General features: G+C 63.1%; 418 protein-coding genes, 3 tRNA genes, 9 pseudogenes and 1 riboswitch (2 of these 431 cut by a window edge). Of the genes and pseudogenes, 247 read left to right on the top strand and 183 right to left on the bottom strand.

Annotated features, from left to right (window positions below):
• The 4 genes in view from J2R78_RS11405 to uca are tightly spaced (at most 3 nt apart) and all read left to right on the top strand, a layout consistent with a single transcriptional unit that may run on beyond the window.
• A protein-coding gene (locus tag J2R78_RS11405) for an ABC transporter ATP-binding protein (RefSeq protein WP_168858506.1) crosses the window boundary here: on the top strand, positions 1-328 show its 3' end. The gene continues 506 nt to the left of window position 1, outside the view; only the last 328 of its 834 coding nucleotides appear in the window; its start codon lies beyond the left edge, outside the window; it ends in the stop codon at positions 326-328.
• Positions 325-1,170: an urea amidolyase associated protein UAAP1 gene (locus J2R78_RS11400; protein ID WP_253604430.1), complete on the top strand. Its 846-nt coding sequence runs from the start codon at positions 325-327 to the stop codon at positions 1,168-1,170. Before J2R78_RS11405 ends, J2R78_RS11400 begins: the two co-directional genes overlap by 4 nt.
• Positions 1,167-1,820 carry an urea amidolyase associated protein UAAP2 gene (locus J2R78_RS11395; RefSeq protein WP_253604427.1) on the top strand — a complete coding sequence of 218 codons (654 nt, stop codon included), beginning with the start codon at positions 1,167-1,169 and terminating at the stop codon, positions 1,818-1,820. The genes J2R78_RS11400 and J2R78_RS11395 overlap by 4 nt, the downstream gene beginning before the upstream one ends.
• Positions 1,821-1,823: 3 nt before the next feature.
• Positions 1,824-5,366: an urea carboxylase gene (gene uca / locus J2R78_RS11390; protein WP_253604425.1), complete on the top strand. Its 3,543-nt coding sequence runs from the start codon at positions 1,824-1,826 to the stop codon at positions 5,364-5,366.
• A gap of 17 nt (positions 5,367-5,383) precedes the next feature.
• On the opposite strand, the gene J2R78_RS11385 is transcribed toward uca, so the two are convergent.
• Positions 5,384-5,674 (bottom strand): hypothetical protein, encoded by a 291-nt coding sequence (locus tag J2R78_RS11385; RefSeq protein WP_057017917.1) that lies wholly within the window; start codon positions 5,672-5,674, stop codon positions 5,384-5,386.
• Between the two features lie 316 nt (positions 5,675-5,990).
• Between J2R78_RS11385 and J2R78_RS11380 the strand changes: the two genes are divergently transcribed.
• A complete protein-coding gene (locus J2R78_RS11380) occupies positions 5,991-7,037 on the top strand; it encodes an AraC family transcriptional regulator (RefSeq protein WP_253604423.1) in 1,047 nt (348 codons plus the stop codon).
• A 291-nt stretch (positions 7,038-7,328) separates the two neighbouring features.
• On the opposite strand, the gene J2R78_RS11375 is transcribed toward J2R78_RS11380, so the two are convergent.
• From J2R78_RS11375 to J2R78_RS11350, 6 genes are all read right to left on the bottom strand, one after another.
• Positions 7,329-8,024, bottom strand: a complete 696-nt coding sequence (locus J2R78_RS11375; protein ID WP_050385202.1) for an ABC transporter ATP-binding protein — start codon at positions 8,022-8,024, stop codon at positions 7,329-7,331.
• Positions 8,024-8,773 carry an ABC transporter ATP-binding protein gene (locus J2R78_RS11370; protein ID WP_028332917.1) on the bottom strand — a complete coding sequence of 250 codons (750 nt, stop codon included), beginning with the start codon at positions 8,771-8,773 and terminating at the stop codon, positions 8,024-8,026. Before J2R78_RS11370 ends, J2R78_RS11375 begins: the two co-directional genes overlap by 1 nt.
• Complete coding sequence (locus J2R78_RS11365) at positions 8,770-10,062, bottom strand: branched-chain amino acid ABC transporter permease (RefSeq protein WP_225162903.1); 1,293 nt, start codon at positions 10,060-10,062, stop codon at positions 8,770-8,772. The genes J2R78_RS11370 and J2R78_RS11365 overlap by 4 nt, the downstream gene beginning before the upstream one ends.
• Positions 10,059-11,006, bottom strand: a complete 948-nt coding sequence (locus J2R78_RS11360) for a branched-chain amino acid ABC transporter permease (RefSeq protein WP_016847025.1) — start codon at positions 11,004-11,006, stop codon at positions 10,059-10,061. Before J2R78_RS11360 ends, J2R78_RS11365 begins: the two co-directional genes overlap by 4 nt.
• A 122-nt stretch (positions 11,007-11,128) precedes the next feature.
• Positions 11,129-12,367 (bottom strand): branched-chain amino acid ABC transporter substrate-binding protein, encoded by a 1,239-nt coding sequence (locus J2R78_RS11355; RefSeq protein WP_253604421.1) that lies wholly within the window; start codon positions 12,365-12,367, stop codon positions 11,129-11,131.
• 388 nt (positions 12,368-12,755) lie between these two features.
• Positions 12,756-13,982, bottom strand: coding sequence for a TetR/AcrR family transcriptional regulator (locus J2R78_RS11350; RefSeq protein ID WP_253604419.1), 1,227 nt, complete (start codon positions 13,980-13,982; stop codon positions 12,756-12,758).
• A gap of 245 nt (positions 13,983-14,227) precedes the next feature.
• On the opposite strand from J2R78_RS11350, the gene J2R78_RS11345 reads away from it, so the two are divergent.
• Both J2R78_RS11345 and J2R78_RS11340 read left to right on the top strand, forming a co-directional pair.
• Positions 14,228-15,292 carry a ketopantoate reductase family protein gene (locus tag J2R78_RS11345; RefSeq protein WP_253604417.1) on the top strand — a complete coding sequence of 355 codons (1,065 nt, stop codon included), beginning with the start codon at positions 14,228-14,230 and terminating at the stop codon, positions 15,290-15,292.
• A gap of 141 nt (positions 15,293-15,433) precedes the next feature.
• Positions 15,434-15,628 (top strand): hypothetical protein, encoded by a 195-nt coding sequence (locus J2R78_RS11340; RefSeq protein ID WP_057017911.1) that lies wholly within the window; start codon positions 15,434-15,436, stop codon positions 15,626-15,628.
• 5 nt (positions 15,629-15,633) lie between these two features.
• Here J2R78_RS11340 and rnk read toward each other — a convergent pair whose 3' ends face one another.
• From rnk to J2R78_RS11325, 3 genes are all read right to left on the bottom strand, one after another.
• Positions 15,634-16,053, bottom strand: coding sequence for a nucleoside diphosphate kinase regulator (gene rnk, locus J2R78_RS11335; protein ID WP_057017910.1), 420 nt, complete (start codon positions 16,051-16,053; stop codon positions 15,634-15,636).
• Positions 16,054-16,352: 299 nt separating this feature from the next.
• Positions 16,353-16,883: a chromate transporter gene (locus J2R78_RS11330; protein WP_057017908.1), complete on the bottom strand. Its 531-nt coding sequence runs from the start codon at positions 16,881-16,883 to the stop codon at positions 16,353-16,355.
• A complete protein-coding gene (locus tag J2R78_RS11325; RefSeq protein ID WP_076827649.1) occupies positions 16,880-17,446 on the bottom strand; it encodes a chromate transporter in 567 nt (188 codons plus the stop codon). The genes J2R78_RS11330 and J2R78_RS11325 overlap by 4 nt, the downstream gene beginning before the upstream one ends.
• Positions 17,447-17,560: 114 nt before the next feature.
• Between J2R78_RS11325 and J2R78_RS11320 the strand changes: the two genes are divergently transcribed.
• Positions 17,561-18,478 (top strand): LysR family transcriptional regulator, encoded by a 918-nt coding sequence (locus J2R78_RS11320; RefSeq protein WP_253604415.1) that lies wholly within the window; start codon positions 17,561-17,563, stop codon positions 18,476-18,478.
• 293 nt (positions 18,479-18,771) lie between these two features.
• On the top strand, positions 18,772-19,320 hold the full coding sequence (locus tag J2R78_RS11315) for a carboxymuconolactone decarboxylase family protein (RefSeq protein WP_253604413.1): 549 nt from the start codon (positions 18,772-18,774) through the stop codon (positions 19,318-19,320).
• A gap of 56 nt (positions 19,321-19,376) precedes the next feature.
• On the opposite strand, the gene J2R78_RS11310 is transcribed toward J2R78_RS11315, so the two are convergent.
• On the bottom strand, positions 19,377-20,372 hold the full coding sequence (locus J2R78_RS11310) for a GlxA family transcriptional regulator (RefSeq protein WP_253604411.1): 996 nt from the start codon (positions 20,370-20,372) through the stop codon (positions 19,377-19,379).
• Positions 20,373-20,436: 64 nt separating this feature from the next.
• On the opposite strand from J2R78_RS11310, the gene J2R78_RS11305 reads away from it, so the two are divergent.
• The gene (locus tag J2R78_RS11305) at positions 20,437-21,150 is read left to right on the top strand and encodes a DJ-1/PfpI family protein (RefSeq protein WP_253604409.1); all 714 of its coding nucleotides are present in this window, start codon (positions 20,437-20,439) and stop codon (positions 21,148-21,150) included.
• 6 nt (positions 21,151-21,156) lie between these two features.
• Here J2R78_RS11305 and J2R78_RS11300 read toward each other — a convergent pair whose 3' ends face one another.
• A complete protein-coding gene (locus J2R78_RS11300; protein ID WP_253604407.1) occupies positions 21,157-21,636 on the bottom strand; it encodes a hypothetical protein in 480 nt (159 codons plus the stop codon).
• 237 nt (positions 21,637-21,873) lie between these two features.
• Between J2R78_RS11300 and J2R78_RS11295 the strand changes: the two genes are divergently transcribed.
• The 5 genes from J2R78_RS11295 (at position 21,874) to J2R78_RS11275 (ending at position 27,496) form a co-directional block, all read left to right on the top strand.
• The gene (locus tag J2R78_RS11295) at positions 21,874-22,938 is read left to right on the top strand and encodes an amidohydrolase family protein (RefSeq protein ID WP_253609802.1); all 1,065 of its coding nucleotides are present in this window, start codon (positions 21,874-21,876) and stop codon (positions 22,936-22,938) included.
• A gap of 73 nt (positions 22,939-23,011) precedes the next feature.
• Complete coding sequence (locus tag J2R78_RS11290; RefSeq protein ID WP_092089441.1) at positions 23,012-24,124, top strand: amidohydrolase family protein; 1,113 nt, start codon at positions 23,012-23,014, stop codon at positions 24,122-24,124.
• 7 nt (positions 24,125-24,131) lie between these two features.
• Positions 24,132-24,545 carry a Rieske (2Fe-2S) protein gene (locus J2R78_RS11285; protein ID WP_141339593.1) on the top strand — a complete coding sequence of 138 codons (414 nt, stop codon included), beginning with the start codon at positions 24,132-24,134 and terminating at the stop codon, positions 24,543-24,545.
• Between the two features lie 199 nt (positions 24,546-24,744).
• Positions 24,745-25,359: a glutathione S-transferase family protein gene (locus J2R78_RS11280; RefSeq protein ID WP_229192412.1), complete on the top strand. Its 615-nt coding sequence runs from the start codon at positions 24,745-24,747 to the stop codon at positions 25,357-25,359.
• Positions 25,360-25,420: 61 nt separating this feature from the next.
• A complete protein-coding gene (locus tag J2R78_RS11275; RefSeq protein ID WP_253604405.1) occupies positions 25,421-27,496 on the top strand; it encodes a pyridoxamine 5'-phosphate oxidase family protein in 2,076 nt (691 codons plus the stop codon).
• Between the two features lie 49 nt (positions 27,497-27,545).
• Here J2R78_RS11275 and J2R78_RS11270 read toward each other — a convergent pair.
• Together J2R78_RS11270 and J2R78_RS11265 are read right to left on the bottom strand one after the other, a co-directional pair.
• Positions 27,546-27,903 (bottom strand): annotated as a pseudogene (locus J2R78_RS11270) (hypothetical protein).
• Positions 27,904-28,047: 144 nt separating this feature from the next.
• Positions 28,048-28,629: a TetR/AcrR family transcriptional regulator gene (locus J2R78_RS11265; RefSeq protein WP_253604403.1), complete on the bottom strand. Its 582-nt coding sequence runs from the start codon at positions 28,627-28,629 to the stop codon at positions 28,048-28,050.
• 119 nt (positions 28,630-28,748) lie between these two features.
• Between J2R78_RS11265 and J2R78_RS11260 the strand changes: the two genes are divergently transcribed.
• Positions 28,749-29,726, top strand: a complete 978-nt coding sequence (locus J2R78_RS11260) for a zinc-dependent alcohol dehydrogenase family protein (RefSeq protein WP_253604401.1) — start codon at positions 28,749-28,751, stop codon at positions 29,724-29,726.
• Between the two features lie 68 nt (positions 29,727-29,794).
• On the opposite strand, the gene J2R78_RS11255 is transcribed toward J2R78_RS11260, so the two are convergent.
• Positions 29,795-31,795 carry a hypothetical protein gene (locus J2R78_RS11255; protein WP_253604399.1) on the bottom strand — a complete coding sequence of 667 codons (2,001 nt, stop codon included), beginning with the start codon at positions 31,793-31,795 and terminating at the stop codon, positions 29,795-29,797.
• 446 nt (positions 31,796-32,241) lie between these two features.
• Here J2R78_RS11255 and J2R78_RS11250 point away from each other — a divergent pair, with 446 nt between their 5' ends.
• Together J2R78_RS11250 and J2R78_RS11245 are read left to right on the top strand one after the other, a co-directional pair.
• The gene (locus tag J2R78_RS11250) at positions 32,242-33,054 is read left to right on the top strand and encodes a uridine kinase (RefSeq protein WP_253604397.1); all 813 of its coding nucleotides are present in this window, start codon (positions 32,242-32,244) and stop codon (positions 33,052-33,054) included.
• Positions 33,055-33,068: 14 nt separating this feature from the next.
• Positions 33,069-33,893, top strand: a complete 825-nt coding sequence (locus J2R78_RS11245; RefSeq protein WP_225647334.1) for a molybdenum storage protein subunit alpha — start codon at positions 33,069-33,071, stop codon at positions 33,891-33,893.
• A gap of 274 nt (positions 33,894-34,167) precedes the next feature.
• Here the strand turns inward: J2R78_RS11245 and J2R78_RS11240 are convergent, their stop codons facing one another.
• Entirely contained in the window at positions 34,168-34,452 is a 285-nt protein-coding gene (locus J2R78_RS11240; protein WP_253604395.1) for a hypothetical protein, read from the bottom strand.
• A 300-nt stretch (positions 34,453-34,752) separates the two neighbouring features.
• Between J2R78_RS11240 and J2R78_RS11235 the strand changes: the two genes are divergently transcribed.
• Positions 34,753-35,124: a cupin domain-containing protein gene (locus J2R78_RS11235; RefSeq protein ID WP_253604394.1), complete on the top strand. Its 372-nt coding sequence runs from the start codon at positions 34,753-34,755 to the stop codon at positions 35,122-35,124.
• Between the two features lie 26 nt (positions 35,125-35,150).
• On the opposite strand, the gene J2R78_RS11230 is transcribed toward J2R78_RS11235, so the two are convergent.
• The 3 genes from J2R78_RS11230 to J2R78_RS11220 all read right to left on the bottom strand — a co-directional run bounded on the left by J2R78_RS11230 (position 35,151) and on the right by J2R78_RS11220 (position 37,634).
• A complete protein-coding gene (locus J2R78_RS11230) occupies positions 35,151-36,284 on the bottom strand; it encodes an acyl-CoA desaturase (RefSeq protein WP_253609801.1) in 1,134 nt (377 codons plus the stop codon).
• A 232-nt stretch (positions 36,285-36,516) separates the two neighbouring features.
• On the bottom strand, positions 36,517-36,726 hold the full coding sequence (locus tag J2R78_RS11225) for a cold-shock protein (protein ID WP_028341292.1): 210 nt from the start codon (positions 36,724-36,726) through the stop codon (positions 36,517-36,519).
• 299 nt (positions 36,727-37,025) lie between these two features.
• A complete protein-coding gene (locus J2R78_RS11220) occupies positions 37,026-37,634 on the bottom strand; it encodes a TetR/AcrR family transcriptional regulator (RefSeq protein WP_050385268.1) in 609 nt (202 codons plus the stop codon).
• A 112-nt stretch (positions 37,635-37,746) separates the two neighbouring features.
• Between J2R78_RS11220 and J2R78_RS11215 the strand changes: the two genes are divergently transcribed.
• The 8 genes from J2R78_RS11215 to J2R78_RS11180 all read left to right on the top strand — a co-directional run bounded on the left by J2R78_RS11215 (position 37,747) and on the right by J2R78_RS11180 (position 44,639).
• Entirely contained in the window at positions 37,747-38,442 is a 696-nt protein-coding gene (locus J2R78_RS11215; RefSeq protein WP_253604392.1) for a PspA/IM30 family protein, read from the top strand.
• A gap of 83 nt (positions 38,443-38,525) precedes the next feature.
• The gene (locus tag J2R78_RS11210) at positions 38,526-38,801 is read left to right on the top strand and encodes a YiaA/YiaB family inner membrane protein (RefSeq protein WP_038384293.1); all 276 of its coding nucleotides are present in this window, start codon (positions 38,526-38,528) and stop codon (positions 38,799-38,801) included.
• A 303-nt stretch (positions 38,802-39,104) separates the two neighbouring features.
• A complete protein-coding gene (locus J2R78_RS11205; protein WP_253604390.1) occupies positions 39,105-40,172 on the top strand; it encodes a hypothetical protein in 1,068 nt (355 codons plus the stop codon).
• On the top strand, positions 40,169-41,044 hold the full coding sequence (locus tag J2R78_RS11200) for a ThiF family adenylyltransferase (protein ID WP_229161879.1): 876 nt from the start codon (positions 40,169-40,171) through the stop codon (positions 41,042-41,044). The genes J2R78_RS11205 and J2R78_RS11200 overlap by 4 nt, the downstream gene beginning before the upstream one ends.
• Positions 41,041-42,240: a hypothetical protein gene (locus tag J2R78_RS11195; protein ID WP_253604389.1), complete on the top strand. Its 1,200-nt coding sequence runs from the start codon at positions 41,041-41,043 to the stop codon at positions 42,238-42,240. Before J2R78_RS11200 ends, J2R78_RS11195 begins: the two co-directional genes overlap by 4 nt.
• Entirely contained in the window at positions 42,237-43,358 is a 1,122-nt protein-coding gene (locus J2R78_RS11190; RefSeq protein ID WP_253604387.1) for a GNAT family N-acetyltransferase, read from the top strand. The genes J2R78_RS11195 and J2R78_RS11190 overlap by 4 nt, the downstream gene beginning before the upstream one ends.
• The gene (locus J2R78_RS11185; protein WP_253604385.1) at positions 43,355-44,350 is read left to right on the top strand and encodes a hypothetical protein; all 996 of its coding nucleotides are present in this window, start codon (positions 43,355-43,357) and stop codon (positions 44,348-44,350) included. The genes J2R78_RS11190 and J2R78_RS11185 overlap by 4 nt, the downstream gene beginning before the upstream one ends.
• A gap of 82 nt (positions 44,351-44,432) precedes the next feature.
• Positions 44,433-44,639 carry a hypothetical protein gene (locus J2R78_RS11180; RefSeq protein ID WP_024581255.1) on the top strand — a complete coding sequence of 69 codons (207 nt, stop codon included), beginning with the start codon at positions 44,433-44,435 and terminating at the stop codon, positions 44,637-44,639.
• Between the two features lie 241 nt (positions 44,640-44,880).
• Here J2R78_RS11180 and J2R78_RS11175 read toward each other — a convergent pair whose 3' ends face one another.
• Complete coding sequence (locus J2R78_RS11175; protein ID WP_253604383.1) at positions 44,881-45,456, bottom strand: DUF2478 domain-containing protein; 576 nt, start codon at positions 45,454-45,456, stop codon at positions 44,881-44,883.
• Positions 45,457-45,527: 71 nt separating this feature from the next.
• Positions 45,528-46,937 carry an aldehyde dehydrogenase family protein gene (locus J2R78_RS11170; protein ID WP_253604381.1) on the bottom strand — a complete coding sequence of 470 codons (1,410 nt, stop codon included), beginning with the start codon at positions 46,935-46,937 and terminating at the stop codon, positions 45,528-45,530.
• A 343-nt stretch (positions 46,938-47,280) separates the two neighbouring features.
• On the opposite strand from J2R78_RS11170, the gene J2R78_RS11165 reads away from it, so the two are divergent.
• Entirely contained in the window at positions 47,281-47,661 is a 381-nt protein-coding gene (locus J2R78_RS11165) for a hypothetical protein (protein WP_253604378.1), read from the top strand.
• Positions 47,662-47,903: 242 nt separating this feature from the next.
• Here the strand turns inward: J2R78_RS11165 and J2R78_RS11160 are convergent, their stop codons facing one another.
• Positions 47,904-48,755 carry an SDR family oxidoreductase gene (locus J2R78_RS11160; protein WP_253604376.1) on the bottom strand — a complete coding sequence of 284 codons (852 nt, stop codon included), beginning with the start codon at positions 48,753-48,755 and terminating at the stop codon, positions 47,904-47,906.
• A 192-nt stretch (positions 48,756-48,947) separates the two neighbouring features.
• Between J2R78_RS11160 and J2R78_RS11155 the strand changes: the two genes are divergently transcribed.
• The gene (locus J2R78_RS11155) at positions 48,948-50,444 is read left to right on the top strand and encodes an aldehyde dehydrogenase family protein (RefSeq protein ID WP_253604374.1); all 1,497 of its coding nucleotides are present in this window, start codon (positions 48,948-48,950) and stop codon (positions 50,442-50,444) included.
• Positions 50,445-50,729: 285 nt separating this feature from the next.
• On the opposite strand, the gene J2R78_RS11150 is transcribed toward J2R78_RS11155, so the two are convergent.
• On the bottom strand, positions 50,730-51,113 hold the full coding sequence (locus J2R78_RS11150) for a winged helix-turn-helix domain-containing protein (protein ID WP_016846469.1): 384 nt from the start codon (positions 51,111-51,113) through the stop codon (positions 50,730-50,732).
• A 161-nt stretch (positions 51,114-51,274) separates the two neighbouring features.
• Here J2R78_RS11150 and J2R78_RS11145 point away from each other — a divergent pair, with 161 nt between their 5' ends.
• From J2R78_RS11145 to J2R78_RS11135, 3 genes are all read left to right on the top strand, one after another.
• Positions 51,275-52,402 (top strand): alkene reductase, encoded by a 1,128-nt coding sequence (locus tag J2R78_RS11145; protein WP_253604372.1) that lies wholly within the window; start codon positions 51,275-51,277, stop codon positions 52,400-52,402.
• Positions 52,403-52,464: 62 nt separating this feature from the next.
• Entirely contained in the window at positions 52,465-52,980 is a 516-nt protein-coding gene (locus J2R78_RS11140; RefSeq protein WP_253604371.1) for a GFA family protein, read from the top strand.
• 130 nt (positions 52,981-53,110) lie between these two features.
• The gene (locus J2R78_RS11135; RefSeq protein WP_253604370.1) at positions 53,111-54,775 is read left to right on the top strand and encodes a thiamine pyrophosphate-binding protein; all 1,665 of its coding nucleotides are present in this window, start codon (positions 53,111-53,113) and stop codon (positions 54,773-54,775) included.
• A 276-nt stretch (positions 54,776-55,051) separates the two neighbouring features.
• Here the strand turns inward: J2R78_RS11135 and J2R78_RS11130 are convergent, their stop codons facing one another.
• Positions 55,052-56,431: an LLM class flavin-dependent oxidoreductase gene (locus J2R78_RS11130; protein ID WP_253604369.1), complete on the bottom strand. Its 1,380-nt coding sequence runs from the start codon at positions 56,429-56,431 to the stop codon at positions 55,052-55,054.
• Positions 56,432-56,668: 237 nt separating this feature from the next.
• On the opposite strand from J2R78_RS11130, the gene J2R78_RS11125 reads away from it, so the two are divergent.
• The 3 genes from J2R78_RS11125 (at position 56,669) to J2R78_RS11115 (ending at position 60,700) form a co-directional block, all read left to right on the top strand.
• A complete protein-coding gene (locus tag J2R78_RS11125) occupies positions 56,669-58,048 on the top strand; it encodes a M20 family metallopeptidase (protein WP_253604367.1) in 1,380 nt (459 codons plus the stop codon).
• Between the two features lie 269 nt (positions 58,049-58,317).
• Entirely contained in the window at positions 58,318-59,607 is a 1,290-nt protein-coding gene (locus J2R78_RS11120) for an MFS transporter (protein WP_253604365.1), read from the top strand.
• Positions 59,608-59,854: 247 nt separating this feature from the next.
• Positions 59,855-60,700: an IclR family transcriptional regulator gene (locus J2R78_RS11115; RefSeq protein ID WP_057015479.1), complete on the top strand. Its 846-nt coding sequence runs from the start codon at positions 59,855-59,857 to the stop codon at positions 60,698-60,700.
• 157 nt (positions 60,701-60,857) lie between these two features.
• Here J2R78_RS11115 and J2R78_RS11110 read toward each other — a convergent pair whose 3' ends face one another.
• The 3 genes from J2R78_RS11110 to J2R78_RS11100 form a co-directional block, all read right to left on the bottom strand.
• On the bottom strand, positions 60,858-62,366 hold the full coding sequence (locus tag J2R78_RS11110; protein ID WP_028341157.1) for a tripartite tricarboxylate transporter permease: 1,509 nt from the start codon (positions 62,364-62,366) through the stop codon (positions 60,858-60,860).
• Between the two features lie 6 nt (positions 62,367-62,372).
• On the bottom strand, positions 62,373-62,858 hold the full coding sequence (locus tag J2R78_RS11105) for a tripartite tricarboxylate transporter TctB family protein (RefSeq protein WP_028332964.1): 486 nt from the start codon (positions 62,856-62,858) through the stop codon (positions 62,373-62,375).
• 158 nt (positions 62,859-63,016) lie between these two features.
• The gene (locus J2R78_RS11100) at positions 63,017-63,982 is read right to left on the bottom strand and encodes a tripartite tricarboxylate transporter substrate binding protein (RefSeq protein WP_253604363.1); all 966 of its coding nucleotides are present in this window, start codon (positions 63,980-63,982) and stop codon (positions 63,017-63,019) included.
• A gap of 387 nt (positions 63,983-64,369) precedes the next feature.
• On the opposite strand from J2R78_RS11100, the gene J2R78_RS11095 reads away from it, so the two are divergent.
• From J2R78_RS11095 to J2R78_RS11065, 7 genes are all read left to right on the top strand, one after another.
• On the top strand, positions 64,370-64,786 hold the full coding sequence (locus tag J2R78_RS11095; protein ID WP_253604361.1) for a hypothetical protein: 417 nt from the start codon (positions 64,370-64,372) through the stop codon (positions 64,784-64,786).
• Positions 64,783-65,646: an alpha/beta fold hydrolase gene (locus J2R78_RS11090; protein WP_253604359.1), complete on the top strand. Its 864-nt coding sequence runs from the start codon at positions 64,783-64,785 to the stop codon at positions 65,644-65,646. Before J2R78_RS11095 ends, J2R78_RS11090 begins: the two co-directional genes overlap by 4 nt.
• Before the next feature lie 30 nt (positions 65,647-65,676).
• Positions 65,677-66,594: an amino acid ABC transporter substrate-binding protein gene (locus J2R78_RS11085; RefSeq protein ID WP_057015477.1), complete on the top strand. Its 918-nt coding sequence runs from the start codon at positions 65,677-65,679 to the stop codon at positions 66,592-66,594.
• Between the two features lie 151 nt (positions 66,595-66,745).
• Positions 66,746-67,477, top strand: coding sequence for an amino acid ABC transporter permease (locus tag J2R78_RS11080; protein WP_253604357.1), 732 nt, complete (start codon positions 66,746-66,748; stop codon positions 67,475-67,477).
• A gap of 2 nt (positions 67,478-67,479) precedes the next feature.
• The gene (locus tag J2R78_RS11075; RefSeq protein ID WP_225162205.1) at positions 67,480-68,172 is read left to right on the top strand and encodes an amino acid ABC transporter permease; all 693 of its coding nucleotides are present in this window, start codon (positions 67,480-67,482) and stop codon (positions 68,170-68,172) included.
• A gap of 69 nt (positions 68,173-68,241) precedes the next feature.
• Positions 68,242-68,973: an amino acid ABC transporter ATP-binding protein gene (locus tag J2R78_RS11070; protein WP_057015476.1), complete on the top strand. Its 732-nt coding sequence runs from the start codon at positions 68,242-68,244 to the stop codon at positions 68,971-68,973.
• Between the two features lie 334 nt (positions 68,974-69,307).
• Entirely contained in the window at positions 69,308-70,168 is an 861-nt protein-coding gene (locus J2R78_RS11065; RefSeq protein WP_028332971.1) for a D-amino-acid transaminase, read from the top strand.
• Between the two features lie 242 nt (positions 70,169-70,410).
• Here the strand turns inward: J2R78_RS11065 and J2R78_RS11060 are convergent, their stop codons facing one another.
• From J2R78_RS11060 to J2R78_RS11050, 3 genes are all read right to left on the bottom strand, one after another.
• Complete coding sequence (locus J2R78_RS11060) at positions 70,411-70,869, bottom strand: carboxymuconolactone decarboxylase family protein (protein WP_028332972.1); 459 nt, start codon at positions 70,867-70,869, stop codon at positions 70,411-70,413.
• Between the two features lie 29 nt (positions 70,870-70,898).
• A complete protein-coding gene (locus J2R78_RS11055; protein WP_253604355.1) occupies positions 70,899-72,515 on the bottom strand; it encodes an MDR family MFS transporter in 1,617 nt (538 codons plus the stop codon).
• Between the two features lie 331 nt (positions 72,516-72,846).
• Positions 72,847-73,995 carry an HlyD family secretion protein gene (locus J2R78_RS11050; RefSeq protein WP_253604354.1) on the bottom strand — a complete coding sequence of 383 codons (1,149 nt, stop codon included), beginning with the start codon at positions 73,993-73,995 and terminating at the stop codon, positions 72,847-72,849.
• 143 nt (positions 73,996-74,138) lie between these two features.
• On the opposite strand from J2R78_RS11050, the gene J2R78_RS11045 reads away from it, so the two are divergent.
• The 4 genes from J2R78_RS11045 (at position 74,139) to mctP (ending at position 78,242) form a co-directional block, all read left to right on the top strand.
• Positions 74,139-75,050, top strand: coding sequence for a LysR family transcriptional regulator (locus J2R78_RS11045; protein WP_057015472.1), 912 nt, complete (start codon positions 74,139-74,141; stop codon positions 75,048-75,050).
• Between the two features lie 388 nt (positions 75,051-75,438).
• Positions 75,439-76,410, top strand: a complete 972-nt coding sequence (locus J2R78_RS11040) for a tripartite tricarboxylate transporter substrate binding protein (RefSeq protein ID WP_253604353.1) — start codon at positions 75,439-75,441, stop codon at positions 76,408-76,410.
• Between the two features lie 145 nt (positions 76,411-76,555).
• The gene (locus J2R78_RS11035; protein WP_057015470.1) at positions 76,556-76,741 is read left to right on the top strand and encodes a DUF3311 domain-containing protein; all 186 of its coding nucleotides are present in this window, start codon (positions 76,556-76,558) and stop codon (positions 76,739-76,741) included.
• 10 nt (positions 76,742-76,751) lie between these two features.
• A complete protein-coding gene (mctP, locus tag J2R78_RS11030; RefSeq protein ID WP_253604352.1) occupies positions 76,752-78,242 on the top strand; it encodes a monocarboxylate uptake permease MctP in 1,491 nt (496 codons plus the stop codon).
• On the opposite strand, the gene J2R78_RS11025 is transcribed toward mctP, so the two are convergent.
• The gene (locus J2R78_RS11025) at positions 78,213-81,689 is read right to left on the bottom strand and encodes an indolepyruvate ferredoxin oxidoreductase family protein (protein ID WP_253604351.1); all 3,477 of its coding nucleotides are present in this window, start codon (positions 81,687-81,689) and stop codon (positions 78,213-78,215) included. The two genes, mctP and J2R78_RS11025, sit on opposite strands and share 30 nt — an antisense overlap.
• A gap of 157 nt (positions 81,690-81,846) precedes the next feature.
• Here J2R78_RS11025 and J2R78_RS11020 point away from each other — a divergent pair, with 157 nt between their 5' ends.
• The gene (locus J2R78_RS11020; RefSeq protein ID WP_057015467.1) at positions 81,847-82,302 is read left to right on the top strand and encodes an Lrp/AsnC family transcriptional regulator; all 456 of its coding nucleotides are present in this window, start codon (positions 81,847-81,849) and stop codon (positions 82,300-82,302) included.
• 308 nt (positions 82,303-82,610) lie between these two features.
• Here the strand turns inward: J2R78_RS11020 and J2R78_RS11015 are convergent, their stop codons facing one another.
• Together J2R78_RS11015 and J2R78_RS11010 are read right to left on the bottom strand one after the other, a co-directional pair.
• Positions 82,611-83,111: a hypothetical protein gene (locus J2R78_RS11015; protein WP_253604350.1), complete on the bottom strand. Its 501-nt coding sequence runs from the start codon at positions 83,109-83,111 to the stop codon at positions 82,611-82,613.
• A 57-nt stretch (positions 83,112-83,168) separates the two neighbouring features.
• Positions 83,169-83,603 (bottom strand): hypothetical protein, encoded by a 435-nt coding sequence (locus J2R78_RS11010; RefSeq protein WP_253604349.1) that lies wholly within the window; start codon positions 83,601-83,603, stop codon positions 83,169-83,171.
• Positions 83,604-83,713: 110 nt separating this feature from the next.
• Here J2R78_RS11010 and J2R78_RS11005 point away from each other — a divergent pair, with 110 nt between their 5' ends.
• Positions 83,714-84,634: a LysR family transcriptional regulator gene (locus tag J2R78_RS11005; RefSeq protein ID WP_253604348.1), complete on the top strand. Its 921-nt coding sequence runs from the start codon at positions 83,714-83,716 to the stop codon at positions 84,632-84,634.
• Positions 84,635-84,688: 54 nt separating this feature from the next.
• Here the strand turns inward: J2R78_RS11005 and J2R78_RS11000 are convergent, their stop codons facing one another.
• The 4 genes from J2R78_RS11000 to J2R78_RS10985 form a co-directional block, all read right to left on the bottom strand.
• Positions 84,689-85,744 (bottom strand): serine hydrolase, encoded by a 1,056-nt coding sequence (locus tag J2R78_RS11000; protein ID WP_253604347.1) that lies wholly within the window; start codon positions 85,742-85,744, stop codon positions 84,689-84,691.
• A gap of 483 nt (positions 85,745-86,227) precedes the next feature.
• Entirely contained in the window at positions 86,228-87,013 is a 786-nt protein-coding gene (locus J2R78_RS10995) for a fumarylacetoacetate hydrolase family protein (protein ID WP_253604345.1), read from the bottom strand.
• A 12-nt stretch (positions 87,014-87,025) separates the two neighbouring features.
• The gene (locus tag J2R78_RS10990) at positions 87,026-88,390 is read right to left on the bottom strand and encodes an LLM class flavin-dependent oxidoreductase (RefSeq protein WP_253604343.1); all 1,365 of its coding nucleotides are present in this window, start codon (positions 88,388-88,390) and stop codon (positions 87,026-87,028) included.
• 24 nt (positions 88,391-88,414) lie between these two features.
• On the bottom strand, positions 88,415-89,467 hold the full coding sequence (locus J2R78_RS10985; protein WP_253604341.1) for an Ldh family oxidoreductase: 1,053 nt from the start codon (positions 89,465-89,467) through the stop codon (positions 88,415-88,417).
• Between the two features lie 403 nt (positions 89,468-89,870).
• Between J2R78_RS10985 and J2R78_RS10980 the strand changes: the two genes are divergently transcribed.
• The gene (locus tag J2R78_RS10980; RefSeq protein ID WP_253604339.1) at positions 89,871-93,986 is read left to right on the top strand and encodes a GAF domain-containing protein; all 4,116 of its coding nucleotides are present in this window, start codon (positions 89,871-89,873) and stop codon (positions 93,984-93,986) included.
• Here J2R78_RS10980 and J2R78_RS10975 read toward each other — a convergent pair.
• The 3 genes from J2R78_RS10975 to J2R78_RS10965 all read right to left on the bottom strand — a co-directional run bounded on the left by J2R78_RS10975 (position 93,960) and on the right by J2R78_RS10965 (position 95,140).
• Positions 93,960-94,301, bottom strand: coding sequence for a hypothetical protein (locus tag J2R78_RS10975; RefSeq protein WP_253604337.1), 342 nt, complete (start codon positions 94,299-94,301; stop codon positions 93,960-93,962). The two genes, J2R78_RS10980 and J2R78_RS10975, sit on opposite strands and share 27 nt — an antisense overlap.
• Positions 94,302-94,357: 56 nt before the next feature.
• Positions 94,358-94,597, bottom strand: coding sequence for a DUF2171 domain-containing protein (locus tag J2R78_RS10970; protein WP_057015458.1), 240 nt, complete (start codon positions 94,595-94,597; stop codon positions 94,358-94,360).
• Positions 94,598-94,669: 72 nt separating this feature from the next.
• Positions 94,670-95,140, bottom strand: a complete 471-nt coding sequence (locus tag J2R78_RS10965) for a cupin domain-containing protein (protein ID WP_253604335.1) — start codon at positions 95,138-95,140, stop codon at positions 94,670-94,672.
• Between the two features lie 219 nt (positions 95,141-95,359).
• On the opposite strand from J2R78_RS10965, the gene J2R78_RS10960 reads away from it, so the two are divergent.
• On the top strand, positions 95,360-95,959 hold the full coding sequence (locus J2R78_RS10960) for a DUF1080 domain-containing protein (RefSeq protein WP_057015457.1): 600 nt from the start codon (positions 95,360-95,362) through the stop codon (positions 95,957-95,959).
• Between the two features lie 48 nt (positions 95,960-96,007).
• Here J2R78_RS10960 and J2R78_RS10955 read toward each other — a convergent pair whose 3' ends face one another.
• Positions 96,008-97,495 carry a hypothetical protein gene (locus J2R78_RS10955; protein ID WP_253604333.1) on the bottom strand — a complete coding sequence of 496 codons (1,488 nt, stop codon included), beginning with the start codon at positions 97,493-97,495 and terminating at the stop codon, positions 96,008-96,010.
• Positions 97,496-97,618: 123 nt separating this feature from the next.
• A complete protein-coding gene (locus J2R78_RS10950) occupies positions 97,619-98,725 on the bottom strand; it encodes a glycoside hydrolase family 5 protein (RefSeq protein ID WP_253604331.1) in 1,107 nt (368 codons plus the stop codon).
• 164 nt (positions 98,726-98,889) lie between these two features.
• On the opposite strand from J2R78_RS10950, the gene J2R78_RS10945 reads away from it, so the two are divergent.
• Positions 98,890-99,036, top strand: a complete 147-nt coding sequence (locus J2R78_RS10945) for a hypothetical protein (RefSeq protein WP_253604328.1) — start codon at positions 98,890-98,892, stop codon at positions 99,034-99,036.
• Between the two features lie 20 nt (positions 99,037-99,056).
• Here the strand turns inward: J2R78_RS10945 and J2R78_RS10940 are convergent, their stop codons facing one another.
• From J2R78_RS10940 to J2R78_RS10920, 5 genes are all read right to left on the bottom strand, one after another.
• On the bottom strand, positions 99,057-100,004 hold the full coding sequence (locus J2R78_RS10940; RefSeq protein WP_253604326.1) for a DUF5996 family protein: 948 nt from the start codon (positions 100,002-100,004) through the stop codon (positions 99,057-99,059).
• A 132-nt stretch (positions 100,005-100,136) separates the two neighbouring features.
• On the bottom strand, positions 100,137-101,753 hold the full coding sequence (locus tag J2R78_RS10935; RefSeq protein WP_253604324.1) for a B12-binding domain-containing radical SAM protein: 1,617 nt from the start codon (positions 101,751-101,753) through the stop codon (positions 100,137-100,139).
• 238 nt (positions 101,754-101,991) lie between these two features.
• The gene (wrbA, locus tag J2R78_RS10930; RefSeq protein ID WP_253604322.1) at positions 101,992-102,591 is read right to left on the bottom strand and encodes an NAD(P)H:quinone oxidoreductase; all 600 of its coding nucleotides are present in this window, start codon (positions 102,589-102,591) and stop codon (positions 101,992-101,994) included.
• A 149-nt stretch (positions 102,592-102,740) separates the two neighbouring features.
• Complete coding sequence (locus J2R78_RS10925) at positions 102,741-103,439, bottom strand: pirin family protein (protein ID WP_092086905.1); 699 nt, start codon at positions 103,437-103,439, stop codon at positions 102,741-102,743.
• Positions 103,440-103,514: 75 nt separating this feature from the next.
• Complete coding sequence (locus J2R78_RS10920; protein ID WP_069278265.1) at positions 103,515-104,267, bottom strand: SDR family NAD(P)-dependent oxidoreductase; 753 nt, start codon at positions 104,265-104,267, stop codon at positions 103,515-103,517.
• 116 nt (positions 104,268-104,383) lie between these two features.
• Between J2R78_RS10920 and J2R78_RS10915 the strand changes: the two genes are divergently transcribed.
• The 4 genes from J2R78_RS10915 to J2R78_RS10900 all read left to right on the top strand — a co-directional run bounded on the left by J2R78_RS10915 (position 104,384) and on the right by J2R78_RS10900 (position 109,816).
• The gene (locus J2R78_RS10915) at positions 104,384-105,298 is read left to right on the top strand and encodes a LysR family transcriptional regulator (protein WP_253604319.1); all 915 of its coding nucleotides are present in this window, start codon (positions 104,384-104,386) and stop codon (positions 105,296-105,298) included.
• Between the two features lie 172 nt (positions 105,299-105,470).
• Positions 105,471-107,906, top strand: a complete 2,436-nt coding sequence (locus J2R78_RS10910; RefSeq protein WP_253604318.1) for a hypothetical protein — start codon at positions 105,471-105,473, stop codon at positions 107,904-107,906.
• Between the two features lie 398 nt (positions 107,907-108,304).
• Positions 108,305-109,294 carry a tripartite tricarboxylate transporter substrate binding protein gene (locus J2R78_RS10905; protein ID WP_253604317.1) on the top strand — a complete coding sequence of 330 codons (990 nt, stop codon included), beginning with the start codon at positions 108,305-108,307 and terminating at the stop codon, positions 109,292-109,294.
• Between the two features lie 141 nt (positions 109,295-109,435).
• A complete protein-coding gene (locus tag J2R78_RS10900; protein ID WP_168856521.1) occupies positions 109,436-109,816 on the top strand; it encodes a hypothetical protein in 381 nt (126 codons plus the stop codon).
• Here J2R78_RS10900 and J2R78_RS10895 read toward each other — a convergent pair.
• The 4 genes from J2R78_RS10895 to J2R78_RS10880 form a co-directional block, all read right to left on the bottom strand.
• A complete protein-coding gene (locus tag J2R78_RS10895) occupies positions 109,813-110,286 on the bottom strand; it encodes a YbaK/EbsC family protein (protein WP_253604316.1) in 474 nt (157 codons plus the stop codon). The genes J2R78_RS10900 and J2R78_RS10895 overlap by 4 nt on opposite strands.
• A 20-nt stretch (positions 110,287-110,306) precedes the next feature.
• Positions 110,307-111,050, bottom strand: coding sequence for a haloacid dehalogenase type II (locus J2R78_RS10890; protein WP_253604315.1), 744 nt, complete (start codon positions 111,048-111,050; stop codon positions 110,307-110,309).
• Positions 111,047-111,886 (bottom strand): dienelactone hydrolase family protein, encoded by an 840-nt coding sequence (locus tag J2R78_RS10885; protein WP_253604314.1) that lies wholly within the window; start codon positions 111,884-111,886, stop codon positions 111,047-111,049. Before J2R78_RS10885 ends, J2R78_RS10890 begins: the two co-directional genes overlap by 4 nt.
• A gap of 163 nt (positions 111,887-112,049) precedes the next feature.
• Positions 112,050-112,934 (bottom strand): 4-hydroxyphenyl-beta-ketoacyl-CoA hydrolase, encoded by an 885-nt coding sequence (locus J2R78_RS10880; RefSeq protein WP_018269758.1) that lies wholly within the window; start codon positions 112,932-112,934, stop codon positions 112,050-112,052.
• Positions 112,935-113,404: 470 nt separating this feature from the next.
• Here J2R78_RS10880 and ykgO point away from each other — a divergent pair, with 470 nt between their 5' ends.
• Complete coding sequence (ykgO, locus tag J2R78_RS10875) at positions 113,405-113,530, top strand: type B 50S ribosomal protein L36 (protein WP_002718645.1); 126 nt, start codon at positions 113,405-113,407, stop codon at positions 113,528-113,530.
• A gap of 123 nt (positions 113,531-113,653) precedes the next feature.
• Positions 113,654-114,322: a tetratricopeptide repeat protein gene (locus J2R78_RS10870; RefSeq protein ID WP_253604313.1), complete on the top strand. Its 669-nt coding sequence runs from the start codon at positions 113,654-113,656 to the stop codon at positions 114,320-114,322.
• Between the two features lie 97 nt (positions 114,323-114,419).
• Here J2R78_RS10870 and J2R78_RS10865 read toward each other — a convergent pair whose 3' ends face one another.
• The gene (locus J2R78_RS10865) at positions 114,420-114,596 is read right to left on the bottom strand and encodes a hypothetical protein (RefSeq protein WP_018269760.1); all 177 of its coding nucleotides are present in this window, start codon (positions 114,594-114,596) and stop codon (positions 114,420-114,422) included.
• 357 nt (positions 114,597-114,953) lie between these two features.
• On the opposite strand from J2R78_RS10865, the gene J2R78_RS10860 reads away from it, so the two are divergent.
• Together J2R78_RS10860 and poxB are read left to right on the top strand one after the other, a co-directional pair.
• Positions 114,954-115,916 carry an alpha/beta fold hydrolase gene (locus J2R78_RS10860; RefSeq protein ID WP_253604312.1) on the top strand — a complete coding sequence of 321 codons (963 nt, stop codon included), beginning with the start codon at positions 114,954-114,956 and terminating at the stop codon, positions 115,914-115,916.
• A 111-nt stretch (positions 115,917-116,027) separates the two neighbouring features.
• On the top strand, positions 116,028-117,764 hold the full coding sequence (gene poxB / locus J2R78_RS10855; protein WP_253604311.1) for a ubiquinone-dependent pyruvate dehydrogenase: 1,737 nt from the start codon (positions 116,028-116,030) through the stop codon (positions 117,762-117,764).
• Positions 117,765-117,823: 59 nt separating this feature from the next.
• Here poxB and cycA read toward each other — a convergent pair whose 3' ends face one another.
• Positions 117,824-118,219 (bottom strand): cytochrome c-550 CycA, encoded by a 396-nt coding sequence (gene cycA / locus J2R78_RS10850; RefSeq protein ID WP_028333007.1) that lies wholly within the window; start codon positions 118,217-118,219, stop codon positions 117,824-117,826.
• Positions 118,220-118,454: 235 nt separating this feature from the next.
• On the opposite strand from cycA, the gene J2R78_RS10845 reads away from it, so the two are divergent.
• Positions 118,455-119,948, top strand: coding sequence for an FAD-linked oxidase C-terminal domain-containing protein (locus J2R78_RS10845; protein WP_253604310.1), 1,494 nt, complete (start codon positions 118,455-118,457; stop codon positions 119,946-119,948).
• Positions 119,949-120,072: 124 nt separating this feature from the next.
• Here J2R78_RS10845 and J2R78_RS10840 read toward each other — a convergent pair whose 3' ends face one another.
• Entirely contained in the window at positions 120,073-120,486 is a 414-nt protein-coding gene (locus tag J2R78_RS10840; RefSeq protein ID WP_253604309.1) for a hypothetical protein, read from the bottom strand.
• Between the two features lie 322 nt (positions 120,487-120,808).
• On the opposite strand from J2R78_RS10840, the gene J2R78_RS10835 reads away from it, so the two are divergent.
• The gene (locus J2R78_RS10835) at positions 120,809-121,954 is read left to right on the top strand and encodes an acyltransferase (RefSeq protein ID WP_253604308.1); all 1,146 of its coding nucleotides are present in this window, start codon (positions 120,809-120,811) and stop codon (positions 121,952-121,954) included.
• Between the two features lie 142 nt (positions 121,955-122,096).
• On the opposite strand, the gene J2R78_RS10830 is transcribed toward J2R78_RS10835, so the two are convergent.
• Positions 122,097-122,579: a putative quinol monooxygenase gene (locus tag J2R78_RS10830; RefSeq protein WP_225162242.1), complete on the bottom strand. Its 483-nt coding sequence runs from the start codon at positions 122,577-122,579 to the stop codon at positions 122,097-122,099.
• A gap of 397 nt (positions 122,580-122,976) precedes the next feature.
• Between J2R78_RS10830 and J2R78_RS10825 the strand changes: the two genes are divergently transcribed.
• The 4 genes from J2R78_RS10825 to J2R78_RS10810 all read left to right on the top strand — a co-directional run bounded on the left by J2R78_RS10825 (position 122,977) and on the right by J2R78_RS10810 (position 126,944).
• On the top strand, positions 122,977-123,597 hold the full coding sequence (locus J2R78_RS10825; protein WP_253636008.1) for a hypothetical protein: 621 nt from the start codon (positions 122,977-122,979) through the stop codon (positions 123,595-123,597).
• 152 nt (positions 123,598-123,749) lie between these two features.
• Positions 123,750-124,988 (top strand): FAD-binding protein, encoded by a 1,239-nt coding sequence (locus J2R78_RS10820; RefSeq protein WP_253604303.1) that lies wholly within the window; start codon positions 123,750-123,752, stop codon positions 124,986-124,988.
• On the top strand, positions 124,985-126,301 hold the full coding sequence (gene glcF / locus J2R78_RS10815) for a glycolate oxidase subunit GlcF (protein ID WP_253604301.1): 1,317 nt from the start codon (positions 124,985-124,987) through the stop codon (positions 126,299-126,301). Before J2R78_RS10820 ends, glcF begins: the two co-directional genes overlap by 4 nt.
• A 214-nt stretch (positions 126,302-126,515) precedes the next feature.
• Complete coding sequence (locus tag J2R78_RS10810) at positions 126,516-126,944, top strand: histone (protein WP_253604299.1); 429 nt, start codon at positions 126,516-126,518, stop codon at positions 126,942-126,944.
• Positions 126,945-127,074: 130 nt separating this feature from the next.
• On the opposite strand, the gene J2R78_RS10805 is transcribed toward J2R78_RS10810, so the two are convergent.
• Entirely contained in the window at positions 127,075-128,157 is a 1,083-nt protein-coding gene (locus J2R78_RS10805; RefSeq protein ID WP_253604297.1) for an IS630 family transposase, read from the bottom strand.
• 476 nt (positions 128,158-128,633) lie between these two features.
• On the opposite strand from J2R78_RS10805, the gene J2R78_RS10800 reads away from it, so the two are divergent.
• The gene (locus J2R78_RS10800) at positions 128,634-129,629 is read left to right on the top strand and encodes a TorF family putative porin (protein WP_057018099.1); all 996 of its coding nucleotides are present in this window, start codon (positions 128,634-128,636) and stop codon (positions 129,627-129,629) included.
• Positions 129,630-129,796: 167 nt separating this feature from the next.
• Here J2R78_RS10800 and J2R78_RS10795 read toward each other — a convergent pair whose 3' ends face one another.
• A complete protein-coding gene (locus tag J2R78_RS10795; protein ID WP_253604296.1) occupies positions 129,797-131,542 on the bottom strand; it encodes an ABC transporter ATP-binding protein/permease in 1,746 nt (581 codons plus the stop codon).
• Between the two features lie 310 nt (positions 131,543-131,852).
• On the opposite strand from J2R78_RS10795, the gene J2R78_RS10790 reads away from it, so the two are divergent.
• Together J2R78_RS10790 and J2R78_RS10785 are read left to right on the top strand one after the other, a co-directional pair.
• A complete protein-coding gene (locus J2R78_RS10790; protein ID WP_038380167.1) occupies positions 131,853-133,523 on the top strand; it encodes an L-lactate permease in 1,671 nt (556 codons plus the stop codon).
• 155 nt (positions 133,524-133,678) lie between these two features.
• The gene (locus tag J2R78_RS10785; RefSeq protein WP_253604295.1) at positions 133,679-134,095 is read left to right on the top strand and encodes an META domain-containing protein; all 417 of its coding nucleotides are present in this window, start codon (positions 133,679-133,681) and stop codon (positions 134,093-134,095) included.
• Between the two features lie 58 nt (positions 134,096-134,153).
• Here the strand turns inward: J2R78_RS10785 and J2R78_RS10780 are convergent, their stop codons facing one another.
• Positions 134,154-134,831: a hypothetical protein gene (locus tag J2R78_RS10780; protein WP_253604294.1), complete on the bottom strand. Its 678-nt coding sequence runs from the start codon at positions 134,829-134,831 to the stop codon at positions 134,154-134,156.
• Between the two features lie 367 nt (positions 134,832-135,198).
• Here J2R78_RS10780 and J2R78_RS10775 point away from each other — a divergent pair, with 367 nt between their 5' ends.
• From J2R78_RS10775 to J2R78_RS10765, 3 genes are read left to right on the top strand one after another with little or no spacing between them, the layout of a single operon-like run.
• On the top strand, positions 135,199-136,488 hold the full coding sequence (locus J2R78_RS10775; RefSeq protein WP_225642830.1) for an IS4 family transposase: 1,290 nt from the start codon (positions 135,199-135,201) through the stop codon (positions 136,486-136,488).
• Positions 136,489-136,534: 46 nt separating this feature from the next.
• On the top strand, positions 136,535-137,110 hold the full coding sequence (locus tag J2R78_RS10770) for a bifunctional transcriptional activator/DNA repair enzyme AdaA (RefSeq protein WP_253609800.1): 576 nt from the start codon (positions 136,535-136,537) through the stop codon (positions 137,108-137,110).
• 19 nt (positions 137,111-137,129) lie between these two features.
• Positions 137,130-137,597 (top strand): PaaI family thioesterase, encoded by a 468-nt coding sequence (locus J2R78_RS10765; RefSeq protein ID WP_253604293.1) that lies wholly within the window; start codon positions 137,130-137,132, stop codon positions 137,595-137,597.
• 202 nt (positions 137,598-137,799) lie between these two features.
• Here J2R78_RS10765 and J2R78_RS10760 read toward each other — a convergent pair whose 3' ends face one another.
• Positions 137,800-138,327, bottom strand: a complete 528-nt coding sequence (locus J2R78_RS10760; RefSeq protein WP_309144997.1) for an ester cyclase — start codon at positions 138,325-138,327, stop codon at positions 137,800-137,802.
• Between the two features lie 249 nt (positions 138,328-138,576).
• On the opposite strand from J2R78_RS10760, the gene J2R78_RS10755 reads away from it, so the two are divergent.
• On the top strand, positions 138,577-138,774 hold the full coding sequence (locus tag J2R78_RS10755) for a hypothetical protein (protein ID WP_168856536.1): 198 nt from the start codon (positions 138,577-138,579) through the stop codon (positions 138,772-138,774).
• An 18-nt stretch (positions 138,775-138,792) separates the two neighbouring features.
• On the opposite strand, the gene J2R78_RS10750 is transcribed toward J2R78_RS10755, so the two are convergent.
• Together J2R78_RS10750 and J2R78_RS10745 are read right to left on the bottom strand one after the other, a co-directional pair.
• On the bottom strand, positions 138,793-139,992 hold the full coding sequence (locus J2R78_RS10750) for a hypothetical protein (protein ID WP_253604292.1): 1,200 nt from the start codon (positions 139,990-139,992) through the stop codon (positions 138,793-138,795).
• A 108-nt stretch (positions 139,993-140,100) separates the two neighbouring features.
• A complete protein-coding gene (locus tag J2R78_RS10745; RefSeq protein ID WP_253604291.1) occupies positions 140,101-140,577 on the bottom strand; it encodes a MarR family winged helix-turn-helix transcriptional regulator in 477 nt (158 codons plus the stop codon).
• A gap of 98 nt (positions 140,578-140,675) precedes the next feature.
• Between J2R78_RS10745 and J2R78_RS10740 the strand changes: the two genes are divergently transcribed.
• Positions 140,676-141,044: an antibiotic biosynthesis monooxygenase gene (locus J2R78_RS10740; protein WP_253604289.1), complete on the top strand. Its 369-nt coding sequence runs from the start codon at positions 140,676-140,678 to the stop codon at positions 141,042-141,044.
• A 31-nt stretch (positions 141,045-141,075) separates the two neighbouring features.
• Here J2R78_RS10740 and J2R78_RS10735 read toward each other — a convergent pair whose 3' ends face one another.
• The 3 genes from J2R78_RS10735 to J2R78_RS10725 all read right to left on the bottom strand — a co-directional run bounded on the left by J2R78_RS10735 (position 141,076) and on the right by J2R78_RS10725 (position 143,576).
• Positions 141,076-141,366 carry a hypothetical protein gene (locus J2R78_RS10735; RefSeq protein ID WP_253604287.1) on the bottom strand — a complete coding sequence of 97 codons (291 nt, stop codon included), beginning with the start codon at positions 141,364-141,366 and terminating at the stop codon, positions 141,076-141,078.
• Positions 141,367-141,457: 91 nt separating this feature from the next.
• Positions 141,458-143,104, bottom strand: coding sequence for a chaperonin GroEL (groL, locus tag J2R78_RS10730; RefSeq protein WP_157344563.1), 1,647 nt, complete (start codon positions 143,102-143,104; stop codon positions 141,458-141,460).
• Between the two features lie 175 nt (positions 143,105-143,279).
• Positions 143,280-143,576 (bottom strand): co-chaperone GroES, encoded by a 297-nt coding sequence (locus J2R78_RS10725; protein WP_018269780.1) that lies wholly within the window; start codon positions 143,574-143,576, stop codon positions 143,280-143,282.
• A gap of 318 nt (positions 143,577-143,894) precedes the next feature.
• Between J2R78_RS10725 and J2R78_RS10720 the strand changes: the two genes are divergently transcribed.
• Positions 143,895-144,413 carry a hypothetical protein gene (locus J2R78_RS10720; protein WP_253604285.1) on the top strand — a complete coding sequence of 173 codons (519 nt, stop codon included), beginning with the start codon at positions 143,895-143,897 and terminating at the stop codon, positions 144,411-144,413.
• A 217-nt stretch (positions 144,414-144,630) separates the two neighbouring features.
• Here J2R78_RS10720 and J2R78_RS10715 read toward each other — a convergent pair whose 3' ends face one another.
• Entirely contained in the window at positions 144,631-144,909 is a 279-nt protein-coding gene (locus J2R78_RS10715; protein ID WP_141339615.1) for a hypothetical protein, read from the bottom strand.
• 189 nt (positions 144,910-145,098) lie between these two features.
• Complete coding sequence (locus J2R78_RS10710) at positions 145,099-145,578, bottom strand: hypothetical protein (RefSeq protein ID WP_244558799.1); 480 nt, start codon at positions 145,576-145,578, stop codon at positions 145,099-145,101.
• Between the two features lie 644 nt (positions 145,579-146,222).
• Here J2R78_RS10710 and J2R78_RS10705 point away from each other — a divergent pair.
• A complete protein-coding gene (locus J2R78_RS10705; protein ID WP_083715002.1) occupies positions 146,223-146,666 on the top strand; it encodes a hypothetical protein in 444 nt (147 codons plus the stop codon).
• 901 nt (positions 146,667-147,567) lie between these two features.
• Here the strand turns inward: J2R78_RS10705 and J2R78_RS10700 are convergent.
• Positions 147,568-147,774 (bottom strand): potassium channel family protein, encoded by a 207-nt coding sequence (locus J2R78_RS10700; RefSeq protein ID WP_375167012.1) that lies wholly within the window; start codon positions 147,772-147,774, stop codon positions 147,568-147,570.
• A gap of 366 nt (positions 147,775-148,140) precedes the next feature.
• Positions 148,141-148,917: a protein phosphatase CheZ gene (locus J2R78_RS10695; protein WP_253604281.1), complete on the bottom strand. Its 777-nt coding sequence runs from the start codon at positions 148,915-148,917 to the stop codon at positions 148,141-148,143.
• Between the two features lie 309 nt (positions 148,918-149,226).
• Here J2R78_RS10695 and J2R78_RS10690 point away from each other — a divergent pair, with 309 nt between their 5' ends.
• Positions 149,227-150,030: a L,D-transpeptidase gene (locus tag J2R78_RS10690; protein WP_076827521.1), complete on the top strand. Its 804-nt coding sequence runs from the start codon at positions 149,227-149,229 to the stop codon at positions 150,028-150,030.
• Positions 150,031-150,297: 267 nt separating this feature from the next.
• Here J2R78_RS10690 and J2R78_RS10685 read toward each other — a convergent pair whose 3' ends face one another.
• The 6 genes from J2R78_RS10685 to J2R78_RS10660 form a co-directional block, all read right to left on the bottom strand.
• Complete coding sequence (locus J2R78_RS10685; RefSeq protein ID WP_253604279.1) at positions 150,298-151,182, bottom strand: DUF2076 domain-containing protein; 885 nt, start codon at positions 151,180-151,182, stop codon at positions 150,298-150,300.
• A gap of 129 nt (positions 151,183-151,311) precedes the next feature.
• Positions 151,312-152,154 carry a ChbG/HpnK family deacetylase gene (locus J2R78_RS10680; RefSeq protein ID WP_253604278.1) on the bottom strand — a complete coding sequence of 281 codons (843 nt, stop codon included), beginning with the start codon at positions 152,152-152,154 and terminating at the stop codon, positions 151,312-151,314.
• Positions 152,151-153,197: a glycosyltransferase family 2 protein gene (locus J2R78_RS10675; RefSeq protein WP_253604276.1), complete on the bottom strand. Its 1,047-nt coding sequence runs from the start codon at positions 153,195-153,197 to the stop codon at positions 152,151-152,153. Before J2R78_RS10675 ends, J2R78_RS10680 begins: the two co-directional genes overlap by 4 nt.
• A gap of 141 nt (positions 153,198-153,338) precedes the next feature.
• On the bottom strand, positions 153,339-154,316 hold the full coding sequence (gene hisG / locus J2R78_RS10670) for an ATP phosphoribosyltransferase (protein WP_253604274.1): 978 nt from the start codon (positions 154,314-154,316) through the stop codon (positions 153,339-153,341).
• Positions 154,313-155,479 carry an ATP phosphoribosyltransferase regulatory subunit gene (locus J2R78_RS10665; protein WP_253604273.1) on the bottom strand — a complete coding sequence of 389 codons (1,167 nt, stop codon included), beginning with the start codon at positions 155,477-155,479 and terminating at the stop codon, positions 154,313-154,315. Before J2R78_RS10665 ends, hisG begins: the two co-directional genes overlap by 4 nt.
• A gap of 299 nt (positions 155,480-155,778) precedes the next feature.
• Positions 155,779-156,555: a 16S rRNA (uracil(1498)-N(3))-methyltransferase gene (locus J2R78_RS10660; protein WP_253604271.1), complete on the bottom strand. Its 777-nt coding sequence runs from the start codon at positions 156,553-156,555 to the stop codon at positions 155,779-155,781.
• A gap of 449 nt (positions 156,556-157,004) precedes the next feature.
• On the opposite strand from J2R78_RS10660, the gene J2R78_RS10655 reads away from it, so the two are divergent.
• Together J2R78_RS10655 and ubiA are read left to right on the top strand one after the other, a co-directional pair.
• Positions 157,005-157,739 carry a hypothetical protein gene (locus tag J2R78_RS10655; protein ID WP_092086865.1) on the top strand — a complete coding sequence of 245 codons (735 nt, stop codon included), beginning with the start codon at positions 157,005-157,007 and terminating at the stop codon, positions 157,737-157,739.
• A 10-nt stretch (positions 157,740-157,749) separates the two neighbouring features.
• Complete coding sequence (gene ubiA, locus J2R78_RS10650) at positions 157,750-158,682, top strand: 4-hydroxybenzoate octaprenyltransferase (RefSeq protein ID WP_253604269.1); 933 nt, start codon at positions 157,750-157,752, stop codon at positions 158,680-158,682.
• 298 nt (positions 158,683-158,980) lie between these two features.
• Here the strand turns inward: ubiA and J2R78_RS10645 are convergent, their stop codons facing one another.
• Positions 158,981-159,505 (bottom strand): DUF6101 family protein, encoded by a 525-nt coding sequence (locus tag J2R78_RS10645; RefSeq protein ID WP_253604267.1) that lies wholly within the window; start codon positions 159,503-159,505, stop codon positions 158,981-158,983.
• Positions 159,506-159,779: 274 nt separating this feature from the next.
• Here J2R78_RS10645 and J2R78_RS10640 point away from each other — a divergent pair, with 274 nt between their 5' ends.
• The 6 genes from J2R78_RS10640 to lpxK all read left to right on the top strand — a co-directional run bounded on the left by J2R78_RS10640 (position 159,780) and on the right by lpxK (position 165,395).
• Positions 159,780-161,168: a TldD/PmbA family protein gene (locus J2R78_RS10640; RefSeq protein ID WP_225645636.1), complete on the top strand. Its 1,389-nt coding sequence runs from the start codon at positions 159,780-159,782 to the stop codon at positions 161,166-161,168.
• Positions 161,155-161,964: a 3'(2'),5'-bisphosphate nucleotidase CysQ gene (locus J2R78_RS10635; RefSeq protein WP_225163891.1), complete on the top strand. Its 810-nt coding sequence runs from the start codon at positions 161,155-161,157 to the stop codon at positions 161,962-161,964. Before J2R78_RS10640 ends, J2R78_RS10635 begins: the two co-directional genes overlap by 14 nt.
• A 160-nt stretch (positions 161,965-162,124) precedes the next feature.
• Entirely contained in the window at positions 162,125-162,373 is a 249-nt protein-coding gene (locus J2R78_RS10630; protein ID WP_016848023.1) for a DUF4170 domain-containing protein, read from the top strand.
• The gene (locus J2R78_RS10625; protein WP_050384219.1) at positions 162,370-163,083 is read left to right on the top strand and encodes a lysophospholipid acyltransferase family protein; all 714 of its coding nucleotides are present in this window, start codon (positions 162,370-162,372) and stop codon (positions 163,081-163,083) included. The genes J2R78_RS10630 and J2R78_RS10625 overlap by 4 nt, the downstream gene beginning before the upstream one ends.
• A complete protein-coding gene (locus tag J2R78_RS10620; RefSeq protein WP_253604265.1) occupies positions 163,046-164,380 on the top strand; it encodes a 3-deoxy-D-manno-octulosonic acid transferase in 1,335 nt (444 codons plus the stop codon). Before J2R78_RS10625 ends, J2R78_RS10620 begins: the two co-directional genes overlap by 38 nt.
• Positions 164,373-165,395 carry a tetraacyldisaccharide 4'-kinase gene (gene lpxK, locus J2R78_RS10615; RefSeq protein ID WP_253604263.1) on the top strand — a complete coding sequence of 341 codons (1,023 nt, stop codon included), beginning with the start codon at positions 164,373-164,375 and terminating at the stop codon, positions 165,393-165,395. Before J2R78_RS10620 ends, lpxK begins: the two co-directional genes overlap by 8 nt.
• A 14-nt stretch (positions 165,396-165,409) precedes the next feature.
• Here the strand turns inward: lpxK and J2R78_RS10610 are convergent, their stop codons facing one another.
• Complete coding sequence (locus tag J2R78_RS10610; RefSeq protein ID WP_016848019.1) at positions 165,410-165,637, bottom strand: DUF2093 domain-containing protein; 228 nt, start codon at positions 165,635-165,637, stop codon at positions 165,410-165,412.
• Between the two features lie 186 nt (positions 165,638-165,823).
• Here J2R78_RS10610 and J2R78_RS10605 point away from each other — a divergent pair, with 186 nt between their 5' ends.
• On the top strand, positions 165,824-166,654 hold the full coding sequence (locus tag J2R78_RS10605; protein WP_253604261.1) for a dienelactone hydrolase family protein: 831 nt from the start codon (positions 165,824-165,826) through the stop codon (positions 166,652-166,654).
• Positions 166,655-166,711: 57 nt separating this feature from the next.
• Here J2R78_RS10605 and xseA read toward each other — a convergent pair whose 3' ends face one another.
• Complete coding sequence (gene xseA / locus J2R78_RS10600) at positions 166,712-168,334, bottom strand: exodeoxyribonuclease VII large subunit (protein WP_253604260.1); 1,623 nt, start codon at positions 168,332-168,334, stop codon at positions 166,712-166,714.
• Positions 168,335-168,499: 165 nt separating this feature from the next.
• Between xseA and purD the strand changes: the two genes are divergently transcribed.
• The gene (purD, locus tag J2R78_RS10595) at positions 168,500-169,777 is read left to right on the top strand and encodes a phosphoribosylamine--glycine ligase (RefSeq protein WP_253604258.1); all 1,278 of its coding nucleotides are present in this window, start codon (positions 168,500-168,502) and stop codon (positions 169,775-169,777) included.
• Positions 169,778-169,823: 46 nt separating this feature from the next.
• Positions 169,824-171,149: an adenylate/guanylate cyclase domain-containing protein gene (locus J2R78_RS10590; protein WP_253604256.1), complete on the top strand. Its 1,326-nt coding sequence runs from the start codon at positions 169,824-169,826 to the stop codon at positions 171,147-171,149.
• Between the two features lie 135 nt (positions 171,150-171,284).
• On the opposite strand, the gene J2R78_RS10585 is transcribed toward J2R78_RS10590, so the two are convergent.
• On the bottom strand, positions 171,285-172,517 hold the full coding sequence (locus tag J2R78_RS10585) for an acyl-CoA dehydrogenase family protein (RefSeq protein ID WP_253604254.1): 1,233 nt from the start codon (positions 172,515-172,517) through the stop codon (positions 171,285-171,287).
• Between the two features lie 122 nt (positions 172,518-172,639).
• Here J2R78_RS10585 and J2R78_RS10580 point away from each other — a divergent pair, with 122 nt between their 5' ends.
• A complete protein-coding gene (locus J2R78_RS10580; RefSeq protein ID WP_253604252.1) occupies positions 172,640-173,545 on the top strand; it encodes an alpha/beta fold hydrolase in 906 nt (301 codons plus the stop codon).
• A 185-nt stretch (positions 173,546-173,730) separates the two neighbouring features.
• On the opposite strand, the gene J2R78_RS10575 is transcribed toward J2R78_RS10580, so the two are convergent.
• Positions 173,731-174,177 (bottom strand): nucleoside deaminase, encoded by a 447-nt coding sequence (locus J2R78_RS10575; protein ID WP_245452685.1) that lies wholly within the window; start codon positions 174,175-174,177, stop codon positions 173,731-173,733.
• A gap of 140 nt (positions 174,178-174,317) precedes the next feature.
• On the opposite strand from J2R78_RS10575, the gene J2R78_RS10570 reads away from it, so the two are divergent.
• From J2R78_RS10570 to J2R78_RS10560, 3 genes are all read left to right on the top strand, one after another.
• A complete protein-coding gene (locus J2R78_RS10570) occupies positions 174,318-176,375 on the top strand; it encodes a pseudouridine synthase (protein WP_253604249.1) in 2,058 nt (685 codons plus the stop codon).
• Positions 176,376-176,381: 6 nt separating this feature from the next.
• Positions 176,382-176,945, top strand: coding sequence for a 16S rRNA (guanine(966)-N(2))-methyltransferase RsmD (gene rsmD / locus J2R78_RS10565; protein WP_253604247.1), 564 nt, complete (start codon positions 176,382-176,384; stop codon positions 176,943-176,945).
• A 127-nt stretch (positions 176,946-177,072) separates the two neighbouring features.
• Complete coding sequence (locus tag J2R78_RS10560) at positions 177,073-177,699, top strand: hypothetical protein (protein WP_253604246.1); 627 nt, start codon at positions 177,073-177,075, stop codon at positions 177,697-177,699.
• Between the two features lie 127 nt (positions 177,700-177,826).
• On the opposite strand, the gene mutL is transcribed toward J2R78_RS10560, so the two are convergent.
• Positions 177,827-179,644 (bottom strand): DNA mismatch repair endonuclease MutL, encoded by a 1,818-nt coding sequence (gene mutL, locus J2R78_RS10555; RefSeq protein WP_253604244.1) that lies wholly within the window; start codon positions 179,642-179,644, stop codon positions 177,827-177,829.
• A 233-nt stretch (positions 179,645-179,877) separates the two neighbouring features.
• Here mutL and J2R78_RS10550 point away from each other — a divergent pair, with 233 nt between their 5' ends.
• Entirely contained in the window at positions 179,878-180,198 is a 321-nt protein-coding gene (locus tag J2R78_RS10550; RefSeq protein WP_016848007.1) for a ribbon-helix-helix domain-containing protein, read from the top strand.
• Positions 180,199-180,503: 305 nt separating this feature from the next.
• Here the strand turns inward: J2R78_RS10550 and J2R78_RS10545 are convergent, their stop codons facing one another.
• From J2R78_RS10545 to J2R78_RS10530, 4 genes are read right to left on the bottom strand one after another with little or no spacing between them, the layout of a single operon-like run.
• Positions 180,504-182,072, bottom strand: coding sequence for a GMC family oxidoreductase (locus tag J2R78_RS10545; RefSeq protein WP_253604242.1), 1,569 nt, complete (start codon positions 182,070-182,072; stop codon positions 180,504-180,506).
• A 17-nt stretch (positions 182,073-182,089) separates the two neighbouring features.
• Positions 182,090-182,638 carry a Twin-arginine translocation pathway signal gene (locus J2R78_RS10540; protein WP_069278855.1) on the bottom strand — a complete coding sequence of 183 codons (549 nt, stop codon included), beginning with the start codon at positions 182,636-182,638 and terminating at the stop codon, positions 182,090-182,092.
• A gap of 54 nt (positions 182,639-182,692) precedes the next feature.
• Entirely contained in the window at positions 182,693-183,088 is a 396-nt protein-coding gene (locus tag J2R78_RS10535; protein ID WP_057016635.1) for a VOC family protein, read from the bottom strand.
• Entirely contained in the window at positions 183,089-183,409 is a 321-nt protein-coding gene (locus J2R78_RS10530; protein WP_309145043.1) for a c-type cytochrome, read from the bottom strand.
• 390 nt (positions 183,410-183,799) lie between these two features.
• Here J2R78_RS10530 and J2R78_RS10525 point away from each other — a divergent pair, with 390 nt between their 5' ends.
• The gene (locus tag J2R78_RS10525; RefSeq protein WP_057016634.1) at positions 183,800-184,099 is read left to right on the top strand and encodes a hypothetical protein; all 300 of its coding nucleotides are present in this window, start codon (positions 183,800-183,802) and stop codon (positions 184,097-184,099) included.
• Positions 184,100-184,363: 264 nt separating this feature from the next.
• Here the strand turns inward: J2R78_RS10525 and arfB are convergent, their stop codons facing one another.
• The 8 genes from arfB to J2R78_RS10485 form a co-directional block, all read right to left on the bottom strand.
• Positions 184,364-184,783, bottom strand: a complete 420-nt coding sequence (arfB, locus tag J2R78_RS10520) for an alternative ribosome rescue aminoacyl-tRNA hydrolase ArfB (RefSeq protein WP_253604240.1) — start codon at positions 184,781-184,783, stop codon at positions 184,364-184,366.
• 510 nt (positions 184,784-185,293) lie between these two features.
• On the bottom strand, positions 185,294-186,658 hold the full coding sequence (locus J2R78_RS10515; protein ID WP_375167011.1) for a M16 family metallopeptidase: 1,365 nt from the start codon (positions 186,656-186,658) through the stop codon (positions 185,294-185,296).
• Positions 186,655-188,046, bottom strand: coding sequence for a pitrilysin family protein (locus J2R78_RS10510; protein WP_253604238.1), 1,392 nt, complete (start codon positions 188,044-188,046; stop codon positions 186,655-186,657). The genes J2R78_RS10515 and J2R78_RS10510 overlap by 4 nt, the downstream gene beginning before the upstream one ends.
• Positions 188,047-188,198: 152 nt before the next feature.
• On the bottom strand, positions 188,199-188,930 hold the full coding sequence (locus tag J2R78_RS10505) for a hypothetical protein (RefSeq protein ID WP_253604237.1): 732 nt from the start codon (positions 188,928-188,930) through the stop codon (positions 188,199-188,201).
• Positions 188,931-189,030: 100 nt separating this feature from the next.
• Positions 189,031-189,528 (bottom strand): signal peptidase II, encoded by a 498-nt coding sequence (gene lspA, locus J2R78_RS10500; protein WP_168856564.1) that lies wholly within the window; start codon positions 189,526-189,528, stop codon positions 189,031-189,033.
• A gap of 147 nt (positions 189,529-189,675) precedes the next feature.
• Positions 189,676-192,693: an isoleucine--tRNA ligase gene (ileS, locus tag J2R78_RS10495; protein WP_253604235.1), complete on the bottom strand. Its 3,018-nt coding sequence runs from the start codon at positions 192,691-192,693 to the stop codon at positions 189,676-189,678.
• A gap of 210 nt (positions 192,694-192,903) precedes the next feature.
• The gene (locus J2R78_RS10490; protein ID WP_038377298.1) at positions 192,904-193,431 is read right to left on the bottom strand and encodes a sugar O-acetyltransferase; all 528 of its coding nucleotides are present in this window, start codon (positions 193,429-193,431) and stop codon (positions 192,904-192,906) included.
• Positions 193,432-193,448: 17 nt separating this feature from the next.
• Entirely contained in the window at positions 193,449-194,420 is a 972-nt protein-coding gene (locus tag J2R78_RS10485) for a bifunctional riboflavin kinase/FAD synthetase (RefSeq protein WP_253604233.1), read from the bottom strand.
• Positions 194,421-194,633: 213 nt separating this feature from the next.
• On the opposite strand from J2R78_RS10485, the gene J2R78_RS10480 reads away from it, so the two are divergent.
• Positions 194,634-195,029 carry a response regulator gene (locus J2R78_RS10480; protein ID WP_016844467.1) on the top strand — a complete coding sequence of 132 codons (396 nt, stop codon included), beginning with the start codon at positions 194,634-194,636 and terminating at the stop codon, positions 195,027-195,029.
• A gap of 422 nt (positions 195,030-195,451) precedes the next feature.
• On the opposite strand, the gene J2R78_RS10475 is transcribed toward J2R78_RS10480, so the two are convergent.
• The 7 genes from J2R78_RS10475 to uvrC form a co-directional block, all read right to left on the bottom strand.
• Positions 195,452-196,306 carry a TIGR01459 family HAD-type hydrolase gene (locus J2R78_RS10475; protein WP_076825548.1) on the bottom strand — a complete coding sequence of 285 codons (855 nt, stop codon included), beginning with the start codon at positions 196,304-196,306 and terminating at the stop codon, positions 195,452-195,454.
• Between the two features lie 15 nt (positions 196,307-196,321).
• A complete protein-coding gene (locus tag J2R78_RS10470; RefSeq protein WP_253604231.1) occupies positions 196,322-197,734 on the bottom strand; it encodes an EAL domain-containing protein in 1,413 nt (470 codons plus the stop codon).
• A 164-nt stretch (positions 197,735-197,898) separates the two neighbouring features.
• Positions 197,899-198,858 carry a 50S ribosomal protein L3 N(5)-glutamine methyltransferase gene (gene prmB, locus J2R78_RS10465; RefSeq protein ID WP_253604228.1) on the bottom strand — a complete coding sequence of 320 codons (960 nt, stop codon included), beginning with the start codon at positions 198,856-198,858 and terminating at the stop codon, positions 197,899-197,901.
• Complete coding sequence (locus J2R78_RS10460) at positions 198,858-199,325, bottom strand: molybdenum cofactor biosynthesis protein MoaE (RefSeq protein WP_253604226.1); 468 nt, start codon at positions 199,323-199,325, stop codon at positions 198,858-198,860. The genes prmB and J2R78_RS10460 overlap by 1 nt, the downstream gene beginning before the upstream one ends.
• Positions 199,326-199,332: 7 nt before the next feature.
• Entirely contained in the window at positions 199,333-199,584 is a 252-nt protein-coding gene (moaD, locus tag J2R78_RS10455; protein WP_253604223.1) for a molybdopterin converting factor subunit 1, read from the bottom strand.
• Positions 199,581-200,195: a CDP-diacylglycerol--glycerol-3-phosphate 3-phosphatidyltransferase gene (gene pgsA, locus J2R78_RS10450; protein WP_028333075.1), complete on the bottom strand. Its 615-nt coding sequence runs from the start codon at positions 200,193-200,195 to the stop codon at positions 199,581-199,583. Before pgsA ends, moaD begins: the two co-directional genes overlap by 4 nt.
• Before the next feature lie 193 nt (positions 200,196-200,388).
• Complete coding sequence (gene uvrC / locus J2R78_RS10445) at positions 200,389-202,488, bottom strand: excinuclease ABC subunit UvrC (protein WP_253604220.1); 2,100 nt, start codon at positions 202,486-202,488, stop codon at positions 200,389-200,391.
• Positions 202,489-202,754: 266 nt separating this feature from the next.
• On the opposite strand from uvrC, the gene J2R78_RS10440 reads away from it, so the two are divergent.
• Positions 202,755-203,378: an outer membrane protein gene (locus J2R78_RS10440; protein WP_253604218.1), complete on the top strand. Its 624-nt coding sequence runs from the start codon at positions 202,755-202,757 to the stop codon at positions 203,376-203,378.
• Between the two features lie 272 nt (positions 203,379-203,650).
• Here J2R78_RS10440 and J2R78_RS10435 read toward each other — a convergent pair whose 3' ends face one another.
• From J2R78_RS10435 to J2R78_RS10420, 4 genes are all read right to left on the bottom strand, one after another.
• Complete coding sequence (locus J2R78_RS10435) at positions 203,651-203,863, bottom strand: cold-shock protein (protein ID WP_016844477.1); 213 nt, start codon at positions 203,861-203,863, stop codon at positions 203,651-203,653.
• A gap of 261 nt (positions 203,864-204,124) precedes the next feature.
• Complete coding sequence (locus J2R78_RS10430; protein ID WP_057016622.1) at positions 204,125-204,985, bottom strand: 23S rRNA (adenine(2030)-N(6))-methyltransferase RlmJ; 861 nt, start codon at positions 204,983-204,985, stop codon at positions 204,125-204,127.
• A 233-nt stretch (positions 204,986-205,218) separates the two neighbouring features.
• Positions 205,219-205,905, bottom strand: a complete 687-nt coding sequence (locus tag J2R78_RS10425; protein ID WP_057016621.1) for a ribonuclease T2 — start codon at positions 205,903-205,905, stop codon at positions 205,219-205,221.
• A gap of 113 nt (positions 205,906-206,018) precedes the next feature.
• A complete protein-coding gene (locus J2R78_RS10420) occupies positions 206,019-206,495 on the bottom strand; it encodes a hypothetical protein (RefSeq protein ID WP_057016620.1) in 477 nt (158 codons plus the stop codon).
• A gap of 166 nt (positions 206,496-206,661) precedes the next feature.
• On the opposite strand from J2R78_RS10420, the gene J2R78_RS10415 reads away from it, so the two are divergent.
• The 3 genes from J2R78_RS10415 (at position 206,662) to J2R78_RS10405 (ending at position 210,561) form a co-directional block, all read left to right on the top strand.
• Positions 206,662-206,961: a hypothetical protein gene (locus J2R78_RS10415; protein WP_028341043.1), complete on the top strand. Its 300-nt coding sequence runs from the start codon at positions 206,662-206,664 to the stop codon at positions 206,959-206,961.
• A 43-nt stretch (positions 206,962-207,004) separates the two neighbouring features.
• Positions 207,005-207,535 carry a DUF3617 domain-containing protein gene (locus J2R78_RS10410; RefSeq protein WP_253604216.1) on the top strand — a complete coding sequence of 177 codons (531 nt, stop codon included), beginning with the start codon at positions 207,005-207,007 and terminating at the stop codon, positions 207,533-207,535.
• An 890-nt stretch (positions 207,536-208,425) separates the two neighbouring features.
• Positions 208,426-210,561, top strand: a complete 2,136-nt coding sequence (locus J2R78_RS10405; RefSeq protein WP_253604214.1) for a TonB-dependent siderophore receptor — start codon at positions 208,426-208,428, stop codon at positions 210,559-210,561.
• A 1-nt stretch (position 210,562) separates the two neighbouring features.
• Here the strand turns inward: J2R78_RS10405 and J2R78_RS10400 are convergent, their stop codons facing one another.
• The 3 genes from J2R78_RS10400 to J2R78_RS10390 all read right to left on the bottom strand — a co-directional run bounded on the left by J2R78_RS10400 (position 210,563) and on the right by J2R78_RS10390 (position 213,334).
• Positions 210,563-211,948 (bottom strand): ATP-binding protein, encoded by a 1,386-nt coding sequence (locus J2R78_RS10400; protein ID WP_028333083.1) that lies wholly within the window; start codon positions 211,946-211,948, stop codon positions 210,563-210,565.
• 113 nt (positions 211,949-212,061) lie between these two features.
• Positions 212,062-212,766: a response regulator gene (locus tag J2R78_RS10395; protein WP_375166656.1), complete on the bottom strand. Its 705-nt coding sequence runs from the start codon at positions 212,764-212,766 to the stop codon at positions 212,062-212,064.
• A gap of 19 nt (positions 212,767-212,785) precedes the next feature.
• Positions 212,786-213,334: a MarR family winged helix-turn-helix transcriptional regulator gene (locus tag J2R78_RS10390; protein WP_375166630.1), complete on the bottom strand. Its 549-nt coding sequence runs from the start codon at positions 213,332-213,334 to the stop codon at positions 212,786-212,788.
• Positions 213,335-213,664: 330 nt separating this feature from the next.
• Here J2R78_RS10390 and J2R78_RS10385 point away from each other — a divergent pair, with 330 nt between their 5' ends.
• The 4 genes from J2R78_RS10385 (at position 213,665) to J2R78_RS10370 (ending at position 217,272) form a co-directional block, all read left to right on the top strand.
• The gene (locus tag J2R78_RS10385; RefSeq protein ID WP_253604212.1) at positions 213,665-214,744 is read left to right on the top strand and encodes a branched-chain amino acid aminotransferase; all 1,080 of its coding nucleotides are present in this window, start codon (positions 213,665-213,667) and stop codon (positions 214,742-214,744) included.
• Positions 214,745-214,887: 143 nt separating this feature from the next.
• On the top strand, positions 214,888-216,402 hold the full coding sequence (gene hisS / locus J2R78_RS10380; protein ID WP_253604209.1) for a histidine--tRNA ligase: 1,515 nt from the start codon (positions 214,888-214,890) through the stop codon (positions 216,400-216,402).
• Positions 216,383-216,724: a tautomerase family protein gene (locus J2R78_RS10375; RefSeq protein ID WP_309144996.1), complete on the top strand. Its 342-nt coding sequence runs from the start codon at positions 216,383-216,385 to the stop codon at positions 216,722-216,724. The genes hisS and J2R78_RS10375 overlap by 20 nt, the downstream gene beginning before the upstream one ends.
• A 137-nt stretch (positions 216,725-216,861) precedes the next feature.
• Positions 216,862-217,272: a thioesterase family protein gene (locus J2R78_RS10370; RefSeq protein ID WP_253604206.1), complete on the top strand. Its 411-nt coding sequence runs from the start codon at positions 216,862-216,864 to the stop codon at positions 217,270-217,272.
• A gap of 123 nt (positions 217,273-217,395) precedes the next feature.
• Here the strand turns inward: J2R78_RS10370 and proC are convergent, their stop codons facing one another.
• Together proC and J2R78_RS10360 are read right to left on the bottom strand one after the other, a co-directional pair.
• A complete protein-coding gene (proC, locus tag J2R78_RS10365) occupies positions 217,396-218,271 on the bottom strand; it encodes a pyrroline-5-carboxylate reductase (RefSeq protein ID WP_253609796.1) in 876 nt (291 codons plus the stop codon).
• Between the two features lie 150 nt (positions 218,272-218,421).
• The gene (locus tag J2R78_RS10360; protein ID WP_016844492.1) at positions 218,422-218,922 is read right to left on the bottom strand and encodes a YbjN domain-containing protein; all 501 of its coding nucleotides are present in this window, start codon (positions 218,920-218,922) and stop codon (positions 218,422-218,424) included.
• A 440-nt stretch (positions 218,923-219,362) separates the two neighbouring features.
• Positions 219,363-219,516, top strand: a riboswitch (FMN riboswitch).
• A gap of 78 nt (positions 219,517-219,594) precedes the next feature.
• Between J2R78_RS10360 and J2R78_RS10355 the strand changes: the two genes are divergently transcribed.
• Positions 219,595-220,176 carry a 6,7-dimethyl-8-ribityllumazine synthase gene (locus J2R78_RS10355; protein ID WP_253604203.1) on the top strand — a complete coding sequence of 194 codons (582 nt, stop codon included), beginning with the start codon at positions 219,595-219,597 and terminating at the stop codon, positions 220,174-220,176.
• A gap of 104 nt (positions 220,177-220,280) precedes the next feature.
• Entirely contained in the window at positions 220,281-221,087 is an 807-nt protein-coding gene (locus J2R78_RS10350; RefSeq protein ID WP_076825526.1) for an SDR family NAD(P)-dependent oxidoreductase, read from the top strand.
• Positions 221,088-221,245: 158 nt separating this feature from the next.
• Here J2R78_RS10350 and J2R78_RS10345 read toward each other — a convergent pair whose 3' ends face one another.
• The 7 genes from J2R78_RS10345 to J2R78_RS10315 all read right to left on the bottom strand — a co-directional run bounded on the left by J2R78_RS10345 (position 221,246) and on the right by J2R78_RS10315 (position 227,623).
• Positions 221,246-222,199, bottom strand: a complete 954-nt coding sequence (locus J2R78_RS10345; RefSeq protein WP_028344316.1) for a ribose-phosphate pyrophosphokinase — start codon at positions 222,197-222,199, stop codon at positions 221,246-221,248.
• A gap of 179 nt (positions 222,200-222,378) precedes the next feature.
• Positions 222,379-222,999 (bottom strand): hypothetical protein, encoded by a 621-nt coding sequence (locus J2R78_RS10340; RefSeq protein ID WP_253604201.1) that lies wholly within the window; start codon positions 222,997-222,999, stop codon positions 222,379-222,381.
• A 102-nt stretch (positions 223,000-223,101) separates the two neighbouring features.
• A complete protein-coding gene (locus J2R78_RS10335; RefSeq protein WP_253604198.1) occupies positions 223,102-224,034 on the bottom strand; it encodes a MerR family transcriptional regulator in 933 nt (310 codons plus the stop codon).
• A 74-nt stretch (positions 224,035-224,108) separates the two neighbouring features.
• Positions 224,109-224,876 carry a peptidoglycan editing factor PgeF gene (gene pgeF, locus J2R78_RS10330; RefSeq protein WP_253604196.1) on the bottom strand — a complete coding sequence of 256 codons (768 nt, stop codon included), beginning with the start codon at positions 224,874-224,876 and terminating at the stop codon, positions 224,109-224,111.
• Positions 224,873-225,931, bottom strand: coding sequence for a class I SAM-dependent methyltransferase (locus J2R78_RS10325; protein WP_253609795.1), 1,059 nt, complete (start codon positions 225,929-225,931; stop codon positions 224,873-224,875). The genes pgeF and J2R78_RS10325 overlap by 4 nt, the downstream gene beginning before the upstream one ends.
• A gap of 99 nt (positions 225,932-226,030) precedes the next feature.
• Positions 226,031-226,873, bottom strand: coding sequence for a prolipoprotein diacylglyceryl transferase (gene lgt, locus J2R78_RS10320; protein WP_057016609.1), 843 nt, complete (start codon positions 226,871-226,873; stop codon positions 226,031-226,033).
• Positions 226,874-226,888: 15 nt separating this feature from the next.
• Positions 226,889-227,623, bottom strand: coding sequence for a dienelactone hydrolase family protein (locus J2R78_RS10315; protein WP_253604194.1), 735 nt, complete (start codon positions 227,621-227,623; stop codon positions 226,889-226,891).
• A gap of 177 nt (positions 227,624-227,800) precedes the next feature.
• Here J2R78_RS10315 and J2R78_RS10310 point away from each other — a divergent pair, with 177 nt between their 5' ends.
• The 4 genes from J2R78_RS10310 (at position 227,801) to ychF (ending at position 230,889) form a co-directional block, all read left to right on the top strand.
• A complete protein-coding gene (locus J2R78_RS10310; protein WP_050384261.1) occupies positions 227,801-228,061 on the top strand; it encodes an accessory factor UbiK family protein in 261 nt (86 codons plus the stop codon).
• Positions 228,062-228,337: 276 nt separating this feature from the next.
• The gene (locus J2R78_RS10305; protein ID WP_253604192.1) at positions 228,338-229,060 is read left to right on the top strand and encodes a 50S ribosomal protein L25/general stress protein Ctc; all 723 of its coding nucleotides are present in this window, start codon (positions 228,338-228,340) and stop codon (positions 229,058-229,060) included.
• A 55-nt stretch (positions 229,061-229,115) separates the two neighbouring features.
• Positions 229,116-229,730 (top strand): aminoacyl-tRNA hydrolase, encoded by a 615-nt coding sequence (pth, locus tag J2R78_RS10300; protein WP_253604190.1) that lies wholly within the window; start codon positions 229,116-229,118, stop codon positions 229,728-229,730.
• A gap of 61 nt (positions 229,731-229,791) precedes the next feature.
• A complete protein-coding gene (gene ychF / locus J2R78_RS10295) occupies positions 229,792-230,889 on the top strand; it encodes a redox-regulated ATPase YchF (RefSeq protein WP_253604185.1) in 1,098 nt (365 codons plus the stop codon).
• Here the strand turns inward: ychF and J2R78_RS10290 are convergent.
• The gene (locus J2R78_RS10290) at positions 230,879-232,033 is read right to left on the bottom strand and encodes an IS481 family transposase (RefSeq protein ID WP_256558836.1); all 1,155 of its coding nucleotides are present in this window, start codon (positions 232,031-232,033) and stop codon (positions 230,879-230,881) included. The two genes, ychF and J2R78_RS10290, sit on opposite strands and share 11 nt — an antisense overlap.
• A 118-nt stretch (positions 232,034-232,151) precedes the next feature.
• Entirely contained in the window at positions 232,152-232,427 is a 276-nt protein-coding gene (locus tag J2R78_RS10285) for a metal-sensitive transcriptional regulator (protein ID WP_018269815.1), read from the bottom strand.
• Between the two features lie 65 nt (positions 232,428-232,492).
• On the opposite strand from J2R78_RS10285, the gene J2R78_RS10280 reads away from it, so the two are divergent.
• Entirely contained in the window at positions 232,493-234,886 is a 2,394-nt protein-coding gene (locus J2R78_RS10280) for a heavy metal translocating P-type ATPase (RefSeq protein ID WP_309144995.1), read from the top strand.
• Between the two features lie 163 nt (positions 234,887-235,049).
• Here J2R78_RS10280 and J2R78_RS10275 read toward each other — a convergent pair whose 3' ends face one another.
• From J2R78_RS10275 to trxB, 3 genes and pseudogenes are all read right to left on the bottom strand, one after another.
• On the bottom strand, positions 235,050-235,964 hold the full coding sequence (locus J2R78_RS10275; protein WP_253604181.1) for a 4-hydroxy-tetrahydrodipicolinate synthase: 915 nt from the start codon (positions 235,962-235,964) through the stop codon (positions 235,050-235,052).
• Between the two features lie 530 nt (positions 235,965-236,494).
• Entirely contained in the window at positions 236,495-237,415 is a 921-nt protein-coding gene (locus J2R78_RS10270; RefSeq protein WP_026192264.1) for a LysR family transcriptional regulator, read from the bottom strand.
• Positions 237,416-237,417: 2 nt separating this feature from the next.
• Positions 237,418-238,384 (bottom strand): annotated as a pseudogene (gene trxB / locus J2R78_RS10265) (thioredoxin-disulfide reductase).
• A gap of 282 nt (positions 238,385-238,666) precedes the next feature.
• On the opposite strand from trxB, the gene J2R78_RS10260 reads away from it, so the two are divergent.
• A complete protein-coding gene (locus J2R78_RS10260; RefSeq protein WP_016845095.1) occupies positions 238,667-239,146 on the top strand; it encodes an Lrp/AsnC family transcriptional regulator in 480 nt (159 codons plus the stop codon).
• 85 nt (positions 239,147-239,231) lie between these two features.
• On the opposite strand, the gene J2R78_RS10255 is transcribed toward J2R78_RS10260, so the two are convergent.
• From J2R78_RS10255 to J2R78_RS10235, 5 genes are all read right to left on the bottom strand, one after another.
• Complete coding sequence (locus J2R78_RS10255; RefSeq protein ID WP_253604179.1) at positions 239,232-239,627, bottom strand: DoxX family protein; 396 nt, start codon at positions 239,625-239,627, stop codon at positions 239,232-239,234.
• 353 nt (positions 239,628-239,980) lie between these two features.
• A complete protein-coding gene (greA, locus tag J2R78_RS10250) occupies positions 239,981-240,454 on the bottom strand; it encodes a transcription elongation factor GreA (RefSeq protein ID WP_018269816.1) in 474 nt (157 codons plus the stop codon).
• A gap of 197 nt (positions 240,455-240,651) precedes the next feature.
• On the bottom strand, positions 240,652-244,116 hold the full coding sequence (carB, locus tag J2R78_RS10245) for a carbamoyl-phosphate synthase large subunit (protein ID WP_253604178.1): 3,465 nt from the start codon (positions 244,114-244,116) through the stop codon (positions 240,652-240,654).
• A 322-nt stretch (positions 244,117-244,438) separates the two neighbouring features.
• Positions 244,439-244,514, bottom strand: a tRNA-OTHER gene (locus tag J2R78_RS10240).
• 77 nt (positions 244,515-244,591) lie between these two features.
• Complete coding sequence (locus tag J2R78_RS10235; RefSeq protein ID WP_253604177.1) at positions 244,592-245,281, bottom strand: class I SAM-dependent methyltransferase; 690 nt, start codon at positions 245,279-245,281, stop codon at positions 244,592-244,594.
• Positions 245,282-245,404: 123 nt separating this feature from the next.
• Here J2R78_RS10235 and J2R78_RS10230 point away from each other — a divergent pair, with 123 nt between their 5' ends.
• On the top strand, positions 245,405-245,932 hold the full coding sequence (locus tag J2R78_RS10230; protein WP_253604176.1) for a Dps family protein: 528 nt from the start codon (positions 245,405-245,407) through the stop codon (positions 245,930-245,932).
• A gap of 107 nt (positions 245,933-246,039) precedes the next feature.
• Here J2R78_RS10230 and J2R78_RS10225 read toward each other — a convergent pair whose 3' ends face one another.
• From J2R78_RS10225 to carA, 5 genes are all read right to left on the bottom strand, one after another.
• Complete coding sequence (locus J2R78_RS10225; protein WP_253604175.1) at positions 246,040-247,503, bottom strand: DUF1254 domain-containing protein; 1,464 nt, start codon at positions 247,501-247,503, stop codon at positions 246,040-246,042.
• Between the two features lie 503 nt (positions 247,504-248,006).
• Positions 248,007-248,528 carry a cupin domain-containing protein gene (locus J2R78_RS10220; protein ID WP_253604174.1) on the bottom strand — a complete coding sequence of 174 codons (522 nt, stop codon included), beginning with the start codon at positions 248,526-248,528 and terminating at the stop codon, positions 248,007-248,009.
• A gap of 71 nt (positions 248,529-248,599) precedes the next feature.
• Complete coding sequence (locus tag J2R78_RS10215; RefSeq protein ID WP_080666992.1) at positions 248,600-249,700, bottom strand: mandelate racemase/muconate lactonizing enzyme family protein; 1,101 nt, start codon at positions 249,698-249,700, stop codon at positions 248,600-248,602.
• 137 nt (positions 249,701-249,837) lie between these two features.
• The gene (locus J2R78_RS10210) at positions 249,838-250,335 is read right to left on the bottom strand and encodes a PaaI family thioesterase (RefSeq protein ID WP_253604173.1); all 498 of its coding nucleotides are present in this window, start codon (positions 250,333-250,335) and stop codon (positions 249,838-249,840) included.
• A 149-nt stretch (positions 250,336-250,484) separates the two neighbouring features.
• On the bottom strand, positions 250,485-251,678 hold the full coding sequence (gene carA / locus J2R78_RS10205; protein WP_057017029.1) for a glutamine-hydrolyzing carbamoyl-phosphate synthase small subunit: 1,194 nt from the start codon (positions 251,676-251,678) through the stop codon (positions 250,485-250,487).
• A gap of 160 nt (positions 251,679-251,838) precedes the next feature.
• Between carA and J2R78_RS10200 the strand changes: the two genes are divergently transcribed.
• The 8 genes from J2R78_RS10200 to J2R78_RS10165 all read left to right on the top strand — a co-directional run bounded on the left by J2R78_RS10200 (position 251,839) and on the right by J2R78_RS10165 (position 258,611).
• Entirely contained in the window at positions 251,839-252,540 is a 702-nt protein-coding gene (locus J2R78_RS10200) for an alpha/beta fold hydrolase (RefSeq protein WP_253604172.1), read from the top strand.
• Between the two features lie 58 nt (positions 252,541-252,598).
• A complete protein-coding gene (locus J2R78_RS10195) occupies positions 252,599-253,054 on the top strand; it encodes a GatB/YqeY domain-containing protein (protein ID WP_028333117.1) in 456 nt (151 codons plus the stop codon).
• Positions 253,055-253,173: 119 nt separating this feature from the next.
• On the top strand, positions 253,174-253,791 hold the full coding sequence (gene folE / locus J2R78_RS10190; RefSeq protein WP_028333118.1) for a GTP cyclohydrolase I FolE: 618 nt from the start codon (positions 253,174-253,176) through the stop codon (positions 253,789-253,791).
• 27 nt (positions 253,792-253,818) lie between these two features.
• Complete coding sequence (locus J2R78_RS10185) at positions 253,819-255,339, top strand: FAD-dependent oxidoreductase (RefSeq protein WP_253604171.1); 1,521 nt, start codon at positions 253,819-253,821, stop codon at positions 255,337-255,339.
• A 269-nt stretch (positions 255,340-255,608) separates the two neighbouring features.
• Positions 255,609-257,219 (top strand): acyl-CoA synthetase, encoded by a 1,611-nt coding sequence (locus tag J2R78_RS10180; protein ID WP_253604170.1) that lies wholly within the window; start codon positions 255,609-255,611, stop codon positions 257,217-257,219.
• 32 nt (positions 257,220-257,251) lie between these two features.
• Positions 257,252-257,722 carry a MarR family winged helix-turn-helix transcriptional regulator gene (locus tag J2R78_RS10175; RefSeq protein ID WP_092087412.1) on the top strand — a complete coding sequence of 157 codons (471 nt, stop codon included), beginning with the start codon at positions 257,252-257,254 and terminating at the stop codon, positions 257,720-257,722.
• 79 nt (positions 257,723-257,801) lie between these two features.
• Complete coding sequence (locus J2R78_RS10170; protein ID WP_253604169.1) at positions 257,802-258,170, top strand: nuclear transport factor 2 family protein; 369 nt, start codon at positions 257,802-257,804, stop codon at positions 258,168-258,170.
• A gap of 3 nt (positions 258,171-258,173) precedes the next feature.
• Positions 258,174-258,611 (top strand): hypothetical protein, encoded by a 438-nt coding sequence (locus J2R78_RS10165; protein WP_253604168.1) that lies wholly within the window; start codon positions 258,174-258,176, stop codon positions 258,609-258,611.
• 193 nt (positions 258,612-258,804) lie between these two features.
• Here J2R78_RS10165 and J2R78_RS10160 read toward each other — a convergent pair whose 3' ends face one another.
• Genes J2R78_RS10160 through J2R78_RS10145 form a run of 4 tightly spaced genes read right to left on the bottom strand, consistent with a single transcriptional unit; the run spans position 258,805 to position 260,584 of the window.
• Entirely contained in the window at positions 258,805-259,320 is a 516-nt protein-coding gene (locus J2R78_RS10160) for an SRPBCC family protein (protein ID WP_253604167.1), read from the bottom strand.
• 32 nt (positions 259,321-259,352) lie between these two features.
• The gene (locus tag J2R78_RS10155; protein WP_057018077.1) at positions 259,353-259,820 is read right to left on the bottom strand and encodes an SRPBCC family protein; all 468 of its coding nucleotides are present in this window, start codon (positions 259,818-259,820) and stop codon (positions 259,353-259,355) included.
• Positions 259,813-260,277 carry an SRPBCC family protein gene (locus J2R78_RS10150; RefSeq protein WP_253604166.1) on the bottom strand — a complete coding sequence of 155 codons (465 nt, stop codon included), beginning with the start codon at positions 260,275-260,277 and terminating at the stop codon, positions 259,813-259,815. The genes J2R78_RS10155 and J2R78_RS10150 overlap by 8 nt, the downstream gene beginning before the upstream one ends.
• Complete coding sequence (locus J2R78_RS10145) at positions 260,270-260,584, bottom strand: helix-turn-helix transcriptional regulator (RefSeq protein ID WP_028343393.1); 315 nt, start codon at positions 260,582-260,584, stop codon at positions 260,270-260,272. The genes J2R78_RS10150 and J2R78_RS10145 overlap by 8 nt, the downstream gene beginning before the upstream one ends.
• Before the next feature lie 120 nt (positions 260,585-260,704).
• Here J2R78_RS10145 and J2R78_RS10140 point away from each other — a divergent pair, with 120 nt between their 5' ends.
• Positions 260,705-262,144, top strand: coding sequence for an LVIVD repeat-containing protein (locus J2R78_RS10140; RefSeq protein ID WP_253604165.1), 1,440 nt, complete (start codon positions 260,705-260,707; stop codon positions 262,142-262,144).
• Positions 262,145-262,151: 7 nt separating this feature from the next.
• Positions 262,152-262,523: a hypothetical protein gene (locus tag J2R78_RS10135; protein WP_253604164.1), complete on the top strand. Its 372-nt coding sequence runs from the start codon at positions 262,152-262,154 to the stop codon at positions 262,521-262,523.
• A gap of 43 nt (positions 262,524-262,566) precedes the next feature.
• Here the strand turns inward: J2R78_RS10135 and J2R78_RS10130 are convergent, their stop codons facing one another.
• Positions 262,567-263,574: an IS5 family transposase gene (locus tag J2R78_RS10130; RefSeq protein ID WP_253604163.1), complete on the bottom strand. Its 1,008-nt coding sequence runs from the start codon at positions 263,572-263,574 to the stop codon at positions 262,567-262,569.
• A 95-nt stretch (positions 263,575-263,669) separates the two neighbouring features.
• Here J2R78_RS10130 and J2R78_RS10125 point away from each other — a divergent pair, with 95 nt between their 5' ends.
• The 3 genes from J2R78_RS10125 (at position 263,670) to J2R78_RS10115 (ending at position 266,649) form a co-directional block, all read left to right on the top strand.
• Positions 263,670-263,876, top strand: a complete 207-nt coding sequence (locus J2R78_RS10125) for a hypothetical protein (protein ID WP_253604161.1) — start codon at positions 263,670-263,672, stop codon at positions 263,874-263,876.
• Positions 263,877-264,094: 218 nt separating this feature from the next.
• The gene (locus J2R78_RS10120; RefSeq protein WP_028333127.1) at positions 264,095-264,712 is read left to right on the top strand and encodes a LysE family translocator; all 618 of its coding nucleotides are present in this window, start codon (positions 264,095-264,097) and stop codon (positions 264,710-264,712) included.
• Between the two features lie 143 nt (positions 264,713-264,855).
• Positions 264,856-266,649 carry an adenylate/guanylate cyclase domain-containing protein gene (locus tag J2R78_RS10115; RefSeq protein WP_375167010.1) on the top strand — a complete coding sequence of 598 codons (1,794 nt, stop codon included), beginning with the start codon at positions 264,856-264,858 and terminating at the stop codon, positions 266,647-266,649.
• Between the two features lie 64 nt (positions 266,650-266,713).
• Here the strand turns inward: J2R78_RS10115 and J2R78_RS10110 are convergent, their stop codons facing one another.
• The 3 genes from J2R78_RS10110 to J2R78_RS10100 are packed head-to-tail and all read right to left on the bottom strand — an operon-like array spanning position 266,714 to position 270,974.
• Complete coding sequence (locus tag J2R78_RS10110; protein ID WP_253604156.1) at positions 266,714-267,637, bottom strand: xanthine dehydrogenase family protein subunit M; 924 nt, start codon at positions 267,635-267,637, stop codon at positions 266,714-266,716.
• Positions 267,634-270,315 (bottom strand): molybdopterin-dependent oxidoreductase, encoded by a 2,682-nt coding sequence (locus J2R78_RS10105; RefSeq protein ID WP_253604154.1) that lies wholly within the window; start codon positions 270,313-270,315, stop codon positions 267,634-267,636. Before J2R78_RS10105 ends, J2R78_RS10110 begins: the two co-directional genes overlap by 4 nt.
• Positions 270,312-270,974, bottom strand: a complete 663-nt coding sequence (locus tag J2R78_RS10100) for a TetR/AcrR family transcriptional regulator (protein ID WP_253604153.1) — start codon at positions 270,972-270,974, stop codon at positions 270,312-270,314. Before J2R78_RS10100 ends, J2R78_RS10105 begins: the two co-directional genes overlap by 4 nt.
• Before the next feature lie 193 nt (positions 270,975-271,167).
• Here J2R78_RS10100 and J2R78_RS10095 point away from each other — a divergent pair, with 193 nt between their 5' ends.
• Together J2R78_RS10095 and J2R78_RS10090 are read left to right on the top strand one after the other, a co-directional pair.
• Positions 271,168-271,401, top strand: a complete 234-nt coding sequence (locus J2R78_RS10095; protein ID WP_253604146.1) for a DUF6894 family protein — start codon at positions 271,168-271,170, stop codon at positions 271,399-271,401.
• A gap of 9 nt (positions 271,402-271,410) precedes the next feature.
• Positions 271,411-271,590, top strand: a complete 180-nt coding sequence (locus tag J2R78_RS10090; RefSeq protein WP_253604144.1) for a hypothetical protein — start codon at positions 271,411-271,413, stop codon at positions 271,588-271,590.
• 12 nt (positions 271,591-271,602) lie between these two features.
• Here J2R78_RS10090 and J2R78_RS10085 read toward each other — a convergent pair whose 3' ends face one another.
• Positions 271,603-272,535: a helix-turn-helix domain-containing protein gene (locus J2R78_RS10085; RefSeq protein ID WP_253604142.1), complete on the bottom strand. Its 933-nt coding sequence runs from the start codon at positions 272,533-272,535 to the stop codon at positions 271,603-271,605.
• 369 nt (positions 272,536-272,904) lie between these two features.
• On the opposite strand from J2R78_RS10085, the gene J2R78_RS10080 reads away from it, so the two are divergent.
• The 6 genes from J2R78_RS10080 to J2R78_RS10055 all read left to right on the top strand — a co-directional run bounded on the left by J2R78_RS10080 (position 272,905) and on the right by J2R78_RS10055 (position 279,599).
• Positions 272,905-273,855 carry a helix-turn-helix transcriptional regulator gene (locus J2R78_RS10080; protein ID WP_253604140.1) on the top strand — a complete coding sequence of 317 codons (951 nt, stop codon included), beginning with the start codon at positions 272,905-272,907 and terminating at the stop codon, positions 273,853-273,855.
• Between the two features lie 131 nt (positions 273,856-273,986).
• Positions 273,987-274,319 (top strand): hypothetical protein, encoded by a 333-nt coding sequence (locus J2R78_RS10075; protein ID WP_253604139.1) that lies wholly within the window; start codon positions 273,987-273,989, stop codon positions 274,317-274,319.
• A 113-nt stretch (positions 274,320-274,432) separates the two neighbouring features.
• Positions 274,433-275,638: an NAD(P)/FAD-dependent oxidoreductase gene (locus J2R78_RS10070; RefSeq protein WP_253604137.1), complete on the top strand. Its 1,206-nt coding sequence runs from the start codon at positions 274,433-274,435 to the stop codon at positions 275,636-275,638.
• 303 nt (positions 275,639-275,941) lie between these two features.
• Entirely contained in the window at positions 275,942-278,236 is a 2,295-nt protein-coding gene (locus J2R78_RS10065) for a TonB-dependent siderophore receptor (RefSeq protein ID WP_253604135.1), read from the top strand.
• Positions 278,237-278,266: 30 nt separating this feature from the next.
• Positions 278,267-279,409 carry a PepSY domain-containing protein gene (locus tag J2R78_RS10060; RefSeq protein WP_256558834.1) on the top strand — a complete coding sequence of 381 codons (1,143 nt, stop codon included), beginning with the start codon at positions 278,267-278,269 and terminating at the stop codon, positions 279,407-279,409.
• Between the two features lie 7 nt (positions 279,410-279,416).
• Positions 279,417-279,599 (top strand): hypothetical protein, encoded by a 183-nt coding sequence (locus J2R78_RS10055; protein ID WP_016839685.1) that lies wholly within the window; start codon positions 279,417-279,419, stop codon positions 279,597-279,599.
• Positions 279,600-279,768: 169 nt separating this feature from the next.
• Here J2R78_RS10055 and J2R78_RS10050 read toward each other — a convergent pair whose 3' ends face one another.
• Both J2R78_RS10050 and J2R78_RS10045 read right to left on the bottom strand, forming a co-directional pair.
• Entirely contained in the window at positions 279,769-281,508 is a 1,740-nt protein-coding gene (locus tag J2R78_RS10050) for an adenylate/guanylate cyclase domain-containing protein (RefSeq protein WP_253604131.1), read from the bottom strand.
• A gap of 128 nt (positions 281,509-281,636) precedes the next feature.
• Positions 281,637-282,434, bottom strand: a complete 798-nt coding sequence (locus tag J2R78_RS10045) for an N-formylglutamate amidohydrolase (RefSeq protein ID WP_253604126.1) — start codon at positions 282,432-282,434, stop codon at positions 281,637-281,639.
• Between the two features lie 104 nt (positions 282,435-282,538).
• Between J2R78_RS10045 and J2R78_RS10040 the strand changes: the two genes are divergently transcribed.
• The 3 genes from J2R78_RS10040 to J2R78_RS10030 all read left to right on the top strand — a co-directional run bounded on the left by J2R78_RS10040 (position 282,539) and on the right by J2R78_RS10030 (position 284,761).
• Positions 282,539-283,438, top strand: a complete 900-nt coding sequence (locus J2R78_RS10040) for a transglutaminase family protein (RefSeq protein WP_168855223.1) — start codon at positions 282,539-282,541, stop codon at positions 283,436-283,438.
• Positions 283,439-283,440: 2 nt separating this feature from the next.
• Positions 283,441-284,253, top strand: a complete 813-nt coding sequence (locus J2R78_RS10035) for a transglutaminase family protein (protein ID WP_253604124.1) — start codon at positions 283,441-283,443, stop codon at positions 284,251-284,253.
• A 109-nt stretch (positions 284,254-284,362) separates the two neighbouring features.
• Positions 284,363-284,761 carry a gamma-glutamylcyclotransferase gene (locus J2R78_RS10030; RefSeq protein WP_253609793.1) on the top strand — a complete coding sequence of 133 codons (399 nt, stop codon included), beginning with the start codon at positions 284,363-284,365 and terminating at the stop codon, positions 284,759-284,761.
• A 155-nt stretch (positions 284,762-284,916) separates the two neighbouring features.
• Here J2R78_RS10030 and J2R78_RS10025 read toward each other — a convergent pair whose 3' ends face one another.
• Complete coding sequence (locus J2R78_RS10025; RefSeq protein ID WP_253604122.1) at positions 284,917-285,471, bottom strand: chlorite dismutase family protein; 555 nt, start codon at positions 285,469-285,471, stop codon at positions 284,917-284,919.
• Between the two features lie 210 nt (positions 285,472-285,681).
• On the opposite strand from J2R78_RS10025, the gene dnaG reads away from it, so the two are divergent.
• Complete coding sequence (dnaG, locus tag J2R78_RS10020; protein WP_253604121.1) at positions 285,682-287,691, top strand: DNA primase; 2,010 nt, start codon at positions 285,682-285,684, stop codon at positions 287,689-287,691.
• A 366-nt stretch (positions 287,692-288,057) separates the two neighbouring features.
• Positions 288,058-290,187, top strand: a complete 2,130-nt coding sequence (gene rpoD / locus J2R78_RS10015; RefSeq protein ID WP_253604119.1) for an RNA polymerase sigma factor RpoD — start codon at positions 288,058-288,060, stop codon at positions 290,185-290,187.
• Positions 290,188-290,346: 159 nt separating this feature from the next.
• On the opposite strand, the gene J2R78_RS10010 is transcribed toward rpoD, so the two are convergent.
• The gene (locus tag J2R78_RS10010) at positions 290,347-290,583 is read right to left on the bottom strand and encodes a hypothetical protein (protein ID WP_026192271.1); all 237 of its coding nucleotides are present in this window, start codon (positions 290,581-290,583) and stop codon (positions 290,347-290,349) included.
• Between the two features lie 170 nt (positions 290,584-290,753).
• Positions 290,754-293,570: a CHAT domain-containing protein gene (locus J2R78_RS10005; RefSeq protein ID WP_253604118.1), complete on the bottom strand. Its 2,817-nt coding sequence runs from the start codon at positions 293,568-293,570 to the stop codon at positions 290,754-290,756.
• A gap of 454 nt (positions 293,571-294,024) precedes the next feature.
• On the opposite strand from J2R78_RS10005, the gene J2R78_RS10000 reads away from it, so the two are divergent.
• The 3 genes from J2R78_RS10000 to J2R78_RS09990 all read left to right on the top strand — a co-directional run bounded on the left by J2R78_RS10000 (position 294,025) and on the right by J2R78_RS09990 (position 296,491).
• Positions 294,025-294,435 carry an ester cyclase gene (locus J2R78_RS10000; protein ID WP_253604116.1) on the top strand — a complete coding sequence of 137 codons (411 nt, stop codon included), beginning with the start codon at positions 294,025-294,027 and terminating at the stop codon, positions 294,433-294,435.
• Positions 294,436-294,603: 168 nt separating this feature from the next.
• Positions 294,604-295,410: a lytic transglycosylase domain-containing protein gene (locus tag J2R78_RS09995; RefSeq protein ID WP_076827939.1), complete on the top strand. Its 807-nt coding sequence runs from the start codon at positions 294,604-294,606 to the stop codon at positions 295,408-295,410.
• A gap of 232 nt (positions 295,411-295,642) precedes the next feature.
• Positions 295,643-296,491, top strand: a complete 849-nt coding sequence (locus tag J2R78_RS09990) for an FRG domain-containing protein (RefSeq protein ID WP_253604114.1) — start codon at positions 295,643-295,645, stop codon at positions 296,489-296,491.
• A 227-nt stretch (positions 296,492-296,718) separates the two neighbouring features.
• Here J2R78_RS09990 and J2R78_RS09985 read toward each other — a convergent pair whose 3' ends face one another.
• Positions 296,719-297,588, bottom strand: a complete 870-nt coding sequence (locus tag J2R78_RS09985) for an SDR family oxidoreductase (protein WP_253604108.1) — start codon at positions 297,586-297,588, stop codon at positions 296,719-296,721.
• 160 nt (positions 297,589-297,748) lie between these two features.
• Between J2R78_RS09985 and J2R78_RS09980 the strand changes: the two genes are divergently transcribed.
• The 6 genes from J2R78_RS09980 (at position 297,749) to J2R78_RS09955 (ending at position 303,834) form a co-directional block, all read left to right on the top strand.
• Positions 297,749-298,153, top strand: a complete 405-nt coding sequence (locus J2R78_RS09980; protein WP_057018055.1) for a response regulator — start codon at positions 297,749-297,751, stop codon at positions 298,151-298,153.
• 114 nt (positions 298,154-298,267) lie between these two features.
• A complete protein-coding gene (locus J2R78_RS09975; protein WP_038386831.1) occupies positions 298,268-298,879 on the top strand; it encodes a LysE family translocator in 612 nt (203 codons plus the stop codon).
• Positions 298,880-299,570: 691 nt separating this feature from the next.
• Positions 299,571-300,776 (top strand): GGDEF domain-containing protein, encoded by a 1,206-nt coding sequence (locus J2R78_RS09970; RefSeq protein ID WP_253604106.1) that lies wholly within the window; start codon positions 299,571-299,573, stop codon positions 300,774-300,776.
• Between the two features lie 35 nt (positions 300,777-300,811).
• Positions 300,812-301,432, top strand: coding sequence for a peptidoglycan recognition family protein (locus J2R78_RS09965; protein ID WP_253604104.1), 621 nt, complete (start codon positions 300,812-300,814; stop codon positions 301,430-301,432).
• 192 nt (positions 301,433-301,624) lie between these two features.
• A complete protein-coding gene (locus tag J2R78_RS09960) occupies positions 301,625-302,002 on the top strand; it encodes a VOC family protein (RefSeq protein ID WP_253604102.1) in 378 nt (125 codons plus the stop codon).
• A gap of 956 nt (positions 302,003-302,958) precedes the next feature.
• Positions 302,959-303,834, top strand: a complete 876-nt coding sequence (locus J2R78_RS09955) for a L,D-transpeptidase (RefSeq protein ID WP_253604101.1) — start codon at positions 302,959-302,961, stop codon at positions 303,832-303,834.
• Between the two features lie 1,145 nt (positions 303,835-304,979).
• Here J2R78_RS09955 and J2R78_RS09950 read toward each other — a convergent pair.
• The 6 genes from J2R78_RS09950 to J2R78_RS09925 all read right to left on the bottom strand — a co-directional run bounded on the left by J2R78_RS09950 (position 304,980) and on the right by J2R78_RS09925 (position 311,378).
• The gene (locus J2R78_RS09950; RefSeq protein ID WP_253604099.1) at positions 304,980-305,792 is read right to left on the bottom strand and encodes an aminoglycoside phosphotransferase family protein; all 813 of its coding nucleotides are present in this window, start codon (positions 305,790-305,792) and stop codon (positions 304,980-304,982) included.
• A gap of 177 nt (positions 305,793-305,969) precedes the next feature.
• On the bottom strand, positions 305,970-306,779 hold the full coding sequence (locus J2R78_RS09945) for a phosphotransferase (protein WP_253604097.1): 810 nt from the start codon (positions 306,777-306,779) through the stop codon (positions 305,970-305,972).
• A gap of 178 nt (positions 306,780-306,957) precedes the next feature.
• Positions 306,958-307,977, bottom strand: coding sequence for an OmpA family protein (locus J2R78_RS09940; protein WP_141340036.1), 1,020 nt, complete (start codon positions 307,975-307,977; stop codon positions 306,958-306,960).
• A gap of 413 nt (positions 307,978-308,390) precedes the next feature.
• Positions 308,391-308,798, bottom strand: a complete 408-nt coding sequence (locus tag J2R78_RS09935) for a hypothetical protein (RefSeq protein WP_253604095.1) — start codon at positions 308,796-308,798, stop codon at positions 308,391-308,393.
• A gap of 447 nt (positions 308,799-309,245) precedes the next feature.
• Positions 309,246-310,142 (bottom strand): RNA polymerase sigma factor RpoH, encoded by an 897-nt coding sequence (rpoH, locus tag J2R78_RS09930; RefSeq protein ID WP_024581019.1) that lies wholly within the window; start codon positions 310,140-310,142, stop codon positions 309,246-309,248.
• 216 nt (positions 310,143-310,358) lie between these two features.
• Positions 310,359-311,378: an RluA family pseudouridine synthase gene (locus J2R78_RS09925; RefSeq protein WP_244435987.1), complete on the bottom strand. Its 1,020-nt coding sequence runs from the start codon at positions 311,376-311,378 to the stop codon at positions 310,359-310,361.
• Between the two features lie 21 nt (positions 311,379-311,399).
• Between J2R78_RS09925 and J2R78_RS09920 the strand changes: the two genes are divergently transcribed.
• From J2R78_RS09920 to J2R78_RS09910, 3 genes are all read left to right on the top strand, one after another.
• Positions 311,400-311,735, top strand: coding sequence for a hypothetical protein (locus J2R78_RS09920; RefSeq protein WP_028333161.1), 336 nt, complete (start codon positions 311,400-311,402; stop codon positions 311,733-311,735).
• Positions 311,736-311,861: 126 nt separating this feature from the next.
• Positions 311,862-312,509 carry a ubiquinol-cytochrome c reductase iron-sulfur subunit gene (locus J2R78_RS09915; RefSeq protein WP_253604091.1) on the top strand — a complete coding sequence of 216 codons (648 nt, stop codon included), beginning with the start codon at positions 311,862-311,864 and terminating at the stop codon, positions 312,507-312,509.
• Between the two features lie 67 nt (positions 312,510-312,576).
• Positions 312,577-314,307, top strand: coding sequence for a methanol/ethanol family PQQ-dependent dehydrogenase (locus J2R78_RS09910; RefSeq protein WP_225159733.1), 1,731 nt, complete (start codon positions 312,577-312,579; stop codon positions 314,305-314,307).
• A gap of 177 nt (positions 314,308-314,484) precedes the next feature.
• Here the strand turns inward: J2R78_RS09910 and J2R78_RS09905 are convergent, their stop codons facing one another.
• Genes J2R78_RS09905 through J2R78_RS09895 form a run of 3 tightly spaced genes read right to left on the bottom strand, consistent with a single transcriptional unit; the run spans position 314,485 to position 317,581 of the window.
• A complete protein-coding gene (locus J2R78_RS09905; protein ID WP_057018047.1) occupies positions 314,485-314,757 on the bottom strand; it encodes a hypothetical protein in 273 nt (90 codons plus the stop codon).
• A gap of 54 nt (positions 314,758-314,811) precedes the next feature.
• Entirely contained in the window at positions 314,812-317,127 is a 2,316-nt protein-coding gene (locus J2R78_RS09900) for a molybdopterin cofactor-binding domain-containing protein (protein WP_253604087.1), read from the bottom strand.
• A 1-nt stretch (position 317,128) separates the two neighbouring features.
• Entirely contained in the window at positions 317,129-317,581 is a 453-nt protein-coding gene (locus tag J2R78_RS09895) for a (2Fe-2S)-binding protein (protein WP_028333166.1), read from the bottom strand.
• 585 nt (positions 317,582-318,166) lie between these two features.
• On the opposite strand from J2R78_RS09895, the gene J2R78_RS09890 reads away from it, so the two are divergent.
• Positions 318,167-318,241 (top strand) — tRNA-Glu (locus tag J2R78_RS09890).
• Positions 318,242-318,430: 189 nt separating this feature from the next.
• Here J2R78_RS09890 and J2R78_RS09885 read toward each other — a convergent pair.
• A pseudogene (locus J2R78_RS09885) lies at positions 318,431-319,126 on the bottom strand (tyrosine-type recombinase/integrase); the annotation flags it as partial.
• A gap of 1,067 nt (positions 319,127-320,193) precedes the next feature.
• On the opposite strand from J2R78_RS09885, the pseudogene J2R78_RS09880 reads away from it, so the two are divergent.
• From J2R78_RS09880 to J2R78_RS09875, 3 genes and pseudogenes are all read left to right on the top strand, one after another.
• Positions 320,194-320,574, top strand: a pseudogene (locus J2R78_RS09880) (transposase); the annotation flags it as partial.
• Between the two features lie 338 nt (positions 320,575-320,912).
• Positions 320,913-321,080, top strand: coding sequence for a tyrosine-type recombinase/integrase (locus J2R78_RS45335; protein WP_375167009.1), 168 nt, complete (start codon positions 320,913-320,915; stop codon positions 321,078-321,080).
• A gap of 56 nt (positions 321,081-321,136) precedes the next feature.
• Complete coding sequence (locus J2R78_RS09875) at positions 321,137-321,373, top strand: helix-turn-helix domain-containing protein (RefSeq protein WP_253604085.1); 237 nt, start codon at positions 321,137-321,139, stop codon at positions 321,371-321,373.
• A gap of 168 nt (positions 321,374-321,541) precedes the next feature.
• Here the strand turns inward: J2R78_RS09875 and J2R78_RS09870 are convergent, their stop codons facing one another.
• A complete protein-coding gene (locus J2R78_RS09870; protein WP_253604083.1) occupies positions 321,542-321,805 on the bottom strand; it encodes a hypothetical protein in 264 nt (87 codons plus the stop codon).
• A gap of 502 nt (positions 321,806-322,307) precedes the next feature.
• On the opposite strand from J2R78_RS09870, the gene J2R78_RS09865 reads away from it, so the two are divergent.
• The 7 genes from J2R78_RS09865 to J2R78_RS09835 all read left to right on the top strand — a co-directional run bounded on the left by J2R78_RS09865 (position 322,308) and on the right by J2R78_RS09835 (position 336,717).
• Complete coding sequence (locus tag J2R78_RS09865; RefSeq protein WP_253604081.1) at positions 322,308-323,549, top strand: Druantia anti-phage system protein DruA; 1,242 nt, start codon at positions 322,308-322,310, stop codon at positions 323,547-323,549.
• Positions 323,550-323,567: 18 nt separating this feature from the next.
• On the top strand, positions 323,568-325,235 hold the full coding sequence (locus J2R78_RS09860) for a competence protein CoiA family protein (protein ID WP_253604080.1): 1,668 nt from the start codon (positions 323,568-323,570) through the stop codon (positions 325,233-325,235).
• Positions 325,232-327,340 carry a hypothetical protein gene (locus J2R78_RS09855; protein WP_253604078.1) on the top strand — a complete coding sequence of 703 codons (2,109 nt, stop codon included), beginning with the start codon at positions 325,232-325,234 and terminating at the stop codon, positions 327,338-327,340. Before J2R78_RS09860 ends, J2R78_RS09855 begins: the two co-directional genes overlap by 4 nt.
• Positions 327,337-328,455, top strand: coding sequence for a hypothetical protein (locus J2R78_RS09850; protein WP_253604076.1), 1,119 nt, complete (start codon positions 327,337-327,339; stop codon positions 328,453-328,455). The genes J2R78_RS09855 and J2R78_RS09850 overlap by 4 nt, the downstream gene beginning before the upstream one ends.
• Positions 328,452-333,974 (top strand): DEAD/DEAH box helicase, encoded by a 5,523-nt coding sequence (locus J2R78_RS09845; protein WP_253604074.1) that lies wholly within the window; start codon positions 328,452-328,454, stop codon positions 333,972-333,974. Before J2R78_RS09850 ends, J2R78_RS09845 begins: the two co-directional genes overlap by 4 nt.
• A gap of 26 nt (positions 333,975-334,000) precedes the next feature.
• On the top strand, positions 334,001-334,456 hold the full coding sequence (locus J2R78_RS09840) for a hypothetical protein (RefSeq protein ID WP_253604072.1): 456 nt from the start codon (positions 334,001-334,003) through the stop codon (positions 334,454-334,456).
• A gap of 218 nt (positions 334,457-334,674) precedes the next feature.
• Positions 334,675-336,717, top strand: coding sequence for an ATP-binding protein (locus J2R78_RS09835; protein WP_253604070.1), 2,043 nt, complete (start codon positions 334,675-334,677; stop codon positions 336,715-336,717).
• A gap of 28 nt (positions 336,718-336,745) precedes the next feature.
• Here the strand turns inward: J2R78_RS09835 and J2R78_RS09830 are convergent, their stop codons facing one another.
• Entirely contained in the window at positions 336,746-337,774 is a 1,029-nt protein-coding gene (locus J2R78_RS09830) for a protein NO VEIN domain-containing protein (RefSeq protein WP_253604068.1), read from the bottom strand.
• A 489-nt stretch (positions 337,775-338,263) separates the two neighbouring features.
• On the opposite strand from J2R78_RS09830, the gene J2R78_RS09825 reads away from it, so the two are divergent.
• Genes J2R78_RS09825 through J2R78_RS09815 form a run of 3 tightly spaced genes read left to right on the top strand, consistent with a single transcriptional unit; the run spans position 338,264 to position 339,677 of the window.
• Positions 338,264-338,623, top strand: a complete 360-nt coding sequence (locus J2R78_RS09825; RefSeq protein WP_253604066.1) for a DUF2958 domain-containing protein — start codon at positions 338,264-338,266, stop codon at positions 338,621-338,623.
• Between the two features lie 11 nt (positions 338,624-338,634).
• Complete coding sequence (locus J2R78_RS09820; RefSeq protein ID WP_253604064.1) at positions 338,635-339,249, top strand: hypothetical protein; 615 nt, start codon at positions 338,635-338,637, stop codon at positions 339,247-339,249.
• Between the two features lie 59 nt (positions 339,250-339,308).
• Positions 339,309-339,677, top strand: coding sequence for a hypothetical protein (locus J2R78_RS09815; protein ID WP_253604060.1), 369 nt, complete (start codon positions 339,309-339,311; stop codon positions 339,675-339,677).
• 205 nt (positions 339,678-339,882) lie between these two features.
• On the opposite strand, the gene J2R78_RS09810 is transcribed toward J2R78_RS09815, so the two are convergent.
• Positions 339,883-340,308, bottom strand: coding sequence for a hypothetical protein (locus J2R78_RS09810; RefSeq protein WP_253604058.1), 426 nt, complete (start codon positions 340,306-340,308; stop codon positions 339,883-339,885).
• Positions 340,309-340,386: 78 nt separating this feature from the next.
• Positions 340,387-340,629, bottom strand: a complete 243-nt coding sequence (locus tag J2R78_RS09805) for a hypothetical protein (protein ID WP_253604056.1) — start codon at positions 340,627-340,629, stop codon at positions 340,387-340,389.
• Positions 340,630-340,824: 195 nt separating this feature from the next.
• On the opposite strand from J2R78_RS09805, the gene J2R78_RS09800 reads away from it, so the two are divergent.
• The 4 genes from J2R78_RS09800 (at position 340,825) to J2R78_RS09785 (ending at position 342,962) form a co-directional block, all read left to right on the top strand.
• On the top strand, positions 340,825-341,307 hold the full coding sequence (locus J2R78_RS09800; RefSeq protein WP_253604054.1) for a hypothetical protein: 483 nt from the start codon (positions 340,825-340,827) through the stop codon (positions 341,305-341,307).
• A 13-nt stretch (positions 341,308-341,320) separates the two neighbouring features.
• Positions 341,321-341,632, top strand: a complete 312-nt coding sequence (locus tag J2R78_RS09795; RefSeq protein ID WP_253604052.1) for a hypothetical protein — start codon at positions 341,321-341,323, stop codon at positions 341,630-341,632.
• An 86-nt stretch (positions 341,633-341,718) separates the two neighbouring features.
• The gene (locus tag J2R78_RS09790) at positions 341,719-342,048 is read left to right on the top strand and encodes a recombinase family protein (protein ID WP_253604050.1); all 330 of its coding nucleotides are present in this window, start codon (positions 341,719-341,721) and stop codon (positions 342,046-342,048) included.
• Between the two features lie 83 nt (positions 342,049-342,131).
• Entirely contained in the window at positions 342,132-342,962 is an 831-nt protein-coding gene (locus J2R78_RS09785) for a recombinase family protein (protein WP_253604049.1), read from the top strand.
• A gap of 292 nt (positions 342,963-343,254) precedes the next feature.
• Here J2R78_RS09785 and J2R78_RS09780 read toward each other — a convergent pair.
• Positions 343,255-343,330, bottom strand: a tRNA-Ile gene (locus J2R78_RS09780).
• Between the two features lie 829 nt (positions 343,331-344,159).
• Here J2R78_RS09780 and J2R78_RS09775 point away from each other — a divergent pair.
• Positions 344,160-347,252 carry an efflux RND transporter permease subunit gene (locus J2R78_RS09775; protein ID WP_253604046.1) on the top strand — a complete coding sequence of 1,031 codons (3,093 nt, stop codon included), beginning with the start codon at positions 344,160-344,162 and terminating at the stop codon, positions 347,250-347,252.
• A 222-nt stretch (positions 347,253-347,474) separates the two neighbouring features.
• On the opposite strand, the gene J2R78_RS09770 is transcribed toward J2R78_RS09775, so the two are convergent.
• Entirely contained in the window at positions 347,475-347,675 is a 201-nt protein-coding gene (locus J2R78_RS09770) for a hypothetical protein (protein ID WP_253604044.1), read from the bottom strand.
• Positions 347,676-347,950: 275 nt separating this feature from the next.
• On the opposite strand from J2R78_RS09770, the gene J2R78_RS09765 reads away from it, so the two are divergent.
• Positions 347,951-348,841, top strand: coding sequence for a sulfite exporter TauE/SafE family protein (locus J2R78_RS09765; RefSeq protein WP_057018041.1), 891 nt, complete (start codon positions 347,951-347,953; stop codon positions 348,839-348,841).
• Positions 348,842-349,845: 1,004 nt separating this feature from the next.
• On the top strand, positions 349,846-350,985 hold the full coding sequence (locus tag J2R78_RS09760; protein WP_057018079.1) for an MFS transporter: 1,140 nt from the start codon (positions 349,846-349,848) through the stop codon (positions 350,983-350,985).
• 278 nt (positions 350,986-351,263) lie between these two features.
• On the opposite strand, the gene J2R78_RS09755 is transcribed toward J2R78_RS09760, so the two are convergent.
• Positions 351,264-352,220, bottom strand: coding sequence for a GDP-L-fucose synthase family protein (locus J2R78_RS09755; RefSeq protein ID WP_375167008.1), 957 nt, complete (start codon positions 352,218-352,220; stop codon positions 351,264-351,266).
• On the bottom strand, positions 352,201-353,286 hold the full coding sequence (gene gmd, locus J2R78_RS09750; protein WP_253604042.1) for a GDP-mannose 4,6-dehydratase: 1,086 nt from the start codon (positions 353,284-353,286) through the stop codon (positions 352,201-352,203). The genes J2R78_RS09755 and gmd overlap by 20 nt, the downstream gene beginning before the upstream one ends.
• Positions 353,287-354,654: 1,368 nt before the next feature.
• Here gmd and glmS point away from each other — a divergent pair.
• Complete coding sequence (glmS, locus tag J2R78_RS09745; RefSeq protein ID WP_253604040.1) at positions 354,655-356,481, top strand: glutamine--fructose-6-phosphate transaminase (isomerizing); 1,827 nt, start codon at positions 354,655-354,657, stop codon at positions 356,479-356,481.
• A 482-nt stretch (positions 356,482-356,963) separates the two neighbouring features.
• On the opposite strand, the gene J2R78_RS09740 is transcribed toward glmS, so the two are convergent.
• The 5 genes from J2R78_RS09740 to dctA all read right to left on the bottom strand — a co-directional run bounded on the left by J2R78_RS09740 (position 356,964) and on the right by dctA (position 364,343).
• Positions 356,964-357,848 (bottom strand): Effector protein NopP, encoded by an 885-nt coding sequence (locus J2R78_RS09740; RefSeq protein WP_253604038.1) that lies wholly within the window; start codon positions 357,846-357,848, stop codon positions 356,964-356,966.
• A gap of 407 nt (positions 357,849-358,255) precedes the next feature.
• Positions 358,256-358,642, bottom strand: coding sequence for a response regulator transcription factor (locus J2R78_RS09735; RefSeq protein ID WP_069279831.1), 387 nt, complete (start codon positions 358,640-358,642; stop codon positions 358,256-358,258).
• A 94-nt stretch (positions 358,643-358,736) separates the two neighbouring features.
• Entirely contained in the window at positions 358,737-359,414 is a 678-nt protein-coding gene (locus J2R78_RS09730; RefSeq protein ID WP_057018013.1) for a response regulator transcription factor, read from the bottom strand.
• Positions 359,411-362,083, bottom strand: coding sequence for a PAS domain S-box protein (locus tag J2R78_RS09725; protein ID WP_253604036.1), 2,673 nt, complete (start codon positions 362,081-362,083; stop codon positions 359,411-359,413). Before J2R78_RS09725 ends, J2R78_RS09730 begins: the two co-directional genes overlap by 4 nt.
• A gap of 937 nt (positions 362,084-363,020) precedes the next feature.
• A complete protein-coding gene (dctA, locus tag J2R78_RS09720; RefSeq protein ID WP_156436293.1) occupies positions 363,021-364,343 on the bottom strand; it encodes a C4-dicarboxylate transporter DctA in 1,323 nt (440 codons plus the stop codon).
• Between the two features lie 995 nt (positions 364,344-365,338).
• Between dctA and J2R78_RS09715 the strand changes: the two genes are divergently transcribed.
• From J2R78_RS09715 to J2R78_RS09655, 13 genes are all read left to right on the top strand, one after another.
• Complete coding sequence (locus tag J2R78_RS09715) at positions 365,339-365,623, top strand: AlpA family transcriptional regulator (RefSeq protein ID WP_253604034.1); 285 nt, start codon at positions 365,339-365,341, stop codon at positions 365,621-365,623.
• A gap of 241 nt (positions 365,624-365,864) precedes the next feature.
• Complete coding sequence (locus tag J2R78_RS09710) at positions 365,865-366,914, top strand: aromatic ring-hydroxylating dioxygenase subunit alpha (protein ID WP_253604032.1); 1,050 nt, start codon at positions 365,865-365,867, stop codon at positions 366,912-366,914.
• A 3-nt stretch (positions 366,915-366,917) separates the two neighbouring features.
• Complete coding sequence (locus J2R78_RS09705) at positions 366,918-367,670, top strand: GntR family transcriptional regulator (protein ID WP_253604030.1); 753 nt, start codon at positions 366,918-366,920, stop codon at positions 367,668-367,670.
• A gap of 11 nt (positions 367,671-367,681) precedes the next feature.
• Positions 367,682-368,662 carry a PDR/VanB family oxidoreductase gene (locus J2R78_RS09700; protein WP_253604028.1) on the top strand — a complete coding sequence of 327 codons (981 nt, stop codon included), beginning with the start codon at positions 367,682-367,684 and terminating at the stop codon, positions 368,660-368,662.
• 577 nt (positions 368,663-369,239) lie between these two features.
• Positions 369,240-369,791 carry a hypothetical protein gene (locus J2R78_RS09695; protein ID WP_253604026.1) on the top strand — a complete coding sequence of 184 codons (552 nt, stop codon included), beginning with the start codon at positions 369,240-369,242 and terminating at the stop codon, positions 369,789-369,791.
• Positions 369,792-369,796: 5 nt separating this feature from the next.
• Entirely contained in the window at positions 369,797-371,353 is a 1,557-nt protein-coding gene (locus tag J2R78_RS09690; RefSeq protein WP_253604024.1) for a serine hydrolase, read from the top strand.
• Positions 371,354-371,834: 481 nt separating this feature from the next.
• A complete protein-coding gene (locus tag J2R78_RS09685) occupies positions 371,835-372,935 on the top strand; it encodes a hydrogenase small subunit (protein WP_253604022.1) in 1,101 nt (366 codons plus the stop codon).
• Between the two features lie 13 nt (positions 372,936-372,948).
• The gene (locus tag J2R78_RS09680; RefSeq protein ID WP_253604020.1) at positions 372,949-374,739 is read left to right on the top strand and encodes a nickel-dependent hydrogenase large subunit; all 1,791 of its coding nucleotides are present in this window, start codon (positions 372,949-372,951) and stop codon (positions 374,737-374,739) included.
• Complete coding sequence (cybH, locus tag J2R78_RS09675) at positions 374,729-375,451, top strand: Ni/Fe-hydrogenase, b-type cytochrome subunit (RefSeq protein ID WP_256558552.1); 723 nt, start codon at positions 374,729-374,731, stop codon at positions 375,449-375,451. Before J2R78_RS09680 ends, cybH begins: the two co-directional genes overlap by 11 nt.
• 11 nt (positions 375,452-375,462) lie before the next feature.
• Complete coding sequence (locus tag J2R78_RS09670) at positions 375,463-376,044, top strand: HyaD/HybD family hydrogenase maturation endopeptidase (RefSeq protein WP_253588084.1); 582 nt, start codon at positions 375,463-375,465, stop codon at positions 376,042-376,044.
• 15 nt (positions 376,045-376,059) lie between these two features.
• Positions 376,060-376,350: a HypC/HybG/HupF family hydrogenase formation chaperone gene (locus J2R78_RS09665; protein ID WP_253588082.1), complete on the top strand. Its 291-nt coding sequence runs from the start codon at positions 376,060-376,062 to the stop codon at positions 376,348-376,350.
• A gap of 201 nt (positions 376,351-376,551) precedes the next feature.
• Positions 376,552-376,998, top strand: a complete 447-nt coding sequence (locus J2R78_RS09660) for a hypothetical protein (RefSeq protein WP_253604017.1) — start codon at positions 376,552-376,554, stop codon at positions 376,996-376,998.
• Positions 376,995-377,858 (top strand): hydrogenase expression/formation protein, encoded by an 864-nt coding sequence (locus J2R78_RS09655; protein WP_253604015.1) that lies wholly within the window; start codon positions 376,995-376,997, stop codon positions 377,856-377,858. Before J2R78_RS09660 ends, J2R78_RS09655 begins: the two co-directional genes overlap by 4 nt.
• A gap of 34 nt (positions 377,859-377,892) precedes the next feature.
• Here J2R78_RS09655 and J2R78_RS09650 read toward each other — a convergent pair whose 3' ends face one another.
• On the bottom strand, positions 377,893-378,432 hold the full coding sequence (locus J2R78_RS09650; protein ID WP_253604013.1) for a hypothetical protein: 540 nt from the start codon (positions 378,430-378,432) through the stop codon (positions 377,893-377,895).
• A 141-nt stretch (positions 378,433-378,573) separates the two neighbouring features.
• Between J2R78_RS09650 and J2R78_RS09645 the strand changes: the two genes are divergently transcribed.
• From J2R78_RS09645 to J2R78_RS09530, 24 genes and pseudogenes are all read left to right on the top strand, one after another.
• Positions 378,574-379,656 carry a hypothetical protein gene (locus J2R78_RS09645; protein ID WP_253604011.1) on the top strand — a complete coding sequence of 361 codons (1,083 nt, stop codon included), beginning with the start codon at positions 378,574-378,576 and terminating at the stop codon, positions 379,654-379,656.
• A gap of 2 nt (positions 379,657-379,658) precedes the next feature.
• Positions 379,659-380,000, top strand: coding sequence for a hydrogenase maturation nickel metallochaperone HypA (gene hypA / locus J2R78_RS09640; protein ID WP_092090203.1), 342 nt, complete (start codon positions 379,659-379,661; stop codon positions 379,998-380,000).
• Positions 380,000-380,959, top strand: coding sequence for a hydrogenase nickel incorporation protein HypB (gene hypB, locus J2R78_RS09635; RefSeq protein ID WP_253604009.1), 960 nt, complete (start codon positions 380,000-380,002; stop codon positions 380,957-380,959). The genes hypA and hypB overlap by 1 nt, the downstream gene beginning before the upstream one ends.
• Positions 380,956-383,211 (top strand): carbamoyltransferase HypF, encoded by a 2,256-nt coding sequence (gene hypF / locus J2R78_RS09630; RefSeq protein ID WP_253604007.1) that lies wholly within the window; start codon positions 380,956-380,958, stop codon positions 383,209-383,211. Before hypB ends, hypF begins: the two co-directional genes overlap by 4 nt.
• Position 383,212: 1 nt before the next feature.
• Positions 383,213-383,449, top strand: coding sequence for a HypC/HybG/HupF family hydrogenase formation chaperone (locus J2R78_RS09625; RefSeq protein WP_082653847.1), 237 nt, complete (start codon positions 383,213-383,215; stop codon positions 383,447-383,449).
• Positions 383,446-384,588, top strand: a complete 1,143-nt coding sequence (hypD, locus tag J2R78_RS09620; protein WP_253604005.1) for a hydrogenase formation protein HypD — start codon at positions 383,446-383,448, stop codon at positions 384,586-384,588. Before J2R78_RS09625 ends, hypD begins: the two co-directional genes overlap by 4 nt.
• Positions 384,585-385,631 (top strand): hydrogenase expression/formation protein HypE, encoded by a 1,047-nt coding sequence (gene hypE / locus J2R78_RS09615; protein WP_253604003.1) that lies wholly within the window; start codon positions 384,585-384,587, stop codon positions 385,629-385,631. The genes hypD and hypE overlap by 4 nt, the downstream gene beginning before the upstream one ends.
• A 204-nt stretch (positions 385,632-385,835) precedes the next feature.
• The gene (ald, locus tag J2R78_RS09610) at positions 385,836-386,948 is read left to right on the top strand and encodes an alanine dehydrogenase (protein WP_253604001.1); all 1,113 of its coding nucleotides are present in this window, start codon (positions 385,836-385,838) and stop codon (positions 386,946-386,948) included.
• A gap of 702 nt (positions 386,949-387,650) precedes the next feature.
• A complete protein-coding gene (locus J2R78_RS09605; protein WP_253603999.1) occupies positions 387,651-387,845 on the top strand; it encodes a 4Fe-4S binding protein in 195 nt (64 codons plus the stop codon).
• A 190-nt stretch (positions 387,846-388,035) separates the two neighbouring features.
• On the top strand, positions 388,036-389,532 hold the full coding sequence (gene sufB / locus J2R78_RS09600) for a Fe-S cluster assembly protein SufB (protein ID WP_253603997.1): 1,497 nt from the start codon (positions 388,036-388,038) through the stop codon (positions 389,530-389,532).
• 69 nt (positions 389,533-389,601) lie between these two features.
• Entirely contained in the window at positions 389,602-390,354 is a 753-nt protein-coding gene (sufC, locus tag J2R78_RS09595; RefSeq protein WP_253603995.1) for a Fe-S cluster assembly ATPase SufC, read from the top strand.
• A 19-nt stretch (positions 390,355-390,373) separates the two neighbouring features.
• Positions 390,374-391,693, top strand: a complete 1,320-nt coding sequence (sufD, locus tag J2R78_RS09590; RefSeq protein WP_253603994.1) for a Fe-S cluster assembly protein SufD — start codon at positions 390,374-390,376, stop codon at positions 391,691-391,693.
• Positions 391,693-392,940: a cysteine desulfurase gene (locus tag J2R78_RS09585; RefSeq protein ID WP_253603992.1), complete on the top strand. Its 1,248-nt coding sequence runs from the start codon at positions 391,693-391,695 to the stop codon at positions 392,938-392,940. The genes sufD and J2R78_RS09585 overlap by 1 nt, the downstream gene beginning before the upstream one ends.
• Before the next feature lie 62 nt (positions 392,941-393,002).
• Positions 393,003-393,140 (top strand): hypothetical protein, encoded by a 138-nt coding sequence (locus tag J2R78_RS09580; protein WP_253603990.1) that lies wholly within the window; start codon positions 393,003-393,005, stop codon positions 393,138-393,140.
• A 273-nt stretch (positions 393,141-393,413) separates the two neighbouring features.
• Entirely contained in the window at positions 393,414-394,916 is a 1,503-nt protein-coding gene (nifD, locus tag J2R78_RS09575) for a nitrogenase molybdenum-iron protein alpha chain (RefSeq protein ID WP_253603988.1), read from the top strand.
• Between the two features lie 89 nt (positions 394,917-395,005).
• Positions 395,006-396,562 carry a nitrogenase molybdenum-iron protein subunit beta gene (gene nifK, locus J2R78_RS09570; RefSeq protein WP_253603986.1) on the top strand — a complete coding sequence of 519 codons (1,557 nt, stop codon included), beginning with the start codon at positions 395,006-395,008 and terminating at the stop codon, positions 396,560-396,562.
• A 111-nt stretch (positions 396,563-396,673) separates the two neighbouring features.
• Positions 396,674-398,320, top strand: coding sequence for a nitrogenase iron-molybdenum cofactor biosynthesis protein NifE (nifE, locus tag J2R78_RS09565; protein WP_069277637.1), 1,647 nt, complete (start codon positions 396,674-396,676; stop codon positions 398,318-398,320).
• 9 nt (positions 398,321-398,329) lie between these two features.
• A complete protein-coding gene (nifN, locus tag J2R78_RS09560) occupies positions 398,330-399,739 on the top strand; it encodes a nitrogenase iron-molybdenum cofactor biosynthesis protein NifN (protein ID WP_069277618.1) in 1,410 nt (469 codons plus the stop codon).
• Positions 399,736-400,131, top strand: coding sequence for a nitrogen fixation protein NifX (nifX, locus tag J2R78_RS09555; RefSeq protein WP_092084238.1), 396 nt, complete (start codon positions 399,736-399,738; stop codon positions 400,129-400,131). Before nifN ends, nifX begins: the two co-directional genes overlap by 4 nt.
• Before the next feature lie 6 nt (positions 400,132-400,137).
• Positions 400,138-400,608, top strand: coding sequence for a NifX-associated nitrogen fixation protein (locus J2R78_RS09550; protein WP_253603984.1), 471 nt, complete (start codon positions 400,138-400,140; stop codon positions 400,606-400,608).
• Positions 400,609-400,616: 8 nt separating this feature from the next.
• Positions 400,617-400,817: a CCE_0567 family metalloprotein gene (locus J2R78_RS09545; protein WP_092084234.1), complete on the top strand. Its 201-nt coding sequence runs from the start codon at positions 400,617-400,619 to the stop codon at positions 400,815-400,817.
• A 13-nt stretch (positions 400,818-400,830) separates the two neighbouring features.
• A complete protein-coding gene (gene fdxB / locus J2R78_RS09540; RefSeq protein ID WP_092084232.1) occupies positions 400,831-401,130 on the top strand; it encodes a ferredoxin III, nif-specific in 300 nt (99 codons plus the stop codon).
• 629 nt (positions 401,131-401,759) lie between these two features.
• The gene (locus J2R78_RS09535; protein ID WP_253588063.1) at positions 401,760-402,599 is read left to right on the top strand and encodes a host specificity protein; all 840 of its coding nucleotides are present in this window, start codon (positions 401,760-401,762) and stop codon (positions 402,597-402,599) included.
• Positions 402,600-403,263: 664 nt separating this feature from the next.
• Positions 403,264-403,658, top strand: a pseudogene (locus J2R78_RS09530) (Rieske (2Fe-2S) protein).
• A gap of 7 nt (positions 403,659-403,665) precedes the next feature.
• On the opposite strand, the gene J2R78_RS09525 reads toward J2R78_RS09530, so the two are convergent.
• Positions 403,666-404,256: a hypothetical protein gene (locus tag J2R78_RS09525; protein WP_253588062.1), complete on the bottom strand. Its 591-nt coding sequence runs from the start codon at positions 404,254-404,256 to the stop codon at positions 403,666-403,668.
• Positions 404,257-404,529: 273 nt separating this feature from the next.
• On the opposite strand from J2R78_RS09525, the gene J2R78_RS09520 reads away from it, so the two are divergent.
• From J2R78_RS09520 to J2R78_RS09445, 16 genes are all read left to right on the top strand, one after another.
• Positions 404,530-404,850, top strand: coding sequence for an iron-sulfur cluster assembly accessory protein (locus tag J2R78_RS09520; protein ID WP_069277623.1), 321 nt, complete (start codon positions 404,530-404,532; stop codon positions 404,848-404,850).
• A gap of 319 nt (positions 404,851-405,169) precedes the next feature.
• Positions 405,170-406,363 carry a cysteine desulfurase NifS gene (nifS, locus tag J2R78_RS09515; protein ID WP_069277624.1) on the top strand — a complete coding sequence of 398 codons (1,194 nt, stop codon included), beginning with the start codon at positions 405,170-405,172 and terminating at the stop codon, positions 406,361-406,363.
• Entirely contained in the window at positions 406,360-406,584 is a 225-nt protein-coding gene (gene nifT / locus J2R78_RS09510) for a putative nitrogen fixation protein NifT (protein WP_069277625.1), read from the top strand. Before nifS ends, nifT begins: the two co-directional genes overlap by 4 nt.
• Positions 406,581-407,444, top strand: coding sequence for an SIR2 family protein (locus tag J2R78_RS09505; protein ID WP_069277626.1), 864 nt, complete (start codon positions 406,581-406,583; stop codon positions 407,442-407,444). The genes nifT and J2R78_RS09505 overlap by 4 nt, the downstream gene beginning before the upstream one ends.
• Positions 407,445-407,789: 345 nt before the next feature.
• Positions 407,790-409,349 (top strand): nitrogenase cofactor biosynthesis protein NifB, encoded by a 1,560-nt coding sequence (nifB, locus tag J2R78_RS09500; RefSeq protein ID WP_253603982.1) that lies wholly within the window; start codon positions 407,790-407,792, stop codon positions 409,347-409,349.
• A gap of 9 nt (positions 409,350-409,358) precedes the next feature.
• Positions 409,359-409,583: a 4Fe-4S binding protein gene (locus tag J2R78_RS09495; protein ID WP_081334786.1), complete on the top strand. Its 225-nt coding sequence runs from the start codon at positions 409,359-409,361 to the stop codon at positions 409,581-409,583.
• A gap of 158 nt (positions 409,584-409,741) precedes the next feature.
• Positions 409,742-410,125 carry a hypothetical protein gene (locus J2R78_RS09490; RefSeq protein WP_253588059.1) on the top strand — a complete coding sequence of 128 codons (384 nt, stop codon included), beginning with the start codon at positions 409,742-409,744 and terminating at the stop codon, positions 410,123-410,125.
• On the top strand, positions 410,118-410,441 hold the full coding sequence (locus J2R78_RS09485) for a nitrogen fixation protein NifZ (RefSeq protein WP_057018208.1): 324 nt from the start codon (positions 410,118-410,120) through the stop codon (positions 410,439-410,441). Before J2R78_RS09490 ends, J2R78_RS09485 begins: the two co-directional genes overlap by 8 nt.
• A complete protein-coding gene (locus J2R78_RS09480; RefSeq protein ID WP_057018209.1) occupies positions 410,434-410,673 on the top strand; it encodes a nitrogen fixation protein NifZ in 240 nt (79 codons plus the stop codon). Before J2R78_RS09485 ends, J2R78_RS09480 begins: the two co-directional genes overlap by 8 nt.
• Positions 410,674-410,686: 13 nt before the next feature.
• The gene (locus tag J2R78_RS09475) at positions 410,687-411,046 is read left to right on the top strand and encodes a DUF3024 domain-containing protein (protein WP_253603980.1); all 360 of its coding nucleotides are present in this window, start codon (positions 410,687-410,689) and stop codon (positions 411,044-411,046) included.
• Positions 411,047-411,080: 34 nt separating this feature from the next.
• Complete coding sequence (locus J2R78_RS09470; RefSeq protein ID WP_057018211.1) at positions 411,081-411,350, top strand: hypothetical protein; 270 nt, start codon at positions 411,081-411,083, stop codon at positions 411,348-411,350.
• A 5-nt stretch (positions 411,351-411,355) separates the two neighbouring features.
• A complete protein-coding gene (locus tag J2R78_RS09465; RefSeq protein ID WP_253609789.1) occupies positions 411,356-412,549 on the top strand; it encodes a DegT/DnrJ/EryC1/StrS aminotransferase family protein in 1,194 nt (397 codons plus the stop codon).
• Between the two features lie 35 nt (positions 412,550-412,584).
• Positions 412,585-412,785 (top strand): hypothetical protein, encoded by a 201-nt coding sequence (locus J2R78_RS09460; RefSeq protein WP_253603978.1) that lies wholly within the window; start codon positions 412,585-412,587, stop codon positions 412,783-412,785.
• 23 nt (positions 412,786-412,808) lie between these two features.
• Positions 412,809-413,030 carry a hypothetical protein gene (locus tag J2R78_RS09455; RefSeq protein WP_057018212.1) on the top strand — a complete coding sequence of 74 codons (222 nt, stop codon included), beginning with the start codon at positions 412,809-412,811 and terminating at the stop codon, positions 413,028-413,030.
• Positions 413,027-413,500: a Rieske 2Fe-2S domain-containing protein gene (locus J2R78_RS09450; RefSeq protein ID WP_253588058.1), complete on the top strand. Its 474-nt coding sequence runs from the start codon at positions 413,027-413,029 to the stop codon at positions 413,498-413,500. Before J2R78_RS09455 ends, J2R78_RS09450 begins: the two co-directional genes overlap by 4 nt.
• Before the next feature lie 955 nt (positions 413,501-414,455).
• The gene (locus tag J2R78_RS09445) at positions 414,456-414,803 is read left to right on the top strand and encodes a ferredoxin (RefSeq protein ID WP_253588057.1); all 348 of its coding nucleotides are present in this window, start codon (positions 414,456-414,458) and stop codon (positions 414,801-414,803) included.
• Between the two features lie 567 nt (positions 414,804-415,370).
• On the opposite strand, the gene J2R78_RS09440 is transcribed toward J2R78_RS09445, so the two are convergent.
• Together J2R78_RS09440 and J2R78_RS09435 are read right to left on the bottom strand one after the other, a co-directional pair.
• Positions 415,371-416,114: an OmpW family protein gene (locus J2R78_RS09440; RefSeq protein WP_375167007.1), complete on the bottom strand. Its 744-nt coding sequence runs from the start codon at positions 416,112-416,114 to the stop codon at positions 415,371-415,373.
• Positions 416,115-416,576: 462 nt separating this feature from the next.
• Positions 416,577-416,990 (bottom strand): ArsC/Spx/MgsR family protein, encoded by a 414-nt coding sequence (locus J2R78_RS09435; protein WP_253603976.1) that lies wholly within the window; start codon positions 416,988-416,990, stop codon positions 416,577-416,579.
• Between the two features lie 842 nt (positions 416,991-417,832).
• On the opposite strand from J2R78_RS09435, the gene nifH reads away from it, so the two are divergent.
• The 7 genes from nifH to J2R78_RS09400 all read left to right on the top strand — a co-directional run bounded on the left by nifH (position 417,833) and on the right by J2R78_RS09400 (position 425,384).
• Entirely contained in the window at positions 417,833-418,717 is an 885-nt protein-coding gene (gene nifH, locus J2R78_RS09430; protein ID WP_057018216.1) for a nitrogenase iron protein, read from the top strand.
• A 141-nt stretch (positions 418,718-418,858) separates the two neighbouring features.
• Positions 418,859-419,575, top strand: coding sequence for a nitrogen fixation protein NifQ (locus J2R78_RS09425; RefSeq protein ID WP_253588055.1), 717 nt, complete (start codon positions 418,859-418,861; stop codon positions 419,573-419,575).
• A gap of 376 nt (positions 419,576-419,951) precedes the next feature.
• Positions 419,952-421,139 (top strand): homocitrate synthase, encoded by a 1,188-nt coding sequence (nifV, locus tag J2R78_RS09420; protein ID WP_253588054.1) that lies wholly within the window; start codon positions 419,952-419,954, stop codon positions 421,137-421,139.
• Positions 421,140-421,318: 179 nt separating this feature from the next.
• Entirely contained in the window at positions 421,319-421,660 is a 342-nt protein-coding gene (gene nifW / locus J2R78_RS09415) for a nitrogenase stabilizing/protective protein NifW (RefSeq protein ID WP_253588053.1), read from the top strand.
• Positions 421,661-422,617: 957 nt separating this feature from the next.
• Entirely contained in the window at positions 422,618-423,727 is a 1,110-nt protein-coding gene (locus J2R78_RS09410) for an electron transfer flavoprotein subunit alpha/FixB family protein (RefSeq protein WP_253588052.1), read from the top strand.
• 13 nt (positions 423,728-423,740) lie between these two features.
• The gene (locus tag J2R78_RS09405) at positions 423,741-425,048 is read left to right on the top strand and encodes an FAD-dependent oxidoreductase (RefSeq protein WP_253588051.1); all 1,308 of its coding nucleotides are present in this window, start codon (positions 423,741-423,743) and stop codon (positions 425,046-425,048) included.
• A 39-nt stretch (positions 425,049-425,087) separates the two neighbouring features.
• Positions 425,088-425,384, top strand: coding sequence for a ferredoxin family protein (locus J2R78_RS09400; RefSeq protein WP_069277631.1), 297 nt, complete (start codon positions 425,088-425,090; stop codon positions 425,382-425,384).
• Between the two features lie 225 nt (positions 425,385-425,609).
• On the opposite strand, the gene J2R78_RS09395 is transcribed toward J2R78_RS09400, so the two are convergent.
• The 6 genes from J2R78_RS09395 to J2R78_RS09370 form a co-directional block, all read right to left on the bottom strand.
• Positions 425,610-426,158, bottom strand: coding sequence for a carboxymuconolactone decarboxylase family protein (locus tag J2R78_RS09395; protein ID WP_069277632.1), 549 nt, complete (start codon positions 426,156-426,158; stop codon positions 425,610-425,612).
• A 6-nt stretch (positions 426,159-426,164) separates the two neighbouring features.
• Positions 426,165-426,719, bottom strand: coding sequence for a peroxiredoxin (locus J2R78_RS09390; RefSeq protein ID WP_069277633.1), 555 nt, complete (start codon positions 426,717-426,719; stop codon positions 426,165-426,167).
• 343 nt (positions 426,720-427,062) lie between these two features.
• On the bottom strand, positions 427,063-427,740 hold the full coding sequence (locus tag J2R78_RS09385) for a DUF2478 domain-containing protein (RefSeq protein WP_069277634.1): 678 nt from the start codon (positions 427,738-427,740) through the stop codon (positions 427,063-427,065).
• A 10-nt stretch (positions 427,741-427,750) separates the two neighbouring features.
• Entirely contained in the window at positions 427,751-428,920 is a 1,170-nt protein-coding gene (modC, locus tag J2R78_RS09380) for a molybdenum ABC transporter ATP-binding protein (protein ID WP_245313880.1), read from the bottom strand.
• Between the two features lie 28 nt (positions 428,921-428,948).
• Entirely contained in the window at positions 428,949-429,446 is a 498-nt protein-coding gene (locus J2R78_RS09375) for a hypothetical protein (protein ID WP_069277635.1), read from the bottom strand.
• Between the two features lie 335 nt (positions 429,447-429,781).
• Positions 429,782-430,903, bottom strand: coding sequence for an IS630 family transposase (locus J2R78_RS09370; RefSeq protein WP_253588045.1), 1,122 nt, complete (start codon positions 430,901-430,903; stop codon positions 429,782-429,784).
• On the opposite strand from J2R78_RS09370, the gene J2R78_RS09365 reads away from it, so the two are divergent.
• Entirely contained in the window at positions 430,902-431,204 is a 303-nt protein-coding gene (locus J2R78_RS09365; protein WP_309144994.1) for a MarR family winged helix-turn-helix transcriptional regulator, read from the top strand. The two genes, J2R78_RS09370 and J2R78_RS09365, sit on opposite strands and share 2 nt — an antisense overlap.
• Positions 431,205-431,260: 56 nt before the next feature.
• Here J2R78_RS09365 and J2R78_RS09360 read toward each other — a convergent pair.
• A protein-coding gene (locus tag J2R78_RS09360; RefSeq protein ID WP_141713710.1) for an IS5 family transposase occupies positions 431,261-432,024 on the bottom strand; the annotation gives its coding sequence in 2 pieces (ribosomal slippage) (positions 431,261-431,686 and positions 431,689-432,024; 762 coding nt in all).
• Positions 432,025-433,268: 1,244 nt separating this feature from the next.
• Between J2R78_RS09360 and J2R78_RS09355 the strand changes: the two genes are divergently transcribed.
• From J2R78_RS09355 to J2R78_RS09345, 3 genes are all read left to right on the top strand, one after another.
• Entirely contained in the window at positions 433,269-433,835 is a 567-nt protein-coding gene (locus J2R78_RS09355; RefSeq protein ID WP_141713704.1) for a hypothetical protein, read from the top strand.
• On the top strand, positions 433,814-440,413 hold the full coding sequence (locus tag J2R78_RS09350) for a shikimate kinase (protein ID WP_253603974.1): 6,600 nt from the start codon (positions 433,814-433,816) through the stop codon (positions 440,411-440,413). The genes J2R78_RS09355 and J2R78_RS09350 overlap by 22 nt, the downstream gene beginning before the upstream one ends.
• Before the next feature lie 190 nt (positions 440,414-440,603).
• On the top strand, positions 440,604-440,990 hold the full coding sequence (locus J2R78_RS09345) for a transposase (protein ID WP_253588048.1): 387 nt from the start codon (positions 440,604-440,606) through the stop codon (positions 440,988-440,990).
• 89 nt (positions 440,991-441,079) lie between these two features.
• On the opposite strand, the pseudogene J2R78_RS09340 reads toward J2R78_RS09345, so the two are convergent.
• Positions 441,080-442,413 (bottom strand): annotated as a pseudogene (locus tag J2R78_RS09340) (IS5 family transposase).
• Between the two features lie 168 nt (positions 442,414-442,581).
• Between J2R78_RS09340 and J2R78_RS09335 the strand changes: the two are divergent.
• The 4 genes and pseudogenes from J2R78_RS09335 to tnpB all read left to right on the top strand — a co-directional run.
• A pseudogene (locus J2R78_RS09335) lies at positions 442,582-442,713 on the top strand (IS630 family transposase); the annotation flags it as partial.
• 221 nt (positions 442,714-442,934) lie between these two features.
• Positions 442,935-443,960: pseudogene (locus J2R78_RS09330) on the top strand (IS110 family transposase).
• A 335-nt stretch (positions 443,961-444,295) separates the two neighbouring features.
• Positions 444,296-444,589, top strand: a complete 294-nt coding sequence (locus J2R78_RS09325) for a hypothetical protein (RefSeq protein WP_253588047.1) — start codon at positions 444,296-444,298, stop codon at positions 444,587-444,589.
• Positions 444,558-444,788, top strand: coding sequence for an IS66 family insertion sequence element accessory protein TnpB (tnpB, locus tag J2R78_RS45330; protein ID WP_069280696.1), 231 nt, complete (start codon positions 444,558-444,560; stop codon positions 444,786-444,788). The genes J2R78_RS09325 and tnpB overlap by 32 nt, the downstream gene beginning before the upstream one ends.
• On the opposite strand, the gene J2R78_RS09320 is transcribed toward tnpB, so the two are convergent.
• Both J2R78_RS09320 and J2R78_RS09315 read right to left on the bottom strand, forming a co-directional pair.
• Entirely contained in the window at positions 444,761-446,848 is a 2,088-nt protein-coding gene (locus J2R78_RS09320) for a recombinase family protein (protein ID WP_253588046.1), read from the bottom strand. The two genes, tnpB and J2R78_RS09320, sit on opposite strands and share 28 nt — an antisense overlap.
• A gap of 176 nt (positions 446,849-447,024) precedes the next feature.
• Positions 447,025-447,282 (bottom strand): LexA family transcriptional regulator, encoded by a 258-nt coding sequence (locus J2R78_RS09315; protein ID WP_253587780.1) that lies wholly within the window; start codon positions 447,280-447,282, stop codon positions 447,025-447,027.
• Between the two features lie 43 nt (positions 447,283-447,325).
• Between J2R78_RS09315 and J2R78_RS09310 the strand changes: the two genes are divergently transcribed.
• From J2R78_RS09310 to J2R78_RS09285, 6 genes are all read left to right on the top strand, one after another.
• A protein-coding gene (locus J2R78_RS09310; protein ID WP_069280104.1) for an IS630 family transposase occupies positions 447,326-448,448 on the top strand; the annotation gives its coding sequence in 2 pieces (ribosomal slippage) (positions 447,326-447,715 and positions 447,717-448,448; 1,122 coding nt in all).
• Between the two features lie 387 nt (positions 448,449-448,835).
• Entirely contained in the window at positions 448,836-450,395 is a 1,560-nt protein-coding gene (locus tag J2R78_RS09305; RefSeq protein WP_253609788.1) for an IS66 family transposase, read from the top strand.
• 29 nt (positions 450,396-450,424) lie between these two features.
• Positions 450,425-451,015 carry a UPF0149 family protein gene (locus J2R78_RS09300; protein WP_253588043.1) on the top strand — a complete coding sequence of 197 codons (591 nt, stop codon included), beginning with the start codon at positions 450,425-450,427 and terminating at the stop codon, positions 451,013-451,015.
• A gap of 40 nt (positions 451,016-451,055) precedes the next feature.
• Positions 451,056-451,316 (top strand): hypothetical protein, encoded by a 261-nt coding sequence (locus J2R78_RS09295; protein ID WP_253636007.1) that lies wholly within the window; start codon positions 451,056-451,058, stop codon positions 451,314-451,316.
• Between the two features lie 120 nt (positions 451,317-451,436).
• Entirely contained in the window at positions 451,437-451,928 is a 492-nt protein-coding gene (locus tag J2R78_RS09290; RefSeq protein ID WP_253588042.1) for a hypothetical protein, read from the top strand.
• Positions 451,929-452,723: 795 nt separating this feature from the next.
• A complete protein-coding gene (locus tag J2R78_RS09285; protein WP_253603970.1) occupies positions 452,724-454,070 on the top strand; it encodes an IS5 family transposase in 1,347 nt (448 codons plus the stop codon).
• A gap of 143 nt (positions 454,071-454,213) precedes the next feature.
• Here the strand turns inward: J2R78_RS09285 and J2R78_RS09280 are convergent.
• A pseudogene (locus J2R78_RS09280) lies at positions 454,214-455,487 on the bottom strand (IS256 family transposase).
• 356 nt (positions 455,488-455,843) lie between these two features.
• Here J2R78_RS09280 and J2R78_RS09275 point away from each other — a divergent pair.
• Both J2R78_RS09275 and J2R78_RS09270 read left to right on the top strand, forming a co-directional pair.
• A complete protein-coding gene (locus J2R78_RS09275) occupies positions 455,844-456,260 on the top strand; it encodes a hypothetical protein (protein ID WP_253588039.1) in 417 nt (138 codons plus the stop codon).
• A gap of 442 nt (positions 456,261-456,702) precedes the next feature.
• On the top strand, positions 456,703-458,081 hold the 5' end (the start) of the coding sequence (locus J2R78_RS09270) for a shikimate kinase (protein WP_253588038.1). Its footprint extends 5,356 nt past the window's final position; only the first 1,379 of its 6,735 coding nucleotides appear in the window; it begins with the start codon at positions 456,703-456,705; its stop codon lies beyond the right edge, outside the window.

The raw sequence follows: 458,081 nt of genomic DNA, 5'->3' as shown, positions 1-458,081 counted from the left end.
TGCGCTCGATCCCGGAATCCGCGCCGACATTCACCTTCTGATGAAGCGGCTCTGGAACGAGACTCATCTGACGGTCGTGATGGTGACGCATGACCTCAGTGAAGCCTTCGGACTCGCGACGCGCGTGATCGCGCTGGAGCGGCAGCGCAACCGCCCCGAGGAGCGCGAGCGCTACGGCGCCACGGTGTCGCGCGACCTCGAGATCTTTCCGCGCCGCAGTGCGGAGCTGCGGTCGTCAGTTCAACCAGCTCCGACCGGGACGACCCGGTCAGGCAAGGAGCATCAGCCGGGACGGCCCGGCGCTCTCGTCTTGAAGGAGCAACCATGATCCTCACAGAGGAACAAAGGGCCGAGATCGCGGCGCATACCCGGCGGTATAACGAGCTGAAGGCGGCGGGGCAGGAGCACGCGCCGCGGGCGCTGCCGGCGCCGACCGCGCGCGACGCCGCGCCGATCGATGCCGACACGGTCATTCACCGCGAGACGATCCCATCCGGCTGGTACTGGACCACGCGGCTGAACCGCGGCGACACCCTGCGCGTCGTCAACACATCGGGGACGTCGACCGTCAGCCTGCTCGCCTGGAACAGTGCCGACACCACCGAGCGGCTCAACCACGCCGACACCATCAAGGTGCAGTGGGCGGCGCGGTTGCAGAAGGGGCGGGTGCTGCTGTCCGACATGGGGCGCGCGCTGCTCGGCGTCACTGAGGACAGCAGCGCCGCACATGATGCCGTGGTCGGCGGCTCGACCGCGGCGACCAACCTAGCCAGATACGGCGAGGGCAATTTCCGCAACACGCGCGACAATTTCATTCTCGCCGCAGCCAAGCTTGGCCTTGATCGCCGCGACGTGCATCCCTGCGTCAGCTTCTTCGCACCGGTCGCGATCGACGCCGACGGCAAGTTTGTCTGGTCGGAGCAGCGGCGGCAGCAGGGCGATTTCGTCGATCTGCGCGCGGAGATGGAGCTTCTGATCGCGCTGTCGAACTGCCCGCATCCGCTCGATCCCGCCAAAATCTATCCGCAGGCGAGCGTGGAGATCGTGCGCTACCGCGCGGCCGCGCCGGCGGCCGACGATCTGTGCCGGACTGCGACCGCGGAAGCGGCCCGCGCCTACGAGAACAATGCGCTGTATCTCGGCGAAGCCCTGGAAGGAGCCGTGCGATGACCATGCAACCTGTTCGCACCGCCGGCCGCATCGTTCTCGATGTCGAAATTCCCGCGCGCAAGCCGTGGTCGGCGATCATCCGCAAGGGGCAGACGCTGCGGATCACCGATAGCCATGGCCAGCAGGCGGTCGACACGCTGTTCTATTGCGCCAGTGATTTCGGCGAGCGCTACAGCGGCCAGGATACGCTGCGCGCGCAGGGCTCGGCCTATGTCGGGCTGGGCACCAGGATCATGTCCAACGAAGGCCGCGTGATGCTGCGCGTGACGGCAGACAGTTGCGGCCTGCACGACACATCGGCGGGCGCCTGCTCCTGTGAGAGCAACACCGTGCGGTTCGGGCACCAGACCCGCTATCAGCACGCCTGCCGCGAGAATTTCGTGATCGAAGCCGCGAAATACGGCATGTCGAAGCGCGACATCGTGCCGAATCTGAACTTCTTCATGAACGTGCCGATCGATCCCGCCGGCAATTTCACCGTGGTCGACGGCGTCTCCAGGCCCGGCGACGCCATCGAGCTGGTCGCCGAGATGGACGTGCTGTGCCTGATCTCGAACTGTCCGCAGATCAACAATCCCTGCAACGGATTCTTCCCGACGCCGGTCCAGGTCACGATCTTCGACGTCGGGATCGTCGAGCCGGAGGCGTGAGGCATGTTCAGCAAGGTCCTGATTGCCAACCGCGGCGAGATCGCCGGGCGGATCGGCAGAACATTGCGCCGCATGGGCATCTCTTCGGTCGCGGTCTATTCCGACGCCGACCGTTTCACCCGGCCGGCGCTCGACGCCGACGAGGCGGTGCGGATCGGTCCTGCGCCCGCCGCGGAGAGCTACCTCAATGTCGATGCGATCATGGCGGCGTGCCTTGACACCGGTGCGCAGGCGGTGCATCCCGGCTACGGCTTCCTGTCGGAGAACCGCCGCTTTGCCGAGCGGCTCGCCGGGCACGGCATCAAATTCATCGGGCCGCGGCCTGAGCATCTCGACGCCTTCGGTCTCAAGCACAAGGCGCGGGAGATCGCCGAGCGCAGCGGCGTGCCGCTGCTGCCGGGCTCGGGCCTGCTGGAGACCATCGACGAGGCGGTGCAGCAGGCCGAAACGATCGGCTTCCCGGTGATGCTGAAGAGCACGGCGGGCGGCGGCGGCATCGGGATGCAGCTGTGCCACGACATGGCGACACTGCGCGAGCGCTTCGAATCGGTGCAGCGCACGGCGCGGGCAAGCTTCGGCGATGCCCGGGTCTATCTCGAGCGGTTCGTCGCCAGTGCCCGCCATATCGAGGTGCAGATCTTCGGCAACGGCAAGGGCGGCGTGGTGGCCCTCGGCGAACGCGATTGCTCGCTGCAGCGGCGCAACCAGAAGGTCTTTGAGGAGACGCCCGCGCCGGGGCTGTCCGCCGACATCCGCCGGCGGCTGCATGCGGCCGCGGTGTCGCTCGGCAAGGCCGTGTCTTATGAATCTGCCGGCACGGTGGAGTTCATCTACGACGTCGAGCGCGAGGATTTCTACTTCCTCGAGGTGAACACCCGTCTCCAAGTCGAGCATCCCGTCACCGAGCAGGTCACCGGCGTCGACCTCGTCGAATGGATGATCCGGCAGGCGGCCGGCGAGGACGTGCTCGGCCAGGCGGGCGCGCTCACGCCAAAGGGAGCTGCGATCGAGGTGCGGCTCTATGCCGAGAATCCGGGCGCGGGCTTTCGCCCGAGCGCGGGCCGCCTGACGCAGGTCAGCTTTTCGCCGGATGCGCGGATCGACGGCTGGATCGAGACCGGCACCGAGGTGTCGCCGTTCTACGATCCGATGCTGGCCAAGATCATCGTTTCAGCCGAGACGCGCGAGGCCGCGATCGCGCGGCTTTCGAAAGCGCTGGACGATACGGTCGTCGCCGGCATCGAGACCAATCTGGATTATCTCCGTGCCATCGCAGCCTCCGACGTGTTCCGCAGCGGCCAGGTGGCGACCAGTGTGCTTGGCGAATTCGCCTATCGCCCGCGCACCCTCGACGTGGTCGCGCCGGGGGCGCAAAGCGGGGTGCAGGAACTGCCCGGCCGGCTGCATCTCTGGCATGTCGGCGTGCCGCCGAGCGGCCCGATGGACGAACGGTCGCTTCGCCTCGCCAATCGCGTGGTCGGCAATCCGGAAGTAACGACCGCGCTGGAGCTGACGGTCAACGGGCCGACCTTGCGCTTCAACACCGACGCGATCGTCGCGCTCTCGGGCGCGCTGATGAAGGCATCGCTCGACGGCGCCGATGTCGCGTATGACGAGCCGCTCGCGGTACGCGCCGGCCAGACGCTCGCGATCGGCAGCATCAAGGGCCCTGGGCAGCGCACCTACCTCGCCGTGCGCGGCGGCATCGACGTGCCCGAAATTCTCGGATCGCGTGCTGTGTTTGCGCTCGGCGCGTTCGGCGGCCATGCGACGGGATCGCTGAAGGCCGGCGACGTCTTGCATATCGGTGCCGAGCCATCGGGCCTTGCGGCGCCGCGGCGAGCCACGGAACACGAGCGGCCGCAACTCACATCGGCGTGGCAGATCGGCGTCGTCTACGGCCCGCACGGCGCGCCGGATTTCTTCCTCGACGAGGATATCGAGACGCTGTTCGCGGCGAGCTACGAGGTGCATTTCAACAGCGCCCGCACCGGCGTGCGGCTGATCGGGCCGAAGCCGCGCTGGGCGCGCGCCGACGGCGGCGAGGCCGGGCTGCATCCGTCGAACATCCATGACAACGCCTATGCGGTCGGCTCGATCGACTTCACCGGCGACATGCCGATCATTCTCGGGCCCGACGGACCGAGCCTCGGCGGCTTCGTCTGTCCGGCCGTGGTCGCCCGCGACGAGCTATGGAAGGTCGGCCAGCTCAGGCCGGGCGACACCGTCCGCTTCGTGCCGGTCAAACGCGACGATCCGGTGGCCGGCCCCACGGTGCTGCGCGCGCCTGAGCTCGGATCGGCGATCGTCGGTCGGAATGACGACGGCCCGATTCCGGTGGTCTATCGCCGCGCCGGCGACGACAATCTGCTGGTCGAGTATGGTCCGATGGAGCTCGACATCGCGCTGCGGCTGCGCGTGCATTTGCTGGCGCAGGCGCTGGAAGAGGCGAAGCTCAGTGGCCTGATCGATCTGACGCCCGGCATCCGCTCGCTGCAGATCCATTATGACGGCACCGCGTTGTCGCGAACGAAGCTGCTCGACGTGCTCAGGCGGATCGAGCGCGAATTGCCGCCGGTCGACGCGATGCGGGTGCCGAGCCGCACCGTGCATCTGCCGCTGTCGTGGCGCGATCCGGAGGCCGAGCTTGCGATGCGCAAATATCAGGAGTTGGTGCGCGCCGATGCGCCATGGTGTCCGTCGAATGTCGAGTTCATCCGGCGCATCAACGGACTTGCGAGCGAGGACGATGTCCGCCGCATCGTGTTCGACGCGGATTATTTCGTGCTCGGCCTCGGCGACGTCTATCTCGGCGCGCCGGTGGCGACGCCGCTCGACCCGCGGCATCGGCTGGTGACCACGAAGTACAACCCGGCGCGGACCTGGACGCCGGAAAACGCGGTCGGCATCGGCGGCGCCTATATGTGCATCTACGGCATGGAAGGGCCGGGCGGCTACCAGCTGTTCGGCCGTACCATCCAGGTCTGGAACACCTGGCGCACCACGCGGGTGTTCGAGCCGGGCCATCCCTGGCTGCTGCGGTTCTTCGACAAGATCCGCTTCTTCCCGGTCGACGCCGATGAACTCCTCGACGCCCGCGCCGCGTTCCCGCACGGGCAGTATGACATCAGGATCGAAGAGGGCGAGTTCTCCTACGCCGACTATGCCAGGACACTGGCCGACGCCAAGCCGTCAATCGCCACGTTCAAGGCAACGCAGCAGGCCGCGTTCGACGCCGAGCGCCAGCGCTGGCGCGAGATGAAGCTCGACGAGGCGCCGGCTGAAACGATCGATGCGGCAGCCGCGGCGACGGGGATTCCCGACGGTCAGATTGGCGCGTTCTCTGAAGTGCCCGGCAACATCTGGAAGGTGCTGGTCGAGGAAGGCGCCAAGGTCGCGGCCGGCGACGTGCTGGCCATCATCGAGTCGATGAAGATGGAGATCTCCGTGCACGCACCCGCGGCGGGCCGCATCGCCTCGGTGCCGGTGAAGCCCGGCCAGACGCTGCGCGCGGGCGACGTGGTGGCGTTGCTCCGGCCGGGCTAGCGCGGCTACAGCCGCGCTTAGTCCTTGGGATCGGCCGGTGGGACGAGCGGAGTGGGCGTCTCGACTTCTTTCTCCACCCGCTGCCGGCCTTGATGATCAATTGACGCGTTTTGCCTTAACATCCGATCGATCTTCATCCTCACGCGGCGTGCCGCCAGCAATCCCAGGACCGCCTGAACCGTTCCCGAGAAGTTGCGATCGCCGATGGAGAACGAGTAACGCCAGGTGCCGGCGGTCTCGCCTTCAATGATCGTGTAATGAATTGAACGATGAATGCCGCTATGCTGGGCAGGTGTTTGTCCAACCACGACCTAGCTCATACAGCTGTTCGCTTCGGCGCCAATCGCCTGCCCCAGCGAATTTGCATGCTTGACCAAGCCCATGACGAGTTCGCCCCTGCGCAGGCCCATTGGAAGCCGACTGCCGTCGTTTCAAGGCAGAAATGGATTGGCCGCGGAGCAATCGGCTAGACGATTTGCGTCCGTTGCGTCTTGTGATCCTGGGTCGTTAAATTGCGAGATGGTGTCAGACCGGATGCCTCGAACCCATGAGCTCGTTTGACATAGGTCAAAATACGATCCCGGAAGCTCCCGACGTTGAGCCACGAACACAGTTCGGTGCCGAATGAAAGCCGCCACACGCGTTGCTAGCGCCTTGCCGTCGATACCGAGCTCTGCCGGGGGAATCGCGCGTCTCGCATGTGCCCGGCTGCGCGATGCGCAGGTTGATCCGGTCCCGATCGTGTCAGCTGCAGGCCTGGCAATCGACGACGTCGAGGACCGCAAGCGCCGCATCGATGCACGAGCGCAGGTCAGGCTGCTCGAACTCGCCGCAAGGGAATTGCAGGACGACTGCTTCGGACTCCATCTGGCTCAAGGCTTCGAGCTGGGCGAGATCGGGCTTCTGTACTACGTCATGGCTTCATCGGAGCATCTCGTTGACGCCTTGCAAATCGGCGGACGCTACTGCGCGATCAACAACGAGGGTGTGCGGTTGCGAAGCTCGCTGGATCGCGGCTTCGCCATCGGGTTCGAATATGTCAACATCGATCGGTCGTCGGATCGTCACCATGCGGAATTCTGGCTGGTTGCGCTGATCCGTATTTGCCGCGCACTGACTGACGGCAGGCTGGTCCCAAAGCAAATCAAGTTGAAGCACTCCAGACGAGAAACGCCGTCGGATGTGCGATCTCTTCTTGGATGCGAGATCGAATTTGCAGCGGACAGCGACGAGCTTTTGTTTCCGTCCCGGATCGGCGCATTGCCTGTCGTGGGGGCCGATTTGCATCTCAACAGGATGTTGCTTCAATATGCCGACGAAGCGCTTCGTAGCCGGGCACCGAGACGAAGCAGCGTGCAGTCACGCGTCGAAGGACACATCGCCCAGTTACTGCCGCACGGCAAAGCCAATGCCGAGGCGGTCGCGCGTCGTCTTGGCATGAGCCGGAGAACTCTCGCTCGCGCATTGTCGTCGGAGGGGGTGGACTTCTCAGACGTTCTCAAGGCGTTTCGAATTGCCCTTGCCCGCCATTACCTCGAAGATGAGGAGCTGCCGATTTCCAAGATCGCATGGCTATTGGGCTACAGCGAGGTCTCTTCCTTCACACATGCGTTCGTCCGCTGGACCGGCCTCACGCCGAGGGCCTATCGCAGCTCGAATGGCGATCGGTGATGGGCTGACACCAGCTCTCAACTAGCTGGCACAGACTAGCAAGACCTGGCGGAGTGTACTCCGCTAGGTCAGTCCGATGCAGTCGAACCTCTTGTCCCAGCTCGCGTGTCGCTGTCGCCGCGCTTCGGCCGTGGTTTTCGGCCCCATGACCGGGGACGACTGGCTATTCCTGGCTTCGATAATTTGTTTCCACAGTCTCTTGGTCGCGCTGGTCTGGGTCGTGTTCGCGAACTGACTGATGGCGCTGCTAAGCGGACTTTCGATTGCGTCGTCTATTCGCCGACCGCCGCCTCACACCTCGAGCCATTCCTCGCGAACGGCGGCATTGCTCTTGAGCTGGTCGGGGGTGCCTTCGAACACCACGCGGCCGTGGCCCATGATGTAGACCCGGTTGGAGATCTTCATCGCGATCGACAGCTTCTGCTCGACAAGGAGAATCGCAACGCCGGCTTTCGCGATCCGCGCGATCAGCTCGCCGACCTGCTGCACGATCAGCGGCGCCAGGCCTTCGGTCGGCTCGTCGATCATCATCAATTCGGGGTCGCCGAGCAGCGTGCGGCAGGTGGTCAGCATCTGCTTCTCGCCGCCTGACAGCACGCCCGCCGGCGTGTCGGCGCGCGCGGCGAGGTTCGGGAACATGTCGAGCATCTCCTGCAGCCGCCACTTGCCGGGGCGGCGCGGGTCCTTGATGCCGAGGATCAGGTTCTGGCGAACCGTCAGGCTCGGGAAGATATCGCGATGCTCCGGCACATAGCCGAGGCCGAGGCGTGCGATCTTGTGGCTCGGAAGACCTGCGATATCCTGGCCCTTGAAGCGGATGGTGCCCTGCGGCGGCACCTCGCCCATGATCGCCTTGACGGTGGTGGAGCGGCCGACGCCGTTGCGCCCGAGCAGGCTGACGACCTCGCCGGCCGCGATGTCGAGATCGACGCCCTGCAGGATGTGGCTCTTGCCGTAATAGGCGTGAAGATTCCTGACCTCGAGCATCAGTCGACCTCCTCGCCGAGATAGGCTTCCTTGACCTTCGGATTGCCGCGGATCTCCTCCGGCGTGCCGGAAGCGATGATGTGGCCGTAGACCAAGACCGAGATGCGGTCGGCGAGGCCGAACACGACGCTCATGTCGTGCTCGACGATCACGAGCGTGCGCCCCTCGGTGAGGCGGCGGATCAGCGCGACGGCGCGCTCGGTCTCGGCGTGGCTCATGCCCGCGGTCGGTTCGTCCAGCATGATGACGCTGGCGCCGCCCGCGATCGTGATGCCGATCTCGAGCTCGCGCTGCTCGGCATAGGTCAAGAGGCCCGCCGGCACGTCGCGGCGGTGGCTGAGATGGATGTCGTCGAGGATCTGCGCGGTGCGCTGCTTCACCTCGGGCAGATTGTCGACGTTCTTCCAGAACGCGTAGCGGTGGCCGGTCGCCCACAGCACGGCGCAGCGGACGTTCTCCCACACCGTCATGCGGGCGAACACGTTGGTGACCTGGAACGAGCGCGACAGCCCGCGCCGGTTGATCTCGAAGGGCCGCAAGCCCGAGGTCACCTCGCCGTTGAGGCGGATCTCGCCGGAGGTCGGCTTGATATGGCCGCTGATCAGGTTGAACGTCGTCGACTTGCCGGCGCCGTTCGGGCCGATGATGGCGTGACGCTCGCCCTTGGCGACGCTCAGGTTGAGATCGCGGATGATGGCGACATTGCCGAAGCTCTTCTCGACGGCGTTGACTTGGATGGCAGCGGTCATGCGAGATACCCCCGGTCACGGGCCACCGTCGCGGCGCGGTCCCAGGCTTCCGCAACACGCCGCCAGGTGATGCGCGCGACCAGGAAGCCGCCGACGAGCAGGACCGCCGCGGCCGCCCAGGTCGTCGGCGCCGTGGCGACGAAGGGAACGCCGAGCAGGTTGATCACATCGCCGCCCGAGAAGCGCGCAACGGTTTCGATGGTCAGGATGATGCCGAGCGCCAGCGCCAGCGTCGGGATCGTCGCGACCAGATAGGACGGGATCACGGTGCCGAGGGTCCCGGCGCGGATCAGCGGACGATGCTTCATCAGGATGCCGGCGATGCCGCCGGGCGCGAACATCACGATGCCGATGAAGATGATGCCGAAATAAAGCTGCCAGACCGAGGTGACGCTGGTCAGCCCGAGCTGCAGATAGGTCACCAGGATGGCGCCGAGGATCGGACCGAAGAAATAGGCGGTGCCGCCGATGAACGCGGAGAACAGCACGAGGCCCGATTGCGTCGCGCCGAGATAGGCCGAGTTGGCGATCTCGAAATTGATCGCCGCCAGCCCGCCGGCAATGCCGGCGAAGAAGCCGGCGAACATGTAGGCGAGATAGCGCACCACATGCGGATCGTAGCCGATGAACTCGACGCGCTCCGGATTGTCGCGCACCGCGTTGCAGATCCGCCCGAGCGGCGTGCGGGTCAGCGCATACATCGCGATCGCCGACACCATCACCCAGAACGCGATCAGGTAATAGACCTGGATCTGCGGCCCGAAGGTCCAGCCGAACATCGGCATCAGCGAGGTGCGGTCGGTGGTGATGCCGGATTCGCCGCCGAACACGCTGCGCAGGATCAGCGACGACGAAGCGACCAGTTCGCCGATACCGAGCGAGATCATCGCGAACACGGTGCCGGCGCGCTTGGTCATCACCCAGCCGACGAGGAGGGCGAACGCCATGCCGCCGATGCCGCCGACCAGCGGGATCACCGGCAGCGGGATCGGCCAGTTGTGGCTCGCGACCGCGTTCATGACATGCACGGCGAGGAAACCGCCGAGGCCGTACTGCACGGCGTGTCCGAACGACAGCAGCCCGGTCTGGCCGAGCAGGATGTTGTAGGACAGCGCGAAGATGATCGCGATGCCGATCAGGCTGAAGGAGGTCAGCGAGCCGCCGGTGCCGAACACCAGCGGCAGCACGACCAGCGCGACCGCGGCGAGCAGCCAGACGCCATAGAAGCTCAAGGCGCTGCCGGGCTCCTGCTTGGCCGCAGCGATGGAGGGCGTGGAAGCGTTGCTCATGACTCGCGCGTCCCCAATAGGCCCATGGGGCGGAAGATCAGGACCAGCACCAGCAGCACATAAGGCAGGATCGGCGCGATCTGCGCGATCGTGACGTTCCAGATGTCCGTGAGCGGCGAGGGGCCGAGGCTCGGATCGAGCGGGCCGAACACGCTGGCGAGCGAGCCGTTCAAAGCAACTGCAAAGGTCTGGATCAAGCCGATCAGGAGCGAAGCGATGAAGGCGCCGGGCAGCGAGCCGAGGCCGCCGAACACGATGACGACGAACAGGATCGGGCCGAGCAGCGCGGCCATGTCGGACTGCGTCACCAGCGAGGGACCGGCGATGACGCCGGCGAGACCCGCAAGGGCGCTGCCGACGCCGAACACCAGCATGAACACGCGTCCGACATTGTGGCCGAGATGGCCGACCATGCTCGGATGGGTCAGCGCGGCCTGCACGATCAGGCCGACCCGCGTCTTCTTCAAGGTGACCAGCAGCGCGATGAAGATCACAACCGAGATCACCAGCATGAAGATCTTGTAGGCGGGGTAATTGGTGGAGAACACGGTGAAGGCGGGGAAGTCGAGCGCCGCCGGGACGCGGTAGTCGACCGGGCTCTTGCCCCAGATCATCGAGACGATCTCTTCGATCGCGAACGCAAGCCCGAAGGTCAGCAGCAGTTCGGCGACGTGGCCGTGCTTGTGGGTGTTGCGCAGACCGTAGCGCTCGACCGCCATGCCGACCGCGCCGACCAGCAGCGGCGCCAGCACCAGGGCCGGCCAGAATCCGATCCAGCGGGTGAGCTGAAAGCCGAAGAACGCGCCGAGCATGTAGAAGCTGGCATGCGCGAAGTTCAGCACGCCCATCATGCTGAAGATGACGGTGAGCCCGCTGGACAACAGGAACAGCAGCATGCCGAACAGGACGCCGTTGAGCGTCGAGATGACGATCAGCTCAGCCACGGCGCACTCGCTTGAGACTGGAACGGTTCACGTGATCAGACCTGTCGAAGGAAAGGAGCTTACCTGTCATTCCGGGGCGGTCCGCAGGACCGAACCCGGAATGACAGGAGAGAGGCGGCCGATCAGGGCCGCTTCATGTTGCAGGTGGTCGGAAGCATCGTCTGCGCGGTGTCGATCTTGGACACGATGCGCCAGCCCCAGCCGGTGTTTTCCTCGTCGAACGGCTCCTTGGTCTTGTCGGCCAGCGCGCCGAACGAGGAGATGTAGATCGGCTGGAAGAACTGGTGGTCGTCCTTGCGGATGAAGCCCTCGCCGCCGTCGAACACTTCGAACTTCATGCCTTCGAGTGCGGCCGCGACCTTCACCGGATCGATCGAATTGGCCTTCTCGGCGGCCGCCTTGAACATCCGCATCTCGTTGACCGCGCGCGGATACCAGACGGAAATGCCGGTCTTGGCGCGGAAGTCCTTCTCGAAATCCATCGCCGCCTTGTTGCCGGAGTTCGGGACGCCTTCGCTGATCTGGAACACCTGGCCCTCGAGGCCGGCCTGCTTGACTGCGGTCGGTCCGCCGGCGCCGCCGGCATAATAGGTGTACCAGTTGACCTTGAGGCCGGCGTCGGCCGCCGCCTTCAGCAGCAGCGCGAAGTCCTGGCCCCAGTTGCCGGTCACGACAGTGTCGGCGCCGGACGCCTTGATCTTGGCGATGTAGGGCGAGAAGTCGGTGACCTTGAGCATCGGGTGCAGTTCGTCGCCGACGACCTGGATATCCGGCCGCTTTTCGCCCAGCATCTTGCGCGCCGTGGTGCGCACCGACTGGCCGAACGAATAGTCCATGTTGATCAGGTAGACCTTCTTGATGGACGGCTGGCCCTTCATGTAGTTGGTCAGCGCTTCCATCTTGATGTCCGAGTTCGCATCCCAGCGGAAATGCCAGTAGCTGCACTTCTCGTTGGTCATCGCCGGATCGACCGCGGCGTAGTTGAAGTAGAGCACTTCCTTGCCGGGGTTGCGCGTATTGTGCTTGGTGACGAAGTCTTCCAGCGCCGCACCGACCGACGAGCCGTTGCCCTGGGTGATGTAGTGGACGCCGGCGTCGACCGCCTTCTGCGCCTGCACCAGGCTTTCCTGCGGATTGGTCTTGTTGTCGAGCGGGACGATCTCGACCTTGTGGCCGAGGATGCCGCCCTTGGCGTTCAACTCGTCGGCGAGATACTGAAACGTCTTCAGGCCGCCTTCGCCAACGCTGGCGCCGCCGCCGGAGAGCGGATCGATATAGCCGATCTTGATGGATTCCTGCGCGGACGCCGCGCCTCCCAACACCGTCAGCGCTGCCGCGGCGGCAACGATCAGCCTATGCATCCTGCGTTCTCCCTTGCTCGTGTTTCTTGATCTTTAGCGATCGAGGCCGTCTCATAACCCCAATCGCCGAGCCTTCGCAACTTTCGCTTTGAATACTGCGTCAAGTTTTAGCAGAAGGTATTATGATGTTATAGGCCATATGTCGGCGGAATCGGGCGCTGTTTTGAATTACAGGTAAACTTTTGGATGGGGCTCACGCTTATTCGCGGTTCCGAACCGGCGTCGTCCGTCTCCAAACCTCCCCTTGAAAAGGGGAGGTCGCTTCGCTCGTTAGAGCAAAGCGGGTGGGGATCGGCTGTCGCCACTTGGAGCGTCGCCTGCGGCTGACCCCCATCCCGATCTTCGCCGTTCAGGGGGAAGGGGAAACCACGATCGCTACCGTGGCGCCTTAGCCCGGATGTCGGCGCGGCTTGAGGCCCGCGAGGAACAGCCGCGCGAAATGATCGGCGATCTCGGCTGGAGACCAGTCACGCCTGGTCTTGAACCAGATCGGATACCAGTGGCCCATTCCGGTGAGAATGCGCTCCGCGAAATAGGTATCGATGCGGCGGAAACGGCCCTCGTCGACCCAGCGCTGATAGCTGTTCTGGTCTTGTCGGATCGTCGCCAGCACGTCTCCGACATAGGCTTTTCGGTCTGCGTCGTTGAGATAGTTGATGTTGTGGTAGGTCGCCTTTGGGCCGCAGGGCGTGTCGTGCAGCATCAACAGCAGGCGAATTCGCTGAACGATGTGATCGAATGCTCCAAGGCTGTGCTCTTGCAGATGCTCGCGAATGCTGACCTCGCCGGCGAGCCCGCGTCGCAGGCAGGCCAGCAGCAGGCTCTCCTTTTCACTGAAGTGATAGTAGATGCCGGCGCGCGTCATGCCCGCATCCACGGCGATGCTCTCGAGCGACGTGCCCGAGGCGCCCCTTCGGTTGAAACTGTCGGAAGCAATCGACAGCATCCTGTCGAACTTGGCGGCCCGCTTGTTCAACGCTGTGCGAGCCTCGAGAAAAGGGGCGAGGCTGAGCGGCTCGGGCATTTTGGGAAGCGCGATCTCGCGCCGGTAGACGCCATGCGTGATGATGTCGTCGATGGCATCGATCGCCTGTTGCCGCGTGTAGTAGTCGCGTTCGGACAGCCAGAACGGAACCCAGTCCAGGATGGAGATCAGCGCCACCGCCGTGAGCAGCGGCTCGTCGCAGGCGATCGAGCCGTCCGCCACGCCCCGATCGAGGATGTCCGCCAGCAGCGCGGCATTCTGCCAGCGCTTGGCATGGACCTCGCTGCTGTAGGGCGCGGCCAGCGCATCGATATCGCTGAACAGGATCATGCGCTGGCCTTCGGGCCTCAGCCTGCCGCGCACGAAGCGCCTGATTATCTCGAGCCCGTCGATGCCGGGCTCGGCGGCCGCCTCGATTTCGTGGCGATAGATCGCAAGGCCGCGCAGATAGCAGTGGAAGATGAGATCTTCCTTGTCGCGGAAATAGTGGTACAGCGCGCCCGGCACGGCCTGCACCGATGCTGCGACCTGCTCCATCGTCACGTTGGCATAGGAGTGGCGGGCAAACAGCCGGGAAGCTGAGACGAGGATTTCTTCAGCCCGATCCGTCGGGTCGGCGGCGACTTGCAAGCTCGAATGCCCTTCCTGATCGCGGAACGAAAATCCGCACGCGAGATAATCCCCTTGGCAGCCGCTTGTCGATCTGCGATAGACGGTGGCATACCATACACCAGCTGATCTTGATTGTCTGGTGATGTGGCGATCGTCGGCCCGTGGATGCGGGACGGCCAAGATCGACCGGGCATCGGTTCGGCAGCAGCTTCGGACAGGATTTGGAGAGCAAGCCTTTCGTGAGGAGGGCTATTGGAGAGAGCATGGCGCGCAACATTCTGATTTTGGGAGCCTCCTACGGCTCCCTGCTGGGGACCAAGCTGCTGATGGCGGGTCACAACGTGTCCCTGGTGTGCCGGAAGAACACCGCCGACCTGATCAACCGCGAAGGCACCGAGGTGCGGATCAAGCTGCGCGACGAGAAGGAGCACCGCTCGATCTTCTCGCGCGATCTGCCGGGCAAGCTCGACGCCGTCACGCCTGCCGATGTCGACGTCTCGCGCTACGACATGGTCGGCCTTGCGATGCAGGAGCCGCAATACACCAACCACACGGTTCGCGTGCTGATGATCAAGATCGCGGCGGCGAAGCTGCCCTGCCTGTCGATCATGAACATGCCGCCGTTGCCGTATCTGAAGCGGATCCCCGCACTCGCCGGCATGGACCTCGAGGAGGCCTACACCAACGCGCAGGTGTGGGAGCGCTTCGAGCCGGGCCTCGTCACGCTGTGCTCGCCCGATCCGCAGGCCTTCCGTCCGCCGGAGGAGAAGGCCAATGTGCTGCATGTCGGCCTGCCGACCAACTTCAAGGCCTCCGCCTTCGCCGACGACAAGCACAACAAGGTGCTGCGCGAGCTGGAAGCCGACATCGACGCGGTGACGCTCGACGGCCAGGACGTTCCGGTGAAGCTGAAGGTGTTCGATTCGCTGTTCGTGCCGCTGGCGAAGTGGTCGATGCTGCTGACCGGCAACTATCGCTGCATCACGCCGACTGAGCCGCAATCGATCCGCGATGCCGTGCACAGCGACCTGACGCGCTCGCAGGCGATCTATGATCATGTCGACGCCATCGCGCGCAAGCTCGGCGCCGATCCCGCGGATCAGGTGCCGTTCGCGAAATACGCCAAGGCCGCGGAAAGCCTGCTCAAGCCGTCATCGGCGGCCCGCGCGGTCGCCGCCGGCGCGCCCTTCATAGAACGCGTCGACCTGCTGGTGAAGCTGATCTCGCATCAGCTCGGCACGCCGAGCGCCGAGATCGACCGCACGGTCGAGACCGTCGATCAGAAGCTGAACGAGAAGATCGTGCAGGGCGGCTCCGGCGCGGAGTAACCGAATGCGTTGACGGCGGGGGCAGGAACGCCCTCGCCATGCATCGGCGATCTGCAATGCACGCAATCGCGGTTGCCGGACGCATGGCTCGACCTGTCCAGATGAGGTAGGCTCGCCCAGCTGCGGTTGGGAGCAACGGACATGCCGAGCAAATCGCTTCCTCTCCTTGCAATCTACGGCGACCTCGATCGCGCACGCGACATCATGCGCGCCTGGCAGCCGCTCGACCATCTCTCCGCCGAAGATGCCGAGATCGTCGTGAAGGCAATCGCCGAAGGCATCGCGCGTGGGCGCCGGCACGGGATCGAGATGGGACAGTGTCATCAGGCGGCGTAAAGCCGCTAGCCCTCATGCGTCACGGCCAAAACCGTCACCGAACGCGTCTGCTGGCTGGGCGTCTGAAAATCGATCGTCTGGCCGACCGACAATCCGATCAGCGCCGCACCGACCGGCGTCAGCACCGAGATGCGCCGCAGCGCGATGTCGGCTTCGTGCGGATAGACGAGCACGACCTCCCTGACGTCGCCGGTCTCGTCGTCGCGGTAGCGCACAAGCGAGCCCATGCGGACCACGTCATGCAGATCGGCATCGTCGGCGACCAGCTGGGCGCGGTCCGTCTCGCGTGCGAGGAACTGGGCGACGCGGGGAAACACCGCCATGCTGGAATCGGCCAGCGCGCTGAGGCGATGCGCCTCGCTCGCGGTGATCACGATCGGCGGCAATGCCGGGGCGGTAAAGCTGTTCTGAATGGTTCGGGTCATGTGGGTTGATCTTTGCGGTTGATCGGAGGCGCACGAGCGCCGGCGCGCGGACATCTCGCGACGCGACGGACCGAAATGATTTGGTGACGTAGAGGAATCCGGACGGCGCGCGATCGCCGGCCGGCTAATTGCCTGCGTGCAGACGTCCGGCGCGCAATTCGCGGCGCGCAATACGGGTGTCGATGCGGAGCGTGTCGATCATGGCATGATCAACATAGCCGCTGGCGACGTCGCATCCATTGCGGCGAAAGCGCGCACATCGCCGCGTGGAACGAGACGCCATCGCTGCAAGCAGAGCGTCAGGGCTGTCCGATGCCAGACAGGCCGAGCACCGCGCCGGCGGCGAGCGCGACAAGCGGATGGATGCGCGTCGTGGTGGTGGCGATCGCGACGCCGGCCGCGATCAGGATGGTGCCCCAGCTCGAGGCCGATGCGTGGGTGATGACGATGGCGCTGGCCGTGACGAGCCCGGCGGTGACCGGAACCAGCCCCGCCTGCACGGTGCGGCGCCAGGGCCGATCCTTGAAGCGTTCCCAGAGCCGCAGCGCGAAGCCTGTCACCAGCGACGACGGCCCGAACTTGGCGAGCGACGTCACCAGCACGCCGGAGAAGCCCGCGACATGCCAGCCGACCAGCGGCACCACCATCATGTTCGGCCCGGGTGCCGCCTGCGCCAGCGCGAACAGCGCGCCGAATTCCTGCGCCGTCATCCAGTGATGGACGTCGACCACCTGACGCTGCATCTCCGGCAGGATGGTGTTGCCGCCGCCGAAGGCGAGCAGCGAGAGTTCGGCGAAGATCAGCGCGAGCGTGACGAGGGTTGCGCTCATGATGCCTGCCTCGACCTGAGGACAATGCTGAGCGGCGCCAGCGTCAACAGGGTCGGCAGCAGCGGCAATCTGAACACGGCAATAGCGAGCACGCACAGCGCGCCGATGAAGAGGCCGAGCACATCGCGCCGCAGCGGCCAGGCGATCTTGATCGCCGTGGAAATCAGGAGCCCGGCCGCCGCGGCGGCGAGACCGCCGAACAGATGACGGACGACCGGGTCGTCGGCGAAGCGGCCATAGATCACACCAAGGCCGATCACGACCGCGGTCGGCACCGCGATCAGGCCGAGGATCGCCGCGAACGCGCCGGGAATGCCGCGAAACTTCAGCCCGACCGCGACCGACATGTTGATGATGTTGCCGCCGGGCAGGAACTGGCACAGCCCGAGCAGGTCGGTGAACTCCGCGCCGGTGAGCCAGCCGCGCTTCTCCACCATCATGTGGCGCGCCAGCGGCAGCACGCCGCCGAAGCCGGTCAGTCCGAGGATGAAGAAGCCCGTGAACAACTCGCCGACGTCAGGTGCGTGATGCTTAGTGGTTTGCGCGGCGGGGATGGCGTCCATCGGCGGGGCGGCTCCGGTTTGATTTGTTGTTGAGCCGACTCTAGTTGGCCGCGTGCCAAATATCCAATATATGGATATGCGAATTTGCATATCTATTGCATATGGATTGTCCTGATGATCGAACTGCGCCATCTCCGCTATGCCGTCGCGGTCGCCGAGGAAGGCCATATCACTCGCGCCGCCGCGCGGCTCGGCATTCAGCAGCCGCCGCTGAGCCAGCAGATCCGCGCCCTGGAAGCCGCGATCGGCGCGCCGCTGTTTCGCCGGCAGCCGCGCGGGGTCGAGCTGACCGCGGCCGGCCGTGCCTTCGTCGGCAAGGCGCGCGCGATCCTGCGCGACGCCGACCTTGCGGTGGAGGCCGCGCGCCGCGCGAGCCGCGGCCAGGAGGGGCAGCTTGCAATCGGCTTCACCTCTTCGGCCGCCTTCCATCCTTTCGTCACCGGCGTGATGCGCGAAATGCGCGAGCGCGCGCCGGCGATCACGCTGTCGCTCGAGGAGGCCTCGACCGGCGAGCTGATCGCAGCCGTCGAGGCCGATCGGCTCGATGCCGCATTCGTGCGTGCGCCAGGCGAGCGGCTGGAGAACCTCACGATCACGCATCTGCTCGACGAGGAGATGGTGGTCGCATTGCCGGACCATCACCCGCGCGCCCGCAAGGACACCCGCCGGCGGACTTCGCTGGCCTCGCTCGCCGACGAGCCGCTGATCCTCTACCGCCGTCCGACCGGGCCCGGCCTCTACGACAGTATCATCGCCGCCTGCCGCGCCGCGGGTTTCAGCCCGAAGGTGGCGCAGGAGGCGACGCGGATGGTGTCGACGCTCAGCCTCGTCGCGGCGGGGCTCGGCATTTCGATCGTGCCGGAATCGATGGCGCGGCTCGAGACCGCCGGCGTCTCCTATCTCCGCCTCGAGCGCGCCACCGGCCTCGTCGCGCCGCTGGCGCTGGCGCGCAAGAAGGGCCCCGCCGCCGGCACGCTCGGCCGCCTGCTCGGGATCGTGACGCGGCGGGTGAAGGACCGCGCCGGGGTCTAAGCGGGACTTGCAACCGTCATTGCGAGGAGCGACAGCGACGAAGCAATCCATCTATCCGTTGCGCGGAAACATGGATTGCTTCGCTTCGCTCGCAATGACAGTGGACGGAGCTGAAGCTCAGCGAGCCCCGCACCGCCGCCTGGATGGCGCGGAACGTGGGGAGTTTGGCGAACGCACGCGTCAGGGCGGGTCTAGATAGCTTCCATCGAATCCGGTTGCCCGCGCGCGGATCGCAACAGCTCAGCCGCGCCTGGAGGCTTCGGGTTCAATCAACACCGCGAAAGGCATTTCCGATGGCGCGTTTTCCTGTCCATACGCTCGAGTCTGCCCCTGAAGCCTCGAGGCCTACTTTGCGCGAGGTCGAGGCGCGGTTCGGCATGATCCCGAACCTTGCGGCGACGATGGCGACGTCACCCGTGCTGATCCAGAGCTTCCTCGGCATCTTCGACAAGGTTCACGGCGGCAGCTTCACCGAGCAGCAGATCCAGACCGTGCTGCTCACCGACGCGGTGACCAATGGCTGCGCCTGGGCAGTCGCGCTGCATTCCGCGCTCGGCTTGCAGGCTGGCCTCGATCCGGCCGATGTCGACGCGATGCGTGCCGGCCGCTCGCCTGCCGACAAGACACTCGGCGCGCTCTCGACGCTGGCGCGGTCGCTGATCGAAAAGCGTGGGCGGCTCGACGAAGAGGAGATCGAACGATTCCTGGCAGCCGGGTTCTACAAGGACCTCGTGCTTGAGGTGATCACCATCGTGGCGGCCTCGACCATCACCAACTACACCGGCAGCGTCACCAATCCGCCGCTGGAGGCGGCGTTGCAGGAATATGCCTGGAACGGCTGAGGCGATCGCGCCTGGCGTCAATCATTGCACGTCGACCGCGCGGCCGGCCGTGCACTTCAGAGCGCAAACCTGGCGCGGTAATCCTGCGGCGTGGTCGACAGCAGGCGCAGGAAGCTGCGGCGCATCGTCTCCTCGGTCCCGAAGCCGCAACGCTGCGAGATGCGCTTGATCGGCAGGCGCGTTTCCGAGAGCAGATGCCGCGCGCCCTCGACCCGGAGTCGCTCGATCGCGCGCGCCGGCGTCAAGCCGGTCGCTTCGGCGTAATGGCGGCTGAAGCTGCGCTCGCTCATGCCGGCCTGTTTAGCCAGCGTCGACAGCGAGAGGTCGCCGGCCAGGTGGTTGCTGATCCAGTCGTGCAGCGCGCTGAACCTGTCGTCGGTTGCTTGCAGCGACAGGATTTCGCTGAATTGCGCCTGTCCGCCCGGCCGTTTGAAAAACACGACGAGATAGCGGGCGACGGCAAGCGCCGCCGTGCGGCCGAGATCCTCCTCCACCAGCGCCAGCGCCAGATCGATGCCGGAGGTGACGCCGGCCGACGTCCAGAACGAACCGTCGCGCACGAAGATCGGATCGGGCTCGACGCGGACATCGGGAAAACGCTCGGCGAGCTCTGCGCAAAATCCCCAATGGGTCGCGGCACGCCGGCCATTGAGCACGCCCGATGCGGCGAGCAGGAATGCGCCGGTGCAGACCGATGCGGTGCGGCGCGCCTGCCCGGCGCGCTCGCGTACCCAGTCCACCAGGACGGCATCGGCCGTCGCGGCGTTGACGCCGTCGCCGCCCGGAATCACCAGCGTGTCGACCGCGGTGTCGATTGCGGGCAGCGGATGCACCGCGAGCCCGACACCGGCGGATGACTCGACGTGTGAACCATCCTTTGCAACGACGCGGACTTCATATGGCTCGGCGTTGCCTGCCTTGGCCGCCAGCGCGTTGGCGGACGCGAACACCTGCAATGGCCCGGTGACGTCGAGCAACTGCACGGCCGGATAGGCCAGCACTTCGATCGAGCGGCGGCGGTTTGGCGAAAAACGTGGGCTGGTTGGCGTCATCGCCGAAACCTGCCGCGCTAGATTCGCTTTGTCCATAGCGCAAGGAAAGTTCGAGGGAAGTTCGATGATTGCTCACGATGTTCATCTCCGGATCGGTTCGCTGCTGTTCGAAGGCGTCGATCAAATCGATTTGACCGGGCCGTTCGAGGTGCTGTCGCGGATTCCGAATTCGACCTACCGCATCTACGGCAAGACCGCCGAGCCGGTCCGCGACATCAAGGGATTGCGGCTGACACCGGATGCGACGCTCGCCGATGCGCCGCCGCTCGACGTGCTGCATGTGCCGGGCGGCTTCGGTCAGCAAGCCCTGATGGAGGACACGGAGGTGCTCGGCTGGATCAACCGGCAGGCGGCGGGGGCGTGCCGCATCTTCTCGGTCTGCACGGGCGCGCTGATCTGCGGAGCGGCCGGCCTGCTGAAGGGGCGCAGGGCGACGACGCATTGGGCGTCGTTTCATCTGCTGCCGTTTTTCGGCGCTACGCCCGTGAACCAACGCGTGGTGGTGGACGGAAGCTTCGTCTTTGCCGCCGGAGTCACGGCAGGCATCGATGGCGCATTGCGGCTCGCGGCTGAACTGCGCGGCGACGATGCTGCGCGCGCGATCCAGCTCTACATGGTGTATGCGCCGGAGCCGCCGTTCGACAGCGGCACGCCGGAGACCGCGCCACCCGAGATCCTGCAGCAGTCGCGCCAGGCTGTGCGCGCGATCACGGAGCAGCGGGAGGAAACCGCGCGCCGTGTCGCGGCGAGGCTGGGCGTCGCCCTGCAGGGAGATTGAGTGGGGCTAATTCCCTGGCTCGAAGCTGCAGTCGGCGCCGCCGCCGGCCTTGTCCTTGATCACCTTCGGATCCAGCGTGCAGGACAGTTTCGACAGCGCCTCGTAGATCGTGCCCGCGGCGCCGTCGGGCGGCACGCCGGCCAGCGCCACGGTCGCGAACATTGCATTGGCTTCGCTGCCCCTCACGGTGTGGGTCTTGCTGCCGAAGCTCAGTTCGCATGAACGCGAGGTGATGTCGACATTGCTGGCGCGGCAGACCACCTTGTCGGCGGTGACGGTGATCTTCCTGGTGATGGGGACGTTGCTGTCGCCGCCAAGGAACGCGGCGACCGCCTTCTTCTCCTTGGCCGGCAACGGCGAATAGGGCGCCACCACGCCGGCGAGCGCCAGCGCGACCGAGCCCGAGGTGGTCGCGGGTGCGGCCCATGTGGCCGACGAGGCCAGTAACAATGAACATGCGAGGATCGTCAGTTGGCCCAGTCTCATTCCCGTCTCCCGGTGCCCGCGCTTTCCGCGGCGCGGAATCGCTAGCACATCTCGCGGCCTGAACAGGTGACGCCATTCATAGGCGATCCCGCAACTTCGCGTGAGGTGCGGTGCGCGCACAGGGCAGGGCGGCCCCGCGTGGACCCGCTTGCACGATCGCGCCATCGGCGTCACAGTCCGATCCGTGGCAGCGATGCCGCCAACAACGACGACAAGAAGATCAATCCGGGGAACGCCATGGCGGCCACGCGCATCGACTGCGACATCCATCCCGCGGTGGGGGGAACGCGCACCACGCTGCTGCCCTATCTGAGCGATCACTGGAAGGAACAGGTCGTCAGCCGCGCCATCGACGGGCTCGACCTCAATTCCTATCCGCCGTCGATGCCGCTGTCCGGCCGCGCCGACTGGCGGCCGGCGGACGGCAGCAAGCCCGGCAGCGATCTTGCCATGGTGCAGCGCGGCGCATTCGACCAGCTCGGCGCCAGCCACGCCATCTGCAACGTCGTCTATGGCGCGCAGGCGGTGTTCGATTCCTACATGGCCGCTGACTTCTGCAGGGCGATCAACGACTGGATCGCGGCCGAGTGGCTTGCCAGGGACACGCGGCTGCGCGCCTCGATCGTGGTGCCGATCCAGGCGCCCGACCTTGCGGTCGAGGAGATCGAGCGCAGGGCCGGCGACAATCGCTTCGTCTCGGTGCTGGTGCCCTCGCAGGGCGAGACGCTGCTCGGCCGGCGGCATTACTGGCCGATCTATCAGGCCGCGGAGAAATACAAGCTTCCGATCGCGATCCACGCCGGCAGTGCCTACCGGGGCGCGCCGAGCTCGATCGGCTGGCCGTCCTACCGCTACGAATATTATCTCGCCGAGGCGCAGGCGTTTCAGGCGCAGACGTTGAGCCTGATCTATGAGGGCGTGTTCGGGAAGTATCCCGGATTGACCGTCGTACTGATGGAGTCGGGCGTCAGCTGGCTGCCGGCGTTCATGTGGCGCGCCAACAAGACCTGGCGCGGCGTGCGCGTCGAGGTGCCGTGGGTGGAGCGCGAGCCCGCCGCGATCATCCGCGACCATTTCCGCGTCACCATGCAGCCGTTCGACGCGCCGCTGGACGCAACAGGTGTCGCCGACATCATCGATCAGATCGGCTCCGACAAGATGTTCCTGTTCGCATCCGACTATCCGCACTGGCAGTTCGACGGCGACGATCCGATCCCGCCGCATCTGCCCGACAGCATCATCAAGCGGATGTGCGAAGACAACCCGATTGAAACGTTCCCGCGTTTGAAGCTGAATTCGTAATTCGCGCGCATGATCTGGAAAAGTGGGAGCCGGTTTTCCGACAAGATCATGCGCAAACAAGAAGGAGGATCGCATGAGTGACGTCATCGACCGCCCGATGCTCGACCAGGAGAAGACCGCGGCGACGCGGCTGAAGATCATCGACTGCGACATCCATCCGAGCCTTCACGCGCACAGCGACCTCAACGAGTTCTTGCCGAAGCGCTGGCAGCAGCATCTGAAGGAATATGGCAGCCACCTGCGCACGCCCTATATCGGCACCACGCCGTATCCGCGCTCCTCGCCGCTGATCGCGCGGCGCGATGCCTGGCCGCCGACCGGCGGCGTGCCCGGCTCCGACCTCGATTTCATGCGCAAGCAGCATCTCGATCCCTTCGACGTCGAGTTCGGGATCCTGCAGGTGCTCGATCTCTTCATCTTCTCGCAGCAGAATCTGGAATTCGGCGCCGCGATCCAGCGCGCCATCAACGACTGGCAACTGGCGTTCTGGGCGCATCGCGATCCGCGCCTGAAGGCCTCGATCCTGGTCGGGCAGGATGGCTCCGACCTCGGCCTCGCCGAGATCGAGCGCTGCGCCAAATCAGGCGAATACATCCAGATCAACGTCTCGCCGCGTGCCAACGAGCCGCTCGGCCGCCGCCGCTACTGGCCGATCTATGAACGCGCGCAAGAGCTCGACCTGCCGCTCGGCATCCATGTCGGCGGCTATGGCGGCCATGCACCGACCGGCGGCGGCTGGCCGTCCTATTATTGCGAAGAGCATCAGTCGAACGCGCACACGGTGGCCTCGAACCTCACCAGCCTGGTGCTGGAAGGTGTTCCCGAGCGCTTCCCGAAACTGAAGATCGTGTTCATCGAAGGTGGCTTCGGCTGGATTCCCGCGACGATGTGGCGGATGGATCAGCACTTCGAACGCTTCCGCAGCGAGGTGCCGCATCTGAAGCGCCGGCCGAGCGAATATGTGAAGGAGCATTTCTGGTTCACGACCCAGCCGATCGACGAACCGGATGAAGCCAGGCACCTGCGGCAGCTGATCGAATGGGTCGGCATCGACCGGCTGTTGTTCTCGTCGGACTATCCGCATTGGGACTATGACGACGCGCGCTACGCCTTCAAGACGCCGCTGACGGACGCCGAGCGTCGCAAGATCTTCAATGCCAACGCCCGCGCGGTTTACAAATTCTAGGACACAGATGACCCGTCACATCGTCGCGCGCACCAGTGAGATTCCGGCCGGCGGCAACAAGGTGTTCGGCATCGAGGGCCGCGACATCGTCGTGTTCCATGTCAATGGCGAGTTCTTCGCGCTGCTCAATCGCTGCCCGCATGAGGGCGCGCCGCTGGAGAAGGCGGCCTGCGTCGCGCGCCTGACCTCGCCGGAGCCCGGCATCTATCAGCGCGACCGCGTCGGCGAGATGCTGCGCTGTCCGTGGCACGGCTGGGAATTCGACATGCGCAACGGGCAGTCCTGGTTCGATCCCAAGCGGTTCAGGATCCGCTCCTATCCGGTCGCGGTCGAGAGCGGCGCCGAGTTGCAGAAGGGGCCGTATGTTGCCGAGACGTTCCCGGTGCACATCGAGGACAACTACGTGATCGTCGAGATTTAGGTTGGCGCAGTTCGCGCGACCGTGTGCGCCGCCGAGGGCCTCGTCGTGGCAGGAACAGTCCCGGCCATGACGCAAGTAGGTGTTATTGCGATTTATGCAATAATGAAGTGCCGTCGACGGCAATTATAATAACCGCTGCAATGGGCCACCTTGAGCTGGCGATCGGGAATGAACCCGTCCACCACATCAGGAACGGCACATGAAGCTGTATCACTTCGCTCTCTCCGGCCACGCGCACCGCGCGCGGCTGTTTTTGTCCCTGCTGGAAATTCCGCACGAACTGGTCGACGTCGACCTCAAGTCCGCCGCGCAGAAGCGGCCGGAATATCTCGCGCTCAACCCGTTCGGCCAGGTGCCGGTGCTCGACGATGACGGCGTAATCATCCCGGACTCCAACGCGATCCTGGTCTATCTCGCGACCAAGCTCGGCCGCACCGATTGGCTGCCGCAGGATGCAAGGGGCGCTGCCGCGGTCCAGCGCTGGCTGTCGGTTGCTGCCGGCGATCTTGCGTTTGGGCCCGCTGCGGCGCGGCTCATCACCGTGTTCGGCGCGAAGCACAATCCGGACGACGTGATCGCGCGGGCGCATGTTCTGCTGAAGCGGCTCGAAGCCCATCTCGCCGGGCGCGACTGGCTGGTCGGCGCGGCGCCGACGATCGCTGATGTCGCGCTCTACAGCTATCTGTCCAGCGCACCCGAAGGCAATGTCGATCTCTCCGCCTATGCGCGCGTCAACGCGTGGCTGCGCCGGATCGAGGCGCTGCCGGGCTTCGTCGCCTTCGCCAAGACCCCCGTCGGTCTGGCGGCTGCGTGACCTACTGACCGGGCGTGCCGTCGGGCGCGCCCGTCCAACCCCCGAAGGGGAGGGCGATACGATGAGCGACAGACGAACCAAGAGCAAGCTCGCGACCTGGCATGCCGGCGAAAAGGCGATCCAACGGCAGGTCGGCGTCGCCGAGAAGATGGAGGCCGTCGGCCAGCGCGCGGTGCGCGACTTCATGCCCGACCAGCATCGCGATTTCTTCGCGCAGATTCCCTTCATCGTCGTCGGCAGCGTGGACCGAAGCGGCGACGCCTGGGCTTCGTTGCTGGCCGGTAGGCCCGGCTTCATTTCCTCGCCGACACCGCGCAGCCTCGAGATCGATGCGCGGCCCGACCGCAGCGATCCCGTCAGCGAGGGGATGCGCGAGGGCGATGCGATCGGACTGCTCGGAATCGAATTGCACACGCGGCGCCGCAACCGTGCCAACGGGCTGCTGCGTGCATCGTCAGGTAAGGCACTCAGCTTCGAGCTCGATCAGAGCTTTGGCAATTGCCCGCAGTACATCCAGCTTCGGGATTTCGCCTTCGTGCGCGCGCCGGATGAACCGTTCGCGGGAGAGATCGAGGCGAGCACGACGCTCGATCAGGCCGCGCGCGACATGATCAAGGCGGCCGACACGTTCTTCGTGGCGTCCTATGCCGAGCGTGAGGACCGTCGCCAGGTCGACGTCTCGCATCGCGGCGGCCGGGCGGGCTTCGTCCGCGTCGCCGACGACGGCACGCTGACGATCCCCGATTTCGCCGGCAATCTGTTCTTCAACACGCTCGGCAACATCCTCGTCAACGGCAAGGCCGGGCTGGTGTTCGTCGATTTCGAGACCGGCGACCTGCTGCAGCTGAGCGGCGATGCCGAGGTGATGCTGGACTCGCCGGAGATCGCGGCGTTTCAGGGCGCCGAGCGGCTCTGGAGTTTCCGCGCCCGCCGCGTGGTGCGCCGGCGCAGCGCGCTGCCGCTGCGCTGGGCGTTTCGGGCCGAAGGCTGGTCGCCGAATTCGCTGATGACCGGTGACTGGACGCAGACCGCCGAGCGGATCCGTGCCGCCGAGCGCGCGACGCAGTGGCGGCCGTTCAAGGTCGCCACGATCGTCGACGAGAGCCGATCGATCCGGTCGTTTCATTTGCAGCCGGACGACGGCGCGGGGCTGCTTCCGCACCGGGCGGGACAGCATTTGCCGATCCGTCTCTCGTTGCCCGGTATCGACAAGCCGGTCATCCGCACCTACACGCTCTCGGTCGCGCCGTCGGACGGCATGTACCGGATCAGCGTGAAGCGCGACGGTGTCGTATCGCAATATCTCCACGACACCATCCATGTCGGCGACATCATCGAAGCGCGCGCTCCGGCTGGCGGCTTCACGATCGATGCGCGCGAGAAGCGGCCCGCGGTGCTGCTCGCCGGCGGTGTCGGCATCACGCCGCTGCTCGCGATGCTGCGCCACGTGGTCTATGAAGGGTTGCGCACCCGCGGCATCCGGCCGACATTCCTGTTTCAGGCCGCGCATGCGAAACAGGACCGCGCGTTCGGCGACGAATTGCAGCAGCTGCTGGATGCCGCCGGCGGCGCGGTGCGGATCGTCCGCGTCCTCGGCGATGTCGATGGCGCCGAGCAGGGCACAGACTACGACGCGGCGGGACGGATCGACATGGCGCTGTTGTCGCGCGTCCTGCCGTTCAACGACTATGACTTCTATCTGTGCGGACCGCCGCGGTTCACCCAATCGCTCTATGACGCCCTGCGCGGCTACAACATTGCCGACGGCAGGATTCACGCCGAAGCCTTCGGTCCTTCATCGCTGGTCCGGAAGCCCGACCTCGTCACCGCAGCGCCGCCGCGCCGACCGCCGGCGACAACGCCGGTCCCGGTCGCCTTCACCACATCGATGACGGAGGCACGCTGGACGCCGGAGGCGGGGACGCTGCTCGAACTGGCGGAAGCGCGCGGCCTCAGCCCCGCCTTCAGCTGCCGGGAGGGCAATTGCGGAACCTGCCGAACGCGATTGTTGGCAGGCGCCGTGACCTATGTGAAGCAGCCCGCCGCCGAGGTAGCCGATGACGAGGTGCTGATCTGCTGCGCCGTGCCGGCGCAGCCGGAGGCGAACGGCGAGGACCGGATCCAGCTCGCGCTGTGACCGAACCGCGCCTGCCGATGGTTCGGGCGCATAGCGCTTTCGCGGGCACTCAGCCCATGCTGCCCGGCATGAAGCAGCGTGGCCTCGGGTGCCCGTCCAGATAATACGGCCAGACCATGGTGCGGCCGGCACGGTTCGGTCCGGCGACGACCGCCTCATCGGGAACGTCGACCCACTCGCCTTCGAGCCGGACGCGATAGTGGCCGTCCTTGGTGTCCCAATCGGCGTCATCGACACGCTTCGCGTCGCTGCCGTCGCAGCAGGGGCCCTTGACGCTGCGCAGGCTCTCATACCAGGCGTTTCAATTCGGGATGCCCGTGATCATGGGCCTGCACCGGCCCGATCGCCGGCTTCGCCAGCAGGGCGGTGACTACAACGATTGCCGCACGCCAAAACCGATTGTTCATCTGATCCCCAAAATCCGGAAAGCCCATGACAGCCAACCCGGACATGGTCATCGAGATCGGGACATCAATTAGATGATAATCGTAATATAATCACATTCGTGAGAGCAGCGGAGCTGCTGCCGGGAGGGCCGGGTGCCGACAAACTCAGGCGAGCAGGCTCATCACCTGGTCGATCACGGCCTTCACCTGCTTCGAATCCGGCCTCTGATGCGCGAGAGCCAGCAGTCCGGCATGCACCACCATGATGGTGTGGGCGGTGACGTCGGGGTCAAAGCCCTTCCTGAACTGGGCGCGATCGGTGCGCAGCCGCGTGCGCAGCAGCTCTTCAAGCCGCCGGTTGTAGCGCTCGATGCTCTTGCGGAGCTCGACCTGGTCGAGCGAGCCGTCGGTCGCGGAATTGATCGACAGGCAGCCGCGCTGTCCCTTCTCGCCCGAGCAATAGGGAATGAAGCCGGTAAGCCACTGCCTGATGACGTCCCGCGCGGGCCCCGGCTGCGCCAGCACGCGCTCGGCCCAGCCGAGGATGCCGTCGTGATAGCGGTCCAGCACCTTCAGGAACAACGCGTTCTTGTCGCCGAACGCCGCATAGAGGCTGGGTTTCGCGACGCCGCTCGCCGCCGTGATGTCGTCGAGCGAAGTCGCCTGAAAGCCCTTCTGCCAGAACATCTGGCGGGCGATTTCCAGGACATCGTCCGGATCGAAGCTGCGCGGCCTTGCCATATCCATCTTTTATGTACTCCCGCGTCGGATGTGAAGCCTTCACCTTGCCGTGAAGGCAGGTCCGGCTATTGACGCAATCCATATTCTGTACTTAGAAGTACACAACGAAATCGAGAGATCACGCCATGAAAGCGGTTCAGGTCGTTGCGTTCGGACGTGCGGCGGACGTGGTCAAGCTCAACGAGGTGCCGGACGTCGGCAGCCCCGGCCCCGACGAGATCGTGGTCGCGGTTGAGGCTGCGCCGATCAACAATTCGGATTTCATGATCATCGCCGGGCGCTACGGCTATCTGCCGTCACCGCCGGCCACGCTCGGGATCGAGGGCGTCGGGCGGGTTGTTGCCGCCGGATCGCAGGTGAGGAATCTGAAGGAGGGCGACCGCACGCTGATTCCCTTCACGGTCCCGACCTGGACCGAGCGGGTCAAATTCACCGCATCATGGCAGCGTGCGCTGCCTGACAATGCCGATGTCCAGCAACTGTCCATGATCGGGGTCAATCCGGCCACCGCCTATCTCTTGCTGACCGATTTCGTGAAAGTGCCGCCCGGCGGCTGGGTGATCCAGAACGGCGCCAATTCGGCGACGGCGCGCGCGGTGATCGCCATCGCCAAGTCGCTCGGGCTCAAGACCGTCAACATCGTCCGCCGCGAGGAGGTCATGGAGGAGGTCAAGTCGGTCGGCGGCGATATCGTGCTGCTCGACGGGCCGGATCTCGCGAAGCGCGTCGCCAGGGAAACGGGTGGGGCGCCGATCCAGCTGGCGCTCGACATGGTCGGCGGCTCATCCGCCTTGAACCTGATGAACTGCCTCGCGCCAAAAGGAGTGCTCGTCATCTACAGCGCGATGAGCGGACAGCCGTTCTCCGGCTCGGCCTTGAGCGTGATCTTCAACGAGGTGTCGGTGCGCGGCTTCTGGCTCGGTCATTGGGGCAAGACTGCGACGGACGAAGCGTTGGCCGGAATGTATGACCATCTGGTGCCGATGGTCGCATCGGGTGCGATCAGCGCGCCGGTGGTCGGCACCTATCGCCTGGAGGATTTTTCACAGGCGATCGCGCAGGCGGCGGCATTCAAGGGCAAGGTGATCTTCACGCCAAGTTAGGTCGTACCCCCCGATATTCGCCGGCGCGACACGCCGGCGCATGTCCGCACGACGTCACGCCGGGGCAGCTAGACGATGGTCGAGAGCGTGAACGCGTGCCACGCACTCCAGTCAATACCATCATAGGCGCGCACATACATCGTCTCACTGCCGGTGGTGGCGCCGCCACGCATCCAGATATCATCGAGGTCGGCGGCATTGACGTCGATCACGGTGCTGGCTGCCCAATGGGAATTCGCAGAGGTCCAGAAATAGCCGCTGTTGGCGTTGCCGCCGCCATCCCAAAACTGATAGGCGGCCGCGGGATTCGCGTCAGCGTCAGCATAGGACACCAGGTTGCCGATCTGGCTCCACTCGTTGACATGCAAGGTCTGATTGCTGATCGAGGCATCGGGTGCGTGGTTTGCCAGGCTGGTCACGGTGAAGCTGTCCCAGGCACTCCAGCTCGTTCCGTCGAAAGCGCGCACAAACATGGAATCGGTACCGGCCGCGGTGCCACCTCGCACCCATACATTGGCGAGGTCGGACGCCGAGACGTCGATGACCGTGCTGGACGCCCAGTGTGAATTGTCGGGCGTCCAGAAATAGGCGCTGGTCGCAGCCCCGCCACCGTCCCAGAACTGGTATTGGGTGATTGCATCGCCGTCAGTGTCGGATGCCGTCGTCCAGTTGACGAGCTGCGCCCACTGCGCGGCGTTCAGCGTTTGATCGTTGATCGTCGCGGTCGGAGCCGTATTGGTCGACGTCAGATTAAAGCTGTCCCAATTGCTCCAGGCGGTACCGTCGAATGCCCTTACCCACATCGTCTCGGAACCGGTCGTCGAGCCGCCCTTGATCCACACATTGGCCAGATCGGATGCTGAAACGTCGATCGTCGTGTTGGCAGCCCAGTGGGAATTGTCGGGTGTCCAGAAATAGGCGCTGGTTGCGCCCGCGCCGGCGTCCCAGAACTGGTATTTGGTGATCGTGTCACCTTCGGCATCGGTGGCAGTGAGCCAGCCTTGCGGTTTGACCCATTGATTGACGTGTAGCGACTGGTCGTTGATGGTCGCGACGGGGATCGTGTTTGGCGTCGACGTCACGGTGAATGTGTCCCAGGAGCTCCACTCCGTTCCGTCGAATCCCCTTACCCACATCGTCTCGGAACCGGTTGTCGAGCCGCCATGGATCCAGACATTGGCGAGGTCCGCAGCCGAAACGTCTATCGTCGTGTTGGCGGCCCAGTGGGAATTGTCGGGTGTCCAGAAATATGCGCTGGTGGCGGCGGTGCCGCTATCCCAGAACTGGTACTTCGTGATCGCATCGCCATTGGCATCGGTCTTGGTCAACCAGTTGTCGACGGTGACCCATTGATCGATATGTATGGAATGATCACCGGCTGTCACGACGGGCGGAGTATTGGCCGACGTCAGCGTGAAGCTGTCCCAGTTGCTCCAGTCTGTTCCGTCGAACGCTCTGACCCAGAACGTCTCGGCACCGGTTGTCGAGCCACCCTTGATCCAGACATCGGCCAGGTCGGCGGCCGCCACTTCGATCGTCGTGTTGGCAGCCCAATGGTCATTGGTGGAAGTCCAGAAATAGGCGCTTGTTGCGGAGGTGCCGCTGTCCCAGAATTGATATTTGGTGGCTGCATCCCCGTTGGCATCGGAGTAGGTCAGCCAATTCTTGGCTTGCGTCCATGTATTGGTGTGCAGCTGCACGTCGGGGACCGTGACGACCGGCGCAGTGTTTGGAATCGTCGTGAGCGTGAAAGACGTCCAGTTACCCCAATCGGTCCCGTCGAAGGCGCGTACCCACAGTGTCTCGGTGCCGCCGACCGCGCCGGCACGCACCCACACGTCGGACAGGTCAGATGCCGAAACTTCGATCGTCGTGTTGGCGGCCCAATGGTCGTTGGTGGAAGTCCAGAAATAGGCGCTGTTCGCAGCTGTGCCGCCGTCCCAGAACTGAAATTTCTGCGCGGGATTGCCGTCGGAGTCGGCATAAGTGAGCCATGGCTGTATTTTTTGCCACTGATTGTACAACAGGCTGTGGTTACCAATCGTGACGACCGGTGCGGAATTGGCCATGGTTTGCTTCCTCGTGGGTGCGCCGGTCGAGACCGGCTAATTTCCAAGGTGCAAGGCAATCAATTTTGGCCCGTGAGGCGGGCCAGGCTGAGATTAGTGTCGTCCGGCTGAGATCAGCGCATTCCAAAGAAATCGTTAATATCAAATTCAGGATCGCAGAATTTCAATGCAGCATCTATGATGGGTGTCACACCCATCAGTCGGGTCGCGTGCGGCAAAACGTCATAGGTATCCCGTTCCGAACGGCCTCGCAGCGGGTGTCGGGAAACGCACTCGCCGGCGCCATTCGCGATGGTCTATCCCTGCCGTTGCGGCTTGAGACGCGCCAGGCTTGCCGTTAGCAGTGCAATTCGAACACGGGTCTTTGCGAGCCACCGATGGAGACATCGAACATCGCGGGCCGACGGAAGCAATGCCCGGCGTATTGGACATAAGGAACGTTTCTCATGGCGAACACGACGGCGGAGCTTGAAGCGCTGCTGATGCAGCGATCGTTGACCGATCCGCAGCTTCTGGCGACGGCGGAGGCGGCATCGCACTTCCGGATCCTGCCGGATGCCACCGTGATCAAGATCGGCGGGCAGAGCGTGATCGACCGCGGCCGCGCCGCCGTCTACCCGCTGGTCGACGAGATCGTCGCGGCCCGCAAGGCGCACAAGTTGCTGATCGGGACCGGCGCGGGCACCCGCGCCCGGCACCTCTATTCGATCGCGGCCGGGCTGCGGCTGCCGGCCGGCGTGCTGTCGCAGCTCGGCGCCTCGGTCGCCGACCAGAACGCGGTGATGCTGGGCCAGCTGCTCGCCAGGCACGGCATCTCCGCGGTCAGCGGCGCCGGGCTTTCGGCCGTGCCGCTTTATCTCGCCGAGGTGAACGCCGTGATCTTCAGCGGCATGCCGCCCTACGGCCTCTGGATGCGGCCGGCAGCCGAGGGCATGATCCCGCCCTATCGCACCGACGCCGGATGCTTCCTGGTCGCCGAACAGTTCGGCTGCAAGGCGATGATCTATGTGAAGGACGAAAACGGTCTCTACACCGCGAACCCCAAGACCTCGAAGGGCGCGACGTTCATCCCGAAGATCTCGGTCGCCGAGATGAAGGCCAAGGGGTTGCAGGATTCGATCCTCGAATTCCCGGTGCTCGATCTGCTCGCCACCGCGCGCCATGTCCGCCAGGTGCAGGTCGTCAATGGCCTCGTCCCCGGCAACCTCACCCGTGCGCTTGCGGGCGAGCATGTCGGCACCATCATCACCGCGAACTGAGCAGGGACACGACCATGGACGACACCATCAAGCACGTCGCCTCGCCGCTCGCGCGCCAGACCCTGCTCGACAGCGATCTCACCCGTCCCGTCGCCGGCGGTCGCCCGATCCCGCTGCTGCCCTGGGTGCAGGTGGTGAAGATCGGCGGCCGCTCCATCATGGATCGCGGCCACGAGGCGATCCTGCCGATCGTCGCCGAGTTGCGTTCGCTGCTGCCCGAGCACCGCCTGCTGATCCTGACCGGCGCCGGCATCCGCGCCCGCCATCTCTACAGCGTCGGCCTCGATCTCGGCCTGCCGGTCGGCTCGCTCGCGCCGCTCGCTGCAAGCGAAGCCGGCCAGAACGGCCATATCCTGGCCTGCCTGCTCGCGCCGGAGGGCGTGTCCTATATCGAGCATCCGACCATCGCGAGCCAGCTTGCGATCCATCTCTCCGCGGCCCGTGCGGTGGTGGGCAGCGCGTTTCCGCCCTATCACCATCATGAATTCCCGGTCTCGCGCATCCCGTTGCATCGCGCCGACACCGGTGCGTTCCTGATCGCCGATGCGCTCGGCGCCGCCGGGCTGACGATCGTCGAGGATGTCGACGGCGTCTACACCGACGATCCGAATGGTCCCGAGGGGAAGAAGGCGCAGCTGCTGCGCGAGGCCAGCCTCGCCGACCTTGCCAAGCTGAAGGGCACGCTGCCGTTCGATCCCGCGCTGCTCGAGGTGATGGCCAATGCGCGGCATATCGAACGCGTGCAGGTCGTGAACGGCCTCGTTCCCGGCCGGCTCACGGCGGCGCTGCGCGGCCAGCATGTCGGGTCGATCATCCGCACCGGCGCGCGGCCGGCTTAAATCGAGCCGCGGACTCCACTTCACCTCGCCCCCGCGTGCGGGGGAGAGGCATAGTCCGCCTTTGGCGGCCGTTCTCAAGAACGCCGAAGCATGGCTTCGGCTATGATGCATCGATAGATGCATTCCGGGTGAGAGGGATTCTCCGCGAACGCAGCTATTACCGTACGCGCGGAGGCAGCCCCTCACCCCGACCCTCTCCTCTTAAGCACGGGAAGAGGGAGCACAATTCCATCGCAAACTAATGTCGTCGGCGCTTCAGCGCGCGACCGAGGGACTACTTGATCGTCGCGCGCACCGTGATGACCGAGGTGCCGGACGCCTTCGGCCCCTGACCCGTGGCCTTGATGGCAAACGTGTCGTTGCCCTTGTATTTGGCCTTCGCTCTGTACTCGAAGGTCGATGCGTTGATCTTCTTCAGCTTGCCATAGGCCGGCTTTTGCAAGATCGCTGAGTCCGTCACCGTGCCGCGGATCCCGATCGGGATCTGGCAGCTTTCGCCCGAGGCGACGTCGATATCGCCGCTCGAATTCTCGCCCCAATCCGCCAATGTCATCGACATCGAACATTCCGGCACGGGCTGCGCCGAAGATGCCGGCGTGACATTTAATGCAAAGATGAGCGCCAGGGCGGCGATCCCCGACGCCCGCGTCGTGACGATACTCGTTTTCATGCAAGGCCCACTGCTGAAGGTTCTCGCAGGAATCCTGCAACGTGGGAGCAGGGGTGGCAAGGGCTTCGCCTCGCCCGCGCGACATGTGTTGAAATGCTTGGGCGCTTGTTGCGTCGTTGAAGCGCCCCCATAGTCACCGCAGCCTTGATCTGAACGGGGCAAAGGCGCGCGTGACAGGGAGGGGTTCCAATGGCTGAAAGCAGCGACGGTCAGGCAAAAGCTCAACAAGCCGGATTCGCCGGCGTCACCCGCAGGACCCTTGAGCGTCTCGCTTTGCCCGGCGATGATCGCGAGCTTGTCGTTGCCGAGGTGACCTATCCGCCCGGCGGGGTCGCTCCGCTGCACCGGCACCCCGTTGGCGGCGTGGTCTTCATCGTCGAAGGCGTTGCCGAGTCGGCGTATGGCGACGAGGCGCCGCGCCAGTATCGGGCGGGCGAGACTTTGCAAGATCGACCCGACGTTCCGCACACGCTGTTTCGCAATTGCGATCCGGACCGGCCGCTGCGCTTCCTGACCATCTACGCGCTCGAACCCGGGCGCGCCTACACGATGGAGCCGTGAGGTTGGGAAAAGGCCAAGGCAAAATGTTACGGTTGGCTCACCTGAGGTTTCGGGTTTGCGCCGGCCATCCGAGGTGGAACGGCGAGCAGGAGGCAAACCGACTCCACCAGGAGTTCATGCGCACGGTCGACAATGTCGTCCAACGAACTTGTCTTCGCGAACATGGCCTGGGCTTCAGCCAACAACCGGTCGCGCGTTGGTATGCTGGGCAGATGCAAGTCGGCGCGATGCTGTAACAGAACAAGCGCTTCCCGCACCGACAATCCGGTTTCGTGGACCGACGATTTGATAGCCTGCGCGATGTATTCGGGATTGAAGCGACCAGCGAGTTGTTCAGCCGTTCGCTTTATCACACGCGATCCCAAGCGCTGCTCGTTGCGGAGAACCTGCGTGGGCGGCGCCTTCAGATCCCAGACAATACCGAGCAAGGACAAGGTCACCAAAACATAATAGGTCACATCAATCTCCCACCACCGGAAGCCTTGCCGCGCACTGCTTTGGTAGGCGTGATGATTGTTGTGCCAACCCTCACCCATCGTAAACAGAGCCAGCAGCCAATTGTTGCGGGAGTCATCGCCCGTAACGTACCGCTTGCGCCCGTGAACATGCGCGAGGGAGTTGATGCAAAACGTGGCGTGATACAGCAGCACGGTGCTCCAGAAGAAACCGACCACGAGCCCGGGCCATCCGGCGATGAGGAAGCACAGACCTGCGACCACGATCGCCGGCAAGACCTCCAATCTGTGAAGCCACATCAACTCCGGATACGAGGCAAAATCCGCAACTTTCGTCAGATCAGTTGCATCGTGCTGTCGATAAAAAATCCACCCGAGATGACTGTATACGAAGCCCTTATGCCCCGGCGAATGCACATCTTGCTCGGTATCCGAATGAAGATGGTGATGTCGATGTTTCGCGGCCCACCAAAGGACGCTTTTCTGAGCGCTGCTTTGGGCGAGGAATGCTAGGATGAATTGAAACGTCCTGCTTGTTGAATAAGCCCGATGCGAGAAGTACCGATGATAGCCGGCGGTGATCGCAAACATGCGCAGCCAGTACAGGGCGACGCAAATTGCAATCGCTTGCCATGAGACGCCCGTCCAGATCGCCGCCAGACACCCCACGTGGACCAGCAGGAACGGGAGGACTTGCGGGTACATGATGTCGTCGTGCTGCCGAGCTGGATCGATATTGGTGGACACGCTCGCGACCTCAGCTGCTTCAATGCGCAGGCCGTTTCGCCGGCGGACGGTTCAAGTCCTGGTCCTGGCGGGCATTGCGCGCGGTGTTGACAAAGAGAACCCCGCGGCCGGGTGACCGGTCGCGGGGTCGCGTAACCAGAGGCTTTGCCAGTTCATCCGGGGTCAAAGCATCATGGCCGATTGTCGCAGCTTACACCGCGCGCAGATTGTCCGCAGCAGATTTGCCGGTCCGGCGGTCTGCAACGATCTCAAAAGAGACCTTCTGTCCCTCGTTGAGGGTGCTCATGCCGGCGCGTTCGACTGCGCTGATATGAACGAAAACGTCCTGGCCTCCCTGGTCCGGCTGAATGAAGCCGAAACCCTTCTGGCTGTTGAACCACTTCACAGTTCCCATGCTCATGGAAAATCGTCCTATAGATGCGTGTTTGGAGCCGCACTCACGAGCGCAGCAGGCGAATTCGAAGTTCAGGGGGTGAGGGTCGTCAGTCAGGCACGCTATCAGCGGCGAGGCCAAGTCGTTCGGCCGAAACTCGATCCGTGGTAAATGGCTACGGTTCGGTCATTCCGCAAGTGGCTTTCCCCCTTTTCTGACCTCGGCCGCTGCGTCCCCCTGGGGCAACAGCTGCAATTCACGGTGCTCTGCGGCAACTTTGCCTGACCGCATGGCGGGGGACATCGTGCGGTTTTGGGGCACGCGGCCTATTCCTTCTTCGCCGTCAGCCCGTCGACCATCGCGCGCGTCAAGGTGGCGATCTCGCTGCGCAATGCGCCGATCGGCACCGCGATCAGCTTGTGCTCCAGCCCGAGCGCGACCATGCCATGCACGGCGGAGAACAGGCTGCGCGCGGTGACGCCGAGCTGCGCCGGCGAACGCTGCGGAAACAGCGCGGCGAGCGGCTTATAGATGTGGCGGAACAATTCCATCTGCTCGGTGATCGCCCATTCCGGCACCGGCTTGCCGGGCTGCATGCGATGCTCGAACAGCGCGCGCCACAGTTCGAGATTGTCGGCGGCGAAGTCGCAATAGGCGACCGCGATCCGCACCAGCATCTCGCGCGGCGCGGCAGCCCCGCCGATCTCGGCCAGCGACAGCGACGCATCGAGCCGCGCCAGCGTGCGCGAGCCGACGCGCAGGATCAGCTCGTCGACATCCTCGACCAGATTGTAGACGCCGCCATTGGCGACCCCGATTTCCTGGGCCAGTTCGCGGGTTTTCAGGCCACCGAGACCCTTTGCCGCAATCGCCCGTTCCGCCGCCTCGATCAGCGCTTCCCGCAGTTTTGCACGTCGTTCCAATGCCTTGGACATCTTTGATCCTTCGTTAACCATTGTCTTGAGCGTCGCTCAAATAATTCTTGAGCAATGCTCATTATGTGGTACAAGAGATTCATGAGCGATGCTCATAACAGGGAGCGATGAAATGTTCAAAACTGTTTTCACTCTTTTCCGCGGCACCGTTGCGGTGGCCGAAGAGGAACTTCAAGACCGCACCGCGCTGGTCATCCTCGACCAGCAGATGCGCGATGCCGCCGCCGCCGTCGACCGCTCGAAGCGGACCCTGGCGCTGGCGATCGCCGGCGACCAGCAGGAGGGCCGGCGGCTCGACGCCACCAACGCCCGGATCGCCGATCTCGAGGTGCGCGCGTCGGCGGCACTCGATGGCGGCCGGGAAGACCTCGCCCGCGAAGCCGCGCAGGCGATCGCCAATCTCGAAGCCGAGCGCGACGCCGCGATGACCGCACGCGCGCTGTTCGCCTCCGAGATCACACGGCTGAAGCGCCATGTCGGCAACGCCGAGGCGCGCATCGCCGAGCTCGACCGCGGCCGCCGGCTGGCCCGCGCATCGGAAGCGGTGCGTTCGCTGCGCCGGAGTGGCATCGAGGCGGCGCGCCCCTACGAGTCGACGCTGCCGGAAGCGGAGGCGACGCTGAAGCGGCTGCGCGAGCGACAGATGGAGATCCAGGCCGCCGACGAGGCGTTGGTCGAGATCGACGCCGCCTCGGGACCATCAGCCACCGCCGAGAAGCTCGCCGAGCAGGGTTTTGGCCCGCGCATGAAATCGACCGCCGACGACGTGCTGGCGCGGCTGAAAGCCAGGCGCCCGCCAGCAGCCTGAAATCCCAAGCCTGAAACCTCAAGCCTGAACTTCAAGTCTGAAACCAAGCCAATTTCAAACCATCTATCATCAAGGAGACGACCATGAACCAGACCATCCAACCCCACAGCGGCAGCTGGGTTACCTTCACTTACGCGTCCTTTGCAGCCTCCGCCTTCCTCGTCGCCGTCGGCGTGTTCTTCCTGCCGATCGACCTCTGGATGAAGGGCTATCTCACGATGGGCATCGTGATGCTGATCCAGACCTGCGTCACGCTCACCAAGACGGTGCGCGACAATTACGAGAGCAGCAAGTTCGTCAACCGCATCGAGGACGCCAAGGCGGAGCGCCTGCTGATGGAGGTCTCCAAGGCAGGGTGAGCCGAAGTCAAGTCGAAGCGGCGGGTGGTTTCTCACCCGCCGCTTTCGTCGTTCCGGGGACTTGGCCGACCCCGCCGTCATTGCGAGCGCGCGAAGCAATCCATTCTTCCGCGTATGCCGAGCGATGGATTGCTTCGTCGCTATCGCTCCTCGCAATGACGGTGTGGATAGGCCGCCGACCGCTTGCGGCCAACTTGTTCCGTTTCCGGAAGGCCTTGTTTACCGTGCGGCAAACAGCGTCAGGTTGCGCTCATGGCTCTTTAACAGGCGCGAGTGCAGAGATCGCGCCCGAGGGACAGAGAAATGGCGTCCACGGACAATCCCACGCCGGCTTCGCGCGGCAGCAAGAACCTTGGCAAGAGTCTTGGCAAGGCGCGCGCCGCCTTTGACGGTCTGCGCAGCCATGGCGGCTTCTGGCTGAAGGCGCTGTCGCAGCCGACCATCGATCTCAGCTTGCGCACCCAGGCCGGCCAGCGCACCCGCATCGTCGAATCGCCCGGACTGTCGCTGCCGAGGGACGAGCTCGACGCGCTGGTCGAGCAACTGCGCATCGTCGCCGCCAAGACGCTGCCCGAGGAGAGCCTGACCTATGGCATCTTCTCCGGCGAACCCGAGCGGCTGTCGCGCGCCGTCGTCACGCTGATCTCGGAGGAAGACACCGGGCGGCCGATCGCGTTCAACGCGCTGTCGGTGATGGACGTGCCGCTCGACGGCGAGCCGGCCGAGGTCACCCATCTCGGCCTCGTCATGGTCGATCCCGATGTGCGCGGGCAGGGGCTGTCCTGGGTGCTCTACGGCCTGACCGCGCTGGTGCTGTTCGCCCGCGACGGGCTGCGGCCGAAATGGATTTCCAACGTCACCCAGGTCCCGGCGGTGGTCGGCATGGTCAGCGATACGTTCTCGGACGTCTACCCGTCGCCGCTGCCGGGCGCGCGACAGAGCTTTGCGCATCTCCAATTGGCGCGCGGCATCATGGCAAGGCATCGCGCGGTGTTCGGCGTCGGCGAGGAGGCCGGCTTCGACGAGGCGCGCTCGGTCATCACCAACGCCTATACCGGCGGCTCGGACGCGCTGAAGAAGACCTTCGAGATCGCACCGAAACATCGCAACGCAATCTACAACGAGTTCTGCGAGCGCGAGCTGGATTACGGCCGCGGCGACGACGTGCTGCAGATCGGCCGCGTCGATCTTGCTGGCGCGCGCCGCTATCTCATGAGCGAGGTGCCCTCGGGCTCGCTGCCGTCGCTGCTCGCGGCGTCCGCGATGCTGGCGCTGCAGCGGCTGGTGCTGCCGGTGGTCTACTGGATGGACGACAGCCGCGCCTTCGGCACGCTGCGTCCGCGCAAGCAGGATAGCGGGGCCGCGCGATGAATTTCGACTACTACTCCTTCACTGGCCGCAATATCGGCTTCATCGACGAGCACGAGCAGCAGCTGCTGCGTCAGGCGCGGGTGTTCGTCTGCGGCGTCGGCGGCATGGGCGGCGCGGCCTTCATGGCGCTGGCGCGCGCCGGCGTCGGCAAATTCGTGATCGCCGACATCGATCGCTTCGAGGTCTCCAACCTCAACCGCCAGGTGTTCGCCTTCGCCGACGAGGTCGGGCGCGAGAAGGCGGCGGTTGCCGCCGAAGCCGCAAAACGGATCAATCCGACCATCGAGATCGAGGTGCTTGGCGAGAACTGGACCAGCGAGCTGGCCGGGATCGCCGCGCAGTGCCCGGTCATCGTCAACGGCATGGACGATATCGCCGCCGGCGTGCATCTGTACCGGACCGCGAAGCGCGCCGATGCAACGGTGATCGACGCCTATATGTCGCCGCTGCCGTCGGTGATCGTGGTGCGCCCGCACGATCCGCGGCCCGAGCAGCGCCTCGGCTTTCCGACCCTTGGCAAGGACTGGACCGATATCACCGAGGACGACCGCCGCGCCGCGATGCGCGCCGAGATCGAGCACGTGATGCTGCACTCCTCGTCGCGCAACTATGTCGACCTCGCCATCGCCGGCGAAGTCGCCGCCGGCCGCCGCAGCCGGATGTCGTTTGCGCCGATGGTGATCTCGACCGGCATGCTGATGGCCTATGAGGCGGTCGCGCTGATCCTCGGCCGCACCTCGGGCACCGATTGCCGCGGCTGGTTTCTCAACCCGCATCGGCCCGCGATCGAGAAGCCGCGCAATGCGCTCGTCGCCGCCCTGATGCGCCCGCTGGTGCGGCGGGCCATCGATGACCTGACGGGCGGCAAATGACCTCCGGGGTGATCGCCGATTCCATCGTCAATCTGTGCGGCGCCATCGGGCTCGCCGTGGCGATGATGACGTTCTACCGGCGCGATCCAAGGAGCCCGTTGACGCGCCGCCTGCTGCTCGCGCTCGGCGTGATCGCGATCCTGTTCCTCGACCGCGGTCTTGCCTGGTGGACCGGAAGCCGCCTGCTCGACCGCCTCTCGGTGATCCCGGCCTCGCTGGTCCCGCTCGGCGCCCTGATCGTCACCGAAGGCATCCTGCGGCGCCACGCGCCGCGCCCGGTCAAGATCGCGGCGCTCGCGGGCGCCATCCTGCTCGGTCTCGGTGGCCTGTTCGGACTGCAACGGCTGGCGATGCCTTACGCGATCGCGCTGGCGCTGTTCCAGCTCTTGGGCTTCGCCACTTGCGCGTTGCTGCTGGCGACGCGGGATCGCGCCGCGCTGATGGCCGCGGAGAACCGCAGCATCGGCCGCATGGCGGTCGGCGCGCTGGTCGTGATCCCGTTCATCCTGACCGATTTCCGCACGCTGTTTCCTGATATCCCTGTGCGGCTCGGCGCGCTGGGCGCGCTGCTCACGGTGACGGTGATGCTGATCGCCGGCGGCGGTGCCGAGACACGCCGGCACGGCCTTGCGATGATGGCGCTGCGGCTGATCTCTTCGGGCCTCTTGGGCCTCGCCGCTGCCTTCATGGCGCCCGACGTCGACGCCGCGCAGATGGTTCGGTTCGTCGCGGTTGCGATCGCCGGCGTCTTGACCATCGGGTTGATGACGGACGCGCTGCGGGCGCTGTTCGAATCGCAGGAGCCGGGCGTGCTCAATTCGGTCGCCGCATCGCCGGCACAGACCCGCGAGCAGTTGATCGCCGAGCTGGCGCGGCATCCGATCTTCGAAAGCGCGCGGCGCTTCCGCGAGCACGAGCTCGCGCTCTACGATCCGCCGCTGCTGCACGACTTCCTGTCGACACGGCGTGTGCTGCGGCGGTCCGACGCGCCGTGGGGACTGGCGCCGACCGATCCCGCGGCCGAGCGCATCGTGTCGCTGATCGCAGCCAACAACGCCTCCCATGTCATCGTGCTCGCGCATGATCCGCTCGACCTGATCGTGCTCGCGGTGCCCGTCACCACGGCCGATCCCGCCACTGAAACCGCGCTGGCGCTAGTGCGCCGGCTGCTGGCGTTGACCCCGGAGGCCAAATGACATCAGAGATCCGCGAGGGCGACCGCAGGGCGGCATTCGACGCCGCGCTCAACGCCTATGGGCCCGACAGCCTCTACGTGCCGCCGCTGTGGAGCGATTTCGACCGGATGTTCGATCCGGCGAAGAACCCGTTCGTCATCGAAGGCCACGGCCGCTATGCGCTGTTCTCCGCGCATCGCGATGGGCGGCCGGTCGGCCGCATCGCCGCCTCGATCCACGACGCGTCCAACCGCAAGCACGGCACCCGCCACGGTGCATTCGGCTTCTTCGATTGCATCGACGATGACGAAGTGGCCGATGCGTTGCTGCGCGCCGCCGAGCAATGGCTGTCGGCGCGCGGCATGAGCCGCGTCACCGGCAACTTCAACCTCACGGCGATGCAGCAGATCGGCGTGATGACCGACGGGTTCGACCATGCGCCGTTCACCGACATGATGTGGTCGCCGCCGCACATTGCACAGCATCTCGAACGCGCCGGCTACGCCGCGACCTTCCCGATGACGACGTTCGAGATCGCGCTCGACGGCGGCAAGCCGGAGCAATTGCTCGGCGACAAGCAGCGCGCGGTGCTCACTGACCCGGATTTCGTCTGGCAGCCGATCAAGCGTTCCGCCTTCAAGGTGCGGCTGGAGGACGCGCGGCTGATCCTCAATGACGGCTTTGCCGACAATCCGATGTTCGTGCCGCCGACCGCCGCCGAATATCTGTTCCAGGCCGGCGACATGATGTGGATCATCGACAACCGGATTTCGACCGTGGTCTATCACCGCGGCCGGCCCGCCGGCGCGATCATCGCGATCCCCGACCTCAATCCGCTGATCAAGGCGATCGGCGGCCGGGTCGGGCTGTCAGCGCCGTTCAAATTCGTGCAGCACCGCGTGATGAACAGGCGCGCGGTGCTGATCTATCAGTCGGTCTGCCGCGACCTGCACAATCGCGGCCTCAACGGCGCGATGCTCTACCGCACCGCGCTGGCGTTGCAGGAGGCGGGCTACCGCACGCTGGGCGGCACCTGGATCGCCGATATCAACGGTCCGTCGCTGCGCCAGGTCGAGAAGGTCGGCGCAAGGCCGCTGCACCGGCTGCATCTGTTCACCAAGCGGCTGGCCGCAGCATGAGCGCGCTGACGCCGGATCTGCTGCGCGAGGTGGTCGCGGAGGCGCGGCTGGCGCCGAGCGTCCACAACATCCAGCCGACCCGCTGGCGCCTGCTCGGCGACGGGCGGCTGGCGCTGGTCGATGCGACCGGCGTGCGCGCGCCGGTCGCCGACCCCGCGGGGCATGACGTTCTGGTGTCGCACGGCGCGGCGCTGGAGGGCATGAGCCTCGCGCTCAATCGCCATGGCTTCGCAATCACGGGCATCACCACGCTCGAGCAGCCGCTGTCGCCGCAGTTTGCCGTGCTCTGCTCTTTTGCGATCAAGCAAGGAGCCGAGCCCGATCCGCTGGCGGACCTCGTGGCACGCCGCATGTCGTGGCGCGGCAAGTTTGCGGCATCGCCGGACGATGCGGCGGCGCTGGCGCAGCTCGTTGCCGCGCGCGACGATGTGATCTGCATTGGCGATCGCCGGGCGATTGCTGATATCGCCGGCTGGGCCGATCGGGCCGAATTCTCCTTTGTCCGCGGTGACGACTACCGGGCTGAGCTGCTCGCATGGATGCGGCTGTCGCCCGGCCATCCGCACTATCTGCTCGATGGCCTCAACCGTGATGCGCTGGCCATGAATGTGGTCGAGGCCACCGCCGCGCGTTACGTGCTCGGCAACCTGTTCAAGCCGCTCGATCGTCTCGGCTTCGCCGCGTCGTTGCTTGCCGACGGCGCCAAGACTGCGTCGGCATCGGCGATCGTGCTGTTTTGCCGTCCGCTCGGTGAGGATCCACTCACGACCGGACGGCATTTCTACCGCGCCTGGCTGGAGATCGATCGCGCCGGTTTCGCGGCGTGCCCGATTTCGGCGCTGGCCGATCACCCTGACTTCAACGACCGGCTGCGAAATCTCGGCAAAATTGGCGCCGATCTGCGCCTCGTCAACGTGTTCCGCATCGGCCGGCCGTCAAAACCGATCAAACCGCGGCATTTCCGGTTGCCGGTTGACCGGCTCATTGTCTGAAAATTAAGCTGCAATCCCCGCTGTCAAAACTTCACGCGGTCGTGCTATGACGCCGCCCGCTAACCAACGACCGGTGGAGATGATGTCGAAGCAATCGCTGCGCGAGGAGGCCGAACGCCTCATCCGCGAGACCATGGAAAAGCGGAACTTGGTCATCAAGCAGGGCACGACCCGGATCGAGGCCGTTTGCGGCAAATGCGGTGCGCCGAACCGGGTGCAGGCGGAAAAGGGCCAGTCCCGCGTCAAGTTCACCTGCAAGAACTGCGACCACAAGCAGGAGACGCTGTAGGCGAGCCCCTAACGCGTCCGGTTCTGTTATCCCGTCATCCTGAGGAGCCGCGAAGCGGCGTCTCGAAGGATCGACGGCCACCGGCCTGGCCGTGCATCCTTCGAGACGCGCGCAAGAGCGCGCTCCTCAGGATGACGGTGATAGCTTTGTAGGGTGGGTTGGCGAAGCGTAACCCGCCATTTGTGCGGCGTTGGGAGAAGAGGTGGGTTACGCCTTCGGCTAACCCACTCTACGAAGCGGCCTACTTGAACGCCTCGCAGACCGTGACGTGATCCGGCGCGATCCGGGCCGCGGCGCGCAGCGAGACGCTGTGCCACCAGGCGTCGAGCGCGTGGCGGTCGCAGGCGAGCTTCACGCTCATCCCGCCGGCGAACTTGATCCAGTCCGCAAAGCTCGTGCGAGACACCGCGATCACGACGGGGATGTCGGCGCCGAGCGCGCGCTCGATCACAAAGCCGAGCCCCTTGCCGTCGCGTTCCCGCTTGCCGAATCGATTGACGATGACGAGATCGGCGCCTCCGGCGAGCGCGTCGGCGACGCGGATGCCCGCGGCCTGCAGCCGCGACAGATCGAGCTTGCAGCCGGTCGCGCCAGGACTCGCAGGAGTTTGGCTCGGCGGTTGCGCCAGCAGCAGCGTCTCGCCGCTATGCACCAGCACCGCCGACAGGGTGGAGTCCGCACACTGGCCTGATTGCACCATGCCGACCACGCGCGCGCCGTGTGCTCTCAGATCGGCAGCGAAGTCGCGCAGGACGGCATCGGGATCGTCATTGGCGTCATAGACCAGGGCGGCAAGGTCGCATTGGGCATCGAACATGATGGGCTCTGTTCGTTGTGGAGGGGAGGGGCGGCCGCGGCGCCTGGGCGTCGCGGCCGCATGTTGATGGATCAGGCGGCCGGCGGGCCGTTGATGATCTGCAGCTGGGTGAATTCGGCGAGGCCTTCCTCGGCGAATTCGGTGCCGATGCCCGACTGCTTGGCGCCGCCGAACGGAATGTTCGGGGCCATGTCGAGGTGCTTGTTGATCCACACCGTGCCGGCCTCGATCCGGGTCGCGATCTCGTGCGCCCGCTTGATGTCGGACGACCAGACCGACGCGCCGAGGCCGTAGGTGGTGGCATTGGCGCGGCGGATCACATCGTCCTTGTCGGAGTACTTGATGACAGGCAGCACCGGGCCGAACTGCTCCTCGTCGACCAGCTTGGAGCCTTCCTTGATGTCGCGCACGATGGTCGGCTCGATGAAGTAGCCGGGCCGGTCCATCGCGGCGCCGCCGGCGATCACATTGCCGTTCTTGCGGGCGTCGTCGAGGAACGCCTTGACCTTTTCGTACTGCATCTTGTTCTGCAGCGGGCCGAGCTTGGTGCCCTGCTTGGAGCCGTCGTCGACCACGGTGTTCTTCGCGATCGCGACCAGCTCGTTGCAGATCTCGTCATAGACGGATTCATGCACATAGAGCCGCTTGATGGCGAGGCAGACCTGGCCCGAGTTCTGGAACGCGCCCTCGAAGATCCCGGGCGCGACCTTCTTCGGATCGACGTCGTCGAGCACGATGCCGGCATCGTTGCCGCCGAGCTCGAGCGTGATCCGCTTCAAGGTCTGCGATGCGCTCGCCATCACCTTCTGGCCGGTGGCCGAGGAGCCGGTGAAGGAGATCTTGCGGATGTCGGGGTGCTTGGTCATGTGGTCGCCGAGATCATTGGCGTCGGCGATGAAGTTGAGCACGCCCTTCGGCAGGATGTCCTTGACCAGCTCGGCAAAGCGCAGCGAGGCCAGCGGCGTGGTCGGCGCAGGCTTCACCACCAGCGTGTTGCCGGCGAGCAGTGCCGACGGCAGCTTGAACGCCAGGATCAGCAGCGGATAGTTCCAGGGAATGATCGCACCGACCACGCCGAGCGGACGTCGATAGGCCTCGACCTTGCGGTCGCCGGAATTCTCGATCACGCGCATCGGCAGTTCGAGCGAGCCGAGATAGCGGAAGAAGCCGGCCATGCCCATCACCTCGCCGGTGGCATCGGCGAGCGGCTTGCCCTGTTCGCTGGTCAGGATATGCGCGAGCTCGTTGGCGTTGGTCTCGATCACCTCGGCCATCTTGATGATGAGCTTGCGACGCTCCTCGATCGGCGTGGCGGCCCAGGCCGGGTAGGCGGCCTTGGCGGCAGCGACGGCCTTGTCGAGCTGGTCCCTGGAGGCGCGCGGGCATCGCGCCACCACCTCTTCGGTCGCCGGATTGAGCACCGGCATGGTCTGGTCGCCGGATACCATCTTGCCGTCGATGAGAAGCTTGTAATCACTCATTGGCCTTGCTCTCCCTGGTCAAACGGGTCCTTCGCGGACCTCGCTATATTCACGTGTATATCACGGCTGCGGCGCGGATGCCACGGCCATTCAGGGCACGCGCGCGGCACTGCCGAACCGAATGAATTCTCTGGAAAATCGCGAAGAAAAATCAGCCTGGGCTTTGTGCCCGATTTATTCGCGGTTGCCCGCCCGGCGTCAATCGGGGCACCGCAGGCTTCAATAGATTCTAATGCCGCGCGCGGCTCTGCCGATGGCTGCCGCGGCTATAGTTTTAAGGGCTGGACGCTGGTCGTCTTGGCGATATATTGAATGGAATATAACGATGATCCGGAGTGCCGGCATGCAGATCGAAACCCAGGAGCTCACCACCTGCGAAGTCGCGTCCGATGGCTGCGCCATTTCGCTTGGCTTCGTGGACGGCAGGGGCGAGCCCGCAACCATCCGCCTGTCGATCAACCAGGTCGGTGCGCTGGTCATGACTTTGCCCGGGCTGATCAGCAAGGCGCTGCAGACCCGCTTCGGCGACCAGACCTTGCGCTACGCCTATCCGCTGGATTCCTGGGTGATCGAACAGTCGACCGATCCGGCGCAGGGCATGATGACGCTCAAGACGTCGGACGGCTTCAGCGTCTGCTTCTCGATTCCGCGCGCCCAGCAGAGCGAACTCGGCGAGGCGCTGATGGCGCAGCCGGTGACAAGGATGCAGGTGCGGGCGAATTGAGAGCTTTGTAGGATGGGTGGAGCGAAGCGATACCCATCAAATAGCGGGCCGCAGGAGAGATGATGGGTTTCGCTTCGCTCTACCCATCCTACGATAGTGCGCTCGACGACGCTTTCACGTCATTGCGAGCGAGGCGAAGCAATCCATGCCTCGGCGTATGCGGTGCCATGGATTGCTTCGTCGCTTCAGCGCAAAATTGCTTTGCAATTTTGTCGCGAGCTCCTCGCAATGACGGACGGCGTCTACTTCCCCTTCACGAACGCGGCGAACGCATCGCCGTAATCCGGATGCCAGCGCGACAGCGGCGGGCGGTTTTCGACGATGTCGCCGGCGGCCCACAGGATGCGGCGTTCGTCGAGCGCGCGCGGCACGTCGTTATCGGGGCAGAGGATGTAGAAATCGCCGGCATCGAGGCGTTCGATCATGAAGTCGACGGTCTGCTCCGCTGTCCAGGCGCCGGCCGGCTTCTCGGTGCGGCCGCGCGCGGTCAGCCCGGTGAAGACAAAACCCGGGATCAAGAGATGCGCCGTGATCTTGCAGCCGTCGGTGTTGCGCAGCTCGTGCTGCAGCGCCTCGGTGAATGCCTTCACGCCGGCCTTGGAAACGTTGTAGGCGGGATCGCCCGGCGGCGTGGTGATGCCCTGCTTGGAGCCGGTGTTGATGATCAGCCCCGGCCGGCCGCGCTTGATCATGTTGGGCGCGAACGCCTGCGTGCCGTTGATCACGCCCCACAGATTGACGCCGAGGATGCGCTGCCAATTGTCCGCTGGCCCGAACATCGCGCTGCCGGGCTGGATGCCGGCATTGTTCATCAGGATATCGGTGCCGCCGAACTTTTGCGCGACCGTGTCTTCGAGCTTTGCCACCTCGTCGGCTCGGCTGACGTCGACCGCTGATGTCATGATATCGGCCGCGCCACCCGACGCCGCAGATGACAGTTTTGTCGCAGCCGCCTTCAGCCGGTCATCGCCGAGATCTGCGATGCAGACCTTCATGCCGGCCTGCGCGAACCGCAATGCGGCGGCGAGCCCGATCCCGGAGGCGCCGCCGGTGATCACGGCAACATGATTGGCTGATATCACGGGGTGGGGCATCGGTGGTCTCCGGACACATGTGTGGCTGAGGTTCAGTCGCTATCGTACCATGCACGCGCGCGCATGGGAGGTTTTCGTGCGCGCCGCCCTGATCAACGCCGGCTCGGCTTTACGGTTTCGCGTTCGCGCTGTAGAATTCGGGATATAACGCTTCCAAAAGACCTCAGCCGACATTTTACAGGGAGTGCAAACATGGCTGTTTCGCAGGCTATTCCGCTCACGCGCCATCCTTATGCCGATGGCTCCTACAAGAAGATGCTGATCGACGGCAAATGGGTCGACGCCGCCTCCGGCAAGAAATTCGAGACGCATAATCCCGCGACCGGCGAGTTGCTCGCGTCGGTCGCCGAGGGCGATGCCGAGGACATCAACCGTGCGGTCGCGGCGGCGCGCCGCGCGTTCGAAGGGGCCTGGAGCAAGGTGAAGCCGTTCGAGCGGCAGAACATGCTGCTCAAGCTCGCCGAGCTCGTCGAAGCCAATTTCGAGGAACTGTCCCAGCTCGACACGCTCGATATGGGCGCACCGATCAGCCGGACCCGCGGCAACCGCCTGCGCGCGCTCGGCATGCTGCGCTACTATGCCGGCCAGGCCACCGCGATCCACGGCGAGACCATCGAGAACTCGCTGCCCGGCGAGATCTTCTCCTACACGCTGAAGGAGCCGATCGGCGTGGTCGGCGCCATCATTCCCTGGAACGGGCCGCTGACCGCCTCGATCTGGAAGATCGGCCCCGCGATCGCGACCGGCTGCACCGTGGTGCTGAAGCCGGCCGAGGAATCGCCGCTGACCTCGCTGCGCATCGGCGAGCTCTGCATGGAGGCCGGCATTCCGCCCGGCGTCGTCAACGTCGTGCCGGGCTATGGCGAGACCGCGGGCGCCGCGCTCGCCTCGCATCCGGATGTCGACAAGGTCGCCTTCACCGGATCGCACATCACGGGCCAGGCGATCATCCGCGCCTCGGCCGGCAACCTCAAGCGCGTCTCGCTCGAGCTCGGCGGCAAGTCGCCGGACATCGTGTTCGCCGACGCCGATCTCGACGCCGCGGTGCCCGGTGCGGCGATGGCGGTGTTCGCCAATTCCGGCCAGATCTGCAGCGCCGGCACGCGGCTGTTCGTCGAGCAGAAGGTCTATGACGAATTCGTCGGCCGCGTCGCCGAGTTCGGCAGGAAGCTGCAGGTCGGCAACGGCCTCGACCCCAACACCCAGATTGGTCCCCTGGTGTCGCAGCAGCAGATGGACCGCGTCTCGGGCTACCTCGACATCGGCCAGAAGGAGGGCGCCAAGGCGCTTGCCGGCGGCGGCCGCCTCACCGAGGGCGCGCTGTCGAAGGGCTATTTCGTGCAGCCGACCGTGTTCGCCAATGTGCAGGACAACATGCGTATCGCGCAGGAGGAGATCTTCGGCCCGGTGATCTCGGCGATCTCGTTCAAGGATCCGGACGAGCTGATCAAGCGCGCCAACGCCACCACCTTCGGCCTCGGCTCGGGCGTCTGGACCACCAATGTCAGCAAGGCGCACCAGGTCGCCAAGGCGCTGCGTGCCGGCTCGGTCTGGGTCAATTGCTACCAGGCGATGGACCCCGCGGTGCCGTTCGGCGGCTACAAGATGAGCGGCTACGGCCGCGAGTCCGGCAAGCAGCACGTCGAGGAATATCTCAACGTCAAGGCGGTCTGGATCAAGACCGCTTAGGGCTGGTCCCGCTGTTTCTCTTCACCTCTCCCCGCCTGCGGGGAGAGGTCGGATTGCATCGCCAGATGCAATCCGGGTGAGGGGGTACGGGTCTCGATGCTCGGCGTGCTCGCGGAGCGAAGCCCTCACCCCAACGCCCGCATGATTTCGGAATATTAGAAGAATACCCCTGATTTGCCCGGCGCGTCAAGTTGCCTTGTCGAACGCCGGCCGTCGCCGGCTCCTTTGCATGGGGTTGTTTTCGATATTTTCGTAAGCGCCCCTTGCTGTGGCCGGTTCTTGCATTTACCGCCCGGCAGCCTTCTTCGGCTTGCCGATGTCGCTGCGCAGCGCCTCGAGGTCCTTGCGCACGGCGCTTGCCGCGTCGCGCTCGATCTTGCGGTAGCGTGCCACCAAGGAGAGGCCGAACGGGGTCAGCACCGCGCCGCCGCCATTCTTGCCGCCGGTCTGCCGTTCCACCGCCGCCTGCCGGCAGATGCGGTTGATCTCGTCGACCAGGTCCCAGGCGCGCTTGTAGCTCATGTCCATGGCGCGGCCGGCGGCGGAGATCGAGCCGCATTCCTTGATCCGCTCAAGCAGCAGGATCTTGCCCGGCCCGATCCGGTCCTCGGCATCGAGGTCGATGCGGACGCTGAGGGAGGGGAGCGATGAGGCGCTCGATTTCGACATGGGAGACCTGTTCTCGTGGCAACAGATTGCCACTACCCGCTTTCATGAACAAGATGAACCCGTTAGATAACGGGCATGATCCGGAAAAGTGGGTACCGGTTTTCCGGGCGGATCATGCCCAGACTACAACGGGAAATGACACAAGATTAATTGGGGCAGGCATGAATCCTCCGTCGCTGTTCTCTCCGCTCAAGATCGGTCCCTACCAGCTCGAACATCGCGTCGTGATGGCGCCGCTGACGCGGATGCGGGCGGCGCGGCCGAGCCTCGCGCCGCGGCCGATGAACGCCGAATATTACGCGCAGCGCGCCACGCCGGGCGGCCTGCTGATCGCGGAGGCCTCGCCGGTGGTTGCGACCGGCTTCGGCAATCCCGGTGTTCCCGGCATCTATAGCGAGGCCCAGATCGCGGGCTGGCGCGAGGTGGTGGACGCCGTGCACGCCAAGGGCGGCTTGATCTTCCTGCAGCTCTGGCACGTCGGCCGCGTCTCGCATTCCTCGTTCCAACCCGATGGCGCGCTGCCGGTGGCGCCGTCGGCGGCCGCGATCCCCTCCGAATTCAAGTGCATGACGGCGGACGGCAAGGTGGTCGATTACGAGACGCCGCGCGCGCTCGAGACCGACGAGGTCGCCCTGATGGTCGAGGCCTATCGGCAAGGCGCGAAGAACGCGCTCGCCGCCGGCTTCGACGGCGTCGAGGTTCACGGCGCCAATGGCTATCTGATCGAGCAGTTCCTGCAGTCGCGCAGCAACCTGCGCACCGACCGGTACGGCGGCTCGATCGAGAACCGCGTCCGCTTCCTGATGGAGGTGACGCAGGCGGTGACCGAGGTCTGGGGCGCGAGCCGCGTCGGCGTCCGGCTCTCGCCCTACGGCATCGCCAACGGCAGCGGCGAGGCCGACCCGATGCCGCTCTACAGCCACGCCATCACGGCGCTGGACAAGCTCGGGCTTGCTTATCTGCATTTCATAGAGCCGCGCGCCTCGGGCACCGGGCGTGCTGAGGTCGATTGGCAGAACGTGCCGTCGGCGATGGTGCTGTATCGCCCGATGTGGAGCGGCACGCTGATCACGGCCGGCAATTTTACCAGTGAGAGCGCGCAGAGCGCGGTCGCCGAAGGTCATGCCGACGCGATCGCGTTCGGCCGCTACTTCATCTCCAACCCGGATCTGCCGCGCCGGCTGCAGCGCGGCTATCCCTTGACCAAGTACAACCGCGCCACCTTCTATGCCGGCGAGGAGAAGGGCTACACGGATTATCCGGTGCACGACGAACTGGCGCAGGCGTAACTCTTCGTAGCCCGGATATCGCTTCGCTCGTCCGGGCAACAACGCCTTGATGGGAGACCGCGATGTTTCCGGACGACGAGTTCGAGCCGACCAAGAAGCCAAAGCCAGTGGCGCTGGCGAAGCCCGCGGCCGGCCAATGCCTGTGCGGCAAGGTGCGGTTCGAGATCGATGTGCCGGCACGTTGGGCCTGGCATGATCACAGCGCCACCAGCCGTCGTGCGCACGGCGCGGTTTATGCGACCTATGTCGGCAGCTGGAAGAAGCGCTTCCGCATCACGCAAGGCGAAAGCGAGCTGTCGCGCTACGAGGACGCGAAAAGCAAGACCGCGCGCAGCTTCTGCGCCAATTGCGGCACGCCCATCATCTACGAACGCGCGCGGTCGCCGCACATGGTCAACATCCCGCGCGCGCTGTTCTCCGGGCGCACCGGCCGGCAGCCGCTCTATCACATCGCGATCGAGGAACTGCAGGAATGGGCCTACACCGGCGAGCCGCTGGTGCCGCTGAAGGGCTATCCCGGCGTGGTCTGGCAGCGCTCGAAAAAGAAGAAGCGCAGCGAGCGTGAGGGGATGTTCTAGCGAGTGCTTCACCTCAGGCGCGCGCCTGCGGAATGCGGCCATGACCGCCCGCTCGATTGCTCCAGCTGCGCAAGTTTGGTCATCTCCCTCGATCCCCGTCGGTCAACGCGCCGACAGGCCTGGAGGGAACATGAAGAATCGCATTACCGGCCGCTCGGCATTTTTGGCGCTGCTGAAGGATGAGGGCGTCACCCATCTGTTCGGCAATCCCGGCACCACCGAATTGCCGATCATGCACGCGCTGAAGGACCATCCCGATCTCACCTATGTGATGGCGATGCAGGAGAGCCTGGTGGTCGCGATGGCCGACGGCTTCAGCCGCGCCTCTGGCAAGCTGGTCGCCTGCAACGTCCATGTCGCGCCGGGCCTCGGCAACGCGATGGGCTCGCTCTACAATGCGAGCTTCACCGGCACGCCGTTGATCTTGACCGCCGGTCAGCAGGAACAGGGCCATGGTCTGACCGAACCGGTGCTCTACGGTCCGCTGGTGCAGATGGCGACGCCGCTGGTGAAATGGGCGGTCGAGGTGACGCGCCTCGAAGACCTGCCGCGGATCGTGCGCCGCGCCGCCAAGATCGCGACCACGCCGCCGACCGGGCCGGTGTTCATCTCGCTGCCCGGCGACATCCTCAATTCCGAAGCCGGCATTGAGCTCGGCCGCTCCACCCGGATCGACACGCGGGTGAGGCCGTCGGAGGATTCGCTGAAGGCGCTGGCCGCGCGCATCCTGAAAGCGGAGCGACCGGTGATCGTCGTCGGCGACGAGATCGTGAAAAGCGATGCGCTGCGCGAGGCGGCCGATCTCGCCGAGACGCTGGGCTGCCCGGCCTGGCAATCGCCGACGCCCTATGGTTCGCATTTCCTGTCCGAAAGCCCGAGCTTCATGGGCGCGATCGCGCGGCTGCAGAAGGTCGCGCGCGACGTGCTGGCGCCGCATGATCTGTTGATCGCGCTCGGCGGCGATCCGCTGCGGATGTCTGTTTACAGCGAGGTCGATCCGCTGCCGGACGGGCTCTCGGTCGTGCAGGTCGGCCTGGTCGACAGCGACCTTGCCAGGAACTACGGCGCCGAGATCGCGGTGAAGGCGGACGTCAAGGAAACGCTGCGCGCGCTAGTGCCGGCGTTGAAGGAGGCCGCCGACGGCGCGCTGGAGACGCGCGCCAGGCGGGGACTCGCGGCCTTGTCGACGAAGAACTGGGCGGCGAAGCGCAAGGCGCTGGTCGAGCAGATCTCGAAGGCGAGCCAGACCTCGCCGATCGATCCGGACTGGCTGGCGTTGCAGGTCGTGGAGGCGATGCCCGACAACGCGATCCTGGTCGACGAGGGCCTGACCTCGTCGCGCCAGATCATTGGCTTGAGGCCGCATCGCGACCGCTACGGCTATCACGCGCTGGCATCCGGCGGCATCGGCTGGGGCCTGCCGGCCGCGGTCGGCGTCAGCCTCGCCAATCCAGAGCGTCCGGTGGTGTGCTATTCCGGCGACGGCTCGTCGATGTATTCGATCCAGTCGCTGTGGACCGCCGCCAATCACAAGCTGCCGCTGACCTTCGTCATCGTCAACAATGGCGGCTACCGCATCATCAAGCAGCGCCTGCTCGCCTTCCACGGCGACGACAACTATGTCGGCATGGATTTCATCGACCCGCCGGTCGATTTCACCGGCGTCGCACGCTCGCTTGGGCTCGAGGCGATCAGGATCACCGACCCGCAAGAGCTGAAGAGCGTGATGAAGTCGGCGTTCAGCCGCCCGGGTGCGAAGCTGATCGAGGTGGTGGTGAGCAATTCGGTGAATTGAGATTTCGCTGCGTGCTCAATCCATCCCCGTCACGCTGAGGAGCGCGAAGCGCGTCTCGAAGGGTGACGGCCCGGCCGGTGGCCGTCGATCCTTCGAGACGCGCTTCGCGCTCCTCAGGATGACGGGATCGTGAGCTGTGCTTAACCTGGTCATTGCGACGAGCGGAGCGACGAAGCAATCCATCGTTCCACACACGCGGAAGGATGGATTGCTTCGCTGAGCCTGTCATCCAGCGGCGCTTCGCGCCGACCGGGTGGCTCGCAATGACGGGGCTGGCTACGTCGTCGTCTTCTTCACCCGATACCGACTCGCCGGATGTGTCGCGTCGAGCCTCGCACGCCCTGCGCCGAACAGCTTCTCCCGCAAGGTGCCCTTCGCATACTCGCGCTTGTAGCGGCCGCGCTTGACGAGCTCCGGCACCAGCATGTCGGCGATGTCCTCGAAATCGCCGGGCGAGATCGCAAAGGCGACGTTGAGGCCGTCGACGTCGGTGTCCTCGAACCATTGCTCGATCTTGTCGGCGACCTGCTCGGGCGTTCCGACCACCACCGGGCCGGCGCCGCCGATGCCGGCATGCTCGGCGACCTCGCGCACGGTCCAGACCCGGTCGGGATCGGCGCGGGTGACGTTGTCCATCGCGGAGCGGCCGGCGTCGTTCTGCACGTGCCGCACCTCCTGGTCGAGCGAATAGGTCGAGAAGTCGACGCCGGTCCAGCCCGACATCAGCGCCAGTGCGCCCTCATGGCTGATATAGCGGCGATACTCGGCGTACTTCGCCTTCGCCTCCGCCTCGGTCGGCGCCACCACGACGCACATCATCGAGAACATCAGGATCTCGGCCGGGTTGCGGCCCTTCGCGGCGGCGAGCTCGCGGATCGCCGAAACGCGCGGACCGATCACCTTCGCCGACGGTCCCGACATGAACACGCATTCGGCGTGCTCGGCGGCGAACTGCCGGCCGCGCGGCGAAGTGCCGGCCTGGTAGAGCACCGGCGTGCGCTGCGGCGACGGCTCCGACAGGTGGATCGCGTTGAGCCGGTAGTTGTTGCCGTCATGGCGTACCGGATGCACCTTGCTCGGATCGGTGAAGATGCCGCGCGCGACGTCGCGGATCGCGGCGTCGTCCTCCCAGCTGCCTTCCCAGAGCTTGTAGACCAGCTCCATATATTCGTCGGCGAGTTCGTAGCGGTCGTCATGCGCGGTCTGCTTGTCCTTGCCGGCGCCGCGCGCGGCGGAATCGAGATAGCCGGTCACCACGTTCCAGCCGACCCGGCCGCCGGTGAGGTGATCGAGCGTCGACATCCGCCGCGCGAACGGGTAGGGCGGCTCGAAGGAGAGATTGCTGGTGACGCCGAAGCCGAGATTTTCGGTCACCGCCGCCATCGCCGGGATCAGCATCAATGGCTCGTTGGCCGGGGTCTGCGCCGCGTTGCGCAGCGCCGCATCCGGATTGCCGGCATAGACGTCGTAGACGCCGAGCACGTCGGCGAGGAACAGCCCGTCGAACCGGCCGCGCTCCAGCGTCTTCGCCAGATCGATCCAGTAGGAAAGCTTGTTGTAGTCCTTGGTGCGGTCGCGCGGATGGGTCCACAGCCCCGGCGACTGATGCGCCACGCAGTTCATGGCAAAGGCGTTGAGCCGGATTTGTTTTGTCATTGTCGAAACCTTGGTCGAAACCTTGCGCGCCGCTTCGATTGCTGCCCGGTCGATGCCGGGCGTCCCGCATCAACTTGTTGCGACTTCCCACGTTTTGGCAAGGCCCATTCGCATTTCGCGCCCTTCCGGTCGTGAGCCGATCCCGATAGGTTGCGCCCCTCCAGAAGCATGATCGGGACGCAAAGCATGGCGTTCCGGTGCGATCATGCCAAGACGCGACCGGACGAAGGAACAATCATGGCGACACGGGCCGACGCAATCGCAAAGGTGCGAGAGCATTTTCAATCGGGAGAGTTCTTGAAGGAACTGGACCGCAGGGTCGGCTACCAGACCGAGAGCCTGAATGCCGACAAGGCCGATGCGCTGCGCGCCTATCTGGTGGAGAATCTGCAACCGGCCTTCGCCGAGCTCGATTTCAAGACCCACCTGATCGAGTCGCCGACCGGCCGCGGGCCCTATCTGATTGCCGACTATCAGGAAGACGCTTCGCGGCCGACCGTGCTGACCTACGGCCATGGCGACGTCGTCGACGGCATGGTCGGCGAATGGCGCGACGGGCTCAATCCGTGGCAGACCACGGTCAAGGGCGAGCGCGTCTATGGCCGCGGCACCGCCGACAACAAGGGCCAGCATTCGATCAACATGGCGGCGCTGCGCGCGGTGAAGCAGGCGCGCGGCGGCAAGCTCGGCTTCAACGCCAAATTCATCATCGAGACCGGCGAGGAGATCGGCTCGCCCGATCTGCGCGAGGTCTGCGAGGCGCATCGCGAGGAGCTGAAGGCCGACCTGTTCATTGCCTCGGACGGGCCGCGGCTGTCGGCGGAGCGGCCGACCATCTTCCTCGGCTGCCGCGGCGGCAACCGCATCCATCTCGACGTCAATCTGCGCGAGGGCGGCAACCATTCCGGCAATTGGGGCGGCGTGCTCGCCAATCCCGCCACGATCCTGGCGAGCGCGATCGCGAGCCTAGTCGACGGCAAGGGTCGCATGAAGCTCGAGATCCTGAAACCCCCGCCGATCTCGAACCGCGTCCGCGTCGCGCTCGCCGACGTCGAGGTCAAGCCGTCGGCAGACGAACCGGCGCTGGCGGAAGATTGGGGCGAGGAGGGCCTGACCGCGGCGGAGCGGCTCTATGCCTGGAACACGCTGGAGGTGCTGGCGATGTCGTCGGGCAATATCGAAAAGCCGGCCAACGCGATTCCCGGCAAGGCCAACGCCGTGCTGCAGCTCCGCTTCGTCGTCGGCACCCGGCATCTCGAGGTGATCGACGCGGTGCGGGACTATCTGCACAACAACGGTTTCCCGATGGTCGAGGTCTCGGGCACGCAGCGCTTTGCCGCCTCGCGCACCGACATGGACAGCCCGTGGATCGACTGGGCGGCGAACTCGATCCGCGCCACCACCGGCAAGGCGCCGGCGGTGCTGCCGAACTTCGGCGGCTCGCTGCCGAACGACGTGTTCTCCGAAGGCCTCGGCCTGCCGACGATCTGGGTGCCGCATTCCTATCCGGGCTGCTCGCAGCACGCCCCCGACGAGCACATCCTGCTGCCGGTGACCGAGGAGGCGCTGACCATCATGGCCGGCCTGTTCTGGGACCTCGGCGAGGCCGCGCGTTAAGGTCGAAGGACGGGCGCGCTTTTTCCCCGTCATCCCCGCGCAAAGGCTTCGCCTTTGTCGCTGGAGGTGCGAGCGGAGCGAGCCTCGAAGGATGCACGGCCCCGCCGGTGGCCGTCGATCCTTCGAGACGCGGCTGACGCCGCTCCTCAGGATGACGGGGAGGATGTGAATGGCCGGGCTTAGGCGAGCGGACGCAACGCCGTTCTTCGAACGATAAGCCCGGGTACAACGCGTTGAGAGAAGAGTGCCGACACGGCCAAGGAAATTTGATGACACTATCGACATCGACGCCGATTAACTCCGAAGCCGACGTTACGACCAAGAAAAACATCACCCGCCTGATCGTTGCGACTTCGGTCGGCAATGCGCTCGAATGGTACGACGTCTCGGTCTACGCCTACTTCGCGGTGTATCTCTCCAAGGCGTTCTTCCCGGCCAATGATCCGACCACCTCGCTGCTGTTGACCTTCGGCAGCTTCGGCCTGTCGTTTCTGATCCGCCCGATCGGCGGCGTCGTGCTCGGCGCCTATGCCGACCGGCACGGCCGCAAGGCCTCACTGATGCTGTCGATCGTGCTGATGACGCTGGGCACGCTGGTGCTGGCGCTGATGCCGACCTATCAGACCATCGGCATCCTGGCGCCGATCGCGGTGCTGCTGGCGCGGCTGGTGCAGGGCTTTTCCGCCGGCGGCGAGTTCGGCTCCTCGACCGCGTTCCTGGTCGAGCACATGCCGGAGCGGCGCGGTTTCGTGGCGAGCTGGCAGTTCGCGAGCCAGGGCGTCAGCGGGCTGCTGGGCGCGGGCTTCGGTGCACTGCTGACCTCGCTGATGAGCCCGGAGGATTTGCAGTCCTGGGGCTGGCGGCTGCCGTTCCTGTTCGGCGTCCTGATCGGCCCGGTCGGCATCTACATCCGCAACCACGTCGACGATGCGACCCCGCCGCCGGCGGCGAAGAAGGAATCGCCGGTCAGGGAAGTGTTCGCGCGGCAGAAGCTCGCCACGATGCTCGCGATCGGCGCGCTCGCGGTGTCGACCGCGGTCAACTATTTGATCGTCTACATGCCGACCTATGTGGTGAAGACGCTCAACCTCGCGCCATCGGTTGGCTTCATCGCCTCGTTCGCCGCGCAGACCGCGGTTGCGCTGCTGGCGCCGATCGCAGGCATGGTCTCCGACAAGATCGGACGCACCACCCACATGATCCTGTTCGCGCTGCTGTTGCTGGTGTCGATCTTCCCGGCCTTCCTCCTGCTCACCGGCAAGCCGACGCCGATGATCATCCTGATCGGCGTGCTCTGGCTCGGCGTCCTGAAGTCGCTGTATTACGGGCCGCTCGCCGCGCTGATGTCGGAACTGTTTCCGGCGGCGACGCGTGCGACCGGGCTCGGTCTCAGCTACAATATCGGCGTCACCTTGTTCGGCGGCATGGGGCCGGCGATCATGACCTGGATGGGCGGCTTCGCGACGATCGGCGAGCTCGCGCCGGGCTACTATCTCACCGCGGTCTGCATCCTCAGCCTCTGCGCGCTGTTCACGATCCGCAGGCTGCGGCTGGCGTAGCGCATGATCCGAAAAAGTGCGAAGCGGTTTTTCGAAAGGATCATGCTAACCGCATCAGATTTCGTGATGCGAAATTCAAATATCCTTATTGTTGCACAGCAGCGTAGATAGTCGAAATCAAAGTTTCATCTGATGAAAGTATACGGTGTCCGGCGCACGTCATCCGTCCTAGGATGATGTCCGCCGGGCGCGTCTAAACGTCGTGCGCGGTTCAGGATTTGGAATTGACGGCAAGGAAGGCCAGGGCATGAACGCCTCCACGACTGCGACCGCACGGACCAGCCGCAAGAGGCCACTGCCGGAGCCGGGCCAACCCGACAAGTTCAACGCGATCCAGAAGGTCTGCGCGATCCTGCGCGTGCTGGCGCAGCGCTCGCCGTTGCGGCTCACCGACATCGCCGACTCCACCTCGCTGAACAAGGCGACGGCGCTGCGCATTCTCAACTCGCTGATTGAGGAAGGCTTCGTCAGCCGCGTCGCCGGCGCCAAGACCTATGAGCTCGGCCAGGAGGCGCGGGTGATGGCGGTCGGCGCGCGCCGTTCGGTCGACATCGCCGAGCTGGCGCAGCCGAGCCTGCTCCGGCTGTCGGAGCGCTCAGCCGATACCGCGCTGCTGTCGGTGCGATCCGGCGTCGAGGCGCTTTATCTGGCGCGCTCGGTCGGCAACCATCCGCTGCAACCGAACTATTTGCAGATCGGCAGCCGCCGTCCGCTCGGCGTCGGCGCCGGCGCGCTGGCGCTGCTGGTCTGGCTGCCGGATGCCGAGATCGAGGCTGTGATCGAGGTGATCGTGCCGCGGCTGGCGAAATCGCCGCGCATCACGCCAAAGTTCCTGCGCGAGCGGATCGCCATGGCGCGCAAGGCCGGCCACACCGTGCTGATCGACGCCGCGTTCCCCGGCATGGGCGGCGTCGGCGTGCCGGTGCGCGACGATGCCGGCGAGGTGGTCGCCGCGCTCTCGATCGGCGCCGCGTCCGACCGCATCCGTCGCCGCGAAGGCGAGCTCGCCGACATGCTGAAGAAGGAAGCCCAGGTGCTGGCCCGCGCGCTGGCCCAGGCGCCGAAGAACGGGCGTGCGGCGAAGGTCGGTTGAGCTGCCACTTTGCCTCTCCCCGCGTGCGGGTGAGGGGGGCCTCCGCGGATACTGCTATCACCGTGCTTGCGGAGGCAGCCCCTCACCCCAACCCTCTCCCCGTAAGAACGGGGCGAGGGGGCGCGCTGCCGGCGCGGCTGAAGTCGGGCTCGCTCTCCTACGCCCCCTCATCCAGCGCCACCAGCTCGCGCTTCTTGCGCAGCGAGGGCAGCAGCGGGCCGACCAGCAGCACCAGCGCGAAGGCGAGGCAGATCGCCGAGATCGGCCGCTCCACGAAGGTCATGAGGTCGCCCTGCGAGAGGATCAGCGATTTGCGCAGATTGTTCTCCAGCATCGGCCCGAGCACGAAGGCGAGCACCAGCGGCGCCGGCTCGTAGCCGAGCTTGCGCATGAAATAGCCGATCACGCCGAACGCGATCATGACGTGGACGTCGAACACGTTGTTGCTGGAGCAATAGACGCCGATGATCGTGAACAGGATGATCAGCGGGAACAGCACGTTGTAGGGCAGCCGCAGCAGCTGCACCCACATGCCGATCATCGGCAGGTTGAGCACCAAGAGCATCAGGTTGCCGATATACATGCTGGCGACGATGCCCCAGAACAGCGTCGGGTTCTGCGAGATCATCAACGGTCCGGGCTGCAGGCCGTGGATCACGAAGGCGCCGAGCAGCAGCGCCATCACCACGTTCGGTGGGATGCCGAGCGTCATCAGCGGAATGAAGGCGCCGCCGGCCGCGGAATTGTTGGCCGATTCCGGCCCCGCGACGCCCTCGATCGCGCCGTGGCCGAAGCGCTCCGGATGCTTCGAGAGCCGCTTCTCCAGCGCGTAGGAGGCGAACGATGCCACCACGGCGCCGCCGCCGGGCAGGATGCCGAGGAAGAAGCCGAGCACCGTGCCGCGCGCCACCGGTCCGGCGCTGGCCTTCCAGTCCTCCTTGCTCGGCAGCAATTGGTTGATCCTGGTCTTGATGATGTCGCGCTTGATCGCTTGCTCGGTGTTGAGCAGCACCTCGGCGACGCCGAACAGGCCCATCACGACCGGCACCAGGCCGATGCCGTCGATCAGCTCGAGGCGGCCGAAGGTCAGCCGCGGCTGCGCCGTGATGCTGTCGAGCCCGACCAGGCCGAGCACGACGCCGATGCAGGCCATCAGCAGCGCCTTGGCCATCGAGCCCTGGGTGAGGAAGGTCAGCACCACCAGGCCGAGCACCATCAGGCTGAAATATTCGGCCGGCCCGAACGCGATCGCGACGCTGGCGAGCGAGGGCGCCACCAGCATCAGGGCGATCAGCGCAAAGGTGCCGGCGATGAACGAGCCGAAGGCGGAGATGCCGAGCGCGGGGCCGGCGCGGCCCTGCTTGGCCATCTGGTGGCCGTCGATGCAGGTGACGACGGAAGCCGCTTCGCCGGGGATATTGACCAGGATCGAGGTGGTCGATCCGCCATACATCGAGCCGTAATAGATGCCGGCCATCATGATGATGCCGGATTCCGGCGTGCCGGACAGCGTCACCGGCAGCAGCAGCGACATCGCCGAGATCGGGCCGATGCCGGGCAGCACGCCGACCAGCGTGCCGATGAACACGCCGATGAAGCAGTAGAGCAGGTTGATCGGCAGCAGCGCGACGCCGAGGCCGTGGGCGACGTTGACGAGAGTATCCATGGGCGCTCAACCGATCTCGAACATGCCGCTCGGCAGCTGGATCGCGAGCAGGTGCTTCAGCACCCACCACATCCCGAGCGGGGCAAGGATGGACAGCGGGATCGCCAGCGACCAGCGCACCGGATCGATCACGCGGAGTAGCAACAGCATCAGCGGGATCGCCGACAACAGGAAGCCGAGCGGCTCCAGCGCAAAGGCGAACGCGGTGAGGCAGACGATGACCAGCACTGGCTTGCCCCAGCGCGCATTCTCCCAGCGCGAGGCGAAGGTCGGGCCGCCCTCGGTGACCGCCGCGATCATGATCGAGGCCGCGAACACGCACATCAGGATGCCGGTGTAGAACAGCACGTAGCCGGAGCCGGGATCGTTGATGGTGCCGAGCTTCAGCTTGAGGCCCGACCAGATCACGAAGGCGCCGAGCCCGAGCCCGATCAGCCCGCCCCAGAGCTCGGAGTTGTTGAGGCGGAATTTGACGTTGGTTTGGTCTGTCATGGGAAGCGGCCTTTAGATCACCGTCGTCCTGAGGTGGCGGAGCGCAGCGTAGCCCTCGAAGGGCGGCGGTGCCCGTGTCCATCCTTCGAGGCGAGCCGCAAGTGCGGCTCGCACCTCAGGATGACGCCTGTGCTCGTGGTGAGCCTAACTCGATTTCTCTACTTCTTCGCCAGCCCCAGCGTGTCGATCACCTTGCGCTCGGACTCGGTGACCTCCCCCACGAACTTCTTGTAGTCCTCGGTGTTCTTGTAGTTCGGCACCATGTCGTATTTGGCGAGGGTCGCGATCACTGCCGGGTCCTCGATCGCCTTCTTGAAGGCATCGTGCAGCTTGGCGACGATCTTGGGGTCCATGCCCTTGGGGCCGGCGATGCCGAACGGCGAGTCATAGACCATGGGGTAGCCGAGCTCCTTCAGCGTCGGTACGTCCGGATAGTTCGGCGAGCGCGCGCCGGTCCACACCATCAACAGGCGGAGCTTGCCGGCATCGACCAGCGGCCGCCAGCCGGTGGAATCCGCCTGCAGCATGGTGTGCTGGCCGAGCACGGCCGCATTGGTCTCGGCGCCGCCCTTGAACGGCACCTGGGTCAGCTTGATCCCGGCCATCAGGGCGATCTGCTCCATGCCGACATGCAGCGAGGTGCCGGTGCCGGGCGTCGCATAGGTCACCTTGCCCGGGTTCTTCTTGGCGAAATCGACTACGTCCTGCCAGGTCTTGAACTGCGACTCCGCGTTGGTGGTGACGCCGAAGGTGTAGCCGGTGAGGTGAATGATGTAGGAGAAATCCTTCGCCGAATCCCACGACACTTCCTGCATCAGGGGCAGGCGGAACACGGTGATCGGGATCTGGGCGATGGTGTAGCCGTCGGGCTTGGCGCCGGCGGCCATCGTGGCGGGGCCCACGGTGCCGCCGCCGCCCGCCTTGTTGTCGACCGCAATCGGCTGGCCCAGCACCTTCGAGGCGCTCTCGGCGATCGCGCGCATCGAGATATCGGTCGAGCCGCCCGCCGGCCATGGCACGATCAGCGTGATCGGCTTGGTCGGATAGTCCTGCGCGAGCGCCGCTGTTGACACCAGCATGCCGGCGGCGGCGAGCAGGACCATCAAGCGATTGCGGTGCGACATCTCGATCTCTCCCTTATGACCGCGTTCGATCGCGGCCGCGTCTTGTTCGGTGTTGGCAATGATCGTCCCTGTCATGCTGGGACCGAGCGCATTGGACAGAACGGGGCGGGCAACGGAAGCGCGAATTGCGCTCGAAGCGCCGGCTGCGACAATTGGTCTGCCGCGATTTGGCGCGACCTGCCGAGCCGCGGAATTCAATCGGCCTTTGGTCGGACGGATTGGCCGTTCCTGGCAATGTGCCGGGAGGGCGCGGGGTGTGCGCGCCTGACCGGCAAGCCGGGTTTGGTCAAGCGAATAATCAAGGGAACCCAAAGGCCTCGGCGCCTTGCGGGATTGCGCGCTTGCCGTCATCATGGCGCCGCCCGCTGCAGGAACGCCGCCCGACAGATGACGCCATCGCCTGACGCCACCGACGACGCTGTGACGAGGGCGTTTGCCGGCCTTCCCGCGTTGCTCGACGAGGCCCCTCGGCTGGTTGCGCGCGGGCGGCTGCTCGATTGCGACTGCCTGATCGGCCCGATGGCGCGGCCGTTTCACGCCGCGATCCGCGCCGGGCGCATCGTCGAGCTTAAGCCTTCGCCGGTCCTGATGCGCTCCTGGCGGTTTTCCTATCGCGCGACGCCGCAGGCCTGGGCCGCCTATTGGCAGGCCGAGCCGAAGCCCGGCTGGCACGATCTGTTGGCGCTGACCAAGCGCGGCGAGGCGGTGCTGGAAGGCGACCTGCATCCCTTCATGGCGCATCTGCAATACTTCAAGGACCTGCTGGCGCTGCCGCGGCAGCATTTCGCGGCGGCCGTATCATGAGCGGCAAGATCATGGACGGTCACATCGAGCCGATGGTCGGCCGCTACGTTCACGTCGAGATCGGCGGCGAACTGCACCGCATCTATTTCGAGGAGAACGGCACGGGCATTCCGCTGGTCTGCCTGCACACCGCGGGATCGGATGCGCGGCAGTGGCGCTATCTGCTCGCGGACGCGCAATTTGCCGAAAATTTCCGCATCATTGCCTTCGATATGCCCTGGCACGGCAAGTCGAATCCGCCGATGAGCTGGACCGGCGATGAATACCAACTCACCACAGCGCGCTACACCGAGACCATCCGCGCTTTCTGCCGTGCGCTGCGGCTGGAGAAGCCTGTCGTGATGGGCTGCTCGATCGGCGGCCGCATCGTGCTTAACCTTGCGATCGAATATGCCGCCGAGTTCCGCGCGCTGATCGGGCTCGAGGCTGCCGATTTCCAGGCGCCGTGGTATGACACCAACTGGCTGAACCGGCCGGACGTTCACGGCGGCGAAGTCTGCGCCGCGCTGGTGTCCGGGCTGATCGCCCCGCAAAGCCCGGAGCCTGCGCGGATGGAAACGCTGTGGGCCTACAAGCAGGGCGGCCCCGGCGTGTTCAAGGGCGACCTGTATTTCTACCGTGTCGACGGCGACCTGCGCGGCCGGGTCGCGTCAATCGAGACTAAAGTATGCAACCTCTATCTGCTTACGGGCGAGTATGATTTCTCTTGCACGCCTGAGGACACGAGGCGGACGGCAGCGGCAATAGGGGGCGCCAGCGTCACGATCATGGAGCAGCTCGGTCATTTTCCGATGAGCGAGAATCCGGAACAGTTTCGCCGCTATATCGCACCCGTCCTCGCTGATATTCTCACGCACTAGAACGACCGTTTCCACGCAAGGAGTAGACGTATGACACGCAACTATCTGATCGGCTTCGCGCTCGCCGCCGCGCTGGGCGCGAGCCAGGCGCAAGCCCAGGAGCCGACCGGCACGCTGAAGAACATCAAGGACACCGGCGCGATCACGCTCGGCTACCGCGACTCCTCGATCCCGTTCTCCTATCTCGACGACAACCAGAAGCCGGTCGGCTACGCCATGGACATCTGCTACAAGATCGTCGATGCCGTGAAGAAGGAGCTGAAGCTCGACAAGCTCGAGGTCAAGCTCAACCCGGTGACCTCGGCGACGCGTATTCCGCTGATGGCCAACGGCACCGTCGACCTCGAATGCGGCTCGACCACCAACAATGCCGAGCGCCAGAAGCAGGTCTCCTTCACCAACAGCCACTTCCTGACCGCCAGCCGCTACGTCACCAAGAAGGCGAGCAAGATCAATTCGATCGACGATCTGAAGGGCAAGACGGTGGTCTCGACCGCCGGCACCACCAACATCAAGCAGCTCACCGAGGCGAACCTCGCGCGCGGGCTGAGCGTCAATATCATCCCGGCCAAGGATCATGCCGAGGCCTTCCTGATGGTCGAGACCGATCGCGCGGTCGCCTTCGTGATGGACGACATCCTGCTCGCGAGCCTCGTCGCCGGCTCGAAGTCGCCGGATGACTACGTGATCTCCAAGGACGCGTTCTCCAAGCCCGAGCCCTACGGCATCATGCTGCGCAAGGACGACGCGCCGTTCAAGAAGGTCGTCGACGCCGCAACCGCCGCGCTCTACACCAGCGGCGAGGGCCAGAAGATCTATGACAAGTGGTTCACCCAAAAGATCCCGCCGAAGGGCCTCAATCTCAACTCGCCGGCTGGACCGGAGATGAAGAAGCAGTTTGCGAAGCCGTCGGACTCTCCGGATCCGGATGCCTATCTGGTCAACTGACCGCTGTGTATGACCCGTCGTCCCTTTTGGGAGCGGGTCCTGAAAGTTAGCATGTCCGGCCATTTTTGGAGGAGAATGGCCGGACATTTGCATAGACGCCGCGCGCGATGCCGGCGTAATGCCGTGACCGGCACGGCCGCGTGGGGGACCTGTGAACTACAATTGGAACTGGCACATCTTCCTTGAGCCGAACCCGATGGGGACCGGCACCTATCTCGACCTGTTGCTGTCGGGGCTGGTGGTCACCGTCAAGGTGTCGGTGCTGGCCTGGATCATCGCGCTGGTGTCCGGCTCGGTGATCGGCGTGCTGCGCACGCTGCCGTCGCGGACCGCGTCGTGGATCGGCTTCTGCTGGGTCGAGTTCTTCCGCAACATGCCGCTCTTGGTGCAGCTGTTCCTGTGGTTCTTCGTGCTGCCCGAATTGTTGCCGCGGTCGGCCGGGCTGTGGCTGAAGCAACTGCCGAATGCGCCGTTCTGGACCGCCGCGATCGGCGTCGGCTTCTTCATGTCGGCGCGCGTCGCCGTGCAATTGCAGGCCGGCATCACCTCGCTGCCGCGCGGGCAGAAGCAGGCCGCGACCGCGCTCGGCCTCACCACGGTGCAGACCTATCGCTACGTGCTGCTGCCGATGGCATTCCGCATCATCCTGCCGCCGCTGACCTCCGAATTCCTCAACACCATCAAGAACAGTGCGGTCGCCATCACCATCGGCCTGATCGAACTGACCGGCCAGGCCCGCTCGATGCAGGAATTCTCGTTCCAGGTGTTCGAGGCGTTCACGGCGGCAACCGTGCTCTACCTGCTCCTCAATTTCGTCGTGGTAACCGCGATGCGCTTCCTCGAGCGCTATGTCGCGATCCCCGGCTACATCACGGGCAAATGACGATGATCGGCAGTTTCGATTTCGACGTCATCCGCCGCTCGCTGCCCTACCTGTTCCTGGAGGGCATGCGCTTCACGCTGACCTTGACCGCGCTCGCAGCGTTCGGCGGCCTGGTGTTCGGCACCCTGATCGCCCTGATGCGGCTGTCGAGCTACAAGGTGCTCGGGCGCATCGCGGGCTTCTATGTCGACTTCATCCGCTCGCTGCCGCTGGTGCTGGTGATCTTCTGGTTCTACTTCCTGGTGCCGTATATCGGGCAGTGGCTGACCGGCGCGTCGCGGCCGATCACGGTCGGCGCCTTCGCCTCCTCGCTGATCACCTTCATCGCGTTCGAGGCGGCGTATTTCTCCGAGATCATGCGCGCCGGCATCCAGTCGATCTCGAAGGGCCAGCCGGCCGCGGCCAGCGCGCTCGGCCTGACCTATGCGCAGTCGATGCGCTACGTCGTGCTGCCGCAGGCGTTCCGCAACATGCTGCCGGTGCTGCTGACGCAGACCATCGTGCTGTTCCAGGACACCTCGCTGGTCTACGTGCTGTCGATCCCGGATTTCCTCGGCGCCGCCAGCAAGGTCGCGCAGCGCGACGGCCGCCTGGTCGAAATGTATCTATTCGCCGCGCTGGTCTACTTCGTCATTTCCTGTATCGCGTCCTACGGCGTTCGCCGCCTGCAGGCGCGCATTGCCATCGTTCGCTGAGGCATGACCCGGAAAAGTGGGAACCGGTTTTCCGACAAGGTCATGCCTAAACAAAAAAGCTGAGCCATCATGATCGAGATCAACCACGTCAACAAATGGTACGGGCCGAGCTTCCAGGTGCTGAAGGACTGCACCACCAGCGTCGCCAAGGGCGAGGTGGTGGTGGTCTGCGGCCCGTCCGGCTCGGGCAAGTCGACCCTGATCAAATGCGTCAACGCGCTGGAGCCGATCCAGGGTGGCGACATCACGCTCGACGGCGTCAAGGTCAACGATCCCAAGACCGACCTGCCGAAGCTGCGCTCGCGCGTCGGCATGGTGTTTCAGCACTTCGAGCTGTTTCCGCATCTGCGCATCATCGACAATCTCCGCCTCGCACAGGAGAAGGTGCTCGGCCGCAAGTCTGAGGACGCCACCGCCAAGGGCATGAAGCTTCTGGAGCGCGTCGGGCTGAAGGATCATGCCAAGAAGTTTCCCGCCGAGCTGTCCGGCGGCCAGCAGCAGCGCGTCGCGATCGCCCGCGCGCTGGCGATGGACCCGATCGCCATGCTGTTCGACGAGCCGACCTCGGCGCTCGATCCGGAGATGATCAGCGAGGTGCTCGACGTCATGGTGGACCTCGCCCGCGAGGGCATGACCATGATGGTCGTGACCCATGAAATGGGCTTTGCCAACAAGGTCGCCGACCGCGTCATCTTCATGGACCGTGGCGAGATCGTCGAGGACGCCAAGAAGGCCGACTTCTTCGGCACGCCGCGCAGCGACCGCGCGCAGAAGTTCCTGTCGAAGATCCTGCAGCACTGAGGCCGGGGAGCGCCGGACGCCCCTCCGTCATTGCGAGGAGCTCGCGACAAATTGCAAGGCAATTTGCGCTGAAGCGACGAAGCAATCCATCCATCCGCGTAGGCGGCGCTATGGATTGCTTCGCTTCGCTCGCAATGACGTGGAGGGCCTGGCTGTCATTCCGGGATGGTCCGAGGGACCAGACCGCAGGTGCGCAATTGCGTACGGGGAATCTCGAGATTCCGGGTTCGGTGCTGCGCATCGCCCCGGAATGACGGCGGCTACAGGGTTTTCCCCCGTTAACAATTTGCGTATACGAAGGCCTGAAACCCCCTTCGTCCGCAGGAGAACTCGCGTGGAAAAGATCGCTTACGTCAACGGCTCGTTCGTGCCGCATTCGGAGGCCAAGGTCTCGGTCTTCGACCGCGGATTCCTGTTCGCCGACGGCATCTACGAGGTGGCGGCGGTGCTCGAGGGCAAGCTGATCGACAACGCCTCGCATCTGGCGCGGCTCAAGCGTTCGGTCGGCGAGATCCAGCTCGCGCTGCCGGAGACGCTGGAGCGGATCGAGGAGATCCAGAAGGAGCTGGTTGCGCGCAACGACCTCGTCAACGGCATGGTCTATCTCGAGGTTACCCGCGGCGCCGACAAGGGCCGCGACTTCGCCTTCCCGAAGGCCGACGTCAAGCCGACGCTCGTGATGTTCACCTCGGAAAAGGACATCATCAACGCGCCCTCGGCCAAGACCGGCATCAACGTCATCACGGTACCCGACATCCGTTGGGAGCGGCGCGACATCAAGAGCGTGGCGCTGCTGGCGCAGGTGCTGGCCAAGCAGGCGGCCGCCGCGGCCGGCGCCGGCGAAGCCTGGATGATCGAGGACGGCAAGGTCACCGAGGGCGGCTCGTCCTCGTCCTTCATCGTCACCCAGGACGATGTCATCGTGACCCGGCAGAACGGCAACGAGATCCTGCCCGGCTGCACCCGCAAGGCGGTGGTCAAGCTCGCCGAGGAACGCCAGCTGCGCATCGAGGAGCGCGCCTTCACGATCGAGGAAGCGCTCGCTGCCAAGGAAGCCTTCATCACCAGCGCCTCTGTGTTCGTGCAGGGCGTGGTCGCGATCGACGGCAAGAAGGTCGGAGGCGGCAAGGTCGGCCCGATCACCGACCGCCTGCGCGAGATCTACGTCGAGTTCGCCCGCGCGACGGCGGTTTGACACTGCCTAGGGTGGGTTAGCGCAGCGTAACCCACCGACTTTGCTCACCGCGGAGAGAATGGTGGGTTACGTCTTCGGCTAACCCACCCTACGGTCTGCGCATCGCCTTGGCACCGTCACCCTGAGGTGGCCGCTTCTTCAGCGGCCCTCGAAGGGTCGACGGCCCGTCTGTGGCCGTGCATCCTTCGAGACGCCTGCTGCGCAGGCTCCTCAGGATGATGGGGATGGATCGTCCGCGCTGCTCACGCCGCCGCCTTCGCCTTCACCGGATGCACCGCGCGGAAGCCGATGGCGATCCGATTCCAGGCGTTGATCGCGCCGATCAGCGTGGTCAGGTTGACCAGCTCGCTGTCCGAGAATTGGGCGCGCACGGCTTCATAGTCGGCGTCGGGCGCATGCGTCTCCGCAACCAGCGTCAGCGCTTCGGTCCAGGCCAGTGCCGCGCGCTCGCGCTCGCTGTAGAGCGGGGATTCGCGCCAGGCGTTGAGCAAATAGAGCCGCTGCTCGGTCTCGCCATGCTTGCGGGCGTCTTCGGTGTGCATGTTGATGCAATAGGCACAGCCGTTGATCTGCGAGGCGCGGGTCTTGACCAGCTCGATCAGCGATTGCTCGAGACCGCTCGCGGCGATCTGGTTTTCGACCGCGACCAGCGCTTTGATGGTCTCGGGTGCGGCCTGGTAGAAGTTCATACGGGGCTTCATGGGGTCGTTCTCCGTGGTTGTGGTTTGGGTTAGTGCGCACCGCCGCCAGCGAGCTGGCCCGGCTTCTTCAGGAAGAGTGTCGCCGCGAGTGCGATGATCAGCGCGACGCCGAGCAGATAGAAGGTATCACTGAAGGCGAGGATGTAGGCCTGCTTCTGCACGACCTTGCCGATCGCCGCGATTGCGCGGTGGGCGGCCGCGGCCTGGTCGGCGACGCCGTGGTTCATGAAATACTGCGTCAGTTGCTCGATCCGGTTGCGCGTGGCCTGTTCCAGCAGCGAGACCGACTGCATCAGCACGTTGGAGTGATATTGCTCGCGCTTGGTCAGCAGCGTCTGCAGCACGGCGATGCCGACCGCGCCGCCGAGGTTGCGCATCATGTTGAACAGCGCGGAGGCCGAGCCCGCGTTCTCCAGCTCGATGCCCGCGGTCGCAACCGCCGACAGCGGCGCCATCACCAGCGCCTGACCGATGGCGCGGACGATGTTGGGCCAGAACAGCTGGTCGGTGGCGTAGTCGTTGGTCATGAAGATGTTCATGAAGTTGGAGCCGGCGAACAGCGCGAAGCCGACGCCGATGATGATGCGGGGGTCGAAGCGCTGCATCAGCCGCGGCACCAGCGGGATCAGCACGAGCTGCGGCAGCCCGGTCCAGGCCAGCACCATGCCGATCTGCTCGGCATTGTAGCCCTGGATGCGCGACAGGTACTGCGGCAGGATGAACACCGAGCCGTACAGCGCGATGCCAAGCAGGAAGTTGGCCAGCATGCCGAAGCCGAAATTGCGGCGGGCGAGCAGGCGCAAATTGAGCAGCGGCTTCTCCACGGTGAACTCGACGATCAGGAAGGCGACCAGCGCGACCGCCGCGATCACCGACAGGCGGACGATGAAGGGCGAGCCGAACCAGTCGTCCTTGTTGCCTTCCTCCAGCACGGTCTGCAGCGCGGCGAGGCCGATCGCCATGGTGATGATGCCGAGCCAATCGCCCTGGCGGATCAACGACAGCTTCATCGGGCTCGGGTCAAGCGAGACGTAGAGCATCGCGATCATCACGGCGCCCGGCACCAGGTTGACATAGAAGATGTACTGCCAGCCCCAGTTCTCGGTGAGGTAGCCGCCGATGGTCGGGCCGATCGCCGGCGCGAACGTCGCCGATAGCGCGAACAGCGCGAGCCCGATCGGCTGCTTGGCCTTCGGCAGCAACGTGATGATCAGCGTGAACGCCATCGGGATCAGCACGCCGCCGGTGAAGCCTTGCACGGCGCGCAGCGCGATCATCTGCGGCAGGTCCTGTGCCAGCGCGCACGCCGCCGAGAACACCAGGAACAAGGCGGCGTTGGTGAGCAGATAGATGCGCACCGAGAACACCTGCGCGAGCCAGCCGGAGAGCGGGATCACCACGATCTCGGCGATCAGATAGGAGGTCGAGATCCAGCCGCCGTCGTCGATCCCGGCGCCGATCGCGCCCTGCACATCGGCGAGCGAGGCGTTGACGATCTGGATATTGAGCACCGCCATGAACGCGCCGAGCGTCGCCCCGATCACCGCGATCCAGGTTTTCGTGGGGATCGCCGGCGCCGCCGGCGCTGCGGGGGTGGGGAGCGCGGCGGCGTTCGCTGCGTCGGCTGTGGGCTGAAGTGCGGTCATCGGCGTGTTCTCTGGCTCACACACGCAAGATGTATTAGGCGGGCACTTTCGATAATCCGGGAAAGACTGGAAGGATTGTTCTGTCGCGGTTGATAATCGGGCGCTGTTACGACGCGCGACGCAGATCCTTCATCTGCCAGCCGTCAGTTCGTGAGGTGGGCACGCCTGTCAGGCTCCCTCTCCCGCTTGCGGGGGAGGGCGGGGTGGGGGCTCTCTCCGCGAGTCGTGTCGTGGAGAGAGCCCCCACCCGCCGTGCGCTACGCGCACGTCGGCCTCCCCCGCAGGCGGGAGAGGCGAAGAAAGTTCGCACTCTTATCGTTGACCGTAGTCTCTATCCGCCGTTCGCCCGCGTCACTGATGCCAGCCGCCGCTTCTCCTCGCGCTCGGCCAGCACCGTCGCCTTGGTGTTGACGGTCGGGATCGCCGACATGCCCGGGCGCAAGAGGCCGGTGAGGCTCCGATCGTCGAGCACGATCTTGACCGGCACGCGCTGCACGATCTTGGTGAAATTGCCGGTGGCGTTGTCGGGCGGCAGCAGCGCGAATTCGAGGCCGCTGGCCGGCGACAGGCTGTCGACATGACCCTTCAGCGTGGTGCCGCGAAAACTGTCGACCGTGAGCTCGACCGGCTGGCCGTTGCGCACATGGGTCAGCTGCGTCTCCTTGAAATTGGCGATCACATAGACCGCGTCCAGCGGCACCACCGCCATCAGCTGGGTGCCGGCCTGCACATATTGCCCGACGCGCAGCGTGCGGGCGCCGACCGTGCCGTCGACCGGCGCGGTGATCCGGGCGTAGGACAGGTTGAGCTCGGCCTGCTGCTCGACCGCGCGAGCGCGGTCCACCTGCGCTGCGGCCTGGGCGCGCTGCGTGGTCAGCACGTCGACCTTGCGCTGGGCCGCCGACAGCGCCGACTTCGCGTGCTGCAATTGCGCGGTGTTGGCGCGCAGCGCCGCGTCGGTCTGTTGCGCACGCTGAATGGTGCCGGAGCCGGACTTCATCAGCCCGTCGTAGCGGGTCTGCTCTTCCTGCGCGAATTTCAGGTTGGCCTCGGCGGCGGTGACGTCGGCCGTGCTCTGGTCGATGATCGGCTGCTGCAACTCGAGCTGGGCATCGAGGTTGCGCACCGAGGCGCTGGCGGCGTCGACATCGGCCTTGGCCTGGCCGAGCGCGGTGCGGTAATCGCGGTCGTCGATCTCGGCCAGCAGCTGGCCGGCCTTCACCGGCTGGTTGTCGGTGACCAGCACCTTGGCGATGTAACCCGAGACTTTCGGGGCGATGATCGTGGAGTCGGCCTTCACATAGGCGTCGTCGGTGGTTTCGAGGTAGCGGCCGGTGGTGACGTAGTCGTAACCAAAGTCGGCTGCCACGGCGGCGCCGATGATCGCGGCGAGCCCGAGCGCCACCCGCTTGACCGTTTTCCGCGACGGGCGGAGGCCGATTTTTGTTGCTTGTTCAGGGACATAAGTAGTGGTCGACATGGCATCCTCCGGGTCGAACATTCGCGTCCTTCCAGAAAGGGCGCCCAGTACGCCCCCTTAGATGCAATGTCCTCCCCGCTGTGATAATCCCGATAAAACTGGAAGCATTATCAAGCCAGCGCTGATAATCCGGACCTTGCCGCATGGATCGCCTGACCAGCCTGACCGCCTTCGTCCGGGTTGTGGACACCGGCGGCTTTTCCGCGGCCGGCCGCAAGCTCAACATGTCCACCACCATGGTGAGCAACCACGTGCAGTCGCTGGAGGACCGGCTCGGCGCCCGGCTGCTCAACCGCACCACGCGCAAGGTCAGCCTCACCGAGGTCGGCCAGGCGTATTATGACCGCTGCGTCCAGATCCTCGCCGACATCGAGCAGGCCGACGACATCGCGGGCGCCCAGCAATCGGTGCCGCGCGGCACGCTGCGCATCTTCACCAACACCCATCTCGTCCAGTTCCTGTCGCCGGCGGTGGCCGAGTTCCTCGCCACCTATCCCGAGGTCAAGGTCGATCTCACGATCGGCGAGCGCAATGCCGATCTGATCGACGAGAACTACGATCTCGCGGTGCGCATGGTACCGCCGCCGGACTCCAGCCTAATCGTACGCACCATCGCGACCTGGCGCCATGTGCTGTGCTGCTCGCACGGCTATATCGAGCAGCACGGCAAGCCAACGCTGCTGGCCGACCTCTCCGCGCGCAACTGCATGCGTCACGCCAATTACCCCTATGGCGACGAGTGGCGCTTCGCCGACCGCAAGGGCACGCCGGCCGCGGTGCGGGTCTCCGGAAATCTGATCTCCAACAGCGGCGAAACCCTGAAGCTCGCGGCGCTGGCCGGCGTCGGCGTCTTCCTCGCGGCCGGCTTCCTGGTTCGCGACGAGCTGGAGTCGGGACAACTGGTCCGCCTGCTGCCCGAATACCGGCCGGTCGAGCTCACCATGAATGCTGTCTATCCGCATCGCCATCATCTCTCGGCGAAGGTCCGCACCTTCATCGACCTGCTGGTCCATCACGCCACCGAGCAGCAGAAGCTGATCAATCCGTATTCGTGATGGGCGGTGTGCAGGGTGGGCACGCTTGCACTGAGCGGCCTCCGCGCTCCGGTGATGGAGCTGGCCGCATTTCTCTCTGTTCGTCTCTCTCTGTTCGTCGTCCCGGCGAAGGCCGGGACCCATACGCCGCGGCTTGTGTCGTGAACGGGATCCGTCGTTCCACCGTCGCGCAACCATGACCAGCTGTGGTTATGGATCCCGGCCTGCGCCGGGACGACAGTGTGTGTGTTGCACGACCGGTGAGTCAGACATCCGAAAGCTCGCGGCCCGTCGCGCCACCCCAGATGACGGGACTAGCAGAGCTTTTTCGGCGCGTCATGACGGCCCGGCATCCCTTGCATGGCGTTCGCGTGTATGAAGACGGCAGCGTCTGCCGCCGGAGCTTGCCATGCCGCTTCGTCTTCTCGCATCACTCCTGTTCGCGCTCGCAGCAAACCTGCTGCTGCAACTGCCGGCGCGCGCCGCCTATCCCGATCACATCGTCAAGATCGTGGTGCCGTTCGCGCCGGGCGGCGGCACCGATGTCGTCGCGCGGACGCTGGCGCAGGAGATGCAGAAGGATCTCGGCGTCACCGTCATCATCGAGAACAAGCCGGGGGCCGGCACCATCATCGGCACGCAGAGCGTCGCGACGAGCCGAGCCGACGGCTACACGCTGCTGATGGCGACCTTCGCCAACGCGGTCAATCCGAGCCTTTACAGCAAGCTGCCTTATGATGCGCACAAGGATTTTGCGCCCGTGGCGCTGGTGGCGCGCTCCTTCAACGTCGTTGTGGTCAATCCCGCTTCGCCGATCAAGTCGATTGCCGATCTGATCGCGGCCGCGAAGGCCGATCCGCAAAAGCTGTCCTACGGCACCTATGGCACCGGCACCTCGGCGCATCTCGCCGGCGAACTGTTCAAGCACATGGCCGGGGTCAATCTCACCACCGTTCCCTACAAGGGCGCGGCGCCTGCCATCACCGACCTCTTGGGTGGCCAGATCCAGGTAATGTTCACCACGGTGGCAAGCTGCGCCTCGCTGGTCGAGGCCGGGCAGCTGCGCGCGATCGGAGTGACGTCCGCTGAGCGCTCGGCCGCGTTCCCGCAATTGCCGACGGTGTCGGAAGCCGGCGCCTCCGGCTATGTCGCCGAATCCTGGTACGGCCTCTACGCGCCGGCGAATACGCCGCCCGACATCATCGATCGCCTCAACAGATCGGCGGCAAAGGCCGTGCAGGCGGAGGCCTTCAAGAAGCTCAGCGTCAATGAGGGCCTCGTGATGGTGGCCTCACCGCCGGCCGAGCTCGACCGCTACTTTGCCGGCGAGGAAGCGCGCTGGCGCAAGGTGACAAAGGACGCCGGCATCAAGGCCGAATAGGCGGCATGCGCCAGGTGACGATCACATCTTTTTGCGTCGCATTGCCGTAACCGTGATTCTAGACGCAACGGACCGGTTCCTGGATCGTTGCCATGATCAGCGGAACCTCCCGCCTTGAGCTGTGTCTTGCGTCAAAGAGTAGGCCATGTGGATTCTGTTGCTGCTGCCGTTCATCGGCTTGCTGTGGGTGCCGTTCTATAATTTCGTCGAGCCGTCGCTGTTCGGCTTTCCCTTCTTCTACTGGTACCAGCTCGCCTGGGTGCCGATCTCCTCGCTCTTGATCTGGCTGGTCTATCGCAGCCGCCGGCCCGATACCGACGAGCCGCGGTGAGGGGACAGCCATGACCGATCACATCGCCTGGGTGGCGCTCTCCGTCTTCATCTTCTTCTTCGCGCTCGTCACCGTGATGGGCTTCTTCGCGGCGCGCTGGAAATCCGGCCCGGTCAGCGAGCATCTCGACGAATGGGGCCTCGGCGGTCGCCAGTTCGGCACCTGGATCACCTGGTTCCTGGTCGGCGGCGATTTCTACACCGCCTACACCGTGATCGCGGTGCCAGCGCTGGTCTACGCGGTCGGCGCCTACGGCTTCTTCGCGCTGCCCTACACCATCATCGTCTATCCCTTCGTATTCGCTGTCATGCCGGTGCTGTGGAAGAAGGCGCATGCGAACGGCTACGTCACCGCCGCCGATGTCGTCCACGGCGCCTATGGCTCGCGCGCGCTCGAGCTCGCGGTGGCGCTGACCGGCCTGGTCGCGACCATGCCCTACATCGCGTTGCAGCTGATCGGCATGGAGGTCGTGATCAAGGCGATGGGGCTATCCGGCGAACTGCCGATCATCGCCGCCTTCGTGATCCTCGCGCTCTATACCTATAGCTCCGGCCTGCGCGCGCCGGCGCTGATCGCCTTCGTCAAGGACATCATGATCTACATCGTGGTGCTGGCCGCCGTGGTCGTGGTGCCCGCGAAGCTCGGCGGCTACGGCGCGGTGTTCTCGGCCGCCAACGACGCCTTCACGGCGAAGGGCGGCGCCACCGGCCTGACGTTGAAGCCCGGACAGTATCTGCCCTATGCGACGCTGGCGCTGGGCTCGGCGCTCGCCGCCTTCATGTATCCGCACACGCTGACCGGCATCTTCGCCTCGAAGTCGGCGGATACCATCCGCAAGAATGCGATCCTGCTGCCGGCCTATACGCTCTTGCTCGGCCTGATCGCGCTGCTCGGCTACATGGCCTATGCCGCCGGCATCAAGGTGACTTCGCCGAACGACGTGGTGCCGATGCTGTTCAAGACGCTGTTCCCGGAATGGTTCGCGGGCTTTGCGTTCTCGGCGATCGCGATCGGCGCGCTGGTGCCGGCGGCGGTGATGAGCATCGGCGCCGCCAATCTGTTCACCCGCAACGTCTGGAAGGCCTACGTCAATGCGGACATCTCGCACGCCGGTGAGGCGTCGGTGGCGAAGATCACATCGCTGGTGGTCAAGGTCGGTGCGCTCGCCTTCATCCTGTTCCTGCCGACGCAATATGCGCTCGACCTGCAACTGCTCGGCGGCCTCTGGATCGTGCAGACCCTGCCGGCGCTGGTGTTCGGGCTGTTCACCGTCTGGTTCCGCGCCGAAGGGCTGCTGCTCGGCTGGGCGGTCGGCATCGGCTGGGGCACGTATACGGCGTGGAGCAACGGGCTGAAGCCGCTCGCCAGCATCTCGCTCGGCGATGCCAGCTACAGCTTCTATGTCGGCCTCGGCGCGTTGCTGCTCAACATCGTCGTGGCGGTGCTCGCGACCGTCGTTGTCGGCCTGATATCACCCGCCAAGCGCCGCGCGGCGGCCTGAGCCGTCGCCTTGGTCTGACGGGGCGGAGGCAAGTCGCGCGGTGAGCCGCGCGACCTCCGCTCTGGTCTTTTCGATCGCGGCATCCTTCACCGGCCCATAACCGCGGATCTCCATCGGCGCCTTTGCCAGCGCGACGAGATCGGGCAGCCGTGCCTTGTCGAGCTTGCCGAGCATGGTCTCGATCAGCGCCTCATACCAGGTGATCAGCTCGCGCTCGGTGCGGCGCTCCGCGGTGTAGCCGAACACGTCGAACGCCGTGCCGCGCAGCCCTTTCAGGCCCGCGAGCAACCGCAGCGGCGTCTGGATCCATTGTCCGAACGCGCGCTTCCTCGGCCGTCCCCGTGCATCGCGCTGCGCCGGGAGGAACGGTGGCGCAAGGTGATATTGCACCGTGAAGTCGCCGTCGAATTCTTGGCTGAGCTCGTCGAGGAAGCCGCTCTGCATATGCAGCCGCGCCACCTCATATTCGTCCTTGTAGGCCATCAGCTTGAACAGCGACCGGGCCACGGCGTCGGTCAAGGTCTCGCTGCCGAGCGCCACTTCGGCGCGACGCACGCGGTCGATTGTCGCCCGATAGCGCGCAGCATAGGCCTCGTCCTGATACGCCCTGAGGAAATCGGCGCGCCGCGCGATCATCTGCTCCAGCGTTTCGGGCACATCGGTTGCAGCACCGTCGGCCTTCGGCAAGAACCCCGGATCGGCGAAGGCGATCCGGCCCCACGCCAGCGCCTGCCTGTTGCGCTCGATGGCGACGCCGTTCAATTCGATCGCGCGGATCAGCGCATCCAGCGAGACCGGCACCAGGCCCTGCTGCCAGGCAAAGCCGAGCATGATGATGTTGGCAAAGACGCTGTCGCCGAGCAGCCGCTCGCCCAGCGCGTTGGCGTCGATCATGGTGAGGTTGCCCGACCCGATCACCCGCTCGATGGCGCGTAAGCGAACCGGCGAGGCGAGGTCGGCATCGCGGAAGCGCACCACGTCGCCGGTCGGCATCTCGGCGGTATTGACCGCAGCGCACATCCCCTTGCGATAGGTGCCGGATGCTTTTGCCGACGAGCTCACCACGAGGTCGCAACCGATCAGCGCGTCGGCCGCGCCCTGGTCGATCCGCACCTGATGCAGCGCGTCGGGTGTGGCCGCCAGCCGCAGGTAGCTCAGCACCGGGCCGAACTTCTGCGCAAAACCAGTGAAGTCGAGCACCGAGACGCCGCGGCCCTCGAGATGCGCGGCCATCGCGATCAATGCGCCGACTGTAATGACGCCGGTGCCGCCGACGCCCGTGACCAAGAGATCATAGGGCCGCTCGAGCGCCGCGAGCTCCGGCATCGGCAGCGCCGCTGCACGCGTCAGCGGATCGATCGCGCTCGCGCTCTTCGCCCGCCGCTTGCCGCCCTCGATGGTGACGAAGCTCGGGCAGAAGCCGTTGAGGCAGGAGAAATCCTTGTTGCAGGTCGAGAGGTTGATCCGGCGCTTGCGGCCGAACGGCGTCTCCCTCGGCTCGACGCTGAGGCAGTTGGATTCCACCGAGCAGTCGCCGCAACCCTCGCAGACGAGGTCGTTGATGAAGGCAAAGCGCGCGGGATCCTTGATCTGTCCGCGCTTGCGCCGCCGCCGCTTCTCGGTGGCGCAGGTCTGCTGATAGATCAGCACGGTGACGCCGGGAACAGCGCGCAGCTCGCGCTGCACGGCGTCCATCGCCTCGCGCGGATGGATGGTGACGCCCACGGGCAGGTCGGCCGGCGAGAAATGCGCGGGATCGTCGGAGACCAGCGCGATCCGCGCGACGCCCTCGGCGCGGACAGAGTGCGCGATCGCCTGCACGCTGACCGGGCCGTCGACCGGCTGGCCGCCGGTCATCGCCACCGCGTCATTGAACAGGATCTTGTAGGTGATGTTGGCTTTCGCAGAGATCGCCTGCCGGATCGCCATCGAGCCGGAGTGATAGTAGGTGCCTTCGCCGAGATTCTGGAAGACGTGGCTGTTGCCGGTGAATTTCGACGATGCCGCCCAGTTGACGCCTTCGCCGCCCATCTGGATCAGCGACGAGGTCTCGCGGTCCATCCAGCTTGCCATGAAGTGGCAGCCGATGCCGGCCAGCGCCTTGGAGCCCTCGGGCACTTTCGTCGAGGTGTTATGCGGGCAGCCCGAGCAGAAATACGGCGTACGGGTCGCGCCCGGCACCGCGATCATGCGGTCCTGTTCCGGCACCAGCGCGGCGACGCGGCGAGCGAGTTGCAATTCCGGAAACGTCGGGTCGAGCCGGCGCGCCAGCACGTCGGCGAGCATGCGCGGCGACAATTCGCCGGTCCAGGAGATCAGCCGCGCGCCGCTCTCGTCATGCTTGCCGACCATCCGGTCCGGCTTGGCGCCGGGATAGTCGTAGAAATACTCCTTGAACTGGCTCTCGATGATGCCGCGCTTCTCCTCGACCACGAGGATCTCGCGCTTGCCCTTCACGAACTCCATCGCATCGTGCAGCGCCAGCGGCCACACCATGCCGACCTTGTAGATGTCGATGCCGAAGCGGCGGCACGCCGCCTCGTCGAGGCCGACCAGCCGCAGCGCTTCCATCAGATCGAGATGCGCCTTGCCCGTGGTGACGATGCCGTAGCTCGCATCCTTGATGTCGTAGATGTGGCGATCGATCGGATTGGCTTTCGCGAACGCGTAGACCGCGTGCTTCTTCGCCTCCAGCCGTTCCTCGATCTGCGGGCCCGGCAGATCCGGCCAGCGATAATGCAGGCCGCCGGGCGGCGGCACGAAATCCGGTTGCACGAAACGGCGCGGCGGCGAAAGCTCGACCGAGGCGCCGGATTCCACGATCTCCGAGATCGCCTTGAAGCCGACCCACATGCCGGAGAACCGGCTCAGCGCGTAGCCATACTCGCCGAATGCGAGATATTCGCCGACATCGGCCGGATGCAGCGTCGGCATGAACCAGCTCATGAAGGCGACGTCGGACTGATGCGGCATCGAGGACGACACGCAGCCATGGTCGTCGCCGGCGACGACGAGCACGCCGCCACGCGGCGAGGAGCCATAGGCATTGCCGTGCTTCAGCGCATCGCCGGAACGGTCGACGCCGGGGCCCTTGCCGTACCAAAGGGCGAACACGCCATCGACCTCGCGATCTCTTTGCGTCTCGACCTGCTGCGAGCCGAGTACGGCGGTCGCCGCGAGGTCCTCATTCACCGCGGGCAGGAATTCGATGCGGCTGTCCTTGAGCTGCTCGCCGATCTTCCACAGTTCGAGATCGACGCCGCCGAGCGGCGAGCCGCGATAGCCGGAGATGAAGCCCGCGGTGTTGAGGCCGGCAGCGCGGTCGCGCCGCGCCTGGTCGAGCACGATGCGGACGATCGCTTGCGTGCCGGTGAGGAAGACGCGGCCGCGGTCGCGGCTGTAGCGCTCGGACAGCTGATAGGCGTCGAGCAACGGCATCTGGCCCATGACTGACCTCTCCGAGATTCGCGATGTCTGATCCGACAAGGCTATGCCTGTGGGCGTGGTAGGTCTTACCTATCCATTCATTTGTCGCGGAAAAATCGGCAGGATATTGCTGAGAACGATGTAGTTCGGTAGGATCTACCAAATCGAGGGCCTCGCAATGGTCGAAGAGCAGGACGAGAAAATCCTCGCCGAACTGCAGAAGGACGGCCGCGCCACCAACCAGCAGCTTGCGGAAACCGTTGGGATGTCGACCTCGGCGTGCTGGCGCCGGGTCCGTGCGCTGGAAGAGTCCGGGGTCATCTCGGGCTATTCGGCGCTGGTGGCGCGCGAGCGCGCCGGCTTTGCGACCTCGGCGATCCTGCACGTCTCGCTCGAGCGGCACGACGTGAAGTTCGTCGACGAGTTCGTCGCGCGGGTGATGAAGCGCCGCGAAGTGCTGGAATGCTTCGCGACCACCGGCGACGCCGATTATCATCTGCGCGTCGTGGTGCGCGACATGGACGCCTACAACAAATTCCTCGACGAGTTCATGTTCCGCATCCCCGGCATCCGCCACGTCCGCACCAACGTGATCCTGAAGGAGATCAAGACCGGCGTGGCGTTGCCGTTTTGAAGTGATGTGGTCTGACGACGATGATGGGGCCGCGCGCTCAATTTTGTCCCGTCACCCTGAGGAGGCCGCGTAGCGGCCGTCTCGAAGGGCGAACGGCCACCAGCCGGGCCGTGCATCCTTCGAGGCTCGCCCAGCGGCGCAAGTGCGCCGCGAGGCTCGCGCCTCCAGCGACAAAGGCGAAGCCTTTGCGCGGGGATGACGGTCGAACCAGTCGGTAGGATGGGTAGAGCGAAGCGAAACCCATCATGGTGCCGCGGGTTCGACTTGATGGGTTTCGCTACGCTCTACCCATCCTACGAAGATACGGGTCATGCTGCCTGTTCTGTCGACTTGGTCTTCAACAGAATCATGAACACCATGACATGGCTGACCAGCAGCAGCGGCACATAGAGCGCCGGAATATAGATGCCGGCGCCGAACAGGCCGGGATCGCCGATCTTCACGCCGTTGTAATAGGCGTTGAGAAGGTCCAGCGTGCCCCAGATGTTGAAGACCCAGACGATCGGAATCGCGATCGCCCACCGCCAGGACAGCGCCGCCATCGCAAGCAGCGCGAGAACGGCGGCGACGAGATCGCCCCATCCGACCTCGCTTGCGAAATCCGCGCTCAACTGCGGCGACACGAACCCGGCCACCATGAAGTTCATACCCAGGAACCTGAACGCATGGAACGCTGCGAGCAGCCGGAGCGCGTTGTCACGTGGCATCGCGCGGAGCGCCGGCCAGACGTAGGTGACGGCCACGACGGCGCTTGTCAGAAACCCGCCGGCGACGCTGAGGACGAATGGAAGATTGAAGCCCGGGGGCATCGGCGGATTCCCTTGTTGTCGATCGGTTCGGTTGGCTTGCGTTCAGGACCTTGACGCTCAGGGCTTGGCGACGAGCAGGCGGAGCGGCAGCAGCGGGCCGACCCCGATGTACTCGTGATCCATCAGATCGAGCTTGGACAACGGCAGGCCTTCCATGATCGCGTGCGCCTCGGATGCATCCTTGGCGTCGAGCAGCAAGACCACGCCGCGCCCGTCGGAGCGCGAATACCATTCGCGAATCTTGCCGTTGAGATAGAGCTGCACGGTCTGCCGGATTTCGTCCGGCATCACGGCCATCACCTGATCGCGGGTGACGCCGGCTTTCGCGGTGAGGATGACCATCACGCCGGTGGTGACGGTGGAGGTGGCTTGGGCTTGTGCTTGAGCTTGGGCAAAGGAGGGGGCGGTCATGGAAGTGGTGCCTGTCAAAGTGAGGGTGAGAGCCAGGATTGTGTGACGGATTGCTTGCATCGGTCGCATGTCTCCGTTCACGACGGATGTCGTGATGTCGCGTGAGCAGCGCAGGTCGCGTTGCCGCTGCTTGTGGCTCCGATGTAGGGCGGCTTTCCGCGAGCGACTATTCGCGATAATGTTCACAGGCCATGAAGCAGAACTTCACAGTCCGGCAGGGCGCGCTCGACGGTGTCGAGGCATTCCTGGCCGTCGCCCAGCACCGCAGTTTTCGCCGCGCGGCGGCCGAGCTCGGCGTCACGCCATCGGCGATCAGCCAAGCGGTGCGCGCCCTTGAGGCGCGCCTCGGCGCCGTGTTGTTCATCCGCACCACCCGCAGCGTCGGGCTGACCGATGCCGGCGAACGGTTTCTGGCGCGCGCAAGACCGGCATTCGAGGAGCTGGTCGCGGCGAGTGGGGCGGCGCGCGAGCTCGGGCAGAAGCCCGCCGGGCTATTGCGTCTCACCGTACCGCGCTCGGTGGTGCCGATCCTGCTGGAGCCGCTGATCGCGTCGTTCTGCAAGGCCTATCCCGAGATCGAGGTCGAGCTCGCCGCCAGCGAGGAATTGGTCGACCTCGCCGCCGGCGGCTTCGATGCCGGCATCCGGATGGGCCAGTTCATCAACCCGGACATGGTCGCGGTGCGCCTGACCAAGCCGTTCCCGTTCGCCATCGTCGGTAGCCCGGACTATCTCGCGCGCCGCGGCCGCCCCAAGCGCCCGGACGATTTGCGCGAACACGCGTGCCTGCGGCTGCGGCGATCGAACGGCGGGCTCGCGCCATGGTCGCTGAACGACAATGGCCGTTCGATCGAGCTTACCGTGTCGGGATCCTTCATCGGCCATGACTTCCCGACGCTGGTCGGCGCCGCCATCGAAGGCGTGGGCCTCGCGCAGGTCCCCGCACCGCTGATATCAGGCGCCGTGAAGGAGAAGAAGCTCGTCCGCGTGCTGGAGCCATTCGCACCGACCACGCCGGGCGTGTTCCTCTACTATCCCGGCCACCGCCAGATCATGCCGAAGCTGCGCGCCTTCATCGATCACGTGAAGAGCAGGCCGCGGGCTGGACGGTGAGGAGAGCCCGGATTTGCATTGCTCGTTCAGGTCATCTCGGAATGACGGGAGGGTCTAGGCGCGCTTCTGAGGATGCCAGTCAGGCACCGTCTTGACCATGTGCCAGATCAGCAGGTCGAGGGCGCGGGTCATGCCTTCCCGCGATCTGGTGTTGGTGAACGCCGACCAGCAGAACTCGCCGCTGGTTCGCACCGAGATCGTCGTCGTTCCGTCCAGCAGGCCGCTGTGCCACCAATTATTGTTCGCGGTGACGAACAGGCCCTTGGCGTAGCGGGGGTTGATGGCGCTGGGGGTGCTCATGACGCGGAGACTGTCGTCGGTCAGCAGCTGCTCAGTGTCCTTGAAGCCGTCGATATGGACGAACAGCGTCGTCAAATCGCCCGGCGTCGCAATCCAGCCGCCGTGCGAATCCATCCGGGCGACGTTCATCCGGTACGGATCGCCGGTCTGGCTGTAGTATTTCACTTCGTTGCTTGCGCGCTCGCTCAGCGTATTGCCGGCAATCTGCATGTCGGTGATGCCGCATCGCTTCAGGACGGCGTCCTTGATGTATTGCTCGTAGCTCTGGCCGCTCAGCTTTTCGATCACGCGGCCGAGGATGCAATAGCCGAAGTTCGAATAGGCATAGGCTTCGCCTGGCGGACTGGTGAGCGGCATATGCTCCAGCGTCCAGCTGATCAGTTCGCGATGCTTCAGGTTCTGGTTCATGAACATCGGATCGCGAAACTGGTTTCCCCAGGTTCCGGTGGTGTGGGTCAAGAGATGCTCGATCGTGATCTGCTCGACATGGGAGCGAGACGAGCCGACTGGCATCAAGCTTGGCAGCGTGGGTGTCGTCGGATAGTCCTTGCCGAGAATGGAGCTTGCGCCGAACACATAGTCGCCGAGCCGCAATTTGCCGGCCTCGATCAGGGTGAAGATCCCGGTCGAGGTCACAGGCTTCGATATGCTCGCGATCCGGAAGCGGTGTTGCGGGGTCAATGCTTCGCCGGTCTCCCGATCCGCAACGCCGAACGCCTCGACATAAGCGGGCTTTCCCTTGATTGCGATCGCGATCGAAAGACCCGGTACATCGTAGTCCTTCATGAAGTCGGCGGCCAGGTCAGCCATCTGCTTGCGTTGCTCCGACGTCGGACGCTCCGCGGGCTGCTCGGCAAGGGCGGTCGACGGCCCGCAAACGATCCCTGCGGCCGATAGCAGGGAGCCCTGAAGCAACGTTCGGCGTGAAAGTGGCATGGCTGACTTGTCTGATGAGTGCGCGCGGACCTTATTGCGCTTCGCCCTGTGTTGTCACGATGCGAACGGCTGTGTGATCACGTCACGATGGCCCGTCGGGCAAATGATGTCGCGAGAATGCGGATGTATGATCCACAAGCGGCGCCACAAACTCGCCGTCGTCCCGGCGAAAGCCGGGACGACAAATGGAGAGAGAAGCGACCCGGTCCATCACCGTCATGCTGAGGTGCGAGCGCAGCGAGCCTCGAAGCACGACGGCCCGGCTCTCGACGCAAGGATGGAGCGGCGGCCGTGCATCCTTCGAGGCTCGCTTCGCGAGCACCTCAGGATGACGGCTCTAAAGTGGTGCAAGCCGCCTCACACCTTCTCCCTCACGAACCTGTTCCGCAGCGTGCCGATGCCGGTGATGTCGATCTCGACCACGTCGCCGTCCTTCAGGTCCGGCGAGGCGCCGTCGGTGCCCATCCAGATCACGTCGCCGGGCGACAGCGTGAAATATTTGGTCAGTTCGACGAGGAACGGGACGATGCCGAAGATCATCTCGTTGGTGTGGAAGCGGCCGGTTTCCTTGCCGTTGACGCGGATCGCGGTCTCCATGCGGTCGAGGTCGACATCGGTCTCGATCCACGGACCCATCGGCTTGAAGGTATCGGCGTTCTTGGCACGCCACAGTCCGCGATCGGCCTTCTGCCAGCTGCGTTCGGAGACGTCGTTGCCGATGGTGTAGCCGAACACGCAGTCCATCGCGTTGGCCTCGGTCAGGTGCTTGGCGGTCTTGCCGATCACGACGACGAGCTCGCCCTCGTAATGGATCTTCTCGGTCGCGCTCGCGGGGATCACGACGTTCTCGTCATGGGCGATCAGCGCGTTCTGCGCGCGGTAGCCGATCTCGGGATGATCGGGAACGTTCGGCACCGTGCCGGCCTTGTCGGCGGCTTCTTTGAGGTGTTTCAAATAATTCAGCCCGACGCAGTAGAAGGTGCGCGGGATCAGCGGCAGCTCGATCTTGACGTCCTTCAACGCATGCGTCTTCGACGTCTTGCTCCATTCACCGAAGGGATCGCCATTGACGGTGGTGACGGCGTCGCCCTCGACGAGGCCCCAAGACGTAGTGCCTGCGGCAGTAAATTTCAGCCAGCGCATGATGATGTCCCTCTATTCCGCGGCCTGCGCGCGGGTCTTCCAGGCGCCCGCGGCCGGGCGCTTCAGCCCGAGATTCTCGCGCAGCGTCGTGCCGGCGTAATCCTTGTGGAACAGCCCGCGCTTCTGCAGTTCGGGCACCACGTGGTTGACGAAGTCGGCATAGGAGCCCGGCACGTAGCTCGCCGCGACGACGAAGCCGTCGCAGCCGCGATTGACAAACATCTCCTCCAGCCGGTCGGCGATCTCCTTCGGGCCGCCGACCATCGCGTCCTGCACCTGGCCGCGGCCGGAGAAGGTGATGAAATCGCGGGTCGAGGGATTGCTCTTGCCGGAGGTGCGCAGCACGCCGTCGCGAATGCCGAGCATGCCTTGCATGCCCTGCAACTCCTCGGTGGTCAGCGGCTCGTCGATCGGTTTGGCGCCGAAATCGAAGTTGAGGCCTTCGGCGAGCAGCGACAACGCGTCGATCTCGAGCGGCAGCTTCTGGATCACCGCCATCCGGTCCTCGGCCTCGGCCTTGGTCGCGCCGGTGACCGGGGTGATCAGATTGCAGAGGAACATCTGGTCGGGATCGCGCCCGGCCTTGGCGGCTTCGCCCCGGATCGCGTCATAGCCCTGCCTGGCATTGGCGAGGTTGCGCGCCGCGGTGAAGATCACCTCACCCCAACGCCCGGCAAAGCGCTGGCCGCGGCCGGAGGCGCCGGCCTGGATCACGACGGGATGGCCCTGCGGCGAGCGCGGCACCGTGAACGGGCCGCGCGAGGTGAAGAACGCGCCCTTGTGGTCGAGCCGCTTCACCTTGGTCGGATCGGCGAAGCGGCCGCTCTTCTTGTCGATCAGCAGCGAACCGTCTTCCCAGGCGTCCCAGTGGCCGAGCACCACCTCCATGAACTCGTCGGCGCGGTCATAGCGATGGTCGTGCTCGAGATGCTGCTCGCGGCCCATGTTGAGCGCTTCGCCGTCATTGACCGACGTCACCACGTTCCAGGCGGCGCGGCCACCCGTCATCAGGTCGAGCGTGGCGAAACGGCGGGCGACGTCGAACGGCTCGAAATAGGTGGTGGAGGCGGTCGAGGCGAGGCCGAGCTTGGTGGTGACCATGCCCATCGTGGTCAGCACCACGATCGGGTCCATCTTCACGCAGCGGATGCCGTATTCGACGGTGTGGGCGTGATCGTTGCCGTAGCGATCGGGCATCGCGAGGCGATCGTCGAAGAACGCCATGTGGAACTTGCCGCGCTCCAGGATGCGCGCGATCTCCTGATAGTAGTCCGCCGACATCGAATCGTCGCGCGATTCCGGGTGGCGCCAGGAGCTCGGCAGGTTGGTGCAGTTCTGCGCCTGCAAAAAGCCAACCAGCGCCATTTGCCGTGTCATGTCGTTCTCCTGTGTCCGCAACTGTCAGCGAAGGTCGAGCTCATCGGTGAGCTTGTAATCGGCGGCGAGCGCCTTGAGCTTGTCCCAGGTCGCATCCTCGATCTCGATGCCGTCCTTGCGCCGCTGCTGCTCGCGCAGATATTCGATCTCGCCGGGATAGAACACGCCGCGGCTCCCTTCCGAGGGCGGCGTCGATTTCAAATAGCGGGCGAAGTCGGCGACCTCCTTCCTGAAGTCCATGAGCGGACGGAATGCGGCGACGTTGAACACCGCCATGAAGCAGCCGTCGTTGTGTCGGCCGGTCGGCTCGACGCCGAAGCCGAGCCCGGTCAGGAGGCCGCACAGCACCTCGACCATCGCGGCAAGGCCCGAGCCCTTGTAGCCCTCGCTGCCGCCGAGCGGCAGCAGCGCGCCGCCCTTGCGGTAGTCCTTCGGGTCAGTGGTGTCGCGCCCCTCGGCATCGATAATCCAGCCCTTCGGGATGCTCTCGCCACGCGCCACCGCGAGCTGGATCTTGCCGGCGGCGACCGCCGAGGTCGCCATATCGAGGTAAAACGGCGCCTCGAGATCGGAGGGCACCGCGATCGAGAGCGGGTTGGTGCCGAGCCGGGCCTCGCGGCCGCCGAACGGCGCCACGTGCTTCGGCGAGCGGCCGGAATCGGCGGCCGCAATCCCGATCATGCCCTCGCGCATCGCCATCATCGGGTAGTGCGCCAGCCGTCCGACGTGGCTTTGGCGGAACACCGTGCAGGCCGCGACATTGGCGGTCTTCGCCTTGTTGATGGTCATCTCCATCGCCTTGGCGTTGACGTGGAAGCCGAAGCCCCAATGACCGTCGATCACGGTCGTGGTCGGTGTCTCCTGCACGATGGTCCATTTCGCGCCGGGCACGATGTGGCCGGCCTTGATGCGGTCGATATAGGTCGGGATTGCGATCACGCCGTGGGAGTCGTGGCCGGCGAGGTTGGCGTTGACGCAGCCGGAGGCGACTGCGCTGGCTTCCTCCTCCGATGCGCCGGCACCCTTGAGGAGTGCCGCGCCGATGCGCGTGAGACGGTCGGCCTGGACGATTGGCATGGGATTTTCCTCGCGGTCTGCCCGCGTGATGCGCGGGTCGTGCTTGCTGTTGTCGACGTCATGCTCTCAAAGCGCCGAGGGGCGAGCAAGGGCAGAAAAATCCGGGCGGCCATACCGCCAGCAGGGTGCTCGCCGCCGCGATTTCACGGAGTGGAACGGGCGCGGTCGCGATGCGGAATTTGGCTGCTCGGGCGGCGCGAGCAGGACGTCCATCCGCGCCTCGCCACCCTCCGCCTCAGGCTGGCACACCGGTGTCCGTAATATCCCGGAAAACCGCCGCCGGCGTTCGTCAGCCGTTTACTTTGTCGTGCAACTTGCCGGATACGCTAACCACCACTTAGGCCTCTCGCGGGCAATGTTCCCCGCCAGATTGGAGGGGTTGGCCCCGGGGCCTTCAGGAATCGTGCAGTCGAGCATCGGGCGTACCTTCGCGGCGTTGAGTGCCACCAACGAAGCGATCCTGTACGCGAAATCACCAGAAGAATTGTACGGCAAGGTCTGCGAAGCCGCGTTCTCGAGCGGGAGCTTCCTGGCCGCGACCGTGTTTTTGCTGGAGCCGGATACCGGTCTCTTGAGGTTCGCGGCTGGCTACGGCGACGATGTCGCGCGACTACGCAGCATCACCATTTCCGCGATCGCCAACACCCCGGAGGGCGAAGGCGTGGCCGGCCGCGCGTTCCGCGACCAGAAGGCCTGCGTCCGCAACGACTATGTCAACGACGCTGTTTCGGCGGCTTGGCGCAGCGGCGCGGCAGCGGCAGGCGTCGGGGCGGCCGCCGCGGTGCCGCTGGTTTGCAACCGGCGCAGCGTCGGCGTCTTCATGGTGACGCGGCGCGAGATCAATTCGCTCAGCGACGAGGCCGTTTCGCTGCTGGAGCGCATGGCCGCGAACGTGTCTTTTGCGCTCGATAATTTCGACCACGAGGCCTCGCGCAAGAGCGGCGAGCGGGCGATGCGCCGGCTCAACCGCATGTTCGGTGCGATCAGCGCAACCAACGAGGCGATCCTTCGCGCCAAGACCGAGCACGATCTCTATCAGCGGGTCTGCGATGCCGCGGTGTTCAGCGGAAAGTCCTTCGCGACGGTGGTGCTGCTGGCCGAACCCGACACGCACTGGTTCGAGCCTGTCGCCGGCACCGGCGAGGCGCTCGACCTGATCACCCAGACGCGCTTCTCGACCGATCCGGACAGCGTCTACGGCAAGGGGATTTGCGGCGAGGCGTTCCGGACCCAGCGGCCCTGCGTCGAGCACGATATCCCGATATCGATGAGCCCGTCGCATATGCCGATCGGCGGCAGCGGCCTGATGGCCTGCGTCGCGCTGCCGCTCATCCGGTTCGGCAAGAGCGTCGGCGTCCTGATCTTCTTCACTAGCAATTCCTGGGCGCGTGACGAGGAGATCATCGCGCTGCTCGCGGGGATCGCCGAGAATGTCTCGGTCGCGCTCGACAATTTCGGCCGTGCCACCGAAAAGGCCAGGGCCGACGCCGAGCGCGAGCGGCTGTCGCGGATGTTCGCGGCGCTGAGCGCGACCAACGAGGCGATCATGCGCGCGAGGTCGCGGCTCGAGATGTTCGAGCTGGTCTGCGCGGCGGCGGCGCATGGCGGCGGATTCAACTCCACCAGCATCCTGATCGCGAAGCCCGGCGACGATTTCCTGGAGATGATGGCGGTCGCAGGGCCTACCGCGGCAAATGCGCGCCGCCTCAACGTCTCCCGCAGCGAGGCACGCCCCGAAGGGCGCGGCGTCTGCGGCCGGGCGTTCCGCTCGCGGCGCGCCTGCATCAACAACGATTTTCTGGGCGACGTCGCCAGCAATCCGTTCCGCGACGTCATCGACCGCGAGGATGCGCGATCGGGCGCGGCATTCCCGCTGATTGTCGACGACGAGCCGGTCGGAGTGATGCTGTTCATCTCTGCCAAGCGCAACACATTCTCGGCTGAATTCGCCGAGCTGCTGCAGCGGCTCGCCGACAACGTCTCCTATGCGCTGGGCAGCTTCGACCGTGCCGACGAGAAGGCGCGGACCGAGGAGCAGAAGGAGCGGCTGCGGCGGATGTTCGCGGCGCTGAGCGCGACCAACGAGGCGATCATGCGGGCGAAATCCCGCAGCGAACTGTTCGATCTGGTCTGCGATGCCGCGGCGGTCGGCGGCCAGTTCGTCTCGGCCACGATCAGGCTGGTGCGGCCGGGCGAGGTCTTCCTGGACAATGTGGCCGCCTCGGGCCCGGACCGGGTGCGGGCCCGAGAGGTTCAGCTGTCGGCCGACGCGACGCGTCCGGAGGGACAGACGCTGACCGGCGTTGCGATCCGCACGCGCAGGCCCTGCATCAGCAACGACTATCTCAGCGATTTCGGCCCCGAATCGCACGTCTATCCGGCCGTACGCGACAGCGGCAGCAAATCGGGCGCAGCCCTGCCGCTGCTCAAGAACGGCGAGGCGATCGGCGCGCTGGTGTTTCTCTCCAGCGAGTTCGGCACCTTCAGCCCGGAGATGATGGCGCTGTTGCAGCGGCTTGCCGAGAACGTGTCGTTTGCGCTGGCCAATTTCGATCGCGCCGACGAGAAGGCGCGGGACGACGAGCAGAAGGAGCGGCTGTCGCGGATGTTCGCGGCGCTGAGCGCGACCAATGAGGCGATCATGCGGGCGAAGTCCCGCGCAGAATTGTATCGACTGGTCTGCGCGGCGGCGGCGACCGGCGGCAAGTTCACCTCGACCACGATCGCGCTGGCGCAGACCGGAAGCGACTATCTGCGGATCGTCGCGATTGCGGGGCCGGCGGCGGAGGGCGCGCGCCAGGTGACGCTCTCGACCAGCGAGGCGCACCCCGAGGGGCGCGGCGCCTGCGGTCGGGCGTTCCGCTCCGGCAAGGCGTGCATCATCAACGACTATTTTGCCGATCCCGAGACCGCCGCTTTCCATGAGCGCGCGCGGCTCGATGGAACGCAGTCCAGCGCCTCGTTTCCGCTTGTTGTCAGCGGGCAGGTGGTCGGGGTCATGATCTTCGTCGCGATCGACAAGGACACGTTCACGCCGGAGTTCGCCGAGTTGCTGCAGCGCCTCGCCGACAATCTGGCGTTCGCGCTCGAGAGCTTCGATCGCGCCGATGAGAAACACAAGGCCGACGAGCGCATCGAATATCTTGCCTCGCACGACAGCCTGACCAATCTGCCGAACCGCGAGACGTTCAACGAGATGCTGCATCACGCGATCTCGGCGGCGGATCGCCATCGCCGGCAGCTCGCGGTGCTGTTCATCGATCTCGACCGCTTCAAGGTGATCAACGATTCGCTCGGCCACGACGCCGGCGACATGCTGCTGGTGGCGATCGCCGAGCGGCTGCGTGGATCGTTGTGCGCGAGCGACGTGGTGGCGCGGCTCGGCGGCGACGAGTTCGTGGTCATCCTCGAGGAAACCGCCGAACGGGACGACGTCGAGCGCATCGCCGGCGATCTTCTGGTTTCGCTCGGCCAGCCGCTGCAGCTCAGCGGGCATGAGTGCCACACCACGGCCTCGATCGGCATCGCGATGTATCCGGCCGACGGCTCCGACGTGCAGACGCTGACCAAGAATGCCGATATGGCGATGTATCTCGCCAAGGAAGACGGCAAGAACGGCTTCCGCTTCTTCTCCAACGAGATCAGGGCGCAGTCGATCGAGCGCCTGACGATGGAGAGCGCATTGCGCCGCGCGCTCGAGCGCAAGCAATTCTCGCTCGACTATCAGCCCAAGGTGGATATGGCGAGCGGGCAGATCAGCGGCGTCGAGGCGCTGCTGCGCTGGACCCATCCGGAACTCGGCAAGGTATCACCGGGGCAGTTCATTCCGCTCGCCGAGGAGACCGGCCTGATCGTGCCGATCGGCCGCTGGGTGCTGAAGGAAGCCTGCGGGCAGAACATGGCGTGGCAGCGCCGCGGCCTCAGGGCCGTGACGATGGCGGTCAACCTTTCACCGCGGCAGTTCGGCGATCCGAACTTGCTCGACGACATCGACGCGGCGCTGGAGGAGAGCGGCATGTCGCCGGCGTTGCTCCAGCTCGAGGTCACCGAGAGCATGGTGATGCGCAACGTGACGCGTGCGGTGCGCGTGCTCGACGCGATCCAGAATCGCGGCATTCGGCTGGCGATCGACGATTTCGGCACCGGCTATTCATCGATGTCGCTGATGAAGCAGTTCCCGATCGACACCATCAAGATCGACCGCTCTTTCGTGCGCGACCTGCCCAATGATTCCGAGGACGTCGCGATCGCGCAGGCGATCATCTCGATGGGCAAGGCGCTTGGCATGACCATCGTCGCCGAGGGCGTCGAGACCTCCGAGCAGCAGGAATTCCTGCGCGCCCATGCCTGCGACGAGATGCAGGGCTTCCTGTTCAGCCGGCCGCTGCCGCCGCGCGATCTCGCCGAATTGTTGAAGCCGTCGCAGGCAGAGGCGTCGCCGCCGTTGCAGCCGTCGCTGGATGGCGAGGCGACCAGCGAGGCCGGGCCGGATCTAGGGCGGAAACGCGCTGTCGTCTGACGGCTGCACGGGCAGGTCGCGAACGTCGGAATCGGTTGATGCGACCTTGCGCGAGAAATCATAGGGCCACGGCAGGATGTCCTGGCCGGCCAACGTCTGGCGCAACACAACGGCAGCCTCCGCAAAGCTCGCGCCGTCGGCAAGGCGGAGCTGGCGGCTCCAGGCGGATGGCAGCGGTTCGGCGGCATCGCGCATCTCGAATGCCGGCCCCCACCACCAGGCCGGCGCGGGCGGCCGTTCCGGTTCCGCAATGGCGCGCCAGCGCGCGAACTCGTCGACGATGCGGGCAAATTGCAGCTTGGCGGCGGGATGCATCGAAGGCCCTTCCTTGGGCCGGGATGATAGCATCGCTCCCACCTCGCGCAACGCGGCTATTGGCGGCCGTGCTGCCAATGCGCCGTCACGTCGGAGCCCGATTTGTTGAGGTGGACGTGCTGGTCGACATGGTCGACCCAGGACAGCGGAATGAAGTGATGGTGCTGACCGTCAGGCGAGCTTTGCTTGGTCAGCTTGATCTGGTCGGTGCCTTCCATGTGGTCGACCTTGCCGACCGTTTTCTTGTCCGACGAGATCACATCCATATGTTCCCGAATATCAGCGGCGTTTGCCATGCGTCATTTCCTCGTCATGATGATGAGGGGATGAAACGCCGCCTGGATGCAAAGGTTGCTAGCCGGTTCCGGCTACTTCTGCTCGACCTCGGTCGCGGTGGCCGGGCCTTCGCCCATGATCAGCAGCACGGCGTCCTCGTCCTTGGCGCCGTCCCAGTGCACCTGCTTGCCGAAATGGGTGACGAAGCTGCCGGCCGGCATCGCCACGGTGTCGTGATCGGGATCGAATTTCGGACCCGAGCCCACCCACCAGGTACCCTTGAGCACCACGATGTAGCGGTCGTTGGGATGGAAGTGCGGACGGCTGAAGTGACTGCCCTTGGTCCATTTGGTGTAGACCATGTAGAAGCCGGGCTTCGAGGGATCGCCGACCACGACCGCATTCTGCGCGCCGCGCGCGTCGACCGGGCTCCAGGGAATCTGATCCGGCAGCTTGTAGGTGACGGCGGCCGGATTGAGCTCGGCCGCGGAGCTGACGCTCAGCGTCGCGGCGAGGGCCAACGGCATCATCAGATATCGCCAGGACCGGTTCGATGCCGTCATCGGTATGCTCCCAGATCGGATTTCTCGAGCGACTGCCGCGCTCGTATACCGCGCGATGCTAGTCGTCCTCGCTTCCGCCCGGCAAGACGCGGCCGTGCATGTCTGACCTCAGGATTGCGACAACGATCCGTGACACAACGCAGTTGCAATATGAAAAAGCATTTACGCCGCCGCAGACGATGATAGGTTGCGCGCCAACCAAAAGACGGGAGGATAACCTTGAAGAAGCATCTGTCGATACTGGCGGCGGGACTTGTGATCGGTGCGGCCGCGCTGCAATTTTCCACCGCCGCCTCGGGGGACGACGGCTGGGTCACGCTGCTCGACAGTTCCAAGAAGGGTGACTGGGACGAGGTCGGCAAGGCCAATTGGGCGATGAAGGACGGCGCGCTGGTCGCCGACAAGCTCGACGGCAAGGATCTCTCCTATCTCGTCAGCAAGACCCAATACAAGGATTTCCAGATCAGGGCGGAGTTCTGGACCGACGAGGATGCCAACAGCGGCATCTTCATCCGCTGCGAAGGCAACAAGGTGATCGACTCCAAGGTCTGCTACGAGGTCAACATCTTCGACAAGCGGCCGGACCCGACCTACGGCACCGGCGCGATTGTCGACGTCGGCAAGGTCGATCCGATGCCGAAGGCGGCCGGCAAATGGAACGTCTACGAGATCACGGCGCAGGGGCCGCATTTCGTCGTGACGCTGAACGGCCAGAAGACCGTCGACGCCCAGGATTCCAAGCACGCCAACGGCTATATCGCGCTCCAGTATGGTTCGGGCGTGGTCAAGTTCCGCAAGGTGCAGATCAAGCCGCTCTGACGGCGCAGGTTGAGCGGGGCCTCGGTCGCACTGCGACGAGGCCCCTCCTCATTGAGGAGCACTGTCGGTCGCAGAGACCTTCCGATCGTCACTCTGCGTGCGCAGATGGTGGCCGATCACGAGTCCGGTCAGGCACAGCAACAGCCCAAGTGCCGGCGGCGCAAACAGCGCCTCTTCCTGGAAGATGCCGTTCACCAGAACGACCATCGTGCCGAAAGCGGCGAGCCCCTGGATGAGGATTCCCGACGAGGCGTAGAGCCGCCAGGCCTTCAGCGCCATCGCCAGGAAGTAGCCAAGCGGCACCAGTGAGCCGATCCCCATCTGGTACAGCAGCACGCCGACGGCGCTCTCCACCGCGCCGTCCATCGTGCCGGCCGCCTGCGCTGCGTTCCAGTCGATCGAGAAATAACCTTCGGAGAGATTGCCGCCGACGCCAAGTCCGCGGCCGATCGGATTCTGCCGAAAGCCGTCCCACCCGCCCATGAAGCCGATCACGTGGAAGTCGCCGATCTGGAGTCCAATATAGATCGCCGCGATGGCGTACAGCACGAGCCCGACCAGCGCGACGGCAAGGGTGATGGTGGCGCCGAGCAGCCAGGTTGCCGTCCAGGCCAGGGCCACGAAGATGACCAGGATGAGCGCGCCTTTTACGCTACAGCAAATCAGCAGCGGGATCGCAGCCAGCGCCAGCCAGCGATATCCGACCGCGAACAGGAACAGGATGGAGAAGGCGATTCCGTAACCGAAGCTGATCGGGCTCATATTCGGTCCGAAGATGCGCAGCAACGACGAGAGGCCGAGGTCCTCGAACAACGGGCTGTTGAGAAAGCTGAAACGGAAGCGATCGATCAGATCCACCGGCACCCTGCCGGTTGCCCGCATCTCGGCCTCCCAGGATCCGGAGCGGCTCGCCTTGAGTTCGTCGAAGTGCCAGAACGTGTAGCCGTTGGTGATGGAGAGCCAGAAATCGCGGAACAGCAGTTCGACATATCCGCAGACGATCAGCAGCGCGGCAACCGTCACCAGGAACGGCGTGATGCGGATCTCGAAGGTTGCGGCCGTCAGCAGCGATAGCTGAAACAGAAACAGCGGCAGCGCAATGTTGCGCAGATAGACGAGGGCCGCGTGCGAGTCCTGCGTGGCGCCGAGCAGGAAATACGCCGTTACGGTTGCGAGGGTGATCGACCCCCATTTCATGATCCGGTCGATCTCGGCGGAATGTTTCCGCTCGTGCAGCGCGTAGAGCGCCAGCGTGACCAGCCACATCACCGCGATGACCAGGAAATTGTAGCCCTTGACGAAATCCATCTCCTGCTCGGTCGTCATATAGGACGACAGGATCGAGACGAAGAGGTTCTGGAAGAAGATGATGAAGATGGCGATCGACGGCGCGTAGGCCGGCACCGCGAGCACGATGGCGCAGCCGATCAGGCTTTCGACGACGATCGCGAGCCCGGCGTTGGCCGCCTGCATGATCGGCGCGAATGCGATCGATGCCACGGCGATGCCGAGTGCCGGAATCAGATCGCCGGCCAACAGCGGCCGCGGGGCTATCTCTGCTCGCACAGGCTCTGACCTAATGTGACCGGACGTGTGGGCGTGCCACACCGCATCGTCGATCTAGCCGCGCATTGTGTAAGAACCGGTTAACCAGATGGGTCAGCGGGTCCCGAGCAGGGCCCTCAGCGCCTCGCGGTCGACCTTGCCGGTGACCGGGTCGGCGAGGCCGAAGCCTTGCGACAGCTCCCAATGGGTCCAGCCCCAGCATTGTTGCCGGGCGTAGGCCGTCACGCCAGCGAGCCAGCGCAGCCGGCTGTCGCGCGGCGCTCCGGCCTTGAGCACCCCGAATTCATTGATGATGATCGGCCGCGAATATTGCCGTTGCCAAGCGGCCGCCGGTTCGAGCCATTTGTCGATGCCGCGGTCGGGAATGGCGCGGTCCACCATCGCGAGCGCCTTGCGCTTGTCCAGCGCGGTGAGCTGATCCCGCAGCTGCTGAACCCCGGGATCGTCGGCGCGGACCGGATAGGGCAATCCGGTGACGTCGTGCAGCGGTTCACCCGGATCCCAATGGGCCTGATGGGTGAACACCATCGGATCGTAGAAGTGGATGGCATAGACGACATTCGGATCGTCGAGCGGCGTGAAGCCCGGCAGCGAATCCGCGCGCTGCCAGTTGACCGGCCCGGTGACCAGCGTGGTCTGCGGCAGCAGGCCGCGAATGAAACCGGCCAGCTCCCGGACTTCGCCCTGCCATTGCGCGGCCTCGACATCCGGCTCGTTCAACAGTTCCGCAAACACACGGTCGGACGGATAGCGCTGCATGACCCGTGCGAGCTCGGTCCAGGCGCGCTTCATTTCGATCATCGCACTGGTGGGATCGTCCTTGTGCAGCGCGTTGAAGCGCTCGCTGGAATGCAGGTCGATCGACACCGCATAGCCGAGCGCGAGCAGGGTCTTGAGCGCGGCATTGACGGTGCGCAGGCGGCTGTCGATCTCGGCTTTCGCGGCGAAGCGCGGCATGACGAAGTCGGCGGGCACCGGCAGCCGGATGTGGGTCATGCCGGCCTTGCGCAGCTCGAGCAGCAGGCTGCGGGGCGGCGCCGACCGCGGATCGGCCATCCAGCCGTCGGCATTGACGCCGCGTGACAGCGCCTCGAGCCGGTCGGCCGGGACGCCTTCGATCAAGGCGGGGCAAGCCCGCGCGGCGACCGACAGCAGAATGGACGCGCTGACCGCGAGGGCAAGGATCGATGGCCGCGTCATGACCGATCAGCGTGCGGTGGTTGTCGCGGGATCGTGACGGGTTGCGGGGCGCTCACGAATATACTGCCTGTTGTGTTCGAGCCGGCCGGGGTCGCGGGGCGTCGTCCGAAAGATAGCTCGGCGATGCAACGATGCGGTAAAGGCGTAACACGAAAATTTAACTTATGCGCCTTCGCCGACTATCCACGAGAATCGCAAACGAAGCGTTTGGTCGCGACCGCGGCGTGCTGGCGCTGCGTCACTATCCGAAATTCTCCGCGCGGCTGAAGCAGGCGCTCGGCAAGGCGACCCCGTCGCGCGAAGAGGATTGAGCCGCCGGCACAGCGCGCCGCTAGACCCCTCGGACCACGCCCGGCTGGCCCGGTGCGCATTCCAGCGCAGCACGGTCCCAGTTCGCGTTGATGGCCGCGGCCTCATAGCTCGATTGCAGGAATTCGAGCAGCGCCTTGTCGGGGTCCGCAGCCGTCCGCACGGCGTCGTAGGGCAGGATGAATTCGCCAAGCGCCTCGCTGAAGAAGGCGGCGTCGGGCCGTACCGGCGCGCTGCGATAGCCCGCGGGTTCCGGATAGGCGTAGGAATAGAACGCGGGATAATCGATCGCGCCGCCGCCCGGCCAGAAGCCGGCGCTGCTGACCTCGTGCGAATAGGCCTCGTGCGCCACTTCATCGGGCAAATGGGGCACGCCGCCGGGATGCCGCGGCGCGGTTCTGCCGGAAAACCGCGTCACCGCGAGATCGAAGCTGCCCCAGAAGAAATGCACCGGGCTCGCCTTGCCGAGGAAGCCGGTCCGGAATTGCTTGAACACGCGATCGCAGTTCACGAGGATCTGGTGAAACCGGCGCACGGCATCCGCGTCGTACGACGCATGCTGCGTATCCTGCGAAAAGCGGATCGGATCGGCGACTTCGTTCGGTATCTCGTCAATGGCGACGTCGATGCCGAGGTCCTTCAGATTGCTCATGACCGCCGCGTAGAAGCTTGCGACCGATTGACCGGCCAGCGCGAATTGCCGTTCGGTGCCGTCGCTGGTCGAGATGCGGAGCACGTGATCGATGAAATCGAAGTCGATCTGGAACGTGCCATCGCCGTCGGGGATCGGCGAGGTCGTCAGCCCGCGCGCCGTGACATAGAGCGTGACGTGCCAGGAGTGATTGAGCCAGGGCGACTTCGCCAGCCGGATCTTGCCGGCGATCTGGGTGAAGAGCTGGAGCGTGGCACAGCTGTCGCGCCACGCCGCGGTCGGCAGTTCCGGCCAGCGGGTCTTCTGTGTGTTGGTCATGACAAACCTCTGGGCTGCGCGACGTACAGTGTTTCGGCTATTACGAATTGGTCGCGATGACCTCGGGGGAACCGATCCTCTGGTTCCGCGCGACGTGCTCTGGTCGGCGAAGCGCACGAACGCGCTTTGCCGTCAAACCGCACGTAGGTTAGTTCGCGGCCCAAGCTCCGTGGCCCTCACCGGCGGCATATCGTCGAGGGCGGCAATCCGGCGGTCAATCTCACGGATCACGTGTTTCGAGAATGGCCCGAAATGCAAATACAGCGCCATCAACATCACGATGTAGCGAAGCGCGCCCGGATTGGACTTGGCGACCTCGACGAAGGTCTTCCAGAACGGTTCGCGGACCTCCGGCAGGGCACGCATGATCGTGTGCACGCCCTCGATGCCGCCAAGCCTCTTGCGTATGTCGCCATCCGGCAGGTCGCGACGCCGGTCGGACCGGTCGAGCATGGCGGCGAGCCGCGACAGCCGTCCTGCATAGGCCGTCGGGTCGAACACGTGCCCGATCACGGCCTTGTAGTCCTCAAGGATGTCACGCAGCGGACGTACGGTGTCGAAATTGCAGCCGAGCGTGCATTGGTCGCCCGCCTGCTCGACTTTCATGAGATCGTGGCCTTCGTGCAGGCGGCCTTCCTTCGCCAGCCGCCGCGTCAGCTGTGTGCCCGGCAGTGCATAGAGCAGTCCAACCATGCAGACTGGAATGCTCGCCTCCTCGATGAAGTCGATCATCGCGTGCCCCATCGAGGCTTTCTCGGTATCGAACCCGACGATGAAACCCGCGGTGACGAACATGCCGTAGCCATAGATCTTGTGAATGCATTCGGCGATGTCGCGCCGGGTGTTCTGCTTCTTCTTCATCTGCACGAGGGTCTCCGGATCCGGGCTCTCAATGCCGACGAAAATCCCGAAGAAGTTCGCGTCCTTCATCGCCTGCAACAGCTCGCTGTCGTCAGCGATATTGATCGAGGCTTCCGTCGAAAACTCGAACGGATAGTCTCGCTCCTCCAGCCAGGCTTTGAGCTGCGGCAGCAGGATGCGGAGGTTTTTCTTGTTCCCGATGAAGTTGTCGTCGACGAAATCGACATGTCCGCGATAACCGTGATCGTAGAGCGCTTGCAACTCAGCGAGAATTTGATCGGGGGTCTTGGTGCGCGGCACACGACCATACAGCTCGATAATATCGCAGAACTCGCAGGTGAACGGGCAGCCACGCGAATATTGCACGCCAATGAAGAGATAGTGCTCGAACTTGATCAGGTCATAGCGGGGCATCGGGCTTAACGTGACGTCGATCTTGAATTTCTCGGCGACGAACACGCCCTTGCGCTCTCCACTTTCCCAGGCGGCGACGAATTGCTGAATGATTTGCTCTGCCTCACCGATCACCTGGAAGTCCGCGTCGGCGTAAAGATGCGGGCTGGAGGAGACGTCAGGTCCGCCGACACATACCGGCTTGCCGTGCCGGTGTGCGAGATCGATCAGGTGGAGAAAATCAGGCTGCTGGTTGAGCATGCCGCCGATCATGACAAGATCGGCCGAGTCGAGATCGGCGTCCGTCAAGGGCTCGGTGTTACGGTTGATGAGGCGAATATCCCAATGCTTCGGCAGCATGGCGGCGACGGTGATCAGTCCGAGCGGCGCCGCCGGATACTTCGCATCGACGAGTTCACAAGCTTCCGTATAGTTCCAGAAGGAGTCCTGAACGAACTTCGGATAGATCATTAGGACGCGACAGGGAACCGTCATGTTGCTCCGGCCTGGATATTGACGGGCACGATGACACGCGGCTTGTCGCCGCTCAAGGGCTCAATTCGCGGCCAATTGTCAGGCAATCCTGGGCATGGACGCCTATTGCGTCGATTATCGGCCTTTCTTGGCTTCTGTTGGCGTTCCAGCAGCGATCGCTCTTGCGCCGTTGTCCGGGAACGACGTCGCGACTTAGGCAGGGGCGGCAATCGCGAACGAGAATGCCGCCCCCATCGCATCAGCCGTGAAGTTTTCTCGCGGTTTCCGCGATCGCGCGGCCCTGATAGCGGGCGCCGGCGAGTTCGTTCTCGCTCGGCTGGCGGCTGCCGTCGCCGCCGGTGATCGTGGTTGCGCCGTAGGGCGCGCCGCCGGTGACCTCGTCGAGCTTCATCTGTCCGGCAAAGCCATAGTTCAGGCCGACCACCGTCATGCCGAAATGCAGGAGGTTGGTGATGATCGAGAACAGCGTGGTCTCCTGGCCGCCATGCTGGGTCGCGCTCGAGGTGAAGGCGCCGCCGACCTTGCCGTGCAGCGCGCCCTTGGCCCAGAGGCCGCCGGCCTGGTCGAGGAAGTTGGCCATCTGCGAGGCCATGCGGCCGAACCGGGTGCCGGTGCCGACGATGATCGCATCGTAGTTGGCGAGATCGTCGATCTTGGCGATCGGCGCGGCCTGGTCGAGCTTGTAGTACGAGGCCTTGGCGACTTCGGCCGGCACCAGCTCGGGGACGCGCTTGATGTCGACGGTGACGCCGGCCTCGCGCGCGCCTTCCGCGACGGCATTCGCCATCGCTTCGATGTGACCGTAGGCAGAGTAATAGAGAACGAGAACCTTGGCCATGATGGCCTCCTTGTGGTTTGGCAGTAGGGTGAGGTTAAGGAACCCCGTCATTGCCGGGCTTGACCCGGCAATCCATCAAACGGAGAACTCTTGCGAAGCCCGATGGATGCCCGGGTCAAGCCCGGGCATGACGAGTGTGGATGTGGTGATCAGGCCGCGTCGACGAGCACGAGCTCGGCATCCTCGAGCGCGGTGATCTTCAGCTTGGCCTCGTCGCGGATCGCGGCGCCGTCGCGGGCATTGACGCGCACGCCGTTGACCTCGATGCTGCCGGCCGCCGGCACCAGATAGAGGTGACGGGCCTTGTCGGCCGCGTATTCCGCGCTCTCGCCGGCCTTCAGCGTGGTGGCGAGCACCCGCGCATCGGCACGGATCGGCAGCGCGTCGTCGTCGCCGTCGATACCCGAGGCGATAGTGACGAGCTTGCCGGAGCGGTCCGCCTTCGGGAATGGCTTCGAGCCCCAGGTCGGGTGGCCGCCCTTCGTCGTCGGCTCGATCCAGATCTGGAAGATCTTGGTCTTCGCCGGCTCCAGATTGTACTCGGAGTGACGGATGCCGCTGCCGGCGCTCATCACCTGGACGTCGCCGGCTTCGGTGCGTCCCTTGTTGCCGAGCGAGTCCTGGTGCGTGATTGCGCCTTCGCGAACATAGGTGATGATCTCCATGTTGGCGTGCGGATGCGCCGGGAAGCCGGAGTTGGGCGCGATCTCGTCGTCGTTCCAGACGCGCAGCGCGCCGTGGCTGACATTATCGGGATCGTAGTAGCTCGCGAACGAGAAGTGGTGCTTGGCCTTCAGCCAGCCGTGGTCGGCGCCGCCAAGCTTTGCGAATGGTCTGAGTTCGATCATGGTCATTCCCCTTGATGTCGATGTTGAGGAGCGGGCCGGGCGCAGCGCGCCCGGCGTCTCCAGAAAAATTTGCGATCAGGCGCCGAAGCCGCCGTCGACGTTGAGCACGGTGCCGGTCACGAACGAGGCTTCCGGGCTTGCCAGGAACACGACGCCGGCTGCGACTTCCTCCGGGCGGCCGAAGCGTTGCAGCGCATGCTGCAAGCGTTGCGTCTCGGCAAACTCGCCGCCGTCCTTCGGGTTCATGTCGGTGTCGATCGAGCCGGGCTGGACCACGTTCACCGTGATGCCGCGCGGTCCGAGGTCGCGCGCCGCGCCCTTGGTGTAGCCGACGACGGCCGCCTTGGTAGCGACGTAGTCGGCAAGGCCCGGGAACGAGGCGCGGTCCGCCAGCATGGAGCCGACGGTGACGATGCGGCCGCCTTCGCCCATCAGCTTGGAGGCGGCGCGGATCGCGGTGATCACGCCGTCGATGTTGATCGCCTCCTGGCGGGCGAGCGTCGCGGTGTCGGCCTTGGGGTCGTCGACCGCGCCGCCCGATGCGACACCGGCGTTGTTGACCAGGATGTCGAGCCGGCCAAAATCCTTGGCGACGGTCTTCACCAGCTGATCGACATCGGATGACGAGGCCTGGTCAGCCTTGTAGGCGCGGGCGTTGACGCCCTTGCCCTTCAATTCGGCGACCACGGCCTCGGCCTTCTCGGGAGAGGCGACGTAGCTGATCGCGACGCTCGCACCTTCCGCGGCGAGTGCACGAGCGCTGGCCGCGCCGATGCCGCGCGAACCGCCGGTGACGAGGGCAACCTTGCCTGAGAGCTTCTTGGTCATTGGATTTCTCCATCGGTTGAATTTGATGGCACTTGGATATGCCTCCGGCTGTGGTATAGAAATAGAAACTATTGAAACTCATTGTTTCCAGTATTGAGCAATCAGGAAAGCGGTCCATGTCGAAACTGCCGGACTTCGAGGCGCTCGCGATCTTCGCAAAAGTCGTGGAATTACGGTCGTTTGCGGCGGCCGCGACCGAGCTCTCGCTGTCCAAGGCGACGGTGTCCAAGGCGGTCAGCCGGCTGGAGGAGCGGCTCGGCGCCCGGCTGTTCAACCGCACCTCGCGGCGGCTGGCGCTGACCGATGCCGGCCAGAAATTGTCGGAGCGCGCCGCGCGGCTGCTCGCCGATGGCGAGGCCGCCGAGAACGAGGCGCTGGCGCAATCGACCACGCCGCGCGGCCTGGTGCGGCTCGCAGTGCCGATGAGCTTCGGCATCAAGACGGTGGCGCCGCTGCTGCCGGAATTCATGGAGGCCTATCCGGAGGTGTCGATCGACCTGCACTTGAGCGACGCCACGGTCGACCTGATCGGCGAGGGTTTTGATGCCGGGCTGCGCATCGCGCGGCTGCCGGACTCCTCACTGATCGCGCGGCGGCTGTGCGGCATGCCGCGCTACACGGTGGCCGCGCCGTCCTATCTGAAGCGCCACGGCCGGCCGACCCATCCGATGCATCTCGCCGAGCACAAATGCTTCGGCTACGCCTATCTCTCGACTCAGGGCGTCTGGCACTACACCAACGCGTCGGGCGAGCAGGCGAGCGTGCGTCCCGCCGGCCAGCTCCGGGCCAATAATGGCGAGGCGGTGATGCCCGCGTTGCTCGCCGGTCTTGGCATCGCCGATCTGCCCGACTTCATCGTCGGCGACGCGATCGCGCGCGGCGAGGTCGAGGTGATCCTGAAAGGCTGGAAGCAGCCCGAGGGCGCCGTGCATCTCGTCACCCCGCCCGGCGGCCCGCGGCCCGCGCGCGTCGAGGTGCTGGCGGATTTCCTGGCGAAGCGTTTCGCCAAAGGGCGCGCGCAGCGGAAATAGAAATCCGCACGCGGAGCGGTGGAGGGACATCCGGCCCGCCCCGTCACATTCGTGTCATCCCTTTTAAATTGTATTGCTTATGTGAACTAACCCACGATCGAGGGCTGCCGCGATCGTCTATTTCTGCGTCCTGCACCGGTGTTGCCGCAAAGCGCATTTTCGGAGGAACCAGATGATTGATCTGACCAAGCATGACTTCACGTCATTGTCGGTGAAGGATCTGCTCGATGCCCGCGAGGCCTATCACGTGCATCTGGCACATCTGCAATCGGTCTACGCCACGGCGATCGGCCGCTATCTGATCCGGGACAACGACCGCAACGCGACGGAAAGAAAGGCGCACTCCAAGCCGCAGGCACTCGGACCGCGCACGCTGTTCAATTCGTCGGTCAAGGACTGGTCGTGGCCCTGCATCCTCGTCTTCGTCCGCGACTGGATGAAGCGCTCCGAGCTGAAGAACCATCCCGAGAAGCAGGACCAGCTGGTGCCTCCGTTCCTCTATCTGCCGGATGGTCGCGTCGTGCCCACCTGCGTCGTCAAGGTCGATCCGAACGAGGGCAGTCCCGGCACCGTCGATCCGCCGGTGTTCAAGAGCGATCTGGTCGGCGGCGGCTTTCCGGTGCAGACCATGATCCAGGGCAAGATCCACCGCGGCTCGATCGGCTGTCTCGTCACCAATGGCGAGACGGTGTTTGCGCTCTCCAACCGTCACGTGGTCGGCGCCGCCGGCCGCGAGATCTTCGCCGGCTTCAAGAACACCGACCGCCGCCTCGGCATCAGCGATGCACTGCAACTCGGCAAGCGCGCCTTCAGCGAGGTCTATCCCGGCTGGCCCGGCTCGCGCGTGGTGGCCAATCTCGATGCCGGCCTGATCCGCGTCGATGACGTCAAGGGCTGGACCGCACAGGTTTACGGCGTCGGCCAGGTCGGCGACGTCGTCGACCTCAATGTCGGCACCTTCCGTCTCGACATCATCAACCAGCCGCTGATCGCGTTCGGTGCGACCAGCGGATTGATGAAGGGCAAGATCCTCGGCCTGTTCTATCGCTACAAGACCGTCGGCGGCGTGGAATATGTCAGCGATTTCGTGATCGGCCCGCGCGACGGCGACACGCCGCTCAACAATTATCCGGGCGACTCCGGCACGGTCTGGTTTGTCGACGATCCGGACGCCAAGAAGAACGCCAGCGGCGCGCGGATCCTCAGTCCCCTGGCGCTCGAATGGGGCGGCCAGGAATTGTTCGGATCGAGCGGCAAGGTCCCGATGCAGGTCGCGCTCGGCATCTGCATGTCGACGCTGTGCCGTGAGCTCGATGTCGAACTGATCGGCGACTGGAACGCGGGCCATACCGAGTATTGGGGCGAATGGGGTCACGTCAAGATCGGCGCCTACGCGACCGGTCTGATTGCCGCGAAGCTTCCCAAGCTTGCCGCCATGATGGACGCCAATGCCGACAATATCGGCCTCGACGACAAGCTGCTCGTCGACCTCAAGCCGCATCAGCGAGGCACGTTCTCGCCGCTGGCCGATGTCGCCGACCTGGTCTGGCGCTTCACCCGGCACACCGACGAAAGCAACCATTTCGCCGACATGGACAAGCCCGGCAGGGACGGCAAGACGCTGCTCGATCTTTGCGCGGAGTCGACGCGCAACGTCGATCCGAAGGTCTGGAACGACTATTACGAAGGGATCGGCGAGGACCGGCGCGGTGCATTGCCGTTCCGGGTCTGGCAGATTTTCGACGAGATGGTCGAGTATGCCGCCGCCAACAAGAAGTTGGAATTCGTCTGCGCCGCGGGCATCGTCGCACATTACATCGGCGATGCCTGCCAGCCGCTGCATATCTCGCAATTCCACCATGGCCTCGATCCGAACGACAAGGCGCATGCCAAGGTGCACAGCGTGTACGAGACCACGATGATCGGCCGCCACGGCAAGGATCTCATCAAGATGATCCCTGACGCCAGGACCAGCGACGTCGCGGAGATCGTCCCGGGCGGCACCCCGACCGGCCGCGACGCCGCGGTTGCCGTGGTCGCGCTGATGCAGCGGACCGTGAAGCGGCTGCCGCCGATGACCATCGTCAACCTGTTCAACTCCCACATGGGCAGCGGCCAGGTCGAGGCGCTGTGGTCGAAGCTGAAGGATGCCACCGCGGCCTGCATGCAGGATGGTGCCAAGGCCCTGGCCCGGGTCTGGGAAGCGGCCTGGCGCGCCGGCGCGGGCGAGGACCGCGGGCAGGGCGGCAAGTTCGATCAGGACAGTTTGAGCAAGCTCTACAACGACCCGAGCTTCCTGCCGGCGTTTCCGCTCCAGCAACTCACACTGGATGCCGACGACCACCTCGTTCCGATCGGAGGCAGCAGCACGCGGCGCCGCGGCGCGACAACCGCGCGCCGCGCGCGTCCGCAAGCAGCGAAGAAGGCCGCCAAGAAAGCTGCGAGGGAAACGGCCAGGAAGGCGCCGAAGAAGGCGGTGGCGCGCAAGCGGCCGGCCGCGGCTGCTCCGGTCCGGCGCGCGGCCGCCAGCAAGAAGACCGCGACCAAGCGCGGCGCGGCCAGCAAGCGGTCGGTCGGAAAGACCCGCAGGGCGGCGCGCAAGCGTTAGAGCAAGATGACTTACATCACATCGCGCAGCGGATTCAGCTTTACCTCGCCCCGCGTGCGGGGAGAGGTCGGAACGCATCGTTAGATGCGTTCCGGGTGAGGGGGAGCCTCCACAAGTCCAACTGTCGCCGTTTACGCGGAGACAGCCCCTCACCCCAACCCTCTCCCCGCAAGAACGGGGAGAGGGAGCACAGCGCCGTCGTTATTCGATCGAATCTCAGCATGCACTCGGCCCGACCAGGCTCGATCTTCCCCATCGGTCAGTCGGCGTCGGATGCGACGCGCGGGACGCTTGAGATCAGCGCTCCGCTCCTGCACGATGCGACCAAGCCGCGGCTCTGACTGCGGCATCGCGATCGGTTGCGATCGCCAAAAAAGATGATTGGGGAGAAGCTCTCGATGAATCGCCGCGAACTGCTGCGCGCCGCCGCCGCATTGCCGCTTGTGCAGACTGCGCTCGCCAACTCCGCGTTTGCGCAAGGCGCCTATCCCAACCGCAACATCACGATGATCGTGCCGTTTCCGGCCGGCGGCCAGGCCGACCTAGCGGCGCGCCCGGTGGCGCTCGCGCTGGAGCGCATCCTCGGCAAGCCCGTGATCGTCGACAATCGCGCCGGCGGAGCAGGCGGATCGATCGGCAATGCGCAGGCCGCGCGCGCCGAGCCCGATGGTTATACGCTGCTGATGACGCTGTCCTCGCTCGCGGTGCTGCCGGAGGCCGACCGGTTGTTCGATCGCCCGGTGGCCTATGAGGTGTCGCAGTTCGCGCCGATCGCGCGCGTGCTCGCCGACCCGACGCTGCTGGCGGTGCCGGCCTCGGCACCGTGGCAGACACTGCAGGAGTTCGTCGACGACGCGAAGAAACGCCCGGGACAGATCCCCTACGGCTCGTCCGGTCCGTACGGCACGCTGCATGTCGCGATGGAGATGTTCGCGGCAAGCGCAGGAATAAAGCTGCTGCATGTGCCGTTCCGCGGCGCAGGCCCGGCGCTCACCGCGCTGCTTTCCGGCACCGTGCAGGCATTGGCGTCGGCGCCGGGCACGCTCAAGCAGCAGGTCGAGGACGGCAAGATGCGCGTGCTCGCCAATTGGGGCGCCGAGCGGATCGCGAGCTTCCCCGATCTGCCGACCTTCAAGGAACTCGGCTACAAGGACGTCGAGTTCTACATCTGGGCGGGACTGTTCGCGCAGTCAGCGCTGCCGGCGCCGATCATGGAGCGGCTGCGCGCGGCGATGGCTGATGCCGTGAAGGCGCCGGAGGTGATCAAGACTTTCGAGACTGCGGGCAGTCCGGTCGCCTATATGGACGCGCCGGCGTTCTCAAAATTTGTTGCAGACGACAGCGCGCGGTTGATCGCGGCGGTGAAGAAGATCGGCAAGGTCGAATAGGGAACTCCCGGGACAAACTCTCTTCACTTTTAGTTGTCCGCGCGAACGATCCTTGGCCGCATTCATTGGGCAGCTTTGGAGCAAATCGCGGCGCGGGAACATGCGCGCGCGGGCCAGTATCTGGAACAACGGGAGCCCGACATGCGATCGCAGCGGATCGTCCTGAGCCTTGCCATAGCGATCGGCGGAGCTGTCACGGCAACGGCCGCCGTCGCCGAGGAGTATCGGGGAACCTGGGAACAGCAGATGGCGTGCACACCGGACGTGTGGCGGCTCTGCAGCGACCAAGTGCCCGACGTGCAGCGTATCGTGGCTTGCCTGCGGCAGAACACGCCGCAACTTTCCAACAGTTGTCGTGCCGTGTTCGAATCAAACGCGCAACAGTCGCAGACGCAGGGCCGGGCCCAGCAGCCGCAAGCGCAGGGCCGCGCGCCGCAGCAGCCGCAGATGCAGCAGCGGCCGCGCGCACCACAGCCGATGCAGCCGGCGCCATCGCGGCCGCCGTTCGACGATGAGGACTAATCCCCAGGTCTGACTTCGCAGACGTCGACCCATTCGGCCGCGGTCAGCTCCGCCATCCTGTCGGGCGTGATGCGGACCGCGCTGTGGGTCGAGCCTGCCGCCGGCACCACGACATCGAACGCCTTCAGCGATAAGTCGCAATAGACCGGCAGCGGCGTCTTCAGCCCGAACGGGCAGACGCCGCCGACCTCGTGGCCTGTGATGTCGGCGACCTCGTCGAGGCCAAGCATCTTCGGCTTGCCGCCGAACGCCGCCTTGACCTTCTTGTTGTCCATCCGCGACGTCCCGGCGGCGACGATCAGCACCACGCGGTCGCCGACCCGCAGGCTCAGCGTCTTGGCGATCCGCGCCGGCTCGACGCCATAGGCCTCCGCCGCCAGCACGACGGTCGCGGAGCTCGTGGTAGATTCGATCACGGAGATTTCGGGCGCCTTCTCGGCGAAGAAGGCGCGGACGGACTCGAGGCTCATGTTGTTCAGGACCTTGCTAGTCAGGATCTGGCAGACACCAGGGCAGGAAGTTCGGAGAGACCGTGGATCCGGTGATCGGGCACGACGCCGAGCTCGTCCATCTGGGTACGTAGCGCCTTGAACATCGTCAATGGGGCGACCGTCTCGCTTTCGACGCAGGCCAGCGCCATCGCTTGCGGCGTCACCCGCTCGATCCAGGCGACGTTGAGGCCGAACGACTTGGCACCGCAGGCGTCCCACGGATTGGACGAGATGAACAGCACCTCCGCCGGCGGTACTTTCAGCACCTCCTCGATCAGCGTGTAGGCCTCCGGCGCCGGCTTGAACACCTTGTGGGCATCGACGCTGATGGTCGCATCGAGCACGCGGTCGAGGCCTGAATTGCGCACCAGTGCATTCAGCATGTCGGGGCTGCCGTTGGACAGGATCGCGAGCTTCTTGTCGTTCATCGCCTCGAGCGCGCCGACCGCATCCGGATACAGCGCCAGATGCTGATATTTGTCGATGATGCGGGCGAAGGTCGCCGCGTCATATTGCAGGCCGAGGCAGCGCAGCGTGTAGGCGAGGGAGTCGCGGGTTACGACGGCGAAATCCTGGTAGCGCCGCATCAGCGAACGCAGCCAGGAGTATTCGAGCTGTTTGATGCGCCAGACCTGCGTGATGATGTCGCCATAGCCGGGAAACGCATCCTCGGTGACGTCGGCCACCGACTGGACGTCGTAGAGTGTGCCGTAGGCGTCGAAGACGATTGCCTTGATGGTCATTGTGATCTCTCTTGCCCGCCGATTGTCGCATACAGGAATTTCCTGAGTGCGTCGATGGATTGATCCCTGGCCACCTCGTTGAATTCGAGGTGATGACCCAGCATCTGCACCGGCGTGCTGTAATGTGGCACGTCGAAACCGTGATAGGCGCCGGGATAGACGATCAGCTCGATCGGGTGTCCCGCACTATTCTGCCGGGAGATGCCGTAGTCGTCGCGGCCCTCGGCCAGGGTCCGGCACTCCTTGGCAGGCGTCCAGTCGTCGAGCTCGCCGACCATGATCAGCGTCGGCACCGTCATGTCGCCCTTGATGCTGAGGCAGGGCGGGTAGAACGCGACGGCCGCGCGGAATTTCTCTGCCGCGTTATGTTCGATCGCGCCACGCTCGACCGAGAGCAGGGCGAGCCAGGCGCCTTGCGAGAACCCGACCACCGCGACGCGATCGGGATCGACCGCCGATTGCCGCGCGAGATAGCTCAGCGCACGATAGGCGTCATGGACGGTTGCGGCCGGCGCACCGCCCGTGCAGGCGCTGGTGATGCCGCGCGGCCCGAACCGGTCGACCGTGAGCGTGACATAGCCCCAGGCCGCCAGCCGCTTGCCCCAGCGTTCGTCGAGTTGCTTGAAGAAGCCGCCGCAGCCGTGCAGCAGCACCACGGCGGGCGAGGGGCCCGGTCCATCGGGTGTTCGCAGATAGCCTTGCAGCGGCTGCGCACTTGCAAGCGGGCTCTCGAATTCGACGAACGCGGGCGGCTGCCCGCCGCGTGCCGCGCAGCAGAGCCCTGCGCTTCCGATCAGGAGTGCGGAGAGGGTGGCAAGTCCGGTGAAGTTCGTCATGAACCACCTCCGAAGCTTGCGCCGACAATACTCCCTTAGATCATGATGCGCTTCCACGGAATCGCATCATGATCTCATCTCCTTGTTTGACCATGATCTCCGCGCAAACGCGTTCCGCGTTTGTCGCGAGGGAAAACCGCTTCGCACTTTTCCCGATCATGCTCTAGATCCCCAAAATCTTCCGCGCGTTGGCCTTCATGACTTTCGGCCGGATCTCCTCGCGGATGTCGAGCTTGGCGAAGTCGGCGAGCCAGCGGTCCGGCGTGATCACCGGCCAGTCGGAGCCGAACAGCATCTTGTCCTGCAGGATCGAGTTGATGTAGCGGACCAGGATCGGCGGGAAGTATTTCGGCGACCAGCCGGACAGGTCGATATAGACGTTCGGCTTGTGGGTCGCGACCGACAGCGCCTCTTCCTGCCAGGGGAAGGAGGGATGCGCGAGGATGATCTTGAGGTCGGGGAAATCGGCCGCGACGTCGTCCATGTACATCGGGTTGGAATATTTCAGCCGCATCCCCATGCCGCCCGGCATGCCGGAGCCGACGCCGGTCTGGCCGGTGTGGAACAGCGCGATCGCGCCGCCGTCATTGATGGCTTCATAGAGCGGATAGGCCATGCGGTCGTTGGCGTAGAAGCCCTGCATGGTCGGGTGGAATTTGAAGCCGCGGACGCCGTATTCCTCGATCAGCTTGCGGGCCTCGCGGACGCCGAGCTTGCCCTTGTGCGGGTCGATCGAGACGAACGGGATCAGCACGTCGAGATGGTCGGAGGCGACCTCGAGCATTTCGTAATTGTTGTAGCGGCGGAAGCCGGTCTCGCGCTCGGCGTCGACCGGGAAGATCACCGCGGCGATGTTCTTGGCGCGGTAGTAGGCCGCGGTCTCCGGCACGGTCGGCGGATGTTTGTGCGGCGACTTGAAGTAGTCGGCCATCTGCGCCTGGAAGTCGTCATAGCCGTCGTCGCCATGCATGCCGCACGGCTCCTCGGCATGGGTGTGGATGTCGATCGCGGTGACCTTTTCGATGTCGGGCAGTTTGAGCTTGGGCATTCGGTTTCCCCGGCGGCGTGTTCATTGGTGATGGAAAATAATTATATGATATAACGATTTTCGCAAGCGCCGTGGCGTTGAAGGCTTATGGCCCCGCGCCGAGCTCAATCCGGCGCATAGTCCGGTTCGGTCACGGTCGGGGGCGGGCGCGAGGAGGACGAAAACTCGATTCGGCGGCCGTGGCGCCATCGTCAAAAGGCGATGGCGGGTCCGTCGTTGGTCCGGATAATTGTGGCCGTTGCCGTTTCCAAAGCAATCTCAATGGCGTGGCGCGGTGCCTGGCGCGGGTTCCAAGCCGGGTCAGGCCCGAAAACCGGCCCGTCTCGGTTGACATTTAACGGTCCGATGGCTTAGAACCCGGCCGTCCCGGGCGGCAGGCCGCTTATCGGGATAAATCCCATTTTGCCAAATATTGGCATTGATCAGGTACGGCCTCCAACACGGGCCTTTCGAAGTAACAGGATTGTCCCATGAAGGTCCGTAACTCGCTCAAGTCGCTGCGCGGCCGCCATCGCAACAACCGTCTGGTTCGCCGCAAGGGCCGCGTCTACGTGATCAACAAGGTCCAGCGCCGCTTCAAGGCGCGCCAGGGTTGATCCGACAAATCTGATCGACAAGGCCGATCCCGCCCGGATCGCCGGCCGATTCCGATCCTTCCTTCACAGGTCTTTGACGCCGCGCTGCTTTGCAGTGCGGCGTTGTGCGTCTAGACTTCGGCCATGGGATTAAAGCTCGGATTCAAGTTCCTGGGGCCCACCAACCGCCGGCTGGCGCTTCTGATCGCCGCGCTTCTGGCCATGCCTGTTGCGGCCGTCGCGCAGGACGATCCGCGGGTGGTCCCGCCGCCCAGGGCCCAGAAAAAACTGCCTGAGGCTCCGACCAAGCTGCCGAAGGTGCCGGCCGACCGGACCCGCGGGCTGGATTTCCTGTTCGGCGCGCTGAAGGCCGCGCCCGACGAGGACAGTGCCCGCCATGTCGAGGCGCGGATCTGGGCGCTGTGGCTGCAAACCCCGAGCGATACCGCGGCGCTGTTGATGGTGCGCGCCAAGGCAGCGATCGACGCCCAGAATGTCGATGTCGCGCTGAAGCTGCTGGACGCGGTGATCAAGCTCCGGCCCGACTATGTCGAGGCCTGGAACCGGCGCGCGACGATCTACTATTTGAAGAACGATTACGTTCGTTCGCTGGGAGACCTGCAGCAGGTGCTGACCCGCGAACCCCGCCATTTCGGCGCGCTGGCGGGCGTCGGCATGATCATGCAGGACATGGGCGACGACAAGCGTGCGCTCGACGCCTTCCGCAAGGCGCTGGCTGTCGATCCCTACCTCGAGAAGGTGCCGCAGATCGTCAAGCAGCTGACCGAAAAGGTCGAAGGCCGCGATATCTGATTGCGTGCGATTGATCGCGATCGTGGGGCGATGGCCGCGAATGGGCACGTTGCGCGCGAGCTTGATGCTTGCTCGCGGTCCGGTCCGGCGCAGGAGGCTAGTGCAAGAACTTGCCGCGGGACGCGGTGTCCTGGGCTACGGCAGCATAGAATTGCTGAAGCTCCGCCTCCAGGTGCTCATTCACCAGCAACAGTGCCTTCAGGGCGCCGCGCAGGTCGCCATTGCAGCTCGCCACGATCTGATCGATGGCCGCATCGCTAGGGTCGGAAATCATGGTACTCCTCCGATTACTTCCCGTTGAACTCGTCATGCGGACGCCGGTTCCTGTGGATCTGTGTACAAACCAGGAAGCGTTCCAGTGGCGTCCCGGTTTCGATGAAGCCTCGCGTCTGATGGCGAAATTGCCACCGCCAATCTATGAAATGACTAATGACGCAGGTATGAACCCGCTATCCACAGGCTGGGCGCATTGTGGACAACTCCGCGCCGGGCGCGAGCCGGATAATCGACAATTGGCTTTGCGAACAAGAGCATGCCCTGGCAGGGGGCACATCCGCGCGAAACCTGATTTCGGCTTCGTCGTAATTGTCAGGTGCCCAATCAGGTGCCTAAGACCTTTCGGATCCCCTCGATGTTGACCGCAATCATTGCGCTGGCGGCCGCAGGGCTGGCCCTGGCGCTGGTGACACAGCTCGGCGCCCTGCTGATCCAGCGGGCCTTCCCGCCGCAGGGGCGAATGATCGATGTGGCCGGGGCGCGGCTGCATGTGGTCGAACTCGGCCCGCGCGACGCGGTCGGGCCGCCGGTCGTGATGCTGCATGGTGCAAGCTCCAATCTCCGCGCGATGCAGCCGCTCGGCGATCGCGTTGCCAAAGCGCGCCGGGTGATCCTGATCGATCGGCCGGGTCACGGCTGGAGCACCCGCGCGCGCGTCGCGGATTCGACGCCCGCGATCCAGGCCCGGATGATCGTGGAGGCGCTGACCAGGCTCGGCGTCGAACGGGCGATCGTGGTGGCGCATTCCTGGGCCGGCGCGCTCGCCCTGCGCATTGCGCTGGATCATCCGGACCGCGTCGCCGGCCTCGTGCTGCTCGCGCCCGTCGCCTATCCGTGGCGCGGCGGCGCCGGACGCTACAATGATGCGATCTCGACGCCTTTGATCGGGCCATTGCTCGCGCACACGATCACGCTGCCGCTCGGTTTCCTCGTCGCCAATTCGGCCGCGCGCGGCGTGTTCGCGCCGCAGCCGGTGCCGGCCGATTTCGTCCGCGACAGCGAGTCATTGCTCCTGCTGCGTCCGCGCGAGTTCATCGGCAATGCGCGCGACCTCGTCACGCTGAAGGCGGCCGTTGTCGAACAGGCCCCGCGCTATGCCGAGATCAGGGCGCCGCTGTCAATCATTTCGGGCGACGTCGACAAGACGGTCTCGACTGGCATCCACTCGCGGCCGCTCGCCGCATCGGCGCCGAACGCGAAGCTGATCGTGCTGCCGGGCACAGGCCACATGGTGCAATACGTCGCGCCCGATGTTGTGGCGTCCGAGATCGAAACGATGGCCGGCCTGATGGTGCCGGACGTGGCGACGGCGCAATAGCTGCCGCGCGTTTGCGCCGCGCGAATGTGATCCGGCAAGGCTTGCGCCGCCGCGTGGCGCCGAACATCATGCGGCCCACGCGGTTTCGGATTGCAGCAAAGGACACCTCTCATGCGGATCGACAACATTGCCGACCTCATCGCTGAAACCCTTGCCCAGGCCGGCGTCAAACGCATCTATGGTGTCGTCGGCGACAGCCTCAACGGCCTGACCGAGGCGTTGCGCAAGCGCGGCACGATCGATTGGCTGCATGTGCGTCACGAGGAGGTGGCCGCGTTCGCCGCCGCCGCCGAATCCCAGATCACGGGCGCGCTAGCGGTGTGCGCGGGCTCCTGCGGTCCGGGCAATCTGCATCTTATTAACGGCCTGTTCGACGCGCATCGCAGCCGCACGCCGGTGCTGGCGATCGCGGCCCAGATCCCCTCCGCTGAAATCGGCGGCGGATATTTCCAGGAGACCCATCCGCAGGACCTGTTTCGCGAATGCAGCCATTATTGCGAACTGGTGTCGGATCCGGCGCAACTGCCCTACATGCTGGAGAACGCGATCCGCGCCGCGGTCGGCAAGCGCGGTGTCGCCGTATTGGTGCTGCCGGGCGACGTCGCGATGCGGACGGCGCCGAAACGCGACATCGCACCGAATGCCGGCCTGCTGCCGCCGGCGCCGGTGGTGCGTCCGGCCGAATCTGAGTTGAATGCGTTGGCGACGCTGCTCAATGGCGCACGGCGCGTCACGCTGTTCTGCGGCCGCGGCTGCGCCGGCGCGCATGACGGCTTGATCAAGCTCGCCGAGACGCTGAAGAGCCCGATCGTGCACGCGCTCGGCGGCAAGGAATATGTCGAATACGACAACCCCTATGACGTCGGCATGACCGGCTTCATCGGCTTTTCGTCCGGCTATGCCGCCATGCATGGCTGCGACGTGCTGCTGATGCTGGGCACCGATTTTCCCTACAAGCAGTTCTTCCCGACCGGCATCAACATCGCGCAGGTTGATATCCGCCCCGAAAATCTCGGCCGCCGCTGCAAGCTCGATCTCGGCATCGTCGGCGACGTCGGGGAGACCATCGCCGCGCTGCTGCCGAAGCTCCATGTGAAGACCGACCGCAAGCATCTCGATGCGAGCCTCGCGCATTACAAGGATGCCCGCGCCGGCCTCGACGATCTCGCCCGCGGCAAGCCGGGCTCGAGCCCGATCCATCCGCAATATCTGGCGCGCCTGCTCAGCGAGCAGGCGAGCGAGGATGCGGTGTTCACCGCCGATGTCGGCACGCCGACGATCTGGGCCGCGCGTTATCTGAAAATGAACGGCCGCCGCCGTCTGGTCGGCTCCTGGGTCCATGGCTCGATGGCCAATGCGATGGCGCATGCGATCGGGGCGCAGGCGGCGCAGCCCGGCCGGCAGGTGGTGTCGATGTCCGGCGACGGCGGCTTCGCCATGCTGATGGGGGATCTGATCACGCTGACCCAGGCCAAGCTGCCGGTGAAGGTCGTGATCTTCAACAACAGCGTGCTCGGCTTCGTCGCGCTGGAGATGAAGGCCGCCGGCTTCATCGAGACCGGGGTCGATCTGAAGAATCCGGATTTCGCGGCGATGGCCCGCGCCATGGGCATTCACGGCGTCAGGGTGGAGGATCCCGGCGAGCTCGAGGGTGCGATCCGCGACGTGCTCGCGCATGACGGCCCGGCCGTGCTCGACGTCGTGACCGCGACGCAGGAGCTGTCGATGCCGCCGACCATTACGCTGGAGCAGGTGAAGGGATTCAGCCTGTGGGTGCTGCGCGCGGTGATGAGCGGCCGCGGCGACGAGGTGGTCGATCTCGCCAAGACCAATCTCCTGCCGCGCTGATCGCGGTAACACGTCCGCCCTGGCTTGCGCGCAGGGCGGACGACGTCCGATACCGCCGATTACTGCTTCTGCTTGCCGTCCTTGTCGAACGACGAGACGTAGGCCCAGAGATTGTTGGCTTCGTTCTCGTTCTTGATCCCGGCGAAGGCCATCTTGGTCCCGGGGATCTTGGCCTTCGGATCCTTGATGTATTCGAGGAAGGTGGCCTTGTTCCAGGTGATGCCGGAATTCTTGTTGGCATCGGAATAATTGTAGTCCGGCGCGGAGCCGGAATGGCGGCCGTCGAGGCCGTTGAGCTCGGGGCCGACCTTGTTCTTGGCGCCTTCGCCGATGGCGTGGCAGGCGAGGCATTTGTTGAACGAGGTCTTGCCGGCGGCGGCATCCTGCGCCAGCGCGGAGGATGCGGAAGCCAGCGATGTGACGACCGCCAGCGCGCTCAAGGTCTTTAGGTTCATGGGGTTCTCTTCGTTTCGTCCCGGGAGGTAGTGATCGTTTGTGGCATGTCCGGCTTGGACAGGACAAGCCACGAAACTTTGACAGGTTTCGCGGCCGCCCGCTTGTCCGAGAGAGAACTCGCCATTGCGGGGTGGGGCAATCCGACCTTCGGCCGGTGCACTGAAACAGGTGCAGACGTGATTGATTTGTCGTAACAAATCGGCGAAGGGCAAAAGCCCAGCCGAGGGAACAACGATGTCCATCATGATGCCGGCGGCCGACCAGGCCGTCCTCGCTCGCCGCGCCGAAATCGTGGCCGCCTTGCGCGCAATCGTCCCGGGCGAGGGCGTGATCGACAGCGCCGCCGAGATGCTGGCCTATGAATCCGACGGCCTGACCGCCTATCGGCAGCCGCCGATGGTCGTGGTGCTGCCCGATACCACCGAGCAGGTGTCAAAGGTGCTCAAATATTGCCAGGGCCAAGGCATCAAGGTGGTGCCGCGCGGCTCCGGCACCTCGTTGTCCGGCGGCGCGCTGCCGCTTGCCGACGGCGTGCTGCTCGGGCTCGGCAAGTTCAAGCGGATTCGCGAGATCGACTTCGAGAACCGCGTCGTGGTCACCGAGCCCGGCGTCACCAACCTCGCGATCAGCCAGGCGGTCGCCCATGCCGGCTTCTACTACGCGCCCGATCCGTCGTCGCAGATCGCCTGCTCGATCGGCGGCAATGTCGCGGAAAATTCCGGCGGCGTGCACTGCCTGAAATACGGCATGACCACCAACAACGTGCTCGGCTGCGAGATCGTGCTGATGAGTGGCGAGATCCTGCGCATCGGCGGCAAGTCGGCCGAGAATGCCGGCTATGATTTGATGGGAATTATCACCGGCTCGGAAGGGCTGCTCGGCGTCATCACGGAGATCACGGTGCGCATCCTGCAGAAGCCGGAGACGGCGCGCGCGCTGATGGTCGGCTTCGCCGAGGTCGAGGCGGCCGGCGAATGCGTCGCCCGGATCATCGGTGCCGGCATCATCCCGGGCGGCATGGAGATGATGGACAAGCCCGCGATCCACGCCGCGGAGGCGTTCGTTCACGCCGGTTATCCGCTGGACGTCGAGGCGCTCTTGATCATCGAGCTCGACGGCCCCCAGGTCGAGGTCGACGAGCTGATCAAGCGGGTCGAGGCGATCGCGCAAGGCTGCGGCTCGACCTCCTGCCAGATCTCGACCTCGGAGGCCGAGCGCAACCTGTTCTGGGCCGGCCGCAAGGCGGCGTTCCCCGCGGTTGGGCGCATCTCGCCGGACTACCTCTGCATGGACGGCACCATCCCGCGCGGCGCCTTGCCGAGAGCCTTGGCGCGGATCCGCGACCTCTCCGAGAAATACGGCCTCGGCGTCGCCAACGTGTTCCACGCCGGCGACGGCAATCTGCACCCCTTGATCCTCTACGATGCCAACAAGCCGGGCGAGATCGAGAAGGCGGAGGCGTTCGGCGCCGACATCCTGCGCTGCTGCGTCGAGCTCGGCGGCGTGCTCACCGGCGAGCACGGCGTCGGCATCGAGAAGCGCGACCTGATGCCGGACATGTTCACCGAGATCGACCTCAACCAGCAGCAGCGGCTGAAATGCGCCTTCGATGCCGAGGGCCTGCTCAACCCCGGCAAGGTGTTTCCGACCCTGCACCGCTGCGCCGAACTCGGCCGCGTCCATGTCCACGCCGGCAAGCTGGCCTTCCCGGATATTCCGCGGTTCTAAAGCATGATCCGGAAAAGTGCGAAGCGGTTTTCCCTCGCGACAAACGCGGAACGCGTTTGCGCGGAGATCATGGTCAAACAAAGAGCTAAAGCGCGATGACGATTCAACCCGATCTCATCGCGCTTTAGTACCGTCTGAGTAGCCCCGACGCCGCGCCGCTATCGCCATAGGCGGCACAGGCCCCTTCCGGGTCTCTGATCAACGCCGCCCGGACTCGCTTGAAGGTCTTGCCGGCCGCTTCGGACACCTCGGGGCGGAATTTGCGCGGATCGTAGTCATTGCCGTCGTGAGCCTTGATGGCCGCGTCGAAGGCATTGATCATGGCCATCGCGGCGTCGGGGCTGCCGAGAAGTCTGGCGCCCGTCTGAACGCCGCCGGCACCATTGGCCTCATAGCCGGTGCATCGTTGTTCGAGCACCGCGGCTGCGGTCGCGAGCTGGTCGAGGAACGTCGCCTCGGCGTCGGTGAGCATGGCGGCACCCGCCTGTCCCGGCGCGATGATCGCGAGCAGCGCGATGGCTGTCAGTTTGATGTGCATCGTGGTGGTTTCTCCCGGCGGAGCCGCGATCAAATCAACGATTGCCGAATGACGATAACAAGCCCTGCTTCCACGGCATCAGGAGCCACGTCAGCTATTGGCCCCGAAGCTAACATGCGTGAGCGTGCGCCCAGGGCCACCAACGCGCGAGCGCCGGTCGATACAATTCGACGGATCGCCCTAGCCATTCGATAACCTTAACCGATGCTTGCCGCGGTGGCCGGCGCCCGCGCGTCGCTGCAATTACAGCGCGGACCCATTTACACGGCCTTAGACTGTTGCTCGGTATTTTCCGCAGATGCAAGTCTTCGGGAGCACATCGATGCCCAGCCTGGCCGATCAGCTGGCGCTTTCGCGCAATCGGCCCGCGGGTTTCGACTACATGCGGATCGCGCTGGCGGCGTCGATCATTGGCCTGCACAGCACGAACGTGACGCTCGGGCTCGGCCGCGCGCTGGAAATCCAGAGCACGCTGCGCATCGGCGTCGCGATGATCCTTGCGCTGTTCTTTGCCCTGAGCGGCTTCCTGGTGACCGCAAGCCTGCTCCGGTGCAAGAGCCTGATTTCCTTCCTCGGCCTGCGCGTGTTGCGGATCGGGCCGGCGCTCGCGGTCGAAACCACGCTGTCGGCAATCATCATCGGCTCGGTCTTCACCGAGCTGCCGTTGGCGCAATATGTCGCCGATCCGAAATTCCACGCCTATTTTCTCAATATCGTCGGCGACATTCATTACGAGCTGCCGGGCGTATTCCTGCACAATCCGCTGCCGGATCTGGTGAACGCCCAGCTCTGGACCGTGCAGTATGAGCTGTGGTGCTACGTCATCCTGGCGCTGCTCGCCGTGCTCACGATCTGCTTCAACCGGCTGGCGTTCCTGGGGTTCATGGTGATCGTCCAGATCGGGCTCATCGCCTACGACATCTACCGCTGGGACGAGGTGCCGATCCAGCTTCGCCCGCACCTTCTGGTGTTCTGCTTCCTTGCCGGCGTCGGCTTCTACCTCTGGCGCGACAAGGTGCCGTTCAACCGCACGCTGTGCCTGCTGGCGCTGGTGCTGTGCGCCGCCGGCATGGCGACCGGGCGCGGCGACGCGCTGGCTCCCGTGCCGGCCGCCTATGTCGCCTGCTATCTCGGCCTGATGAATCCGCGGCGGAGCTGGATCGTCTCGTCAGGCGATTACTCCTACGGGCTTTATCTCTACGGCTTCGTCATCCAGCAATGCGTCGCCACCTTCGGCCCGCCGGTCCAGCACTGGTATCTGAACCTCCTGATCAGCCTGCCGCTCGCCTTCGGCGTCGCCGTCGTGTCCTGGCATCTCGTCGAGAAACGCGCGCTTCGGCTCCGAACCCAGGTCGAGAGCCTCGAGGCGGCGGTGCTGTCGCGGATCTCGATCGTCGGCTTCTGGCGCAGGCCGCCCGAGCGGGCCGGCTTGCGCGCAACGCTCGGCAACAGCGGCGCGTCGATCTGACCCGCGCCGGCGGGAAGGACGAGCTTCGGTTCTGATTGAATCAGAACCGAAGCTCTCGCTTCTTGTCTTGACGCGTTTTCTTCACGCGAACCGGGTCCACTTCGCTCGAAAACGCTCTAGCATCCTCCCCGCCCCGCTTTCTTCACAGCAGCGCGTATTGCGACCGCTCGCGCTTGGCGAGCAGCGGCAGCGCCTGCTCCGCGATGTAGGTCTTGAAAGCCGCGCTGTCCTGGTGTGCCTTGAACGCGGCTTCGTCCTGGAACAATTCGTAGAACAGGAATTGCGCCGGATTATCCTTGCCGCGGCCGATCAGGAACAGCTTGGTGCCGGGGTCCTTCTGCGCCTCGGGCAGGAAGCCGTCGAGGATTTCCGCCACCTTGTCGGCCTGTCCCTCCTTGGCTTCCCATTGCGCCACAACCAGAAGGCCTGACGTGTTGATCGCGTCGCTGATGGTTCTCGTGCTCATCGCATAGTGCTTCATTGGCATTCCTCCATTGCTGTGCTCCGATCGAGCTTGCGATCCGGCCCAGGGCGAGACGCCGGCGATCGCCATGATCGCGAACGAGCCGATGGCCGATCGTCGGGTGAGGATCATCGTCGTGGTCGAAACTTCCGAACGTTTCATGTTCGCCTCCAGATGATTCGCGCCAACCGTCCTGCCGGCCGAACCGCAACGCGAGAGGTAGTGGATCGTTCGGCGAACCGAGTTCGGCGATGATCGAAATGTCGATGTTGTGAAAACAGTTCGGCAATGATCGAAGTGTTGCAGCAGAGACCGCACGACGCGATTTTCCCGATATCGGCGCTTGCCACGCTGCGACGCATGGAAGCATCGCGCTAACGGCGGCTTAAGTCGCCTGTCGTACAGTTCCGGCATGGTCAAGGTCACAGACATCGGAGGCCTCGAAGGGCGTATGTGCGGTCATCTGGCGGCCAGCCTCTGCGCATTCTTTGCCGGACCCGGCTGCGATGGTGCCGGCCAGAAAGGCGGCTTCATCGCGCGCACCTGCCCGAGCGACTGGGTGGCCGCCGAGCAGGCGCTGCTCGACGTCGGCGTGATGCATGTCGAGCCGGTCGGAGCCGACGACGCCGTGACAAGGGCCGTGTTTTCGATGAATGCGGCAGAGATGCCGGATTTCCTCGCTGCTTCGATTGGCGACGGCGACCCGCGTATCGTGCAAATCGTGCAGTCCTTTGTCGCCATCGCCTGCGGCGGCTACAGCCGGGACGTCCTGTCGGACCAGCGCGACTGGTTCGAACCTCCTCCCGGATACGCGACGGCGATGAAGTGGCTCGCACGCCACGGATACGCCGAACGGGAGCAGCACGCGTTCCGCTGGACCGACAGGATCGGGCCGGCGATGCGCGCCAGCCAGATATGGAACGATCAAGACCGATCCGTCGAGGCAAGCGAACGCATCGAGCGCGATGCCGAGTGTGAGCTGATCTGGTCGACCATGCCGGACACGCTCAAGCGGGGGGTCAAATCAGGCCGGGTCAGCTTCTTCGATTTGGTCAAGGCGCTGGCGCTCGGATGGAGGGACGGCCGGTGGCGCGCCCACAGAGGTGACGAGCCCTTCGAACTCTCGGGCCAAACTCTCCTGGCGCGGCGAATTTTTGAGCTGGCGGGACGTTCCGAGTAGGGCAGCCTGACCGCGGTTTCCATGCCTGCCGGATGGCGCCAAGCCCCGGCCGCCGGGCCCTTCCGTCGGGATTACGAGGTCGGCTTGCCGCATTCAGACGTTCGTTCGGTGCGCATTTGATTTCGGCGCGAAATTTCGTTACCGCCTAGCGTGTGGATACGCTCAAGGTCAGAGACGCAAAAGACGTCGAGGAAGTGGTGCGCGCGGCGGTTGCCAGCGAGCAGCCGCTTGAGGTCATTGGACATGGATCGAAGCGCGCCATCGGCCATCCGATGGCGACCAATGCGCTGCTCGACGTCTCGGCGCTGAATGCGGTCACCTCCTATGAGCCGAACGAACTGATCATCACCGTGCAGGCCGGCGCGCCGCTCGCCGACGTGCAATCCCTGATCGACGCCAAGAACCAGCAATTCGCCTTCGAGCCGATGGACACGTCTGTGCTGCTCGGCACCGCGGGCGCCGGCACGGTCGGCGGCATGATCGGCGCCGGACTGGCCGGTCCCCGCCGCATCAAGGCCGGTGGTATCAGGGATCATCTGCTCGGGGCGCACGCGGTGTCCGGGTTTGGCGACAGCTTCAAGACCGGCGGGCGGGTGGTGAAGAACGTCACCGGCTACGATCTCTGCAAGCTGCTGACCGGTTCCTGGGGCACGCTCGCGGTCATGACCGAGGTCACGCTTAAGGTCATGCCGAAGCCGGAAGCCGAGCGGACGCTGCTGCTGCGCGGGCTCGACGACGTCACCGCCAACAAGGCGATGACGGCGGCGCTGGGTTCGCCCTTCGACGTCTCCGGCGCCGCGCATCTTCCGGGTTCGGCGTTGCGGACCGGGGGCGGTGCGCTCGCCGGCCTCGCAGCCTCAGGCCATCCGGTCACGCTGGTGCGGCTGGAGGGGATTTCGGCGTCGGCGGCACATCGGGCGGCCTCGCTGAGCCAGACGCTCTCGTCCTATGGAACGGTCGACAGCCTCGCCGACGATGCGTCGGCCGCAATCTGGAGCGCGCTGCGCGACGTGGTGCCGTTCGCGGCGAACGGCGCGCTCGCAGCCTGGCCGGTGTGGCGTATCGTTTGCCCGCCGGCCTCTGGCGGCGCGCTGGGCCAGGCGTTGTCGCGCGCCACCGGCGGCGACGTGATCTACGACTGGGGCGGGGGGCTGATCTGGGCCGCGCTGCCGTCGGGCGCCGACGCCCAGGCCGCGCTGGTCCGCGGCCAGGTCGAGGCCATCGGCGGACACGCCACCCTGATCCGCGCCGCCGAGGATGTACGCCGGGCGGTCGATGTGTTCCAGCCGCAGGCGGCCGGGCTTGCCGCGCTCGGTGAACGGGTCCGGGCGAGCTTCGATCCTAGGTCCGTCCTCAACCGCGGCCGGATGATGCGAGGCGGGGCTGCATGAAGACCGAGTTTTCCCTGGCGCAGCTCGCCGATCCCGACATCAAGGAAGCCGACAAGATCCTGCGCGCCTGCGTGCATTGCGGCTTCTGCACCGCGACCTGCCCGACCTATGTGCTGCTCGGCGACGAGCTCGATAGCCCGCGCGGCCGTATCTACCTGATCAAGGAGATGCTGGAGAAGGACAAGCCGCCGACGGCCGACGTGGTCAAGCATATCGACCGCTGCCTGTCGTGCCTCGCCTGCATGACGACCTGTCCGTCGGGCGTGAACTATATGCACCTCGTCGACCAGGCCCGGGTCCGGATCGAGCGGGATTACCAGAGACCGCTGACCGAGCGGCTGCTGCGGTGGGTACTCGCCCTCGTGCTGCCGCGGCCGGGCCTATTCCGGATCAGCATGATCCTGGCCGGGCTCGCCCGTCCGTTCGCCGCATTGCTGCCGACGCCATCGGTCGGTGCGTCGAGCCCGGGTCTGCTGCGGCGGATCAAGGCGATGCTGGCGCTTGCGCCGCGCGGCCTGCCGCAACCGGGGCCGGCTGCGGGAACCGTGTTTGCGCCGATCGGCCGGCGGCGCGGCCGGGTCGCGCTGCTGCAGGGCTGCGCCCAGCAGGTGCTGGCGCCACGCATCAATCAGGCCGCGATCAATGTCCTGACCAGGCACGGCGTCGAGGTGGTGCTGGTCAAGGACGAGCAATGCTGCGGCGCGTTGACCCATCACATGGGACAGGACGGCGACGCGCTGGCGCGCGCGCGGGCCAACATCACAGTGTGGCAAAGGGAAGCGGACCAGAACGGGCTCGACGCCATCCTGGTGACGACCTCGGGCTGTGGGACAGTTGTCAAAGACTACGGCTACCTGCTGCGCGAGGACAAAACATTCGCGGAGCCGGCCAAGCGAATCTCGGCGCGGGCAAAGGATATCACCGAGTATCTCGCTGGCCTCGAGCTCGCGCCTTCAACACAGAAAGGCGACGTCACCGTCGCCTATCACTCCGCTTGTTCGTTGCAGCATGGACAGAAAATCACTCAACTTCCGAAAGAATTGCTTTCCAAGAATGGATTCGTGGTGAAAGATGTGCCCGAGAGCCATTTGTGTTGCGGTTCGGCGGGGACCTACAACATTCTCCAGCCCGACATTGCGAGCAGATTGCGCGATCGCAAGGTCGCCAATATTGCGCTTGTCAAACCGGACATGATCGCTGCGGGCAATATTGGCTGCATGGTTCAGATTGCCGGCGGTACGTCAGTTCCTGTGGTGCACACGATTGAGCTTCTCGATTGGGCGACAGGAGGTCCCCGGCCAGGATTGAATTGATCGACTGCCACTCGAGCATGATCCGGACCTCAGCCTTGCCCTGACGCAACGTGAAGGACCGGCGCTTCCTTGCCACAGACGCGAAGCGATCGCGCGGCCATCATGCCCGACAAGCGAAGTGGAGGGTGCCTCTCTTCGAGGTGCAGCCAACGTCCGGCAAGCGATCACTTCAATGCGCCCGGTGGACTCAGATAGCGGCAACAGGAGGACCACGATGGCGAAGTCGAAGAAGGCGAAGAAAAGCAAGAAGGCCAAAAAGGCCAAGAAGGTGGTAGCGGCGAAGAAGAGGTCCGCGAAGAAGTCGGCCAAGAAGGCTGCGAAGAAATCCGCCAAGAAGGCTGCAAAGAAATCGGCGAAGAAGTCGGCCAAGAAAGCTGCAAAGAAAACGGCAAAGAAAGCCGCCAAGAAGGCTGCGCCGAAGAAGGCCGCCAAGAGGGCTGCCAAGAAAGCCGCCGCCAAGAAGAGCGCGCCGAAGAAGGCCGCTGCTCCGAAGAAGGCTGCCGCGCCGAAGCCGGCGGCTCCGGTCGCGGCACCTCCGGCGCCCGAGCCCGCGCCGCAGCCGGCGCCGAGCTGGGCCACACCGAGCCACGAACCGGCGCCGGGCTGGATTGCCGGATCGGCCGACGGGGGCGAGCACCACTAGAGCGTTTTCGAGCGAAGTGGGCACCGGTTCGCGTGAAGAAAACGCGTCAAAACAAGAATCTAGAGCTTCGGTTCTGATTCAATCAGAACCGAAAATGCTCTAGTGTCCTGAACCAAAAGTTCATGGCATTTTATGCCTTGGCGGGCAGATTGTAAGCGCAGAAGCGTTCGATTGAGCCGAGAATGTCGTCAGCTGATTTGGTCCATCGGAACGGCATTGGGTCAGCGTTGTGATGGTCGATGAAGGAGGCAATCTCGGCCCGTAGCGCCGCCACACTGCGATAGATGCCGCGCCTAATCTTACGCTCGGTGATGAGTGCAAAGAAGCGTTCGACCTGATTGAGCCAGGATGAACTGGTTGGCGTCAGGTGGACGTGCCAGCGCGGCCTCTTTGCCAGCCAGTTGCGGATCAACGGCGTCTTGTGGGTTGCGTAATTGTCCATGACGAGGTGGACGTCCAGATCGTCTGGAACCGCAGCTTCGATCTCATCGAGAAACTTGCGGAACTCTTTGGCACGATGGCGTCCATAGCATTTGCCAATGACCCGGCCGGTTGCGACGTCGAGGGCGGCAAACAGCGAGGTGACGCCATGGCGTTTGTAGTCGTGACTACGGCGCGCCGGCTGGCCAGGTCGCATGGGCAGCATGGGCTGGCTGCGATCCAGCGCCTGGATTTGCGACTTCTCATCGACACACAGTACGATGGCGCGCTCGGGCGGAGCTACGTAAAGGCCGACGATGTCGCGAACCTTGGCGACAAAGTCGGGGTCGGTTGAGAGCTTGAAGGTCTCCAACCGATGCGGCTGCAAGCCGAAAGCGCGCCATATACGCTGTACTGTTGAGACTGACAGCCCGCTGGCCCGCGCCATGCTGCGCGAACTCCAGTGGGTGGCCCCGGGAGGCTGGGTCTCAAGGGTGCGAACGATCACCGCCTCGATCCGGGCATCCTCAATCGTGCGTGGCGTCCCCGATCGCGGCTCGTCCCAAAGACCTTCAAGCCGATGCTCGGAGAACCGCCGCCGCCATTTGCCGACCGTGTCGGGATCGACAGCCAAACGGGCCGCCACGACCTTGCTCTGCTCGCCCTCAGCACAGGCCAGGACGATCCGAGCCCGCAGCGCCAACGCCTGAGCAGTGCTTCGACGCGACGCCAACGATGTCAACTCAGCACGTTCCACCTCATCAAGCTCCAGCGGAGCAAAGCGCCGACCCATCGCCAATCCTCCCCAAATCAGGAGAGTCCGCTATCATCGAGTCGATTTGGAGTCCGCCGAACTTTTGATTCAGGACACTAGGCCGCTGCCACATTGCCGAGGTTCAACTGATCGAAGCCGCAGCGCGCAACGCTGCGGCTTCTTCCGTAGGTGCGACGACAATCCGTGCTTTTACGGGCACGGCGATTCGCACCGAACGCTCTCGCGCCGAGCCGACTGTTGCCGTTTCCCTGTCCGAATGACCCGTTCAACCGGTGCGGGAGCAGCAGTCTTGTGGTGCAAATGCAACACCCGCAAGTCAACATGCGGCAAGATGGCTAGAACGCCTAAAAAGGCGGCACATGCATGTCTTTTTGGCTTCACGGTACCGTGCACGGGCCTCAGATTGATCCACGCGATTTAGTTGCAGTCCGTTAGCGCGCGCCCTGGGGGGCCACCGGAGCTGGGCTGTCTGGAAAAGTTAGATGGGGATCGTCATGAAGAAACTGGCTTTGTTAGCAACGGCGCTAGCAATGATTTCGAGCTCGGCAATGGCAGCTGACATGGCGGTGAAGGCCGTCAAGGCGCCGCCGCCGGCTCCGTTCGACCCGTGGGACATCGCCTTTGGCGCCGGCATCATGAGCGACTACATCTTCCGCGGCGTCACCCAGTCCAACCACAATCCGTCGGTCACCGCCTATTTCGAGCCGCGCTACAACGTCAGCAAGGACCTGCAGCTGTACGTCGGTACGTCGACCGAAAGCATCTCCTTCGCCAACCGCGCCGCGGCTGAAGTCGACGTCTACGGCGGTATCCGCCCGACCTTCGGCGCCTTCGCCTTCGACATCGGTGTCTGGGGTTACCTGTATCCGGGTGGAACCTGCTATTACGGCGGCGGTGCCGTGGCCGACTTCGCCGGCAATCCGCTGAGCGCCGATTGCCAGGCCAACACCCTCACCAACCTCGCGGTCATGAAGAAGGACGTCTCGTTCTTCGAAGTCTATGGCAAGGCGACCTGGACCATCAACGACAACTGGGCGTTCACCATCAACGAATACTACTCGCCGAACTTCCTCAACACCGGCGCCTGGGGCAACTACTCCTCGATCATCGGCAAGTACACTGCGCCGAGCACCGTGTTCGGCAGCAGTGGCGTCGGCATGTATGTGTCGGGCGAGTTCGGCCGGCAGTGGCTCGGCACCTCGGACAGCTTCTACGGCGTCCCGGCGTTCCCGAACGGCATCAAGTATGCCGACTACAACACCTGGAACATCGGCATCGGCTTCACCTACAAGGTGTTCACGCTCGATCTGCGCTACTCCGACACCGACATGTCGAAGGGTGATTGCAGCGCCTTCACCAGCGACTTCACCGCGGGCGGAACCACTGCCGTCACCCCGATCAATCCGGGTGGCACGAGCTCCAACTGGTGCGGCGCGGCCGGCATCGCCAAGCTCTCGGTTGACCTGACCGCGATGTCCAACCTGAAGTAATCACTCCTTCGGGAGATCGAGGGGCGGCAGAGCAATCTGCCGCCCCTTTTTGTTTTGGCCGGCCAGGTCTGATCGGCACAGGGGACAATAACGAAGGCGCTCGCAAGACCTGTGGGCTGCCGCTGGAGTAAGCCGCAATCCGTGGCCGCGGCTGACCCATGATGCCGCTACGACGCGGCAACCTTGACCGCGTCGCGCAGGGTGAAGCGGTCGCCGTCACGGACCAGCGTGACATTGCGCTGATGGAAGGTGTCGAGCGTCGAGCGGTGGCCGATCGAAACCACCGTGGTACCGGGCAGCTTCTCGGCAACCAGCCTGTACAGCGCGGCTTCCGACGGCTCGTCGAGCGAGGCCGTCGCCTCGTCCAGGAACAGGAACTGCGGCGCATGCAGCAGCGCCCGCGCGATGCCGAGCCGCTGCTGCTCGCCGAGCGACAGCATCCGGTTCCAGTGCGCCTGTTCCTCGAGCCGCGACGCTAGCTGCGGCAGCCCGACGGCGGTGAGGACCTCGCGGACCCGTCCCGCATCGAATTGCGTGGCCTCGCCCGGATAGACGACGGCGTCATGCAGCGAGCCGATCGGCAGATAGGGACGTTGCGGCAGCATCATCAGGCTGGCATTGGCCGGGATCTCGACCGCGCCATCGCCGAACGGCCAGATCCCGGCGATCGCGCGGAACAGTGTCGACTTGCCGGCGCCGGAGGGGCCGGTCATGAGCGTGCGCTCGCCCTTGCGGAAGCCGAACCGGTCCGCGTTCAGCAGCGGCGTGCCGTCCGGCAGCCGCAGCACCAGATCCTGCAGGCTGACGGCGCCGCCGCCTGGCGTCGCCGTGACATGAATTCGATCATCGCGCTTGGCAAGGTTCGATGCCGTCGCGATCCCTGCCTCGAATCCATCAAGGCGGTTCACCACGGCCTGCCATTCGGCCAGTTGACGATAGATGGTGACGAAGTACGAAAACGCGCCCTGAACGTTCGAAAACGCCGATGCGGTCTGCATCATGCCGCCGAGCTGGATCTTTTGCGCAAAGTAGGCCGGCGCCACCAGCACATAGGGGAAGATCACCGAGGCCTGATTATAGCTCGCCGTGAACGCGGTGATTTTCTTGGTCCGGTTCATGAGGGCGATCCAGTTCTCCACCACGCGTCCGAAGCGAACGCGCAGGCGCTCGCGCTCGGCCGGTTCGCCCTGAAGCAGCGCGATCTGCTCGGAATTCTCCCGTACGCGCACCAGGTTGAAGCGGAAATCGGCTTCATATTGCTGCTGCTTGAAATCGATGCCGACCAGCGGCCAGCCGATCAGATGGGTCAGCAAGGTGCCGAGCACCGAATAGATCAGCGCGCACCAGACAAGGTAGCCGGGAACTGAATATTCCGTACCGAACAAATGCAGCGGTGCCTCATTGGAAAGGCCCCACAGCAGGGTGAGAAAAGACGCCAGCGTGACGACCGAGCTCAACAGGCCGAGGCCGAGCGTGAGCGTGCGATCGACGAACAATTTGACGTCGTCGGTCATGCGCTGGTCGGGGTTGTCGGCCGCGTCGCCCTGCAGCTGCATCCTGTAGTGATTGGCCTGATGCAGCCAGTCCCCGAGATAGTGTGTGGTCATCCATTGCCGCCAGCGGATCTGCAGCCATTGATTGAGGTAGAGCTGGTAGACCGCCAGCAGGATGAAGAACGCGACGACGACGCAGAAATAGATGATCTCGCTGACGAAGGAATCCCAATTGCGTTCCTGCAGCGCGTTGTAGAAGCGGTTGTTCCACTGCGTGATCAGAACGTTGATGCCCACGATCGCCAGTTCGATCGCGATGACCGCCGCAAGCAGCCCCCGGCCGGCCCATTTGTCCTCGGAGTTGAAATAAGGCGAGGCGATGCGCCACACCGTCGCGAGCGTCGAGCGAATGTTGTTCACAGATTATCGTCTCCGGGGAAGGGGCCGCAAAGGCCTGAAGAATCGGGACAATCGGGGTAGTCCTCGACTAAAGTCGTAGTTCTGGCATGCAAGCGTTGGCTTGTCCCGGCAATCGAGTCAATCCTAGCATGAGGACAACGGCGAGGGGCGGGGGACCTTCGATTTTTCGCGAGGATGTGAGCGATCCTTACCGATCGTTCATTCGCGAGCCGGGGCTGCAGATTTTCCGACGGACTCCCGCAATCGCACCAGTCGCGCCTGCCCGCATGCAGGCCGGCGCGCTGCATAATAATGTGGGAAGGATCCCGAGATGAACACCTGGAATCAAATCTACAACCCGCTGGGCAATGCGGCGCTGTCGACGGTCGCGGCCGCCATTCCCGTGGTCACGCTGCTGGTGCTGATCGCCAGCGGCAAGGTGAAGGCGCACATTGCGGCCATCATCGCCGTGATCGTGACCAACCTGATCACGATCTTCGTCTTCACCATGCCGGCCAACATGTCGATCCGCGCCACCCTGCTCGGCGTGATCACCGGGTTCTTCCCGATCGGCTGGATCGTGCTCAACGTCATCTTCCTCTACCAGGTCACGGTGAGGTGCGGGAAGTTCGAGCTGCTCAAGCGCGCGGTCGGCGGCGTCACCGAGGACCGGCGGTTGCAGCTGCTGTTGATCGCGTTCTCGTTCGGCGCCTTCTTCGAGGGCGCCTCCGGGTTCGGCACGCCGGTCGCGATCACCGGCGCGGTGCTGATCGGGCTCGGCTTCTCGCCGCTCGCCGCGTCCGGCCTGTCGCTGATCGCCAACACGGCACCCGTTGCCTACGGTGCGCTCGGCACGCCGATCCAGGGCCTCGCCTCGGTCACCGGGCTCGACCCCTACATCCTCGGCGCGATGGTCGGCCGGCAGCTGCCGCTGTTCTCGCTGATCGTACCGTTCTGGGTGGTGTGGGCGTTTGCCGGCTGGCGCGGCATGAAGGAGGTGTGGCCGGCGATCCTGGTCACCGGCGTGTCGTTTGCGGTCCCGCAATTCGTGATCTCGAACTACATCAATCCCTGGATCGTCGACATCGGCGCCTCGCTGATCTCGATGGGCGCCCTGATCCTGTTCCTGAAGGTCTGGCAGCCGCGGCAGCTCTGGCTGTCGCCGGCGCTGCGCGGCCGCGATGAATCGGCGGCGACGATGGCCGCCGCACCTCCGCTCGACAAGACGCCGCTGACCCAGGGCGAAATGTGGAGCGCGCTGCTGCCGTGGATCATCGTCTGCATCCTGATGCTGATCTGGGGCAACGGTGCCTTCAAGGCCTGGGCGAACGCCAACTTCGTCTGGAACTATCCGGTCCCCGAGCTCGACAAGCTGATCTTCAAGGTGCCGCCGGTGGCCGCCAAGCCGACGCCGGAAGGCGCCGTGTTCGGCTTCACCTATCTGTCGTTCACCGGCACCGGCATGCTGATCGCCGCGATTATCTCGGGTCTGTTGATGGGCTTCTCGCCGCTCAAGCTGATCGCCGAGTATGGCCGCACCATCCGCATCTGCGCGATCTCGCTGATCACGATCTCGGCGATGCTGGCGATCGGCACGCTGACCCGGCTGTCCGGCGTCGACGCCACGCTCGGCCTCGCCTTCGCGGCGACCGGCGTGCTCTATCCCTTCTTCGGCACCTTGCTCGGCTGGCTGGGCGTGGCGCTGACCGGATCGGATACCGCGTCGAACGTGCTGTTCGGCAATCTGCAGAAGATCACCTCCGAGCAGCTCGGCCTGTCGCCGATCCTGATGGCGGCGGCGAACTCCTCGGGCGGCGTGATGGGCAAGATGATCGACGCGCAATCGATCGTGGTCGCCTCGACCGCGACCAACTGGTACGGCCACGAGGGCTCGATCCTGCGCTACGTGTTCCTGCATTCGATCGTGCTGGCGTGTCTGGTCGGTTTGTTCGTGACCCTGCAGGCCTATGTCTATCCGTTCACGATGCTGGTGCTGAAATAGCGCCACGACGCATTTGGCGAACCAGGAATCCCCGCGAGCGGACAGCTCGCGGGGATTTGCTTTTCCAGCACATTTTCCGGCAATGCCAATCTGGCCAATCGCGCTCTGCTCCCATAGAAGGGGCCGCAGTTGCGCGTCGCATTTCGAGGATTGGCATGATTTCGATGAGGCGAGGTTTGAACGGCGGCATCGCCGCGTTGGCGCTGGTTGCCGCGGCTCTCGGCGCGGGGCCGGCGCGGGCCGAGGAGGAGTTCCCGTTCGGCTTCGTCATGACGCTCGACGCCGCGCGCATGCCGGGCTCCAAGCGGATTCCCTCGATCGAGGTCGGCGACAATGGCGAGGTGATCCTCGAGCTGTGGTGCGACGGCGGCAAGGGCCAGTTTTCGGTGGCCGGCAACACCATCGTCTTCGTTCCCGGCGCGATGGAGAACCGCAGCTGCACGCCGGAGCGGGCGCAGGCGGACAAGGATCTGCTGGCGGCGCTCGGCGACATGACGGGCTGGCGGCGGCACGGTGACGAGGTGACCTTCACCGGCAGCAAGTCGCTGCGTTTCGTGATCAACAGCAACTAAAAGCGTTAAGCGAAGCGAACGGCGGTTCGCGTCAAGGAAACGCGTCAAGACAAAACGCTCAGGGCGTTGCGATCAGTCCGCTTGCGGTGGCGACGATCCAGCGGTTGCCCCAGCGCACGATGGAATCGACCCGTCCCAGGCCGGGCACGACGTCGCCGCGCGCGGCCATCTTGACGCCTTCGGGCCCCTCGAGCACGGCGGTGCCGTCGCGGACTTCGACCACCGACCAGCCCGGGATGGTGCTCGGCCGCGTCTCCGGCGCCGCCGCCGGCGCCTGCTTCGGCCCCAATGCGGCGGCCTGTGCATTCAAGGTCGTCGGCGCGGCGCCCAAGGCGAGCGGACGCGGGCTTGCCGGCGCGGTCCTCGGAATGCTGCCGGTGACGACGGGGTCGGCGTTGGACGCAGCCCGGCGTGGGCCCTCGTTCTTTCGGCTCGGCGCCACCTCCGCAATGTGCGGGACCGGCGCTTCCTTCTGGGCTACCGGCACCGGGGCGGGAGCTGCAAGGTCGTGCCAGTTGGCTCCGCCGGTCCATCCCAGCACGAAGCTTGCGGCGAGTGCGGTCGCTGCCAAGAGCGCGGTGCCGATGCGGTCGGCAAACGGCTCCCGCAGCAGCAGGGCGGCGTCGTGGTTCTCGCCGGTGACATCCCAGAGGTCCGCCGTCTGTGCCGGCGAATGACCCTCCGTCACATCCGTCGGCCAGATGCTCGCAGCGTTGATCGGCTCGCGGTCTTGCATGGCGTGACCTGTGTTCGATGGCGCGAAGCATGATCCTCGAAACTAAATCGAGCCTTAATTTTCGGTGACCGAACTGCGGCGGCACGAAGTCTTTTGGTCGCAGGCCCCCGTAGATGCCCGGGTATCTTCCGCACCAGCGGTCGTTTCCGGACGTCGTCCCCGCAAAGCGGCTAGGGGATGCACACATCTGGTGCGACGGATTGACTCGGGTCAGAGATTGGGGATTCCAGAATCGGGGGTCTCGGTGACTTCTATTACGGCACTTCGGCTTGGGCGGAGGTGCCAGCATGTTGTCGCGGATTGACTGGACGTTGGGCCGGTTCGAGGATGGTCGTCTCGATAAAGGGGGGCGGCGCTCATCGGACGCATGGTCGCGGGCAAGGATGTATGCCTTCGGCGGCTTTCCAAGGGAGACCGCGCGCTGGAGGTGCGGTTCAACCGCTTTCTCGGTAACTCCAAGGTGACGAAGGAGCGCATCATCGAAAGCTGGAGCGAAAGCACGGCTGCGGCGGTTACAGGCCGCCATGTTTTGGCGATCCAGGACACCAGCGAGATCCACTTCAACACCACGCCGCAACGCCGGCGCGGGCTCGGGGAGATCGGCAAGGGCAATCACCACGGCGTGCTGCTGCACCCGATGCTGGCGGTGGATGCGGACAATGGCACCTGCCTGGGACTTTTGAGCGGCGAGGTGTGGACGCGTGAAGGCCCTCGGAGCGTCTCGCATGACAGCCGCGACCTGTCGGACAAGGAATCGCAGCGCTGGATTGCCACCGCCCTTGCGGCCAAGCCGCTGCTTACCGGTGCTGCAATGGTGACCCTGCTTGGTGACCGCGAGAGCGACATCTTTGCTCTTTATGCCAGCGCAGCCGAGCAAGACTACCGCGTGATCGCCCGCAGCATGCATGATCGCAAGCTGGCCGACACGACGGGTTTGTATGCGGCGATCGACGCCATGACGGCGGTAGAGCGTCGCATCATCGAGTTGCCTGCGCGTGCGGGGCGGCCTGCACGTCCGATGGACCTCGAACTTCGCTTCGGCGCAATCGAGCTGGCCCGGCCGCAAAGCAAGTTCCTGCGCCATTTGCCGAAAAGCCTGCATCTGGCCATCGTTGACGTCCGCGAGATCAATGCCGATCCCAACGTCGAGCCGTTGCACTGGCGTCTTCTCACCTCTCACGAGGTCACCAGTTCAGACGATGCCTGGCGCATTGTCGCCTGGTACAAGCAGCGCTGGATCATCGAGCAGTTCTTCCGCGTCCTCAAGACGCAGGGCTTCAAGCTCGAGGATAGCCAGATCGGCACCGCCGGCCGGCTTCTCAAATTGGTTGCCATCGCTGCCAAGGCCGCGATCATCACCATCCAGCTCCTGCAAGCGCGCAACGGGAGCCAGCAGTCGCTTCACGTTGCCTTCAATCCCAGCGAGATCGATGCGTTGACCGCCCTCAATCAGCAGCTTGAAGCCAGGAACAGACGACTGAAGAACCCGCATCCGTCCGATCGTCTTGCCTGGGCGGCCTGGATTATCGGCCGCATTGGAGGATGGGACGGCTATCCGTCCTCCAAGCCACCAGGCCCCATCACCTTCAAAAACGGTCTCGATTACTTCCGCGCCGTCGCTCTCGGATGGAGCCTCAGAAATGTGTGCATGCCCTAGCGCAAAGCGGGTCGTCGCGGCGCGCGGGCGGGGCTATAGCGGTCGCATGCTCGATTTCGCCGCACAATATGCAGCCTTTCAGCGCCGCGACCCGGCCTGGGACGGCGTCGTGTTCGTCGCGGTCAAGACCACGGGCGTGTATTGCCGCCCTGTCTGCCGGGCGCGCACGCCGCTCGCGCGCAACGTGCGGTTCTATGGCAGCGCGGCGTCGGCCGAGCGTGCTGGCTTCAGGCCCTGCCTGCGCTGCCGTCCCGAGGCGGCGCCGTTCTGCCCGGCCTGGAAAGGCACCAGGACCACGGTCGAGCGCGCCCTGGCGCTGATCGAGGAGGGCGCGCTCGACCGCGGCAATGTCGAGGCGTTGGCGGGGCGGCTCGGCGTCGGCGCGCGGCACCTGTCGCGTCTGTTCGCCGAGCATCTCGATGCCTCGCCGCTCCAGGTCGCGCTGTCGCTGCGCGTGCAGCGCGCAAAGCGCCTGATCGACGGCAGCGACCTGCCGCTTGCGTTGGTGGCGCAGCATGCCGGCTTTTCCAGCGCGCGGCGCATGAATGCCGCATTCGCAAAACTCTACGGCCGCTCCGCCGCGTCGCTGCGGGGCAAGCGGCCAGCCGTCACGATGCAATAAACCCCGATGGAGATCGGCAATGACCAAGAGCTACGGCACCGTCAGTGCGGAACAGAAGCTTAAGATGAGCGGCCTCGCATTCGTGCAGGGTCTCGCCAGCGGCGCATTGCCGCTCAACACCATCGCACGGACACTCGGTTATGACGTCACCGAGGCCGAGCGCGGCCGCGTCGTCGTCACGCTGGTGCCGACCGACGCGCATCTCAATCCGGCGGGCACCGTGCATGGCGGCCTCACCGCGACGCTGCTCGACAGCTGCATGGGGCTTGCGGTGCAGTCGACGCTCGATGCCGGCACCAGCCAGACCACGCTCGAGTTCAAGATCTCGCTAGTGCGTCCGATCACGCCCGACACCGGTCCGATCAGGGCGGAAGGCAATGTGCTCAATTGCGGCCGTCGCATCGGCACCGCCGAAGGCAGGGTCACCGACGAGCAGGGCCGGCTGCTCGCCCACGGCACGACGACGTGCCTGATCTTCCCGTCTTGACGCAAATTGCGGCGGCAAGACCGCGCCGGCACTGCATCGGGAGATGCGATGCCGGCGCAGCAATATTGGAATGCCTCCGGCAAGCCTGCGGCTTAGAGACCTTCAAGTTCACCGCGCCGATCGATTGCGTTACCCGAACGCGCATCAAGCGCGTTCGGGTAGTCATGATGCGATCGTCGATGGAGCCATGCTCCGGCCGTGCTCAGCGCGGCCCCTCCGGATATCCCGGCATGTTGTTCCAGCCGGCGGGCAGCTCGCCGCCCGGCCGCGACGCGGCTCCGTCGCTTTCGGGCAAACGAATGAGGCCGAGCTGCAGCATGGCGGTGATCGCATCTTCCTGTCCGAGCTCTTCGGCGATCCGTCCGTCCTGCACGCGCAGCACGGTGGTGCCGGCGAACGTCATCTTGCGGCCGGAGGCCGCGGGAAGTGAGCCGAGGCGGAAGTCGCTGAACGCAGGTCCCGTGTGCGTACCGCCGCCTTCCCAGCGGCCGACGACGAGATCACCTTCCGCGACGAGATCGCCGACGCCCCAGAAATTGAGATCCGGAAAGGCTTCGCGAAATTCGGTCATGAACTGCGTGACCGCGGCGCGGCCCTTCTTCGGTTCGTGCATCGGGTAGTGCACGACAATGTCTGCTGTGGCGAGCTCGTTGATGATGCGCGGATTCCAGGGGTTGCCCCAGAACTCCTTGAACCACCGGCCTACGACGTTCTTGTTTTCCTCTGACATCTCTTCGTCTCCATTTGCGCGTTGCCGGTATCGCGACCGGCGCTCTCTCGATGCGCGCAGTGAACATTTGGAGGCGTGTCTCGCACCACCCGATTTCAGATCGGGCGAGCGATCGAGTTTCAGACGAGATTCCGCTGTGTCGATATGGCGCTTAGCACCGCTTCTCGAGCGTCGTCGCGGAATCGGGAAGCGGGTGGCTCGCGGAAGACGAATGCGAGAATCTGATTGCGATGAACGCAGGAGAACATCATGCGCAACTTCGATGCGATCGCCGCGCTGCGTGGCGACGGACTTCGTCCCGAGCTGCGGGCGCTGCTCGATCGTGCCGCGATCGAGCCTCGTTCCGAATTGTTCGTCAGAAGCGACGGGATGCTTCAGTCCGGTCCGGACGCCACCCCGAAGGCGGTGCGCGACAACGTCGTGCCGCTGAAGACGCAGGCGGCTTAACTCAGGACAGCGGCGGCCTTACCGCCACACCGACTTGTCGGCGTCCCAGCGCTGGCCCTTGAACTCCTTGAGCAGCGCGTCGATCGCGCCGTTGTCGTCCCTGGTCTCGCTGCCTTCCTCGTCGCTGCTGGAATCGTCGGAAAGATTGAGCTTGGCGCCGGCGCTGTCGTCCGATGTCGAGACGGTGGGGCTCGAGACCCACAGCATCAGCCGGTCAGAGCTTCCGGGCTTGTCGGGTGAGACCAGGGCAGTGATCTCGTAATTCTGGGTGAGGCCGAGTGCCGGGTAAACCGTGCTGGGCCGCTTCAGCACCAGCTTGAGCTTGCCGGTGTTCGCGTTCCACGTCGCCGAGGCGGGCTTTGCGGCAAGCGTCTTCGCCAGCACGCCCGCGATCGCGCTTGCCAGCTTGTCCTTGTTGATCTTGTCGCCCTCGCGCCAATCGGCGGCAGCAAAGCGGATGGTGCGGTCCATTTCGACCACGCCGCTGGTCCAGCCGGCAGCGGTCACGCCGGGCGCGGATTTCGCCTTGGCGAGCAGCGCGCCGGCGTGCTCGGGATCGACGGTGAGGTTGATGGTCTGCTCGCCGGAGCGCATCGCATCGCAGGTCACCGCGAGGCTGGAGGTGCCGATCTCGACGGCCTCGCCTTTCAGGCTCTTGAGGAAATCCGCCGCCGCATCGAGCTTCACCCGCACACCGATCGATTCCGGCGAAACGTCGGTGAAATCCTTCGGCTGCGGCGTGATGCCGTCCTCGGTGGCCTGGTTGTCCTGGAATTCCTTCTCGCTGAGATCGGAATTGTCCGTCGAGGCGACCTCGGTCACGGTCTGGCCGATCGTGATCTGGCCGCGGAACTCAAAACCGTCGCCGGTTTGCTTGCGGTTCAGCTTGATGGTGACCGGCTGCTTGTCGGCGACGCTCTGGGCGGTGCCGGAAAGCGTCTGGCCGCTGACGGTCAGGTTGGCGACGAAGCGGTCCTTGCGGTCGGAGCTCTTGTCGGCGGGATAACAGACGTCGAGCACGGCCGCGGTCACGGTCTTGCCCTGGCGGGTTTCCTTCAGCACGACGTCGGCATTGCCGTCCATCAGGCCGTCGATCGAGGTGAAATAGCGCGTCTCGGGGCCATTGGCGGGAGCCGACTTCGATTGCAGCTTCATCTGGGCGAGGGCAGGCGCCGAGGTGACGGCAAGACCGAGCAGCAGGAGCGGGAGCGCGCGCATACGATAAGTCCTCGAAGGGCAGAATCGGTTCCGTCGTAACTAGCAAACCTCCATGTCATTGGCCAAAAAAGAAGGCCGCCTAACGGCGGCCTCGCGCCGCGATCGCGGTCATGTGCGTTCGTCAGGTTCCTCGCCGCCCTCCAGTCGGCCGCGCAGCACCGTCACGACCCGGCTCACGGTTTCGAGGTCCTTCATCGACAGCCCGTCGGCGAGGCCGTTCACCCAGGGCAGCTGCAGGCGCATGGCCGCGTCGAAGCTTTGCCGCCCCTTGGCGGTCAGCACGACGAGCTGGGCGCGGCGGTGATGCGGGTTGGTTTCGAAGGCGACGAACCCGTCCCGTTCGAGGTCGTTGACGATCCGCTGCACGTTCTGTCGGGCAGCGCCGAGGTCGCGCGCCAGCCATGCGACCGGTTGCGGGCGCTCTGTGGCGACGATGGCACCGAGGATCTGCCAGCGCGCGCTGGTCAGCCCGAGCCCGGCCACCAGCCGGTCGCCTGATGTGAACAGCAGGCTGTTGAGCCTGAACAGGTCGGGAATCAGGGTGCTCAGGGCTTCGCCCGCCGGCGTTCGTTTTGCATTCGGCATTTGTCACCATATAAACGTATTGACATCATAATGTCAATTTCTGTATGTATCCATCAGTACGGAATGACATCGTAACACCATATCGAACGGAGCCAACCATGCCGCAGATGCGCCCCCTGGACCCCGCTTTCCCGATCGACCGCCAGCTCGCGGTCGATGCCAGCAACGTCGTGCTCGTCAACCTCTTCACGCTCGATGCGGCCGACGAGGACACGTTTCTCAAGGCCTGGCAGGACGACGCCGCCATCATGAAGCGGCAGCCGGGCTTCATCTCGACCCAGCTGCACCGCGCGCTCGGCGAGAGCCCGGCCTATCTGAACTACGCGGTCTGGGAATCGACCGCCGCCTTCCGCGCCGCCTTCATGAACCCCGAGTTCAGGGCCAAGCTCTCGGCCTATCCGGCCTCGGCGGTAGCCTCGCCGCACCTGTTCCAGAAGGTGGCGGTGTCCGACATCTGCGTCGCGTAACGGACTGTCAGGCCGTCGCGTCAAGGATCGCTCAACTGTGCACGAGCATGCCAACACCGAGCGTGGCGGCAGCGGCCAGAAACGATATGTCCAGAAACCGCAGCGGCGCTTTCGGACGATGACCGGCAGAACCGGAAATGACGTAATAGACGCCATAACCCGCGCCGAGGACGACGAACGTCAGCGTTTGCCTGAGCCAGAACATCAAGACGACCGCAAGATCATCGATGCTGTCCAGGGCATAGGCGCCGACCGCGAGCACGGCGCCGATCGCGTAGAACAGCACGAGCGTCAACGTCAGTGATTTGGCGTCGCGGGACATGCGATGATCCTTGCATCCCGATCGTAATCAAACTGCAAAAAAAGAAGGCCGCCCGGAGGCGGCCTTCGATCTCGATGGGGATGTGGGAGGCTTAGAAGCCGCCCATGCCGCCCATTCCACCCATGCCGCCGCCGCCCGGCATTGCCGGCGCTGCATCCTTCGGCAGTTCGGCGACCATGGCCTCGGTGGTCACGAGCAGACCGGCCACCGAGGAGGCGTCCTGCAAGGCGGTGCGCACCACCTTGGCGGGGTCGATGATGCCCTTGTCGACCATGTCGACATAGTCCTCGGTCTGCGCGTCGAAGCCGAAGGTCTCCGACTTGTTCTCGAGGATCTTGCCGACCACGATCGAGCCCTCGACACCGGCGTTCTCCGAGATCTGGCGGACCGGAGCTTCGAGCGCCTTGAGCACGATGTTGATGCCGGCCTGGACGTCGGCATTCGGGTTGGTGAGCCGGCCGACCGCCTTCTTGGCGCGCAGCAGCGCCACGCCGCCGCCCGGCACGATGCCTTCCTGCACCGCGGCGCGGGTCGCGTTCAGCGCGTCCTCGACACGGTCCTTCTTCTCCTTGACCTCGACCTCGGTCGCGCCGCCGACCTTGATCACCGCAACGCCGCCGGCGAGCTTGGCGAGGCGCTCCTGCAGCTTCTCGCGGTCGTAGTCCGAGGTGGTCTCCTCGATCTGCGCCTTGATCTGGCCAACGCGGGCGTCGATGTCCTTCTTCTTGCCGGCGCCCTTGACGATCGTGGTGTTCTCCTTGTCGATCACGATCTTGCCGGCGCGGCCGAGCATGTTCACCGTGACGTTCTCGAGCTTCATGCCGAGGTCGTCGGAGATCAGCTGACCGCCGGTCAGGATCGCGATGTCCTCCAGCATCGCCTTGCGGCGATCGCCGAAGCCCGGCGCCTTGACGGCGGCGACCTTGAGCCCGCCGCGCAGGCGGTTGACGACCAGGGTCGCCAGCGCCTCACCCTCGACGTCCTCGGCGAGGATCAAGAGCGGACGGCCCGACTGCACCACGGCCTCCAGCACCGGCAGCATGGACTGCAGACCGGACAGCTTCTTCTCGTGCAGCAGGATGTAGGCATCCTCGAGCTCGGCGGTCATCTTCTCGGCGTTGGTGATGAAGTAGGGGCTGAGGTAGCCGCGGTCGAACTTCATGCCCTCGACGATGTCGACCTCGGTCTCGAGCGACTTGTTCTCCTCGACGGTGATCACGCCCTCGTTGCCGACCTTCTGCATTGCCTGCGCGATCATCTTGCCGATCGCGGCATCGCCATTGGCCGAGATGGTGCCGACCTGGGCGACTTCGGACGAGGAGGCGACCGGCTTGGCGCGCTTCTCGATGTCCTTGATCACGGCCGATACTGCCGTGTCGATGCCGCGCTTGAGGTCCATCGGGTTCATGCCGGCGGCGACCGACTTGGCGCCCTCGCGGACGATGGCCTGCGCCAGCACGGTCGCGGTGGTGGTGCCGTCACCGGCGGTGTCGTTGGTCTTGGAAGCGACCTCGCGCAGCATCTGCGCGCCCATGTTCTCGAACTTGTCGTCGAGCTCGATCTCCTTGGCGACGGTGACGCCGTCCTTGGTGATGCGGGGAGCGCCGAAGCTCTTCTCGATGACGACGTTGCGGCCCTTGGGGCCGAGCGTCACCTTCACGGCGTTGGCGAGCACGTCGACACCGCGCAGCATGCGGTCGCGGGCATCTCCGGCGAATTTTACGTCCTTGGCAGCCATTGATTTGAACTCCTGTCAGTTTTGAGAGACGCGCTTGCCGTTTCCGCGCTCGTCATCGCCGGGCTTGACCCGGCGATCCATCGCCTTGGTAAGAACTCTTCGGAAGTGTGATGGATGCCCGGATCAAGTCCGGGTATGACGATGCGAGTGGTGCGGCCGCGCAGTTGAATGGCGCTTACGCCAGCACGCCCATGATGTCGGACTCCTTCATGATCAGGAGCTCCTGGTTGTCGAGCTTGACCTCGGTGCCCGACCATTTGCCGAACAGCACGCGGTCGCCGACCTTGAGGTCGATCGGGATCAGCTTGCCGGCCTCGTCGCGGCCACCCGGGCCGACGGCGACGATCTCGCCCTGGGACGGCTTCTCCTTGGCCGAGTCCGGAATGATGATGCCGCCCTTGGATTTCTCCTCGGCATCGATACGCTTGACCACGACGCGGTCGTGCAGGGGGCGGAAGGTGGATTTAGCCATGACGTTCCCTCTTGGAGGCTCGGTTTCAGGTCCGGTTCATCGGGACCGGCGTTGGATGCCGGCCCGGTCGGCGCTGGGCAGGACGCCCGACGCTCTTAGCAATCGTGGTGCGAGAGTGCTAATTGTGGGCCGGGAAATATGGCTTGGCGCAGTTTCTGTCAAGCAAACGGGTTAAGGCCTTGGTGAGGCCAATATAGGATGGTGGACCAGAAACCAAATCGTAGCGATGACGTAATTTTGTCAGACGTCATTGCTCCGTCTTAAGTTTTACGCTTGGCTGCAGGACGGGTGCGGCCGGGACATAGTCGGGGGATGCATATGATCAGGTCATTCAACGCGCGATTGGTCGCACGGTTCGCGGCTGTTTCGGCGCTGACGACACTCTTGGGGGCGTGCGGCAGCATGAGCCTGCCGTCGTTGTCGTCGAACCCTGAGCCGGCGCCAGCCGAGCCGGGGGTCGCCCCCGAAATGCCTGCAAGCATCCGTGCCGACGAGATCGTCGGCCGCTGGGGTCTCGCCTCGTTCCAGAATCCCGCCGATCGCGCCCGCACCGAGGCCGCCGCGCGCGGCCAGTGCAAGCAGCCTTACGTGATCGGCGCCGGCCAGAACGGCGGCGTCATCATGCATCTGGCCGACCAGGCCACCCCGCAGGAACTGCGGCTGAAGGGTTCCCCGAGTGGCAAGAACTATATCGGCCCGCCTGGACCTGTGCCCGGCGAGCAGGACCGCGAGATCGTCTCGTTCGACGGCCGCGTCATGATCACCCGCTTCGTCGACAAGGATGCCGGGGTCCGCTACGGCAACATGGTCTACGTCCGCTGCGCTCCGAGGGCGTAAAGGCCGGCGATCAGTTTTCCACCGATCTTTGCCGGTTCGCCTCTCCCCTTGTGGGAGAGGCCGGATTGCATCGCCAGATGAAATCCGGGCGAGGGGTCTCTCACCGCGAGTGACCCCCTCTTCTGGCTAGCGGATAGAACCCCATATCCGGCGCGGATTGCATCCGCGCCACCTTCTCCCACAAGGGGAGAAGGGAAGGAGACCCGCAAACACGGCCTTATCGCCGCACGCCAACCCGATTGACGCCGCCATTCAAATTGCCGCCCGCATTGTGGCGGACCGCAGCGCGCGCCACCGGACGAGGCCTGAGCACAACGCCTGCCCGCGCCACGCAGCCTGCCGGATAACCGACATACGTGCAGTAAATCACGGCGTTGGCCGGTGCTGGACTGAGAGCGGCGCCTGCAAACCCCAACATCAGGCTCGCCGCTATTCCCGCAACCGTCACTGACTTGGTTGGAAAAATGTTCGTCCGACGCATGGTGATCCTCCTCATCGCACGTGAACTGAAGGTGATGGAGCCCGCTTCAGATGCGGCCCAAGGTATCGTCAGTGGCAAAAGGGGGAGGCGATGTTGACGTAGATCAACGCCGCGCGCGACCCGTCGCCGCGTGGGATTGATCTGCTTCATCGTGAAAGAGGGCGGCTCAGGGAGCCGCCCTCTTGCGCTGCCGTTGCGCCGGCTTCACTGACAGACGTACATGCGGCCGTCAGCCATCTTGGTCATCGTGCCGGGCTCGCAGCCGATACCATTGGCTGCCTTGTACTCCGTCCATCCGGCATATCCGTAATACGGACTGATCCTCTGGTAGGCTCGTGCCGGATAGTAGGGCTGGCCGAAGTAGGGATCCGTCTGGGCGGCATACGAATTGGTCCAATCGTTTGTGCCCCAGCCGGAATAGGCCGGCGCGGTAGCGGCGGCCGCAGCGACCGCTGCCGTAGCGGCGACACCCGCGCCCACCCCGTACCCGTACGCGGCGCGCCGGGTCTGACGACGCGCGACGCCGGCGACGCTCACGGGCGTCAGCGGCCGGCCCACACGCGCCTGGGCACTTTCGACCGACGCCGAAAGACCGCCCCGCTCGGACCAGGTGATGGAGAACAGTGTCGCACAAGCGATAGTCGAAAGCGCAATTGCAGTATTTCGGACAATTCTTTGCGTCATGTTCAATCTCCAGTGTTGAGTACTCCAGTGGCTCCGCCCCAATCAGTGATCCGGTAGCAAGGCGCAGCCCATCAGCGCGATTGAAAGAAGCCCGGCGCTCATCGTCGCACCTTCAAAGACGACCTCGCGCTGTGCTTACCGGCGGTTGGCTGTCCTCACCACAAGCTCAAACGCTCGCTTCCACCACGCGCCGCTTGTTGCACTTGCGGCGATTGCTATTGCGATACGAACTGCTTGCCAATTTTTAATAGGAGGCTCTGCACGTTGGTCACACGCAGATTCCGGAAGTCCCATGCAACCGGCACCCAATGTTGGCTCCCGGCATACGCATGACAATTTCCCTCACGCAGTAATATGCACCCGCGACAACAAACCTGCCAGCGGATTTGCAACCGTCGACGCTGGCACAAGATGCATGTTGTCGAGACGGAGGATCGGACTGATTCATCCTTGTCGCGATACTGTTGATCTATGTCAAAGGTCCTGAAGTTCTTGAATGGGACGCTGGTGTCGACCACGCGCACGTCAATGCGGTCTCGTCGGCCGGTAGCCGCCTGACGCGGTGCTGAGCCATGCTTCAGCGCAGATGCGTGCCCTTGGGCAAAGAAGCCTGGCGATGTGCACAATGGCGGATGGAGCGATCCATGCCAGTGGCGCGGTATTTCCTGTATATCGGCGGAGTGCTGCTCGCGCTGCTATTCCTTCTGGATGCCACCATCCCCAATTCTCCACTGGCAAAGCAGCCCGACTCGAGTCGTCCGACCATTCGCATCCGTTCGATGGAAAAGCTGCCCGACCTTGTCGTTTACGACACCAGTCTCCCGACTATCGTTCCTGAACAGGTCGCGGAAATTCCTGCTCCAGCCGCGGCCGAAACTGTCGGGCCTTCCCCGATCGTTCGCGAGCGGGAAGCGTTTGCCCAGATGCAGAAATCCGAAATCGAGCGGCCAAAATCGTCGGGCCGCAAGGCGAGGGAAGCCAAGCCGCCTCGGAAGTATGCCCATGCCAGGAGATACGCGCCGTCACCTTATGCGCATTTTGCGGAGCGACGTCCGCGATATGGGTGGTTCGGCAACTTCATCTGGTGATCAAGTAGCATATGCCTGCGGTGAGGGGACGCATGCCTGCGAGCCTTGACGCAAGTCAAGGCCGGGCCTTTCCATCGCTATGGAGTGGAGCTGTGGTGCCTCAAAGGATTAAATGGAGGAACACAATGATCCGCTTGTTTGCTGTCTTTATCTTCGCTTTGTGTGTTGGAGCACCTGCGCAAGCCATGACACCCGCGCCGCTCCCCCAGACGGAAACAATGGCAATACCGGTGGCCGTCGGCTGCGGTCCGGGCCGGACGCGTATCAATGGTGTATGCGTAGCAAGGACGACCGTCCGTCAAACTCGCCGAGCCGTTCGCAGATGCGTGCGCTGGCAGGGAGGGGTCTGCGCCTTGTATGAATGAACGACTCTACTGGCGTTCAGGTCGCGACTGGGCGCCAGTACTGTAGTGCATCCGGTCGAATGCCGCTTCTAAATCATCCATGACAATCAGCGGCGACAATCCGTCGGGCCTGCCGTGCCTTACTGAGCTTCGAGCAACAGGACGGTCAACAGCAGGATCGGCCAGAGCGCGCTCGCGGCCAGAGTGATGCGGAGCACCACGTCACCGCTCGACGGTTCGACCCATCGACGCCTGAGCTGACGAGGCAATTTGCTCGATTGAAATGCGCGTTGTGGTTGGCGAGCCGATCCGACTTTTGCAGCGCCGATGGGAGGTGCCGCGGCTCGATGTCGCAGCAAGCTCTTCTCGTCATAGAGGACGTGATCTGACGGGTTCGGTTTTAAGCACCCGGGTGCCATGAACGATCCCTTCCATCGGGCACCTAATCTACGTCGGAAAACTTGAAGGCGATAGGGCGGTTTGTGCCAAGGGAGCGAGGCTCGGTCGCCCGAAGCCCGAAGTAGCGCGAGCCGGGTTCGCAGCGTGAAATACAAGCCTTATGAGCCCTGGTCTCTCAGTTCGAGCGTAACGAGCCTCGCCAGCAGCGTGGCCGGGTAAAGCTGGCCGATCACGCTCTCGACATTGCACAGGCTGCGCGCTAGCGGGTGCACAGGGATGATGTCCCCGTAGCCGGTAGAAGTGAGCGTGACGAAGCTGAGATAATAGACCGAGCTCGCAGGGGCTGAGTCATCCTCGAGATTCATTCCCTTGAATGCATCCGGAAACCACAACCCGAGGAAGACGAATAGCGTCCCGAAGCCGAGCCCGATCAGCAGATACGGCAGCCCGCGCCGATGATCCGATGATAGGTGACGCGACCGCGCCGGAATACGGCGTGCGCAACTCCGAGCGTGAGCGAGATGGCGAGCCAGCCGGCAGCCAGTAGGCGATGTTGTATGGCGACGGAGGATAAAGGATGCCGCGATTGGTAAGTCGCCTTGACCGATCCGACGCGTTGCGACGATCGGCTTGCGCGGAGGGCGAGGCGGCGATCCTCGCGGGAGTGCACCATCGCTCAAACAAAAACGCCGGCCCGAGGGCCGGCGTTTTTCGTGTTGATCTGACGAACCTCAGTTGAACATCGCGTCGATGTCGTCCTGCGAGGCGTGGCCGGCGTCGCCGTCGAGCTTCGGGCCGTTGAGCAGGCGGGCATCGCCCTCGCGGGTGTCGACGATCGCCGGGGAGTGCGACTTGATGGCGTCGACGCCGCCCCAGATGTTCATCATCTCGTTGATGTGCTGCTCGATGAACTTCATCGTCTGCATCACCTTGCTGATGCGTTGGCCGGTGAGGTCCTGGAAGTTGCAGGCCTCGAAGATCGAGACCACGCGCTCCTGAATATCTTCGCTGAGCCGCTTCTGCTGGTCGGGCGTGACGTTGTTGGCCAGCGCGGTCGCGGCCTGGTCGATCGCCTCCACCGCCTCGAGGATCTGCTGGGTGGCCTGTTCGGTGCCGCCGACCACGGCGCCAAGCTCGCCATTGACCTTGGCCATCTCCTCGCCGTTGAAGCTCTTGCCGTGCAGCACGGCGATCTCGCGCTTGGTGCGGCTGATCGCGTCGTGGATCAGGTCGAGCTCGACCTTGAGCTTCTCGCACTGTTCGACCTGCGCGCGGTAGGTCTCGAGCAGCGCGTGGGTCTCGGCGACTTCGCGGGCGACCGCGGCATCGACGCTGTCGCCGGTGCGCTGTGCCGGGGCTGCGGCCATCTGGGCGCGGATCGAGCGAAGCTCGGCCATGATCTCGCGATGCATCGGACCGAGATCGGCGCCGCCCGAAACATCCGGCTCCGGCATCACAACCTCGCCCATCGCCTGCTCGACACGAAAACGCTTGCGCTTCACTGACATGATTTCATTCCCGCCCCTTCACTGAAGTCCGTTCTAGACAGAGCGGATTTAACGTCAGGTTCACGCCGGAACCGTTTGCGCGGATAGCGCGCAAGCGCGGCGATACCGGCGATTAACCATGTCGCCACGCCGTTCACGCAAAATAAACGCTGTCAGGGAAAACCGCGCTCCATTGCCGATGTGGTGAATCGAAACGGCCGATCCGTTTACCAAACCGATGCGGTTTTCATTGCTTATTGACCACGTGCAACGGCGCTAAGTCGGCGCCGCGCGCATCACGTCACGACGAAACCAGTACAGAGTACGTCGATGTTCAGGAAAACCACGCTTGCGCTGCTCGCCGGCGCGTCTTCTCTTATTGCCGTTCCCCATCACGCCATGGCGATCGACGCGGCAGCGCCCGCCGGGCCCGCCGTCATCTATGCCAATCAGGGCGCTCCGCAGCCGCCGATGCGCACCGCCTATGTGCAGCCGCAGCGCTCCAACATGGGCGGCGGCTTCATCGAATTCCTGTTCGGCGATGCGCCGTCGTCGCAGGGTTATTCGCCCCAGCCGTATCAGCAGCAGCCCGGCTATTACGGCAACCGTCAGCTGCCGCCGATGGATCCGCAGCAGCAGATGCTCCGGCAGCAGGAAGAGGCCGCGGGCGATCCGGCGCAGCGTCCGTTCGATCCGAGATACGAGAAGCAACTGGTCGACTATAGCGGCAAGGAAAGCGCCGGCACCATCGTCGTCGATACGCCGAACAAGTTTCTCTATCTGGTGCAGGGCGACGGCCGCGCGCTGCGCTACGGCATCGGCGTCGGCCGGCCCGGCTTCACCTGGGCCGGCGTCAAGACGATCTCGGCGAAGAAGGAGTGGCCGGCCTGGACGCCGCCGCCGGAAATGCTGGCGCGCCGTCCCGATCTGCCGCGGCACATGGAAGGCGGCCCGGAAAATCCGCTCGGCGCCCGCGCGATGTATCTCGGCTCCTCGCTCTACCGCATCCACGGCTCCAACGAGCCCTGGACGATCGGCACCAACGTCTCGTCCGGCTGCATCCGGATGCGCAATGAGGACGTCATCGACCTCTACGGCCGCGTCAATGTCGGCGCCAGGGTCGTCGTGATGTGAAGTTGTAGTCCGGATGGAGCGAAGCGAAATCCGGGACAGCGAGCCGCACGATGCGTCAACCTCCCCTTGAAAAGGGGAGGTCGCTTTGCTCAACAGAGCAAAGCGGGTGGGGATCATCTCTCTCCACGAGCAGCGGCGTTTGTGGCTGACCCCCATCCCGACCTTCCCCCTTTCAGGGGGAAGGAGAACAGCTTCTGCCCAGGCTACGACTGATCAAATGAAAACGGCCGCTCTATGGAGCGGCCGTTTGTGTTTCAGGTGACACGCTTACGCGTAATTGCTGTCGTCACCGTCTCCGCCGCCGTCGAAGCCGCCGTCATCGTCATCATTATCGAAGTCGTCGGAATCGTGGTCGTTGTCGTAATTGTCGTCGTTGTTGTTGTTCTCATTGTTGTTGTTGTTCGACGCCTGGTCGAACGCGCCGGCGCGCGAGCCGCTGTCGCGGTTGGAGCCGATGTCGTTGACCCCGGCGTCGCGCGCGAGGTCGCTCGACGACTGGTCGCCGCCCCAGGGACGCGACCCGCCACCGAGGCTGCCGGAATCGGCCAGCGACTGGTGGCTGCCGCCACCCATCATGCCGCGGATGCTGGAGAGCAACAGTCCGCCGCCGACCACGCCGGCCGCGGCCGCCGCCGCTGTGCCGAGGAACGAGCCGCCACCGCCACCCGGCGCGCCGCCGAGTGCCGGCGGCTGCGGGCCGCCATAGCCCTGGCCGTAGGGTTGCGCGGGCTGGCCGTAAGGCTGGCCATAGCCGCCGCCGGCCTGCTGCATCGCCTGGCCCGAGTTCCAGACCGGGCGGCTGCCCGGATCGCGGCCGCCCATGTCGGGCGCCCGCACCGGCGGCACCGAACCATGTTGCTGGCCCTGTCCGCCGAAGATCGCATCGCGCATCGAATCGAGGAAACCGCCGCCCTGCTGCTGGGCTCCCTGCTGCTGGCCGACCGCGGCCTCGAGTTCCTGGATCCGGTCATGGGCGCGCTTCAGCGCCTCGTCCTGAACCAGCGCGGTCTGCACCAGCGCGTAGACCGCATTCGGCGCGCTGCGCAGGCCTTGCATGATCGCGGACATGGCCTCGCCGTCGCGCGGGGCATTCTCCAGCTTGGCGAGCCGGTCGAAGAGATCGTCGATCAGTTGGCGTTCTTGCGGTGTCATGGCGTTCTCCATCGCGCCGATCGAATCGGCGCGTCCGAGATGTAGGACGGGGTTTGTGGCGCAAGGAGTGGGGGCCAGAATTAAATTTATGTATGCGACAATACGACCGGCCGCTTTTCGTGAACCCTATCAGGCCAGTGTAACTTTATTCAGGCCCAGCAGCGCGGGGAAATCGTCGCCTGCGAGATAGGCATGCTCGGTCTCGCGCTGCGTCGTCAGCGGGTCGAGGCTCTTCAGCGTTTCGTCGACGAAACCGGGATGGCACATCACGAGCCCGTCCTCGGGCATGCCGTCGAGGAAGCCCTGCATCAGCGCCGCGAAATCATTGCCGCGCGTAAAATCATAGGCGCCGGCGAAGGCCGGATTGAACCGCAGGCCGGCTCGCTGCGCCTTGATCCGGAATTGCGTGCTGAGCACGTTCAGCACCAGCGCCTTCGGCGCCGCCAGCTGGCGCGCCAGCGGGCCTTCGCGGCCGCACTGCCGCACCCAGGCATCGGGCGCGCGCTCCTTCACCGCGCGCAGGAAGCCGTCGCGCACCTGCGGGAACAGCTGCGCGTGCTGATGACCGTCGACGAAGTCGGGTGCGCGGCCGAACAGATCATGGAAGGCGTCGAGCTGCGCCAGCACCTCGGCATGGACCAGTTCGGCGTCGAGCCGGTGCATCAGCCCGGCGCGCAGCAGCCGCGGGAAGGGCAGGAACATGTCGCTGTCGAGCGGGCGGAAATGCATCGTCAGCGGCCGGAACGGCGCGGTCAGCGTCACATGCAGCCCGATCGCGCAGCGCGGGCTGCTCGCCACCGATGCCGTGAGCGCGGCCGCCGCCTCGCGGCCGATCGCCGGCGTCACCGTCATCACCGACGTCGCATTGAGGCGGCCGCGCTCGATCAGGTCGCGGATCGCGCGGTTGACGCCGTCGCTCAAGCCATAATCGTCAGCACACAGCCAGATCCGGCGCGGCGTATCGGTGTTCATTCCGCGGCGGTCCGCTCGGAGGCATTTTGCGCCGCGCCGCCGTCGGCGTGCTTCTCGGTGTGCTCGGCGACGAAGTAGATCGGCCGCGCCTTCAGCTCGGAGAGGATCTTGCCGATATATTCGCCGACGATGCCGATCATGATCAGCTGCACGCCGCCGATCGTCATCATGCCGATCATCAGCGACGGATAGCCGGGGACCTGCTTGCCGGTGGTCAGCACTTCCCACAGGATCGAGAGGCCGAACAGGAACGCCACGCCGGCGAGCAGCGCGCCGAGCAGGCTGGCGAAGCGCAGCGGCGCCACCGAGAACGAGGTCAGGCCCTCGATCGACAGACCGATCAGCCGGCCGGCATTGAAGGTGGTGACGCCATGCGCGCGCGGCGCCGGCTCGTAGTCGACGCGGATCTGCCGGAAGCCGATCCAGCTGGCGAGGCCCTTGAAGAAGCGGTTGCGCTCCGGCAATTGCCGCAGCGCCGCGGCCGCGCGCGGCGACAGCAGGCGGAAGTCGCCGGCATCCTCCGGGATCTGCTGCCGGGCGCCCCAGTTGATCAGCGCGTAGAAGCCGCGCACGGCCAGCCGCCGCGCGGCCGATTCATTGTCGCGATGCGCCTTCGCCGTGTAGACCACGTCGTAGCCGTCATCGATCCAGTGCGCGACCAGTTGCTCCACCAGCGTCGGCGGATGCTGGCCGTCGCCATCCATGAACAGCACCGCGCCGCGGCGGGCGTGGTCGAGGCCGGCCATCAGCGCCGCCTCCTTGCCGAAATTGCGCGACAGCGACACCACCTGCAGGTCGAGCCCGTCGGCGGGCAGGCCGCGCGCGATCGTCAGCGTGTTGTCCGCGCTGCCGTCATCGACATAGATCACCTCGCAGGCGAGGCCATAGCGGGCGTGCAGCGTCTTGGCGAGGTTGATCAGCCGCTCATGCAACGCAGCAAGCCCGGCCGCCTCGTTGTAGACGGGCACGACGATCGACAGACCCTGCCCGGCGGCGGTCTTGGCGGTCGTGGTCAGGCTGGAAACGTCAGAGCCCAGCATCATCGATCAGGTTCCAGAACTAGAGCGTTTTCGAGCGAAATGGCCTTCTGCCTCGCACGAAGAAGCCGCGTCAAAACGAGAGTTCCCTCGAACACAATATGGTACCGCAGGGTAGCTGTCGCCAACATGAACGGCGTGGCCGCCTCATTGTCGCAGGAACGCCTCGAGCCTGGCGAACAGCGGGTTCTCGCGGTCGAACACATAGTCCAGCGACACCACCGACACGGTTTCGGCGCCGTGCTCGCGCAGGAAGCTGCCGAGCGCGTAGAGCTTGCCCGGTGGGCAGTGCAGCGTAAGCATGCCCGACGAGGTCGGGCCGCCGAACGGGGCGACCACGCCGAAGCGGTTATGCGCCTCCGACAGCAGCGCATCGTTGCAGCCGGCGAAGCGGGTGCGGACCTCGCGATACTTGCTGGCGCGGGCGCGTGCCGCGATGTGGTCGAGGATGACGCGCGCGGTCTCGCGGGCTCCGGTCGACCAGTGGGCATCCCGCGACGCCACCAGATTGGCCTGGCTGCGCAGCATGACGCCGTCGTCGAGCACCTTGAGCCCGTTGGCGGCAAGCGTCGCCCCGGTGGTCGTGATGTCGACGATCAGTTCGGCGGTTCCGGCGGCGGGCGCGCCCTCGGTGGCGCCGGCGCTTTCGACGATGCGATAGTCGCCGACGCCGTGTTTGGCAAAGAAGCCGCGCGTCAGATTGATGTATTTGGTCGCCACCCGCATGCGGTGATTGTGCTGCTCGCGGAAGCCCGATGCGACGTCGTCGAGATCGGCCATGGTGCGGACGTCGATCCACGCCTGCGGCACCGCGACCACGACATTGGCATAGCCGAAGCCGAGGCCTTCGATCATCAGCACGCGCTTGTCGGCATCGGGAATGCTCTCGCGCACCAGGTCCTCGCCGGTGACGCCGAGATGCACCGAGCCGCGGGCCAGATTGGCCGCGATCTCGCTCGCCGAGAGATAGGCGATCTCGACATTGTCGACGCCGGCGATGGTGCCGCGATAGTCGCGGGCGCCGCCGGCCTTCGACAAGGTCAGCCCGGCGCGGGCGAAGAAGCTTTCGGCGTTTTCCTGCAGCCGCCCCTTGGAGGGCACGGCGACGACGAAGGGCGTGCTCATTGGGCGCCTCCGAAGGAGGTGGCCTCGCCATGCCGGGTCATCGCCTCGATCCAGACCGAGAAGCCGACCGCGGGGATCGGGCTCGCCGAGCCGAGCTGCGTCATCAGCCCGTCATAGCGGCCGCCGGCGACCAGCGGCTCGGCGCCGTTGCCCTTGGCGTGCAGCTCGAACTCGAAGCCGGTGTAGTAGTCGAGGCCGCGGCCGAACGCGGTGGAGAACCGGGTCTTTCGGATGTCGATGCCGCGCGCGGCCATGAAGCCGATCCGGCTCTCGAGCTGGTCGATCGCGGCGGCAAGGTTCAGCTTGGCCTCGCCAGCCAGCGCGCGCAATTGCGCGACCGCGTCGTCGGGATCGCCCGCGATCGCCAGGAAGCGCTTGATGGTCGCGACCGCATCGCGCGGCAGCGCGCCGCCCTTCAGCGTCGATTGCTCGAGGAAGCGGTCGGCGATCTCGGCCACCGTGCGGCCGCCCACATTAGTGGTGCCGGCGATCGACATCAGATCGGTGACCAGCGCCAGCGCCGCCTTGCGGTCGGAGCCGGCCAGCGCAGCGAGCACGCCCTCATATTCGTTGCGGCCCGGCGCGGTCTTGAGCGTCAGCTGCTCGATGTCGTCGGTCAGCGAGACCTTGCGGTTGAAGTCCTTGATCAGCCGGCGCCGCCACACCGGATAGAGGTCGAGCGCATCGATCAGCGCGTTGAACAGCGCGACGTCGCCGGTGCGGATCTCGACGTCCTTCAACCCGAACGCCGTGGTCGCCTCCAGCGCCAGCGCCAGCATCTCGGCATCGGCCGCGGCGCGGTCCTGCCGTCCGAACGATTCGATGCCGGCCTGCAGGAACTGGCTCGGCGCACCGCCGCGGTAACGGAACACCGGGCCGAGATAGCTGAAGCCGGCGGGCTGGCCGGCGCGGGCAGAGGCGAGGTAGTCGCGCGCCACCGGGATCGTGAGGTCCGGGCGCAAGCAGAGCTCCTCGCCGCTCAGGTCGGTCGTCAGGTACAGGCTCTTGCGGATGTCCTCGCCGGAGAGATCGAGGAACGGCTCGGCCGGCTGCAGGATCGCGGGCTCGGACCTCTGATAGCCGGCCTGCCCGAACGAGGCCAGCAGCGCATCCGCCCAAACGGCGGATCCGGCGGCGGATCGTGGTGTGGCAGCTTCGGTCATCTCGACGTCCAATTCGCTCCGAAATCGCGTTCCAGAGCGGGTTCCATGGGTGGTGTTTGCGGAGCCCTTAGCACGGTCGGCCCATGCTTTCGACAGGGATCGGCCAAGTGGCTTAATGATTGGGTTCGTTAACGATTTTGCGACGACTTGGCTAGGGGCAGATGTTTGTCCTCGGCTTTCATCTGGCAAACGAGCTGCAGGTTCCGTCATTCTGAGGCGCGAGCGCAGTGAGCCTCGAAGGATCGACGGCCACCAGCCGGGCCGTACATCCTTCGAGGCTCGCCGAAGAGGCTCGCACCTCAGGTTGACGGGGAGGGAGTGTGTGGCCCATTTCCTCGCCAGTCCCCCAGTGCCGCCTGCACCAGCGCCAGCGCGGCGACGGCGGCGGTGTCGGCGCGCAGGATGCGCGGGCCGAGGGCGAGGCGGAGGATGGCGGGCTGGCGCAGCAGCAGCGCGCGCTCCTCCTCGGCAAAGCCGCCTTCCGGACCGATCAGGACATCGATCCCGGCGTTCGCAGCCGATGCCGCCGCCAGCGCCTGCACCGGGCTTTCGACCTCGGCCGCCTCGTCGCAAAACACCAGCAGCCGCGCCGGGTCGCGGCCCGCCAGGAAACGTTCGAGGGGCAGGGGGGCGGCGACTTCGGCGAGCGAGATGATCCCGCATTGCTCGGCCGCCTCGACCACATTGGCGCGCATCCGCTCGCCGTTGACCCGCGACACCTGGGTGAAGCGTGTCAGCACCGGCACGAGCCGCGCGGCGCCCATCTCGACCGCCTTCTGCACCATGTAGTCGAGCCGCGCATGCTTCAGCGGCGCGAACACATAGGTGACGTCGGGCAGGCTGTCCTGCGCGCGGGTCTGTGCCGCGACCGTCAGCATGTCGGCCCGCTTGCGGCCGGAAATCTCGGCGCGCCATTCGCCGTCACGCCCGTTGAACACCAGCACGCTGTCGCCGGCGCCGAGCCGCAGCACGTTGCCGAGATAGTTGCTCTGATCGCGTTCGAGCGGAACGGTTGCGCCGGCGCCGAGCGGGGCGTCGACAAACAGGCGGGGGCTGCGGAAATCGAGTTCAGGCATATCCGAGGCGGCTTCAGTGCGGTGTGGCCAGTTTACCAAACCGCGCGACACCGTAATCCCGCGGACTCCCCAGGAACTCGCCAGCCAGGTAATATTGAGCGTCGATATATTGCTTCTGTCACCAAGTCATTTCTTTAGTCCAAGGGGCCGCTTGCACGCGGTCCCTTTTGTTGTTCGGTCGCCCGCGGCGTCGGCCCATGAATCCAAACCGGGGCCTTACCGAAAATCCTGTTCAGGCAAATTTGATGGTCCATTTTACCGCCGTTCGTAGCCTAAAGGCTTAGAATCGGGGAACAATTTAATATGGCCGGTGTGGCCCTACGCCGCGCTGTCGCCCAAATCCACGGGTTGTTAAGGCCTCACAGGAATCGTAAAACGCCCCCAAAATTCGTTGCTTCGTTTTTGTTGCGCTGGGGTTGCCTGGACCTTTTGCCGGAGAAACACCCTCGATGATCCGCCGTCTGATCGTGCTGACCGTTGCTGCGACCGCCCTGTCCGTGGGGCAAGCCGCCGCGCAGAGCGCCTTTCCGGCCCCGTTGCCCAATCAGGCCGGTAAGGCCGGCACCGCGTCCGACCCCGCGTTTCCGCCGGTCAATGGCATGCGTCCAAGCCAGGCCGGAACCGCCTCGGATTCCGCATTCCCGCCGGTCAACGGCGCGCCGGCGGCCAGGGTCGGTGCCACGCCGTCGGCATTTCCGAGCAGTGGCGCGGCCCCCATCGCCGGCGGCGGGCTGTCGTCGCCGCCCCCGCCGGGTGCGGGTGGTGGTGGTGCCGCCGACGCCTGCATGAAGAATTTCACGCCGCTGCGCGAGGATGCGGAGAAGCGCGGCAAGGCGATCAAGGCGGCGAGCGATCGCCACGCCAGCCCCCAGGAGGCCTGCAAGCTGATCGGCAATTACAGCCAGGCCGAGATCAAGATGATCAAATATGTCGACACCAACGCACAGAAGTGCGGAATTCCGCCGCAGATCGCCGACCAGCTCAAGGCCGGACACAAGAATACCGAAGCGCTGCTGAAGAAGGTCTGCAATGTCGCGGAGCAGGCGGCGGCGCAGCCGCGTGGGCCAGCGGGGCCGAGCTTGAGCGACGTGCTCGGTTCGTCCGCCTCGCTGCCGGAAGCGACGCCGACCAAGAAGGGCGGCAGCACCTTCGATACGCTGAACGGCAACGTCCTCACCCGTTGATGGATCACCCATGAGCGATGTCTCCACCCGCGTTGCCGATTCCACAGGCAACTGGGTGGATACCCATGCGCCGGTCTGGACGCGGCCCTATCTGCGGCTTGCGCGCTACGACCGGCCGATCGGCTCCTGGCTGCTGTTGATGCCGTGCTGGTGGTCGGCGGCGCTCGCCGCCGGCGTCGCGCATGATGTGCGCTCGCTGCCGCTCGCGGTCCTGCTGTTCTTCATCGGCGCCTTTGTGATGCGCGGCGCCGGCTGCACCTGGAACGACATCACCGATCGCGATCTCGACGCCAAGGTCGAACGCACGCGGTCGCGGCCGATCCCCGCCGGGCAGGTCACGGTGACGCAGGCGGTGGTCTTCATGGTCCTGCAGGCGCTGATCGGGCTTCTCGTGCTGCTGCAGTTCAACCGCTTCGCGGTGATGACCGGCATCGCCTCGCTTCTGATCGTCGCGATCTACCCGTTCATGAAGCGGATTACCTGGTGGCCGCAGGTCGTGCTCGGCCTTGCCTTCTCCTACGGCGCGCTGATGGGATTTGCGGTGACGCTCGAGCGCATCGATGCGACCGCGATTGCGCTCTACGCCGGATCGATCGCCTGGGTGATCGCCTACGACACCATCTACGCCCATCAGGACGCCGAGGATGATGCGCTGATCGGCGTCAAATCCACCGCGCGCCTGTTCGGTGCACGCACCCATCGTGCGCTCGTGATCTTCTATGGTCTCGCCGTGCTCTTGATCGGCGTGGCGTTCGCACTCGCAGGGGCGCGCTGGCCGGCCTGGATTGGGCTGGCGGCGTTCGCGCTGCATCTCGCCTGGCAGATCCGGCGGCTCGACATCAGCGATGGCGCGCTCTGCCTGCGCATCTTCAAGTCCAACCGCGACGCCGGCTTGATCCTGTTCGCGAGCCTCGTCGTCGACGCGGTGCTGCGCGCGGCGTGATGACTTCGCAGGATGGGTCGAGCGAAGCGATACCCGTCATTCTCGCCGCAGAACAAGAGTTGATGGGTTTCGCTTCGCTCTACCCATCCTACGCAGCTCGAAATGACGGCGAGAGGTACGACAAATCACGCATGCGCGGGTGATGACACCGCGTGGTGTGAGACGATGAATCGAAACCCATCCTCATCGTCGTCCCATCCTCATCGTCGTCCTGGCGAAAGCCAGGACCCATTACCCCAAATCACAATTGTTGCGCGACGCTGGGGCCGCGATCCCGTTCATGCTGAGTGCGCCGAACTCAATCCCGCGCGATGATCTCGCGTTCGCCGCGATGTACGCTGGTGCCGTTGAGGCTGACACCGCCGCGGCGGCGGACCAGGAATTTCGGCCTCCGCGCGCGGATCGCGTTGCGGCGACGGCGGCGCGGGGAGGGCGTCCGCGGCACCGGCTCGGTCAGTTGCGGGAGACGGAAGATGTCGCTCCACATCTGCCAGGCGGAGCTGATCTCCTCGGCGTCAGAACTGGAGCCGAGCGGAACGCTGAGCGCGGGATCGCGGTGAACCAGCACCAGCATCTGCGCGTCGTCGATGCCGCGCACCGCGACGCCGAGAAAGTCGCTGACGCGAACATTGACCGCCATCCGCATGCCGAGAACGGCACGGCGCAGCACGACATGTTCGCGATGAAGCTCGACCTGCCGCATGCCGCCATCCGCGCGCGCGTCCTGCGCGTGGAAGCTGAGCGGAAGGGAAAGAGGGTCGAGCCGCAATGCGCAGCTCGACCCGGCGGAATTGATTCCGCTTGTTGGTGTTTGACGCCTCAAAGCTCTGTCTCCCCGCCGGGATTATGTTCCCGGTCGTTGTGTGAGAGCCTAGCCGAGCGATGTCCGTTCCCCCTTAAAAAGCCTGGTTAATCCCTCCTCACCTCGTGCCATGATTGACAAGAGGTTGGCCCGCATGATTGACGAAGCCTTGCCCCGATCACTCAAATCTTTGTTGCCTGCCGGTGCAAAGTGCTTGAAATCCCTGTGAAACCGGCACATCTGGTGGGTCTGTCGACCTCGTTCCGGGCCCCCCTCAATCCGCAGGAATTCGTTCGTGAACTCTTCACCATCTGCATCGCGACACGGCGATACCTCCGATCTGTTTGACCAATCGGGCCTGAGCGACCTTGCGCAGCGCCTGGTCGATGCCGCCAAGCGCGCGGGCGCCGATGCGGCCGATGCCATCGCGGTGCGCGGCGTCTCGCAGGGCGTCGAGGTGCGCGACGGCCGCGTCGAGGAAACCGAGCGCTCCGAAGGCGATGACGTCGGCCTGCGGGTGTTCGTCGGCCAGCGCCAGGCGGTGGTGTCGACCAATGACGTCAGCGGCGACGGGGTCGCCAAACTTGCCGAGCGTGCGGTCGCGATGGCGCGCGTAGCGCCGGACGACAAATATGTCGGTCTCGCCGATCCGGCGCTCCACGCACACGATTTCCCCGATCTCGATCTGCTCGATCGCAAGGTTCCGAGCACGGCCGAACTCGAGCAGCGCGCGATCGAAGCGGAGGCTGCGGCGCTCGCGGTCAAGGGTGTCACCAAGTCCGGCGGCGCGTCGGCCTCGACCGGGATCGGCGGCATGGTGCTGGTGACGTCGACCGGCTTCCACGGTTCTTATCTGCGCTCCAGCCACGGCATCTCGACGACGGCGATTTCCGGTGAGGGCACCGGCATGGAGCGCGACTACGATTTCACCAGCGCGCCGCATGCCTCCGATCTCGATTCACCTGCTTCCGTTGGCCGCAAGGCCGGCGAGCGCGCGGTGGCGCGGGGCAATCCGCGCAAGGTCGAGACCTGCAAGGTGCCGGTGGTGTTCGATCCGCGGGTCGCCGGCTCGATCGTCGGCCATCTCGTCGGCGCCATCAACGGCGCTTCGATCGCGCGCAAGACCAGCTTCCTGAAGGACAAGCTCGGCGAGCAGCTGTTCTCCAGGGACATCCGCATCATCGACGATCCGTTGCGCGTGCGCGGCCTGCGCTCGCAGACCTTCGATGCCGAGGGCGTCAGGGTGAAGAAGACGGCGCTGATCGATGCGGGCGTGCTCACCACCTGGGTACTGGATTCGGCGACCGCGCGCGAGCTCGGGCTTGTTACGACCGGTCATGCGCATCGCGGCGTGTCGTCCTCGCCGTCTCCCGGAACGTATAATCTGCATCTCGAGCCGGGTGCGGTGACGCCGAAGGAGCTGATCTCCGACATCAAGCAGGGCTTCTATGTCACCGACCTGATCGGCTCCGGCGTCAACGGCGTGACCGGCGATTACAGCCGCGGCGCGTCCGGCTTCTGGATCGAGAACGGCGAGATCACCTATCCGGTCAGCGAAGTGACCATCGCCGGCCATCTGCTGCCGATGTTCAAGTCGCTGGTCGCCGCCAACGATCTGGAATTCCGCTACGGCGTCAATTCGCCGACGCTGCGCATCGAGGGCCTGACGCTTGGCGGACGCTGATACGGACGACTGGACCAAGGCGCGCGATGCCGCCTTGCTGACCAGATCGGTGCAGGAAGCGGGCCGGCTCGCATCGTCGCTGTTCCGCACCGAATTGAAGAACTGGATCAAGGGCGCGTCCTCGCCGGTCTCCGAGGCCGACATCGCGGTCAACGACCTGCTGGAGCAGCAGCTGCGTTCGGCAACGCCCGGCTACGGCTGGCTGTCGGAAGAGAGCGCCGACAACGACACCCGCCTCGGCAGGCGCTTCACCTGGATCGTCGATCCGATCGACGGCACCCGCGCCTATCTCGCCGGCCGCGAGGACTGGTGCGTCAGTGTGGCGCTGGTTGAAAATGCATCGCCGGTGCTCGCGGCGGTGTATGCGCCGGTCAGCGAGGAATTCTTCTTCGCCGCCCGCGGACAGGGCGCCACCCTGAACGACGGCGCGGTGCATGCAACCGCAGGCACCGATTTCAACTTTCCGCGGATGGCGGGACCGAAGCCGCTGGTGCAGCGGCTCAGCCCGACGCCGGACGAGATCACGCTCTATCCGCGCATCGGATCGCTGGCGCTGCGGTTGTGCCGTGTAGCACAAGGTCGACTTGACGCGGCCTTTGCGGGCGGGCAAAGCCGCGACTGGGATCTTGCCGCCGCGAATTTGATCGTGCAGGAAGCGGGTGGTAAGATGACCGCGCTCTCGGGGGACGCGATTGAGTACAATCGCCGGGAGGTGACGCATGGGGTGCTGGTGGCAGCGGGACGCGAACGTCATGCACGCATTGTCGAGCATTTTCGCAGCCGTCCTTTGCCGTGAGGCCTCGCCGATCCGCGCCGCGTTTCCGATTGTGACGACCAGACCTGTTGCGACCGCCTTGTGACGACCAGACGTGTTACGACCAGACGTGTTACGACCAGACCTGTGACGACTACGACTTCATTTGTTTGCCGGGCATCTCGTTAGGAAAAGCACCATCATGTCAGACAATGCCCAGCCCCAGCTGCTTCACCTCGTGATCGGCGGCGAGTTGACCGATCTCGAGCACAACACCTTCAAGAACCTGGACGAAGTCGAGATCGTCGGCGTCTACCCGAACTATGCGACCGCCTATGCGGCCTGGAAGGCGAAGGCGCAGCAGACCGTGGACAACGCCCAGATGCGCTACTTCGTCGTTCACCTCCACCGGTTGCTCGATCCTGAGCAGGACACAAAGCATTCCCATTGAAACGACTTTTTCGCGATCTGCTGCGCAGCGGCTTCGTGCAGCGCGCGCTGGGTGTGCTTGCGGCCGAGTATCTGCGGCTGGTGTGGTACACCAACCGCTTCAGCTACCAGCCGCATGACGTGTACGGGATCGTCGAGCCCCTGATGCCGGCGATCTTCGTGTTCTGGCACGGCCAGCACTTCATGACGCCGTTCATCAAGACCAAGGAGAGTTACCGCGCCAAGGTCCTGATCTCCCGCCACCGCGACGGCGAGTTCAACGCCCTCGCGGTGGAGCGGCTCGGCATCGGCACCATCAGAGGTTCCGGCGATCATTCCGGCGCGTTCCATCGCAAGGGCGGCGTCGGCGCCTTCCTGGAGATGGTTCGGGCGCTGGAAGACGGCTGCAACATGGCCACCACCGCCGACGTGCCGAAGCGGGCGCGGGTGGCGGGCCTCGGGGCCATCATGCTGGCGCGGGAGACCGGCCGGCCGATCATCCCCTTTGCGATGGTCACCAGCCGATTCATCCGGTTGAAAAACTGGGATTCGACCACCATCAATTTGCCATTCGGGCGCGGCGCAGTGGTAGGTATTGAGCCGGTCTATGTGCCGCCCGACGCCGACGCCGCGACGATGGAAAAGCTTCGGCAGCACGTGGAGGAACTTCTCAACGAAGCGACCCGACGTGCCTATGCAGCGGTCGGGCGGCCGGAGGCAGCGCTTGGCTAGCTCGCTACCGATGACGTTGCGTGTGTACCGCAAGCTGTCGTCCGCGATGGTGCCGCTCGCGCCTGCCCTGATCAAGCGGCGGCTCAAGCTCGGCAAGGAAGATCCCGAACGTGTCGGCGAGCGGCGCGGCGTGAGCGCCGATACCAGGCCGCAGGGCCCGCTGGTATGGATTCACGGCGCCAGCGTCGGCGAGGTGCTGGCGGCGGCCGGGCTGATCGAGCGGCTGCGCGCGCTCAATTTGCGCATCCTGCTCACCTCGGGCACGGTGACCTCGGCCGCGATCGTCGCCAAGCGCTTCCCGCCCGACGTCATCCATCAATACGTGCCGTACGACTCGCCGCGTTATGTGACGCGCTTCCTCGATCACTGGCATCCGTCGCTGGCGCTGTTCATCGAATCCGATTTGTGGCCGAACCTGATCCTGTCGAGCGCCGCGCGGCGGCTGCCGATGGTGCTGATCAACGGGCGGATGTCGCAGCGCTCGTTCCCGCGCTGGCGCCGGGTCTCCAACACCATCGGCGCGTTGCTCGGCCGGTTCGACATCTGCCTCGCGCAGTCGAACACCGATGCCGAACGCTTTGCCGCGCTCGGCAGCCACAACGTCGTCGTCACCGGCAACCTCAAGCTCGACGTCGCGGCGCCGCCGGCGGATCCAGCCAAGTTGGAGCGGCTGATGTCGGTGACGCGCGGCCGCGCCATCGTGGTCGCGGCGTCGACCCATCCCGGCGAGGAAGAGATCCTGATCGAGGCGCACAAGTCGCTCGCCGGATTCTTCCCCGGCCTGCTCACGGTGATCGTGCCGCGGCATGCCGCGCGCGGCGAGGCGGTGGCGCGGCTGGTGACGGAGGCCGGCCTGCGCGCTGGTCTGCGCTCGCACGAGGATCTGCCGGTCGCGACAACAGATATCTATGTCGCCGATACGATGGGCGAACTCGGCCTGTTCTATCGCCTCGCGCCGATCGTGTTCATGGGCGGCTCGCTGGTTGCGCATGGTGGCCAGAATCCGATTGAGGCGATCAAGCTCGGCGCGGCGATCGTGCACGGCCCGCACGTGTTCAACTTCACCGATGTCTATGAGGCGCTCGATCGCGCCGGCGGCGCGCGCCGCGCCGATGATCGGGAAGCGTTGGTCAAGCAGCTCGGCCAGTTCCTTGCGGATTCCGCAGCCCGCGACAATTCGCTGGCGGCCTCCGAGCGCGTCGTCGAACAGCTCGGTGGCGCGCTGGAGCGCACGGTGACCGCTCTCGAGCCCTATCTGTTGCAGTTGCGGCTCGAGATGGGAGCCGCCAATGCGTGAGCCGGCCTTCTGGCACCGGCCGTCGTCTTGGACATCGCAACTGCTCCAACCGCTCGCCGCGCTTTACGGCGCGGTCGCCGCACGGCGGATGCGGCAATCCGGCGTCGATGCCGGCATTCCCGTGGTCTGCGTCGGCAATTACCATGTCGGCGGCGCCGGCAAGACGCCGACGGTGCTGGCGCTGGCAAAATTGCTGTGCGAAATTGACGAGCGGCCGGTGGTGCTCAGCCGCGGCTATGGCGGCAGGCTCGCTGGCCCGGTCAAGGTCGATCGCGGCAGCCACACGGCGGCCGATGTCGGCGACGAGCCGCTGATGATGGCGGCGAGCTTGCCGGTCGTGGTGTCGCGCGATCGCGCCGCAGGCCTGGCGCTGGCGCGCGCGCAGGACGCCAGCGTGATCCTGATGGACGACGGCTTCCAGAATCCCTCGGTGGCGAAGGATGCCTGCCTGATCGTGATCGACGGCACGCGCGGCGTCGGCAATGGCCGCGTGATTCCTGCGGGACCGTTGCGCGCGCCGCTGGTGCCGCAGCTGGAACGGACCGACGCGCTGATCGTGGTCGGCGAGGGGAGCGCGGCGCAAAGGATTGCGGCCGATCTCGCGTCCCGCGGCAAGCCGGTGCTGTCGGCGCATCTGAAGCCGGACCAGGCTTCGCTGGCGGCGCTGAACGGAACACGCGCGCTCGCCTTTGCCGGCATCGGCGATCCCGCGCGCTTCTTCAGCACGTTGCGCTCAAGCGGCGTCAACGTGGTGCGCAGCAAGGCTTTCGCCGATCATCACGCCTTCACGAAGGAGGAGATCGAAGCGCTCGTTGCCGACGCGCGTGGCGACGGACTGACGCTGGTGACGACGGAAAAGGATCTCGCGCGGTTGCGTGGTCCGGACGGGATGCCGGCCTGGGCACAGGCGATCGTGCCGTTTGCGGTGACGCTGCAATTCGATGATGGCGACGCGCTGCGGCGCCTGGTGGCCGATCAGCTGTTCAGGGCGCGGGACAGGAGACGCTCCAAATGAACCCGGCCTTGAGCCTAGGCCTGCGGCTTGAGGACGCCGGGATGGTGGCGCTGCAGCACGGCGGTCGGGGTGGCGTAGGCTTCCTGCAGGTCGACGCTCCAGTACTTCAGCTCGTCGAGCGGAATCCGGACGTCGGTGATGGCACAACGCACAAAGGTGCCGGGCGAGATCACGCGGAAATCGCCGTCGAGATATTGCACCTGCGCTTCGCCATGGCCCGAGGGACCGAACTTGTTCAGCACGATTGAGCTCTCCGCCTTGCCTCCAATGAGGCCATCTGGATGTCGATGAAACCGTCTATCACAGATAGGGTGTCATGTCCGCCCGTTAAACCACCGACTTGTGATGATTTGGCGGCGGAGGCGCATGGTATCCTTGCGGCCGTGGTCCGCTGTGTTTGCAGCGCCATAACGAGCCGGCCGGATCGGATGCGCCTCAAGTCAGTTTTTATGTGCCTCGCCATGCTTGCCGTGCCGGCCGCGGCCGCGGCGCCACTCCCGGCCCCGCATCAGGTCGAGATCCCCGAAGGCAACGTCACGCTGCACGCGCAGCTCTACCGGCCCGATGGCGACGGCCCGTTCCCGACCGTGATCGCGCTGCATGGCTGCGGCGGTCTCGTCGGCCGGTCCGAGCCGGTGCTGCCGCGCTATCGCGACTGGGCCGAGCAATTGCTGACGACCGGCCATGCGGTGCTGCTGCCGGACAGCTACGGCTCGCGCGAGCTCGGTCCGCAGTGCCGCATCAGGGAGCATCAGGTCCAGACCCGCCGTGCGCGGGTCGCCGACATCAACGCGGCGCGGCAGTGGCTGGTGCAGCAGAAATGGGTGGCGAAGCGCCGCATCAGCCTGATCGGCTGGGGCAACGGCGCCGCCGCTTTGCTGTGGGCGGTGCGGCCGCAGATGTGGTCGCGCAACGTCGAGCCGGACTTTCGCTCGGCGGTCGCGTTCTATCCGGATTGCCGCGCCTCGTTCGGCCTCGGCTGGAGCGCGCGGGTGCCGACGCTGGTGCTGATCGGCGCGCGCGACGACGTCACATCGTCATCGGCTTGCCACCAGATGGTCGACGGCGCCCGCGGCCGCAGCGCACTGGCGCGGATCGTGGTCTATCCCGAGGCCTATCACGACTTCGACCGGCCCAACCTGCCGCTGCACGCGGTCGCGGCCTCCGATGCCGAGATCGCCGAGCGCGGTCACGTCGGCACCGATACCGGCGCGCGCCAGGATGCGCAGAAGCAAGTCGCCGAGTGGCTGTCGCGCTAGAGCATGATCCGGAAAACTGCGCAGCGGTTTTCCGGAGAGATCATGCTCCAATGAAAATCAGAACAAGCTGCCCTGGTCGACCGGCTTGGTGACGCGCTTCGGCGCCGCCGGTTTCGCCTCACGCCGCTGAGGCTTCGGCTGGCCTTCGGGCGCTACCGTTGCCGGAGGCTGATTGGCGTCAGCGGTGGCGGCAACGCGGCCATCGGCGAATTCGATCGAAAGACCGGCGTTCGGGCCGACCGCCGCGGCGGAGTGCAGGGCGTGGCCCTGCGCGTCGCGCACCAGCGCAAAGCCGCGCGCCAGCACGCCGCGATAGGACAGCGCCGACAGCAGTTGTCCGCTATGGGCGACGCGCGCCTCGAGCCGCTGCATCGTCGTTACCAGCGCGCGGCGGGCGCGCTCGGCGAGGCGGTGGGTGCGCTCGAGGTCGCGGGCGATGGCGTTGCGCTGGGCCTTGGCGTTGGCGAGCTTCGAGGCCTTGAGCCGGATCTCGAGCCCGCTGAAGCGCTCGCGGCGGCGATGCAGCAGCGCGCGCGCCGATAGCGTGATGCGCTCGCCGGATGCGGTGAGCCGCTGCCGCGCATGCGCGATCTGGCCGCGCAGCACGCCGATGGTGAGGCGCGAACTGCTGGCGGCAAAGCGGCGGAAATGCGCGTGCGTATTGGCCTTCAGCCCGCGCGGCAAACCTGCTGCGAGATGATCGAGCCGCTGCCGCGGGATCGCGAGCAGCTCGTGCGCCGCCGGCAGCGCCCGCGCCGCGGCGCGCAGCTCGTTGCGGCGGGTCTCCTGGGCGCGCTGCCAGCACACCATGGTGCGGCGGGCGAGTGCGGCAACCTCGACGAACAGCTCGCTGCGCACCGGCACCGCCATTTCGGCGGCGGCGGTCGGCGTCGGCGCGCGCTTGTCGGCGACGAAGTCGATCAGCGTGATGTCGGTCTCATGGCCCACCGCCGAGATCAGCGGGATATGGCTCTCGGCCGCGGCGCGGACCACGATCTCCTCGTTGAACGACCAGAGGTCCTCCAGCGAGCCGCCGCCGCGCGCGACGATCAAGAGATCAGGCCGTGGAATCCTGCCGCCCTCCGGCAGCGCGTTGAAGCCGCGGATCGCGGCCGCCACCTGCTCGGCCGAGCCGTCGCCCTGCACCTTGACGGGCCAGACCAGCACGCGGCGGGGGAAGCGGTCCTCCAGCCGGTGCAGGATGTCGCGGATCACGGCGCCGGTCGGTGAGGTGACGACGCCGATCACCTCGGGCAGCCAGGGCAAAAGCTGCTTGCGGGCCTCGTCGAACAGGCCCTCGGCGGCGAGCTTCTTCTTGCGCTCCTCCATCAGCGCCATCAGCGCGCCGACGCCGGCGGGCTCCAGCGAATCGATGACGATCTGGTACTTCGAGGAGTTCGGATAGGTGGTCAGCTTGCCGGTGGCGATGACCTCGAGGCCCTCCTGCGGCTTGAAGCGCATCCGGGCGTGGGCGAACTTCCAGATCACGGCCTCGATCTTGGCGCTCTCGTCCTTCAGGGCGAAATAGCAGTGGCCGGAGGAATGCGGGCCGCGAAAGCCCGAAATCTCGCCGCGGACACGGACGTGGCCGAAGCGGTCCTCCACCGTCCGCTTCAGGGCGGAAGAGAGTTCCGAGACGGTGAATTCGGGCGCGTTGACGAGATTCGGAGCAGCGGTCATCTGATCTATAGAATCGGGGTTTTCGACCCCGTGTGCAAGGTCCGGACGCCGCGTTTCGGGCGTCGAATCACATATCCACATCTGATCGAACCGCGTGTTGCTGCGGTTCGGGAGCGTGCTAAACCGGACGAAATGGCGTTACAACCCCTCTGATCGGCGACACAGATGAACATCCTCCTGCTCGGTTCCGGCGGCCGCGAACATGCGCTGGCGTGGAAGATCGTCGCATCCCCGCTGGTGACGAAACTGTGGTGCGCGCCGGGCAATGCCGGGATCGCGCGCGAGGCCGAATGCGTTGCGCTCGATATCGCCGACCATGCCGCGGTGATCGAATTCTGCCGGGGCAATGCGGTCGATCTGGTGGTGGTCGGTCCGGAGACGCCGCTCGCCGCCGGGATCGTCGACGACCTCGCCGCTGAAGGCATCAAGGCGTTCGGACCGAGCCGGCAGGCCGCCCAGCTCGAGGGCTCGAAGGGTTTCACCAAGGACCTCTGCAGCGAGTTCAACATTCCGACCGGTGCCTATCGCCGCTTCGACAATGCAAAGGACGCGGTGGCCTATGTCCGCGCCCAGGGCGCGCCGATCGTGGTCAAGGCCGACGGGCTTGCGGCCGGCAAGGGCGTCGTGGTGGCACAGACGCTGCCAGAGGCCGAGGCCGCGATTGCGATGATGTTCGAGGGCGCGTTCGGCTCGGCCGGCGCCGAGGTCGTGATCGAGGAGTTTTTGTCGGGCCGCGAGATCAGCTTCTTCGCGCTGTGCGACGGCGAGACCGCGATTCCGCTGGCCTCGGCGCAGGACCACAAGCGGGTGTTCGATCACGACAAGGGGCCGAACACCGGCGGCATGGGCGCCTATTCGCCGACGCCGTTCGTGACGCCTGAAGTGCACGACCAGATCATGGCGCGGATCATCCTGCCGACGGTGGCCGGGATGAAGAGCCGCGGCACGCCGTTCAAGGGCGTGCTCTATGCCGGCGTGATGCTGACCGCGCAGGGCCCCAAGCTGTTCGAATACAATGTCCGCTTCGGCGATCCCGAGTGCCAGGTGCTGATGCTGCGGATGATGTCGGACATCGTGCCGGCGCTGCTCGCCTCGATCGACGGGCAATTGAAGAACTTCGATCTGCGCTGGTATCCGGACCCGGCGCTGACGGTGGTGATGGCGGCGAAGGGCTATCCCGGCGATTACATCAAGGGCACGCGGATCGATGGCCTCGACGCCGCCGCCAAGGTCGAGGGCGTCGAGATCTTCCACGCCGGCACGGTGGCGAAGGATGGCGCAATCATCGCCAATGGCGGCCGGGTGCTGAACGTCTGCGCGATGGGCAAGACGGTCACCGAGGCGCGCGACCGCGCCTATCAGGCGATCGATCGCATCAAATGGCCGGACGGCTTCTGCCGCCGCGACATCGCCTGGCAGGCGGTGGAGGCGGAGAAGGGTTGATCGATCCGGCCTCAGCGGCGACAATGGCGCGCCCCGGGGCCTTCGAATGACCGATTTCAGACTGCCCGAGACGCACTACGCGCAAAGCGCCGACGCGAGCATCGCCTATCAGGTGATGGGCGATGGTCCTGTCGACATCATCCTTGTCCCCGGCTTGTTCTCGCACATCGAGTTCATGCACGAGATGCCCGGCTACACCGCCGTGCTGCGCCGCCTGTCGCGCTTCGCCCGGGTCGTGACCTTCGACAAACGCGGACAGGGATTGTCGGATCGGATGACCGGCGCGCCCTCCCTCGAGCAGCGCATGGACGACGTCCGGGCCATCATGGATGCTATCGGCTCCGCGAAGGCGGTGTTGTTCGGCTTCTCCGAGGGCTGTCCGATGAGCGTGCTGTTTGCAGCGACCTATCCGGACCGCGTTTCGCATCTCGTTCTGCTCGGCAGCTTTGCCCGCTCGAAGGATCGCCTGGCGGACGATGTGTGGCAGCTGCGCTGTGACGAGATCGTGCAGAACTGGGGTTCCGGCGACACGGTCAAGACCGTCGCGCCGAGCCAGGCAACGAATGCGGAAGTGATCGCGCAGATCGCGAAATTCGAGCGGCTGTCGAGCAGTCCGGGAGCGTTGCGGACGCTGCTCGTTCTCAATCGCGCGATCGACGTCACGGCGATCCTGCCGATGCTCCAGACTCCGACGCTTGTCCTGCATCGGACCGGCGATGGCCGCGTTCCCGTGGCGCTCGGCCGTGCCGTCGCGCGCTCGATCCCCGGCGCGAAATACGTGGAATATCCGGGCGGCGATCACTACTATTGGGTCGGCGAGACCGAGGCGATGCTTGGCGATGTCGAGGAATTCGTCACCGGCCATCGCGATGGTGGTGATGGCGAGCTCGATCGTGTGCTTGCGACCGTGCTGTTCACCGATATCGTCGATTCGACCCGCAGCGCCGCGACGATGGGAGATCATCGTTGGCGACGTCTGCTCGACGATCACGATCAACTCGCGCAGCAGATGGTCGGCCGCCATCGCGGCCATCTGGTGAAGAGCACTGGCGACGGCATTCTGGCGACCTTCGACGGTCCCGGCCGCGCCGTACGCTGTGCGCTGGCGTTCGGCTCGGCCGCGCGGCAGATCGGCCTGCCGGTGCGAGCGGGCCTGCACACCGGCGAGATCGAGGTGAGGGGGACGGATATTGGCGGCATAGCGGTCCACGCCGCGGCGCGCGTGATGTCGCAGTGCGGCTCGAACGAGGTGCTGGTGTCACGCGTGGTGACCGATCTGGTCGCGGGCGCCGGGTTGAAATTCGCCGAGCGCGGCGCGTTCGAGCTGAAGGGACTGCCCGGGACATGGGAACTGTTTGCGGCGAGCGGCTAGGTTCGACCCCACGCCGTCATTCCGGACGACGCGCATCGCGCGTCGATCCGGAATCTCGATGTTGTGGACACCTTCTCACCTCATCTCGGGATTCCGGGTTCGGCGCGTTGCGCCGCCCCGGAATGACGAAGTGGGTCAGAGCAGATCCCCGCCTGCCGCTGACGCTGTGGTGCCGTGCTCGCGGAACGCCTTGATGACGTTCTTGCCGATCTTCCACTTGTGCACCTCGTCGGGGCCGTCGACCAGCCGCTGCGAGCGCACCTGGGTGTACCATTTCGCCAGCGGGGTATCCTGGCTGAAGCCGAGCGCGCCGTGCAGCTGGATCGCGGTGTCGATCACCTTGTGCACCATGTGGGCGTGGAAGATCTTGGCGATCGAGTTCTCCTGGCGGATGTCGAGGCCCTTCTCGGCCTTGTAGGCGATGTGCAGCAGCATCAGCCGGCCGATATACAGCTCGCTCGCGCAGTCGGCGAGCATGAACTGCACCGCCTGGCGGTCGGCCAGCAACTGGCCGAAGGTCGAGCGCTTGGTGACATGAGCGGCCGCCATGTCGAGCGCGCGCTGCGCCTTGGCGACGTTGTGCATGCCGTGGCGCAGCCGGCCGTAGGCGAGGCGGTGCTGGCCCATGTTGAAGCCGTTGCCCTCGCCGCCGAGCAGGTTGTCGGCCGGCACCTTCAGATCCTTGATCTCGATCTCGGAGTGGCCGCCATGGATCACGTCGTCATGCGGACCCTCGATCGCCATGTTGGCGACGTTGCGCTTGATGCGGTAGCCGGGGTTGGGCAACTCGACGATGAAGGTCGAGTATTGCTTGTGGCGCGGCGCGTTCGGATCGGTCTTCGCCATGACCAGCGCGAGGTCGGCGACGCTCGCCGACGAGGAGAACCATTTCTCGCCGTTGAGGATGTAGTTCTCGTTGCCGTCCTTCACCGCCGTGGTCTGCATGCCGGTGGCATCGGCGCCGGCGGCCTTTTCGGTCATCGAGAAGCAGATGCGCTTTTCGCCGTTCAGCAGGGGCTTGAGGAATTTTTCCTTCTGGTGCTCGGTGCCGTGCGCCAGGATCGTCATCATCGAAGCGTCGTCCGGTCCCTGCGTGTTCATCGAGAGCGCGCCGAGCATGCTCTCGCCGAGCTCCATCTGCACCAGGGCGTTGGCGAGCGGGCCGAGGCCCATACCGCCATACTCCTTGGGCACGAACGGGCACCACAGGCCCTGCGCGCGGGCCTTCTTCCGCAGCGGTCCCAGCACCTCGGCAAGCGGCTTGGTGTCGAGTTCCTTTTCCGCCGGAATGCATTCGTCGTGGACGAATTTGCGAACCTTCTCGCGGATCGCCTTGGCTTCGGCGGGAATTTCGAAGTCGATCGACATGGCACTTCCTCGTTTCATGTTGTTGTTGGCAGGACTTGAGGATGGCATAAACCTCGTCAAAGTCAGCGGCAACGCCGAACAAAGTTTGAAGCAGCGCGGCCGCCCCAGGGAAGGAGCTACCGATGCCTGATCTCGCTGATCTTTTTCCCGGCTATGGGTCCGAATGGATCAACACCTCGCAGGGCCGCATCTTCGCCCGCGTCGGCGGCAAGGGCCCGCCCTTGCTGCTGCTGCACGGCTTCTCCTCGACGCATGTGATGTGGCACACGGTTGCGCCGAAACTCGACGACAGGTTCACGCTGATCATCGCCGACCTGCCGGGCTATGGCTGGTCCGATATGCCCGACAGCGACAAGGATCATACGCCCTACACCAAGCGCGCGTGGGCGAAGACCATGATCGAGGTGATGGAGCAACTCGGGCATGTGCAATTCGCGCTCGCCGGCCACGATCGCGGCGGCCGCGTGTCGTACCGGCTCGCGCTCGATCATCCCGGTCGCCTGTCGAAGCTTGCGGTGCTCGATATCGCGCCGACCTATGATTACTGGCAGAAGCTCAATCGCCTCTCGGCGCTGAAGATCTACCACTGGGCGTTCCTGGCGCAGCCCTATCCGTTGCCGGAGACGCTGATCTCCAACAATGGCGAATTCTTCCTCAAGGAAAAGATGGCGAGCCAGACCAGGAGCAAGACGCTGGAGGCGATCGATCCGCGCGCGCTCGAGCACTACCTCGCGCCATTCCGCGATCCCGCGCGCATCCATGCGATGTGCGAGGACTATCGCGCCGGCGCCTATGCCGACTACGAGATAGACAAGGCCGATGTCGACGCCGGCAAGAAGATCACGGTCCCGATGCTGGCGCTGTGGGGCGATGCCGGGGTTGCCAGCGCGGCAACGACACCGCTCGACACCTGGAAGACCTGGGCCACCAATGTCAGCGGCGCGCCGGTGGCGTCGGGGCACTTCCTGCCCGAGGAGAATCCGGAGGCGACGGCGAAGCTGCTGCGGGAGTTTTTCCTGGCGGGGTGACTCGACTTCCGCACCGTCATCCCCGCGCAAAGGCGAAGCCTTTGAGCGGGGATGACGGGATCAACAGCTGAGAGCTTCGTAGCCCGGATGGAGCGGAGCGAAATCCGGGACCGTCTCCGCGGAGATATCTCCCCGGATTGCGCTGCGCTTCATCCGGGCTACAGGTCATCCGCGCTACGAATTCGTCAGCGTCGCTCCCTGAAGAACTCGCGCAGCAGGCGCGCGGACTCGGTCTCGCCGACCGCGCCATAGATCTCCGGCACATGGTGGCAGGTCGGCTGCGCGAAGAACCGCACGCCTGACTCGACCGCGCCGCCCTTGGGGTCGGCGGCGCCGTAATAGAGCCGGCGGATGCGGGCAAAGGAGATAGCCCCGGCGCACATCGTGCAGGGCTCCAGCGTCACGTAGAGGTCGCAATCGACCAGCCGCTCGGTGCCGATGGCCTCGGCGGCCTGCCGGATCGCCAGGATCTCCGCATGGGCCGTCGGATCGCGATCGGTCAGGGTGCGGTTGCCGGCGGTCGCGATCACCTCGTAGCCCCGCACGATGACGCATCCGATCGGAACCTCGCCAGCTTTTCCGGCATTTTCGGCGGTTTTTAGCGCCAAATCCATGAAAGAAGGGGCAGACATGCCTCGTATCATCGGAAGAAACCTGCTAGTAGCGTCGCCTTCAGCAGAAGTGGATGCCGGTTTTGCGCCAGTCGCGCCCAGATGGCGCGCGTATCGCCGGTTGCCCTGCGCCCCAATTGAACCTCCAGGCGAGAACATTCATGCCCCGCGACAGCGACAAAAACAACGATTCCCGCGGCCGGCGGGACCGGGGGGCGCCCGGGAAGGGGCGGCCCAGTGGCTCCCGCGGATCGGACAAGCCGTTCGGCAAGCGCAGCTTCGGCGGTAAAGGTGGTGATCGCGACAAGCGCTCGTTCGGCGACAAGGGCGAGGGCCGCTCGTTCCGCCGCCGCGAGGACGGCGATGCGCCGCGCCGCGATTACGGCGACCGGCCGCGCTTCAAGCGCGACGACCGCGGCGGCGAGGGTGGCGGAAAGCGCCCGTTCAAACCGCGCGGCGAGCGCCGGGACTTTGATGCGGGCGATCGTCCGCAGCGCGGCGGCGCGCGTTCGGAGGGCCGGTCGTCCGACCGCAAGTTCGGCGAGAAGCGGTCCTATGGCGATCGCGAGAAGCGTCCCTACACGCCGCGCGGCGAGCGTGACGGCGAGAAGCGGACCTTTGCACCGCGCGGCGAGCGTGCCGAGCGCAAATTCGACGACAGGAAGTTTTCGCGCGGCGATCGCGACAAGGGTTCATTCCGCGACAAGGGCGAGGGCCGCCCGTTCCGCCGCCGCGAGGACGGCGACGCACCGCGCCGCGATTTCGGCGATCGGCCGCGCTTCAAGCGCGACCGCGACTTCGAAGGCCGCGACCGCGGCGACGAGAAGCCCTGGCAAAAGCGGGATCGCACGCCGCGCGACGGCTACAAGCCGCGCGACGACCGCGGCGGCGACGAGCGCCCGCGCTTTTCGCGGTCGCGCGAGGATCGCGGTGGCGGCGAACGTCCGCGGTTCTCGAGGTCCCGCGACGACCGTGAGCAAGGTGATCGTCCGAAGTTCGGCCGGCCGCGCTGGGATCGTCATGATGAAGATGGTGGCCGCGACGATCGTCGGCGTGAGCGCCCCGAAGGCCGTACCGACTGGCAGGAGCATCCGCGCAGCGAGGGCCGCTTCTCCGACCGGCCGCGCCGCGACAATGAGGACGACAGCAAGGTCTTTGCGAAGCGCCCGGCCTTCGGCGGCCGCGGCGCCTATCGCGAGCGCGCCTATGACGACCGGCGCGAGCGTCCCGAGCCGAAGCCGAAGAAGACAGGTGAACGCATCGCCAAGGTATTGGCGCGCGCCGGTCTTGCCTCGCGCCGCGATGCCGAGGAGATCGTCACGCAAGGGCGCGTCACCGTCAACGGACGCGTGATCAACTCGCCGGCGCTCGATATCACCGAGAACGATGTCGTGGCGGTCGACGGCAAGCCGTTGCCGCCGCGCGAGCGGACGCGGCTGTTCATGTATCACAAGCCGCGCGGGCTGATGACGACGCATGCCGATCCCGAGGGGCGGCCGACCGTGTTCGACAATCTGCCCGAGGGCCTGCCGCGGCTGATCTCGATCGGCCGGCTGGATTTCAACACCGAGGGCCTGTTGCTGCTGACCAATGACGGCGGCCTGGCGCGGACACTGGAGCATCCCGACACCGGATGGCTGCGCCGTTACCGCGTGCGCGCGCATGGCGAGGTGACGCAGGGCCAGCTCGACCAGCTCAAGGGTGGCGTCGAGGTCGACGGCGTCAAATACGGGCCGATCGACGCCACATTGGAACGCGACCAGAGCGCCAATGTGTGGGTGGTGTTCGCGATCCGCGAAGGCAAGAACCGCGAGGTGCGCAACGTGATGGCGCATCTCGGGCTCGAGGTGAACCGCCTGATCCGGATCTCCTACGGCCCGTTCCAGCTCGGCGAGCTCGAGGAGGGCAAGGTCGAGGAGGTCAAGACGCGGGTGCTGCGCGAGCAGCTCGGCGAGAAGATCGCCAAGATCGCAGGCGCCGACTTCACGCGGCCGGAGCAGCGTGACGCAGCCGACGGCGACGATGCACCGGCCAGGAAGCCGAAGCCCAGCAAGCGCGAAACCATCAACGATCGCAAGGGCCGCCGCGTGCTGGTGCAGCGCACCGGCAGCGAGGAAGCGCGTGCCCGCAATGAAGACGAGGCCAACGGCTACGGCCCGCCGCGTCGTGCCAAGCGCGGCTATCACGGCAAGCGCGATCTCAAGCCGCGGGACGAGTAACGGTCAATGCGCGTCGTCGGGGGCAGGCTGAAGGGCCGCAATCTCGTTTCGCCAGCGGGCCGCGAGATTCGTCCGACCGCGGACCGCCTGCGCGAGTCCGTGTTCAACATTCTGATCCACGCCTACGACAATCCGATTGAGGACGCGCGCGTGCTCGATCTGTTTGCCGGCACCGGCGCGCTCGGCATCGAGGCGGCCTCGCGCGGCGCCAGGTTCACGCTGTTCGTCGACAATGGCGCCGAGGCGCGGGCGCTGCTGCGCAACAATGTCGAGTCGCTCGGCCTCGGCGGCACGACCAAGGTCTATCGCCGCGATGCCACCGATCTTGGACCGGCACATCCGGTCGAGCCGTTCTCACTGGTGTTTCTCGATCCGCCCTATGGCAAGGGGCTAGCCGACAAGGCGCTCGCCTCGCTGCGCGACGGCGGCTGGCTGACGCCGGGCGCGCTGCTCGTGGTGGAGGAGGCAAAGGCCGCGGCGTTCGCGGCACCCGAGGGCTTCGAGGAGCTCGAGCGGCGCGCGTATGACGACACGGAGTTCGTGTTTTTGCGTGCTGTCACGGCAATCTAGAATTCGTAGGATGGGTAGAGCGAAGCGAAACCCATCAACTTCCGGGCCGCGGGAAAGATGATGGGTTTCGCTGCGCTCTACCCATCCTACGCGATACTGATTCATCACCGCTAGGGGAGCGCGAACCATGGCCGACACTCTTGCCGGGCTGGCCGGTCAGCTGGAGACGCAGGTCAAGGCGTTGCGCGGCGCTGGCGATGATGCGGCGCTGCTTGCGGCAGCGCGCGATGCCGCCGATCAGATCGAGCGCGGTTGCGGCGCGCGGGATGGGGACGCGCGTGACGCGCTCATGATGGTCCAGCGCTGGACGTTCAATGCGGCGGCCGATTGCTGGCCGGGCTGGAGCGTGTCCGACAAGCCGATCAATCAGGACAATCTGCTGGCCGCACGCGAGCTTGCAGAACGCTCGCTCCGGCTGGTGCGGACTCTGGAGCTCGGACCGCTGCGCGAGGCGACGGGCGTCTGGATGGTGGGGGCGTTTGACCTGGCGCTTGGCCGCTATGAGGAGGCGATCAGCATGTTTCGCGAAGCACGCGAGCATTATGTTGTCGCGAGCGCGCCCGGCCTCGTGCTGCTGACGGAGGGCTATGTCGCGATTGCGAGGCAGGTCGGCAAGGATCAAGCATCACCTGGGGGCGAAGATCTCGATCAGATCTGCACGCGGATCGCGGCAGGCGGGTTCGAGGACGGTCACGAATGGATCGCGCAACTTCGCACGGTGCTGGACGTGTTTGCCCGGCGGAACAATTCGTAGAATGGATAGAGCCAGCGAAACCCATCGACTTCCGGGCCGCGGGAGAGATGATGGGTTTCGCTGAGTTTATCATAGGGCCGCGCTTTGCGCCGACCCGTTGGTTTGCCCGGGACGACGGGGATGGAGACTACCGCCGCCCGAACAGCTTCTCGATATCGCTCAGCTTCAATTCGACATAGGTCGGGCGGCCGTGGTTGCACTGGCCGGAGTTCGGCGTGTCTTCCATCTCGCGGAGCAGCGCGTTCATCTCTTCCGGCTTGAGGCGGCGGCCGGCGCGGACCGAGCCGTGGCAGGCCATGGTGGCGGCGACGTGCATCAGTCGGCGCTCCAGCGGCAGCGCCTCGTCCCACTCCGCCATGTGCTCGGCGAGGTCGCGTAACAGCCCAGCCGCATTGGCCTTGCCGAGCAGCGAGGGCGTTTCGCGCACGGCGACCGCGCCGGGGCCGAAGGATTCGATCGCGAGCCCGAACGATGCCAGTTCCTCGGCGCGATCGAGCAGCTTCTCGACAGTCGACTCATCGAGCTCGACGATCTCGGGGATCAAGAGGATCTGCCGCTGCACGCCGTTCTTCGCCAGCGAGGCCTTCAGCTTCTCATAGACGATGCGCTCATGCGCCGCGTGCTGGTCGACCACGATGAGACCGTCGCGGGTCTGCGAGACGATGTAGGTCTCGTGGATCTGGGTGCGCGCGGCGCCGAGCGGCCGGTCGAGCAGGTCGGGCGCGGGCGCGGCCTCGAAGCGGACATCGGCGGTCGGCGTGCCGACGTCGAAGGCGGCCTGTCCGGGCTCGGCGAAGGCGGGCGCCGCCGCACCGTCGAATGCGCGCATCGGACCAACCGGATAGGACGGCGAGCCGCGCCAGTCCCAATTGCCCGGACGTGGCGGCGTGAAGGCCGGGCGGAAGGCCGAGAGCGCGGCGCCGTCGGCGGTATTGGCCGCGGTGCGCCTGCCTTCGCGCGCAAGGCCCTCCTTCAAGGCGTGCACGATGAGCGCGCGAACCAGGCCGGCGTTGCGGAAGCGCACCTCGGTCTTGGCCGGATGCACATTGGCATCGACGCCCTCGGGGTCGCAGGTCACGAACAGCGCCACGACGGGATGGCGGTCGCGTGGCAGATAGTCGGAATAGGCCGCGCGCACGGCGCCGAGGATCAGCTTGTCGCGCACCGGGCGGCCGTTGACGAACAGATATTGCCCGAGCGCATTGGCGCGGGTCAGCGACGGCGCGGCGGCAAAGCCTTCGACCACGACGCCCTCGCGCTCGGCGCGCACCTCGATCGCGGAGCTGCGAAAATCCGCACCCAGGATGTCGCCGAGCCGGGTCAGCCGGCCGGCCGCGCCGGGCAGCGCTGCGGCCCAGGTGACCGGCGCGCGCTCTTCGCCGGCCAGCGTGAAGGCGATGTCCGGGCGCGCCATGCCGAGGCGGCGCACCACCTCGCGGATCGCCTCCGCCTCGGTGCGGTCGGTCTTGAGGAATTTCAGCCGCGCCGGCGTGGCGTAGAACAGTTCGTTGACCTCGACGCGGGTGCCCTGGCCGAGCGCGGCCGGCATGACCTCCGACTTCTCGCCGCCTTCGACCGACAGCGACCAGGCATGCGGCTCGCTGGCATGACGCGTCGTGATGCCGAGCTTTGCGACCGCCCCGATCGAGGGCAGCGCCTCGCCGCGGAAGCCGAGCGTGCGGATGCGCAACAGGTCTTCGTCGTCGAGCTTGGAGGTGGCGTGACGGTCGACCGCAAGCGCGAGGTCGGAGCGGGTCATGCCGCCGCCATCGTCGGTGATACCGATCCGGCGCCGCCCGCCGCCATCGGTGAAAACGTCGATCCGGCTGGCGCCGGCGTCGATCGCGTTCTCGACCAGTTCTTTGACCACGCTCGAGGGGCGTTCGACCACTTCGCCGGCGGCGATGCGGTTGACGAGCTGTTCGGGAAGCTGGCGGACGGGCATGGATTGGACGTTCGGAGGAGCGATTCGAGGCTGGCCGTTACTATAAGTCGCCGCGCCGGCAAATGCATGGGACCGATATGGCGGCCGCAAGCAGGTTGGGGATGAGTCCGGCCTATCGCCTTGAAGACGCTTGGCTTCGGCGGCCGGCGCGTTACGCCCTACGTCCCGATTGTGGGGCCGCGCGCACAGGTATATCGTTTAGAAAAACTATAAGTTCTCGCCGGAGGAACGCCATGTGCCATCTTTTCGCGCATCAGCCGCAACGCGACTATGAATCGCAGACCCGATCGTTGCGGATCGACGGCCATTGCACCTCGATCCGGCTGGAAATGTCGTTCTGGGATACGCTGGAGGAGATCGCGGCCAAGGAAGGCATGACGCTGGCCAAGTTCCTCACCACCCTGCACAACGAGGTGCTCGATCATCACGGCGAGGTGAACAATTTCGCGTCGCTGCTGCGCTGCTCCTGCCTGATCTACCGCGCCAAGGCGAACGCGCCGGCGGTCGTACCGGATTATCGCGGGGCGGCGGCGATCATGGATGCCGCGGAATAGATTTCGCACCGGTCCATCACGCAAAGAAGAAAGCGGCCTTGTCCAGTTGGGCAAGGCCGCTTCAGTGAGAGGGGAATTGTATTTTCTTGCTAAAGCGCAGTGGCGACCACGACGGCGCTGCGCTCCCTCGCCCCGTTCTTACGGGAGAGGGTTGGGGTGAGGGGCCGTCTCCGCGTATCCGGTGACAGCTGCGTTTGCGGAGACTCCCCCTCACCCGGAACGCATCTAACGATGCGCTCCGATCTCTCCCCGCACGCGGGGCGAGGTGAGGCGGAATCCGGACTCGGTTCGAATGGTCGTCTGGTCTAGATCTCCTTGCGCTGCATCGCGCCGGCGATGTGGTCGGCCTGGCGGATCGCCAGCGACACGATCGTCAGCGTCGGGTTGCAGGCCGCTCCGCTCGTGAACTGGCTGCCGTCGGAGACGAACAGGTTCTTGATGTCGTGGGTCTGGCCGAACTTGTTGACCACGCCGTCGCGCGGCTTCTCGCTCATCCGGTTGGTGCCCATGTTGTGGGTCGAGGGATAGGGCGGCGTCGGGTAGGTGACGGTGGCGCCGACCGCCTCATAGACCGCGGAGCCCTGCTTGTAGGCGTGATCGCGCATCGCGACGTCGTTCGGATGATCGTCGAAATGCACGCTCGCGACCGGCATGCCGAACTTGTCCTTGATCTTCGGATCCAGCGTGATGCGGTTGGTCTCCTGCGGCATGTCCTCGCCGACCAGCCACATGCCGGCCATCCGCGGATAGCCCTCGATCGCGCTGGTGAAGCTGCGTCCCCAGGCGCCGGGATTGAGGAACGCGGCCATGAAGGGCAGGCCGAGCGACAGCGTCTCCATCTCGTAGCCGCCGACGAAGCCGCGCTTCGGATCGTTCTTGGCCTCGTCGCGGATGATGCCGGCCATCGTGGTGCCGCGATACATGTGCACCGATTTCTCGAAGCTCGCATACACGCTGCCGGTCATGTGCCGCATGTAGTTGCGGCCGACCTGGCCGGATGAGTTGGCGAGCCCGTCCGGGAACATGCTGGAGGCGCTGTTGAGCAAGAGCCGCGGGCTCTCGATCGAGTTGCCGGCGACCGCGACCACGCGGGCCTTCTGGCGCTGCATGGCGCCGGTTGCATCGGCATAGACCACGCCGGTGACCTTGCCGGACTGGTCGTGCTCGATCTTGATCACCATGCTGCCGGGACGCACTTCGAGATTGCCGGTGGCTTCGCCCTTCGGGATCTCGGTGTAGAGCGTCGACCATTTGGCGCCCGACTTGCAGCCCTGGAAGCAGAAGCCGATCTGCTGGCAGGAACCGCGGCCGTCCCGCGGCTCGCTGTTGATCGCCATCCGCCCGGTGTGCACCTCCTTGTAGCCGAGCTTCTTCGCGCCGGCTTCCATCACCTTGAAGTTATTGTTGCCGGGCAGCCCTGGGATGCCGTTGGTGCGGGTGACGCCCATCTTGTCCTCGGCCTTGGCGTACCACGGCTCCATCTCGGCGAGCGTGATCGGCCAGTCGATCAGGTTGGCGCCGGGAATGGTGCCATAGGCCGACTTGATCTTGAACTCGTGCTCGTCGAAGCGCAGCGAGGCGCCCGCCCAGTGCGTGGTCGAGCCGCCGACCGCCTTCACGATCCAGGCCGGCAGGCCCGGAAAGTCCTGGTGGACGCGCCAGCTGCCCGAGGTCGAACGCGCGTCGGACCAGGCGAGCTGGGTGAAGCTGTCCCATTCATCGTTGATGAAGTCCTGGTTCTCGATGCGCGGGCCGGCCTCCAGGATGACGACCTTGACGCCCTTCTGCGCCAGTTCATTGCCGAGCGTTCCGCCGCCGGCACCGGAGCCGACGATCACCACAACGCCGCTGTCATTCAGATCGAATTTTGCCATTGTTTCCTCCCGACCCGTTAGACCTTCGGCAGCCAGTCGATATCGGCGAAGCCGCGCTTGATGTAGCCGCCATGCTCGGCCGAGGAGCCCTCGTAGCCGAACCGCGGCCACACCTCCTTGTTGTTGTAGATGGAGACGATGAGGTCGCCGCGGATCTTCTGGAAGAACGCGCTCTGTTCGATCTGCTGCAGCAGCGCGACGCGGTCGTTTTCCCAGGCGACCTGGACATATGGCATCTTGTGGCGGTCGTTGGCCGCCTGATCGAGCCTCGTGACGCCGTCATTGATCAGCGACTTGACCGCCGGATCCTTCGCGGCCTTCTCATCCCACGGCTTGACCGCTGCTATGTAGTAGCTGTCGCCGAGGAAATCGTGCGGATAGATGTCGCGCGCCATCTTGAGCAGCGTCTTCATCGTGGCCGGCGTCAGCGTCGTGGCGCCTTCGGCCCACGCATCGGTGATGCCGAGCCCCGTCGAGGTGGCAATCGCGACTGCGGGTGCGGTCACGGCCGCGCCTTTGAGAAAGACACGCCGGTCATATTTGCTGCGTCGATCGATTTCTCTCATGGGTTCCTCCGTCAATTTTTATTTGTGCAATTGCCTTGTTATTTCGAGCATGCTCTAGCCGAAGCGCCCGCCGCGCTGGATCACCTCGATCTTGTAGCCGTCGGGATCGGAGACGAAGAAGAAGCGCGCCAGCGTCTTGCCGTCATGCTTGAAGTCGCGCAGCGGCCCCGGCGACAGTTTCTCCTTTTCGAAGCGCGCGTGCTCGGCATCGACGTCATCGACGATGACGGCGAGATGGCCGTAGCCGTCGCCGAGCGTGTAGGGCTCCTTGCGATCGAAGTTGACCGTGAGCTCGACCTCGAAGGGCGAGGAGGGATGGCGCAGATAGATCAGCGCGAAATCGGGAAATCTCAGATTGTCCGCGATCTCCAGGCCAAACGCGCGCTGGTAGAAGTCGAGCGCTTTTCCTTCGTCAAACACGCGGATCATCGAATGCACGGGTTTCGCCATTCAGTTCAGCTCCTTCAGATAGGCGATGATCATGGCGCGGGTTTCCGGCTTGGCCTGCCGGTAGGCCATCACGGCACCCGGGATCACCTCCTGCGGATTGGTCAGCCAGGCATCGAGCCTGGCGTCGTCCCAGACGAAATCGGCCTTGCTGAATCCCGCGGAATATTTGAAGCCGTCGGCCTTGCCGGCGTGGCGGCCGACGACCTTATAGAGCGACGGGCCTTGCCGGACGGCATCCGATATGTTGGTGGTGTGACAGGTCGCGCATTGCTGCCTGAACAGCGTCGCCCCATCGGGCGGCTTGGCGGCCAGCAGGGGCATCTGCGCGCCGGCCATTTGCACTGCAAGCATTGCGCTGCAAAATCCCAGCCCCAACGTCCACCTTGCGCGCAGCTTTGTCATCTACATCACCGCCTCTGTGCGGTGACTGTAGGAGGCTGAAATCCGCCGTTGGTAGTAGCGGGCTGTTTCACAGCAGAACAAAGCTGGGCGGTGATCTGGCGCGGAACCGGTGGTTGCCGCATATGCGGACGACAATTTCGCAAAATGACCGCGAAATCCCTGCACGATCACCACACGACGCAGCTTGCATCTCGCGTGCGCCGTTTGCGGAAAATGCAGTCTTGCGCGATGGGGTTCAGGGTCGGCGCTGCAAACGGCGCACCACCTGCGCCGCTCCTCCATCGTCAATTAAAGTCCCAGGAGAAATGGATGACGTTTGCAAAAACCAGCGTGCTCGCCCTTGCCATCTCGGCCGCGATGGCCGGCCCCGTCCTGGCACAGGGAACGACTGCACCGGATACCCGCGGCGGTGCACAGGGCAGAGGTACCATGCAGCAGGGCGGCGGCATGTCCGGCAGCGGCGATGAGGAAATGACGGCGCAACCTGGCGCGACGACGCAGAAGAGCGGCGCCGCCGCCAAGTCGGGCAGCAAGGGAACGGTCGGCAGCGGACGCACGGCACCGAAGTCGGGTGGTTCCGAGATGGCGCCCGCAACCAAGAAGTACTGAAGCACGAGGGCCTTCGCGGTTCTGATCAATCGGAACCAAGGCTCAGGCTTCTTGTTCTGACGCGTTCCTTCGCGCGAACCGACATCCGCTTCGCGCGAAAACGCTTCTGGTTACGCTGACCGGATCCCGGATGCAGTGCCGCGCGCGCTGCGTCCGGCGTTCCCTGGAGCATGATCCGGAGAAGTGGAAACCGGTTTTCCGAAAAGATCATGGTCAAACAAGGAGATGAGATCATGATGCGATTCCGTGGAAACGCATTATGATCTAATCGTCGAAACGGCGGGCGCCGCGCCCCGCCTTGATGTCGCTGCGGCGCTTCTTGCCCTCGAGCCGGCGCTGCTTGGAGCCGAGCGTCGGCTTGGTCGGCCGCCGCGGTGTCGGCCGCACCATCGCCTCCCTCAACATCTCGAGCAGCCGCTCGATCGCATCAGCGCGATTGCGTTCCTGGGTGCGAAAGCGGAAGGCGTGGATCACGATCACGCCTTCCTTGGTCATGCGGCTGCCGGCGAGCCGCGCCAGCCGCTGCGCGGCGTCTGCCGGCAATGCAATCTTGTTGGTGTCGAAGCGAAGCTGCGCCGCGGTCGAGACCTTGTTGACATTCTGTCCGCCCGGGCCGGAGGCGCGGACAAAGACGATCTCAATGTCGTTCTCGTCGATCGCAAGGTCGCGGGACACCCGCAGCATGACATCACCCGTGGAGGGAAGAATCGGCAGGCCGCAGGATAGCGGGTTTGTGCTGTGCGTGCTTCAGCTGCGTAGATGCAGCGTTAGGTACGTCTGAGAGCGCCGCGTGTGGCTTACCCCTCTCCCCACCCTCCCCCGCAAAAGCAGGGCAATCGCATATGGAATGAGCCGATTCTTCCGCGCCGTCATGGCCGGGCTTGTCCCGGCCATCCACGTCTTTTCTTCGCGTGGAAACGAAGACGTGGATGCCCGGGACAAGCCCGGGCATGACGAGTTTGTGGGAACTCCGATCGCCTCAAACGGCCATATGCGATTGCCCTACCCGCAGGGGGAGGGAGCCCTACCGCCTATACGTCCCTGACGGCCCGAGAACGGGCTGTAGTGTTTGCGGTGACTCGGTGTGAGGTGTGCACGCTGTTCCAGCTCCCTCCCCCCCTTGCGGGGGAGGGTGGGGAGAGGGGTGGCCACGGCGGTGGTGCGGACGAAGAAGTGAGAGCGCGCCGAAGCGCGTCAGTTCGCCTTCGGCGGCGCCGACACCGGCTGCGCCGCGGCCTGCGGGGCGCGGCCGACGATTGCGGTGAGCAGGCCGTTGCCCCAGAGCTTTTTGGCGACCCGCTTGGCATCGTCGAGCGTCACCGCGTCGACGATGGCGTTGCGCTTCTCGATGTAATCGATCGGCAGCTTGTCGAGCTGGTATTGCAGCATCGCCTGCGCGAGCTTGGAGGAGGTGTCGAGCGCCAGCATCTGCGACCCCTTCAGGTAGGACTTCGCCTCGTCGAGCTCCTTCTGCGTCGGACCTTCCTCGGCGATGCGGCGGACTTCCGCTTCGATCGCATCGACGGTCTCGCCGGCGCGATCGGCGCGGGTGCCGGTGTTGCCGATGAACAGCGCGGAGTGATCCATCCAGACCAGCGCTTCATAGATCGAGTAGGCCAGCCCACGCTTCTCGCGCACTTCCTTGTAGAGCCGCGACGACAGTCCGCCGCCGCCGAGAATGTGGTTCACCACATAGGCCGCCATGAAGTCCGGATCGTGCCTGGCGATGCCGGGGCCGCCGAAGGTGACGACGGTCTGCGGCACGTCGAGCGGGACGAAGGCGCGCTGCGGCGGCCGGGTCGCCACGACGTCAGGAATGGGCGTCAATTCGGCTTTCGCCGGCAGGCCGCCAAAGGTCTTGTCCAGCAGCTTGCCGAGCGTATCGGCATCGACGTCGCCGACCACGGCAACGCGCAGCGTATCCTTGGCGATGATGCGGCGGGTGTAGTCCTTGAGATCCGGGATCTGGATGGTCGGCACGCTGTCGAGCGTGCCGGTGGCCGTCCTGGCATAGGGATGATCGCCGAAGGCGAGTTCGAGGAACTTGCGGCCGGCGAGCGAGGACGGATTGGTCGATTCGCGGCGCAGATTGGCGATCACCTGGGCGCGGATCCGTTCGACGTCCTTCGGCTCGAAGTGCGGCGAGGTCAGCGCCATCCGCAACAGGTCGTAGGCTTCGTCCTTGTTGTCCTTGAGCATGCGCAGCGAACCGCGGAATTGATCGCGGTTCGACTGGAAGCTGAGCTCGATGGCGCGGCGCTCGAGCCGCTCATGGTAGGTTTTGGAATCGAGATCGCCGGAGCCCTCGTCGAGCAGGTCGGCGACCAGATTGCCGACGCCGGGCTTGCCGGGCGGATCCTGGCTGGCGCCGCCGCTGAAGGCATATTCCATCGCGATCAGCGGCACGGTCGCGTCCTGCACGAACCACGCCTCGATGCCGCCGGGCGATACCAGCCGCTGGATCTTGGCCGCGGCCTGCGAGGGCGCCGACGTCAGCGTCAGCAGCGCGGCGCAGGCGCCGCCGATCAGCGCCGCACGGCGGGTGAGGGAATAGATCACGAGCGCTTCTCCTCGCGTTTCGGCGCAGTATCCTTGATCAGATAGCCGGTCACCGACCGCTTCTTGTCGAGCCAGCTGGCGGCGGCAGTGCGCACCTGCTCGGCGGTGACGGCGCGAATGCGGTCCGGCCAGCTGCGGATATCCTCGATGCTGAGCCCGGTGGTCAGCGCGCCGCCATACCAGCGTGCCAGCGTCGCCTGGTTGTCCTGGGCGTAGATCGCCTCCGCGATGAGCTGGGTCTTGACCCGTTCGAGATCCTCGGCGCGCGCCGGGTTCTGCGCGAGGTCGGCGATCACCTTGTCGATCGCGTCCTCGATCTGCGCGAACTCGACGCCGGGTTTCGGCGTCACCGAGATCGAGAATTGTGACGGATCGAGCGAGGTGCCCTGGTAGCCGGCGCCGGCCGAGATCGCGAGGCCCTTGTCGATCACCAGCGAGCGATAGAGATAGGAGTTGGCGCCACCACCCATCAACTGCGCGAGCACATCGAGCGCCTGGCTCTCGCCTGAAGCGGCGGTTGTCGCCGAGGGCACCAGGTAATAGCGGCGCAGGCTCGGCTGTTCGACGCGCGGATCCGACAGCGTCACGGTGCGCGGCGCGGCCGGTGTCGGCTCCTGCGGCCTGACCCGCTTCTCGGGGATCGCATGCTGCGCCGGGATCGGGCCGAAGTTCTTCTCGACCAGCGGGCGGATATCCTTGACGTCGACGTCGCCGGCGATGACCAGGATCGCGTTGTTCGGCGCGTAGAAGCGGCGGTAGAAGGCGAGCGCATCCTCGCGGTCGAGCTTCTCGATCTCCTGGTGCCAGCCGATCACCGGCCGGCCATAGGGATGGTTGAGATAAAGCGCGGCCATGATCTGCTCGGTCAGTCTTGCATCCGGGTTGTTGGCAACCCGCATGTTGAACTCCTCGAGGACGACATCGCGCTCGGGCAGCACGTTCTCGTCCTTGAGGATCAGGCCGGTCATGCGGTCGGCCTCGAACTCCATCATGGTCGGCAGCTGCTCGCGCGGCACGCGCTGGAAGTAGCCGGTGTAGTCGACCGAGGTGAAGGCGTTCTCATTGCCGCCGACGCGCAGCACGGTCTGCGAGAACTCGCCGGCCGGATGCTTGGCGGTGCCCTTGAACATCAGATGCTCGAGGAAGTGCGCCAGGCCGGACTTGCCGGGCGTCTCGTCGGCCGAGCCGACCTTGTACCAGATCATCTGCGTGACCACCGGCGTGCGGTGGTCGGGGATCACCACGACCTGCAGGCCGTTGTCGAGCGTGAAACTGGCGGGGCGTTCCGAGGTGACGGTGGTCTGGGCGCGGAGGCTGCCACCCGGCAGCGGGATGGTGGAAACGAATGCGGCAGCGAACAGGGCGATCGATCGGCGAGAGCGCATCATGGTCCTTATGAAAGCCCGGACCCACGGCCGGGGCGCGAAAGCATGCCATCGTACACGGTCGTTCCCGTGCCGATGGTCACGAAGCGGAGAGACACCCGCCGCCCCGCATTAAGCTTTGCTCATGTCAGCCTTCGCCCGCGGAGGCCAAGCGATCACTGTACCGGTTTTCCGCTCATGACGTCGTATTGGCCTTCTTGCGACTTCGGCATCATCGGTCCGGTGCCGTAGGCAAAGCCCGAGGACGGGGTCTGGTAGCCCGGCGGCGGCTCGGTCAGCGAGTCGCGCGTCGGCTCACCCTTGAACGGTTTGGACTCGCTGCTGTTCCCCTTGAACATGCCGAGTAGGCCGCCGGTGTAACCGAGCTGGCTCGGCATCAGCGACGGATTGGTGCTCACGCCGGGCTCCAGCGGCTCCTTGCGGCCATCGGTGGCCGTCTGCTGCTTGCGGCCCGCCTCGATCTCGGCCGGCGTCAACGCCACCGCGGACTGCCACGGCTCTTTCTTGACATCCTTCTTGCGCGCCGCGATCGCAGCCTTGCGCGCCGCGATATCAGGGTCCTTCGGCCAGTTCGGCGCGTTGACCTGGGCGGTCGATGCCGGCGGGGGCAAATCCAGCTTCGGCGGCACCACCAGCGGCGAGCGCTCTCGGTAGTCGATGCCCTTGCTGGCCGCGCTCTTGGCGCCGAGCCCGGTCATCAGATTGTCGACGATCCGCTCTTCGAAGGTCAGTCCATCGTCGCCGTCATCCTCATCGTCGCCGGCGCGCACCGGGCCGGCCGTCATGACAAGGCCGATCCCGGCTGCGACGAACGCCAGGCGCAGGCCGCGCATCAGCGGCATCCGGGACGTTTCGATCAGGTAACCGCGGGCTTTGGTGTTGCGCATCGCGCCATTCCCATCTCAAAATTCGCCAAAGCGATCACTGGCTTAGGCACAGTTCCGCTTGAGCAGGTGTCGACCGCTGACCGGCTCGTATCGGCCGGGATCAGGGCGCTTTTACGGCGGGGGTCCCCACCACGGAATCATACAATAGGGCTGCCACGCCAGCAACGATGGCTACGTCGGCGAGGTTGAAGATGTACCAATTGAAGGTTTTTCCCCCGATCTCGGCATGAAGCAGGGCAAAATCGACCACCGCGCCATAGGCGAAACGGTCGATGCCGTTCCCGATGGCACCGCCGATGATCAGGCCGAGCGACACCGTCGCGAGCCAGGTCCGCGACCGCGCCATCCAGATCGCCAGCGCGATCACGGCCGCGGCCTTGATCACCATCAGCAGGATCTGGGCCGCCGGGGTCTCGCTCTGGAACCAGCCGAAACTGATCCCTGGATTCCAGGCCAGCACCAGGTCGAAGAACGGCGTCACCCGCACCGGGGCGTGATGCACGATGTCGAGGACATGGAGCAGCCAGAGCTTGGAGGCCTGGTCGGCGATCAGGGTGATCACCGCCGCAAGCACACCGGCGCGCACGGGTGGGCTCATTGCCAGCCCACCAAAGGTGTCGTCCCGGCGAAGGCCGGGACCCATACGCCGTGTCGGGTATTGTTTGAATGACTCGGGGTCATCAACCTTCGTCCATTCGAGACAGCAGTGGTTATGGGTCCCGGCCTTCGCCGGGACGACGGACAGTTAGGAGATGCTGACCTCCAGCGCCTTCCATTCGCGCAGCGCTTGCGCGTCGCGCGGCGAGACGTCGGGATATTCGCCGTCCTCGCCCACCGTCGGCAGGATCTTCCACGAACGGGCGCATTTGGTGCCGACCGCCTTCTCGACCACGACGGCAACGCCAGGCACGGCGTCGAGGCGGAAGGCTGTGGCCGGCGCCTCGCCCTTGCGCACCTCATAGTTCGAAGTGATGCAGACTTCGGCGAGATCGATGTCGAACAGCGTGGCCAGCATCTCCCTGTCGGCGACGTAGATCACCGGCGATGCCTCGAGCGAGGAGCCGATCCGCTTGGCGGCGCGTTCGAGCTCGAGCGCGCCGGTGACGACGCGGCGGACGTTGCGGACCGTTTCCCACTTCGCGGCAAGCGCGTCGTCGCGGAACTGCTCGAGACCTTCAGGGAACAACGTGAGATGCACCGAAGGCTCGGCGTTCGGCCGATACATCCGCCAGGCTTCGTCGGTGGTGAAGCTGAGGATCGGCGCCAGCCATTTCAGTATCGCGTCGCAGAGCAGATCGATCGTGGTCAGCGCCGCCTTGCGCGCCACCGAGGACGGCGGATCGCAATACAGCGTGTCCTTGCGGATGTCGAAGTAGAACGCCGACAGCTCGGAGTTCATGAAGGCCGCGAGGCTTGCGACCACGGTCTTGTAGTCGAAGTCGGCATAGGCCTTGCGGATGGTCTCGGTGTGGCCGGCGAGCTCGTGCAGCATCAGCCGCTCGAGCTCGGGCATCTCGGCAAAGGCGACCTTCTCGCTCGGCTTGAAATGATGCAGCGTGCCGAGCATCCAGCGGATCGAGTTGCGCAGCTTGCGGTAGGTCTCGATGGTGTTCTTGAGGATCTCCGGGCCGATGCGCTGGTCGTCGGCATAGTCGGTGGCGCAGACCCACAGGCGCAGGATGTCCGCGCCGGAATCCTTGATCACCTTCTGCGGCTCGACGGTGTTGCCGAGCGACTTCGACATCTTGCGGCCGTTCTCGTCGAGCGTGAAGCCGTGGGTCAGCACGATGTCATAAGGCGCGCGGCCGCGCGTGCCGGCGCTTTCCAGCAGCGACGAGTGGAACCAGCCGCGATGCTGGTCGCTGCCTTCGAGATACATCACGGTGTCGTTGCCGCCATCGACCTTGCGGACGATGTTGCCGAGCTGCGGGAAGTTCTGGCGGTCTTCCAGCACGAAGGCGTGCGTGGAGCCGGAATCGAACCAGACGTCGCAGATGTCGTCGACCTTCTTCCAGTTCTCGGACGCGCGGCTGCCAAGGAAGCGCTCGCGGGCGCCGTCCATGTACCAGGCGTCGGCGCCTTCCTCCATGAACGCCTCGGTGATGCGCTGGTTGACGACCTCGTCCTGCAGGATCTCGGCCGAGCCGTCGCTGTTCTCCCGCACGAACACGGCGATCGGCACGCCCCAGGCGCGCTGCCGCGAGATCACCCAGTCGGGACGGTTGGCGATCATGCCGTTGATGCGGTTCTCGCCGGCCGGCGGCACCCATTGCGTGACCGAGATCGCGTGCAGCGCGCGGGCGCGCAGCGTGTCGCCCTTCCTGGCATGGCCGTTCTCGGCGATGGGCTTGTCCATCGCGATGAACCATTGCGGCGTGTTGCGGAAGATCACCGGCTTCTTGGAGCGCCAGGAGTGCGGATACTGGTGCTTGAGGCGGCCGCGCGCGAGCAGCCTGCCGGCCTCGATCAGCGCCTTGATCACGGCCTCGTTGGCATCGCCCTTCTCGCCCTTGTCGTTGAGCACGCGTTTGCCGGTGAAGCCCGGCGCCTGTGCGGTGTAGGCGCCGTTCTCGTCGACCGTATACGGGATCGCCGTCGGGATGCCGCGCGCATCGAGCTCGCGGGTGTTGGCCGTCCAGACGTCGAAGTCCTCGCGGCCGTGGCTCGGCGCGGTGTGCACGAAGCCGGTGCCGGTGTCGTCGGTGACATGCTCGCCGGCGAGCAGCGGCACGATGAATTCGTAGCCGCCACCGAAGCCGCGCAGCGGATGGGCGCATTCCACCGCGTCCAGCGTGTCACCGGGAATATCGCGGACCTTCTCATAGGACGTGACGCGCGCCTGCTTGAACACCTCGGCGGCAAGCGCGTCGGCCAGGATCAGGAGATCGCCGGTCTTCGCCCAATTGTCCGCCGGCACATCCGTCACCTTGTAGAGGCCATAGGCGATCTTCGGCGAGAACGAGATGGCGCGGTTGCCGGGCAGCGTCCACGGCGTGGTGGTCCAGATCACGACCGAGGCATTGGCCAGCGCGCCATGCGCCGGCGAGGTGACCGGGAATTTCACCCACACCATGTCGGAGGTGTAGTCCTCGTATTCGACCTCGGCTTCGGCCAGCGCGGTCTTCTCGACCACGCTCCACATCACCGGCTTCGAGCCGCGATAGAGCGTGCCGTTGGCGGCGAACTTCATCAGCTCGCGGGCGATCTGCGCCTCGGCCGGATAGCTCATCGTCTGGTAGGGATGATCCCAGTCGCCGATGATGCCGAGCCGCTTGAACTCCTCGCGCTGCACGTTGATCCAGTGCGTCGCATAGGCACGGCACTCCTTGCGGAACGCGACCATCGCCGCCGAGTCCCGGAAGTCGGGCTTCTGCTTGCCCTTGGAGCGGTAGTTCTCCTCCTCGATCTTCCATTCGATCGGCAGGCCGTGGCAGTCCCAACCCGGCACGTAGTTGGAGTCGAAGCCGAGCATCTGCTGGCTCTTGGTCACGACGTCCTTGAGGATCTTGTTCAGCGCGTGCCCGATATGGATGTTGCCGTTGGCGTAGGGCGGGCCGTCATGCAGCACGAATTTGGCACGGCCTTCGGCTTCCCGGCGGAGCTTGTCGTAGAGGCCGATCTCGTTCCAGTATTTCAGGATTTCCGGCTCGCGCTGGGGCAGGCCGGCGCGCATCGGGAATCCCGTCTGCGGCAGGTAAAGGGTCTTGGAATAGTCCCTAACGTCAGTCTTTTGGGCGTCGGTCTTTTGCGGCTTGTCGGACATGAAAGCTCTGATTTGGCAGGTGCGGGCGCGGATACGCGATCAATCGCGGGTGAAACGACGAAGTCCCGGTCTTGCGCCGAGCCTTCAGGCTCAGGCGGAAGCCGGGCTGCTAATCCGTATGATGCGCCGCGAAAACATGGGGTTTCCATAGCAGCCGGACGGGGAAATCGCAAAGCCCCCGGTGGCCCGCAGGGCCGCGCATGGCGCGGCTCAGGCCGGCCGTGCCCGGGCCGGATTTCCCGCCACGATCGCGCCGGGGGCGACGTTCCGTGTGACCACGCTGCCGGCCCCGACCAGGGCGCCGTCGCCGATCGTGATGCCGGGCAGGATGATGGCACCCCCGCCGATCCAGACGTCGCTTCCGATCCGGATCGGGCGGCCGAATTCCAGCCCGGCGCGCCGGGTTTCGGCATCGCGCGGGTGGTCGGCGGTATAGATCTGCACCGCGGGGCCGATCTGGGTCCGATCGCCGATCACGACCTCGACGACGTCGAGGATCACGCAATTGAAGTTGAGGAACACGCCGTCGCCGAGGCTGATATTGCTGCCGTAATCGCAGAAGAACGGCGGGCGGATCACGGCATCCCTGCCGACCTTGCGGAAGCGCTCGCCGAGCAGCGCGTGCAACTCGGCCGCGGACGATGCGCCTGACGCGTTGTAGCGCGCCATCCATTGTTCCGCCGCGGTATGGTCGGCGGCGAGCTCGGCATCCGGGCGATACAGCTCGCCCGCCAGCATCTTCTCTTTCTCTGTCTTCAACCAATCACTCCGAGCTGCGGGAACGCGTCGGGCGCCGCGGCAAGTAGCGCGCGCGCCTTGGCGCTGTCGTCATCCATCTGGCGTATCAACGCCTCGATGGTGTCGAATTTCAGCTCTTCGCGAATGAAACCGATGAATGCGACATCAAGGACCGCGTCGTACAGGTCACCCTTGAAGTCGAACAGGAACACCTCGAGCAGCGGCGCGCCGTTGTCGAAGGTCGGCCGGCGCCCGAAGCTTGCGACGCCGTCGAACCGTTGCGAGCCCTTGCCGACCCGCACCGCGTAGATGCCGTGCTTCAAGCCGCAATGCTTGTCGAGGCGGATATTGGCGGTGGGGTAACCGAGATCTCGGCCGCGCTTCTCGCCGTGGACCACCTTGCCGGTGACGAACCACGGTCCGCCCAGCATCGTGGTCGCATCCGCGATCTCGCCTTCGGCGAGCGCCATGCGGATGGCACTGGAGGAAACCGGACGCTCCTCGATGTCGACATGGGCCTGCACATCGACCTCGATGCCGAGCCGCGGTGCTTCGCTGACCAGGAGGCTCGGGGAGCCCACCCGGCCCTTGCCGAAATGGAAGTCGTAACCGACTGCGATCCCGCTGATGCCGAGCCGGCCGATCAGGTCATGGTGAATGAAATCCTGTGCCGAGGTCCCGGCGCGCGCCTTGTCGAACGTCATCACGACGGCACCGGCGAGCCCGGTGGCCGCGAGCAGCCGCAGCTTGTTGGTCTCGTCCGTGAGACGGAATTGCGGGGTGTTCGGGCTGAAGAAGCTGCGCGGATGCGGCTCGAAGGTCACGGCAAGCGCGGGCACGCCGCGTGCTCTGCCCATCGCAAGCGCCGCGCCGATCACGGCGCGGTGACCGAGATGGACGCCATCGAAATTCCCCATCGCGACCACGGCGCCTTTCGGAATGGCGCTTGCGGGGGTGTTGTCGCGGATAACGGTAAAGCCGGTGCTCATGAGCGGTATTCTTCAAGGATTCTTAAGCATGATTGGTGCGGGCCGGACCGTGACGCGGCGGCGGCGTGGAAGTCAAGGCTAACGAAAATCGCGTCAAATCCGTAACAATCCGGATTCAGCCGGTTAACGCGCTGTTTAACGGCTGCTGTTAGTCGTTGGCGGAAAGCTGCGTTTGTGCAGAAGCCAAGTTGCGTTTGTGTTTTGGGGGGAAAGATGGCGGTTGATTTGTCCATGCCGGTTCTGGTGGTTGATGATTACAGCACCATGATCCGCATCATCCGGAATCTTCTCAAGCAGCTTGGATTTGAAAATATCGACGATGCCTCCGACGGCTCCGCAGCGCTGAACAAGATGCGCGGCAAGAAGTATGGCCTGGTGATTTCCGACTGGAACATGGAGCCGATGACCGGCTACGACCTGCTCAAGGAAGTCCGCGCCGATCCCAACCTCGCGACCACGCCCTTCATCATGATCACGGCGGAATCCAAGACCGAGAACGTGATCGCGGCCAAGAAGGCCGGCGTGAACAACTACATCGTCAAGCCGTTCAATGCGGCCACGCTGAAGACCAAGATCGAGGCGGTGTTCCCGGACATGGCGACGGCATAACCGCCCGACATCGATCGCATCGGCTGAAATTCACGCATGCCCGGGTTTGTCCCGGGCATTTGCATTTGATCACGCTTCCCTTTACCCGCCCCGCTTGCGGGACGAAGGGGGCGGATGCACGATTTCGGAATATTAGAAGAATATCGCTGAGTTGCCCGACGTGTCAAGTTGGCTGTCGAACCCCGCGCGCCACGCGCTACTTTGCATGGGGTTGTTTTCGATATTTTGGCGGCGCGCCCCTTCACCTCGCCCCGCTTGCGGGGAGAGGTCGGATTGCATCGAGAGATGCAATCCGGGTGAGGGGGCACAGGTCTCTCGGCATCCGGCGCCTGGGGAAGCAGCCGCTCACCCAACCCTCCAAGAGCTAGCTTCGCTCGTCTCGACCCGGTGAAGAACGGGGCGAGGGACAGCGTCGCTTGCCGCTACCACTTCAGCTCGCGCATCAGCGCGCGCGGCGGATGGCCGAACAATTCCTTGATCGATGCCGCATCGAGCTGCTCGATGCCCTCGAACTGTTCGGAATGGATGCCGCGGGTGACGAACAGGAGATCGATGCCGAAGCCAAGGGCGCCGGTGAGATCGGTGCGCACGGAATCGCCGATCGCGAGCACCCGGCTGAGCTCGGTCGGACGCCCGCGACGCTCGGTGGCCAGTGCCATGGCGCGCTCATAGATCGGCCGGTGCGGCTTGCCGTAGAAGATCACCTCGCCGCCGAGCTCGCGATAGAGTTCGGCGACCGCCCCGGCGCAATAGATCAGCCGGTCGCCGCGCTCGACCACGATATCGGGATTGGCGCAGACCAGCGTGAGCTTGCGCTCGAGCGCCTTCAGCAGCGTGTCGCGATAATCTTCGGCCGACTCGGTCTCGTCGTCGAACAGGCCGGTGCAGATGATGTAGTCGGCCTGCTCCAGCGGCACCAAGGTGGCGTCGAGGCCGCGGTGGATCGAGCTGTCGCGCTCGGGGCCGATCCAGAAGATCTTCTGGCCCGGATGATCGGCCACGAAGTGGCGCGTCAGGTCACCCGAGGAGACGATCGCATCATAGGTCTCGTCGGCGACGCCGAGCTTGCGCAGTTGTCGCTGCACGGAATCGGCCGGCCGCGGCGCGTTGGTGATCAGGATGACCGTGCCGCCCTGCTGGCGGAATGTGTGCAGTGCCTCGCAGGCCTCGGGGAAGGACTCGAGCCCGTTGTGCACGACGCCCCAGATGTCCGACAGCACCACATCGACGCCGCCGACGAGGTCGCGCAGCTGTTCCACGAAACGCAGTGAGGTCATGATGCGAATTGCCGGCTAGTTTGGACCGAGGGCGCGGCGCGCCAGCGCGGCGCTGCCGGTTGCGCGCGGCGGAGCTGCGGGGCTGGAGACAGGGGCTGAAGTGCTGGCGCCATTAAGATCCTGGGGGTTGGTCTGCGGAGCCTCGGCGGTAGCAGATGCCCCCTCCGGCCGCAACGGCCGCGGCGGCGCGAACAGGAACCCCTGGCCGAACCGGACATCGTAGTCGAGCAGATCGACCACCGAGCGTTCGCCCTCGATCCGTTCGGCGATCAGGTCGATGCCGTAGCGGCCGAGCAGGTCGGACAGATCGGAAGGATGGATATCGGTGCTCGCGATCTGCTTGGCGTCAAGCAGCAGCGCCGCCGGCACCTTGATGAAGCGGACGCCGCGATCGGCGAGCTCGCGCGGCTCGAGGCGAAGGTCGCTGACATGGTCGATCGAGAACCGGTAACCGCGCTGCGCCAGCGCCGCGAGGTTCTCGCTCTCGGTCGGGCCGAGATTGCGGAAGGTCGCCTGCTTGAACTCGAGCACGAAGGACGGCGCCAGCGCGCGGTTGGCCTCGAGGAAGTCGAGACACTGGGTGAAATGCGCCGGGTTGGACAGCGTCGCCGCCGAGACGTTGCAGAACACGCCGACATCCTTGCTGCGGATCATCAGGCGGCGCAGCACCTGGACGCAGCGAAGCATCACCATGTGATCGATGCGGCCGATCAGGCCGCCGGCCTCGGCCGCCTCGATGAAATCCTCGGCGGCCAGCACCTGGTCGCGCTCGTCGCGCAGCCGCGTCACCGCCTCGTAGTAGCGCACCTTGCGCTGCGGCAGCGTCACCATCGGCTGCAGGTAGATATCGAGGCGGTTCTCGTCGATGGCCTGCTTGATCGCGCCGATCAGCTGGGTCTGGCTGCGCGAGACCTCCGGCGGAGCCGCGGGTGGCGGCGCCGGCGCAACCACGACGGTCGGCGCCGCCGCAAGCGGTTGCAGCACATCGTCGCGCGGGGACGCGACCGGCTGCAGCGCCGGAGCCGCTGCCAGCAGGTCCTCGTGATGCGCGACAGATGCCGCAAGCTGCCGCACCAGCCCGCCGAGCTCGCTGATCTCGCCGGCCATGCCCTGCATCCGGTCGGCGCCGGTGGAGTTGGCCGAGGCGACGCGGCCTTCGACTGCGGCCAGCCGGCGGCCGAACTCGGCGACCTGGCGGGCAAGGTCGGCGGTGCCGCGCGACAGATCCGCGATCTGGCCGCCGACGTCGCTGCGGTCACGCAGCCGCATCGAGACCGCATTGTAGAGGATCAGGCAGGTGAGGGCGGCGAGCGCCACGATCGCCGATTCCGATCCGCTGATGCCTGCCACCGAATACAGCACGAAGCCGAGCGAGGCTGCGACCAGCACCATGCAGATGGCGATGAAGATCGTCGAAATGCGAATCATGTCGCGCGCCCGCGCCCTCTGTCCGAACGTCCCCGGACCGCGACCTTAGCACCATTGTTGGTTCGACGGGCCAGCGATCTTCGGAACCGGCTGGAACTGCACACGATTTTCGCTTCGCCCGGATCGGGCTCCGCAAATCGCCGGAGCCGGCGGCGGCACGCCGGTCAGAGGTCCGCGGCAGCGATCCAGAACACCTCGCCCTCGGAGTCCTCGGTGTCGAGCCAGAGCAGCGGCAGGTTCGGGTAGGCGGCCTCGAGATTGTCGCGGCCGCGGCCGATCTCGCAGAGCAGGCCGCCCTGCGGGGTCAGATGTTGCCTCGCCTCATCGAGCAGGCGACGTACGATGTCGAGCCCGTCAGCGCCGCCGTCGAACGCGATCTTCGGCTCGGCACGGCACTCACGCGGCAGCGCCGCCATGCCTTCGGCGTCGACATAGGGCGGGTTCGAGATGATGAGATCGTATCTGTTGTCGCCGAGCGGCTTGAACAGGTCGCCGCGATGCAGCGTCAGGCGATGGTCGAGGCCGTGATCGGCGACGTTGCGCGCGGCGACCTCGAGCGCGTCCTTTGAAATATCGACGGCATCGACCGCGGCGTTGGGGAAATGCCGGGCCGCCAGGATCGCAAGGCAACCAGAGCCGGTGCAGAGGTCGAGCACGCGTTCGACCTCTTCGGGATCGCCGATCAGCGAGGTGCCGTCCTCGTCGCCGCCGAAATGCGAATCCAGCAATTCGCCGACGAAGGAGCGCGGCACGATGGTGCGCTCGTCGACATAGAACGGCAGGCCGCGCATATAGACCTTGTTGACGAGATAGGCGGCCGGCTTCCGCGTCGCGATCCGGCGCTCGATCAGGTCGAGGATCTGCTTGCCCTCGGCAATCGTGACGCGCGCGGTGGCAAAGTTCTCGAACTGGTCGGGATGCAGGTGCAGCGTTTCGCAGATCAGGAACGCGGCCTCGGCCACCGGATCGGTGGTGCCGTGCGCGAACACGAGCTTGGCCGCGTTGAAGCGGCTCACGGCATAGCGCAGGAAATCGAACAGGGTGTGCAGCTCGCCGGCGCCGACTTTCGGCGCTTTCGGCACGGCGAGGCTGCGTTTGGCCGGCACTTTGCTGCGCTTGGCCATCAGGATTTGGTCCAGCGCGCGGCGGCCGCGTCGTCATGGCCCTGCGCCTCGATCCAGCTCGCGCCGCGCGTGCTTTCCTCGCGCTTCCAGAACGGTGCGCTGGTCTTCAGATAGTCCATCAGGAACTCGGCGGCCTCGAACGCGGCCTGCCGGTGCGCCGAGGCGGTCACGACCAGCACGATGTTCTCGCCCGGCGAGATACGGCCGAAACGATGGATGATGGTGAGGCCCTGCAACGGCCAGCGCGACAGCGCCTCGTCGGCGTGGCGTCCAATCTCGGCTTCCGCCATTTCAGGATAATGTTCGAGCGTCAGCGCCGCGATCGGTTCGCCCTGTTCGCTGCCGCGGCAGATGCCGCTGAAGCTGACGACCGCGCCGACATCGATGTGGTCTCGGCTCAAGGCCGCGATCTCCTGCGCGACGTCGAAGTCGGCCTGCTGGATACGGATGGTCGCTGCGACGGTCATTTGGGATTTAGCCGCCGGTCATCGGCGGAAAGAACGCGATCTCGCGGGCGCCCGCGATCGCCGCGTCCGATTTGACATGGGCGTGGTCGATCGCGGCGCGGATCACCGTCGGCTTCTCGAAGGCATAGGCATAGGCGTCATCGCGCGCGGCAAGCCATCCGATCAGCTCGCCGACGGTGCGCACCTCGGCCGGCGGCTCGACGATCTCTTCAGCCTTGCCGACGCGTTCACGCACCCATGCGAAATATTTCAGCTTCATCCCTCATCCTCCTTGATGAGGTGATGGATGCCGGCACGGAAGTAATCCCAGCCGGTGTAGATCGTGAAGATCGCCGACATCCAGAGCAACACGATGCCGATCAAGGTGGTGGCAGGGAAGACCTGCTCGCCCGCTTCGCCGGCAATCAGAAAGCCGATCGCCACCAGCTGGATCGTCGTCTTCCATTTCGCCAGCTTGGTCACGGGAACGCTGACCCTGAGCCCTGCGAGATATTCGCGCAGGCCCGAGACCAGGATCTCACGGCACAGGATCACGATCGCCGCCCACAGCGTCCAGCCATGGATCGAATTGTCGGCGGCCAGCATCAAGAGGCTGGAGGCGACCAGGAGTTTGTCGGCGATCGGATCGAGCATCCGGCCGAAGGCGGACTGCTGGTCCCAGATCCGGGCATAATAGCCGTCGAGATAGTCGGTGACCCCCGCCGCGATGAACACGGCCAGCGCCACCCAGCGCAGCCACAACGGGCCGTCCAGGATCGATTGCCAGTAGACGCAGCCGATCACCACCGGGATCGCGGCGATCCGGGCGTAGGTCAGGATATTCGGGAGGGACATGGTCTTGGTCTGTCCCCGGGTCGTGGCGATGTTCATCCGTTCTACCAATACCGCTGAAGCGAGAAGGTCAACCGTGCGGACGCGTCAAGCGCGACCAGATTGCGCTGCATCGTCATAGCGCCTTAGCCCGTTGTTCAAGCATGATCTTTTCGGATAACTGCCTCACACTTTTCCGCATCATGCCCTAGATGCCCTGTCGCAGGCGACGCCCTGATGACTCGCCTTTGGTTTAACCCGGCTGGGCGTGGAAAAACTCGAAAATCTTGCGGGCACTCTCGGCGCTGACGCCGGGAACCTTGCCGAGGTCGGCGATCGAGGCCCGCTCGATCTCCTTGAGCGTTCCGAAGTGGTGCAGCAAGGCACGCTTGCGGGACGGGCCGATGCCCGGGATCTCCTGCAGGCCGGCTTCGCGGATGTCCTTCTTGCGCAGCTTGCGGTGCGAGCCGATCACGAAGCGGTGGGCCTCGTCGCGCAGCCGCTGGATGAAATAGAGCACCGGGTCCCGCGGCTCCAGCTTGATGGCCTCGCGGTCGGGCATGAACAGGGTTTCGCGCCCGGCATCGCGCTCCGGACCCTTGGCGACCGCCATCAGCGAGACCTCGGTCAGCCCGAGATTCTGGAAGATCTCCCGGACCGCGTTGAGCTGGCCGCGGCCGCCGTCGATGATGACGAGGTCGGGCCATTGCGGGAACGAATCGTCATCCGCTTTCGTCTTGGCTGCGGCCTCGCCCTCCGGCGGCTTCAGCAACCGCTTGAAGCGGCGTTCCAGCACCTCGCGCATCATTCCGTAATCGTCGCCCGGCGTCAGCCCTTCGGACTTGATGTTGAACTTGCGGTACTGGTTCTTCATGAACCCGTCGGGTCCCGCCACGATCATCGCGCCGACCGCGTTGGTGCCCTGGATGTGGCTGTTGTCGTAGACCTCGATCCGCTTGGGTGTGTGCGGCAGGCCGAGCGTCGAGACCATGTCCTCCAGCAGCCGGCTTTGCGTCGCGGTATCGGCGAGCTTGCGGCCGAGCGCCTCGCGCGCGTTGGTGAGGGCGTGGCCGATCAGCTCCTTCTTCTCGCCGCGCTTCGGCACGGTGACCTCGACCTTGGATCCGGCCTTGACCGACAGCGCGTCGGCGAGCAACGCGCTTTCCTCGATCTCGTGCGAGAGCAGGATCAGCTTCGGCGGCGGCTTGTCGTCGTAGAATTGCGCGAGGAACGAGGACAGCACCTCCTCGGGCGTGAAGCTCTTCTCGGCCTTCGGGAAATAGGCGCGGTTGCCCCAGTTCTGGCCGGTGCGGAAGAAGAACACCTCGACGCAGGAGTAGCCGCCCTCCTGGTGGATTGCGAACACATCGGCCTCTTCGACCGTGCGCGGATTGATGCCCTGCTGCGACTGGATCGCCGACAGCGCCGCGAGACGGTCGCGGTACAGCGCCGCGGTTTCGAACTCGAGCTCGCCGGAGGCCTTCTCCATCTCGGCCGCGAGCAGCTCCTTGACGGCGTGGCTGCGGCCGGAGAGGAATTCGGTCGCCTCGCGCACCAGTTCGCTATAGCCGGGGAAGTCGATCTCGCGCGTGCAGGGGCCGGCGCAGCGCTTGATCTGATAGAGCAGGCAGGGCCGGCTGCGGCTTTCGAAGAAGCCGTCGGTGCAGGAGCGGATCAGGAACGCGCGCTGCAGCGCCGTGATGGTGCGGTTGACCGCGCCGGCGTTGGCGAACGGCCCGAAATAGCGCCCGGGCCGCGACTGCGCGCCGCGATGCTTGAGGATCTGCGGCGCCCAGTGGTCGCCGGTGATCAGAATATAGGGAAACGACTTGTCGTCGCGCAGCTGCACATTGAAGCGCGGACGGAGCTGCTTGATCAGATTGGCTTCGAGCAGCAGCGCCTCGGTCTCGGTCATGGTCGAGACGATCTCGACCTGCGTGGTCGCCGCGATCATACGCAGGATGCGCGCCGGCAGCGGCGCGTTGGCCCGCGCATAGGACGACAGCCGCTTTTTGACGTTCTTCGCCTTGCCGACATAGAGCACGTCGTTGGCGGCGTTGAGCATGCGATAGACGCCGGGCGAGGTCGGGGCGAGGCGGACCGCGTTCTCGATCGCGGCATGTCCGACCGAGAGCGTGCCCTCGGCGACCGCCTCGGCGGCGTCCTCCGAAGCCTCGGGCAGGCGTGCCTCGTCGTCCTCCTCGGCGGCGGAGGTTTCGGGATCGACGTCGCTTGTATCGAGCGCCAGATCGTCCTGTGGCAGGTCGGACTTTGAACCGCGCCGTGGCTTGGGGTCAGCCTTGGAGTCAACCTTGGGGGCCGGCGTCGGGCGCTCGGGAGAATCGTGAACCATGGGCGGTAAACTAAGTGCTTGGGCGACCGGTCGCCAGCGCTGACGGCACCAACAAAAAGCACCTCGATTGCAGGAGGTTACCGGGGCCCCGCGCGCATGCGGGAGGGGTGTGTAACACCTTGTTAAGACTGATGAGCGGGCCGGTAACCGGGCTTAACAGCCCTTTAACTTAAAACTCTCGATAAACCTTAGCGAAAAAAGTGGAATTCCGTAACCACGCCGGCCCTGGCCGGCGGGCTGCGGCAGTTGCGTTCTGGAGAGTACCAATGCCCCGGTTTGTTGCGCGTGCGCTGGCACTGATCGTTGCAGGCTGGACGACCTCGGCGGCGTCGGCCGATCTCAACTACGGATCGCCTTATACCGTCTATCAGCCGCTCAATGCCTATAGCTGGGCCGGCCCCTATCTCGGCGGCAATGTCGGCTATGGCTGGGGCTCGGTCGAGAACAACCCGACCAAGCCGTCCGGTTTCGTCGGCGGTGTACAGGCCGGCTACAACTTCCAGAACGGCTCCCCCTGGGTGTTCGGTATCGAGGCCGATATCCAGGGCACCACAGCCGACGACCGGTTCGCGCCGTGGAAGTTCTCCAACCCGTGGTTCGGCACGGTGCGCGGCCGCGCCGGCTATGCGGTCAACAACGTGCTGTTCTACGCGACCGGCGGTCTCGCCTTCGGCGAACTGCGCGGCGAGACGTTCGGCATCACGGAGAGCCACACCAATGCGGGCTTCACCGTCGGTGCCGGCGCCGAAATGGGCTTTGCCCCGCACTGGAGCGCCAAGATCGAGTATCTCTACGTCGACCTTGCCAACAGCAATTTCACGATCACCGGTGGCGTGTCGAACGGCTACAGCTTCAGCCTGGTTCGCGCCGGCATCAACTATCACTTCTGAGAACAAGAAAACGTCGACCATCAACTCCCGGCCGCGCCTTGCGCGGCCGGGTTTTTCTTTGTGTTGATGATCTCAACGTCGTGCACGGCGGCATGCATGCCGCGGCGTCCGCGAATCCAATCGGTGGGCCGCACGTGTGGGATATGCGGCACCGCCAGTCGCGTCCGCATCATGCAGGTGGTCATCCAGCGAGCGCTAGCCGCGCTCGGCAGTCAACTCACACGCAACGCCTCATTCGGTGTTCATCCCGAGCCGCGCATCGCGAGCGCTCGTCATGAGACCACCAGGTTGACCGCCTTCGGGCCCTTGCCCTTCTTGTCGGGCTCAACCTCGAACGTAATGCGTTGTCCTTCAGTCAGGTCCTTCAATCCTGCACGCTCGACGGCTGTGATGTGAACGAACACATCGCGGCCGCCATCATCAGGCTTGATGAAGCCGTAGCCACGCTCTCCGTTGAAGAACTTGACTGTCCCAGTCATGGCCATCGGGAAACTCCTCCCCCGTATTGCTCCACCGCTACGCGCACGCCGCGTAGCGGTTGACCGACATTCGCTTGTCGGAAGCTTGGCCACCTGAACAGGCCGGCGTCACGCCGCCGGTCCGCCTGGATTTTATTTCGGCCTTGTCACTCCGCCGCAACCATTCGCGGAAGCGGAACGTAAAGCCAGTCGTAACAGGATGAGCATAATACGGTTCCGCGCAAATTGCCTATGCTCAAAATTGAACTTTTCAGTAGGAGGTGTCGATCATGGTTTAGGCGTCTCGAGTCTGAAGCGTCCCGCGCCGCCTTGACCGAGCGGCTTCTCGAGTTCGGGCAGGATGATCTTCAACTCATTCGCCAGCGTCCACGGCGGATTCACCAGCAAAAGCCCTGTGGAAACGAGGCCTGCGCCTGCTTCTTGCGGTGCCACACTGAATTCCAATCGCAGGCATTTGCCGGCGGGCCGGCTGCTTGCTGCTGCAGCGGCCACACTGCGCGTTAGCTCGTCGGTGGCTCTCCGGGTTTTTACGGGGTACCACAAAAGATACGAGCCGGTCGGCCACTTCGCGTACGCTTCCGTGAAAGCACTGGCCAGCCGCTCGAACTCGTCCTTCGCTTCGAACGGCGGATCGATCAGCACCAGGCCGCGCCGTTCGTTCGGCGGCACGAATGCGGGCAGCGCCATCCAGCCGTCGAGATCGACGACGCGCGCTTGCGCGTCGCGTCGCAAGGCGTCGATCAGTTGTTTGCGCGCCGTCGGTTCGATCTCGCAGGCGGTGAGGCGATCTTGCGGACGCAGCAGCGCCCGCGCGATCAACGGCGAACCAGGATAGGCTTTCAGCTCGCCTTTCGGATTGAATGCTCTGACGATGTCGAGATAGGGCGCGATCAGCGGCAATGCCTGGTCGGAGAGCCGCGCCTGCATCAGCCGCGCGATGCCGGTGAGCCATTCGCCGCCGCGCTGCGCTTCGCTCGACGTCAAATCATAGAGACCGGCGCCGGCATGGGTGTCGATGACGCGGAACGGCGCCGGCTTGTCCTGCAGATAGGTGAGCATGCGCACCAGCACGATGTGCTTGATGACGTCGGCAAAGCTGCCGGCATGAAAGGCGTGACGGTAGTTCATGTGATGATCGTGCTGCGCTCCCAAAGGGTGCGCATGTTGTACTCGTCATGCCCGGGCTTGTCCCGGCCTTCGCTAAAGCTTCGGCGGGGGTAACGTCCAAGCTCGGCGAAGCCTTGGCGTAGCCGGCTCCCGGGCATCTGCGCCTTATCTTGCTTGTTTCGCGATGGCGCAGGTGGCCGGGACATGCTGCGCGACGACGCGCAGCGCGGGTCTGTCGGCCATGACCCAGAGTTTCAGCCGCCGCGAACCGGCGGCATCAGCACCTGATCGCGGCGGCAGGCGCGGCGGTCGATTTCCTCGCAGGAGCGGAATTGCAGATCCTTGCTGAGGCAGATCCGCACCTCGCTGAGCCGCTTGCTGTCGCAGGTCACCGAGATCGCGGAGTTGCTGAGGCCCGGATTGACCTTGATGAATGCCGTCTCCAGCTCGTCGGGCGCGACCGTCTTCGGCTCCGACAATTGCAGGAATTCCTCGGGGATCTTCACCGTGGCGCGGGCCTTGCGGATGGCTTCGAAATAGGCGCGCTCGCCGAGACCGGAGCAGGTGCCGTGCTTGTCCCACTCGTTGTAGATCAGCCCGGGCGCCGGCATCAGGTCGAGCATCGAGCTCATGATGCTGCGGGCGAGTCGCGGCGAAGGCCGCTGGCAGTATTCCGGAAAGCCCCGCTCATATTGCGGCCACAGGCCGTGCACCACGAAGGAATAGGGCCGTCCGCCGCATTGCGCCTGCGTGCCGCGGCCGTTGTTGCCGCGCTCGCTCGCCGCCTCGCAGAACGAGGGCGACCACGACAGCGACAGCACATAGAAATCGAACTCACCGGGCGCATTCTGGCGGCGATCCTGGGCCGACGCCCCGACCGCACCGCACAGAATAATGGCAACCGAAATCAAAAATCGGGAAATCGTGTCCAACCGAGGCATCAAACGCTCCCTCACTCGACCGCCCAGAGCCTAGCAGGCCGCGAGAACATTTCAAGAACAAAAAGCCGCCGTCCAAATGGCGGCGGCTCCTGCTTTAGCAATCTGGTCGGAGATCAGGGCCGCGCGGCCTTGCAGGACGGGTTATAGGTCCAGTTGCGGTCGAGCCCCGCGACGCACCATTCGACGCCCTGATTGATGCTGGCAAAGCCGCCGTCCTCGATGATCGAATAGTGCACCTTGCGCACTTTGCCGTCGCTCAGCATCGCCTCGCCCGTGCAATAACGGCGCGGGATATTGTCGGACTGCCAGGGGCGGAAGGCGGTTTCGTGAATCCCGTTGAAGCCGGTGATCACGAGCGGCGAATTCCAGAAGGTGGCTTCCTTTTCCTGGAATTGCGTGCTGATGACCGTCAGGGCCTTCTCGCATGGGGCCACATTGCCGTCATAGCGCGGGCCGGACAGCCAGAAGTTCATTTCGAGCGGATTGGCGGCCTGGGCCGTACCCCCGAAAGCCAGCAGGCCGACCACGAGTGCGGCGCCGAGGCCGAGCTTGCGGCCGAGTTTATTGCGGGAGTTGAACAGGTTGCGCATGGGAATCCACCCGATTATCCGATGCCGCGGACGGTGCCGCGAAGCCCCGGCAAGGTCAAGTGCAGGGCGGCAACACCTGCGGAGAAGTCCACTTTGGGGAGCCGGCTCGTTCTTTTCACGGTCGCCGGCGCACTCTATGTTGGCTCGAAGCGAAATGGAGTCTGCGATGCGAAGGAAATTGGCCGCGTGCCTGGTTGCCGTTTGCGGGATGCTGGCCGTTGTGCCGGCGCGGGCGGATTGGATGCAGCCGGTACCGCCGTTCAAGGGCAATGATACCGGCGGTATCATCGCCTATACGCTGGCGACCCAGAGCGACGCCCGGCAACTCGCAGTCGATCACTGCGCCTCCTACGGCAAGGTGGTCAAGTTCCTTGCGATGCAGAACTATCCGGGCGGCTACATCTCGTTCGCCTGTCGCTGGGTGCCCTATGGCGCAGCCCAGAGGCCGCTGCGCACGCTCTACTGAGCGCGCACCGGATCTTTCGATCGTTCAGCCGGGAGCCGACCGCATGACCCGACAGCTTGCCTTGCTTGGTTCGGCTGTGTGCCTTGTCCTGTCCGCTGGCGCCGCAAGTGCCGTCGACCTGCCGATCCGCAAGGCCGGTCTGTGGGAGATGAAGATGGTGCGCACCGGCGGGCCGATGCCCGAAATCACCATGCAGCACTGCACCGACGAGACCACCGACAAGGAGATGAGCGCGGCGGCCTCGCCGATGGCCAAGGAAGTCTGCTCGAAGCAGGATATCCAGAAGACCGCGACCGGCTATGTCAGCGACAGCGTCTGCAGCGTCGCCGGCATGACGATGCAGAGCCATGCCGAGATCGTCGGCGATTTCAATTCCGCCTACACGGTGAAGAGCACCTCCCATGCCGAGGGCGGCGCGGCCGGCTCGCGCGACACCACGATGACCGTCGAGGCGAAATGGCTCGGCGCCTGCAAGAGCGACCAGAAGGCCGGCGACATCATCATGCCCGGCGGCATGAAGATGAACGTCAAGGACATGGAAAAGCTGAAGGGCCTCCTGCCCAAGCAGAAGTAGCGCGCAGCGCATCCGGCTGTTGCCGCGCGCCTGAATGCATCGCCTCGCACGCTGAGAGGCTGCGCCGCTTGCCGTACCATCATTTCGAGTAGCTCGCGACGAAAATGCGGAGCAACCTTGCGCTGACGCGATGCGCAATCCATCCGATCCTTCCCTTCACCCCCAGGGCTATCGCATATGCCCCTTGGCGACCGCGCAAGTGCTTGGCCTCGTGGTTCGAGACGCGCCGCAAGCGGCGCTCCTCACCATGAGGGTCTACTATTGTGCCGCAGAACAAGACCTCATCCTGAGGAGCCCGCCGAAGGCGGGCGTCTCGAAGGATGGCCACGAGCACGCCGCCACGAAATGCGATGGCCTTTGCGCGGAGATGACGGTTCACCGCGTTCGTGCGCTCCTTGGCGCGCGATGACGTCGACGGGATGCAACATCATTGAATGATCGCCGCGTGCTCCCGCGTTCGAGACTCTCTGCGAGAGACGACGCGCATCGCATTCGTCGTGTCGAAAGCCTGACGCGCCAACATGTCGTTTTGAATCGTTCCAGTGATGCGCATCTTGAACCACTCCAGTGTTGCGCTTCGTTGCTGCTTCCATCGATTCTATTTTGCGCGTGTGGAATTTCGATCATCCCGCCGATAGAAGTCCGCCCCAATCGATGCCGGCCTTGTCGCAAACGCGACTCGATCGATGTCGGCGTAAGGCAATGTGGGGATTTGTTCGGTGGGAATGGCTTCGTTGCGGAGCAAGCGCGGCTTGCTCGCATCAACGGCTGCGATCAATGCGGCGCTACTCGGTTCGGTCATACTTGTGCCAATGGGTGCAGACGTCGCCAGCGCTCAGGCGCAGACAAGTCCTCCGCAGAGCAATGTCAGCGAACTTCCCGCAGTGACGGTGGATGAACCTGGCGCCGCAAGGAAGCGCGGTGCCGTCGTTTCAAGCCAGAACACCAGGACTTCGCGCGCGGTCGCGGCGAACCGGCGCCGCAGTGCCGCGGCGCCCGCCCGGAGCCAGGCTCCGCGGTCGCAAGGCACAGGAGGCGCGATCGGTACGACCACGGGGTACGTCGCAACCGCGAGCACGGCCGGCACCAAGACCAGCACAGCGCTGATCGAAACGCCGCAGTCGCTTTCGGTCGTGACGCAAAAGGAGCTAAGGGATCGCAACGTTCAGACGCTCAAGGACGCCGTCAGCTACACGCCCGGCGTGACGACCACGGCGTTCGGCTATGATCCAAGGTTCGATAGTTTCTACATCCGTGGCTTCGACGCGACCTATACAGGGATCTATCGCGACGGCCTGCGCCAGGGCGGCGGCAACTTCGCAATTCCCAAGATCGAACCTTACGGTCTCGACAGCGTGTCGATCCTCCGCGGACCAGCCTCGGGCCTCTATGGCCTCGGCTCTCCGGGAGGCATCGTGGATGTCACGACCAAGCGGCCGCCGTTGACGGCATTCGGTGAGGTGCAGCTGCAGGGCGGCACCTACGACCGTTACCAGGGCAGTTTCGATGTCGGTGGTCCGGTGCCCGGCAGCGATCAGCTGTACTACCGGCTGACGGGCCTGCTTCGCGACGCAAAGACCTGGTACCCCGGCAACGACGACGATCGCGCCTATATCGCGCCGGCGCTGACCTGGCGGCCGGACGCCGACACGTCCTTCACCATCCTCAGCGAATATCAAAAGAGCCGAACCGCCGCCAGCATCGGCAATTTCCGCACGCCTGACGGACAGTTGACCAACATCTATTCGAATGATCCGGCGTTCAGCGCGATGGATCAGAAGCAATATCGCATCGGCTACGCGTTCGAGCATAATGTCGACGACGTGTGGACGGTGCGGCAGAACTTCCGCTTCTACCAGGTCGACGTCGACGCGAAATACACCCAGATCGATTCAATCGACAGCAGCACCAATCTGGCGTCGCGGTCCGCGTGGCGGATCCTGGACAGCTTCAACACGGTGACGCTCGACAATCAGGCCGAGGCCAAGTTCATGCTCGGCGCGATCAAGAATACCGTGCTGTTCGGCGTCGACTACGGTCACTCCTACTACAACGACAAGATCGGTTACGGCCCGGCGCCCGATCTCAATCTCCTGACCATGAACTACGGCGCCCAGGCCATCGCGACGCCGGCATTCTCGATCTTCAACAAGCAGTCGACCGACGAGGTCGGTGTCTATGCGCAGGAGCAGGCCAAGCTCGGAGGCTTTATTCTGACGCTCAACGGCCGCCAGAGCTGGGTGTCGCAGACCACGACCGCGGGTCTGGACGGCGTGCCGTCGACGCAAAGGGCCACCGCCTTCACGGGCCGTGCGGGCCTGAGTTATGTCTTCGACAATGGCATTGCGCCCTATGTCAGCTACGCGACGGCATTCGCCCCGCAGGTCGGCGTCGACGCATCCGGACTGCCGTTCAAGCCGACCACCGGCGAGCAGAAGGAAGTGGGCATCAAGTACCAGATGCCGAACATTCCGGTGCTGTTGACCGCCGCGGTGTTCGACATCACGCAGGACAATGTGCTGCGCACCGATCCGAACAACATGGCGTTCCAGGCAGCGACCGGGCAGGTCGAATCCAAGGGCGTGGAGCTCGAGGCGAAGCTGGCGCTCAAGCAGGGATTTGATCTCACTGCCGCCTACACGCATCTCAACGTCGTGATCACGCAGGGCAATCCCGATACGACCGGCAATGAGCTCTCCGGCATTCCGAGGAATTCCTTCGCCGCCTTCGGCAAATATACGTTCCAGTCCGGCGTGCCCGTCGAAGGCCTCGGGCTTGGTCTCGGCGTGCGCTATATCGGGACGAACTTCGGCAACGACCAGAACACGTTCCAGAACGCAGCGACGACGCTGTTCGATGCGGTGATCGATTACGATCTGGGCAAGCTGGACCGGCGCTTCCTCGGCGCCACGATGCGCGTCAACGCGACCAATCTGTTCGACACGCACTACCAGACCTGCCAGTCCGGTTACTGTTATGCCGGCGAACGGCGGCAGGTCATCGGCACCTTGTCCTACCGCTGGTAGGTTACACCGGCACCCGCACGACGGCGCGCAGGCCGCCCATCGGACTTTCGCTGAGCATGATGTCGCCGCCATGCGAGCGGGCGATGTCGCGGGCGATCGCAAGCCCGAGCCCGGTGCCGCCTTCGTCCTGGTTGCGGGCATCGTCGAGCCGCAGGAACGGCTTGAACACTTCCTCGCGCATGTCGGCGGGGATGCCCGGCCCGTCGTCGTCGACCGTGACGTTGAGATAGCGATGGTCGCGATGGCCGGTGATCGAGATGGTGTTGGCGTGGCGCGCCGCGTTGGAGACGAGGTTGGCGAGACAGCGCTTGAACGAGGCCGGCTTCACCGTGACGACGGGCAGGCCGTGGAATGCAACGGTTGCGGTGTGGCCGTGGCGTTCGGCGTCGCTGCGCAATTCCTCCAGCGCCAACGCCATGTCGGTCGGCTGCGCGACCTCGCCGGAATCGCCGCGCGCGAAGGCGAGATAATCCTCCAGCATCATCGACATTTCGTCGACGTCCTTGCGCATCGCGTCGATCTCGGGGCCTTCGCCGATCAGGGCAAGCTCGAGCTTGAAGCGGGTCAGGATGGTGCGCAGATCGTGCGACACGCCGGCGAGCATCGCGGTGCGCTGCTCGATCGAACGTTCGACGCGCGCCTTCATCTCGATGAAGGCCTGCGCCGCGCGCCGCACCTCGCGCGCGCCGCGCGGCCGGAAGTTCGGCGCCTCGCGGCCCTTGCCGAAACTTTCGGCGGCGTCGGCGAGCCGTAGGATCGGCTTGATCTGGTTGCGCAGGAATAGCACGGCGACGATCAGGAGGATCGTCGAGGTGCCGAGCATCCAGAAGATGAAGATCTCCGAATTGGAGGCGTAGGCCGCGCTGCGCTGGGCGAAGATCCGCATCACCGAATCGTCGAGCTGCACGCGGATCTCGACCAAATTGGATTTGCCGACGGTGTCGATCCAGAACGGGCGGCTGATCTGGCGGCCGAGCTGCACCGAAAGCGTCTGGTCGAGCAGCGAGAAGAACGGCTTCGGCCCCGGCGGCGGCATGTCGCCGGCGGGAAGGAAGTCGACCACCAGCTGCAGTTTCTGGGCGATGCGGCGAAGCTGCGCGCGGTCCTTGTCCTGCGGGTAGCTCTTGTAGACGTCGATCAGCGCGGCAATATCGGACACCACCGCGGCCGACAGGCGCCGCGTCACCGTGTTCCAGTGCCGCTCCATGAACACGAACGCCACCACGGTCTGCAGGATCACCATCGGCACGATCATGATCAGCAGCGCGCGCGCATAGAGGCCGGTCGGCATCCAGCTCTTGAACGCGTTGCCCATCCAGCCGTTCGCCTTCGAGACGCGCTGCGAGGCGTTGCGGATCAGGGTCAGGCCGGAGTCGAGCGTGCTCATGTTCGATACTTATAGAGCGATGGGATTTCGTAGCCCGGATGAGCGAAGCGATATCCGGGGCTTGCCAACCCCGCATATCGCTTCGCTCATGCGGGCTACTTTCTGGGTCATGCTCAGGGCGAAGCCACTAGGCGATAGCCGATGCCGCGCACCGCCTGCAGAAACAGCGGATTGGCGGGATCGTGCTCGATCTTGCGGCGCAGGCGGTTGATCTGCACGTCGACCGCGCGTTCGTTGACGGTGCCGCCGGAGGTCAGCTCGGCACGCGGCACGGTCTCGCCGGGCGCGCTGGCGAGGATGCGCAGCATCTCGCGCTCGCGATCGGTCAGATGGATGATCTCCTCGCCCTGACGCAGTTCGCTGCGCTCGATGTGGAAAATATAGGGGCCGAACGCGATCTGCTCGACGACTGCGACCTGCGGCGGCGCGCTGCGCTTGAGGATATTGCCGATCCTGAGCACGAGCTCGCGCGGCTCGAACGGCTTGGCGACATAATCGTCGGCGCCGATCTGCAAGCCCTCGATGCGGGCTTCCGCCTCGTGGCGGGCGGTCAGCATGATGATCGGCACCGTCGAGGAGCTGCGGATGAAGCGGGCGAGGTCGAAGCCGTTCTCGCCGGGCATCATCACGTCGAGGATCAGCAGGTCGAAATGCAGCCCGAGCAGCTTGGCGCGCGCATCGGTGGCGCTCATTGCCGTCGTGACCCGGTAGCCTTCGCCGGAAAGAAAGCGCGACAGCAGGTCGCGAATGCGGCGGTCGTCGTCGACCAGCAGAAGATGCGGCGCGTCGTCGGCCGGCTCGACCGGCGCGCGCATCATGGTTGCAGCCTGCACCAGCTCACTCCCTCGTTTTTCTGCCGCCGCCGAAGATCGCTTCGAGCACCTTGTCGGGATCGTCGCGGTCGATCATCGCGCGGAGGAATTGGCGAACCGTCTCGACGCCGGCCGGATCGATGCCGGCGACCGCCCGGTTGATGCGGTCGGTCTGCAGCCCCGCGAGCTTGGCGACCAGCGCCTCGCCCTTCGGGGTGGCGTAGAGCAGGCGCTGCCGGCGGTCGTTGTTGCCGGTCTTCTGCACGATGTAGCCCTCGTCGAGCAGCTGCTTGAGCACGCGCCCGAGCGACTGCTTGGTGATGCGCAGGACGTCGAGCAGGTCGGCGACCTTCAGGCCGGGATAGCGGGTGACGAAGTGGATGACGCGGTGGTGGGCGCGGCCGAAGCCGAACGCCTCCAGTTCCTGGTCGGCATCGCCGACAAAGTCGCGGTAGGCGAAGAACAACAGCTCGATGATGTCCCAGCGCAGGTCGCGCGCCCCCGCCCCAGGAGCGTTGTCGTCTCCCTGCGAATCGGGCTTGGCAGCCATGCCTGAGAAATTTATGTCAGTCATATTGACGTATCTTGGGTTCAATGTTACAAAACTGTCCGTCACGACGAAACATTAGGTCGTTTTGTCCTCGACAGCGTTTAAGGCGGCCTGAACGAGCCTGTGAGGCGGTTTGGGCCGCAAATTGGACTACCGTGCGATTGTCGAGCGGCATTTCGGCAAACATACTGGACTTCAGCATTCCGCAAAAGCATGTCTAAACGGCATGTTGGCGATGGAAGCCGGCGGCGCGGCCGGCGGTGGTGAAGTTCGGGCCAGCCGAGCCTGATGGCTCCGGGGGAAACAGGCCGGCGCCGGGTATCGCGCCGGTTCCGACAGCGGAAAGCAAGAAAAATGACTTTGAAATTTGACATCCAGCCTTCGCCGAATGCGACATCCGACAAGGATCGCGCCGCGAAGCTCGTGGACCCCGGCTTCGGCCGGGTCTTTACCGATCACATGGCGATCGTCCGCTACAGCCAGGGCAAGGGCTGGCACAGCGCCCGCGTCGAGGCCCGCGCCAATTTTCCGCTCGATCCGGCCGGCGCCGTGCTGCACTACGCCCAGGAAATTTTCGAAGGTCTCAAGGCCTACAAGCGCGACGACGGCGGCGTGAACCTGTTTCGGCCGGACGCCAATGCCCGCCGCTTCCATGATTCGGCCGAGCGCATGGCGATGGCGCCGTTGCCCGAGGATTTGTTCATCGATGCAGTCGAGCAGCTGGTGCGGATCGATCGCGCCTGGATCCCGGGTGGCGAGGGCAGTCTCTATCTGCGGCCTTTCATGATCGCGAGCGAGGTCTTCCTCGGCGTGAAGCCGTCGGCCGAATACATCTTCTCGGTCATCGCCTCCCCGGTCGGCTCCTATTTCAAGGGCGGCCCTGCGCCGGTGTCGATCTGGGTGTCGGAGAATTACACCCGCGCCGCGATCGGCGGCACCGGCGCCGTCAAGTGCGGCGGCAACTACGCCGCCAGCCTGCGCGCGCAGGCCGAGGCGATCGAACGGGGCTGCGACCAGGTCGTGTTCCTCGATGCGGTCGAGCGCCGCTACATCGAGGAGCTCGGCGGCATGAACGTGTTCTTCGCGTTCGACGACGGCTCGCTGCTGACGCCGCCGCTCGGCACCATCCTGCCCGGCATCACCCGCGACTCGATCATCGCGCTTGCCAAGGATGCCGGCACGCGCGTGCGCGAGGAGCCCTATACGATCCAGCAATGGCGCGCTGACGCCGCCAGCGGCAAGCTGAAGGAGGCGTTCGCCTGCGGCACCGCGGCCGTCATCTCGCCGATCGGCAAGGTGTGCTCGGCGAGCGGCGACTTCCAGATCAGCGGCGGCGTGGCCGGCCCGGTCGCCATGGGCCTGCGCAAGAAGCTGGTCGACATCCAGTACGGTCGCACCAACGACCCGCATAACTGGATCAGGAACGTCCAGTGACGGACGCAACGTCATTCCGGGGCGAGGCGCAGCATCGAACCCGGAATCTCGAGATTCCGGGTTCGCGTCGTTCGACGCGCCCCGGAACGACAGCGTAGCGGCACCGGTTGCCGCCTTGCGCGCCGGCTGGTAAACGGCCGCTCATGGCCGAGAAACCCAAGAAACCCCAGAAACTGAAGGCGCGCCTGCCGCGCGGGCTGGAAGATCGCGGCCCGGCCGCGATCAATGCCACGCGGGCGATGGTGGAGAAGATCCGCGCCGTCTACGAGCTCTACGGCTTCGAGCCGGTGGAGACGCCGGCGATGGAATACACCGACGCGCTCGGCAAGTTCCTGCCCGACCAGGACCGGCCCAATGAGGGCGTGTTCTCGTTCCAGGACGATGACGAGCAGTGGATCTCGCTGCGCTACGACCTGACCGCGCCGCTGGCGCGCTATGTCGCGGAAAACTTCGACGCACTGCCGAAGCCTTATCGGTCGTATCGGTTCGGCTATGTCTTCCGCAACGAGAAGCCCGGTCCCGGCCGCTTCCGCCAGTTCATGCAGTTCGACGCCGACACCGTCGGCTCGGCGACGCCGGCGGCCGACGCCGAGATCTGCATGATGGCGGCCGACACGATGGAAGCGCTCGGCATTCCGCGCGGCTCCTATGTCGTGAAGGTGAACAACCGCAAGGTGCTCGACGGCGTGCTCGAGGCGATCGGCCTCGGCGGTGAGGAGAATGCGGGCCGCCGTCTCACGGTGCTGCGTGCGATCGACAAGCTCGACAAATTTCACGCCGAGGAGGTTCGCAAGCTGCTTGGTGCCGGACGATGGGATGGCGGCGAAGAGGGCAAGGGCGACTTTACCAAGGGCGCCGACCTGAGCCCCGCGGATGCCGATATCGTCCTGGCCGTCACGCAGCAGCGCGACGATTGGCGAGAGGCGATTGCTGCGGCGGAGACCTATCTGGCGAAGAGCGAAGTTGGTCAGGCCGGCGTGAGCGAGCTCGAGGAGATCGCCAAGCTGGTCGCGGCGTCCGGCTATGGCGCGGATCGCATCCGCATCGATCCGACCGTTGTTCGCGGCCTCGAATACTACACCGGCCCGGTCTACGAGGTTGAGCTGCTGCTCGACACCAAGGACGAGAAGGGCCGCCCGGTGCGGTTCGGCTCGGTCGGTGGCGGCGGCCGCTATGATGGTCTGGTCTCGCGCTTCCGCGGCGAGCCGGTGCCGGCAACCGGCTTCTCGATCGGCGTGTCGCGCCTGCAGGCGGCGCTGACGATGCTCGGCCAGCTCGACACGCAGGCCGAGTTCGGTCCTGTCGTCGTCACCGTGTTCGACCGCGATCGCGTCGCCGACTACCAGGAGATGGTCGCGCAGTTGCGCCAGGCCGGCATCCGCGCCGAGCTCTATCTCGGCAATCCGAAGAACATGGGCAACCAGCTCAAATATGCCGATCGCCGCAACTCGCCCTGCGTGATCATCCAGGGCTCGGACGAGAAGGCGCGCGGCGAGGTGCAGATCAAGGATCTGATCGAGGGCGCCAAGGCCGCCGCTGCGATCGCCTCCAACCAGGAATGGCGTGAGACGCGTCCGGCGCAGTTCTCCTGCGCGGAGGCCGATCTGGTCGCCAGGGTCCGCGAGGTCCTGGCGCGGCATGACGTGGCGTGGGGATAGCCATTCGCTTGTGACGTCATGCCCGGCCTTGTGCCGGGCATCCACCTCTTGTTTGATGCGCGGCGACGTGAATGGCCGGGAGGAGCCCGGCCATGGCGACAACAAGAGGGAGACAACAATGCCTGAGATCACCGTGAGCATGGCCGCCGGCCGCACCGACGAGCAGAAGCTCGGCATGATGCGCGACATCACCCAGGCGTTGGTGAAGAATCTCGGCGTCGATGCCGACGCGGTCGTGATCCAGATCAACGAAGCGCCGCTGCATCACAAGATGAAGGGCGGCAAGTCGTTCGTCGAGCGCGCGGCTGCGGCGAAGAAGTGACGCGCGAAAGCGCGTCATCCCGGGGCGCGCATTAGCGCGAGCCGGGGATCTCGATCAAAATCTCCAGATTCCCCGATGCGCGATTGCGCACCTGAGGTTCACGCTTCGCGTGCCCCGGAATGACGAGCAAGGCATCCATGGACGCACGCGATTTCATCAGGATCGGCATGAGCGCCGAGCGCATGCTCGTGGTGCCGCCGGAGCGCACCGTCGGTCACTTCGTGCCGGGCATGCCGATGGTCTATGCGACGCCGATGATGATCCTCGAAATGGAGATGGCGTCGGGCGATGCCATCCGCGCCGCGCTGCAGCCCGGCTGGGTCACGGTCGGGACCGAGGTCGATATCCGCCATCTCGCCGCCGCGCTGGTCGGCGCCACCGTGCGGACGACCTCAAAAGTGATCGCGGTCGAACGCCGCGTGATCCGCTTCGAGGTCGAGGCCTTTGAGGGCTCGCGCAAGCTCGGCGAAGGCCGCCATGCCCGCGGTCTGATCAATGTCGAAAGCTTCAACAAGCGGCTGGCCGGGACGTCGGGTTCGGCGCAGTAGGCGGCCTGTGTCGTTGGTCCGGCGAACTCGTCATGCGCGGGCCTGACCCGCGCATCCATCAAGGAAGAAAGCGTCCTTGTTCGATGGATTGCCGGGGCAAGCCCGGCAATGACGGTGCATGCGCTACTTCGCCAACTCCCTTGAGCGCCTTGTCGCGGCGGCAATCGCGCGGGTCATCAGCGGCTGCATGCCGTCACTGGCCATCAGCACCTCGAGCGCCGCAGCCGTGGTGCCGCCGGGCGAAGTGACGTTCTGCCGCAGGGTCGCCGACGGCAGATCCGAGCGATGCAGCAACTCGCCGGAGCCGGCGACGGTCGCCCGCGCCAGCGTGGTCGCGAGCTGCTCGGGCAGGCCGGCCGCAACGCCGGCGCGCGCCAGCTCCTCGGCGAGCAGGAAGACATAGGCAGGGCCCGAGCCGGAGACCGCGGTCACCGCGTCCATCAGGCTCTCATCGTCGACCCATTCGACGAGCCCGGTCGCTTTCAGCAGCGCATCGGTCATCGCGCGCTGCGCGGCGGTGACGCGCTTCGACGGTACAGCGACGGTGATGCCGCGGCTGATCGCTGCCGGCGTGTTCGGCATCGCGCGCACCACCGCGCCGCCGACAACCTCTTCCAGCGCTGACATGGTCGTGCCGGCCATGATCGAGACGACGAGCGTCGAGGGGCCGACGAAGGATTTCAGCGCGGCGCCGGCGTCGCGGAACGATTGCGGCTTCACCGCGACGACAAGCGTGTCGACCGTGCCGAGATCCTTCGCTTGCGGATTGAGCCGCACGCCCTTTGCGGCAAGCGCGGAGATTTCCGGCGAGAGATGCGGGTCGATCACCGCGACACGTTCAGGCGCAAGGCCCTGCGCGAGCCAGCCGGTCAGCATGGCGCCGCCCATCTTGCCCGCGCCCGCGAGCGCGATGGTGCCGGTCGAGTTTTTCAGTGCGCTGCTCGTGCTCACAGGCGTCTCCACAAACCCGGTGTCGTCCCGGCGAAAGCCGGGACCCATAACCACAGGCGGTTCTAGTGAAGTGAAGCGCGAGCCACAAGCTGCCAAATGTCATTGCCGGGCTTGACCCGGCAATCCATCGGAATGAAAGCAGCTTTGTCGGATGGATGCGCGGGTCAAGCCCGCGCATGACGATTGAGTCCGTGGAGCTTACGCCTCGCCCTCGGTGTCGAACATCGCCGCGGCCATTGCTTCGGCGGTCGACTTGCCGGCCCACACCACGAACTGGAACGCCGGGTAGTAGCGCTCGCAGGCGTGGATCGCGTTGACCACCATGGCCTCGCACTGCGCGGTGGAGGCGGTGAGGCCGCCGGGCAGCACCAGCGCCTGACGATGCATCACCATGCCGGTGTGGGTCCACAGATCGAAATGGCCGACCCACAATTGTTCGTTGATCGCAGCGACCAGCCGCTGCACCTCGGCGCGGCGCGCCTGCGGCATCTTCATGTCGAAGGCGCAGGCGAGATGCAGCGCCTCGATCTCGCCCATCCAGGTGAACGAGAGCTGATAATCGATCCAGTCTCCCTTGGAGACGATCGTCACCTCGTCTTCGCCGGAACGCTCGAACGCCCAGTTGTTGTCGGTGGCGATATCTTCGACCACCGCAAGCGGGTTATTCCGGGAATCGATAATGCTTTCGAGGAGGGACATGCCGTCTCGGACCTTGTTCTTATGATCGCTTGATACGCACACGGAAGCCGGCACTTGCGACATACTGCGTCGTGGCCGAGTGCAGTTCCTTGACCGGGCTTCCGGATGCCCCTGGACCTGACGCCGATGAAGTGATGTGATTTGCGGAATCCGCGCAACCGCACGCCGAGTCCGTCCACAGCCAAAGCGCGCATCGTCCACAGCTGATCTCCGCCACATCTGTGATTTTGAGAACAAATCGGAATCTAAGCGTTCGCGTAACGCTTTGTTAACCATTTGCCGGCGCTTCGCCGCGCCTGTGAATCAGCCGTCGGGCCCTCACATCAACCTCGCAGAGCCGCAACGCGCTCATGGGGACATGCCGTTTCCCCATGCCAAAGGCCTTGCCCGGCTGTCGCGCTTTGGTCATATTTCTCTCAGGCACGTCCATCCCGGGCGTGCCGAGTTCTCAGGGCGGGGTGAAAATCCCCACCGGCGGTAAGGGTGATGAGCCCAAGCCCGCGAGCGCCTTCCTCCGCGAAGCCGGCGGAAGGGTCAGCAGATTCGGTGCAATTCCGAAGCCGACGGTTACAGTCCGGATGAAAGAGAACGGTTGCGGCAGCCAACGCGATTTTCGCGTGGGCTCGTGTCGTTGTCCGTGTGCCCTGATTCTGGTCCTGAAAGAGGAAAGCCATGAATCAGATGTTGCAAGATCAAGACGTTCAAGCTTCTCAAGTCCAAACCCCCCGGGCAGAAATCGCTCCCGATACGCCGGCCAATCCGCCGACGCCGGAGCATCCGCACTTCGCAAAGCCGCAGCGCGTTGCCTTCGTGCAGTCGTCCTGGCATCGCGACGTGGTGGAAGAGTGCCGCATCTCCTTCCTGAAGGAGATCGAGGCGCGCCATATCACCAATGTCGACGTGTTCGAGGTGCCGGGCTCGTTCGAGATCCCGCTGCATGCCCAGCTGCTGGCGAAGACGCGCCGCTACACCGCGATCGTCGCGGCCGGGCTCGTCGTCGATGGCGGCATCTACCGCCACGAATTCGTCGCCGACACCGTGATCAAGGCGCTGATGGATGTGCAATTGCGCACCGAGGTGCCGGTGTTCTCGGCGGTGCTGACGCCGCAGCAATTCCACGAGACCGAGGTGCATTACGAGTTCTTCCGCAAGCACTTCGTCATCAAGGGGATCGAGGTCGCGGAAGCCTGCGCCAACACGCTGCTCAGCCTCGAGCGTCTGCGCGGCCAGGTCGCGGCGGGGATTCCCGGCTAGCATCGGCGGAAAAGCGATTCCGGCATGCGTGCCGGGATCGCTCTCGCCCGCGGCGCGTTCGGTTATGCTTGCGGCATAAAACCAAAACGCGCGGGAGGCGCCCCATGACCGAACAACATTCCTCCGACTGGCTCGGCCTGTCGGGCCGCGTTGCCGTCGTCACCGGCGGAGGCGGCGGTATCGGCCGCGCTACCGCGGTCAGTTTCGCGCGGGCCGGCGCCAGGGTCGCCGCGCTCGATCGCGACGAGCGCTCCCTCGCGGAGACCAAGGCAAAGCTTGGCGAGTTCGGCGACGGTCATCTCGTCGCGACCTGCGACACGACCAGCGAGGACAATGTCGCGGCAGCCGCCGACGCCGTCGCGCGCACGCTCGGCGCTTGCGACATCCTCGTCAACACAGCGGCGGTGCTGCGCCCGGGCGGGCTCGACACGCTGCCGCTCGCGGAGTGGAATGCGGTGCTGGCGGTCAATCTCACCGGCTATTTCATCTGCGCCCAGGCGTTCGGCCACCAGATGCGCAAGGCCGGACGCGGCAGCCTCATCCACGTCGCCTCGATCGCTGCCAGCAATGCGCAGGGGCAGAGCGGCGCCTACAGCGTCAGCAAGGCCGCGGTCGTCATGCTCTCGCAGCAACTCGCCGCCGAATGGGGGCCGCATGGCATCCGCAGCAATGTGGTGAGCCCCGGCCTTGTCGTGACGCCGATGAGCCAGGCCTTCTACGACACGCCAGGGGTCACCGAGCGGCGCACCGCCGTGGTGCCGATGCGCCGGATCGGCGCACCGCAGGACATGGCGGACGCGACCCTGTTCCTGGCCAGCGACCGCTCGTCATACGTCAATGGTGAGGAGATCATCGTCGATGGCGGCTATGCGCGGACGCTGATGAGCCACGTTCCACGGCCGGGGTTTTAGCGGGGTGGCTGCCACATACTCGGTGTCGTCCCGGCCTCGAGCCGGGACCCATAACCACCAATGCGAATTGATTGACAACGCTGGAGCCACAGCCTTCGCAACAACAAGGCCTGTGGTTATGAGTCCCTGCTTTCGCAGGGACGACAGCAAATATCGATTTAATCGAACAGGCTCGAGACCGACTCTTCCGCCGCGGTGCGGCCGATCGCTTCGGCAATCAGTCCGGCGATCGAGATCTGGCGGATGTTCGGTGCCTTGTTGACGGCTTCCGTCGGCAGGATCGAGTCGGTGATGACCAGTTCCTTCAGACGCGACGAGGCGATGCGCGCGGCGGCGCCGCCGGACAGCACGCCGTGGGTGATGTAGGCCGAGACTTCCTTCGCGCCGTGCGCGATCAGCGCCTCGGCCGCATTCACCAGAGTGCCGCCGGAATCGACGATGTCGTCGACCAGGATGCAGTTGTAGCCGGCGACGTCGCCGATCACGTTCATCACCTCGGACTCGCCGGGGCGCTCGCGGCGCTTGTCGACGATCGCAAGCGGGGTGTTGATGCGCTTGGCGAGCCCGCGGGCACGCGCCACGCCGCCGACGTCGGGCGACACCACCATCACCTTGGCGAGGTCGAACTTTTCTTTGATGTCGCGCACCATCAGGGGCGCCGCGAACAGGTTGTCGGTCGGGATGTCGAAGAAGCCCTGGATCTGGCCGGCATGAAGGTCGAGCGTCATGACGCGGTCGACGCCGGCGTGCGAGATCAGGTTGGCGACCAGCTTGGCCGAGATCGGCGTACGCGAGCCGGACCTGCGATCCTGCCTGGCATAACCGAAATAGGGCACCACCGCGGTGATGCGGCGCGCCGAGGAGCGGCGCAGCGCGTCGGTGATGATCAACAGTTCCATCAGATTGTCGTTGGCCGGAAACGACGTCGACTGCAGGATGAACATGTCCGAGCCGCGGACGTTCTCCTGGATCTCGACGAAGATCTCCATGTCGGCGAAGCGCCGGACCACGGCCTTGGTCAGTTCGATGCCAAGTCCCTTGGCGATGTCCTGCGCCAGCGCAGGATTGGAGTTGCCGGCGACGAGTTTGATTGATCCGTTCTTTGCCGACATCGATGCTTCCCCCCGCGCCTTGCTGGATACGACGTTCAGCATCTCAAGTCCTTACAGAACCGGCGGGTTTTCGGTGCGCGAGGGAATATCAGGCAGGCGCATCCGATGGCAACCCATTAGCCGGCTTTGGCCGCCGTTTTCCTGGGCAAAAAACGCATTTCCCCGGGCGATAACGGGGTTTAGTCGGCGGAATAGCCGAGCGCCACGGTCTCGGGCGCGGCGGCGGCCGGGGTGCTTGCCACCGTGGGCCCGCGGAGGTCCGGTGCCGGGGCGGGCGCGGGGCTGTCCGCCGGGCCGCCATTGATCATGCCGGACAGGCCGCTGAGGCCGGCCTGGGCGATCTTGCGCAGCACCAGGTCGTCGGCGGCGGCCCACGCGTCGCGGCCGGCCTTGCCGGCGGGCTCCTCGCCGGAGAGCCGCAGCGCGCGTTGCTGGTTGCTGTCGTAGACGTCCCACACCCACGCGATCATGGTGCGGCCGCGCACCACCTGCGCCGACAGATAGCTGCGCACGCGATAGGCGGCAGCGCCCTGGCGCGACACGATCGACAGGCTGCGCAGCTTGGACTCGCTGTCGAGCACGCCGACCATGCGGTCGAACACCTGGGGCGGCGGGCCGTCGATCGATTCGAACGCAACGGTTGCGCCGCTGCTTGCCGGCGTGGCCATGGCGTAGGAGTCGGCCACGTTGCCGCCGGCCGCGCAGCCGCCAAGCGCGCACGCGACCGCGAGCCACGAACATGCGATCGCGGCACGCACGGCTGTCCCAGTTTGAAACTGGCGGTTCGACGCTTCCCTCATTGCGTCCTGCGATATCGTTAAAACGGCTTAACGTCTAGGGCAGGACGGCCACAGCGCTTAACCGATCCGGGCGGCGCGCCACGAGGTTTCGGATTTCCCTGCTCAGTCAGAGAGATGGTGCCGCATGGCTGCGGTGATCCAGGCCCATTCGCGGTTCGGGCTCGCGTCCGGCGATTGCCCGCGCATGATGGCGACGAGCTCCCAATAGCGCGCCGCACGGGCATCGTGCAGGGCATATTTGCCGCGGATCCAGTTGCGGAATTCCAGATCAGGTTTTCGCTTCAGCAATCGCGCCGATGTTTCCAGCCAGTCGCGCGCCAGCGCCTGGCCGGCCTCCGACGTCGGGCCGAGGTCGCGCGCGATAATCTCCTTGGCTCTCGCCAGCACGGTTTCGTTGGCCGCTTGCCAAGCGGCGAGATCCAGCACGTGGTGATTCCAGACGTCCTCCGCGTTGGCGCGGATGTTGGTGACGAGGGAAGGGTCGTTGAGCGTCTCCGAAAGCTCGATCCAGGCATCGCACTGCTCGGGCGTCGGCTCGTCCGGCAATTCGGGCACGCTGGTCTCGATCATCTGCCGGATCCATTTCCGGTCGATGTTGATGCCGTCGGACACCTTCTCGAAAAAGCGTTCGACGACGTTGCGGCGCTCGGCGCGGGACAGCTGCGTCATGGTCAGGAATCTCCTCAAATCTGCTTCGGTGAGTTGCGGTGAACGCAACGCAGCCCGCAGGGCCGAGGCGACGCGGCGCTGTGCCGCGATCTCCGCTTCCAGCGTCTCGAGGCGAAGCTGCAGCGCCTCGACCAGCGAGAGTTCCTTGGTCAGAACCTCACGGATGGCATCGAGACCGAGCCCCGCATCGCGCAGGCAACGGATCAGGTCGAGGCGAACCAGTTCGTCGTCGGTGAAGACGCGATAGCCGCTCGCGGTGCGGCCGGCCGGCGGCAGCAACCCCTGGTCCGAATAGAAGCGGAGCTTGCGGACGCTGATTCCGCTGAGCCGCGCCGCCTCGCCGATGCTGTAGGTGCGTTGTGTCATGCGCCGCTTGTCCGGTCTCCAGCAGGTGGAGAGTCAAGACGCTTGTCGCACAAAAATCGCGGGAGTGCCCGGCGTCAGCTTTCCAGCGCGATGGCGTGAACGAGCCGGCCGTAATCGGCTTCCTTGCGGTGCACGGAGCGGCGGTAGCTGAAGCAGCGCTCGTCGGAATAGGTGTCGATGCCGAGATCGTCGATCATCAGCACGCCGGCATTTTCCAGCCGCATGCGGATGAAGCCGGCAAGATCGAACATCGCGTGTCCGGCGCGTTCGGCAGGCATGAAGAACATGCCGTTCTCCGCATCGGCCTCGATGAAGCGCTCGACGAATTCGTTGCCGACCTCGTAGGATTCCTTGCGGATCAGTGGGCCGATGGCGGCGACGATGCCGCCGCGCTCGGCGCCGAGCTTCTCCATCGCGTCGATGGTCGATTCCAGCACGCCGGTCAGCGCGCCCTTCCAGCCGGCATGCGCCGCGCCGATCACCCGCGCATTGGGATCGACGAACAGGATCGGGCCGCAGTCGGCCGTCGTGACCGAAATCGCAAGGCCCTCGGTGCGCGTGACAAGCGCGTCCGCCTTCGGGCGCACGGCGCCATTCCATGGACCGGTCACGGCCACGACGTCAGGCGAGTGAACCTGATGCACGCTGACGAGGTGATCGAGCGGCACGCCGAGCTGCTCCGCCATCCGCCGCCGGTTCTCCGCGACCTTGGCCGGATCGTCGCGCGAGCCGAGCCCGCCATTCAGCGCGGCATAGATGCCCTCCGACACGCCGCCCTCGCGCGAGAAGAAGGCGTGGCGCAGGCCCGGAATGGCCGACAGCAGCGGTGATCCCAATGTCATGGTTGGGTCTCGTCAGGCTGATCGCTCAATCCGGCGATCGAGGTGAGGCGCGGGTCGGAGATGGCCATGACCTTGAACATCGAGCCCATCCCGCCGCGTCCGGAATCGGTCAGCCGCTTCAGCGCACCGGCAACGTCGGCGGAGACTTCGGGGCTTGCTTTCGCCATCAGCCCGGCGGCACGGGCCTCGACGCCGAGACGCTTGAGGAAGTCGCCTTGCGTCGCCGGACCGTGGACGCGCGCGCCGACATCCTCGGCGGCCCGCGCCATGGCCTGGAAATCGACATGCGCGGTCACGTCGGCCTGTCCCGGGTTCTTCAGCGGGTCGGCGAAGCTGTGGCGCGCGATCGCCTGGAAAGTGTCGCCGGCGTCGCTGCGCAGATGGCCGTAATCGATGATCAGCGCGGCGCCGTCCTGGTCGCGCAGCCGCGTGGCGAGCTTCATGATCTCGTTGTCGGGCCGCCATTCGAACACCGCGCCGAGCGGGGCGGCGCGCACCAGCGACGGCAGCAGCACCTCGAAATGCGGCGTCGGCTCGGGCGCGGGAGCGAAATACAGGTTGCCATTGGCATCCATCCCGACCGTCCGCTCGTGCCAGCCGGTCTCGCGGCGGACCATCTGGTGGATCGGCAGCACGTCGAAATATTCGTTGGCGAGGATCACCGCCGGTCCCTCGGGCACGTCGTCGATGCTATCGTGCCAGGTGATGTTGCGCACGCCCGCCAGCGTCGCGTACTGCTTCTCGCGCAGCACCGGGTTGACCTCGACGAGGTGGATGCTGAGCGACTGGTAGAGCGGCGGCAGCACGCGTAGCGCACGGAGCGCGTCGGACATCATGGTGCCGCGGCCGGGCCCGAGCTCGATCAGGCGGAACGTCTCCGGCGAGCCGATCGCGCGCCAGATCGAGGCGCTCCACAGCCCAAGCAGTTCGCCGAACATCTGGCTGACCTCGGGCGCCGTGGTGAAATCGCCCTCGCGGCCGAGCGGATCGCGCGACAGATAGTAGCCGTACCGCGGATGCATCAGGCACAGTTCCATGTAGCGCCAGACCGGCATAGGCCCGGACAGCTTGATCAGCTTCCTGATCTCATCCAGCAGCGGGGAGGGTTCGTTCACGGCCTTCCTTGGATTGCACTTGCTTTAGATTGAACTTGTTCAGGTTGAACTCGGTGCCGGACCGTTCGCCCTGCGGCGGACGGCGGCCGTGATGATGATAACGCCCACGATGATCATTGGCACCGACAGCAGCATGCCCATGGTAAGTCCGCCCCACAGGAATCCGAGTTGCGGGTCGGGCTCCCTGAAGTGCTCGCCGATGATTCGGGCAACGCCGTAGATCGTGATGAAGCTGCCGAGGATCAGGCCGGGACGCTTGAGCGCGCCCATCCGGATCATGATCGCCAGCGCTGCAAACAGCACGATGCCCTCGAGCCCGGCCTCGTAGAGCTGGCTCGGATGCCGCGGCAGCGGCCCGCCATTAGGGAAGATCATGGCCCAGGGCAGGCTCGGATCGGCGTGACGGCCCCATAATTCGCTGTTGATGAAATTGGCGAGCCGGCCGAGGAACAGCCCGATCGGCGCGACCGCGGTGGTGATGTCACCGAGCGACAGGATCGGGATGTTGTTGCGGCGGGCAAACAGCATCACCGCGGCGACGCAGCCGAGGAAGCCGCCGTGGAACGACATGCCGCCCTTCCACAATTCGAGGATTTCGGCCGGATGCGCGATGAAGAAGGGCAAATTGTAGAACAGCACATAGCCGGTGCGGCCGCCGACGATGATGCCGATGGTGACCCAGAGGATGAAATCGTCGAGCTGCGGCAGCGTGATCGGCGCCGGGCCGCCCCACAGCCGCTCCTTCTTGATCAGCGAGCGAGCGTAGATCCAGCCCAGCACGATGCCGACGATGTAGGCCAGCGCATACCAGCGGATCACGATCGGCCCGAGCGAGAGCGCGACGGGATTGAACACCGGAAAGTCGATCAGCAGGAACGGCATCGTGCGTCTTGAGGCTCAGCCCACGAGGTTGCGCCGGTAAAGCGCGAGGAGCCGCTCCCAATGGCGTTCGGCGGCGTCGCGGTCATAGACCGGACGCTTGGGGAACGCAAAGCCGTGATGCGTGCCGGGATAGATCTCGACCTCGTTGTTCGATCCCTTCATGCCGGCCTTCACCTGCTCGATGATGTCCTGTGGCGCGTAGATATCGGTCTCGGCGCAGGCGAAATAGAGTTCGGCCTTTGTCTTTTGCGCGGCAAGATGCGGACTGTCGGGCTGGTCGGTCGCCAGATGCGTGCCGTAGACCGAGGCAGCGGCCTTGACGCGATCGCCGAAATGCGTCGCTGCGTTCACCGCATAGCGGCCGCTCATGCAATAGCCGACGGTGCCGATGATGCTGGTGTTCGCGGCCTTCTGCGTCTCGGCATAGGCGAGCAGGCCCTTGGTGTCTTCCATCACCAGCGGAATGTTGAGCGAGTGCATCAGCTCGAACATGCGCTTGCGCTCGGGCGATTCCGGATCGGGATTGATCGGGCCGAGCTCCATCACGCCGGCGCGGTAATACATGTTGGGCAGCATCACATAATAGCCTGACGTGCCGAGCCGGCGCGCCATGTCGCGCAGCTCCTCGCGGATCGCCGGCGCGTCCATGTAGAAGATGACGACGGGGAAGGGGCCGCCGCGCTCGGGATGGGTGATGAAGGTGGTGGTCTTGCCGTCCTTGGTCGGGATCTCGACGGTCTGGTCGATCATGGCGTTTCTGCTCGCGTTATGTGTGCGATTTCTGTTGTGAGTTCATACGATTGCAAGGAAACCGGAGCATGACAAGGCAAGCCTCGGGAGGCCTGCCATTCGCGGCGGACTTGAACCGGATGGCTGAGATCGCCATTGTCTTTGGCGCGAGGCAGTGAACGCGGAGAGTTTTGCGAGATGACCCAGACCAGCAACCGGTTTTTCGATGAGATCGGCCGTCTGATGAATGACGCCGCGGGCGCCGCCCAGGGCGTCAAGCGCGAGGTCGACACGGTCATGCGCAACCAGGCGGAACGGATCCTGCGCGACCTCGACGTGGTCAAGCGCGAGGAATTCGACGCGGTCAAGGACATGGCCCGCCTGGCGCGCGAGGAGAACGAGGCGCTGAAGGCGAGGATCGCGGCGCTGGAAGCCAAGCTCGGCGGTACGGCCGGCTGAAACGGCCCGGAGCGCAGCCCCGTAGCCCGGATGGAGCGAAGCGCAATCCGGGGCCGGCCCCGCGGAGGCAGTGGTCCCGGATTTCGCTTCGCTCCATGCGGGCTACGATCCTCGCTCGGTAACCCAAGAAAAATCCCTTCATTTCCTTGTCATTTCGGCCCTTTGGGGCTAAAAGCCCGCCACGTCCGCGGCCCCCGCACCCCTGGAGGCTTGCTGTGGACCTGAGCATGGGCCGCGCTGCGGCCTTTAACTTTTTAAATACAAGGACTTAACGCTATGGCGACCGTCAAGGAATTGAAGGCGACCGCGCGTCCGAAGAGCGGCAAGGGGGCCGCCCGGGCAGAGCGTCGCGCCGGGAGAGTTCCCGGAGTGATCTACGGAGACAACCAGCCCCCCGTCACCATCTCGGTCGACGACCGTGAACTGCGCCAGCGCATCCTGGCGGGCCGGTTCCTCACCACGCTGTTCGACATCGATCTCGGGGGCAAGAAGCATCGCGTGATTCCGCGCGACTACCACCTCGACCCGGTGAAGGACTTCCCGGTCCATGTCGACTTCATGCGGCTCGGCGAAGGCGCCACCATCCGCGTCAGCGTGCCGCTGCACGTCGTGAACGCGGAAACCGCCCCCGGCATCAAGCGCGGCGGCACCGTGAACATCGTCACCCACGCGCTCGAACTCGAATGCGCGGTCGACAACATTCCGCAATACATCGAAGCCGACGTCGGCAGCCTCGAGATCAGCCACTCGCTGCATCTCACCGACATCAAGCTGCCCAAGGGCGTGAAGTCGCTGACCCGCGAGGACGCGACCCTGGTCACCCTCGTGCCGCCGTCCGGCTACGCCGAAGAGCAGAAGGCCGCGGCTGCGGCTGCTGCCGGTGGCGCTGCTCCGGCCGCGGGTGCTGCAGCTCCGGCCGCTGCGGCGGCTCCGGCTGCGGGTGCTGCAGCTCCGGCCGCGGGTGCCAAGGCTCCCGCCGGTGGCGACAAGAAGAAGTAACCGATCAGGTCGGCGCGCGATCGTCTGATGGCGCGCCGACGCGGGATGCCGCGCCATGCGCCTTTTTGTCGGTCTCGGTAATCCCGGCGCGAAATACGCCAGCAACCGGCACAATATCGGTTTCCTGGCGGTCGAAGAGATTGCACGGCGTCATGGTTTCGCACCATGGCGCCGTCGCTTTCAGGGCGAGACCTCCGAGGGCGTCGTCGATCGCGAGAAGGTCGTGCTGCTGAAGCCGACCACCTACATGAACGAGTCCGGGCGCGCGGTGCAGGAAGCGGCGAACTTCTTCAAGCTCGCGCCCTCCGACATCACCGTGTTCCAGGACGAGCTCGAACTGCCGCCGGCCAAGGTGCGGGTCAAGATCGGCGGCGGGATCGCCGGCCACAACGGCCTGCGCTCGATCTCCGCGCATATCGGCAACGAGTACCGGCGGGTGCGGCTCGGGATCGGTCATCCCGGCGTCAAGGAGCTCGTGCACAGCCACGTGCTGTCGGACTTCGCCAAGAGCGACCGGGCGTGGGTGGAGGCCTTGTGCCAGGCCGTCGCCGACAATGCCGGCCTGCTGGCTGCGGGGCACGACGCGTCGTTCGCCAACAAGGTGCATCTGACGATGCAGGCCAAAGGATTTTTCGACAAGGGTGAGAATGGCGGCGAGAAGCCGGCTTGATCTCCCTTATTCGTCATCGGCACGAGCCCGCCATGACGAGCCAGAGATTATTGAGGAAGACATGGGATTCAAATGCGGGATCGTCGGGTTGCCTAACGTCGGCAAGTCGACGCTGTTCAATGCGCTGACCGAGACGGCGGCCGCCCAGGCGGCGAATTATCCGTTCTGCACCATCGAGCCGAATGTCGGCGAGGTCGCGGTGCCCGATCCGCGGCTGGAGAAGCTCGCGGCGGTCGCGAAGTCCGCGCAGATCATTCCGACCCGGCTGACCTTCGTCGACATCGCGGGCCTCGTCCGCGGCGCGTCGCAGGGCGAAGGTCTCGGCAACCAGTTCCTCGCCAACATCCGCGAGGTCGACGCCATCGCCCATGTGGTGCGCTGCTTCGAGGATTCCGACGTCACCCATGTCGAGGGCAAGATCGCGCCGCTCGCCGACATCGAGACCATCGAGACCGAGCTGATGCTGTCCGATCTCGACAGCCTGGAGAAGCGCGTCGACAACCTGTCGAAGAAGGCCAAGGGCAACGACAAGGAAGCCAAGGAGCAGCTCGAGCTGGTCATCCGCGCGCTGGTGTTGCTGCGCGACGGCAAGCCTGCCCGCGGACTGGAGCGCAAGCCGGAGGAGGAGCGTGCGTTCCGCATGCTCGGGCTCTTGACCTCGAAGCCCGTGCTCTACGTCTGCAACGTCGAGGAAGGCTCGGCCAAGGACGGCAACAATTTCTCCAAGGCGGTGTTCGAGCGCGCCAAGGAGGAGGGCGCGGTCGCGGTCGTGATCTCGGCCAAGATCGAATCCGAAATCGCGACGCTGTCGCGTGAAGAACGCACTGACTTCCTGGAGACGCTGGGTCTGGAAGAGGCCGGCCTCGATCGGCTGATCCGCGCCGGCTACCGGCTGCTCGATCTCATCACCTATTTCACCGTCGGCCCGAAGGAAGCGCGCGCCTGGACCATCGACCGCGGCACCAAGGCGCCCGCCGCCGCCGGCGTGATCCATACCGATTTCGAGAAGGGCTTCATCCGCGCCGAGACCATCGCCTATGCCGACTACATCGCCGGCAACGGCGAAGCCGGCGCGCGCGATGCCGGCAAGCTGCGGCTTGAAGGCAAGGAGTACGTCGTCGCCGACGGCGACGTGATGCATTTCAGGTTCAATACCTGAGCATCGATTTCGAGAGAGCTTTTTCCCCACGTCGTCCCGGCGAAGGCCGGGACGACGCTGAATGTACGGATGGCGCTCTTTCCCACGTCGTCCCGGGCAAGCGAAGCGCGACCCGGGACCCATAACCACAGGGTTGCGTTGTTGAAGCGAGCTGTGGCCCCAGCTCGCTCCATCGCCACGTCCTGTGGTCATGGGTCCCTGCTTTCGTGTTCGGTCCCGTGTGATTGGCGAGGGCCTGGATTGGCGCCAGGTAGCCGAGGCATTTGAGGCGGGTCCGATTGTAGTCGTGGACGAACTTGGCGATGAAGGCGTCGCGGTCGGCGTGGTTGACAAAGGTACGGCGCGCGCTGCCCCGTTTGTGTTCGCGGCCGATGGCTTCAGCGATGCGCCGGTTGAAGCGTTCGACGAGGCCGTTGGTTTGCGGGTGGTAGGGCTTGGTCAGGCGATGCTCGATTGCGCGCTGCTTGCAGAGCCGATCAAAGGGGTGGTCGCCGGAAGGCTTCCCGACCGGTTTGTTCTTCTTGTCGACGGCGAAGCGGTCGGTGAACTCGGCTCCGTTGTCGGTCAGGATGGTGTGAACACCGTGCGGAAAGTCGGCCAGGAAGCGTTCGAGGAAGCCGGTCGCGGTCGTTCCGTCTCGCCTGGAATGGATCTCGACGAAGACGTATCGGGTGGCGCGATCGATCGCGACAAAGGCATAACTGGTGCGGCGTTGCAGCGCGGGCAGATACTTCACGTCGATATGAATGAAGCCGATGCTGGCGCTTTCGAAGACGCCGGCCCTGGGCTTGTCAGGCTTGGCAAGCCGGCTGATGCCGTTGCGCTGCAGGCAGCGGTGGATCGCGCTGCGGGACAGCTTGGCATTGATGCACCGCTGCATCACCTCGACGATATCGTCCAGCGGCAGCTGCAGCGATGTCCGCAGCTCACACACCGCCCGTTCCTCAAGGGCGGACAGGCTGGTCGTGAGGTGCTTCGGCCGATGCGAGCGATCCTCGACCGTGCTGCGACCGCGCCAGCGATAGATTGTGGTCTCGCTGACCCCCAGCTCGGCCGCCAATTGGGCGACCGACTTCCTGCTGCGCTGGATGTAGGCACGCGTCTTCGGTGTCGTCGTGGCGTTCGCATGCAGGCTCAGTTCCATGACGCGAAGCGCTCCATGATAAAAGCCACGCCTCGTTCTACACCGATTCCATCCAACCAATCAGCAGGGACCAAACACTTTCGCAGGGACGACATCGAGTATGGGGGTGGCGCTTAGCTCACCGATCCGCGCGCCCGATTACGTCCATCAGCTCGGCGATCTTGCGCCGCTGGTCGGCCTTGTCGCCGGACGAGATCGCATGCTCGACGCAATGCGCCACATGATCGCGCAGCACCTCTTCCTCGACGCGGCGCAGCGCCGCGCGCGCGGCCGCGATCTGCGTCACCACGTCGATGCAATAGCGGTCGTCCTCGACCATGGCGGCCAATCCGCGGATCTGACCTTCGATCCGTTTGAGCCGTTTTAAGCAGGATGTCTTGACCTCGTCTCTCATAGGTCTCATATACCCCCCTAGGGTATCTAAATCAAGAGGTCGGGTTACCGGCCGGGAAGAGTTTCGTGGCACACGCAAAGCACGACCATTCGCACGCGGATCATCACCACAATGGCGCGGCCGCGCATTCCTGCTGCGGCGGCAAGCATGATCACGACACGCCGCCGGCCGAGGCGTCGTTCGCCATCGATCCGGTCTGCGGCATGAAGGTCAATCCGGCGACCGCCAAGCACCGCTTCAGCTACAAGGGCGAGGAGTACCTGTTCTGCAGCGGCCGCTGCAGCGAGCGTTTCGAGGCCGACCCTGAGAAGTATCTCAAGCCGCGCGAGGAGGAGCCGCCGGCGCCCGCGGGCACCATCTACACCTGCCCGATGCATCCCGAGGTGCGCCAGGTCGGTCCCGGCAGTTGCCCGATCTGCGGCATGGCGCTGGAGCCCGAGCAGGTCTCGCTCGACGACGGTCCCGATCCCGAACTGATCGACATGACGCGGCGGTTCTGGATCGGCCTCGCGCTGACCGTGCCGGTGTTCGTGCTCGAGATGGGCAGCCATCTCGGGCTGATGCAGCTGGTGCCGCAGCACTGGTCGAACTGGGTCTCGCTCGTGCTGGCGACGCCGGTCGTGCTGTGGGCCGGCGCGCCGTTCTTCGTGCGCGGCTGGCAGTCGCTTGTCACCCGCAATCTCAACATGTTCACGCTGATCGCGATGGGCACCGGCGTTGCCTATGTCTACAGCGTGGTCGCGACGCTGGCGCCGCAGCTGTTTCCGCCCGCGTTTCGCGACATGCACGGCGCGGTCGCGGTGTATTTCGAGGCGGCGGCCGTGATCACGGTGCTGGTGCTGCTCGGCCAGGTGCTGGAATTGCGCGCCCGCGCGCAGACCTCGGGCGCGATCCGCGCGCTGCTCGGTCTCGCGCCCAAGACCGCGCGGCGCATCACCGAACACGGCGACGAGGATATCGACATCGACGCGATCAAGGTCGGCGACCGCCTGCGCGTGCGGCCGGGCGAGAAGGTGCCGGTCGACGGCGTCGTCATCGAGGGCAGTGCGGTCATCGACGAGTCCATGGTCACAGGCGAGTCGATGCCGGTCACGAAGGCCGAAGGCGCGAGCGTGATCGGCGGCACGGTCAACCAGAGCGGCGGCCTCGTGATGCGCGCCGAGAAGATCGGCCGCGACACCATGCTGTCGCGGATCGTCGACATGGTGGCGAAGGCGCAGCGCTCACGCGCGCCGATCCAGCGGCTGGCCGATCGTGTCGCCGGCTGGTTCGTGCCGGCGGTGATCGCCGCCGCCGTGCTCGCCTTCATCGCCTGGACGGTGTTCGGCCCTGAGCCGCGCCTGACCTTCGCGCTGGTCGCCGCCGTCACGGTGCTGATCATCGCCTGTCCGTGCGCGCTAGGATTGGCGACGCCGATGTCGATCATGGTCGGCGTCGGCCGCGGCGCGCATTCCGGCATCCTGATCCGCGACGCACAGGCGCTGGAGCGGATGGAGGCGATCGATACGCTGGTCATCGACAAGACCGGCACGCTCACCGAGGGCAAGCCGAAGGTCGTGCGCGTCATTGCCGCCGAAGGATTCAACGAGAGCGATCTGCTGCGCGTTGCCGCCAGTGTGGAGCAGGGCAGCGAGCACCCGCTGGCGCAGGCGATTATCGCCGCCGCCGGGGAGCGCAAGCTCGCATCGTCCGCCGTCAGCAATTTCGCCTCGCCCTCCGGCAAGGGCGCGACCGGCACGGTCGGGGGCAGGCAGGTTGCGCTCGGCAACGCGGTGCTGATGGCCGAGCTGAAGATCGCGACGGCAGCGCTCGACGAGGCGGCCGAGGCCGCACGGCGGGACGGCGCGACGGCAATCTATGTCGCGGTCGATGGCCGCATCGCCGGGGTGATCGCGATTGCCGATCCGGTGAAGCCGTCCGCGACCAGCGCGCTGCAGGCACTGCGTGCCGAGGGCCTGCGTATCGTGATGCTGACCGGCGACAACGAGACCACCGCGCGGGCGGTGGCGAAGACGCTCGGCATCGACGACGTCGAGGCCGGCGTTCTGCCGGAGCGCAAGAGCGAGGTGGTGCAGCGGCTGCGCGGCGAGGGGCGCACCGTCGCGATGGCCGGCGACGGCGTCAATGACGCACCGGCGCTCGCCGCCGCCGATGTCGGCATCGCGATGGGCGGCGGCACCGACGTCGCGATCGAGAGCGCCGGCGTCACGCTGCTCACGGGCGATCTGATGGGCCTCGTGCGCGCGCGGCGGCTGTCGGTCGCGACCATGCGCAACATCCGCCAGAACCTGGCGTTCGCGTTCGTCTACAACGCCGCCGGCGTGCCGATCGCGGCCGGCGTGCTGTATCCGCTGTTCGGCATCCTGCTGTCGCCGATGGTCGGCGCCGCCGCGATGGCGCTGTCCTCGGTCAGCGTGATCGGCAATGCGCTGCGGCTTTCGCAGGTGAAGCTGGACTAGGCGTCTCTTACCTCGCCCCGCTTGCGGGGAGAGGTCGGATCGCATCGCAAAATGCGATCCGGGTGAGGGGGACTCTCCACGAGTCTGTCTCTCGCCTTTTGTGCGGAAGCAGCCCCTCACCCCAGCCCTCTCCCCGTAAGAACGGGGAGAGGGAGCGGAGCGATCAGGCTGGCAGCAGCAGCTGCGCGCGGCGCTCTATCTCGGCATCGAGCCAGGTTGCGAGATCCTCGCTCACCGCGACCATCGGCAGCCGCACCTCGGGGCTGTCGATCAGCCCCTGTCGCCACAGCCAGTGCTTGGCCGGCGCGGGGCTCGGTTCGGCGAACAGCAGCCTCGTCAGGCCGACGACGCTCTGCCAGGCGGCCAGCGCCGCGTCGCGCTGGCCCTGCTGCAGCAGCGTGCGGATCGCAGCGAAGGTGTTCGTTTCCAGATGTGCGGACAGCAGGATCGCGCCGTCGGCGCCGTCCGAGAGCGCATCGAAGGTTTGCGCGTCCTCGCCGGTCAGCACGCGAAAGCCGGCCGGCCGGCGGTTGAGGAAGTCGATCGACTGCGCGCGGTCGGCGCAGCAATCCTTCATGCCGGCGATGTTCGGATGGTCCGCGAGCGCCAGCAGCGTCTCGTTGGTCAGGTTCACCGCCGTGCGATAGGGGATGTTGTAAAGCACGATCGGCCACGACGCGTGATCGGCGAGCGCGTTGAAGTGCTGCACGAGCCCGCGTTGCGAGGGCCTGATGTAATAGGGGCTGGCGATCAGATAGCCGTTGATCGGCCAGTCGGCCGTATCATCCAGCGCTTCCTTCATCCGGGCGGTCGAGGCGCCGGAGAGCCCGAGACAGACCGGCAAATGGCGGGAGCTGGCACTGAGCTCGTCGAGCACGACGCTCACCAGCCCCTCCAGTTCGTCCACGCTGAGCGCCATGCCCTCGCCGGAGGTTGCGCCGAGAATGAACCCGTCGACGGGGCCATTGGCGTAGTGCCGTACAAGACGCCGCAGCGACGTGACGTCGAGCTCGCCGTTACGGAATGGCGTGATCAAAGGCAGCCAGAGGCCCTGCAATTGCTGATGTAGATCGGTCATGTTCCATCTCCTTAAGAAGGCAAAGCCGGAGACGGGACCAACAAAAAACCCCGTCCAGGCGGCGGGGTTTCGGGATCGGTTTGAATGCGAAGGTGATCTTATCGCGCGCGATCTCGTGTCCCCGGGAGGGGAGCTTTTTTCGACGACAGAACGGCGCACGAAGTCGTGATCATGGGATAATGATGCTGCGCTGCGAGGTTGTTGTCAATGCACATGCTGACCGGCGCGTGCGGCGCGCTTTGCGCATGACGTGGAGGTGAAGAGGCACGGCGATGAAAAAAAGCCGGGCTCGAGTGAGCCCGGCTTAAGGTATTGGCCACGTGAGGCCGACACAATCACCTTCCAAGAGGGATTACTGAACTTCCGCGCCACTGGAGGAGGGGGACATATGCGCGACGCGAACGCTCAGCGTGTAAGCACTATGATCCCCATCGACGGCTTGCAGCAACTATCCAGGTCGCATGTCAGTCATGCGGAGACCGGGGGCAGCACGGATATCCCTATAAAGCAGCCCTATAAGGGCGGCTTAATCACGACGGCCAGCGCTGCGCCTTGCTGACCACGAAGTCGCGGAACACCTGCACCCGGGCCACCGTCTTCAGCTCTTCCGGATAGACGAAGTAGGTGTCGAGCGCGATCGAGTCGGACTCGCCGAACAGCTGCACGAGGTTGTTCTGTTCGACCAGATAGTCCGGCAGCGCGGCGATGCCGAGGCCCTGCTGGCAGGCGCGCACGAGGCCGAGGATGTTGTTGACCTTGAAGTAGGGCTCGCGCGGACCGGAGCCGTTGCGGCCGGCATCGATCAGCCAGCTGCGGTTCTGCAGATGCGCCGGCACCTGCGAGTCGCCGAGCATGATGATGCGGTGCGAGTCGAGATCATCGAGCGTGCGCGGCGTGCCGAAGCGCTTGATGTATTCCGGCGAGCAGTAGGCATGGAAGCCGATCGAGAACAGCTTGCGCTGGATCAGGTCCGGCTGGGTCGGCTTGCGGGTGCGGATCGCGACGTCGGCCTCGCGCATCGAGAGGTCGAGATCCTCGTCGGTGACGATCAGCGAGATCCGGATGTCGGGATAGAGCGCGGTGAACTCGTCGAGCCGCGGGATCAGCCAGTTGATGCCCAGCGCCGGCGGCGTCGTGATCTTGAGGTCGCCGCTCGGCCGCTCGCGGCTGTCGGTGAGCTTTGCGCGGGCCGCCTGCAGCTGCATGAACACGTCATGCGCGGTGCGGAACAGGAGGTCGCCCTGTTCGGTGAGGATCAGGCCGCGGGCGTGGCGGTGAAACAGCGACACCGAGAGCTCCTGCTCCAGCGCGCTGACCTGGCGGGAGACCGCCGATTGCGACAGGCCAAGCTGTTCGCCGGCATGCGTGAAGCTGCCAGCCTCCGCCGCTGCGTGAAAGACCTTCAGCTTGTCCCAATCCATATCCGTAAATCCGTCGCGAGATCGTGCCATGATTATTCCGCCGCTGCGCGATCGCTCGCGCGAAGAGCCAGGAAGCGTTCCGCCTCGAGCGCAGCCATGCAGCCGAGGCCGGCGGCGGTGACCGCCTGCCGGAAGGTTTCATCCGCCACGTCGCCCGCGGCGAACAGGCCGGGCATCGAGGTCGCGGTGGAGTTCGGCGCAACCTCGACATAGCCCGACGGTTTCAGCTTGATCTGGCCTTTGACGAGCTCCGTCGCCGGCGCATGGCCGATCGCGATGAAGACGCCGTCGGTTTTGAGGTTCGTGTGCGCGCCGGTCTTGACGTTCTTCAGCCGCACATGGGTGACCTTGTTCGGGTTCTCCGATCCGCAGATCTCGTCGATCGCCGAATCCCACACCACCTTGATCTTGGGATTCTTGAACAGCCGCTCCTGCAGGATGCGCTCGGCGCGGAAATGATCGCGGCGATGCACGATGGTGACCTGGGAGGCGTGATTGGTCAGGTACAGCGCTTCCTCGACCGCGGTGTTGCCGCCGCCGACCACCACGACGTCCTTGCCGCGGTAGAAGAAGCCGTCGCAGGTCGCGCAGGCCGACACCCCCGCCGCCCTGGAACTTTGCTTCCGAGGGCAGTCCGAGCCAGCGCGCCTGGGCGCCGGTGGCGAGGATCACGGTCTCGGCGAGATAGACGTCGCCGGAATCGCAGGTCAGGCGAAACGGGCGCTGGCCGAGTTCCAGCTTGTTGACGTGATCGGTAACGATCTTGGTGCCGACATGGGCCGCCTGCTTCTCCATCTGCTCCATCAGCCAGGGGCCCTGGATCACATCGGCGAAGCCGGGATAGTTCTCGACGTCGGTGGTGATGGTGAGCTGCCCGCCCGGCTGGATGCCCTGGATCAGCACTGGCTCGAGCATCGCGCGCGCCGCGTAGATCGCTGCGGTGTAACCGGCGGGGCCGGACCCGATGATGACGACCTTGGCATGGACAGGCGCGGGCATTAGCTGATCCCTCTCTGCTGGGGACTTTGACGGGGACTTGTGTGGGAAGCACCCCGGAAGCAGGTCACGGCGGTGCTGAAAGTGTCAAATCCAAGTCTAAGATATCTGGGAAGCTATGCAAGATTTGCAATCCATGGCAGCGATTTTTCCCCGGAACTGAAGTCACATTCGCGAAATCGTGCGCTGCACGCGCAATAAAATTGCGCAATGCCAGCGGGCTGCGCTATGAGAGTTGCCGGCGGATCCGCCAAGCCTTCCAAACCCCTAGGGAACTGTAGTCGCGTGTCGAAGAACCTTGACGAGATCGACCTCAAAATCCTCGCCGAGATCCAGGCCGATGGCCGAATCACCAATGTGGAACTGGCCAAACGCGTCGGTATCTCGCCGCCGCCCTGCCTGCGCAGGGTCAGGGCGCTGGAGGAGGAAGGCTACATCCAGGGATACCGCGGCCTGCTCGATCCGCGCCGCCTCGGCTACGACGTCACGGTGTTCGCCTCGGTGCATCTGTCGAGCCAGGCCGACGCCGATCTCCGCGCCTTCGAGAATTTCGTGCGCGCCGAGCCGCTGGTGCGGGAATGCTGGATGCTGTCGGGCGAAGTCGACTTCATCCTCAAATGCGTCGCGCCCGACATGGCGACGTTCCAGGATTTCGTCACCCACCTGACGGCGGCGCCGCACGTGCGCAACGTCAGGACGTCACTGGTGCTGCACAATTCGAAATATGAGGCCGCGGTGCCGCTGGGATTGAAGGCGGTCGGCTGACGCGCTGTGCGCGTCATTCCGGGCTCGATGCTAACGCGCCATCCCGGAAATGACGTCGTCAATGAGTGGGAAGCGCCTAGCGCTGCTACCTCTTCCCCATCGCAGCGTCGACGCTGATCGGACCCGGACCCGAGGTCGCGAGGTAGAGGCAGGCGAAGCAGAACGCGATCGCCAGACTGCCGTTATTGAGCAGCGGGTAGAACCCTTTTGGGAAATGGCCGATGAAGTAGGCGAAGGCCATTTCACCCGCCAGGATGAAGGCAACGATCCGCGAGAAAAGGCCAATCATCAGGAGCCCGCCGAGCACCAATTCGAGGGCGCCGGCCGCGCCGATCAATGAGAACAGCTCGACCTTCTCGAACATTGTCCCGGGTGGGAATTTGAAAATTTTGGCAACGCCGAACTGAAACAGCAGCAGTCCGGTGATGAACCGGAACAGGCTGAGCGTCACCGGCTGGAGCTTGGAGAACATCTGGTCCATTGTCATTTACCCCCTGTTTGACACACTGGAACGTTGCAAGATGCAGAAACACACGGTGTCCGCCACCGGAGTGTGATGTCAACACCTTGCGACTGGAATCATTCCTCGCGCGACGGCAGTTGCGAGAGAACGCGGCAGCGGCACGGTGACGCGCAGCGATGCGTGTTGCGACGCGATCGTCGGCCCGAACTCCGTCCCCTGACATGATTATACTGCATAAACATGTCACGGCCTCACTGGCATGGCGTGCAGCGGCTCTCCATTCACATTGCTGTCAGACCGGGGAGAAACGCGGGGCATAAAAAAAGCCGCGTGCGGGACGCGGCTTTTCTGCACCAGTCACGTGAAGGTAACTACCGCCACTCGACCTTGGTGATCTCGTAGGCCTTGGCGCCGCCCGGCGCCATCACCTCGACGGTGGTCCCCTTCTTCTTGCCGATCAGCGCGCGCGCGAGCGGCGAGGTGATCGAGATGCGGCCCTTCTTGGCGTCGGCCTCGACTTCGCCGACGATCTGCCACACCGCCTTCTTCTCGGTGTCCTCATCGATCAGCGTCACGGTCGCGCCGAACTTGATGGTGTCGCCTGACAGTTTCGAAATGTCGATGATGTCGGCACGCGCGAGCTTGTCCTCGAGCTCGGCGATGCGGCCCTCGTTGTGCGACTGCTCTTCCTTGGCGGCGTGATACTCGGCGTTCTCCGAGAGATCGCCGTGCGAGCGCGCTTCCGCGATGTGTTCGATGATGCGCGGACGATCCACCGATTGGCGATGCTTCAACTCGTCCGTCAGCGCGGCGTATCCGCCCGCGGTCATCGGAACCTTATCCATCATCTTCGTCCTTCATCGCGCGCGCCCGGCGGCCGTGCACGAATATCCAGTTCAGCTAACGCAGGAATCAGGGCGCCAACGCGCCCGGAAGCCCAGTGATATTCGGCCCCGCTAAGGGCCGTGACAACATCCAATCGCGCGGTGAGTTCCAGCCATTCGGCTAATTGACCGCTTCGGGCCTTCAGCCCGGGCAGCGGTCAGCTTTCGGAAAAGTAACTCTGAAGCGTGCGGACCTCAAGGTCCCCGGCCCGATAGGCCCGGATTCCCCGTGCGGCCGCCACCGCGCCCGAAAGAGTGGTGTAATATGGCACTTTATGCAAGAGGGCAGCCCGCCGCAGCGAGCGGCTGTCGGCCAGCGCCTGCGGACCTTCGGTGGTATTGAAGACCAGCTGGACGTCGCCATTGGTGATGGCGTCGACGATGTGCGGACGGCCTTCGAGCACCTTGTTCACCTTTTCCGTCGGCACGCCGTTGTCGCTGAGGTAGCGCTGCGTGCCCGAGGTTGCCATCACCTTGAAGCCGAGCGAGTGCAACAGCCGCACCGCATCCGCGATGCGCATCTTGTCGTCGCCGCGCACCGAAACGAACACCGTGCCCTGCCGCGGCACGCGTGTGCCGCCGCCGAGCTGGCTCTTCGCGAACGCGACCTCGAAGGAGCGGTCGATGCCCATCACTTCGCCGGTCGAACGCATCTCCGGTCCGAGCACGGTATCGACGCCGGGGAAACGCGCGAACGGGAACACCGATTCCTTCACGCCGACATGGCCGAGCTTCTTCTTCTTCAGCTTGAAGTCGGCGAGCTTTTCGCCGGCCATGATCCGCGCCGCGATCTTGGCGACGGGCGTGCCGATCACCTTGGCGACGAACGGCACGGTGCGGGATGCGCGGGGGTTGACCTCGAGCACGTAGATCTCGCCGTCCTTGATGGCGTATTGCACGTTCATCAGCCCGACCACGTCGAGCCCGAGCGCGAGCTCGCGGGTCTGCCGCTCCAGTTCCTCGATGGTCTTGGCGTCGAGCGAATGCGGCGGCAGCGAGCAGGCGGAGTCGCCGGAATGGATGCCGGCTTCCTCGATGTGCTCCATGATGCCGACGATGAAGGTGTCCTTGCCGTCGCAGAGGCAGTCGACGTCGACTTCGGTCGCGTCGGACAGATAGCGGTCGAACAGCAGCGGGTTCTTGCCGAGCACGGTGTTGATCTGCCCGGTCTTGTCGTTCGGGTAGCGCGCCTTGATGTCGGCGGGCACCAGCTCGGGCAGCGTTCCCAGCAGGTAGTCGTTGAGCTGGTTCTCCTCGCGGATGATCTGCATCGCGCGGCCGCCGAGCACGTAGGACGGACGCACCACCAGCGGCAGGTCGAGATCGGCGGCGACCAGGCGGGCCTGCTCGACCGAATAGGCGATGCCGTTCTTCGGCTGCTTGAGACGCAGCTTGTCGAGCACGCGCTTGAAGCGGTCGCGGTCCTCGGCGAGGTCGATCGCATCAGGCGAGGTGCCGAGGATCGGCACTTCGGCGGCTTCGAGCGCGCGGGCAAGCTTCAGCGGGGTCTGGCCGCCGAACTGCACGATCACGCCGTGCAGCGTGCCGTTCTTGCGCTCGGTCGCGATGATCTCGAGCACGTCCTCGGCGGTCAGCGGCTCGAAATACAGCCGGTCGGCGGTGTCGTAGTCGGTCGATACCGTTTCCGGGTTGCAGTTGACCATGATGGTCTCGTAGCCGGCGTCCTCGAGCGCGAAGCAGGCGTGGCAGCAGCAATAGTCGAACTCGATGCCCTGGCCGATGCGGTTCGGCCCGCCGCCGAGGATGATCACCTTCTTGCGGTCCGACGGCGCGCTCTCGTCGGCGAGTTCGCCGGCGAACGGCCGCTCATAGGTCGAATACATGTAGGCGGTCGGCGACGCGAACTCCGCCGCGCAGGTGTCGATGCGCTTGAATACCGGGCGCACCCCGAGCGCGTGGCGCTTGGCGGTGACGTCGGCCTCGGTGGTCTCCGTGAGCACGGCGAGCCGCGCGTCCGAGAAGCCCATCGCCTTCAGCATCCGCATCGCGAACGCATTGGTCGGCAGGCCGCTGCTGCGGACCTTGCCTTCCATCTCGACGATGGCGCGCAGTTCGGCGAGGAACCAGGGATCGATCTTGCAGGAATTGAAGATATCCTCGTTCGACCAACCGAGCCGCATCGCCTGCGCGACCTGCAGCAGGCGGTTCGGCGTCGGCGTGCCGAGCGCCGCGCGGATCGCGTTCTTGTCGTCACTGCGGCCGAGGCCCTCGATGTCGATCTCGTCGAGGCCGGTCAGCCCGGTCTCGAGCCCGCGCAGGGCCTTCTGCAGGCTCTCCTGGAAAGTGCGACCGATCGCCATCACCTCGCCGACCGACTTCATCGAGGTGGTCAGCGTGGAGGAGGCGCCGGGGAATTTCTCGAACGCAAAGCGCGGAATCTTGGTGACGACGTAGTCGATCGTCGGCTCGAACGAGGCCGGCGTCGCGCCGCCGGTGATGTCGTTGGCGATCTCGTCGAGCGTGTAGCCGATCGCAAGCTTGGCGGCGACCTTGGCGATCGGGAAGCCGGTGGCCTTCGAAGCCAATGCCGAAGAACGAGAAACTCGCGGATTCATCTCGATCACGACCATGCGGCCGTCGTCCGGATTGATGCCGAACTGCACGTTGGAACCGCCGGTCTCGACCCCGATCTCGCGCAGCACCGCAATCGATGCGTCGCGCATGATCTGGTATTCCTTGTCGGTGAGCGTCAGCGCCGGCGCCACCGTGATGGAATCGCCGGTGTGCACGCCCATCGGATCGACGTTCTCGATCGAGCAGATGATGATGCAATTGTCCTTTTTGTCGCGCACCACCTCCATCTCGAACTCTTTCCAGCCGAGAACGGATTCCTCGATCAGCACCTCGTTGGTCGGCGAGGCGTCGAGGCCGCGCTCGATGATGTCGAGATATTCTTCCTTGTTGTAGGCGATGCCGCCGCCGGTGCCGCCGAGCGTGAAGGAGGGGCGGATGATCGCGGGCAGCCCGATGTCGGACAGCGCCATCAGCGCTTCGGCCAAGGCCTGCTGCTGGTAGCGCTTGCGCCGCTCGTTCTCGCCGCCTTCCCACTGCCGTTCGAAGGCTTCGAGCTCGGGGCCGGACAGCTTGGCCTGATCGGCGAGGTACTTGTCGCGGTCGGACTTCTTCAGCGCCGACGCATTGGCGAGCCGCGACCTCGGCGTCTGCAGCCCGATCTTCTCCATGGCGTCGCGGAACAGCTGGCGGTCTTCGGCCTTGTCGATGGCGTCGGCGGTGGCGCCGATCATCTCGACGTCGAACTTCTCCAGCGTACCCTGCTTGCGCAGCGACAGCGCGCAGTTCAGCGCGGTCTGGCCGCCCATGGTCGGCAGCAGCGCGAAGCCGCCGGGCACGACGTGGCGTTCCTTCTCGATGATCTTGGCGACGATTTCGGGCGTGATCGGCTCGATATAGGTCGCATCCGCCAGCTCCGGGTCGGTCATGATCGTCGCCGGGTTGGAATTGACCAGGACGATCCGATAGCCCTCTTCCTTGAGCGTCTTGCAGGCCTGCGTGCCGGAATAGTCGAACTCGCAGGCTTGGCCGATCACGATGGGACCGGCGCCGATGATCAGGATGGTGGAGATGTCGGTTCTTTTGGGCATCGGCTCTCGCGGACTGGAATTTAGGCACAAAAAAAGGGCGCGCTTCCCGCGCGTCCCTCGAGCCATGCGCTACATGTTGTAGCGCCGGAAGCGCGATCCCTCGCGCGCGGGTGGTCTTTAGACCAGTTTCCGCACCCGCGAAACCCCCAAAAACGCGCAATCAACCGCGATTCTGGGGGAAAATCCGCATTCGGCGTATGCCCGGTTGGGGGTGCTCGGGATTGGGAGGGGCTACCGGCCCGGCTTCGCCCTGCGGGCTACGCCGCGGCAGCCTTCGCTACGAGAAGGCCTGCCGAGCCGAAGCTGCGTCAGCAGCGAAGGCTGGAGGCCCGGCCTGGATTTGAACCAGGATAAACAGTGTTGCACCACTGCCGCGTCGAAGCTTCCGCCACCGGGCCGAGTGGATCATTGCTGATTATTTCAGCGGCCGCCACGTTTACTGGTGGGTAACGTTAATAGCTGGCGCAACCCAGGATCAGTGGTGCGCCACGAACGTCATCCGCCACGGATTGTGCCCGATGTTGCGCGGCGCGCGTCGGGCGCTGAACCCCGCGGCGCCGAGCTTGGCGATCATCTCGTCCTCGCGGTAGCGCTGCAGTCCGATCCGGGTGCGCAGCTGGCGGTAGTCGGACAGCGCGGTTGAAGCCAGCCCGACCAGCGCATCGCGCAGGAAGCCGTGGGTCGCCGCAAAGCGCAGCAGGGCCGCGACGTCCCTCGCCATCCCGACTTCAGGCCGCAGGATATCGCCGAGCACGAACCGGCCCGATGGCTTCAGCAGGCGGTGGATCACGTCGAACGCGGAATCGAGCTCCTGCGGCGTCATGTATTGCGCCACCGAGTTCATCACCACGAGGTCGATCGAATCCGCGTCCATGTGCTTCAGATCATCGAGCGAGCGGACACGGATTCGGGTGTCGGGCGCAAAGCGCGCGACCAGACGGCCGCGTACGCCGGGCGCCGGCTCCGCCAGATAGAGCTGGGCGCAGGCATTGGCGACCTTCGCCGCCGACAGCGCCTCGCCGCAGGCATAGTCGAGCACCACGGCATCCGGCGACGTGATGTAGCCGATGATGTCGTTTGCGATGATCTGGAAATGCAGGTCACGGTGCAGTCGGCTCGCATAGATCGTATGCGTGGAATCGTAATAATCGATCCATTCATCCATCGCGTTTGGTATCCGGCAGAACGGGTTCCTGGCCTCAGGAACGGGTGGGCTGATGATGCGTTAGCGGTCCGGCGGCCAATGTTCAATGCGCCGAAATACGGGTTCCTAACAGGAAGGTCCAACGTGAGCAAAGCCAAGACTGACAAGATCTCGCCCGATCTCGACACGCCGAGCGACCTGCCGCAGGCTGCGGTGGACACGATCTCGACCTCGCTCAACACGCTTCTGGCCGACGCCTTCGCGCTCTATTTTAAGACCAAGAATTTCCATTGGCACGTCAGCGGCCGGCATTTCCATGATTACCATTTGTTGCTGGACGAGCAGTCGGAGGCGATCTTCGCGACCACCGACCAGCTCGCCGAGCGGGTGCGCAAGCTTGGCGGCGCGACGCTGAAGTCGATCGGCGATATCGCCAGGCATCAGACCATCAAGGACAATGACGACGATTATGTGCCGCCGCGCGAAATGCTGCGCGAGTTGATGGAAGACAACAAGCACATGGCGGCTGCGATGCGCAAGGCGCACAAGCTGGCTGACGACCAGGAGGACTCCGGCACCGCGGGCCTGCTCGAAACGTTCATCGACGAAACCGAGCGCCGCACCTGGTTCCTGTTCGAGGCCAGCCGCCAGGAAGGCAGCAACGCGGCGTAAGCTGCGTTGCCGCACCCGCGAGGAAGCAAATCCAGAGCTGCTTTGCTCCGGACTGCTTCGCGAAGCTTGCGGTCTGGCCGCCCGGCTGCGGTCAGTGCGGTTGAAGCCTACTGAGCTGACAGACCCACCGCTGTCTCCAATCGCACGATCGGCGGAGGATTCCACTTTCCGGTCAGCGCCTCCGATTTCGGACCGTAAAGGCGCATGGTCAGGTTGAAAGCGCCCTTCGGCGCCGGGAGCCAGTTGGCTTGCTTGTCCGCGCCCGGACTTTCGTTCTGGAAGTAGAGATCGAGCGAGCCGTCCGGGTTGTATTTGAACGGCATCCAGCTGGAGACCGCGAAGCGGTTCAGCACGTTGCCGACCTGGAATCCTTCCTGGTCGTAAAGCGTGATCGACCAGAAGGCATTGACCGGCGGGGCCGCGCCCTTCTCAAAGGTGATCGTATACTTGTTGGCGCCGTCGAGCGGTTTGCCGGTATTGTCGGCGAGATTGAGCGGATAAATGGCGTCCTCCGGCAGGTTGGCGCCAAGCCCGACCTGCGCGACGATCGCACGCTTCAAATAGTAGTTGCCGTAAACGCCCATCGTGTCGGTGTTCATCGACCAGCCGTTCGCAACGCGCGCCAGCGTCGGCACCTTCCATGCCATCAGCTTCTGCCCGTCCTGCGGCGCCGTCTCCAGCGCCCGTTGCAGCACCGGGTCCACCTTGCTGATTTCGAAGCTCTTGCCGGGCTCGATGCCGATCCTCTTCATCTGCGCGATGATTGGTTCATCGGTGATGTGCGGCGGGTGAAGCTTGAGCAGCTCGGCGGCCTGCGCGAAGTAGACGCCGGCCGACATGGTATCGACCTGCACCTTGGGCGCCGTCCTCATGTCGACGCTGGGATCGATCCTGACCTCGGTCGGCTTCTGAGTCTTGCCGAACTCGGAAAGAGGCGTGACCTTGTAGCCGGCCTGGATCTTGTGGACCGCATCGTAGTCCGGCGGGCCGTCCGTCTTGGTGCGGCCAATGACCCAGACGTAAGGCGTCGGCGCGTCGATGCGCTGGGTATCCTTCGGAAGCTTGAACTCCTCCGCAAACCTGTCGCGCAGATCAGGCCGCCATCCCGGAGCCGTCACCAGAAAGGTCCCCGCTTTGGTGCCCGTGGTGCGCCAGCCGGGCGAGGCGAACACATCCGACCACATGTCCAGCATCGGGAGCAAATAGAAGCGTCCATCGGTATCGGGAACGGAGACGACAACCGGCTCCTTGGTCATGTCCAGCCATGAAACGGAATAGAGCGTATCGAAATTGGACCGCACCACGCCCTTGAAATTCGCCGGTGGGTATTCGGGCACGTTGACGAAGGTATTCATCGGGCCCTTGAAGTTGTCCTTGCCGGGCTCGACGTTGGTGAACTGCTTTCGCGTGATGTCCATCGTCAGGAGCGGGTAGAAGTAAATATAGGCGTCCACCGCGATCGCGTGTGCCTCCTGCTCGTTGATTGCCGGCGCCGTCTGGGCCAGCGCTGCAGGCGCGGTAGCCGCGCCAATGCAGAGCGACAATGTCAGCGTCAGAATTCCTCGAAACATGTCGAATTTCCTCTTCTGATATGTGTTGCGGTTGCTTGTGGGAGGCGCGGAGCATCTGATGCCGTCAGGTGATGTGTATGACCTCCGCAAAAAGAGCAGCAGCGGACGCGGAAGCTCTGTCACTCCCGCAGATGAATCGCGCGCCTTAAGGTGTCATTGGCGGTATAAATCGCCGCAGCGATGCTGACTTAAATCAAGGTTCTTTGAAAAGTGATGCCGGCAGGCTTAACGTTGAAAAGGGCTGCACTACCTCCACGCGTGGCACTCTAGCACGAGCAGGAAGCGGGAGCGAGTAGCGCTCAATATGGCGACAGGCCGAATCGTCAGCGGCCTTCCGTGATCACGGGCATTCTCTGCCCGCATAGTTTCGGGAATCCGTTGAGCGCGCAAAAAGAGCCCCACGCATAACGATTGGGCTACGGATAATCAATTTAGGTTGCCTGTATCCCGTCACCTTCCCCAAGGGGGAGAACGAAGCACAGTCCGTTCGATAATCTTGAATCCTAGCGCTTCCACAGCCGCACCAGCGGCCCGTCCTTGCCCATCACCGGATCGGTCGCGGGGATCGCAACCTGTGGGATCGTCTTCAGCGCCCTGGCGTGGTTCTCCGGCGTCGGCCGCTGCAGATCCATCGGGGGGCCCGGCGGATAGGCGCCGACCACGCAGAAATCGTCGCTCGCCGACAGGCATTGATGCCCGGTGCCGGCGGGCAGGATCGCGACGTCGCCGGCCGCGATCTCGAGTGCTTGCCCGCGCTCGCCGCCAAACTGCACGCGCGCGCGGCCGCGCGCGACGCCCAGCACCTCGTGCACGGTGGCGTGGTAATGCGCGAAGTCGTAGACGCCGTTGCGCCACATCGCGCCCCAGCCGTTGTTGCCGAACAGCTGCTCGATGCTGGCCTCAGGATTCTTGCTGACGTCGACGGCGGCCCTGTAGACCAGGAACGGCATCGGGTTGTTCGGCACCAGGCCGTCGTCCTGGAAGACGATGGTCAGTGGTTCGATATCGGTACGGACGACCGACATGGTGGCTCTCCAGCGCTGCGAGGTGGCGTGGTCTCCAAACCAACAAACCCTCGGTCCGCAAACCGTTCCAGCTAGATTTTGAACTTCAGCACGTCTTCCTTGAATTTGAGCCCGTGCCCGGGCCGCTCCGGCGCGGTGATCATGCCGTTGGCGATTTCGGGCGGGTCGACCCAGAGATCGTCGATCAGCGCCATGTTCTCACACCAGATGCCGTTCGGAATCGAAGCCAAGAGGTGCACATTGAGTTCGGGAAACAGATGCGGCGCGATCGTGATGCCGAACGTGTCCGCAAGCGCCGCGATCTTGCGCAGGTCGGTCATGCCGCCGCGCATCGGGTCGGGTTGCAGGATCGGCAGGCAGGGATTGAGAAAGAACGGCCGCAGGTCGTAGCGCGTGAAATGCGTCTCGCCGCCGACGACGCGCATGTCGAGCGCCGCCGCGATGCGCTGATAGCCGGCGAAATCATCGGCCGGCACCGGCTCCTCGAGCCAGTAGATATCGTACTTCTCGAACTTGCGTCCCATCTCGATGGCGACATCGGCGCTCCAGCCCATGTTGACGTCGATCATGATGTCGATGTCGGGCCCGAGCGCCTCGCGCATGCGGCGCACATTGTCGAGGTCCTGCGCCGGAGTGTGGACATGCGCGACCTGCATCTTGATCGCCTTGTAGCCCTGCTTCACGAAATGCAGCGCCTTCTCGATCATCCCGTCGCCACCGGCGCCCCGGAAGCAGCCGGAACCATAGATCGGGATTTCGGAGCGATAATGCCCCCACAGCCGATGCAGCGGCAGGCCGGCCCGTTTCCCCACCGCGTCCCACAGCGCGATGTCGAGCGCCGACATCGCCATCGCGGCGATGCCGCCGCGGCCATAGGTCATCGTCGCCGTCCACAGATCGCGCCAGATCGCCTCGATCGCGGTGGCGTCCTTGCCGATGACGCGCGGGATGATGCACTCCTCGAGACAGGCCGCGATCGACTTCATCGCCGGCTTGAACACGAACAGATAGCCCATGCCGGTGACACCGCCTGATGTCTCGACGTCACAGATCAGAATGTCGCGCGTCGCGCCGAGCGCCGCGCCTTTCAGCCAGGGATCGTCGGCCCAGGGCAGCCGCAGCATCGTCACGCGGATGTCGCGGATGGTCATGTCTGAATGGGCTGAAATCATCGGCGTTTCCTTTCCAGGCCGGATCATGTTTGCCTGATCTCGGACAGGGAAACTCAATCACAGAGCGCAGGCCGCGATCCAGCGCGCTTCGTCATGGCTCCAATGCGCCAAGATCTGGCGCCAAGATCCGATTGCCTTCAGGTCGTCTTGGGCAACTCGAACACCAGGCAGGTCGTGGTGGCATGGGCGAGCAGCTTGCCATTGTCGTCGGTAATCCGCGCTTCCGCCGTCGCAACCCGGCGGCCGGCGTTGAGCACATGGCCCTCGGTGCGGATTTTGCCGGTGTCCTGGCTCATGCCGCGGACGAAGGAGATCTTGAACTCCAGCGTGGTGTAGCCAAAGCCCTGCGGCAGCGTGGTCTGCACCGCAAGCCCCATCGCGGAATCCAAGAGGATCGCGGCGTAGCCGCCATGCACCGAGCCGATCGGGTTGTAGTGGCGCAGGCCCGGGATGCTGTGGATCACCACATGGCCGGTCTCGGCGGTGCAGTCGAACGGCTCGACATTCTCCATGATCGGCGGCTCCGGCAGGGTCCGGGCGAAGATGCCGCGCACGAAGTCGAGCCCCGGCATCGACGTCATCACCGCCATCGAGGAGACGCCGTAGACGGGCTTCGGGGTGGCGGGGGCGGTCATGTCGAGATTTCCCGTGATGTGATGCGAAGACGCATTGCCGCTGTCGGTGCCAGCCGCGCGCAATAGCCGTCATGCCCGGACTTGATCCGGGCATCCATCTTCTTCAAGGGATGGATTGCCGGGTCAAGCCCGGCAATGACGATCGGGCTCTAAGCCGCGCGCTTGTTCTTCCGCATCAAATCGGCAAAGCGCTGGAACAGATAGTGCGAGTCGCGCGGGCCGGGCGAGGCTTCCGGGTGATACTGCACCGAGAACACCGGCTTGCCCTCAAGCGCGATGCCGCAATTGGAGCCGTCGAACAGCGAGATATGGGTCTGGGTCGCGCCTTTCGGCAGCGTCGCCTGGTCCACGGCAAAGCCGTGGTTCATCGAGGTGATCTCGACCTTGCCGGTGGTCTCGTCCTTGACCGGATGGTTGGCGCCGTGATGGCCCTGATGCATCTTCATGGTCTTGGCCCCGACGGCAAGGCCAAGCATCTGATGGCCGAGGCAGATGCCGAAGGTCGGCGTCCCCGACGCGATCACCTTCTGGATCACGGGCACGGCATATTTGCCGGTGGCGGCGGGATCGCCGGGGCCGTTCGACAGGAACACGCCGTCCGGCTTCATCGCCAGGATGTCTTCGGCGGCGGTCGTCGCCGGCACCACGGTCACCTTGGCGCCGACGCCGGCGAGCAGGCGCAGGATGTTGCGCTTGATGCCGTAATCGATCGCGACCACGTTGAATTCCGGCGCGGTTTGCTGGCCGAAACCGTTGCCCCACACCCAGGGCGTCTCGTCCCAGGTGAAGCGCTGGCCGGAGGTGACCATCGGCACCAGGTCCATGCCCTCGAGGCCGGGCCATTCGCGGGCTTCTTCCTTCAGGCCGTGCAGGTCGAACTCGCCGTTTCTGGCGTGCACGATCACCGCATTGGGCATGCCCTTGGAGCGGATCAGCGCGGTCAGCGCGCGGGTGTCGATGCCGGAGAGGCCGATGATGCCGCGCGCCTTCAACCACAGGTCGAGATGGCGGGTGGCGCGGTAATTCGAGGGATCTGATATCGCCGAGCGCAGGATCACGCCGCGCGCGCCGGGCGTCGCCGCCATGTTCACCGTCTCGATGTCTTCCTCGTTGGTACCGACATTGCCGATATGCGGGAAGGTGAAGGTGATGATCTGGCCGGCATAGGACGGATCGGTGAGGATCTCCTCATAGCCGGTCATCGCGGTGTTGAAGCAGACCTCGCCGACGGCGTGGCCTTCCGCGCCGAGACCGAAGCCTTCCAGCACGGTACCATCGGCGAGCACAAGGAGCGCGGTCGGTTTATGGTCCGGCCAGGCGGGAGCGTTTTCGGATGTTGTCATGAGCCCTTTAAATAGACGCCGCACCCTGCGGCGTCAAAGCGAAAGGGCACGGATTCACACGGCAATACCGGCCGATTTGACAGGCCCGAACGGCCTTTTAATCTAAAGTTCCCTGAAGCGGCCGTTTGCTTGCCGAAAATGACCCGTCCGGAGCTCCCGCATGGATAATACGATGCCGATCCTGCTCGTCCCGGGCCTCATCTGCTCGCCGCGGATTTTCGCCCCCGTCATTCCGGCGCTGTGGCGATGCGGGCCGGTGACGGTCGCCAACCATATCAGGGACGACAATATGGGGGCCATCGCCCGCCGGATCCTGGCCGAGGCGCCGCCGCGCTTTGCGCTCGCCGGGCACTCGATGGGCGGCTACATCGCCTTCGAGATCATGCGGCAGGCGCCGGACCGGGTTGCGAAGCTGGCGCTGATGAGCACCCAGGCGCGGGCCGATACGCCGGAAGTGACCGCGCGTCGCCGCGGCATGATCGAGCGTGCTAGAAGCGGCCAATATCGCAGCGTGGTCGATGAGCTGTTTCCGGGCTTCGTGCATCCGTCGCGGCAGGGCGATGCAAGCCTGCGCCGGATCGTCGACGACATGAGCGAGGACGTCGGCGCCGAGGCTTTCATCCGCCAGCAGAACGCGGTGCTCAGCCGGCCGGATTCGCGGCCGAGCATGGCCTGGATCAAGTGCCCGACCTTGGTGCTGACGTCGGATACCGACAACACCGTGCCAAATTCGCTGTCGGACGAGATGGCCAACGGCATTCCCGGCGCAAAACTTGTAGTGCTCGCCAATTGCGGTCACCTGCCGCAGCTGGAACTGCCGCAGGCCTGCGCCGATGCGCTGGTCGAATGGCTGAGGAACTAGGTTGTTCTGCCGGTGCAAACTGCCTAGATGAGGGGATTGCTGGCTCAAGGACAACGAAATGCTGCGCGACGACATCAATACTGCGGTCAAGGAAGCGATGAAGGCGAAGGACGAGCGCAAGCTGTCCACGCTGCGCATGGTCAATTCGACCATCAAGAACGCCGACATCGACGCGCGCGGGCAGGGCAAGCCGCCCCTCTCCGATGCCGACCTGCTCGGCCTGCTGCAGAAGATGATCAAGCAGCGCCAGGAGTCGGTCGAGCTCTATGACAAGGGCGGCCGCGCCGAGCTCGCGGCCCAGGAGCGCGAGGAGATCGCCGTGATCTCGGCGTACCTGCCGAAGCAGATGTCCGATGACGACGTGAAGGCCGCGATCTCGGCGATCATCGCCGAGACGGGTGCCGCCGGCATCAAGGACATGGGCAAGGTGATCGGCGCGCTGAAGGCGAAATACGCCGGCCAGATGGATTTCGGCAAGGCCAGCGGCCTGGTGAAGGCGGCGCTGACGGGCTAGCCGTTCGTCCCGGCTGGCTTGCGGCGCAAAGTGCCGCGGACCGAATTGTGGGAACCTTTCTGCTGACGGAGCATCTGACGGGCATGACCTCGCGATGACTCCGCAAAGGAAAGGCCCCGATGAACCCGATTGTGCATGCGCTGGATCGTGCAAGAGCCGCTCAAACCGAATCCGATAAGCCGACCCGGGCCGAAGTCGAGGCAGCAGTCCGCACCATCATCCGCTGGACTGGTGACGATCCCGAGCGGGATGGTTTGCTTGAAACTCCAGCGCGTGTGACGCGTTCGTTCGAGGAATTCTTTGCGGGTTACGACCAACGTCCCGCGGAGATCTTGGAAAAGACTTTCGAGGAGATCGAAGGCTACGACGAAATGATTGCCCTGCGGGGCATCCGCTTCGAGAGCCATTGCGAGCATCATATGGCGCCGATCATCGGTCAGGCCTGGGTTGCCTACATCCCGAACGGCCGCGTGGTCGGCATCAGCAAGCTGGCGCGGGTGGTCGACATCTATGCCAGGCGTTTGCAGATCCAGGAGAAGATGACGGCGCAGATCGCCAACACCATCAACGACGTCTTGAAGCCTCAGGGCGTGGGCGTCATCATCAAGGCGTCGCATCACTGCATGACGACCCGTGGCGTGCACAAGCCGGATACCGATCTCGTGACCAGCCGCATGCTGGGTTGCTTTCGCGACAATGCGCTAACCCGCCAGGAATTCCTCGGCATAGCGGTTTAGAGCGTCACAGGGCGATGGAGGAATGATATGGCCGATCAGCAAGCTCCTTCCGGTCCCGATCTGACACAGGGCGTGGCACTCTCCGACTTCTCTGGCGCGATGTTGCTCGGCCATGTCGGCGACGAGGACGTGCTGCTGGTGCGCTCGGGGGCGGATATCTTCGCCATCGACGCGCATTGCAGCCATTACCACGGCCCGCTCGCCGAAGGCCTCCTTGAGGGCGAGACCGTCCATTGCCCCTGGCATCACGCCTGCTTCGATATTCGCACCGGTGAAGCGACCGCCGCGCCCGCCTTCAACGCGCTCGCTGTCTGGAAGGTCGAGCGGGAGGGCGATCGCATCATCGTGCGCGAGAAGCGCGCGCAGCCGAAACTCCGCGTCAAGGGCCCGGTCGATGCGCCCGGCAGCATCGTGATTGTCGGCGGCGGCGGGGCGGGGTTTGCCGCCGCCGAGATGCTGCGACGGCGGGACTATCGCGGCAGCATCGTCATGCTGAGCGGCGAGGCCGCGCCGCCGGTGGATCGTCCGAACCTGTCAAAGGACTTCCTCGCCGGCAGCGCGCCGGAAGACTGGCTGCCGCTGAAGCCGGACGATTTTTATCGTGACGCGGCGATCGATCTGAAACTCAGGACCGAGGTCAAGTCGATCGATACCGGCCGCCGCAATGTCGTGCTCGCCGGCGGCGAAACGCTCGCCTATGACCGGCTGCTGCTGGCGACCGGCGCGGAGCCGGTGCGGCTGCCGATCCCGGGCGCGGACCAGCCCCACGTTCATGTGCTACGCACCGTCGACGATTGCCGGGCCATCATCGCCGCGGCCAGCGGAGCGCGCCGCGCGGTGGTGATCGGTGCAAGCTTCATCGGTCTCGAGGTGGCGGCCTCGCTCCGCGCGCGCCAGATCGAGGTTCACGTGGTCGGGCTGGAACAGCGGCCGATGGAGCGCGTACTCGGGCCGGAGATGGGCGATTTCGTCCGTGCGCTGCACGAAGAGCATGGTGTCGTATTCCACCTCGGCGACACGGTGACCGCGATCGAGGGCAAGCGAGCCCGCCTGAAGAGCGGGCCTGTGCTCGATGCCGATCTCGTCGTGGTCGGTGTCGGCGTGAAGCCGCGGCTGGCGCTGGCGGAAGCGGCCGGGCTCGCGATCGACCGCGGCGTGACAGTCGACGCCTATCTCGAGACCAGCGTTCCCGGCATCTACGCGGCCGGCGATATCGCGCGCTGGCCCGATCCGCACAGCGGCGAGACGATCCGGGTCGAGCATTGGGTGGTGGCGGAGCGCCAGGGCCAGACCGCCGCGCGGAATATGCTTGGGCAGCGCGAGGTGTTCGACGCGGTGCCGTTCTTCTGGAGCCAGCATTACGACGTGCCGATCAACTATGTCGGCCATGCCGAGCAGTGGGACGAGATCGCGGTGGACGGCAGCATTGCCGGCAGGGATTGCGTGCTGCGCTACAAGCGCGGCGGGCGCGTGCTCGCGGTCGCGTCGATCTATCGCGACCTCGATAGCCTCAAGGCCGAGGTCGCAATGGAGCGGGCGTCAGCCTGACGGCTTTCTCCTCAAGGATGTTCGTAGCCCGGATGCAGTGAAGCGAAATCCGGGGGAGTCCGTCCACTCGATGAGAACCCCGGATTGCGCGGAGCCTGTCATCGGGCGCGCGTTCGCGCGACCGCTCCATCCGGGGTTCTTTATCCGGGCATCACATTCTTCGTCAGCCCGGGCTTGTCCCGGGCATCGACGTCTCTACAATCTGCCGCAGCAAATGCGGATGGCAGGGGAAAGCCCGGCCATGACGAGGGACGGAAGCAAAACACACCATGCTCAAGGAAGCCGCTACTTACGACGAACTCTATCGCAACTTCCGCTGGGACGTTCCCGCGCGCTTCAACATGGCGACCGCGTGCTGCGACCGCCATGCCGACGGCACCGGGCGGCTCGCGCTGGTCTATGTCGACGAGGATGGCGGCACCACGCGCACCTCGTTCGACGAGGTCGCGGACGCCTCGCGCCGTTTCGCCAATGTGCTGACCAACGACGGGCTGGTGCGCGGCGACCGCGTCGCGGTGTTCCTGTCGCAATCGCTCGAACTGCCGGTCGCGCATCTCGCGGCGTTTCGCGCAGCGATGATCTCGATCCCGCTGTTCGCGCTGTTCGGCGAGGATGCGCTCGAATTCCGCCTGTCGAATTCTGCTGCCAAGGCCGTGATCACCGATGAGGTCGGCTGGGAGAAGATCGCGAAAATCCGCGATCGCCTGCCCGAGTTGAAGAGCATCTATATCGTCGGCGAAAAGACGCCGGCGGGGACGAGACCGTTCTGGAGCGCGATCAAGTCGGCGTCGCCTGAGTTTGCGACCGTCGACACCTCGGCCGACGATCCCGCGCTGATCATCTACACGTCGGGCACCACGGGCAATCCGAAGGGCGCGCTGCACGCGCATCGCGTCGTGCTCGGCCATCTGCCCAATGTCGAGATGTGCCACAACTTCCTGCCACGGCCCGGCGACCTGATGTGGACGCCGGCCGACTGGGCCTGGATCGGCGGCCTGATCAACGGCCTGTTCGCATTCTGGTACCACGGCATCCCGATGGTCGGTCACCGCGCCCGCAAGTTCGAGCCGCAGGCGGCGATGCAGATGATGGCCGAGCTCGGCATCCGCAACGTGTTCCTGCCGCCGACCGCGCTGAAGCTGATGCGGCAGGCCAATGTGAAGAATTCCGGCGTCAGGCTGCGCAGCATCTTCACCGGCGGCGAGTCGCTCGGCGGCGAATTGCTGGATTGGGTGCGCGACACCTTCGGCATCGATGCCCATGAGGTGTTCGGTCAGACCGAATGCAACCTCGTGATCGGCAGCAATTCCAATCTGTTTCCGATCCGTCCGGGCTCGATGGGCCGCGCCACGCCGGGCTTCGACGTCCGCATCGTCAACGACAAGGGCGAGGAGCTGCCGCGGGGCCAGCGCGGCATCATCGGCGTGCGCCAACCGTGCCCCTGCACCATGATCGAGTACTGGCGCAATCCGGAAGCGACCGCGAAGAAATATGCCGGCGAATTCCTGCTGACCGGCGATCTCGGCGTGCAGGATGAGGACGGCTATTTCTGGTACGTCAGCCGCGAGGACGACGTCATCACCACCGCCGGCTATCGTGTCGGCCCGTCCGAGATCGAGCACACGCTGATGAAGCATCCGGCGGTCGCGATGTCGGCGGTGGTCGGCATCCCCGACCCGATCCGCACCGAATCGATCAAGGCCTGGATCGTGCTGCGGCCGGGCTACGCGCCGAACGATGCTTTGGCGCGCGAGATCCAGGAGTTCGTCAAGGTTCAGCTCGCCGCCCACGAGTATCCGCGCTTCGTGCAGTTCGCCGACAGCCTGCCGATGACGGCGACGGGCAAGGTGCTGCGGCGGGAGCTGAGGGCGCTGGGCTAGATTCTCTCCGGCAAGTCCGTCACGATACGCACATGCAAAAGACTGCCTCGCAGGCCCCCGGCCTGCATCGCGCCTCGCTCAGGAAGCTCCACGAACTGGATGCGGCGCTGGAGCTGATGTATTACGGCTGGCGCGGGATGACGCTGGCGGCCGATCAGTATCTTGCCACGGTTGGCCTGTCGCGGCCGCATCATCGCATTCTCTACGTCATTGCGCGGCGGCCCGATATCTCGATCGGCTCGCTGATCGAGGTGCTCGGCATTTCCAAGCAGGCCTTGAACCGGCCACTTGGCCTGTTGCTGGAGCGTAAACTCGTGGCGGCGAAACGGTCGCCCGAGCAGCATCGTTCCAAATTGCTGCACCTGACCGCAGCAGGGCAACGCATCGAGCAGCGCGCGTCCGACCACGAGCGCGAGGTGCTCCGTGAGGCATTCGATCGTGTCGGCGCGCCCGGCACCGCCGCATGGATGGCGGTGATGGGAGCAATCGCCGACAACAACTAGCCTCCTCAAGTCAACATAGTTGACGTGAGAGGCTCGTCGTGCCAGTCTGCCCCGCAGTCACGCGGGGGAGGGCAGTCGCATGGGCGAACAGATCATGGACCGGGCGGCTGCCGGACGCTTTGTCGAGGCGTGGTGCGCGAACTGGTGCAACGTCGATATCGACGCCGTCGTCGCGCACTTCGCCGACGGCGCCGAGATGCGCAGCCCGTTGGCGCTCAAACTGACAGACTCACCCGTAGTCACGGGGGCCGAGAATATCCGCGCCTACTGGCGCAAGGCCTATGGCAGCATCGCAAGCGCGGACCTCAAGATCCTGAGCTGGAGCTGGGACGAGACGATCGCGCGCCTGACGGTGTGGTGGCAACTCGGCGATACACGCGCCAGCGAGTTCATGGACTTCGATAGCGCCGGCCGTGTGGTGCGTAGCGAAGCATTCTACGGAAAATAGCTCATGCGATTTTTGGATGTCGTCCTGCTGCTCAACGCGCTCTGGTTTGGCGCCGCATTCGTCCAGTTCAGCATCGCCCAGCGCAACACGCTGAAGATCCTGGTCCCACGCGAGGAGCGTGGCAATCCGATCGCGCCGACCTTGTCGGCCAGCGTCGCGTTTCTCGGCGGCATCAATCTGCCGATCGGGCTGCTGTCGATGTACTTCCTGGTCGCAAGGCCGCCGTTCTTTCAGGCTATTGAGGCGCAGCTCTCACTGTTCCTGTTCTTCGCCGCGTGTCACTTCAGCCAGTTCGCCTACAATTTGCCTGTGCTGATGCGAGGCGGGCGCGTCGGGGTCGCTTACTGGCCGGTGCTGAAGGGCCCGATGCTCAGGATCTTCGTCATCGACGCGACGCTGTTTGCGGCCAACCTGATTGTTGCGCTCTTGCTCGTGGCGTGAGCTACGAGGGCTGGGCGTAATACCTCCTCACCGTCGTCCCGGGCAAGCGAAGCGCGACCCGGGACCCATAACCACAGCTATATGTTGTTGTGCGACGCCGTGGCCCCAGCGAACTTCACACGCAGAGCGGTGGTTATGGGTCCCTGCTTTCGCAGGGACGACAGCGGAGTATGGAGCGACTGTATCGCCAACCTTACGTCGGCATCGGGATTCCCAATTCCTTCAGCGCGGCCATCATGCGCGCTGGCGGCTGCATCGGGATCAGCATGGCCTTGCCGGTCTCCACGAGGCTCTTCAGGCTGGAGAGGATCGCCGGCCAGCCGGTGCGGCCGCCTGCGAGAATGTCGTCGCTGATCGGACGGTCATGCGATTGCAGGAGCGTCAGCTTCACGCCGTCGCCTGCCGGTTCGATCTCCCAGGTGACGAGCGTCGGCCCGAGCTTTTCGACCAGCTGCGGCCAGTTGACGTTGAAGGTGACGGTCAGCCGCTTCAGGGGATCGCACTCGATCACCTCGCCGGAGATGTGCAGCGCGCCGTCGGGCGTCCGCACGACGTAGGCGCCGCCGATCCGCAGGTCGACCTCGATCGCGTTGCCGGAGAAATACTGCCGGCTGAATTCGGCAGTCGTCAAAGCCTGCCACACCTTCTCGGGCGTGGCGGCGATGTAGATCGCGTAGACGATTGCCGGTTTGAATTTCTCGATGTTCATGTCTGTACGCACCCGTCGATAGATTTTCATTGTCATTCGAAGCCGTCGATCCCGAGCGCGGCTGGCGGGATCGTGACCGCCTTGCCGGTCTCGAGCAGGCTCTTGAGCCCCGACAGGATCGCCGGCCAGCCCTTGGAAATGCCGTCGAGCAGCTTGCTGCCCGCACCGAAGCCCTCATGGGTCACGGTCAGCTTCACGATCTTGCCATGGGCCTCCAGCGTGAAGACCACCTTGGTTGCCGGCTCCTTGCGCATGTCCTCGTCGAGCACGTGCTTGAAGGTGTAGGCGAGACGCCGCGGCCGGTCGGCCTCGAGGATCTCACCGGTGTCGGTGGTCTTGCCGCCCATCACCAGCGCGAGCGGCGAGCCGACCTTCCAGTCCGATTGTAGCTCGGTGTCGAACCAGTATTGCCGCGTGAACGCGCTCTTGGTCAGCGCGTCCCACAGTTTGTCCGGCGTGGTCTCGATGTAGGTGACGTAGGCGAATTCGGGCTTAGGCATGGTAGGCCTCCCTGGCGCCGCTGGTGAGCAGGTCGGCCGGCAGTTCGCGCCCGGTCTCCAGGAAACTCTTCAGGCTTGCGATCACCATCGGCCAGCCGCCGGAGATGTCGCGCAGCGTCTTCGGGCCGAGATTGTCGTGCGTCACGGTCAGCTTGACGACCGTGCCGTGCGGTTCGATGTCGAAGGTCACGCGCGAGACCTGCTCGCGCTCGACGCCTTCCTTCACGACGTCCCAGCTGTAGGCGAGCTTGTTCGAGGGATCTGCGATCAGCACCTCGCCCTGCACGCTGCGTCGCCCGTCCTTGGTAAGACAATAAAGCGAGCCGACCTTCCAGTCGGAACTGATGCGATAGCCGAACCAGAAGCGTTCGGTGAAGTCGCTCGATGTCAGCGCATGCCACAGTTTGTCGGCGGTGGTCTCAATATAGGTGACGTAGACGTAGTCCGGTTTACTCATCACGCTTCTCCAATTGTCTTTTCAACTCGCTCAGCGCGGCGAGTTTCCCGCGCTCGAACTTCCTGATCCACCGCTCGCCGATCTGATGGATCGGAACCGGGTTGAGATAGTGCAGCTTCTCGCGGCCATGCTTGATCGTGGTGACGAGGTTGGCCTCCTCGAGAATCACAAGGTGCTTGGTGACGGCCTGACGCGTCATGTCGAGGCCGTCGCAGAGCTCACCGAGCGTCTGCCCGTTCTGATCGTGAAGCCGGTCAAGCAGCGTTCGCCGTGAGGCATCCGCGAGGGCTTTGAAGACTTCATCCATGGGTCGGATAATAGGCAACCGAATGGTTGCATGTCAAGAGCGTGTGTTTTGGCATCGGCAGCACCGTGCTAGCTTCGCCGGCAGCCAACGCAGATTGGTGTGGAACATTGGGTGGTGCGCATGGGCGGTCGCGTTACGGCAGTTTGCTGCACGTTGGTTCTTGTCCTGCTCGCGAATGGTGCGAGCGCCCAGCAGAAGATCGGCGATCCGCCCGAGGCCTCCAACATGAGGCTGGTTGGAACCAACGATTTGCAGGCGCGCAGCGCCTATCAGCCGACCATCCATCATCAGGGCGACAGATGGATCGCCTATATCGGTCATCACGGCGGCACCGACGACATTCCCGATCCCGTCAACCCGGTGACCGGCAAGGCCGAGCCGAACGGCACCTCGATCGTCGACGTCACCGATCCCGCGCATCCGAAATATCTGCGGCACATTCCCGGACAGGAAGGCAAGTATGAATCGGGCGGCGCGCAGATGGTGCGGATCTGCGACGGCAAGGATTTGCCGAAGGGCGATCGCAACGCAGTCTACATGCTGCGCACCTTCGGCAGCGAGGCGCACGAGATCTGGAACGTCGCCGATCCCGCCAATCCGGCGCTCGTCACCCGGATCGGCGGCCTGAAGGACACGCACAAGAGTTTTTGGGAATGCAGCACCGGCATCGCCTTCCTGGTGTCGGGCGCGCCGGACTGGCGCACGCGGCGCATGACGCAGGTCTATGATCTCTCCGATCCCGCGCAGCCAAAGAAGATCAGGGACTTCGGCCTGCCCGGGCAGGAGCCGGGCGCGACCGGCGCGGTGCCGACCGAACTGCACGGGCCGATCTCGACCGGGCCAACGGGCAATCGCGTCTATTTCGGCTACGGCACCAACAAGGGCGGCTTCCTGCAGATCGTCGACCGCGACAAGCTGTTGAACGGACCGAAGGAGCCGACGCCGGACAATCTGAAATTCCCGGAGATCGCGCGGATGCCGCTGTCCGCCATGAACGGCGCGCATACGGTGTTTCCGATGCCCGGCATGCCGATCGCCGAGTTCGCCCGCGACAAGGATGGCAAGAGCCGCGACATCGTGATGATCGTCGACGAGGCGATCCAGAACGAATGCGGCGAGGCTCGGCAGATGGTGTGGTTCGCCGACGTCACCACCGAGGCGCGGCCGATGCTGATCTCGAGCTACACGGTGCCCGAGGCCTCCGGCGCGTTCTGCGCGCGCGGCGGCCGGTTCGGCTCGCATTCGTCGAACGAGAGCATGGCGCCGGTCTACTACAAGAAGCTGGCCTTCATCGCCTTCTTCAACGCCGGCGTCCGCGCGCTCGACATCCGCGATCCCTATCATCCCAGGGAAGTCGGCTACTTCATTCCCTCCATCACGGCGGCGACCGACAAGCGCTGCGTCACCATCGACGGCAAGGACCGCTGCAAGGTCGCGATCCAGACCAATAATGTCGAGACCGACGAGCGCGGCTACATCTACGCGGTCGACCGCGCCAACACCGGCCTGCATATTCTCGAATTGACCGGCGCGGCGCGCGCCGTCGCCGGTCTGCCGTGAGCACGCGATGATGCGCTCATGGCCGGTCATCGCGGCGATGGTCCTCGTGCTCGCCGGGCTCTCCGCAGTTGCGGGCTACGAGATGGCGCCGCCGCGCGCAGCCGCGTGGTACGAGATCGGCTGGCCGTTCCCGCGCGACGGCTGGCCCGCCGGCCGCGCGTTCCGGTGTGGTGCGGCCGAGTGCGGCGGCGACGTCGAGGTTTATCTCAGGCCGAAACTCGGCTTCTGCAATTGCGACAGCGGCGTCGCCGATGACGACGAGGTCGACCGCGTTTCCGACGTCGACATGATCAGCCCGAGCTTTGTGCCGCTGAAAGCGAGGGCTTTGCGAAAGTCGAGCAATCGACAGGGGCGGGCGCTGGTTGTTTGGGCCTGTTAGTGGCTTGGATGGGTCAGCCATGATGGCTGGATGGCTGGTTTGGTTAGGCGATCTGGGGTGGCGTCCTGGCCCATCGCTGGAGATTGATCGCAGTCGCGGCGAGCTGGAAAGCTGCGGCATTGCGCATCAGGCCCCGATAGCGGGCACGCGCCAGACCGTAGACGCGCTTGAGCAATGCGAACAACGGCTCGATCGGCGCGCGTCGATGCGAGATGACCGCATTACGACGCACCGCCCAAGGTCCCAAGCGAAGCCAGCGGTTGTGTCTGCGCATGATGCCGTCGCGAATATCCATCTCCTTCAACCGCACGCGTCGCGCGATGGTATCGTAGGCTTTGTCAGCGTAGACCGTTGCCTCGTCGCCGCAGATCAGCCCGTCGGCGGGCACGGTGTCGTTGACATTGGCTGGCGTAAAGGCGAGGCGCCGGATGATGCGACTGCCTTGGTCCATCGCCACGTGCATCTTGTAGCCGAAGGCATATTTGCCGTCCTTCTTGGTCCAGGCAGCGTCAGGATCGTGCGCGCTTTTGACCAGTTTGCTGGCCGGCCGCCCGTCCGCATCCGGGGGCAAATCGGGATCCGGTGGTTCGGGTGGATTTACCGCCGAGCGGATCAGCGAAGCGTCGATCAATGTGCCGCGCTTCAAGACGAAGCCGGACTTCTCGATCTGCGCCGTAATCAGGGCGAAAGCGCGCTCCGCCAGCCCGCTCTTGGCCAGTTGTTCGCGGAAACGCCACAGCGTGGAATGATCCGGCACCGGCTCACTCAGCGACAGGCCCAGAAAGCGCCGGAACGACAGGCGGTCCACCAGTGCTTCCTCAAGTCCCGGATCCGACAGACCATACCATTGCTGCAGCAACAGCGCCTTAAACAGCGCCAGCGACGGGTAAGCTGGCGCCCCCATCGACCCGCTGCGCAAGCCGCTCAGCAGCGCTTCAATCGCGTTCCAGTCGACCAGTTCCGACACTCGCTGCAATGGCGCATTGGCCCTGGCCGCGTCATTCATCAGCCCATCTGTAAAGCTCAATTGACCAATCTGGCGCTCCGCCATCCGACCCTCCGGCGAATCCTTCACCAAAAGAGAATCATCCCGGGCGACTTCTGCAAAGCCCTCTGAAAGCGGGCGATGCCGTTGCTGTCGCCGACATGCCGGGGCGGCTCAGGGTCTATGATCTCGAGATGCCCAAGGGGAAGCGCATCGCGATCGGCATCGCGGTGTCGCATCGCTGCGACCTGATGGCGGTCGTGGCGCAGGGGAGCGGCGATGTTGGGCGCGTGCAAGGCGCGACGTTGAAATTTCTGGAGGGGCGCGAGATCAGCGCATGGATGATCGCGGCAATGGAACGCCGTTGAGCGTGATCTCTCTTCACCTCGCCCCGCTTGCGGGGAGAGGTCGGATCGCATCGCCAGATGCGATCCGGGTGAGGGGGTACAGGTCTAACGACTCGCATCGCCTGGCGGAGAGAGCCCCTCACCCCAACCCTCTCCCCGCAAGAGCGGGGCGAGGGAGCGGACGCGCTTCCATGTCTGCCACTCTCGTGCATAATGACGATAAACAAACGAGCTCTCCCATGTCCCTGCAAGCCTATTTCGCCTTCGTCGCCGCCTGCATCGCGCTGGCGCTGCTGCCCGGTCCGATCGTCACGATGGTGATCGCCAACGGGCTGCGCTACGGCACGCGCGCCGCGCTCACCAACGTGCTGGGCGCGCAGGTGGGGCTTGCGATCGTGATCGGCACCGTCGCGGTCGGGCTGACCTCGCTGATGGCGACGATGGGCTACTGGTTCGACTGGGTGCGCTTTGCCGGCGCCGCCTATCTGGTCTGGCTCGGCTTCAAGCTGATCCGCTCGCCGGTCGAGGGCGTCAGCACCGACGACACGCCGCCGCCGCCGCGCGGCGGCTTCTTCCTGCAAGGCTTTCTGGTGCTGCTCTCGAACCCGAAGGTGCTGGTGTTCTTCGGCGCCTTCATCCCGCAGTTCATGGATATGGACAAGCCGCACGTTCCGCAGGTGGCGCTGCTCGGCCTCACCTTCATGGCGACCGCCGTGCTGACCGACGCCGCCTACGCCTTGGCGGCCGGCCGCGCCCGCAAATTCTTCTCCAAGGAGCGGACCCGGCTGATGTCGCGCATCTCGGGCGGCTTCATGATCGGCGGCGGCATCTGGCTGGCGCTGACCCGGGCGCGATAGACCCGCTGGGCGACAGCCTCAAGGTCGTCGTTGACAATGCCGCCGATTTCCAGCCTGGGTAAGCAGCGCAGACGTTTGCTCTAGCCCGGAGGCCGTCAGCCGTGCTTTGATCGGCGACGAAAATTAACCCCTCGTCCGGGGGCATGTCCTTGACCACCGATAGCATGGATCGGCGTCTGGCAGCGGTTCTGGCGGCCGATATCGCCGGCTACAGCCGGCTGATGGGAATCGACGAGGAAGGCACTCTGGCCAAGCTGAAGTCGGTCAGGCGAGCGTTGCTGGATCCGGCGCTGGCGGCACATCGCGGCCGCGTCGTCAAGACGACCGGCGACGGAATCCTCGTTGAATTCGCCAGCGCCGTCGACGCGGTGCGCAGTGCCGTCGAAGTGCAGCGCCGCATGGCCGATCAGAATGCTGCCGTGCCAACGGAGCGGCGGCTCGAATTCCGAATCGGAATCCACGTCGGCGACATCATCTTTGATGACAACGATATCTTTGGCGACGGCGTCAACATCGCAGCGCGCCTGGAGGGGATTGCCGAGCCGGGTGGCGTCTGCATTTCCGATGACGTGCAACGGCACATTCGCGGCAAGGTCGATGCGACCTTCGAGGACAAGGGGCCGCAGGTCCTGAAGAATATTGCCGAGCCTATTCGGACATGGAGAGTTCGCGTCGGCGGCGCCTCCGCAGCGGCCGCGATCGCGAAGCACGCGTTCACTGCACCGGCTTCCCCAGCCGCGATTGCCGAGAAGGCCTCCATCGCGGTGCTGCCGTTCCAGAATATGAGCGGTGATCCGGAGCAGGAATACTTTGCCGACGGCGTCGTCGAGGACATCATTACCGCGCTGTCGCGCTTCAGATCGCTGTTTGTGATCGCGCGCAATTCAAGCTTCACCTACAAGGGGAAGTCCGTCGACATCAAGCAGGTCGGGCACGAGCTCGGTGTGCGATACGTGCTGGAGGGATCAGTGCGCAAGTCGAGTGGGCGCGTTCGGATCACCGCGCAACTGATCGAGGCCGGCAGCGGTACGCATCTCTGGGCGGACAGGTTCGACGGCGAACTGAGGGATGTGTTCGACCTGCAGGACCAGGTCACCGCGAATGTCGTCAGCATCATAGCTCCGAAGATCCAGCAGAGCGAAATCGAACGAACCCGAACCAAGCCGACCGACCGTCTCGATAGCTACGATCTCTTTCTGAGAGGCATTGCGGCCTATGCAGATCGCTCCAAGTGGGGCGACGCTGAACTCGGCGAGTGGTTCAACAAGGCCTGCGGGCTTGATCCGAACTATGCAGCCGCTCAGGTCATGCTGGCCTATTCGTCGCTGCTGAAACAGACCACGCGCGGCACGCCCCCCGGCGCGCAGGAGTTGGCGGAGGCGCTGCGGATCGCCGAATTCGCCTGCGTGCTGGCGAGCGACGATCCGTTCGTGCTGGTGCGCGCGGCTCACATGTTTGCCTATCTCGGCCACGACTACGATCGCGCTGAAACCATGATCGAAGAGGCGATCTTGCTCAATTCGAACGATGCTGCGGCGTGGGGATATCGCGGCTGGATTTCGCTCATGTGCGCGCAGCCGGCACGCGCGATCGAAAGTTTTGAGCACAGACTCCGGCTCAGCCCGATCGATCCCGGGCGGGCGTCGATGTGGAACGGAATCAGTTTCGCGCATTTCATGCTCGGTCAGTATGAGCAGGGCCGCGCGGCCGCCGCCAAGGCGCTGGTGATCGGCGAAGACGCACACACGCTCAGCGCGTTGATCATGAACGAGGTTGGCTCGGGGCGCCTCGACGAGGCGCGCGTCATCGCCGGCCGGCTGCTCAAGCTGCGGCCCGATTTCCGCGCGTCCTACGCGCGGCAGAATTTTCCGACCAGATCCGCCGAATGGGGCGACCGCATGGTCGCCGTGCTGTGTGAGGCCGGCATACCGGCGTAGGAATTCCTGGATCTATGCATTCCAGACGCGACGCTGTCTCGAGGCGGCGAATGGGCGCTTGATCCTACGCCACGATCCGCTCGACCACGTCGCGCACCAGGCCCGTCAGCAGCTCGAGCTTGTATCCGGTCATCGGCAGCGGCCTGGCTCCCGAGATCGCCAGCTCGGTGGCTTGCGCGATGGTCGCCGCGTTAATCTGCTTACCCTGCAGCGCCGCCGCGGACGCGGTCAGACGCAGCGGGACCGGGGCGATGCCGCCGGCGGCGATGTGGACCTGCTGGAACGCGCCGCCGGAGATCACCGCACGCACGCAGATCTCGACCAGCGGCCATTCCGCATGCGTCCGGCTGATGGCGCGCTTGTACAGCGCGCGCTCGCCGGCCAGCGGAACGGGAAGCTCGATCCGCTCGATGCGTTCGCCCGGTGCAAGCAGATTGTCGGCCGCGCCGTTGCTGCCGTCGCCGAGCAGCTCGGAGATCGATAAGCCGCTGCGCCGATCGGTGGTGACCTTCGCATCATAGGCGAGCAGCGCCATCGCCATCGTCGACGGATGCGGCGCGACGCATGGGCCGAGATCGAACGCGACGTGATAGAGGTGGTTGCCGGATCGCGCCGGGCAGTCGGGGCCGCCCTTCTTGAGACAGGCGATCTGCGGATTGCGGAAATACCAGCAGCGCGAGCGCTGGGCGAGGTTGCCGCCGAGCGTCGCCATGTGCCGGATCTGCGGCGTGGCGAGGCCCTGCGCGGCTGCGGCGATGCCGGGGTAAGCCTGGGCAAGTCGCGCGTCGGATGCGATCGCAGCGATCGTGGTCAGGGCGCCGATGCGGGCCGAGCCGTCCGCATTCCACGCAACGCCGATCGTGTCGGGACCGGCGGCGAGATCGATGATCGAGCCGCACGACAGGCCGCTGCGGCGGCGCTCCGACAGATCGGTGCCGGCAGCGCGGAATTCGGGCGCGCAGATGACGTCTGCAGTCGCGACACTCATGCGGCATCCCTCCCTTTCAGCGCGGCGACGATGCGATCGGGCCGGATCGGAATCTCGGTGAGGCGGACGCCGATCGCGTTGTGGATCGCGTTGGCGACGGCGGCCGAGGTCGGTACCGTCGAAGCCTCGCCGATGCCGACGCTGTTGCCGAGCACGTGATCGAAGCCGGCTTCGTCGAAATGGACTTCGATCTCCGGCGTGTCGGCGATCCCAGGGATGCGATAATCCTCCATCCCCGCGGTCAGGACGTCGCCGGTCTTCGGATCAAGCTCGCGCGCCTCGTAGAGGGCGTAGCCGAGGCCCTGGATCACCGCGCCGCAGGCCTGGCTGCGCGCCAGCGCCGGCGCTGCGATCTTGCCGACCGCGATGCCGGTATGCACGTTGAGCACGCGGACATGGCCGAGCCAGGTGTCGACCTCCACCTCGATGACCTGCACCGAGCTTGGCACGCCGGCGCCGACCGCGATGTTCGAGAAGCGGCGCATCATCCAGCCGAACACCATGCCCATCAGGCCGACTTCGCGCAGCGGCGAGCGGATGCCGGGCGCGGTGTTCTTGCCGTCCTCGCCGCGCGTCTCCACCATTGCGATGTCGGGCGAGCGCGCGATCAGCTCGCGCCAGGGCGCGTTCGAGCCGGGCGCCGGCTTTCGCGTGGCCTGTTCGAGCATCGCGGCCTTCAGCTTCCGCACCGCCTGCAGCGTCGGCGGCATCACCGAGGCGGTGACGCGGCTGCCGCCGGAGCCGGGGCCTTCGGGCAGCGAGGAATCGCCGATCCGCACATCGATCTCACCGGGTTCGAGATCGAACTCGCGCGCGATCGCGTCGGCAAGCACGCTGCGGGTGCCGGTGCCGATGTCCTGCGTCGCCGTGCTGGCGACGATGCGGCCGCCCTTGACCGCGACCTCGACCTTCACCTTGGGCTGCCACAGATAGAGCCAGTAGCCCGTGGCGACCCCGATGCCGCGGCGATAGCGGCCGTTCTGCGCCGGCTTGCGGTTGCGCCAGATCTCGAGCCCGGATGCCCAATCGTAGAGCCGCTGACGGTTGGGATCGGGATCCCAGCGCTTGCGCAAGGCGATCGGATCGACGTTGAGCCGCAGCGCGGCCTCGTCGATCGCCTGCTCCACCGCGAACGCCATCGGCGGACCGCCGGGGCCGCGGAAGGCGGCGCCGGGCGGCAGATTGCTGATGACGTCGAAGTCCGAAAGATCCTTCGCCTCGGCCGGATAGATCAGCCGCGCCAGTCCCGCGATGGTCGAGTTGGTCGCGGCCCCGGTATCGGCATGCGCGGTGACCGAGAGCGCCTTCAGGCCGCCTTGCTCGGAAGGCAGCAGCGCGACCTTCAACTCCGCGGCCGGCCGATAACCGGCGACCGAGAGTTCTTCCTGGCGATCATAGGCGACCCGCACCGGCGCTTTCGCCGCGCGGGCCAGCTCGATCGCGGCGATCGTCTCGGTGCCGAGGCTCGCTTTCGAGCCGAAGCCGCCGCCGACGTGCTCCGCGATCACGCGGACCTTGTCGTGATCGAGCTTGTAGCGTTTTGCGATCTGCTCCTTCAGGTGAAACACCTGCTGGGTCGAGGCGTGCAGGGTCAGCCGGTCGCCGTCGAAGCGCGCCACCGCGGCGTGGGGCTCGAGACAAGCATGCTGCTGCGTGGCGGTGCGGAAGGTGGCTTCGACGAGTAGCTTGTTGTTGGCCTGGCGCGCCTCGTCGACCCAGTTGCGGGCCTTCTTGGCGCGGGTCGAGAACACCGCGGTCGGCCCGCGGATGTTCTGCTTCCAGGGCGCCGGCCCGCCGGCCGCTTCCGAGACGTTGCCGGCCCGCTTGCGGCTCGCCTTGTCGAACACCACGGGCGCATCATCCTTGCGTCCGGCGTCGAGCCCGACCACGGCGGGCAGGCGCTCGCTGGTCAGCTTGATCGCGGCCAGCGCGGCCAGCGCCGTCTTGCGATCGCGGGCGGCAACCGCCGCAATCGGCTCGCCGACATAGCGCACGACACGGTCGTCGCCGAGCAGCGACACCGCGGTAACGCCGGGGAGCGCGCGCGCCGGCGCCAGATCGAGCGTGGCGATGCGCGCATGCGCCTCGCGCGAGCGCAGGATCAGGCCTTCGAGCTGGCCGTCATGATGGATGTCGACGGTGTATTTCGCCGCGCCCGTCACCTTGTCGCGGGCCTCGATGCGGGGCGCCGTGACATGATCGCCGTCGAAACGGCCGGCGCAGGCATCCGCCACCGCACGGAAGATCCCGTCATAGGCGCCGCAGCGGCAGAGATGACCGGACAGCGCCGCGCCGATCTCCTCGCGCGACGGCACCGCCGTTCCCCTGGTCGCGCGCCAGCGGTCGCAGAACGCGGTCGCTTCCACGATGAAGCCGGGCGTGCAGAAGCCGCATTGCAGGGCGTCATGCGCCATGAACGCCTTCTGCACCGGATGCAGCCCGGACGCGCCGATGGCTTCCACCGTCGTCACCGATTTGCCGGCGGCGGCGTGCGCCGGCATCAGGCAGCTTGCGACCGGCGCGCCGTCGACCAGCACGGTGCAGGCGCCGCAGACGCCGGCGCCGCACACCAGCTTGGTGCCGGTTAGCTTGAGCTGGTCGCGCACGATGTCGATCAAGAGCGCATCGGGATCATCGGGCAGGGATTCGACGCGGCCATTGACGGTCGTCGTGCTCATGGATGTCCTCCAGTTGTCCTGCGTGTCGGCCTCTTGGGGATTGCCGCCTTCTTGACGAGCGGCTTCTGCGATTTCGGTAGCGCGCCGGCGCAGAGCGTCCGCACCATGATCGCCATATCCTTCAGGAACGCATCCGACGGCTGCATCGCCGGATATTGCGACTTCGCTGCGTACATCGCCATCTCGACCAGCCGCGCGAATTCGGCCGGCGAGAGGTCCTGCGGCAGCGCGAGCTGCTGCTTGCGCACGATCCGCGTGATCGTCGCGACCATGCGCTCCGCATAGCGCGCGGCGTAGGTCTGGTAGAGGTCGCGCGCGTGCACGAGGTGCTCGGAATACAACTCCTCGAGATGCGGCGAGCCGTCCAGCGAGCCGATCATGGTCGACATCCGTGCGGTCATGCCCGCGGCGAGGATGTCGCCGAGATCGCCGCCCGCGGTCTCCGCCGCGGCAAGGGCGGTCTCCTCGGCCGCGATCGCGGACTCATGCACGCGCTCGATCACGGCACGGAACAGCGCTTCCTTGGATTCGAAGTGGTGATAGAGCGCCTGCCGCGTCAGGCCGGCCGCCTCGGCGACCTGCTCGATCGAGGAGCGGCGAAAGCCGTGCCGGCGGAACACCAGCATGGTGGCATCGAGGATGCGGGTTTTCGGTCCCATTTGACGATTTTGACAAATATAGAAAAACTGTCAAATCGCGATTTGGTGAGGAGGCGGTGCTGGGGCTTGATCACCATTCCGCGAGGCCGCCGCGCGGCCCGCGTCCGTGTGAACCGCCTTTCGAATGGTCGCGTCGAAGAAACGTGGAGCTCCAAAGATGACCTTCTGGTCCGGAGCTTGCGAGGATACGCACATGACCCAGGTCTTTTTCCATTGCTCGACCACGCACGGGGTGCTGATGGATCGCCGCGGCACCTCGGTGACCAGCCTCTCGGAGGCCTGCGAAGCGGCGACGTGCATGATGCGATCGCTGGTCGCAACGGTCAGCCTGGAAGACTGGCGCGACTGGGTCGTGCATGTCAGCGACGACGCCGGCGAGGAGATCCTGATCCTGTCCTTCGCATCCGTGCTCGGCAAGCCGCACTGAGAGGGCGCCATGCTGTCACCGCACGCATCATTGCTCCTTCTGCGCGACAGCTGGAACGCGATTACGGCGGGCTTGCAGAATCTGATCGCGCGAATTCGCGATCCCTACCGGCCCGAGCTGCACTACATGCGCGGACCGGGTCCCAAATGGCATGCGAAGCACGCCGTTCAAGCCGCGCCGGCCGGTTGAGCGCGGCGCTGTTCAGCTCTCGCTTCTCGCCGGGCGGTGCATCTCGCGCCGCCACGCCGCCGGGCTGACGCCGACCACGGCGGAAAACACCCGCGTGAAGTGGCTTTGATTGGCGAAGCCGGCCGAAATCGCGATCTCGGACAGCGACAGGTCGCGCGCCGCCATCAGTTGCTTGGCCACCTTCAGGCGCTGCTGAAGCAGCCATTGGTGCGGTGGCAGGCCGGTGGAGATGCGGAAGGCGCGCGAAAAATGGCCGACCGACAGATCGAGCTCGGCCGCGATCTGCTTCAGCGAAATCTTCCCGCTGAGGTCGGATTCGAGCTTTTCGCAGGCGCGGTTGATCTGCCAGGCGGCGAGGCCGCCACGGGCCGGTCCGGTCGGATGTTGTATTCCGCCATAGGTCCGGGTGACGTGCGCGGTCAGCGCCAGCATCATGTGATCGATGAACAGCTGGTTGGTTTCGTCCGGCCGGCGCAATCCCTCGCGCAGCAGCGCCCCGACGTGACGAATGACGCCATCGTCGTGACCGGTGCCGATTTCGCAGGACAGTTCACCGATGCGCGGCGAGCCGGTCTGTTCGGCGAAATCAGTGAGCGCCGAGCGCGGCAGATAGAAGAACAGCGAGTGGAACGGCTTGTCGATCACGTAGCGCGGATCGCGTTTGAGATCGTAAAGATAGGTCGCGCCCGCCGGGATATCCCGCTTCATGAGGCACTTGCCGCCCTCCCACAATTCGCAGTCCGGATAATCGTGCAGCTTCAGGCTGACCAGAAAGGCATCCTCGGCGGTGAGCGATCCGGACAGCCCGGGCACCGGGTTGTCGTCCCGGGTTTCGGTGACCGCGAGTTCGGCGCTGCGCAGCGTGCGCGTGATCAGCGCCGGCGGCGTATCCCTCAGGCGTAGGAATTGCCCGAGCCGCTGCCCGTAGGCGCCCGCCTGTGCCATGCGTGTTGAGTCCATCATTGATGTGCAGCCGGGCAGGGACTTGTCAGTCAGCCTGCGAAGCCGTCACTCATTATCCGGGATTGCTGCGGCGCAGTCCAGTTGTCTCACGCGATCATGAACGATGCTGCCGGTCGTTCAGCGCAATGCGATTCCGGAATGAATTCAACTGCTTTGGTCCAATCGACCGTGCCGGACGCAGAAATGTCGCAGCCGCGCGCTTGGCGCAGAATTGGGCAAAGCATGGCCGTTTCAGGAAAGACATTCGAACCGCGCGGCGCTTAGGTCCGGCGGGCAGTTCCGCGCCTCATGGGTCCGACAGACCGGCCCGCAAGGAGGGAGCGCATGAGCCTTCAAACGCGAGCACAGGTGATGAGTAAGCCGATCCTGCACGATCCTTTGCGGGATTCGCCCGCCGCATCCGATGCGCGGCAGGCCGAGGCGCCGGCCGGTCCGCGCTGCCCGGCCGGCCAGGAGATGGCCCGCGTGCTCAAGACGCAGCCGCTTCGCATGGCGGCCGACCCGTCGAGCGGCGCGATCGCCTATTGGAAGCATGACGCGCTGCACGACGTGGTCAGGCCGATGGTCGACCACGTCGTCATGAGCTATCCCGCAGGCTCGCAGCGGCTGGAGCGGCGCACCGGCAGGGTGGCTTCGATCGGAACGGCCCGGTCCGGGGTCGTGACGATCATCCCGGCCGGCTCGAGCTCGCGCTGGGATATTCACCAGTCGGTGCATGTCGTTCAGCTCTATCTTCCGCATGCGACGCTGGCGCGCGTCGCCGGCGAGGCCGACACCGCCGCTCCCGGCGATCTGCTGGAGCGCACCGGGCATCCCGATCCGATTACATCGCGGTTGCTGCTGAGCGCCGCTGATGCACTCGAGGGCAGCGCGGCGCTGGATGCGCTGTTCCGGCAGCAACTGACGGATCTTTTGGCCACGCGCCTGCTGTCGGCGCACGCCGGCGTGCCTGCGACCGTGCAGGTGACCGTAGGCGGTCTTGCGCCGACGGCGCTGCGCCGCGCCATCGAGCGATTGCGCTCGGACAGCGATGCGGACGTCTCGCTCGCGGCGCTGGCGGCGGACGCCGGCCTGTCGCGCTTTCACTTCTGCCGCGCATTCAAGGAAAGCACCGGGCTCTCGCCGCATGCCTGGCTGCGCCAGCACCGGCTCGAGCAGGCCATGAACATGCTGCGCGACACCGACGCATCCGTGGTCTCGATCGCGGCGGCGCTCGGCTACAGTTCGCAGACCGCGTTCGCGGCCGCATTCAGGAAGCTGACCGGCGAAACCCCGAGCGATTGGCGGCGCCGTCTGCGGTAGAGCGTTTTCGAGCAAAGAACCGAAAATGCTCTAGCCGCAATCGCTCTTCAGGTCAGGCAATCGCTCTGGGGCACTCATACGGCCAATTCGCTAGATCACCGTGGCGCCCACGCCAACAACGGAGACAAGCGATGGCCTGGAAGGATTTCGGTAGCTCCCTTGCAGTCACGCGGCGACGCCGGGTTCTCGCGACTGCACTGATGTACGGGCTTACGCTCACCGTCCGCTTCACGTCGGCAACCGGCGAGGATGCCGATGCGCCGGCGCAGGCCGTTCAGGGCGCCGATGCCATGACGTCGGTGATGATCAGCGACGCCGCCCAGGCGCTCTACCGCGATTGGCTCCCGAGCGCCGCGCTGCCGATCGGCCTTCACCATGGAGCGCTGTCGGGCGCGAGAGGCTGCCGCGCAGCCTGCATGCCCGGGGCGCGCACGCCGTTCCTGTCGAGCTGCGCCCGGCAATAGGCGCTCGCCTTTCCACCTCTTCGCGTCGCCGATCGCGACAGGCTTCGCCGCAAGCGGCAGGCAGCGACGGCAACGCGCGGACATCAGAGACTGTCAACCCAGAGGAGATACCCATGCGAATTGTCATCATTGGCGCCGGCTTTGCCGGCATGTATGCCGCGCTCTCCGCAGCCCGCCTGCGCGACATCAAGGGCGTTTCGCCCGAGGAGCTCGAGATCGCCCTGGTCGCGCCGGAGCCGACCCTGGTGGTCCGCCCGCGGCTCTACGAGCCGAAGCCGGAGACGCTGACCGCGCCGCTGCTCGACGTCTTCAACGCGATCGACGTCGTCTATGTGCAGGGCAGCGCCGAAGCCGTCGACACCAAGGCCCGCACCGTACAGATCGTCACCGCCAAGGACGCGCGCAAGACGCTGCCTTATGATCGCCTTGTGGTGGCGACCGGCAGCCGGCTGTTCCGTCCGAACGTACCCGGTCTCGCCGAGCATGGCTTCAGCGTCGACAATCTTGCGGATGCGATCGCGCTCGACCGCCATCTGCACGACCTCGCCAGGCAGCCGGCATCAGTGGCACGCGACACTGTCGTCGTTGCCGGCGGCGGCTTCACCGGCATCGAGGCGGCGACCGAGATGCCGGCGCGGCTGCGCGAGATCCTTGGCAAGGACGCCAAGCCGCGCGTCGTCATCGTCGATCGCAACGCCGCGATTGCACCCGACATGGGCGAGGGCCCGCGCCCGATCATCGAGGACGCGATGCGCAAGCTCGGCGTGGAAGGCCGCTTCGGTGCCGGCGTCGCCGAGGTCAGCAAGTCCGGCGTCACGCTCTCCAGCGGCGAGCATATCGAGGCCGCGACCGTGGTCTGGGCGGCGGGCATTCGCGCCGCGCCGCTGACCACGCAGATCCCGGCGGAACGCGACAATTTCGGCCGGCTGCTGGTCGATCGTGATCTGCGCGTGCCGTCGGTCGCGGGCGTGTTCGCCACCGGCGATGCGGCGCGCGCTGCATGCGACGATGTCGGCAATTACGCGCTGATGTCGTGCCAGCACGCGACGCGGATGGGCGCCTTTGCAGGCAACAACGCCGCGGCAGAGCTGCTCGGTGTCGCGACCAAGCCGTATCACCAGAAGGCCTATGTCACCTGCCTCGACCTCGGCGAGGCCGGTGCGCTGTTCACCCGCGGCTGGGAGCGCAAGGTCGAGATGGTCGGCGATGTGGCCAAGAAGACCAAGCGGGAGATCAACACCGTCTGGATCTATCCGCCGCGCGCCGAGCGTGCCGCGGCGCTCGCATCCGCCGATCCGGAGCACGTCACCGAAGTCTGACGCTGAGCTCGGCGAGAGCACCGCAACTGCGATCATCGCTTCCGCGCACGGCGTCGTTCGATCGCTGTGCGCGGAACTGACTCGAAGTATCGCGGAGCGAAACGCAGTTTAGAATCGTCCTTAGAAGCGCTCGAAAAATCTGAGGCGCATTGACGCAGTTTCGCTGCGTTCACGTTGCGAGCTCGCAACACCATCGGCGATAAGCCCAACACTGGATGTGTTCTAATCACCGATCAGCTGCGTACGTCTTTCATCGTGTTAGTGACGGCGAGGATGAAGGCGATGTGAGTTGACGGGGGTCGGATGTTTCGTCGCACTGCGCTGGCGGCCGGGTACATGGCTGGCAGCGGTTTGTTCGCGCTGAGTGTGGTGACGCCGCGTGAAAGCGTTGCGCAATCGGCGCTGCCGCCGGTGACGGTCGAGGCGCCGAAACAACAGCAGCAGGCGCGGCGGACGCTGCCGGCGCGACGCGCGGCGCGTCCTGCACGTACGACGCCGCGATCGATCGCGAACCGGGCGCCCGCGCAGAACGTTCCAGCACCGGGGGCAGGTGGCGGCGGAGAGCGCGGCAACGGCCCGGTCACCGGTTATCTCGCCAGCCAGAGCGTCACCGCAACCAAGACCGACAGCCCGGTCCTGACGACGCCGCAGTCGATCTCGATCGTCACCCAGGATCAGATCCAGGCGCAGGGTGCGCAGAACATCACCGAAGCGCTGCGTTACACGCCCGGCGTGACGATCGAGAGTTTTGGCGCCAACGCGTTCTTCGACGAGTTCAAGCTGCGGGGCTTCACCGCGCCGCGCTATCTCGACGGGTTGCGGCTGCCGACCGACACCACGACCTTCGCGGTCCCGCGCATCGAGACCTATGGTCTCGAGCGCATCGAGGTCCTGAAGGGGCCGTCATCCGGCCTGTATGGACAATCCGATCCGGGCGGCCTGTTGAACCTGGTCAGCAAGCGGCCCACCGAGACGCCGCATTACGAGATCGAGGGATCGTTCGGCTCGTTCGATCGCTTCCAGGGCGCCTTCGATATCGGCGGTCCGGCCGACAAGGACGGCCGGTTCCTTTACCGCATCGTCGGCCTTGGCCGCGACAGCAACAGCCAGACCGACTTCGTTCAGGACAACAAGCTGTTCATCGCGCCGAGCTTCACCTGGCGCCCGACCTACGACACCAGCTTCACCGTGCTCTCGCAGTACCAGAAGGTCGACAACAAGGGTTACCAGCAATACGTCCCGGGACAGGTGTCGTTCCTGCCCAACCCCAACGGACATATTCCCTACAGCCGTTACCTCGGCGAGCCCGGGCTGGATGGCTATCATCTCGAGCAGTTCGCGGTCGGCTACGCGTTCGAGCATCGCTTCGACAACATCTTCCAGTTCCGGCAAAACCTCCGCTACACCCAGGTCAGCAACGACCTCGCATCGGTGCGGACCGAGGGCATGGTGACGGATCGTCTGGTCGCGCGCACCTACAACTACGTCAAGGCCAACGCCGCCAATGTCGCGCTCGACAATCAGCTGCAGGCGGATTTCGCCACCGGGCCGCTGGTCCACAAGGTGCTGGCCGGCGTCGACTACTTCGATCTGTGGGCGAACACGGACTATCGCACGACGCCGATTGCGCCGATCGATGCCTATAGTCCGGTCTACGGCACCGCCGTTCCGTCAGCCAGCTCGCTGGTGCCTTTCATTCTGCGCGACGACAGGCAGTCGCAGCTCGGCGCCTATCTGCAGGATCAGATCAAGCTCGATCGCTGGACGCTGACCATGAGCGGCCGCCAGGACTGGGTCAGCTCCGGCTTCACCAGCATGGCGTTCTATCCGCCGGCCGGCCACTATTCGCGCGATGACTCGGCGCAAACCGGGCGCATCGGCCTGAGCTACCTGTTCGATATCGGCCTCGCGCCCTATGTCAGCTACGGGACCTCGTTCACGCCCAACCTCGGCGCCGACAGCGCCGGCCGGTCGTTCAGGCCGACGACGGGCGAGGGCGCGGAAGTCGGCGTCAAGTTCAAGCCGAACGGCTCGAACTTCATGGTGACGGCGGCAGCGTTCGATATCCGTCAGCAGGACGTGCTGACCGCCGATCCGTTGAACCCGCTGTTCAACGTGCAGACCGATGCCGTGCGTGTCCGCGGCCTCGAGCTCGAGCTGAAGGGCAATCTCACGCGCGAGCTCGAGATCACGGCGGGATACACCCATCTCGATCCGCGGGTGACGACGAGCATCGCCGGCTATGCCGGCAAGTACATGATGAACACGGCGCAGGACCAGGGCGCGGTCTGGGGCAAGTATACCTGGTATGACGGCGCGCTCGCGGGCCTTGGGCTCGGCCTCGGCGTGCGCTATGTCGGCGAGACCTACGGCGACAACCTCAATACCTTTGTCATTCCCTCCTATGCCTTGCTCGATGCGTCGGTCAGCTACGACTTCGCTTATCTGCGGCCGGACCTGAAGGGCTGGAAGGCACAGGTCAACGTGACCAACCTGACCGATCACTTCTACGTTGCATCCTGCCTCACCGGGCTTCCCTATTGCGGCCTCGGCAATGGCCGCACGGTGCTGGGCACGATGAAGTACACCTGGAACTAGGTAACGAAATTGACTGCGACGACCAGATCCTTGCGGCGATGGGGCGCTGTCCATAAATGGACCAGCCTTATCTGCACGTTGTTCATGCTGCTGCTCTGCATCACCGGCCTGCCGCTGATCTTCCACGAGCAGATCGACGATCTCCTGCACAGCCAGGTCAAGCCGCCCGACGTGCCGCCAGGCACGCCGCCGGCCAATCTGGACCGTCTGCTCGGCAACGCGTTGGCGCAGGCACCCGGAAAGGTGCCTCACTTCCTGATCTGGGATCGCGACGATCCGAGCGCGATGTTCGTCAGCGTCGGTCCGACCATCGATGCCGATCCGACCAACAATTTGCTGATCCGGATGGATACGCATAGCGGCGCCTATCTCGATGCGCCCGATGTGACCGGCCGCTTCACCTACATCATGTTGAAGCTGCACACCGACATGTTCGCAGGCCTGCCCGGCAAGCTGTTCCTCGGATTGATGGGGATCCTGTTCTGCGTCGCGATCATCTCCGGCATCGTGGTCTACGCGCCGTCGATGCGGAAACTGCGTTTCGGCGCCTATCGCGCGCAGCGGACCCGCGTCGTGCGCTGGCTCGACGTCCATAATCTCGCGGGCATCCTGCTCGTCGCCTGGACGCTGGTCGTCGGCTTCACCGGGGTCATCAACACCTGGGCCGACCTCGTGCTCAAGATGTGGCAGTTCGGCCAGCTCGCCGAAATGACGGCGCAGTACAGGGACCGGCCGGTGCCGTCGAAGCTGACCTCGCTGAATGCGGCGGTCGAAGTGGCCACCCATGCGGTGCCCGGCATGACGCCGAGCTTCGTTGCTTTCCCGGGAACCCTGTTCAGCAGCAAGAGCCACTACGCCGTGTTCCTGCATGGCGATACGCCGCTGACCTCGCGGCTGCTCAAACCGGCGCTGATCGACGCGGAAACCGGCAAGCTGACCGACACAAGGGACATGCCCTGGTATGTGACGACCCTGTTCGTCTCGCAGCCGCTGCATTTCGGCGACTATGGCGGCATGCCGCTCAAGATCGTCTGGGCACTGCTCGACATCCTGACCATCTTCATCCTGGTGACCGGCGTGTATCTGTGGATGCGCCGCCGCAAGGCGGGCGTGAGCCAGGAACGCGCGATCGCCAACGCCGCCTCCCTCGACAACCCCGCATTATCGTCGTGACGCCAGCATGGTCTCGCATCGTTCATTGACCCAGATCTTCGCCGCCCCGCTCGTCATCGCGATCGTGAGCACGGTCGGATTGATCAGCGCGCTGGTCGGCGACGGCTGGTGGGATGCGGTCTCGTGGGCCGGGCTCGGCCTGCCTGTGCTGCTCTATCTGGTGTTCATCTGGCGGCGCCAGCCGAATTGATCGGGTTCGCCTGATCGCGCTTCGAACCGGCCGGGCAATCAGCAAAGCCGGTCCAATCGGAATATGCCGATCCCTGCGGTGTCTCATCCGCGGAGATGCGCAAGAAGCCGTACCGGCAACCGAACAAGCAGTCGCGGCCGCGCAGGTGCCTGGCGTGCGGCATCGGGCTTCACTCCGGGAGCCCCGCCATGCGTAGCGGGTTGACCAATGCGTCCAGGTCGCCCTGTCGACGATACGGCAGCAGCCCCGCCCAGCGGGCCAGGCTGAAATTGGGGTGGCCCGCCAGCAAGTCGCTTGAGATCATCCGCGCTTCATCTTGCCGGCCGAGATTCCAGAGCGCCGCTATGAGTGTCGACTGCGCGGTCAGCCAGAGCGGCCGCTGCCTCAGCACGCGGGAGGCTATATCGTGCGCCGCCGCGAAATCTCCGAGATGAAATCTTGCGCGCGCTTCGTCCACCATCGATTCGTTGCGCTCAATCGGACTGAGCCGTTGGGCGTGTTCCTCGTAGAGGACGGCCTTTCGGAAATTGCCGGCGTAGCCGTGGTACATGCCCGCCATGTGATGGGCGTCAGAGCTGCTGGGAGCGAGGCTGATCGCCGTTTCTCCTGCTGCCACAGCCTCATCATGACGACGTTGATAGGTACGAACATAGCCGATCACCAGGTATGCTTCCCCGAAGCTCGGGTCGGCGGCGAGAGCCCGATCAGCGCAGCCCAGTGCGGCTTGATACGCTTCATTTTCATCCTTGATCCAACCGAAGCGCGCCTGGTCGGTCAGGGTCAGACCCAACAAGTAGAGCGCCGGCATAAACGAGGCATTGATCTCCAGCGCCTGTTCAAAAAGCTTCCGGGCCTGTGCGTGAGTTTGCCTTGCGAAATTAACGTACAGGGCGCGTCCCTTCAAAACATACTCATAAGCCAGCGGACTGCCCGAGCGCTTTCTCCACACCCTTGCGCGTTCGCCGACCGTCAACTGGACCTCGAGCGCTTCGACGATCTCTTGCGTAATTCGGTCCTGGAGATCGAACACGTCGTCCAGGTCTCCGTCAAAGCGATCCGCCCAGAGATGGCCGCCGTCTCGACCATCAATCAACTGCGCCGTCAACCTGATGCGATTGCCGATCTTTCGAACGCTCCCCTCCAGCAGATAACGAGCACCCAGGATCTGCCCGATTTCGCGAATGTCCCGGTTCTGCCCCTTGAACGCGAAGCTCGAGTTGCGAGCTATCACCATCAATTCCTGTATCTTTGACAGGGTCGTAAGGACGTCTTCCGCGATCCCGTCCGCGAAATACTCCTGCTCGTTGTCGCCGCTCATGTTCTGAAACGGCAGCACCGCGATGGAGGGCTTTCCCGAAAACGGGCGCACGTGATGCGATTCGGCGGGAGTTGGATGGCGCTCAGGCGAAGGTCTGGCGCCAATCTTCATTCGCCAGGCGCGGATCGGCTCAGTGATGTTTTTCAGATTCTGTTGGCCCATGTCTTCGAAGGCTGCATCGACCTTGCTCCGGATCTGCCGGTAGGCGTCGTCAGACAGGCATATGCCGCCCGGGTCCGCGATGTTCTCCAGCCGCGCGGCGATGTTGACGCCGTCGCCGAAGATGTCGTCGTTGTCGATGATGATGTCGCCGACGTGAATGCCGATGCGAAATTCGATCCGCTGCTGTTGCGGTGCGGATGCGTTGAGCTCCGCCATCCTGCCCTGAACCTCTACAGAGCTGCGCACTGCATCGACGGCGCTGCCGAATTCGACAAGCATGCCGTCGCCGGTCGTTTTGACGATGCGGCCTCGATGAGCGGCGATCGTTGGATCAATGAGATTCTTTCTGGCCGCCTTGAGCCGCGCGAGCGTGCCTTCCTCGTCCGCTCCCATCAGGCGACTGTAGCCGGCGACATCTGCCGCCAGCACTGCTGCCAGTCGCCTTTCCACTCGCTCGGGCGCCACGGACTACCCTAACTTGGAAGTTCAACCCGGCCAATTAAAGCACGTCGAGCCGCCTTCGGGCTAGAGGCCACGCCCTGGCTGACCGTCAGTCGCTAGATCAGCGCTTCCGTGCGCAGCGTCGCCTCGATCTCGCCGAGGATGCGCGCCAGCCGTTCGGCCCACGCCGTCTCGCCGGCTTGGTCGGAGATCAGGTCCTGGCGGATCTCGATGCCCGAGTTCATCAGGCCGCGTGCCTCGCCATGCACGGGGATCGTGTAGTCGGTCTCGTCGCTGACCGCGTAGGGCTCGTTGTCGCCGACCACGAGATCGCCCTCGGCGCGCAGATGCTTCAACAGCAGCGGCGGCAGTACCGTGTCGCGGTGGTAGAGCGTGCCGATGTGCCAGGGTCGCGCGATGCCGGCGTAGATCGGCGTGAAGCTGTGCAGCGACACCAGCATCGTCGGCAGGCCCCGACGCGCACGCGCGTCGATGATCTCGTCGATGCGTTTGTGATAGGGATCGAAGACCTGCGCGTGGCGCATCTCGGCGGCCTCGCGCGACAGGCCTTCATTGCCCGGCACCGTGGTGGCCTCGCTGATCAGCGGGATCGAGCTTGCGACATGCGGCGGACGATTGCAGTCGATCACGAGCCGCGAATAGCGCTGCGCGATCAAATGCGCGCCGAGCCGCTCCGAGAGCCGGGTTGCGACGCCGGCGATGCCGATGTCCCAGGCGATGTGCCGCACCAGCTCGTCTTGGGGCAGGCCGAGGTCGCCGAGCGGAGAGGGAATCAGCCTACCGTAGTGGTCGCAGGTGAACAGGAACGGCGAGCGGCCGTCGGCATTGTGTTCAAGAACCGGTGAAGCGTCGGTGCTCGCGAGCAGGAACGATGGACCGCCTCCGTAATTCAAGGGCTTTTTTCCTCAACTTTGCCTATTCAGGCGGCATGCTGATCTGGAATCGGGCAGCTTTCTCTATAGATTATGCAGCCCGAAATCACGATGATTGTTTGAAGATGCCGCTGCTGACTATTCATCACAAGACCGTTTATCGCTACGCGCGCCCGGTGGCGTTCGGCGAACACCGCATCATGCTGCGGCCCCGTGACGGCCATGATCTGCGCGTGCTCGACAGCGCACTTGTGATCGATCCACAGCCGATGTCGCTGCGCTGGATCCACGACGTGTTCGGCAACAGCATGGCGATCGCCGCCTTCGACGAGCGCGCCGACATGCTGTCCTTCGTCTCGACCGCGACGGTGGAGCACAATCCGGCCGATACGTTTGCGCTGACGCCGGACGATCCCGCCTATTTCTATCCGTTCCTCTACGACGATGAGGAATTCCCCGACCTGCAGCAGTTCATCACGCCGCAATATGGCGACCCGAACGGCGAGCTGTCGGCCTGGGCGCGGCGCTTCCTCGATGTCGAGGCGCCGACGCCGACTTTCAAGATCCTCAGCGGCATGACCCACGGCATCCGCGAGGCGTTCAGCTATCGCAAGCGCTACGAGCAGGGCACCCAGCATCCGCTCGACACGCTGCGCACGCAGTCCGGCACCTGCCGCGACTATGCGCTGTTCATGATCGAGGCGCTGCGCCGGCTCGGCGTCGCCGCGCGCTTCGTCTCCGGCTATCTCGCCATGCCGCCCGGCAGCGCGCACGGCTATGTCGGCGGCGGCTCGACCCATGCCTGGGTGCAGGTCTATCTGCCGAGCGCGGGCTGGATCGAGTTCGATCCGACCAACGGCATCGTCGGCACGCGCGATCTGATCCGCGTCGCGGTGGCGCGCGACCCGCGCCAGGCGATCCCGCTGCACGGCGTCTATCTCGGCGCGGCGGACGCCTTTCTCGGCATGGATGTCGACATCAAGGTGGTCTCGGTCGGCGAGAACGCGGAGCAGGAGACGGCCTGACGATGCAGATCAAGGTCGGCTTCGAGATCACCTACACGGCGGCGCAGCCGACCCCGATGGTGATCATGCTGTCGATCCATCCGTCGCGCTACGCCGACATCGTCGGCACCGAGCGCCTTTCGACCGAGCCGGACGTGCCGATCGGCCTCTATCGCGACGGCTTTGGCAATGTCTGCGGGCGTCTGGTGGCGCCCAGCGGTGGCGTCACCTTCCGCGGCAGCGCGCTGGTGCGCGATCCCGGGCTGCCTGACATCGTCAATCCGGCTGGACAGCAGCTGCCGGTCGATCAATTGCCCGGCGATATGCTGCTCTATTTGATGCCGAGCCGCTATTGCGAGACCGACAAGCTGACCGATGTCGCCTGGTCGCTGTTCGGCAACACACCGCAGGGCTGGGCGCGGGTGCAGGCGATCACCGATTTCGTGCACCACCACGTGACGTTCGGCTATCAGCACGCCCATCACATGAAGTCGGCGCACGACGTCTATGAAAGCCGCGCCGGCGTCTGCCGCGACTTCGCGCATCTGGCGCTCACCTTCTGCCGCTGCATGGGCATTCCGGCGCGCTACTGCACCGGCTATCTCGGCGACATCGGCGTGCCGCCGGACCCGGCGCCGATGGATTTCTCCGGCTGGTTCGAGGTCTATCTGTCCGGCCAGTGGTACACCTTCGATGCCCGCCACAACACGCCGCGGATCGGCCGCATCCTGATGGCGACCGGCCGCGACGCCGCCGACGTCGCCCTCACCACGAGCTTCGGCCGCATGACGCTGACGAAGTTCGTCGTCGTGACCGATGAGGTGGCGGCGGCCTAGCGTCCCCCGGGATTTTCTGTCATTCCGGGATGGTGCGTTAGCATCAGACCCGGAATCTCGAGATTCCGGGTCTGGTCCTTCGGACCATCCCGGAATGACAACTGAACCCATGACCCCCGATCTTCTTTTCGTCTACGGCACGCTGATGCGCGGCTTCGACCATCCGATGGCGAAGCTGCTCGCGGGCAATGCCGAATTCCTCGGGCCGGCGCAGTGCCGCGGCCGGCTCTATCTGGTGAAGCATTATCCGGGCTTCGCGGTGTCGGACGATCCGGCCGACATCGTGCATGGTGAGCTGTTCCGCTTGCGGGAGCGTGAGGCCATGCTGCGTGAATTCGACATGTACGAAGCCTGCGGCGAAGGCTTTCCGCCGCCGACCGAATATGTCCGCGAGATGCTTGCCGTCACGCTCGCCGACGGCAGCGTGCGCGAGGCGTGGACCTATCTCTACAACTGGCCGGTCACCGAGCTGCCGCGGATCGCGTCAGGAAAATTCCTCGAGCATTAGCGCCCGGACGTACCGCATGTTTCGTCATGCCCGGGCTTGACCCGGGCATCCATCTCACTTCGCAAGAGTCATTCTTTTGATGGATTGCCGGGTCATAGGCGAGCGGAAGCGACGCCGTCCTTCTGACGGCTGTGCCGGCCACGACGAAAGAGAAGTCAATCCTCCCGCACCACGCGGATGTCGACCTCGCGCTCGACATAGGTCCATTCCTCGGTCGCGCGCAGCATGCCGACCAGTTCGTCGAACAAGGTGACGTGGTCGGGGGCGAATTCGAACCAGGTCAGGAAGTCGAAGGGCATGCCGAGGTCGCGCGAATGAAACAGCTGGCGGGCGATTGCGGGGAGGAATTTCAGGGTGCCTTCGATGTGGTGCGACTTGTCCTCGAAGATCTTGCGGCGCTCCTCCTGCGTGAGCTCCCACCACGCCGCGGATTTCCGGATCGGGATCAGCGCCGCGTGCGTTGCCTCGCTGCGGCCGAGCCCGGCCTGCACGGCCAAGAGCTTCTCGCGCTCCTCCTTCTCGGTGTAGCGCAGATGGCTGGCGACGCCGGCGAGCCGCCAGGAGGTCTGCGCCGGCAGCAGCGGCAGGGCGATCGATTCGCTCGCAACGATCGACAACGCCGCGACCTTCGGCAGCGTCTCGCCCTTCACCCGCGTGATGGACGTGACCTGCCAGCCGCCGCTCTGTCCGCCTCTGAATGTCGTGAACATGGCCTATCCAATCCCGGAAGCGGGGAGGGGGCAAGCTTGCCGCACAGGCTCTCCACCGTGGATTTGGGGGTAGCCCGCTCGACGGAGCCGTGACGGGCCAGACCTGTGAATAGCCCGGAAAAGCCCCACATTGTTCGGCATGGCGGGCCGTGCCGCTATATGGCTAACCGGTTGTCCGCGATTCGCCGCCCGAGCCCAAAATCCTGACTGATGCGTTTCACGCCCGAATTCCTCGATGAGCTGCGCGCCCGGCTTCCGGTCTCGGAAGTCGTGGGCAGGCGCGTCAAGCTCAAGAAGGCCGGCCGGGAGTGGAAGGGGCTGTCGCCGTTCCAGCAGGAGAAGACGCCGTCGTTCTTCGTCAACGACCAGAAGCAGGCCTGGTTCGACTTCTCGTCCGGGCTGAACGGCAACATCTTCGACTTCCTGATGAAGACGGAGGGCGTGACTTTCCCCGAGGCGGTGGAGCGTCTCGCCGCGATGGCGGGTGTCCCGCTGCCGGCGGTGACGCCCGATGCCGCGCGACACGAGCAGCACCGCCGCACCCTGCACGACGTGATGGAACTGGCGACCAAGTTCTTCGCCGACACGCTGGCTTCGCGGGGCGGCGCCAAGGCGCGCGGCTATCTTGCCGACCGCGCCATCTCGCCGGCGACCCAGCTCCAGTTCCGGATGGGCTATGCGCCGCCGGATCGCTTCGCGCTGAAGGAGCATCTCGGCGCACTAGGTATCTCCACCGACGACATGGTGGAGGCCGGGCTTCTGGTGTCCGGCGAGGACAAGCCGGTGCCGTTCGATCGCTTCCGCGACCGCGTCATGTTCCCGATCACGGATGCCCGCGGCCGCGTCATCGCCTTCGGCGGGCGTGCGCTGGAGAAGGACGTTCCGGCAAAGTACCTGAACTCGCCGGAAACCACGCTGTTTCACAAGGGCGACAATCTCTACAATCTGTTCACCGCGCGGCAGGCCGCGCATGACGGCGCACAGCTGATCGTCGTCGAGGGCTATGTCGACGTCATCGCCATGGTCACGTCGGGCTTTCCCGGCGCCGTCGCGCCGCTCGGCACCGCGCTGACCGAGAACCAGCTCGGCCTGCTTTGGAAGATGGTCGACGAGCCGATCCTCTGCTTCGACGGCGACCGCGCCGGCCAGAAGGCGGCTTATCGTGCTGCCGACCTTGCATTGCCGCAGCTCAAGCCGGGCAAGAGCCTGCGGATTGCGCTGCTGCCGGAAGGGCAGGACCCCGACGATCTCGCCCGCTCCGGCGGCCGCGGCGCGATCGAGGACGTGATCTCGGCCGCGCGTCCGCTCGCCGAAATGATCTGGTCGCGCGAGATCGAGGGCGGCAATTTCGATACGCCCGAGCGCCGCGCCGCGCTGGAGGCGCGGATCGGCGAGCTCACCAATGGCATCCGCGACGAGGTGGTGCGCCGCTATTACCGGCAGGACCTGCAGGAGCGGCTGCAGCGCAATTTTGCGCCCGAGGGCGGCCGCGGCGGTTATGGCCGCGGCGGCTACGGAAGGGGCAATTTCGGCGGCGGCCGCGGCGGCGAATCACCCCGCCAGTTTGCCCCCCGGGGACCTGCCCAAAACGGCCGGCAGGGCGGCCGGTTCGGTGCCACCCCCGGGATTTCACGGGGTCCCTACCAGGCCGCCAGCCCCCAATTGGCCAACAGTCCGATCATGCGCGGCCAGCGCAGCGCGATCTCCCGCCGCGAGGCCCTTATCCTGCAATCCCTGATCAACCACCCCTGGCTGCTGCACGACCATCTCGAGGAGGTGGCGGCGCTGGAGCTCGCCCATCCCGAGGCCCACAAGCTCAGGGCCGCCATCATCGCCGCCTTTGCCCACGACCATCACCATTCCCCGGACGCCGAGGAGCAGGCCGAGAAGATGCGGGCCGACCTCGAAGCGGGCGGATTATCCCCGATTCTTCAAAGGGTTGAGCGGGCGATCACAACCCAGGCGGTGTGGGGCGCGCAGATCGGCGCGGCGCGCGAGGATGTTTTATCAACCTGGCGTCAACTCGTTGCCTTGCATCAGAAAACCCACGCCTTACTTAGGGAAAGAAAAGATGCGGAAGCGGCTTTGGCTGAAGACTCCAGCGAGGCCAATCTGGCATGGTTGCAGGATATCCAGGCCCGGATGGCAGAAGCCGACGGGACCGAAGCCCTGATTGAAGGGTTCGGCGAATTATCGGGCCGGTTCCAGCGTAATGTCTGATAACAAAAATGCTGCGGACGGCGCTGGCCGCACCCGCAAAAAGACTCGCCAAATCCATGGTTTGGCTGCAAAAACAGGGTTAAGCGAAACTTAATAGCTACCGTAGCATTTTCAGGCGAAGTGGTTCCCGGTTCGCCGTCAGAAAATGCGTCAGATATAAATCTGTCGCGTCTTCCGATCGTAAAACCGGTATCCACTTTTACGGACGACGCGACGGGCTATTGCAGATTGGAAACCGTCGAGACGGATGACAGGGGTGGCGAGATATTGCGCCGCCCTTTGTGCGTCGAGAGAGTAAATCTAGATTTCGTGCGGATGCGCGTGCGTGGCGCCATTTTGCATGACCGCGTTTCGGGAGCTTAGTGAATGGCCACCAAGGCAAAGACGCTGCAGGTTAAGGACAAGGAAAAAGACGACAAGGCAGCGGATGCTCCTGAGAAGGATGCCGCTGACGCGCCGTCGCCGTTGCTCGACCTGTCGGATGCCGCGGTGAAGAAGATGATCAAGCAGGCCAAGAAGCGCGGCTTCGTGACCTTCGATCAGCTCAACGAAGTGCTGCCCTCTGATACGACGTCGCCCGAACAGATCGAAGACATCATGTCGATGCTGTCAGACATGGGCATCAACGTCACCGAGGCCGACGACAGCGAAGGCGAGGACGAGAAGGACGACGGCGACGACGAGACCGATAACGAGCTCGTCGAGGTCACGCAGAAGGCCGTCACCGAGGTCAAGAAGTCGGAGCCCGGCGAGCGCACCGACGATCCCGTGCGCATGTATCTGCGCGAGATGGGCACCGTCGAGCTGCTCTCGCGCGAAGGCGAAATCGCGATTGCAAAACGCATCGAGGCCGGCCGCGAGGCGATGATCGCGGGCCTCTGCGAAAGCCCGCTGACCTTCCAGGCCATCATCATCTGGCGCGATGAGCTCAACGAAGGAAAGATCTTCCTCCGCGACATCATCGATCTCGAAGCCACCTACGCCGGCCCCGAGTCCAAGGGCGGCATCAATCCGAACCTGATCGGCAACAACGGCGCCGAGGGTGCCGCTGAGGGCAATGGCGGCGACGCGCAGGCCGGTGCGCCGGCCCATGTCGCGCCGCCGGCAGCGCCGCCGTCGCCGACCCCGTTCCGCGCCGCGCCCGCCGGTGGCGAAGCCGCCACCGAGGAGAAGGATCCCGCCGAGGCCGCCGCCGAAGGCGACATGGACGACGACGAGTTCGAGAACCAGATGTCGCTCGCCGCCATCGAGGCCGAGCTGAAGCCGAAGGTGGTCGAGACCTTCGACAAGATCGCATCCGAGTACAAGAAGCTGCGCCGCCTGCAGGAGCAGGACATCGCCAACCAGCTGCAGAGCGAGTCGCTGTCGCCCTCGCAGGAGCGCAAGTACAAGAAGCTGAAGGACGAGATCATCGTCGAGGTGAAGTCGCTGCGCCTCAACCAGGCCCGCATCGATTCGCTGGTCGAGCAGCTCTACGACATCAACAAGAAGCTGGTCTCGTTCGAGGGCCGCCTGCTGCGCCTCGGCGACAGCCACGGCGTCGCGCGCGAGGACTTCCTGCGCAACTACCAGGGCTCCGAGCTCGACCCGCGCTGGCTCAACCGCGTCTCCAAGCTGTCGGCCAAGGGCTGGAAGAACTTCGTCCATCACGAGAAGGACCGCATCAAGGACCTGCGCCACGAGATCCAGTCGCTGGCGGCGCTCACCGGGCTCGAGATCGGCGAATTCCGCAAGATCGTGCACGGCGTGCAGAAGGGCGAGCGCGAGGCCCGTCAGGCCAAGAAGGAGATGGTGGAAGCCAACCTCCGGCTCGTGATCTCGATCGCCAAGAAGTACACCAACCGCGGCCTGCAGTTCCTCGACCTGATCCAGGAAGGCAATATCGGCCTGATGAAGGCGGTCGATAAGTTCGAATATCGCCGCGGCTACAAGTTCTCGACCTACGCCACCTGGTGGATCCGGCAGGCGATCACCCGTTCGATCGCCGACCAGGCCCGCACCATCCGCATCCCCGTGCACATGATCGAGACGATCAACAAGATCGTCCGCACCTCGCGCCAGATGCTGAACGAGATCGGCCGCGAGCCGACCCCGGAAGAGCTCGCCGAGAAGCTCGGCATGCCGCTCGAGAAGGTGCGCAAGGTCCTCAAGATCGCCAAGGAGCCGCTGTCGCTCGAAACGCCTGTGGGCGATGAAGAGGATTCGCATCTCGGCGATTTCATCGAGGACAAGAACGCGATCCTGCCGATCGACGCCGCGATCCAGTCCAACCTGCGCGAGACCACGACGCGCGTGCTGGCCTCGCTCACCCCGCGCGAGGAGCGCGTGCTGCGCATGCGCTTCGGCATCGGCATGAACACCGACCACACGCTGGAAGAAGTCGGCCAGCAGTTCTCGGTCACCCGCGAGCGCATCCGCCAGATCGAAGCCAAGGCGCTGCGCAAGCTGAAGCACCCGTCGCGGTCGCGGAAGCTGCGGAGCTTCCTGGACAACTAATATTTCCGATTGCCATTGCCGGGCTCGACCCGGCAATCCATCGAGACAACAACGGCGGGCCTGGGCCCGCCGTATTCATTTTGATCCGTCTCCGACGTCATTGCGAGGAGATTGCTTCGCTGCGCTCGCAATGACGTGGATAGAGTTGTGTGGACGCCGCTACTTCTTCTTCGCGCCGACGCGCTCGATGGACTTGATCTCGAGCGGCGGGCGGCCGCCCTTTTCGGCGATCTCGCGGTCCTGCTCGCGCAGGAAGGCGCGCACCGGCTCGTCGCCGTCGAGCCCGCCAATGAGCTCCGACGGCACGCGGCGGTTGGAGCGCTGCGAGCCGTCTTCATAGAAGACGTTGAAGAAGGCGAATTCGCCTTTGGGATTGGTCCCGGGTTTTTTCGGCATGCGCGGCTTGTCCTCGATCGGGGCGCCGCTGTCAAAGCAAATCGCCTGCGTCCGCGCGCCGGTCTGCCCTGCGCGATCGAGTTGCGTGCCGCCCTTGCGCAACGTCGGGCGCAGTTCGGCCCGGCATGCGCTCGCGGTGCCCGTCCGGTCACGTCAACGACATATACGGCTCAGCCCTCGAACAGCACGAACGCCGCCCACACGCTGGCGTCGCCCGCGCCCGCGACCTTGCCGTCGCGCGCATCGCGCCTCGTCTGGCGCAGCGCATCGGAATAGGTCAGCCCCTCCGCGAGGTGCTCGTAGAACCGCACGGTAAAACTCGCGGTGCCATCGTCGGCGACCGGCCACAGCGTCAGCAGCGCGCGGCGCGCACCGGCGATGCCGAGCGCGGTCGGCAGGCCGCGCAGGCCGCTGACGAAGCTCTCGTCGCCGCGACCGGTTTCGCAGGCCGACAGCACCAGGAGGTCGAGCCCGGACAGGTCCCAATCCATCAATTCGAAGGCATAGAGATAGCCGTCGTTCTCGTCGCGCAGCGGAAATCGGCTGTCGCCGGCGCCCGACAGCACGATGCCGCTCTGCCACAGCGTGTCGAGGCCCGACGCCGTGCCGTCGCGATAGAAGCCGTGCGTCGCCAGATGCGCGATGCGCGCCTTGCCGATCGCCGCGCGCAGCGTGCCTTCGCTGACGCCGCGTCCGGTCAGCATCTCGACCGGCGCGCCGCGGGTGCGGGCGAGTTTGGCGATCGCCTCGATCTCGGTCCGGGTCGCGGGCAGCGGCATCGGCCCCGGCTCGCCATATTCGATGCCGCCGGCGAGCAGCATCGCGCCCCGCTGATCGAGCGTCTCGCGCGCATGGATCGCGATCAGCGCATCGGGGCTGGTCAGCATCCGGATCGTGAACTTGTCCTCCAGCAGGCCGCCGCCACTGCCAGGCAGCAGCGCGAACGGCACGGCGAACAGGAAGCCGTCAGGCACGACATAGAGCGTGGTCTTGTCCTTCAGCAGCGGCTCCAGCGGCGCGAACAGCCGCGCCCGGAGGTTCTGGAAGCGGCCCTTGACGTCGGGCGCGTGCGTGTCCGGATCCGACGCAGCGGCCCGCGTCGCGCGCAGCCGCGCGATCTCGGTGCGCACGCCGGTGTCGACCATCCGGCCGGGATCGCCGAGATCGACCACGCGCGCCTCGCTCGTTGCGGTCTCGACGATCGCGTAGAGCACGGTCGCCGCCAGCGGCGCATTCGCCTGGCGATCCGCCTTCCATTGCCGGGTGATGAAATAGTTCACGACGGCTTCCTGCGCCGCGAGCAGCTGTGACGGACGGATCGGGTCTTGCGGCAGCTTCGCACCGATCGCATCGAGCCGCTTCTGCAGCGCCTTCTCGGCGGCGTCCTGCCGCCCCCACACCGACCTCGCCCAGTCGTCGATATTGCCCGACGAGAACAGCTCCTGTTTCTCGCCGTTGAGCCGGAGCGCCGTCCGCAGCAGCGTCGCGGTCTCCTCGTCCTTGCCGGCGACCTCCGTCTCGAGCTGGCGCAGCGCCGTGGCGTCGGCGCCGCCGAGCGTCTTCCAGCGCAGCACGGCGGCGGCAAAGGCCGGCTGCGCCACGGCGGAGCCGGCGCCGGTGGCGAAGCGGCCGAACGCGAACAAGAGATGGTCGGCATGGGCGCGGATCGCTTCGGCGACGGCGCGATCGCCCGATGTGCCGACCTCGCGCTTCATCCAGTCGAACATCTGGCGGTCAAGCGCGGCGAAGGCCTGCACCGCGCGGCTCGGATCATCAGCGATCAGGGCGGTCGCGATGCCGAGCTTGATCTCGAAGCTGATCGGATGCTGCGCGGTGAAGGCGCGGCTCGAGATCGCCAGCGCGGTCTCGCGCAGCCGCATCCCCTTGTCCCGCTCGCCGCGCTGCTCGCGTTGGCCGGCAGCCAGCACCGCGGATTTGATGCGCAGGAAATCCGCAAAATTCGCCTCATTGGCGACGATCGCCTCCAGCCGCGCCAGATCGGCCGGCGCGATCGCGGCATCGCCGGCGGCGAGCATGTCGGTGTAGAACAGCCAGGCGTCGGCCTGTCCGGCAAAGCTCGGATCCTTCGGCGCCATCGCGGCCGCGATCGCGCGGTGGCGGCGGAAATAGCGGCGGGCGTCGTCGAAGCGGCCGAGATTGAGGAAATCCTGGCCGGCGTTGTTGACCGTCACCAGCGTGTTGAGATGGTTCTCGCCATAATGTCTGGCGCGCTTCTCGATCGCGAACAGATCGAGCTCGAGCGCCTTCGCCGGCGCGCCGATCTCGCGCAGCATGTCGGCATAATTGTTGGCGAGCTTCCAGGTGGTGCGGTGGTCGGGCCCGAGCGCCTTCTCCGCGCGCTCGAAATTGTGCCGGCCCAAATTGGTCGCCGACGCCGCCGAGCCGTTGGCGGACAGCGCGACCGCGAGCTTGTCGTTTGCGATCAGCGATTCCTCGGAGCCTTCGCCCCAATAGGCGTTGAACGCCGCGATCGCCTTCATGTAGAGCGGAACGGCTTCGGCGATCCTGGCGTGGTCGGACAGCAGGATCGCGTACATCAGCAGCACGTCGGCATTGCCGGGCGGCCGTTGCGCCGCCGCCTTGCTCTGGAACGCGCGCACGAACAGTTTTTCGGCGAGATCGTCGCGCTTGACCGCGCGCAGCGTCGCGGTCGCGTCGAAATACTGCTCCATGACGAACTGGGCGTCGTCGAGCTTGTCTGCGGCATCCAGTGCTGCAAGCAGCTGTGCATAGCCGGCGTCGAACTTGCCGCTGCGTGTCAGCGCGATGGCGTTCTTCAGCTGCGCGGCGATCGCCTGCGTGCTGCCGCCACCTTGCGCCGGCGCACGCTTGGCGGGGAGGTTCTGCGCGGCGGCGGTGTCGATCGCTGCGCTCAAAACAGCGCCGAGCGCGAGCACGACACCGATCGATGCGGCAGCCCTGCGCGCGCGTGCGAAACCCAAGGGGAAGCCCAAGGCGATCGTCATCGGCAGCACACCCTCATCCCCAAACGCGTCATCGGATGGCATCCCCAAATGACGGCGGCGTTGCAGCCGGCGTGCCTGGCTTTAGCGGCGCGGCGTTGCATGAACAAGACAGCGCGGCCGGCCGCGTGGCGGAAGCGGCTTGCCCGGCCCGTGCTTCTTGGTCGCGGCCGGCGGCTTCGGCGTTCATGCTTCGCGTCCTCAAATGCTGCCGTGCGGTGCGTCGCTCGCCGCCGACCGCCGCTTGCTGCCACCGGCAGTCAAGCCAACGGATGATGTTACCGCCGGTAGGCCGGCCGGCCCGCCGTGGCTGGCGGCGGAGCCGCGCAGCGCGCAAACGAACGACGGCCGAAAGCTGAGCTTTTTCTGACCATCGTCACTTGCGCCATCCCGTCCGATTCGCGTATGAGGCGCATCTCTCTCTTTCTACAACCTTTCCTTCGAGAATCGATCGCCGATGTCCAACGCCACAATCGACGCCAACAAGGCGCTCGTGCTCGCGCATTACGACGCCGTGACCAACCGCCACGATCCCGAGGCGATCCGCGCGCAGTTGGCGCCCGACTTCTTCGACCATGCGGTGGGCAAGCGGCTGAGCGCCGAGGACGTGATCGCGCATTCGGCCGCGATGCACGAGACCTTCGCCGACCTGTCGGCGGTGGCGGAATGCCTGGTGGCCGAGCGCGACATCGTCGCCGGCCGCTTCGTCTGGCGCGGCCGGCACCGCAGCCCATGGCGCGGCATCGCGCCGACCGGCCGCCACGTCGAATTCCGCGGCATGACGTTCTGGCGGATTCGGGACGGCAGGATTTCCGAGCGCTGGGCCGAGATCGATTTTGTGGGGCTGGAGCGCCAGCTCAGGGATTGAGCTTCGGCTACGTGCCGATCGGTTGATGGATGCGCCGTGGTCATTCACCGTGCGAACATGGATGGAGGCGCGTAGCTGCCCGCCGAGGATGGAGTGTCGTGCCGACGCTTTGACTGCCTCGTTTGCTCCATGGCATGATCGGCCAATCGAAGCAGGGGGATTTTTTGCATGCTCAGGTGTCGTTTGGCGGTTGTGTTCGGCGCCTTGCTGCTTGCCACCCCCTCCTACGCCGCGCGCTGCGGCGGCAGTTTTCCGACCTTCGTCCAGTCGTTCTCGCAGGAGGCGGCGAGCGCCGGCATCCAGCAGGACGTGATCTCCGCGGCGCTCGGCGGCGTGCAGCAGGATGGCGGGGTGCTCGCCTTCGACCGCCGGCAGCGCTACACCTTCAACAAGACCTTCGAGCAGTATGTCGCAACCCGGGTCGGGCCCGGGCGCATCAATGGCGGCCGCGCGATGCTGCAGCGGCACGCCGCGCTGCTTTCGAAGATCGAGCAGCAGTATGGCGTGCCGCGCCAGATCCTGGTCGCGATCTGGGGGCTCGAGACCGATTTCGGCAAGGGCGACATGGGCAAGCTGCCGGTGTTCCGCGTGCTCGCGACGCTGGCGCATGATTGCCGCCGCACCGACCTGTTCCAGGGCGAGCTGCTCGCCGCGCTCAAGATCGTGCAGCGCGGCGATCTCCGTCTCAACGACATGATCGGCGCCTATGCCGGCGAGATCGGCCAGACGCAATTCTTGCCGTCGTCCTACATCAAGTATGGCGTCGATTTCGACGGCGACGGCCATGTCGACCTGCGCCACTCGGTCGCCGACGTGCTGGCCTCGACCGCGAACCTCCTGCACACCAGCGGCTTCAAGATGGGCGCGCCCTACGGCGAGGGCACCGCGAATTTCGAGGCGATGCGCGAGTGGAACAGGGCGGTGATCTATCGCAAGACCATCGGGTATTTTGCCGATCAGCTCGTGGGGCGGTGAAGGCGCGGCGGCCTTGTCCGTCATTGCGAGCGGAGCGAAGCAATCCATCTTTCGGCAAATGCGGGACGATGGATTGCTTCGTCGCTTCAGCGCAAAATTGCTTCGCAATTTGTCGCCGAGCTCCTCGCAATGACGATTGTTTCCATCGGGCCGCATCACGCATGGAAAAATGGATTCCGGGTTTAGCCCTGCGGGCTCCCCCGGAATGACGGTTGAGAATTCTGGTGTCTCCATGGAAACCATCGGCAGCCAAAAAATCTGGTCGTTCTTCGACCGCCGCGGATGCCAGGTCGCGAAGAACTCGGCGGTGCGGGAGGGGCCGGGCCATCGCGTCGGCTCCTATCTCGAGCTCGCCACCAAGATCGCCGAGCTGCAATTCCTCAACCGCGATCATGTGCTGCTGTTTCGCGGCCAGGGCGCCGACTACAGGAACATCAAGCGCAACTCGTCGCTGAAGCCGACGCTGTTTCGCGGCGGCCGCGGCAATCCCGATCAGGCGACGCTGGTCGGGCGGTTCGATGCGCTGCAACGCGCCGAGCGGATTCTGATCGCCGAATACGCCAGCGAAAAGCTGCTCGGGCTCGAGCGGTTGAAGCGGCATCGCATCCTGCGCTGGTCGATCCTGCAGCATTACGAGGTCTGCACCACGCCGCTGCTCGACGTCACCCATTCGATTCGGATCGCCGCCTCCTTTGCCTCGCTGGCGGAGACCGGCACCGCCTTCCTCTATGTGCTCGGCGTGCCGAATCTGAGCGGCGCGATCACCGCGAGCGCCGAGGCCGGCCTGCAGATCGTGCGCCTCGCCAGCGTCTGCCCGCCGTCGGCGGTGCGGCCGCACATCCAGGAGGGCTATCTGCTCGGCGAGTATCCGGAGATGTCCGGCACCGAGCAGAAGGAAAACTACTTTCCCTACGAGATGGATTTCGGCCGGCGGCTGGTCGCCAAATTCTCGTTCGCGCCGGCGTCGTTCTGGAAGAACGACAATTTCCCGCAGGTCGCGAAGAGCGCGCTCTATCCATCGGAGCGGAGCGATCCGCTGTTCCGGCTGGCGCTCGGGGTGAGGAAGCAGCTGGGCGGGTAATCTCGTGTCGCGATGACGCGCAGGCGTGACTCGCAGGCATGGTATGACCCGCGGGCCGTGCAACATCCCCGGTGTCGTCCCGGGCTTGACCCGGGACCCATAACCACAAATGTCCGTGTTGCACGACGCTGTGGCCCCCGGCGTGCCTCACCCACCCAATCCTGTGGTTATGGGTCCCGGCTTTCGCCGGGACGACGGCGGTGCGCGGGTTACTCCGCGCTATCGTGCTACTGGCTCGCCCTCGCGGCATCGCGCGCGATCCGCCGCGCCGCCGTCTTCTCCATCATCCGTTGCATCGTTTTCCAGTAGGTCGCCGGGCGGAAGCGTTGCAGCAGGTCCATGAAGTATGCGTCCTTGCCGATCAGGATGCGGGGCTGGTTCTTCTCGATGCCCGCGATGATGCGCTGCGCGGCCGCGGTCGGCGTGGTCCTGGCCAGCGCGTCGAAGCGCTCGATCGATTCGGCACGGCGGGCATTGTCGGTGACGCCGGTGCCGGCGCGCGAGCTGCGCGCGATGTTGGTGGCGACGCCGCCCGGATGCACCACGGACAGGCGCACCGGGCTGTTCGCCACCGCAAGCTCGTGGCGCAGGCTTTCCGAGAAGCCGCGCACCGCGAACTTGGCCGCGCAATAGGCGCTCTGGCCGGGCGGGGCGATGATGCCGAAGATCGAGGAGACGTTGACGATATGCGCCTCGCGCTGCCGCGAAAGCTGCGGCAGGAAGGCGCGGGTGCCGTGCACCACGCCCCAGAAATTGATGTTGAACAGCCATTCCATCTGCGCCTGATCGAATTCGCCGAACTCGCCGAGCAGCGCGACGCCGGCATTGTTGACGACGATGTTGAGCGAGGGATGCGCTGTAACGGCGGCCTCCGCGAACGCCGTGATCTGGTCCGGCTCGCTGACATCGAGCCGATGCACGGTGACCTTGCGCGGGCTCGCTTTCGCGATCTCCGCGGCGGCGGCCTGCAGGCCGGCCTCGTCGCGGTCGGCGATCGCCAGATCGCAGCCGCGCAGCGCCAGTTCATGCGCGAGCGCGCGGCCGATGCCGCTGGCGGCTCCGGTCACGGCAGCGGCGGATCCAGGGATCGCGGTCATGTCGGGTGAGCTCCATCTCAACGGGGGTGGCGGTTGCCAAGCGAGGAACACGGCATTTCCACGCTTTTCTCAAATTGGAACTGAACCATCCAGTGATTTTGGGCATTTAATCTATGTTACGCGCTCGAACCGAAGCATTCAAACCAAGGGAGCCACACCCATGGGACAGTCAAAGCCCTACCGTGCGAAGGCCCTGGTGGTTGAGGACGACCCGATGCAGCGCGAGATGATCGGGCTGCTGCTGGAGGAAAGCGAGTTCGACGTCATCGCCTGCGAGAGCGCCGAGGCCGCCGAGCTGGTGCTGCAGGGCAACGGCGACAACGTCGTGCTGATGATGACCGACGTCGAATTGGCCGGAAACATGACCGGCATCGAGCTCGCTTATGCCGCGAAGAAGTACAGACCCGATCTCGACGTGATCGTCACCTCGGGCAAGCCGCTGCGGCAGCGCCTGCCCGAAGGCGCCTTGTTCTGGGCCAAGCCCTGGGCGCCGCTGGACGTGATCCGGGTCGCCGAGATGAAGGCGTCGGAGCTTTCGCATCGCGGATGGCGCAGGTCGTCATAACGGGGTGTCGACGCTGGCGCCGGGCGGAGGCCGGCAGCCGCTTCCGCCGTCCCCGTCGCCGTGATATTGGCGGACGATGTCCCGTCCGCCTGTCCCGCCCGCCGAGGATTTGAAGTGACCTGGTCCTTTCTGCTGACGTCGCTGATCGTGGTGGCCTCGCCCGGCACCGGCGTGCTCTATACGCTGGCGGTGGCGCTGACCCGGGGAGCGCGGGCGAGCGTCGCGGCGGCGTTCGGCTGCACGCTCGGGATCGTGCCGCAGATGATCGCGGCGATGCTCGGGCTCGCCGCCATCCTGCACACCAGCGCCGTGGCGTTCGCGGCGCTGAAATGGGGCGGCGTCGTCTATCTGCTCTACATGGCCTGGCAGGCGCTGCGCGAGCGCGGCGCGCTTGCCGTTGACACCGAGATCAAGCCGCGCTCGCGCCGGCGGGTGATCGTGACCGCGATCCTGATCAACATCCTCAATCCGAAGCTGTCGATCTTCTTCCTGGCCTTCCTGCCGCAGTTCATCGCGGTCGACGAGCCGCACCCGCTGGCGCGGATGGTCGAGCTCAGCGGTGTCTTCATGGCGATGACCTTTGCGGTGTTCGCGGTCTACGGGCTGTTCGCCGCCTCGGTGCGCGACCGCGTCATCACCCGGCCGAAGGTGATGGCCTGGCTGCGGCGAAGCTTTGCCGCGGGCTTTGCCCTGCTCGGCGCCAGGCTCGCCTTGGCGGAGCGCTGACGTCGCGGCCGTCACGCCCGGACGCAGGCAATAAAAAAGCAGGCGTTGCGCCTGCTGCCTTGCGCCCCGTCAGTTCGGGGCCGATCGATGTAGGGTGGTGAATTCGAGGTTGACGTCGCTGCGACCGGTTGTCCCGGTCCGGGTGCCCGGGCAGGGCAAGAGCCGCTACCCGGGCTGGAATTCGTTACTTCTTGGCGGCCTTCTTCTTGGTGGCCTTTTTCGCCTTCGCCTTCTTCGCCTTCTTCGCTTTCTTAGCCATAGTATCCTCTCAGGGTTTCATGGATTGAACGCGACTCCGAGGCATGCTTGGCGGAGGGCCAGCCTCGCAACATCCTCGATATCAAACTCAGCAGATTCGGAGGCTGCTGCCGCGTGCTGTCACGGCGTCGTCATCGTGTTATCCACAACTGTTACGCGTTTTCGCCAGCTTTTTCGCGAAGCGTTGCGCATGTCGCGCGTCGCGGCGTCGGCGCATCCGTCATGCTTAACGATGCGCAAACGGCGGATGCGCAGATATTCATCAATTCAAAACCACGGCGCGGATTGGCACGTTGTGGGTGACGCTCCGTTAAGCGGCGCGGCCGCATGCTGTTCCGTAAGACAACGGGGATTGTCATTTGAGGAAACGCCCGGAGGGGGCAGACGGTCATTTCAGGAGAGGCGAGGCCGATACGGCTCTCGAACAGGGGCGATGTTGAGCGTTCCGACGCTTTGGACGGTATTCATTATCAATTTTCTCGCGCTCGGGCTGATCTGGGCCTATGTCGCGCGCAGCTATCCTGCTTTCGGCGCGGCGCGGTTCTGGACCGCGTCGGCCCTCGTCGCCTCCGCCGGCGCCAGCTGCGCGATGCTTCGCGTGATGCTGACGGACTCGCTGCTGCCGCTGCTCGCGGCCGGGACCTTGATGGTGTTCGCCGCCGGCCTTGCCGCGATGGGCATCGAGCGGTTCTACGACAAGCCTGCGACCTGGCGCGCCACCCTGCTGACCACGGCGCTGGCCTTCGCCGGTCTCGGCACCTTCATCTTCGCCTATGACAGCATGCCGATGCGCATCCTGGTCTACACCATTGCCCAGGTCACGCCGTTCGCGCTGACGCTGAAGCTGTTGCTGTCGTCCGAGAACGGCCGCGTCAGCCCCGGTGCCCGGCTCGCCGGCATCGTCGCCTCCGTGCTGATCGGCATCTATGCGCTGCGTGCCGTCGGCGCGCTGCTGCAGCCCGGCGAGTTCTCCTTCGTCCGCTTCTCTGCGGGGCAGTCGCTTGTGATCCTGCTGATGGTGTTCCTGTCGATGGCGCTCAATTTCGGCTTCCTGCTGATGGCGATCGACCGGCTGCGCAACGAGGTCGCCGACCTCGCGCTGCTCGACGATCTCACCGGCGTCGGCAACCGCCGCCATCTCTTGCAGCGGCTGACCGAGGAATGCGCGCGCTCCGACCGCAACGGCGAGGCGTTCGCGCTGCTGGTGATCGACCTCGACGGCTTCAAGGGCATCAACGACACCCATGGCCACGCCGCCGGCGACGCCTGCCTGCAGCATTTCACGCTGATGGCGCAGACGCGGCTCCGCCCGGGCGACATGCTGGCCCGCACCGGCGGCGACGAGTTCTGCATCGTGTTGCCGTCCTCGACGCTGCGCGAAGGCGCGATGATCGCGCGCCGCGTGCTCGAGGTCTGCCGCGCCGATGCCGAGCAGTGCACCGGCAGGGACATTCCGATCGCGGTCTCGATCGGCGTCGCGCAATGGACCCGCGAGATCGGCCTGCATCCCGATCGCCTGGTCGCCGCCGCCGACCACGCGCTCTACGACGCCAAGAAGGGCGGCAAGAACGGCTACGCGACCTACGAGCCGAAGCCGGCGCCCGAGACGGTCGAGGCGAGCCTGCGCAAGCGCGCCTGAGCGTGCTAACGAGAGACGACACCGGATCTTCCGTGATGATGCCTCGCCTGCTCACCGCACTTCTTGTGCTTGTCCTGTCCGCTGCCGTATCGGCCGAAACGCCCGATCTCGCGACCATCGCGCGATCGCAAGGCACGCCCGAGATTCCCGGCTTGAAGATGGTCTGGCTGGCGGCCTGGGGCGACGTCACCAGATCGCATCCCTGGCGCAACATCATCGTGCACCAGACCGAGGGGCCGCAGGGCTCGGCGCGATACGGCGCCGAGGCGCAGCACAAGAACCCGACCCGGCGCGGCGTCATGGTCTGGGTCGAAACCGACGGCACGGTCTATTGGGCGGTCTCCGACAACCTCGTTCCGACCCACACAGACGGCGCCGATCGCAACGACAACAAATACATCGACAACAGCAAGACCTATCACCAAGTGAACAAGGACACGTCGATCGGCGTCGAGTTCGCTGGCAATTACCCCGACGTCACGAGGGGCCCGACCGACGCACAGGTCGCGGCCTGGCGGGTGCTGGTGAAGCTGCTGCGCGCGCGTTACGGCATCCCGCCGGAGCGCGTCTACGCCCACAACTGGATCGACTTCAAGGATGCCCGCTACTGCGAGGGCTGCGCGCTCGCCACCATGGCGCGGCAGTGGGGCAAGTAGGGCGGGTACTCATCAAGATCCGGGACGCTAGCGTTTCGTGACGAAGCGGCAACCCGACCCGACCTCGGCGATATCGCCTTCTGAAGCGGTCATCTGGCTGTCCCAACCCCAACTCCCACCTTAAAGGTGACAAATTTTCAGACATTGAGAAGTGCGGACGCAAGTTGTTGCGTGACGTTGGAGTGCACCAAGATGAGCCCTTCTGGAGCTTTGATCGCGATCCTGCCGTGCAATGACCTTGATGCGTCGGAGCGGTTCTACAATCGGCTGGGCTTTGCGCGCCCGGACAGCGAAAGGCCTGCTCCGGGAGAGTCCGACACCTATCGCATGCTGTCGAACGGGAAGGGCGGATATCTACATCTGACGGACGCGGTCGAGGGATGGCTGACGCCGGGCAGAAACCCTTTTGGGCTTTATCTTTACCTCGAGAGTGTTGATGCTGCGGCGCGCGAATTTCAGCAATCACCCGAAGACAAGCCGTGGGGGATGTACGAATTTGCGGTCTCTGACCCGGATGAAACGTTGGTCCGTGTCGGTTGGCCAACCCGTCTCCGCGCCGAAGCGCAATAATTCGTCTGCTTTTGGACCCTGGCCGACATAGCCAAAAGCGCCTGTTTTGTCCGCTTCGTAGGATGGGTGGAGCGAAGCGATACCGATCAAGCTTGTGCTGCGCGGTGGGATGATGGGTATCGCTGCGCTCTACCTATCCTACGGACTGGCCAGGGCAGGCCTTGACCCATCGCGGACATTTCCTCGTCTTCATCCATTGATCTGGATCAATGCGTCCCCTCACGCTCGCGTTGGCATCGTTCGTTCTGCCAATCCATACGGAGGGTACTATGGAAAGCGCATGCAGGTATCCCTTAGCGTTGATCGTCTTTGCGTTGGCACCGTCTGCTTTCGCCGCCGAGCTCCCAAAAGAAGGCAACTTCGATTACACGGCGTGCTGGTCGGGCACGAGCAACACTATCTCATTTTCCAAGACCCACATCGCGCGAAGCTATGAGCATACCGGCTCTATCCGAAGCAATCCTCCGGGTGGGCTTTTCGACAAAGATACATTCCGGTGCGTAGGGGTTAGTGCGTCTCTTGGTGGGAAGATTACTGGCACCACGGTCTGCGAGTCCATTGACGGAGACGGTGATAAGCGACTTTCGTACTTCTCGACGTCAGAAGGAAAGGTAACCAGAGAGACAGTGGCGGGGACTGGGAAGTACGACGGCATGGTCATGACCGCAACGATACAACCCTTAGGGCCTTTCCCGGTCATCAAAGAGGGAACCTTTCAAGACTGCAATCACCAGACTGGTACCTATACGTTGAAGTGATGTTGCATCTTTGCGCGAGGGCCGCCTTTGGGCGGCCCTTGCTTTGCCCGAACCGGCGATCGAATGTGGACGATGGGTGTTGCAGCACAGGGGCTGGCGTTAACGACGCTTGGCGATTTCCAGCCTGGGCGACATCGCTTCGAAGCTTGTTAAAATTTGCCGGATACCTCTTCCGGGCATTGCGATCAGGGGAGAGGTATGGGTAAGCGGGCCAAACGTGGAAAGACCGAGACGCTCGCGCTACCAGTGGCCGGAAGAGTTGTAGTTGGCGTCGTGGCCGCTGCCGCATTGGGGTACGGCTTGCTGTGGCGGCCGGCGGGCGTTCAACCGATACGGAAGCAAGCCGCGCATCAGGTGCCGGCACCATCTAGTCCTGCGCCGTCGACTCCCATTCATGTAGCGGCGGCGGTTCAGGCTCCAGCGCCAGCTCCGGTTCCGATCCCGGTCCCCGCGCCCCGGATCGAAACACCAAAAGCCGCTGACGCTCCCGGAAAATTTGCTCGGCAGGTGGTTGACTACGTCAGTCACCAGCCGCCGGGCACCGTCGTCATCGATACCGGAAACACATTCCTCTATCTGGTTCTGAATGGCGGGCAGGCGATGCGCTACGGCATCGGTGTCGGCCGCGAAGGTTTCACATGGTCCGGTGAACAGGTCGTGGCCCGCAAGACAGAGTGGCCGGATTGGCGTCCGCCGGCAGAGATGATTTCGCGCCAGCCTTATCTGCCGCGGTTCATGGCGGGCGGCCCCGGCAATCCGCTCGGTGCCCGGGCGATGTATCTGGGCGATACCGAATACAGAATTCACGGCACCAACAAGCCCGATACAATCGGGAAGCGGGTTTCGTCCGGCTGCATCCGGCTCACCAATGACGACGTCACGGACCTCTATGATCGGGTGAAAGTCGGCGCGAAAGTGATCGTGCTTCCGGCACCCGCCGCCCATCGACCATCCCCGGGTGCGCTGCCCGACGCCGCCGTCTCATCGCAGGAACCGGCGTCGCCGTCGAGCCGGCCCTCGGCAGTCAACGCGCAACCGCAGGCTTCTCGATCGAAGATGGCCGACGCCCAGTAACTCAATTCTTCTGTCCCAGATCTACAACTTGAGAAGCAGCCCCGTTCAAAATGGGCTGGGTGGCCGCACCGTAACCTGCGGCATGCCAGGCGTCGGTGCGCTGTATGAGACCGTATGATCGCGTGCGTGGGGCATTGGTAGTAGCGCGCTGCAGCAACAGCGGTTTCTTGTGGATCAAATTCGGGAAAGTCGTAGCGTCGTGAGTAGAGGCTGTGCCGCTACAGCCTTCCAGCCCCGGCAGCCCCAGCTCACCCCCTGAGCTGGGGCTTGCTTGGTTCCTCGTTCGATGGTCGATCGGGATGGATGGCGTCGAGTACAGCCTGATAGCTCTAGCGATAGTTTTCTTCGTCGGCGGCGCTCTTCTGCTCGGATGATCAGCGCTACAACCCCCACACCATCGCGACGGCCAAGAGCACCAGCATGCAGGGCCCGCGGTCACAGCCGTCCTTTCGCGTTAGGGATCACGTCTCACTGAGCACATCGTAAATCGGCAAATGCCCGCGGCAATTGCCATTCCGAACTATTCGTCACCAACAGACGGGCAGGCAAATCGCGTGCGCAAAAGTAGTAGCGCGCCGCAGCATTGCGGTTCGTAGTGGATAGAAACTGGGAAAAAGGCGCAATGTAACGTCGTGGGCGGAGGGCGGCCGCTACAGCCTCCGAAGCCGCGTCAGTCCCAGCTCAATCCGCCTTCCAGCTGGGCGCACCGGACGGGGAGGGAGATCTCATGAGGGCAGCGCTCTTGGCATTATCGCTCGTTGGTCAGCCGCCCGTACAAATTTCAGACAGTGTTCCCAACTTCGACATCAAGTCGCTTTGCGCGGACGTTTCCGTTGACGATAAAGCGTCGGGACTTCCCCAGGACGCGAGCAAGTGCGTGAGTGACGAGGCGGTTGCGCGGCAGCAGCTAAACTCGATCTGGCTAACTGTCCCGGCGGGACCGCGAGAAAGTTGCGAACTCATGGCAGGGTCAGGGCAAGTACAAAGCTACGTCGAACTCCTCATTTGCTTGAAAATGATTGACTGGGACTCGCCATCGACAGTGCCCTCTCAGAGGCCCAAGCAAGGTTCGAAAACGCCAGGCAATTAACCGCCGTTCGATGAATTGCGACGGAGCGCTGTGAAGCGTGCGGAGAGGTCACCATTCAGTCTTCCGAGCGCAGAGTCGCTTCGATGCGCTGGATCAGCCGCTCCCGCAGCGAAGGCACCGCGTTGCCGAGAACGGCGAAGGTGCGGACGATGGGCAAATACGGCTCCATTGCCGCCGTCAGCTCCGCGAGAGACATGCCGGCCAGCCGAACATATTCGGATTGCGCCGCCGCATTGGTCGCGCGCGGCCGCTCCGGATTGTCGGCGACTTCCGGCCCGAGCTCGGACAGGATCACGTGCAAGAACCCAAGCTCGAGGACGGCGGGCCCGCGCATCGCGCTGACCCAGTCGACCAGCTTTGGGCCTTCCGTTGTCATGATCACGTTACCGGGGCTCAGGTCGGTATGGCAAAGCCCGTCGCCCGGCGGCAAGCGATCGATCAGCGCGAGGATTTCAGTGGCGATGTGCTTCGGGAGCTTGCCGTCGTCGTGCTCCAACTGAGCCTCCATATACTCGCGCATGGAGAGGACCTCCGGCGGCAGGGGCGTCTTGTGAATGGACATGGCAAGAGCCGCGACGATCGCGCCGGCCTGTTCGAACGTCACCGCGCCGGTTCGGGTTAGCTGCAGCAGGGTCGGTCCGTCGAGGCGCTGCAGCACGATGCCGAAGCGCCCGTCCAGGGTCACCTCTCCGAACACCTCCGGCACCGGAGCGCCGGCGGCGTGGACGGCGCGGATCATGTGCACCTCGAACCAGGGCATCCGCCGCGGCAAGCCGGGCTTGAACAGTTTGACGACTTGCCCTGGCGCCCAGGCGTAGGCTTCGGAGTAGGCGCCTTCACCGATCTTTTCCCCCAGCGATCCCTGCATCTTTAGCCTCCGTGTTGCTGTGACCCTCACCCTATGGTCACTCGTCATAGGCGGAGCGAAGCGACGCCGTTGTTCGAACGGCCATGGCCGGGCATGCCGCCTTCGCTGAAGCTTCGGCGGCCGAGCGAGTATGTCGGCCCGGCGTAGCCTTGGCGTAGGCGGGATGACCGGGAGTAATCACCCCGCCGGGCGCAGGGCCGCCTCGACGCGCTGGATCAGCCGCTCCCGCATCTCAGGCATGGCTCCGCCGAGCAGGAGGAAGACGCGGACGATCGGCAAATAGGGCTGCATCGCCGCCGTCAGCGCCGCAGGGGCTATGCCGGCCAGCCGCGCATACTCCGCCTGCAGAGCCGAATTGACCGTGGCCCGCTCCGGATCGTCGGCGTGTTCCGGGTCAAGCTCGGCAATCAGGACATGGCACTGTGCAATCTCGTAGGCGGCGGGCGCACGAGCCGCGCCGAGCCAGTCGATCAGTCTCGGACCCTGCGCCGTCATGATCACGTTGCCGGGGTGAAGATCGGAATGGCACAGCACGTCATCGGGCGAGAGGTGCTCGATCAGCGCGAGGACGCCGGTGGTGATGCGCTCCGGAAGCACGCTGCCGCCGAACCGCAATCGGGCGTCCATCGCCTCGCGCAGCGAGAGTGCGTCCGGCGGCGGTCGCGTCTTGTGGACGGCAAGGCAGAGCGTCGCGAGGATTGCGCCCGCTTGTTCACGCGTGATGGCGCCGGTGCGCGTAGCCTGCGTCAGGGTCGGCCCATCGAACTGCGGCAGCACGATGCCAAAGCGGCCGTCCAGGGTGACTTCGCCGAGCACCTCCGGCGCCGGGCCGCCGGCGGCGAAGACCGCGCGGGTCATTTGCATCTCGTGCCGGACGACCCACTGCGGGATACCTGGCTTGGACAATTTGACGACCTGACCGGGCGCCCAGGCGTGGACATCAGCGAAGACGCCTTCACCGATCTTTTCCCCCAGCGATCCCCGCATGCCCGTTCTCCGCCGTGCAGAGCAAACACCGGCGGCGAGCAAAAAGGAACCCCCTCCGTCGCGGGGGCCGCGGACACCATCGCTGACGGCCTGCGTGACCATCGAGAACGCCGGGTCTTCGAGGTGAACCGGAAGTCCCTCGGTAGCGGCAAGGCTTTGGCGAGTCTCGTCCGAGCCTTTAACTCGGTTCAATCCAATGGGAAGGATTCGAGACGTACATGGTTCCTCGCGTCAAGAAAGCGGACAATTCAAGTCCCACACCTAAAAACGGCAAGTCGAGCACAATGACGCCCGAGCCCTTGGCTGCCTCGAATCCTCCGTACAGCGTGTGGAGCGCATTTCTCACGTTCTGAAGCAAGCCGATAGCCGTAAAGGTGTTTCGCGTATTCAGCGCGGGTGCCACGTACCTGCCGTTTTTCAAGCCATCGATGAAGTACTTGCTGTTATGGATCGATTGTAGTGCCGATTTCGAGATCAGCTTTTCGGTAAATGCGACATTGACGCCCCAGTCATTCAGGGGTTCACGGTGCAACTCATATGGAACGCTGAAACCAAAGCCGATAACAGCAACGGCCCCTCCGCTGCCTCCAAGACCCAGTCCCCACCGGCTGCTAATAATCTGGAGGTCAAAGGTCTCCAAATCTCCCAGGTTCACGACGTAAGCGGTCGTGCTCTCGATGCCGCCGATTAACAACTGTCCGCCAGACTTGACGCCGAAGCCAAGCCAACGTTTGAAGAATTTGCGTTCCTCCGGATAAAATTGAGGTTTCGGTTGAGGCGGCGGTGGTGGCGGTGGCGGTGGTGGATTTGGCTTATTCCAAACCGAGATGATCACACCACGCCAAGCTTCGTTTTCCACCCCATCCATTTCACCTGCATACTTGGCCGCGCGTTCCCCTTTCGCCACCTCGAGCGCAACTTTGAAATTGTTGGGCACTTGTTTGCGAAGCAGATCGATTACGGCCCGCAGCCTATTCTGCGACAATTCCATGTTGAAATCGTCGCTGCCGGTACGACTTGCAAGTCCTATAATTGTAAGGCTTCCTCCGCTCCTCAATTTTGGAGCGACGACACTGATCAGCCAATTGGAATGTTCCGGCTTTATGGCGAACTTGCCGACTTCGAAGTTGAATAACTTCGCCGCAATCGTATCCGGTGCCTGCGATCCGTACTCCTGGATTTTTCCAGGTGATGCCATGTTGACTATCTCCCAACGGAGAGACCGACTGCGGAACGGGTAGGACCCGGATTGAAATATCCGCGTATCAATATCCGCGCATCAATGGGTCGCTTTGGAGTTTATGCCGGTTCATCGTCGCCCTCGGATTTCCCGTCAGTGACTTGAAGGTGCCGTCGAAGTCGGCGAAGGCGAAGCCATAGGACACTCCGTGGTTTTCGGCGGAATGAGCTCGCGCGGCAGTGGGCGAGTAGGGCCGCGTACTCCATTAAAATCCAGGACGCCTGCTTTCGGGGACGAAGCGGAAACCCGATCCGAGTTCAGGGATATCGCCTTCTGGCCCGAAGCGGTCCTGCACGCGGATGGCGCGCCGTCGCGTGCGCCATCCGCTCCTGCAATCTATCTCTTGCTATCTCTTGCGAAGAAAGAGAGCCTCAGGCCTTCAGGTCCGTGATCCGCATGATCGCGACCACATTCCCATCATTGTACGCCTGCTCTTTTGTTTCCTTGTTGCAGGTCCAGACAAAATTCTTCTTGCCCGTAAAGGTCTTTCCCTCCTGTTCAAGCCGAAGCTCCCCTTCGGTGATATGGCAGATCATGGCATTCATCATCGGGGGGCCCATGGTCTTCGATCCCGGCTGCATAATGACATCGCGCATTGAGACCGTCTTAAATCCTGGGATCAGGGATGGTGTCTCGCCTTCATATTCACGCAACACGACACCTGGCCAAGGTGCCGTATCCTTGTAGCCCGTGGCTTGAGCCTCGGCGGGCTTGATCATGGCAGTCGAAACCGCTGCCAACGCGATTCCCAGTGCGGACCTTCGATCGACCTTCCTCATCGCTTTTCTCCCGACGTTACCGAACGAGCGGCCGCAAATGCAGCGCGCAAAGTTCGTGGTGAACGGTGGTGCGAAACCGAAAAAAGAACGGCCTCTAGGAGAGCGTGCCTGCCGATAGCACCAGTGCTGCTCGTTTGCCCGGACGGTGATTTCGGCACGTCCCGCTTCAAGGGCCGTGACATTCTACGTCACCTGACGCATCCGGGGAACAGGTGGCGTTGCACGAAGACACTGCAGCCTGTCGGGAAGGTCCGAAACTGGCCCCTTAGCCGGCATGACCGAGTGCGCCTCGCGGGTCCGCACCCGAGGCTGATGCGGACATTCGTCGGCAGGCGGATTGATGGCTACACGCCCCGGATCGAGGTGCGTGCCGAGCACCACTTTGCAAACAACAAAAAAGCCGGCGTTGCCGCCGGCTTTCGTGTCTGTTGGCTCGCTGCTGCGCGATCAGTGCGCGGCTTCGAGCGCGGCTTCCTGCCGGGCAATCGTGCCCTTCACGGCCGACTGCACCTTCTCGAACGCGCGGACCTCGATCTGCCGCACGCGCTCGCGCGACACGCCGAACTCGGCGGCGAGGTCTTCCAGCGTCATCGGCTCATCCGCCAGACGCCGCGCCTCGAAGATGCGGCGTTCGCGCGGGTTGAGCACGCCGATCGCACCGTTCAGGGCCTGGCGGCGATGATCGAACTCCTCGCTCTCGGCCATCAGGGCTTCGGCGTTGGGCGAGTTGTCGACCAGCCAGTCCTGCCATTCGCCGGCTTCGCCGTCGTCGCGGATCGGGGCGTTGAGCGACGCGTCACCGCCGAGGCGGCGGTTCATGTCGATCACGTCCTGATCGGTCACGCCGAGGCGCTTGGCAATCAGCTTGACCTGGTCGGGGTGGAGATCACCCTCTTCCAGGGCGGAGATCTTGCTCTTCGCCTTGCGCAGGTTGAAGAAGAGCTTCTTCTGGTTCGCGGTGGTGCCCATCTTCACGAGCGACCAGGAACGCAGAATGTACTCTTGTATTGACGCCTTGATCCACCACATGGCGTAAGTGGCGAGACGGAAGCCCTTCTCGGGCTCGAATCGCTTCACCGCCTGCATCAGGCCGACATTGCCTTCCGAGACGACCTCGGAAATCGGCAAGCCGTAGCCGCGATAGCCCATGGCGATCTTGGCCACGAGCCTGAGATGGCTGGTGACGAGCTTATGCGCCGCGTCGCGATCGTCATGCTCGCGCCAACGCTTGGCGAGCATGTACTCCTGCTGGGGTTCCAGCATCGGGAACTTGCGGATCTCGGCGAGGTATCGAGAGAGGCCGGATTCTCCATTGAGGACCGGCAACGTAGCTGTACGGGCCATTTGAGCGCCCTCCAGTGGTTCAGGCCCCCGATAGCGGCGGGCCCGGCAGGTGGCCGCTGGGTTAAAGCCGGCCATGCTGCGATGTTCCGCGCTGGATATTCAGCGCAGGTGCAACATACACCAAACTGTCCGTGATAGGGAAGGATTGCTGACGTCACGTCCCCGTGTGGCAGGTATAACCTGTTGTCATAACGCGGCTTTTCCGGAAGTGGTGCGTCATACCGCCGCTTCCAGCGCCCGTTGCAGAAGAAGCAAATCCTCCGGCAAAGGCGCCTCCCAGTGCAAAAGTTCTCCGGTCCGGGGGTGCTCCAATGCCAGCAGATAGGCGTGCAGGGCCTGCCGGCCCAGCGCAGTGAGTGTGTCCTTACCTTCCGCGCCGAGCTGCCCGGCCTTGGTCTTGAAGTGGGCGCCGTACACGCTGTCGCCGAGCAGGGGATGGCCGAGATGGGCGAGGTGCACCCGGATCTGATGGGTCCGCCCGGTCTCGAGCCGGCACGCCAGCAGCGAGGCGACCGGCTTGCCGTCGCGGCCGGCAAAGCTCGAGAGCACTTCGAAATGGGTGATCGCCTCGCGGCCGCCCTGGCGCACCGCCATCTTCTCGCGGGCGTGCGGGTGGCGGTCGATCGGCGCGTCGATCGTGCCGTGGGGCCGGTTCGGCACACCCCAGACGAACGCCATGTAGCCGCGCTCCATCGGCCCGGTGCGGCCATGGTCGGCGAACTGCGCGGTCAGCGACTGGTGGGCGTGGTCGTTCTTGGCGACCACCATCAGCCCCGTGGTGTCCTTGTCGAGGCGGTGCACGATGCCCGGCCGCTTGACCCCGCCGATGCCGGACAGGCTCGAGCCGCAATGGGCGATCAGCGCGTTGACCAGCGTTCCGCTGGCGTGGCCGGCGGCGGGATGCACGACGAGGCCCCTCGGCTTGTCGATGACGATGATGTCGTCGTCCTCGAACACGATATCGAGCGCGATGTCCTCGCCCTGCGGCTCGGCGGGCGCGGCCTCCGGCACGTCGATTATGATCGTATCGCCTTTGGCGACATGATAAGCGGGGTCGCGGACGACGGCGTCCTTGACGGTCACGGAACCGGCGAGGATCAGCGCCTTCAGCCGGGACCGGGACAGCTCGGGACTGCGCTGCGCGAGCACGCGGTCGAGCCGGGCCGAGCCCTCGTCGCCGGCGACGACGACCTCCAGCTTCCGACCGCCATTCGAAGAGACTTGTTGCGAAGACACTTGCAAAGATAGAGCCTTGTGATGACCGACACCGCTGTGACCGAACCGACCCCCGACCAGGCCGCGCTGATCGCGCGGGTGCGGCGCATGATGCTGATCGCGGGCCTGACCTCGGCACTGGCCGTGGCCGTCGTATTGATTGCCATCGGCTACCGCCTTTATCGCAGCGAGGGAAGCCCCGTTTCCGTTTCCGACGTCACTGCTGCGCTGCCGAAAGGCGCGCGCATCGTCGCCACCGGTGTCGCCGGCGAACGATTGGTCCTCACGCTTGACGTGGGCGGTGCAACAGAGATTCGCACATTTGATGCAAAGACGCTGAAACCTGTCGGCAGGCTGAGCTTCGTCAACGAGCCCTGATCGCAGCAATCGCGAAGCCGCGCCGTCGATCAACCCAAAGCTGCAGCGTATTTTTTGCGCATGCGTTCTCGCATCGAGAAGGTGTGCCGCCATCTTTTCGGCCGAGTTGCACGTTCAGCTTGCGCCATGTCGCAAGCCAACTCCAGCGCTTCGATCGAACAGTCCGGTGAATCCGATGCGGCAGGGTCGTGCGCCGACCCGACGCGCCGCGCGGTGTTGACCGCGCTCGCAGGCTGCGCCTGTCTCGCCGCGATCGAACCAGCCGCCGCCGATGATGAAGAACAGCCCGGTGCCAGCGAGCGGCCGCAAAAAGCCGATCGGCTCGTGCGCGCCGAAGGCGACAAGGCCGGCCAGGTCATCAAGTCGGAAGATCTGACCTTGGGCGGCCCGCCCATTCGCGCCTGGCCGCAGGACCCGAACACCTCGGTCGTTCGCAAGGGCTCGCGGCTGAACGAGGTCGTGCTGGTCAAGCTCGATCCGAGCGAACTCGACGATGCCACGCGCGCCCGCGCCCCTGACGGCATCGTCTGCTACTCGGTCATCTGCACGCATGCCGGATGTCCGATCACTGCCTGGTTGAAGGAAGAGCAGGGCGACAAGAACGTCCTGAAATGCCTCTGTCACAACTCCGAATACGATCCGCGGCAGAATGCGCAGGTCGTGTTCGGGCCGGCGCCACGTCGCCTCGCGGCATTGCCGCTGACGGTTGCCGACGGCGCGATCACGGTCGCAGCGCCATTCGTCGGAAAGGTGGGTGCTCAGCAGGGAGGATGAGGCCACATCGGGATTTCTGCATGACCTAAACTGAAAAAATCAAAACAGAGCAGGGAGGTAGCATCTCATGACAAGCAAGCAGTGGTTACTGTCGAGTTGTGTCGCATTCACGTGCCTCATTTCGACCTATGCCGTCGCGGGGCCGATCGAAAACTACAGTTCGGTGACCTCGGCGCGGCTCGAAAATCCCGAACCCGGCAACTGGATGCTGTATCGCCGGACCTATGACGGACAGGGGTATAGTCCGCTCAACCAGATCAACACCTCCAACGTCAAGGGCCTCAAGCCGGTCTGGACTTTCTCGACCGGCGTCATCGAGGGCCATGAGGCGCCGCCGATCGTCAACAACGGCGTGATGTTCGCCGCGACCCCGATGGGCCAGGTGATCGCGCTCAACGCCAAGACCGGCGAGGAGTATTGGCGCTACAAGCGGCAGCTTCCCGACGATCTGTTCCAGCTGCATCCGACCAGCCGTGGCGTCGGCCTGTGGCAGGACAAGGTCTACTTCGCCACCACCGACGACCACGTCGTCGCGCTCGATGCCAAGACCGGCAAGGTGGTCTGGGACACCAAGGTCCAGGACTACAAGAAAGGTCAATACCTGACGCTGATGCCGCTGGTGGTCGACGGCAAGGTGATCGTCGGCGGCTCCGGCGGCGAGTTCGGCGTGCGCGGCTATGTCGTCGCCTACGATGCCGAGAGCGGCAAGGAGCTCTGGCGCACCTTCACCATCCCCGGCGAGGGCGAGCCCGGGCATGAGACCTGGAGCGGCGACGACTGGAAGTCGGGCGGCGGATCGGCCTGGATGACCGGCACCTACGACAAGGACAACAAGACGATCCTCTGGGGCGTCGGCAACGCTGCGCCGTGGCCGGGCTCGGCTCACGCCGGCGACAACCTCTACACCAGCTCGGTGATCGGTCTCGATCCCGAGACGGGCAAGATCAAGAAGCACTTCCAGTATCACCAGAACGATTCCTGGGACTGGGACGAGGTCGATGCGCCGATGCTGGTCGACCTGCAGCGTGACGGACGGTCGTTCAAGAGCCTGATCCACCCGGGACGCGACGCCATCTTCTGGGTGCTCGAGAACAAGCCCGACAAGATCAACTACGTGTCCGGCTGGCCGTTCGTGAAGACCAACGTCTGGAAAGGCATCGAGGCCGAGACCGGCCGGCCGATCGTCGATCCCGAGCACAAGCCGGTGATCGGCAAGCGGGTCGAGTTCTGTCCGTCGCTGTGGGGCGGCAAGGATTGGCCGTCGGCGGCGTACAGCCAGAGCACCAAGCTCGTCTACGTTCCCGCCAACGAGAACTTCTGCGGCGGCTTCACGGGCGAGAAGCAGCCGCTGGTACCCGGCCAGCTCTGGCTCGGCACCAAGCCGGAGGACATCGGACTGACGCCGGCACCGAACGCCGATCATTTCGGCGAGTTGCAGGCGTGGGATCCGGCCACCGGCAAGAAGGTCTGGCAGCACGACTTCAAGACCTCGCAGCTGTTCGGCTCGGTGACGGCGACCGCGGGCGACCTGGTTCTCGCCGGCGGCACCAACGACCGGATGTTCCGCATCTTCAACGCCAAGACCGGCGAGCTGTTGTGGGAGCAGAAGACCAACTCCGGCATCATGGCGATGCCGATGTCCTATGAGGTCGACGGAACGCAATACATCGCGGTCCAGTCGGGTTGGGGCGTCGACGCGCAACGCATCCAGGATGCACTGGCCGGCAAGGTCAAGGGCTTCGAGAACAACGTCCCGCAAGGCGGCGTGATCTGGGTGTTCGCGCTCGACAAGAAGTAAGGCACGATCTGAGCTTCGGTCCTGATTGAATGAGGACCGAAGCTCCGGCTTGTTACGACGCGTTTTCTCCAAGCGAAACGGTGTTCGTTTCGTTCGAAAACGCTTCTCACCGATAGGGGGCGATGCGATCGGGAAGCGGCGGATGGGGAGACCGCCGCTTCCCGGTCCGCGCTTGCTTTATTTGCCCTTGGTATCGACCTTCCGCTTCTCGTCGTCGTTCATCTGCTTGATCGTGGGATCGCGGCTGGCCTCGCCAGTGGTCTGGCCGGTGGTCGCTGGCGGGCCGCTGCTCGGAACCGAGTTCTGGTCGGGCAGCACCCGCGCCGGACGGGTCGCCGTTGCGTTCGGCGGCGAGGCGGTCTGGGCAAGCGCCGTCTGTGTCGCAAAAAGCAAGACGCCCGCGGACAGGGTTGCCGCGAGCGTCCCGAATGTTTGAGGTGGGGTTCTCATCGATCTGCTCCAGTGGATCGATGAGAACGACCTATCTCGTCCGACGTTCCAGCTTCAGGTCTCCAGCTGCTTGCCGATCGGAAGGGCGCGGATGCGCTTTCCGGTCGCGGCAAAGATCGCGTTGATCAATGCCGGCGCGAACGGCGGCACGCCGGGCTCGCCGACGCCGCTCGGCGGGGTGTCCGCGCCGGGCGGCACGATGTAGACGTTGGTGATCACAGGCGACTCGTCCATCCGGATCACCGGGAAGTCGTCGAAATTGCCCTGCTGCACCTTGCCGTCCTTGAAGCTGATCTCGCCGTATTTGGCCAGACTCAGCCCCATGATCGCGGCACCCTCGATCTGCGAGTGGATCCGTTCCGGATTGACGTAAGTGCCGCAATCGATCGCGGTGTCGACCCGCGGCACCGAGAACTTGCCCTTGTCGTCGATCGCCACCTCGACGATGGTCGCGATGTAGCTGACGAAGGAGCGGTGCACCGCGATGCCGAGGCCGTGGCCCTTCGGCACCTTTCGGCCCCACTCGCCCTTCTCGGCGACCAGTTCGACCACCTTGCGTAAGCGCGCGGTGTCGATCGGGTAGCTGTCATAGGGCTCGCCGTAGTTCCAGGGATCCTTCACCGAGGACAGGTTGACGATCCGCGGGCTTCCGATCAGCTCCAGCAGCATCTCCTTCTGGTCGCGGCCCGTCGCATGCGCGATTTCGGCGACCATGGATTGCACCGCGAAGGCGCGCGGGATGTTGGAGACCGAGCGGAACCAGCCGATCCGCGTGAACGCGGCCGCTTCCGGATTCTCGCACTGCAGGTTGGCGATCTCGAACGGGTTGTCGATCAGGCCCATGCCGAGCTCGAACGGCGCTTCGTGATTGGCACCGGCGGCGAAGGTCGAGGCGATGGTCGGCGCCACGCTGCGGTGCCGCCACGCAATCACCTTGCCGCTCTTGTCGAGACCGGCCTCGATCCGTTCCACCGAGACGGTGTGCAGGAAGTCGTGATGGACGTCGTCCTCACGGGTCCACTGCACCTTGACCGGCGCGCCGAGCTCCTTCGACAGCAATGCCGCCTCAAGCGCGAAGTCGCATTTCGACTTGCGGCCGAAGCCGCCGCCGAGCAGCGTCACGTTGACGGTGACATTGTCCTCGGGAATCCCGAGCGTCTTGGCGACGTCCTCGCGGGTGCCGCCGGGGCTCTGCACCGGCGCCCAGATCGTGGCCTTGTCGCCCTTGACGTCGGCAACCGCGACCGGCGGCTCCATGCTGACATGGGCGAGATGCGGGAGATAATATTCGCCCGTGATCACCTTGTCGGCGCTCTTCAAGGCCGCATCGGCATCGCCTTCCTTCCGCACCACGAGGCCGGGCTTGCGCGCGGCTTCCTCGAGCGAGGCACGATAGGTGACGGAGTCGTATTTGGCATTGGCGCCGTCGTCCCAGACGATCTTCAGCGCGTCGCGGCCCTTGATCGCGGCGCCCGTGTTACGCGCGATCACGGCCACGCCGCCGAGCGGCTGGAACTTGGACGGCCACGGCCAGCCCTTGACCTCCATCACCTTCTCGACGCCCGGGACCTTCTTGGCCGCGCTGTCGTCGAACGACTTGAGCTTGCCGCCGGTGACCGGCGGACGCGCGATGACGGCGTATTTCAGGCCGGGCAGCCGGACATCGGCGCCGTAATGCGCCTTGCCGGTGGTGATGTCGTGCAGGTCGACGATCGAGACCTGGCCCTTGCCGAGATAGCGGAAGTCCTTGGGGTCCTTCAGCTTGAGGCCCTCGACGCTCGGCACCGACTCCTTCGCGGCGTCGGCCGCGAGCTCGCCGAAGCCTGCCTTGCGGCCGCTCGCGCTATGCACCACCTCGTGGTTCTGCGCCTTCACCTCGGTCACCGGCACGCCCCATTTCTTGGCGGCGGCGGCTTCCAGCATCGAGCGCGCCGAGGCGCCGATCTGGCGCATCGGGATCAGATAATGCCGCGTGCTGCGCGAGCCGTCGGTGTCCTGGTTGCCGAACTTGACCTCGTCGCCATGCGCCTGCTGGACATGGACGCGCGACCAGTCGGCCTCCATTTCCTCGGCGACGATCAAGGGCAGGCTGGTGCGGACGCCGGTGCCCATCTCGGAGCGGTGCGCCAGGATGGTGACGATGCCGTCGGGGGCGATCGCGACGAACACGCGCGGATCGACCACGACGCCGTGCGGCATCTTGCCGGCGCCGGTTTCATAGGCGAACGCCTGGCGCGTCATCACGGGCGCGGCGAGCACGAAAGAGCCGGCGATGCCGAGCCCCTTGAGGATGCTGCGGCGCGAAACGTTCTCGACCTTCACGTGCTTCTCGAAGCCGCGAAGCTTGCTGGGGTTGGTGCGGATATTCATGTCATACCCCCGTCGATGCGAGATGGACGGCATTCTCGATCCGCTGGTAGCAGCCGCAGCGGCAGATATTGCCTGCCATGGCTTCGCGGATCTGGTCGTGGCTCGGCTTCGGGTTCTGGTCCAGCAGCGCCGCGGCCTGCATGATCTGGCCGGCCTGGCAGTAGCCGCACTGCGGCACGTTGACCTGGCGCCAGGCCTTCTGCACCGGATGGTCGCCGGTCGGATGCAGCCCCTCGATGGTGGTGACCTCGCGGCCGACGACGTCGGACACCGAGGTGATGCAGGCGCGAACCGCCTCCTTGTCGACGATCACGGTGCAGGCGCCGCACAGCGCCTGGCCGCAGCCGAACTTGGTGCCCGTGAGGCCTGCTTCGTCACGGAGATACCAGAGCAGCGAAAGATCCGGGTCGCCGTCCCAATTCTGTTCCTGGCCGTTGATTTTTAGTTTGATCATGGTCTGTCCTCGCTCTGCTTAAGCTATTGACCTGTGCGGCGCGAGGTGCGGAACGTCTTCCATGGCCTGCGACCGCGCTGATGTTTGTTGTGCCAAGATATTCGTGAGCCAAATCTGCCGTGCGCCAAGGCCGTCAAGCGCTTGCGCTTTGTTCCAAGCACTCCTCTCGCTTGTCCGGCGCCGTGCGGGGCGCAGCATGGTGAAGGGCTGCGATGTTAGCAGAGACGGACGCCGGGTGACTTCACAGCCAAGTGTTTTGCATTGCCATTTGGCGAAAGCAGGGCCGTGCACGACGACGACATGACATCTCAGGGTGGCCATCATGCAATCGCGCGGGCGGTGCCACTGTAGCGTGCAGGTGCGACGCGCTCGGCAAAGGCACGCGCGGCATCTCGCCCGGCCTCGTCTTCCCGGGTGCGCGATTGCACACCTGAGGGCATCGCGCGGCGATGAACCCGGAATCCAGCGCTATGGCGCCGGATGCCCCCGGGGGCGTTCGTAAAGCATGCGTGACAAAATCCCCGCCGCAATGCACAAGGCATCTTGCGGCGGCCGGATTTCAAGGCTATTGCCTTGCCTCTCAACGCTCCCTTCGTCTAGCGGTTAGGACGCGGCCCTCTCAAGGCTGAAACAGGGGTTCGATTCCCCTAGGGAGCGCCAGCCTGAGACCTTTCGACTTGATTTCCCTTTCGTTTTCGGCGTTTTCCCCAAACCTGCGGAAGCGGTTTGGGAAATCCTGTTCGCGTTCCGTCCTTCAAGCTTGATCACCGCGTCTTCAGCGAGGGCCGCCTGATCAGCCTCCTCCGTATAGCGCTCAGCTTCAGCTAGCGTCGTGTGTCCGAGGACAGACATGATCATCTTCGCCGTTGCGCCGGCTTCGGCGAGCAAACGTCCGGCGGCTTTCCGTAGACCGTGCGGCTTGCAATCGAGAGGCAGTCCGGCCTTCGAGATAGCGTCGCGCATCCATCCACTGAAACCATCAACGGTGAAGGACTTGCCATAAGCAGTCGTAATGATCACGACGCGTTGCATGTCATATGCGTTGAGCGCTTCGACGGTGTCCCGATGCAACGGGATGAGGAGCTCGCGCCCAGTCTTCTGTTGCTTTATCCTGATCTTGCGTTCTGGCGTGATGTGCGTCTGCGCCATCCTGACTACGTCGGAGCGACGCTGACCCAGATTGAGGAACAGGTGAAACGCAGTGCGCTGCTTGGTCCCGAGCGGCCAGCATTTTTTGAATTGCTCAATTTCGTCGTCGGTCCACGACCGAATTTTCTTGATCTTCGGCCGCTTGATACCCAATGACGGATCATGCTTCAGCCATCCGATATTGATCGCGTGACGAATCAGTATCCGGAGCTTCTTCAGTGTATCGAGTGCCGCACCTGGGCGATTCGCATAGGGTTGAAGAATGCCAGTGATGATGCGCTCGCGCGAGAGCCCGGCGACTGTGCGATGACCGTGTTCGATCCGGAGCGTCTCAAGACGGCCAATGTAGCCCGTCTTGCTCGTGTCACGGAGGCCAACGTATTCGGCGCTCTTCATGTAGGAGGCGATGAGCGCCGCGATAGTGCCAGGCGCGGCCGGCACAAACCGATCTCGGACCGGTACGAATTGGCCGAGCAACGCGGCTTGGTATGCCACCATAAATTCTTCGCTCGTGGGGTCGTTCGGCAGACGAGAGCGAGGTCCTTTCCCACGTCGAAAGGATAGATACGTATGGCCCTTGACGTGATTACGCTCGACGTGAAGCGGCAGCTTGCGGGGCATCGATATCCTTCCACGTGTCGTCAACGCGGGTATTATTGCCATCGGAAGGCAGTTCATCAATGGCGATGTCAAGTTGACGGACATCCCAAGCCCGACGCCGCTCCCCGAGCAATCGTGCTCGGGGCATTTGGCCGTTCTTCACCATCTCATCAAAGGTGTTGGGTGACACGCAGACGTACGCGGCGGCGGCCTCGCGACTGATGAGCCGTGGTGCCAGTGATGGCGGTAGCGCTGTTTGCCGTGGCATCGCGATGCCCTATGACAGGCGATCCATTCCGCCGATCTGTGCATCGCAACATGAAGGTGCTTGGCTCGTCCAAGCAAGGGCGCGCGGTCCGATTCGGAAGCCCATGCGTGCAGTGGCGCAGAAATCGGATGGTAGCACGGGACAATGCGTGTTCAGCCTCAAAATTCTCGTCGATGAATGTCGGGCCTCTGTGAAGGAACAGAAGAGGCTCCCGCGAGCAGGTCGGTCAGGAAGGCATGGGTCGCAAGAGCGGATGTGACAATCAGGACCGAACGCTGCTGGTTGGTAGGGATGAATAACACGTACACACCAGATCGCCGATGAGGTCATCGACGGCAACACAAGACGGCAGGCGCTATGGCGCGGTCACCAATATTGAGCCTTTCGTTCCGCTCCGCCGACGGCGGCCTGCGTCAAAGCCCGCAGCACACATGTAGGAGATCAGCCCGATTCTAGATCCTGACCACTTTCCAAAGTCTTGCCGGCCTAACGCCTGAACTTGATGCCGCCCGACTCTAGCAGGCTGTTGAAAAAGGCGCTCGCCGGCGAGCGACGACCATGATTCATTGGCTCCGACGAGATTCGGAGACGGTGCGTGCGCGGCGACGACAATCGAACGGGCGAGCTGTTCAGCTACGTCGATCTGGAAGCACGAGTGCGGCGTGATCATCCGCTGCGAGCGATCCGGACGATCGTGAACGAGGCGCTGGCGGTGCTGGAACGCGAGCTCGCCGCGCTTTATTCGCCGATTGGGCGGCCGTCGATTCCGCCGGAGAAGCTGCTGCGGGCGATGCTATTGCAGGCGTTTTATTCGATCCGCTCGGAGCGGCTTCTGATGGAGCGGCTGGAATATGATTTGCTGTTCCGCTGGTTCGTCGGAATCGGCGTCGACGATGCAGCCTGGGACCATTCGGTGTTCTCGAAGAACCGCGACCGGCTGCTGGAAGGCGACATCGCGGTCAAGTTCCTCGCGGCGGGCCGCGGCGGTGGCGGGTACAGTTTCAGCCTGTACGGCCCCGAAGGCGGCCGGAAATATCTCAATCGCGAGGAGCGGCGTCGCTGTCTCACCGCCATGGCTGCTCTTGAACCGAAAGACCGGCTTCTCGCGCTGGCTCTCGCATGCACGGGTATGCGCATCAGCGAGGCGCTGAGCATCATCCCTCTCTCTTTTCAGATCGAAGCTGGCATCGTCGCTGTCCTGACATTGAAGCGGCGAGCAGTCGTCTGGCGCGAGATCCCTATTCCGCGCTGGCTCATGGCCGAACTCGATTCGCATTTTGGCCTCGCTGACGCTGGCGCATCATCAAGGACGTAATGATGCTCTCGCAGATCGTGGGGCGCGCGGCGTGCCCGCGTGGCCTGCGCCACTCGTTCGGTGTCGGCACGCTGCAAGCCGGAGTGCCGTTGAACAGGGTCCAAAGCTGGCTCGGTCATTCACGGATGAGCACGACGGCGATCTACACTGCCGGCATGTGGCCCTGAGGATATCGAGTTCATGGCCCAGTTCTGGCGCGATTCCGATCTGGATCGGAGGCCAGATGAAAAGGCGGGTTAACAAGATAGACAAGATCATCGGTGCGAACCTGCGCTTCTATCGGCTCATGCGCGGGATGACGCAAGAACGGCTTGGGCTAGAGGTTGGCCTCAGCTTCCAGCAGATTCAAAAATACGAAAATGCCACGAACCGCGTCACCGTAAGTACCCTGATCAATATCTCTAATGTGCTCAACCTGCCCATGGTGATGTTCTGGACAGAGCGGCGCATTAGCGATTGATCTCGGCCTCGCTTATCTCTCCACCCGTTTTTGGGCTGAAACTGGGTCCATGAGTTAGCAAGATCGTCCGGCCGGGCGCTATGCAGCGGCAACCAAAGGCAAAGCGCGCTTTATCCTTCAGCGGCGGGCCCGCGTATCGGAGGCTTCCCCCGGCCGGTCCCTTTGCCGCTATCGATACGAGGGCGGCAGACCGTTGATGAGATTGCAGACGATCCGGTAAATCTCATAAGTGCCGATCTTGGCGAAGCGCTCATCGATAGATTCAGCCCAAAAACGGGCGGCGGGATAACCGCGGCGGTGCCAGTACTCTTCAAGATGTTTGGCAAGCGCCATCGCACCTTTCTTGCTGAGCCAGTCCGCACCGCGCCCGAAGGCATTGTTGTTTGCCGCAACTACTCCCGTACATCCGCCAGTTCCTACCACTGTCCTCATATGCAGTTCCCCCAAAGTTGCGACGCAGCAGATATACCGGCACGAAGCGATGCGACTGAAACTCATTCTTGATATTTAGAAAGCGATTGCTGAGTTCATACGCGGATATGCCGGCGCACTTTGTGATGCGAGCATGTGTCGCTCGCCGGAGGCACTCGCGCGATGGGTTGCCGCTTCGCGGCACCGCTATCACTACCCATCACGCGGGTACCTTGTTAACCGGTCTCGCGACTGCACTCGCTTTCGGGCCCCGCCGTCATTTCATGCCGGCGTCGCTATCACTGTCCCGAAATCGGGTGCCTCCTTCAGCGAGCCTGCGTCCGCGCTCCAGCATCAACGCGGCTCCCGCTTCCCCTCGACACTGGACAAATCAGGGAATGCCGGGGAACAAATTGCGTACCGGAGTGACCGTTTACCGATCCTGTCAAGAATGACGATCTAAGACCAAAATACCCTTTCCGGTTGCAGCGAGGGGCGGTACGGTCATTCCGGGAAGGGGCGAATGGCCAAGATCAAAGCAAAGAAGCGCGGCAAAACAAAAGCCGCGAAGAGAAGCAACGTGGCCCGGCCATTCACGCCGGAAGCGTTGCTCAAGCGAAGCATCCGAGCCCATTTTACCAGGCTCGGCTTCACGAAGGCCAACGATGGCACCCTCATTTTACCGGGCTCCGGCAAAGAGGTAGTTCGAAAGCTTCATAGCAGCCAACGCGCAGAGCGCTTGGAAGACAGTAAAACCTTCGTCGAGCGTGCTTTGCCACACGCCCTTCCTCACTTCGCGAACGGCGATGAAATTGATCCAGCAAAGATTCAGTTGCGCCTCATACGCGTGGAAAGCGGTACAAAGAATTCGGACCTTTTCAGGTTTGCCACGCTGACCTGGTCAGTGCCAGTTTCGGTCGGATTTGGTCGCCGGCTTCGCTATCTCGTTTGGGATGAGGCCCATAAACGCCTCGTCGGATTAATCGCGCTAGGTGATCCGGTCTTTAATCTGTCGGTGCGTGACAACCTCATCCAGTGGAACGCAGAGGATCGTGCGAAACGGCTTGTCGGAATCCTAGATGCCTACGTGCTTGGCGCCGTGCCGCCTTACAACATGCTTCTTGGCGGAAAGGCCGTGGCCTGCCTTGTCCGGTCACAGGAGGTCTTCGATGACTTCAAGAAGTTCTATGGCAACACAGTCGGTATCATTTCCGGAAAGAGAAAACGGGCCCAACTACTCGCCGTCACCACGACATCGTCAATGGGCCGCTCATCCATCTACAATCGTCTCCGATTGAGCGGCGACGTCTACATGGACCCTATCGGCTACACGGTAGGATGGGGACATTTTCACATCACAGACCGTCTATTCGACGAAATCCGCAAATACCTCCGCCTGAAAAAAGACCCCTACGCCGGCAATCACCAGTTCGGCGATGGACCAAACTGGCGCCTTCGGACCATCAAGAAGGCGCTCGGTGAGTTAGACATCAATGAGTCGGTGCTGCGGCATGGCATCCAGCGCGAGGTTTTTATCTGCCCCTTCGGTCCGAATGCACTTGAGATACTCAAGACCGGCAAAGGCAAGCTGAATACGTCTAACCTAAAGACGGTTCAGGAAATCTCCGATCTCGCCCGCGAGCGCTGGATCGTGCCGCGAGCTGAGCGGCGGCCAGAATTCAAGGCGTGGAAGAGGGAACGCATCCCTGATCTGATTGCCGGCATCGAGTACGCTCCCGCTAAGCTAAAAGCTCGCGCCAGCTAGCTTCGACGCGGTGGACAGATGTACTTTGCAACCGAACGAAGAAGCCGAGAAATTGTACCAGCCCACAAGGCAAACCCGTGGCGCGACTATTTCTGCCCTACATGCAAAGCGGGGGTGTTTCTACGAAGCGGCAAACAGCGTGACAAACACTTTGCCCATATGCCCCGGCAGGGAAAGCCGGAATGCGAGGACTTTCACCCGTCGAACGATCTTGCGCGGTCATGGCAAAACAACATAGTTGCTACGCCAGAACCCTCGGTCGATCCACTCAAGCTCGGCATCGAACTCGAACCAGATCGTGTTGCCGGCCGAGGGCCGAGGAATTGGCGGCTCTGTCTTACTGTTCCCAAATCCCATGACGTCCACGGGAAAATTTCGATTGACCTCGGCGGCGGCGATGTTCGGCCGCTTACGTTAGCCAAGCTTTCGCTTGGCGCTCAAACCTACGTCGTCGATCTCACGGCACCCGAATTCGGCGCAAAATGGGTTAGCCCAGAGGTTCACGCCAAATACAAGTCGGCGGTCGAAGAGCGGGTCGCCGGGCTCGACAACAGCGCGATCAACGCATTCAGTTCAACCCGGCAAAAGACGAAGCCGCTCACCGACGCCTTTTGTTGGGGCGAGAGTTACTATTTCGTTTGGCGCTCCGACGCCTCATTCACGTTCCCGCCCGGCCTTATTAGCCACTCGCTTGCGGAGAACTGCGGCTGGTGCTGTGCCTTAGGCGCTCTGCCGCACGCTCCTGAGGAAGAGTTGGCCGATTGGCTTACGACTAACTGCAATCTCCCGATTATTCGCGCCAAGCGTGATTGGGCAATAGTCTATCCGCCGCCGTTTGGATTTGACGACAACGGCAGTCTTGAGATTCCCGTGACGACCGAGGTAGTCCTGGCTTTGAAGTCGATCGGCTCCGAGCAGCCGGGCGATCTATCCTGCACAGTTGGATCGGCGTCCGTCTCTTTGGCCTTGGCGGAGGCAGTTCAGCATTTCGCGGAACTCAGTGACCCTAAAAGCGCGGCGAACAAACCTGTTCACCTCGCTTGGGATGGCACCCATCTCATTACGCTTGTGGCGAAGCCGCATCCAGATAGTCCGATCGAGCCTTCGGTCGTGCTCGAATTCGAACAGGGCGGCACGAGGGAGAGCATCTCACTTCATCACGCCCGAGCACGACATCTTCTGTCAGATACACGCGAGGCCAAGGTCCGGCTTACGGCCATCCATGTTCATTCCGCGCTGCATGGCGAGTTGCGTCAGCGCAAATCAGGTACGCTGAATTGGGCCAGCGAGCCGTTGATCGCTGCGCCCGTGGTTTCGGCGCGGGTGCGCAGGGCACCGATTTCCCCCGAGCTGATTGAACGTATCAACGAGATACTTCATGACACATCTCTGGATATTGCGCTGGACTTTGGGCCATTTGGATCATTCTTTGCGCGCGGAGCAGACAAAGCCGAGATTCCGGCCGTGGCATTTCGCGTTCAGCGCCAGTTGCGGGCCCGCATCGAGTGGCTGTGCAAGGCATCCGGCGCATTTGTTTCCAGGGATCGAAAACCCGTCGGATTGCTGGACGATCAGGCATTGATCCACCACTTCTCTCGCCTCGTGGTGCCTGCCGAACTCTTGGCACACAAGCGCGCGCTCGAGTCCTTGGTTCGCTACTCCTCACGCTACGAGACGGCCCGATGAGTGATCGTCTCTCGCCCAGTCCGGACGCGAAGGCGCGTTATCAAGCGCTAGGCGAAAAGGAGCTTCAGGCTTTCTTTGACGAAATACCCGCCCATGCGATGCGAAGCATCGCTCAGTATCTCCCCACCGTCGATGGCTTCCGCAAGACCAGCCTAGCCGGAATCGCCAAACAGAAAACGGCGCTCGCGCGAAAACTGAGCAAGGCGAATGCGAGCGACCGAGATTTTAACGGCTTATATTTGATCTGGCGTACGTGGATTGACGCAAATATCGAGAACCCGAAGACGGTCCATAAACTCATGGATCACTTGGAGGAAGCGGCGGAGAAACAAGCCAACCCCGAAGATCGCCGACGTTCCATTGAGGAGCAGGTCGATGGTCTTCTGCAAAAACTTAAAGATGAGTCCCTGCAAAATCATTGCAGCCGCGAGCAAATCGAAAGGTTGTTCACTTTCAGTCCGCTTCCGGAAACGCCGGCAAGCCGGAGCATAATTGCAACGGCGAAAGGCGCAACCGAAGTTGACCGCGATGCAACGCTTAGCGAATTACCCAAGCGATTGCAGATGGATGAAGACGAGATCGAACGCATTAAGTCGGAACTCAAGAAACAATCGGAGCGTCTGGATCGAATCAACTCCTCGTTAGAAGCCGTTCCTGCCAGCCTGGACAAGGTTCACGCGGGTATCGCCCAGGCTCAATCGTCCGCACAGAACGCACAAGACGCTGTTGAAGCACTTGCGAGGATCAGCCGTGCGGAGGACGGGCCGAAAGTAGCGGCGCCCGATAACCCTGCAACAGATGTGCGGCTTGAAGCTCTCGCAATCGCCGTGGAATCGCGCCGCGCCGAAATCCGCGCCATCGAGTCAAAACTGAATGACATTGATACGCTACTCAATGCAGTCGCAGAGGTTGAGGGCACGCAAAAGATTATCCAAGAGACGGTGCTTGTGCTGGATCGACGCGTAGCCGAGCTAGGTTCTGCACTGGATCAGGTTAAGCGCGACGCTGCCGACCGGGCGCAGGACCACGCCATTAGCGATCAGTTGGATGCAATTGACAGACGTCTTGCTGGCCTCGAACAGCGCCCGGAAAGTTCAGCACCGTCGCCCGCGCCGACGTATGAAGCCAAGGACTTTATCGTGCCGCGCCACCAGGAACCGAAGCGCGCGTCCAGTGGCCTGCGGTGGGACTCGTTGATCGCGTCCGACAGGATAGAAGAGAACGCTCTACAGTCGCACGCGGATCTCAGTCGGGCGATAGCCGGCACGCTTCTATCACTTGGTCTGCGAAAATCAGCCGCTCAGCTCTTCGGCGAAGAATGCGCGGCTACTGTGATCGCGAAGCAGGCGATCTTTCTCAAAGGTTCATTCGCCACGCAAACGGCTCGTGCAATCGCCCGGGTCATTGGCGGAGCCGCTAGCGTCCGTATCGCAATGCCAATCGGTCTCCAAGATGGAGAACAATTACGGGCAACGATCGAGCAAGCGTTCGAAACAGAGCGGCTAGCCACTCCCGCACTCGTCATTGAAGGGGTAAACCGCACAGCCCTCGATATTACCAGAGAGGTCTTGGTCGATTGCCTTGACCCTGGGTTTGATCGCGCACCAGCACGCAGCGCCGTCATTGCAACGATTTCCGAAGGGGTTGCTTCCCTGCCATTCGAATTAGGGTATTGCGAGATCGGACCGGTTTTCGATCTCAATTGCCTCGATTGGCGCGCAGGCCAATTATCTACAGGCGAAGAAACGCCGAGCGCACTTTCCTCTAAAGCCGACAAGGCTCTGTTCGCTCAGATCGGAAGTACGGGCATCGATACGGAAGAAGCAATTCGGCTTGCCAACGCCTTCGTGACAAGGCGTGATCCATCCATAGAGAGAGCATTTGCGACTGCCTACAGGGCGCTTCACCTAGTGCGAACGGACGTAAAAACCGTGACGCCTCTGCAATCGCTTTTTTACGGCTGGCTGATGCCGTACTGGCTTACACTCGGCGTCACGCAGGATCAGATCGAAATCGAGCTCGACGGGGGCAAAGTAAACGGCACTTCGGTTGATCCACGCCTGTCGGCAATGTTCAAGGCAAACGTTCGGGGTAACGCATCATGATCGCCCTTTCCGAGCGTTCGTTCGAGCAAACCGAAACTGCTATCAGTCATGCGCTTAAGTGTGTTGGCAATAGGCCATCCGTCGTCAGGGCGGTTGCCGCAGACCATATTCGGGCCATGCTGTACGGAACTTGCGTTTTGGCGAGAGAGCCGGCTACTGCATCGACCATTCACACAACGCGTCTCTTGACGAACGCACGCCGCGCGGTCGATCTTACCTGGCCATATAGCGCTAACCGTGACAGCTCTACTGACCAGCAGACGGCGGAAGCCGATATTTGCGGTCCGACCTTGGAAGCAATGCGTGTACTTGGCGATGCTGCGGACGTCGGTCATGGCCAGTGGATCGCAACGCCGTTTCGCATCATAGCTTTGGATGGCACCGATGACTGCATGGTCGTTGGCTCGGCGCCGATTGGTATATTGAGACAGACTTACGGGCTTCCAATATCTTGCGCAGGGGTCGCCCGGTTCACCGGCATCAAATCCCTGACCAAGCCCGAGCACCGTGCCATTGTCCAGCCGATGGACGAATGGCTTGGATTGTCGACGCCGTTATCGGCCTGGACCGCGCAGGTGCTGGCCAGCCATGAATCGCGCATGGAGCAATCGCACGGCCTCTCTGTGGAACAACTTGAACTCTACGCTCCTGACATTCTCCGTAGTCAGCAGAGAACAGGGCGTTGGATACCGGCCGGGCACGTCGGTCGCGCCATCGACGGTATGCGGCTGTGCCGGCCGCGAGGCGGGTTTGCCCGGGCCTATAGCCGTCCTCATTTTCTGGCTCGTTTCGACTTCAAAGACGGTACGCTTTCCCTGCGCAGCAGCGTCTCGATCGCGCATGAGGAGACCTTGCGGCTGCGATTTGGACTCGATCTACTCATGAACTCGCCGCGCCGAATTTCCATTATTGCATCCGACCTGACATTTACCATCGAGCGCCCATCAGCACTCCCAGACCCCGAAAACCGTGTGTACGCGCTCGGGTGGAGTGACCCTGCGGCAGACAATCCTTCTGAACGCCTGACATTCAGCAACAGCGCGATGCCCTTTATTCTGCACGCGCTAAAGCGCCTTTCAATTACTCCTCACATTGCACAGCGGAAAATCCCATGACGGACCATTCCTCGCCCCCTGACCACGGCGTCCATGCGACCGCGCACCGCTTAACGGAAAGTCTACGCTCCTACATCGAAGCGCAGTATCACATTCGCAACGAAACGCTGATCCGCGAGCGGAGACGTTTGCTGGAGGAGCCCGGCGCCGTCGGTCAGGTGCCTTTTGTTGAATCAACTCCCGTCTACGAACTCGGCGAGCCATACGCCAATCTTCAACTACCACCGGCTGTCGCCCGCACGCTTACTCAGTTGGCCACGCTGGATATTGGGCTCTATCCGCGTCCCTATGTGCACCAGGCCGCAGCGCTCGAAGCGTTTTTTGAGCGCGACGCTGACCTTATCGTTGCCACCGGCACGGGTTCGGGAAAGACGGAAAGCTTTCTCATGCCAATCATTGGCCAACTAGCCGTTGAGGCTGAAAGCCGCCCGGCGTCGGCAGCACTCCCCGGTGTCCGCGCTTTGCTCTTGTATCCAATGAACGCGCTGGTCAATGACCAGCTCTCGCGCATTAGGCGGCTCTTCGGCAGCGCCCGCGCGTCGGAAATCATATCTGCGGGGCGGGTCCTACCCGTACGCTTTGCGAGCTACACAGGCCGCACCGCCTATCCGGGTCCGCGCACGTCGAGCCGTGACACGGAGCGTATCGAACCTCTGTTCGAAGAATTTTACCTCCCGATCATGGCGGACCCCGAAAAGGAAGCTCAACTCCGGCAGATCGGGCAGTTGCCGGAAAAGGACCTTGTCAATTTCTTTGGGCAAGCGCTAGAACAGACCAACACGACCCGCCGAGGATCGCAACGGAGGCGAAATTGGAACCGTCGCTTGCTGACCCAAGCCGGCGACCGTGAGCTGATGACGCGCCACGAAACGCAAGCGCGTTGTCCGGAGCTCCTCATCACCAACTATTCGATGCTTGAGTATATGCTGATGCGGCCGATCGAGCGGCCCATCTTTCAGCAGACCCGCGACTGGTTACGCGCCGATCCGAACAACGAACTCATCCTTGTCCTCGACGAAGCCCACATGTACCGGGGCGCAGGCGGCGCCGAAGTGGCGCTGTTGCTTCGACGGCTTCTTTCACGCCTCGACGTGCCACGCACACGCGTACGGTTCATTCTCACCAGCGCGAGCCTCGGAGCCGGCGAAGAGGCGGCCCGCGCCATCACCCAGTTTGGTCGCGATCTGACGGGTCTTGCGGATAACTCCCCCCGGGGTTTCGAGCTCATCCGTGGCACGCGAGAGGAACGCCATGGGGAACGCCGAGGACAGGCCGACGAAGCCAGGGCGCTTCATGACTTTGACCTGACGGCGTTCGAACGGCACGCAATCGACCCGAACGCTGCACGGATAGCTGTAACCGGCCTGTGCCACACCCTCGGATGGGATCAACCCGAGCCGAGCCGCGATTTGGCAGATTTTCTCTATGAGAAGCTTACCGGCTTCGGGCCAGTTGAGCTTATGATTGAATCGGTCGCCGGCACCGCCATGCCCTTGCCCGACCTGGAGCGAACCATATTCGGCGAAACGCCTTTTGCGGAACGGGCAACCGCAGCGCTGATCGCTCTTGCGACCTTTGCCCAACGTCAGCGTGACCGTCGTGTCCTCCTGCCAACGCGCCTGCACATGTTCTTTCGTGGACTTCCCGCCCTCTTTGCCTGCATCAATCCTCAGTGCGACCACGCACGCGAACGTAGCCCGCACGCGATTCTCGGACGCTTGCATACTCATGGGCGCGAGCGTTGCCAATGCGGAAGCCGGGTCTATGAACTGGCCACGCACCGTGAATGCGGGACAGCGTTCCTAAGAGGCTATCTTGATGGCCCGCGAGGGGACTTCCTTTGGCATTTGCCTTCCGGGATGCTGCGCGAAGGCCACCAAGCGCCGCTTACCGAGGTCGAATTGCTTCTCGACGGAGAGCCGCATCACGACCAGGCGGACAGATGCCTGCCTGTCTGGGTCGATATTCGCAGCGGTCGCGTGTTACATCAGCAGCCCGACGACGCTACCGGCTTTCGCCGCGCCTATCGCGCTGACCCGATCGACTGGACGGGTGCGGTTCGATTTTCAGCGTGCCCCGTGTGCCGGTCGAACACGCTACGAAATGGCCGGTCCACGATTATGGACCACTCGACGAAGGGCGAAGCGCCGTTCGCCAATCTCGTAAAGACGCAACTTGACGCGCAACCAGCCGTCCGAGGCGAGGATCGCATCTATCCCAACGGCGGCCGAAAGGTACTGCTGTTTTCCGACGGCAGGCAGAAGGCCGCGCGTCTCGCTCGGGACATTCCGCGCGAGGTTGAGCAGGATATCTTCCGCCAAGTCCTTGCCGCCGCTGCAGCACGCATGATTGCGGTCAACAGGGAACCGAGGCCGACCAACCATCTTTATATCGCGGTTCTCGCGGTTTTACGTGAATTTAACCTGCCGATGTTCGATCGCGACGACGCGCGGCGCATCGAAAATGAGATTGAGCGCATCGACAGAGATCACGATGGTGAAGACCTCGGGGAGTTAATCACGGAGTTTTCCCCTGCGGACAGCCCCCCGCGATACAAAATTGCCCTCTTAAAGCAGCTGTGCGGGCGCTACTATTCTCTCTCGGGCACCTCTGTCGGAGTTTCGCTTCCGTCGCGGCGCGCGGAGCCGCGACTGCGCACCGCCCTTCGAACGGCGGTCCCCACGTTGACGGAATCGGACGCCGACGAGTTAGCCGCGGCTTGGATTTCAGGACTGAGTGACAAATTCGCGCTGGACCGTGAAATCCCTGCTCCCATTCGCTCACTGGCGGCCGGCTATTGGTCGAACGATTGGGGTAGTGACGGCCGGTTTGAGCGAACGCTTCGTACGCAATTGCCGAATATTCTTGGGATCACAGCCGATGCCGTGCCCGCGATCGAAGCCGCGCTTATCAGTGAATTGGCTCTACGGCACGATAACGGCGCCTATTTCCTTGACCCCGGAAAACTTCGAATCCATATCGACCTTCGGGCGCCCTGGCTTCAATGCCGGGATTGCACACAACTGATGCCTTTTGCCATACGCGGCTGCTGTACGTCGTGCGCCTCGACAAATATCGAAACGCTAGATCCAGCCGAGAGCGAATATATTCGGGCGCGAAAGGGATTCTGGCGTGAACCCGTACGTATCGCTTTAAGCCAGCATGCGCGCCTTCGAAGCATTTCTGTCGAAGAGCACACCGCTCAATTGTCGAACCGGGATAACACGCGCGTACATGCAACAACCGAGAAATTTGAATTGCGCTTCCGCGACATCCGCATCGAGGCACGCGACAGGCCCATCGACGTTTTGAGCTGCACGACCACGATGGAAGTCGGCGTCGATATTGGTTCGCTCGTTGCCGTCGGGCTGCGCAACGTTCCTCCCCAAAGAGAAAACTATCAGCAACGCGCAGGACGGGCCGGGCGACGGGGATCGTCTGTTTCAACCGTTCTGACTTACGCGCAGAATGGCCCCCACGACACCTATTACTACGAAAATCCCCGCGCCATTGTAGCGGGACCACCTCGCAATCCTGACATCAAGATCGATAATCCGAAGATCGCGCGACGCCATGTCGCGTCGTATCTCTTACAGACGTTTTTTCACCGCTATATGGACGAACATAATATTGCAATCGGAGGCCCGACTTCGGCGTTATTCCGGGCGCTTGGAAAAGCCAGCGACTTCTTCTTCGGCGACGGACAGGCGGGTCCTTCGTTTCCTGCATTCCGTCTCTGGGTTGAGCAAAATGTCATCGCGACACAAGGCACGATCCGTCAAGGGATACGCTCATGGCTACCCGCTTCCCTGCGAACGGCTCCCCGCACCATTGATGCCTGGATCGGCGATGTCGCGCAGGAACTGCTCGATCAGCTCGACGCGATTATGCGCGAATTGCAACCCGCGCCACCTCGTCCTGCTCAAGGCGAAGATGAAGAGGACGATGCGGACGATGATCGCAATGCGCTCGGCGATGAGGAACTACTCGAATTCCTCTTCAGTCGCGGCCTTCTGCCGAGCTACGCTTTTCCGACCGACCTTACAAGCTTCCTTGTAGAGCGCCTCGTACGACAACCAAACGCCCAGGAATGGAAGATGGAGATTGTTGAACGGCCTCAGCAAGGCATCAACAAGGCGCTGAGCGAATATGCGCCCGGACGTCTCATCGTGATCAACAAAGAAACCTATCGTTCAGGCGGCGTTGTCGCCAACGTACTTCCATCAGTTCATGACCGTGCTGCGCCGTTATTCGCCGATGTGAACGAACTGGTTCATTGTGACAGTTGCAGCTTTGTCCGTGACCTCGAGGATACCGATAATGCTCAAACCGAGTGCCCCGTATGCAGCGGAACGTTGCAGCGCACGCGTATGATCGTGCCGCAGGTCTTTACCCCGGAAGGCGGACGCCCTCTTAACGAGGACGACCGCGAACAGGAAATCACCTACGCCACAGGAGCGCAGTTTCCGGTTCCAGTCGGAACAAATGACCTGCCAGAGCTTCAGCCTTTGGGAGCCAGGCTTGCTTACGTCGTTACGACGGATCGAACACTTGTCACGGCTAACAAGGGACAACAGCAGAACGACACCTTTCAGGGATTTTGGATTTGCGACAGGTGCGGCCAAGCGGCGTCGGAACAACCGCCCGCAGCGCCGCACGACAGGCCATATTCAATCGAATTTGCTTTCAATCAGCCCCGACCGCCACGACATTGCAACGGTACCTTTCATAACGTGTTCCTGGGTCATGTATTCGCCACCGATCTTCTGCTGATCCGCTTGTCACTTGCGGCGCCAATGGCAATTGACACAAATGATCCGGTAGTATTGCGAGCACTCGAAGACGCTCTCTATTCGATTTCTGAGGCCCTTCGGCTTGCCGCAAGCCGTCATCCTCAACTCGATCTCGATCCGTCGGAGTTTGGCTCGGGCTTCCGCATCGTCCCCTCAAATGACGATGAAGGACAGATTCATCTCGATGTGTATCTTTACGATACTTTGTCGGGCGGCGCTGGATACGCCGAGCTTGCCGGACGCAATCTCACCGAAATTCTTCGTGACGTTCAGGATCTGCTGGAGAACTGTCCGGCCCAGTGCGACAGGTCGTGTGAGAGCTGCCTGCGACACTACCACAACCAACACCTCAAGGATCGCCTGGATCGCTTCATTGGGGCGCAACTCCTAAGATATGCAATGACCGGGGAAATTCCTCCCGAATTCTCTATCGCGACCCAAGCAGCCAATCTTGAAGGGCTCGCGCGCTTGCTTCAACTCGACGGCTTTCGGTGTACGGCCATTGCCGACGTCGACGGACAAGCTGTTCCGCTTCTGGTCGAGCGCCAGGGCGTGCGCGCTGTGATTGGCACGCAATCAGCGCTTGTGGCTGCTGATTGGACCGGACATTCGCTCACGCCGTTGTTGGGCGGGGCGCAACTGCAAGGGCGGGTACTAAACGACTATATTTTACGTAGGAATCTACCCGCCGAGCACCAACTGGTAAAATCGCTGTTCCCCGCATGATCTCGAAGACTTGAAGCCGAAGAGCCATGGTCACGCCGAATAACTTTCAGCGTGTTGGCGCAACCAGCAATACCGAAGCAGGACGGCAATTCGAGGAAGCCGCTCATCTCTTTTTCGAGAGCGCGGGTATCAAGCTCAGGCGCGGATTCACCGCGCCCGTCGGGTTCAAGGTCAAGAAGACCAAGGTGTTCGATCTTGGGAGTGACGAGCCACCCATCCTCGTAGAATGCAAATCCAATATCTGGACCGAAGGCGGGAATTCGCCCAGCGCGAAAATCCGCGGCATGAACGAAGCGATGCTCGTCTTTAGCGTCGCGCCGCCCGAATATCGAAAAATTCTCTTCCTCTTGAAGCACACGCATCCTCGGTCGGGCGTAACGCTAGCCTCGCACTACATAAAGAATCAGGCGCATCTTATCGGGCCCGGCGTCGAAATATGGGAGTTCGATGTAGACGCCAAGCGAGGCGTGCGGATCTTCTAGAGACCGCACCCATCCGGCCATGCCTCCTCTAACGTGCTAGTTTCTGCTTGCATTCGCTTTTCTTGTATTGCCGCGCGCGTTGAGATAGAACAGATGGCGAACAATGACCACCATGCTACGTCGCCGTGGACGGCTCTTCAGTCGCTCACTTAAGCTCTGGCGTCTCGGTCGTCAGGGGTGTCACTGTCGATACCCGCAAGCTTGGCCGAAGCAGCAGCATGGTAGTTCTCACTCTTAAAGCGAAAAACGATCACCTTGAAAAGGTTGCGAGCACGCGCGACTTCATCAAGGCCATCTCCGAATTTGTCTGGAACGCGCTTGATGCCGATGCTGCAATTACAAGTGTCGATTTGGTTCGGAATGCACTCGGTGGCCTCGAAAGCATCGTCATCCGCGACAACGGAACAGGGATTACCAAAGCGCGCGCCGAACACGATTTTGAGAGTCTCGGCGACTCCTGGAAGCTTCACGCACCGCGAACCCCGGTTCTTGGCCGCGCGATCCATGGCAAGGAGGGGCAAGGCCGCCTTCGGTTCTACTCCCTCGCGCGCCGCGCTGTGTGGAATTCCGTTTACGAGGAAAAGGGCAAACGATACCGGCTCAAAATCGAGATCGACGCCGATCGGCTTTCCTCGAGCTCGGTATCCGAACCTGAGGAAGTGCCTGTAAAAACGCCCAGCGGGACCACCGTAGAACTCGCGCCTCTCAAGGATACGTTTGACTGGCTGACAAGCGACGAGGCACGGTCCGAATTCGATTCCATCTTCGCGCCCTATATTCTTCAGTATCCCAAGGCCACCATCTCCTACGATGGCCGTTCCGTCGATCCGAAGCGTACAATCGAGCATTCCCATCAATTCCAGACACAACCTGTCGTCTGCCCCGGTCGCGTTGTGCGCGATTTGACGTTGCGTGTGATCGAATGGAAGCCACGCATCACCGGACGAAAAATCTATTTTGGCGGGGAAAGCGGCGTTGTGTTGGGATCTCTGGCTGCGAATGTGACGGCACCAGGCTTTGAATTTTCGGCATACGCTTACTCACCTTTCTTCAACGAAATTGCCAAGGCGAACCTGCTCGAATTCGACGGTCTGACCGATCCGGACTTTGCCCGTGTCCTTGAGTACATCCGCGATCAACTCGGCGACTATTTCCGCCAGCGCCAGGCAGAAAAATCGGGCGAGCTGATACAGGATTTGAAGAACGCCGGCGTCTATCCATACGAAGGCGATCCGCGCGACGAGATCGAACGCCGGGAGAGGCAGGTATTCGATATCGCCACCCATGCGGCCGTTTCGTATTCCAAGGACTTCAAGAAGGCGGACAACTCCCTAAAGAAAATCGCGCTCGGGCTCCTGAAAGAAGCTTTGAGCAACAATCCTGAGTCCGTGACGCGAATCCTCAAGGCGGTTTTCAATCTTCCCAAGGTGCGTCAGGATGAATTCTCGCAACTTCTGGACAAGACTGAACTCGGTCACATCATTGGAGCGTCCAGCCTCGTCGCAAACCGCATCGTCGCGCTTAAGGTTCTGAGCCAGATTGTTTTTGAGCCGAAGCATCGTCGCACCATCAAGGAGCGAGGCGAGCTGGACGTACTGATGCGCGACAACACGTGGATGTTCGGTGAGGGCTTCCACCTCACGATGGCTGAGGCCGGCCTTACGCAAATCATGGACCGCGTCTCCGAAGAAATCGCGACCAAACGGGTCAAAGGCTCCCCCGTGCGCAAGCCGGACGGCAAGATCGGGCGCATCGATTCCTTCATGGGGCGGGTCGTCCCAAACGAGAATCCGGATCATCGAGAGTTTCTGCTGATCGAGCTCAAGAAGCCGTCGATCAAGATCGGTCGAAAGGAGATGGACCAGGTCGAGGATTACGTAAACGCAATCCTTGCGCAGCCCGATTTCATCAACACATCGACACAGTGGAACTTCTATCTCGTGACCAGTGAATACGATGACGTTGTCAGGCAGCGCATCACGCAGGAAAATCGGCCAAGAGGTTTGTTCATCGACAAGCCCAACCACAAGGTCTGGATAAAATCCTGGGCCGAACTCATTCGCGATTGCGAGGCGCGACTGAAGTTCGTTCAAGACAAATTGCGGATCGAAGTATCGGCCGAGGAAATCGAGGAGCGCATCGCTCGCCTCAAGGCATCCGTTCTGAAAACCGATGTGGTCGACAAGCCGGCGCCCGTTGCGAATCCTGGAAAGGCAAACGCCAAAGCTAAGAAACGCGCCTCCAAAAAGAACAAGCCCTGAGTGGCGGCGCTGAAACTAAGCCGCGGCGCTAGACCAAGCTCACGATCGCCGCCTGCACTGGATCGATTTTAGGGGCGATCTTGCGCCGTAAGCAGTCATCTACCCAACGCTGCTCGCCCGGATCATAGCGGAAAACGACGAGCTTCGGCTTGCTGGATAGAGCCCCCGTCACTACGCAAAGACGATACCCCGGCATCGAACCGTCGATGTGTTTCTGAAACGCGCGGTATTCGCGCGGGGTTAATCCGACTTTTAGCTCTTGGCCAAACAGCCCTTTGACTTCCAGCCGCAACGGCGTCGTTGCGCCTTTGGGACGCGCCTCCAAATCCCAACCGAGGTTGTCTTTCTCGACGCTCTCGATCTTGTATCCGGCGAAGTGCTCCCGCACTTTCAGTATCGCCGCTGCCTCCACTTGCGCGTTGCGAAGCGGATCGGATTTTCCGCCCCACTTCCCGCCGGGGCCACCCTTGCCGCCCGGGTTGAGATCGGGCCTCGCATCGAGCTGCTTGCGCATTGTTTCCACGAAGCGCCTGATGGCTCCGTTCGATTGCTTCTCCGGAAACCACCAGTTCGCTTGGCCGATCCAGCCCTTGCCGCGTCCCAACTGAATGTCGCGCTGTTTAGGCGGTATGAGTACCGCGTTCTCAGCCCTCGTCCGCACGCGGTAGTTTTCCTTGTGTTTTTCCAAGCGGTGTTCCGCGGACGGCGATTTCTTGAAGTATTCCCGTTCACGATAAACCCGGGCGTCGCGGTACCAACCCACGACCCAACGTCCCTTGCGCTTGGGATCGGTCGCGGTCCAGACCACGTCGACATGGTCGCCCCCTGCATCCTGCTTGGCTCCCAGCAACTCTATGGATATGGGCCGATCTCTCTTTCCCTTCACCGTTTCGACGTGGCCATACACATAGCCATCCTCGCATTCCAGGAAATTGCACGTCTCGCCGCCGTCCCTGTGCTTCCTGACCCACGCGCCACCACCGACGATGTCGTCGGGCTGGCCGACTTTCCCCTCGCAAGCAGCCATCCATCCGATGTGGCACACGAGAATTGGCATGATTGAAACCTGTCAAATTATGAGGTCAGTCGCAAACGCGCCCATCCGCGAAATTTAGCGACAAGCAGTATCCGGCTAATCTGCCATCCCTCACAGGCATCGGAAAGAGCTTTACAGCATTGAATTGAGGGGGCATCCGGCTTCGCCGGAAACGGGCTCTATTCGCTTCGCTCACCGAGCCGCCCTTGGCGTCTCGGCCCTTCGAGTAACGATCGCCGTGCCCAAGGATCATGCGCGCAGACGCGCGCGTTAGGGGACACCCCTCCATCGCGTTCAAGGGCCGGGCCAGAAGGGTTTTGGCTCCCCGCATCGCAGGCGCAACGGCGACGCGCAAGCGCATCGGCGTTCGCCGCGCTGGTGCCCCCAAAAACGTCGCGAGCGACTTCCGAACCCTTGAACGCGCTGCCCCGAAAAGAATGCCGCCATTGGTTTTCAAGCTCGGGCTTGCGCCCAGCGCCTGAAAACCAACGACCAAGAAAGGAAACAAAAATGAAACTGTTACTCGATCACCAGCGGGCCGAATTGCTCGCGAATGGAAAGGCCAACGCCATCCTCCGCGACAGTGGCCTCGCCGAGCAAGACTTCAACCCCGTCGTCAAACTGTTCAGCCCATGGGGAGCCGCTACATGGCTTCTCACCGAACTCGATCCGGAAGATGAAGATATCGCCTTCGGTCTTTGCGACCTTGGCATGGGCTTTCCCAAGCTCGGCAATGTCAGCCTACGCGAGATCGAAGAAGTTACCGGCCCCGGAGGCCTCCGCATTGAACGCGACATCCACTTCGAGGCGGACAGGTCGCTTGTCGCATACGCCGAGGACGCCCGTCTTCATCAGCGCATCACGGTTTGAGGGAGGATGCCATGAAAACATTCTCCGCACGTATCAGTACCGACGCCGAAATCGCGAGCATCGACGTGGACGCCGAGACGCCCGAACAGGCGCTCGCCAAAGCACGCGAGATCGCCGAAGGCGATGATATCGACTCGCTTCCATTCGAACCCTATAGCGAGGCTCATCCCGTCAACGAGGTCGTCATCGAGGACGAAGATGGGGCCGAGGTGGCAGCATGGCAGGATGAAGACCTGCGGCTCCGCCTTCATGCGGGCACGCTGCTATCAGCCGCGCAAATCGTTCTCGATTGCTGGGAGCGCGGCGACCTCGCCGAGGCCGTTCGAGGACTTGGCGAAGCCGTCAACGTGGTGAAGTCGCCCGATGGCAGCGAGCAGCCAGCGGGCGCCTATGCGAAGGAAGAAGACCCGCCCGCGACACCGCGAAGCTTCCTTGTGCTCTACTTCTCGACTGATGGCATCAAGGTCGGCGAAGTGGAAGCGCCATCGCCGAAGGAAGCGATTGCCTTGCTGCGAGAGGCAGGCGGCAGGCATCCGCTACCCTCCGCCTATCTCGCGTTCAAGGGCATGCCTCCGGTTTACGAAGTGATGGTAATCGATCGGCCAAGTCACGCTCACCGGCGATAGGCGACCCCGCTTGATCGTCTCTTCCGGGCCGTTCACAAACACCTTGCCGGAGGCGCGTCATGAGAGCGGGAACGGCCACCGACAGCAGGTTACGCGAGCGTTACCGCGAGTTGACCGAACCGCACCGTGGGCCGCCCGGAATGCCCGCGCAGATCGCCCGGGGGCACGACGGCGCAGCGCCGGACGAGGTCAGCCATATCGATCCGTGGATGGAGGTCTCGTTCAATGCCCTGACCCGCGCCAGCGAGACCGGCGAGCCTTTCGCCCTGATCTCCTGCTTCATGAACGGCCAGCCCGCCGCCGTCATCGCCGCCACGCACCGGCAGGGCAGCCGCACCCAGGTCATGCCTCTCTTCATGGCCGTCCAGCCATGGATGAACTTCGGCAGCGAGCCGGTGGATACGATACCCGAGAAGGACGGAGACTGATCCGAACCCGCAGGCGGCAGGCGTCGAACCGGCGCTTGCCGCAGCGTGGCGGGTCGGAAAATCGGCGGGTCGGAAATGGGAAGATCGGTAAATCGGAACGGGATGGACGGCGGCAAACGGGGACTGGCGGAGAGGTTGGGGAACGGGTTGGTCTCGTGAAGGCGCACTTATGGGTTGGCCAAAAAAGTGAGAAAAATCAGTCGCTCTACGAGCCACGTCGCGCCCGCGTCCCGGGGACAAGACCCGACAATTTCTTCTCATGCCGCGAGCACCAGACGTGGAGCACGTTGTAAAACGCCGGGTCCGCTTTTCGGATATCAGCCTGGGTCAGCCCCCTTGGAACATGGGCCGCATAGACCCGTGCGAAGAACTGGTCAGGCGTCTCTGATCGGTTTTTTCGGGCCCTGTACTTCTCCGGCGACACCGCAAACCGGTACCCGCTCGGCGGTGTCGCCGCGACATAGGCGATAAGTTCATCGAGGTCTTTTCGCAGGTCCCGCAGGATCGCCAGCAGGCTCGTTTTGGTTGCCCGGTGATCGAAGGTCAGTGCGTCCAGGCCGTCGCGCAATGCCGCCAGTTCCCCCCGCAGGCTGGACGGCTCGCGGTCCGATGCTGCGAGCTTCTGCGCCAACAGCGCCGCGGTGGCGACGTAGAGGTCCAGGGTCCGATCGCGGGTGCATCGGAGCAGGACGGCCTTTGTCTCCTCGGGCTAAGGCAACTCGGTTCTTTCACCTGGCGGCGGAGTGATGAAGTACCAAATGACTTCGTGCATCGCCTGTTCGACCCGTTCGAGGTCCTGCGGGGTCGGCGGCGGCAAACCCGCCAAACGGTCACGGGTCGCGACGAGCTCGCTGAAGAGCACGTAGGCGGCCTCGCTCTGATCACTATCCGCCGTCCAACCTATCGCGCCGTCTGTCTCTTCAGAGAGCTTGCGTTTCGATCGTCCCACCATCGGTGTCTCGCACACGTGTAAGCGAAAACTTCGGTATCGCGTTTCTAGCTTACACAAAAACACGATGCTCGGCGATGTGCGTTGACACGAGCGCGCTCGCTTTGTTGGAAAAAATTTCTTTCAAGCAAGCGTAACGTTGCGGTCAGAGACCGCGATGCGGTGTGCTCGTCGGTTCAACGACAGAAGGAGCACATCATGCAGAATGTCATCCGTATCGCCAAACACCTAATCCCGATCGAACAGATCGCACTGTTCGAGCCGTTTGTCCCACCGACCAATCCCCTGCGGTCGGAGCGCGAGTTCAAGGCCCGTGTCGTTCTTCTGGACCGCAACAGCGTTCTCTCAGAGGAGACGCCCGAGCAACTGGCCGCCGATCACGGCTTCCGCTTCCTCGTTGGTGACCGTTCGGCGACGAATCCTACAATCAGCTTCCGCGTCGAAACATTCGTGCCGGTGGAGAATTTCACGCCGACGAAGCCTTATACGAGCCGGCTCGCCTGGACAGACAATGAAGGGAATATCCAGAGCAAGCTGATGCTGACGCCTCCCGAAGAGTTGCTCGCAGCCGTTGTTCGCGGTGAAGAAGCTTCGCAGGATTTCTCACAGGAGGCCGAGCCTGCACGCGTCCGCCGCCCGAAGGCGAAGCGCCGCACCAAAACGCCCAGCAAGAATCTCTAGGATCGGCGGTTCCGTGGGCGCACGTCGCACGAGAGGAAGGAAGCCTCGGACCCCTAAGGGCGGGTCCGAGGACGGGCGCAATAGCGGCACTTCCTATTTTGCGACGACATCATCGCCCGAATTCCTGGATCAAACCATCGCGTTCTGGGGACCGAAATACGGTCGCGATCTGACCCGCGAAGATGCTCGGCAGATCATTGAAAACATGACCGGCTTCTTCAAAGTGCTTTATGCGTGGGACGAAGAGGATCGTCGCGCGGAGGCTCAGCGGCAGGCAGGCGCTGTGAGCAATTTAAGCGACGATGACCGCCGCACTGAAGACTGATCACTTCGTTAGGCCAAAACGAAATTTCAATTGCGCGCGAGTCTGCTCACAGGCAGAATCAATAAATCGGATTTGCGAGCAAGGTCATGCGCGACAAAAAGGCTCACAAGATAGTAACGGGCGCGGTCACTAAGGCCGTCGCATATGCGCGCGTGTCGACAAAGGAGCAGGACAAAGAAGGCTTCTCGATTCCAGCGCAACAGAAATTGCTCAAGACATATGCTGCAACAAGTCAGATCGCGATCGTTAAGGAGTTTGTTGACGTCAAGACAGCCAAGATGGCTGGCCGTACGAATTTCCTTGAGATGGTTGCCTATCTGAAAAAGCATCCCGATGTTCGAGCCGTGGTTGTTGAAAAGACTGATCGGCTGTACCGCAATCTTCGGGACTGGTCACGCTGGATGATCTCGACATAGAAATTCACCTCGTAAAGGAAGGCATTGTCCTCTCTGACGACTCGCGCTCGTCGGAGAAGTTTGTCCATGGCATCAAAGTGCTGATGGCCAAGAACTACGTCGACAACCTTTCGGAAGAGGCCCGCAAGGGCATGCAGGAAAAGGCCGAGCAGGGCATTTGGCCGTCGTCGGCGCCTCTCGGCTATCGGAACGTGGTCGGTTCTGACGGAAGAAAGACAATCGAAATCGATCCCAAACTTGGGCCGATTGTAGCGCAAATCTTCGGCTGGTATGCGGGCGGTAACGTGTCCATTGAGAATTTGACTGAGCGCGCCCGCACGGCAGGCTTAGTAAACCGCTTGACAGGCTCGACGGTCGGCAAGAGCCGGATACATCACATCCTTCGAAATCGCATCTACAGCGGCGACTTCGTGTGGAAGGAACGTGTCTACGCTGGCAAGCATGCGCCTTTGGTAACACGTGAGCTATGGGTCCGGGTGCAGGAAATGCTTGACGGCCGAAGTGAGGCCAAAGTGAGAGGCACGAAGCGCGAGTTCGCGTTTTCTGGCGTTCTCAAATGTGGGCATTGTGGCTGTGCCATCGTTGGTGAACTGAAGAAGGGAAAATACGTCTACTACCACTGCACAGGCTTCAAGGGCGATTGCGGCGAGCGTTATGTCCGCGAGGAGGTGCTGGAGGCGAAATTTCGCGCGATCCTCGAAAAGCTCAAGTTTGGGGAGGATGAACTGCTTTGGCTAAAAGAGGCGCTCCGGGATAGCCATGACGATGAAAGGAAGGAGCACGACGCGGCAGTGGCTCCGGCTCCAGGGCGAATACGATCGTATCCAGAAGCGCCTTCATGCGATGTATTTGGACAAGCTGGACGGACGCATCGACGGCGACTTCTTCGACCGTACGTCGGCCGAGTGGCGTGAAGAGCAGGCCACGTTGCTGCGCGAGCTATCCTTCCATCAGGCGGCGGATCAATCCTACTTGGAGGACGGCATTCGTTTGCTCGACCTAGCCCAGCGAGCGCTTGAGATTTTCGACAAACGCAGCGCGATTGAGAAACGGTGGTTGCTGAAATTTGCACTATCGAACTGCACTTGGAAGGAAGGACAGTTGTCGGCCACTTTCCGGCAACCCTTCGATCTCATTGCGAAATTTGACGCGCCGCCATTCGATCCAAATGGAGGTGGGATGCGGATTCCGGCCGAGCGTTCAAATTGGTGGGCCTGGCAGGACTCGAACCTGCAACCAGACCGTTATGAGCGGACGGCTCTAACCATTGAGCTACAGGCCCCGCTGCTGAGGTGGCGGCGCGGCATCGTTTACAATTTGTCTGGCGCTCCGGCAAGGTTGAGCCACGCTTCCGCGCCCGCGCTTCGGACTTTTCCCCAGGTGTTCCTTTCCGTTCTCTGAAGCTTGAATTCGACCTTCAAGCCTGCTTTGGCGCAGTTATCACGCGTCGTCCTGTAAGCGCGCGACGTGCGTAGAATTAGCAGGCCGCTCATTCTGCGGCAAAGTCACCGACTCACTTCAGTCAGCTAAAACGGACCGCGAACTTTCTGTCTGGCAACGCCACAAGTCTCGCGCGGTAGCGACCAGAGTTCGTTTTGACAAACCTTGGTATAGGGTTTGCAGCCCATTCGATATCACTCGCTTACCTTTGTAGAGTTGTGCATCCGTCACGTTGTTTCTAGTTTCGATGTTGAAGCTAGGCATTCGATTGAACGGGCGAAGCCTTTAAGCTGACTTGAGTCGCTGTCGGAAGTAGTTGAGTCCCATTCAGACCTAAGGACAAGAGTAAATGGAAACACGTGAGCGCTCCTCCACATCTTGAGGTGGACCTCAGGTGATTGTCCGCAAAAGGACATGGGTCTTAATCTTGCGAAGGTGCTCTCTTGTTCGAGATCGCGATCCGCGATCCGAACGGCGGGGCCGAGTTAATCCAGGCAACCAGGATGCAAGAAGCGGAGGATTGAGCTCTCTGCTTGGGAAGCATGTGAGTCTTTAGAGCACCCGTTTCCGCTTCCATCATAGTAGTGGCTTCGCCGCAGTCGCCTTCGATGACGGTGGCCTAGCGCGACTTGGCCACGAATTTGCGCCACCCTCTTTGAATGCGAGTCGAGATGGCATTTACCGAGCTTTTCATCAAACGTCCGGTGTTGTCTATCGTCGTCAGCCTCCTGATCTTGCTGATCGGCCTTCGCGCTGCCGCCGTTTTACCGATCCGCCAGTATCCCAAGCTATCCAATACAGTCGTCAATATCACGACATCCTATCCTGGCGCATCCGCCGACATGATCCAGGGGTTCATCACCACTCCCCTGGAGCAGGCCGTCGCTTCGGCAGAGGGCGTCGACTACGTCACTTCCTCGTCGGTGCTCGGTACCTCAACGATCCTAGCCTACATCAAGCTCAATTTTGATCCCAATGAGGCACTCACCGAGGTGCTGTCTAAGGTCAACTCAGTCAAATATTTGATCCCAAAGGAATCAAACGATCCGGTTGTCACTAAATCAACCGGTCAGGCAACCGCTGTCATGTACATCGCCTTCTCCAGCGAGGAACTGACGGCCAGCGCGATCTCCGATTATCTCTCGCGCGTCGTGCAACCGGTTGTGTCTACGGTAGACGGCGTCGCGGCGGCAGACATCCTGGGCGGTCAAAGTTTTGCGATGCGGCTATGGCTCGATGCTGCGAAAATGGCGGGGCACGGCGTGTCGCCTGCTGATGTTTCGGCTGCAATCGCCGCCAACAACTTCCAGACCGCGGCCGGCCAGACCAAGGGCTATTTCACTGTCTCCGATGTCACGACAAACACCGACCTGCGGAGTGTCGATGACTTCAAGCGCATGATTGTCAAAGCTCAAGACCGCGGCTTCGTGCGCATGGAGGATATTGCGACAATCGAGCTTGCCGCGCAGACCGCAGACGTCAGCGTCTCCATGAACGGCGAGCACGCGGTCTTCATCGGCGTGCGGGCGAGCCCGCAAGGCAATCCGCTAAACATAGCGCGAGGCGTTCGGGCGATGTTTCCGGAAATGGAGCGTAACCTGCCGCCATCACTGAAGATGAAAGTGGCCTACGACTCCACCAAATTCATTCAATCGTCGATCGATGAAGTCGAGAAGACGCTCATTGAGGCGGTCGTGATAGTAGTGGTGGTGATCTTCCTTTTCCTGGCCTCGCTGCGGTCGGTCATCATTCCTGTCGTCACTATTCCGTTGTCGCTCGTCGGTGTCTGCAGCATGATGCTGGCGCTCGGGTTTTCGTTCAATCTGCTTACCCTCCTTGCGATGGTGCTCGCGATCGGTCTCGTGGTCGACGACGCGATCGTCGTGGTAGAGAACATTCATCGCCATCTAGAAGAAGGTGCGCCGCCCCCGCAGGCTGCTGCGAGAGGCGCGCGCGAGATCGTTGGCCCCGTTGTCTCCATGACGATTACGTTGGCCGCCGTATACGCCCCCATCGGCTTTCTTAGTGGCCTCACCGGTGCGCTGTTCCGCGAGTTCGCGTTTACACTGGCGGGGGCGGTGATCGTGTCGGGCGTGATCGCTTTGACGCTATCGCCCATGATGTGCTCGGTCTTCCTGAGGGGCGCTGAGGAGGGACGGTTTGCTAGATTTGTGAACCGTGTGTTCGGCGCCATGACACGCTGGTATGGCCGCAAGCTCGACCGCTCGCTCGACTATCGCCCAATTACCGGGCTGTTTGCCGTGACCATGCTGGGCCTCGTCGGCTTTCTCGGCGTGCACACGTCCAAGGAACTCGCGCCGGAGGAGGACCAAGGGATTGTATTCGCACTAACCAAGGCGCCGAAATACGCCAATATTGACTATCTCGACTATTACGGCGCCAAGCTCGAAAAGGCGATTCGGAAGTTTTCCGAGACCGATTTGAGCTTCGTGCTCAACGGTAGTGGCGGTTCGCAGGCGGGTATGGCCGGCATGTTGCTCAAGCCATGGGACGAGCGCAAGCGATCGTCGATAGTTCTTAAGTCCCTGCTCCAAGCCGAGCTGTCCAAAATCGAAGGTATCAACGCATTTGCTTTTAGCTTGCCGGCACTTCCGGGCGGATCGGATGGTCTGCCAGTGCAGATGGTGATCAATTCGACGCTCGGTTTCCAATCTGTCTACGAGCAGATGTCGAAACTGAAGGACGCCGCGCGCAAGAGCGGCCTGTTCATGATCAGCGACTCTGATCTCGAGTTCAACCAGCCGGTGGTGCGAATCAAGGTCGATCGATCCAAGGCCAACGATCTTGGCATCACCATGCAGAATGTCGGTAACGCGCTCGCCATCCTACTTGGCGGAAACTATATCAATCGCTTCAATCTGCAGGGTCGCTCCTACGAGGTGATTCCGCAGGTGCCGCGTGAGAAACGCCTGGCCCCAGAAGCGATCGGGAACTATTATTTGAAGACTGCGACGGGCTCGATGCTTCCGCTGTCTACCGTCGTCTCGATCGAGACTGCGACTGATCCGAACGCGCTCACCCACTACAACCAGCTCAACTGCGCGACCTTTCAGGCCGTGCCGATGCCTGGCGTCACGATCGGTCAAGCCGTGGACTTCCTGGAGGGGGAGGCACAGAAGCTACCTGCAGGCTTCAGCCACGACTTCCTTGCGGACGCCCGACAATATGTGCACGAGGGTAACCAACTGGCCATCACGTTCGCATTTGCACTGATCGTCATATTCTTGGTGCTTGCGGCGCAGTTCGAAAGTCTGCGCGATCCCATCATCATTATGATCAGTGTGCCGATGGCAATCGTCGGCGCCTTGATACCGCTATTCTTTGGCTGGGCGACGATAAACATCTACACCCAGGTCGGATTGCTGACGCTTGTTGGTTTGATTTCCAAGCACGGCATCCTGATGGTTGAGTTCGCAAATGAGCTGCAACTCAGGCAGAGACTTGACCGTCGCTCGGCGATAGAGATGGCGGCGCGCGTCCGACTTCGTCCAATCTTGATGACTACGGCGGCGATGGTCGCGGGCCTGATACCCTTGTTGACCGCAACGGGAGCCGGAGCCGCGAGCCGCTTCTCGATCGGGCTCGTGATCGTCGCCGGTATGTCTGTCGGCACGCTGTTCACGCTGTTCGTGTTGCCGGCGGTCTATGTTGCGATCGCATCCGATCACCGTGCCGACGCGAGTTCGGGCTACGACAAGGGTGGCCTCGCGGGAGCCGTTAATGCCCAGCTCGCCAAGCATTGATGTCAAACCACTCCGGGTTGACGAGATTGCTGGCCTAGATTGGCGCGTTGTCCGCCGGCCGTGGTGATTTGGTGGGCCCGAATTTCGGGAAGGGGCCCGAAGGATGATCCCTGGTTGCTGCGCCCGTTTCGATCCATCGTTCGCCAGCGGGAAAGACTAAACCAATAAGAAATGCGATCGTTCATGACGCCGGTGTGGTGAGCGAAGGAGCCTGGGGCGGCTTCATTTCGAGATCTTCATGCCTGTGCTGCCGAGCTTGGCGAGCATCAGATGCTCGGCAAAAAACACGTCGGCGATCCGTTGCTGGCCCGCCTCGGCGAATTGCTGGACGTTCACGGCCGCAGAACGCTCAATTTCGTACTCGCCGCGGGGCGGAGAGAATTCATGCTCGCTTGATGAAAGGGCGGCATTGCTATTACCCAAATGCCGCTAGAAATAGAATTACTTGCTCCTCGTCGCCGTCGTATTGGCTGAGTGATCACAGTCAGGTAGTGGGAAAGTACAGCACGGCTTCTCAACCGAAGTCGATTATGGAGCAGACGTTGAAGCGATGCACATGACCACGTTCGCTGCCACGATGGAGGCAGCGTGAGCTGCCAAGCGGGAGGCCAGAATCTGCCTCAGTCCTGATGGCCAATGTTCAGGCCTGATTCCCTGACACATGCTCCGACGCCCTCCGAAGTGCGAAAGTTATCGAAATGCCTGAGTTTGATGCAGCTATGTTTTTTCTGGCCGCAACGACGTGCTTTGCGTCCTTTGTAAATGGAGCCATCGGCTACGGGTTTTCGTCGCTCACTGTGCCTCTTGCGCTGGTTTTCTACACCAATCGCGTTCTCAACCCCGCCATTGTTATCATCGAGGTCTTCGTCAACGTATACGTCGTCCTCATCAATCTGAAGGGCGTGCCGGCAATTTGGAGACGAGTGTTTCCCATCTTGCTTGGACTTTTGCCGGGCATTGCGCTTGGCGGCTATGCGTTGGCCTCGCTGCAGCCGGGCTGGATCAAATTCGCTACCTACACGATCATACTGCCCCTGATCCTGCTACAAGCCGCAGGTTGGCGCCGCCCTATCGAAGCTAGCTGGCTGATCGGTCTACCATTCGGTTCGATGCTGGGCATCCTCTATTCAGTGACGACCATCTCCGGTCCGCCTTTGGCGATGTTGTTTAACAACCAGGGCCTGGTCAGAAGTGAATTTCGCGCCGGTCTAGCTCTGGTTCGCGTGGTTGAGTCGAGCGTGACCGCCTTCGTCTATTACAAGCTAGGCCTGTTCATCTCCGAAAGCGGCAGCCTGCTCTATGCCTTTATACCCAGCGTTGTGCTCGGCATCCCGCTGGGATCCTACGCCATGCGCCGGCTTGATCCTGAGATATTCCGACGCATCTGCATGAGCTTTGATGCCTGGATCGTCGGATTCGGTCTGTCACGAGTGCTGATCGAGCTCGATCTAGTGCGGAGCTCCTGGGCTTATAGCGTGATGTCGGCGACGATACTGATCGATGTTTGCCTGCTATATTCGTTCTTTACCACGCACGGTCCGACCTGGTCAGAGCGACGGTCTCGGCGCGCCGCGGATATAAGCGCTTGAACGATGTCGGCGGGCGCCCCAGTATCGAACGCGCGCGCGACCTGGATCCTAATGGCCCGAAAGCAAAGCCAATCGATGACTGCGCGCGATGCCGATGTGGCCCTGTCGGCGCCAAGGATAAGGGCATGACAACTGGCTGATTGTTCCACGACAATCCGGTGTTTCGAGGCGGGGGAATTTGAAATCTCAGTTCTGAAGCGTCGGAGGCAGATGGTGCCGACTCGCTATTCGAAATACTTGTGATCGTTTGCCCGCGGGCGCTGATCGAGAAAAAGGAACACTCGAGACACAAGCACATCGAGTCGCCGTCTCGTCGGTCATCGATATCAACACCGCTCATTGTGCGGCGATCATCGAATCTCCTGCCAAAGAGCAGCCGGGCGCATTCCTACTTTACACAGGTTGTCCGGTAGCTTCGGGCAGGTACGTGAAACGCTCCGATTTTGCTGATCTGGAGCGTACAAGGAGCGATGCAAAGTCGGCATTAAGCTGCTAGCTGAACGATCCGAACACCAACCTTGTGATCCGCGCCTCTTCATGGTCGGAACTGGCTCGAGCGTTCATAAAGATGCTAGCGTCAGCGGCAATGCTTGGTGGAGTCGACAAGTGCTGTCGCGGAACTTGCGGCCGTGTTCGCGCCAGCCGTAGCCTTCTCCTCGAAATACACACAAGGACGCGCGCCCGACGACTTTGTACGCTTTGTGACAAAGGGATATTGAGCTGTTACGCCTCTGACTGTCGGAAAAAGGCAAAGGCTGACGTCCTCGTTGCGGTTGCTCATCCGCGAAAGATAGGCCGTAACACGCATCCGGGTTGCTTGGCGATCACTCCTATTTGACGCTCGCACCTTCTGAGGTGGCCCGAGCTTTTGCGATGGCATCGCATTTGCAGAGATGAAAATGTCAACATGAGTTCATCATCGTCGAGTTGCGGCCGCTTGCAGGCCACGCACGCAGGGTGAGGGGCGCCGCGCTTACGAGCCCGTTCTCTCAGGAGTGCCAGTGATACCATCTGCCAATTGGGCTGCCAGCCTGCTTGGGACGCGGCTTGCGTTTTTCGTTGCCGGATTCGGCCTCGCGGCGTGGGCGCCGTTGGTGCCGCTTGCCAAGGAGCGGCTCGCGGTAGACGACCGCACGCTTGGTCTTCTGCTGCTCTGTCTCGGAACAGGATCCGTTCTCGCTATGCTTCTGACCAGCGTGTCGAACGCGCGGTACGGCAGCAAGCCCATTATCCTCGTGGGTGGACTCGGCCTCGCGCTTATCCTGCCGTGGTTGGCTATCGCTGGAACACCTCTTGCGCTGGGTGCCACGCTGTTTGCTTTCGGCGTTTCACTCGGTTCGATCGATGTAGCCATGAACATCTATGCGATCGAATTGGAGCGAGCCACCGGCCGTCCGTTGATGTCCGGTTTCCATGCCCATTACAGCATTGGAGAATTCACCGGCTCTGCTGCCGTGACCCTGTTTCTCTCGCTTCAGCTTAGTTCACTTTCTTCGACGTTGGTCTGTTCGACGTTTATGATGATCGCGATAGTGTCGGCCTGGCCGCGGTTGACTGCAACGAGCTTGAGACAGCAGGGGCCATTGTTTGTCTTGCCCCATCGCAGTGTGCTGCTAATAGCGGCGCTCGCGGCTATCACTTTTCTTGTCGAAGGTGCAATGCTTGATTGGAGCGCTTTGCTTCTCGTTGGGGAAGATCTTCTCACGGAGGCGCACGGAGGTCTTGGATGTATGCTTTTCGCCATCGCAATGACCGCAGGGCGCCTCGGCGGAGATGCCGTTGTGGAGCGAATCGGCGACCGTGCCACATTGATGCTCGGAACTCTGCCGATCATGATAGGTTTCTTGGCTGTGGTCGCCGCGCCGGTAGCGCTGATTGCCATGGCGGGGTTCCTGCTTATTGGATTGGGCATTTCAAATGTTGTACCCGTACTGTGTCGACGCGCCGGCAAACAGAAGGTGATGCCGGTAGGCGTTGCGATCGCGGTCATCACGACAGCTGGCTACGCGGGTATACTGGTGGGTCCCGCTGGCATCGGGCTCGTCGCACACATGACTGGCTTGCCTTTGGCGTTCGCGATGTTGGGTGCGCTCATGTGCGTCGTCACGTTGTCGGCACGGATGGTGATGACAGAGGGGCGTTAAGGCTCGTTAGTCGAGAGAGACGGGGGACGGCGTTAGAGGCTGAGCGTCGATCAGGTCTAAAACTTTAGCAGTAGAACGGTACGCCTCGATCACGGCCATTCTTCTTTTCCTGCAAGTTGGTTGGCTGAGCCGTAACTAGGATATGCGAGTCACTCGGGTGATCGGACATCCAACTGAGCGCTGTTGTTGATGAATGCCGTTGGGCCAGGCTGGAATATCCAATGTCCGCTGATGCTCGGATGGGTCTGCTTGCACCCGCTGTCGGGACTACCAGTTCACTAAGGTACCGTCCATTTGCTGTCGGCGAGATACGCCCGGTACGCTAGCTGAATGCCGTCCTCCAGCGAGGTGGTGGCGCGCCAGCCGAGCCGCGCCAGTCGGCCGACGTCGAGCAGCTTGCGCGGCGTGCCGTCCGGGCGCGACGTGTCGAAGCTGATCTCACCACGAAAACCGACGGCGGCCGCGACCATGAGTGCGAATTCGGCAATGGTGATGTCCTCGCCGGTGCCGATATTGACCAGTTCGGACGAGGAATAGGTCTTCATCAGATGGATGCAGGCGTCGGCGAGATCGTCGACATAGAGGAATTCGCGGCGCGGCGTGCCGGTGCCCCACACCGCGACGTTGCCGGCGCCGGAGACCTTGGCCTCGTGGAAGCGGCGGATCAGCGCGGCGACGACGTGGCTGTATTCCGGGTGATAATTGTCGCCGGGGCCGTAGAGATTGGTCGGCATCACGCTGATGAAATCGGCGCCGTACTGGCTGCGATAGGCCTCGGCCATCTTGATGCCGGCGATCTTGGCGATGGCATAGGGCTCGTTGGTCGGCTCCAGCGGGCCGGTCAGCATCGAATCCTCGCGCAGCGGCTGCGGCGCCAGGCGCGGATAGATGCAGGACGAGCCGAAGAACATCAGCTTCTCACAGCCATTGGCGTGCGCTGCCTGGATCACGTTGCTCGAGATCGCCAGATTGTCGTAGAGGAATTCGGCCCGCAGCGTGTTGTTGGCGACGATGCCGCCGACCTTGGCGGCGGCGAGGAACACGGCCTGCGGCCGCTTCGCGGCAAACCATGCGTTGACCGCGGTTTGGTCGCGCAGATCGACCTCGCTGCGCGACACCGTCAGGAGATCGGCCTCCTCGCGCGCCAGCCGGCGCATCAGCGCCGAGCCGACCATGCCGCGATGGCCGGCAACGAAGACCGTCTTGTCCTTCAGCTCAAACGCCGTGCTTGCCATTGGCCGCATCCTGCCTGGCCTCGACGAGATCGCTGGCGACCATTTCCTTCACCAGCTGCGCGAACGGCGTCTTCGGCGCCCAGCCGAGCTTGGCGCGCGCCTTGCTGGCGTCGCCGATCAGAAGATCGACCTCGGTCGGGCGGAAATAGGTCGGATCGATCTGCACCAGGGTGTTGCCGGACGCCTTGTCGACACCGACCTCCTCGACGCCCTTGCCGCGCCATTCGATGCTGCGGCCGACCTCGGCAAACGCCAGCTCGACGAACTCGCGGACCGACCGCGTTTCGCCGGTCGCGAGCACGAAGTCGCCGGGCTCGTCCACCTGCAGGATCCTGTGCATGCCCTCGACATAGTCGCGGGCGTGGCCCCAGTCGCGCTTGGCGTCGAGATTGCCGAGATAGAGCTTGTTCTCGAGGCCGACCTCGATGCGGGCAACGGCGCGGGTGATCTTGCGCGTCACGAAGGTCTCGCCGCGGATCGGGCTCTCATGGTTGAACAGGATACCGTTGCTGGCGAACATGCCATAGGCCTCGCGGTAGTTCACCGTGATCCAGTAGCCGTAGAGCTTGGCGACGCCATAGGGCGAGCGCGGATAGAACGGCGTGGTTTCCTTCTGCGGCACCTCCTGCACGAGCCCGTAAAGCTCCGAAGTCGAGGCCTGGTAGAACCGCGTTTCCTTTTCCATGCCGAGGATGCGAATCGCCTCCAAGAGCCGCAGCACGCCGATCGCATCGGCGTTGGCGGTGTATTCCGGGCTCTCGAAACTGACCTGGACGTGGCTCTGGGCGGCGAGGTTATAGATCTCGGTCGGCCGGATCTGCTGCACCAGGCGGATCAGATTGGTCGAATCGGTCATGTCGCCATAGTGCATCAGGAACGGCACGTTGCCGGCATGCGGGTCCTGGTAGAGATGGTCGACGCGCGCGGTGTTGAACGAGGACGACCGGCGCTTGATCCCGTGCACGGTGTAGCCGAGACCAAGCAGATATTCGGCGAGATACGCGCCGTCCTGCCCGGTGATGCCGGTGATCAGCGCAATGCGCCGTTGTGAGTCCTGAGCCGCCATGGTCTCTCTTAGTTGCGCTGGAAAGAAAGCGCTCCTTGAAACGCGCGTTGCGGAGCGCTTTCTCGTGATATCTAGATGCGCAAGCGCGCACCACCCGCAATTAGAGGAGAACGATCATTAGCTTTAGTCATACACATCATATAGAAATGCGCACTATATACGTTGATTTACTCGACTGGAGAGCGGGACCATTGAGTTGAATGTCCACAATCCTGACCGAACAAGCCGGACGACAAACGCCATCACGCGCAGCCGGATACTGCTCGGGCGATGTTTCCAACGAGATGACGCCGATGGTCCAAGTTCCTCGTCTATCTTGCGCACGTTATATTCGCGTAGTCTCGCCATAGCCGGCGGAGTGGTTTGCTGAGGTGCAGTTGCCGACGCCCTTACCGGAATTACGCCATGCAAGCACACAATGAGCTTGGGCCTCGATATCGTATTCTACAAAGCTCCCGTACCTTTGACTTCCGAACAGAGCACGCAATCTGGTCAATAGGGTCGTCGGCCTAGCGCTTCTTTCAATAAGTGTAAACCGACGCAAGACCGAATAAGAAAGAATGGCAAACGTTGGTATAGTTCTTCGAACGTTTCGATATCGATAGCTTACGTTCGTACAATAGAGAGTTCGATGCAATCGTCTAGTCTCATATCCCGACGAGTAACGACAAAGACGATCCACGCGAGAGCGGCTGCGTGATACACCAGTAGCAGACATGTGGAAAGCACGGTGAGGCCGCATCCTTCTAGCAGCCCGAAGGAGCACAGCCGGTGCAAGGTTCTCGAGGAGATCCTCAGTGAGGCGTCGGGACCGTACTCCCGCGTCGGCTGCTAACCGGATCGGCCGCGTCGCCGCTCGCTTTGTTGGGATTTGAGCTGAAGAGTCGTGAGTGGCTCATCAGGATGATGAGCCAAATAGGACATGACGCTTCACTCTGGAATGAATGGTCTGCCGATCTGGCCAAAGTTCCTCAATCCATGAAGCCTAGGCGCTTGCGCGATCTATCCTCGCAGCGGGCATACCACGCGATGGTGACAGTTGCCGTCGCCTTCGAGCGAAGAGTCTGTTTGTATCGGGATTGGATACCGAACTCAGCCACCAACCGTGCCTGCATATCGGGCTCACCTCTAAGGAGGCACGCCATTCGCAGTCATCGCTGTTTGTATTCGATGGAGACAACCAAAAGCAGAGCGTGGCCGGAGAAAGCGATGATGGTTGAAATAGACCGAGCCCGCACTTGCGAATGCGGCGATACATGAAGCCGCAATAAATTGAGAGCTTGATACCTATCACCGTCGGGTAGGCAGATTCCATGGGGCCCTCTGTGGGAACGCCTGACTCTTTGAACCTGGGCTGTATCGATCAATATGTGTGGAATAGTCGGCATCTTGGCGCGTGGTCCGGTCGCTGGGCAATTGGTCGCTTCGCTGAAGCGACTGGAATATCGTGGCTATGACTCCGCTGGCCTAGCGACGCTCGAGGGTCTCCGTATCGAGCGCCGGCGCGCTAAAGGTAAGTTGAGAAACCTTGAGGAACGGCTACGCCATTGTCCGCCGTCGGGTCATAGCGGCATTGGTCACACCCGCTGGGCAACTCATGGAAAACCGACCGAGAGTAATGCTCATCCGCATGCGACGGAAAATGTCGCGGTCGTTCACAACGGTATCATTGAAAATTTCCACGCGCTGCGAGCCGAACTGGAGCGGAGTGGAGCTCATTTTAGCTCAGAGACGGATACCGAGGTGGTGGCGCATCTCGTCGAATCCTACCTCAAGAATGGCTACTCGCCGCAGGATGCGGTACAAGCCTCGCTGCCACGGCTGCGCGGAGCTTTCGCTCTGGCATTTCTGTTCAAAGGCCATGAGGATCTTTTGATCGGTGCGCGCAAGGGATCGCCCCTTGCGATCGGGCATGGTCCTGGCGAAGTGTATTTAGGATCGGACGCGATCGCACTCGCGCCCTTGACCGATGCCATTACTTACCTTGAGGACGGCGACTGGGCCGTGCTTACCCGCGCGGTCTGCGTGATCTATGGCGCAGACGGGACTGTCGTCCATCGGGAAACATCCAAGCCTGGCGCGTCGTCACTCCTGGTGGACAAGGCGAACTATCGTCACTTCATGGCAAAGGAAATCCACGAGCAGCCGACCATGGTCGGACAGACATTGGCGCATTATCTCGATATGGCAGCCGAGCGCGTAGTCCTGCCGCTCACACTACCGTTCGACTTCAATTCTATTCAGCGCATCTCAATTACAGCGTGCGGCACGGCGAGCTATGCTGGCTACATTGCCAAGTACTGGTTTGAACGGCTGGCCCGCCTGCCTGTCGAAGTCGACGTGGCGTCCGAGTTCCGCTACAGGGAGGCGCCTTTGCGCCGGGGCGATCTCGCGATCGTCATCTCGCAGTCCGGGGAAACGGCCGACACACTGGCCGCGTTGCGCTATGCCAAGAGCCAGGGCCTACACACGATATCCGTGGTCAATGTCCCGACGTCGACCATCGCGCGCGAGAGTGAATCCGTGCTGCCGACGCTAGCGGGTCCAGAAATCGGCGTGGCCTCCACCAAGGCATTCGTCTGCCAGCTGGCGGTGATGGCGACCCTTGCCGTCGCAGCAGCCAAAGAGTGCGGTAAGCTATCCGAGATCGATGAATCGAGGCTTGTACGCGAACTTATCGAAGTGCCGCGGCTGATTGCTGCAGCGCTGTTGGTCGAGCCGCAGATCGAGAAACTCGCGCGTGATGTTGCCAAGTCGAGCGACGTGCTCTATCTCGGCCGAGGCACATCGGCGCCCCTGGCCTTGGAGGGCGCGCTCAAGCTGAAAGAAATCTCCTATATCCACTCAGAAGGCTACGCCGCCGGCGAACTCAAGCATGGACCGATTGCGTTGATCGATGAGACAGTGCCCGTGGTGGTGATCGCGCCCTACGACGGGGTCTTCGAGAAAACCGTCTCGAACATGCAAGAAGTCGCCGCTCGAGGCGGCAACATCATCTTGATCACCGATGCAAGGGGCGCCTCGGAAGCGACGGTGGATACGCTCATGACCATTGTTTTACCAGATATGGCTGCAAGCTTTACGCCCATGGTTTATGCCGTCGCGGTACAATTGTTAGCCTATCATACCGCCGTCGTTATGGGGACGGACGTGGATCAGCCGCGCAATCTTGCCAAATCGGTCACAGTTGAATAGATGGCCGCGGCAGCGTCGATATGCTGTCCTGCGGGCAGTTCCGGGGATGCAATAACGTGTCGTCGTGACTCCTATTGACGACTGCTCGCTGCTCGCCGCGCCCGCCGAACTTATCGAGACTGCGATCTGGAAGCCACTCTGGTTGACCCTAACCGCTATCGGAAGGAAGCGATCGGATCGCTTCAGTAGGTGAACTTAGACCGATTCCGTTCGTGATTGACGCATGGGCGCCCTCGTACCTCTCCGCATCGTCAATGCCGCGTGCGTTAGCTTCGGGTAGCCCAGCTCACGCTGCAAGCTGGGCACCTATCAGTTCCACAGGCCCGAACCAGCCCGAACGAAATACGGATATGCCTGATGGATCACCAATGCCTCGTCCTACCTCCAATCCTCGCGCATGCCGAACTGACGAACTAAAGTGATACAGAATGCAGATAGCCTCGCGGGGACGTATCGTGCCTCGCGGAGCGCCAAACGTCCCCCTACATAAAGTCATCATCCTCCCAATCCGGCGAGGTATTTCCTGCACGCTCGGAACGTTCCGTGCCTCTGCCTTCGCTCTCCGCCGCTTTGGAAAGGTAAAATCGAGGTTTGTTCTCTCGCTGCCATTCTCCTTGGCTATTCTTACCCCACTTGTCGGGATGCTGGGTAGGATCAAGGACCATCAGCGAGTCACCTATCTCAACAAAACCCAACGCTGCCGCACGGGCTTTTGCTTCCGGATTAACAGGGTGAGAAAGGACCAAGGGCTCATCGCCATCAAGCCGAAGTTGATACTCCAGCAAGATATCGCCTGCATTGTCGACCAGGGGATGCGTAACCCGAAAGTCTATTGTCGATGTTATGTCCGATCGTCCGGGAAACTGTTCCTGCCAACGGGCGCGTGCGGTTTCCTCCTTGAACACATCATCGACGGTAGCTCCTCCTTCCGTTCGGAGAAGTCCAACGCTTTTGTTTCCTAATTGATAGCTGAAATGTCGTGCGTCGTCCGAACCGACCTTCCTGCCATGATTATAGGCGACGTCCGCAGCTCGTTCGGCCTTCAATGCCACCGACCGCGAGTATTGCTGGGGATTGGCCGCGATATGCTGGACTTCATCCCCATAGAAATCTTCCAACAGTTCCTGAAATGAGGTGCTTGAGATCTCCACGACAGGTGGTTTGGCAGCTAGTGAGTACGGCCGCGCTGCTGCCGAAGTTGAACGGGCATAGGCTGTTTGTGGCGCTATCTGCAAACTGGAAAAGACGTCCTCGAAGCGTCGGTCTTGATCTGTCTGCGTACCGCCGGCTTCAATTTGTGTCATTCCATCAAAGTCGGAACTACCCATCCATGGAAAGCTGGGTGAGCCATCTAGTCGATTGTACATGGGCGTTCGCGCTCCCATCCAAGAAAGTTGTCTTGAGTGTCAGGGCCACCAAGGCCGAGCGGGACTTGATAGTCAGACTGTCTGACGAGAAGCTGACTACAAGTTTTCGAGCAGTTGTACCGTGTGCCTACGTGATCGGATCTCTTTGCCGTGGCCGTTCACAGTGGTTTCGCCTGACCTTGGAAAGTTGGTCCGAGGTCGCGATACAATCTCACCATTCAGTGGGTTTAAAATTGACTCAGGCGAGCTCGGGAGTGGCAGTCCGACAGGACTCGTACAAAACTAATAAGAGCCCCAGCCCGCGCCAAACGGTAATCTAACGACAGGGGAGCGGGCTCGGCTGGCCAAAGATCGGCTCTCGTGCGAGGCGCCCAGACCGGACAAAAGTCGGCGGTCGGCTGATTGTTTCAAGCGTCTGCGCCGTCGCCATTCTCACTCAGTGCGGCATCGAGGTGCTCGATCAGCGTATGTCCGGCGAAGGGCTTGGCCAAGAATCCGGTCGCTCCCGCGCTCAGGGCTGAGGCGCGCACGCGGTCATTGGGGAAGGCTGTAATAAAAATGAATGGCACGCCATAGCCACGGGTCCGCATTTCCGCCAGCAGGTCCAACCCACTCATAACCGGCATCTGCACATCGGTAATTACACAGGAGGTCTCGTTCAACCGCGGCGACCTCAAGAACTCCTCGGCCGACGCAAACGTTTGAACGACGTAGCCACGCGATTTCAGAAGATTTTCTGTCGCCGCACGGACCGATGCGTCGTCATCAACGACAGAAATCAAAGGCGTGGACAAGACAAGCTCTCCTGGCGCGGGACTAGCGGCTGCCGAGGCACTAGCCACCATTGAGCGAAAAGTGGGCTTGAGTGGTTAAATTGTAAAATCATACTTAGGTTTGTTCGGGGCGGTTACCGCGGATTCCCAGCGTCTCAGTCATTCTGATCAAATCCGCCAGCGACCTGGCGCGCATCTTTTTCATCACGTGTCCACGGTAGATCTTGACCGTAATCTCGGCGAGCCCCAGCTCGGCGGCTATCTGCTTGTTCATTAATCCGGTAGCGACCAGTTTCATCACCGCCTGCTCGCGCGGGCTCAAGGTTTCAAATAGAGACTTCAGCTTCGCGATAGTCTGCTCGTCCTCGCGCCTTTTGCGATCGCGTTCGGTCGCTGCGACTACGGCGTCCAGCAGTTCCTGATCGCGAAACGGTTTGGTGAGAAAATCGACCGCTCCGCCCTTCATAGCCCTGACGCTCATGGGAATGTCGCCATGGCCGGTAATGAAGATGATGGGAATATGAACGTTCGCCTTGGCTAGCTCAGTCTGAAACTCAAGGCCGCTCAAGCCTGGCAGCCGGACATCAAGAACCAGGCAGCTAACAACGTCGGGAAGTTTGCTCTGCAGCATTTCTCGGGCCGATCCGAATGCAACGACGTCCAGGCCCACGGATTGGAAAAGGTTCGTAAGCGACCGACGCATCGAGACGTCATCTTCAACAACGAAGACGATCGCATGCGCCGACGCCTCGGCCTTGCTGCCTTCGCGCTGGGAGTTGGAGCGTTCACTCATGACACGATCTCCTTGTGCAGCGGCAGGTCAAACCGAAAGGTGGCCCCCGGCCCTTGCTTGCAGACGATCGAAAGACGCCCTCCGTGAGCCTCCACAATCGAGCGGCAGATCGAAAGCCCCATTCCAAGGCCGCTCGATTTTGTCGTGAAAAATGGGTCTAACACTCGGTCGACGTCATTCTCGGCGATGCCGATGCCACTGTCAGTCACGGCAAGCCGCACGTGCCCCATATCGTCGCTAGATGACTGAATCACTAGTTCACGCGGCCGGTCCGTAACTGCGTCCATCGCTTCGATTCCGTTCATCACCAGATTGATAATCACCTGTTGCAGCTGAATCCGGTCTCCGAGGATTGCGGGTAGCGCTACCGTCAAATCGGTTTTTAACGTAACCTGGTGGCTAATCAGCTCACGTGTCACAAGCGCAATGACGTCCTTAACGACGTCATTGATGTCGAGCGGCAGCATCTCGATCTCGCCTTTCTTCGCAAGTGCGCGAATGCGACGGATCACCTCGCTTGCTCGGATTGCGTCTTCGATTATCCACTCAACCGATGAGCGCGCGGCGGAAAGATCAGGGGTTTCGCGGTTCATCCAACCGAGGCACGCATCGGCGTTGCTGATAATAGCGGCGAGTGGCTGGTTGATTTCGTGGGCGATGGACGTTGTCAACTCTCCCAGGGTGGTCACGCGCGTCACATGTGCAAGCTCTGCCTGTGCCTTTCGCAACTCTTGTTCGGCTTGATTTGCGCGAATGATAGCCGTCATGTCAGTGCTGACGCCCCGGTACCCGAGAAAATTACCGTCGATATCAAAAAAAGGCTTGCCACTCGTTCGGACGTAGATCGGAGATCCCACCCGGTTGACAGTGCGGTAGAGCAGATCCCGAAACGGCAGATGCGCCTCCAGCCTCGCCCGATGCTGCCGCCACTTCTCAGGTTCTTCTTCGACGTCGCACGCAATGTCCCAGCGAAGCATACCCATCAATCCTGTCGCCAGGATTCCCGCAGCGCTGGTGTGCTCGGACAAGCGAGTGACCTGATGATCTGGCCCGGTCTCCCAGAGCCAGTCGGAGGCTGTTTCGGCGTAGTCGCGAAAGCGCTGCTCGCTTTCGCGCAGCGCGGCAAGTGTGCTTTCCAGACGTTCCCTGGCTGCATATTGCTCAGTGACATCCATATGTGTTCCGATGAGTTCGCTGACATTGCCGTCGCTGCCAACCACCACATGGGCCACGGAATGTATATGCCTCATCGAGCCATCTGGCATAAGGATTCGAAAATCGTACTCGAAGCGTCCTTCTTTGTCTTCTCTAGCCAGTCGCTGCACTTCCTGAAGTCGCGGCAGATCGTCTGGATGGATACGCGACCGAATGGTCTCTATCGACACCGTCTCTTGCGGATCAAAGCCAAACAGGCGATCGACCTCGGCGGAGCGATAGATAAAATCGAGACGGTAGACGTCCCAGGACCAACTACCCGTGTGACTGAGATGCTGGGCCTCGGCCAGATAGGCTTCGCTGCGGCGCAACTGCTGTTCTGCCAGTCTTGCAGCCGTGATATCCGTCGCTGCCCCGACAAACTCGATGTCACCAGTCGCGGTTCTCGTGGTGCGTGCCCGCGCATGGATGTGCTTCACCGATCCATCCGGCAGCAGTAACCGGTATTCATGCTCGAAGCTCTTTGGATCTCGCATCGCTTGATCGATGGTCTCTTGGACTGAGGCCCTATCGTCTGGATGCGTGCGCGCGACGATCAGTTCCGGCGCGGGAGCCGTCTGCGGATCCAACTGTAGAATACGAAACAGCTCCTTTGACCAAAAGGCCTCGCCAGTGGCGACGTTCCAGCTGAAGCTGCCTGTATTGCTCAACTCCTGCGCCTGAGCCAAATGTGCTTCGCTTCGCTGCAGGGCAAGTTCGGTCCGCTTTCGTTCCGTGATATCTTCGCAGGCTATGAGGACAACGGGCCGCTCATTGGCCCAGAGCATTGCTTTGGCGTTTTCACGTACCCACAACACCGAGCCGTCTTTCCGAACTTTCTGGGCCTCCCAGGTTTGCGATTGACCGATATCTTCAAGGCAGGCCCGAATGCATTTGCGGGCGAACGCGCGATCCTCGTCCAGAAAGACTCCCAGGACAGATTGACCGATCAGTTCGGAGCGCGCATAGCCGAGCTGTGTCGCGCCGAGCGTATTGACGTTGAGGACAGTACCCGCTTCGTCGACCATGACGTACATGGAGGGATTGTGCTCAAAGATTGCGCGCCACCGCTTTTCACGGTCTTCCAAATCGGCAGTGCTGCGCCGGAGTTCGGCCGCAGTCTCACGCGCGGCCTCTCTTTCCTGGCGGATCTTTCCAATCAGGTGCGTTCCGACAATCGAGACAGTAAAGAAAGCGACAACCACCAGAAGAACTTGGGGGTCGTCGATCCCAAGACTGAACGCGGGCGGCGCGAAGTAGTACGCCAAAGCAGCGATGGCCAAGATGGAAAGGGCGGATGATGCAATAAAGCTGCCGATCAGTGAAAACAGCAATATTACCAGCAGATAGCCGAACGCCGTCGCAGCGAAATGTGTTTGAAGGTACAAGGAGGCCAACGTCACTACCGCCAGCGTTATGCTGCCGAATGTGAACTGTGTGGCTGAACGTTTGAAATTATTGACTTGGTTATACATTCTTTGACCGTCCGGCCTTTCTCCGGCGGGAGAGTTATAACATTTAGGCAAAAATGGGGCAATCTTTCGGCCCCAAGGGACGCTCGCCAATGTTCTGGGTCAATTGCTTGCAGCTGAACTCAGCACGTGCCGGAGAAAGGCGCATTACAAACGTAGGTATAGTTGTTCTAAACCTTTCAATATGGCACGCTGACCCGCGTACAACCGGGTCGGAGATGTCCGTTTTCCTTCGTTGCCGATAATCGCTTGGCGGGGGACCGAGGCTGTGGACATCGCGTGCCGAACACAGCTGCGTGGCGCCAAGGCACGTTCCAATGACGCGCACAACAGCTACATGAATTCCACAAAGACGCTAACGCTGAACAACGAGGCACGTCGTCGCAAAGAACCGCGATGAGCCGTGGAGCGCCGTGACGTTAGTTCGATAAGATCCATCTTAGCCTGGTGGTACCAAGCCGGTCGACGGTGATCATAGCCGCTCCGACGTGATGCCGTAACGCGCGCCGGAATAAACGGATGGCTGAGTTGGAAATTGCCGCCACCCGCGGGCGCGGAAGAGGCCGGTTCAGTGGCCACGCACCAAGCTATTTTGTGGGCTAGACCCAGTCCCTTGGCCAGTCAGGCCGGGTAGGCTCTGTCGGAATCGTGTTGTGTTGCCCCACGCCAACCTTGCGCCAGCATTTGGATGGCTGGGAGCTTTCAACTCCACGGCGCGCCAAAAATATTCGTGGAAAAACGACTTCATCTTCCGCGTTTGCGTGGAATTCTCAGACGTGGTTTGGAGCGCGACACGGAGCAATGGTGTGAACCGCTGCTCGTGCAAAAAAAACATCAACTCGCAGTTCAAGTCGGCTGTGCCGATTTGAACTGCGAACGAACCACGGAGCTGGCTGCGCTCAGTTGAGCGCGCCTTGAAATCACGAACAAGACCCGGGGTCTACCTCCTTGATGTTCGTGTATCGATGCCGTTGGAAACGGTGGGCTGCTTGAGCCGAGCGTGCAGCGTAGCGTCGTCGAGCTCGCCTTCCCACCACGACACGAACACAGCGGCGATGCCATTGCCGGTGATATTGGTAAGGGCTCGCACCTCGCTCATAAACTTGTCGATCGAGAATACGATTGCCATGCCGGGCACCAGTGCCGGGTTGACCACCGACAATGTCGCGGCAAGTGTGATGAAGCCTGCGCCGGTCACGCCGCTTGCTCCCTTCGAGGTCAGCATTGCCACGAGCAAGATCGTGAGCTGCTGGCCAAAGGTCAGATCGACCCCGAGTGCCTGGGCAATAAACAATGTCGCAAGCGTCATATAAATGTTGGTGCCGTCGAGGTTGAAGGAGTAGCCGGTTGGCACCACGAGGCCAACTACGGGTTTTGAGCAGCCCAGCCGCTCGAGCTTCTCCATCAATTGCGGCAGCGCGCTTTCCGAGGATGAAGTGCCGAGCACGATCAGAAGCTCGTCCTTGATATAGATAATGAATTTGAAGATCGAAAAGCCGACGATCCGCGCGATCAGGCCGAGCACGACGATCACGAATATCGCCGCAGTCGCATAGAATAGTACGACGAGCCCGATCAGATTACCGAGCGCCGCCGGTCCGAACTTGCCGACCGTGAAAGCCATCGCGCCGAACGCACCGATCGGGGCCGCTTTCATGATGATGGCGATCACGCCGAACACCGCGTGCGCGACGTCGTCAATCATGCCGCGCAGCCGTTCTCCACGCTCCCCAAGTGCCATCAGCGAAAAGCCAAACAGGATCGCGAACAGGAGCACTTGCAGAACATCGCCGCGAGCGAGGGCGCCGACCACGGTATCGGGAATGATATTGAGAAAAAAGTCGACGGTCTTCGAGGCTTCCGCCTGCTTGACGTAATTGGCGACCGCCGCAGCGTCCGGTTTGACCGCAAGACCATGGCCGATTTGGACCAGATTGCCCATGACGAGGCCCAACACCAAGGCAAAGCTCGATGCGATCTCGAAATAGACCAGCGCTTTGATGCCGACGCGTCCGACTTTCTTTGCATCCTGGATATGCGCGATGCCGGATGCGACGGTGCAGAAGATGATCGGCGCGATCACCATCTTGATCAGCTTGATGAAGCCGTCACCGAGTGCCTTGACCCAGTCGTTAGTCGCGACCGACGGCCACAGCCAGCCGACGATGGCGCCAAGCACGATCGCTATCAACACTTGAACGTACAGAATTTTATACCAAGTCTGCGGCGCGCGCGCGGGCACCGCAGTTGCCATGGTGGTCATGACGCTTCCTTCCCGAATACACTCGCATGCGAGCCGCTGCGTCGTTGAGAGGCGGCGGCATCATACGAGGCTGTCATTTTAGCCGTGTCCGATAGAAGACGGTTCCGAGAGCCGGCGCGTCATTCCAAAGGCAGGCGTTCAGTTACGTTATCGTGCTTCGTCAAGCAAGATCTGCACCAGAGGCCCAACCAGACGATCGAGACGCTATCAGATAAGCCGCCTTTCTTCTGACGAGGCTGTTTGAATCTTCGAATGGCATTTGTGAGGTCGATCGCGAAGGTTGCTCAGCATCGCCGCGTCTTGCTGGCAAATTGCCCGAGGCACGTCTCAGCATAGAATTCCTAATGTTATCGGTACGCTTCGCCCGCTGGTGTTGATGCGACAGTACGCTCCATTGATAAAATTGATTGTTTGGATCGGAGGCATCCATGCGATGGAAGCGTGCGACATCTAGCGGGTTGCTCGACGTGAGGCGTATCCGCATCGGGCGGTCGCTGAGCCGTTTGGGCGCCTCGGCGTCGCGATGGAGCTGCGATCATTCCGCTTTGGCGTTTTGAGCGTTCTTTTTCTAAACGCATTGCTAGGTAGGACGAGACCAATCTGACTTGTTCCGGCTGCAATGCGAGTTCGAATGAATTGCGGCAATCGGACGACGGTGAGCGTACTCAAGTACAGAAGTGGTGATCTGGTGAAACCGGATGGTTCGGCGGAATTTCTGCGCAGGGCGTTTCTGCGTCGCCTTGCGAAGGCGCCTGATTACCTAGTGGATATCCATCCGTGCAAATGCGTCTTCGCAGCCGCGAGTCGTGATTGACCAATGTCGTAGGCTGGAGCGGGCGCTAAATAGAAGAAGGCTTGACGGCAGGGCGCAGGGGACGGGGTGCCGAAAGTTGCTTCCTCGATATTCGGTATCCTTCCAGAGAACGCGCTTCTCCATGATGATGGCACGACAAAGTGCCGCTGTTCGCGGCCAGCCTCTCACCTGGAGTTCTCAAATGCCCGATCCGATGTCAGATCTATCCACGCGCTTCCTGCGTACGCCGGAAGCTGCGCGTTATCTTAGCCTATCCGGCCGCACGCTCGAGAAGCACCGCACATATGGCACGGGGCCAGCGTATCGAAACATCGGCGGTCGCGTCATCTACGCACTGGATGACTTGAGAGCATGGGCCGATCTAGGCACCAAGTCGTCGACGTCCGATCCCGGCAAAGGGACTGTGTTGCCGGCTAAGAAACGCCCGATGTTGCGCCCCTATGCAGGCCAGGAACCTCGCCGATAGCCGTACGAGGCCGCGACGGTACAAGGGCTAGATCCAGCTGGGATGTGCGCGATGGCGAGTCCGAATTCAGACGGCAGCTGTTTTGGTGCGCGCACCGCATGCTTCGTTATGGCCGCGCGGAATCGATAAGTCGCCATTTCCGTATACAATCATTCCACTGTGAGCCCGCATATCCGTCACTTTTTCGGCCTGTTTCGAATTAATGTATACAGACGGTGTCCCCAAAGTGAGGAATCGGCGCATGAGCCATTGCTTTCCGACCAATGTCTGGTATGCGGCCGCTTGGGATACTGAGGTGAGGCAGGCACTGTTGCCGCGCACAATCTGCGGCAGGCACGTCGTGATGTATCGGCGCGCCAACGGCGAGGTGGCAGCACTGGAGGACGCCTGTTGGCATCGGTTGGTGCCGCTCTCAAAAGGGCGCCTTGAGGGCGACAGCGTGGTCTGCGGCTATCATGGGCTGAAATACAACGCGCAGGGCCGCTGCACCTTCATGCCCTCGCAGGAGACGATCAACCCCTCTGCGTGTGTACGTGCCTATCCTGTCGTCGAGCGCGATCGCTTCGTCTGGCTGTGGATGGGTGATCCGGCGCTAGCCGACCCGGGCCTGGTGCCGGATATGCACTGGAGCGATGATCCCGCTTGGGCCGGCGACGGTGACACCATTCACCTGAAATGTGACTATCGTCTGGTGGTCGACAACCTCATGGACCTGACGCATGAGACTTTTGTGCATGGCGCCAGCATTGGCAATGACGCAATCACGGAAGCGCCGTTTGACGTCACCCATGGTGAGAAGACCGCTACCGTAACGCGCTGGATGAAGGGAATTGCCGCGCCCCCGTTTTGGGCCAAGCAATTGCAAAAACCTGGTCCGGTGGACCGCTGGCAGATTATCCGTTTCGAGGCGCCGTGCACGATCAATATCGACGTCGGAGTGGCGCCCGCAGGAACCGGCGCGCCCGAAGGCGATCGATCGGCTGGCGTCAATGGTATTGTCCTCAACACCATCACGCCCGAAACGGAAACAAGCTGCCATTATTTCTGGGCCTTCGTGCGCAATTATCGCCTGAACGAACAGCGCCTGACCACCGAACTTCGCCAAGGCGTTTCCGGCATCTTCCGTGAGGACGAGGTCATTCTCGAGGCGCAGCAGCGCGCGATCGACGAAAATCCCGACCGGGTCTTCTATAACCTCAACATCGATGCCGGCGCGATGTGGGCCCGCCGCTTGATAGATCGCATGATCGAGGCCGAGAATCCGCACCACGGTCGTCAGGCCGCGGAGTAGGGCATGGTCGAGCGCGACAATGACCGTTCCGTCTCACAGACGGTACGCGCCCAGCTCAGCTTGCGCGATCTGATCCTGTCGGGCGACTTGCGGCCGGGCGAACGGATCTCCGAGTTGCAGGCCGTGGAGACGAGCGGTGCATCGCGTAGTCCGGTGCGAATGGCATTGGTTCGGCTGGAGGAGGAAGGACTTCTGGAAGCGATCCCTTCTGGCGGCTTCATGGTGAAGGCATTCTCCGAACGAGATGTGCTGGATTCGATCGAAGTGCGCGGCACCGTGGAAGGTCTGGCCGCGCGTTTTGCTGCCGAGCGCGGTGTTTCGTCGCGCGATCTTGAGCCTCTAAAGGGATGTCTTGACGAGATCGACAGCCTGGTGCGGCAGGACCCAATTTCCGTCGAGGCTTTCTCCTCCTACGTCGCGCTCAATGCGCGTTTTCATGCGCTGTTGACCGAATTGTCGCGCAGTCCGCCCTTGATCCGGCAGGTTGATCGCGCGTCGGCGCTACCATTCGCCTCGCCCAGCGGCTTTGTGATGACCCAATCGACACTACCGGATGCGCGCCACACACTATTGATTGCGCAAGATCAACACCGCGTCGTGGTCGATGCAATCGAAAACCGCGAAGGCGCGCGCGCCGAGGCAATCATGCGCGAGCACGCTCGAGTGGCGGCGCGCAATCTCCGCTTGGTGCTCAGGAATAAGACGCATTCTGACCTGCTGCCTGGACTGGCGCTTATCAGGATGGCAGGCGATTAAGGGAAATCTTCATGCGCTTCATTGAAAGCTGGACATCGGCAACGCTCGTCGCGACGCGCGATCGGACACCTTCGATCCGCGAGTTTCTGATCAAACCAGAAAATTTTGATGGCACGGCCTATCCGGTCGGCAGCCATATCAATATTGCCGTCACTATCGATGGGCGCCCGGAGACGAGATCCTATTCCTTGGTTGGCGAAGCCGACCCGGCCGGCTATCGCATCGCCGTGCGGCGCGCGGAGGACTCCCGCGGCGGCTCGCAGTACATGTGGTCGCTCGCGCCGGGCGCTCGGTTGACAATTACGTCGCCCGCCTCGCTGCTGCCGATTGACTGGGCACGCCGGCACTATTGCCTGATTGCGGGCGGCATTGGTATTACGCCGCTGATCGGGGCGGCTCAGGCGCTGGCACGCTGCAATGCCGACTTCACTCTGCATTATGCTGTGTCTTCCCGTGAGCAAGCCGTCTATTTGGACGTTCTCGCCCCTTTGCTGAACGAGCGGCTTATTGTCCATGCAGGCAGCGAAGGGCGCAGGCTCGATTTCGATGGCTTGTTCGCCTCGCTGCCGCCCGATGCCTTGACCCTCTTGTGCGGTCCGATCCGGATGCTCGATGCCGCCCGCCGGGCCTGGACCGGTGCAGGTCGCGGACTATCCGACCTACGCTACGAGACCTTTGGCTCGAGCGGCTCACTGCCGACCGAAGGTTTCCGGGTGCGCCTTGCAGATCGGTCTCTTGAGATCGAGATTCCGCGCAATCGCTCGTTGCTGGACGTGCTCAATGAGGCTGGGTACGAAGTGATTTCGGATTGCCGGCGCGGCGAGTGCGGCGTCTGCGCCATCGATCTCGTCGAAATCGACGGTGATCTCGACCACCGCGACGTTTTCTTCAGCGAGCAGCAAAAGCACGGGAACGAAAAGATCTGTGCATGTGTCTCTCGCGCTCGCGGCACCATTACAGTCGATATACTACACCGCCCGGACGCTCCATAGATTCGCTGCAGCACGTTTTTCGGGCAGCAGGTTCTGGCCGAGAACTCGGCAACTAACGCATGTTCCACGGTAGGCTCCGTTATCATGGAACAGTGCGTGCATGATTACCGGGTGAAGACGGTCGGCAGCTCCTGTCTTTGTCCTCGGCAACACGCAGTCCGAATACGAAATGGACTCCGAAACCTTTGTTTTTCGGTGGCGTCCATTCTCGCAGTAGGACTTTGGCGGGCTTCGGCGCTTATACACGGTCGCTCTTGAGAGACGCCAAAGAAACCAATTACTACTTCGATGCGGAATCACGTGAGGATTTGCATCGATTTTATTTCAGAGCGCGATATCTGTCGGGCGGCCAGCTCTCCTGTTCATTCTGCCGCCGCTGTCTGTTTGAGAACAAAGATGCCCGGAACCTGACAGCGGGTTAGGTCCACTGCACAGTGACGCTGGCGTCCATGTGGGTTTTTCTCGCGTTAGGCACAAAGCGCACCACATTTCGCAAGCGGCACGGGTATTGCTGAACGGCGCGCGAGGAGCTGCCGCCGTCAGACCGGTCGGAGCGGCCCTGTCACAGGAGTTTCCGATGAGGTTTGCGATGCCGCAGTTGCTCGCAGAAACGACGCGAATCAATGTGGTGGCCCTCACGAGATTGCGCATGCCGGACGATATGCGTGCCATCTTGCCGAAGCCGTTGAGACGGTCCGAGAACGCGTTGAGCGTTAACGCAAGCACCAGGTTCGATAGCCAAGGCACGCAAATCGAAACATTCCAGGCGTTCCGCTCGAGCGTCAGCATTCGCCCGATTGACATTCTTGAGAATGCTCCTGTGGCTCCAGAAATCCACCTCACGACTGCGGCGAATTGGGCTTCAGGCGTCGTGAATGGCGTGGAGACCCGCAAGCCGTCGTCGTTCACGATGTTGTCGATCCCCAGGCGCATCGTGGCGCGAAAAGGTGAAGCAAACACAACCAATGCGGTCGCCATCCTGCAAGCGATGCAGCCGAAGCTAGGCACGGCGCCCAGTTCTTGGGGCCTGGATCCGATCAAAACGCGATGCGCGCGAGAGTCCTCGGCGGGCCGGGCGTGCAAGCGACCGCCGCGCGGGCATGGCGACGTGCTCTCACTGGTGGGCTGACGCACATGGATGTCCTTTCGCCGGAGATCTGGCAATCCGTTGCGCTCACGGTCGAGCTTGCCTGCGTGACGACAATGATCCTGCTGGTGATTGGCGCGCCGCTCGCGTGGTGGCTTGCACGGTCAAAGACGGTTTTGAGCGAGGCGGTCGCGACAATGATCGCACTGCCGCTTGTGCTGCCGCCGACGGCGCTCGGTTTCTGCGTCCTCATCCTGCTCGGCCCGAACGGACCCGGCGGGCTTCTCGCCTCTTTCTGGGGCGAGCACACACTCGCATTTACCTTTGCGGGGATCGTGGTGGGGTCGGTCCTCTCGGCGCTCCCTTTGGTGGTGCAGCCGATCCATAGCGCCTTTGTTGCAATGGGCGACCGCCCGCAGCAAGTGGCGGCAAGTCAGCGCGCTTTTCCGTTGTACGTTCCTGGGCGCACCAAGGTGCTGTCAGCCTACGCAACCAAACGCGTGCCGGGCGCAGTGGTTGCAATCGCCAGAGACGGCAAGCTGATTCACTACAAGGCGTATGGACAGCTCGATCCTGAAAAAGGAACGTCGATGCGGCTCGATGCGATATTCGCGCTCGCATCTATGACCAAACCGATGGTGGCGGTTGCCGGCCTCACCCTCACGGAACAAGGTCGCCTGCCTCTGCGGGCCAAACTGACGGATTACTATCCCGAATTTGCAAAGATGAAGGTGGGAGTGCCGCAGCCTGACGGCTCATTGAAATACGAAGCGCAGAGTTCTCCGATTTACGTCCACGATCTGTATCGCCACACATCAGGGCTCACCTATGGTGCGCCACCGGATAGCGCAGATCAGGTGGCGCGTCTCTATCCGGATTTCGCAGCTCCGCCGGTCAAGGGCGATAAGCGGGCTTTCATCGAAGCCATTACCAAGCTGCCGCTGGCGCACCAACCGGGCACGGAGTTCGAATACGGCTTCTCGACCGACGTGCTTGGAGCTGTCGTGGAGCAGGTTAGCGAGCAGCCGTTGGGCGAGTATCTTTCCAGCAACGTGTGGAAGCCGATCGGAATGCTGGATGCCACTTTTCATTTGTCGGCATCGCAACGCAAGCGGTTGGCGCGTCCATTTAGAGACGACCCGCTGACCGGAAAGCCACAAAGCATCGAGCTCCTCGAAAGTCAGACGAGGTTTGACTGCGGGGGAGCCTGTGCATTCGCGACAGTTGGTGACTACGTGCGCTTTGGGCAAATGCTGCTAAACGGCGGGGAGCTCGATGGGCGGCGGATCCTCGGTCCGAAGACTGTGCATCACATGATCTCCAACCACCTTGGGCCAGAGATCAAAAATAAGGTCGCTCATGTGGAGCCGCACCGCGCCGGCTTTGGGTTCGGGCTCGGAGTGGCTGTGCGCATAAGCGAGGGTCTCTCGGCCGTTCCAGGCAGTCCAGGTGAGTTCACCTGGACCGGCGCTTACGGAACACAATTTTTCTGTGATCCGAAGGAGCGCTTGGTCGTGGTGGTCGGCACGGCCGCGCCCGGAGAGATCCGCAAGTATTACCGCGAACAGGTCCAAAATATCGTCTATGCCGGAATAGTTCGATAGTTTGCTGCCGTCGGAAATGCTCGATGAACAGCTTGGATGACTGGCAAATTATGCTTGCTGCTGCGGACAGGCATCAAACCTGAAAGGACAGCAAGGTCGTTTGCTGACCCGCGTCGGACGATCGGGCCCAGTGCTTGGAACGAGCCATTCTGATCGAAATCGGTGATCAGTACGGTGCCGCGAACTGCGACAATTATCGTGCCGGCCGGTGTGGCGGCCGTACTTGAAGAGCGAGTATGACGCCGTCGCCGCCAGGAGCGAGCCATTGTGATGCATTGTTGGAGTTCTCACATCGACGGTCCAAACCGGACACCATAAGCACGACAAGTGGTCAGTTGCGCAGCTTGCGCGTAGCTCGCCAATCCTGCTGCAGATCCACAAGCGACGGCTTGGTATCCGTCAGATGTTTGCTGTGCAATGGCCTATTTCTTGCTGCTGAACGTCAGCATCGTTACGGCTGACGCGTCACTTGGAAGGGCTCATGGGCGGGATAGAGGAAACCTTCTACAGCGTGATCAGACGTCAGGGTATCACGCGTCGCAGTTTCCACAAGTTCTGCAGTTTGACGGCCGCGAGCTTCGGACTCGGTCCGCTCGCAGCAAGCAGTATCGCCAATGCCCTCGAGACCAAACCGCGTATACCCGTCATTTGGCTGCACGGGCTCGAGTGTACCTGCTGCTCCGAAAGCTTCATCCGCTCAGCGCATCCGTTGATCAAAGACGTGCTGTTGTCGATGATTTCGCTCGACTACGACGATATGATCATGGCCGCGGCTGGTCACCAGGCCGAAGCCGTCCTGCAGGAAAACCGTGCCAGGTACAAAGGCAAGTATGTGCTTGCCGTCGAAGGCAACCCGCCGCTGAACGAGGGAGGCATGTTCTGCATTGACGGCGGCAAGCCGTTCGTTGAGAGGCTCAGGTGGATGGCGGAAGCGTCCATGGCGGTCATTGCCTGGGGGACCTGCGCATCCTGGGGCTGCGCGCAAGCGGCCAGGCCCAATCCGACCGGTACTGTGCCTATCGACAAGGTGATCTCCAACAAGCCGATCGTCAAGGTTCCCGGGTGTCCCCCCATCGCAGAGGTCATGACCGGCCTCGTGACCTTCATATCCACGTTCGGAAGGCTTCCTGAACTCGATCGCCAAGGGCGCCCAAGGATGTTTTATTCCCAGCGCATCCACGACAAGTGCTATCGGCGTTCGCATTTCGACGCCGGCCAATTTGTCGAGGAGTGGGACGATGAGTGCGCCCGCAAGGGCTACTGCCTGTACAAGATGGGCTGCAAGGGGCCGACCACCTACAATGCCTGTTCGACGCTTCGCTGGAATGGGGGCGTTTCATTCCCTATTCAATCCGGCCACGGTTGCCTCGGTTGCTCCGAAGACGGCTTTTGGGACAAAGGTTCGTTCTACGACCGGCTCACGGCCATCCAGCAGTTCGGCATCGAGAAGAACGCCGATCAGATCGGGATGGCCGCTGCCGGCGCGGTTGGGTTGACCGTAGCCGCACATGCGGCGGTCACGGCGGTGAAGCGATTGACCCGCAAGCCGGATCGCGCAGCTCATAAAAATAAGCCAACTTGAGGGGAGGACGACGGTGGCCGTCCAGACACCGAATGGGTTCAACCTCGATCGGTCCGGCAAGCGAATTGTGATCGACCCGCTGACCCGGATCGAGGGCCACCTGCGCGTCGAAGCCAACCTCGATTCGAACAACGTGATCCGCAACGCGGTCTCGAGCGGGACGATGTGGCGTGGCATCGAAGTCATCCTGCGCGGGCGAGATCCGCGCGACGCCTGGGCGTTCACCGAGCGGATTTGCGGTGTCTGCACCGGCACCCATGCGCTCGCCTCCGTGCGCGCCGTTGAAAATGCGCTTGGGATCGCCATTCCGGAGAATGCCAACTCGATCCGCAACATCATGCAGCTGTGCCTGCTTGTGCATGATCATCTCGTGCATTTCTATCACCTGCACGCGCTGGATTGGGTCGACGTGGTTTCCGCGCTCAAGGCTGATCCCAGGTCCACCTCGGCGCTGGCGCAGTCCATCTCGCCCTGGCCGCTGTCGTCTCCTGGCTATTTCAAGGATTTGCAGATCAGGCTCACCAAGTTCTTCGGGTCAGGGCAACTCGGTCCGTTCAAGAACGGCTATTGGGGGCATCCGGCTTACAAGCTGCCGCCGGAAATGAACCTGATGGCCGTGGCGCATTATCTGGAAGCGCTCGACTTCCAGAAGGAGATCGTCAAGATCCAAGCCATCTATGGGGGCAAGAATCCGCATCCGAACTGGCTGGTCGGCGGCGTGGCCTGCGCGATCAACATCGACGGAAATGGTGCGGTTGGCGCGATCAATATGGAGCGGCTTAACCTGGTGTCCTCGGTCATCGACCGTTCGATCGAGTTTGTCGAGCAGGTCTATCTGCCCGACATCGCAGCGATCGGCTCGTTCTATAAGGACTGGCTGCATGGCGGCGGGCTTTCTAGCAAAAGCGTGATGTCCTATGGCGACATCCCCGAAAACGCTAACGACTGTTCCGCGAAAAGTCTCAAGCTGCCGCGCGGCGTCATTCTTGGCGGCAATCTTGAGGAGATTTTGCCGATCGACCATGGCGATCCCGAGCAGATCCAGGAATTCGTCGCGCATTCATGGTATAAATACCCTAGCGAGTTCAGCGGCCTGCATCCCTGGGATGGCGTCACCGAACCGAATTTTGAGCTAGGGGCAAAGGTCAAAGGCAGCAGAACAGATATCAAGGAACTCGACGAAGACGGCAGGTATTCCTGGATCAAAGCGCCGCGCTGGCGCGGCCACGCCGTCGAGGTCGGGCCATTGGCGCGATACATCATCGGTTATGCGCAAGGCAAAGCCGAATTCAAGGAGCCGGCCGAGAGACTGCTCAAGGGGCTCAATCTTCCCTTGACCGCGCTGTTTTCGACGCTTGGCCGTACCGCGACGCGGGCACTCGAATGCCAGTGGGCGGCGCATCAGATGCGCTATTTCCAGGACAAGCTGGTCGTCCATATCAAGCAAGGCAATAGCGCAACTGCCGACGTCAGCAACTGGAAGCCGGAAGGCTGGCCTAATGAGGCCAGGGGCTACGGTTTCACTGAAGCGCCGCGCGGTGCGCTTGGCCACTGGATCAAGATCAAGAACACCAAGATCGACAATTACCAATGTGTCGTGCCGACGACGTGGAACGGGTCTCCTCGCGACCCCAAGGGCAATATTGGCGCTTTTGAAGCCTCCCTTATCGGTACCCCGGTCGTCGATCCGCAGCGGCCCTTGGAGATCTTGCGCACGATCCATTCCTTTGATCCGTGCTTGGCGTGCTCGACCCACGTGATCAGTCCCTACGGCCAAGAAATCGCTTCAATCAATGTTCGTTAGGTCCATACTGGACAAGGCTCCGAAAGCCGTTGCGGTCGTCGATGCAGCGCCGACTGTTCACGGGGCCGCCTACGTTTATGAAGCGCCGGTGCGACTGTGGCACGCGGGCAATGCGGTGGCCATTCTGGTGCTGGGCATAACCGGTTATCTCATTGGAACTGGGACACCGGCAATGCCGGGGGAGGCTAGCGACAATTTCCTGTTCGGCTATATCCGCTTTGCGCATTTCTTGGCGGGATATGTGCTCGGCGTCGGATTTATGCTGCGCATCTACTGGGCCTTGATGGGAAACCCGCATGCCATGCAGATCTTTTGCGTGCCGCTCTGGCGCAGATGCTTTTGGCGCGAAGTGTACGACGAAATGCGCTGGTACGCCTTCCTGGCAGCTGAGCCCGAAAGGCACGTCGGGCACAATCGGTTGGCTCAGCTCGCGATGTTCTTCATGTTCACGCAGACCACCACGTTCATGATCGTCACAGGCTTTGCACTTTACGGGCAGGGCACCGATCGTGACAGCTGGCAGTACAAGCTGTTCGACTGGGTATTCGCGATCTGGCCGAACGGTCAAGACGTCCGTACCTGGCATCATCTCGGCCTGTGGGTGATCGTGACCTTTGCGATGGTCCACATTTATGCGGTGATCCGGGAAGACATCATGTCGGGCCGGAGCATCTCCTCGATGATTTCGGGTCAGCGTCAGTTTCGCAATTGACTAGGAGGCGGATGCTGAGTCCGGAGAACAAGAAAAGGATCCTGGTGCTCGGCATCGGCAATATCCTGTGGGCCGATGAGGGATTCGGCGTGCGGGTGGTAGAGGAGTTTTATCGTCGCTACACCATCGATGACAACGTCTCCATCCTCGATGGTGGCACGCAGGGGCTCTATCTCGTCGGTTTTCTCGAGCAGGCCGATTGCCTGATCGTGTTCGATGCCGTCGATTATGGACTTTCGCCCGGACAGTTGAAGCTCGTGCGAGATGACGAAGTGCCGAAATTTGCCGCTGCCAAGAAGCTGAGCCTGCATCAGACCGGCTTTCAGGAGGTCTTGAATGCAGCCGACCTGCTTGGTCGCTGCCCGCGAGAGATCGCTCTGATCGGCTGTCAGCCGCTGGACATGGAGCATTGGGGCGGTTCGCTGACTGCACCGGTGCGTGTTCAGATCACGCCTGCGATCGAACTGGCCTGCAACCTGCTGGCCCAGTGGGGCGCACCGGCAAGACCGCGGGCCGCCCCGCTGCCTGCATCAGAACGGCTGTTGGGGAACAATATCGACCATGTCAATTATGAAAGGGCGCAGCCGATCTAGCGGCCGCGGTTATCCATGTGCCTTGGCTTACCAATGACGATTGTTGAGACCGACGGCGTCACGGCGCTATGCGAGTATGGCGGTGAAAAGCGACGTGTCTCGGTCATGCTGCTCTCCGGCGCGATGGTCGGCGCCAAGGTGCTCGTCCATATCGAGACAGCGGTGCGGCCCTTGGAGGAGGATGAAGCAAGGCGAATCTCGGAAGCACTCGACGGGCTCGAGGCTAGTCTCAACGGCGAGGACTGCGATCGCTTCTTTGCGGACTTGATTGGTCATGAGCCGCAATTGCCCGACCATCTACGCTAGCGGGGTGCCGAGCGCGGACATCGTGTTGCCGGCCCCTGCTCACGAACCGATTTGCAATCGTAGGCAACTTTTACAGAGAAAATGTAAAGCGCTTACAGCCGCTGCTCCGGTCGGGAATGCGATCACAGCGAGACGATGATTGGCATGTGCCTTGCTAAGACCTCGCCGAGAAGAACCAGAAAATTATCAGAAAGGCGTCTGATGAAGTTCCAGCCGGCTCAGCATGATCTGGCGCGGCCTGGTCTGTCCGAGGTTGAGAGAGCGGGCGGCGATGCTCATCTGGCCGGGCAGGATCCCGGGAAGAAAGGCGTGGAGCTGCCGTCGGCAGCGGGCCCCTTATATTCACGCTGGGCGATCCACGTCGCAACCGCGCTTTCTGAACAGACCAAGGCGCTCCGGCGGCCCGTGCAACAGGTCGTAACCGCGCGCAGCGCCGGTGGCGAACCGGGCGGGCGGCTCGGCCTGCATGGCCCGCCGAGGCCGACCGAATGCCCTCAGCGCGCTACACTGCGCCTGGTCGGTGAGAGTCAGGTCCGCTTGGACAAGATCGCCCCCATGTCGGCATCGATCGTACGACCACAAGCCGGTAGCGCCTGGATCGCCAACAGCATTGCCATTCGGCACGTTCACCGGAACGTCGGGTCATGAAAACGGCGGCCCGCAACGGAGACGAAATCCCTGCGTCGCCGATGAGCGAGTTTCCTGTGGATGCGGATAGTCTCGACGTCATCCATAGCGGGCCCGCGGCTGTGGGGGCGCTCGCCGAGCGCGCTTGGCGCGATGGCGGCGAGCTTGCAAGAAACTGTCCAAATGCCATCGCCCTGTTATCGAACGCCGCTGCTGCCGCTCGCGGCCAGAAGAGCAACGCACGCGCGCAACTGTATGGGCTCGCGGATCTCAGTGATCCCGAGCGCAAGCTGATTGCCGAAGTGCTTGGGGAAGGCGAGGTCGCCGGCTTCGTTGCGCTACCAGATGGCTCTCTGGCCGAAATCCAGGAGTCCGTGCTTGCGGGAATCTGGCGCGTGCGCATAGGGACGGAACCGGCGCACGAATACGTTGAGATCGGGGCGATCCCGCAGATCGTGCGACGCGCCGCAACAGACCTGACGTCGACCAATCTGGTGATCGGTGCGGCGCCGGACGGCGCAATGAACGTGTTGCCGGTGCTCGCCGAAATACGCGAGAGGGCCCGCGTCTGGCGGCATGGCATGCGCGCGCATGTCATCAATCTGACACTGCTGCCGATGAACGCCGTTGATCTGGCGTTTCTGCAGCAAGGCCTGGGCAACGGTCCGGTCCAACTTATCTTCCGCGGCTACGGCACATGCCGAGTGCAGGCGACCGGGATCCGGAACGTCTGGTCGGTGCAGTTTTTCAACTCTATTGACACCATCATCCTCGACACGCTGGAGGTCGGCGGCACGCCGATTGTTGCGTTGGCTGCCGACGAGGATTTCGAGGATTCTGCCGAACGTCTGCAGGAAATCATGAAGGCCTACGTCTCATGAAGAGCTTGGAGACTGTTTGGCGTCCGGTCGGTTCTCACAGCCGGCGCGCGCGCAATGTGGCCTTGGCTGAATCGTGCGCAACCACCGGAGAACGATGGCGACGCAGACTGCTGCGCGAGCGCGTTGCGCGCGAAAAACTAAAAGCTGCTTCGGCTTTCGTGCGTCCAAGGCCGGCTTTGCGTCGGCTGAAGGTGATGCTTGAGCGTGGACAGGACTTTCGCAGGCGCAAGAACGCCGAGCTGTCGGCGTCCGACGAGATGCTCGTAGCAGCCTGTTGGGATATCGCCGGTCGAGCCATGCGCCCGCGATCGGTCTTGAACGATCCATGTCCAGGGTCGACGCGATCGGGTTTCGCACGCGCGGAAGGCAGGGGCGATAGCGTAATGGGCGCGCCTTGGGCCATGAAGGTGGCCGTCTGCCTGGGCAACGGCACCTGCTCACGGCATGCTGGGCAGAGGTCGAACCTGCGCTCAGTTCGATCCGGCGACGTTGAACTTGTTTTCAGCGAAATCGCGCCATTGAGCTCGAGCACCTGTTGCTTCCTGCTCTCGGCGAGTTCCGCAGGCGAAGACATGGGTGGCGCCATTGCCGAAGTAGCGGTCCCTGCCATGGTGTGGCCGGACGACCGCCGAACGCAACGTCATTTCCAAGCATCACATCTTCGTTTGATCAATCGCCGGCATTTCTTGCGCGAGATGATGGCGGACCGGTGCGCATGAGCCTTATCGCCCGCAACAAAATCGATGTTACCATATTGCTTGCTGCCGACGTCATCGCCGAGGTCGAGATCCTGCCGCGAGCCAGGCCGCCGCTGGCGCGGCTGTTCGCCGGCAAACCGCCATCGTCGTTGCTCAATGCGCTGCCGCAGCTCTTCACCTTATGTGCCGCTGCGCAGCAGGTCGCATTGCTGTCCGCGATCGAAGCGGCGCGTGACGAAGAGATCATCCTCGCGACAAAACAGCGTCGTATGATCCTGGTCGTTGCCGAACGCATCTCAGAATTGCTGCGGGCTCTCTTTGTCGCGCATCCCACGCCGAACGCCAGTGCGGCGGCGATCCGGTCCCTTATACGGGCATTGTCCATGCTTGTCGGCAGCGCCCGGCCAGCTCGCGGCTCTGCTCGACGCGAAGCGATAGCTCAGATTGTTGCTGCGCTCACTGCACTTGGCATGCCGAATGAAGATGGCGTGCCAAGGCCCGGTAGCCCGTCCGCGCTTTGCATTGCAGCGCTTGACGAGGTCGACTTGAAGTCCATCCGGATCGCGCACTCGTTCCTGTCCGTCGCCGACGACCGCAACATCGTTGAACGGCTGCTCGGCGATGACCCGACATTTTGCCATTGTCCCGACCTTGGGGGGCGTGCGCCCGAGACAGGTCCATGGGCGCGCCAAATGACGCGTGAGCGGCTCTGGCTGGGGCGATCCGGTCCGGTTGAGCGGCTGAAGGCCAGAATTGCAGAGATCGTTCGGCTATGCGATTGGCTCAAGTCCGGTGCTCATATCGACGCAGCGGAGCCTGGGATCATCGAAAGCTACAGGTTAGGTCCTCGACGTGCGGCGGCCGCGGTCGAATGCGCCAGGGGTCGGCTCTATCACGCGGTTGAGCTTGATCCTCAGGGCCAGATATTCCGCTTCGAATTTCTTGCTCCGACGGAATGGAATTTCCATAGACGAGGACCGCTTGTCCGTAACCTGCAGGGCGCTGTGCTGACGGCGAGACGGCATCAGAAAGCGGTTCGTGCGGTGATCGAATCGCTTGATCCCTGCGTCGGATTCACGCTCAAGTTTCGCAAAAGTTGACGATGCATGAAATGGCGCTTTGTCAGAGCATCATCGAAATCGTCGAGGAAGAAGCGCATCGCCGATCGTTTTCGCTGGTGCGGAGCATCTGTCTGGAGATCGGGGCCTTGAGCCATGTCGCGCCGCAAGCGCTCAGGTTCTGCTTTGGTGTCGTGGCAACGCGGACCATTGCCGAGGGCGCGGCTCTTAGAATCATCGAACGCCCCGGCGAGGCCTGGTGCATGACCTGTTCGAAGAGCGTCGAGATTGCACGGCGCGGTGAAAGCTGTCCTAGTTGCGGCAGCTACCAGTTGCAGGTCACCGCGGGCGAAGAGATGCGAGTGAAAGAACTGGAGATCGATTGATGTGTGGCGTATGCGGCTGCAGCGAAGGGACTCCTTCGACCGAGCCCTCCGAAGCTCATAATGCGCAAGGCCGCGCTCGCGACTATCCTCATGTGCAGGACGATTGCGATCGCCATGAGGCGCATCTGCATGACGACCAGGACCTGCAGCGTTCAAACCATGCTCGCCACAGCCATGATCACGATCATCATCCTGGCCGTCGGAGGGCGGATGGTGGGCAAGCGATTCTGGACTGCAGCGCCGGCCCGGCTGGCTTGAAGGTCGCGGACATGCGCCGCGAGCGGGTCGTTCAGATCGAGCGCGACATCTTTAGCAAGAATAGCAGGATCGCGGCGGATAACCGCGCGCTATTCGTGGCCGATGAACTCCTCGTGTTCAATCTCGTGTCCAGTCCCGGTGCAGGCAAAACTTCGCTATTGGTCCGCGCCGTGTCCGAGCTCAAGCGCAGCCGTCCGATCGGGGTGATCGAAGGCGACCAGCAGACCTCGAACGATGCCGAACGCATTCGCGCGACCGGCGTGCCAGCCATTCAAGTCAATACCGGAAAGGGTTGTCATCTTGATGCTGCTATGATTGGCGAGGCTTATCGCCGCCTGCCGCCGCTCATTGGCGGTATCCTCTTCATCGAGAACGTCGGTAACCTGGTCTGTCCCGCGGCCTTCGATCTTGGCGAGGCCTGCAAGATCGTGGTGTTGTCGACCACTGAAGGTGAAGACAAGCCGCTCAAATATCCGGATACATTTGGCGCTTCTTCACTCATGCTGATCAACAAGGTTGATCTGGCGCCGCTGCTTGAATTCGATTTGGGCAAGACCGTCGAATATGCAAGACGCGTCAATCCAAAGATCGAAGTACTCACGGTTTCGGCGCGGACCGGCGAGGGTTTTGGCGGGCTCTACGCCTGGATCGATAAGCAGGCCGCGCATCACAGGCGCGCCTTGGAGGACACGAGGCGATGAGCGCCACCACCTGCGACCGAACACGGCTGCGCGTGCGCGTGAGCGGGGCCGTGCAAGGGGTCGGCTTTCGCCCCTACGTTTATGGCCTCGCCACGCGGTACGGATTAGCGGGGTTTGTCGTCAACAGCTCCGAGGGCGTCACTATCGAAGTCGAGGGTCGCCGCGCGCCCGAGTTTGTCGCCGCATTGCCGCTCGAACTGCCTCCACTGGCACACATCGACCACATCTGCGTTCAGCAGACTGGGGCGCTCGCGGCAAAAGGCTTTTCGATCGGCACGAGCGAGGGTGGCAAGTTATCAGCGCGGATCGTCGCCGATGCCGCGACGTGCCAGCAATGCCTCAGTGAGCTGTTCGATCCCGAAAATCGCCATTACCTTTATCCGTTCGTCAGCTGTTCCCATTGCGGCCCGCGCTATACGATCGCCGAACAGCTTCCGTATGATCGCCACAACACGGTCATGAAAGCTTTCAGGCTGTGCGCTGCCTGCGCGGCCGAATATGCCGATCCAGCGAGCCGCAGGTTTCATGCGGAGGCGATCGCGTGTCAGATATGCGGTCCTCGGCTCAGCCATGGGATCAATGCCATTGTCGCGGCGATCGCCGGCGGCCAAATCGTAGCCATCAAGGGGCTCGGCGGATATCAACTGCTCTGCGATGCACGCAACCAGGACGTCGTGCAGCGATTGCGCAGCAGAAAGCACCGCCTTCAAAAGCCGTTCGCGGTCATGGTCGGTTCCACAGAGCTGGTCAACGAAATCGCAGAAGCGAATGGGGCCGAGCTTGCGCTGCTTGAATCCGTAGCACGTCCCGTTGTCCTTCTGCCTTCGCGCAATAATCTGGCGCCCGCCATAGCTCCTGGCTTATCGCGCATTGGTGTCATGCTGCCGGTCGTGCCACTGCATCACCTCATCTTTCACGCGCTTCGTTCGACGGGAGCGTGGCTTGAGGGGGCGTGCCCGGTCATCGTCGCAACCAGCGCCAATTCTTGCGGCGAACCGCTCCTGATCGACAATGCGCAGGCGCTGTGGCGGCTCGAAGGGATTGCAGACCTAGTCGTAACCCATGATCGCGATATCCTGACACGTGCCGATGACTCCTTGCTGTCGGTGGTTGCCGGCCGGACCCAATTCGTACGCCGCGCACGTGGCTACGTCCCCGAACCGATCCGGCTTGCGAGGTCTGTGCCGGTCGTGCTCGCCGTCGGTGGCGCGCTGAAATCGACCGTCACCATCACGCGGGACAACGAAGCCTTCGTCTCCCAGCATATAGGCGATCTCGATACCGCCGAAGGCATCCGTGTGTTCGAGGAGACGATCCGCCACCTCGCATCGACCCTTGATGTGGAGCCTGTCGTCATTGCCCATGATCTGCATCCCAATATGGCATCGACCCGCTTTGCGGAAGCAAGCAGCCGGGCCCTTGTCGCCGTCCAGCATCACCACGCCCACGCTGGCGCCGTCATTGCTGAGCACGGCCATGCCGGACCGGCGCTTGCCCTGGTGCTCGACGGCCATGGCTTCGGTTCCGACGGCGGTAACTGGGGTGGCGAGCTGTTGCTGTGCGAAGGAACAAGGTGTCGACGCATCGGGCATCTCGCGCCTTTGCAAATGCCTGGTGGAGAGCGGGCGGCGCGCGAGCCGTGGCGTATGGCAAGCGCAATATTGCAGGCGCTCGGCCGGGGTAACGAAATCGGGCCTCGCTTTGCTGCGCAGCGGCAGGCTGAGCGCATGTCGGTATTGCTCGATCAGCCGGGCGGGGCCACCACGACCAGCGCGGGCCGGTTGTTCGATGCCGCGGCAGCGCTGCTGGGAATCGCATGTGTGCAGAGCTATGAGGGCGAAGCCGCGATGAAGCTCGAGGCGCTGGTGCGGCGGACTGCGATTTTCGATGCCGGCTGGACCATCGACGGCGGCGTGCTATCGCTTCGACCGTTATTTGCGCGGTTGATTGCAGACGACATCGACGCGGCGGACGGAGCCGGGCTGTTTCATGGCACCTTTGCCGCCGCTTGCATTGACTGGGTCAGCCGCTCTGCACGGACAACCGGCGTCAATACCATCGTTCTAAGCGGCGGCTGCTTTCTGAACGCGGTGCTGGCGGATGAAATTGAGCGCGGTTGCCGCAGCGCAGGCCTCACCCCGCTGGTGCCAAGGCAGCTGCCGCCCAACGATGGAGGTTTGAGCCTCGGCCAGGCGTGGATTGCCGCTCTGCAGATTATTGAACGGTCTTCAGCCCTGGAAGGAGTAGCCTGATATGTGTCTTTCGGTCCCGGCAAAGGTATCAAAAATTCTTCCCGACGATATGGCGATCGTGTCCATCGATGGGGTCAGCCTGGAAATATCGATTGCTCTCATCGAAGAGCTCGACGTTGGCGACAGCGTTCTGGTGCATGTCGGTTATGCGCTCTCCAAGATCGACCCAGCAGAAGCCACGCGCACGTTGGAGCTCTTGCAGGAGCTCGGCAGTGCAGGGCAGGAACCCCGAACATGAAGTATGTCGACGAATTTCGTGACAAGACCATCGCACAGGGACTCGCGCGGGCAATTGGCGCCGAAGCCGGTGCGCGACGGGCTTACAGGTTCATGGAATTCTGCGGCGGACACACTCATGCGATCTCCCGCTACGGCCTCGAGGATTTGCTGCCCGCGAACATTCGTATGATCCACGGGCCCGGTTGTCCCGTCTGCGTTCTGCCCGCCAGCCGGATTGACATGGCAATCCGGCTCGTCGAGCGGCCGGAGGTCACTCTGTGCGTCTATGGCGACCTGATGCGCGTGCCGGGGTCGCAGGGGCAGTCCCTGATGCGAGCCAAAGCCCTCGGAGCAGACATTCGCATGGTCTATTCGACGCTCGACGCTATCCGGCTCGCCGAACAGGTGCCAAGCCGGGAGGTGGTCTTCTTTGCCATCGGATTTGAGACCACGACGCCGCCGACCGCGGTGATGATCCGGATTGCCGAAAAGAAGCGGCTGAGGGGCCTTAGCGTGTTCTGCAACCATGTGCTTACGCCCTCAGCGATGCACAGCATTCTCGAGAACCCGAAGATGCGCAATATCGGCGGGGTCGCAATCGACGGCTTCGTTGGTCCTGCACATGTCAGCACGATCATCGGTACGCAGCCCTACGAGCCCCTGGCGGAGCAATTCGGCAAGCCGATCGTGATCGCGGGATTTGAGCCACTCGACGTGATGCAGGCGATCCTGATGCTGGTACGCCAGGTAAACGAAGGCCGCTACGAGGTAGAGAACCAGTACAGCCGTGCGGTGACTCGCCAAGGCAACCGACGCGCCAAGGACGAGGTTTCGCAGGTATTCGAATTGCGTGAGCAGTTCGAATGGCGTGGGCTTGGGCTCGTCCCCAACAGTGGGCTGAAGTTGAAGCGGGCTTACGCGGGATTTGACGCCGAGGCGCGTTTTGCGATGCACGAGCTGCGTGTCGCCGACAATCCGGCATGCGAGTGCTGCGCGATCCTGCGCGGCGCCAAGCGGCCGGTCGATTGCAAGCTGTTTGGAACCGTCTGCACGCCAGAAACACCCGTCGGGTCCTGCATGGTTTCCTCGGAAGGCGCTTGTGCCGCGTATTGGACCTATGGCCGAGTTCGCGATGACCAGGTGAGGCGGATGTCATGAGCGCGAAGGCCTATCAAGGCAAGCTCGACGTCGACAACGGACGCGTTGATCTTTCCCACGGATCCGGAGGCCGTGCCATGGCGCAACTGATCTCCTGCATTTTTCACCAAGCCTTCGGTAATGAATGGCTTGCCCGCTGCAATGATCAGGCCGCGTTCGATGTTGCGGCAGGCAGGATGGTAATGACGACCGACGGCTATGTTGTTTCGCCGCTGTTCTTTCCCGGAGGCAATATCGGGTCACTGGCTGTGCACGGCACGATCAATGATGTCGTGATGGCCGGCGCACGTCCACTCTATCTATCGGCCAGCTTCATCATTGAAGAGGGGTTCCGGTTTTCGGATCTCAGGACGATTGCACAGTCGATGAGCGAGGCGGCGCGCGCTGCCGGCGTTTACATCATCACTGGAGACACCAAGGTCGTCGAGCGCGGCAAGGCGGACGGCCTGTTCATCTCTACGACGGGCATCGGGTTTCTGGCCGATGGCCTCGATCTCTCAGCCGACAAGGCAAGGATCGGGGACCGCGTGCTGATGTCCGGCAGCCTCGGCGACCATGGAGTGGCGATCATGTCAGCGCGCCAGAACGCTGCTCTTCAAGTTGAGATCATCTCGGATTCCGCATCGCTGCATGACTTGGTGGCTGTCATGATGACGGCCGGTGGGCGCGGCATCCGGGTGATGCGTGACCCCACGCGGGGCGGACTTGCCGCCGCTCTCAACGAGATTGCTCATCAATCGGGCCTCGGGTTTCGTCTGCAGGAAGCGGCCATTCCCATAAAGCCCGCCGTTGCGGCCGCCTGCGAGCTTCTTGGGCTTGATCCGATCCATGTCGCCAATGAGGGCAAGCTCGTTGCGATCGTCGCGCCTGATGTGGCCGACGCCGTGCTTGCAGCCATGAAGGCGCATCCACTCGGGTGCGATGCAGCCGATATTGGCGAGGCGGTCGCTGACGAACACGAATTTGTGCAAATGGCGACCAGTTTCGGCGGCGGACGAATTGTCGACTGGTTGTCGGGCGAACAATTGCCTCGGATCTGTTGAACACACCGCACCCGTTTGCGGCGAGCATGCGGGAATGGCGGTTAAGCTCAAAGAGCAGGTCATTCAATCCACTTCGCATCTGTGGGTTTGAAATCCTGCGTAGCTGGCGAAAGATCGCTGAATTTCTGCGCCATATACGCGCCTGGATCGCAATATCGCTGCGCTCTTCCGATTAAAAAGCCCCTCCAGGCAGGGAGTTTTCAAATGAAGGTCGGGGTCCCCAAGGAAATCAAGCCGCACGAATATCGCGTGGGCCTTACCCCTGGAGCCGTCCGCGAATACGTGGCAGCGCGCCACCGCGTGATGATCGAGACCAATGCCGGTGCTGGCATTGGTGCAACCGATGACGATTATCGCGCCGTCGGCGCAACGATCCTGGCTTCTGCAGGCGAGGTATTCGCATCGAGCGAGATGATCGTAAAGGTTAAGGAGCCTCAACCGTCCGAATGGAGCCAACTGCGGGAGGGCCAGATCCTCTTCACTTACCTGCATCTGGCGCCAGACCCGGAGCAGGCCAAGGGACTCCTCAAATCTGGGTGCACCGCGATCGCCTATGAGACCGTAACCGATGGTCATGGGGGCCTTCCACTGTTGGCACCGATGAGCGAGGTCGCGGGTCGGCTTGCGATCGAAGCGGCGGGTAGTGCGCTGAAGCGCAGTGCAGGCGGACGAGGGCTGCTAATCGGTGGAGTGCCCGGTGTTCAGCCGGCTCGGATCGTGGTGATCGGGGGCGGCGTCGTTGGCACGCACGCGGCACGCATGGCGGTCGGTTTGGGCGCCGAGGTCACCATCATCGACCGTTCGATACCCCGGCTCCGCGAGTTGGACGAGCTATTCGAAGGGCGCGTTCGTACCAGGTTTTCCACCATCGAATCCGTGGAGGAGGAAGTATTTGCGGCCGATGTGGTAATTGGTGCGGTGCTCGTTCCAGGAGCTAGCGCACCGAAGCTGGTCCGCCGGAGCATGCTGAGCTCAATGCGCAAGAGCGCGGTCATCGTGGATGTCGCTATCGATCAGGGCGGCTGCTTTGAGACATCGCATCCAACCACCCACGCCGATCCAACTTACGAGGTGGATGGCATCATCCATTATTGCGTGGCGAATATGCCCGGCGCTGTGCCGTTGACCTCGAGCCAGGCACTGAACAACGCCACTCTGCCATTTGGTTTGGCTTTGGCCAACAAGGGTTTTTCCGCCGTGCTCGAGAATCCGCACCTGCGCGCGGGCCTCAATGTCCATCGAGGCCGGCTCACTTACAAGGCGGTTGCCGAGAGCCTCGGGCTCCCCTTCTCTCCGATCGAACAGGCTGCGGCCTGATCCCAGAGGCCCCACACGGGCGTTTCCTCCCTGACTTGGGCCACCCTTCGGGGTGGCTTTTTTTTTGGCTCTATCAACCTGCAGAGCGCCGCGGGCATGTCCCTGGAACGCGGAGCGAAGGCCGACGCGTCATGGGAGACAAACTGTTCGTCCAATAGAGGGTATATGAACGCACGTCTGCGGGTAATCCGATAGGATTGGGTATTGCCTGCAACGGCTCGCCCGGTGGGGCCGCGATCATCAAACCGACTTTTATCTGCTATCTGCGCGATCAGTGCGACATTTTTGGTCGTGCTGTGGAGATGCGCATCGGATTGGTGACGACTGCACCGGCTCTTCATCGTAGCGCGCTGTCGCTAAATCCGCCGCCGTCCGTCAGCAGAACCGATATGATCGGCACTGGCGAACCTGACGCAGTAGCGGAGCACTCGGAGGGGACGGTGCCGATCTGTAGCTGCGCTACCGCGGCCATCTGAAAGATCAGCCGGTGGACGCGGTTGACCTCGTTGGTCGACTGCCGCCGGATCGACCATGGGCTCAAGCTAAGGCGTCCTGCCGTCATGCACATTGTCGCATTTGCGACAACCGTTGAGGCGGCGACAAGTGCTTTGGAAAATAACCGAGACAAATCAAGCCCAGGCTCTTTGGCATAAGACTTGAACGCAAGAAGCGGTCCCTCACTTTTGCTATGGAATCGCAGTGATGCCCTACAAGATAATCGCGTCCCAGTGCACTGTCTGCGGCGCGTGTGAGTTCGAATGTCCCAACGCCGCGATCAGCCTGAAGAACGACATATACGTGATCAATCCGGCCCAGTGCACCCAATGTGAGGGGCATTTTGAGGCGCCGCAATGCGCTGTCGTTTGCCCAGTGCCCAACACCTGCGTGCCGGCATAAGAGACTAGCCGATGAGTGGGGCTCCGGCACACATGATGAAGACACCAGCGAAGGCGGTGTCTATCTGGATCGGTCACCTGGTTTTCTCACTCGCTCGTCCCCCGTTGGCTGTGACTTGCGCGATCGGCTCGGAGGGGACGCAGGCGGACCGTCGTCGGCCGGAGTTGTTCGTGCGCGAGCGGAGGGGGCAATGGTAGCTGTACAAGAGACGGTCGAGCGCGTCCGGCGCATCGACGTCGACCAGTATCGATATGGGTTTGAGACGCTGATCGAGTCCGACAAGGCCCCGAAGGGGCTGTCGGAAGACACCGTCCGCTTCATCTCCGCAAAGAAGAACGAACCGGCCTGGATGCTGGAATGGCGCCTGGAGGCGTATCGCCGCTGGCTGACCATGACCGAGCCGACCTGGGCGCGCGTCGACTATCCGAAGATCGACTACCAGGACATCTACTACTACGCGGCGCCGAAGCCGAAGAAGACGCTGTCCTCGATCGACGAGATCGATCCGGAAATCCTCAAGACCTACGAGAAGCTCGGTATCCCCTTGCGCGAGGTCGCGATCCTCGAGGGCGTCGAGCCGCCGCCCGGTGGCGAGCAGACGCCGAACCGCAAGATCGCGGTCGACGCCGTGTTCGATTCGGTTTCTGTTGCGACCACCTTCCAGAAGGAGCTGAAGGCGGCCGGCGTGATCTTCATGCCGATCTCGGAGGCGATCCGCGAGCATCCCGAGCTGGTGCAGAAATATCTCGGCACCGTGGTGCCGACCTCGGACAATTACTTCGCGACATTGAATTCGGCTGTGTTCTCCGACGGCTCGTTCGTCTACGTGCCGCCGGGCGTGCGCTGCCCGATGGAGCTGTCGACCTATTTCCGCATCAACGAGCGCAACACCGGCCAGTTCGAGCGCACGCTGATCATCGCCGACAAGGGCTCCTACGTCTCCTATCTCGAGGGCTGCACCGCGCCGCAGCGCGACGAGAACCAGCTGCACGCCGCCGTGGTCGAGCTCGTCACGCTCGACGATGCCGAGATCAAATATTCGACGGTGCAGAACTGGTACCCGGGCAATTCGGAAGGCAAGGGCGGCATCTACAATTTCGTCACCAAGCGTGGCGACTGCCGTGGTCGCAATTCGAAGATCTCCTGGACCCAGGTCGAGACCGGTTCGGCGATCACCTGGAAATATCCGAGCTGCATCCTGCGCGGCGACAATTCGAGCGGCGAGTTCTACTCGATCGCGATCTCGAACGGCTTCCAGCAGGTCGACAGCGGCACCAAGATGATCCATCTCGGCAAGAACACGTCGAGCCGGATCATCTCCAAGGGCATCGCCGCCGGCAAGTCGCAGAACACCTATCGCGGCCTGGTCAGCGCGCACCGCAAGGCCACCGGCGCGCGCAACTACACCGCCTGCGACTCGCTTCTGATCGGCGACAAATGCGGCGCGCACACCGTGCCCTATGTCGAGGCCAAGAATTCCTCGGCGATACTCGAGCATGAAGCGACAACGTCGAAGATCTCAGAAGACATCCTGTTCTTTTGCGCGCAAAGAGGCTTGAGCGAGCAACACGCCATTGGCCTCGTGGTCAACGGTTTCGCGAAAGACGTGCTGCAAAAACTGCCGATGGAATTTGCGGTGGAGGCGCAGAAGTTGATCACGATCTCGCTCGAGGGATCCGTCGGATAATTAATCGTTCCGCGAGCCCTCCTGATCGCGGCGCGCGTTCCGGATCACGCATTTCAGGATCAGATCACAATGGCGCTACTTGAAGTCCGAGATTTGCATGCCGGTATCGAGGGCTGCGAAATTCTTCGCGGCCTCGATCTTACGGTCGATGTGGGTGAAGTGCATGCTATCATGGGGCCGAACGGCTCCGGAAAGTCTACGCTTAGCCACGTTATCTCCGGCAAACCCGGCTATCAGGTGATCGCTGGCCAAATCCTGTTCAAGGATGACGACCTGCTCGCGATGGAAGCAGACGAGCGCGCTGCCAAGGGCGTATTTCTTGCCTTCCAGTATCCGGTGGAAATCCCTGGCGTAACCACCATGAACTTCCTGCGCGCGGCGCTAAACGCCCAGCGCAAGGCGCGCGCACAAAAGGAATTCTCCACTCCCGATTTTACGAAACGAGTCCGCGAGGTCGCTAAGTCGCTCAACATCCCGCAAGGCATGCTCAAGCGCGGCCTCAATGTCGGATTTTCTGGCGGTGAGAAGAAGCGCAACGAGATTTTGCAGATGGCGCTGTTCGACCCGAGCCTGTGCATCCTGGACGAGATCGATTCCGGTCTCGACATCGATGCACTGCGGATTGTCGCGGGCGGCATCAACGCGTTGCGTTCGCCGCAACGAGCGATGATCGTGATCACCCACTATCGGCGGCTTCTCGACTACATCGTGCCGGACGTTGTCCACGTGATGTCGAAAGGGCGGGTAAGAAAGAGCGGCGGCAAGGAACTCGCACTGGAGCTTGAGGCTTCTGGCTACGCCCAATTCGAGGACGTGGCGTGACGGCTCAAAGGGTTTCCAGATGAATCAGGTTGTAGTCAAAGCCGCCGCTGGGCGCACAATGGACAATGTCTTCGCCGCGGCGCATGGACGGCTGCCTGGCTCTGGGCCCGTCGCTCATATCCGTGCAAGGGCATTTGAGGCCTACAAGTGCGCCGGCCTCCCGCATCGGCGCGTTGAGGCTTGGAAATACACCGATCTGCGCGCCCTGATTGGCGAGGTCCAGCCACTCGCTCCGCAACCGAATGCGGCTGCACTGGTGCACGCAAGGACGTCAGTTAAGCGAGCGGCAGTCGAGCAGGCGGTCAAGCTCGTCTTGGTGGATGGCATATTCGCCCCCGAGCTATCCGACGTAGGTAGGCTGGAAAATGGGGTCGATGTGCGGTCGCTCCGAGAGGTCCTGGAGAATTCCGCCGACAGCGCGATGGCCGGGCTGATACTCTCGACGACGATTGATGCGATGATTTCGCTCAACGCGGCAATGGCGACCGATGGCTTGGTGATTACGATCGCTGAGGGCAAAGCGGTAAAGCGTCCGATACAGATCGTTCACGTCGCGACCGGATCGTGGGCGTCCAACTTCACGCGTTCCTATCTGCATCTCGGCCAAGGCGCAGAAGCGGTCGTGCTGGAAAGCTTCGTCTCGAACGAAGGCGCGAGCGGCTATCAGACTAACGATGCGACAATCGCCCTGATTAGTGAGGAGGCGCGCTTTTCGCATATCCGACTGGCAGCCGATGCCGCTGACGCGGTGAATATCTCGTCGGGGATCATCGCGGTCGGCGCCAGGGCGAGGCTTGATCTCTTCGGCATGATCTGCGGCGGCTCGGTCAGTCGCTATCAGGGATTCATCACGCTAGCCGGCGAGGGATCCAAGCTCTCGGCGAACGGGGTCAATCTCATCAGGCACAAGCAGCACGTCGACACGACAATCGTCGTCGAGCACGCTGTGCCCCGCTGCGCCAGCCGGGAGAAGTTCCGTGCGGTTATAGATGATTGCGGCCATTCGGTGTTCCAAGGCCGGATTGTCGTGCGCCCTGCCGCGCAGAAGACGGACGCCACGCTGACGATGCGAGCGCTGCTTCTGTCTGAAGAGGCCGGCGCCGACAACAAGCCCGAACTTGAAATCTTGGCCGACGACGTGACTTGCGGCCACGGATCGACATCAGGCGCGCTGGATGACACTCTCGTATTTTATCTGCGCGCTCGCGGTCTATCCGAGAAGGAGGCGCAGGCGTTGCTGATCAGAGCGTTCCTGGGTGAGGCGATTGAGGAAATCGGTATCGAGGATCTGCGCGATTTTGTGACCGCGCAAGCTGAACACTGGTTGCAGGCGCGGTGATGAGCGTGCATCCCGCGATGAACAATGGCCGGTACGAGGTTGACCGTCTGCGTACGGACTTTCCTGCGCTGAGCATGACAGTTTATGGAAGACCGCTGGTCTATCTCGACAATGCCGCCTCGGCGCAGAAGCCTAAGGCGGTACTTGACCGTATGATGCAGGCGTACTCCAGCGAATATGCCAACGTGCATCGCGGTTTGCACTACCTCGCTAACGCGGCGACCGAGGCGTATGAAGGTGCCCGTGCCAAGCTGGCGCGATTTGTAAACGCCCGTCTAAACGAAGAGATCATCTTCACCCGCAGCGCTACCGAAGCAATCAATCTGGTCGCCCAGACCTTCGGCCGTGAACGCGTCACTCCAGGGGATGAGATCATTCTCTCGATGATGGAACACCATTCCAACATCGTGCCGTGGCACTTTCTCAGGGAACGGAACGGTGCAGTGATCAAATGGGCGCCAGTCGATGATGACGGCAACTTCCTGCTCGATGCATTCGAGCAGCTCCTGACGCGACGCACCAAGATGGTTGCCATCACGCAGATGTCGAACGTGCTCGGGACCGTTGTGCCGGTGAAGGATGTGGTGAGTATCGCGCACGCGCGTGGTATCCCGGTGCTGATCGATGGTTCGCAAGGGGGCGTCCATCTGAACGCCGACGTCTGCGATATCGATTGCGATTTCTATGTGATGACGGGCCACAAACTCTATGGTCCGACGGGTATCGGACTGCTTTACGGCAAATCTGAGCATCTGGCGTTGATGCCACCCTTCAATGGCGGCGGCGAGATGATCCGTGAGGTGTCACGTGCCGGCGTCATCTATGGTGATCCGCCGCACCGGTTCGAGGCGGGTACGCCACCGATCGTTGAGGCGGTCGGTTTCGGGGCGGCTGTGGATTACATCAATTCCATAGGCAAGGAGCAGATCCGCGAGCACGAGAGTGCGTTGCTTGCCTACGCACAGCAGCAGCTGGGGGACATCAACTCCCTGCGCATGATCGGGACACCGGCCGATAAGGGGCCAATTATCTCCTTTGATATGAAGGGTGCGCATGCGCATGATATTGCCACCGTTGTCGACCGCGCAGGTGTAGCGGTGCGGGCGGGGGCCCATTGCGCGATGCCGCTGCTCAAGCGCTTCGGCGTTCTGGCGACGTGCCGTGCGTCCTTCGGCCTCTATAACACATACGAAGAGATTGATACGCTCGTAAGCGCGCTCACCAAGGCGCGGCAGCTATTATCGTGAACCGGCGAGCTTGCCACGTCTAGGCGTAGGCAGCTTGCGTCGATCTCGGGGGCGATGACGTCATGCACAAGGACGTCATCATCATTGCTGAGGGTAAAGCTTCTGTAGTCTCTGCAGACATGGATGGTATTGGCATGCCGGAGCCGCTCAGCCTGCCTGTTTTCCGTGTTAGCGGCTGTCCCGGCGAGCGTGATCGCTAGGTACTGCAATCGGCGGCACTTCGTGCCTTCCAGAATTGTGCGACGCAATTTCGCGCATAACCGGCACTTGTTCCATTTCGAACAGGGCTAACGAAGAAGTCTCCGTGCAAAGTGCGATGTCGCGTTCGCAACAACAATCAGCCCCACGGGGCGAAGTGCGCTAACCGCTTTTATTTACTCCAGTTTTTGCGCACGCGACGGGCTGGCATGCTCGTTGCAAAAGTCTTGGACAGCAAGCCGCTCTCCAACAGCTAACCCTTGAAGGACATAAGCATGAGTCTCGCTACGACCCAGAGCATTGCAGAAATCAAGGCTCGCAACAAAGAGCTGATCGAGGAGGTGCTGAAAGTCTATCCGGAGAAGACCGCGAAACGGCGCGCCAAGCACCTCAACGTTCACCAGGCCGGCAAGTCCGACTGCGGGGTCAAGTCCAACATCAAATCAATACCCGGTGTGATGACGATCAGAGGTTGTGCCTATGCAGGATCCAAGGGGGTGGTCTGGGGACCGATCAAGGATATGGTCCATATCAGCCATGGCCCGGTTGGCTGCGGCCAGTATTCGTGGGGCTCGCGTCGTAACTATTACGTTGGCACGACGGGCGTCGATAGTTTCGTGACCCTGCAATTCACCTCCGACTTCCAGGAAAAGGACATCGTATTTGGTGGCGACAAGAAACTGATCAAAATCCTTGACGAAATCCAAGAGCTGTTTCCGCTCAACAACGGCATCACAATCCAATCGGAATGCCCAATCGGACTGATCGGGGACGACATCGAGGCCGTATCGAGAGCAAAATCCAAGGAATACGGCGGCAAGACCATCGTGCCCGTCCGCTGTGAGGGCTTTCGCGGCGTGTCGCAATCGCTTGGCCACCACATTGCCAACGACGCGGTGCGCGATTGGATTTTCGACAAGCTCGAGACCGACGACAAACCAAAGTTCGAATCGACCCCCTACGATGTTGCGATCATCGGAGACTACAATATCGGCGGCGACGCCTGGTCGTCGCGAATTCTGCTGGAGGAAATGGGCCTGAGGGTGATTGCGCAGTGGTCCGGCGATGGTTCACTCGCTGAGCTCGAAGCGACGCCGAAGGCAAAGCTCAATATTCTGCATTGCTACCGTTCCATGAACTACATCTCCCGCCACATGGAAGAGAAATTTGGTATTCCCTGGTGCGAGTATAACTTCTTCGGACCGTCAAAGATCGCAGAATCGCTGCGCAAGATTGCGGGCTATTTCGACGACAGGATCAAGGAAGGCGCCGAGCGGGTGATTGAAAAATACCAACCGCTGGTGAACGCTGTGATCGCGAAATATCGCCCCCGCCTAGAGGGCAAGACGGTGATGCTGTACGTCGGCGGGCTTCGTCCGCGTCATGTGATTGGCGCGTACGAGGATCTCGGCATGGAAGTCGTGGGCACCGGATACGAGTTCGGCCACAACGACGACTATCAGCGCACCGCTCAACATTACGTCAAGGACAGCACGCTCATCTACGACGACGTCAATGGCTATGAGTTCGAGCGCTTCGTCGAAAAGCTCCAGCCCGATCTGGTTGGATCGGGCATCAAGGAGAAATACGTTTTCCAAAAGATGGGTGTCCCGTTCCGGCAGATGCATTCCTGGGACTATTCTGGCCCATACCACGGCTATGACGGCTTTGCGATCTTCGCGCGGGACATGGACATGGCGGTCAACTCGCCGATCTGGAAGAAGATGAAGGCTCCCTGGAAGGGAGCTGCGAAGCCGAAGCTCTTGGCTGCAGAATAAAAAGCACTTGGTTCCAGAGTAGAGCAACCGATCCCGCTCTCTGGGGAGAGTTGGGGCGACATCAATTTCGATAGTAAAGGATCTTAACAATGGCGCAGAGTGCAGAACATGTGCTCGATCATGTCGAACTGTTCCGTGGTCCAGAATACCAAAAAATGCTGGCCGACAAGAAGATGTTCGAAAATCCCCGCGATCCTGGCGAGGTCGAACGTATCAAGGAATGGACCAAGACGGCTGAATACCGCGAGAAGAATTTTGCGCGGGAGGCGCTCACGGTAAATCCGGCCAAGGCCTGCCAGCCGCTTGGGGCCGTATTCGTCTCGGTTGGTTTTGAGGGTACGCTGCCTTTCGTCCACGGCTCGCAAGGCTGCGTGGCCTACTACCGCAGCCATCTGTCGCGGCACTTCAAGGAGCCGAGCTCCTGCGTGTCTTCATCTATGACGGAAGACGCCGCTGTATTCGGCGGGCTGAACAACATGATCGACGGGCTCGCCAACAGCTACAACATGTACAAGCCAAAGATGATTGCGGTCTCGACGACATGCATGGCTGAGGTGATCGGCGATGACCTCAACGCCTTCATCAAGACATCGAAGGAAAAGGGCTCGGTTCCGGCAGAGTTCGACGTGCCGTTCGCTCACACGCCGGCGTTCGTCGGCAGCCACGTCACTGGCTATGACAATGCGCTCAAGGGCATCCTGGAGCATTTTTGGGACGGAAAGGCAGGAACAGCGCCGAAGCTGGAGCGCGAGCCAAACGAGGCAATCAACATCATCGGCGGTTTCGATGGCAATACCGTTGGAAACCTTCGCGAGATCAAGCGAATCTTGGCATTGATGGACATTAAGCACACGATTCTCGCCGATAACTCTGAAGTTTTCGATACCCCGACCGACGGCGAGTTCCGAATGTACGACGGCGGTACCACGTTGGAAGATGCGGCTAACGCGGTTCACGCCAAGGCGACAATCTCCATGCAGCAATGGTGTACGGAAAAAACGCTGCCGTTCGTATCCCAGCATGGCCAGGACGTTGTGTCTTTCAATTACCCGGTCGGCGTATCCGCAACCGATGATTTTCTCGTGGCGTTATCGCGCATCAGTGGCAAGGAGATCCCGGAGGAACTTGCGCGAGAGCGTGGCCGCTTGGTTGATGCCATCGCGGACTCCAGCGCGCATATCCATGGCAAGAAGTTCGCCATCTACGGCGACCCGGATCTCTGCTATGGGTTGGCTGCCTTTCTGCTCGAACTCGGTGCCGAACCGACTCATGTGCTGTCCACCAACGGCAACAAGGCGTGGCAGGAAAAAATGGAAGTGCTGTTTGCAAGCTCGCCATTTGGGCAGGCTTGCCAAGCCTATCCGGGTCGGGACCTCTGGCACATGCGTTCGCTCTTGTTTACCGATCCGGTTGACTTTCTGATTGGCAATACCCACGGCAAGTATCTGGAGCGCGACACGGGAACGCCATTGATTCGCATCGGATTCCCGATTTTCGATCGACATCACCATCACCGCTCCCCTGTATGGGGCTATCAGGGCGGCTTGAATGTGCTGGTGAAGATTCTCGACAAGATCTTCGACGAAATCGACAAGAAAACAAATGTTCTAGGCAAAACCGACTACAGCTTCGACATCATTCGTTGATGGCAGACAATGCGCTGCGACATCGCCGAGGACTTCGGCGATGTCGCAAGAGACATGTGGTTGGCCATGATGGTTGGCCTTGCATTTGATTTCGATCGAAAGGAAAAAAGAATGAGCTCGCTAGCGGCCAGGGTCCAGAGTATTTTCAACGAACCGGGCTGCGCCAAGAATGGTAGTAAGTCGGAGGCTGAGCGCAAAAAGGGCTGCACCAAACAGCTGCAGCCTGGCAGCGCTGCGGGCGGCTGTGCGTTCGACGGCGCAAAAATTGCGCTGCAGCCCTTTACCGACGTCGCTCACCTCGTACATGGTCCGATCGCGTGCGAAGGCAATTCGTGGGACAATCGCGGCGCGGCGTCTTCCGGCTCTAGTCTGTGGCGCACCGCATTCACGACCGATATGAGCGAAACCGATATCGTATTTGGAGGCGAGAAGCGGCTCTGCAAAGCGATCAAGGAGATCATCGACAAGCACGACCCGCCCGCTGTCTTCGTCTATCAGACTTGCATCCCAGCCATGATCGGCGACGATATCGACGCGGTCTGTAAGGCGGCGTCTCAAAGGTTCGGCAAGCCGGTGATCCCGATCAATTCCCCGGGGTTCGTTGGTTCGAAGAACCTCGGTAACAAACTCGCCGGCGAGGCCTTACTCGACTATGTGATCGGAACGCAAGAGCCGGACTACACCACACCGTACGATGTCAACCTCATCGGAGAATACAATCTCTCCGGAGAGCTCTGGCAAGTGAAGCCTCTGTTGGATGAGCTTGGAGTCCGGATTCTCTCCTGCATCTCGGGTGATGCCAAATATCGCGAAGTCGCTTCATCCCATCGGGCACGGGCGGCGATGTTGGTGTGCTCGAAAGCCATGCTCAACGTCGCACGCAAAATGGAGGAACGCTACGGCATTCCGTTCTTCGAAGGCTCGTTCTACGGCATCCAGGATTCAAGCGAATCGCTGCGCCAGATTGCCCGCTTGTTGGTTGAGCGCGGCGCGCCGAAGGATTTGCTTGGACGCACCGAAGCTGTGATCGCCCGCGAGGAAGCGAGAGCATGGGCCGCGATCGGACCGTACAAGCCACGATTCAAGGGCAAGAAGGCTTTGTTGATCACCGGCGGCGTCAAGTCCTGGTCGGTTGTTGCGGCACTCCAGCAGGCCGGTCTCGAACTGGTCGGAACCAGTGTGAAGAAATCGACGAGGGAGGACAAGAAACGCATCAAGCAGCTGATGGGGCAGGATGCCCACATGATCGAAGATATGACGCCGCGCGAAATGTACAAGATGTTGAAGGAGGCCAAGGCGGACATCATGCTTTCGGGCGGCAAATCGCAGTTCGTTGCGTTGAAGGCGGCGATGCCTTGGCTCGATATCAACCAGGAGCGGTGCCACGCCTATATGGGCTATGTCGGAATGGTCAAGCTGGTGGAGGAGATCGATAAGTCGCTCTTCAACCCGATGTGGGAGCAGCTACGTCGACCAGCGCCATGGCAGGCCTTGGCCAAGGCGATGGTGCAGATGCAGCCGCCGGTGGCCGTGGTCGCCGGCGATCCGGCAGTCACGGAGGGGGCGCGGCGCGCGAGGAAGATCTGCTTCTGCAACACAGTCGATCTCGGCACAATTGAGGATGCGATCTACGCTCATGGCTTAAGCAGCGTCGATGCAGTCAGAGGCCACACCAATGCAGTCGGTGGTTGCTGCAAGCAACGCATCGAGGACGTTCTGTCGTCTTCGCCGCCTGCCGGGCTGCAAGCCGCCGAATAGGGACGTGTCATGGCCATTGCCACGGTGCCGACAAAAGCATGCGCGGTTAACCCGCTGAAGATGAGTCAGCCGATCGGCGCCGCTTTTGCCTTCATGGGGCTAAGTGGAGCGATGCCGCTTCTGCACGGCTCACAAGGTTGCACCTCCTTCGGGCTCACCCTCTTTGTGCGGCATTTCAAGGAAGCTGTACCACTGCAGACCACCGCGATGAGCGAGGTCGCGACCGTGCTGGGCGGCTACGAGAATCTCGAGCAGGCGATACTCAATATCTATAACCGGACCAAGCCAAAAATCATCGGAATCTGCTCGACGGGCGTCACCGAGACCAACGGCGACGATGTGGATGCCTACCTCAAGCTGATCCGCGACAAGCATCCGCAGCTCGCGAAATTACCGCTGGTCTATGTCTCCACGCCTGATTTCAAAGGTGCGTTCCAGGACGGCTGGGAGAAGGCTGTGGCGCGCATTGTGGATTTGCTGGTGGAAAGGCCAAACGTCAGCGGCCTGCGCGATCCATCGAGGGTGAATGTTCTTCCAGGATGTCACCTCACGCCCGGTGACCTTGATGAACTCCGCACGATCCTGGAGGATTTTGGGTTGCGGCCGTCGTTCCTGCCTGATCTGGCGGGGTCGCTCGATGGGCATATTCCCGACGAGTTTACGGCAACGACCATCGGCGGCATAGGCGTCGACGAAATCGCGAGCATGGGGCGTGCCGGATGGACCATCGCGGTCGGCGGGCAAATGCGGCGAGCAGCGGAGGTCATGCAGGCCAAAACTGGCGTGCCCATTCGCTTGTTCGAACGGCTGTGCGGTCTCGATCCGAACGACGACTTGATGACTTTCTTGAGCGAGATCAGCGGTCGCCCCGTCCCGTCGAAGTATCGGCGCCAGCGTGGCCAGCTGGCCGATGCAATGCTGGATACGCACTTCCATATCGGCGGTCGCAAACTTGCGATCGCGGCGGAGCCCGACCTGCTGTTCGACCTGTCCAGTATGCTGCACGACATGGGTGCGGAGGTGGCCGTGGCGGTGACGACTACGCAGTCGGCCGTGATCGAGCGGATCAAGACCGAAGAGGTGCTGATTGGCGATCTCGAGGATCTGGAAGAGCTTGCCAAAACCAGGCGTTGCGACCTGTTGATCACGCATTCGCATGGTAGGCAAGCGGCGGCTCGGCTGAAAATTCCGTTCTATCGAGCCGGCTTTCCGATGTTCGATCGGCTTGGCGCAGGACACCAATTATCCATCGGGTATCGTGGTACGCGCGATCTGATCTTCGACATCGCCAATCTCCTGATCGCGGACCGCGAGGAGAATCATCAGCCCACGCCCGATAGCTGGCGGGGTCGGGCCGCACTGCCAGCGGCGGCCGCCAACCGCAGCTCCGAGGGAGCGACTGAGAGGTCGATTGCATGAAGGTCGCGTTCGCCACACAAGACCTAAGACAGGTCGATGCCCATTTTGGTTGGGCAAAGAATATCGCTATCTACGATGTCGCGCCAAGCGGACACGTGTTTCTCAAGGCGGTTGAGTTTGAGGGAGATCTCAAGGAAGACGGCAACGACGATAAGTTAGCGCCGAAGATCGAAGCGATCAAGGATTGCGCAATCCTGTACGTTGCCGCAATCGGCGGTGCTGGCGCCGCGCGGGTGGTCGCCAACAACATCCATCCCATCAAAGTGAACAAGCCAGAGAACATCCTTGTGCTGCTCGAAAAGCTCGAGCAGGTGCTGAAGGGCACGCCGCCGCCTTGGCTCCGCAAGGCCTTGGCGAAGGACCAACGCCGCACATTCGAGTTCGACGAATGAGGTGAGATGACCGAGGCCGTAGAAATGGAGCAGCCGCGTGGCGACCTTGATGCGCCGTTCTTCAAGGAACTCGTCAAGATATGGCGCGCTCAGGATGCCAATGGAGCGTGGGAAGCAAAGAGCGATTTCGACCTGCTCGAACCCTATATCTTGGACAAGGAGAAGCGGCGTGCGCTGCCGATCGTCGGCGATCCTGATCCCGATACGCTGTGGCGGCTGGAGCTGTTCTTCAATGCGGTTGCACTCTCGATTGAGAAGGCCACCGGCGTGATGATCCAGCCGATGCTGAAGATGCATCATGAAGGCTTTGGCCGCATGGTGCTGATCGGAGGTCGGCTGATTGCGGTGAACAAACAGCTGCGCGATGTGCATCGCTTTGGTTTCGACAATCTCGCAATGCTCGCACAGGAGGGAGACAAATATGTCAGGAGCGGGATCGATTTGATTCGTAAATTTCCGGACGTGGCGAACTATTGAGGGCACTCATGAGCGATCGTGAAACACTGAAGGCAGAACTAAAGAAACTGTCGGCTAAAGCGTTACAAGCGAAAATGGATCTGCACGATCTTTCGGAAGAGCTTCCTATCAACTGGGCATCAATCATGGCGGTGGCAGAGAAGGCGCACCATGCCTACGCCGAACTCGAACGCAAGAGTCTGGATTTGAAGGCGCTGGAAAATATCTAGAGGGTTTCGACTCATGTCGTTTGCAACGCGCGATGGTCGCGACTGGACGCCGGACTACCTGATCTCGATCGATGCCAAGAAGTGCATCGGCTGTGGCCGCTGTTTCAAAGTGTGCGGTCGGGACGTCATGACGTTGAAAGGAATCAACGAGGAGGGCGAACTTGTCGATCTCGACGATGACGAGGACGATGAGATCGAAAAAAAAGTCATGGTTCTGAGTGATCAGGGCGCCTGCATCGGCTGCGGCGCCTGCAGTAGGGTTTGTCCGGCCAACTGCCAAACCCACGTTCCGGCCGAAGCTGAAGCTGTCTGACCCGCCGCCGTATCCCTCCCCCGCAGGGCGTTACGGTCAAAAATACAGCCATCGTTGAACTTCCTGAGCAGTGACCGCAACAAAGATCGGACCGGAACGTGGCTGTAACGCGAACCGTTTTAGGTCGTAACGAATTACGAAATGCTGTTTCCGATGCAGCGGCACGCTTGTTCGGTTGGGGATCAGGAGGAGCGTGCGTTTGGTCATGGTATGACCGTGGACAGATCCCCTTCCCTGATCGTCCCCGACCGAGTCTTGCGCTTTATTTGGTCTCTAGCTTTAGTCTCTAGCTCCGAACCGACGTGATCACGGCCAAAGCCTCGGCCGTTGGTGGCTGACAATATCCCTTGCTAGGAACGGTGCTAGCGGTCGGATCAGACCTGCAGGACGCAGAGAGCCAGCTCAGGCGCGACCAGTCTAGCGCAATAGGAGTGCAGTTCCTCAACAGGAGAAAACATATCGTCGAATCGCAATGCGCTGCTGGTGGCTTAGCGTTCGCGTGAAAGTTTCGGACAGGCGCCTTGCCTGTGCGTCAGGTTGTGGTCAGCTGGTCTGGATATCCTCACCCGCAGAGCTTGCGCGGCACGAGCTCAACAACATGCAATTTTGCCGATAGGAGAGCGAAGCTGATGTATGGCAGAATCGTTGGTGCGTCCGATCAGTCGGCAAGCGGTAGCCAGGCCGAATGGGAAGAGGCGGGAGACAGCTCCCGCTTTTCGGAGGCGGTGGCGGGTATGGATCCGGGTGAGTCCTCATCAATGACGCGATACACTCTCACTTCCAGTCCTCCGATCATCGAGATTAACCGATCTTCCTTCATGGATGGAGTAAGAAGATATTTGGGTAGCGACATCATGCAAATCGCAAGTAACCCAGAAGAGTACTCGGATTTCGTATCCGAGAAAGCGGAGCGCGCGGCAACGGTTGCTGGAAGCTATGCCAGCACTTACGATGATCCGAACAAACAGGCAAAATTCTACAGCTATCAACTGGGTGACGAAAGTGTCGGGCTTCTAAGGGCAGGTGGCCCCGCCACGATCAAAGGAGAACGTTTTCTGCGGCAGTTTGGGCGTAGCGACGTCACGTCCGTGGTAGATCTCCGCGTTACTCATCCGCTGGTCGAGAATGCTGGGGATATTTTGCTGGAGCATCAGTTGCGAATGGACGGCAAATATCCGCTGGTCTTGTCACGTCCTGCCGTAGAAGGCATGGAACCACGTCTGGCGGAAATGGGTTTTGTCCACTTCGGCCGCAATTACTGGGTGCTTGATCCTCACGAGCATCCCGAGGTGTGGACGAAGAACGAGAACGATCAGTGGCAGCGAACGGACAAGCCTACAAAGTATCTTTCCAATTCTGATGGTAATGATGTCGGCAATTTCGAGACGGTATCCTCCGACGATGATCCTGCGTTCTATTTGGAGCGCGCCATGGAAAGAATGGGTCTGGCGCAAGACGATTCGGAATGACGAGACTGGCTCGAAAATGACTGGTCCTTCCTCATTGCTAGCGCAAAAGTCTTAACCTCCAGAAGGGAGCGCATGCTCGCTCGCGCTCCCTCTCGTCTGGATCTCGGGCTTGCGGTCCTTGCCGGAAGTAGCCTAGCGTTGTGCTTCGCCGAATCGGCAGGACCTAGATACCCCGGCCGGTGGACCGAAAGGCGCGGGCACCCGCGAGCTGCGATCGTAAGTTGTTGCAACATGCTTGGCGGTCGCAACCGTGAAGTTTGAGCCGGAACAACTCGAATACCACCGGCGACGGCTAAGTGTGGTTTCGCGGTTGCAATCCTGCACCCAATCGCATCAGCGTGTCTTGGCATAAACACCAAAATCCAGACGCTTCACTCATTCAAAAGTATGCCAAGATCACTTGTCGTGGCATTCACGTGCGCAATCTGGCTTATTCGGTGCTGTCGGAAGGCATTGATGTTCTGCGAGCGACAGTGCGTTTGATGGGCCGGCAAGTAGTTCCAGAACGGTGGCGAAGGCTGTGCCGCGTAGTGATGTCGCAGCGCAAAGCCAAATGTTCGCGTGGATTGGCCTTGACCCGTAGAACCGTGTCAACAACGATCTTGCACTGCATGGTTGATTGCACAGCGACAGTAAAAGACGTCTAACATTAAGCGAGCAGCGAATGCAGCCAGATGCCGTCAACGCGATTTGCGGCTTTAAAGATATTCCAAGCTGCCGAGCCATGGGATTCCATCTTATGGTCATAGATGACGAGGGTAATCGACGGCCGTGGTCCATCGTTGTGATCCGATGGGGAGGAGCGTGCTTGGCTATGTCAATAAATGCCCGCACAACGGCGTCAATCTGGACTGGGAGCGGAACGAATTCCTCGATCCATACGGCGTTCGACTGATGTGCGGCAAGCACGGATCGACCTTCGAGCTCGGCACCGGCCAATGCGTCGAAGGTCCTTGTAAGGGTGGAACGCTCACGCCGATCGCGTTGATAGTCCTGGATGGAGATATCTGCGCCGTCGGCGTGAGTCTTGTCGAAGACGATGCTTCCCGCAACGAATGAAGCTTGTTCAGACGGGCCGGTTTTCGTTGCGGTTTTTCACAGGGGCCATCTTCTTAAGTCCATCTTCGTACGAGATCTCGTCATCGGACAGATCGAGATCCTTTGCCGCATCGAGCAGGTAATCGAGCTTGCCACCTGAATCGAGTTTCTTGATGTCATCCTTGTTGACCCCGACCAGGTCCATCATCTCCTTCCAAACCGTGGATTCATCGCACGGCAGGACGTGAAAGATAACGTCACCAAGCTTGACTCGGTATTTCGCGAGCAGGTCTATGTTGTTGCAGAACATGAAGTAGCTGCCGTCTGGGCTTAACGCGCCGTCCAGCACGCCCGCAACGTCGGCCAGATACGCGAATGAATGCAGATAGCCGGCCAGCACCGGAATGACCCGTTCTCCGCTCTGCGCAATCGTCAAAACCTGCTCGATCGAATAGTCCGGCGGCCGTTTCTCGTCCGCGACCTGGGTCTGGAATTTCAGTGCGATGTCGCCGCGAAAGCCGAACCGGCCAGGCTTTATGGTCCCGCCTTTGAATACGGCATTGAGCAGGCGGCCCTCCCTCTCAAGTCTGCCGAGCGCGGTGTTCTCGATTGTAGTCATTAAAATCGTCCTCGATCTAAGCGTTTCACCGACGCCTTGGCCGGTGCGAGACGCACTGCAAATTGCTTGCCGTCCACGCACAGCAGTCTTCGACGTAGCTTGGAAGGAAAAGGCGTAAATGGGCCCAGGCCGCCTCAAGCAGTCTTGTCGGAAATTCGACGCGAGTGCCAAAGCCAACAGGCACGATCCGAAAAGGCAAACATCATCAATCCTCTGCACGCTGGCACATGACTTGCCATAAGCAAGTGGTCCGAAGCAGATGAAGGATAAGCCATGATCAACCTGACGGATAGCGCGGTGAATGCGGTCAAGAGCGCGATTTCATCATCGGCCCAGCCAGCAAGCGGGCTGCGCATTATGGTCGAGGCAGGCGGCTGCAACGGGTTCAAATACATGATGGGTCTTGAAGAGCAACCGAAGCCCGACGACAAAGTGATCGAGTGCGGCGGCCTGAGGGTGTTTGTCGACAACAAGAGCCATGAGCATCTGGTCGGCACAACCATCGATTTCGTGATGGCGCTGGAGAGCCCAGGCTTCACCTTTCATAACCCGAACGCCACTTCGAGCTGCTCGTGCGGAAAATCGTTCAGCTAACAAAAAAGAGACGTCAAGCATGCTGACCGAATCAGAGCAAATGAGGCAATTACCGGCCGCCACGACCGACCGGCCGAGAACTATCCATTCGTGTCGTAATCGAAGATGTCCGACCCATTCTGCAACGAGGCAGCGACAGTCGGCTGAACCGGATCGATCGCGGCAGTGTCGTGGTCAGCCTTGGTGCCTGCGCGTTCTGCAAGCTTTCAAGGGGGCGCTGGAAGACATTCAGGGGTGGCTTGTCAATAGGCTCTGCGAATTGGTCCGCTTATTCCCGGTAGCTGCCGCAGCCAAGGCGTGAGATTAAGCGAGGGATCAAGTGCCGATTTATCTCGACAACAACGCGACGACGCGGACCGATCCGTCCGTTGTGCAAGCCATGTTGCCATTCTTCACCGAACAATTCGGCAATGCGTCATCCAGCCATACGTTTGGCGGCGAGGTCGCAGTCGCGCTGAAGCAGGCGCGCCGTAGCTTGCAGGATCTGTTGGGCAATGCCCACGATCATGAGATCGTTTTTACCTCCGGTGGGACCGAGGCGAATAATGCCGCCATCCTCTCGGCGCTTGCGATCCAAGAGGACCGCGACGAGATCGTCACCACATCGGTTGAGCACTCCGCCATCCTTTCCCTGGTTGAGCAGTTGGCGACGCGAGGCGTCAAGGCGCATATCGTACCGGTGGATTCCCGCGGCCGGCTCGACATCGAGGCGTTTCGCTGCGCGCTCGGGCCTCGTACGGCGGTGGCCTCGATCATGTGGGCCAACAACGAGACCGGTACGATTTTTCCGGTGGAGTTTCTGGCCGGATTGACCCGTGAGGCCGGCGCCCTGTTCCACACAGATGCGGTCCAGACCGTTGGAAAGGTACGTGTCAACCTAAAGGACAGTGCGATCGACATGTTGTCGCTTTCAGCACATAAACTACATGGCCCAAAAGGGATCGGTGCGCTCTATCTGCGCAAAGGAACAAAATTCCGGCCGCTGATCTGGGGCGGATCACAGGAACGTCGGCGCCGCGGCGGAACTGAGAACATTCCCGGCATCGTCGGTCTTGGAAAAGCGGCAGAACTGGCGCTGGAGCGGCTCGAGCCGGAACGAGTTCGCATTGGTGCGTTGCGAGACCGCCTGGAGCAGGGGATTTTGCATAATGGCGAGTGCGTGGTGCTCGGCGATGTCAGCAACCGGCTAACGAACACGGCTAATATCGCTTTCGATGATCTCGATGGCGAGGCAATCGTCCATCATCTCAATCGCGCCGGCATTGCCGTGTCGCTGGGATCAGCTTGCAACTCCGGCTCAATGGAGCCCTCGCATGTTCTGCGCGCCATGCAGGTACCGGAGCGGAGCATGCGCGGCGCGGTGCGCTTCTCTCTGTCGCGTGAAACCTCCTTCGCCGAGGTCGATGAGGTCGTGTGCGTGCTGTCAGAAATCGTGGCTCGATTGCGCGCCAACTTGCGGGAGTCTGCCAGTCTGGCCAACTATGCGCCGCAATCGAGGGAGTTGAACTCTTGAAGATCATGATCCGCCGCTCTCCGGACGCGGGCCTATCGATCTATGTGCCGAAAAAGGATCTCGAAGAACCGATCGTGGAATCCGAGCACGAAACGCTGTGGGGCGGCTGGATCAAAATAGCGAATGGCTGGGTGCTCGACTTGCCGGAGATGGCAAGCGATACACGATTGCCGGTGACAATCAACGCCAAAAAACGGGGCGAGAACGGTGACGATCCGTGAAGGCGACTCCACAGATCGATTTTGTCAATGGGACCGATGCCAAGGCCATTCTCGCGGACGTCGCTGCCGGGCTCAGGGCCGCGCGCGTCGTTCCTTATCTTGGTCCTGGCCTCGTCGAATTGTCCAGACCCGATGTGCCGACGACACCTGAGGCGTTATCTGAGTTCTTCGCCAGCAAGGTTGCGCTGCCGCGGCGGGCAAAGGGCAATGCATGGGCCGCGGCACAGCACATCGAGATCAGCAAACATCGCTCCACCGTGACGGCATTGATGGCGCAGGCGTTCGCTCGGCCGGTCGAGCCGACCGGGTTGCACGATCATCTTGCGTCTCTGTCGCTGCCCATCATAATCGACACATGGTATGATGGGGCGATGCGCGCGGCGCTGGATAAGCGCGATGGATGGGGCGAAGTGCAGGGTATTAGCCGCGTCGGCATTGGTGAGAATCGCTGGTATCGCTTTTATGACTCGGTTGGCCGAGAGGTCCACAGTGTCGTGGCGGACAGCTGGGCGACGGTATTGTACAAGCCGCACGGCGGCGTGCAGCCGGCAAATAACTTCCTGATTGCCGATGCCGACTATGTCGAGGTGCTGACCGAAATCGACATCCAGACACCGATTCCGGACATCATCAAGGAAAGGCGGATCGGACAGAGCTTTCTCTTCATCGGTTGTCGCTTTAACGATCAGCTGTTGCGTAGCTACGCCCGGCAAGTCATCAAGCGATCGGCCAATACCCATTATGCAATCGTCGATCTGGATGCGATCTCACGCAATGAGCTCCGTTTTCTGCGCGAGCAAGGCCTGATGCCGCTTGCGATTGGTCTGCCTCGCGCGGTCGAGATACTGCTCACCCATTAGCGGCGTTGCGAAGCCGGATTCCCCAGCTCGTATTGCCCGTTGTGAGGTGGCCGCATCGCATTAAGGCCAACAGAGATGGCGCCGGGGAGAGCGTGACCTTGGTGCGTGAATGAGCGCAACAGCCGTGGGGCTCTGCGCCAAAAGCACGACGTACTTGTCGCGCTTCCTACATTCGCGCCATTGCTGGTCCTGCATGCCTGGGCGTTGATGCTCCCCCTAACCCTTTGGGGTATAGCTGCAATGTCATCGTCTCCGCGATGGCATGTGAGTTGCTACTGCTCTTCTTGAGGGTCTCTCGGGGGTACTCCAGGGAGGCCGATGATTGCCTGCAGGGAGAACTGGAAAATGAACGCGGTCGTCGGACGCGGGAAATATGCCGAAGCTGCGGTAGGTGCCGGAAAGATGGTGCAGACGGCCGCCGAGCATAAGGGCTGCCGCACCTCGTCCAACATTGGCCAAGCGCGTTGCGGCTCGCGGGCGGGACAAGGCGATCTGCCGACCGAGATCTGGGAAAAAGTGAAGAACCATCCCTGCTACAGCGAAGAGGCGCATCATCACTACGCCCGCATGCACGTCGCTGTGGCGCCAGCCTGCAACATCCAGTGCAATTACTGCAACCGCAAATACGACTGCGCCAACGAATCGCGCCCGGGCGTAGCGAGCGAGAAGCTCACGCCTGAGCAGGCGGTCAAGAAAGTGCTTGCGGTTGCGGCCACCATTCCTCAGATGACCGTGCTTGGCATCGCCGGTCCGGGCGACCCATTGGCCAATCCAGAGAAGACGTTCAAGACGTTCGAACTCGTCGCCAAAGCGGCTCCGGACATTAAGCTGTGTCTTTCAACCAATGGGCTGAGCCTGCCCGATTATGTTGACATCATCGCCAAGTCCAAGATTGACCATGTCACGATCACCATCAACACGATCGATCCCGAAATCGGCGCCAAGATCTATCCATGGATCTTCTTCGACCACAGGCGCTACACCGGCATCGACGCGGCAAGGATACTTACTAATCGTCAGCTGCAAGGCCTGGAGATGCTCAGCGAACGGGGGATCCTGTGCAAGGTCAACTCTGTGATGATCCCGCATATCAACGATCATCACCTGGTCGAAGTCAACAAGGCGGTGAAGTCGCGAGGCGCCTTCCTTCACAATATCATGCCGCTGATCTCCGCACCCGAGTACGGAACAGTATTTGGCCTCAACGGTCAGCGCGGGCCGACAGCGCTGGAATTGAGGGCGCTGCAGGATGCTTGTGAAGGGGAGATAAACATGATGCGCCACTGCCGTCAGTGCCGGGCCGATGCTGTGGGTCTGCTCGGAGAGGATCGCAGCGCGGAGTTTACCACTGACAAAGTCATGAAGATGGACGTCGAATATGACCTCGACGTGCGCCAGGCTTATCGCGACCGGGTAGAGGATGAGCGTGCCGCCAAAGGCAAGGCCAACAACGAGGAACTCGGGAAATTGGCTGGGGAGACGAGTGAGATCTCGCTTCTGGTGGCAGTCGCAACCAAAGGTTCGGGGATAATCAACGAGCACTTTGGACATGCAAAGGAATTCCAAATCTACGAACTTTCCACTTCCGGCACAAAATTCGTTGGCCACCGCCGTGTAGACGTCTACTGCCAGGGCGGTTATGGGGAGCAGGATAGGCTGTCCACCATCGTCCGCGGCATCAATGACTGCCACGCGGTGTTCGTGGCTAAGATCGGCGGCGGCCCGAAAGGCAATCTGATCAAGGCTGGAATCGAGCCGGTCGATCAATACGCGCATGAGTTCATCGAGAAGTCGGCAATTGCCTGGTTCCGGTCCTATCTCGACCAGGTGAAGAGCGGTGAGATCCAGCACGTGAAGCGCGGCGATGCTTCGATTCGACAGGGAGCTCTGAACTCTGCGGCGTGAGGAGGTTGTGTGCCATTCAAGATCATCGCCTCGCAATGCACGAGCTGCTCAGCCTGCGAGCCATTGTGCCCGAACGTTGCAATCTCGGAGAAGGCTGGGATCTTCGTCATTGAGCCGGCAAAATGCACTGAATGCGTTGGCTATTTCGACGAGCCGCAATGTGTTGCTGCCTGTCCGGTCGAGAATACTTGCGTCATCGACACGTCCTGGCCGCGCTACCACGCGCCAGCCTGAAGGGTGAGCTCCATGAACGGATTCCCGCCGCCGCTGGATGATGTGGACGAAACTGTACCCGGGAACGCGGCGCAAGGCCATGCCCTGTTTCTGCGGCGGCGAAACGAGGGCCATCGCAGCCTTGCCAGCCGAGCTGGAACTCCATTTGATGCGACCGAGTGACGCTGATGCTGGCTGACCATACCTACGAGCTTAGTCGCGCCGTGGCGCACCGCGTCGCGCCGCAGCAGCTCGGCCAATTGATGAGCGACGAGGAGCTCGAGTTCCGCCACATCGTGGCACGCGGTGTCTCCAATGAGCGGCCGCTAGCCACAGCGAACGACCTAGACGCCCCGGTGCGGGTCGAGAACATACGGCGCCTGTTGCCGGAGCCGCTAACTGCTCCACAGCGTGCCCCTGGCCCACACGTCTACCATGCAGTGGCGCGCTGCATTGCCGCGGGTGAATCGGCAGATGGAGATAAGGACGAATTGATGCGGGACCTCGCATGCGCCGGTATGGCGGCGTCCCTGCGTGTCCACGAGGGGGTGGTGCATGAATAAAATCGTTCGGGACAGCGACGTCGTCGAGCTCAGTGGGCCGCCGGTCTTCAGTTTTAGCGAAAAGGTCCGCGCCAATCGCACTATCCGCAACGATGGCACATATCGCGGCAAGGAGATCGGCGAGATTTTGGTCAAGAAGGGAGATGTCGGTTACGTCGTGTCGATCGGCACGTTCTTGCAGCAATTCTACATCTACGGCGTCGAGTTCCTCGAAAGCGGCTGCCGCGTTGGCATGAAGCGCAAGGAGCTTGAGTCGGTGGACGCATGCGAGGAGATCGATGATCTGCCATTGCCGGAAGAGACTGTGTATGACTGAGGTTCGCTTTCCGAAGTATCGGCGGGGCCAGCGCGTCAAAGCTGCAGTTGACCTCATCAACGACGGCTCTTTTCCCGATACCGAGCCTGAGGGTCTTGTGCTCGGCGCCGGAGCAACCGGCGAGATCGTAAGGGTCGCTATCCATACGGAGGCGGACGTACCGATCTATACTGTCGATTTTGGCGAGCGGCGGCTCATTGGCTGTCTTGAAGAGGAAATCACCGCGCTTTGAGGGGGCTTTCGCGATGAATGCCGGGCTGATGAGGAAGGTAAAGACCGGGCTGGTCCCTCACCCGAACGAGCTGGATCGCAAGCGGATCGAGCGCGGCTTGAGCTCGCGCAATCGCTATCTCTATGTCTCGCCGAACGTGACGCCGGTGAAGGGCGGCTATCTGGTCGAAACTCCATGCTGCTCGCGCAATATCGACAAGGATGGCGGCCTCATTGATGTCGCGCTGATTCTTTATGATGCCGTGAGCGGAATCTGGAAAGTGTTTTGCAAGAACCACGCGCAAGGTATCTGGGAGTTTTACAGCCTTTACCACCGCCTGAGTTCAGCAATCGACGAATTGAACGCGGATCCCGAGCGCTTGTTCTGGCAGTGACGAATTGCCGTTGACGAATCATGGAGAAGTCACGATGGCGCTCACTGCGGAGGAACTGATCGAAATCGAGCGACTGCTTGCGGTCGATGACGCCGACACGAGTCCCTTCGTCGAGCTGCGGCGCCGCTTTCCGCAGCTTGCATGCGTTCGCTGCGATGCGTCGGATGTGACGGATCAGCCGTTTCGGCAATTTCCTAGTTTCGATCTGCATTTGCTCGACGGGTCGGATCACTGCGTGCAGATTACAGCCGATCCGAAGCGGGCGACCGCTATCGTGTTAGCGAAGAGGAATACTGTAGGGTGAACGGAATTGAACTGGCAGAGCATCGGCTTGATGGCCCGGACGGGAAGGAGGCAAATACATCCTTCATTCCACTGTCCGATCCCGATATCAGCTTCGCCGAGCTCTCCGCCGTGGAAGCGCTTCTGTGCACGCCGCAGATCTCCAATGGGCGGATCACCGAGGCGTTCGAGCAGGCGTTTGCCGTCTATCTTGGCCGCAAATATGCGGTAGCAGTATCGAGCGGCACCATCGGGCTGCTGCTGGCGCTCAAGGCACTCGGCGTCGGGCCAGGACAGGAGGTCATTGCCTCGCCGTATTCCTTTCGCGAGACGGTCCATGCGATCGGTCTTGCAGGTGCGCGGGCGGTATTTGCCGACATCGACTATTGGTCGGGAACATTGCTCCCAGAGAAAGCCGAAGAGCGCATCACGGCCAACACGCGGGCGATTGTCGCCGGTAATCCCAACGGCCATCCCGCGCCGTGGTCAGAACTGCGTGTGATCGCGCGGCGCCATCATCTGGCACTTTTGGAGGATTCCACCGAAGCAATTGGATCGCGGTACAAGGGCGAACTGGTCGGCCGGTTTGGCGATCTGGCGGTTTTCGACTTTGCCCAACCCCTGGCCCTAAGCTGCGGCGAAGGCGCAATGGTGGTAACGGACGATATCGACCTTGCGGTTGGCGTGCGGCGCTATCGCGCCCACCGCCTGGACGAGCGCTCTTCCGTGATCGTCGGCGCCACAGCACCGTACCAGGCCGGCATGAGCGATCTCACGGCAGCCTTGGGGCTGGCGCAGCTCCAGCGTCTCGATGAAATCCTGGAGCGTCGTCGCCTGGTGGAGCAGCTCTACAGCGCGCATATGCAATCATTTGAAGGTATTAAGCCGCCTTACGTAGGCCCTCATGTGACCGAGGTTAACTGGTTGCTCTATCTCGTCCATCTGGGAACGCGCTTCACGCGATCCGGCCGCGACGCTATCGTCGAGGATCTGCGCGCCGCCCAAATTGAATCCGTCGCCTATAGCCATCCTCTGCACTTGCAACGCCATTATTTCGACCTCGGCTATCGCCGTGGCGATTTGCTGATTACGGAAAAGATCGCCGATCGCGCCCTGGCACTGCCGTTTCACACTCATCTTTCGAACGACAAGATCGAGTTTATTGTCGAGACCATGAAAGATGCGTCGATCAACGTGGGCGCGGGTGCAGCGATCTACTGAGATGCGGATAATCCGCCAAACGGAAGGACGAGCATTTGAATAGCGATGATCGTAGTTGTGCTTCACCGCGCCAGATGAGCAAGGCGAACGACCAAGGGCGGGCCCGTGAGCACGAAGAAGACCTGCTCGAAGGTAGCGAGGCGCGGTCTGAAATCCACGGCTCGAGGCCACGCGCGAAGCTGCTGGAAACCGAGCTATTCACAATTGAGATCCTCAGTCTCGGCTCGGGTCTTTAAAGTCGGCTAAATAGGGAATTGCAATGGACCCGCAACAAGTCATCATTCACGTCCGCTTCGGCCCGAACGGGAGGGTGATCCAAATCAGCGAGCGTCCGGCGAAGCTCACGCCGGACCAGTGGTTTGATGTGCTCAACACCCGTGTCGGCTCGAATTATCGACCGCTCGCTCGTGGCCGCGGCGCCTTCCGGCTGGCCCGGACTACGGTCGAAGCCTTCAAGCAGGAAACTGCGAGGCCCGGATGAGCAAAGGGATGATTGGCAATCCGATGAGTGACCAGATCGCGGTTTTCGCCGTCTGTCCCGCCGATGCCATCGAGCGAAGTGGCGCCAGGGGCTTCAGCTTGTCGCGAGTCGACGACAGCGGCGAGAGCCGCCCGTTTCCAATTATTGTGGTTCGCACGTTCGGCGACGACTATTTAGGGTACGTCAATCGCTGTCCGCATGACAGCTTATGGCTCAACATCGGCTCCGGCGAGTTTTTCTCCTCTGACCGCTCCTTTCTCAGATGCGGCAGGCACGGTGCCAGATTTGAGATCGACACTGGGCTATGCATCGATGGTCCCTGCAATGGACAAGCGCTTGAACCGGTCGCGCTCGCCATCATCGACGGTGACGTCTGCCTGTGCGGCGTCAGGTTACTGGAGGACGATCGGTTGTACGACTCGTTTGAGGACAGCGACGAAGCCATGGATATTGCGATCCATCCTGATTAACAGGCGTAACACTTGGCCGCTAATCAAGTCGCTTTTAACACGCATCGCCGAATAGAGCCATCGGACTCACGAGTACTGTCCCGGACCCGCGTCAATACGTGTGAACTGAGAGTGAAAGCTGGCGGTCTTGCCGGAGTCCGAACAGCAACCGCGATCTTGGCGGCACCAACGAGGTTTCTGGCGCTAGCTCACCAAACGGCGAGCAAGGCCATTGTTGCCGGTGGATAGAATTTTCGAGAAGGAAATGCCCTCGGCGGCTACAAGTTCGCCGAGGGCACCGTCTGGGCTGTATGAAATGGGGAGGCCCAGACTGACAGGACCGTTTGGTCTGGAGGAATGACGATCCTGTGTCCCGATTTTCCTATCTTCCGATTTTTTGGCCGACCGCTGAAGCGGGCGTAGCAATTGCAATGCCAAGCCTCCGTTCATGCGATGGCCTAGCGGTCACCGCCATCTCGTCAGCCGACGGCGTCGCCAAGGTCGATGCATAACGGGGACATGGGCGCGCTACATACGAACTGCGAATGGCTGAGGCGGAAGAGTGTCGAACGCGATGCAACATTTGTCATGCACGAAACAGAGGCGGGCGACATTGTCGCGAGCTCGGCATAATTGTCGGTCGTCTCAGAGCGAAGAATGAGATTGTTGGAGAAACAAGCGCTGCGCATCTGGTGCGGAACTTGCTTTGGGGGAATTGGATGGTCGCGTAAGTGATGAGGGAAAAGAAGATCACGACGCTGAAATTGATCATGGCGGGTGTTTCATATGGCAAGCATCTGTCGCTGATCGGTCAGCGATGATCATCAATATGTCGCCCGCTCATTTCGCCTGCCTTCGCAAGCACGAGTGGAAATTGGTTATGGCCGATACGGCGTTCGAATGAAGAGAAGACGTTTTGGGCGGATCCCGGATCTTGTCTCTTCTCAGATGAAGCCGTTGATTGCAGGATAGGCGCATGAACGCAGAAACCGAATTCGAGCTTCCTCAACTTTATCGGCATCACGTCTTTGCCTGCCACACGCAGCGTCCGCCCGATCATCCGCACGGCAGCTGCGGCGCTTCTGGGGCGCAGGTCCTCTGGGATCGGATGGGTAAGGCAATCGAAGCCCAAGGCCTCACCGATGTCGGTTTCACCATGGCGGGCTGCCTTGGCTTTTGTAACTCCGGTCCTTTGATGGTCGTCTATCCAGACGGGGTCTGGTATCGCGCCATCACGCCCGAAGACGTTGATGAAATCGTAGACTCCCATCTCAAGCAGGGCAAACGTGTCGACCGCCTCGTGATGGTGCTGAGGCGAAGCTAAAGACTCCGTTTTAGCGCCGCTTGCCCGGGCGTCGTCTATATGGGCAGCTTATATGCCCAGCCAGCTGGCATCTCGGCATATCTCCGATGATCGGGCGCCCTAACGCTTCCAGTACGTGCGCAGCGGCGGACTACTGAACCGTCGTTATGGCCCTGGATCTGGATCATCCGGTGAGAGGGAAGCCTCGACCGGAGTCCTGCTCATGATCGGGTCCGATGAGCCCTGAACTCGAACTCAAGTCTGTTGCAGGAGCGATCGTTCTCACAAGGGGGCGTTCGGGCTTGAAGTCTCGGCTCCGATAAGCAGGGTGACCGCTTCTGCTCCCGCCGAGAAGGAAACACGATTAGGATTTTATTGACCGCTATTGGCTCAATCTGTTTGTGCTCTGTCATTTACCGCCACGTCCAAAGCTCACAGCGAGAGTAATGCTGCGAATGGCTCCCGGCCTTCGGCGAGACGACGTGTCGTTTTACACATCATCCCGCTCGCCTTTGTACTGCACTACAGCGGGGAGACGCGCCAGACGAGGCGGCGCGTCCGAGAGCTCGCTGAAGCGAGTTCTTAGCGTCAGAACTTGTAAGTGATGCCGCCGCTGACGAGCCATGGGTCGATATTGGCGCGGCCGGTGACAGCAATTGCATTGTTTACGGTCGCCGAATAATTCGGTCGCAACCACAACTTCTTCACGTCGAAGTTGAGGCCCCAATGACGGTCAAGCATATAGTCGAAGCCGAATTGGACCGCGGCACCAAGCTGGTTGCTGATGTGCAAATCCGTCACAGCAGGGCCAGTGAGTGACGTATTGGCTGCGGATTGGTTGAAGAATACGGTGTAGTTGATGCCCGCGCCGATGTAGGGCTTGAACGGGCCGAAATCGGTGAAGTGATATTGCAGAGTCAGGGTTGGCGGCAATAGCCAAGCTTTGCCGACATCTAGACCAGTTAGCGTGCCCGCGCCGCTGATGTGATGACGGGTCACGCCGAGAATGAGTTCGGCGGCAACGTTGTTTGTGAAGAAATAGGTGATGTCGAGCTCCGGTACCACTTGGTCGCTGATCGATAGTCCGGAAGCGGGCGAGGACAGCGCCGGCACCCCGGCAACATTGACGGAGCTTCCGGCGGTATCCGGCAAAACGCCAAGCACGCGCAGGCGGATCATCCACGGATTGAAGGGCTCAATCTGAGGTGCTTTGTAGTAGATCGGGGCCCGCGCCAGGTCCGCGGCCTTTACCGGGATGCTGGCCAGCGGGGTCGCGAGCGCAAGCAGCGATGCCGTTGTCAGAATTGTCGTTGTCCTCATCGAATTCTCCATTCCAAAGTTCGCGCGAAGAGTCGCGCGAGACTTCTGTCACACATGGCAGACGGCGAAGGATTTGATGCTGATCAAATGGCGGCGGACGTAGCGCAATTCTGCAGCCACGTTGCATAAGGATCACGGCCGCGAGCTTCGCGTCCTCTGTCTGGATCGTTATTCAGTTCAATGTTCTGTCTGAGCCGAATCTATTCAATAAGCCGCGTCTCGGCGTAAAGCGCCGGCAAATTCAGACTGAAGCCATCATGTGCGATAAGCGCGATCGAGCTGCGGCGGTTTCACACAAGCGGGCGATGGAAAGGTCGTATTCAAGCCGAGCAGCCTGGGCGCTGCTGGTTACGAAGAGCCACGCACGCCGGCCATCCTCAGCGAAGTACTGTCAGCCATTCTGAAAATGGACAGGAGTGGGAGGATCGTTGTTCGGATTGGTCGGCGGCAATAGTAGTATGATCGATCGTTTCCTCACCACGATGGACAGTGGGTGTCCTGTTGTTCGTGGGAGCACCCCTCAAGATCATCTTGCGTATCCCGACCAAGAAGCGACAGCACGAGTTCATGATCGAAACCGGCGCATCTTGCACCGTCGGCGTTGATCAGCGGTCGTCTGATCAGGAGCGGATCTGCCAGCATCGCCGCGAGCGCACTCGCGGCGTCGATTGTGTCAGGATTAATGTCCCCCGACTTGATACGAGGCGCGGCTCGGTTGAACCAGGATGCGATCGGCATACTGCCGAAGAAGCGTCGCAAGTCCTCCGCAGCCCATGGCTCCTTCAATATATCCTTGGCTATCAGGTCGTGGCCAGCGGCCTTCAGCGCGAGCATCTGACGCGCATTGGTGACGCAGCCTGGCTTCCGATAAAAAAGGATTGTCGCCATGGTGTACCTCATGTGGCCGCGCCGAGCTGAACGGTCGGCGGCAATTCCGCTACGTCCGAAAGCGCATTTTGACACCGTTGCGCACCATCGCCCGTCAGTGGCGTAAGCACCGTACCGTGCGTGCGCTGGCGTTAGTGCGATCGACGGCCGTGATCTCCCGCGGTGGCTCGCAAACGAGCAAGATCCGAGCCAGCTAGAAATTGACGCGCCAACTTATCAACGAGCATCGGCCTTTTATGTCTCATAGCGAATCTCGAAACAGGACCCAGTTAGCTTCGATCCGCAGGCGGCCGCGTGCTTCTAGCTGCCGTAAGGTCATGCGTCAATCTGATCAGCTGGATCGCGAGTTCTGCCGCACAATTGATTTCGTCATCCTCGACCCACGAACACCCTCGCCAGGCCACTTGGATGTTCCGACTTCGACCTGCATTTCACTCTTCGCAAATTGCCGACCACCGCCTTGCAAGAAAGGGAGCAAGTCCCGTTCCATTTAAGGGCATTGGATGAGGTCATGCCAAGCTGCGGCTTTTCGGTTGATGGGTGTTGCCGTTGTTCGTTTTCTGACAGGCGCGAAGATCCTGTCCGTCCAAAACGTCTTGGGGCTACTCAACGGACAGTTGGTTTTTTAGAACCTAATCAGAAGCTTAATGAGCCTGGATAGCGTTGGCATGGCAGTTGCTATTCACCGGCAGCAACACTGAGTGAGGGGCTGGGTGCACGCCGACGCGTAAGACGAGCGATGCGCTCCTTCCCTTGAACCCGTGTGCCCCGTTTCTGAAAGAGAAACAAGCTCGCGTGTAGGAAGCACGCAACTTTTGGCAAATCGGTTGATGGAGAACTAAATGTCTTCACTGAGACAAATCGCGTTCTACGGAAAGGGCGGCATCGGCAAGTCGACCACTTCCCAGAACACGTTGGCGGCACTGGCCGAAATGGGCCAGAAAATCCTGATTGTGGGATGCGATCCTAAGGCGGATTCGACGCGCCTGATCCTGCATGCCAAGGCGCAGGACACGATCTTGAGTCTTGCAGCGAGCGCCGGCAGCGTGGAGGATCTCGAACTCGAGGATGTAATGAAGGTCGGCTACAAGGACATCCGCTGCGTGGAATCCGGTGGTCCTGAGCCGGGTGTCGGCTGCGCCGGCCGCGGTGTCATCACCTCGATCAATTTCCTGGAGGAGAACGGCGCCTACGAGAACATTGACTATGTCTCCTACGATGTGCTCGGCGACGTCGTTTGCGGGGGCTTCGCGATGCCAATCCGCGAGAACAAGGCGCAGGAAATCTATATCGTCATGTCGGGTGAAATGATGGCGATGTATGCCGCAAACAACATCTCCAAGGGCATCCTGAAATACGCCAACTCGGGTGGCGTGCGGCTGGGTGGCTTGGTCTGTAATGAGCGGCAGACCGATAAGGAGCTGGAGCTGGCGGAGGCGCTGGCGAAGAAGTTAGGCACTCAGTTGATCTACTTCGTGCCGCGCGACAATGTGGTGCAGCATGCCGAGCTGCGGCGCATGACGGTGCTCGAGTATGCGCCCGAGTCGCAGCAGGCCGATCACTATCGCAATCTTGCAACCAAAATCCACAACAATGGCGGCAAGGGCATCATTCCCACCCCGATCTCTATGGACGAGCTCGAGGACATGCTGATGGAGCATGGCATAATGAAGGCCGTCGACGAATCCATCATCGGCAAGACCGCCGCCGAACTCGCGGCCTCATAAGGGTCTCGGGTCGCGGCCTGTTGAAGGCGCGCGACGGATGCCGGTCTCCCTCACCCCCCATCCGGGGAGACCGGCACTCTAACAGCACTCGACCAGCCAGAACGGGGCGGGGCAAACGTGACTGCTTAGCCCAAAAACATCATGCCCGAAACGCACCTCCTTACGTTTATGGCTGCTTGCGCCGTCGATGCGAGCAGCGATGTGCAGCGAGGAATTGAAACCTACCGAGCGCTTATTGGCGTGCCTCCTGAAGATGCCGACATTGTCACCGACAGCAATTTCGATTGCCATGTCCTGGCGTCGATCCTGGCGGCCGCCTCGATGGATGGTGGTGCGCTTCCCGAGAAGGCCGGTCTGTCCGGCCACGAGCTGGCGGCCCTGCTGGGGCTCTATTTTCCGTCGGTTGAGGTCAAGATCTCGGAGCAGCTCCTGGCGTCTAAGTGCGATGAAAATGACGAAATCTCGATGGTGCGCGATCTCTTACTCAAGCAACGCTCGACGGAAGGGCATATCGGCGGCTGGCTGGCCGCGATGATCGCCCGCCGCTCCATAGAGCCAGATCACCTGTGGGAAGATCTCGGATTGCGCAATCGTGGCGAACTCTCGCGACTACTAAGCCGCCACTTCGCGCCCCTCGCCGCGCGCAATATCAACAATATGCGCTGGAAGCGCTTCTTCTACCGCTCGCTATGCGAGGATGAAGGCCTCGTCATGTGCACCACGCCCGTGTGCACACAATGTAACGACTTCAATCTCTGCTTCGGCGAAGAAAGCGGCGAGAGTCGGATGGCCGAGCGCCGGCGCGACCTTCTGTTGCAGGCAGCTCGCCCGGAAGTCAGTGGCGACTGGCCTATTTGAGTTGCCACAAGGTTCCTCGATCTCCCGGTCATCTGATAACGCATCGCGGGCTTTGGCGAACTTCGCAGGAGCTGAAGAGCGAGGCTAACGCCATTCGATGCGGACGCAACTATGAGGTCCAAGGCGATGCCGAGCCAGAGGGGATTCGCAACGTTTTCCGCATCCCGTAGTGCAATCGCGTCAACATTCGAGTTCAGCGAGGCAAGAGGCAAGGTGAGGCGTCCGCTTCGTGAACCTGTCGCGTTTGCGACAATCCAATTGCGAAGGTCAGCCGAGGAGAAGAGCGTATCATTTTCAACGGGTTGTCAACGATGGCGGGCTGGCATGCGGGTTGCTGAAGCGCTCTAGGTCGAAAACAATGAGGAGCCCTTTCGTGATGGCCGCCACCACCACCGCCAAACCGCCTTGGTCCGAGCAGGCGCACGTCCGGCCAACCGTGCTCAACGACACGACATTACGCGACGGCGAGCAGGCGCCTGGTGTTGCGTTCACCACCGAGGAAAAGCTGGCGATCGCGCAGGCTTTGGCGCGCGCGGGTGTGACGGAGATCGAGGCGGGAACGCCCGCGATGGGCAACGAGGAGATCGCCGCTATCCGCACAATCGTCGAAGCGGAGCTTCCGCTGACCACCATAGGCTGGTGCCGGATGCGGCAAGCGGACATCGATGCCGCGATCGAAGCGAAGGTGTCCATGGTCAATATATCGATCCCAAGTTCCGATGTGCAGATCGCGGCCAAGCTTGGCGGACGTCGCGAGCTGGCGCTGGAACAAGTGAAGCGAGTAGTAGGTTATGCCCGTGAGCAGGGACTTGAGGTCGCTGTCGGCGGCGAGGACTCCTCCCGCGCCGACATCGATTTCCTCATCAGACTGGTAGCAGCGGCAAAAGCGGCGGGAGCGCGTAGATTTCGCATTGCCGATACGCTCAGTGTGCTCGACCCGGACACAACCTTCGCGCTGGTTGGAAATTTGCGTGCGACCACGGATCTCGAACTCGAGTTTCATGGTCACGATGATCTTGGTCTCGCAACCGCCAATACGCTCTCCGCCATCAAGGCCGGCGCAAGCCACGCCTCGGTAACCGTTATCGGCCTCGGCGAGCGGGCCGGAAATGCACCGCTCGAGGAGGTCGCGGTCGCGCTCAAGCAGCTCTATAGCCGCGAGACTGGCATCATACTGTCGGAGCTCGAGAACGTCGCTGCGGTGGTTGCAGCCGCAGCCGCACGTGCGATTCCCCTGAACAAGGCCATCGTCGGAGAGCATGTGTTTACGCATGAATCGGGCATTCATGTGGATGGCCTTTTGAAGGATCAACGCACCTACCAGGCGCTTGATCCGGTTCTGCTTGGGCGCCGCAACCGTTTTGTGATCGGCAAGCATTCCGGGCTGTCGGCGATCACCGCGTTGCTCAAAGAATTACAGCTCGTCGCCAGCACCGATCAGGCCAGACAGATCCTGTCGCAAGCACGCCAACATGCCGTCGAGCACAAGCTACCGGTCGAGCGCGAAACCGTGATGGCGATCTGGCGCGATGTGTGCGGATGCTTGGCGACCCACCCGGCGTGACCAGCCCCGCCCAGCAACGTCTAGGATACACTCAAGACCAAGCGCGCGAGGACGGAATCGTTGATCGGCGGCAACACTGGCTTGCCTCCGCATGTTGCGCGAGGGGCATGCACTACGATGACCAGGCTCTGCCGCGTTTTCGCCGACCGTTCACCCGCTGATTCAAAGGAGATTTTTCGATGAGTAACTCGCACCCAGCAGCCGGTATCCTGGATCGGCTCAGCAAGGCTTCGTCGGCGGAAGAGTTTTTTTCACTGCTGGGCGTCGATTACGACCCTATGATCGTCGATGTCGCGCGCCTTCACATCCTAAAGCGCATGGGACAATACTTTGCCAATGAGCAATTCGCTGGTGTCGCAGAGCCGGACATCAGAGCTCGTTGCAAAGCGATGCTGGAGCAGGCCTATGCCGACTTCGTGGCATCGTCGCCAATCGAGCAGCGGGTGTTCAAGGTCTTGAAGGATGCCGTCGCAGACCGTGGCAAGCCGACGGCCTTTGTCCCATTGAGCGAGCTGAAATGATCTTACGCTGACGGCTCCTCGTGCAGGCTTCGTCTCCTTCCATCAACTCTCTCCGCCAGGACTCGCGCGACGCTGTCGTATTCCCGACCCTTGTCCGAACGGATCGTGTCCTGGGATTGGCAGTCGTTCCAAGTGCCTCATAAGCCGTTGATTTCGCCCGATTTACTTGGTTCTTGCAACTGGTACGACACTTGCTGTTGTCGTATCGATCCAGTCATCGATGCAATAAATGGTAGCCGTCCGAAATGAGATCTGAAGGAAGACCTTTCACGTTACGTCTACTGCCTACCGAGTTGTACGGCAACATTACGTGGCTCACGCTCACGCAGTGCCAAGCGAGATGGCTTTTGATGCGATTAAAGCCACTATGGAGCCCGCGAGGGCGGCCAACGGGTAAGCCGCCCGTCCACGCTTCAATTGGGGAGCGTATGCACATCTTCGTCAGCATCAGGCGGGTGCCCGCTTGTGCGCAGATCTACATCTACCCCACGGCCGATAGCAACATGCGGCAAAAAGAGTGGACAACGGTGGCCCACGCGAGTCACCAGCGCTGGCGGCCAAGCACTCATCGCACGATAGCGCGGGGGCAAGATCACCTGGGTCGTTACTGCCGATGTGGAGCGCTGGACCGAAAGCGAGGTGCAGCTCTTGCGAAGCAAGTGGGCCCGCGTACTCAAGCATGGACAGGGTCAACCAGGGTGATCGCAGCGGCCTGGCCGCCTCGCTGGCGCTTGTCGAACGGAGCCCACAGGAAGCCTGTCTCCAGGCCCTCTCGGAATCTGGCCCGCTCCGTGCGTTCGCCCCGAGCGACGCCTCTCGTTGCGCGGTCGGGCCGCACCGAGCAGGCGGAACCACCGTGCAGCCGGCCATCTGCTGAGCAAAACTGATCTTCAGCCAACCGAACTGGAAACCAATCCTGTGGCGCGGGCGCGCGCACTATTGAGGGGAATTTAAAACATGAGCAATGTCACCAAAACGGCTGCGCCGCCGGCGGCCGGCCGCGCCGCGGCCAAAAAGGAACTGCCGGAGCACTTTAAGGCCTACAAGCATGTCTGGGTTTTTGTCGAGCAGGAGCGCGGCCAAGTGCATCCCGTCTCCTGGGAACTGATGGGGGCGGGGCGCAGACTTGCCGACAGGCTGAAGGTGAACCTCGCCGCGGTCGTTATTGGTCCGGAGGGGCAGCCGACGCGTAACGCCGCACTTGAATCGTTTTGCTATGGCGCCGATCTGGCCTATCTCGTGAGCGATAATGTTTTGTCGGATTACCGAAATGAATCCTATACCAAAGCGCTAACCGAACTCGTCAACACCTACAAGCCTGAAATCCTGCTGTTGGGCGCGACGACACTCGGTCGCGATCTTGCAGGTTCGGTGGCGACCACCTTGTCGACGGGGCTCACCGCCGACTGCACCGCGCTCGATGTCGACGCAGATGGGTCGCTTGCAGCGACGCGTCCGACCTTTGGCGGCTCGTTGCTGTGCACGATTTATACCTTGAACTACCGTCCGCAGATGGCAACCGTCCGGCCGCGCGTCATGCCGATGCCGGAGCGTGTCGTCCGCGACGCCGCTCGCATCATCATCCATCCGCTCGGTCTTGTCGAAGACGATATCGTCACGAAAGTGCTCACGTTCATTCCCGATCGCGATTCCGAAACGTCAAATCTGGCTTATGCAGATGTCGTCGTCGCCGGCGGCTTGGGACTGGGATCGCCCGAGAACTTTCGGCTGGTGCGAGAGCTAGCAACTCTTCTTGGCGCCGAGTACGGTTGCTCGCGTCCTCTAGTGCAAAAAGGATGGGTGACGTCTGACCGGCAGATCGGCCAGACCGGCAAGACCATCCGGCCAAAGCTCTACATTGCCGCCGGCATTTCCGGCGCAATTCAGCACAGGGTCGGCGTGGAGGGGGCGGACCTGATCGTCGCGATCAATACCGACAAGGACGCACCGATCTTCGATTTCGCTCATGTCGCGATCGTCAGTGATGCCATGCAGTTGCTCCCGTCGCTGACGGCCGCATTTCGCGCCAGGCTCTTGCCGAATTCGCGCGCCCGGCTCGCGGTCTAGAGGAGATGATGTGATGATTGAAGAGAGGTTCGATGCGATCGTTGTCGGAGCCGGTATGGCCGGCAACGCAGCGGCGTTGACCATGGCCAAGCACGGCATGAAGGTGCTGCAGCTCGAGCGCGGCGAATATTCCGGATCGAAGAATGTGCAGGGCGCAATCCTCTATGCCGACATGATGGAAAAGCTGATACCCGAGTTTCGCGAGGAGGCGCCGCTCGAACGCCATCTGGTCGAACAGCGGTTCTGGATTATGGACGATCGCTCCCATGTCGGCGTGCACTACCGATCGGATGACTTCAACGAGGAGCGGCCGAACCGATACACGATCATACGCGCGCAGTTTGACAAATGGTTCTCCTCGAAGGTGCGGGAGGCCGGCGCGACCGTGCTGTGCGAGACGACAGTCACGGAGCTCGTACGGGACGACCATGAGAGGATCGTCGGAGTTCGTACGGATCGCCGCGACGGCGAAATACACGCCGACGTCGTCGTGCTGGCCGAGGGGGTCAATGGTCTCCTCGGCACGCGGGCGGGCCTGCGCGCGCGGCCGACACCCGATAATGTCGCGCTCGCTGTGAAGGAAATGCACTTTTTGCCTCGCGAGACGATCGAGGCGCGTTTCAATCTTAAGGGCGACGAAGGCGTCGTGATCGAGGCTGCCGGTACCATTTCCCGCGGCATGACCGGAATGGGTTTCATCTATGCCAACAAGGAGTGCATCTCGCTCGGCATCGGCTGCCTCGTCGCCGATTTCCAGCGCACCGGCCAGACACCCTACGGCATGCTCGATCATTTCAAGCAGCATCCCTCCGTGGCGCCGCTGATCGCAGGTTCCGAAGTCAAGGAATATGCGGCACATCTCATTCCTGAAGGCGGGTACAAAGCAATCCCGCAGCTCTACGGTGAGGGTTGGGTGGTGGTGGGGGATGCGGCACAGCTCAACAATGCCATTCATCGCGAAGGCTCCAATCTTGCGATGACCTCAGGCCGCATTGCGGCCGAAGCGATCGCCCAGGTCAAATCGCGCCGCGAGCCGATGACCGCAAAAAATCTGTTGCTCTACAAGAAGATGCTGGACGAGTCCTTCGTCATCAAAGACCTCAAGAAGTACAAAGACATGCCGACGCTGATGCACACCCATTCGCAAAACTTCTTTCTTACCTATCCGCAGCTTATCTCCAAGGCGCTTCAGAACTTTGTACGCGTCGACGGTACGCCGAAGGTTGAGAAGGAGAAGGTGACCCTGAAATCCTTCGTCAAGGCGCGGTCATGGACAGGTCTGTTCGGGGATGCGTGCCGTTTTGCCAGGGCCTGGCGCTGACCGGCAACAGTGTGAAATCGAACAATGGAAGGCCAAAGAATGAATGTCGAGCCCTCAGTGCGCGTCGAAGACAAGCTGTACTACAACCGCTATCTTGTCGATGTCGGTCGCCCTCACGTCACCGTGCGCCCGCACACCACGCCGTCGCCGCAGCTACTTGCGCTTTTGAAAGCCTGCCCTGCGCGATGCTACGAACTTAACGACAACGGCCAAGTCGAGATAGCCGTCGACGGCTGCATCGAGTGCGGCACCTGCCGCGTCATCGCTGAACCCTCCGGCGACATCAAATGGAGCCATCCGCGCGGCGGGTACGGCGTGCTGTTCAAGTTTGGCTGAGAGTGCAGCGAAAGGCGGCGGTGAGATCGCCATCACAAGGAGGATCTCGCCGCCTTTGTGGCGCATTCTGGCTCGTCTGCACTTAAGATGAAATTCAAACGAGGCAACCGAGGAGATGCCCGCAAGACTCAGATTGAGGATATCATGCTCGCTTGAATGCCGAGGATTGGTCGTGCCGCAATGGAGTGGCGCCGTAAGCGGTGTCGATCCGACCGCACAAAGGAATCAGCCCGTCGGCTTGGACGGGGCGCGCCCGGCGGCCTCGATCGCAACCGCCACTGATTGCACAATCGCAGCAAAGCGCACGGCAGCCTGGATCACTCCGGAACTGACGCCCTCAGTCCGCAGCGTCTTCTCATGAGCGTCGATGCAGGCACCGCAGCCATTTATGGCCGAGACCGCCAGCGACCACAGCTCAAAATCGGATTTATCCACGCCAGGATTGCCGATCACGTTCATGCGCAATCGTGGCGGCATGGTCTTGTATTCCGGGTTGGACGCGAGGTGAACGAATCGGTAGTAGACATTGTTCATCGCCATCACAGAGGCTGCGGATTTCGCTGCGGCGATCGCCGCGGGCGTCATCACGGCAGCTGCTGCCGCTTCGATCGCGGCAATCAAGTCTGCATTGCGAGTGGCAATCGCGCTCGCCAGCAGCAGGCCGTATTGTCGCTGCGGCGACAGCGTATCATCGGCCAGCAAGGACGCCAGGTTAAGCCTGACGTCCTTGGCGAAATCGGGAATAGTCTCATTCAACTGCTCAATCGACGACATGCTGCCTCACGCAACCTTCAGCGTTTCGCCGCCGACTTCGCGGTTGCAGGGACAGAGTTCGTCGGTCTGCAGCGCGTCCAGAACGCGGAGCGTGTCCTTGGGGCTACGCCCGACGTTCAGATTTGTCGCATAGACGTGTTGGATTATGTTGCCGGGGTCGACGATAAAGGTGTAGCGATAGGCAACGCCCTCAGGTGAACGTACGCCGAGGCCGTCGACTAAGGTTCCTTTTGTGTCGGCAAACTGCCAAATCGGCAAGTTGTGCAGGTCTGCATGCGAGCGCCGCCAGGCGAGCTTGCAGAACTCATTATCAGTCGAGCCGCCCAGTACCACAGCGTCGCGATCGGTGAATTCCTTGGATAGCCGGCCGAACTCAGCAATCTCGGTCGGACAGACGAACGTAAAATCTTTGGGGTAGAAAAAGATGATCTTCCATTTTTCTGGGAAGCTCGTTTCGGTCAGCGTCTCGAACGCGCTGTGTCCTTCTTCTTCCTGCGCCTGAAAGCCGGGCTTCACGCCTGTGATTTCGAACGGCGGCAACTGACTTCCAATTCCGAGCATGCTGACCTCACAAGTGTGCTTTGCGTAAGTGGTGTCGTCATTGCTGAAGCAAGCTATATGCCATCCGTTGTCAAGATCGGATTGTCGCGACTAAGATCACCAGCGGCTTGGGTCTGACGGCCCTCACATCCCACCTCCAATCATGCTGTCTGGATGCGATGCTCGATCGTTTGAAAGGTCATGGACGGGTGCGTACGTGACGATTGGGCTGCCGCAGTCCAAGTTAGCAACCGAATTTCGCGACCAGCGATTGAACCGCTGTTCGAAAACGGCTACTTGCCGACCGAAAATGGACTCACGGCGTCCTCGCAGAGCAGCTTACAGTGTGAAACGGCTGCTGATGCTAAGGCTGTTTTCGTGGGCGGCGAAGGAGCCTCATCGGCGATTCCGGAATCGACGCCGGCGATATTCTCGCAGCCGTCATCAAGCTGTCCGGTATCATCGTCCCCAAATAGCTCCAGCTAGGGCTGAAGGCGCGGCGTCGCCCCGGGCGCGTGGAGACAACGCGCCACCATTCCTCTACGGCTTGACGATCGCAAAGTAGCAGCGTGCCAACATCACCGGTAAAAGCTCTCCAGTCGGCAAGACATTTTCTTGGAACAGCTGTCAGGAGCGGCGTACCCCGAGTGATCGCATCAACAAATTCAGCGCGCAGGCCGCAGCCAACCGCTTCCTGTTTTGCGAATTTGCTGATCACGAGGAGATCGACTTTGTCGCGAAGCGCCTGGGAAACGACAACTGCGGCCTCGGCCAATCCGTTTGTATCGAGTTTACAGGACGCCGCCCCGCTGCCGAGTAGCTGGGAAATCGAGATATCTCGCCCTGTGGCAACGTCGATTGCGAGCATTACGTCCGTGCCGTTTGCATTCCTGAAGGGTCGATGGACGATGCCGCCGACGCGTACGTCATGCCGCGCGAGATCCTGGACGAAATCGGCAAGGAGCTCGTCGGCGTCATCTTCTGGCTGGTAGAGAACCGCCGCCACAGCTGTCGGATCGACGTCATCAAGGTTATCGATCATGGCCGTGATCCTATTTCTGTTCGTTTCGCGTGTTAGCGCTTTTCTGTGGAATATCTCCTACTGGTGTCGCAGGCGTTATGAGCAGCCGCTCGGGGGGTGAGACCGGCAAGGCTCGCGCGACCTCGGCGAATACGTTCATTCCGTTACTGAGCCCCAGCTCATCAAACGAGCGGCGAGTGATGCGCGCCAAAAGGGGAACGCCCGCACGGCCGGTTTCGAGCGCCAGGACCAACGTGACCTCAGCTTCGTCGAACGGCAGAGAGGCTTTGATCCGTGCCGGAAAAACATTGAGGATCGAGCTTGCGCGCGGTGGTTCGCGCCTAATGCTGACATCACCGGCCGCGATGCGCAGCCTTAGCTGCGCGCCTGGTCTGAGCGGTGGCCCAGGTATCAACAGACGCGCACCTTTGAGGCGCAGGATGATCAGCCCATAGCGCCCGTCATAGCCGCCGATTACGGTATCGACGCAGACAGCCGATTCGCCTCGAGCAGCAAGCGCTGGATCGCTCTGGACGGCATGCAGCGGCCCGGCCGCGGTCACAATGCCATCTTTCATCGTGACGAGATGGTCGGCAAAGCGCTCGACGTCAGCCATGTCGTGGCAGATATAGATCATAGGCAACGTGAGCTCTTCACGCATGCGCTCGATAAAGGGCAGAACTTCATGCTTGGCGGGTCGGTCGAGCACAATGAGCGGGTCGTCCAGCAGAAGTAGCCGAGGTTGGGACAACAGCGCGCTGCCCAGCGCAAGTCGCTGTCGCTCGGCACCAGAAAGATGTGAAGGCGCACGGTCAAGCAGCGGCGCCAGGTCGAGCAACTCGATGACGCCATCAAGGTCAATCAGTGACGCTTTCGATTTTGGCGCATTGTACAGAAGGGTGCGCTTGACGGACAAATGAGAGAAAAGAATTGGTCGCTGGAATACATATGCGATCGGACGCAGATGAGGCGGCCGAAACGTCGTTTCGTCCTGCCAGATTTCACCATTGACACCGCAAAATCCAGTCGGCATACGCTGCACGCCGGCAATGCAGCGCGCGAGAGTGGTCTTGCCGCACCCTGGCGGACCGAAAATCGCCGTGACGCCCTTGGCCGGCACGCTGAATTGCGCATCCAAAGGGATGCTTGCGGGGGTGCCGTTGAAGGCGACTTCTATATAGCCCGATTTTGCTTCTCTCACGTGCGCGCGCCTATGCTGCATCTTTTCATCAAATCACGACGAGAATGATTGCAAAGGCGATGAACACCATGCCGCCGACAATCGAGTCTGTTTTGCTCCAGCGCGGCGGTTCCGCCCCGAGGAGGCCAAAAGGTGCCGCGGCAGCATTGCAGATCGACGGCGTTACGACGGCTGGCATCCTGAGCATCTCCCTGTCATCGAGAATCGTCCCAATCGAACGCTGCCGCAAGCGCTTACCGATCACACATGCAAGGCGGGCGTCCAATATCGCGGAATCCTCAGCCAGCTTGGCCGGACTCAGTTCGTCCGCCGGCTGGACTCGCGCGCCTTGCGTCGTTTGGCTGTGGACGCGTCGGCTATCCCCAGAGCTTGACACCGCCTCATGGCCGGCGATCCGCTCGAACGGCGCCATGGCGCTGGTGGCCGATGTCAGGTGTGCGCCGAGGCCTGCATTCATGGCTTCTGCGACTTCAGGTGCAAGCAGCATCAAAGCCAGGTCGAATAGAATCAATCGGAAAAGCCTCATTGGGACTCGGAAGATGGTCCGCACGGCCGCTTTTCTCGCGGCGGCTCCTTGCTCCTCACCCAGCAATCTGCGTGCCGGATAACAGCAGGTGCGCGGGGGCTTCGTCCATGATAAAGCTCGCCAGGCCCCCACCCTGCGTGTGGAATCGCCCCATCGTATGGTCGAGTTTCAGACGTCCGCGTCGTGAACCGGCCATGCAGGAGGGACGTGATATAAGCTGAAGATGATACGATACTGTCGGCCCTTGCGGCGAGAATGGGTTGGAGAGACCATGACCGTGACATTCGCCCCTCAAAGCGGACCCGACGGCGCCGGCTAGTGGCTCTGCACAGTGATTATGACTCTTTGGAAGGCGCGGGATAGGCGCGGCCCATTTTGGTGCGGGCCTTGTCTGTTGTGAACATCCATTTGATGCGAGAGCGGGCGGCATTTCGCTTCCGTTCCCAAGCGGCGATTTCGCGGCGCAACCGCTTGGGGGCGTCGATTCTGCGATTGAGGCACTGGCCCCGCAGGACGCCGATCTCGATCTCGACCATGTTGAGCCAGCTTGCGTGCTTGGGCGTGTAGTGGAACTCGAGCCGTCGCAAAATCCGCCTGGCTTCGGCGGGCGGGAAGGCCTGATACAGGGCGCCGGCGGAGTGGGTCGATAAATTATCCTGGACGACCCGGATGATCTCGGCGTCGGGATAATGGATGTCGACGAGGTCGCGCATGCAGGAGGCATAGTCTTCAGCCGCGCGCCGCTCAGTGACTTTGACCTTGCGCCAGGGACGATGCACGTCGAGGAATACGAAGAGATTGACCGTGCCGTTGCGACGGTACTCGTAATCGTAACGTTCGAGCTGGCCGGGCTCGGCCGGAATCGGTTGACGCGCCTCGCCGATGAGCTGCACCGGGCTTTCGTCGAAGCACACCACCGGCCGCTTGGGATCTGGCGCCTCGGCGTAGAGGTCGAGCACGTCCTCCATACGGGCGACGTATTCGCCGTCGATCTGCGGAATGCACCACATGTCCCTGCGCCAGGGCTTGAGGCCATTTTCGGCCAGGCGCCGCCGAACCGTCTCATGCGACAGGCTCTTGTGTTCGGTGAGCTTGACCATCGCACCTGCCAGCAGCTCAAGCGTCCAGCGGGCCCGGCCTTCTGGCGGACTGGCGTAGGCCGTCGCCACCAACAAGGCTTCTTCCTTGACCGTGAGTTTGCGCTCCGCTCCGGGCCGCGGCTCATCGCTCAGCGCCCGCTCCAGATTGCCTTCCACGAAGCGGCGCTTGGTCCGGTACACGGTCGAGCCGCCCACGCCGACGCTCCGCGCGATCTCCTCATCGCTGCCGCCGGTGTCGGCAGCCAGCAAAATCTGCGCGCGCTTGAGCTTACGGGACGCATGCTTGCCGCCGCTGAGCAGCGCCTTGAGTTCCGTGCGCTCGATTTGGCTGAGGTCGACCCGATAGCGTACATTCATGGCATGCCTCCGTGTTCGAGGCACGCACCAACAACTGAATCGGATGGCCGGCGTGAGTCCTTCGGCAAAACCCTTCACGCCCACACAGGGGCAGTACCTGGCCTTCATCCACCTCTACACGCGCCTGCACCGCAGACCCCCGGCCGAAACCGACATGCGGGAATACTTCCGCGTTAGCCCGCCCTCGGTTCACCAGATGGTGCTGACGCTGGAACGGGAGGGCCTCATCAGACGGCAGCCAAGGACCCCTCGCAGTATCGAGGTCCTCGTTGATCCAAAACACCTGCCGGAGCTACTCTGACCGCCAGACGCAACCCGTCAAAATCACTGTGCAGAGCCACTAGGCGGTGTGGACAGTTATCGCAGCCATAGGACGATGGCTGCGATGGTGATGACGGCAAGGTAATTTCGGGCGGTCTTTTCGAAGCGGGTTGCGACGCGGCGGAATTGCTTGAGCTTTGAGAAGCAGCATTCGACGAGATGGCGCTGGGCATAGAGATGCTTGTCGAGCGGATACTTGAGCGCGCGTGACGGGTTGTTGGGGATGACGGCGAGCTCGCCCTTGGCTGCAATGTCCTGGCGCAGGTGATCGGCGTCATAGGCCGTATCGGCCATGAAAACCTCGGCAGGCAATCCCTCGATCAATGTGGCGGCTTGCGGTGCATCGCCCTTCTGGCCTGCGGTGATCGTGAACCGTACCGGACATCCCAAGCCGCGAACGGCCATATGTATCTTGGTGCTCAGGCCGCCGCGCGAACGGCCAAGCGCTTGATCTTCAGACCCCCTTTTTTGGCCCCGGCAGCATGCTGATGGGCTCGAACAATGGTGGAATCGACAATCAGATATTCGAAGTCCGGATCGTCGGACATTGCCTCGAAGATCCGCCACCAGACGCCTTTGGCACTCCATCGGCTGAAGCGCCGGAACGCGCTGTTCCAATCCCCGAACGCTTCCGGAAGATCACGCCAGGGAGAGCCCGTGCGAACGATCCACAGCACACCTTCCACGAACATCCGATTGTCGCGCCCGGTCGAGCCCTTCTGGTCAGGCCGGCCTATGATCAGCGGCGCCATCCGCTCCCAAGCCGCATCGCTCAACACCAGACGATCCATCACACCCAAGACTGCCTCCCAAAAGCAGCCTTGAATCTGATTTCCTCCTAAAAGGGAATCCTTAGAGTCTACACCGCCTAGCGCAGCGCCAATCGCAAGGCGCGCTTTCCCTTGACAACGTCGTCGCCGATCGGCAGCAACTTCAAATACGTCTGAGCAGTGGGCAAGGGGCGGTTGCGGCGGATCGACCGGGGCCCTCATCACAATTTGTGGGCCTGGCGTCGTCGGACTCAACCTGGGTGCGAGATTTGCCGAAGCCGTTTTGGCATGAAGGGGATCAAGCGGGGAACGCTCCCGCTGATAGCTGGAATATCGCGAACTTCTCGCCGCGATCAGCCTATCCGCCAGTTGAAAGCCATCCACCATCATACTTATTTTTCGGTCGGACACTAAGGGTCATCCAATTGACGAAATCATGCGCTCAGCCGTTGCTAATCCGGCGCCCATTCAGCCAGCTCTGTCAGCCAAGACGAGGACAAGTGGTCGAGCCGGCACGTGGCTATCGCGCTCGTGAGGGCAGCCTGCACAGTTTCTGCTACATTGGAGAAGGATTATGAGGCGCATTGACGAGCGCGGCACATCGCCCATTTCGGAATTTGGTGCCGATGAAGGTCAAGGCGCTGACGGTTCTAGCGCTAGATCGGCTTGTGCCCCCGGCGAAGAGGGCCGATCATTCAGTTCCGTTGTGGAGCAGACGCGCTCTGAGCCTCAGGATTCAGATGCTTCATACTCGCGCAGCGCGCAGCGCGCCAGCGGTGCAGGCCGATTTGCCGCTCCTCCCGCCAGCGCACATCGACTCTTTGGGGCTGCGCTGCATGGCGTAATCGGTGGGAGCCGTCGTCGTTTCGGCTCCTTGCCGGGATCCGGCTCGTCGCGATCTGATAAGGAAGTGCGTCGCGACGATCCAGAGGCGGAAGGCTCGCTAGGACGCTCTCTCCCATCGCACGGCGGAGACGGACCAGAAGTGGGACACGTCCACGATGTGCCCACGCAGAGTGTCCTAGGCCCAGGCCCGCAGCGACCTTATGGAATTTACAGTGGGAGACCAGGTCGAAACGCGGGCGCCTCGCATCCGCGTGGCGAAGAGTTCTGGCGCGACGATAGAGAGGCTCAAAGCTCGCACGTGGGTAGACGCCCGCCGGATACGCCGTCCGTGTCTGAGCGAGGTAGCAGACCAGGAAGATGGCGCGTCGCCGACGCGCCTGCGCAGCCAATCGAGCGTGAAGGTGCGGAACGAAGCGATCGTACCTATAATGGCGCAGCAAATCAGGAAACACGCCTGGCGCACTCTGATGGCAATCAGTGGCGTGCCGACCGAACGGCTGAGCGCTCGCAGAGAGGTGGGCTCCCGCCAGATACACCATCCGCCTCCGAGCGGGGTGACAGGCCAGGAAGCTCGCGCATCGGCGGTGTCGCTGCGCAGCCAATTCAGCCTGGAAGCTCGGAGCGAGCCCATCGAACTTATCGTGGCGCAGCCAATCTGGAAGTTGCCCCGTCGTCTTCGGATGGCGACCGTCGGCGCGCCGATCGCGCCGGCGGGCTGGCGCCGCATGGCCAATCCATCTCTGACCGAAGTGGCGGACCAGGAAGGCAGCGCATTGACGATGTCGCCGCGCAGAGGGTCCAAGGTGCGAGCTCCGAACGACCGTATGGATCCTATCTTGACGGAGTACCTGGGGGAGCAAGCTGGCGTTCAAGCGGCGACCACTGGCGAGGCGATCAAGCCGCTACCAGCTCGCAGACAGATGCGCTCTCTCGACATAGGCAATCCGTGCCTGACCTGGGTGCTGGACCAAAAATGCAGCGTATCGAAGATATAGGCGCCGAGAGCGTCCGGGCTGCAAGCTTGGCGCGTCCTTATAGACGTGCGGATGAACTTAATGCAGCTCTGAGGGACCTTGATCACGTTCGCGACATCCGTGCGTTCTCAACTGCAGTGGTGCAGCATGACAAGAGGCTGCGAAAGGCGGACCGGGAGGACCATGAAAGGTTTCTGGAAAAGGCCGCCGTTGATTTCAAGACTGAATTCGTTTCGCGCCTGGAGGAAAACATCCGCGCCGGGCGATCATGGGGGTACGCCACAACATGCAACGTGGTGAGCCGAGAGGCCGGTGGTCGTGCAGGTGTGGAAGCTTGCAGGGCCTTGGCAGCTCGGCTGTCGCAGCTGGAAGATGCGTTAATAACGAAAGTCGACCCTAATGCGCTTTCGCTCTTCGCATTATCGTTTGGTCGGAACCTCCGGGCGGCGGAATGCCGCAATGGGGCGATCAGAATCGCCCGCGAGGTCTGTGACGGCGGCCGCCAGCTCGCTCGTTTTCATGAGCAGGACCTGGCGAACCTGGTGAACGGTTTCAGCAAGTGGCCGGGCCAGGACGATGCCGGCCGGGCCGTCCTCGCAATCGCCCGTGAGGTCTGTGACGACGGCCGCCGGCTCGCTCGTTTTAATGAGCAGGAGCTGGCGAACCTGGTGAACGGTTTCAGCAAGTGGCCGGGCCAGGACGATGCCGGCCGGGCCGTCCTCGCAATCGCCCGTGAGGTCTGTGACGACGGCCGCCAGCTCGCTCGTTTTAATGAGCAGGACCTGGCGAACCTGGTGAACGGTTTCAGCAAGTGGCCGGGCCAGGACGATGCCGGCCGGGCCGTCCTCGCAATCGCCCGTGAGGTCTGTGACGACGGCCGCCAGCTCGCTCGTTTTAATGAGCAGCAGCTGGCGAACCTGGTGAACGGTTTCAGCAAGTGGCCGGGCCAGGACGATGCCGGCCGGGCCGTCCTCGCAATCGCCCGTGAGGTCTGTGACGACGGCCGCCGGCTCGCTCGTTTTCATGAGCAGGAGCTGGCGAACCTGGTGAACGGTTTCAGCAAGTGGCTGGGCCAGGACGATGCCGGCCGGGCCGTCCTCGCAATCGCCCGTGAGGTCTGTGACGACGGTCGCCAGCTCGCTCGTTTTCATGAGCAGGACCTGGCGAACCTGGTGAACGGTTTCAGCAAGTGGCCGGGCCAGGACGATGCCGGCCGGGCCGTCCTCGCAATCGCCCGTGAGGTCTGTGACGATGGCCGCCAGCTCGCTCGTTTTAATGAGCAGGACCTGGCGTACCTGGTGAACGGTTTCAGCAAGTGGCCGGGCCAGGACGATGCCGGCCGGGCCGTCCTCGCAATCGCCCGTGAGGTCTGTGACGACGGCCGCCAGCTCGCTCGTTTTCATGAGCAGGACCTGGCGAACCTGGTGAACGGTTTCAGCAAGTGGCCGGGCCAGGACGATGCCGGCCGGGCCGTCCTCGCAATCGCCCGTGAGGTCTGTGACGATGGCCGCCAGCTCGCTCGTTTTAATGAGCAGCAGCTGGCGAACCTGGTGAACGGTTTCAGCAAGTGGCCGGGCCAGGACGATGCCGGCCGGGCCGTCCTCGCAATCGCCCGTGAGGTCTGTGACGACGGCCGCCAGCTCGCTCGTTTTCATGAGCAGGAGCTGGCGAACCTGGTGAACGGTTTCAGCAAGTGGCCGGGCCAGGACGATGCCGGCCGGGCCGTCCTCGCAATCGCCCGTGAGGTCTGTGACGACGGCCGCCAGCTCGCTCGTTTTCATGAGCAGCAGCTGGCGAACCTGGTGAACGGTTTCAGCAAGTGGCCGGGCCAGGACGATGCCGGCCGGGCCGTCCTCGCAATCGCCCGTGAGGTCTGTGACGACGGCCGCCGGCTCGCTCGTTTTCATGAGCAGGAGCTGGCGAACCTGGTGAACGGTTTCAGCAAGTGGCCGGAAGACGAGGACATTTGCCATTCCGCAGCCGTGGTCGCGGGTGAGGTCGGTCGCCGCGCGCTCTCCGATTTCACGCCGCAGCAAATGGCACATCTGATAAATGGCTTCAGCAAGTGGCCGGACGACCCGGCGTGTCACCGGGCGGTAGTGGACATCGCGCGCGGACTAGGCCGGGGCGGTCAACGCTTCGGTACCTTCACGACGCCCGAGTTCAACATGATCGCCAATGCCCTGGGGCGAGGTATCACGAGAGGGGAAGACGCGGGAGAGATCATAGAGACCGCTCTGCTGAAGGATCGCTTACATCAGCTGGCCCATCACCTTCACTACGACAATGATCGGCTGGAGCAGAGCGATGTTCTGACTATCGCCACCATTTTCAAGGCCTTGGCGAAGGCTCGACTATTCGAAGATCTTGGCTCGCTCGCCTCGACCGGGTTGGATCGGCTCAACGAATTGCATCGTGCCCCTGGTTTTGCCGCTGAGAATAACCTCGAAACCATGGGCAATCTCTGTGCCGCGCTGGTGCCGCTGGCGCGCAGCCCGCACCTGCGCTGGCACCGCAGAGTGGCTCTCCACTTGCTGAACGATGTCCAACCGATCGTGGAGCAAAAGATCGAGGCACACTTCGATGCGAGCGCGGCAGAGCGCATCCGTGGGCCGCGCGCGAGTCGCAATCCTGCCCTCTCGATCTATCAGATGCTCAAGGCTCGTGCAGTCCTGGCGAACATGTTCAAGCGACCGGTTATCGAGGGCAAGAAGGCAGATTTGCGCAAGAGGCAGCAAGAGCTGCGGCACGGTACCAAAGAGATCCTGGCCGGCACGCGCGACCTCATCCAGGGCGATCTTTCCAACATGAGCTGGAACCTGATCGCACAGATCGAGGCGGAGAGCCCGGTCGATGCGCTCGACACATTCGTCGAGCAAAACGCGGCAACGATCCGGGACAAATATCCTGCGTCCACATTCGATGTCCACGAGGTATTGCGAGCCATGGATCACGAGCCGAGGCCCCCACAGGGCGAAGCGGGTCTGATGCGGTTGCCGGTGGTGGACATGCAAGGACGGCCACTGGCCACAGAGCCCGAGACACGATACTCGATCTTTCATCGGCTGACCTCAGGCGCGATCGAGGTGGTCGCCGTCCAGCTGCCGGCAAAGCCGAGCGCCCTCATGCTGGCGCGCACGCTCACCTACAAGGGGGTGCCGTACCGCATGGACCTGTTCGGCGGCAGCAAGTTGAAAGCACCAAGACCGACCGTGCTCGAAATCGCCGCCCATACTCCAGGCGGACCGGCAGCACCGTCTTCGGGGGGAAAACTGCTCGCCATTCCCTATGCCGAAACCGCGCCGGGGACGTCATTCGAGAAGCTGTTGCGGGCCTGGGCCCCGTTCAAGGAAGCCTATTGGTATACTCAGCGCAGGGGGTTTGCGGCGCCACCCGCAATCAAGGATCTGGGCCCTCACGATTACGCGCTGGAGGGCGCCTTCAAGCTGTTGCTGACGCCAGACCGCCCTACCAACGAGGAGCATCCGTTCAAATTGACTGGACCGGAAGGCCCGATTGCTTTGCGACCGCATGATGGCTGTGGCTTTATCAAGGCCTCGCTCGCCGAACGTATGCTCGCTATTCGCCGGGCCGGCCCCCAGGAAGGCCCCGATCGAATGCCGGCCTATGGTGAGGGAAGGAGATCGTCCGTTCCTGCCTCGGCGTTGCAACATTATCCGCGCAGTGAGCAGGTGGCCGACGAGGCTCGCGAAAAGGCCAAGAGCTGGCTGGACAGCAGAGGAGGGGAAAGCCTGATAGGCGAGCAGCTGTTTCGCATGGTGACGGCAGGCCACATCGATGCTCCCGGTGGCGTTGCCGTCCCGTCCAGTGATGATTACCTCCATGTGCCGAAGTGCAAGAGTGAGACGTTAACGGGAACGGGGGGCGTGCTGATCGGGCGATCTCCCTATGACAAGCCTAACCTGCGCCCACTCGCCGCCGAGCGAGTCAGGTCGGCAGCTGACGGGGATCCGACTGCGGCATTCCTCGATAGATGCGTGGCCATGCAATACAGTTTCAGTGTCGCCCAGAAGTCGCAGGAGGAGCTGGCGGCCGACGACCCGAGCTTCTTTGCCAAAGGCATTCTGATCGTGGTGCCGGATGGGATGTGGCCGGCCAACTACGCGGACCGCGGGCTGGTGATGTCGGCCGAAGACGTCAAGTGCCATTCGAGCTGGACCGAGCGCAAAGACCGTGCAAACGTAGACACGCCGGTCGACTGTGTGGGTATCCTGCAGGCGACCGAAGTGTTCGCTCCGGGGTCGTTGGTCGCCGTCCCGACCGGCGAGCAGAAAAAGCTCGACGGCGACTTCGACGGGGATACCGTCGTTATCATCGGCGATCGGCCGCAGCTGTATGAGCATGTTCGCCAGTTCGATGAGAAGGAACAAGCTCGCGGAGTTCGCTCGCTCAAGCCGCCGAAGTCGTATACCCCGGCGATCGAGGGCAACAATTACCAATTCAGTCGTGCCAGCCAGATCCTCGCGGCGACGCGGAACGCGTTGGAAATTTATAGCGGCCTGCAGCGGAGCTTTCTGGCGCAATCCCATCAAGCACGGCGTTGGTTTGCTGAGCGCGCGGTTTTTGGAACTTACGAGGGGTTTCATCACGAACTTCAGCGCGACATCCGTCAATTGCTGACCAAGGAGCAGGTGAGCGCCCAGGATGTCGAGCACATGCTCGATAGAGCGAGGCCCGAGATCAAGCTTGCAGACCATGCAGTCGCCCACGAAATTGCCGAGTTGCTCGTCAACGACCTCGAGGCGTGGGCAGCGAGCACAGCTGAGCAGATGCTGCCCGAAACATCCGAAAGCGTGAGCGACACTAAACTGACTGTGAGCCCAGCGCTTGCGGAGCTTTTCCCAAGCCTGGCGGAGACTTATCCGGCAGCCGCTCACCCACGCGACCGCATCCAGTCCTTGCTCGACCACTATCCTCCGCGCATCACTCCGCGGCCGGATGGGTACATTGCCGATGACCTCGTGCAAAGCGCGAGCAATCTTCTGAGCCTCGGGATCAAGGTCGGAACGGACGCCTTCAAGTCCGACACGAGTGTCCAGCTCTTCATGAAGAAAAGCGAATGGCTCCAGGGGCTCCTGCAGCAGACGCCAGGCCTGAAGTCCGTGCCCTATGTCAAGAGCATGGCGGCGACCCTCAACCACGGACGGTTCAATGTCGACACGACCCTGGAGGATCTGAAGGACAATCCCACATTGGCAGCTTCAATCATGGAGGCCTCTATTCATCTTGCTGCGGAGAAAGGGATTCTGCCTGGCTTTGGCCGACAGCCTGCCGAGGCTTCTGCCATCACGTTGACGCTAACTCGCGAGCAGGCTTCAGAGCGCGCCCAAATCGAGGTCGCGCGCGCCGCAGCCGAAGAGAAGGAGATCACTGTAGCAGCACGTCAGGTTGCCAAGGACCTTGAGCTGTTGGGCATCGATGTGAAGATGCCCCATCTCGACCGTCGGTTAAGATCGGAAAGCTCCCTCAGAGACCAACTCATGGAGGTGAATGATGCCCCCGAAGGCGCCTCACTGCTGATCAGCAGCGCCGTGCGCCATGTCTTCGAAGTGCCCGACAAGGATTTTGCACGTGCCTTCACGAAAGGCATTCTGGCGTTTGAGGAGCAAGGCTACGCCGAAATCAGCACAACCAACTGGTTCAGGATGAGCGCTCCGACGTTTGTCGGCATGAAGACTGTGCTCGCCACGCCGGATGGCTACCGATTCGAGGCGGAGTTCCATACGCCGGGCAGCTACAAGGCCAAAATTGCCAATCACGACACGTACAAGGAACTCCAGCGACGGCGCAGAGGCGATGCACCGGATCCCCGTAAGATGGAGCAGCTCGCCCAGCGCGTGCGCGAGGTCTGCAAAGAAGTTGCGATACCGGAGGGTGTCAGAAACATTCCCCACTTTTCGATCGAAGGGGCGCGGACAGCTGGCGTCGGCGCAACCCTCGGGTTGCGATCTGCCCAACAGACCGCGACGCCCGAGCGATCACCGACTGCAAAGGAAGTTGTCGCTGCCCTCGACGGACGGCCGATCGTGCTCGTCGGCATGCCCGGTTCCGGCAAATCCACCATCGGCCCGTTTCTTGCGCGTCGACTGGGGCTGCCCTTCATCGACACCGATAAAAAAATCGAGACGACGGCTCGCATGCCGATTGCGGAGATTTTTGCAACCAAAGGGGAGCAGTATTTCAGGGACCTCGAGGCGAGGTCAATCGCAGAGTTTCTCGAGCGGGGGCCGGTGGTGCTGGCCACCGGTGGCGGCGCGTTCATGCGTGAGGAGACGCGGCACCGCGTCGCGGAGAAGGGTGTCTCGATCTGGCTCAATACCGACGAAGGTGAGATCAGGAAACGCCTTAGTCGTGACACCGCCCGCCCGCTGTTGCAGACCGAAGACCGGAAGGACAAGATCACGCAGCTGATCAGCGAGCGCTCGCCGTTCTATCAACTTGCCGATCTCACGATCGTCCCCGGTCAAAAACGTGACAACAAGAACGCAGATCAATGTGTGGCCGCGCTGCGTGCCCACCTTTGCGGCGAAGGGGGCGCGGACCGGACACCGGCCAATGTCATGGGAGCGGCACCATGACCTCGCCGCTCACAAGGTTGATTGTCGATATCGCCCCGAGGGATCGAGCCGAACAGTCTCTTCGCCTCGAGCGGGATGATCGGCGTCGTATCCACGGCTCTAGAGCATGTTGTTTTTTCGCAGAATCGGGATTCCCAGCGGGAGCGATTTCTGATTCAAACTCCGTGCTGGAGAACGGCGGCCAGCATGGATGACGCGACCCTATTCAGAAGACCTTCGTGAACGGGCTCTGGCGCGAGCTGATGCAGGAGAGACAGTTCGTTCGATTGCAGAGGCGCTTCAGATCAGCCCGTCCTGTGTAACGAAGTGGAAGAATCTGAAACGGGAGACTGGGGGCGTTTCGCCCGGCAAGATCGGCGGTCACAAGAAGCCGGTTCTGTCCGGTGCCAATGCTGATTGGCTGCGTAAGCGCGTTCTCTCGGGACCATTCACTTTGCGGAAGCTGACACAGGAACTGGCGGCGCGCGGGATCAAGACCGATGTGCGGGCGGTGTGGACGTTTGTGCATGCCGAAGGGCTGAGCTTCAAAAAAAACGATCCTGCCAGTCGAACAAGATCGCCCCGACATCGCCCGTAAGCGGACACGCTGGAAGGCCCATCAAGGCAAGATTGACGCTTCACGCCTGATCTTTAGTCGTTCGTGAAGAACTGGCGCCGGCGCCCGGCTCAAGCGGTGTTTCGAGCCGGGAGGGTCTCGAAGAAGGCTCGGATGATGACACGCAAGAGCTCTGCGAGCCATCGCAGCAGCAGGCCGAAGTTATAGCCGGCAGCGGCGAGAACAGCGTTGATGCGGTCGCCGAGGCGTCCCTTGAGATAATTTCTGTCCATGCGGTGCTCGGCCTTGACGTGGCCGATGACGGGCTCGACAGCCGCGCGACGCTTCATCTCGCGACGGATGGAAGCTGTGACGCGGCGGACCTGACCCGAGATCCAGACCCTGAACCGATGCGGGTGGTTGTGACCGCGATATCCTTTGTCGACGTGGATACCGCGAGCCTCCACCCCGGTGAGCTTCTCCATGTCGGCGATTACGGGACCGAGCGTGTGCCCATCGAAGGGATTGCCATGCAGCGCCTTGGCATGGACCACGAACTGGCCGCCCTTCGGAGACGTCACAGGGGTGGCGATGCTGACCTTGCAGCCGAACTCGTAGGGCGCGCGGGCTTTACCCTTGCCGATGCACTCAACCTCCGGAGCATGTAACGCATAGACCTTCGGACCGCGCTGATGCTGATCCTGGCTGCGCACCTGCTGCGCTAAACCGAGCAACGGGCCGAAGCGAGCTTCCAGCACCGTATCGCCATCAATCTTGCGGCGGATGTCGCGGATGATCCGGCCAAGCCGTGTCCGCAGGAACTTGAGCTGCCGCCGGGCGCGTTTGAACTGGTGGGCGTGGGTATAGCGGCCGGTCATGATGGCGGCGCGCTTGGCCAGGCGCAGATAGCTCTGGCGTAGCGGCACACGGTTGCGCTTGGCGAGCCCGACCAGCTTGATGATTGCTCGATGCAGGAGCCGCGCGTCGGTCGGATGCGCAACCGCCTTGGGCTGCACCGTGGTATCGACCACCACGCGCTCCAGGTCCTTCGGGCCGAGGGCGCCTGTCTTGTGCGCCACCGACAGACTTTCCTGGATTAGCGCAACGAGCTGCTCCTCGCCGAGCCGCTGCCGCCAGCGCGTCATCGACGATCGATCGAACGGCAGACGGTGGCGGAAGCTCAGCTCGCCGCAGAAGTATTGGTAATAGGGGTTCTCGATCCAGCGAGCGCACAGCACCTCATCTGACAGGTTGTGCATGTGCTTCAAATGAACAGGCCGGCGACTAGCCGCCTCGGCAAGCCCGGCTGTCCCGACCCTGCTTGGCACACCGAACTGAAGCGCTCATTCAGGATGTTCCAGTCGATCAGCGCTGCCAACCGCACCAGCGGATGACCCATGTCGATGATCTGATCAAGCGCCGGAAGCAACAGGTCTTTCTGGCGATCATCCCGCGGCTTGCTCATCGCATTCCCCAATGTCGACGACGCTGTCAGGGAATCACGAATCACCCAAAAGCAAAATCTAAAACGCAAGAAAGCGAGGTCCAATACCCCGCTTTCCTGCAAAATCGAATACTACATCAAGACCAATTCTGCTTATTTCTCAAGTCAATCCGCATTCTTCACGGACGACTCTTTATCGACGAGACCTGGATCAAGACCAATATGGCGCCACTGCGCGGTTGGGGACCGAGTGGACAGCGGCTCCAAGCATCCGCGCCTTTCGGTCACTGGAAGACCATGACTTTCATCGCAGCGCTGCGGCACGTATAGCGCGACAATCTGGGTGGGAAGCCGGCGACAATCAGGATGAAACTGCGCCGATGGGGACGGACCGAAGGGAGGGCGCAAGAGGGAATCGATGCCTTGCCTGGCCTGCACATCACCGACCACCCGATGAGACGGGATGGTTGCCGCCCTCCTCGATGGCATCGATATGTGCCAAAAACGTGTTGTTTGATCACAGCGAATAGGACGGCAAATTGATGGATACGGTGATTGGGGTAGATCTGGCGAAGAATGTCTTCCAGCTCCACGGCGCATCAACAACTGGGCATCTCAAGTTTCGAAAGAAGCTGTCTCGGCCACAGTTCAGGAAGTTCACGGCGGAGCACTTAACGGCAATGGTGGTGATGGAAGCTTGCGGCAGCGCTCACTATTGAGCACGAGAGATGGTTAAGCTCGGCCATGAAGTTAGACTGATCGCGCCGCAATACGTGAAGCCTTTCGTGAAGCGCCAAAAAAACGACGCGGCTGATGCCGAAGCAATAGTAATCGCTGCACAGCGCCCAGAGATGCGCTTCGTCGAGCCGAAATCGGAAGAGCAGCAGGCCAGAGCAATGTTGTTTCGGAGTCGGCAGCGGCTTGTTCGTCAGCGTACTGATTTAGTCAACGCATTACGTGCTGCTGTTTACGAATTTGGTCATACCGTCCCACAAGGCATCGAACAACTTAAACGCATTGCCGCAATCCTCAAGGAGCCGAACGTCGATCTGCCGGAACTAGTTCGGGAGGAATGCTGGAGTCTCATTGATCAAATTACCCAGAAGACGGAGCGGATTAATGCCAAGACAGAGCAACTCAAGAAGTTGGCGGCGCGGACTGGAGCGGCGCGCCGGCTGCAAACAATGCCAGGAGTCGGTCCGCTGACCGCGCTGGCGATCGAGGCTTTCGCGCCCGACATGACAACTTTCAAATGTGGTCGAGACTTCGCAGCTTGGCTCGGCTTAGTCCCGCGGCAACATTCCTCCGGAGGAAAGGAAAGGCTTGGGCGCGTTTCGAGAGAGGGACAGGCGGACATTCGCCAATTACTTATCGTGGGGGCTATGTCGCGATTGAACTGGCTGGGGTGCAAGTCGATCCCCAAAGGCTCATGGCTTGCGCAGATTCTCGTCAGGAAGCCACGCATGCTGGTGGCGATCGCCTTGGCGAACAAGATGGCTCGGGCGATTTGGGCCATGCTCATCCGGAAGGAGGACTATCGACATCCGACGCAGGCCGTGACGGCATGATTTCATGCAGCACTGAATAGCCTGGGTTGGTGAGGGGGTGTGAGAAGTCGACGACCCGAATGGGCGTAATGATCGAACAGATCTGGATCAGGAAAACCAGCTAGAGCCAAAGAGCCATTGTGCTCGGAGAGGCACGTCGCGCGGGAACTTGAAACGCGTACGGGTGGCCCGGGTTTAAACCGGTCGCTATCCGAAAGACAATGTCCCTCCCGCGGTCGAAGCACTTCGCAAGCTGGCTGGGCATTGGCCGGATCGAGAACTCGCCGTCTCGCTCAATCGGATGCTGTGCAGAACCAGCGACGGAGAACACCTGGACGACCGTGCGAGTGCGCGACATGCGTGAACGGCTCGGGCTACCGGAATATGACCCTAGCAAAAGCGATGGGAAGTTCATCAGCCTCGCCAAGGCCGCCGAGCGCCTCGGCATATGCCTTGGGTCGGCGCGAACCTTGGCTGAAAAGGGCGTCCTGCCAGGCACACAGATCATGAAGGGAGCACCATGGCTTGTACCAGTCGAAGTCCTCGACACCGAAGCGGTTCGGATAGGAGTGCCGAAAGTGATCGAGCGACGCCCGAAAATTTTTGAAGACTATCAATATGATAGAGTTGTCCGTCTTCCCGGCATCTAACGGAGTGATGCTTTTTGAAACGCAGTGGATGGACAGAGTGAAGCTTCTGGCGTGGGACGGCAGCGGCATGGTGTTGGTAACGAAGTGGTTGCACCAGGGGCGTTTCACCTGGCCGCCGATCCGCGACGGCGTTGTGCATCTCAGTGCGACGCAGCTTGCAATGCTACTCGACTATCCATGTGAATGCCCCTCCTCGTAAGGCTCAGTGATTCGGATATCTAGATGATCGAGCTCGTGATTGCGGAGTTTTCGAACAGCCTCAACTACGCGCGACGTGTTGGAGAACAGGTGCGCGCCGGAAGGATGACGATCGATCAAAAGGCGCCCCTGCCTGATCTGAACGTACAGCCAGTTCACCGGAATGTTCAATACGCCCGCGAGTTCCTGTGCGCTGAGCAAGTCGGGTGAATGCCGCCATCGCGTGCGTTGCTCGGTAAGCCCCTTGAGGCCGGCCTGGAAGCGAATGCGCTGGACAGTGATCGGCAGCACCCTGTCGGGGCATTTTGGTGACCGGTGTCCTTCGCCCGTCAACATGGCGGCGATCTCGTCGTCGTGCATCTTGGTGCGGGCGAGCTCGAGCACGCGTTCTCGCATCTCAGCGCCCTGCGTGAGATTTTCTACTGAGTTGACACGCATCTTTACCTCGATCTCGGTGACGGCTCCGCCGCGCCACACGATCCTCACCCTGACGACGTCATGCTCGCCACGATCGAGGATTACCTTGTCAATGAGACAGCGCAACAGCGCCTTGCGTTTCGCGTCGGTCGTGCTCGAGTCCGTCCAGATCGCAGGAAGACGGCCGGAGAGGTGGACGACTTTGTCGTTCAGCGTCTTGTAGCCGACGGTGATCTGAGCGATAGCCTGGGGAGACTTCAAACGGGCCAGGGCCTCCTCTGCCGCTCGGGCCTCCTTCAGAGCCGCCTCCCAACGGCGCTCGAGCTCGGCGGCGACGAGCCGGTTGTCAGGATCGACGCGGTTGAACTGACGTTCGGCGAGTGCTGCTTCGTAGCGCCGGCGCTCGAGCTGCTGCTCGGCATTGCTTCGTATTGCTTTGTACGTCTGTTGCTGAGCGCGACGAGCGCACGAAGCGTCGATCTCGGCCGGCGCCAGCGCCGTGAGGAACGCTTGCGCCACGGCGGCGTCGACGCGGGGAGCGCGGATGTATTGGCACGCCGGCAGCCCCTGATGTGAACGCAGGTGATTGCAGACGTACTCGGCGCCCCCCTTGTAGCGAGCGTACATCTTGTGACCGCATCTTCCGCACCATGCGATGCCTTGCAGCAGTAGTTCGCCCTCACGTGGAGCCCCTCTGGTCTTGTTGCGCATGTATTCTGCTCGGTTGTCGCTGATAAGGTCCCTGATCTTCTCGTAGCTTTGCCAAGCGATATAGGCCGGATAGCGGTCCTTGACGATGATCCGCCACTGCCCGATCGGCTTCGGCGCCTTCGTCGGCGATCTTCCGTCCAAGGGTTTGCGCAGTCTTGTCCGTCCGTAGACGAACGCGCCTGCATAGGCAGGATTCTTCAGAATCGCCGCGACCGCGGATGTCGTCGCCCGCGCCCAATGCAGGTCCCCGTGGCGATTGCGGCGCGGCAGCTCCAGACCGCGGTGGTTGAACTCACGCATGACCTTGGCAACGGTACGCAGTTTCAGGAAGGTCTCGAACAGCAACTCAAGCCGTTCCTGCACCTCCAGGTTCGGGTCCTTGACGACGACGCCAGAGGGATCACGGACAAGGCCGATCGGCAAAGTGAGCGCAAGCTCGCCGCGCTCCGCCTTGGCGAGAAGACCAGCCGTCAATCGACTACGTATCGTATGGAGCTCAAGCTCCGATATCGTCCCTTTTAGGCCGAGCAGCAATCGGCCATTCGCGCTGCCCGGATCATAGACGCCATCACGGTCGGCAATGAGGCAGCCGTGCAGCCCGCAGATATCGAGCAGCGGATACCAATCCGAGCAGTTGCGGGCGAGACGCGTGACGTCGATCGACAGGATCAGACCAACCTCATTAACCCCAACACGTCCGACCAGTTCCTTGAAGCCGCTGCGCTGAGCCGCCGACGCCCCACTGATGCCGAGATCAGCGTCGATGACGTCGATGCCAGCTTCGTGCCAGCCGAGCTCGATCGCGCGTTGGCGAAGCGCGTATTGCAATCGCAGGCTTTCTTGGTTGGTCACAACCTGATGGGTCGTCGACTGCCGGATGTACACGACCGCGCGTCGCGCCAGGTGTATCGGCTTGACGAGCTCGGATTTCATGACTTGCCTCCGCCAGCACTGCGGCGACCTCGTTGACGATTTGGCGCTGCAGTGCCGTTGGCAGCGTGGCCCAAAGGTCTTTCGGGTCGATTGGCATCGTGTTCGAGCTGCTCAACCAGAGTGGCCAGATCGTCTAGTGGCTCTGCACAGTGATTTTGACGGGTTGCGTCTGGCGGTCAGAGTAGCTCCGGCAGGTGTTTTGGATCAACGAGGACCTCGATACTGCGAGGGGTCCTTGGCTGCCGTCTGATGAGGCCCTCCCGTTCCAGCGTCAGCACCATCTGGTGAACCGAGGGCGGGCTAACGCGGAAGTATTCCCGCATGTCGGTTTCGGCCGGGGGTCTGCGGTGCAGGCGCGTGTAGAGGTGGATGAAGGCCAGGTACTGCCCCTGTGTGGGCGTGAAGGGTTTTGCCGAAGGACTCACGCCGGCCATCCGATTCAGTTGTTGGTGCGTGCCTCGAACACGGAGGCATGCCATGAATGTACGCTATCGGGTCGACCTCAGCCAAATCGAGCGCACGGAACTCAAGGCGCTGCTCAGCGGCGGCAAGCATGCGTCCCGTAAGCTCAAGCGCGCGCAGATTTTGCTGGCTGCCGACACCGGCGGCAGCGATGAGGAGATCGCGCGGAGCGTCGGCGTGGGCGGCTCGACCGTGTACCGGACCAAGCGCCGCTTCGTGGAAGGCAATCTGGAGCGGGCGCTGAGCGATGAGCCGCGGCCCGGAGCGGAGCGCAAACTCACGGTCAAGGAAGAAGCCTTGTTGGTGGCGACGGCCTGCGCCAGTCCGCCAGAAGGCCGGGCCCGCTGGACGCTTGAGCTGCTGGCAGGTGCGATGGTCAAGCTCACCGAACACAAGAGCCTGTCCGCATGAGACGGTTCGGCGGCGCCTGGCCGAAAATGGCCTCAAGCCCTGGCGCAGGGACATGTGGTGCATTCCGCAGATCGACGGCGAATACGTCGCCCGTATGGAGGACGTGCTCGACCTCTACGCCGAGGCGCCAGATCCCAAGCGGCCGGTGGTGTGCTTCGACGAAAGCCCGGTGCAGCTCATCGGCGAGGCGCGTCAACCGATTCCGGCCGAGCCCGGCCAGCTCGAACGTTACGATTACGAGTACCGTCGCAACGGCACGGTCAATCTCTTCGTATTCCTCGACGTGCATCGTCCCTGGCGCAAGGTCAAAGTCACTGAGCGGCGCGCGGCTGAAGACTATGCCTCCTGCATGCGCGACCTCGTCGACATCCATTATCCCGACGCCGAGATCATCCGGGTCGTCCAGGATAATTTATCGACCCACTCCGCCGGCGCCCTGTATCAGGCCTTCCCGCCCGCCGAAGCCAGGCGGATTTTGCGACGGCTCGAGTTCCACTACACGCCCAAGCACGCAAGCTGGCTCAACATGGTCGAGATCGAGATCGGCGTCCTGCGGGGCCAGTGCCTCAATCGCAGAATCGACGCCCCCAAGCGGTTGCGCCGCGAAATCGCCGCTTGGGAACGGAAGCGAAATGCCGCCCGCTCTCGCATCAAATGGATGTTCACAACAGACAAGGCCCGCACCAAAATGGGCCGCGCCTATCCCGCGCCTTCCAAAGAGTCATAATCACTGTGCAGAGCCACTAGTGCCTCGACGCTCAGCTTCGTCCGACTCTCCATCGACATCCGTGGTTCGGTTGCCACGACCGGAATCAAAAGGCTGGCACCGTCTCGATATTCGACCTCGTACGAAAGCGGGAAGCCGCCGCCGCGATGGACTGAACGGCGAATGACGCGGAATGTGCGGCCAAACAACGGATGCGTCGGTTCGCACACTGTAACCTCGATGGCAGGTGATTCGTCAGACTCCCCAGAGGGGATATTTCGATGTGCCCTCGCTCGACGGGCTCGAGTGGACGCGTGTGTCGCCCAAGCCTGTGAAGCAGCCGGCCATTGTCGGCTGAGAAGTGAGGATTTCACTGGAGCATGGGTCGCACGGATGTATCGTCTGGTGATGGCGATTCGCCCCGACACTCTCCCGACCGATCCGGCAGCTCTGACCGAGATGGTGCTCGCGCTTGACGCTGAGAACGAGACGCTGCGCGTAGCAATGCAAACATTCAAGGACATGATCTTCGGGAAGCGCTCGGAGCGGCTTGCCGCGCTCGTGGCCGAGCAGCTCGCGCTTGAGCTTGGCGATCTTGAGACCGACGTCACGCCGCCTGCAGCTGCCAACGACGATGCAGCTGCGGCAAAGCCGCCCGGCAAGCCACTGCGGAAGAAGGCGCGCCGCAACATCGGCGCGCTTCCAAAGCACCTGCCGCGCTGTGAGCATGTGCTGGAGCCGGAGGCGACCGCATGCCCGTGTTGCCAGGGCCAGCTTCACAAGATCGGCGAGGACGTCAGCGAGGTGCTGGACATCATCCCGGCGATCCTGCGGGTGCTGCGGACGGTCCGTCCCAAGTACGGCTGCCGCCGCTGCACCGATGGTGTGATCCAGGCGAAGGTGCTGCCGCGCCTGATCGAGAGCGGCATGGCTTCGACCGCACTCGCGAGCCACGTGGTAGTCTCGAAGTTCGCCTGGTATCTGCCGCTGTACCGACAGGTGCAAATTCTGGCCGGCCAGGGTGTCCATCTCGACCGGGCGACGCTTGCCGGCTGGGTGAAGCGTGCGGCCTGGTGGCTCAGGAGCCTCTATGCGCTTCAGCTGCGCACGATCCAGACCGCGCCGCGCCTGTTCTGCGACGAGACGCCGATGCCGGTGCTCGATCCCGGACGACATCACCCGCGCATCTGCCAGTTCTGGGCGCATGCCATGGATGACCGGCCATGGGGCGGTCCCTCGCCGCCGGTGGCCTACGTGTTCGCCGACGGCCGCGGCACGGCGGAGATCGCCAGACAGTTGATGGGCTTTTCCGGCATTCTACAGGTCGACGGTTATGCCGCCTACAAAGCGCTCGCCCGCGATCATGGCGGCGCGATCCAACTCGCCTTTTGTCTCGCCCACGCCCGCCGCAAATTCGTCGAGGTGTATAAGACGACCCAGTCGCCGTTCGCGCGCGAAGTGATCGAGCGCCTGCAGGCGATCTATGCCATCGAAGCAGAGATCCGTGGCAGCAGTGCCGAGCAGCGGCTGGCCACCCGCGGCACCAGGTCCGCTCCATTGATGGAGGCGCTCAGGACGCGCCTGACCGCAATGGTCGGCCAGCTCTTCTCCCAATCGAAGCTGGCGGAGGCCATCAACTACGCACTCAATCACTGGGACGGGTTGACGCTGTTTCTCCGCGACGGCCGTGTCGAAGTTGACAGCAACACAGTCGAGCGTTCCATGCGCCCGATTGCGATGGGAAGACGCAACTCATTGTTCAGCGGCAGCGAAGGCGGCGCCGAGAGCTGGGCGATCCTGGCGTCGCTCGTGAACACGGCAAAACTCCATGAGCTCGACCCGCAGGCCTACCTGACCGATGTGCTGGAGCGCATCGTGTCCGGGCGAACCAAGAGCCATCAGCTGCACGAGCTGCTCGCCTGGAACTGGAAGGCGGCGCGCCGGCACACACCGCAGGCAGCGGCATGAGCCCACGTCGCCATAAGGCAGGATCATCGATGGCGTCAGCCGCGATGTCGCTTGCGGAGCTCGAGCGATGGCTCCAGGATCGCGTCGATCGCCATCCTGCCGCCACCAGCATTCCCATGCTCGACGGCTATACCGCCGCGATCGTGGCCGGACCGGTGTCAATGAGCCCGCTCGATTGGATCTGCCCGCTGCTCGCGATCGATGCCGACGCTTTCAACCATGGCGGCACGCCGGAGTTCGCCGCGATCTCCGCCGTCGCGCTGCGCCACAACGACATCAGCAACACCCTCTCGACTGCCCCCGATCGGTTCGAGCCGATGCACCGGCGCGACCCCAGCGGCAACATCGATGCGCATCCCTGGTGCCAGGGTTTCTATGCCGCGATGCGGCTCAGACTGTCGGCGTGGGCGCCGTTGCTCGACGTCAACAACGTCAATCACGGCCTGCTGCTGCCCATCCTGCTGCATTGCCGCGACGATCAGGCCCGTCCGCCGCTCGGACCGCCACGAAGCGGTCGCAAAACCGAGGATTTCCTCCGTAACGCCTACCTCGATATGCCAGCCGTCGTCGAGGCGCTGCGCCAGCACTGGATGCCCATCCGCTACGCCCGCGACCGCTAATCATCGCGGACGTGGGAGCTCATACCGGTTACACATGGCCTTGGCGGGCGCCTACATTCTGTTCGATGAGGCCGGCGGCGAATTTGCCTTCGATTGCCTCACTGGCTCCATTCTTGGAGCCTGCCACGGCGATACCGTCGAGTTCGGCTGCCAAGGAAACGACGAAATGGAGCCAGCCGAGGGTGATGGTTGGGCCGAACTAAAGGATGACGGCTCACTCGAAGGGGAGATCTGCCTCCTCAACGGTAACAACATCCCATTCATCGCGCGCCGTTCAAAGACTTCTTCAACACCCTGCTAGATCGCGGAGGAGACCCTAGTCCCAGCGCCGCCGCTTCAGTGGTTGGCCGGTGGGCCGTCAGTTTCTCGAAAGTTTGCAGGAGTAGAGACTTGCTCAGGCGAGCTTGAACCTGAGGCTAACATGGACCCGCAAGACTTTGATTCATTTAATGTAGCAGCTTCGTTGCAGGTGCAGCACGCGGTTTCCGAAGCGCCGCAGACGGACGAGGCCGGACAATTTGAGCAGCACTTGGCCGAGGCAAGCCAAGCCGCTCCTATCGCCAGCAGGGGTCCTGCTTATCCCTATCTGTCTATGGAGGACCGGAACTCTATTGACAGCCTGATTGCTAAATATGCGGCTCAGAAAAGCCCCAAACCTGAAACGGTTGAGATTAATACTCAGGCACTTCGTCGACTGGTGAATGATCTTCGCGCTCGCGGCCAAGAGGCCAAACTGACCGATTACAAGCGCCTGCTCGACCACGCAAATACTTACTTGCCAAAAGATAAACATATCAAAAGAGCGCTGAGCGTTCTTCGTACGCAACTTCTGACGGAAGACCGGAAGCTTATCGATAGCCTGATCTCTCAATATGCGGCGGAGAACAACTTAAGCCCAGGCACGGTTCAATGAGGCACTTCTTCGACTGGTTAATGATCTCCGCGGTCGCGGCCAACCGACAGATCTAACGGACCACGAGTTTCTGCTCGATCACGTAAATACTTACTTTCCGAACGACGGACATGTGAACGCAGGGGTGAGGGTCCTTCTTGCGCATGGCTTAAACCGCGACTACTACCCCAATCTTTTTCGAGAAGACCGGGACCTGATCGATAATGCGATTGCTCAATATGTGGCTCAGACAAACCCGGCACCTAAAACGGTTCAGCTTTATACCAGAGCACTTCGTCGGCTGGGGAATGATCTCCGCAGTCGCGGCCAAACGACCGATCTAGCGGACCACAAGCCCCTGCTCGATCACGTAAATACCTACTTTCCAGACGACGCACATGTGAACGCAGGGGTGAGGGTCCTTTTTGCGTATCATGGCTTAGACCCCAACTATCCCAATCTTTCTCCAGAAGACCGGAACCTTATCGATAGTGTGATTGCTCAATATGTGGCTCAGAAAAACCCGCCACGTACAAAGGTTTTGTGTTATACTCTGGCACTTCGTCGGCTAGGCAATGATTTTCGCGCTCACGGCCAAACGATCGATCTAGCGGACCACAGGTCCGTACTCGATCACGTAAATAATTAGTCGTCCGTGAAGATCGGCTAAGCAATTGAGCTAGAATCGCATTTGTCGTTGCGGACTGTTTTGCGATTGCAGGATTTTGAAGCTTCGGGCATCGGAACCTTGCAATTTCATTTTCAGAATTCCGTCGAATCGCCAGTCATGATTCCGTCGGCGCATCGGAGGTGGCGATGCGACCGAAGAAGCACAGGACGACGGGATCGGGCGATCTGTTCCGGGCCAGGCTGGACCAAATCATCAATATGAAGCACGAGCTGGTTCAACTCGCCGGCAAGGTCGATTGGGACGGGATCGACGGCGAGATCGCGCCGCTCTATAGCGAGAACGGTCGGCCGGGCATCGCGACCCGCTTCATGATCGGGCTGCTGTTGCTCAAGCACATTTACGGCCTGTCCGATGAGGGGCTGTGCGAGCGCTGGGTCCACGACCCGTATTTCCAGTACTTCACCGGCGAAGAGTTCTTTCAGCACGCGTTCCCGCACGAGCGCTCGGACCTGAGCCACTGGCGCAAGCGGCTCGGCGACAAGCTGGAACTGTTGCTGGCCGAGAGTTTGCGGGTGGCGCACGAGACCGGCGCGTTACGCAGCCAAGACCTCAAGCGGGTCACGGTCGATACCACCGTGCAGCCGAAGGCCATCACCTTCCCGACCGATGCCAAGCTGCTGCACGCGGCGATCAAGGGGCTCAACCGCCTGGCGAGGAAGCACGGGGTCAAGCTGCGACAATCCTATCTTCGCATTGCCAAGGCCGCGGCAATGATGGCTTCCCGCTACGCCCATGCCAAGCAATTCAAGCGGCATCAGCGGCAGTTGCGCATCCTGCGTAGCCGACTGGGCCGGATCATCCGCGACATCCGCCGCAAGATCGAAGGGCAGGAAGCGCTCGAGAACGCGTTCGCACTGCCGCTCAGCCGGGCCACGCAGATCCGTTCGCAGCAGCAGCGCCAGCGCGGCTGGAAGCTGTATTCCTTCCATGCTCCGGAGGTGGAGTGCATCGGCAAGGGTAAGGCCAGCGCTCCTTACGAGTTCGGGGTGAAGGCCTCCATCGTCACCAACAACCGCCGTGCTCCTGGGGGCCTGTTCGTGCTGCACGCCAAGGCGCTGCCCGATAACCCCTACGACGGTCACACCTTGCGGGACGCCATCGACCGCACCGAGACACTCACCGGCTGTGCGATCGAGCGCGCCTATGTCGACAAGGGATACCGCGGCCACGACGCGCAAGATCCCCGTCGCGTCTTCATCTCCGGCCAGAAGCGCGGCGTCTTCGGTGTCATCAAGCGCGAGCTGCGCCGCCGCTCCGCCATCGAGCCCATCATCGGACACCTGAAGGCCGAAGGTCACCTCGGCCGCCGCTACCTCAAGGGCCGCCCAGGAGACGCCGCCAACGTCGTCCTCTCAGCCATGGGCCATAACTTCCGCCGCATCCTCGCCTGGCTCAGGAAGCTCTTGCGCTTCATCCTGATCGCTCTTTGGCCCGCCTTCGCAACCCCAGTCGCCCTCGACCCCGCTTGTTAACGGACGACTAATGTTCCTGGCTGCTATGCTGACACTCCGGCACGTTTGGGAGGAACTGTCAGGCACCACGGCCTCTGGTGTGAAAGCGGGGGATGTCCCGATCGGTGTTGAACTACGTCGGGCCGACGCTGCCGGAATGAATGTTACGCGGCCCTCGTGACGTGGGCAACGGGCTTGATCGTCATGCGATCGTAGTGAGCTTGAAGGGCCGCACGCAGAACCGACAATTGCTTATGCGCCTTCAATCGTCGAAAGCCCTTGTTGGCCTCGATCATGCCGGCCGCGACCCATCGCAAGGCCATACCGGCATCCCGCCAGCGTTTGACGTTGCGCGTGACGCGGCGAATGGTGCCCATCATGTTCTCGGCGATGTTGGTACAGGCGAGCAATCGACGAAGTTCCTTCGGCAGCTTCAACCGGACGACAGTCAGGATTTCGTCGAGGCCTTCGAGGATGCTGGCCGCGACGCCGGGCCATTGCTGGTCGAGTCGACGCGCGAGATTGCGGATCAATTTTTCAGCCTTGTCGGCGTCATCGAGCTCCCAGGCCTGGCGCAGCACCCGACGGGTGGCCGCATGATGCTGTTTCGGCAGGCGTTCCATGATGTTGCGCGCCTTGTGGATCTGGCAGCGCTGGATCGCAGCGGCCGAACCGAAGGTGCGGCGGATCGCCTTCGACAACGCTTTCGCGCCGTCGGCGATGAACAGTCTTGGCACCGTCGGGGCGAGCCCGCGCGAGACCAGGTTGTCCAGCAGGGCCTGAACCGTTGCGGCATTCTCGGTCGCCCCTCCACCAGAGCCAGCGGATGCTTGTTGCCTTCGCCGTCAACCCGGATCGCGGCGACCAGCACGAGATCGTCGCCGAGATGCAGCCCGTCGATTTGGACCACCAGAAGGTCGAGCGCGGACAGATCGGTAGCCATGAAGTCGGCCAGCCGCGCCGCCGACAGCGCTACGAACCTCCGCGAGGCCGCCGACTTCGAAACCCCCGATCCGGGCGGTGCCGGCACGTCACCCTCGGGCAGCCGGACAGCGCGGCCGAACCGGCGCGTCGACACATTGATCAGCATCAGGTTCATCGCCCAGCGACCGAGCCAATCCTCCTGCGCCGCCGTTTCCCAGCTCGGGATCGTGACCTCGCGGCCGTCCACGCCCCGGACCCGCGGACGCTCGACCTCGATCTTGCCGCCGTGGAAACCGATTCGTCCCCGCGTTCGGCCCCAACGGTGCGCCCGCCGCGCCGCGTCGCGACCGTGGCGCGGCCCGCAGGCCGCCGTGACATCCGCCTCCATCATCGTGCCGAGCGCCTCGATCCCTGCCGCAAGGCAGAACCGATCGAAGCTCGCTCGCACTTCCGCAAACGCGTCGTCCACAGCCCCGATCGCCGGCCAACTAGCCGGTGTGATATCTCTCGTCATGGCGTTGCTCTCCTTTGTGGAATCAGCACCCCGAGCCTACCGGCTCAAGGTGGGCAACGCCGACCTCTTCAGAAATTCAACAGAACCCGGGACATCCCCGTGAAAGCGTGTTCGGCTTCGAGAAATCACAAACGGCCTGGACTTCGTTTCGGGAAGCGCGCATCTGCGGCATTACCTTTGCCGTGATCCACAATTGCAGCGTGCGTTTGGCTTGCCCCCTCGCCAGCTTTTCGAAAGCCAAGCCTCTTAGCATAGGCTCTCGTCTCTCGATTGATGCGACCTATGACTGAACTGGTGGCAGTAAAAGCCGGGCGGATCTGCAAGAGATTATGTTCTCAAAACAGAAGGAGAGCTGTATGGATTTTAACCAGATCGACGGCGGTGGATCCCCAGGGTCTCCAGCAGCGTTCAACTGGACACAAGAGGATCAGGATCTATTCAGTCGGATCATCAATGAGCCCGGGCCATCCTCGTCCGCCGTGCCCGAGGAGACGGCGTACGATGTTTCATTCGCCGTTCCCGAGAAGTTTGCCCACGGCTCTCAATCCGCTCCCGGCCGAATGGTCGAGAGACTGGGCCGCTTGGGTCTCCTGCCTGACACCGACGATGCCGGCCAGGGTGACAGTTCGAGGCCGAGGCACAAAATCGTGGCCGCCAAAACGGATGTCACCAAGCCGACTATCAGCGGCGAGTCCGCTGTGAGTGGCGCCCGGAACCTAGGCCGGACGATCCTGACCGACCGAATCTACCGATTGACGCCGTCGAAGCCCTGACACGCTCGTCTGCTGAAACAACCTATGGCGCGGACACGGTTGATGCCCGTTCGTCGAAGACCGCCAGCCGGTGATGGCCAGCCTAATGGCGTCGCGCATGCGCAAGTCAAACCGCCTATGACCACTCTCATCCGGCTTAACCAATCCAATGAAACTACTCCGATGAATCCCGAGTCGGCTGTACGCTAATCAGATTTCCGTCAGGTCCAGGGCATATCTTCGGCGCTAGAGCGCACAATCGTACAAAACTGACTCGCACGTCAGGTTAGTGGCGAGTGACGTCCTGTCAACGCGGCCAAGGGGCTCCGCTCTGAAGCAAAAGTCGTTGAGGCCGACGCCGCAGGCCTCTATGCCACCGTCGGAATCGGCGCATTCTAGCTCGCATGGGAGATTGATTTTGACGAGAGCCGACTGGAGAGCGAAGGAAGCCCGCGGATCAGAGATGGACTGGTCCGGTCCTGAAGCAGATCTTGGCGGCGGAAACGATCGCTCGAAGTTCAGTTCTGTCTTGCAGGGCTTGCGCTCTGAAAATCAGGACCTGGCTGCGGGCTCGGCCGGAAGGCCGACTTCGGCCAGCGATGCCCAACGCCGTACGTCAACCGAACCTTCCGTGAATACGCATGTCGACGAGCCAGCTTTGCGGTATTTGGCGCATCGCGGCGCGCCAAATTGCGAAGAAAGTTCGTCGCGTTCCGGTGCCGAGAGCCGCTGTGCCGATCAGTCCAGGAGTTCACGAGGTGCCTCTTCCTCGTACAGGCAATCTGTATCGGACCTCGAGGCAGGGCCAAAACGGCGGCGCCTGGATTTTGTCGCCCCGCAGGGCGCGCAAGCTGCGATTTCACAACAGCAATGTAACGCCGCTCTGGACGCCATTTATTTCGCTCGCGACATTGTCGAATTTTCACGTGCAGTGGTGGAAAATGACAAGCGGCTGCAGCGGGAGGACGAGAAGATCCGTGCGGTCTTTGTGCAAAAGGCTGCCGCCCAGTTCAGGAGCCAATTTGTCACCCACTTCGAGGACGATATCCGCCGCGGGGAATCCTGGGGCTACGCCACGGCATGCAACGTTGTGAGCCGCGAGGCCGGCGGTCAGGAAGGCCTCGAAGCTTGCAAAGCGGTGGCATCTCGGGTGTCGCAGCTTTCCAATTCGTTACTGCGCGAACTTAAGCCCGCTGCTCTTTCGCTGTTCGCGGCAGCATTCGGTCGGCATCAGCAGTCGAAGACATGCCGCAATGGAGTCATCAGAATTGCCGAGTTTTGTCGTGATGAACCCAAGGTACTTGGCGCGACGAATAGCCAAAATATCTCGCTGCTGGTGAACGGTTTCAGCAAGTGGACGCGCGAGGCGGAAACTCGTGAAGGCACGGAAGCTATTGCCCGCGTGGTCCGTCGTGCCGGTCACAGCTGCGAGCTCTCTGATTTTGATCAGAAACATTTGGGGATGCTTGTGAACGGGTTCAGCAAATGGCCGGACGCGCGCCTCTGTCGCGAGGGCAGTTTTGCGATCGCGTCTGAGGTCGTTCACCGCGCCGTCCGCGGTGAGTTCGGACTATCCGATTTTGCCACGGAGATACTGGCGAATCTTGTGAACGGCTTGAGCAAGTGGCCGGACGGAACGGAGTCGGGCGAGGCGACTTTGGCGATCGCGAGTGAGGTCCTTCGCCGGGACCGCCATGCCTGGCTCTCTAAATTCACTCGCCAGAATCTGGCTAACTTGGCGAACGGCTTCAGCAAGTGGCGGGACGAGCCGAAGTGTCGCGATGCTACGCTTGCGATTGCACGTGAGGTCATTCGCCGCGTCGAGCTCTTCCATTTCAAACC

The sequence above is a fragment of the Bradyrhizobium sp. USDA 4538 genome, assembly GCF_024171045.1.
GTDB classification, from domain to species: Bacteria; Pseudomonadota; Alphaproteobacteria; order Rhizobiales; family Xanthobacteraceae; genus Bradyrhizobium; species Bradyrhizobium australafricanum.
The sequence above is the reverse complement of the archived record's forward strand: the minus strand, read 5'-3'. Positions and strand labels throughout refer to the sequence as shown.

Coding starts and splice junctions, on each gene's coding strand:
- J2R78_RS11400 (WP_253604430.1), top strand. CDS start 325: ATGATCCTCACAGAGGAACAAAGGGCCGAGATCGCGGCGCATACCCGG.
- J2R78_RS11395 (WP_253604427.1), top strand. CDS start 1,167: ATGACCATGCAACCTGTTCGCACCGCCGGCCGCATCGTTCTCGATGTC.
- uca (WP_253604425.1), top strand. CDS start 1,824: ATGTTCAGCAAGGTCCTGATTGCCAACCGCGGCGAGATCGCCGGGCGG.
- J2R78_RS11380 (WP_253604423.1), top strand. CDS start 5,991: ATGAAAGCCGCCACACGCGTTGCTAGCGCCTTGCCGTCGATACCGAGC.
- J2R78_RS11375 (WP_050385202.1), bottom strand. CDS start 8,024: ATGCTCGAGGTCAGGAATCTTCACGCCTATTACGGCAAGAGCCACATC.
- J2R78_RS11370 (WP_028332917.1), bottom strand. CDS start 8,773: ATGACCGCTGCCATCCAAGTCAACGCCGTCGAGAAGAGCTTCGGCAAT.
- J2R78_RS11365 (WP_225162903.1), bottom strand. CDS start 10,062: ATGAGCAACGCTTCCACGCCCTCCATCGCTGCGGCCAAGCAGGAGCCC.
- J2R78_RS11355 (WP_253604421.1), bottom strand. CDS start 12,367: ATGCATAGGCTGATCGTTGCCGCCGCGGCAGCGCTGACGGTGTTGGGA.
- J2R78_RS11345 (WP_253604417.1), top strand. CDS start 14,228: ATGGCGCGCAACATTCTGATTTTGGGAGCCTCCTACGGCTCCCTGCTG.
- J2R78_RS11340 (WP_057017911.1), top strand. CDS start 15,434: ATGCCGAGCAAATCGCTTCCTCTCCTTGCAATCTACGGCGACCTCGAT.
- rnk (WP_057017910.1), bottom strand. CDS start 16,053: ATGACCCGAACCATTCAGAACAGCTTTACCGCCCCGGCATTGCCGCCG.
- J2R78_RS11330 (WP_057017908.1), bottom strand. CDS start 16,883: ATGAGCGCAACCCTCGTCACGCTCGCGCTGATCTTCGCCGAACTCTCG.
- J2R78_RS11325 (WP_076827649.1), bottom strand. CDS start 17,446: ATGGACGCCATCCCCGCCGCGCAAACCACTAAGCATCACGCACCTGAC.
- J2R78_RS11320 (WP_253604415.1), top strand. CDS start 17,561: ATGATCGAACTGCGCCATCTCCGCTATGCCGTCGCGGTCGCCGAGGAA.
- J2R78_RS11315 (WP_253604413.1), top strand. CDS start 18,772: ATGGCGCGTTTTCCTGTCCATACGCTCGAGTCTGCCCCTGAAGCCTCG.
- J2R78_RS11310 (WP_253604411.1), bottom strand. CDS start 20,372: ATGACGCCAACCAGCCCACGTTTTTCGCCAAACCGCCGCCGCTCGATC.
- J2R78_RS11305 (WP_253604409.1), top strand. CDS start 20,437: ATGATTGCTCACGATGTTCATCTCCGGATCGGTTCGCTGCTGTTCGAA.
- J2R78_RS11300 (WP_253604407.1), bottom strand. CDS start 21,636: ATGAGACTGGGCCAACTGACGATCCTCGCATGTTCATTGTTACTGGCC.
- J2R78_RS11295 (WP_253609802.1), top strand. CDS start 21,874: ATGGCGGCCACGCGCATCGACTGCGACATCCATCCCGCGGTGGGGGGA.
- J2R78_RS11290 (WP_092089441.1), top strand. CDS start 23,012: ATGAGTGACGTCATCGACCGCCCGATGCTCGACCAGGAGAAGACCGCG.
- J2R78_RS11285 (WP_141339593.1), top strand. CDS start 24,132: ATGACCCGTCACATCGTCGCGCGCACCAGTGAGATTCCGGCCGGCGGC.
- J2R78_RS11280 (WP_229192412.1), top strand. CDS start 24,745: ATGAAGCTGTATCACTTCGCTCTCTCCGGCCACGCGCACCGCGCGCGG.
- J2R78_RS11275 (WP_253604405.1), top strand. CDS start 25,421: ATGAGCGACAGACGAACCAAGAGCAAGCTCGCGACCTGGCATGCCGGC.
- J2R78_RS11265 (WP_253604403.1), bottom strand. CDS start 28,629: ATGGATATGGCAAGGCCGCGCAGCTTCGATCCGGACGATGTCCTGGAA.
- J2R78_RS11260 (WP_253604401.1), top strand. CDS start 28,749: ATGAAAGCGGTTCAGGTCGTTGCGTTCGGACGTGCGGCGGACGTGGTC.
- J2R78_RS11255 (WP_253604399.1), bottom strand. CDS start 31,795: ATGGCCAATTCCGCACCGGTCGTCACGATTGGTAACCACAGCCTGTTG.
- J2R78_RS11250 (WP_253604397.1), top strand. CDS start 32,242: ATGGCGAACACGACGGCGGAGCTTGAAGCGCTGCTGATGCAGCGATCG.
- J2R78_RS11245 (WP_225647334.1), top strand. CDS start 33,069: ATGGACGACACCATCAAGCACGTCGCCTCGCCGCTCGCGCGCCAGACC.
- J2R78_RS11240 (WP_253604395.1), bottom strand. CDS start 34,452: ATGTCGATGACATTGGCGGATTGGGGCGAGAATTCGAGCGGCGATATC.
- J2R78_RS11235 (WP_253604394.1), top strand. CDS start 34,753: ATGGCTGAAAGCAGCGACGGTCAGGCAAAAGCTCAACAAGCCGGATTC.
- J2R78_RS11230 (WP_253609801.1), bottom strand. CDS start 36,284: ATGTACCCGCAAGTCCTCCCGTTCCTGCTGGTCCACGTGGGGTGTCTG.
- J2R78_RS11225 (WP_028341292.1), bottom strand. CDS start 36,726: ATGAGCATGGGAACTGTGAAGTGGTTCAACAGCCAGAAGGGTTTCGGC.
- J2R78_RS11220 (WP_050385268.1), bottom strand. CDS start 37,634: ATGTCCAAGGCATTGGAACGACGTGCAAAACTGCGGGAAGCGCTGATC.
- J2R78_RS11215 (WP_253604392.1), top strand. CDS start 37,747: ATGTTCAAAACTGTTTTCACTCTTTTCCGCGGCACCGTTGCGGTGGCC.
- J2R78_RS11210 (WP_038384293.1), top strand. CDS start 38,526: ATGAACCAGACCATCCAACCCCACAGCGGCAGCTGGGTTACCTTCACT.
- J2R78_RS11205 (WP_253604390.1), top strand. CDS start 39,105: ATGGCGTCCACGGACAATCCCACGCCGGCTTCGCGCGGCAGCAAGAAC.
- J2R78_RS11200 (WP_229161879.1), top strand. CDS start 40,169: ATGAATTTCGACTACTACTCCTTCACTGGCCGCAATATCGGCTTCATC.
- J2R78_RS11195 (WP_253604389.1), top strand. CDS start 41,041: ATGACCTCCGGGGTGATCGCCGATTCCATCGTCAATCTGTGCGGCGCC.
- J2R78_RS11190 (WP_253604387.1), top strand. CDS start 42,237: ATGACATCAGAGATCCGCGAGGGCGACCGCAGGGCGGCATTCGACGCC.
- J2R78_RS11185 (WP_253604385.1), top strand. CDS start 43,355: ATGAGCGCGCTGACGCCGGATCTGCTGCGCGAGGTGGTCGCGGAGGCG.
- J2R78_RS11180 (WP_024581255.1), top strand. CDS start 44,433: ATGTCGAAGCAATCGCTGCGCGAGGAGGCCGAACGCCTCATCCGCGAG.
- J2R78_RS11175 (WP_253604383.1), bottom strand. CDS start 45,456: ATGTTCGATGCCCAATGCGACCTTGCCGCCCTGGTCTATGACGCCAAT.
- J2R78_RS11170 (WP_253604381.1), bottom strand. CDS start 46,937: ATGAGTGATTACAAGCTTCTCATCGACGGCAAGATGGTATCCGGCGAC.
- J2R78_RS11165 (WP_253604378.1), top strand. CDS start 47,281: ATGCAGATCGAAACCCAGGAGCTCACCACCTGCGAAGTCGCGTCCGAT.
- J2R78_RS11160 (WP_253604376.1), bottom strand. CDS start 48,755: ATGCCCCACCCCGTGATATCAGCCAATCATGTTGCCGTGATCACCGGC.
- J2R78_RS11155 (WP_253604374.1), top strand. CDS start 48,948: ATGGCTGTTTCGCAGGCTATTCCGCTCACGCGCCATCCTTATGCCGAT.
- J2R78_RS11150 (WP_016846469.1), bottom strand. CDS start 51,113: ATGTCGAAATCGAGCGCCTCATCGCTCCCCTCCCTCAGCGTCCGCATC.
- J2R78_RS11145 (WP_253604372.1), top strand. CDS start 51,275: ATGAATCCTCCGTCGCTGTTCTCTCCGCTCAAGATCGGTCCCTACCAG.
- J2R78_RS11140 (WP_253604371.1), top strand. CDS start 52,465: ATGTTTCCGGACGACGAGTTCGAGCCGACCAAGAAGCCAAAGCCAGTG.
- J2R78_RS11135 (WP_253604370.1), top strand. CDS start 53,111: ATGAAGAATCGCATTACCGGCCGCTCGGCATTTTTGGCGCTGCTGAAG.
- J2R78_RS11130 (WP_253604369.1), bottom strand. CDS start 56,431: ATGACAAAACAAATCCGGCTCAACGCCTTTGCCATGAACTGCGTGGCG.
- J2R78_RS11125 (WP_253604367.1), top strand. CDS start 56,669: ATGGCGACACGGGCCGACGCAATCGCAAAGGTGCGAGAGCATTTTCAA.
- J2R78_RS11120 (WP_253604365.1), top strand. CDS start 58,318: ATGACACTATCGACATCGACGCCGATTAACTCCGAAGCCGACGTTACG.
- J2R78_RS11115 (WP_057015479.1), top strand. CDS start 59,855: ATGAACGCCTCCACGACTGCGACCGCACGGACCAGCCGCAAGAGGCCA.
- J2R78_RS11110 (WP_028341157.1), bottom strand. CDS start 62,366: ATGGATACTCTCGTCAACGTCGCCCACGGCCTCGGCGTCGCGCTGCTG.
- J2R78_RS11105 (WP_028332964.1), bottom strand. CDS start 62,858: ATGACAGACCAAACCAACGTCAAATTCCGCCTCAACAACTCCGAGCTC.
- J2R78_RS11100 (WP_253604363.1), bottom strand. CDS start 63,982: ATGTCGCACCGCAATCGCTTGATGGTCCTGCTCGCCGCCGCCGGCATG.
- J2R78_RS11095 (WP_253604361.1), top strand. CDS start 64,370: ATGACGCCATCGCCTGACGCCACCGACGACGCTGTGACGAGGGCGTTT.
- J2R78_RS11090 (WP_253604359.1), top strand. CDS start 64,783: ATGAGCGGCAAGATCATGGACGGTCACATCGAGCCGATGGTCGGCCGC.
- J2R78_RS11085 (WP_057015477.1), top strand. CDS start 65,677: ATGACACGCAACTATCTGATCGGCTTCGCGCTCGCCGCCGCGCTGGGC.
- J2R78_RS11075 (WP_225162205.1), top strand. CDS start 67,480: ATGATCGGCAGTTTCGATTTCGACGTCATCCGCCGCTCGCTGCCCTAC.
- J2R78_RS11070 (WP_057015476.1), top strand. CDS start 68,242: ATGATCGAGATCAACCACGTCAACAAATGGTACGGGCCGAGCTTCCAG.
- J2R78_RS11060 (WP_028332972.1), bottom strand. CDS start 70,869: ATGAAGCCCCGTATGAACTTCTACCAGGCCGCACCCGAGACCATCAAA.
- J2R78_RS11055 (WP_253604355.1), bottom strand. CDS start 72,515: ATGACCGCACTTCAGCCCACAGCCGACGCAGCGAACGCCGCCGCGCTC.
- J2R78_RS11050 (WP_253604354.1), bottom strand. CDS start 73,995: ATGTCGACCACTACTTATGTCCCTGAACAAGCAACAAAAATCGGCCTC.
- J2R78_RS11045 (WP_057015472.1), top strand. CDS start 74,139: ATGGATCGCCTGACCAGCCTGACCGCCTTCGTCCGGGTTGTGGACACC.
- J2R78_RS11040 (WP_253604353.1), top strand. CDS start 75,439: ATGCCGCTTCGTCTTCTCGCATCACTCCTGTTCGCGCTCGCAGCAAAC.
- J2R78_RS11035 (WP_057015470.1), top strand. CDS start 76,556: ATGTGGATTCTGTTGCTGCTGCCGTTCATCGGCTTGCTGTGGGTGCCG.
- mctP (WP_253604352.1), top strand. CDS start 76,752: ATGACCGATCACATCGCCTGGGTGGCGCTCTCCGTCTTCATCTTCTTC.
- J2R78_RS11025 (WP_253604351.1), bottom strand. CDS start 81,689: ATGGGCCAGATGCCGTTGCTCGACGCCTATCAGCTGTCCGAGCGCTAC.
- J2R78_RS11020 (WP_057015467.1), top strand. CDS start 81,847: ATGGTCGAAGAGCAGGACGAGAAAATCCTCGCCGAACTGCAGAAGGAC.
- J2R78_RS11015 (WP_253604350.1), bottom strand. CDS start 83,111: ATGCCCCCGGGCTTCAATCTTCCATTCGTCCTCAGCGTCGCCGGCGGG.
- J2R78_RS11005 (WP_253604348.1), top strand. CDS start 83,714: ATGAAGCAGAACTTCACAGTCCGGCAGGGCGCGCTCGACGGTGTCGAG.
- J2R78_RS11000 (WP_253604347.1), bottom strand. CDS start 85,744: ATGGCTGACCTGGCCGCCGACTTCATGAAGGACTACGATGTACCGGGT.
- J2R78_RS10995 (WP_253604345.1), bottom strand. CDS start 87,013: ATGCGCTGGCTGAAATTTACTGCCGCAGGCACTACGTCTTGGGGCCTC.
- J2R78_RS10990 (WP_253604343.1), bottom strand. CDS start 88,390: ATGACACGGCAAATGGCGCTGGTTGGCTTTTTGCAGGCGCAGAACTGC.
- J2R78_RS10985 (WP_253604341.1), bottom strand. CDS start 89,467: ATGCCAATCGTCCAGGCCGACCGTCTCACGCGCATCGGCGCGGCACTC.
- J2R78_RS10975 (WP_253604337.1), bottom strand. CDS start 94,301: ATGCATCCCGCCGCCAAGCTGCAATTTGCCCGCATCGTCGACGAGTTC.
- J2R78_RS10970 (WP_057015458.1), bottom strand. CDS start 94,597: ATGGCAAACGCCGCTGATATTCGGGAACATATGGATGTGATCTCGTCG.
- J2R78_RS10965 (WP_253604335.1), bottom strand. CDS start 95,140: ATGACGGCATCGAACCGGTCCTGGCGATATCTGATGATGCCGTTGGCC.
- J2R78_RS10950 (WP_253604331.1), bottom strand. CDS start 98,725: ATGACGCGGCCATCGATCCTTGCCCTCGCGGTCAGCGCGTCCATTCTG.
- J2R78_RS10945 (WP_253604328.1), top strand. CDS start 98,890: ATGCGCCTTCGCCGACTATCCACGAGAATCGCAAACGAAGCGTTTGGT.
- J2R78_RS10940 (WP_253604326.1), bottom strand. CDS start 100,004: ATGACCAACACACAGAAGACCCGCTGGCCGGAACTGCCGACCGCGGCG.
- J2R78_RS10935 (WP_253604324.1), bottom strand. CDS start 101,753: ATGACGGTTCCCTGTCGCGTCCTAATGATCTATCCGAAGTTCGTTCAG.
- wrbA (WP_253604322.1), bottom strand. CDS start 102,591: ATGGCCAAGGTTCTCGTTCTCTATTACTCTGCCTACGGTCACATCGAA.
- J2R78_RS10925 (WP_092086905.1), bottom strand. CDS start 103,439: ATGATCGAACTCAGACCATTCGCAAAGCTTGGCGGCGCCGACCACGGC.
- J2R78_RS10920 (WP_069278265.1), bottom strand. CDS start 104,267: ATGACCAAGAAGCTCTCAGGCAAGGTTGCCCTCGTCACCGGCGGTTCG.
- J2R78_RS10915 (WP_253604319.1), top strand. CDS start 104,384: ATGTCGAAACTGCCGGACTTCGAGGCGCTCGCGATCTTCGCAAAAGTC.
- J2R78_RS10910 (WP_253604318.1), top strand. CDS start 105,471: ATGATTGATCTGACCAAGCATGACTTCACGTCATTGTCGGTGAAGGAT.
- J2R78_RS10905 (WP_253604317.1), top strand. CDS start 108,305: ATGAATCGCCGCGAACTGCTGCGCGCCGCCGCCGCATTGCCGCTTGTG.
- J2R78_RS10900 (WP_168856521.1), top strand. CDS start 109,436: ATGCGATCGCAGCGGATCGTCCTGAGCCTTGCCATAGCGATCGGCGGA.
- J2R78_RS10895 (WP_253604316.1), bottom strand. CDS start 110,286: ATGAGCCTCGAGTCCGTCCGCGCCTTCTTCGCCGAGAAGGCGCCCGAA.
- J2R78_RS10890 (WP_253604315.1), bottom strand. CDS start 111,050: ATGACCATCAAGGCAATCGTCTTCGACGCCTACGGCACACTCTACGAC.
- J2R78_RS10885 (WP_253604314.1), bottom strand. CDS start 111,886: ATGACGAACTTCACCGGACTTGCCACCCTCTCCGCACTCCTGATCGGA.
- J2R78_RS10880 (WP_018269758.1), bottom strand. CDS start 112,934: ATGCCCAAGCTCAAACTGCCCGACATCGAAAAGGTCACCGCGATCGAC.
- ykgO (WP_002718645.1), top strand. CDS start 113,405: ATGAAGGTCCGTAACTCGCTCAAGTCGCTGCGCGGCCGCCATCGCAAC.
- J2R78_RS10870 (WP_253604313.1), top strand. CDS start 113,654: ATGGGATTAAAGCTCGGATTCAAGTTCCTGGGGCCCACCAACCGCCGG.
- J2R78_RS10865 (WP_018269760.1), bottom strand. CDS start 114,596: ATGATTTCCGACCCTAGCGATGCGGCCATCGATCAGATCGTGGCGAGC.
- J2R78_RS10860 (WP_253604312.1), top strand. CDS start 114,954: ATGTTGACCGCAATCATTGCGCTGGCGGCCGCAGGGCTGGCCCTGGCG.
- poxB (WP_253604311.1), top strand. CDS start 116,028: ATGCGGATCGACAACATTGCCGACCTCATCGCTGAAACCCTTGCCCAG.
- cycA (WP_028333007.1), bottom strand. CDS start 118,219: ATGAACCTAAAGACCTTGAGCGCGCTGGCGGTCGTCACATCGCTGGCT.
- J2R78_RS10845 (WP_253604310.1), top strand. CDS start 118,455: ATGTCCATCATGATGCCGGCGGCCGACCAGGCCGTCCTCGCTCGCCGC.
- J2R78_RS10840 (WP_253604309.1), bottom strand. CDS start 120,486: ATGCACATCAAACTGACAGCCATCGCGCTGCTCGCGATCATCGCGCCG.
- J2R78_RS10835 (WP_253604308.1), top strand. CDS start 120,809: ATGCCCAGCCTGGCCGATCAGCTGGCGCTTTCGCGCAATCGGCCCGCG.
- J2R78_RS10830 (WP_225162242.1), bottom strand. CDS start 122,579: ATGAAACGTTCGGAAGTTTCGACCACGACGATGATCCTCACCCGACGA.
- glcF (WP_253604301.1), top strand. CDS start 124,985: ATGAAGACCGAGTTTTCCCTGGCGCAGCTCGCCGATCCCGACATCAAG.
- J2R78_RS10810 (WP_253604299.1), top strand. CDS start 126,516: ATGGCGAAGTCGAAGAAGGCGAAGAAAAGCAAGAAGGCCAAAAAGGCC.
- J2R78_RS10805 (WP_253604297.1), bottom strand. CDS start 128,157: ATGGGTCGGCGCTTTGCTCCGCTGGAGCTTGATGAGGTGGAACGTGCT.
- J2R78_RS10800 (WP_057018099.1), top strand. CDS start 128,634: ATGAAGAAACTGGCTTTGTTAGCAACGGCGCTAGCAATGATTTCGAGC.
- J2R78_RS10790 (WP_038380167.1), top strand. CDS start 131,853: ATGAACACCTGGAATCAAATCTACAACCCGCTGGGCAATGCGGCGCTG.
- J2R78_RS10785 (WP_253604295.1), top strand. CDS start 133,679: ATGATTTCGATGAGGCGAGGTTTGAACGGCGGCATCGCCGCGTTGGCG.
- J2R78_RS10780 (WP_253604294.1), bottom strand. CDS start 134,831: ATGCAAGACCGCGAGCCGATCAACGCTGCGAGCATCTGGCCGACGGAT.
- J2R78_RS10775 (WP_225642830.1), top strand. CDS start 135,199: ATGGTCGCGGGCAAGGATGTATGCCTTCGGCGGCTTTCCAAGGGAGAC.
- J2R78_RS10770 (WP_253609800.1), top strand. CDS start 136,535: ATGCTCGATTTCGCCGCACAATATGCAGCCTTTCAGCGCCGCGACCCG.
- J2R78_RS10765 (WP_253604293.1), top strand. CDS start 137,130: ATGACCAAGAGCTACGGCACCGTCAGTGCGGAACAGAAGCTTAAGATG.
- J2R78_RS10760 (WP_309144997.1), bottom strand. CDS start 138,327: ATGTCAGAGGAAAACAAGAACGTCGTAGGCCGGTGGTTCAAGGAGTTC.
- J2R78_RS10755 (WP_168856536.1), top strand. CDS start 138,577: ATGCGCAACTTCGATGCGATCGCCGCGCTGCGTGGCGACGGACTTCGT.
- J2R78_RS10750 (WP_253604292.1), bottom strand. CDS start 139,992: ATGCGCGCGCTCCCGCTCCTGCTGCTCGGTCTTGCCGTCACCTCGGCG.
- J2R78_RS10745 (WP_253604291.1), bottom strand. CDS start 140,577: ATGCCGAATGCAAAACGAACGCCGGCGGGCGAAGCCCTGAGCACCCTG.
- J2R78_RS10740 (WP_253604289.1), top strand. CDS start 140,676: ATGCCGCAGATGCGCCCCCTGGACCCCGCTTTCCCGATCGACCGCCAG.
- J2R78_RS10735 (WP_253604287.1), bottom strand. CDS start 141,366: ATGTCCCGCGACGCCAAATCACTGACGTTGACGCTCGTGCTGTTCTAC.
- groL (WP_157344563.1), bottom strand. CDS start 143,104: ATGGCTGCCAAGGACGTAAAATTCGCCGGAGATGCCCGCGACCGCATG.
- J2R78_RS10725 (WP_018269780.1), bottom strand. CDS start 143,576: ATGGCTAAATCCACCTTCCGCCCCCTGCACGACCGCGTCGTGGTCAAG.
- J2R78_RS10720 (WP_253604285.1), top strand. CDS start 143,895: ATGATCAGGTCATTCAACGCGCGATTGGTCGCACGGTTCGCGGCTGTT.
- J2R78_RS10715 (WP_141339615.1), bottom strand. CDS start 144,909: ATGAGGAGGATCACCATGCGTCGGACGAACATTTTTCCAACCAAGTCA.
- J2R78_RS10710 (WP_244558799.1), bottom strand. CDS start 145,578: ATGACGCAAAGAATTGTCCGAAATACTGCAATTGCGCTTTCGACTATC.
- J2R78_RS10705 (WP_083715002.1), top strand. CDS start 146,223: ATGCCAGTGGCGCGGTATTTCCTGTATATCGGCGGAGTGCTGCTCGCG.
- J2R78_RS10700 (WP_375167012.1), bottom strand. CDS start 147,774: ATGAATCTCGAGGATGACTCAGCCCCTGCGAGCTCGGTCTATTATCTC.
- J2R78_RS10695 (WP_253604281.1), bottom strand. CDS start 148,917: ATGTCAGTGAAGCGCAAGCGTTTTCGTGTCGAGCAGGCGATGGGCGAG.
- J2R78_RS10690 (WP_076827521.1), top strand. CDS start 149,227: ATGTTCAGGAAAACCACGCTTGCGCTGCTCGCCGGCGCGTCTTCTCTT.
- J2R78_RS10685 (WP_253604279.1), bottom strand. CDS start 151,182: ATGACACCGCAAGAACGCCAACTGATCGACGATCTCTTCGACCGGCTC.
- J2R78_RS10680 (WP_253604278.1), bottom strand. CDS start 152,154: ATGAACACCGATACGCCGCGCCGGATCTGGCTGTGTGCTGACGATTAT.
- J2R78_RS10675 (WP_253604276.1), bottom strand. CDS start 153,197: ATGATGCTGGGCTCTGACGTTTCCAGCCTGACCACGACCGCCAAGACC.
- hisG (WP_253604274.1), bottom strand. CDS start 154,316: ATGAGCACGCCCTTCGTCGTCGCCGTGCCCTCCAAGGGGCGGCTGCAG.
- J2R78_RS10665 (WP_253604273.1), bottom strand. CDS start 155,479: ATGACCGAAGCTGCCACACCACGATCCGCCGCCGGATCCGCCGTTTGG.
- J2R78_RS10660 (WP_253604271.1), bottom strand. CDS start 156,555: ATGCCTGAACTCGATTTCCGCAGCCCCCGCCTGTTTGTCGACGCCCCG.
- J2R78_RS10655 (WP_092086865.1), top strand. CDS start 157,005: ATGATCCGCCGTCTGATCGTGCTGACCGTTGCTGCGACCGCCCTGTCC.
- ubiA (WP_253604269.1), top strand. CDS start 157,750: ATGAGCGATGTCTCCACCCGCGTTGCCGATTCCACAGGCAACTGGGTG.
- J2R78_RS10630 (WP_016848023.1), top strand. CDS start 162,125: ATGTCAGACAATGCCCAGCCCCAGCTGCTTCACCTCGTGATCGGCGGC.
- J2R78_RS10620 (WP_253604265.1), top strand. CDS start 163,046: ATGCAGCGGTCGGGCGGCCGGAGGCAGCGCTTGGCTAGCTCGCTACCG.
- lpxK (WP_253604263.1), top strand. CDS start 164,373: ATGCGTGAGCCGGCCTTCTGGCACCGGCCGTCGTCTTGGACATCGCAA.
- J2R78_RS10605 (WP_253604261.1), top strand. CDS start 165,824: ATGCGCCTCAAGTCAGTTTTTATGTGCCTCGCCATGCTTGCCGTGCCG.
- xseA (WP_253604260.1), bottom strand. CDS start 168,334: ATGACCGCTGCTCCGAATCTCGTCAACGCGCCCGAATTCACCGTCTCG.
- purD (WP_253604258.1), top strand. CDS start 168,500: ATGAACATCCTCCTGCTCGGTTCCGGCGGCCGCGAACATGCGCTGGCG.
- J2R78_RS10590 (WP_253604256.1), top strand. CDS start 169,824: ATGACCGATTTCAGACTGCCCGAGACGCACTACGCGCAAAGCGCCGAC.
- J2R78_RS10585 (WP_253604254.1), bottom strand. CDS start 172,517: ATGTCGATCGACTTCGAAATTCCCGCCGAAGCCAAGGCGATCCGCGAG.
- J2R78_RS10580 (WP_253604252.1), top strand. CDS start 172,640: ATGCCTGATCTCGCTGATCTTTTTCCCGGCTATGGGTCCGAATGGATC.
- J2R78_RS10575 (WP_245452685.1), bottom strand. CDS start 174,177: ATGTCTGCCCCTTCTTTCATGGATTTGGCGCTAAAAACCGCCGAAAAT.
- J2R78_RS10570 (WP_253604249.1), top strand. CDS start 174,318: ATGCCCCGCGACAGCGACAAAAACAACGATTCCCGCGGCCGGCGGGAC.
- rsmD (WP_253604247.1), top strand. CDS start 176,382: ATGCGCGTCGTCGGGGGCAGGCTGAAGGGCCGCAATCTCGTTTCGCCA.
- J2R78_RS10560 (WP_253604246.1), top strand. CDS start 177,073: ATGGCCGACACTCTTGCCGGGCTGGCCGGTCAGCTGGAGACGCAGGTC.
- mutL (WP_253604244.1), bottom strand. CDS start 179,644: ATGCCCGTCCGCCAGCTTCCCGAACAGCTCGTCAACCGCATCGCCGCC.
- J2R78_RS10550 (WP_016848007.1), top strand. CDS start 179,878: ATGTGCCATCTTTTCGCGCATCAGCCGCAACGCGACTATGAATCGCAG.
- J2R78_RS10545 (WP_253604242.1), bottom strand. CDS start 182,072: ATGGCAAAATTCGATCTGAATGACAGCGGCGTTGTGGTGATCGTCGGC.
- J2R78_RS10540 (WP_069278855.1), bottom strand. CDS start 182,638: ATGAGAGAAATCGATCGACGCAGCAAATATGACCGGCGTGTCTTTCTC.
- J2R78_RS10535 (WP_057016635.1), bottom strand. CDS start 183,088: ATGGCGAAACCCGTGCATTCGATGATCCGCGTGTTTGACGAAGGAAAA.
- J2R78_RS10530 (WP_309145043.1), bottom strand. CDS start 183,409: ATGCCCCTGCTGGCCGCCAAGCCGCCCGATGGGGCGACGCTGTTCAGG.
- J2R78_RS10525 (WP_057016634.1), top strand. CDS start 183,800: ATGACGTTTGCAAAAACCAGCGTGCTCGCCCTTGCCATCTCGGCCGCG.
- arfB (WP_253604240.1), bottom strand. CDS start 184,783: ATGCTGCGGGTGTCCCGCGACCTTGCGATCGACGAGAACGACATTGAG.
- J2R78_RS10510 (WP_253604238.1), bottom strand. CDS start 188,046: ATGATGCGCTCTCGCCGATCGATCGCCCTGTTCGCTGCCGCATTCGTT.
- J2R78_RS10505 (WP_253604237.1), bottom strand. CDS start 188,930: ATGCGCAACACCAAAGCCCGCGGTTACCTGATCGAAACGTCCCGGATG.
- lspA (WP_168856564.1), bottom strand. CDS start 189,528: ATGAGCCCACCCGTGCGCGCCGGTGTGCTTGCGGCGGTGATCACCCTG.
- ileS (WP_253604235.1), bottom strand. CDS start 192,693: ATGTCCGACAAGCCGCAAAAGACCGACGCCCAAAAGACTGACGTTAGG.
- J2R78_RS10490 (WP_038377298.1), bottom strand. CDS start 193,431: ATGCTGGCGGGCGAGCTGTATCGCCCGGATGCCGAGCTCGCCGCCGAC.
- J2R78_RS10485 (WP_253604233.1), bottom strand. CDS start 194,420: ATGAGCACCGGCTTTACCGTTATCCGCGACAACACCCCCGCAAGCGCC.
- J2R78_RS10480 (WP_016844467.1), top strand. CDS start 194,634: ATGGCGGTTGATTTGTCCATGCCGGTTCTGGTGGTTGATGATTACAGC.
- J2R78_RS10475 (WP_076825548.1), bottom strand. CDS start 196,306: ATGACCTCACTGCGTTTCGTGGAACAGCTGCGCGACCTCGTCGGCGGC.
- J2R78_RS10470 (WP_253604231.1), bottom strand. CDS start 197,734: ATGATTCGCATTTCGACGATCTTCATCGCCATCTGCATGGTGCTGGTC.
- prmB (WP_253604228.1), bottom strand. CDS start 198,858: ATGGCCAAGCGCAGCAAAGTGCCGGCCAAACGCAGCCTCGCCGTGCCG.
- J2R78_RS10460 (WP_253604226.1), bottom strand. CDS start 199,325: ATGACCGTCGCAGCGACCATCCGTATCCAGCAGGCCGACTTCGACGTC.
- moaD (WP_253604223.1), bottom strand. CDS start 199,584: ATGAAGCTGAAATATTTCGCATGGGTGCGTGAACGCGTCGGCAAGGCT.
- pgsA (WP_028333075.1), bottom strand. CDS start 200,195: ATGAACATCGCCACGACCCGGGGACAGACCAAGACCATGTCCCTCCCG.
- uvrC (WP_253604220.1), bottom strand. CDS start 202,488: ATGGTTCACGATTCTCCCGAGCGCCCGACGCCGGCCCCCAAGGTTGAC.
- J2R78_RS10440 (WP_253604218.1), top strand. CDS start 202,755: ATGCCCCGGTTTGTTGCGCGTGCGCTGGCACTGATCGTTGCAGGCTGG.
- J2R78_RS10435 (WP_016844477.1), bottom strand. CDS start 203,863: ATGGCCATGACTGGGACAGTCAAGTTCTTCAACGGAGAGCGTGGCTAC.
- J2R78_RS10430 (WP_057016622.1), bottom strand. CDS start 204,985: ATGAACTACCGTCACGCCTTTCATGCCGGCAGCTTTGCCGACGTCATC.
- J2R78_RS10425 (WP_057016621.1), bottom strand. CDS start 205,905: ATGCCTCGGTTGGACACGATTTCCCGATTTTTGATTTCGGTTGCCATT.
- J2R78_RS10420 (WP_057016620.1), bottom strand. CDS start 206,495: ATGCGCAACCTGTTCAACTCCCGCAATAAACTCGGCCGCAAGCTCGGC.
- J2R78_RS10415 (WP_028341043.1), top strand. CDS start 206,662: ATGCGAAGGAAATTGGCCGCGTGCCTGGTTGCCGTTTGCGGGATGCTG.
- J2R78_RS10410 (WP_253604216.1), top strand. CDS start 207,005: ATGACCCGACAGCTTGCCTTGCTTGGTTCGGCTGTGTGCCTTGTCCTG.
- J2R78_RS10400 (WP_028333083.1), bottom strand. CDS start 211,948: ATGAGCACGCTCGACTCCGGCCTGACCCTGATCCGCAACGCCTCGCAG.
- J2R78_RS10395 (WP_375166656.1), bottom strand. CDS start 212,766: ATGATGCGCGCGCCGGTCGAGCCGGCCGACGACGCGCCGCATCTTCTG.
- J2R78_RS10390 (WP_375166630.1), bottom strand. CDS start 213,334: ATGACTGACATAAATTTCTCAGGCATGGCTGCCAAGCCCGATTCGCAG.
- J2R78_RS10385 (WP_253604212.1), top strand. CDS start 213,665: ATGACTTTGAAATTTGACATCCAGCCTTCGCCGAATGCGACATCCGAC.
- hisS (WP_253604209.1), top strand. CDS start 214,888: ATGGCCGAGAAACCCAAGAAACCCCAGAAACTGAAGGCGCGCCTGCCG.
- J2R78_RS10375 (WP_309144996.1), top strand. CDS start 216,383: ATGACGTGGCGTGGGGATAGCCATTCGCTTGTGACGTCATGCCCGGCC.
- J2R78_RS10370 (WP_253604206.1), top strand. CDS start 216,862: ATGGACGCACGCGATTTCATCAGGATCGGCATGAGCGCCGAGCGCATG.
- proC (WP_253609796.1), bottom strand. CDS start 218,271: ATGGGTCCCGGCTTTCGCCGGGACGACACCGGGTTTGTGGAGACGCCT.
- J2R78_RS10360 (WP_016844492.1), bottom strand. CDS start 218,922: ATGTCCCTCCTCGAAAGCATTATCGATTCCCGGAATAACCCGCTTGCG.
- J2R78_RS10355 (WP_253604203.1), top strand. CDS start 219,595: ATGAATCAGATGTTGCAAGATCAAGACGTTCAAGCTTCTCAAGTCCAA.
- J2R78_RS10350 (WP_076825526.1), top strand. CDS start 220,281: ATGACCGAACAACATTCCTCCGACTGGCTCGGCCTGTCGGGCCGCGTT.
- J2R78_RS10345 (WP_028344316.1), bottom strand. CDS start 222,199: ATGTCGGCAAAGAACGGATCAATCAAACTCGTCGCCGGCAACTCCAAT.
- J2R78_RS10340 (WP_253604201.1), bottom strand. CDS start 222,999: ATGAGGGAAGCGTCGAACCGCCAGTTTCAAACTGGGACAGCCGTGCGT.
- J2R78_RS10335 (WP_253604198.1), bottom strand. CDS start 224,034: ATGACACAACGCACCTACAGCATCGGCGAGGCGGCGCGGCTCAGCGGA.
- pgeF (WP_253604196.1), bottom strand. CDS start 224,876: ATGACATTGGGATCACCGCTGCTGTCGGCCATTCCGGGCCTGCGCCAC.
- J2R78_RS10325 (WP_253609795.1), bottom strand. CDS start 225,931: ATGCCGGTCTGGCGCTACATGGAACTGTGCCTGATGCATCCGCGGTAC.
- lgt (WP_057016609.1), bottom strand. CDS start 226,873: ATGCCGTTCCTGCTGATCGACTTTCCGGTGTTCAATCCCGTCGCGCTC.
- J2R78_RS10315 (WP_253604194.1), bottom strand. CDS start 227,623: ATGATCGACCAGACCGTCGAGATCCCGACCAAGGACGGCAAGACCACC.
- J2R78_RS10310 (WP_050384261.1), top strand. CDS start 227,801: ATGACCCAGACCAGCAACCGGTTTTTCGATGAGATCGGCCGTCTGATG.
- J2R78_RS10305 (WP_253604192.1), top strand. CDS start 228,338: ATGGCGACCGTCAAGGAATTGAAGGCGACCGCGCGTCCGAAGAGCGGC.
- pth (WP_253604190.1), top strand. CDS start 229,116: ATGCGCCTTTTTGTCGGTCTCGGTAATCCCGGCGCGAAATACGCCAGC.
- ychF (WP_253604185.1), top strand. CDS start 229,792: ATGGGATTCAAATGCGGGATCGTCGGGTTGCCTAACGTCGGCAAGTCG.
- J2R78_RS10290 (WP_256558836.1), bottom strand. CDS start 232,033: ATGGAACTGAGCCTGCATGCGAACGCCACGACGACACCGAAGACGCGT.
- J2R78_RS10285 (WP_018269815.1), bottom strand. CDS start 232,427: ATGAGAGACGAGGTCAAGACATCCTGCTTAAAACGGCTCAAACGGATC.
- J2R78_RS10275 (WP_253604181.1), bottom strand. CDS start 235,964: ATGACCGATCTACATCAGCAATTGCAGGGCCTCTGGCTGCCTTTGATC.
- J2R78_RS10270 (WP_026192264.1), bottom strand. CDS start 237,415: ATGGCACGATCTCGCGACGGATTTACGGATATGGATTGGGACAAGCTG.
- J2R78_RS10255 (WP_253604179.1), bottom strand. CDS start 239,627: ATGGACCAGATGTTCTCCAAGCTCCAGCCGGTGACGCTCAGCCTGTTC.
- greA (WP_018269816.1), bottom strand. CDS start 240,454: ATGGATAAGGTTCCGATGACCGCGGGCGGATACGCCGCGCTGACGGAC.
- carB (WP_253604178.1), bottom strand. CDS start 244,116: ATGCCCAAAAGAACCGACATCTCCACCATCCTGATCATCGGCGCCGGT.
- J2R78_RS10235 (WP_253604177.1), bottom strand. CDS start 245,281: ATGGATGAATGGATCGATTATTACGATTCCACGCATACGATCTATGCG.
- J2R78_RS10225 (WP_253604175.1), bottom strand. CDS start 247,503: ATGTTTCGAGGAATTCTGACGCTGACATTGTCGCTCTGCATTGGCGCG.
- J2R78_RS10220 (WP_253604174.1), bottom strand. CDS start 248,528: ATGTCGGTCGTCCGTACCGATATCGAACCACTGACCATCGTCTTCCAG.
- J2R78_RS10215 (WP_080666992.1), bottom strand. CDS start 249,700: ATGATTTCAGCCCATTCAGACATGACCATCCGCGACATCCGCGTGACG.
- J2R78_RS10210 (WP_253604173.1), bottom strand. CDS start 250,335: ATGACCGCCCCCGCCACCCCGAAGCCCGTCTACGGCGTCTCCTCGATG.
- carA (WP_057017029.1), bottom strand. CDS start 251,678: ATGACAACATCCGAAAACGCTCCCGCCTGGCCGGACCATAAACCGACC.
- J2R78_RS10200 (WP_253604172.1), top strand. CDS start 251,839: ATGGATAATACGATGCCGATCCTGCTCGTCCCGGGCCTCATCTGCTCG.
- J2R78_RS10195 (WP_028333117.1), top strand. CDS start 252,599: ATGCTGCGCGACGACATCAATACTGCGGTCAAGGAAGCGATGAAGGCG.
- folE (WP_028333118.1), top strand. CDS start 253,174: ATGAACCCGATTGTGCATGCGCTGGATCGTGCAAGAGCCGCTCAAACC.
- J2R78_RS10185 (WP_253604171.1), top strand. CDS start 253,819: ATGGCCGATCAGCAAGCTCCTTCCGGTCCCGATCTGACACAGGGCGTG.
- J2R78_RS10180 (WP_253604170.1), top strand. CDS start 255,609: ATGCTCAAGGAAGCCGCTACTTACGACGAACTCTATCGCAACTTCCGC.
- J2R78_RS10175 (WP_092087412.1), top strand. CDS start 257,252: ATGCAAAAGACTGCCTCGCAGGCCCCCGGCCTGCATCGCGCCTCGCTC.
- J2R78_RS10170 (WP_253604169.1), top strand. CDS start 257,802: ATGGGCGAACAGATCATGGACCGGGCGGCTGCCGGACGCTTTGTCGAG.
- J2R78_RS10165 (WP_253604168.1), top strand. CDS start 258,174: ATGCGATTTTTGGATGTCGTCCTGCTGCTCAACGCGCTCTGGTTTGGC.
- J2R78_RS10160 (WP_253604167.1), bottom strand. CDS start 259,320: ATGAACATCGAGAAATTCAAACCGGCAATCGTCTACGCGATCTACATC.
- J2R78_RS10155 (WP_057018077.1), bottom strand. CDS start 259,820: ATGCCTAAGCCCGAATTCGCCTACGTCACCTACATCGAGACCACGCCG.
- J2R78_RS10150 (WP_253604166.1), bottom strand. CDS start 260,277: ATGAGTAAACCGGACTACGTCTACGTCACCTATATTGAGACCACCGCC.
- J2R78_RS10145 (WP_028343393.1), bottom strand. CDS start 260,584: ATGGATGAAGTCTTCAAAGCCCTCGCGGATGCCTCACGGCGAACGCTG.
- J2R78_RS10140 (WP_253604165.1), top strand. CDS start 260,705: ATGGGCGGTCGCGTTACGGCAGTTTGCTGCACGTTGGTTCTTGTCCTG.
- J2R78_RS10135 (WP_253604164.1), top strand. CDS start 262,152: ATGATGCGCTCATGGCCGGTCATCGCGGCGATGGTCCTCGTGCTCGCC.
- J2R78_RS10130 (WP_253604163.1), bottom strand. CDS start 263,574: ATGGCGGAGCGCCAGATTGGTCAATTGAGCTTTACAGATGGGCTGATG.
- J2R78_RS10125 (WP_253604161.1), top strand. CDS start 263,670: ATGCCGGGGCGGCTCAGGGTCTATGATCTCGAGATGCCCAAGGGGAAG.
- J2R78_RS10120 (WP_028333127.1), top strand. CDS start 264,095: ATGTCCCTGCAAGCCTATTTCGCCTTCGTCGCCGCCTGCATCGCGCTG.
- J2R78_RS10115 (WP_375167010.1), top strand. CDS start 264,856: ATGTCCTTGACCACCGATAGCATGGATCGGCGTCTGGCAGCGGTTCTG.
- J2R78_RS10110 (WP_253604156.1), bottom strand. CDS start 267,637: ATGAGTGTCGCGACTGCAGACGTCATCTGCGCGCCCGAATTCCGCGCT.
- J2R78_RS10105 (WP_253604154.1), bottom strand. CDS start 270,315: ATGAGCACGACGACCGTCAATGGCCGCGTCGAATCCCTGCCCGATGAT.
- J2R78_RS10100 (WP_253604153.1), bottom strand. CDS start 270,974: ATGGGACCGAAAACCCGCATCCTCGATGCCACCATGCTGGTGTTCCGC.
- J2R78_RS10095 (WP_253604146.1), top strand. CDS start 271,168: ATGACCCAGGTCTTTTTCCATTGCTCGACCACGCACGGGGTGCTGATG.
- J2R78_RS10090 (WP_253604144.1), top strand. CDS start 271,411: ATGCTGTCACCGCACGCATCATTGCTCCTTCTGCGCGACAGCTGGAAC.
- J2R78_RS10085 (WP_253604142.1), bottom strand. CDS start 272,535: ATGGCACAGGCGGGCGCCTACGGGCAGCGGCTCGGGCAATTCCTACGC.
- J2R78_RS10080 (WP_253604140.1), top strand. CDS start 272,905: ATGAGTAAGCCGATCCTGCACGATCCTTTGCGGGATTCGCCCGCCGCA.
- J2R78_RS10075 (WP_253604139.1), top strand. CDS start 273,987: ATGGCCTGGAAGGATTTCGGTAGCTCCCTTGCAGTCACGCGGCGACGC.
- J2R78_RS10070 (WP_253604137.1), top strand. CDS start 274,433: ATGCGAATTGTCATCATTGGCGCCGGCTTTGCCGGCATGTATGCCGCG.
- J2R78_RS10065 (WP_253604135.1), top strand. CDS start 275,942: ATGTTTCGTCGCACTGCGCTGGCGGCCGGGTACATGGCTGGCAGCGGT.
- J2R78_RS10055 (WP_016839685.1), top strand. CDS start 279,417: ATGGTCTCGCATCGTTCATTGACCCAGATCTTCGCCGCCCCGCTCGTC.
- J2R78_RS10040 (WP_168855223.1), top strand. CDS start 282,539: ATGCCGCTGCTGACTATTCATCACAAGACCGTTTATCGCTACGCGCGC.
- J2R78_RS10035 (WP_253604124.1), top strand. CDS start 283,441: ATGCAGATCAAGGTCGGCTTCGAGATCACCTACACGGCGGCGCAGCCG.
- J2R78_RS10030 (WP_253609793.1), top strand. CDS start 284,363: ATGACCCCCGATCTTCTTTTCGTCTACGGCACGCTGATGCGCGGCTTC.
- J2R78_RS10025 (WP_253604122.1), bottom strand. CDS start 285,471: ATGTTCACGACATTCAGAGGCGGACAGAGCGGCGGCTGGCAGGTCACG.
- dnaG (WP_253604121.1), top strand. CDS start 285,682: ATGCGTTTCACGCCCGAATTCCTCGATGAGCTGCGCGCCCGGCTTCCG.
- rpoD (WP_253604119.1), top strand. CDS start 288,058: ATGGCCACCAAGGCAAAGACGCTGCAGGTTAAGGACAAGGAAAAAGAC.
- J2R78_RS10010 (WP_026192271.1), bottom strand. CDS start 290,583: ATGCCGAAAAAACCCGGGACCAATCCCAAAGGCGAATTCGCCTTCTTC.
- J2R78_RS10005 (WP_253604118.1), bottom strand. CDS start 293,570: ATGACGATCGCCTTGGGCTTCCCCTTGGGTTTCGCACGCGCGCGCAGG.
- J2R78_RS10000 (WP_253604116.1), top strand. CDS start 294,025: ATGTCCAACGCCACAATCGACGCCAACAAGGCGCTCGTGCTCGCGCAT.
- J2R78_RS09995 (WP_076827939.1), top strand. CDS start 294,604: ATGCTCAGGTGTCGTTTGGCGGTTGTGTTCGGCGCCTTGCTGCTTGCC.
- J2R78_RS09990 (WP_253604114.1), top strand. CDS start 295,643: ATGGAAACCATCGGCAGCCAAAAAATCTGGTCGTTCTTCGACCGCCGC.
- J2R78_RS09985 (WP_253604108.1), bottom strand. CDS start 297,588: ATGACCGCGATCCCTGGATCCGCCGCTGCCGTGACCGGAGCCGCCAGC.
- J2R78_RS09980 (WP_057018055.1), top strand. CDS start 297,749: ATGGGACAGTCAAAGCCCTACCGTGCGAAGGCCCTGGTGGTTGAGGAC.
- J2R78_RS09970 (WP_253604106.1), top strand. CDS start 299,571: ATGTTGAGCGTTCCGACGCTTTGGACGGTATTCATTATCAATTTTCTC.
- J2R78_RS09965 (WP_253604104.1), top strand. CDS start 300,812: ATGATGCCTCGCCTGCTCACCGCACTTCTTGTGCTTGTCCTGTCCGCT.
- J2R78_RS09960 (WP_253604102.1), top strand. CDS start 301,625: ATGAGCCCTTCTGGAGCTTTGATCGCGATCCTGCCGTGCAATGACCTT.
- J2R78_RS09955 (WP_253604101.1), top strand. CDS start 302,959: ATGGGTAAGCGGGCCAAACGTGGAAAGACCGAGACGCTCGCGCTACCA.
- J2R78_RS09950 (WP_253604099.1), bottom strand. CDS start 305,792: ATGCAGGGATCGCTGGGGGAAAAGATCGGTGAAGGCGCCTACTCCGAA.
- J2R78_RS09945 (WP_253604097.1), bottom strand. CDS start 306,779: ATGCGGGGATCGCTGGGGGAAAAGATCGGTGAAGGCGTCTTCGCTGAT.
- J2R78_RS09940 (WP_141340036.1), bottom strand. CDS start 307,977: ATGGCATCACCTGGAAAAATCCAGGAGTACGGATCGCAGGCACCGGAT.
- J2R78_RS09935 (WP_253604095.1), bottom strand. CDS start 308,798: ATGAGGAAGGTCGATCGAAGGTCCGCACTGGGAATCGCGTTGGCAGCG.
- rpoH (WP_024581019.1), bottom strand. CDS start 310,142: ATGGCCCGTACAGCTACGTTGCCGGTCCTCAATGGAGAATCCGGCCTC.
- J2R78_RS09920 (WP_028333161.1), top strand. CDS start 311,400: ATGACCGACACCGCTGTGACCGAACCGACCCCCGACCAGGCCGCGCTG.
- J2R78_RS09915 (WP_253604091.1), top strand. CDS start 311,862: ATGTCGCAAGCCAACTCCAGCGCTTCGATCGAACAGTCCGGTGAATCC.
- J2R78_RS09910 (WP_225159733.1), top strand. CDS start 312,577: ATGACAAGCAAGCAGTGGTTACTGTCGAGTTGTGTCGCATTCACGTGC.
- J2R78_RS09905 (WP_057018047.1), bottom strand. CDS start 314,757: ATGAGAACCCCACCTCAAACATTCGGGACGCTCGCGGCAACCCTGTCC.
- J2R78_RS09900 (WP_253604087.1), bottom strand. CDS start 317,127: ATGAATATCCGCACCAACCCCAGCAAGCTTCGCGGCTTCGAGAAGCAC.
- J2R78_RS09895 (WP_028333166.1), bottom strand. CDS start 317,581: ATGATCAAACTAAAAATCAACGGCCAGGAACAGAATTGGGACGGCGAC.
- J2R78_RS45335 (WP_375167009.1), top strand. CDS start 320,913: ATGATGCTCTCGCAGATCGTGGGGCGCGCGGCGTGCCCGCGTGGCCTG.
- J2R78_RS09875 (WP_253604085.1), top strand. CDS start 321,137: ATGAAAAGGCGGGTTAACAAGATAGACAAGATCATCGGTGCGAACCTG.
- J2R78_RS09870 (WP_253604083.1), bottom strand. CDS start 321,805: ATGAGGACAGTGGTAGGAACTGGCGGATGTACGGGAGTAGTTGCGGCA.
- J2R78_RS09865 (WP_253604081.1), top strand. CDS start 322,308: ATGGCCAAGATCAAAGCAAAGAAGCGCGGCAAAACAAAAGCCGCGAAG.
- J2R78_RS09860 (WP_253604080.1), top strand. CDS start 323,568: ATGTACTTTGCAACCGAACGAAGAAGCCGAGAAATTGTACCAGCCCAC.
- J2R78_RS09855 (WP_253604078.1), top strand. CDS start 325,232: ATGAGTGATCGTCTCTCGCCCAGTCCGGACGCGAAGGCGCGTTATCAA.
- J2R78_RS09850 (WP_253604076.1), top strand. CDS start 327,337: ATGATCGCCCTTTCCGAGCGTTCGTTCGAGCAAACCGAAACTGCTATC.
- J2R78_RS09845 (WP_253604074.1), top strand. CDS start 328,452: ATGACGGACCATTCCTCGCCCCCTGACCACGGCGTCCATGCGACCGCG.
- J2R78_RS09840 (WP_253604072.1), top strand. CDS start 334,001: ATGGTCACGCCGAATAACTTTCAGCGTGTTGGCGCAACCAGCAATACC.
- J2R78_RS09835 (WP_253604070.1), top strand. CDS start 334,675: ATGGTAGTTCTCACTCTTAAAGCGAAAAACGATCACCTTGAAAAGGTT.
- J2R78_RS09830 (WP_253604068.1), bottom strand. CDS start 337,774: ATGCCAATTCTCGTGTGCCACATCGGATGGATGGCTGCTTGCGAGGGG.
- J2R78_RS09825 (WP_253604066.1), top strand. CDS start 338,264: ATGAAACTGTTACTCGATCACCAGCGGGCCGAATTGCTCGCGAATGGA.
- J2R78_RS09820 (WP_253604064.1), top strand. CDS start 338,635: ATGAAAACATTCTCCGCACGTATCAGTACCGACGCCGAAATCGCGAGC.
- J2R78_RS09815 (WP_253604060.1), top strand. CDS start 339,309: ATGAGAGCGGGAACGGCCACCGACAGCAGGTTACGCGAGCGTTACCGC.
- J2R78_RS09805 (WP_253604056.1), bottom strand. CDS start 340,629: ATGGTGGGACGATCGAAACGCAAGCTCTCTGAAGAGACAGACGGCGCG.
- J2R78_RS09800 (WP_253604054.1), top strand. CDS start 340,825: ATGCAGAATGTCATCCGTATCGCCAAACACCTAATCCCGATCGAACAG.
- J2R78_RS09790 (WP_253604050.1), top strand. CDS start 341,719: ATGCGCGACAAAAAGGCTCACAAGATAGTAACGGGCGCGGTCACTAAG.
- J2R78_RS09785 (WP_253604049.1), top strand. CDS start 342,132: ATGGCCAAGAACTACGTCGACAACCTTTCGGAAGAGGCCCGCAAGGGC.
- J2R78_RS09775 (WP_253604046.1), top strand. CDS start 344,160: ATGGCATTTACCGAGCTTTTCATCAAACGTCCGGTGTTGTCTATCGTC.
- J2R78_RS09765 (WP_057018041.1), top strand. CDS start 347,951: ATGCCTGAGTTTGATGCAGCTATGTTTTTTCTGGCCGCAACGACGTGC.
- J2R78_RS09755 (WP_375167008.1), bottom strand. CDS start 352,220: ATGGCAAGCACGGCGTTTGAGCTGAAGGACAAGACGGTCTTCGTTGCC.
- gmd (WP_253604042.1), bottom strand. CDS start 353,286: ATGGCGGCTCAGGACTCACAACGGCGCATTGCGCTGATCACCGGCATC.
- glmS (WP_253604040.1), top strand. CDS start 354,655: ATGTGTGGAATAGTCGGCATCTTGGCGCGTGGTCCGGTCGCTGGGCAA.
- J2R78_RS09740 (WP_253604038.1), bottom strand. CDS start 357,848: ATGTACAATCGACTAGATGGCTCACCCAGCTTTCCATGGATGGGTAGT.
- J2R78_RS09730 (WP_057018013.1), bottom strand. CDS start 359,414: ATGAGTGAACGCTCCAACTCCCAGCGCGAAGGCAGCAAGGCCGAGGCG.
- J2R78_RS09725 (WP_253604036.1), bottom strand. CDS start 362,083: ATGTATAACCAAGTCAATAATTTCAAACGTTCAGCCACACAGTTCACA.
- dctA (WP_156436293.1), bottom strand. CDS start 364,343: ATGACCACCATGGCAACTGCGGTGCCCGCGCGCGCGCCGCAGACTTGG.
- J2R78_RS09715 (WP_253604034.1), top strand. CDS start 365,339: ATGCCCGATCCGATGTCAGATCTATCCACGCGCTTCCTGCGTACGCCG.
- J2R78_RS09710 (WP_253604032.1), top strand. CDS start 365,865: ATGAGCCATTGCTTTCCGACCAATGTCTGGTATGCGGCCGCTTGGGAT.
- J2R78_RS09705 (WP_253604030.1), top strand. CDS start 366,918: ATGGTCGAGCGCGACAATGACCGTTCCGTCTCACAGACGGTACGCGCC.
- J2R78_RS09700 (WP_253604028.1), top strand. CDS start 367,682: ATGCGCTTCATTGAAAGCTGGACATCGGCAACGCTCGTCGCGACGCGC.
- J2R78_RS09695 (WP_253604026.1), top strand. CDS start 369,240: ATGAGGTTTGCGATGCCGCAGTTGCTCGCAGAAACGACGCGAATCAAT.
- J2R78_RS09690 (WP_253604024.1), top strand. CDS start 369,797: ATGGATGTCCTTTCGCCGGAGATCTGGCAATCCGTTGCGCTCACGGTC.
- J2R78_RS09685 (WP_253604022.1), top strand. CDS start 371,835: ATGGGCGGGATAGAGGAAACCTTCTACAGCGTGATCAGACGTCAGGGT.
- cybH (WP_256558552.1), top strand. CDS start 374,729: ATGTTCGTTAGGTCCATACTGGACAAGGCTCCGAAAGCCGTTGCGGTC.
- J2R78_RS09670 (WP_253588084.1), top strand. CDS start 375,463: ATGCTGAGTCCGGAGAACAAGAAAAGGATCCTGGTGCTCGGCATCGGC.
- J2R78_RS09665 (WP_253588082.1), top strand. CDS start 376,060: ATGTGCCTTGGCTTACCAATGACGATTGTTGAGACCGACGGCGTCACG.
- J2R78_RS09660 (WP_253604017.1), top strand. CDS start 376,552: ATGAAGTTCCAGCCGGCTCAGCATGATCTGGCGCGGCCTGGTCTGTCC.
- J2R78_RS09655 (WP_253604015.1), top strand. CDS start 376,995: ATGAAAACGGCGGCCCGCAACGGAGACGAAATCCCTGCGTCGCCGATG.
- J2R78_RS09650 (WP_253604013.1), bottom strand. CDS start 378,432: ATGTCTTCGCCTGCGGAACTCGCCGAGAGCAGGAAGCAACAGGTGCTC.
- J2R78_RS09645 (WP_253604011.1), top strand. CDS start 378,574: ATGAGCCTTATCGCCCGCAACAAAATCGATGTTACCATATTGCTTGCT.
- hypA (WP_092090203.1), top strand. CDS start 379,659: ATGCATGAAATGGCGCTTTGTCAGAGCATCATCGAAATCGTCGAGGAA.
- hypB (WP_253604009.1), top strand. CDS start 380,000: ATGTGTGGCGTATGCGGCTGCAGCGAAGGGACTCCTTCGACCGAGCCC.
- hypF (WP_253604007.1), top strand. CDS start 380,956: ATGAGCGCCACCACCTGCGACCGAACACGGCTGCGCGTGCGCGTGAGC.
- J2R78_RS09625 (WP_082653847.1), top strand. CDS start 383,213: ATGTGTCTTTCGGTCCCGGCAAAGGTATCAAAAATTCTTCCCGACGAT.
- hypD (WP_253604005.1), top strand. CDS start 383,446: ATGAAGTATGTCGACGAATTTCGTGACAAGACCATCGCACAGGGACTC.
- hypE (WP_253604003.1), top strand. CDS start 384,585: ATGAGCGCGAAGGCCTATCAAGGCAAGCTCGACGTCGACAACGGACGC.
- ald (WP_253604001.1), top strand. CDS start 385,836: ATGAAGGTCGGGGTCCCCAAGGAAATCAAGCCGCACGAATATCGCGTG.
- J2R78_RS09605 (WP_253603999.1), top strand. CDS start 387,651: ATGCCCTACAAGATAATCGCGTCCCAGTGCACTGTCTGCGGCGCGTGT.
- sufB (WP_253603997.1), top strand. CDS start 388,036: ATGGTAGCTGTACAAGAGACGGTCGAGCGCGTCCGGCGCATCGACGTC.
- sufC (WP_253603995.1), top strand. CDS start 389,602: ATGGCGCTACTTGAAGTCCGAGATTTGCATGCCGGTATCGAGGGCTGC.
- sufD (WP_253603994.1), top strand. CDS start 390,374: ATGAATCAGGTTGTAGTCAAAGCCGCCGCTGGGCGCACAATGGACAAT.
- J2R78_RS09585 (WP_253603992.1), top strand. CDS start 391,693: ATGAGCGTGCATCCCGCGATGAACAATGGCCGGTACGAGGTTGACCGT.
- J2R78_RS09580 (WP_253603990.1), top strand. CDS start 393,003: ATGCACAAGGACGTCATCATCATTGCTGAGGGTAAAGCTTCTGTAGTC.
- nifD (WP_253603988.1), top strand. CDS start 393,414: ATGAGTCTCGCTACGACCCAGAGCATTGCAGAAATCAAGGCTCGCAAC.
- nifK (WP_253603986.1), top strand. CDS start 395,006: ATGGCGCAGAGTGCAGAACATGTGCTCGATCATGTCGAACTGTTCCGT.
- nifE (WP_069277637.1), top strand. CDS start 396,674: ATGAGCTCGCTAGCGGCCAGGGTCCAGAGTATTTTCAACGAACCGGGC.
- nifN (WP_069277618.1), top strand. CDS start 398,330: ATGGCCATTGCCACGGTGCCGACAAAAGCATGCGCGGTTAACCCGCTG.
- nifX (WP_092084238.1), top strand. CDS start 399,736: ATGAAGGTCGCGTTCGCCACACAAGACCTAAGACAGGTCGATGCCCAT.
- J2R78_RS09550 (WP_253603984.1), top strand. CDS start 400,138: ATGACCGAGGCCGTAGAAATGGAGCAGCCGCGTGGCGACCTTGATGCG.
- J2R78_RS09545 (WP_092084234.1), top strand. CDS start 400,617: ATGAGCGATCGTGAAACACTGAAGGCAGAACTAAAGAAACTGTCGGCT.
- fdxB (WP_092084232.1), top strand. CDS start 400,831: ATGTCGTTTGCAACGCGCGATGGTCGCGACTGGACGCCGGACTACCTG.
- J2R78_RS09535 (WP_253588063.1), top strand. CDS start 401,760: ATGTATGGCAGAATCGTTGGTGCGTCCGATCAGTCGGCAAGCGGTAGC.
- J2R78_RS09525 (WP_253588062.1), bottom strand. CDS start 404,256: ATGACTACAATCGAGAACACCGCGCTCGGCAGACTTGAGAGGGAGGGC.
- J2R78_RS09520 (WP_069277623.1), top strand. CDS start 404,530: ATGATCAACCTGACGGATAGCGCGGTGAATGCGGTCAAGAGCGCGATT.
- nifB (WP_253603982.1), top strand. CDS start 407,790: ATGAACGCGGTCGTCGGACGCGGGAAATATGCCGAAGCTGCGGTAGGT.
- J2R78_RS09485 (WP_057018208.1), top strand. CDS start 410,118: ATGAATAAAATCGTTCGGGACAGCGACGTCGTCGAGCTCAGTGGGCCG.
- J2R78_RS09480 (WP_057018209.1), top strand. CDS start 410,434: ATGACTGAGGTTCGCTTTCCGAAGTATCGGCGGGGCCAGCGCGTCAAA.
- J2R78_RS09475 (WP_253603980.1), top strand. CDS start 410,687: ATGAATGCCGGGCTGATGAGGAAGGTAAAGACCGGGCTGGTCCCTCAC.
- J2R78_RS09470 (WP_057018211.1), top strand. CDS start 411,081: ATGGCGCTCACTGCGGAGGAACTGATCGAAATCGAGCGACTGCTTGCG.
- J2R78_RS09455 (WP_057018212.1), top strand. CDS start 412,809: ATGGACCCGCAACAAGTCATCATTCACGTCCGCTTCGGCCCGAACGGG.
- J2R78_RS09450 (WP_253588058.1), top strand. CDS start 413,027: ATGAGCAAAGGGATGATTGGCAATCCGATGAGTGACCAGATCGCGGTT.
- J2R78_RS09445 (WP_253588057.1), top strand. CDS start 414,456: ATGAACGCAGAAACCGAATTCGAGCTTCCTCAACTTTATCGGCATCAC.
- J2R78_RS09440 (WP_375167007.1), bottom strand. CDS start 416,114: ATGGAGAATTCGATGAGGACAACGACAATTCTGACAACGGCATCGCTG.
- J2R78_RS09435 (WP_253603976.1), bottom strand. CDS start 416,990: ATGGCGACAATCCTTTTTTATCGGAAGCCAGGCTGCGTCACCAATGCG.
- nifH (WP_057018216.1), top strand. CDS start 417,833: ATGTCTTCACTGAGACAAATCGCGTTCTACGGAAAGGGCGGCATCGGC.
- J2R78_RS09425 (WP_253588055.1), top strand. CDS start 418,859: ATGCCCGAAACGCACCTCCTTACGTTTATGGCTGCTTGCGCCGTCGAT.
- nifV (WP_253588054.1), top strand. CDS start 419,952: ATGGCCGCCACCACCACCGCCAAACCGCCTTGGTCCGAGCAGGCGCAC.
- nifW (WP_253588053.1), top strand. CDS start 421,319: ATGAGTAACTCGCACCCAGCAGCCGGTATCCTGGATCGGCTCAGCAAG.
- J2R78_RS09410 (WP_253588052.1), top strand. CDS start 422,618: ATGAGCAATGTCACCAAAACGGCTGCGCCGCCGGCGGCCGGCCGCGCC.
- J2R78_RS09405 (WP_253588051.1), top strand. CDS start 423,741: ATGATTGAAGAGAGGTTCGATGCGATCGTTGTCGGAGCCGGTATGGCC.
- J2R78_RS09400 (WP_069277631.1), top strand. CDS start 425,088: ATGAATGTCGAGCCCTCAGTGCGCGTCGAAGACAAGCTGTACTACAAC.
- J2R78_RS09395 (WP_069277632.1), bottom strand. CDS start 426,158: ATGTCGTCGATTGAGCAGTTGAATGAGACTATTCCCGATTTCGCCAAG.
- J2R78_RS09390 (WP_069277633.1), bottom strand. CDS start 426,719: ATGCTCGGAATTGGAAGTCAGTTGCCGCCGTTCGAAATCACAGGCGTG.
- J2R78_RS09385 (WP_069277634.1), bottom strand. CDS start 427,740: ATGATCGATAACCTTGATGACGTCGATCCGACAGCTGTGGCGGCGGTT.
- J2R78_RS09375 (WP_069277635.1), bottom strand. CDS start 429,446: ATGAGGCTTTTCCGATTGATTCTATTCGACCTGGCTTTGATGCTGCTT.
- J2R78_RS09365 (WP_309144994.1), top strand. CDS start 430,902: ATGGCATGCCTCCGTGTTCGAGGCACGCACCAACAACTGAATCGGATG.
- J2R78_RS09370 (WP_253588045.1), bottom strand. CDS start 430,903: ATGAATGTACGCTATCGGGTCGACCTCAGCCAAATCGAGCGCACGGAA.
- J2R78_RS09355 (WP_141713704.1), top strand. CDS start 433,269: ATGGCGCAGCAAATCAGGAAACACGCCTGGCGCACTCTGATGGCAATC.
- J2R78_RS09350 (WP_253603974.1), top strand. CDS start 433,814: ATGCAGCGTATCGAAGATATAGGCGCCGAGAGCGTCCGGGCTGCAAGC.
- J2R78_RS09345 (WP_253588048.1), top strand. CDS start 440,604: ATGACGCGACCCTATTCAGAAGACCTTCGTGAACGGGCTCTGGCGCGA.
- J2R78_RS09325 (WP_253588047.1), top strand. CDS start 444,296: ATGCGTGAACGGCTCGGGCTACCGGAATATGACCCTAGCAAAAGCGAT.
- tnpB (WP_069280696.1), top strand. CDS start 444,558: ATGATAGAGTTGTCCGTCTTCCCGGCATCTAACGGAGTGATGCTTTTT.
- J2R78_RS09320 (WP_253588046.1), bottom strand. CDS start 446,848: ATGAAATCCGAGCTCGTCAAGCCGATACACCTGGCGCGACGCGCGGTC.
- J2R78_RS09315 (WP_253587780.1), bottom strand. CDS start 447,282: ATGGCCGGCGTGAGTCCTTCGGCAAAACCCTTCACGCCCACACAGGGG.
- J2R78_RS09305 (WP_253609788.1), top strand. CDS start 448,836: ATGGCGATTCGCCCCGACACTCTCCCGACCGATCCGGCAGCTCTGACC.
- J2R78_RS09300 (WP_253588043.1), top strand. CDS start 450,425: ATGGCGTCAGCCGCGATGTCGCTTGCGGAGCTCGAGCGATGGCTCCAG.
- J2R78_RS09290 (WP_253588042.1), top strand. CDS start 451,437: ATGGACCCGCAAGACTTTGATTCATTTAATGTAGCAGCTTCGTTGCAG.
- J2R78_RS09285 (WP_253603970.1), top strand. CDS start 452,724: ATGCGACCGAAGAAGCACAGGACGACGGGATCGGGCGATCTGTTCCGG.
- J2R78_RS09275 (WP_253588039.1), top strand. CDS start 455,844: ATGGATTTTAACCAGATCGACGGCGGTGGATCCCCAGGGTCTCCAGCA.